The 461,373-nt window shown below is 33.9% G+C and carries 458 protein-coding genes, 17 pseudogenes, 2 riboswitches and 4 other annotated features (2 of these 481 running past the window's edge); of the genes and pseudogenes, 116 read left to right on the top strand and 359 right to left on the bottom strand.

Annotation, left to right across the window (positions count from 1 at the left end; translation table 11 throughout):
- Positions 1-657: the 3' portion of an alpha/beta hydrolase gene (locus tag AC0L0O_RS10860; protein WP_000857933.1), read on the top strand. 300 nt of this gene lie to the left of the window's left edge; 657 of the gene's 957 nt are visible here — the last part of the coding sequence; the start codon falls outside the window, past its left edge; its stop codon occupies positions 655-657.
- Between the two features lie 118 nt (positions 658-775).
- On the opposite strand, the gene AC0L0O_RS10855 is transcribed toward AC0L0O_RS10860, so the two are convergent.
- From AC0L0O_RS10855 to AC0L0O_RS10820, 8 genes are all read right to left on the bottom strand, one after another.
- A complete protein-coding gene (locus tag AC0L0O_RS10855; RefSeq protein ID WP_000164813.1) occupies positions 776-2,230 on the bottom strand; it encodes a pyridoxal phosphate-dependent decarboxylase family protein in 1,455 nt (484 codons plus the stop codon).
- A 55-nt stretch (positions 2,231-2,285) separates the two neighbouring features.
- Positions 2,286-9,296, bottom strand: coding sequence for an amino acid adenylation domain-containing protein (locus AC0L0O_RS10850; RefSeq protein WP_473785751.1), 7,011 nt, complete (start codon positions 9,294-9,296; stop codon positions 2,286-2,288).
- 32 nt (positions 9,297-9,328) lie between these two features.
- Positions 9,329-10,306, bottom strand: coding sequence for a SagB/ThcOx family dehydrogenase (locus AC0L0O_RS10845; RefSeq protein WP_001290959.1), 978 nt, complete (start codon positions 10,304-10,306; stop codon positions 9,329-9,331).
- Positions 10,307-11,176: 870 nt separating this feature from the next.
- Positions 11,177-13,735, bottom strand: coding sequence for a type I pullulanase (gene pulA, locus AC0L0O_RS10840; RefSeq protein ID WP_001167486.1), 2,559 nt, complete (start codon positions 13,733-13,735; stop codon positions 11,177-11,179).
- Positions 13,736-14,199: 464 nt separating this feature from the next.
- Positions 14,200-15,903: a M4 family metallopeptidase gene (locus AC0L0O_RS10835; RefSeq protein WP_000791437.1), complete on the bottom strand. Its 1,704-nt coding sequence runs from the start codon at positions 15,901-15,903 to the stop codon at positions 14,200-14,202.
- A 459-nt stretch (positions 15,904-16,362) separates the two neighbouring features.
- Complete coding sequence (locus tag AC0L0O_RS10830; RefSeq protein ID WP_000128539.1) at positions 16,363-17,340, bottom strand: DUF4179 domain-containing protein; 978 nt, start codon at positions 17,338-17,340, stop codon at positions 16,363-16,365.
- A complete protein-coding gene (locus AC0L0O_RS10825; protein WP_001193468.1) occupies positions 17,341-17,871 on the bottom strand; it encodes an RNA polymerase sigma factor SigX in 531 nt (176 codons plus the stop codon). It lies immediately after the preceding gene.
- A 250-nt stretch (positions 17,872-18,121) separates the two neighbouring features.
- Entirely contained in the window at positions 18,122-18,601 is a 480-nt protein-coding gene (locus AC0L0O_RS10820) for an AraC family transcriptional regulator (protein ID WP_000864414.1), read from the bottom strand.
- 448 nt (positions 18,602-19,049) lie between these two features.
- On the opposite strand from AC0L0O_RS10820, the gene secY reads away from it, so the two are divergent.
- Positions 19,050-20,354, top strand: coding sequence for a preprotein translocase subunit SecY (secY, locus tag AC0L0O_RS10815; RefSeq protein WP_000490126.1), 1,305 nt, complete (start codon positions 19,050-19,052; stop codon positions 20,352-20,354).
- Between the two features lie 18 nt (positions 20,355-20,372).
- Here secY and AC0L0O_RS10810 read toward each other — a convergent pair whose 3' ends face one another.
- Together AC0L0O_RS10810 and AC0L0O_RS10805 are read right to left on the bottom strand one after the other, a co-directional pair.
- Complete coding sequence (locus AC0L0O_RS10810; RefSeq protein ID WP_000700996.1) at positions 20,373-21,398, bottom strand: DnaA N-terminal domain-containing protein; 1,026 nt, start codon at positions 21,396-21,398, stop codon at positions 20,373-20,375.
- A gap of 134 nt (positions 21,399-21,532) precedes the next feature.
- The gene (locus tag AC0L0O_RS10805; protein ID WP_000234357.1) at positions 21,533-22,450 is read right to left on the bottom strand and encodes a DMT family transporter; all 918 of its coding nucleotides are present in this window, start codon (positions 22,448-22,450) and stop codon (positions 21,533-21,535) included.
- 146 nt (positions 22,451-22,596) lie between these two features.
- Between AC0L0O_RS10805 and pdxR (AC0L0O_RS10800) the strand changes: the two genes are divergently transcribed.
- On the top strand, positions 22,597-24,030 hold the full coding sequence (gene pdxR, locus AC0L0O_RS10800) for a MocR-like pyridoxine biosynthesis transcription factor PdxR (protein ID WP_000706754.1): 1,434 nt from the start codon (positions 22,597-22,599) through the stop codon (positions 24,028-24,030).
- A 359-nt stretch (positions 24,031-24,389) separates the two neighbouring features.
- On the top strand, positions 24,390-25,253 hold the full coding sequence (gene mle / locus AC0L0O_RS10795) for a BCA family alpha/beta fold macrolide esterase (protein ID WP_000136584.1): 864 nt from the start codon (positions 24,390-24,392) through the stop codon (positions 25,251-25,253).
- Between the two features lie 64 nt (positions 25,254-25,317).
- Here mle and AC0L0O_RS10790 read toward each other — a convergent pair whose 3' ends face one another.
- Entirely contained in the window at positions 25,318-25,653 is a 336-nt protein-coding gene (locus tag AC0L0O_RS10790) for a hypothetical protein (RefSeq protein WP_001257753.1), read from the bottom strand.
- A gap of 11 nt (positions 25,654-25,664) precedes the next feature.
- Complete coding sequence (locus AC0L0O_RS10785) at positions 25,665-26,834, bottom strand: ParM/StbA family protein (RefSeq protein WP_000025611.1); 1,170 nt, start codon at positions 26,832-26,834, stop codon at positions 25,665-25,667.
- 210 nt (positions 26,835-27,044) lie between these two features.
- Here AC0L0O_RS10785 and AC0L0O_RS10780 point away from each other — a divergent pair, with 210 nt between their 5' ends.
- A complete protein-coding gene (locus AC0L0O_RS10780) occupies positions 27,045-27,449 on the top strand; it encodes a hypothetical protein (protein WP_001015814.1) in 405 nt (134 codons plus the stop codon).
- Positions 27,450-27,493: 44 nt separating this feature from the next.
- On the opposite strand, the gene AC0L0O_RS10775 is transcribed toward AC0L0O_RS10780, so the two are convergent.
- From AC0L0O_RS10775 to sleB, 7 genes are all read right to left on the bottom strand, one after another.
- Entirely contained in the window at positions 27,494-28,030 is a 537-nt protein-coding gene (locus AC0L0O_RS10775) for a DUF1697 domain-containing protein (RefSeq protein WP_000158242.1), read from the bottom strand.
- A 16-nt stretch (positions 28,031-28,046) separates the two neighbouring features.
- The gene (locus tag AC0L0O_RS10770; protein ID WP_001082726.1) at positions 28,047-29,114 is read right to left on the bottom strand and encodes an aromatic acid exporter family protein; all 1,068 of its coding nucleotides are present in this window, start codon (positions 29,112-29,114) and stop codon (positions 28,047-28,049) included.
- 107 nt (positions 29,115-29,221) lie between these two features.
- A complete protein-coding gene (locus tag AC0L0O_RS10765) occupies positions 29,222-29,719 on the bottom strand; it encodes a GNAT family N-acetyltransferase (RefSeq protein ID WP_001020861.1) in 498 nt (165 codons plus the stop codon).
- Positions 29,720-29,744: 25 nt separating this feature from the next.
- Positions 29,745-30,101: a hypothetical protein gene (locus AC0L0O_RS10760; RefSeq protein ID WP_000976538.1), complete on the bottom strand. Its 357-nt coding sequence runs from the start codon at positions 30,099-30,101 to the stop codon at positions 29,745-29,747.
- 112 nt (positions 30,102-30,213) lie between these two features.
- Positions 30,214-30,810, bottom strand: a complete 597-nt coding sequence (locus AC0L0O_RS10755) for a YhcN/YlaJ family sporulation lipoprotein (RefSeq protein ID WP_000697991.1) — start codon at positions 30,808-30,810, stop codon at positions 30,214-30,216.
- A gap of 26 nt (positions 30,811-30,836) precedes the next feature.
- Positions 30,837-32,177 (bottom strand): germination protein YpeB, encoded by a 1,341-nt coding sequence (gene ypeB, locus AC0L0O_RS10750; RefSeq protein ID WP_000943701.1) that lies wholly within the window; start codon positions 32,175-32,177, stop codon positions 30,837-30,839.
- A 15-nt stretch (positions 32,178-32,192) separates the two neighbouring features.
- Positions 32,193-32,894, bottom strand: coding sequence for a spore cortex-lytic enzyme (gene sleB / locus AC0L0O_RS10745; RefSeq protein ID WP_369825431.1), 702 nt, complete (start codon positions 32,892-32,894; stop codon positions 32,193-32,195).
- A 205-nt stretch (positions 32,895-33,099) separates the two neighbouring features.
- Between sleB and AC0L0O_RS10740 the strand changes: the two genes are divergently transcribed.
- Positions 33,100-33,432 (top strand): YqzG/YhdC family protein, encoded by a 333-nt coding sequence (locus AC0L0O_RS10740; protein WP_001228777.1) that lies wholly within the window; start codon positions 33,100-33,102, stop codon positions 33,430-33,432.
- Between the two features lie 112 nt (positions 33,433-33,544).
- Here AC0L0O_RS10740 and AC0L0O_RS10735 read toward each other — a convergent pair whose 3' ends face one another.
- The 4 genes from AC0L0O_RS10735 to kynU form a co-directional block, all read right to left on the bottom strand.
- Positions 33,545-34,462 (bottom strand): serine hydrolase domain-containing protein, encoded by a 918-nt coding sequence (locus AC0L0O_RS10735; RefSeq protein ID WP_000346240.1) that lies wholly within the window; start codon positions 34,460-34,462, stop codon positions 33,545-33,547.
- Positions 34,463-34,578: 116 nt separating this feature from the next.
- Positions 34,579-35,418 carry a tryptophan 2,3-dioxygenase gene (kynA, locus tag AC0L0O_RS10730; protein ID WP_000661968.1) on the bottom strand — a complete coding sequence of 280 codons (840 nt, stop codon included), beginning with the start codon at positions 35,416-35,418 and terminating at the stop codon, positions 34,579-34,581.
- 33 nt (positions 35,419-35,451) lie between these two features.
- Entirely contained in the window at positions 35,452-36,081 is a 630-nt protein-coding gene (gene kynB, locus AC0L0O_RS10725) for an arylformamidase (RefSeq protein ID WP_000858056.1), read from the bottom strand.
- A 2-nt stretch (positions 36,082-36,083) separates the two neighbouring features.
- Positions 36,084-37,370 carry a kynureninase gene (kynU, locus tag AC0L0O_RS10720; RefSeq protein ID WP_000276287.1) on the bottom strand — a complete coding sequence of 429 codons (1,287 nt, stop codon included), beginning with the start codon at positions 37,368-37,370 and terminating at the stop codon, positions 36,084-36,086.
- A gap of 159 nt (positions 37,371-37,529) precedes the next feature.
- Between kynU and AC0L0O_RS10715 the strand changes: the two genes are divergently transcribed.
- Positions 37,530-38,141, top strand: a complete 612-nt coding sequence (locus AC0L0O_RS10715) for a TetR/AcrR family transcriptional regulator (protein ID WP_000799611.1) — start codon at positions 37,530-37,532, stop codon at positions 38,139-38,141.
- A gap of 148 nt (positions 38,142-38,289) precedes the next feature.
- Here the strand turns inward: AC0L0O_RS10715 and AC0L0O_RS10710 are convergent, their stop codons facing one another.
- The 8 genes from AC0L0O_RS10710 to AC0L0O_RS10675 all read right to left on the bottom strand — a co-directional run bounded on the left by AC0L0O_RS10710 (position 38,290) and on the right by AC0L0O_RS10675 (position 43,496).
- The gene (locus tag AC0L0O_RS10710) at positions 38,290-38,748 is read right to left on the bottom strand and encodes an SRPBCC family protein (RefSeq protein ID WP_000006418.1); all 459 of its coding nucleotides are present in this window, start codon (positions 38,746-38,748) and stop codon (positions 38,290-38,292) included.
- 152 nt (positions 38,749-38,900) lie between these two features.
- Positions 38,901-39,134 (bottom strand): YczI family protein, encoded by a 234-nt coding sequence (locus tag AC0L0O_RS10705; protein WP_001080068.1) that lies wholly within the window; start codon positions 39,132-39,134, stop codon positions 38,901-38,903.
- 136 nt (positions 39,135-39,270) lie between these two features.
- The gene (locus tag AC0L0O_RS10700; RefSeq protein WP_000873829.1) at positions 39,271-39,528 is read right to left on the bottom strand and encodes a DUF3977 family protein; all 258 of its coding nucleotides are present in this window, start codon (positions 39,526-39,528) and stop codon (positions 39,271-39,273) included.
- Positions 39,529-39,638: 110 nt separating this feature from the next.
- Positions 39,639-41,489, bottom strand: coding sequence for a sigma-54-dependent Fis family transcriptional regulator (locus tag AC0L0O_RS10695; protein WP_000881411.1), 1,851 nt, complete (start codon positions 41,487-41,489; stop codon positions 39,639-39,641).
- 124 nt (positions 41,490-41,613) lie between these two features.
- Positions 41,614-41,787, bottom strand: a complete 174-nt coding sequence (locus tag AC0L0O_RS10690) for a hypothetical protein (RefSeq protein ID WP_000525551.1) — start codon at positions 41,785-41,787, stop codon at positions 41,614-41,616.
- Positions 41,788-41,804: 17 nt separating this feature from the next.
- The gene (locus AC0L0O_RS10685) at positions 41,805-42,143 is read right to left on the bottom strand and encodes an NIPSNAP family protein (protein ID WP_000499977.1); all 339 of its coding nucleotides are present in this window, start codon (positions 42,141-42,143) and stop codon (positions 41,805-41,807) included.
- 27 nt (positions 42,144-42,170) lie between these two features.
- The gene (locus AC0L0O_RS10680; RefSeq protein WP_473785750.1) at positions 42,171-42,713 is read right to left on the bottom strand and encodes a GNAT family N-acetyltransferase; all 543 of its coding nucleotides are present in this window, start codon (positions 42,711-42,713) and stop codon (positions 42,171-42,173) included.
- Between the two features lie 12 nt (positions 42,714-42,725).
- The gene (locus AC0L0O_RS10675; protein WP_000493621.1) at positions 42,726-43,496 is read right to left on the bottom strand and encodes a DeoR/GlpR family DNA-binding transcription regulator; all 771 of its coding nucleotides are present in this window, start codon (positions 43,494-43,496) and stop codon (positions 42,726-42,728) included.
- Positions 43,497-43,746: 250 nt separating this feature from the next.
- Between AC0L0O_RS10675 and AC0L0O_RS10670 the strand changes: the two genes are divergently transcribed.
- Entirely contained in the window at positions 43,747-44,244 is a 498-nt protein-coding gene (locus tag AC0L0O_RS10670; RefSeq protein ID WP_000836192.1) for a lipoprotein, read from the top strand.
- Positions 44,245-44,292: 48 nt separating this feature from the next.
- Here the strand turns inward: AC0L0O_RS10670 and AC0L0O_RS10665 are convergent, their stop codons facing one another.
- Entirely contained in the window at positions 44,293-44,949 is a 657-nt protein-coding gene (locus tag AC0L0O_RS10665) for a DUF4085 family protein (protein ID WP_000873334.1), read from the bottom strand.
- Between the two features lie 221 nt (positions 44,950-45,170).
- Between AC0L0O_RS10665 and AC0L0O_RS10660 the strand changes: the two genes are divergently transcribed.
- The gene (locus AC0L0O_RS10660) at positions 45,171-45,767 is read left to right on the top strand and encodes a hypothetical protein (RefSeq protein WP_000914441.1); all 597 of its coding nucleotides are present in this window, start codon (positions 45,171-45,173) and stop codon (positions 45,765-45,767) included.
- An 82-nt stretch (positions 45,768-45,849) separates the two neighbouring features.
- Here the strand turns inward: AC0L0O_RS10660 and lpdA are convergent, their stop codons facing one another.
- The 5 genes from lpdA to AC0L0O_RS10635 form a co-directional block, all read right to left on the bottom strand.
- Entirely contained in the window at positions 45,850-47,229 is a 1,380-nt protein-coding gene (gene lpdA / locus AC0L0O_RS10655) for a dihydrolipoyl dehydrogenase (RefSeq protein WP_000041202.1), read from the bottom strand.
- A 15-nt stretch (positions 47,230-47,244) separates the two neighbouring features.
- On the bottom strand, positions 47,245-48,447 hold the full coding sequence (gene acoC / locus AC0L0O_RS10650) for an acetoin dehydrogenase complex dihydrolipoyllysine-residue acetyltransferase (protein WP_149283202.1): 1,203 nt from the start codon (positions 48,445-48,447) through the stop codon (positions 47,245-47,247).
- Between the two features lie 27 nt (positions 48,448-48,474).
- Positions 48,475-49,509: an acetoin:2,6-dichlorophenolindophenol oxidoreductase subunit beta gene (acoB, locus tag AC0L0O_RS10645; protein WP_000198887.1), complete on the bottom strand. Its 1,035-nt coding sequence runs from the start codon at positions 49,507-49,509 to the stop codon at positions 48,475-48,477.
- 17 nt (positions 49,510-49,526) lie between these two features.
- Complete coding sequence (acoA, locus tag AC0L0O_RS10640) at positions 49,527-50,525, bottom strand: acetoin:2,6-dichlorophenolindophenol oxidoreductase subunit alpha (protein ID WP_000921283.1); 999 nt, start codon at positions 50,523-50,525, stop codon at positions 49,527-49,529.
- Positions 50,526-50,694: 169 nt separating this feature from the next.
- A complete protein-coding gene (locus AC0L0O_RS10635; RefSeq protein ID WP_000951603.1) occupies positions 50,695-51,174 on the bottom strand; it encodes a DinB family protein in 480 nt (159 codons plus the stop codon).
- Between the two features lie 194 nt (positions 51,175-51,368).
- Here AC0L0O_RS10635 and AC0L0O_RS10630 point away from each other — a divergent pair, with 194 nt between their 5' ends.
- A complete protein-coding gene (locus tag AC0L0O_RS10630) occupies positions 51,369-52,214 on the top strand; it encodes an oxidoreductase (protein ID WP_001036861.1) in 846 nt (281 codons plus the stop codon).
- A gap of 41 nt (positions 52,215-52,255) precedes the next feature.
- On the top strand, positions 52,256-52,774 hold the full coding sequence (locus AC0L0O_RS10625) for a GrpB family protein (RefSeq protein WP_000901189.1): 519 nt from the start codon (positions 52,256-52,258) through the stop codon (positions 52,772-52,774).
- Positions 52,775-52,820: 46 nt separating this feature from the next.
- Here AC0L0O_RS10625 and AC0L0O_RS10620 read toward each other — a convergent pair whose 3' ends face one another.
- The 9 genes and pseudogenes from AC0L0O_RS10620 to AC0L0O_RS10580 all read right to left on the bottom strand — a co-directional run bounded on the left by AC0L0O_RS10620 (position 52,821) and on the right by AC0L0O_RS10580 (position 58,436).
- Positions 52,821-53,201, bottom strand: coding sequence for a DUF4181 domain-containing protein (locus AC0L0O_RS10620; protein ID WP_000267365.1), 381 nt, complete (start codon positions 53,199-53,201; stop codon positions 52,821-52,823).
- 85 nt (positions 53,202-53,286) lie between these two features.
- Positions 53,287-53,667, bottom strand: coding sequence for a DUF4181 domain-containing protein (locus AC0L0O_RS10615; protein WP_000528445.1), 381 nt, complete (start codon positions 53,665-53,667; stop codon positions 53,287-53,289).
- Positions 53,668-53,687: 20 nt separating this feature from the next.
- Positions 53,688-54,128 (bottom strand): annotated as a pseudogene (locus AC0L0O_RS10610) (NUDIX domain-containing protein).
- 34 nt (positions 54,129-54,162) lie between these two features.
- Positions 54,163-54,480 carry a DUF4181 domain-containing protein gene (locus tag AC0L0O_RS10605; protein ID WP_002036451.1) on the bottom strand — a complete coding sequence of 106 codons (318 nt, stop codon included), beginning with the start codon at positions 54,478-54,480 and terminating at the stop codon, positions 54,163-54,165.
- A 68-nt stretch (positions 54,481-54,548) separates the two neighbouring features.
- Positions 54,549-55,373 (bottom strand): PP2C family serine/threonine-protein phosphatase, encoded by an 825-nt coding sequence (locus AC0L0O_RS10600; RefSeq protein ID WP_000557589.1) that lies wholly within the window; start codon positions 55,371-55,373, stop codon positions 54,549-54,551.
- Positions 55,357-55,848, bottom strand: a complete 492-nt coding sequence (locus AC0L0O_RS10595; protein ID WP_060757456.1) for an HIT family protein — start codon at positions 55,846-55,848, stop codon at positions 55,357-55,359. The genes AC0L0O_RS10600 and AC0L0O_RS10595 overlap by 17 nt, the downstream gene beginning before the upstream one ends.
- Before the next feature lie 99 nt (positions 55,849-55,947).
- Positions 55,948-56,115, bottom strand: a complete 168-nt coding sequence (locus tag AC0L0O_RS10590; protein WP_015945623.1) for a glycine zipper domain-containing protein — start codon at positions 56,113-56,115, stop codon at positions 55,948-55,950.
- Between the two features lie 286 nt (positions 56,116-56,401).
- On the bottom strand, positions 56,402-57,238 hold the full coding sequence (locus tag AC0L0O_RS10585; RefSeq protein WP_001084766.1) for an ABC transporter permease: 837 nt from the start codon (positions 57,236-57,238) through the stop codon (positions 56,402-56,404).
- On the bottom strand, positions 57,231-58,436 hold the full coding sequence (locus tag AC0L0O_RS10580) for a quaternary amine ABC transporter ATP-binding protein (protein WP_000370609.1): 1,206 nt from the start codon (positions 58,434-58,436) through the stop codon (positions 57,231-57,233). Before AC0L0O_RS10580 ends, AC0L0O_RS10585 begins: the two co-directional genes overlap by 8 nt.
- Positions 58,437-58,607: 171 nt before the next feature.
- On the opposite strand from AC0L0O_RS10580, the gene AC0L0O_RS10575 reads away from it, so the two are divergent.
- Positions 58,608-59,465, top strand: a complete 858-nt coding sequence (locus AC0L0O_RS10575; protein ID WP_001227634.1) for a glycine betaine ABC transporter substrate-binding protein — start codon at positions 58,608-58,610, stop codon at positions 59,463-59,465.
- A gap of 45 nt (positions 59,466-59,510) precedes the next feature.
- On the opposite strand, the gene clpP is transcribed toward AC0L0O_RS10575, so the two are convergent.
- The gene (clpP, locus tag AC0L0O_RS10570; protein WP_000991625.1) at positions 59,511-60,092 is read right to left on the bottom strand and encodes an ATP-dependent Clp endopeptidase proteolytic subunit ClpP; all 582 of its coding nucleotides are present in this window, start codon (positions 60,090-60,092) and stop codon (positions 59,511-59,513) included.
- A gap of 21 nt (positions 60,093-60,113) precedes the next feature.
- Positions 60,114-60,800 carry an RNA polymerase subunit sigma-70 gene (locus tag AC0L0O_RS10565; protein WP_000337490.1) on the bottom strand — a complete coding sequence of 229 codons (687 nt, stop codon included), beginning with the start codon at positions 60,798-60,800 and terminating at the stop codon, positions 60,114-60,116.
- Positions 60,801-60,943: 143 nt separating this feature from the next.
- Between AC0L0O_RS10565 and AC0L0O_RS10560 the strand changes: the two genes are divergently transcribed.
- The 3 genes from AC0L0O_RS10560 (at position 60,944) to AC0L0O_RS10550 (ending at position 62,473) form a co-directional block, all read left to right on the top strand.
- The gene (locus tag AC0L0O_RS10560) at positions 60,944-61,264 is read left to right on the top strand and encodes a 2Fe-2S iron-sulfur cluster-binding protein (RefSeq protein ID WP_001125378.1); all 321 of its coding nucleotides are present in this window, start codon (positions 60,944-60,946) and stop codon (positions 61,262-61,264) included.
- Positions 61,265-61,268: 4 nt separating this feature from the next.
- A complete protein-coding gene (gene rpiA / locus AC0L0O_RS10555; protein WP_087931905.1) occupies positions 61,269-61,934 on the top strand; it encodes a ribose 5-phosphate isomerase A in 666 nt (221 codons plus the stop codon).
- Between the two features lie 104 nt (positions 61,935-62,038).
- Positions 62,039-62,473: a GNAT family N-acetyltransferase gene (locus AC0L0O_RS10550; protein WP_000555716.1), complete on the top strand. Its 435-nt coding sequence runs from the start codon at positions 62,039-62,041 to the stop codon at positions 62,471-62,473.
- A gap of 130 nt (positions 62,474-62,603) precedes the next feature.
- On the opposite strand, the gene AC0L0O_RS10545 is transcribed toward AC0L0O_RS10550, so the two are convergent.
- The 11 genes and pseudogenes from AC0L0O_RS10545 to AC0L0O_RS10495 form a co-directional block, all read right to left on the bottom strand.
- A complete protein-coding gene (locus AC0L0O_RS10545) occupies positions 62,604-63,971 on the bottom strand; it encodes a lytic polysaccharide monooxygenase (RefSeq protein WP_001065251.1) in 1,368 nt (455 codons plus the stop codon).
- 357 nt (positions 63,972-64,328) lie between these two features.
- On the bottom strand, positions 64,329-65,522 hold the full coding sequence (locus AC0L0O_RS10540) for a macrolide family glycosyltransferase (RefSeq protein WP_000124905.1): 1,194 nt from the start codon (positions 65,520-65,522) through the stop codon (positions 64,329-64,331).
- Positions 65,523-65,606: 84 nt separating this feature from the next.
- Complete coding sequence (locus AC0L0O_RS10535; RefSeq protein ID WP_001982255.1) at positions 65,607-66,251, bottom strand: formylglycine-generating enzyme family protein; 645 nt, start codon at positions 66,249-66,251, stop codon at positions 65,607-65,609.
- 65 nt (positions 66,252-66,316) lie between these two features.
- Entirely contained in the window at positions 66,317-66,835 is a 519-nt protein-coding gene (locus tag AC0L0O_RS10530) for a DNA topology modulation protein (RefSeq protein ID WP_001226297.1), read from the bottom strand.
- Between the two features lie 2 nt (positions 66,836-66,837).
- Positions 66,838-67,011, bottom strand: a pseudogene (locus AC0L0O_RS10525) (aminoglycoside phosphotransferase); the annotation flags it as partial.
- A 33-nt stretch (positions 67,012-67,044) separates the two neighbouring features.
- Positions 67,045-67,431, bottom strand: a complete 387-nt coding sequence (locus AC0L0O_RS10520; protein ID WP_001093446.1) for a ribosomal maturation YjgA family protein — start codon at positions 67,429-67,431, stop codon at positions 67,045-67,047.
- A gap of 65 nt (positions 67,432-67,496) precedes the next feature.
- Positions 67,497-68,204 carry a class I SAM-dependent methyltransferase gene (locus AC0L0O_RS10515; protein ID WP_000655495.1) on the bottom strand — a complete coding sequence of 236 codons (708 nt, stop codon included), beginning with the start codon at positions 68,202-68,204 and terminating at the stop codon, positions 67,497-67,499.
- 21 nt (positions 68,205-68,225) lie between these two features.
- A pseudogene (locus AC0L0O_RS10510) lies at positions 68,226-68,363 on the bottom strand (MmcQ/YjbR family DNA-binding protein); the annotation flags it as partial.
- A gap of 105 nt (positions 68,364-68,468) precedes the next feature.
- Positions 68,469-69,272 (bottom strand): DUF1835 domain-containing protein, encoded by an 804-nt coding sequence (locus tag AC0L0O_RS10505; protein WP_000218991.1) that lies wholly within the window; start codon positions 69,270-69,272, stop codon positions 68,469-68,471.
- 75 nt (positions 69,273-69,347) lie between these two features.
- Positions 69,348-69,683: an MmcQ/YjbR family DNA-binding protein gene (locus tag AC0L0O_RS10500; protein ID WP_000994641.1), complete on the bottom strand. Its 336-nt coding sequence runs from the start codon at positions 69,681-69,683 to the stop codon at positions 69,348-69,350.
- Positions 69,684-69,695: 12 nt separating this feature from the next.
- Entirely contained in the window at positions 69,696-70,100 is a 405-nt protein-coding gene (locus AC0L0O_RS10495; RefSeq protein ID WP_098639154.1) for a GNAT family N-acetyltransferase, read from the bottom strand.
- 247 nt (positions 70,101-70,347) lie between these two features.
- Between AC0L0O_RS10495 and AC0L0O_RS10490 the strand changes: the two genes are divergently transcribed.
- Positions 70,348-71,733, top strand: a complete 1,386-nt coding sequence (locus AC0L0O_RS10490) for an S-layer homology domain-containing protein (protein ID WP_000714666.1) — start codon at positions 70,348-70,350, stop codon at positions 71,731-71,733.
- Positions 71,734-71,735: 2 nt separating this feature from the next.
- The gene (locus AC0L0O_RS10485) at positions 71,736-71,948 is read left to right on the top strand and encodes a DUF3006 domain-containing protein (protein ID WP_000820164.1); all 213 of its coding nucleotides are present in this window, start codon (positions 71,736-71,738) and stop codon (positions 71,946-71,948) included.
- 65 nt (positions 71,949-72,013) lie between these two features.
- Here AC0L0O_RS10485 and AC0L0O_RS10480 read toward each other — a convergent pair whose 3' ends face one another.
- The 9 genes from AC0L0O_RS10480 to AC0L0O_RS10440 form a co-directional block, all read right to left on the bottom strand.
- The gene (locus AC0L0O_RS10480; protein WP_098639153.1) at positions 72,014-72,820 is read right to left on the bottom strand and encodes a GH25 family lysozyme; all 807 of its coding nucleotides are present in this window, start codon (positions 72,818-72,820) and stop codon (positions 72,014-72,016) included.
- A 206-nt stretch (positions 72,821-73,026) separates the two neighbouring features.
- Positions 73,027-73,443 carry a GNAT family N-acetyltransferase gene (locus AC0L0O_RS10475; RefSeq protein ID WP_000680406.1) on the bottom strand — a complete coding sequence of 139 codons (417 nt, stop codon included), beginning with the start codon at positions 73,441-73,443 and terminating at the stop codon, positions 73,027-73,029.
- A 26-nt stretch (positions 73,444-73,469) separates the two neighbouring features.
- Positions 73,470-73,847, bottom strand: coding sequence for a hypothetical protein (locus AC0L0O_RS10470; RefSeq protein WP_000828008.1), 378 nt, complete (start codon positions 73,845-73,847; stop codon positions 73,470-73,472).
- Complete coding sequence (locus AC0L0O_RS10465) at positions 73,844-74,620, bottom strand: serine hydrolase (protein ID WP_000450770.1); 777 nt, start codon at positions 74,618-74,620, stop codon at positions 73,844-73,846. The genes AC0L0O_RS10470 and AC0L0O_RS10465 overlap by 4 nt, the downstream gene beginning before the upstream one ends.
- Before the next feature lie 144 nt (positions 74,621-74,764).
- Positions 74,765-75,277 (bottom strand): GNAT family N-acetyltransferase, encoded by a 513-nt coding sequence (locus tag AC0L0O_RS10460; protein ID WP_000617501.1) that lies wholly within the window; start codon positions 75,275-75,277, stop codon positions 74,765-74,767.
- Between the two features lie 34 nt (positions 75,278-75,311).
- On the bottom strand, positions 75,312-76,322 hold the full coding sequence (locus AC0L0O_RS10455) for an HAAS signaling domain-containing protein (protein ID WP_473785749.1): 1,011 nt from the start codon (positions 76,320-76,322) through the stop codon (positions 75,312-75,314).
- Positions 76,309-76,653, bottom strand: coding sequence for a PadR family transcriptional regulator (locus AC0L0O_RS10450; RefSeq protein ID WP_000339343.1), 345 nt, complete (start codon positions 76,651-76,653; stop codon positions 76,309-76,311). The genes AC0L0O_RS10455 and AC0L0O_RS10450 overlap by 14 nt, the downstream gene beginning before the upstream one ends.
- Positions 76,654-76,822: 169 nt before the next feature.
- A complete protein-coding gene (locus AC0L0O_RS10445) occupies positions 76,823-77,155 on the bottom strand; it encodes a DUF952 domain-containing protein (protein WP_000629056.1) in 333 nt (110 codons plus the stop codon).
- A gap of 62 nt (positions 77,156-77,217) precedes the next feature.
- Complete coding sequence (locus tag AC0L0O_RS10440) at positions 77,218-79,287, bottom strand: HelD family protein (protein WP_098639151.1); 2,070 nt, start codon at positions 79,285-79,287, stop codon at positions 77,218-77,220.
- A gap of 363 nt (positions 79,288-79,650) precedes the next feature.
- Here AC0L0O_RS10440 and AC0L0O_RS10435 point away from each other — a divergent pair, with 363 nt between their 5' ends.
- Complete coding sequence (locus AC0L0O_RS10435) at positions 79,651-80,517, top strand: CPBP family glutamic-type intramembrane protease (RefSeq protein ID WP_000125195.1); 867 nt, start codon at positions 79,651-79,653, stop codon at positions 80,515-80,517.
- Between the two features lie 19 nt (positions 80,518-80,536).
- Here AC0L0O_RS10435 and AC0L0O_RS10430 read toward each other — a convergent pair whose 3' ends face one another.
- The 3 genes from AC0L0O_RS10430 to recQ form a co-directional block, all read right to left on the bottom strand.
- Positions 80,537-81,280, bottom strand: coding sequence for a class I SAM-dependent methyltransferase (locus AC0L0O_RS10430; RefSeq protein WP_001004301.1), 744 nt, complete (start codon positions 81,278-81,280; stop codon positions 80,537-80,539).
- 183 nt (positions 81,281-81,463) lie between these two features.
- Positions 81,464-81,847: a gamma-glutamylcyclotransferase family protein gene (locus AC0L0O_RS10425; protein ID WP_000546561.1), complete on the bottom strand. Its 384-nt coding sequence runs from the start codon at positions 81,845-81,847 to the stop codon at positions 81,464-81,466.
- Positions 81,848-81,872: 25 nt separating this feature from the next.
- Complete coding sequence (gene recQ, locus AC0L0O_RS10420; protein ID WP_000494282.1) at positions 81,873-83,990, bottom strand: DNA helicase RecQ; 2,118 nt, start codon at positions 83,988-83,990, stop codon at positions 81,873-81,875.
- Positions 83,991-85,063: 1,073 nt separating this feature from the next.
- Here recQ and AC0L0O_RS10415 point away from each other — a divergent pair.
- The 3 genes from AC0L0O_RS10415 (at position 85,064) to AC0L0O_RS10405 (ending at position 86,758) form a co-directional block, all read left to right on the top strand.
- Complete coding sequence (locus AC0L0O_RS10415; RefSeq protein ID WP_001991557.1) at positions 85,064-85,687, top strand: hypothetical protein; 624 nt, start codon at positions 85,064-85,066, stop codon at positions 85,685-85,687.
- Positions 85,688-85,815: 128 nt separating this feature from the next.
- A complete protein-coding gene (locus AC0L0O_RS10410) occupies positions 85,816-86,172 on the top strand; it encodes a hypothetical protein (RefSeq protein ID WP_000606238.1) in 357 nt (118 codons plus the stop codon).
- A 133-nt stretch (positions 86,173-86,305) separates the two neighbouring features.
- Positions 86,306-86,758: a hypothetical protein gene (locus AC0L0O_RS10405; protein WP_000877585.1), complete on the top strand. Its 453-nt coding sequence runs from the start codon at positions 86,306-86,308 to the stop codon at positions 86,756-86,758.
- Here the strand turns inward: AC0L0O_RS10405 and AC0L0O_RS10400 are convergent.
- The 3 genes from AC0L0O_RS10400 to AC0L0O_RS10390 form a co-directional block, all read right to left on the bottom strand.
- The gene (locus tag AC0L0O_RS10400) at positions 86,703-86,960 is read right to left on the bottom strand and encodes a hypothetical protein (RefSeq protein ID WP_075395891.1); all 258 of its coding nucleotides are present in this window, start codon (positions 86,958-86,960) and stop codon (positions 86,703-86,705) included. The two genes, AC0L0O_RS10405 and AC0L0O_RS10400, sit on opposite strands and share 56 nt — an antisense overlap.
- Positions 86,961-87,258: 298 nt before the next feature.
- Positions 87,259-87,708 (bottom strand): DUF6884 domain-containing protein, encoded by a 450-nt coding sequence (locus AC0L0O_RS10395; RefSeq protein WP_001253254.1) that lies wholly within the window; start codon positions 87,706-87,708, stop codon positions 87,259-87,261.
- Positions 87,709-87,728: 20 nt separating this feature from the next.
- The gene (locus tag AC0L0O_RS10390; RefSeq protein ID WP_001059719.1) at positions 87,729-88,934 is read right to left on the bottom strand and encodes a hypothetical protein; all 1,206 of its coding nucleotides are present in this window, start codon (positions 88,932-88,934) and stop codon (positions 87,729-87,731) included.
- Between the two features lie 161 nt (positions 88,935-89,095).
- Between AC0L0O_RS10390 and AC0L0O_RS10385 the strand changes: the two genes are divergently transcribed.
- On the top strand, positions 89,096-89,293 hold the full coding sequence (locus tag AC0L0O_RS10385; RefSeq protein ID WP_000790449.1) for a DUF4017 family protein: 198 nt from the start codon (positions 89,096-89,098) through the stop codon (positions 89,291-89,293).
- A gap of 18 nt (positions 89,294-89,311) precedes the next feature.
- On the opposite strand, the gene AC0L0O_RS10380 is transcribed toward AC0L0O_RS10385, so the two are convergent.
- From AC0L0O_RS10380 to AC0L0O_RS10330, 11 genes are all read right to left on the bottom strand, one after another.
- The gene (locus tag AC0L0O_RS10380; protein WP_000481341.1) at positions 89,312-90,958 is read right to left on the bottom strand and encodes a M3 family oligoendopeptidase; all 1,647 of its coding nucleotides are present in this window, start codon (positions 90,956-90,958) and stop codon (positions 89,312-89,314) included.
- Between the two features lie 105 nt (positions 90,959-91,063).
- Entirely contained in the window at positions 91,064-91,993 is a 930-nt protein-coding gene (gene ppaC / locus AC0L0O_RS10375; RefSeq protein ID WP_000416849.1) for a manganese-dependent inorganic pyrophosphatase, read from the bottom strand.
- 161 nt (positions 91,994-92,154) lie between these two features.
- Entirely contained in the window at positions 92,155-92,820 is a 666-nt protein-coding gene (locus AC0L0O_RS10370; protein ID WP_000850061.1) for a lytic polysaccharide monooxygenase, read from the bottom strand.
- A 224-nt stretch (positions 92,821-93,044) separates the two neighbouring features.
- Complete coding sequence (locus tag AC0L0O_RS10365) at positions 93,045-93,548, bottom strand: GNAT family N-acetyltransferase (RefSeq protein ID WP_001180581.1); 504 nt, start codon at positions 93,546-93,548, stop codon at positions 93,045-93,047.
- A gap of 217 nt (positions 93,549-93,765) precedes the next feature.
- Positions 93,766-94,203, bottom strand: a complete 438-nt coding sequence (locus tag AC0L0O_RS10360) for a carboxymuconolactone decarboxylase (protein WP_170933233.1) — start codon at positions 94,201-94,203, stop codon at positions 93,766-93,768.
- 30 nt (positions 94,204-94,233) lie between these two features.
- Complete coding sequence (locus AC0L0O_RS10355) at positions 94,234-95,724, bottom strand: alanine/glycine:cation symporter family protein (RefSeq protein WP_000436999.1); 1,491 nt, start codon at positions 95,722-95,724, stop codon at positions 94,234-94,236.
- 107 nt (positions 95,725-95,831) lie between these two features.
- Positions 95,832-97,316, bottom strand: coding sequence for an aldehyde dehydrogenase family protein (locus AC0L0O_RS10350; protein WP_473785748.1), 1,485 nt, complete (start codon positions 97,314-97,316; stop codon positions 95,832-95,834).
- Positions 97,317-97,334: 18 nt separating this feature from the next.
- Positions 97,335-98,231, bottom strand: a complete 897-nt coding sequence (dapA, locus tag AC0L0O_RS10345; RefSeq protein WP_000691464.1) for a 4-hydroxy-tetrahydrodipicolinate synthase — start codon at positions 98,229-98,231, stop codon at positions 97,335-97,337.
- A 22-nt stretch (positions 98,232-98,253) separates the two neighbouring features.
- A complete protein-coding gene (locus tag AC0L0O_RS10340; RefSeq protein WP_428889090.1) occupies positions 98,254-99,195 on the bottom strand; it encodes a proline racemase family protein in 942 nt (313 codons plus the stop codon).
- A complete protein-coding gene (locus AC0L0O_RS10335; protein WP_001260276.1) occupies positions 99,192-100,229 on the bottom strand; it encodes a proline racemase family protein in 1,038 nt (345 codons plus the stop codon). Before AC0L0O_RS10335 ends, AC0L0O_RS10340 begins: the two co-directional genes overlap by 4 nt.
- Positions 100,226-101,401: an NAD(P)/FAD-dependent oxidoreductase gene (locus AC0L0O_RS10330; RefSeq protein WP_001215246.1), complete on the bottom strand. Its 1,176-nt coding sequence runs from the start codon at positions 101,399-101,401 to the stop codon at positions 100,226-100,228. Before AC0L0O_RS10330 ends, AC0L0O_RS10335 begins: the two co-directional genes overlap by 4 nt.
- A gap of 180 nt (positions 101,402-101,581) precedes the next feature.
- Here AC0L0O_RS10330 and AC0L0O_RS10325 point away from each other — a divergent pair, with 180 nt between their 5' ends.
- The 4 genes from AC0L0O_RS10325 (at position 101,582) to AC0L0O_RS10310 (ending at position 105,151) form a co-directional block, all read left to right on the top strand.
- The gene (locus AC0L0O_RS10325) at positions 101,582-103,243 is read left to right on the top strand and encodes a sigma-54 interaction domain-containing protein (protein ID WP_000885721.1); all 1,662 of its coding nucleotides are present in this window, start codon (positions 101,582-101,584) and stop codon (positions 103,241-103,243) included.
- Positions 103,244-103,317: 74 nt separating this feature from the next.
- A complete protein-coding gene (locus AC0L0O_RS10320; RefSeq protein ID WP_000182232.1) occupies positions 103,318-103,590 on the top strand; it encodes a (2Fe-2S)-binding protein in 273 nt (90 codons plus the stop codon).
- Positions 103,587-103,919, top strand: a complete 333-nt coding sequence (locus AC0L0O_RS10315) for a (2Fe-2S)-binding protein (RefSeq protein WP_000087057.1) — start codon at positions 103,587-103,589, stop codon at positions 103,917-103,919. The genes AC0L0O_RS10320 and AC0L0O_RS10315 overlap by 4 nt, the downstream gene beginning before the upstream one ends.
- A complete protein-coding gene (locus AC0L0O_RS10310) occupies positions 103,916-105,151 on the top strand; it encodes an NAD(P)/FAD-dependent oxidoreductase (protein ID WP_001000591.1) in 1,236 nt (411 codons plus the stop codon). The genes AC0L0O_RS10315 and AC0L0O_RS10310 overlap by 4 nt, the downstream gene beginning before the upstream one ends.
- 24 nt (positions 105,152-105,175) lie before the next feature.
- Here AC0L0O_RS10310 and AC0L0O_RS10305 read toward each other — a convergent pair whose 3' ends face one another.
- Both AC0L0O_RS10305 and AC0L0O_RS10300 read right to left on the bottom strand, forming a co-directional pair.
- Positions 105,176-105,484 (bottom strand): YxcD family protein, encoded by a 309-nt coding sequence (locus AC0L0O_RS10305; RefSeq protein ID WP_000447759.1) that lies wholly within the window; start codon positions 105,482-105,484, stop codon positions 105,176-105,178.
- Positions 105,472-105,921: a hypothetical protein gene (locus AC0L0O_RS10300; RefSeq protein ID WP_000914472.1), complete on the bottom strand. Its 450-nt coding sequence runs from the start codon at positions 105,919-105,921 to the stop codon at positions 105,472-105,474. Before AC0L0O_RS10300 ends, AC0L0O_RS10305 begins: the two co-directional genes overlap by 13 nt.
- A 258-nt stretch (positions 105,922-106,179) precedes the next feature.
- On the opposite strand from AC0L0O_RS10300, the gene AC0L0O_RS10295 reads away from it, so the two are divergent.
- Entirely contained in the window at positions 106,180-106,944 is a 765-nt protein-coding gene (locus tag AC0L0O_RS10295) for a DUF1836 domain-containing protein (RefSeq protein WP_000447236.1), read from the top strand.
- Between the two features lie 234 nt (positions 106,945-107,178).
- Positions 107,179-107,784, top strand: coding sequence for an undecaprenyl phosphate transporter UptA (gene uptA, locus AC0L0O_RS10290; RefSeq protein ID WP_000254816.1), 606 nt, complete (start codon positions 107,179-107,181; stop codon positions 107,782-107,784).
- A 39-nt stretch (positions 107,785-107,823) separates the two neighbouring features.
- Here uptA and AC0L0O_RS10285 read toward each other — a convergent pair whose 3' ends face one another.
- Positions 107,824-108,312 carry a DinB family protein gene (locus AC0L0O_RS10285; RefSeq protein ID WP_000712040.1) on the bottom strand — a complete coding sequence of 163 codons (489 nt, stop codon included), beginning with the start codon at positions 108,310-108,312 and terminating at the stop codon, positions 107,824-107,826.
- A gap of 140 nt (positions 108,313-108,452) precedes the next feature.
- On the opposite strand from AC0L0O_RS10285, the gene AC0L0O_RS10280 reads away from it, so the two are divergent.
- Positions 108,453-108,677 carry a hypothetical protein gene (locus AC0L0O_RS10280; protein ID WP_000558700.1) on the top strand — a complete coding sequence of 75 codons (225 nt, stop codon included), beginning with the start codon at positions 108,453-108,455 and terminating at the stop codon, positions 108,675-108,677.
- 39 nt (positions 108,678-108,716) lie between these two features.
- On the opposite strand, the gene dltD is transcribed toward AC0L0O_RS10280, so the two are convergent.
- The 8 genes and pseudogenes from dltD to AC0L0O_RS10240 all read right to left on the bottom strand — a co-directional run.
- Positions 108,717-109,898, bottom strand: a complete 1,182-nt coding sequence (gene dltD, locus AC0L0O_RS10275) for a D-alanyl-lipoteichoic acid biosynthesis protein DltD (protein WP_000782320.1) — start codon at positions 109,896-109,898, stop codon at positions 108,717-108,719.
- 266 nt (positions 109,899-110,164) lie between these two features.
- Complete coding sequence (locus tag AC0L0O_RS10270; RefSeq protein ID WP_000461347.1) at positions 110,165-110,692, bottom strand: GNAT family N-acetyltransferase; 528 nt, start codon at positions 110,690-110,692, stop codon at positions 110,165-110,167.
- A gap of 117 nt (positions 110,693-110,809) precedes the next feature.
- Positions 110,810-112,432 (bottom strand): peptide ABC transporter substrate-binding protein, encoded by a 1,623-nt coding sequence (locus AC0L0O_RS10265; protein WP_428889096.1) that lies wholly within the window; start codon positions 112,430-112,432, stop codon positions 110,810-110,812.
- A 20-nt stretch (positions 112,433-112,452) separates the two neighbouring features.
- Entirely contained in the window at positions 112,453-113,454 is a 1,002-nt protein-coding gene (locus AC0L0O_RS10260; protein WP_000755450.1) for a C40 family peptidase, read from the bottom strand.
- 39 nt (positions 113,455-113,493) lie between these two features.
- On the bottom strand, positions 113,494-114,555 hold the full coding sequence (locus tag AC0L0O_RS10255) for a dipeptide epimerase (RefSeq protein ID WP_002036501.1): 1,062 nt from the start codon (positions 114,553-114,555) through the stop codon (positions 113,494-113,496).
- Between the two features lie 143 nt (positions 114,556-114,698).
- Positions 114,699-115,025: a DUF3870 domain-containing protein gene (locus AC0L0O_RS10250; RefSeq protein WP_000271324.1), complete on the bottom strand. Its 327-nt coding sequence runs from the start codon at positions 115,023-115,025 to the stop codon at positions 114,699-114,701.
- Between the two features lie 259 nt (positions 115,026-115,284).
- Entirely contained in the window at positions 115,285-115,641 is a 357-nt protein-coding gene (locus AC0L0O_RS10245; RefSeq protein WP_001228716.1) for an FtsB family cell division protein, read from the bottom strand.
- Between the two features lie 394 nt (positions 115,642-116,035).
- Positions 116,036-116,191, bottom strand: a pseudogene (locus tag AC0L0O_RS10240) (DJ-1/PfpI family protein); the annotation flags it as partial.
- Positions 116,192-116,304: 113 nt separating this feature from the next.
- Here AC0L0O_RS10240 and AC0L0O_RS10235 point away from each other — a divergent pair.
- Positions 116,305-116,736 (top strand): cytidine deaminase, encoded by a 432-nt coding sequence (locus AC0L0O_RS10235; protein WP_000942266.1) that lies wholly within the window; start codon positions 116,305-116,307, stop codon positions 116,734-116,736.
- A 256-nt stretch (positions 116,737-116,992) separates the two neighbouring features.
- Here the strand turns inward: AC0L0O_RS10235 and AC0L0O_RS10230 are convergent, their stop codons facing one another.
- From AC0L0O_RS10230 to AC0L0O_RS10220, 3 genes are all read right to left on the bottom strand, one after another.
- Positions 116,993-117,223, bottom strand: a complete 231-nt coding sequence (locus AC0L0O_RS10230; RefSeq protein WP_000789033.1) for a hypothetical protein — start codon at positions 117,221-117,223, stop codon at positions 116,993-116,995.
- Between the two features lie 311 nt (positions 117,224-117,534).
- Positions 117,535-117,798, bottom strand: a complete 264-nt coding sequence (locus tag AC0L0O_RS10225) for a hypothetical protein (RefSeq protein ID WP_001262616.1) — start codon at positions 117,796-117,798, stop codon at positions 117,535-117,537.
- 201 nt (positions 117,799-117,999) lie between these two features.
- A complete protein-coding gene (locus AC0L0O_RS10220) occupies positions 118,000-118,764 on the bottom strand; it encodes a class I SAM-dependent methyltransferase (protein WP_000490887.1) in 765 nt (254 codons plus the stop codon).
- A 204-nt stretch (positions 118,765-118,968) separates the two neighbouring features.
- On the opposite strand from AC0L0O_RS10220, the gene AC0L0O_RS10215 reads away from it, so the two are divergent.
- The gene (locus AC0L0O_RS10215; RefSeq protein WP_001083946.1) at positions 118,969-119,247 is read left to right on the top strand and encodes a hypothetical protein; all 279 of its coding nucleotides are present in this window, start codon (positions 118,969-118,971) and stop codon (positions 119,245-119,247) included.
- Between the two features lie 57 nt (positions 119,248-119,304).
- Here the strand turns inward: AC0L0O_RS10215 and AC0L0O_RS10210 are convergent, their stop codons facing one another.
- The 3 genes from AC0L0O_RS10210 to AC0L0O_RS10200 all read right to left on the bottom strand — a co-directional run bounded on the left by AC0L0O_RS10210 (position 119,305) and on the right by AC0L0O_RS10200 (position 123,315).
- Entirely contained in the window at positions 119,305-121,098 is a 1,794-nt protein-coding gene (locus tag AC0L0O_RS10210) for a Xaa-Pro dipeptidyl-peptidase (RefSeq protein ID WP_000516719.1), read from the bottom strand.
- 200 nt (positions 121,099-121,298) lie between these two features.
- Positions 121,299-122,675: a sensor histidine kinase gene (locus AC0L0O_RS10205; RefSeq protein WP_001037277.1), complete on the bottom strand. Its 1,377-nt coding sequence runs from the start codon at positions 122,673-122,675 to the stop codon at positions 121,299-121,301.
- Entirely contained in the window at positions 122,668-123,315 is a 648-nt protein-coding gene (locus tag AC0L0O_RS10200) for a response regulator transcription factor (protein WP_000865971.1), read from the bottom strand. Before AC0L0O_RS10200 ends, AC0L0O_RS10205 begins: the two co-directional genes overlap by 8 nt.
- 121 nt (positions 123,316-123,436) lie before the next feature.
- On the opposite strand from AC0L0O_RS10200, the gene AC0L0O_RS10195 reads away from it, so the two are divergent.
- On the top strand, positions 123,437-123,853 hold the full coding sequence (locus tag AC0L0O_RS10195) for a hypothetical protein (protein WP_000976090.1): 417 nt from the start codon (positions 123,437-123,439) through the stop codon (positions 123,851-123,853).
- A 146-nt stretch (positions 123,854-123,999) separates the two neighbouring features.
- On the opposite strand, the gene AC0L0O_RS10190 is transcribed toward AC0L0O_RS10195, so the two are convergent.
- The 7 genes from AC0L0O_RS10190 to AC0L0O_RS10160 form a co-directional block, all read right to left on the bottom strand.
- Positions 124,000-124,446, bottom strand: coding sequence for a GNAT family N-acetyltransferase (locus AC0L0O_RS10190; protein ID WP_000651668.1), 447 nt, complete (start codon positions 124,444-124,446; stop codon positions 124,000-124,002).
- Between the two features lie 268 nt (positions 124,447-124,714).
- Positions 124,715-125,419 (bottom strand): alpha/beta hydrolase, encoded by a 705-nt coding sequence (locus AC0L0O_RS10185; protein WP_000910329.1) that lies wholly within the window; start codon positions 125,417-125,419, stop codon positions 124,715-124,717.
- 52 nt (positions 125,420-125,471) lie between these two features.
- Positions 125,472-126,851 (bottom strand): 5'-methylthioadenosine/adenosylhomocysteine nucleosidase, encoded by a 1,380-nt coding sequence (locus tag AC0L0O_RS10180; protein WP_001079727.1) that lies wholly within the window; start codon positions 126,849-126,851, stop codon positions 125,472-125,474.
- 17 nt (positions 126,852-126,868) lie between these two features.
- On the bottom strand, positions 126,869-127,618 hold the full coding sequence (locus AC0L0O_RS10175) for a WecB/TagA/CpsF family glycosyltransferase (protein WP_000350017.1): 750 nt from the start codon (positions 127,616-127,618) through the stop codon (positions 126,869-126,871).
- Between the two features lie 12 nt (positions 127,619-127,630).
- Positions 127,631-129,214, bottom strand: a complete 1,584-nt coding sequence (locus tag AC0L0O_RS10170) for a M3 family metallopeptidase (RefSeq protein ID WP_000544316.1) — start codon at positions 129,212-129,214, stop codon at positions 127,631-127,633.
- 206 nt (positions 129,215-129,420) lie between these two features.
- Positions 129,421-129,561, bottom strand: a complete 141-nt coding sequence (locus AC0L0O_RS10165) for an SHOCT domain-containing protein (RefSeq protein WP_000609635.1) — start codon at positions 129,559-129,561, stop codon at positions 129,421-129,423.
- Between the two features lie 12 nt (positions 129,562-129,573).
- The gene (locus AC0L0O_RS10160; protein ID WP_000538267.1) at positions 129,574-130,434 is read right to left on the bottom strand and encodes a DegV family protein; all 861 of its coding nucleotides are present in this window, start codon (positions 130,432-130,434) and stop codon (positions 129,574-129,576) included.
- Between the two features lie 223 nt (positions 130,435-130,657).
- Between AC0L0O_RS10160 and AC0L0O_RS10155 the strand changes: the two genes are divergently transcribed.
- On the top strand, positions 130,658-131,089 hold the full coding sequence (locus AC0L0O_RS10155) for a GNAT family N-acetyltransferase (protein ID WP_000022180.1): 432 nt from the start codon (positions 130,658-130,660) through the stop codon (positions 131,087-131,089).
- 535 nt (positions 131,090-131,624) lie between these two features.
- Here the strand turns inward: AC0L0O_RS10155 and AC0L0O_RS10150 are convergent.
- Positions 131,625-131,840 (bottom strand): annotated as a pseudogene (locus AC0L0O_RS10150) (GNAT family N-acetyltransferase); the annotation flags it as partial.
- A 396-nt stretch (positions 131,841-132,236) separates the two neighbouring features.
- On the opposite strand from AC0L0O_RS10150, the gene AC0L0O_RS10145 reads away from it, so the two are divergent.
- The gene (locus AC0L0O_RS10145; protein WP_001062737.1) at positions 132,237-132,557 is read left to right on the top strand and encodes a hypothetical protein; all 321 of its coding nucleotides are present in this window, start codon (positions 132,237-132,239) and stop codon (positions 132,555-132,557) included.
- 54 nt (positions 132,558-132,611) lie between these two features.
- Here AC0L0O_RS10145 and AC0L0O_RS10140 read toward each other — a convergent pair whose 3' ends face one another.
- From AC0L0O_RS10140 to AC0L0O_RS10120, 5 genes are all read right to left on the bottom strand, one after another.
- Positions 132,612-134,147 (bottom strand): MDR family MFS transporter, encoded by a 1,536-nt coding sequence (locus AC0L0O_RS10140; RefSeq protein ID WP_000229641.1) that lies wholly within the window; start codon positions 134,145-134,147, stop codon positions 132,612-132,614.
- Positions 134,148-134,171: 24 nt separating this feature from the next.
- Positions 134,172-134,879: a polymer-forming cytoskeletal protein gene (locus AC0L0O_RS10135; protein WP_000400890.1), complete on the bottom strand. Its 708-nt coding sequence runs from the start codon at positions 134,877-134,879 to the stop codon at positions 134,172-134,174.
- 18 nt (positions 134,880-134,897) lie between these two features.
- Complete coding sequence (locus tag AC0L0O_RS10130) at positions 134,898-135,608, bottom strand: bactofilin family protein (RefSeq protein ID WP_001258584.1); 711 nt, start codon at positions 135,606-135,608, stop codon at positions 134,898-134,900.
- A gap of 13 nt (positions 135,609-135,621) precedes the next feature.
- Positions 135,622-136,245, bottom strand: coding sequence for a YhbD family protein (locus AC0L0O_RS10125; protein ID WP_000102269.1), 624 nt, complete (start codon positions 136,243-136,245; stop codon positions 135,622-135,624).
- A 160-nt stretch (positions 136,246-136,405) separates the two neighbouring features.
- On the bottom strand, positions 136,406-138,142 hold the full coding sequence (locus AC0L0O_RS10120) for an ABC transporter substrate-binding protein (protein ID WP_098638511.1): 1,737 nt from the start codon (positions 138,140-138,142) through the stop codon (positions 136,406-136,408).
- A gap of 101 nt (positions 138,143-138,243) precedes the next feature.
- Here AC0L0O_RS10120 and AC0L0O_RS10115 point away from each other — a divergent pair, with 101 nt between their 5' ends.
- Positions 138,244-139,482, top strand: coding sequence for an MDR family MFS transporter (locus tag AC0L0O_RS10115; protein ID WP_134188664.1), 1,239 nt, complete (start codon positions 138,244-138,246; stop codon positions 139,480-139,482).
- A gap of 83 nt (positions 139,483-139,565) precedes the next feature.
- Here AC0L0O_RS10115 and AC0L0O_RS10110 read toward each other — a convergent pair whose 3' ends face one another.
- From AC0L0O_RS10110 to AC0L0O_RS10075, 8 genes are all read right to left on the bottom strand, one after another.
- A complete protein-coding gene (locus AC0L0O_RS10110; RefSeq protein WP_134188663.1) occupies positions 139,566-140,210 on the bottom strand; it encodes a YjgB family protein in 645 nt (214 codons plus the stop codon).
- 27 nt (positions 140,211-140,237) lie between these two features.
- Entirely contained in the window at positions 140,238-141,083 is an 846-nt protein-coding gene (locus tag AC0L0O_RS10105) for a gluzincin family metallopeptidase (protein WP_000609523.1), read from the bottom strand.
- 219 nt (positions 141,084-141,302) lie between these two features.
- Entirely contained in the window at positions 141,303-141,698 is a 396-nt protein-coding gene (locus AC0L0O_RS10100) for a hypothetical protein (RefSeq protein ID WP_000847587.1), read from the bottom strand.
- A gap of 77 nt (positions 141,699-141,775) precedes the next feature.
- Entirely contained in the window at positions 141,776-142,018 is a 243-nt protein-coding gene (locus AC0L0O_RS10095; protein WP_000638307.1) for a GlsB/YeaQ/YmgE family stress response membrane protein, read from the bottom strand.
- Positions 142,019-142,190: 172 nt separating this feature from the next.
- A complete protein-coding gene (locus tag AC0L0O_RS10090) occupies positions 142,191-143,156 on the bottom strand; it encodes a nucleoside hydrolase (RefSeq protein ID WP_000029501.1) in 966 nt (321 codons plus the stop codon).
- A gap of 77 nt (positions 143,157-143,233) precedes the next feature.
- Positions 143,234-143,422: a DUF3970 family protein gene (locus AC0L0O_RS10085; protein WP_000621883.1), complete on the bottom strand. Its 189-nt coding sequence runs from the start codon at positions 143,420-143,422 to the stop codon at positions 143,234-143,236.
- Between the two features lie 70 nt (positions 143,423-143,492).
- Entirely contained in the window at positions 143,493-144,278 is a 786-nt protein-coding gene (locus AC0L0O_RS10080; RefSeq protein WP_000031327.1) for a class I SAM-dependent methyltransferase, read from the bottom strand.
- A gap of 195 nt (positions 144,279-144,473) precedes the next feature.
- Positions 144,474-144,842, bottom strand: a complete 369-nt coding sequence (locus AC0L0O_RS10075) for a hypothetical protein (protein ID WP_000067098.1) — start codon at positions 144,840-144,842, stop codon at positions 144,474-144,476.
- A 478-nt stretch (positions 144,843-145,320) separates the two neighbouring features.
- Here AC0L0O_RS10075 and AC0L0O_RS10070 point away from each other — a divergent pair, with 478 nt between their 5' ends.
- The 8 genes from AC0L0O_RS10070 (at position 145,321) to coaW (ending at position 151,639) form a co-directional block, all read left to right on the top strand.
- Positions 145,321-145,473, top strand: a complete 153-nt coding sequence (locus tag AC0L0O_RS10070; RefSeq protein ID WP_071735967.1) for a YqbF domain-containing protein — start codon at positions 145,321-145,323, stop codon at positions 145,471-145,473.
- A gap of 161 nt (positions 145,474-145,634) precedes the next feature.
- Positions 145,635-146,078, top strand: a complete 444-nt coding sequence (locus AC0L0O_RS10065; protein WP_000182017.1) for a hypothetical protein — start codon at positions 145,635-145,637, stop codon at positions 146,076-146,078.
- A 263-nt stretch (positions 146,079-146,341) separates the two neighbouring features.
- Entirely contained in the window at positions 146,342-147,544 is a 1,203-nt protein-coding gene (locus AC0L0O_RS10060; protein ID WP_000269250.1) for an MFS transporter, read from the top strand.
- A gap of 151 nt (positions 147,545-147,695) precedes the next feature.
- Positions 147,696-147,995 (top strand): hypothetical protein, encoded by a 300-nt coding sequence (locus AC0L0O_RS10055; protein WP_001279512.1) that lies wholly within the window; start codon positions 147,696-147,698, stop codon positions 147,993-147,995.
- A 170-nt stretch (positions 147,996-148,165) separates the two neighbouring features.
- Positions 148,166-148,528, top strand: coding sequence for a hypothetical protein (locus AC0L0O_RS10050; protein ID WP_000756866.1), 363 nt, complete (start codon positions 148,166-148,168; stop codon positions 148,526-148,528).
- A gap of 533 nt (positions 148,529-149,061) precedes the next feature.
- Positions 149,062-150,261, top strand: a complete 1,200-nt coding sequence (locus AC0L0O_RS10045) for an LL-diaminopimelate aminotransferase (RefSeq protein WP_000222676.1) — start codon at positions 149,062-149,064, stop codon at positions 150,259-150,261.
- Between the two features lie 56 nt (positions 150,262-150,317).
- The gene (locus AC0L0O_RS10040; protein WP_000547639.1) at positions 150,318-150,716 is read left to right on the top strand and encodes a 3-hydroxyacyl-ACP dehydratase FabZ family protein; all 399 of its coding nucleotides are present in this window, start codon (positions 150,318-150,320) and stop codon (positions 150,714-150,716) included.
- 92 nt (positions 150,717-150,808) lie between these two features.
- Positions 150,809-151,639 carry a type II pantothenate kinase gene (coaW, locus tag AC0L0O_RS10035; RefSeq protein ID WP_000446248.1) on the top strand — a complete coding sequence of 277 codons (831 nt, stop codon included), beginning with the start codon at positions 150,809-150,811 and terminating at the stop codon, positions 151,637-151,639.
- Between the two features lie 6 nt (positions 151,640-151,645).
- On the opposite strand, the gene AC0L0O_RS10030 is transcribed toward coaW, so the two are convergent.
- The 7 genes from AC0L0O_RS10030 to AC0L0O_RS10000 all read right to left on the bottom strand — a co-directional run bounded on the left by AC0L0O_RS10030 (position 151,646) and on the right by AC0L0O_RS10000 (position 155,929).
- Positions 151,646-152,155: a 2'-5' RNA ligase family protein gene (locus tag AC0L0O_RS10030; RefSeq protein WP_001259224.1), complete on the bottom strand. Its 510-nt coding sequence runs from the start codon at positions 152,153-152,155 to the stop codon at positions 151,646-151,648.
- A 117-nt stretch (positions 152,156-152,272) separates the two neighbouring features.
- The gene (locus AC0L0O_RS10025; RefSeq protein WP_000390281.1) at positions 152,273-152,752 is read right to left on the bottom strand and encodes a CcdC family protein; all 480 of its coding nucleotides are present in this window, start codon (positions 152,750-152,752) and stop codon (positions 152,273-152,275) included.
- Positions 152,753-152,789: 37 nt separating this feature from the next.
- Positions 152,790-153,461: a DUF4052 family protein gene (locus AC0L0O_RS10020; RefSeq protein WP_000178197.1), complete on the bottom strand. Its 672-nt coding sequence runs from the start codon at positions 153,459-153,461 to the stop codon at positions 152,790-152,792.
- Positions 153,458-154,330, bottom strand: coding sequence for an ABC transporter ATP-binding protein (locus tag AC0L0O_RS10015; RefSeq protein ID WP_000560935.1), 873 nt, complete (start codon positions 154,328-154,330; stop codon positions 153,458-153,460). Before AC0L0O_RS10015 ends, AC0L0O_RS10020 begins: the two co-directional genes overlap by 4 nt.
- On the bottom strand, positions 154,327-154,707 hold the full coding sequence (locus tag AC0L0O_RS10010) for a GntR family transcriptional regulator (protein WP_000805188.1): 381 nt from the start codon (positions 154,705-154,707) through the stop codon (positions 154,327-154,329). Before AC0L0O_RS10010 ends, AC0L0O_RS10015 begins: the two co-directional genes overlap by 4 nt.
- A gap of 125 nt (positions 154,708-154,832) precedes the next feature.
- Positions 154,833-155,321 (bottom strand): DinB family protein, encoded by a 489-nt coding sequence (locus AC0L0O_RS10005; RefSeq protein WP_000424650.1) that lies wholly within the window; start codon positions 155,319-155,321, stop codon positions 154,833-154,835.
- Positions 155,322-155,335: 14 nt separating this feature from the next.
- The gene (locus AC0L0O_RS10000) at positions 155,336-155,929 is read right to left on the bottom strand and encodes a DUF4825 domain-containing protein (RefSeq protein WP_000876524.1); all 594 of its coding nucleotides are present in this window, start codon (positions 155,927-155,929) and stop codon (positions 155,336-155,338) included.
- 440 nt (positions 155,930-156,369) lie between these two features.
- On the opposite strand from AC0L0O_RS10000, the gene AC0L0O_RS09995 reads away from it, so the two are divergent.
- Genes AC0L0O_RS09995 through AC0L0O_RS09970 form a run of 6 tightly spaced genes read left to right on the top strand, consistent with a single transcriptional unit; the run spans position 156,370 to position 157,355 of the window.
- Positions 156,370-156,510 carry a YrzI family small protein gene (locus AC0L0O_RS09995; protein WP_000156190.1) on the top strand — a complete coding sequence of 47 codons (141 nt, stop codon included), beginning with the start codon at positions 156,370-156,372 and terminating at the stop codon, positions 156,508-156,510.
- Between the two features lie 27 nt (positions 156,511-156,537).
- Positions 156,538-156,681: a YrzI family small protein gene (locus AC0L0O_RS09990; protein ID WP_000142735.1), complete on the top strand. Its 144-nt coding sequence runs from the start codon at positions 156,538-156,540 to the stop codon at positions 156,679-156,681.
- Positions 156,682-156,709: 28 nt separating this feature from the next.
- The gene (locus AC0L0O_RS09985; RefSeq protein WP_000668984.1) at positions 156,710-156,853 is read left to right on the top strand and encodes a YrzI family small protein; all 144 of its coding nucleotides are present in this window, start codon (positions 156,710-156,712) and stop codon (positions 156,851-156,853) included.
- Between the two features lie 26 nt (positions 156,854-156,879).
- Positions 156,880-157,023 (top strand): YrzI family small protein, encoded by a 144-nt coding sequence (locus AC0L0O_RS09980; RefSeq protein ID WP_000668975.1) that lies wholly within the window; start codon positions 156,880-156,882, stop codon positions 157,021-157,023.
- Positions 157,024-157,048: 25 nt separating this feature from the next.
- The gene (locus AC0L0O_RS09975) at positions 157,049-157,189 is read left to right on the top strand and encodes a YrzI family small protein (RefSeq protein ID WP_000669812.1); all 141 of its coding nucleotides are present in this window, start codon (positions 157,049-157,051) and stop codon (positions 157,187-157,189) included.
- Between the two features lie 25 nt (positions 157,190-157,214).
- Positions 157,215-157,355, top strand: coding sequence for a YrzI family small protein (locus tag AC0L0O_RS09970; RefSeq protein WP_000668508.1), 141 nt, complete (start codon positions 157,215-157,217; stop codon positions 157,353-157,355).
- A 241-nt stretch (positions 157,356-157,596) separates the two neighbouring features.
- Here the strand turns inward: AC0L0O_RS09970 and AC0L0O_RS09965 are convergent, their stop codons facing one another.
- Entirely contained in the window at positions 157,597-158,682 is a 1,086-nt protein-coding gene (locus AC0L0O_RS09965; protein ID WP_000837886.1) for an AI-2E family transporter, read from the bottom strand.
- A gap of 148 nt (positions 158,683-158,830) precedes the next feature.
- Here AC0L0O_RS09965 and AC0L0O_RS09960 point away from each other — a divergent pair, with 148 nt between their 5' ends.
- On the top strand, positions 158,831-159,652 hold the full coding sequence (locus tag AC0L0O_RS09960) for an HNH endonuclease (protein ID WP_000189687.1): 822 nt from the start codon (positions 158,831-158,833) through the stop codon (positions 159,650-159,652).
- Between the two features lie 229 nt (positions 159,653-159,881).
- On the opposite strand, the gene AC0L0O_RS09955 is transcribed toward AC0L0O_RS09960, so the two are convergent.
- From AC0L0O_RS09955 to aacC, 13 genes are all read right to left on the bottom strand, one after another.
- Positions 159,882-159,974 (bottom strand): putative holin-like toxin, encoded by a 93-nt coding sequence (locus tag AC0L0O_RS09955; RefSeq protein WP_001289320.1) that lies wholly within the window; start codon positions 159,972-159,974, stop codon positions 159,882-159,884.
- Between the two features lie 143 nt (positions 159,975-160,117).
- Positions 160,118-161,230: an FMNH2-dependent alkanesulfonate monooxygenase gene (gene ssuD, locus AC0L0O_RS09950; protein ID WP_000422284.1), complete on the bottom strand. Its 1,113-nt coding sequence runs from the start codon at positions 161,228-161,230 to the stop codon at positions 160,118-160,120.
- Between the two features lie 76 nt (positions 161,231-161,306).
- Entirely contained in the window at positions 161,307-162,155 is an 849-nt protein-coding gene (locus AC0L0O_RS09945; RefSeq protein ID WP_473785747.1) for an ABC transporter permease, read from the bottom strand.
- A 16-nt stretch (positions 162,156-162,171) separates the two neighbouring features.
- Positions 162,172-163,158 (bottom strand): aliphatic sulfonate ABC transporter substrate-binding protein, encoded by a 987-nt coding sequence (locus AC0L0O_RS09940; RefSeq protein WP_000276941.1) that lies wholly within the window; start codon positions 163,156-163,158, stop codon positions 162,172-162,174.
- Positions 163,159-163,175: 17 nt separating this feature from the next.
- Positions 163,176-163,931, bottom strand: a complete 756-nt coding sequence (locus tag AC0L0O_RS09935) for an ABC transporter ATP-binding protein (protein WP_000218627.1) — start codon at positions 163,929-163,931, stop codon at positions 163,176-163,178.
- Positions 163,932-164,158: 227 nt separating this feature from the next.
- Positions 164,159-164,887, bottom strand: a complete 729-nt coding sequence (locus AC0L0O_RS09930) for a hypothetical protein (RefSeq protein WP_000699953.1) — start codon at positions 164,885-164,887, stop codon at positions 164,159-164,161.
- A complete protein-coding gene (locus tag AC0L0O_RS09925) occupies positions 164,884-165,474 on the bottom strand; it encodes a TetR/AcrR family transcriptional regulator (RefSeq protein WP_000822631.1) in 591 nt (196 codons plus the stop codon). The genes AC0L0O_RS09930 and AC0L0O_RS09925 overlap by 4 nt, the downstream gene beginning before the upstream one ends.
- 208 nt (positions 165,475-165,682) lie before the next feature.
- On the bottom strand, positions 165,683-166,192 hold the full coding sequence (locus tag AC0L0O_RS09920; protein ID WP_001037853.1) for a ribonuclease FAU-1 family protein: 510 nt from the start codon (positions 166,190-166,192) through the stop codon (positions 165,683-165,685).
- Positions 166,193-166,295: 103 nt separating this feature from the next.
- Positions 166,296-166,790, bottom strand: a complete 495-nt coding sequence (locus AC0L0O_RS09915; RefSeq protein ID WP_001057908.1) for an NUDIX hydrolase — start codon at positions 166,788-166,790, stop codon at positions 166,296-166,298.
- Positions 166,783-167,862: a hypothetical protein gene (locus AC0L0O_RS09910; protein ID WP_473785746.1), complete on the bottom strand. Its 1,080-nt coding sequence runs from the start codon at positions 167,860-167,862 to the stop codon at positions 166,783-166,785. Before AC0L0O_RS09910 ends, AC0L0O_RS09915 begins: the two co-directional genes overlap by 8 nt.
- Before the next feature lie 12 nt (positions 167,863-167,874).
- Positions 167,875-168,348, bottom strand: a complete 474-nt coding sequence (locus AC0L0O_RS09905) for a tetratricopeptide repeat protein (protein ID WP_000400627.1) — start codon at positions 168,346-168,348, stop codon at positions 167,875-167,877.
- Between the two features lie 123 nt (positions 168,349-168,471).
- Positions 168,472-169,161, bottom strand: coding sequence for a phosphopantothenoylcysteine decarboxylase domain-containing protein (locus AC0L0O_RS09900; protein ID WP_000676708.1), 690 nt, complete (start codon positions 169,159-169,161; stop codon positions 168,472-168,474).
- A 15-nt stretch (positions 169,162-169,176) separates the two neighbouring features.
- Positions 169,177-169,974, bottom strand: a complete 798-nt coding sequence (gene aacC, locus AC0L0O_RS09895) for a BA2930 family N-acetyltransferase (protein WP_140157313.1) — start codon at positions 169,972-169,974, stop codon at positions 169,177-169,179.
- Between the two features lie 171 nt (positions 169,975-170,145).
- Here aacC and AC0L0O_RS09890 point away from each other — a divergent pair, with 171 nt between their 5' ends.
- Positions 170,146-170,595, top strand: a complete 450-nt coding sequence (locus tag AC0L0O_RS09890; protein ID WP_000709423.1) for a hypothetical protein — start codon at positions 170,146-170,148, stop codon at positions 170,593-170,595.
- A 52-nt stretch (positions 170,596-170,647) separates the two neighbouring features.
- Here AC0L0O_RS09890 and AC0L0O_RS09885 read toward each other — a convergent pair whose 3' ends face one another.
- The 10 genes from AC0L0O_RS09885 to AC0L0O_RS09840 form a co-directional block, all read right to left on the bottom strand.
- Positions 170,648-171,895, bottom strand: coding sequence for a glutathionylspermidine synthase family protein (locus tag AC0L0O_RS09885; RefSeq protein ID WP_000287851.1), 1,248 nt, complete (start codon positions 171,893-171,895; stop codon positions 170,648-170,650).
- 20 nt (positions 171,896-171,915) lie between these two features.
- Entirely contained in the window at positions 171,916-172,527 is a 612-nt protein-coding gene (locus AC0L0O_RS09880; protein ID WP_038357096.1) for a hypothetical protein, read from the bottom strand.
- A gap of 99 nt (positions 172,528-172,626) precedes the next feature.
- On the bottom strand, positions 172,627-173,034 hold the full coding sequence (locus AC0L0O_RS09875; protein ID WP_001053183.1) for a GNAT family N-acetyltransferase: 408 nt from the start codon (positions 173,032-173,034) through the stop codon (positions 172,627-172,629).
- Between the two features lie 56 nt (positions 173,035-173,090).
- Positions 173,091-174,029 (bottom strand): DMT family transporter, encoded by a 939-nt coding sequence (locus tag AC0L0O_RS09870; RefSeq protein ID WP_000643660.1) that lies wholly within the window; start codon positions 174,027-174,029, stop codon positions 173,091-173,093.
- Between the two features lie 69 nt (positions 174,030-174,098).
- Positions 174,099-174,620 (bottom strand): DinB family protein, encoded by a 522-nt coding sequence (locus tag AC0L0O_RS09865; RefSeq protein ID WP_000654215.1) that lies wholly within the window; start codon positions 174,618-174,620, stop codon positions 174,099-174,101.
- 15 nt (positions 174,621-174,635) lie between these two features.
- Entirely contained in the window at positions 174,636-175,136 is a 501-nt protein-coding gene (locus AC0L0O_RS09860) for a GNAT family N-acetyltransferase (RefSeq protein ID WP_000620350.1), read from the bottom strand.
- Positions 175,137-175,170: 34 nt separating this feature from the next.
- On the bottom strand, positions 175,171-175,716 hold the full coding sequence (locus AC0L0O_RS09855) for a GNAT family N-acetyltransferase (protein ID WP_001982219.1): 546 nt from the start codon (positions 175,714-175,716) through the stop codon (positions 175,171-175,173).
- Positions 175,717-175,731: 15 nt separating this feature from the next.
- Positions 175,732-176,433 (bottom strand): nucleotidyltransferase domain-containing protein, encoded by a 702-nt coding sequence (locus tag AC0L0O_RS09850; RefSeq protein ID WP_000646309.1) that lies wholly within the window; start codon positions 176,431-176,433, stop codon positions 175,732-175,734.
- 16 nt (positions 176,434-176,449) lie between these two features.
- Complete coding sequence (locus tag AC0L0O_RS09845) at positions 176,450-177,133, bottom strand: DNA alkylation repair protein (RefSeq protein WP_000923442.1); 684 nt, start codon at positions 177,131-177,133, stop codon at positions 176,450-176,452.
- Positions 177,134-177,498: 365 nt separating this feature from the next.
- A complete protein-coding gene (locus AC0L0O_RS09840) occupies positions 177,499-177,759 on the bottom strand; it encodes a lipoprotein (RefSeq protein ID WP_001106984.1) in 261 nt (86 codons plus the stop codon).
- 217 nt (positions 177,760-177,976) lie between these two features.
- Here AC0L0O_RS09840 and AC0L0O_RS09835 point away from each other — a divergent pair, with 217 nt between their 5' ends.
- From AC0L0O_RS09835 to AC0L0O_RS09825, 3 genes are all read left to right on the top strand, one after another.
- Entirely contained in the window at positions 177,977-178,804 is an 828-nt protein-coding gene (locus tag AC0L0O_RS09835) for a peptidoglycan-N-acetylglucosamine deacetylase (protein WP_000551418.1), read from the top strand.
- A 159-nt stretch (positions 178,805-178,963) separates the two neighbouring features.
- Entirely contained in the window at positions 178,964-179,626 is a 663-nt protein-coding gene (locus tag AC0L0O_RS09830; protein WP_000637713.1) for a DUF3841 domain-containing protein, read from the top strand.
- A 110-nt stretch (positions 179,627-179,736) separates the two neighbouring features.
- On the top strand, positions 179,737-180,408 hold the full coding sequence (locus AC0L0O_RS09825; RefSeq protein ID WP_000346934.1) for a TerC family protein: 672 nt from the start codon (positions 179,737-179,739) through the stop codon (positions 180,406-180,408).
- Positions 180,409-180,467: 59 nt separating this feature from the next.
- Here the strand turns inward: AC0L0O_RS09825 and ltaS are convergent, their stop codons facing one another.
- The 12 genes from ltaS to AC0L0O_RS09765 form a co-directional block, all read right to left on the bottom strand.
- Positions 180,468-182,441, bottom strand: coding sequence for a lipoteichoic acid synthase (ltaS, locus tag AC0L0O_RS09820; protein WP_473785745.1), 1,974 nt, complete (start codon positions 182,439-182,441; stop codon positions 180,468-180,470).
- A 516-nt stretch (positions 182,442-182,957) separates the two neighbouring features.
- A complete protein-coding gene (locus AC0L0O_RS09815; RefSeq protein WP_000633862.1) occupies positions 182,958-184,583 on the bottom strand; it encodes an ABC-F family ATP-binding cassette domain-containing protein in 1,626 nt (541 codons plus the stop codon).
- A gap of 377 nt (positions 184,584-184,960) precedes the next feature.
- Positions 184,961-185,809: a hypothetical protein gene (locus AC0L0O_RS09810; RefSeq protein WP_473785744.1), complete on the bottom strand. Its 849-nt coding sequence runs from the start codon at positions 185,807-185,809 to the stop codon at positions 184,961-184,963.
- A gap of 337 nt (positions 185,810-186,146) precedes the next feature.
- Positions 186,147-189,263 (bottom strand): MMPL family transporter, encoded by a 3,117-nt coding sequence (locus AC0L0O_RS09805; protein ID WP_473785743.1) that lies wholly within the window; start codon positions 189,261-189,263, stop codon positions 186,147-186,149.
- Positions 189,264-189,516: 253 nt separating this feature from the next.
- Positions 189,517-190,083, bottom strand: coding sequence for a TetR family transcriptional regulator (locus tag AC0L0O_RS09800; RefSeq protein WP_001107293.1), 567 nt, complete (start codon positions 190,081-190,083; stop codon positions 189,517-189,519).
- A gap of 269 nt (positions 190,084-190,352) precedes the next feature.
- A complete protein-coding gene (locus tag AC0L0O_RS09795; RefSeq protein WP_131369292.1) occupies positions 190,353-191,510 on the bottom strand; it encodes a GNAT family N-acetyltransferase in 1,158 nt (385 codons plus the stop codon).
- A 287-nt stretch (positions 191,511-191,797) separates the two neighbouring features.
- On the bottom strand, positions 191,798-193,087 hold the full coding sequence (aroA, locus tag AC0L0O_RS09790) for a 3-phosphoshikimate 1-carboxyvinyltransferase (protein ID WP_000664621.1): 1,290 nt from the start codon (positions 193,085-193,087) through the stop codon (positions 191,798-191,800).
- A gap of 16 nt (positions 193,088-193,103) precedes the next feature.
- Complete coding sequence (gene tyrA / locus AC0L0O_RS09785) at positions 193,104-194,204, bottom strand: prephenate dehydrogenase (protein ID WP_001228119.1); 1,101 nt, start codon at positions 194,202-194,204, stop codon at positions 193,104-193,106.
- The gene (gene hisC, locus AC0L0O_RS09780) at positions 194,197-195,297 is read right to left on the bottom strand and encodes a histidinol-phosphate transaminase (protein ID WP_001197259.1); all 1,101 of its coding nucleotides are present in this window, start codon (positions 195,295-195,297) and stop codon (positions 194,197-194,199) included. The genes tyrA and hisC overlap by 8 nt, the downstream gene beginning before the upstream one ends.
- A gap of 18 nt (positions 195,298-195,315) precedes the next feature.
- Entirely contained in the window at positions 195,316-196,488 is a 1,173-nt protein-coding gene (gene aroC, locus AC0L0O_RS09775) for a chorismate synthase (RefSeq protein ID WP_001269434.1), read from the bottom strand.
- Positions 196,489-196,541: 53 nt separating this feature from the next.
- Positions 196,542-196,763 (bottom strand) — a binding site (T-box leader).
- A gap of 9 nt (positions 196,764-196,772) precedes the next feature.
- Entirely contained in the window at positions 196,773-197,849 is a 1,077-nt protein-coding gene (locus tag AC0L0O_RS09770; RefSeq protein WP_001273582.1) for a bifunctional 3-deoxy-7-phosphoheptulonate synthase/chorismate mutase, read from the bottom strand.
- 195 nt (positions 197,850-198,044) lie between these two features.
- Positions 198,045-198,281 (bottom strand) — a binding site (T-box leader).
- A 54-nt stretch (positions 198,282-198,335) separates the two neighbouring features.
- Positions 198,336-198,572, bottom strand: a binding site (T-box leader).
- Positions 198,573-198,680: 108 nt separating this feature from the next.
- Positions 198,681-202,193, bottom strand: coding sequence for a DUF4020 domain-containing protein (locus AC0L0O_RS09765; protein ID WP_473785742.1), 3,513 nt, complete (start codon positions 202,191-202,193; stop codon positions 198,681-198,683).
- A gap of 150 nt (positions 202,194-202,343) precedes the next feature.
- Here AC0L0O_RS09765 and AC0L0O_RS09760 point away from each other — a divergent pair, with 150 nt between their 5' ends.
- Entirely contained in the window at positions 202,344-202,781 is a 438-nt protein-coding gene (locus tag AC0L0O_RS09760; RefSeq protein ID WP_000997708.1) for a YndM family protein, read from the top strand.
- Between the two features lie 169 nt (positions 202,782-202,950).
- Here the strand turns inward: AC0L0O_RS09760 and AC0L0O_RS09755 are convergent, their stop codons facing one another.
- Genes AC0L0O_RS09755 through AC0L0O_RS09745 form a run of 3 tightly spaced genes read right to left on the bottom strand, consistent with a single transcriptional unit; the run spans position 202,951 to position 204,350 of the window.
- Positions 202,951-203,481 (bottom strand): cysteine hydrolase family protein, encoded by a 531-nt coding sequence (locus AC0L0O_RS09755; RefSeq protein ID WP_000709765.1) that lies wholly within the window; start codon positions 203,479-203,481, stop codon positions 202,951-202,953.
- Positions 203,482-203,497: 16 nt separating this feature from the next.
- The gene (locus AC0L0O_RS09750; protein WP_000898756.1) at positions 203,498-204,031 is read right to left on the bottom strand and encodes a GNAT family N-acetyltransferase; all 534 of its coding nucleotides are present in this window, start codon (positions 204,029-204,031) and stop codon (positions 203,498-203,500) included.
- 13 nt (positions 204,032-204,044) lie between these two features.
- The gene (locus AC0L0O_RS09745) at positions 204,045-204,350 is read right to left on the bottom strand and encodes a YfzA family protein (RefSeq protein ID WP_017560100.1); all 306 of its coding nucleotides are present in this window, start codon (positions 204,348-204,350) and stop codon (positions 204,045-204,047) included.
- Between the two features lie 101 nt (positions 204,351-204,451).
- Between AC0L0O_RS09745 and AC0L0O_RS09740 the strand changes: the two genes are divergently transcribed.
- Entirely contained in the window at positions 204,452-204,967 is a 516-nt protein-coding gene (locus tag AC0L0O_RS09740; protein ID WP_000070095.1) for a kinase, read from the top strand.
- 51 nt (positions 204,968-205,018) lie between these two features.
- On the opposite strand, the gene entB is transcribed toward AC0L0O_RS09740, so the two are convergent.
- From entB to AC0L0O_RS09725, 3 genes are all read right to left on the bottom strand, one after another.
- Positions 205,019-206,557, bottom strand: coding sequence for a cell wall-binding protein EntB (gene entB, locus AC0L0O_RS09735; protein ID WP_473785741.1), 1,539 nt, complete (start codon positions 206,555-206,557; stop codon positions 205,019-205,021).
- 336 nt (positions 206,558-206,893) lie between these two features.
- Positions 206,894-207,892: a hypothetical protein gene (locus AC0L0O_RS09730; protein ID WP_428889122.1), complete on the bottom strand. Its 999-nt coding sequence runs from the start codon at positions 207,890-207,892 to the stop codon at positions 206,894-206,896.
- The gene (locus AC0L0O_RS09725) at positions 207,882-208,460 is read right to left on the bottom strand and encodes a sigma-70 family RNA polymerase sigma factor (RefSeq protein WP_428889123.1); all 579 of its coding nucleotides are present in this window, start codon (positions 208,458-208,460) and stop codon (positions 207,882-207,884) included. Before AC0L0O_RS09725 ends, AC0L0O_RS09730 begins: the two co-directional genes overlap by 11 nt.
- Positions 208,461-208,628: 168 nt before the next feature.
- Between AC0L0O_RS09725 and AC0L0O_RS09720 the strand changes: the two genes are divergently transcribed.
- Positions 208,629-209,075 carry a hypothetical protein gene (locus AC0L0O_RS09720; protein ID WP_038356908.1) on the top strand — a complete coding sequence of 149 codons (447 nt, stop codon included), beginning with the start codon at positions 208,629-208,631 and terminating at the stop codon, positions 209,073-209,075.
- A gap of 124 nt (positions 209,076-209,199) precedes the next feature.
- The gene (locus AC0L0O_RS09715; protein ID WP_000752496.1) at positions 209,200-209,547 is read left to right on the top strand and encodes a hypothetical protein; all 348 of its coding nucleotides are present in this window, start codon (positions 209,200-209,202) and stop codon (positions 209,545-209,547) included.
- 133 nt (positions 209,548-209,680) lie between these two features.
- On the opposite strand, the gene AC0L0O_RS09710 is transcribed toward AC0L0O_RS09715, so the two are convergent.
- Positions 209,681-210,727: a DUF2332 domain-containing protein gene (locus AC0L0O_RS09710; RefSeq protein ID WP_326042616.1), complete on the bottom strand. Its 1,047-nt coding sequence runs from the start codon at positions 210,725-210,727 to the stop codon at positions 209,681-209,683.
- A 380-nt stretch (positions 210,728-211,107) separates the two neighbouring features.
- Here AC0L0O_RS09710 and AC0L0O_RS09705 point away from each other — a divergent pair, with 380 nt between their 5' ends.
- Positions 211,108-212,610: a malate:quinone oxidoreductase gene (locus tag AC0L0O_RS09705; protein ID WP_000069158.1), complete on the top strand. Its 1,503-nt coding sequence runs from the start codon at positions 211,108-211,110 to the stop codon at positions 212,608-212,610.
- Positions 212,611-212,654: 44 nt separating this feature from the next.
- Here AC0L0O_RS09705 and lsrB read toward each other — a convergent pair whose 3' ends face one another.
- The 4 genes from lsrB to AC0L0O_RS09685 are packed head-to-tail and all read right to left on the bottom strand — an operon-like array spanning position 212,655 to position 217,112.
- Complete coding sequence (lsrB, locus tag AC0L0O_RS09700) at positions 212,655-213,698, bottom strand: autoinducer 2 ABC transporter substrate-binding protein LsrB (RefSeq protein ID WP_000823633.1); 1,044 nt, start codon at positions 213,696-213,698, stop codon at positions 212,655-212,657.
- Positions 213,695-214,684 carry an ABC transporter permease gene (locus AC0L0O_RS09695; RefSeq protein ID WP_042511115.1) on the bottom strand — a complete coding sequence of 330 codons (990 nt, stop codon included), beginning with the start codon at positions 214,682-214,684 and terminating at the stop codon, positions 213,695-213,697. The genes lsrB and AC0L0O_RS09695 overlap by 4 nt, the downstream gene beginning before the upstream one ends.
- Entirely contained in the window at positions 214,681-215,634 is a 954-nt protein-coding gene (locus AC0L0O_RS09690; RefSeq protein WP_428889126.1) for an ABC transporter permease subunit, read from the bottom strand. The genes AC0L0O_RS09695 and AC0L0O_RS09690 overlap by 4 nt, the downstream gene beginning before the upstream one ends.
- The gene (locus AC0L0O_RS09685; protein ID WP_001982415.1) at positions 215,631-217,112 is read right to left on the bottom strand and encodes a sugar ABC transporter ATP-binding protein; all 1,482 of its coding nucleotides are present in this window, start codon (positions 217,110-217,112) and stop codon (positions 215,631-215,633) included. Before AC0L0O_RS09685 ends, AC0L0O_RS09690 begins: the two co-directional genes overlap by 4 nt.
- A gap of 197 nt (positions 217,113-217,309) precedes the next feature.
- Between AC0L0O_RS09685 and AC0L0O_RS09680 the strand changes: the two genes are divergently transcribed.
- From AC0L0O_RS09680 to lsrF, 4 genes are read left to right on the top strand one after another with little or no spacing between them, the layout of a single operon-like run.
- The gene (locus AC0L0O_RS09680) at positions 217,310-218,242 is read left to right on the top strand and encodes a sugar-binding transcriptional regulator (protein WP_001982336.1); all 933 of its coding nucleotides are present in this window, start codon (positions 217,310-217,312) and stop codon (positions 218,240-218,242) included.
- The gene (lsrK, locus tag AC0L0O_RS09675) at positions 218,242-219,804 is read left to right on the top strand and encodes an autoinducer-2 kinase (protein WP_001982176.1); all 1,563 of its coding nucleotides are present in this window, start codon (positions 218,242-218,244) and stop codon (positions 219,802-219,804) included. The genes AC0L0O_RS09680 and lsrK overlap by 1 nt, the downstream gene beginning before the upstream one ends.
- A 25-nt stretch (positions 219,805-219,829) precedes the next feature.
- Positions 219,830-220,192: a cupin domain-containing protein gene (locus AC0L0O_RS09670; RefSeq protein ID WP_000909989.1), complete on the top strand. Its 363-nt coding sequence runs from the start codon at positions 219,830-219,832 to the stop codon at positions 220,190-220,192.
- Positions 220,193-220,198: 6 nt separating this feature from the next.
- A complete protein-coding gene (lsrF, locus tag AC0L0O_RS09665; protein ID WP_000219758.1) occupies positions 220,199-220,981 on the top strand; it encodes a 3-hydroxy-5-phosphonooxypentane-2,4-dione thiolase in 783 nt (260 codons plus the stop codon).
- A 122-nt stretch (positions 220,982-221,103) separates the two neighbouring features.
- Here the strand turns inward: lsrF and AC0L0O_RS09660 are convergent, their stop codons facing one another.
- From AC0L0O_RS09660 to AC0L0O_RS09635, 6 genes are all read right to left on the bottom strand, one after another.
- A complete protein-coding gene (locus tag AC0L0O_RS09660; RefSeq protein ID WP_000204933.1) occupies positions 221,104-221,607 on the bottom strand; it encodes a GNAT family N-acetyltransferase in 504 nt (167 codons plus the stop codon).
- Positions 221,608-221,943: 336 nt separating this feature from the next.
- Positions 221,944-222,633: a nucleotidyltransferase domain-containing protein gene (locus AC0L0O_RS09655; RefSeq protein ID WP_000888506.1), complete on the bottom strand. Its 690-nt coding sequence runs from the start codon at positions 222,631-222,633 to the stop codon at positions 221,944-221,946.
- 74 nt (positions 222,634-222,707) lie between these two features.
- Positions 222,708-223,295, bottom strand: a complete 588-nt coding sequence (locus AC0L0O_RS09650) for a hypothetical protein (RefSeq protein WP_001982506.1) — start codon at positions 223,293-223,295, stop codon at positions 222,708-222,710.
- 97 nt (positions 223,296-223,392) lie between these two features.
- On the bottom strand, positions 223,393-223,719 hold the full coding sequence (gene hmoA, locus AC0L0O_RS09645; RefSeq protein ID WP_000469503.1) for a heme-degrading monooxygenase HmoA: 327 nt from the start codon (positions 223,717-223,719) through the stop codon (positions 223,393-223,395).
- Positions 223,720-223,815: 96 nt separating this feature from the next.
- A complete protein-coding gene (locus tag AC0L0O_RS09640) occupies positions 223,816-225,036 on the bottom strand; it encodes an MFS transporter (protein WP_000769378.1) in 1,221 nt (406 codons plus the stop codon).
- Between the two features lie 51 nt (positions 225,037-225,087).
- On the bottom strand, positions 225,088-226,131 hold the full coding sequence (locus tag AC0L0O_RS09635; RefSeq protein WP_000454554.1) for an ArsR/SmtB family transcription factor: 1,044 nt from the start codon (positions 226,129-226,131) through the stop codon (positions 225,088-225,090).
- Between the two features lie 288 nt (positions 226,132-226,419).
- On the opposite strand from AC0L0O_RS09635, the gene AC0L0O_RS09630 reads away from it, so the two are divergent.
- Entirely contained in the window at positions 226,420-226,911 is a 492-nt protein-coding gene (locus AC0L0O_RS09630) for a DinB family protein (RefSeq protein ID WP_000532723.1), read from the top strand.
- A 203-nt stretch (positions 226,912-227,114) separates the two neighbouring features.
- Positions 227,115-228,308, top strand: a complete 1,194-nt coding sequence (locus AC0L0O_RS09625) for a NupC/NupG family nucleoside CNT transporter (protein WP_000273612.1) — start codon at positions 227,115-227,117, stop codon at positions 228,306-228,308.
- Positions 228,309-228,357: 49 nt separating this feature from the next.
- On the opposite strand, the gene proA is transcribed toward AC0L0O_RS09625, so the two are convergent.
- Both proA and proB read right to left on the bottom strand, forming a co-directional pair.
- Positions 228,358-229,605: a gamma-glutamyl phosphate reductase gene (gene proA / locus AC0L0O_RS09620; protein ID WP_001006634.1), complete on the bottom strand. Its 1,248-nt coding sequence runs from the start codon at positions 229,603-229,605 to the stop codon at positions 228,358-228,360.
- Positions 229,606-229,634: 29 nt separating this feature from the next.
- Positions 229,635-230,738, bottom strand: a complete 1,104-nt coding sequence (proB, locus tag AC0L0O_RS09615) for a glutamate 5-kinase (RefSeq protein ID WP_000744740.1) — start codon at positions 230,736-230,738, stop codon at positions 229,635-229,637.
- A gap of 146 nt (positions 230,739-230,884) precedes the next feature.
- Positions 230,885-231,095, bottom strand: a binding site (T-box leader).
- Between the two features lie 341 nt (positions 231,096-231,436).
- On the opposite strand from proB, the gene proC (AC0L0O_RS09610) reads away from it, so the two are divergent.
- A complete protein-coding gene (proC, locus tag AC0L0O_RS09610) occupies positions 231,437-232,255 on the top strand; it encodes a pyrroline-5-carboxylate reductase (RefSeq protein ID WP_038357093.1) in 819 nt (272 codons plus the stop codon).
- Between the two features lie 136 nt (positions 232,256-232,391).
- Here proC (AC0L0O_RS09610) and AC0L0O_RS09605 read toward each other — a convergent pair whose 3' ends face one another.
- On the bottom strand, positions 232,392-234,032 hold the full coding sequence (locus tag AC0L0O_RS09605; protein WP_001982138.1) for a M20/M25/M40 family metallo-hydrolase: 1,641 nt from the start codon (positions 234,030-234,032) through the stop codon (positions 232,392-232,394).
- 75 nt (positions 234,033-234,107) lie between these two features.
- Positions 234,108-234,857: an IclR family transcriptional regulator gene (locus AC0L0O_RS09600; protein ID WP_000250768.1), complete on the bottom strand. Its 750-nt coding sequence runs from the start codon at positions 234,855-234,857 to the stop codon at positions 234,108-234,110.
- Positions 234,858-235,124: 267 nt separating this feature from the next.
- Here AC0L0O_RS09600 and AC0L0O_RS09595 point away from each other — a divergent pair, with 267 nt between their 5' ends.
- Entirely contained in the window at positions 235,125-236,549 is a 1,425-nt protein-coding gene (locus AC0L0O_RS09595; RefSeq protein WP_000084552.1) for an amino acid permease, read from the top strand.
- Positions 236,550-236,609: 60 nt separating this feature from the next.
- On the opposite strand, the gene AC0L0O_RS09590 is transcribed toward AC0L0O_RS09595, so the two are convergent.
- The 3 genes from AC0L0O_RS09590 to AC0L0O_RS09580 form a co-directional block, all read right to left on the bottom strand.
- Positions 236,610-237,797: an RtcB family protein gene (locus AC0L0O_RS09590; RefSeq protein ID WP_001982426.1), complete on the bottom strand. Its 1,188-nt coding sequence runs from the start codon at positions 237,795-237,797 to the stop codon at positions 236,610-236,612.
- Positions 237,798-238,071: 274 nt separating this feature from the next.
- Positions 238,072-239,103 carry a Delta(5) desaturase DesA gene (gene desA, locus AC0L0O_RS09585; RefSeq protein WP_000171468.1) on the bottom strand — a complete coding sequence of 344 codons (1,032 nt, stop codon included), beginning with the start codon at positions 239,101-239,103 and terminating at the stop codon, positions 238,072-238,074.
- A gap of 202 nt (positions 239,104-239,305) precedes the next feature.
- A complete protein-coding gene (locus AC0L0O_RS09580) occupies positions 239,306-240,979 on the bottom strand; it encodes an alkaline phosphatase (RefSeq protein ID WP_326043197.1) in 1,674 nt (557 codons plus the stop codon).
- Between the two features lie 284 nt (positions 240,980-241,263).
- Here AC0L0O_RS09580 and AC0L0O_RS09575 point away from each other — a divergent pair, with 284 nt between their 5' ends.
- Both AC0L0O_RS09575 and AC0L0O_RS09570 read left to right on the top strand, forming a co-directional pair.
- Entirely contained in the window at positions 241,264-241,746 is a 483-nt protein-coding gene (locus AC0L0O_RS09575) for a DUF2975 domain-containing protein (RefSeq protein ID WP_000809106.1), read from the top strand.
- A gap of 10 nt (positions 241,747-241,756) precedes the next feature.
- The gene (locus AC0L0O_RS09570; RefSeq protein ID WP_000974621.1) at positions 241,757-241,972 is read left to right on the top strand and encodes a helix-turn-helix domain-containing protein; all 216 of its coding nucleotides are present in this window, start codon (positions 241,757-241,759) and stop codon (positions 241,970-241,972) included.
- 40 nt (positions 241,973-242,012) lie between these two features.
- Here the strand turns inward: AC0L0O_RS09570 and AC0L0O_RS09565 are convergent, their stop codons facing one another.
- The 8 genes from AC0L0O_RS09565 to AC0L0O_RS09530 form a co-directional block, all read right to left on the bottom strand.
- A complete protein-coding gene (locus AC0L0O_RS09565; protein WP_000845530.1) occupies positions 242,013-242,324 on the bottom strand; it encodes a hypothetical protein in 312 nt (103 codons plus the stop codon).
- A 105-nt stretch (positions 242,325-242,429) separates the two neighbouring features.
- Complete coding sequence (locus AC0L0O_RS09560) at positions 242,430-242,816, bottom strand: DUF3887 domain-containing protein (RefSeq protein WP_001253798.1); 387 nt, start codon at positions 242,814-242,816, stop codon at positions 242,430-242,432.
- Positions 242,813-243,496 (bottom strand): YhfC family glutamic-type intramembrane protease, encoded by a 684-nt coding sequence (locus AC0L0O_RS09555; RefSeq protein ID WP_001013708.1) that lies wholly within the window; start codon positions 243,494-243,496, stop codon positions 242,813-242,815. The genes AC0L0O_RS09560 and AC0L0O_RS09555 overlap by 4 nt, the downstream gene beginning before the upstream one ends.
- 89 nt (positions 243,497-243,585) lie before the next feature.
- The gene (locus AC0L0O_RS09550; protein WP_038357092.1) at positions 243,586-244,902 is read right to left on the bottom strand and encodes a GHKL domain-containing protein; all 1,317 of its coding nucleotides are present in this window, start codon (positions 244,900-244,902) and stop codon (positions 243,586-243,588) included.
- Complete coding sequence (locus AC0L0O_RS09545) at positions 244,902-245,636, bottom strand: LytR/AlgR family response regulator transcription factor (RefSeq protein ID WP_001982501.1); 735 nt, start codon at positions 245,634-245,636, stop codon at positions 244,902-244,904. The genes AC0L0O_RS09550 and AC0L0O_RS09545 overlap by 1 nt, the downstream gene beginning before the upstream one ends.
- A gap of 162 nt (positions 245,637-245,798) precedes the next feature.
- Positions 245,799-246,380: a kinase gene (locus AC0L0O_RS09540; RefSeq protein ID WP_000106095.1), complete on the bottom strand. Its 582-nt coding sequence runs from the start codon at positions 246,378-246,380 to the stop codon at positions 245,799-245,801.
- Entirely contained in the window at positions 246,380-246,922 is a 543-nt protein-coding gene (locus AC0L0O_RS09535) for a GNAT family N-acetyltransferase (RefSeq protein WP_473785740.1), read from the bottom strand. The genes AC0L0O_RS09540 and AC0L0O_RS09535 overlap by 1 nt, the downstream gene beginning before the upstream one ends.
- 14 nt (positions 246,923-246,936) lie before the next feature.
- Positions 246,937-247,320, bottom strand: coding sequence for a VOC family protein (locus AC0L0O_RS09530; protein WP_001049869.1), 384 nt, complete (start codon positions 247,318-247,320; stop codon positions 246,937-246,939).
- 283 nt (positions 247,321-247,603) lie between these two features.
- Here AC0L0O_RS09530 and AC0L0O_RS09525 point away from each other — a divergent pair, with 283 nt between their 5' ends.
- Together AC0L0O_RS09525 and AC0L0O_RS09520 are read left to right on the top strand one after the other, a co-directional pair.
- Positions 247,604-247,849 carry a hypothetical protein gene (locus AC0L0O_RS09525; protein ID WP_000433609.1) on the top strand — a complete coding sequence of 82 codons (246 nt, stop codon included), beginning with the start codon at positions 247,604-247,606 and terminating at the stop codon, positions 247,847-247,849.
- 145 nt (positions 247,850-247,994) lie between these two features.
- Positions 247,995-248,290, top strand: a pseudogene (locus AC0L0O_RS09520) (hypothetical protein).
- A gap of 115 nt (positions 248,291-248,405) precedes the next feature.
- Here AC0L0O_RS09520 and AC0L0O_RS09515 read toward each other — a convergent pair.
- Positions 248,406-248,861 (bottom strand): DUF2812 domain-containing protein, encoded by a 456-nt coding sequence (locus AC0L0O_RS09515; protein WP_001982304.1) that lies wholly within the window; start codon positions 248,859-248,861, stop codon positions 248,406-248,408.
- A 79-nt stretch (positions 248,862-248,940) separates the two neighbouring features.
- Positions 248,941-249,258, bottom strand: a complete 318-nt coding sequence (locus tag AC0L0O_RS09510) for a PadR family transcriptional regulator (protein ID WP_001092635.1) — start codon at positions 249,256-249,258, stop codon at positions 248,941-248,943.
- A 206-nt stretch (positions 249,259-249,464) separates the two neighbouring features.
- On the opposite strand from AC0L0O_RS09510, the gene AC0L0O_RS09505 reads away from it, so the two are divergent.
- From AC0L0O_RS09505 to AC0L0O_RS09495, 3 genes are read left to right on the top strand one after another with little or no spacing between them, the layout of a single operon-like run.
- Positions 249,465-250,394 (top strand): AAA family ATPase, encoded by a 930-nt coding sequence (locus tag AC0L0O_RS09505; protein ID WP_000608768.1) that lies wholly within the window; start codon positions 249,465-249,467, stop codon positions 250,392-250,394.
- On the top strand, positions 250,391-251,554 hold the full coding sequence (locus AC0L0O_RS09500) for a DUF58 domain-containing protein (protein ID WP_473785739.1): 1,164 nt from the start codon (positions 250,391-250,393) through the stop codon (positions 251,552-251,554). The genes AC0L0O_RS09505 and AC0L0O_RS09500 overlap by 4 nt, the downstream gene beginning before the upstream one ends.
- Positions 251,529-252,641 (top strand): DUF4018 domain-containing protein, encoded by a 1,113-nt coding sequence (locus AC0L0O_RS09495; RefSeq protein ID WP_098638479.1) that lies wholly within the window; start codon positions 251,529-251,531, stop codon positions 252,639-252,641. Before AC0L0O_RS09500 ends, AC0L0O_RS09495 begins: the two co-directional genes overlap by 26 nt.
- A gap of 56 nt (positions 252,642-252,697) precedes the next feature.
- Here AC0L0O_RS09495 and AC0L0O_RS09490 read toward each other — a convergent pair whose 3' ends face one another.
- Positions 252,698-254,155 (bottom strand): MFS transporter, encoded by a 1,458-nt coding sequence (locus tag AC0L0O_RS09490; RefSeq protein WP_001186941.1) that lies wholly within the window; start codon positions 254,153-254,155, stop codon positions 252,698-252,700.
- Between the two features lie 403 nt (positions 254,156-254,558).
- Here AC0L0O_RS09490 and AC0L0O_RS09485 point away from each other — a divergent pair, with 403 nt between their 5' ends.
- The gene (locus AC0L0O_RS09485) at positions 254,559-254,819 is read left to right on the top strand and encodes a hypothetical protein (RefSeq protein WP_000889733.1); all 261 of its coding nucleotides are present in this window, start codon (positions 254,559-254,561) and stop codon (positions 254,817-254,819) included.
- Positions 254,820-254,902: 83 nt separating this feature from the next.
- Positions 254,903-256,399, top strand: a complete 1,497-nt coding sequence (locus AC0L0O_RS09480) for a glycosyltransferase family 2 protein (protein WP_001982511.1) — start codon at positions 254,903-254,905, stop codon at positions 256,397-256,399.
- A gap of 141 nt (positions 256,400-256,540) precedes the next feature.
- Here AC0L0O_RS09480 and AC0L0O_RS09475 read toward each other — a convergent pair whose 3' ends face one another.
- The 6 genes from AC0L0O_RS09475 to AC0L0O_RS09450 form a co-directional block, all read right to left on the bottom strand.
- Positions 256,541-256,783, bottom strand: coding sequence for a hypothetical protein (locus AC0L0O_RS09475; RefSeq protein WP_000752461.1), 243 nt, complete (start codon positions 256,781-256,783; stop codon positions 256,541-256,543).
- 110 nt (positions 256,784-256,893) lie between these two features.
- Positions 256,894-257,094, bottom strand: a complete 201-nt coding sequence (locus tag AC0L0O_RS09470) for a hypothetical protein (protein ID WP_001277649.1) — start codon at positions 257,092-257,094, stop codon at positions 256,894-256,896.
- Between the two features lie 304 nt (positions 257,095-257,398).
- A complete protein-coding gene (locus tag AC0L0O_RS09465) occupies positions 257,399-259,720 on the bottom strand; it encodes a glycosyltransferase (RefSeq protein ID WP_142337199.1) in 2,322 nt (773 codons plus the stop codon).
- Between the two features lie 52 nt (positions 259,721-259,772).
- Positions 259,773-261,290: a glycosyltransferase gene (locus AC0L0O_RS09460; RefSeq protein WP_001982286.1), complete on the bottom strand. Its 1,518-nt coding sequence runs from the start codon at positions 261,288-261,290 to the stop codon at positions 259,773-259,775.
- Between the two features lie 249 nt (positions 261,291-261,539).
- Positions 261,540-262,562: a hypothetical protein gene (locus AC0L0O_RS09455; RefSeq protein ID WP_000429632.1), complete on the bottom strand. Its 1,023-nt coding sequence runs from the start codon at positions 262,560-262,562 to the stop codon at positions 261,540-261,542.
- A gap of 297 nt (positions 262,563-262,859) precedes the next feature.
- Positions 262,860-264,077: an aspartate aminotransferase family protein gene (locus AC0L0O_RS09450; protein ID WP_001286481.1), complete on the bottom strand. Its 1,218-nt coding sequence runs from the start codon at positions 264,075-264,077 to the stop codon at positions 262,860-262,862.
- A gap of 271 nt (positions 264,078-264,348) precedes the next feature.
- Here AC0L0O_RS09450 and AC0L0O_RS09445 point away from each other — a divergent pair, with 271 nt between their 5' ends.
- Positions 264,349-265,728: a catalase gene (locus AC0L0O_RS09445; protein ID WP_000504442.1), complete on the top strand. Its 1,380-nt coding sequence runs from the start codon at positions 264,349-264,351 to the stop codon at positions 265,726-265,728.
- Between the two features lie 123 nt (positions 265,729-265,851).
- On the opposite strand, the gene AC0L0O_RS09440 is transcribed toward AC0L0O_RS09445, so the two are convergent.
- The 10 genes from AC0L0O_RS09440 to AC0L0O_RS09395 all read right to left on the bottom strand — a co-directional run bounded on the left by AC0L0O_RS09440 (position 265,852) and on the right by AC0L0O_RS09395 (position 275,094).
- Complete coding sequence (locus AC0L0O_RS09440; protein ID WP_001982419.1) at positions 265,852-266,379, bottom strand: hypothetical protein; 528 nt, start codon at positions 266,377-266,379, stop codon at positions 265,852-265,854.
- Between the two features lie 113 nt (positions 266,380-266,492).
- Positions 266,493-268,247 carry an adenine deaminase C-terminal domain-containing protein gene (locus tag AC0L0O_RS09435; protein WP_098638866.1) on the bottom strand — a complete coding sequence of 585 codons (1,755 nt, stop codon included), beginning with the start codon at positions 268,245-268,247 and terminating at the stop codon, positions 266,493-266,495.
- A gap of 369 nt (positions 268,248-268,616) precedes the next feature.
- Complete coding sequence (locus AC0L0O_RS09430; RefSeq protein ID WP_000747161.1) at positions 268,617-269,783, bottom strand: serine hydrolase domain-containing protein; 1,167 nt, start codon at positions 269,781-269,783, stop codon at positions 268,617-268,619.
- A gap of 258 nt (positions 269,784-270,041) precedes the next feature.
- The gene (locus AC0L0O_RS09425; protein WP_001982167.1) at positions 270,042-270,548 is read right to left on the bottom strand and encodes a DUF3902 family protein; all 507 of its coding nucleotides are present in this window, start codon (positions 270,546-270,548) and stop codon (positions 270,042-270,044) included.
- A 195-nt stretch (positions 270,549-270,743) separates the two neighbouring features.
- Positions 270,744-271,475, bottom strand: a complete 732-nt coding sequence (locus tag AC0L0O_RS09420) for a hypothetical protein (RefSeq protein ID WP_000247289.1) — start codon at positions 271,473-271,475, stop codon at positions 270,744-270,746.
- A gap of 15 nt (positions 271,476-271,490) precedes the next feature.
- Complete coding sequence (locus AC0L0O_RS09415) at positions 271,491-272,600, bottom strand: DUF58 domain-containing protein (protein WP_001982421.1); 1,110 nt, start codon at positions 272,598-272,600, stop codon at positions 271,491-271,493.
- Positions 272,597-273,529 carry an AAA family ATPase gene (locus tag AC0L0O_RS09410; RefSeq protein ID WP_001982357.1) on the bottom strand — a complete coding sequence of 311 codons (933 nt, stop codon included), beginning with the start codon at positions 273,527-273,529 and terminating at the stop codon, positions 272,597-272,599. The genes AC0L0O_RS09415 and AC0L0O_RS09410 overlap by 4 nt, the downstream gene beginning before the upstream one ends.
- A 147-nt stretch (positions 273,530-273,676) precedes the next feature.
- Complete coding sequence (locus tag AC0L0O_RS09405; RefSeq protein ID WP_001982306.1) at positions 273,677-273,970, bottom strand: putative quinol monooxygenase; 294 nt, start codon at positions 273,968-273,970, stop codon at positions 273,677-273,679.
- Between the two features lie 38 nt (positions 273,971-274,008).
- The gene (locus AC0L0O_RS09400; protein WP_000185385.1) at positions 274,009-274,647 is read right to left on the bottom strand and encodes a nitroreductase family protein; all 639 of its coding nucleotides are present in this window, start codon (positions 274,645-274,647) and stop codon (positions 274,009-274,011) included.
- Between the two features lie 18 nt (positions 274,648-274,665).
- A complete protein-coding gene (locus tag AC0L0O_RS09395; RefSeq protein WP_000204165.1) occupies positions 274,666-275,094 on the bottom strand; it encodes a MarR family winged helix-turn-helix transcriptional regulator in 429 nt (142 codons plus the stop codon).
- Positions 275,095-275,358: 264 nt separating this feature from the next.
- Between AC0L0O_RS09395 and tet the strand changes: the two genes are divergently transcribed.
- Positions 275,359-277,302, top strand: coding sequence for a tetracycline resistance ribosomal protection protein (gene tet / locus AC0L0O_RS09390; protein WP_001982467.1), 1,944 nt, complete (start codon positions 275,359-275,361; stop codon positions 277,300-277,302).
- 70 nt (positions 277,303-277,372) lie between these two features.
- Here tet and AC0L0O_RS09385 read toward each other — a convergent pair whose 3' ends face one another.
- From AC0L0O_RS09385 to AC0L0O_RS09295, 19 genes are all read right to left on the bottom strand, one after another.
- A complete protein-coding gene (locus tag AC0L0O_RS09385) occupies positions 277,373-278,485 on the bottom strand; it encodes a cupin domain-containing protein (RefSeq protein WP_001982521.1) in 1,113 nt (370 codons plus the stop codon).
- A 14-nt stretch (positions 278,486-278,499) separates the two neighbouring features.
- Positions 278,500-279,000 carry a DinB family protein gene (locus AC0L0O_RS09380; RefSeq protein ID WP_000164871.1) on the bottom strand — a complete coding sequence of 167 codons (501 nt, stop codon included), beginning with the start codon at positions 278,998-279,000 and terminating at the stop codon, positions 278,500-278,502.
- Positions 278,997-279,941 carry a fumarylacetoacetate hydrolase family protein gene (locus AC0L0O_RS09375; protein WP_000780331.1) on the bottom strand — a complete coding sequence of 315 codons (945 nt, stop codon included), beginning with the start codon at positions 279,939-279,941 and terminating at the stop codon, positions 278,997-278,999. The genes AC0L0O_RS09380 and AC0L0O_RS09375 overlap by 4 nt, the downstream gene beginning before the upstream one ends.
- 93 nt (positions 279,942-280,034) lie before the next feature.
- Complete coding sequence (locus AC0L0O_RS09370) at positions 280,035-280,592, bottom strand: hypothetical protein (RefSeq protein WP_001982163.1); 558 nt, start codon at positions 280,590-280,592, stop codon at positions 280,035-280,037.
- Between the two features lie 44 nt (positions 280,593-280,636).
- Positions 280,637-281,866: an FAD-dependent oxidoreductase gene (locus tag AC0L0O_RS09365; RefSeq protein ID WP_000526099.1), complete on the bottom strand. Its 1,230-nt coding sequence runs from the start codon at positions 281,864-281,866 to the stop codon at positions 280,637-280,639.
- Positions 281,867-281,921: 55 nt separating this feature from the next.
- Positions 281,922-282,338, bottom strand: coding sequence for an acyl-CoA thioesterase (locus AC0L0O_RS09360; RefSeq protein ID WP_000393465.1), 417 nt, complete (start codon positions 282,336-282,338; stop codon positions 281,922-281,924).
- Positions 282,339-282,358: 20 nt separating this feature from the next.
- Positions 282,359-283,915 carry a class I adenylate-forming enzyme family protein gene (locus AC0L0O_RS09355; protein ID WP_000710829.1) on the bottom strand — a complete coding sequence of 519 codons (1,557 nt, stop codon included), beginning with the start codon at positions 283,913-283,915 and terminating at the stop codon, positions 282,359-282,361.
- Positions 283,916-284,014: 99 nt separating this feature from the next.
- Positions 284,015-285,193 (bottom strand): acetyl-CoA C-acetyltransferase, encoded by a 1,179-nt coding sequence (locus AC0L0O_RS09350; RefSeq protein WP_000659358.1) that lies wholly within the window; start codon positions 285,191-285,193, stop codon positions 284,015-284,017.
- A 15-nt stretch (positions 285,194-285,208) separates the two neighbouring features.
- On the bottom strand, positions 285,209-285,988 hold the full coding sequence (locus AC0L0O_RS09345; RefSeq protein WP_001105338.1) for an enoyl-CoA hydratase/isomerase family protein: 780 nt from the start codon (positions 285,986-285,988) through the stop codon (positions 285,209-285,211).
- An 18-nt stretch (positions 285,989-286,006) separates the two neighbouring features.
- Positions 286,007-286,861, bottom strand: a complete 855-nt coding sequence (locus AC0L0O_RS09340; RefSeq protein WP_001007577.1) for a 3-hydroxyacyl-CoA dehydrogenase family protein — start codon at positions 286,859-286,861, stop codon at positions 286,007-286,009.
- A gap of 258 nt (positions 286,862-287,119) precedes the next feature.
- Positions 287,120-288,505 (bottom strand): glycoside hydrolase family 1 protein, encoded by a 1,386-nt coding sequence (locus AC0L0O_RS09335; RefSeq protein WP_000935470.1) that lies wholly within the window; start codon positions 288,503-288,505, stop codon positions 287,120-287,122.
- A 47-nt stretch (positions 288,506-288,552) separates the two neighbouring features.
- Complete coding sequence (locus AC0L0O_RS09330) at positions 288,553-288,873, bottom strand: PTS sugar transporter subunit IIA (protein ID WP_000437092.1); 321 nt, start codon at positions 288,871-288,873, stop codon at positions 288,553-288,555.
- 113 nt (positions 288,874-288,986) lie between these two features.
- Complete coding sequence (locus tag AC0L0O_RS09325; RefSeq protein WP_000770442.1) at positions 288,987-290,288, bottom strand: PTS sugar transporter subunit IIC; 1,302 nt, start codon at positions 290,286-290,288, stop codon at positions 288,987-288,989.
- 33 nt (positions 290,289-290,321) lie between these two features.
- A complete protein-coding gene (locus tag AC0L0O_RS09320) occupies positions 290,322-291,104 on the bottom strand; it encodes a histidine phosphatase family protein (protein WP_001035786.1) in 783 nt (260 codons plus the stop codon).
- Positions 291,105-291,191: 87 nt separating this feature from the next.
- Positions 291,192-292,409 carry a prolyl oligopeptidase family serine peptidase gene (locus AC0L0O_RS09315; protein WP_000260244.1) on the bottom strand — a complete coding sequence of 406 codons (1,218 nt, stop codon included), beginning with the start codon at positions 292,407-292,409 and terminating at the stop codon, positions 291,192-291,194.
- Between the two features lie 116 nt (positions 292,410-292,525).
- Entirely contained in the window at positions 292,526-292,828 is a 303-nt protein-coding gene (locus AC0L0O_RS09310) for a PTS sugar transporter subunit IIB (protein ID WP_001244595.1), read from the bottom strand.
- A 194-nt stretch (positions 292,829-293,022) separates the two neighbouring features.
- The gene (locus tag AC0L0O_RS09305; protein WP_000760111.1) at positions 293,023-293,844 is read right to left on the bottom strand and encodes a MerR family transcriptional regulator; all 822 of its coding nucleotides are present in this window, start codon (positions 293,842-293,844) and stop codon (positions 293,023-293,025) included.
- Between the two features lie 127 nt (positions 293,845-293,971).
- The gene (locus AC0L0O_RS09300) at positions 293,972-296,194 is read right to left on the bottom strand and encodes a helix-turn-helix domain-containing protein (protein WP_001982213.1); all 2,223 of its coding nucleotides are present in this window, start codon (positions 296,192-296,194) and stop codon (positions 293,972-293,974) included.
- Positions 296,195-296,325: 131 nt separating this feature from the next.
- Positions 296,326-297,684, bottom strand: a complete 1,359-nt coding sequence (locus tag AC0L0O_RS09295) for an MFS transporter (protein WP_098638877.1) — start codon at positions 297,682-297,684, stop codon at positions 296,326-296,328.
- Positions 297,685-297,997: 313 nt separating this feature from the next.
- Between AC0L0O_RS09295 and AC0L0O_RS09290 the strand changes: the two genes are divergently transcribed.
- The gene (locus AC0L0O_RS09290) at positions 297,998-299,686 is read left to right on the top strand and encodes an amidohydrolase (protein ID WP_001982417.1); all 1,689 of its coding nucleotides are present in this window, start codon (positions 297,998-298,000) and stop codon (positions 299,684-299,686) included.
- Between the two features lie 52 nt (positions 299,687-299,738).
- Here the strand turns inward: AC0L0O_RS09290 and AC0L0O_RS09285 are convergent, their stop codons facing one another.
- From AC0L0O_RS09285 to AC0L0O_RS09215, 15 genes are all read right to left on the bottom strand, one after another.
- A complete protein-coding gene (locus AC0L0O_RS09285) occupies positions 299,739-300,395 on the bottom strand; it encodes a hypothetical protein (protein WP_000679136.1) in 657 nt (218 codons plus the stop codon).
- Between the two features lie 21 nt (positions 300,396-300,416).
- Positions 300,417-300,884, bottom strand: a complete 468-nt coding sequence (locus AC0L0O_RS09280) for an NUDIX hydrolase (RefSeq protein WP_000366272.1) — start codon at positions 300,882-300,884, stop codon at positions 300,417-300,419.
- A 366-nt stretch (positions 300,885-301,250) separates the two neighbouring features.
- Positions 301,251-301,544, bottom strand: coding sequence for a YfzA family protein (locus AC0L0O_RS09275; RefSeq protein ID WP_000202081.1), 294 nt, complete (start codon positions 301,542-301,544; stop codon positions 301,251-301,253).
- Positions 301,545-301,573: 29 nt separating this feature from the next.
- Positions 301,574-302,191 (bottom strand): ABC-2 transporter permease, encoded by a 618-nt coding sequence (locus AC0L0O_RS09270; RefSeq protein ID WP_473785738.1) that lies wholly within the window; start codon positions 302,189-302,191, stop codon positions 301,574-301,576.
- Complete coding sequence (locus tag AC0L0O_RS09265) at positions 302,179-303,051, bottom strand: ABC transporter ATP-binding protein (RefSeq protein WP_000432461.1); 873 nt, start codon at positions 303,049-303,051, stop codon at positions 302,179-302,181. Before AC0L0O_RS09265 ends, AC0L0O_RS09270 begins: the two co-directional genes overlap by 13 nt.
- Positions 303,039-303,428 (bottom strand): GntR family transcriptional regulator, encoded by a 390-nt coding sequence (locus AC0L0O_RS09260; protein ID WP_001167463.1) that lies wholly within the window; start codon positions 303,426-303,428, stop codon positions 303,039-303,041. Before AC0L0O_RS09260 ends, AC0L0O_RS09265 begins: the two co-directional genes overlap by 13 nt.
- A 478-nt stretch (positions 303,429-303,906) precedes the next feature.
- Positions 303,907-304,929 (bottom strand): SDR family oxidoreductase, encoded by a 1,023-nt coding sequence (locus AC0L0O_RS09255; protein WP_001982398.1) that lies wholly within the window; start codon positions 304,927-304,929, stop codon positions 303,907-303,909.
- A gap of 185 nt (positions 304,930-305,114) precedes the next feature.
- Positions 305,115-305,786, bottom strand: coding sequence for an ABC transporter ATP-binding protein (locus AC0L0O_RS09250; protein ID WP_000522868.1), 672 nt, complete (start codon positions 305,784-305,786; stop codon positions 305,115-305,117).
- Entirely contained in the window at positions 305,786-307,048 is a 1,263-nt protein-coding gene (locus AC0L0O_RS09245) for an ABC transporter permease (protein WP_428889141.1), read from the bottom strand. Before AC0L0O_RS09245 ends, AC0L0O_RS09250 begins: the two co-directional genes overlap by 1 nt.
- A gap of 5 nt (positions 307,049-307,053) precedes the next feature.
- Positions 307,054-308,139 carry an FtsX-like permease family protein gene (locus AC0L0O_RS09240; protein ID WP_001982523.1) on the bottom strand — a complete coding sequence of 362 codons (1,086 nt, stop codon included), beginning with the start codon at positions 308,137-308,139 and terminating at the stop codon, positions 307,054-307,056.
- Between the two features lie 65 nt (positions 308,140-308,204).
- A complete protein-coding gene (locus AC0L0O_RS09235) occupies positions 308,205-308,573 on the bottom strand; it encodes a hypothetical protein (protein ID WP_001982283.1) in 369 nt (122 codons plus the stop codon).
- A gap of 207 nt (positions 308,574-308,780) precedes the next feature.
- Entirely contained in the window at positions 308,781-309,728 is a 948-nt protein-coding gene (locus AC0L0O_RS09230; protein WP_000844666.1) for a serine hydrolase domain-containing protein, read from the bottom strand.
- A gap of 24 nt (positions 309,729-309,752) precedes the next feature.
- Positions 309,753-310,643 (bottom strand): AraC family transcriptional regulator, encoded by an 891-nt coding sequence (locus AC0L0O_RS09225; RefSeq protein WP_001982403.1) that lies wholly within the window; start codon positions 310,641-310,643, stop codon positions 309,753-309,755.
- A 48-nt stretch (positions 310,644-310,691) separates the two neighbouring features.
- On the bottom strand, positions 310,692-311,162 hold the full coding sequence (locus AC0L0O_RS09220; RefSeq protein ID WP_001982468.1) for a GNAT family N-acetyltransferase: 471 nt from the start codon (positions 311,160-311,162) through the stop codon (positions 310,692-310,694).
- Positions 311,163-311,179: 17 nt separating this feature from the next.
- Positions 311,180-311,587, bottom strand: a complete 408-nt coding sequence (locus tag AC0L0O_RS09215) for a DUF3980 domain-containing protein (protein ID WP_000610470.1) — start codon at positions 311,585-311,587, stop codon at positions 311,180-311,182.
- Between the two features lie 96 nt (positions 311,588-311,683).
- On the opposite strand from AC0L0O_RS09215, the gene AC0L0O_RS09210 reads away from it, so the two are divergent.
- A complete protein-coding gene (locus tag AC0L0O_RS09210) occupies positions 311,684-312,151 on the top strand; it encodes an NUDIX hydrolase (RefSeq protein WP_000624022.1) in 468 nt (155 codons plus the stop codon).
- A gap of 18 nt (positions 312,152-312,169) precedes the next feature.
- On the opposite strand, the gene AC0L0O_RS09205 is transcribed toward AC0L0O_RS09210, so the two are convergent.
- Positions 312,170-313,081: a DMT family transporter gene (locus tag AC0L0O_RS09205; RefSeq protein WP_000832944.1), complete on the bottom strand. Its 912-nt coding sequence runs from the start codon at positions 313,079-313,081 to the stop codon at positions 312,170-312,172.
- Between the two features lie 125 nt (positions 313,082-313,206).
- Here AC0L0O_RS09205 and pdxR (AC0L0O_RS09200) point away from each other — a divergent pair, with 125 nt between their 5' ends.
- Both pdxR (AC0L0O_RS09200) and AC0L0O_RS09195 read left to right on the top strand, forming a co-directional pair.
- A complete protein-coding gene (pdxR, locus tag AC0L0O_RS09200; RefSeq protein WP_000454936.1) occupies positions 313,207-314,649 on the top strand; it encodes a MocR-like pyridoxine biosynthesis transcription factor PdxR in 1,443 nt (480 codons plus the stop codon).
- 81 nt (positions 314,650-314,730) lie between these two features.
- Positions 314,731-315,171, top strand: coding sequence for a YaiI/YqxD family protein (locus AC0L0O_RS09195; protein ID WP_000708756.1), 441 nt, complete (start codon positions 314,731-314,733; stop codon positions 315,169-315,171).
- A gap of 76 nt (positions 315,172-315,247) precedes the next feature.
- Here AC0L0O_RS09195 and AC0L0O_RS09190 read toward each other — a convergent pair whose 3' ends face one another.
- From AC0L0O_RS09190 to AC0L0O_RS09165, 6 genes are all read right to left on the bottom strand, one after another.
- Positions 315,248-315,562, bottom strand: a complete 315-nt coding sequence (locus AC0L0O_RS09190) for a DUF3892 domain-containing protein (protein ID WP_000358179.1) — start codon at positions 315,560-315,562, stop codon at positions 315,248-315,250.
- Positions 315,563-315,642: 80 nt separating this feature from the next.
- Positions 315,643-316,467 carry a DUF2785 domain-containing protein gene (locus AC0L0O_RS09185; RefSeq protein ID WP_001006687.1) on the bottom strand — a complete coding sequence of 275 codons (825 nt, stop codon included), beginning with the start codon at positions 316,465-316,467 and terminating at the stop codon, positions 315,643-315,645.
- A gap of 128 nt (positions 316,468-316,595) precedes the next feature.
- Entirely contained in the window at positions 316,596-317,267 is a 672-nt protein-coding gene (locus AC0L0O_RS09180) for a nucleoside/nucleotide kinase family protein (RefSeq protein ID WP_001982196.1), read from the bottom strand.
- A gap of 172 nt (positions 317,268-317,439) precedes the next feature.
- The gene (locus tag AC0L0O_RS09175; protein WP_001982141.1) at positions 317,440-318,183 is read right to left on the bottom strand and encodes a metallophosphoesterase family protein; all 744 of its coding nucleotides are present in this window, start codon (positions 318,181-318,183) and stop codon (positions 317,440-317,442) included.
- Between the two features lie 13 nt (positions 318,184-318,196).
- Complete coding sequence (locus AC0L0O_RS09170) at positions 318,197-319,123, bottom strand: aminoglycoside phosphotransferase family protein (protein WP_001982341.1); 927 nt, start codon at positions 319,121-319,123, stop codon at positions 318,197-318,199.
- A gap of 14 nt (positions 319,124-319,137) precedes the next feature.
- Positions 319,138-319,935 (bottom strand): VOC family protein, encoded by a 798-nt coding sequence (locus AC0L0O_RS09165; protein WP_000943339.1) that lies wholly within the window; start codon positions 319,933-319,935, stop codon positions 319,138-319,140.
- Between the two features lie 98 nt (positions 319,936-320,033).
- On the opposite strand from AC0L0O_RS09165, the gene AC0L0O_RS09160 reads away from it, so the two are divergent.
- Positions 320,034-321,044 carry a sulfite exporter TauE/SafE family protein gene (locus tag AC0L0O_RS09160; protein WP_002036594.1) on the top strand — a complete coding sequence of 337 codons (1,011 nt, stop codon included), beginning with the start codon at positions 320,034-320,036 and terminating at the stop codon, positions 321,042-321,044.
- Between the two features lie 20 nt (positions 321,045-321,064).
- Here the strand turns inward: AC0L0O_RS09160 and AC0L0O_RS09155 are convergent, their stop codons facing one another.
- A complete protein-coding gene (locus AC0L0O_RS09155; RefSeq protein ID WP_000764639.1) occupies positions 321,065-321,526 on the bottom strand; it encodes a GNAT family N-acetyltransferase in 462 nt (153 codons plus the stop codon).
- A 322-nt stretch (positions 321,527-321,848) separates the two neighbouring features.
- Positions 321,849-322,041: riboswitch (Lysine riboswitch) on the top strand.
- Positions 322,042-322,153: 112 nt separating this feature from the next.
- On the opposite strand from AC0L0O_RS09155, the gene AC0L0O_RS09150 reads away from it, so the two are divergent.
- The 3 genes from AC0L0O_RS09150 (at position 322,154) to AC0L0O_RS09140 (ending at position 324,843) form a co-directional block, all read left to right on the top strand.
- On the top strand, positions 322,154-323,620 hold the full coding sequence (locus AC0L0O_RS09150) for an amino acid permease (protein WP_001083409.1): 1,467 nt from the start codon (positions 322,154-322,156) through the stop codon (positions 323,618-323,620).
- A 113-nt stretch (positions 323,621-323,733) separates the two neighbouring features.
- The gene (locus tag AC0L0O_RS09145) at positions 323,734-324,039 is read left to right on the top strand and encodes an iron-sulfur cluster biosynthesis family protein (protein WP_001026183.1); all 306 of its coding nucleotides are present in this window, start codon (positions 323,734-323,736) and stop codon (positions 324,037-324,039) included.
- Between the two features lie 33 nt (positions 324,040-324,072).
- Positions 324,073-324,843, top strand: a complete 771-nt coding sequence (locus AC0L0O_RS09140; protein ID WP_001982241.1) for a DNA alkylation repair protein — start codon at positions 324,073-324,075, stop codon at positions 324,841-324,843.
- A 64-nt stretch (positions 324,844-324,907) separates the two neighbouring features.
- Here the strand turns inward: AC0L0O_RS09140 and AC0L0O_RS09135 are convergent, their stop codons facing one another.
- Positions 324,908-325,399: a DUF2716 domain-containing protein gene (locus tag AC0L0O_RS09135; RefSeq protein WP_000800537.1), complete on the bottom strand. Its 492-nt coding sequence runs from the start codon at positions 325,397-325,399 to the stop codon at positions 324,908-324,910.
- 196 nt (positions 325,400-325,595) lie between these two features.
- Here AC0L0O_RS09135 and AC0L0O_RS09130 point away from each other — a divergent pair, with 196 nt between their 5' ends.
- Positions 325,596-326,357 (top strand): class I SAM-dependent methyltransferase, encoded by a 762-nt coding sequence (locus tag AC0L0O_RS09130; protein WP_000817591.1) that lies wholly within the window; start codon positions 325,596-325,598, stop codon positions 326,355-326,357.
- Positions 326,358-326,502: 145 nt separating this feature from the next.
- On the opposite strand, the pseudogene AC0L0O_RS09125 reads toward AC0L0O_RS09130, so the two are convergent.
- Positions 326,503-327,026: pseudogene (locus tag AC0L0O_RS09125) on the bottom strand (NUDIX hydrolase).
- Positions 327,027-327,220: 194 nt separating this feature from the next.
- Here AC0L0O_RS09125 and AC0L0O_RS09120 point away from each other — a divergent pair.
- The gene (locus AC0L0O_RS09120; RefSeq protein ID WP_003161750.1) at positions 327,221-327,853 is read left to right on the top strand and encodes a cephalosporin hydroxylase family protein; all 633 of its coding nucleotides are present in this window, start codon (positions 327,221-327,223) and stop codon (positions 327,851-327,853) included.
- A gap of 33 nt (positions 327,854-327,886) precedes the next feature.
- Here the strand turns inward: AC0L0O_RS09120 and lepB (AC0L0O_RS09115) are convergent, their stop codons facing one another.
- On the bottom strand, positions 327,887-328,408 hold the full coding sequence (gene lepB, locus AC0L0O_RS09115; RefSeq protein ID WP_000806883.1) for a signal peptidase I: 522 nt from the start codon (positions 328,406-328,408) through the stop codon (positions 327,887-327,889).
- Between the two features lie 82 nt (positions 328,409-328,490).
- Positions 328,491-330,644 (bottom strand): peptidoglycan D,D-transpeptidase FtsI family protein, encoded by a 2,154-nt coding sequence (locus AC0L0O_RS09110; protein WP_001249209.1) that lies wholly within the window; start codon positions 330,642-330,644, stop codon positions 328,491-328,493.
- Between the two features lie 289 nt (positions 330,645-330,933).
- Here AC0L0O_RS09110 and AC0L0O_RS09105 point away from each other — a divergent pair, with 289 nt between their 5' ends.
- Positions 330,934-331,515, top strand: a complete 582-nt coding sequence (locus AC0L0O_RS09105; RefSeq protein WP_000132278.1) for a hypothetical protein — start codon at positions 330,934-330,936, stop codon at positions 331,513-331,515.
- Positions 331,516-331,570: 55 nt separating this feature from the next.
- Here AC0L0O_RS09105 and AC0L0O_RS09100 read toward each other — a convergent pair whose 3' ends face one another.
- The 13 genes from AC0L0O_RS09100 to AC0L0O_RS09040 all read right to left on the bottom strand — a co-directional run bounded on the left by AC0L0O_RS09100 (position 331,571) and on the right by AC0L0O_RS09040 (position 343,722).
- Positions 331,571-332,305 carry an NAD-dependent protein deacylase gene (locus AC0L0O_RS09100; protein WP_134188615.1) on the bottom strand — a complete coding sequence of 245 codons (735 nt, stop codon included), beginning with the start codon at positions 332,303-332,305 and terminating at the stop codon, positions 331,571-331,573.
- A gap of 66 nt (positions 332,306-332,371) precedes the next feature.
- The gene (gene pcp, locus AC0L0O_RS09095; protein WP_000859730.1) at positions 332,372-333,019 is read right to left on the bottom strand and encodes a pyroglutamyl-peptidase I; all 648 of its coding nucleotides are present in this window, start codon (positions 333,017-333,019) and stop codon (positions 332,372-332,374) included.
- 247 nt (positions 333,020-333,266) lie between these two features.
- Entirely contained in the window at positions 333,267-334,814 is a 1,548-nt protein-coding gene (locus AC0L0O_RS09090; protein WP_473785737.1) for an IS200/IS605 family accessory protein TnpB-related protein, read from the bottom strand.
- Positions 334,815-334,934: 120 nt separating this feature from the next.
- On the bottom strand, positions 334,935-335,897 hold the full coding sequence (locus tag AC0L0O_RS09085) for a DUF979 domain-containing protein (protein WP_001021671.1): 963 nt from the start codon (positions 335,895-335,897) through the stop codon (positions 334,935-334,937).
- 1 nt (position 335,898) lies between these two features.
- Positions 335,899-336,594, bottom strand: a complete 696-nt coding sequence (locus AC0L0O_RS09080) for a DUF969 domain-containing protein (protein ID WP_000239804.1) — start codon at positions 336,592-336,594, stop codon at positions 335,899-335,901.
- A 23-nt stretch (positions 336,595-336,617) separates the two neighbouring features.
- Positions 336,618-337,379, bottom strand: a complete 762-nt coding sequence (gene pxpA / locus AC0L0O_RS09075; protein WP_375361775.1) for a 5-oxoprolinase subunit PxpA — start codon at positions 337,377-337,379, stop codon at positions 336,618-336,620.
- 18 nt (positions 337,380-337,397) lie between these two features.
- Entirely contained in the window at positions 337,398-338,387 is a 990-nt protein-coding gene (locus AC0L0O_RS09070) for a 5-oxoprolinase subunit C family protein (protein ID WP_042511088.1), read from the bottom strand.
- A complete protein-coding gene (gene pxpB, locus AC0L0O_RS09065; RefSeq protein ID WP_000672256.1) occupies positions 338,378-339,091 on the bottom strand; it encodes a 5-oxoprolinase subunit PxpB in 714 nt (237 codons plus the stop codon). The genes AC0L0O_RS09070 and pxpB overlap by 10 nt, the downstream gene beginning before the upstream one ends.
- A 14-nt stretch (positions 339,092-339,105) precedes the next feature.
- Positions 339,106-339,858, bottom strand: a complete 753-nt coding sequence (locus AC0L0O_RS09060; protein WP_000026380.1) for an IclR family transcriptional regulator — start codon at positions 339,856-339,858, stop codon at positions 339,106-339,108.
- 258 nt (positions 339,859-340,116) lie between these two features.
- Positions 340,117-340,668 (bottom strand): signal peptidase I, encoded by a 552-nt coding sequence (gene lepB, locus AC0L0O_RS09055; protein ID WP_000662493.1) that lies wholly within the window; start codon positions 340,666-340,668, stop codon positions 340,117-340,119.
- Positions 340,669-340,691: 23 nt separating this feature from the next.
- Positions 340,692-341,369, bottom strand: a complete 678-nt coding sequence (locus AC0L0O_RS09050) for a copper homeostasis protein CutC (RefSeq protein WP_000895088.1) — start codon at positions 341,367-341,369, stop codon at positions 340,692-340,694.
- A gap of 314 nt (positions 341,370-341,683) precedes the next feature.
- On the bottom strand, positions 341,684-342,814 hold the full coding sequence (spoIIP, locus tag AC0L0O_RS09045; RefSeq protein ID WP_473785736.1) for a stage II sporulation protein P: 1,131 nt from the start codon (positions 342,812-342,814) through the stop codon (positions 341,684-341,686).
- Positions 342,815-343,017: 203 nt separating this feature from the next.
- Positions 343,018-343,722, bottom strand: coding sequence for an ArsR/SmtB family transcription factor (locus tag AC0L0O_RS09040; protein WP_072180355.1), 705 nt, complete (start codon positions 343,720-343,722; stop codon positions 343,018-343,020).
- 69 nt (positions 343,723-343,791) lie between these two features.
- On the opposite strand from AC0L0O_RS09040, the gene AC0L0O_RS09035 reads away from it, so the two are divergent.
- Positions 343,792-344,262 (top strand): DinB family protein, encoded by a 471-nt coding sequence (locus tag AC0L0O_RS09035; RefSeq protein WP_000991257.1) that lies wholly within the window; start codon positions 343,792-343,794, stop codon positions 344,260-344,262.
- 216 nt (positions 344,263-344,478) lie between these two features.
- On the opposite strand, the gene AC0L0O_RS09030 is transcribed toward AC0L0O_RS09035, so the two are convergent.
- From AC0L0O_RS09030 to AC0L0O_RS08995, 8 genes are all read right to left on the bottom strand, one after another.
- Positions 344,479-345,627, bottom strand: coding sequence for an acyl-CoA dehydrogenase family protein (locus tag AC0L0O_RS09030; RefSeq protein WP_001218391.1), 1,149 nt, complete (start codon positions 345,625-345,627; stop codon positions 344,479-344,481).
- Between the two features lie 152 nt (positions 345,628-345,779).
- The gene (locus AC0L0O_RS09025; protein ID WP_000662215.1) at positions 345,780-346,412 is read right to left on the bottom strand and encodes a YdcF family protein; all 633 of its coding nucleotides are present in this window, start codon (positions 346,410-346,412) and stop codon (positions 345,780-345,782) included.
- Positions 346,413-346,742: 330 nt separating this feature from the next.
- Positions 346,743-347,330 carry a GNAT family N-acetyltransferase gene (locus AC0L0O_RS09020; protein ID WP_473785735.1) on the bottom strand — a complete coding sequence of 196 codons (588 nt, stop codon included), beginning with the start codon at positions 347,328-347,330 and terminating at the stop codon, positions 346,743-346,745.
- Positions 347,331-347,993: 663 nt separating this feature from the next.
- Positions 347,994-349,322, bottom strand: coding sequence for a YjiH family protein (locus AC0L0O_RS09015; protein WP_042511086.1), 1,329 nt, complete (start codon positions 349,320-349,322; stop codon positions 347,994-347,996).
- A 112-nt stretch (positions 349,323-349,434) separates the two neighbouring features.
- Positions 349,435-350,313, bottom strand: a complete 879-nt coding sequence (locus AC0L0O_RS09010) for an aminoglycoside phosphotransferase family protein (RefSeq protein ID WP_473785734.1) — start codon at positions 350,311-350,313, stop codon at positions 349,435-349,437.
- 3 nt (positions 350,314-350,316) lie between these two features.
- The gene (locus AC0L0O_RS09005) at positions 350,317-350,829 is read right to left on the bottom strand and encodes a GNAT family N-acetyltransferase (RefSeq protein WP_000442619.1); all 513 of its coding nucleotides are present in this window, start codon (positions 350,827-350,829) and stop codon (positions 350,317-350,319) included.
- 160 nt (positions 350,830-350,989) lie between these two features.
- A complete protein-coding gene (locus AC0L0O_RS09000) occupies positions 350,990-351,424 on the bottom strand; it encodes a ferritin-like domain-containing protein (protein ID WP_000287402.1) in 435 nt (144 codons plus the stop codon).
- A 160-nt stretch (positions 351,425-351,584) separates the two neighbouring features.
- The gene (locus tag AC0L0O_RS08995; RefSeq protein WP_473785733.1) at positions 351,585-352,766 is read right to left on the bottom strand and encodes a YhgE/Pip domain-containing protein; all 1,182 of its coding nucleotides are present in this window, start codon (positions 352,764-352,766) and stop codon (positions 351,585-351,587) included.
- A gap of 171 nt (positions 352,767-352,937) precedes the next feature.
- On the opposite strand from AC0L0O_RS08995, the gene AC0L0O_RS08990 reads away from it, so the two are divergent.
- Positions 352,938-353,555 (top strand): TetR/AcrR family transcriptional regulator, encoded by a 618-nt coding sequence (locus AC0L0O_RS08990; protein ID WP_001246196.1) that lies wholly within the window; start codon positions 352,938-352,940, stop codon positions 353,553-353,555.
- Positions 353,556-353,611: 56 nt separating this feature from the next.
- On the opposite strand, the gene ppsA is transcribed toward AC0L0O_RS08990, so the two are convergent.
- A complete protein-coding gene (ppsA, locus tag AC0L0O_RS08985; RefSeq protein ID WP_473785732.1) occupies positions 353,612-356,218 on the bottom strand; it encodes a phosphoenolpyruvate synthase in 2,607 nt (868 codons plus the stop codon).
- 491 nt (positions 356,219-356,709) lie between these two features.
- Between ppsA and AC0L0O_RS08980 the strand changes: the two genes are divergently transcribed.
- A complete protein-coding gene (locus AC0L0O_RS08980; protein ID WP_473785731.1) occupies positions 356,710-357,567 on the top strand; it encodes an MBL fold metallo-hydrolase in 858 nt (285 codons plus the stop codon).
- Positions 357,568-357,842: 275 nt separating this feature from the next.
- On the opposite strand, the gene AC0L0O_RS08975 is transcribed toward AC0L0O_RS08980, so the two are convergent.
- The 3 genes from AC0L0O_RS08975 to cotF all read right to left on the bottom strand — a co-directional run bounded on the left by AC0L0O_RS08975 (position 357,843) and on the right by cotF (position 359,997).
- Complete coding sequence (locus tag AC0L0O_RS08975) at positions 357,843-358,676, bottom strand: cytochrome c oxidase assembly protein (RefSeq protein ID WP_001063495.1); 834 nt, start codon at positions 358,674-358,676, stop codon at positions 357,843-357,845.
- On the bottom strand, positions 358,666-359,172 hold the full coding sequence (locus AC0L0O_RS08970) for a DUF2243 domain-containing protein (protein WP_000234947.1): 507 nt from the start codon (positions 359,170-359,172) through the stop codon (positions 358,666-358,668). Before AC0L0O_RS08970 ends, AC0L0O_RS08975 begins: the two co-directional genes overlap by 11 nt.
- A gap of 342 nt (positions 359,173-359,514) precedes the next feature.
- Positions 359,515-359,997: a spore coat protein CotF gene (gene cotF / locus AC0L0O_RS08965; protein WP_000121381.1), complete on the bottom strand. Its 483-nt coding sequence runs from the start codon at positions 359,995-359,997 to the stop codon at positions 359,515-359,517.
- Between the two features lie 518 nt (positions 359,998-360,515).
- Here cotF and AC0L0O_RS08960 point away from each other — a divergent pair.
- Positions 360,516-361,274: a YqcI/YcgG family protein gene (locus AC0L0O_RS08960; protein ID WP_000154290.1), complete on the top strand. Its 759-nt coding sequence runs from the start codon at positions 360,516-360,518 to the stop codon at positions 361,272-361,274.
- Between the two features lie 91 nt (positions 361,275-361,365).
- Positions 361,366-361,992 carry a LysE family transporter gene (locus AC0L0O_RS08955; protein ID WP_000510847.1) on the top strand — a complete coding sequence of 209 codons (627 nt, stop codon included), beginning with the start codon at positions 361,366-361,368 and terminating at the stop codon, positions 361,990-361,992.
- Positions 361,993-362,044: 52 nt separating this feature from the next.
- Here AC0L0O_RS08955 and AC0L0O_RS08950 read toward each other — a convergent pair whose 3' ends face one another.
- The 3 genes from AC0L0O_RS08950 to AC0L0O_RS08940 form a co-directional block, all read right to left on the bottom strand.
- A complete protein-coding gene (locus AC0L0O_RS08950; protein WP_000128215.1) occupies positions 362,045-363,388 on the bottom strand; it encodes an amino acid permease in 1,344 nt (447 codons plus the stop codon).
- A gap of 14 nt (positions 363,389-363,402) precedes the next feature.
- Complete coding sequence (locus AC0L0O_RS08945) at positions 363,403-363,555, bottom strand: hypothetical protein (RefSeq protein WP_000872957.1); 153 nt, start codon at positions 363,553-363,555, stop codon at positions 363,403-363,405.
- Between the two features lie 195 nt (positions 363,556-363,750).
- Positions 363,751-363,963, bottom strand: a complete 213-nt coding sequence (locus tag AC0L0O_RS08940) for an alpha/beta-type small acid-soluble spore protein (protein ID WP_000069660.1) — start codon at positions 363,961-363,963, stop codon at positions 363,751-363,753.
- A 274-nt stretch (positions 363,964-364,237) separates the two neighbouring features.
- Between AC0L0O_RS08940 and AC0L0O_RS08935 the strand changes: the two genes are divergently transcribed.
- Complete coding sequence (locus AC0L0O_RS08935; RefSeq protein WP_139871332.1) at positions 364,238-364,714, top strand: YndM family protein; 477 nt, start codon at positions 364,238-364,240, stop codon at positions 364,712-364,714.
- A gap of 35 nt (positions 364,715-364,749) precedes the next feature.
- Here AC0L0O_RS08935 and AC0L0O_RS08930 read toward each other — a convergent pair whose 3' ends face one another.
- Together AC0L0O_RS08930 and sasP are read right to left on the bottom strand one after the other, a co-directional pair.
- On the bottom strand, positions 364,750-365,265 hold the full coding sequence (locus AC0L0O_RS08930; RefSeq protein WP_000512128.1) for a DUF3231 family protein: 516 nt from the start codon (positions 365,263-365,265) through the stop codon (positions 364,750-364,752).
- Positions 365,266-365,558: 293 nt separating this feature from the next.
- Positions 365,559-365,771, bottom strand: coding sequence for a small acid-soluble spore protein, SasP family (sasP, locus tag AC0L0O_RS08925; RefSeq protein WP_001284598.1), 213 nt, complete (start codon positions 365,769-365,771; stop codon positions 365,559-365,561).
- Between the two features lie 246 nt (positions 365,772-366,017).
- On the opposite strand from sasP, the gene AC0L0O_RS08920 reads away from it, so the two are divergent.
- Positions 366,018-367,151, top strand: a complete 1,134-nt coding sequence (locus AC0L0O_RS08920) for a zinc-dependent alcohol dehydrogenase (protein WP_000649079.1) — start codon at positions 366,018-366,020, stop codon at positions 367,149-367,151.
- Between the two features lie 230 nt (positions 367,152-367,381).
- Positions 367,382-368,236, top strand: a complete 855-nt coding sequence (locus AC0L0O_RS08915) for a manganese catalase family protein (RefSeq protein ID WP_473785730.1) — start codon at positions 367,382-367,384, stop codon at positions 368,234-368,236.
- Positions 368,237-368,347: 111 nt separating this feature from the next.
- Here AC0L0O_RS08915 and aspA read toward each other — a convergent pair whose 3' ends face one another.
- The gene (gene aspA, locus AC0L0O_RS08910; protein ID WP_411500836.1) at positions 368,348-369,778 is read right to left on the bottom strand and encodes an aspartate ammonia-lyase; all 1,431 of its coding nucleotides are present in this window, start codon (positions 369,776-369,778) and stop codon (positions 368,348-368,350) included.
- A gap of 53 nt (positions 369,779-369,831) precedes the next feature.
- On the bottom strand, positions 369,832-370,836 hold the full coding sequence (gene ansA / locus AC0L0O_RS08905) for an asparaginase (protein WP_000722311.1): 1,005 nt from the start codon (positions 370,834-370,836) through the stop codon (positions 369,832-369,834).
- A gap of 184 nt (positions 370,837-371,020) precedes the next feature.
- On the opposite strand from ansA, the gene ansR reads away from it, so the two are divergent.
- The 3 genes and pseudogenes from ansR to AC0L0O_RS08890 all read left to right on the top strand — a co-directional run.
- Positions 371,021-371,398: an HTH-type transcriptional regulator AnsR gene (gene ansR, locus AC0L0O_RS08900; protein ID WP_000893558.1), complete on the top strand. Its 378-nt coding sequence runs from the start codon at positions 371,021-371,023 to the stop codon at positions 371,396-371,398.
- Positions 371,399-371,464: 66 nt separating this feature from the next.
- Positions 371,465-371,677 (top strand): annotated as a pseudogene (locus AC0L0O_RS08895) (DUF1304 domain-containing protein); the annotation flags it as partial.
- 76 nt (positions 371,678-371,753) lie between these two features.
- Positions 371,754-371,887: pseudogene (locus tag AC0L0O_RS08890) on the top strand (IS3 family transposase); the annotation flags it as partial.
- Positions 371,888-372,263: 376 nt separating this feature from the next.
- Here AC0L0O_RS08890 and AC0L0O_RS08885 read toward each other — a convergent pair.
- The 9 genes from AC0L0O_RS08885 to AC0L0O_RS08845 all read right to left on the bottom strand — a co-directional run bounded on the left by AC0L0O_RS08885 (position 372,264) and on the right by AC0L0O_RS08845 (position 387,336).
- Positions 372,264-373,343, bottom strand: coding sequence for a Ger(x)C family spore germination protein (locus tag AC0L0O_RS08885; protein WP_000832874.1), 1,080 nt, complete (start codon positions 373,341-373,343; stop codon positions 372,264-372,266).
- Positions 373,344-373,345: 2 nt separating this feature from the next.
- On the bottom strand, positions 373,346-374,428 hold the full coding sequence (locus tag AC0L0O_RS08880) for a GerAB/ArcD/ProY family transporter (RefSeq protein WP_000815826.1): 1,083 nt from the start codon (positions 374,426-374,428) through the stop codon (positions 373,346-373,348).
- A gap of 20 nt (positions 374,429-374,448) precedes the next feature.
- On the bottom strand, positions 374,449-375,948 hold the full coding sequence (locus tag AC0L0O_RS08875) for a spore germination protein (protein ID WP_000802302.1): 1,500 nt from the start codon (positions 375,946-375,948) through the stop codon (positions 374,449-374,451).
- Between the two features lie 360 nt (positions 375,949-376,308).
- On the bottom strand, positions 376,309-378,714 hold the full coding sequence (locus AC0L0O_RS08870) for a PAS domain S-box protein (protein ID WP_000584288.1): 2,406 nt from the start codon (positions 378,712-378,714) through the stop codon (positions 376,309-376,311).
- Between the two features lie 666 nt (positions 378,715-379,380).
- Positions 379,381-380,781 carry a hemolysin BL regulatory component HblB gene (gene hblB, locus AC0L0O_RS08865; protein ID WP_473785729.1) on the bottom strand — a complete coding sequence of 467 codons (1,401 nt, stop codon included), beginning with the start codon at positions 380,779-380,781 and terminating at the stop codon, positions 379,381-379,383.
- Between the two features lie 376 nt (positions 380,782-381,157).
- Entirely contained in the window at positions 381,158-382,285 is a 1,128-nt protein-coding gene (gene hblA, locus AC0L0O_RS08860; RefSeq protein ID WP_000591965.1) for a hemolysin BL binding component B, read from the bottom strand.
- A 36-nt stretch (positions 382,286-382,321) separates the two neighbouring features.
- A complete protein-coding gene (hblD, locus tag AC0L0O_RS08855) occupies positions 382,322-383,542 on the bottom strand; it encodes a hemolytic enterotoxin HBL lytic component L1 (RefSeq protein WP_000714435.1) in 1,221 nt (406 codons plus the stop codon).
- Positions 383,543-383,603: 61 nt separating this feature from the next.
- Positions 383,604-384,923 carry a hemolytic enterotoxin HBL lytic component L2 gene (gene hblC, locus AC0L0O_RS08850; protein WP_000850150.1) on the bottom strand — a complete coding sequence of 440 codons (1,320 nt, stop codon included), beginning with the start codon at positions 384,921-384,923 and terminating at the stop codon, positions 383,604-383,606.
- A 1,183-nt stretch (positions 384,924-386,106) separates the two neighbouring features.
- On the bottom strand, positions 386,107-387,336 hold the full coding sequence (locus AC0L0O_RS08845) for a helix-turn-helix domain-containing protein (protein ID WP_001097906.1): 1,230 nt from the start codon (positions 387,334-387,336) through the stop codon (positions 386,107-386,109).
- A 440-nt stretch (positions 387,337-387,776) separates the two neighbouring features.
- On the opposite strand from AC0L0O_RS08845, the gene AC0L0O_RS08840 reads away from it, so the two are divergent.
- Positions 387,777-387,896, top strand: coding sequence for a peptidase (locus tag AC0L0O_RS08840; RefSeq protein ID WP_375361670.1), 120 nt, complete (start codon positions 387,777-387,779; stop codon positions 387,894-387,896).
- A gap of 744 nt (positions 387,897-388,640) precedes the next feature.
- On the opposite strand, the gene AC0L0O_RS08835 is transcribed toward AC0L0O_RS08840, so the two are convergent.
- The 14 genes and pseudogenes from AC0L0O_RS08835 to AC0L0O_RS08770 all read right to left on the bottom strand — a co-directional run bounded on the left by AC0L0O_RS08835 (position 388,641) and on the right by AC0L0O_RS08770 (position 404,580).
- On the bottom strand, positions 388,641-388,871 hold the full coding sequence (locus AC0L0O_RS08835; protein ID WP_000897403.1) for an alpha/beta-type small acid-soluble spore protein: 231 nt from the start codon (positions 388,869-388,871) through the stop codon (positions 388,641-388,643).
- A gap of 166 nt (positions 388,872-389,037) precedes the next feature.
- Positions 389,038-389,679 (bottom strand): GIY-YIG nuclease family protein, encoded by a 642-nt coding sequence (locus AC0L0O_RS08830; RefSeq protein ID WP_001292163.1) that lies wholly within the window; start codon positions 389,677-389,679, stop codon positions 389,038-389,040.
- A gap of 167 nt (positions 389,680-389,846) precedes the next feature.
- Positions 389,847-391,262, bottom strand: coding sequence for an amino acid permease (locus tag AC0L0O_RS08825; protein ID WP_000040546.1), 1,416 nt, complete (start codon positions 391,260-391,262; stop codon positions 389,847-389,849).
- 273 nt (positions 391,263-391,535) lie between these two features.
- A complete protein-coding gene (gene brnQ5, locus AC0L0O_RS08820; protein WP_000066885.1) occupies positions 391,536-392,888 on the bottom strand; it encodes a branched-chain amino acid transport system II carrier protein BrnQ5 in 1,353 nt (450 codons plus the stop codon).
- 197 nt (positions 392,889-393,085) lie between these two features.
- Complete coding sequence (gene proC, locus AC0L0O_RS08815; protein WP_473785728.1) at positions 393,086-393,904, bottom strand: pyrroline-5-carboxylate reductase; 819 nt, start codon at positions 393,902-393,904, stop codon at positions 393,086-393,088.
- Between the two features lie 315 nt (positions 393,905-394,219).
- The gene (locus AC0L0O_RS08810) at positions 394,220-394,570 is read right to left on the bottom strand and encodes a DoxX family protein (protein WP_000973725.1); all 351 of its coding nucleotides are present in this window, start codon (positions 394,568-394,570) and stop codon (positions 394,220-394,222) included.
- 36 nt (positions 394,571-394,606) lie between these two features.
- A pseudogene (locus tag AC0L0O_RS08805) lies at positions 394,607-394,756 on the bottom strand (DUF4046 domain-containing protein); the annotation flags it as partial.
- Positions 394,757-394,991: 235 nt separating this feature from the next.
- A pseudogene (locus AC0L0O_RS08800) lies at positions 394,992-396,185 on the bottom strand (Ger(x)C family spore germination protein).
- Positions 396,182-397,273, bottom strand: a complete 1,092-nt coding sequence (locus AC0L0O_RS08795; protein WP_000628592.1) for a spore germination protein — start codon at positions 397,271-397,273, stop codon at positions 396,182-396,184. Before AC0L0O_RS08795 ends, AC0L0O_RS08800 begins: the two are co-directional and overlap by 4 nt.
- Before the next feature lie 26 nt (positions 397,274-397,299).
- Positions 397,300-398,874 carry a spore germination protein gene (locus tag AC0L0O_RS08790; protein ID WP_000119213.1) on the bottom strand — a complete coding sequence of 525 codons (1,575 nt, stop codon included), beginning with the start codon at positions 398,872-398,874 and terminating at the stop codon, positions 397,300-397,302.
- 677 nt (positions 398,875-399,551) lie between these two features.
- A complete protein-coding gene (locus AC0L0O_RS08785; RefSeq protein ID WP_000274093.1) occupies positions 399,552-400,496 on the bottom strand; it encodes a response regulator in 945 nt (314 codons plus the stop codon).
- Positions 400,497-400,500: 4 nt separating this feature from the next.
- Positions 400,501-401,817 carry a sensor histidine kinase gene (locus AC0L0O_RS08780; protein WP_000584804.1) on the bottom strand — a complete coding sequence of 439 codons (1,317 nt, stop codon included), beginning with the start codon at positions 401,815-401,817 and terminating at the stop codon, positions 400,501-400,503.
- A gap of 233 nt (positions 401,818-402,050) precedes the next feature.
- Positions 402,051-403,031: a glutaminase GlsA gene (glsA, locus tag AC0L0O_RS08775; protein ID WP_000588661.1), complete on the bottom strand. Its 981-nt coding sequence runs from the start codon at positions 403,029-403,031 to the stop codon at positions 402,051-402,053.
- Between the two features lie 124 nt (positions 403,032-403,155).
- A complete protein-coding gene (locus AC0L0O_RS08770; RefSeq protein WP_011181750.1) occupies positions 403,156-404,580 on the bottom strand; it encodes an alanine/glycine:cation symporter family protein in 1,425 nt (474 codons plus the stop codon).
- A 1,140-nt stretch (positions 404,581-405,720) separates the two neighbouring features.
- Between AC0L0O_RS08770 and AC0L0O_RS08765 the strand changes: the two genes are divergently transcribed.
- On the top strand, positions 405,721-406,872 hold the full coding sequence (locus AC0L0O_RS08765; RefSeq protein WP_149283239.1) for an anion transporter: 1,152 nt from the start codon (positions 405,721-405,723) through the stop codon (positions 406,870-406,872).
- A 342-nt stretch (positions 406,873-407,214) separates the two neighbouring features.
- Here the strand turns inward: AC0L0O_RS08765 and AC0L0O_RS08760 are convergent, their stop codons facing one another.
- The 3 genes from AC0L0O_RS08760 to AC0L0O_RS08750 all read right to left on the bottom strand — a co-directional run bounded on the left by AC0L0O_RS08760 (position 407,215) and on the right by AC0L0O_RS08750 (position 412,090).
- Positions 407,215-408,804 (bottom strand): bifunctional metallophosphatase/5'-nucleotidase, encoded by a 1,590-nt coding sequence (locus tag AC0L0O_RS08760; RefSeq protein ID WP_000913755.1) that lies wholly within the window; start codon positions 408,802-408,804, stop codon positions 407,215-407,217.
- 695 nt (positions 408,805-409,499) lie between these two features.
- Complete coding sequence (locus tag AC0L0O_RS08755) at positions 409,500-411,140, bottom strand: catalase (RefSeq protein WP_042511072.1); 1,641 nt, start codon at positions 411,138-411,140, stop codon at positions 409,500-409,502.
- Positions 411,141-411,253: 113 nt separating this feature from the next.
- On the bottom strand, positions 411,254-412,090 hold the full coding sequence (locus tag AC0L0O_RS08750; RefSeq protein WP_001074319.1) for a bromoperoxidase: 837 nt from the start codon (positions 412,088-412,090) through the stop codon (positions 411,254-411,256).
- Positions 412,091-412,582: 492 nt separating this feature from the next.
- Here AC0L0O_RS08750 and ycaC point away from each other — a divergent pair, with 492 nt between their 5' ends.
- The 4 genes from ycaC (at position 412,583) to AC0L0O_RS08730 (ending at position 416,484) form a co-directional block, all read left to right on the top strand.
- Complete coding sequence (ycaC, locus tag AC0L0O_RS08745; RefSeq protein WP_000131221.1) at positions 412,583-413,227, top strand: isochorismate family cysteine hydrolase YcaC; 645 nt, start codon at positions 412,583-412,585, stop codon at positions 413,225-413,227.
- Between the two features lie 173 nt (positions 413,228-413,400).
- Positions 413,401-414,045: a hydrolase gene (locus AC0L0O_RS08740; RefSeq protein WP_000067162.1), complete on the top strand. Its 645-nt coding sequence runs from the start codon at positions 413,401-413,403 to the stop codon at positions 414,043-414,045.
- On the top strand, positions 414,042-414,635 hold the full coding sequence (locus tag AC0L0O_RS08735; protein WP_000679904.1) for an antibiotic biosynthesis monooxygenase: 594 nt from the start codon (positions 414,042-414,044) through the stop codon (positions 414,633-414,635). Before AC0L0O_RS08740 ends, AC0L0O_RS08735 begins: the two co-directional genes overlap by 4 nt.
- Positions 414,636-414,648: 13 nt before the next feature.
- Entirely contained in the window at positions 414,649-416,484 is a 1,836-nt protein-coding gene (locus AC0L0O_RS08730; RefSeq protein ID WP_473785727.1) for an amidohydrolase, read from the top strand.
- 280 nt (positions 416,485-416,764) lie between these two features.
- Here AC0L0O_RS08730 and AC0L0O_RS08725 read toward each other — a convergent pair whose 3' ends face one another.
- The 6 genes and pseudogenes from AC0L0O_RS08725 to AC0L0O_RS08700 all read right to left on the bottom strand — a co-directional run bounded on the left by AC0L0O_RS08725 (position 416,765) and on the right by AC0L0O_RS08700 (position 421,917).
- Positions 416,765-417,643: a LysR family transcriptional regulator gene (locus AC0L0O_RS08725; protein WP_000423197.1), complete on the bottom strand. Its 879-nt coding sequence runs from the start codon at positions 417,641-417,643 to the stop codon at positions 416,765-416,767.
- Between the two features lie 218 nt (positions 417,644-417,861).
- Positions 417,862-418,295: pseudogene (locus tag AC0L0O_RS08720) on the bottom strand (MarR family winged helix-turn-helix transcriptional regulator).
- 442 nt (positions 418,296-418,737) lie between these two features.
- A complete protein-coding gene (locus AC0L0O_RS08715) occupies positions 418,738-419,688 on the bottom strand; it encodes a magnesium transporter CorA family protein (RefSeq protein ID WP_000388903.1) in 951 nt (316 codons plus the stop codon).
- A 305-nt stretch (positions 419,689-419,993) separates the two neighbouring features.
- The gene (locus AC0L0O_RS08710; protein ID WP_131371028.1) at positions 419,994-421,019 is read right to left on the bottom strand and encodes a ParM/StbA family protein; all 1,026 of its coding nucleotides are present in this window, start codon (positions 421,017-421,019) and stop codon (positions 419,994-419,996) included.
- Positions 421,020-421,054: 35 nt separating this feature from the next.
- The gene (locus tag AC0L0O_RS08705; RefSeq protein ID WP_000683223.1) at positions 421,055-421,456 is read right to left on the bottom strand and encodes a hypothetical protein; all 402 of its coding nucleotides are present in this window, start codon (positions 421,454-421,456) and stop codon (positions 421,055-421,057) included.
- Between the two features lie 74 nt (positions 421,457-421,530).
- Positions 421,531-421,917, bottom strand: a complete 387-nt coding sequence (locus AC0L0O_RS08700) for a YflT domain-containing protein (RefSeq protein WP_000549433.1) — start codon at positions 421,915-421,917, stop codon at positions 421,531-421,533.
- Between the two features lie 150 nt (positions 421,918-422,067).
- Between AC0L0O_RS08700 and AC0L0O_RS08695 the strand changes: the two genes are divergently transcribed.
- Both AC0L0O_RS08695 and AC0L0O_RS08690 read left to right on the top strand, forming a co-directional pair.
- On the top strand, positions 422,068-422,184 hold the full coding sequence (locus AC0L0O_RS08695) for a hypothetical protein (protein WP_001982460.1): 117 nt from the start codon (positions 422,068-422,070) through the stop codon (positions 422,182-422,184).
- Positions 422,185-422,357: 173 nt separating this feature from the next.
- Entirely contained in the window at positions 422,358-422,723 is a 366-nt protein-coding gene (locus tag AC0L0O_RS08690; RefSeq protein ID WP_000714946.1) for a YxeA family protein, read from the top strand.
- Positions 422,724-422,761: 38 nt separating this feature from the next.
- Here AC0L0O_RS08690 and AC0L0O_RS08685 read toward each other — a convergent pair whose 3' ends face one another.
- The 8 genes and pseudogenes from AC0L0O_RS08685 to AC0L0O_RS08650 all read right to left on the bottom strand — a co-directional run.
- Positions 422,762-423,472: an alpha/beta hydrolase gene (locus AC0L0O_RS08685; RefSeq protein WP_000758803.1), complete on the bottom strand. Its 711-nt coding sequence runs from the start codon at positions 423,470-423,472 to the stop codon at positions 422,762-422,764.
- A 103-nt stretch (positions 423,473-423,575) separates the two neighbouring features.
- Positions 423,576-424,031, bottom strand: a complete 456-nt coding sequence (locus tag AC0L0O_RS08680; RefSeq protein ID WP_000749731.1) for a TspO/MBR family protein — start codon at positions 424,029-424,031, stop codon at positions 423,576-423,578.
- Positions 424,032-424,143: 112 nt separating this feature from the next.
- Positions 424,144-425,574, bottom strand: coding sequence for a cryptochrome/photolyase family protein (locus AC0L0O_RS08675; protein WP_075395736.1), 1,431 nt, complete (start codon positions 425,572-425,574; stop codon positions 424,144-424,146).
- 164 nt (positions 425,575-425,738) lie between these two features.
- Positions 425,739-426,251, bottom strand: a complete 513-nt coding sequence (locus tag AC0L0O_RS08670) for a carbonic anhydrase (RefSeq protein WP_000992256.1) — start codon at positions 426,249-426,251, stop codon at positions 425,739-425,741.
- A 79-nt stretch (positions 426,252-426,330) separates the two neighbouring features.
- Positions 426,331-428,955 carry a DUF2309 domain-containing protein gene (locus AC0L0O_RS08665; protein WP_000026985.1) on the bottom strand — a complete coding sequence of 875 codons (2,625 nt, stop codon included), beginning with the start codon at positions 428,953-428,955 and terminating at the stop codon, positions 426,331-426,333.
- The gene (locus tag AC0L0O_RS08660; RefSeq protein WP_473785726.1) at positions 428,955-430,487 is read right to left on the bottom strand and encodes an NADH dehydrogenase subunit 5; all 1,533 of its coding nucleotides are present in this window, start codon (positions 430,485-430,487) and stop codon (positions 428,955-428,957) included. Before AC0L0O_RS08660 ends, AC0L0O_RS08665 begins: the two co-directional genes overlap by 1 nt.
- A 642-nt stretch (positions 430,488-431,129) precedes the next feature.
- Complete coding sequence (locus AC0L0O_RS08655; protein ID WP_000798157.1) at positions 431,130-431,492, bottom strand: Na-translocating system protein MpsC family protein; 363 nt, start codon at positions 431,490-431,492, stop codon at positions 431,130-431,132.
- A 359-nt stretch (positions 431,493-431,851) separates the two neighbouring features.
- Positions 431,852-431,950, bottom strand: a pseudogene (locus tag AC0L0O_RS08650) (peptidoglycan N-acetylglucosamine deacetylase); the annotation flags it as partial.
- Between the two features lie 97 nt (positions 431,951-432,047).
- Between AC0L0O_RS08650 and satA the strand changes: the two are divergent.
- Positions 432,048-432,602, top strand: a complete 555-nt coding sequence (gene satA / locus AC0L0O_RS08645; protein ID WP_000054744.1) for a streptothricin N-acetyltransferase SatA — start codon at positions 432,048-432,050, stop codon at positions 432,600-432,602.
- Between the two features lie 85 nt (positions 432,603-432,687).
- Here satA and menA read toward each other — a convergent pair whose 3' ends face one another.
- The 3 genes from menA to AC0L0O_RS08630 form a co-directional block, all read right to left on the bottom strand.
- On the bottom strand, positions 432,688-433,599 hold the full coding sequence (menA, locus tag AC0L0O_RS08640) for a 1,4-dihydroxy-2-naphthoate polyprenyltransferase (RefSeq protein ID WP_000536374.1): 912 nt from the start codon (positions 433,597-433,599) through the stop codon (positions 432,688-432,690).
- A gap of 195 nt (positions 433,600-433,794) precedes the next feature.
- Positions 433,795-434,679 (bottom strand): alpha/beta fold hydrolase, encoded by an 885-nt coding sequence (locus AC0L0O_RS08635; protein ID WP_473785725.1) that lies wholly within the window; start codon positions 434,677-434,679, stop codon positions 433,795-433,797.
- A gap of 76 nt (positions 434,680-434,755) precedes the next feature.
- Positions 434,756-435,751 carry a CgeB family protein gene (locus AC0L0O_RS08630; RefSeq protein ID WP_473785724.1) on the bottom strand — a complete coding sequence of 332 codons (996 nt, stop codon included), beginning with the start codon at positions 435,749-435,751 and terminating at the stop codon, positions 434,756-434,758.
- A gap of 357 nt (positions 435,752-436,108) precedes the next feature.
- Here AC0L0O_RS08630 and AC0L0O_RS08625 point away from each other — a divergent pair.
- Positions 436,109-436,494 (top strand): annotated as a pseudogene (locus tag AC0L0O_RS08625) (sensor histidine kinase); the annotation flags it as partial.
- The gene (locus AC0L0O_RS08620; protein WP_131371003.1) at positions 436,472-437,080 is read left to right on the top strand and encodes a response regulator transcription factor; all 609 of its coding nucleotides are present in this window, start codon (positions 436,472-436,474) and stop codon (positions 437,078-437,080) included. The pseudogene AC0L0O_RS08625 and the gene AC0L0O_RS08620, both read left to right, overlap by 23 nt.
- Before the next feature lie 5 nt (positions 437,081-437,085).
- Here the strand turns inward: AC0L0O_RS08620 and AC0L0O_RS08615 are convergent, their stop codons facing one another.
- The 11 genes and pseudogenes from AC0L0O_RS08615 to AC0L0O_RS08565 form a co-directional block, all read right to left on the bottom strand.
- Positions 437,086-438,090, bottom strand: a complete 1,005-nt coding sequence (locus AC0L0O_RS08615; protein ID WP_131371000.1) for a phosphotransferase enzyme family protein — start codon at positions 438,088-438,090, stop codon at positions 437,086-437,088.
- A 321-nt stretch (positions 438,091-438,411) separates the two neighbouring features.
- Positions 438,412-439,068, bottom strand: coding sequence for a uridine kinase family protein (locus AC0L0O_RS08610; protein WP_000359536.1), 657 nt, complete (start codon positions 439,066-439,068; stop codon positions 438,412-438,414).
- Positions 439,069-439,383: 315 nt separating this feature from the next.
- The gene (arsC, locus tag AC0L0O_RS08605) at positions 439,384-439,788 is read right to left on the bottom strand and encodes an arsenate reductase (thioredoxin) (protein ID WP_131370997.1); all 405 of its coding nucleotides are present in this window, start codon (positions 439,786-439,788) and stop codon (positions 439,384-439,386) included.
- Between the two features lie 25 nt (positions 439,789-439,813).
- The gene (arsB, locus tag AC0L0O_RS08600) at positions 439,814-440,854 is read right to left on the bottom strand and encodes an ACR3 family arsenite efflux transporter (protein ID WP_131370993.1); all 1,041 of its coding nucleotides are present in this window, start codon (positions 440,852-440,854) and stop codon (positions 439,814-439,816) included.
- Positions 440,855-440,872: 18 nt separating this feature from the next.
- Entirely contained in the window at positions 440,873-441,310 is a 438-nt protein-coding gene (locus tag AC0L0O_RS08595; RefSeq protein ID WP_001271033.1) for an ArsI/CadI family heavy metal resistance metalloenzyme, read from the bottom strand.
- 60 nt (positions 441,311-441,370) lie between these two features.
- A complete protein-coding gene (arsR, locus tag AC0L0O_RS08590; protein ID WP_000189771.1) occupies positions 441,371-441,676 on the bottom strand; it encodes an arsenical resistance operon transcriptional regulator ArsR in 306 nt (101 codons plus the stop codon).
- A gap of 447 nt (positions 441,677-442,123) precedes the next feature.
- Entirely contained in the window at positions 442,124-442,801 is a 678-nt protein-coding gene (locus tag AC0L0O_RS08585; RefSeq protein ID WP_000498140.1) for a DUF1266 domain-containing protein, read from the bottom strand.
- 12 nt (positions 442,802-442,813) lie between these two features.
- Positions 442,814-444,094, bottom strand: coding sequence for a J domain-containing protein (locus AC0L0O_RS08580; RefSeq protein WP_000029674.1), 1,281 nt, complete (start codon positions 444,092-444,094; stop codon positions 442,814-442,816).
- Positions 444,094-445,794, bottom strand: a complete 1,701-nt coding sequence (gene hscC / locus AC0L0O_RS08575) for a molecular chaperone HscC (RefSeq protein ID WP_000974591.1) — start codon at positions 445,792-445,794, stop codon at positions 444,094-444,096. Before hscC ends, AC0L0O_RS08580 begins: the two co-directional genes overlap by 1 nt.
- A 507-nt stretch (positions 445,795-446,301) precedes the next feature.
- A pseudogene (locus AC0L0O_RS08570) lies at positions 446,302-446,592 on the bottom strand (MFS transporter); the annotation flags it as partial.
- Between the two features lie 289 nt (positions 446,593-446,881).
- Positions 446,882-447,646 (bottom strand): SDR family oxidoreductase, encoded by a 765-nt coding sequence (locus AC0L0O_RS08565; protein WP_000792667.1) that lies wholly within the window; start codon positions 447,644-447,646, stop codon positions 446,882-446,884.
- Between the two features lie 168 nt (positions 447,647-447,814).
- On the opposite strand from AC0L0O_RS08565, the gene AC0L0O_RS08560 reads away from it, so the two are divergent.
- A complete protein-coding gene (locus AC0L0O_RS08560; protein WP_001178573.1) occupies positions 447,815-448,255 on the top strand; it encodes an Lrp/AsnC family transcriptional regulator in 441 nt (146 codons plus the stop codon).
- 66 nt (positions 448,256-448,321) lie between these two features.
- Here AC0L0O_RS08560 and AC0L0O_RS08555 read toward each other — a convergent pair whose 3' ends face one another.
- Both AC0L0O_RS08555 and AC0L0O_RS08550 read right to left on the bottom strand, forming a co-directional pair.
- A complete protein-coding gene (locus AC0L0O_RS08555) occupies positions 448,322-449,527 on the bottom strand; it encodes a M20 family metallopeptidase (RefSeq protein ID WP_000501354.1) in 1,206 nt (401 codons plus the stop codon).
- An 88-nt stretch (positions 449,528-449,615) separates the two neighbouring features.
- Positions 449,616-449,717: riboswitch (SAM riboswitch) on the bottom strand.
- Positions 449,718-449,792: 75 nt separating this feature from the next.
- Positions 449,793-452,102, bottom strand: a complete 2,310-nt coding sequence (locus AC0L0O_RS08550; protein WP_473785723.1) for an AAA domain-containing protein — start codon at positions 452,100-452,102, stop codon at positions 449,793-449,795.
- 111 nt (positions 452,103-452,213) lie between these two features.
- Between AC0L0O_RS08550 and AC0L0O_RS08545 the strand changes: the two genes are divergently transcribed.
- Positions 452,214-452,606, top strand: coding sequence for a VOC family protein (locus AC0L0O_RS08545; RefSeq protein WP_001989033.1), 393 nt, complete (start codon positions 452,214-452,216; stop codon positions 452,604-452,606).
- Positions 452,607-452,741: 135 nt separating this feature from the next.
- Positions 452,742-452,939: a hypothetical protein gene (locus AC0L0O_RS08540; protein WP_002003075.1), complete on the top strand. Its 198-nt coding sequence runs from the start codon at positions 452,742-452,744 to the stop codon at positions 452,937-452,939.
- Positions 452,940-453,276: 337 nt separating this feature from the next.
- On the opposite strand, the pseudogene AC0L0O_RS08535 reads toward AC0L0O_RS08540, so the two are convergent.
- The 5 genes and pseudogenes from AC0L0O_RS08535 to AC0L0O_RS08515 form a co-directional block, all read right to left on the bottom strand.
- Positions 453,277-453,471: pseudogene (locus AC0L0O_RS08535) on the bottom strand (IS4 family transposase); the annotation flags it as partial.
- A 140-nt stretch (positions 453,472-453,611) separates the two neighbouring features.
- Positions 453,612-454,085 (bottom strand): DUF1203 domain-containing protein, encoded by a 474-nt coding sequence (locus AC0L0O_RS08530; protein WP_001245415.1) that lies wholly within the window; start codon positions 454,083-454,085, stop codon positions 453,612-453,614.
- Positions 454,086-454,348: 263 nt separating this feature from the next.
- Positions 454,349-454,945, bottom strand: coding sequence for a bifunctional transcriptional activator/DNA repair enzyme AdaA (locus AC0L0O_RS08525; protein ID WP_000654825.1), 597 nt, complete (start codon positions 454,943-454,945; stop codon positions 454,349-454,351).
- Positions 454,929-456,215, bottom strand: coding sequence for an APC family permease (locus AC0L0O_RS08520; protein ID WP_473785722.1), 1,287 nt, complete (start codon positions 456,213-456,215; stop codon positions 454,929-454,931). The genes AC0L0O_RS08525 and AC0L0O_RS08520 overlap by 17 nt, the downstream gene beginning before the upstream one ends.
- Before the next feature lie 415 nt (positions 456,216-456,630).
- The gene (locus AC0L0O_RS08515) at positions 456,631-458,706 is read right to left on the bottom strand and encodes a serine hydrolase domain-containing protein (protein ID WP_473785721.1); all 2,076 of its coding nucleotides are present in this window, start codon (positions 458,704-458,706) and stop codon (positions 456,631-456,633) included.
- Positions 458,707-459,341: 635 nt separating this feature from the next.
- On the opposite strand from AC0L0O_RS08515, the pseudogene AC0L0O_RS08510 reads away from it, so the two are divergent.
- Both AC0L0O_RS08510 and AC0L0O_RS08505 read left to right on the top strand, forming a co-directional pair.
- Positions 459,342-459,518: pseudogene (locus AC0L0O_RS08510) on the top strand (IS4 family transposase); the annotation flags it as partial.
- 11 nt (positions 459,519-459,529) lie between these two features.
- Positions 459,530-459,688, top strand: a complete 159-nt coding sequence (locus tag AC0L0O_RS08505; protein WP_001982172.1) for a DUF6241 domain-containing protein — start codon at positions 459,530-459,532, stop codon at positions 459,686-459,688.
- 447 nt (positions 459,689-460,135) lie between these two features.
- Here the strand turns inward: AC0L0O_RS08505 and AC0L0O_RS08500 are convergent, their stop codons facing one another.
- The 3 genes from AC0L0O_RS08500 to AC0L0O_RS08490 form a co-directional block, all read right to left on the bottom strand.
- A complete protein-coding gene (locus AC0L0O_RS08500; protein WP_000323761.1) occupies positions 460,136-460,441 on the bottom strand; it encodes a monooxygenase in 306 nt (101 codons plus the stop codon).
- Positions 460,442-460,658: 217 nt separating this feature from the next.
- The gene (locus AC0L0O_RS08495; protein ID WP_000153831.1) at positions 460,659-461,009 is read right to left on the bottom strand and encodes a DoxX family protein; all 351 of its coding nucleotides are present in this window, start codon (positions 461,007-461,009) and stop codon (positions 460,659-460,661) included.
- 324 nt (positions 461,010-461,333) lie between these two features.
- Positions 461,334-461,373, bottom strand: the end of a protein-coding gene (locus AC0L0O_RS08490; RefSeq protein WP_001048553.1) for a MarR family winged helix-turn-helix transcriptional regulator. 380 nt of this gene lie beyond the right edge of the window; the window shows 40 of its 420 coding nt (coding positions 381-420); its start codon lies off the right edge, out of view; its stop codon occupies positions 461,334-461,336.

Here is a 461,373-nt window from a genome sequence, read left to right as displayed (position 1 = left end):
TTTGCAAAAGAAGCTAGCTGTGTGGTCGTGTCTGTAGACTACCGCTTAGCACCTGAACACCCTTACCCAGCACCAATTGAGGATTGTTATTCAGCTTTAAAATGGATTGCTGATAATGCAAAGTCATTAAACATTGATTCGAATCGAATTGGGGTTGCAGGAGTAAGCGCTGGCGGTGGACTAACAGCAGCATTATCATTATTAGCACGAGATCGAAAATATCCTTCAATTTGTTTACAAATGCCACTATATCCAATGATTGATGACCGAAATAATACACCTTCAGCCAATGAAATTAAAGAAGGATTTGTTTGGAACCAAAGGGCAAATGAAGCTGGCTGGAAAATGTATTTAGGAGAAATGTATGGAATGGATCAAATCCCTGCATATGCAGCGCCTTCTCGAGCTGAGGATTATAGTGACTTACCGTATACTTACACATTTGTAGGTCAATTAGATCCATTCCGAAGCGAAACATTAACCTATGTAAGCAAACTAGCGCAAGCTGGTGTTGATGTCGAGTTTCATTTATATCCAAATGCCTATCACTGGTTTGAAGGGTTAAATCCAAATGCCGATGTATCTATTTATGCTGTGAACGAAATAGTACAAGCAATAAAAACTGGGTTCAAACGAGTATCTAAGGTTGAGGCTTAATCCCATTACAAGAGAAACACTCATAAATAGTATACATTGGTGAGTGTTATTATCATTTAAATATAATAGCCGATTCTTATTTGAAATCGGCTATTATATTTAAAATCCGCCTATTATATCAAGGTTGAGGAACAGATATAAGATGTTTAGACGTTGTGTTTATTTCCTCTGCCAATACTTTTATGTTCATCATGATTTGAAGTATTTCTTCTTTTGTTGTCCTTGGGTTGATAGAGCAAAGTCGAATTACTACTTTTTCTTTTAATTTAGTCGTACTTAGCATAGCAAATCCTCTTTGATTAATTTCTTCCACCAATTTTTTGTTTATTTCATGAATTGTATCTGTAGATGTTAGCTCACATGGAATATAACGAAAAGTAACAATTCCTAATTGGGCAGGTGTTACTACTTCCCAATCTTTTTCTTTCCTTAAAAACTCTTCAACTTGTTCAGCTAGCATAATGCCATGATCAATTGCCTCGCGAAAAGCTGTAACTCCAAATGCTTTAAAAGAAAGCCATACCTTTAATGCTCTAAATCTACGAGAAAGTTCAATTCCACGCTCTCCAAAATTCACTTTTTCTTCTATATTAGTTTCCGTATCCCTAATATACTCTGGGATCATACGAAACGTTTCACTTAAATATTGACTATTTCGAATGAGTACACAACCAACATCATAAGGCTGAAAAAGCCATTTATGCGGATCTAATGTCAAAGAATCAACACGATGAATTCCTCTTAACAACTCTCTTCCTTTTTCGCTGAGAATTGCTGCAGCTCCATAAGCCCCATCCGCGTGTAACCATATATCTTCATCACCACATAGATCAGCCAATTCATCGAGGGAGTCCACCGCTCCGCAATTCGTTGTCCCTGCATTCGCAATAACACAAAATGGTTTTTTCCCTTTTAATCGATCTTCTTTTATTTGCTTTCTTAAAGTACTAACTGAAATTTTTAAATCTTCATCTGTCTCAATTCGGCAAATTTGATGCTGTTTAAAACCTAATACTTTAAGCGCTCGATCTACAGAAAAATGAGTTTGGTTAGAAAAATAAACAATCGCATTTTCGATTTCATTATTCAACTTAACCTGTCTCGCTACAGTAAGTGCAGTCAAATTAGCCATGGAACCACCACTGACAAACAGTCCTTCAGCTGAATCAGGGAATCCTAGCATTGATTTTAACCAGTTAATTGTCGTTAATTCAATTTGTTCGGCACCTGCACCTACTATCCAAGCTGTAGGAAATACATTAAACCCACTTGCTAAAAAATCTGCTAATACACCAACATAATTATTAGGACCTGGTACAAAAGCCATAAAATGAGGATGATCCACATGAGTAATTTGATTAAACACATTGTTATTAAGAAAATGAAGTAATTCTTTTGGATTAGATCCGTTTTCCGGAATCGTTTCAATTAGCTTGTCTCTAAAAATATTACTATCAATCGTTTCTGAAACTGGTTTACTTTTTAAATGATTCATATGATCAACAATCAAGTCAACCGCTTGATATCCTAACTGACGCATCTCTTCGGCTGATAACTGCAAGTTTTTTGTCATTTGGTTTACTCCTATTCTATTTAAAAAGGCGAGTTCTTGCTCGCCTTTTCATTTTTTATAATTTGTAATCACCAATTGCTTGTATTGGATTTTGAAGAATCATGTTGATTAATCCATGGATGTGATTTAATATTCCCTGTATTTTCTCTGCTTCATATACGGTTTGATCAAATCCAAACTTTATTGTAAGTTTTTCTTCAGGGAAGCACATAATTCCATACTTTACATGTGGCTCATCAACAACTTCGTAATCCGTGATAGCAAAATGTCTGTTTTCATTTGAAGAAAAGATTGCTGGATTAGTTGGATAGTTTTCAAAAACCCAAAGATGGTCAGTCAACTCAGTTTTTAATTCACTTTGCTTTTGTATATCAACAAATGAATAGTATGCATACTCATTACATTTCAATGTCTCTAGTTGTACCTTTTGTAGGAAGTCCACAAAAGATTGCGTTTCTGTCCATGCTAATCGGATAGGCAAAACATTTGTGAACAGACCGAACATATTTTCAATTCCTTCTACTTCGGGAGGTCTGACTGATACTAGATTAGGCAATACGACTTCTCTCGTTCCGTTGAATTTGCCAAGTAATATTCCCCATACAGCTAGTAGTGCTGTATTCATAGTTATATTGTTTTTAGTTACAAATGTCTGTAACTGATTAGTCAAATCCTTGTCTAATGTTAAATCCATAAAAGTGAAGTTTAACCCTTCACTTTTAGATGGGACTTTCTTTTTAGGAATACTAATTTTCTGATTGTATCCTGATAAATAATCTCGCCAAAAATGACGTGCTTTCTCATGATCTTGTGCCAAAGTCCAGTCTATGAATGTTTCAAAAGGTTTTACCATAGGTAACTCCACCATAGTTCCCGCATTTGTAGTTTCGTAGAGCTGGAATAATTCGTCTATCAAAATGCTGACGCTCCAACCATCACATAACAGATGATGGGAACTCCAAATTACCTTATGCTCGTTATTACCTAGTTGGAATATACAGAGACGTGTCATAAGTTCATCATTTTTAAATCCTCGACTTAAATTTTCATTCATCCACTGTTTTAGGAATTCTTGCTGTTCTTGTTTCGTCATCTCAATCAAGTTTTTTATTTCTGAATTTATTTGAACATCATATAGAACAGCTTGCCAAGGTTTTGCTTGTTCATCTTGCACAATTATTGTTCTTAAAGAATCATGACGATTAACCAATTGTTGGAAACACTGAATAAAGAGTTTAATATCCAGCTCCCCCTCAAGAGCCCAAATTGTTTGTTCAAAATATGCATTTGTATCAGGTTCATTCGTAGCATGTTCATAAATAACTTCTTGGAAAGGTGCTAACGGGTAAATATGTTCTATTTTTATATCCGGCATTTTTTCTTGTATTTTGGTAAGCGTTTGTTGATTAAGTTGTTTATCTTTAATATTTAGTAATGCAGCTTTATTATCGTTCATTATGTTTACATCATTTGTTTGTGAACTTGAAAAATGGTCTAGCTTTTTAACAAATTGAACCATGTCCCTTAATATAGGAAATGAAAATAGATTTTTTGGTTCAAGCTCAAATCCTTGTCGATACAGTCTGACGGACACTTGAATCGCTTTTATCGAATCTCCACCTAAGGCGAAGAAATGATCATTTACTCCAACTTGATCTATTTTGAGTACTTCTTGCCAAATACTAGTTAATATTTTTTCCATTTCAGTTTTTGGAGCAATAAATACTTCATTTTTTTGTTTCTCTGGAGTAGGGAGCGCTTTTCTATCTAATTTACCGTTTGGAGTCAAGGGTAATTGGTCCAAATAAACAAAATAAGAAGGAATCATGTAATCTGGCAAGTGATCTCGCAAATGCTTTCGTAGTTCTGTTGTACTAATATTTTGCTCAGTTACCACATATGCAACTAAAAATTTTATTCCGTTCTCATCTGTTTGATCAATTACGACAGCGTGTTCGACTTGTTTATAAGTTAGAAGACAATGAGAGATTTCTTCTAACTCTACTCGATATCCTTGAATTTTCACTTGGTAATCTTGGCGGCCTAAAAATTCAATATATCCCTCAGAATGCATTTTTCCACAATCTCCTGTTTTGTATATAAGACCAAAATCAGGATGTGACACAAACGCTTCATTTGTTTTCTTTTCATCATTTAAATATCCTTTAGCAAGGCCCACTCCCCCGATATATAAATCTCCAATTACACCAACAGGGCACATTTTCTTTTCATAGTTCAACACATAATACGTTTGGTTTGCCAAGGGCATCCCGTATGGAATACTATTCCAATGTGATTTCACTTGTTTGACCGGATAATAAATTGACCAAATCGATGCTTCTGTTGCCCCTCCTAGTGAAACTACTTCTGCAATCGGAAAATGTCGTTTTATTTTTTCTGGTAAAGAAAGCGGAATCCAATCTCCACTATGTAAAACTAAACGTAAAGAAGAATGTTCAAAATGAGAACCTACTTGATCCAATGCTAAATCCATGATTGCAGGCACTGTATTCCAAATTGTAATCCCTCTACGTTCGACAGTGCGGATTAATTCTTGCATGTCTCTTGGATCACGAATCATCACCAACATTGCACCTGTGCTTAAAGCTCCGAAAATATCGTATACAGATAGGTCAAAACACATGGAAGAGATACCAATAATACGATCATCTTCATTTACCTCATATTTTTGATTTATGTCTTGAATAGTATTTGTAACCGCTTGGTGAGTAATAATTACTCCTTTTGGTTTTCCTGTACTTCCTGAAGTGTATATAATATAGGCAATATCTTCTGGACCAGCAATAGCAGGCATATCTTCTGTTGTATAAAATGACAAATCATTTTCTTCATAAAGGCTAGGTTCTAATAAAAGTTTGCATGAGCTATTTTTTAAAATATATGTTTGGCGATCTAAAGGATGATCGGAATCAATCGGAACATAAGCGGCACCTGCTTTTAAAATACCTAACATATTAACAATTGTGTCAACTCGCCTTTTTGCTAAAAGCCCCACTTTATCACCTAGACCAATGCCTTGCTCTTTTAAGAAGTGGGCAATTTGATTGGAGCGTTTATGAAGTTCCGAGTATGTTAACCATTCTTGTTCAAATACCACTGCTACTTCATCCGGTGTACGTTTTACTTGGTCTGTAAATAATTGATACAGAGTAGTTGAAGGTATTTTTTCTGTTGTTTCATTGTATTGCTTAATTAAAGTTTGATCCGATTCTTTCATCTGCAAAGATGTTATATCGCTTTGTTTCACCAATTGTTCCAATAAGTCAACAAATTGGGAAAACATTGCTTCTATTACATCAACATCAAACAGCTCTTCAACATAGTTCCAGCTAATTAATAACTCTCCATTTTTTTCAATTACTACATTATCCAAATATACTTGTGGAGTCCGAGCATGAATATAGCGAAGAGAACCAAGTTGTTCCCAAGAGAAAGCACCTGCACCTGCTAACATCGAGGTGAAAACGATTGGCATAACTGCTTTTGGCGTCATTTGATGATATCGAGTGAAATCTCGAATAAAGTTAACTCCATCGTAATGACGATGTTCAAGGCCATCTAATAAAGTAGATTGCGTTTCTTTTACTCTAGTAAAGAAATTTTGCCCTGGTTTTACATCAACATCCAGCAAAATAAGCGATGTGAAATCTCCAACAATCTTTTCTACTTCATCATGAACAGGATAACGGTTAAATACAGTCAAATTAATTGCTAATCGACGTTGATTACTCCAATATGCCAACACATCACCATATATTGTACAAAGTAGAGCGGAAGGCGTTACCTCTTTCTCTTGTGCTAACTTTCGTAGCTTTGTCCATTTTTCATTGTCCAGGATTTTTGTAAGTGATTGGAATTTAGGAGTAGCAATCTCTGCTGGATCCTTTTTTAACAGCAAAGAAGGTGCAAACGGAAAGTCAGGAAGCTTACTTGTCCAATAATCTTTTGCTGTTTTATATTCTTCGCTTTGTTCCATTTCATCATAGATAAACATATAATCTTGAAAATCAAAAGATAAAGATTCTAATTTTTGATTTGGTTTATAATAATAATGCAACAAATCCTGTCCAACAATGTTCATGCTTGCTCCGTCCATTAATAAAGCATCGTATCGAAAACATAATAAATACTTGTCTTCTTTTAAAAGAAAAGCTTTCAATTCAAACAAAGGCCATTGCCCCAAAGGGAATACATGGTTAGTCATTCGAGAACGCTCTTCTTGTAAGCGAGCATTTTGATTCCTATCATCTAAATCTATGAGACTCACTATTTCAATCTCGTAATCAGGAACGCTTTGTAATATTTGTTGTTTTCCCTCTGGTAAAATTACAGCTCGCAACATTGGATGACGATGGATTACCTTTTGAAAACTTTTTGAAAGACGATTGATATCCAATGCTGTTTCATATTCAAAATATGTTTGAGGTGAAATACCACTTAATTCAAACTGTGAATTCCTTCCTAACATATACGCTGTCTGAACTTCTGTTAAGGAAAATGGATTAGACAAATCTTTAACATGAGTTGGTCTACTTTCAAAGTTTTCCTCTTTATGCTCTAACTTTACACAAGAACTCAGTTGAGCGATTGTAGGGTGCTTAAAAAAATCTGTTGTACTTATTTTTAAGCAGTCTTTTCTTAATAAATTAATTACCTGAAGTGCTTTAATGGATTCTCCTTTTAATGCAAAAAAATTATCATGAATACCGATTCCCTCAATCTCCATAACTTTTTCCCACGCACACACTAATTTTTGTTCAATTTCATTGCGCGGGGCAACGTATGGAATTGATACATAATCCGTTTGTGTTATATCCAATAACCTTTTTCTATCCACTTTTCCATTTGGATTCAATGGAATCTCTTCTACCTGAATCATTTTTTCAGGAATCATAAACTCAGGTAGTTTATCACTTAAATATTTTCTGATTTCACCAAAAGACACCTTGTTATCCGATACATAGTAGGCAGCTAATAATTTCCTATTTCCATACACTTGATCAACAACGATAGCCTGGTTTATTTCTGGATATTCCCTTAATTGAGTTTCGATTTCTCTTAATTCAATCCGATACCCCCGAATTTTCACTTGATGATCCATTCGACCTAAATATTCAAGTTCTCCATTAGGCAACCAACGAACGAGATCACCTGTATGATACATCATTTCCCCTGCCGCAAAAGGACTCGGTACAAACTTTTCATCTGTCAGTTTACTTTTACCAAGATACCCTCGTGCTACCGCTACGCCAGCAATGCAGAGTTCACCAGGAATTCCAAATGGTTTTAATTGGCCATACTTATTCAATATATAGGAATGATAATTCGGATTAGGTTTGCCAATCGTAACTTCTTTGGAAGTGCTCAAGTCTTTTACTGTTGCGCAAATGGTTGTTTCTGTGGGACCATAAATATTTAAAATTGTTGCTTCACTGATACAACGAATTTTTTCAACCAAATCAATGGAAAATGATTCTCCTGCTAATAAAATAGATTTTAAATCTTTTAGAAAATTTGCCCCTTCTGGATCACTCAAAATCACTTCCATTCGCGATGGCGTTGATTCCCATAAATCCACCTTATGTTTTTTGACTAAATGAGCCAATTCTTTTGTTGCAAACTGGTCCTCCGTAGCAATTACTACTTTTGAACCTTGCGTTAAAGGAAGACATATTTCTAACAAGGAAATATCAAAAGATACACTAGCAAGAAACAAGAATGATTGATTAGCCTTTACTTTTTCTCTCATTACATTTAAAAAATGAACTAGCGATTTTTGTTCTATCATTACCCCTTTTGGATTTCCTGTCGATCCTGATGTGTAAATAACATAAGCCAAATCATTAGGATTATGTTCTCGTACTAAATTACTTTCTTCACCTTGAAAAAGATATTCTTTATCAAGATACAGTACTTCACCCGCAAATTGTGGCAATACTTCTTCTGTTCGCTTACTAAGTAAATATTTTGCTTGACTATCTTGTAACATATATTCAATTCGTTCAGTTGGGTAGTTAGGGTCGATTGGTAAATAGGCTGCTCCTGCTTTTAAAATCCCCATCATACCAATAATCATTTCTAATGACCGATCTACCATAACGCCAATAATACTTTCTTTTGAAACACCTTTACTTTGAAGAATAGAAGCCAATTGATTCGCTTTCTTATTCAATTCTCTATATGTCAAAGATTGATCATTACAAACAACAGCAATTTGATCTGGAGTTTTTAATACTTGCGCTTCAAACAAATCTTGAAATGATTGAAACAAGTCTATGCCCGTTTGAAAAGTATTCAATCCTTCTAGCAACTCTTTTTCTTCTTCTGCAATAATACAAATATCTTTCAATGCCAAATTCGGGTTTTGTGAAACTTGCTTTAAAACATAACAATACGAATTGGCAAATTGTTGCAAAGAAGAGAATGAACGGGACTTGCAAGAAATTTGAAATTCAAATTCATTATGTATTTCATTCCATTTTCTTCGTATCCATAGGACTAAATTATTCTCTGCGTATTCTTCTAGCGAATTTTCATTATGTAATCCTTCCATCCCGATTACAATTTGAAAAGGGGTTAAATTGTGTTTAACTAATAATTCAGAGAGCGGATACTCCTGATTTTCATACCCGAATAAAGTCGTTTGTTCAATCTCATTTACTAATTGTTTAAAGGTGTGATGCGGATGAATTTCACTTCCTAAAGGAATCAACTTATTAAGATTCTCACTTTGTTCAAGATTCTTTTCAATTATAGGAATACTAATAGTAACTCTTTCTTGATCTGTATAATGTGCCAAACAAACCCTTAAAGCGGCTTGAAACCAGCTAAATAATAATAAATCTTGAGACTTACTTATTTTTTGTATACTTTTACTAAACTCTACATTCACTATGACTTGAACGAACTCACAAGGTGTTTCTTTATTTAGTTGGTTATCGCTATTAAATACAGAAAAATCGAGAACCTCGGAAGATAATTGCTCCTTCCAAAACGCTTCTACTTCTTTATTTTCATGAATTGAACTTCGATCTTTAATGTGCATTTTTATCTTTATCCCCCTAATATTCATTTCTTCTACTCGTTAATTTTCAAGCCAACTTCAAGCCCATGGAGAAACACTTGATGGTTATCCAAACATAAAAATTGCTGAATCTCTTCAAATTTCATATGACCAACTGAACAAACCCCTAAATTTAATGTCTCAGCAACCATATTTAAGGTAGCAGTGATAATGCCTGACTCGATACAAGCAAATAAATATCCATCTGAACCGTATTTCGGGATGGAAGCGTTCGCATTATAAACCAAATAAACTGAGAATGCAGATTGAGTAAATAAATCCTGATTAATTAACTCATGATCACTTTTGATCACTTGATCAATGTTGTTTACAATCACAAGACTATTTTTTGATGGGTTATAATAATAAAATCCAGCTTTCATACCCTCTATACGTTTTGGTTTTATATAAACAAAGATATCAATGGGATAGAGCCCGCCTGCACTTGCGTAATGATAGTATATTTTTTCTTCCCTAACCTGTCTTAGAGTTGATAAGAATTGGGAAAATTCTGAAAAACTAATGTATTTTTCCATTTCAAATTGACGACAAGACCTACGTTCCTTGATTATAGTGGGTAGCTCATCTGTTGTTTCAAGTTGAATTTCGGTTGACCGTGCAGCAACGTGCGTGCGATTTAATTGTTCACTCATATACTTATCTAACTCTTCTTTAGAAAAGCGAATCTGGTTGCTATATGGATTTGGAAAAATCTTTTCTTGTGAAGAAAATACTTCTCTTGGGTGTAATATGTTACTTACTAACACACGATTTTTTATCATGAGCTCTATGTTTTTTTGTGTCTCTTCTACATTTCCTAACGAAAAGCGCTCTACTAGTTCACTAATTTTCACACCTTTTTGAGCCATAAAATAAAAATCAGGAAACCACTCAGACAGAATACCTGTAAATCTCATTTCCCCTATCAAAACTTCATTATGCAACTTCTCCCAATGCTTAATCGGAGACCAGTAATAAATTTTCTCGCTCATATAACCCTCCATAAACGTTTAACTTATTTTTGAAATGCAATTTTCTAATTTACAAAATTTTTTTAGATTCTGCTCCTTGTCTCATAGTGATTATAAATACATGTACTTTAACGAAACTTGAAAATAATGAAATAACTTTTTCTTCATTAAAATTTTTTATTTCATCATAAAAAATGATTTTTTTTTTGATATTTCACATCCTTTCCCATAGTAATCCTATAAGGTATAAACCATTTATAACATTGAGAATATTCATGTATTTTCAATGTGAAATTATTGTAATAGATTGGAGAGCGGTTGAATATAGTTATTAAATCAAATAATATTGAGAAAGTTTTATTTATTATATCGATAAAATTTTATGATGCAATTTATTACAAATAGATTAAGAAAAGAGTTTTAAATTTTTCTTAATCAGTTAGTGTGAAAATATCACATACTATTACATACAATCGAGTTACTTACATTTCATATTCAAAATAGAGAAAAGACACCTTGAATGGTGTCTTTTCTCTATTTTAATTCCATATACTTATTACGCTTTTGTTATTTTTAAACGATTTGTAGGAATTAATACAACTCGAACATCTAGTTCGTTATATGTTCGAATATTTAATAAACATTATATGAATTACGAATGTATTTCATATAATTTTATAAATAAACTCAAAGATATCTTCTCTTCCTACTGTCACAAAAGAAATAATCTATTGCTTATTTCTTTTATTAAATTGTAATATAATTACAGTATGTGAAATTATATTACATTAACTTTAAAAACGAAGTGAGAATAATCTTCACTTCGCTTTTTTCATTTGCAATCCTTATTAACTTTGCTCAATTCAGTATTTATTTCCACACTCTTCGCTTTTATTTAATCGGTTTTTCTGATTTTAAAACAATGGAACTTAATGCAGGAACTTTAATTTTATTGTCATGGACAACATAAAGTGGTTTACTTCCCGCCTGCTTGCCATCTACTAGTACTTTCCAAGGCCCTTTAGATGGAAGTGTTATTTCAACAGCTTCTCTATTTGCATTGTGAGCCACTGTAAAGTATTCATGTTTATTCCCCTCTATTGTATAAGTTACAGTATTTTTCGGAGCATCAATAAATGATACGTGTGTTTTTATTTGCTCTGCAGATGTCATTCGAAAAGCTGGGTACTTTTTGCGTAATTCTATTAAACCCTTCATATAATCTACTTCATTATTAAACGTTGCACGGCGCAGCCAATCCATCTGGTTAATCGAATCTGGAGATTTGTAACTATTATGATCACCGTATTTCGTCCGCATAAACTCTTGCCCTGCATGTAAAAATGGAATTCCTTGTGATGTTAATAAAATTGAAGAAGACAATTTGTGCATTTGTTTTCGCACTTCTTCACTGTCACCTGGATTAGTTAACTCAAGTTTATCCCATAATGTATGATTGTCATGTGCTTCCACATAAGTTAATACCTGTTCCGGGTCTTGATAGGTAGACGAATTTGTATCATAGTCAATACCTGCCGTAATACCTTTTTTAATACGGTCTTCCATGTTTTCCTTTCCATTTACAAATCCATTTTCTTTCTCTTCAAACACACTACCTTTCAATCCATCACGTATATTATCGTTAAAATGGGCAATTCCTTTCATTTTCTCCGCATTTTTTTGATTTGCTTTCAACTCAGCTGCAAGGGGTGTATTTAAATCCCAACCTTCTCCATGCAGTATAATAGAAGGGTCAATTTGATTAACAGCTTTACGTATTTCATTCATCGTTTCATAATCATGAATACCCATTAAATCAAAACGGAATCCATCTAAATTGTATTCTTTTGCCCAATATGTGACGGAATCTATCATAAATTTCCTCATCATTTTTCTTTCTGAAGCCGTATCATTTCCTACTCCAGTTCCATTTGCAAATGTTCCATCTTCATTGTAACGATAATAATAACCTGGAACCAACTTATGGAAATTAGATTCAGCAGCGTTATACATATGGTTATATACTACATCCATCACCACTCGAAGATTATTATCATGTAGTGTTTGAATCATTTGTTTTAATTCAGTTATTCGAACAGTTGGCTCATATGGATTTGTAGAATAGGACCCCTCTGGAACGTTAAAGTTTTTTGGGTCATATCCCCAGTTATATTGTGGTTCGTTTACCTTCTCTTCATTTACTGAAGCATAATCAAATATTGGTAAAAGCTGAACGTGTGTAACACCAAGATCTTTCATATGATCAAGTCCCGTTTTCACACCTTCAGGCCCTTTTGTTCCTTTTTCTGTTACACCTAAATACTTCCCTTTCTGTTTAATACCACTTTCGGGCTGAATAGAAAGATCGCGTACATGTAACTCATAAATAATAGCATCTTCCGGATTTTTCAATTTAGGCTTTTTGTTAGTGTTCCATTTTTTCGGATTTGTTTCTTCTAAATCAACAACCGCACCTTTATCTCCATTTACAGAAGCAGCACGTGCATACGGATCAACGGCCTCTGTCCACTTATCACCAATTTTCACCTTATACGTATAATAGAGACCTTTTTGATTCCCTTTAAGTTCTGCTTTCCAGGTGCCCTTTTCACCTTGTTGCATATTTATTTCAGTACCTATTTTATCGTTCCATTTTTTATATGTAACTAACTTCGCTTCACTCGCAGTAGGAGCCCATACACGGAACTTTGTATGTTGTGGTGTATATATATTACCTAAATCGTTGCCACCGTAATAAAATAAATAGTCAAACTCCTCACTACGAATGACTTTACCGATTTCAGTATTCGTATCAGCTAAGTTTTCTATTTTAACTTTGTATGTTTGTTTTAAATCAATTTTCTGTTCCGTAATTATTTTAACCTTATTCGTAATATCTCCACTGTTTATATCATAAGGACTAATACTCTTAATTTTAATACCTTCCATTTCAATTTTCTTTTCCTTAATATTAAATGGGACATTCGTCGTTACAGTAATTTCATGGAAACTATCAATAGTTGCTTTTTGAATTGAGAGATCCGATGAAGGCTTATCGTTATATACTTTTTCATCACCAGAAAGAACCCATACTTCAGCACGACCGTCCTTTATATTTTCAATCCAACGATCGCCACCATCTTTTTCCCACTCAATTGTACGAATGATAAATCCTAAACGGTTATAATCACCATCTATATTAATCTTTGCGTACTTTCCAAATTCATCTTCACCAGTAAATTCATATGATTTTCCATTTGAATTTTCTCCCCATATCCAAAGGTTCCAGTCTTTTGTATTTCCAGACTGCTCTTTGTAATGAATGATAACTTCAGTTGTTTTCGAATTTGAAACTGCCTTTACACTTTGAAAAGAGAAAACAGATGCTAACATAACAATTATAGTAAGTAATAAAACTGCTTTGTTAATTAATCTTTTTGTAATTTGCACCACATACACCCTTTCTTTAAGTAGTACGAACGATTTATTATGCCCGTACTACATTACACAATTTAAATTAATCTAGAAATCTCTTTTGCTTCACCCCCCGTATTTCAATGATCTTTTCGATACGAAAACGTTTGCATTAATGTTAAAAAAAATAGTTTATTTATGTCTTCATATATTTGTAAATACGAAAAGATCTGGGAAATTATTTTAAAGCAACCGTTTGTTATCGCTTTCATTTTATAGTACTTTCCATCAAGAGGTCAATATATTATTAATTTTCTGTTTTTATATACTATAAACCTTAAATCTTTGTCGCAACTTCTTAAAGGTAGAGTGCCTAATTATTGCTTAGTAAGTTTATTTTTCAAATACATTGGTATGAAAAAAAACAGCTAATATCCTTAAAACGGCATTAGCTGTTTTTCATAATGTCATAATATATGAATAAGAACTATATTTCTAACTTACTTAATTTTTGCTGCATCAAACGCCTTTTGTACTGCTTGAACTTCAGCTGAATTTGCACCATATTTATTAGTTGCCACTCGAATACATGCTGATCTCAATTCTTTGAAATTAGAAGTCATGTTTAACTCATCTGTATTGGCGTAATAGAAAATATCAAACATTTTATCTTCACCAATTCCTTTAACAGTTACACCGTTATGAGTTCCGCCTTTTGCGATGAGATACGCAACTTTATTAATAATGCTTGAATTAAAATGAACGCCACCTTGATCCCATCCGTTAAAATCATTAAATTCACTGTAATCATCTGGATAAGGTACTCCAAGTGAAGATGGAACAGAAGCTGGGTTTTCCATATCACGGAAGACAGATCCAGTTTGTTCTCCCATCGTCCAGTTAAAGCTTCCATTATTTACGTATTTCTCAATAGATGTTCCCATAATATCAGATAGTGCCTCATTAATCGCACCAGATTCACCGTAATATTCAAGATTAGATTCACTAGAAGTAACAGCATGTGTAAATTCATGCCCAGCTACGTCATATGCTTTGACGATAGGATCTCCATATACAAGCATACTACCATTATTAGCACTTAACGCATTCTGCCAATTTTTCGGATCATTCGTATCCCCAGAATCCCAAGCATGTACAACTGAAACTACCTTTTGTCCCTGATTATCAAAGCTATTACGATTGTATTTATCTTTATAAAAATCAAAAACTTTTGTTGCTAAGTAATGAGCACTTACTGCTTTTGGATCGTTAAATGTTGTTGAAGTACTAGTTGCTAATGTACCAGGATAATAGCTTTCTTCTTTCGTAATATCTCTGTAATTCACATCATATGTTTCAATCCCTTGCCCTCTTGTATAATCAGCCAGAGCATATTTGCCATTACTTTGTTTAGAAATACCAAATGAACGAGAAATACCTAAATCATCTTTTCCAGTGCCCGTTAATGATGTAAGACTGCTTTTTTTACTTTTCTTTAAGGCTCCAACCAGTTTTTCACTTGCTTTTAAGTTAGATTCTTGTACCATATTTTTTAACATATCACCATTTTGTGCATTTATTAAATAAGTTCCGGAAATATAGTTTGGTGTTGCAGCTTCAAATGTAACCTGGTATGCATTACTAGCTTGTCCGTTATTTTCATCAACAAAAATAACTTCTTTAACTTCTGGCTCAGAAATAAAATTGATGTCGTTCCCGTACTTCGTATAAATATATTGTGTTGCTTCATCTTTTGATAGATTGATAGGTTTTTTCAATTCTTCTTGTTTTAAATTTTGCGCACTATCACCTGAAACACTTTTAATAACACCGCTATTATCTACGTGTGCAGTTAATTGATGGCCATATACTTCTTTCCCTTCGTATGTTTGCTGTATACGTACAAGTGTAGTCCCATCATATGAACCACGTTTTTGAAGAACTTTATAATCTACTCCTGTTTCTCCATTGACTTGCTTTGGAGAAAGAGCTTGTTCTGTTTTCTCCTTCAGAGCATCTTTTACTACATTCTCTGGTGCCTTTTGTGACGGTTGTGTAAGTTCACCCGAACGGAACGATTCCTCCTGAATTTGAACTTGTAGTTGATCTGTTTCCTCTGCATGACCTACTCCGTATGGTGCTACTGCTGTTAAAGCTAAACCCGTTGTTAATGCTACCTTAGTTAACGTCTTTTTGTTTTTCATTTTTTCACCTCGTATAATTTTTGAAATAGAAAGCTTGTACAAAGTATACTTGCTGTTTCTGTCGAAAAAAAGGGAAAATACACAATTTATGTAACATTATGCAAAATTACATAATATAAGGACGATGATACAAATTAAGAACAACTTATATAAGTGCATGGATTTCAATAAAAAAAGAGCTCCCTAAGGCGCTCTTTACATACGATTATAAATCATAAATGCATTGTGTCATTTATTAGTATATGCTCGTCTCATTTAATTGTTTACTTGGTATTTTCTCTGCACATTAACCATTAAAAATCTGTTATCTAATACATTGAAATTCTTCGTTACTATTTGATTAGTAAATGAAAGAGATAGTTAAGATAATGTAAGAAACAAACATGATAAAAGCAAACCAATAGATAAAGATAGCACTCGACATGTATTGTGTTATTCTTTTTTTCATACAAATTTGTTTTACTTATTAACTTTTCCAGGGTTAATTTGAAATTGCCCTTTCCAAGATCCAACTATTTTTCCTATTTTATTTATATTTACATCTAATGTTAAAGGTTGTTTAAAGGAATCTTTTCCTTCAGGACCTTCAACAAATGTAATAACACCTTCTGGTCTGTCTTTATCGCGAATGCCTACATGCTCTAGCTTTTTCCCTTCTGATAATAATTCGAATGGTAAATTGTCTTCACCTTGAATAAATGATAATTGTGAAAACATACCATTTCCTGTGTTATATTCAGGATTTCCTTCTTGTTGTCCGTTTACTTTTCCATCGCTTTTTATATCTAATCCAGTTGTATCAAATTCAAATGGCATTAGAGTTCCATCGGCTTTTTCAACTCTATAATGAACAGATATACGTGCATCTGCCACGTATAATTCCTTAAAATGTACAGTTACCCCTTGATCAGTTATCTTTTCATCAATAGGTATAAACTGTCCTTTCAACATACCTTTTTGTTGTACACCGTTTTCATCTTTACTTCCTTCATTCACAACTGTATCATTTAACACCTCATTAGCAAAGTAAGAAGCAATATTAGTTGCTGCAACTTGAACTTGCGGGATCATAGCTATAGTAAAAATACCTATCGCAGCAACCGACGTATACATGAACCGTTTTGATTTTTTATTCATATTTGAAAATACTCCCTGCTTTCTTTCTATCGTTTGATTTGTACTAAGTACATTATTAGTCTGGTTATAACCATTAAATGTTTGCCATGCTTTTTCGACATCAATATTTATTTCTGGAGTCTCATGAAGCTTCTCCTCGGCTAGTGTTGAATGTTCCCATTGATTTAATTCTGTTAGCTCAATTAATAAATTTTGACACTCCTTACATTTGTCTAAATGTTTTATAAATTGTTTTCTTTCCTCACGGGAAAGTTCACCATCAATATATGATTGAATGGATCCCATTTCATAACAAGTCATTTATTTACCCTCCATTTGTTCAAAAATTTTCCGGAATTTTAGTTTAGCTCGTGCCAACATTGTTCCAATAGACGAATCGTCAATCTGAAGTACTTGCGCGATTTCTTTATATCGAAACCCTGAAAATTTCATTAATAATATTGTTCGATCTTGTTCTTTCATTTTTCGCAACACCATTTGTACTTTTGTAATTTCTTCTTTTCTAATCCATTCATCATCTAGCGACGAATCAATTTGAACTTGTTGATACTGGGTTTCTTTATCGATTCTTGCCTGATGTCTCTTTTCAGAACGAATGTAGTTATAGGCGACATAAGTAGAAGACTTTATAAGCCAAGCACGTAAATTTTCTATTGCTTTCCAATCTGAATGATACAGTTGCAAAAACACCTCTTGCGCTAATTCCTCAGCAACCGTCTGTTCTTTAATGATCCATATTATTTGTTTAACAACATACGCATAGTTTTGTTTAAACAACGCTTCAAATGTTATATGTGAAACATTCCTCTCTTCACTTTTTATTGTTTGCATGTGAATAAAACCTCTCTCTCTTTTGATGCCTGCATTATAGAGAAACCAGAATGCTCATTTTTGTGACAAAAAAATAATATTTTTATTATGTACTATTACGTACATTCATCATATAAACAAATATTCATATTAATTAAAGTAAACTTTTTTCTCAATAACAACATAAAACCCACTCTCAACTATTTTTAAGAGTGGGTTTTATACTATTAAAAAACAATTTTTTAATACCGCTTATAATTTATACTACTTATTATTTGTTCTTTTTTATTGGCACAAATAAATCAACCTTTAATTTTCCTTCTAGGTCTTCTGCAACATTGTTCATACAAAACTCTAAATTATCCCTATCATAATCTGCACTATATTCACTATTTGGTAACCACACTGCGTACATATATCGATACACTTCACTTAATTTATGAGGTTCATCATAGAATTGGTATAGAGCGTATAGACCTCCATCTACACTTTTAAATTGCACATCCTCATGTTGTTCTTTTTCAAAGTTTTTAGGTATGGTAACGCAAGCATCATGTCGGCACATATGACTTGCAACAAGTTCAGGATTATCTAATGAAATTCCGATAAATGATTGCTCTAGTGGATAAAGTTTATTTTCAATAGACCAGTTCAATAACTTCCCCCAATGATCTTGTGGTTCAAAGTAACTGCCCGTTCTTCTTATAAATGCCACTTCTAATGATGGTAAATTTTTTATAATCACTTTCATATACATCACTCCCCTTAACAAATCTCTACTCAAATTATTTAGCCTTTATTTTCATATATTCCTTCATAAATAAAAAATACCCTGCCACTTTTATACTAAATAACATAATAGAATTCCTTTCATCGCCCTAGCAAATTTCTTGAAATACAATAATTAAAAGCATCCTTCTTTCGATTATCATTAAATAAATGTAAAAAATGACCCTATTCATTCATTTTTCATGCGTATGTATGTACATTTGTTAATTTATTCGATATATTATGTGTATTGAATGATTACGAAAAGCTTATAGGTCGCTAAAAACACCTTATATTTTTATATCCGTGAAAACTACAAAATGTATAAAATTCCATTTGTCAAATGAATTTAATGCGGAAGGAGGTTTGTGGTTACTTCATCGGGATATAATAATCAGTTTTAAACTGATAAAAATATAGGAGGCGACATAATGTTTCGTACGATTTCAAATTTCATGAGAGTAGCTGAGATAAGAAGGAAAATCCTTTTTACATTAGCGATGTTAATCGTTTTTCGAATTGGCACGTTTATTCCAGTTCCTCATACTAACGCAGAGGTATTAAAAATACAAGATCAAGCTAACGTTTTAGGTATGCTAAACGTATTTGGCGGAGGAGCATTGCAACACTTCTCAATCTTTGCTGTAGGTATTACACCATATATTACAGCTTCCATCATAGTACAATTACTACAAATGGACGTTATACCAAAATTTTCGGAATGGGCAAAGCAAGGAGAAATGGGCCGTAAGAAATCAGCTCAATTTACTCGATACTTTACAATCATTCTCGCATTCATACAAGCCATTGGGATGTCTTATGGCTTTAATAATATAGCAGGTGGACAATTAATAACAGATCAAAGCTGGACTACATACTTATTTATTGCAACAGTTTTAACTGCAGGTACTGCATTTTTACTTTGGTTAGGTGAACAAATTACCGCTAATGGAGTAGGTAATGGTATTTCGATGCTTATCTTCGCAGGACTTGTAGCAGCGATTCCAAATGTTGCGAATCAAATTTATTTACAACAATTTCAAAATGCAGGCGATCAATTATTCATGCACATCATAAAAATGCTCTTAATTGGTCTCGTAATTTTAGCGATCGTTGTTGGGGTTATTTACATTCAACAAGCTGTGCGTAAAATACCGATTCAATATGCAAAAGCTGTTTCAGGAAACAATCAATATCAAGGAGCAAAAAACACTCATTTACCTCTAAAAGTAAATAGTGCTGGTGTAATTCCAGTCATCTTTGCTTCCGCATTTTTAATGACGCCGCGTACAATTGCGCAGCTCTTCCCTGATTCAAGCGTATCAAAATGGTTAGTTGCAAACCTTGATTTCGCACATCCAATTGGAATGACACTATATGTAGGTCTTATCGTTGCTTTTACATACTTCTATGCATTTATTCAAGTGAATCCTGAACAAATGGCAGAGAATTTGAAAAAGCAAAATGGATATGTACCTGGTATTCGTCCTGGTAAATCAACAGAACAATATGTAACGAAAATTTTATACCGTTTAACATTTATCGGTGCAATTTTCTTAGGTGCAATTTCAATTTTACCGCTTGTATTCACAAAGATTGCTACATTACCACCTTCTGCACAAATTGGTGGTACAAGCTTACTGATCATTGTCGGTGTGGCACTTGAAACAATGAAAACGTTAGAAAGTCAGCTTGTAAAACGTCATTATAAAGGGTTTATAAAAAAAGCGAATTAAGTAAAAAAACACAGTTGGTTATTTTTCCAACTGTGTTTTTAATTCTACTGCATCTAATTTTTCTACTAATGTACCAATGACCTTTTCCAAGTTCATTATTTTTTCTTCTAACGCTCGAATACGTTTATTGCTCTCGTCTACATCATTATATTTTAAACTGTTATTAGAGACTTTGAACTGCTCCCCTAATTCGGAAGTGATATCTTTAATTGTTGATTTTTCATTATTACTGGTTGTATTTGATTTTAATTCAAATTGAATTTCATATGTATTTCCAGTTAACTCTTTAGCTATTTGCGAAATTAAATCTTTATAAGACTTTTTAAGCCACTCTTGTTGGAATTCGTTTTCAAAATAAATGATCAATGAATCTTCATTTATTCTAGCTGTCGTTTCTTTGACCCAAGTTTCATATGACGGTCTCGAAATTTTTAATTGTATTTTATCTTTTATTTTATTCCAAATTGTTTTTGATTCCTCTTGTCCGGAAGTACGTTGATTATTTTTCACGTGATGAACCTGTGCTTTAGAAGTAGCGCTTGATTCTATTTCGAACCAAATTTGATATTCTTCATCAGTAATTTTCTGTACGGTACTTGAAATTATATTTTTATACTCCCCTTCAAGCAAATCACGATGAAACGCATCTTCACAAAAGATTATTACTTTATTATCTTCTATCGTAGCGTTTGTATTTCTAATCCATGTCATAAATGTTTTCTCTGCTATTTTAGGTCTTAATGCTTTCTTTACTTCATCCCAGCTACTAAGCTTTTCTTTTTGGACATCTTTCAAGTTAGAAGGTTCGCCATTACATAGATCAAACTGAATTTCAAACGTCGTATTAAACATTTCTCTTAATGTATTAAATACTAATTCTTTATAATGAGATTCTAACCAGTCACGTGCAAATTCATTTGGACAATAAATTGTTAATATATCATCCTCTAAATAAACAGTAGTATTAGTAAACCAAGTTTCATATGATGGTTTTGAAATTTGCGGTCGAATTTTTCCCTTTACTTCAGTCCAATTTATTTTCATAATAACTCCCCTCTTCTTACAGATCTCTTTCATATAGCTTAATAATATTATGCCTTTCCAATAAATAAAGTCAATCCGTATCATGAATAAAATGAAAGCAGCCCTCTTTTATACAAGGCTGCTTCTTTATACAACTACATTTCCTTCTCAAATAATCTCCCTTGTTTGAAATAAGTACGGAGTGTGGATCGATTAGCTAAAAATACACCAACTAAAATGAAACAAGCACCTATTCCCATTATAGGGTTTAAAGGTTCTCCTAATATGATGTATCCAACTATAATAGCAATTAATGGTGAGACATATAACCAAGTTGACGGGAATACAGGATTTGTTTTTGATAAGAGCCAGTAATATAATCCGTGCCCACCAATTGATCCGATAAATATGAGATATAAAATAGGCCACTGTACACTCCATAAAGCTAATACAGTTACATTCGGTTGTTCTACTATGAAGGATACGATTAGTAGTAAAACTCCTCCGTAAAACATTTGAATACCATTTATAAGAAATGGCGATACACTTTGTAAATCCGAAAGTATTTCTTTTGAGCGAATAGAGCCTATTCCGTAAAATAACTCTCCTATTATTAATACAAAACAAGCGATACTCCATATGAAACTTATTTCTTGGTGCATTCCAGGTAAAGAAACAAAAACAACACCTATTAGTGCAATAATTAAAGCAAGAAGTTGTTCCTTTTTTAATTTTGTCTTATTTCTCTTTGTCTGTAACAACAAAATCATCATAGGCCCTGTAGCAGATAGCACAGCAGCTAACCCTGAAGAAATATATTGTTCTGCCCAATATAATGTTGCGAATGTCATAAATGTTAAGCAAAAACCAGCATATATAATTCGTCTTGAAAATATGTGTGGCATAATTTCTTTTCGTTTTAGCTTAAATATAATCATTAAGATTACTCCTGCTAAAAAGAAACGAATTCCCGCTGAAAATAATGGGGGCGCTCCTGCTTCAATTCCGATTTTTATCGTTAAAAATGTTGTTCCGAAAATAATACATACTAAAATATAATTAAAAATGACCATTACTCTTCCTCCTTTTTACTCTTAACATGAGTATAGAAGGTATAGTGTATAACAGTGTATCTATGTATATAACAGTTGCCTAAAATAGTAGTTGATTCTCTTTATATTTTTCGCTTAAATTAAATAAAAACGAAAAAGGTGAAACCATGAAGATTGTACTGCGTAAAGAATCCAACATACCGTATTACAAGCAAATATATATGCAAATCGTTGAAAGAATACAAAGTGGCATGCTTTCGCATGGTGACTCACTTCCATCTTTACGCTCTATGGCCGAAGATTTACAGATTAACCTATTAACTGTTCGTAAGGCGTATAAACATCTGGAAAAGAAAGAATATATACGCATTGAACAAGGTAAAGGTGCTTATATACATAAACATGTAAAAAAAGATTCCAAACAAATTCCGTATAAATGGCAACAAACGAAAACGATTAATGTTATGCGATCTCAATATGCAATGAATCAGCACCGGAAATATTACGATTTTTCACAAGCGATTTTGTATCCTCGTCTATTGCCAAATCCATTCTTGGCAGACGAAATGCATAAAATACTTAATAAAGACAAGATGATTCTAGCAACATATGGGCCAGTTCAAGGAGATTATGAACTACGAGTTGAAATAGCAAATTACTTAAATGAACATCAAAAATTAGTGACAGACCCATCCCAGTTATTAATTACAAGCGGCGCACAACAAGGAATTGATTTAATTGCTCAAACACTATTAAAACCTGGTGATATTGTGTTAGTGGAAAGTCCGTGTTATAGTGCTGCGCTTGATATTTTCATCAATAAAGGGGCTCAAATTATACCTGTTTCTCTAGATAATCATGGGGTTCGATCCGATTTAATCGATGATATTTGTCAAAGTAAAAATCCCGTTTTATTGTATACGAATCCAACTTTCCAGAACCCGACAGGTACAGTAATGAGTAAAGAACGAAGAATGGAACTTATAGAACTAGCGGAGCTATATGAGTTTTTTATAATTGAAGATGATTCTTTCGGAGAAATATATTTTGAAGATGCTATTGTTCCCCCTCCTATCAAAAATTTTGATACAAACGGACACGTACTATATATAAAAGGATTTAGTAAAACGTTAGCACCAGGACTGCGTATCGCATCTCTTATTGCCGATGGTCCTATTTTCGCATGGTTATATGCCGTAAAAGGTTCGATGGATATCGGTAGCCCTTTATTAACACAAAAAGCACTTCTACCGTTTTTACGTGCAGAACGTATGAAACATCATTTAGAAAAATTACGTACAGCTTTACAAATTAGACGTGATATAACGATTGATATGTTATCACCACTTAAAGAAATACAATTTGAAATACCTGATGGTGGCTTTAATTTATGGATTACTCTTCCTAATTCGATAGATCCTTTTACTTTATTACAAAAAGCAAATGAAGTAGATGTTTCTTTTTTACCGGGAACAGCTTGTCTATTACATAACGATATAAACAATAACCAATTCAGGATTAGCTATTCTATGTTAAATGAAAAAGATATGTTGATTGGTTTAGAGAAATTACATGACACAATACGAAAATTTAAGCTATAAAAGCATATGCACAATATCTTTAAGCTAAAAAGTAAATCCCCCAAAACATTTTAGTTTTGGGGGATAATGAAATTTTGAAAGATACTTAATCATTTTTATTCTACTTTCATTACAATTTTACCTCTAACATGTTGACCTTCACTCAAAATATGAGCTTCTCTAACCACCACTTCATTTTCCTTTCCTCCTTGCTGTTTATTTTAATAACATACAATTATTTCTCAAATTTTTTTGCCTTGAATTATCATAAACTTATTTTTGGGGGTAATTATGCAAGAAACAAAGCAAATCTTACACACACCTTAGAGTCATTCAAAATTGTATTTTAAATTAAATTCAAAAGAAATGGAGAGAACTCTATGACTGAAAAGATATTTAAAATAAACGGGATTGATATATGTACAGAAAGCTTTGGGAATCCTAAAAACCCAGCTATTTTATTAATTATGGGTGCAACATGTTCAATGATTTATTGGGATGAAGAGTTTTGTGAACGATTGGCTAACAGTGGGAAATTTGTTATTCGTTTTGATAACCGTGATGTGGGACGCTCAGTCGCATATGAACCTGGAACTTCCAATTATACAGTTACAAATATGGCTGAAGATGCAATTGGGGTACTAGATGCTTATCATATTAATCAAGCACATCTATTTGGGATGTCTTTAGGTGGTATGATTGCTCAAATTGCTGCTGTAAAACATCCCGAAAGAGTTTTAACGTTAACATTACTAGCTACAAGTATCATAGGCTCTGACAATAATACGCGCGATTTACCACCGATGGATGAAAGAATTTTAACACATCACGCAAATGGCAAGCATTTAGATTGGACAAATGAAAATGTTGTAGCAGAATATTTAGTTTCAGGGTCCCGTCTATTATGTGGGTCAAAACGAACATTTGATGAAATAAGAGTCTATAACCAAGTCAAACAAGAAATGGAACGAGCTAACAATCTATTAAGCATGTTTAATCACGCTTTACTTCAAGGCGATGATGCATATGAAGGGGTGCTTCACTCCATACAAGCACCTACATTAGTCATTCACGGAACAGACGATACCGCGCTCCCTTTTGAACATGGTCTCGCACTTATTGATGAAATTCCTAACTCAGTTCTATTAACCCTTGAAGGCGCAGGACATGAAAATCATCCTGATGACTGGGAAGATATAGTTCATGCTGTTACTGAACATACAGCTAAAATAATAGATAAATAACGAATAAAAGCCCATCACTGTATCCGTATGTATAGTGATGGGCGATACTTATATTTTTCTCTGTTTAAAAAAACGGACAATCTAATTGGTCAACAGCTTCCCATGATTTTTTTTTTATATTATCGGTGGATTTATTTGCTTCTAGTGGTACGTTTTTAAAAGGATTAACTTCAACCTTTAATAAGGATGATGGCTCTACGTATAATGAGAAAACATGGCTACTTGGTATAGCTTTTGACACATCAATATCTCCCACTTGTTTAAAGAGTTGCTGCGCTGCAAAGAAAAAGAAATTGGTTGGGTTTGATTGTTTATTCAGCCATGCAAGCATTTCAGGTGATACTGATTTATGAATATTAATTTTCACTCGATCACCACGTTTATATCGCCTAGATCGCATGTTTCCACCAACTAACTTATCGTTAAGTTTGTAAATCCTAACTCTTTTTGCTTATGCTCTCTATATTTTGGTGAACAAGTGTAGACTAATAATCCACGTGCGTTTGTAAATAATGGATTATCTACAAAAATTACATTTGTTAAACGCCCTTTTTGTTTTAAAATCATTTTCAAGCTATTTTTAATGATAACTGCGCCCCCGCCGTAAATAAATACGTACGGATCGTCTTTCATATCATCAATTTTGTTTATAATATCCGTTGCAACGCGCGCTGCTAAACCTAATAACGCTGGTTGTGATTCCTCAACTAATAATGCATTTCTAGGGTGTTTATCATTTAAATAAATTTGATTGAATTCTGTAATGCTATCAATCGTCTTCGTTGGGTACTTCCGGTTCCATCTCGTAATAATTTGTAGTAACGTTTCTTTCACACCATAAGATAAGCCCTTACTTAGTTGTGGTCGAAAGTTTACGCCTAGTGAAACGACTTCTTCTGTCGTCCCTGCTCCAATATCAAAAGATAATAGTGTTTTATCAACAAAATCAATTTCTGAAACTTTATTTTGTTCACATTCTATTTTATGTTTCACAACATTTCCTTCTTCATCATATACAATGCCCCACGTCCCAGAAGCACCCTCAGGTAGACATTTGCAATATTCGATTGAAATATTAATTGTAACATCACGTCCGTTTGGATAATGGAACACAACCTTATGATTCCCCATATAACGTTTCGCATTTTCCGCAGCTATTTCTTGCGTAATAAGTTGCATAGGAAGAGCAACAGATAAATCATATCGAATATTAATATGGCTAGAAGTTGGGCTTTGACGCATAGCACTTACGGCTAAACCAGATAGAATTGTAATAACCATTAACTCATCAGTTGACTTATTCGATTTCTTCTCAACTTCAGTACCTTTTAATTGATCTTGAATGACTTTTTCTCCAACGATATACCGCACATTATTTAACATTAACGATGGAGAACTAATGGTCACGTCAATGTGATTTTCTAATTCAGATAATGAAACATCTCCCTCATCTAAGAGTCCTGTAGGCTCTCCTATATATAAAGCATATATACTCGGAATAAAAATAGGATCTTGCCCTTTCACCATTAACTTCAAACCATTATTTCCTGCATCAGCACCAGCTTTTAAAAGAATAGACATAACTACCCCCTAAATTAATCTGACATCCCTTCCAAATATATGCGAGCCCATTCTTTTACATTCAAATGTAATGTAATTTTTTATTAATCTTAAAGATAAAATATTGTATTCTTAACCCCTGTATGTAAAAAACATTTGACAGAAAACCTTTCCAATTTTATACTATGAATGTAAAAAGTTTTTTACAAAAATGGAGGTGTCATTTCTAAATTGAACCATAAAAAATTTATTTTCATGATTATCGTTTTATCATTACTTGGAGTGCTTATACATGGGGTTTATAAATACATCACTGAAGGTGAAATTTTAGGTGGCACAATTTTCACTAGCGCTATAATAATTAGCTACCTTATCAATCATATTACATGGGGAGATCCCCACGGTGTATCAAAAGAAAGTCAGGATGAAATGGGACAACAAATTACATATAAAAGCTCTAAAATTGCATATTTTACGCTCGTAGTTGTAATGTTCCTTATATTACTCTTCTCTGAAGGGTTTTCTATGGGAGCTAATTTAGATGGGGTTAAAAACTTCCCTCTTTTTATTGCACTGTGCTCTTCATTCTTTATTTATCCTATCATTGAACTCATTGTAGCGAAACAATATAAATAAAAAGAAGAGGTTTTCTATAGACAGAAAACCTCTTCTTTTTATAGTTATATACTCTCTACAATCGCTTTTAATTTATTCACAGTCCTCCAATTTCTTACTGTAGCTGGTGTATGTATCTTCTGAAACTGGTTCATTAATTTAGAATTTCGAATGCTAGTTTTGAAAAATAAATACACAACTTTTTCATGTATATAACAATCTTCATTCATATTTTTATATATAAGCAACTGATCTTTTTCTTTTTTAGAAAGTTCATTTGCTAAGAAGGCAATATGCATACTTTCCCCTTCTAGCAATGAATCAGCTTCATAAGGGCATATTTTTATAATGTTTGTAAATTCAGCATATGTTCTTAACATAACCGGAACATCAAAACCAAAAACATTTTTAATTTCAGACTGTATTCGTTCCTTTAGAAATGTTATATCTTCCTCAGATTTGAATACGATATTCCCACTTTGAATATATGTTTTCACTTGTTGCAACCCTATTGATTCAAACGCTTGTTTTAAATCAGCCATTTTGATTATCTTATGCCCGCCTACATTGATTCCTCTTAGTAATGCAATATAAATTGTCATATCAATCCTCCGCATTTTAATGAACTGAGCAATTAAGTTGATTTTCACTCTCATATTTCTCGAATATTTGTTTTAATTCCTCTAACATATCATGTATAGATAATACCTCAAATAAAATGATAGATTTGCTTGAAAAATGATGATGATATTGATTCGGTTTACAATGTGCTAAATCATTTTTATTAGTCCAAAATTGCTTATCTAATTCATCAATCAGTTTAAAATGTTCCTCATCTATTTTTTTACAATGATTTCTTAATATAGAAATTATAGAATGAATTGTTCGTCGCAAAATTTCTTTTTCATTTTGTGACCAATCACATGTTTCAATTGGTGCTCGAGCTAAATTATCTATATGATAAATAATTTGCTGTAATAAATGAAGTTGCTTTTGTACAAGTAAAAAGCTTCTCATTTCTTTTTTTGTATGTCGATGGTATTTCCAATCTTTTTGCTCATATTGAACAAATTGTACTGCTTTATGTAATAATACAGTTAATTTAGAAAGATTATAGGTTGTCTCCTTTTTTATAACTTTCCCATCCATTAACGCAGTAAGCCATTCCTCCATAATATTTGCCGTTTTAACAAATAGCTCCTCTGTACATCCCGAAATTGTTTTAACATAATGTGGTGGCAAAATAAAAAAATTGACTACAGTAGACACTATAATACCAGTAGATGTAGTAGCTAATCGAATTAAAAATGCAGTAAAATAATGATCTGCCGTAATGGGAATCATTGCAACAGCAGTTAAAGTTGCGACTAACGTTCCAGCGTGTAGCCTTAGTTTTTGACATGTAACGATTGTAAACATTGCCGCTAACGCATAAGAAAGAGCCTGATGACCTAGGAAAAATGTGAAAGTCATTGCATACGCCGATCCAATTGTTGAAGCTGGAAAACGAACTAGTCCTTTTTTTATAGAATCCGTTGCGGTTGGCTCAATCGTTACAATTGCCGTAATAACAGCAAAAATAGTTGGTATATTGAAAAATTCGCAAACTAGAACTGTAAGAAAAACCGCAATTCCTGTTTTTATCACCCTTCCACCAATAATATTCCATTTTCTAACTCGATTCATTTGTATTTCCTTCATTTCTATTTCGTTTATTTATATATTTTACAACATATATTGTTCTAAATAAAAAAACTTACTACTTTGCTATGCAAGAGTAAGTTTTGTTCTTGTTATTTCATAATAGGTAAATGCATTATAATTTGTTGACCAATTGGTCCCATTCTTCTAAGCCCTTTATCTTGGAAACCAACTTTTTCATATAAATTTTGTGCTGGAATATTTTTTTCATTCACAGCAAGTACAACTTCATTTTTTATCGGAAAATAACGTTGTACAAACTCTTGTAATAATGCCAGTGATTTTTTAGCATATCCTTTCCTTTGTCTATTGTGATTTATAGAAAACGAAGTTAAAAGTAAAGCGTTTTCATTTTCTGTGAATTCCTGTACTCTATCTCCTGTTTGCAATGCAAAAAGACCAACAGGTACCCCATTGTAATCTAAAATAACAATGACATTTTTTGTACGATCATTTTTTGCTTTTTTCAATAATTCAGCTGGGTCCGACGTAAATTGAACTTGTTCACTTGGTAAAATAAATGTTTCTATAACTTCTTTATATTCCTCTTTATACGGAACTAATTGAATCTCCCCTGTATGTATGTTCATGCTAAACTCTCCCATTTTCAACTTATTAACTTAAGCCTTGCTGCACTTTAGAATGTACTTTTCCATCTAAAAAGGTAATTTCAACTAATGCAGTTGGATCGCTTCCCTTCCAAGCAAAAATTTGCTTAATTTGTGTAGAATGTTCTACACCTTCTTCTATGAGTAAATCCCCTTCAAAACCAATTAAATCTTTTACTTCTTTATAAGTCATTCCTTCATTTATATTTGAAAAATGATTTATATTGATAGATTCTTTCTTCTGATTTTCCATCACAGTAGAAGAAGTCGCTGTTTGCTTTTTTACTTCTTTCTTCTGTTCACACGCTGTCATACTGAAACCTAAGCATAAACTACATAATATTAATGTGCTTTTTTTCATCATAACAGTTGTCCCTCCCATCATAATTAAACCATATTTTCCCTTAAAAATAAACTGAATATTTAATATTATATTAAAAAACCCTGCACAATTTAGTACAGGGTTAAGGTTATCTTTATTTATTCAAATGATTATTTGATTGATCATTCTGTTCTTTTCTTAGTTCTTGTTCTTCATCTTTTGGTAATTGTTTATCATTATCTTGAATTGGATTCGTTTCTTTATTTTCAATCATGTCATTTGGAACTTGTGGCATTACACGGCCAACAATTGCTGCTAACTCATCCAGTATACCTTCGCCTGTTTTTCCTTTTTTAATTTGCTTTCCAATTTGTTTCAGTCGTTCGTACGTATCAACATCTGCTACAACAACTGCATTAGCACCATCAGGATCGTTTTTCAAACTTTCTGCAACAGAGTATTTAATGGATTCAACACGAGTTCGATCAAGTTTCGCTTTTACATCAATTCCTACGATAGCATATTTCCCAACTACTACCGCTGTCGCATCATTCACACCTGGCACACTTGCTGCTAAAGATGCTAGATGATCCGCTGCTTTTTCATTTGGCTTATTTGACTTATTCGTATAATTAACATTTTTCATCGAAACATTTTTTTGCTCTGACTTTTCGTTTGGACTATCCTTTTTTCCAATACTACATCCAGTTATTAAAAAACAAACCATTAATAGATATATTAAGATTTTCATTATTCTCACCACTTTACCATTAAAGTTTAATCATAAATTTTTTCAACAGCCTGCATTTTCTTCACTTTTTCTTCTGCTCCGCTATTTGCATTAATGAAGATTTGGTACGTATCTTTCCCTAACGTACCTACAAATTCATAACAAAGTACTTCATTATGCAGATCATTTACTACGACAGCTTTACGTTCTTCCATAACTTTCACATCTGGATTAATTTTCTTTCTTGCTTCTGCTGCAGTTAGTTTTGCTGATGGAACTGTTCGTTTTTGATGTGACGCTAAATATTCTTTTGCGGAGAATCCAACGATAGAACCGTCATCTAAAGCAATTTTCATTTGAATTGCTTCAGGATAAATTCGTACGCCATTCTCATTTACTACATACGTAAATACTCCAACATTATCATATTGTGAGCTATCATAAAGCTCCATATTATTAAACTTATGGTCCTTTAAGAATTTCAAACCTTTACTTCCTGCGTCATTTAAACTAATCTTCTGTTCTTTAATTTCTCGATTATTCATAACCCAAATTGGATATCCGCCTTTTCCGGTAATATCCATATAAAACTCATTATTCGTTGCTTCATCTTTAATTTTCACACTATAGAAAGATTCTTTCGCACCTTTTCCACTTTTCTCAACTTCTACTTTTTCATTTCCTTTTAAATTCAAGAACGATTTTGCGATTTTCGCAGCTTCATCTTTTGAAATTGCTTTTCCTTCTGCTTCAAATCCACCTTTTTTATTTTTTTGTGCACTTGTAAAGGTAGGTCCGAAGTTTGTAGATGAATACGATGTTACATTTTTTTCTACTGTCTTTAGTCCGTCAATAATTGTATTGTCGGCAGGATCACGATTGGATGCGAGTGCCATCTCAACATCCATCCAGCGTAAATTGTTTTTCAAAACAAGATGTTGCACTTTTCTTAGTTCATCTTGTATATTTCCGGCATTTGAGTATAAAGTTTGCAACGTTTTGTATTCTTGAGCATTTAACGGCTCTTTTTCTAGATCACGAATAGCTGCACGGTAACTAAAATCACCGATATTCGCTAAAAATTCTTCCGTTTTATTAAAAGGCATTAATGTTAAAGGAAGTTGCCCTACATCTGAACGAGCTTCAGATGTTAATCTCCATACATCTGCTAATGCAGGTGATAAAGATGCACGTGAATTCATCGCAAGCGTTGTACCAATTTTATCGTGTAATAAATCTACCTCGTACGCTAAATCGTGAAACGCACGTTGATAGCTATTTTCTGCCCGAATTAATACTGCATTCTTCTCTTGATGCTCTTTATAGCCCCAGTACCCTGTGCCGACTACACCGATTGTTAATAATACGATTATAATACCTCGTAACATAGTTCCACCTCCGCTCTATTTACAGAAAATATGTTTCCCGATCTTTTTAATTTGTGGACGAGTCCAAATCCATTTACTTGTTGCAGTATCTGGATTGAAGTAGTACAATGCGTTTCCTGTTGGATCCCATCCATTAATTGCATCTAATACAGCCTTTTTCGCTGTTTCATTTGGCGTTAAATATATTTGTCCGTCTGCTACCGCTGTAAATGCTCTTGGCTCAAAGATTACACCCGAAACGGTATTTGGAAATGATGCACTTGTAACACGATTTAAAATAACCGCAGCGACTGCAACTTGTCCTAAGTACGGCTCACCACGAGACTCTCCATATACTGCGTTTGCCATGAGCTGAATGTCATTTTGAGAATAACCATTTGGAACATTTGTCCCTTTATTTTGAGATGGTTTATTTTCTTGTGCTGTACCACCACTACTTCCTTTATTAGCAGTTGACTTATCATACTTCGTTGCCTTCACGAGCATTTGCTTCGTTTTAGCTCCAGCTAAACCATCAACAGGTAAACCAAATTTCTCTTGAAAATTTCGAAGTGCCCAGTATGTACCCCAGCCGAAAACACCATCCACTTTTCCCGTATAAAATCCGTTATATTTCAAACGAGATTGCAGTTCAATGACATCTTCGCCAGATGCTCCCCTTTGAATGACTTGATTAGAAAAGGCTTCTACATTTTTTAGTTGTATACTACTGACCATTAAAGATAGTCCTATGAACGCAAGTAAAACTGCTATTTTTAAAATAGCTTTTTGGCGCATAAATTTCCCTCCTTAATTACAGAAATGATTTCTTGGTTATGTTTTGTAAAAGGCTCGCTTTTATGTAAAGAAGACAAAAAAATCCAAGCTCATATCGTTGAAAAAATATGTAAACAATATACAAAAAGGATAAAAGGAGTTCATCATGAGGAAATTGTTAAAGCGTGTCGTACTGGTCATTCTGCTCCTAACAACATGTTCAAATATATATACCGGCTCATCAATTGTTCATGCGCAGCCGCCGTATGCGAAATGGGGGAAACTTGCTGTAGAAAAGACGAAAGAACAATACCCGAAAGCTGATATAATTGATTATCTTCATATAGGTAGAAAACCGAAAACCGTTCAAATAACAGTTGAAAAATTTAAATTATGGTTACGTGAAGATGGAAAAGAATATGGTGTTTTTGTGGATGTAGAATTTGAAACGAAGACAGAGAAATTTATTAAGGTGTCGTTTCAGAAGACGAGTAGATAAAATGAAAACCTCACTGTTTACATTATAAACAGTGAGGTTTTCATTTCTAAATTACTTTCAATTGTGAAGAAATGAAACAATTGAACTGGATTGAATGGATTTACTTGTACCCTTACTGAAAATTACAATTCTCTTGTATATGTTCAATAAATAATTTTAATGGAACAAGTCCACGTTTAGGCATATGACTACTTATTACAGCAACTACCTCTAACTGCGGAATGATAACGATATATTGCCCGCCATATCCCATAGCAAAGTACATACAATACGGTATGTGAAATCTTTCGTTATTCAATACCCACCAGTGATATCCATACGCCCCGACATGTTCATACGTTTCAAATAGAGCCATACTTGATTCTTCTAACCATTTTGATGATATGATTTCATTCCCCTGCCAATATCCATTCTGCAAACATAATATACCGAGCTTTAATAAATCTTTAGACTTCATTTTCATTCCGAAGCCGCCGACATGTATTCCTTGCGGATCTTGCTGCCACTCATATTCGGTAATTTCTAATGGATCAAATACATATTTTTTCGCAAACTGTTCTGTCGGCATTCCAGTAGCTTTTTGGATAATGTAACTAAGTAAATGCGAAGAGCCTGAGTTATAATTCATTTTTGTAGCCGGTTCTTCAATCATTGGTTTTTCTAATATGTACTGCACCCAGTTATCCGATTCTACAAAATCATTTGGGAACACTACTCCATTTCCGAACTCTTTCCAATCTTCTCCTGTAGTCATCGTTAATAAATGGTAAAGAGTCAAATCCTGCTTTTCCTCAGATACATTTTCAATCCATTCTGTAATCGGTGTATGTATATCATTTATATATCCTTTATCGATTGCAATACCTATTAATATAGATACAATGCTTTTTGTAATCGAATTTATTTTATATAAGTTATTTGCACATTCGGGTGTTTTATAATACTCAGTTGTTAATTCCCCTTTTTGATAAACAAGAAATGTATTTACTTTTTTCTTTTCAAATTTATTTTCTAGCTGCTTGAAATCCAATACTTTACCTCCAATTAAATCATTACCTAATTTATTATATCTTGTAGCTTTAATTAAAACATACTTGTGTTCAAATAAAAAACAAACCTGCCAGTAATGAACTGACAGGTTTGTTTTTATAATTTAGTGCGAACATTCCAAAGCTCTGGGAAGAAACGTTGATCAAGTACTCGTTTTAAATAAGATACACCAGAAGAGCCGCCTGTTCCCATTTTATGTCCGATAATGCGTTCTACTGTTTTCATATGACGGAAACGCCATTGTTGTAGCCAATCTTCAATATCGATAAGTTTTTCAGCAAGCTGATATAAATTCCAATATTTTTTCACATCCGCATACACTTCAAGCCATGCTGCTTCTACTGTTACATCTTCTTCGTAAGGCTGCGTAATATCACGATTTAACACGTCTTTATGAATTGGGAATCCTTCTTTTACAAGAGCTTGAATTGCCACATCATATAAACTTGGTGCATGTAGTGCTGTATGAAGTCGAGCATGTAATTCTGGATCTTTTTCATAAATTTTTAAGGCATGCGGCGTTTTATAACCAAGTGCATACTCAATCATACGATATTGATACGATTGAAAACCTGAAGCTTGACCGAGCGAGTCACGAAACTCAATGTACTCGGATGGCGTTAATGTCGCAAGAATATCCCAAGATTGAATGATTTGTGATTGAATTTTTGATACGCGTGCTAACATTTTAAAAGCTGGTTGTAATTTGTCTTGTTTAATAGATTCAATTGCTGCGTTTAACTCATGTAAAATAAGCTTCATCCAAAGTTCGCTTGCTTGGTGAATAACGATGAACAACATTTCATCATGGTGGTCTGATAATCTCTTTTGAGAAGATAGTAAACTATCTAATTGTAAATATTCCCCGTACGTCATATTCTCTTTAAAGTCCGTATGAATCCCTTTTTCCATAATTACCTTTTCATTTTCTTTCATATTAGCAAAACGCCCCTTTATATATATTTCTACTTATATTGGTCTAATAACTGCTCGAACTGGACTTCCATCTGCATCTGATAAGGCAAGTGGTAATGCGATTAGTTCGTAATCGCCATCTGCTACATGATCTAGTACGACATTTTCTAAAATGTGTATACCATGTTTAAACAATTGATGATGCGCTGCTAATTCTTTATCATCTAATGGATCAACTGATGGTACATCCACTCCAATTAAACGTATACCTTTTTCTGAAAGAAATGGTGCTATATCCGCACGTAAATGCGGGATTATATCCGGGAATTCATTCGCTTTACCATGTGAAGATGTGCGTAACAACAAGCGTTCTACGCCTTCTAAATGAAATTTCTCTAATTCCTTTTTCCCAATGCTTTCAAGATTAGAAACGTCAATGATTCGCGTAGGTCCGACATAAACTTGAATATCTAAATCTAACACTTTCTTTCCATCATTATCAAAATGAAACGGTGCATCAATATGAGTGCCTGTATGAATACTCATCGTTAACTTTCCGACATTTACTGAGCCACTCTCTTCTTTTGACCATGATACTTCATACGAGAACGGTGTATCCCCTGGCCAAGTAGCAATATCATTATTTAGCGGTTGTGAAATATCAATCCACTCTGATGTTTTCATACTTATGCCACAACCTCTCGCTTATTTTCAAATTGCTTATACTCTTCATCTTTCATAATTTTCTTTAAAATCATAACAGACTGCCATACTTCTTCGTACGTATTATATAAAGCAACTGGCGCAAGTCTCACTCCATTTGGCGCTCTAAAATCTGGAATTACTCCATTTGCTTTTAACGCTTTACATATACGTGCTGCTTCTGCATGCTCTAAATAAATATGCCCGCCTCGTTTTTCATCCTCAAATGGATTTCCAATTGTAAATCCGAAATCTTTTAATTCATGGTCAATCAAATTAAGCATGTATCTTGTAATATGTAAGGATTTTTCACGTAAACGTTCTATACCAGCATCTTTAAATATTTCAAGTGAACCAATTAAAGGTGCAGTACTTAATATGTGCGGTGTACCAATTTGATACGCCCCTGCATGATCAGCAGCTGTTAATGTATGTTCCATATCAAACTGCTTATCTTTTCTAGAACTAAACCAGCCAGACAAGCCTGGAAGTCTATTAAAATGCTTTTTATTTACATAAAGGCCAGCAACACCGCCAGGTCCTGCGTTTAAGTATTTATAATTACACCAAATAGCAAAGTCAACATCCCATTCTTTGAAATGATGCGGAATAGAACCGATTGAGTGACATAAATCGAACCCGATATGAATACCACGCTCATGAGCTTCCGCTGTTAAACGTTTCATATCAAGAATTTGTCCACTTCTATATAGTACAGAAGGCAATAAAATTAACGCGATGTCATCTGTCATTGCTTGAATAATATCATCTTCAGAAAGTGTTCTACCGTCTCGGCTCTTCACTCGTACTAAATGCTCATCTGGATCTAGGCCCTTTAAGCGAATTTGACTTTGAAGTGCATATATATCTGACGGAAATGTTAATTCATCCGCAAGAATTTTTGTCCGAATTCCTTTCGGCTCATAGAAAGTTGCGATTACTTGATGAATATTCGTTGTCGTGGAACCGGTTACAATAGTTTCTTCTGGTAAAGCTCCAATAAGAGGTGCAGTCAATTCACCTAATTTCTCTGAAAGGAAAAACCACGGATGCTCACCCTCGGTCCAGCCGTCAATGCCATACTCTTTCCATGAATCTAGCAAAGTAAGTAATGATTTCTCTGCTCTTTTTGAAAGTAGCCCTAATGAGTTTCCATCTAAATATATTGTTCCTTCTTTTTTATAAAATTCAGTTTGAAAATCTTTCAGTTCATCATGTTTATCACATTCAAGCGCATACTCATAAGTTGGTTGAAATGGTTCTTTATACATGGTGTCACCTTCTCTTAATTTTCTTTTTATTCTAACTAATTGAAATATATCACCTTAGTTGATATAACGTCAATGATATTATGTCAGTTGACTTTATATATGAATTTCTTTTACAATACAGTTATATTTTCAGATAGTTCAGTATAAAGAGGTGATTCTTTGAAAAACACTACTCTTTCATCAAGAAAACACCGCTCCTTAGAAACAAAGAAGAAACTATTACACTCTGGTTACACTATTTTTATTCGTAACGGATTTCAAAAAACGACAATTACACAAATTATTAAACACGCTGAAACCGGTTATGGCACGGCATATGTATACTTTAAAAACAAAGATGATCTTCTCATCGTTTTAATGGAAGATGTTATGAATCAATTTTATAATATCGCTGAGCGCTCTTTTTCGCCTCAAACGACAGGAGAAGCACGTACAATGATCCAAAATCAAGTTAAAGCATTTCTACAATTAGCAGAGAAAGAACGAGCAATTTTACAAGTTGTAGAAGAAGCAATTGGGTTATCAAAAGAGATACGTCAAAAATGGGACGAGATACGGGAACGCTTTATAAACAGTATTACGCAAGATATTACATACTCTCAAGAAAGTGGGTTAGCACATTCTGAATTGAATAAAGAAATTGTAGCACGTGCTTGGTTTGCGATGAATGAGATGTTTCTTTGGACGATTGTGCAAAATGATAAAAAGATCAACCTAGAAGAAATTGTGCATACATTGACGAAAATGTATACGACTGGTTTATATAAATAGCACACGTTCAATACATAAGGTGTGCTATTTTTGTATTGATAAAGAAATATATGAAAGTGCTATTGAGATTTTCAATGAAAAATCTTCAAACAGTAAAAGCGTTACTCATGAGATTGAGTAACGCTTTTACCTTAATATATTTTTAATATTAATCTTCTTTATGATAAGCAGCTTCTACACATTCTGCTAGACGTTCCATTTGTTCCATGGTTAAACCTCGTGAAATCCAGCCTGTTAACTTATATATGATTTTATAATAAAAATTACTAGGTTCATATTCTGAAATTAATGTTAGTGCTGTACCTTCCTCATCTTCTTCTAACATATAAGTCATCGCTGAATAACCTTGCTTCATTTCACTACCTAGTGAAATAATATGGGGTGCATCGTATTCAAGAATTTCTACTTCTGCCTCCAATATTTTCTTACCGACTTTTTGAACAGTAATATATTTATCTCCTACACGTGGATTTTCTTTATCCATATTTGAAGGATAGCGATTTTCTATTATAAACGTATTCCATTCTTTTATTTTTTCATCTTCTATTATATAATCACATACAACATCCATTGGTGCTTTTATTACTATTTCAATTGCAAAACTCATTATACTGCCCCTCTCAAATACCCTATCCATTTCTATTTAACTAAATCATTATGCCATATTTTATATAGTGAAATACAAGTGGAATTTTAATTTTTATTACGAGAATATTTATCGTAATAAGGAAAGCATGAATAAGTCATTTAAATACTTATTCATGCCAAATATTTTACTAACGATACAACAATTAAATATAGCGCAACGAGTAGTAAAACGATACCCACACTTCTATTTTCTTTATTTTTAAAATTTTGCACCCCTAAACTAACTAACATAAACCCTAAAAGCGTTTGTAAAATTAACATACTCAGTTCCGAAGTAGCATTCCAACTATAAATGGAATACCCCATTATAATAATTGCAAGTAAAACAGTTACAATCCTATTCATACGCAAATCCTCCCTTTTTAAAAAGAAACCGCTAAGTTTCCTTAGCGGTTTTATTAACAATTAATATTTAGTAAAAGTGCTTTTCATGAATTTGATATAAGTCAAAAGAATTTCCTGGTCAATATAACTTCGCATGTTAGCCCACTTTTTCTTTATCCAGTCTACTCACAATTCCAAAAATAAATTTATATTCAATCCTCCTCTTTTTAACCTTTTTAAATCCTTCTTTCGTATCTAAAATTAAACACGTTTTCCGAAACCACATTCGTACATATAACGACTCAAAATAAATAGGTTTTATAATTCCTCGTTCTTCAAATTCAGTTCCATCTTTATTTTCAGTTTCTGTTCGAACGAACCACCTATTTCCGAAGCCGATTTCAATATACTTCATATAAGCCCCTTCCGGAAATTAATTTCTAACTATTCTATTATTTCCCCGGTAAGCGCACATTCCGACAGAACATGAGCTCACAAAGAAAAAGTAGATTACAAAAATCTACTTTATAACTTATATTTTTGCATTCGTTTATAAAATGTACTTCGAGGTACATCTAACAGTTTTGCAGCTAACGAAACATTTCCGTTCGTCTTTTCTAGCGCTTCAATCATGCTATCACGCTGTATTTTTTCACGGAAATTCAATGTGTTCTCTGTTTTATTTTCTGTTTGCAATTCAAGCTGATGTTGATTTCTCATCATTGTTTGTAATAAAAAAGAGATTTGTTTTTCGCATATTTCCCGTCCTTGCGACAAAATGTAGATGCGTTCTAATGCATTTAATAATTCTCGAATATTTCCGGGCCATGTATGCTGAGAAAATTGATTACAAATACTTTTTGGAAATACAACATTCCAATTCTTTCGTTTGCAAAAGTGTTTTATGAAGTACGGAATATCCTCTTTTCTTTCTATTAACGATGGAACATATAGCGGATAAACATGTAAACGATAATATAAATCTTGACGGAATTTCCCTTCTTCTACTAATCGCAATAGATCTTTATGTGTCGCAGTAATAATACGAATATTAACTGGCACCTCTTTTGAACTGCCAATTGGGGTTACTGTTCTTTCTTGTAAAACACGTAATAATGCTACTTGCATCTCTGGAGGCACTTCACCAATTTCATCTAAAAATATTGTTCCTCCGTCTGCTTGTTCGAATTTCCCTTTATATCCTTGACGCCGTGCACCTGTAAACGCTCCTTCAGCATAACCAAACAATTCACTTTCCATTAATTCTTTCGGTAATGCACCGCAGTTAACAGCTATAAAAGGACCATTTTTTCTTGGACTATTTTCATGAATCGCTCTCGCTACATATTCTTTTCCTACACCTGTTTCACCACAAACATATACACTTGCATCAGTTGGTGATACAAGCTTAATTTCTTCTAATGTATGTTGAAATGCATCGCTTGTCCCAATTACTCCAGGGAAAGTGATGCCATTTATAAATAGGGAAGTTGAAAATACTTTTTCTTGTTTATTTTCCTTTACATAAATACATTTCCCAATCATTCTATTATTACTGTATACTGGAACTTCTAATTTAGTTTTCAATCCATAGTACATTAAATCTTCAAGTTTCATTCGTGACCAATTAGTTACTCGTTCCCGAATCCTCTTGCTTGCAGAAACGATAACATTACGATGATTACAAATTACAACTTGTTCATTACTGTCAATTACATCTAAAAAACGATGGATTAAATGCAGTTCATTTTGATGTACTCGAATACTACATTCACGTTCAATCGCATGTGCAATCGAAGTTACCATTCCGAGCATATATGGATGCGAAAATTCAATTGGACAGGAGAAATCTAGAACACCAATTAATTTCCCATCATCGTTATGAATGGGAGCAGCCGCACAGCTCCAGCTATGAGATGCGACAGAATAATGCTCTGTACCACTTATCATAATAGCCTCTTCAATCTCAAGCGCTGTTCCTATTGCATTTGTACCAACAGCTGCTTCCGTCCATTTCACACCTTCAATGAAGTTAATATGTTTTGCTCGTTTCAATGTTTGTTCATTTCCACTTAACGATAGAACGTAACCATCTGGATCAATTAATAATGCCATCATTTGCAATTCATCAATGGTTTTTCTCATATTTTGTATTTGAGGTATTGCTATATCTAAGAAGATTTCACTCTTTTTCTTTTGGTCTTGAAAAATATTAGAAGACAAAATTTTCTGACCTTTATTCATATGAGGATTCACATTTGCTTGTTTACATCGATACCATGACTCTGAAATTCTTTCGTTTATACGGTTCGAATCAAGGACTCCTTCATCAACAAACTTTTTCCATGTATGTAAGTAAAACGGTGAAGCTAACATTGTATCATCTCCCTATTTATTGTTTTGGAGATCTGTAAAAAACATACCTTTATTATAAAACTGAATAAAAGCGTTTTCAATAAAACTAGAAAGACGACACAAATATGTTAATAATTTGAATATCTTAATGCGCTTCTTTATTCTTTTTTAGTAGCACTATGTTTTGTATAATGGACGCAAAAAAAATACATAACCAAAACCACATTTGTGGATTACCGTTTATAAAGAAAATAATTACGGCTATTGCAAATAAAATAGTAGATGCTACACTAAAATATAATTTTGTTTTCATTCCCACTATCTCCCACCTCTCTATCACTTTACAGTACATACTAACTCTTCGTTTTTCATCTCTACTATGTACTCCTGTAAAACATATTCTCTTCCGCCATGTTTTTCATACCATTCATGTATTTTTCTAATATGCTTCTCGTCATTTCTAATCTTTGATTCTATTTCTTTATACTGTTCATAACTATCATATTCCCATATGGCAAACACTTCAGTCGTACCATTCTTATTATCTTTCATCCAGCGTCCTATTAGCCTGGAACCATACTTTAACTGATTAGGTAAATTCGTGTTATTAAAATGCCCATTAAATATTTCTACAAATTCATTCTTTACTATATAGTACTTTCTTCTGTAAAACATATATTTTCACCTCTTTTATGAACAGACTCAAATACACCTTCCCATTACTACCGTATTATAATACTTCCCACCCGACAGCCTTTTATCATTTTTTAAAATACCTTCTACTTCAAAACCTAACTTTTTATAAAGCTGAATGGCTTTTTCATTTGTCTCTAATACTTGTAATGATATCTTTTTAATCTCATTTTCATCAGCCCAATGAATAGATTGTCCCAATAGACTCTTACCTATTCCATATCCCCAAAATTCTTTTAAAATACAAACACCAAATTCTATTTTATGAGATAATCTCTTTAAATTTGACCCTTCGCATCTTGAAAATCCAACGATTCGATCATGTACTTCTGCAACTAAAAACAGGTTCTTACTCTCTTCACTATCTGTTTTTATTATGTTTTGAAATCCTATCTTATCTATAAATCCCTCTCCAGCTTCTCTATCCATATTTTCAGTTTCTCCATCGATCTGAACTCTAATTTCCGATAACTGTTCCGCATCTGTTTCAGCTGCAGAACGAATTGTATAAGTTAGTCCATTTATATGAAATTCTTGTCTTTTTATAATCATTTCAAACTCCTTTTAAACGTAGTCTATTGATGCTATTACAATTTCTTTACCTTGTTTCTCAAATTCTTGAATTGTTTCTTTACTAGCCTCCGAATCTGTTATTATAAGATCAATTTCAATCAGTGACTCTCCTTTTATAAAGTAGTCTATTCCAAGTTTATTATGAGGAGCTAAACAAATATTTCTTCTAGCAATCTTACTTACTGTTTTACTAAAAAAAGCAACTTCCGGCGTTGCAGTACTTATACCGTTTAATGAAATACCATCACCTGTAGAAAAATTAAGATCAATAGAAAATCTACTTATTAACTCTGAAGCAAGTGTATCTGTCATATTTCCTGATGGTTTCACCATGCCACCAATTAAGTACATATCGATGTTCTTATATTCCTGTAACGTACTAGCAATTTCTAAAGCATTCGTAATAACTGTAAATGATGTTTCAGGTAAATATTTTAACATGGCATAATGAATAGAAGCTCCACCAATAAAAACGGAATCTCCTTCTTGTATATAAGAAGCTGCGATTTTTGCAATTGCGTCTTCATATACAGAACCATTACTATAACGTTTCAATGGCTTGGTAGCTAAATTCCTTACTCTAGCAAGTTCAATTGCTCCTCCATGTGTTCTTTTTAACAAGCCATCCTTCTCCATAATAGACAAATCTCTTCTTATAGAATCGATAGACATATCGAAACTTTCCGCAAGATCCTTTGCAATTACCCTTCCATTTTTCTTAAGTAATTCTAAAATTTTCTCTCTACGCTCTTCAGTAAACATGTGTCCACCGCCGTTATTGAAGATTCTGAAATCTTATCCTTATTTTAATTATATGCATGTCTCTTCCGCTTTACAATATTTTCAATTCTTATTCACTCCGTTTTATTCAGCTTTTTCCCTCTTTCTATTCTCTTAACTGGATAACTAAATAAATGTATATTTATATATTCCACAAACACACTTCCATTTACCTTCCTATTGATGTAAAATTATTCCTATGTTTTACTTTTTAACACAGAAAGGAATTACTATGAAATCTATAATGAAAGTAACTTGTACAGCACTATTATTTACAGGACTAATGGCAGGATGTAATGGGAATACTGCACCAAAACAAGAAAAGAGCGCTATTGAAAAGAATGCAATGCACTATGGGGAAATAGTTAAAAACGAATACTATAGAGCAACTGTTGAAAATGCAAAGTTTGAAAAAATAGATAAAGAACGGCGCATTACTACTCGTGTTATGATTAATAATGTTCGAGACGATGGACAAACTATTGATCTTTCGGAAATAAAATATTTCATACAAGATGAAAAAACTGGTCAGAAATATGAAGGTGAAGCTCATCCGATATATGACGAGCACTATAAAAATGTTCCACACGAATTCTCTTTAACTACTGACGTTGTATTTGAACTGAAAACTTCACCAAAAGATTTAAATAATATGTATCTATACATAGATAGCAAAGCTGCACCGTTAACAGATACATATTGGAAGCTGGATCATTTAGTATCTAAATAAAAAACAGTCAAATACGACTGTTTTTTATTTGTAGAGTTATAAAGTTTACTAGTTATCTATTTCCAGCAATACATTTTTTGCACAAATCATCACTTCTTCAAATGGACAATCAAATAAAACCCCTAGTTCAACACCATCTTCAGCAAGATCTATTTCATGACATAACCACCAAGCACCTTCAAAATTTTCTGGAATAGAACATTTTGAAACTCCTGTAAAAGTTACTTTTAGTTTATCAAATTCATTAAAAGTACCGCTGCAATCTAAAGTTATAATTATCGTATCTTTTGATCTTCTCTCAACTGATGTAACTTGACTGTCATGTAGTGAGTATTCATATAGTTGAACGACATTCTGCGCGAGTCTTTCTTTTATAGAATTATAATTATCTTTATAAGCTTGTTCTAAATCATCCATTCTTTTCTCATAATCCTCTGTCCATTCAAGCATAAGTTTCTTTAGTTTTTCCGATGGGTATTCTGAATTAATTGTATTATCATGAATGTACGGATGTAGTGACTTAGGTAGAAACTTTAATAAATCTTCTTTCTTTTCTTCCGCATCTTCTCTTAAACTTTGCTTATAATCCATTCCTATCTTTTCACTCTCTCGCAACATCTCTTCCCATTCTTCTACTGTTTCTGAGAAGTTTAAAAATCCAGACACTTGCATTTCTTTATACCAATCTTTATTAAAATACTTCAAAGACTTTCCCCCTAAAATATTTTAGCATCCAATAAAAGCGATATATCTATTTATTATATCATTCCAATAACTATTTTTTCTAAAGAAAAAATGTAAAACTGTAAATATTCCGCCTTTTATTTCTAAAAATTCAGAATATTTACAATAGTTGATAATTAGAATACATTTTACTAGTACAAAGATTCACATGTACAAAAATCTAAACAAAAAGGGATGGTTATATGTTGAAGAAATTAGTAGCAGGGACATTAGTAGCTGGATTTGCATTAACTGGGGGATTAGGTGCAGTAAGCGCTGAAGAAAAAAGTAACACAATTAAATCATTTGATTATTTAAAAGTTGATGAACAAAATGTTAATTCCTTTGCTAAATTAAGTGATCAGGAGAAAAAAGACATCCAAATTACTATGGTATTACCTGAGCAAAATGAAAATGGAGATTGGTTAGCTTACGGTTTTACTAGCAGAGAAACATTAGATGCTTATATTGAAAAGGATAAAAAAGTACTTAAAAATAAAATTAATCCTTTAGGTAGCGGCGCTGGTAGTACTGATTTTTATGAACATATAAATAAAGGTGGACAATATATTTACTGGAGCAGCGGCTTTAAGAATTTACCTTCTAGCTGGAACGACAGAATTTCTTCTGTAAGTACGGCTTCACCTTCTGCAAGTTATTCAACGACACTTTGGGAGCATACTTCTACACAAGGATATGGAAAAGGTGTTATATTTAAACACGCTGATTGGTATGGTAAAACTGCTAATTTAGCTCCTGAATGGAACGATAAAACTTCAGCTATTGACGTAAAAAAATAATAGGATATTCAATTTCTTCCGTAAAAATCCAAACCACTATTCTCTTATTCGTTTAGAGAATAGTGGTTTATTATAATTCCATTTAAGCATGTACAGCATGCCCTACAGCTTGCAATAAAGCTTCATGAATCGATTCAGATAAAGTTGGATGCGCTGCAATATAATCTCTCATAATATCAGCTGTAACTTCCGTATGAATCATTACAGTTCCTTGACCAATCAGTTCAGTTGCATGTGGACCAATAATAGAAATCCCAACAATTTCTTGATATTTAGGTTCCACAATAACTTTTACTTTACCCATTTGTTCTCCAATAATAAGTGCTTTTCCGTTTGCTGTAAAAGGAAATTCTCCGATAAGAATATCACCATATTGCTCTCTTGCTAATTTTTCACTTAAACCGACGCTAGCAATTTCTGGTGCTGTATAAATACAGCGAGGTACAGCATGGTAGTTTACTTTTACATCTTCTCCACTCGCGTGTAATGCTGCCGTCGTTCCTTCATGGAAAGCAACATGAGCAAGCTGGATTCCACCAATTACATCACCTGCTGCGTAAATATGTGATACATTGGTTTGCATATGTTTATTCACAACAATCCCTTTATTTGAAAATTGAATTCCTGCTTTTTCTAATCCTATCTCTTGTACACGTGGTTTTCGACCTACAGAAATAAGAACAAATTCTGAATTGGCTTCTCTAATACTTCCTTCATATTCAAATGAAGCCTGCTTCTTATAATTATTTAATCCTTTTAAAGCTGCTCCTGTAAATATTTCTACACCATCATTTTCTAGCTTCTCTCTTAAAATATTTGCGATATCTTCATCTTCACCAGGTAATAATTGCGGTGCCATTTCAATAATCGTAACTTTTGTTCCAAGACGACTATAAATACTTGCAAACTCGCACCCTATTACACCACCGCCAACAATTAATAATGATTTTGGTATATTATCTATGGACATTGCATGGCTACTATTTAAAATCCACTTTCCGTCAAATGGAACAAAAGGTAATTCAGTCGGTTCTGAACCTGCCGCTATAATGAACTGTTCTCCATCTACTACATATTCTTTATCACCGCATGTAACTCGTACACGGTGATCCGTTTCAAATTTCGCTTTACCTTGTATAACTTTTATTTTATTTTTCTTCATTAAATATTGAATTCCTTGGACAAGCTGCGTTACGATTTGTGATTTCCTCGCCTGCATTTGCTTCCAATCAACTGATATACTTTCTTTGTTAAGTGTAACTCCATAATTATTAGCCATTCTCACAATGTCATGCACTTCTGCACTTTCTAACAATGATTTTGTAGGCATGCACCCGACATTTAAACAAGTCCCGCCAAGATCAGCTTCATCAATAAGAGTGACATCTTTTCCATTTTGAGCCGCGGTAATTGCCGCTACATAGCCAGCAGGTCCGCCTCCAATAACGACTAATTTACTCATTCTCTCACCTTCTCTTTATAAAAGAATTGTTACAGGTTCTTCTAAATAGCGTTTGATTGTGCGTAAAAATGCAGCTGCTGGTGCACCGTCTAGTACACGATGATCGAATGTTAAACTTAAAGGTAACATACTTCCTTTTCTTAATTTTTTCCCTTTATATACAGGAACATGTTCAATTGAACCTACACCTAAAATACCAGTTTCTGGTGCATTTAATACTGGTGTAAAATATTCAATACCGAAGCTTCCTAAATTACTAATTGTAAATGTTGTTCCTTGCATATCATCACTATTTAAATTGCCTGCTCGTGCCTTTTGTGCCACATTCTTAATCTCTTTAGATAACTCTACTAGTGAGAGATTATTTGCGAAGCGAATAGCTGGAACGACTAATCCTTTTTCTAATGCGACTGCCATACCTAAATGAACATGTTCAAATTGATGAATTGCATCATCTATATAAGCGCTGTTCATTTCTTTATGATCCCCAAGCGCTAATACAACAGCTCGAGAAACGAAATCCGTAATGGTTAATTTGTTATCGTACCGTTTTTGTACAACTTCTGCTATTTCTTTATGTAAAGCAACTAAATCTGTCACATCTACTTTCATCGTTAATGTTAATTGTGCACTATTTTGTAAGCTTGCATGCATACGGTTTGCGATTGCTTTCCGCATGCCAGTAACAGGAATTACTTTACTTTCTTCTTGTTCAAGTACTTCTGGAACTGCTACTCTTTCTTCAAGCGCCTTTAATACATCTACCTTTGTAATTCTTCCACCTGGACCGGTACCAAGTAATGATTTAATATCAAGATTTTCAGTTTTCGCAATCTTCTTCGCTACAGGAGATATTTTGATTCTTTGTTTATTCGTAACTTCTTTCCCTAACGGTTCTGGATGTTGTACATTTTGTGGTACTTCACTCGCTGTCAGTTCTTCCTCAACCTTTGTGCTTTCATGTACCTCTACTTTTTCATTCGGTTTACCAATGTAGCAAATTACAGTGCCAGGTGGAACCCCCTCATCTTCACTTACAGCTATATCAAGAACAGTTCCATCAGCTGGTGCTTCTATTTCCGTTTCAATTTTTTCCGAGTTAATACTGGCAATTAATTCTCCTTTTGCCACATTATCACCCGCTTTAATATTCCAGCTCGTAATAATACCCTCTTTCATCGCCATCCCTAACTTCGGCATTACAACTTCTACAGCCATATTTCTCTCTCCCTTCTCATCGTTTCATTACACATGTAATAAAGATTGGTCTCCGATCATTTCTGATACAGTTTCAATTACTTTCTCCGGCGTTGGTAAATATAACTTTTCAAGTGGTGGTGAGAACGGAACTGGTGTATGTGGTGCTGTAATTCGTTTAATAGGTGCATCTAATAAATCAAATCCTTTATCCGCTACAATTGCTGCAATATCTGTCGCAATGCTACATCTAGGGTTTGCTTCATCAATAACAATCAGTCGATTCGTTTTTTCAACAGATGATAAGATTGTATCTTCATCAAGTGGTGATAAAGAACGCGGATCAATCACTTCTACTTCAAGTCCTTTTTTCGCTAATTGCTCAGCAGCCGCAAGTGCTGTATGAACTTGTTTTCCAATTGCGACGATTGTTACGTCAGAACCTTCCCGTTTAATATCCGCTTTTCCTAATGGAATTGTGTAATAACCTTCTGGCACTTCACCCTTCATATTGTAGAGTGTTTTATCTTCAAAGAAGATTACTGGATCATCATCTTCAATTGCCGCTAATAGTAAACCTTTTGCATCATACGGAGTAGAAGGAACGACAACTTTAATTCCTGGAATACTCGTAAACAACGCATATAAACTTTGTGAATGCTGCGCTGCTGCGCTAAATCCAGCACCATGCATCGTACGTACTGTAACTGGCACTTTCGCTTTACCACCGAACATATAACGGAACTTTGCACCTTGGTTTAATACTTGATCAAGGCAACTACCGATAAAATCATTAAACATTAATTCAGCTATCGGACGTAAACCTGTTGCCGCAGCTGCCATCGCTGCTCCCATATAACCCGCTTCTGAAATTGGTGTATCTAAAATACGATTTCGACCAAATTCTTGTACAAGACCTTTCGTAACACCAAGAACACCGCCCCATGCTTCATCATCTTGCAAATGATCAACTTGTGCACCACCTGCAACGTCTTCCCCTATTAAAATTACATTTTCATCACGGCGCATTGAGATTTTCATCGCTTCATTAATTGCAGTTGACATACTTACTGTTCTAGTCATAATTTTTCACCCTCCTCTTATTTATAAGAAACATAAACATCTTTTAATAATTCTTCATCCCCTGGATACGGACTATTTTCACTAAACTCAATTGATCTTTGTACTGCCTCATCTACTGCCTTTTCCATATCCACAAGTTCAGACTCAGTTAATAAAGCTTCATGAATTAAATGCTTACGGAAATTCACAATTGCATCTTTTTCGTTTAAATGTTCTTCTTTTTCTTCTGAAGTTTTATACGTTTGTGCTTCACCTTCGAAATGACCGTAATTACGATATGTCATACATTCAATTATTGTTGGACCATCGCCATTACGCGCACGTTCTACTGCTTCTTCAGCAGCTTTATATACAGCTAGAAGATCCTTTCCATCTACTTGAACACCTGGAATGTTATAAGCTTTCGCACGATCTGCAATAGAATCGCAACTTGAAGCATATTCAAATGTCGTTGCTTCACCGTAACCGTTATTTTCTGCAATAAAAATAACAGGTAACTTCCAAATCGCCGCTAAATTAACCCCTTCATGGAATGTTCCTTCATTATTTGCTCCGTCACCGAAGAAACAAACACTTACATCTTTCGTTCCTTTATATTTAGCTGTTAATGCCGAACCGCAAGCAAGTGGGAAACCACCACCTACAATGCCATTTGCACCAAGCATTCCTTTATCTAAATCGGCAATATGCATGGAGCCGCCTTTACCTTTACATAACCCTGTCGCTTTCCCAAAAAGTTCAGCCATCATACCGTTTAAATCACAACCTTTTGCGATACAGTGTCCATGTCCTCTATGCGTACTTGTAATACTGTCACTATCCGTTAAGTGGGCACATACACCAACTGCTACCGCTTCTTCACCTGCGTATAAATGAACAAAACCTGGCAGCACGCCTTGAGCGAACAATTCATGTACCTTATCTTCAAATTTACGAATCTCTAACATTTTTTCATACATCCAACGAGCTTGTTCTTTCGTAATTTCATTCCCTTTACTTTCAGTTGTTTTTAACATGTCCAGCCCTCCTATTTTCTTGTTCATCTTTTATATTGCAAGTGCTGTGCCAAATTCTAATGCTTGATTTAATAGGTTTTCTCTTTTCTTTCAAAATAAAAAAGTGGACAAAATGAGACACCTGTCTCGTTTTGTCCACTTTTGTTCACCTAATTTGAAAATTATTATCTTATTCATTATCAAAACTCTTCTGTAACTTCCGAATGTAAATAATTTGACCAATATGATAAGCATTATGAGTTGTTACATTTGCTAGCACTTCCCACCACTTCGCACATACTGGAAATCCAACTACATCACTTTCAACCTTCTCTTCATTGATAAGCTTTTGCCATTGTAATAGTTTCTCTAGTAGTTTTTCTCTTAACTCATCGAAGGTTTGATTATCTGAAAGCATAAAACTTTTGTTATTATCACCAATAGCGGGCACGGCATTCACATTCGATTCTTTGTACCTAGTTTGCCACGTTGAGTTCCAATATAGTAAATGTTGTACAATTTCAGCTATACTATTACTCTCTTCATTCGGTTTCCAGAAAGCTTCTCTCTCAGATAGATCTTTCACTGCATCTGAAAACGGAATATACCAACTAGGATCGTTCGCATTCGCTAATAACTGATCTGCTAATACATCCTTCACATGGGCCATTATTCTTCCCTCATTTCATAAACGTATTCATACTCACTTCTCTATATACGCTGAGTCCGTATAATTTCCTCTTTTAAAAGTCGTTAAAAAAGCTCGTATAACATGAATGGGTACTTCTTTCAAAATGAATGATAGAATAATGGATTTTCTTATCATAACTCGTTATGATAAAAGAAAAAGAAAGCTGGCAGAAAATGAACAAAAAAGTCGCAATTATTACAGGAGCCTCAAGTGGATTTGGACTATTAACTACACTCGAACTCGCAAAAAAAGATTATTTAATTATCGCTACAATGCGAAACCTTGAAAAACAAGCGAACTTAATATCTCAAGCTACTCAACTCAACTTGCAGCAAAACATAACAGTTCAACAATTAGATGTAACCGATCAAAACTCTATACATAACTTTCAATTATATATAAAAGAAATAAATAGAGTAGATCTACTTATTAATAACGCAGGATATGCTAATGGTGGCTTTGTAGAAGAAATTCCAGTAGAAGAATACCGTAAACAATTTGAAACGAATCTTTTTGGTTCTATTTCAATCACTCAGCTTGTTTTACCATATATGAGAGAACAAAAAAGCGGAAAAATCATTAATATAAGTAGCATTAGTGGTCAAGTTGGATTCCCTGGTTTATCCCCTTACGTTTCTTCCAAATATGCATTAGAAGGATGGAGTGAATCCCTTCGTTTAGAAGTGAAATCTTTTGGAATAGATGTTGCTTTAATTGAACCAGGTTCTTATAACACGAACATTTGGGAAGTTGGTAAACAATTAGCAGAAAATCAATCTGAAACTACCTCTCCATACAAAGAATATATGGGTAAAATACAAAAACATATTAATAGCGGCAGTGATACATTTGGTAATCCAATAGATGTTGCTAAAAAAATCGTTGATATTGCTGAAGCTAAGCGCACAACATTACGATACCCAATTGGAAAAGGTGTAAAATTTATGATCTTAGTAAAGAAGATTCTTCCCTGGAGATTGTGGGAATACCTTGTTTTGAGAAATTTTAAGAAGATGTAATTCCCTTTATTAAAAACCATTTCGAAAGAGGTGCTAATTAAATGTTAGGTTTACCCTATGGTAAAGTGTTTTTAGTTCCGTGGACTGAAGAGTGGGCAATTGAATTTGTAAAGGAGAAACAATTCATTGAGGAACAAATTGGCGAACATATTTTAGCGATACACCATATTGGTAGTACTTCTATTCCACATTTAAGTGCAAAGCCCATTATTGATATAGCAATTGAATTAGAAAATTATAGGGATGGTATACATTGTATTAAAAAGTTAGAACTACTAAACTATAAATATAGAAAAGATGTATTGCCTGAACGATATTATTTTAATAAAGGTGAACCAAGAACTCATCAAATTCATATGTATGAACAGGGAAATACATATTTAATAGAGCAATTACAATTCAGAGATTACTTAATAAACAACAAAACTTCTCGTATACAATATGAACAGTTAAAGATTCAACTTTCACAAGCTAACCCTAATGATAAACATCAATATGCTGAGGATAAAACAAATTTCATTACATCTATATTAGCCAAAATAAATGATGAATTTAAATAAGAAACCATTTAGTAGTAAATGGTTTCTTATTTCTTTAGCCTTACTTTTACGCTGAAATCGGATCGAAGTAAAGTAGCAATGAAATCATAACTACAAATGCAAGTAAACCGATTGTTGAAAGGATGTATTCTTTGGATTCTCTATCAAATTTCCATTCCATCCAAATTTGTAACGTCTGTGACATTCCAAAGAAAGTGAAAAGAACATAAGCTGCATTGGTATTTTCATAACTATTCACATAAATAATACCACTTACAAAATAAATAAAAAACAATCCTATTTTCAATTTTACATGCAAGCTATTTACATGCTTATATCCAAAGAAACCCTTCTTCTCCATATTCAACTTTCTTCTTAAAAACTGCTCTAAAAAATATCCGCCTATAGCAATTCCTATAATGATTATCCAAAATGTAGAATTCCACATGTTCAATCCCCTCCTATTACTACGTTGCATTATTTAAAGTAAAGTGGATTACATGACAGTTAGTATCTTCTAATTAGTCCCTTTATTATGAGGCAGGTGGAACGAGATAAAATAGTATTAAGAACATAACTATAAATGAAACTAGTCCGATTATCGAAAATATATATTCTTTCGACTCTCTATCATACTTCCATTCCATCCATGATCTTAAAATCCATGTTATACCTAAATAAGTAATAATAGCATATCCAATATTAACGTTTTCGAATTTATATATATAAATAAAACTAGTTATTAAATAAATTATAAATAATCCTACTTCCAATTTTACATGCAGACTATTCACGTGCTTATATCCCCAAAAACCACTCTTTGGCATATTCAATTTTTTTCTTAAGTACTTATCGAAAAAATAGCCAGCTATGCAATAAGCGAAAATTATAATCCAAAAAGTAGAATTCCCCATTGTTATCCCTCCCTATTACTTTATATATATTTAGAAATAAAGTGGACTATATTACGGTTATTTTCTTCTAAATAATTTATAACCCCTTCAGGATATGTGGGCTTCTTCATTAATTCATTTATACTTTTTCAAGTTAATATAATATCTTCATATTCTTTATGTCTTATTTCATTTGTAATTCTCTCTTTAACAGTCCGCCTATGTATCAATGTGCAATGATGCCCCTTTTCGTTGTTCCATTCAAAAATATGCTCATTTACAACAGTTAACTCTTGAATATCAATCTTCAAATCGTATTCTTCCATTAATTCTAGTATTATTGCTTCTTTTGCTGTTTCACCCAATTCGATAGAACCGCCTGGAAATCGATAAAATGTTTTACTTAAATCACATTGTACAAGTACTTTAGAATGATCTCCATTTAAAATCATTACTTCAGCACGTAATTTAGGATTTTTCATCTTGTCTCCCCATTCATTCCACATAGGATTAAATCTAATAACTATAAAAGAAAAGATTAAGCATAATTCCTGTTATTATTAATAATGGAACCGTTCCTATAGAAATGACATATTCCCTTGATTCTTTATCAAATTTCCATTCCATATATGATTGAAAACAGTATAAAGTTATTAAAAATAAAATGGGTAAATTACTAATATAAATAGGATTTAAAGTGGCACATATCATCGTAACAATTATATAAGAAATGATAAGAGCCCTAGTGCCCCATTTATGAGTGTTGTTTACATATTTACTATTCCAGTCTGTTTGTTTCGGTATATTTAATTTTTTTCTCAATACTTTCTCCAAAATAACTAAGAATATAATCCATAATATTAATAAAATTCCTTTAACTAAAAACAGTGATGTCTCCTCCTTTACCTTTTATCTGGTTGATCACTTGGATACGTAGCATGTATTTTATTTTCTACGTCCCAACTAATAACTGTCGCACTATCTCGCCCTAACTGAAGATGAACGTGTTCTAAAACATTATGGATATTTTCTTTAAGTACGTTATTATTTCTATTCATATCACTATACAGATTTACAGGAGTTTCATACCGCTGTTCCCCGCATTCTAATACCCCATCTGTCACCATTACAATTCGATTGTTGCCAGTACGTAATTCACGAATTCCTGTTGAATAACAAGGAACAGGTAAATCAAATGTGTTTACATTTCCAATCCATTCGTAAAAATGACGTTGATTTAATGCATATTGTCCTAACTTATGTAACTCTTCATGAAATACATAAACTAAACAGTCTCCAATAGATAGCCACCATATATAATTTTCTTTTCTTACACATAGTAAGCAAGCTGTTTCACCTTTAATTCTTTGACACTTTTCCTTAAATGAAGAAGATTGAAAGATAGTAAGAATATGATTTTCAATAGATCGAAATACTGTATCAATCGATTCATTCATCATTTCTTTTATATTTTCATATTCTTTTTGAATTGTATTTACTAATAAATCAACACTTTCTGCACTATTATGTCCATCTAATATAGCTGCAAATTCCCAATCACCATTTGACCAAACTAAAGCACCATCTTCATTCTTTTTTGCTCCGGCACTTATATTCCCGCCGTATTTACCAATTACGATTTCACCATATTGCTTTATCGAAATTTCGTCTAAGCACATTTCTCTACTTCCAACCCATGAATATTGTCTATTATTTGTTGTATGCATATTCACTCACCATATACTTTCGTATTCTTTCGCATAGTTTTTTGATTTTTTCTGCGTCACCATAAGGCGCACCGTTCCATTTCGCTACTTCAGTCGGTGACCAAAACTCTTTCGGTGTATTTTCATAACGCGGTATGATGTGCATATGCATATGTGGTACACCATTTCCTGAAACAAAAGTGTAAATATGTTCCGCACCTTCACTTTCTTTTAGCGCTTTACTTACTCTACTTGTTATAAGTCCGAACGCTTTCGCTTCTTCATCTGTTAGTTCAGCGAGGCCAGGTACATGCCTTTTTATACCTATCATTACATAACCCAAGTATGTTTCTTCACTATCCCAGTGGACATGTCCAACGTAAACCAGTTCATCTTCGTAAATAGCTCCACCTGGAACTATAATATTTCCTTTATGCTTTTCACAAATAAAACAGTTTAGTTTTACTTGATCGTTTGTTGACATATTCATCACCATCCTTTTCATATATAATATCATAAAAAAAGGAAAAACAGGATTTATATTCCGAAGATTCACTCTTTTGATACAGCAATTTTTGAAATAAATTTAACCTCATTATTTCTTCAAAAACGCAATCCCAATTACAATCCCAATCACAATTCCGATTACTAAATTATTTGTAAAATAACCTTGGACTACACCGATTACAACCCCTATACCGACGCCTATTGCCAAGGCATCATTACTTTTTTTCTTTTTAGACAAAATAGCATCTCCTCTCATCATTTCTTCCAAAATAATATCTATTTACATGACGTCACTGTCTCCTAATATATTCGCTATTCCAATTAATAATTTCCAAAAAATGTACTTTATTACTTATACTTTTCCACCACATAATCCTCTTCTTAAGAAGAGATTTTCAAGTCGCTATTATATTAAATAAACATATCGTTATTCATCGAAGAATTAAATCAATGAAATAACAACAAAACCAAGTTTTTGTATCAGCTGAATGTAATCTATTCAAACAAAAAACACACTTTGTATAATAAAGTGTGTTTTTTTGTTATCTTCTTTTTTGATGAAATCCTTGTGTAATGCGGTCTAATATAATCGCAATGACAACAATAGCTAGTCCGGCTTCAAATCCCATTCCGATATTAACTTGTGTTACAGAGCGGTATACATCAACGCCGAGACCTGGTGCTCCTACAAGAGATGCTGTTACTACCATTGATAACGAAAGCATAATGCTTTGATTCACACCAGCCATAATCGTTCCAGTTGCGAGTGGTAATTGTACTTTAAATAGTTTTTGTGATGCGGTTGAACCAAATGCATTCGCTGCTTCTATTAAATCTTCTGGAACTTGTCTAATTCCTAAATCAGTAAAACGAATTGTCGGTGGCATTGCAAAGATTACTGATGCAATAATCCCAGGTACTACTCCTACTCCGAAAAATGTAATCGCAGGAATCAGATATACGAAAGCCGGCATTGTCTGCATAAAATCTAATGTCGGTTTTAAAAATTTTGAGAAACGCTCATTTTGAGATGCTAATATCCCAATTGGAATTCCAACAATAATTGAAATAATAACGGAAGTAAGTACGAGTGCTAATGTTTGCATCGTCTGTGCCCAGTAGTTAATATTTAAAATAAATAATAATCCGATCAGTGTAAAAATAACTAAAGATACTTTTCTCGTTGTGTACCAAATGAGGAAACACAGTAAAATAATCATCAATATGGCCGGTATTATTGTTAAAAAATTAGTGAGTAAATCAACGAATCCTCCAATAATATAAGAGAATCCTCGGAATAAGCCTTCAAAGTGCTCATATAAACTTGCAACAAATGAATCAACCCATTCCCCTAATGGAATACGCGGAATACTATTCATCGTCCTTCACCTCTTCCTCAATGTTTCCTGCAAGAGCTTGAATGACACTTTCACGTTTAATGATTCCTCTAAGTCTTTTCTTCTCATCAATTACGGGTAACGGATATTTCATCTCTGCCATTTTTGCATACGTTTCCTCTAATAAAGTATCTAAATACACGTGCGGAATATCGTTAAGTAATAAATCGGCAATCGGCCACTGTTTTTGAACGGCTTTACTTGCATCATCCGCAGTTAATATACCTAAAAATTCATACTTTTTATTAACAACATACACAGTAGAAACCCCAGCGTTCCTCATAATTTGAAGTGCTACACGTGGTCCACGATCAATTAATAAAGTCTCCGGTCGTTTTAAAATAGATTCTGCTGTAATTACTTTTCCTAAATTCACGTCCGCCACGAACTTCTCTACAAATTCATTGGCAGGACTCATCATAATTTCTTCTGGTGTTCCAATTTGGACAACTTCTCCGTCTTTCATCAATGCAATTCGATCACCAATTCGAAGCGCTTCATCTAAATCATGCGTAATAAAAATAATTGTTTTTTCCATTTTATCTTGAAGTTCTAATAGCTCATCTTGCATTTCTTTTCGAATAAGTGGATCTAATGCACTAAATGACTCATCCATAAGTAAAACATCTGGATCATTCGTAAGCGCTCTTGCAATGCCCACACGCTGCTGCATACCACCACTCAGTTGACTTGGATAATTATCTTTATGATGATCAAGTCCAACTAATTTCAATGATTCTAATGCTTTTTTCTCACGTTCTTCTACTGGAACTCCTTGTATTTCTAATCCATATGCAACGTTTTGCAAAACGGTACGGTGAGGAAATAGAGCAAATTTCTGAAATACCATGCTCATTTTCGTTCTTCTTACTCTCCGTAATTCTTCCTTGCCCATCGTCGCGATATCTTCACCATCTATGTATATATGGCCCGCTGTCGGTTTAATTAATTGATTTAACATACGAACTAACGTAGATTTCCCGCTACCTGACAAACCCATAATAACGAAAATTTCTCCAGAGTATACTTCAAACGTTGCTTTTTTCACACCAACGTTCATTCCTGTCTCTTTCAAAATTTCCGATTTGCTTTTTCCTTCTTTTAATAAGGAAAGGGCTCTTTGCGGATGTTTCCCGAATACTTTTGTTACGTTTTCAACACGCACCTTTGTATTATCCATGTCACTACTCCTTTTCTACCCATCTATTCACATAGTGTTGCGATTTTACAAAGAAATATTACATAAAAATGACATTCATAAGAATTCTTTAAAATTCTCGTTTCCGTTCATAATAAGAATGCTTACTTATACATTTATTTAAAGAGGCAAACGTTTCTTAGGAGGTTTTCGATGCGAAAGAAAATTTGGTTTATATGCCTTGCATTATTTATTACTATGATTTTCACTTCATGTAATGCAACAAATGCAAATTCGAAAGGAAAAATTAAACTTGGTGTAACAAGTTGGAAAGAAAATATTGCAACTGCAAACATGTGGAAGGTACTACTAGAACAAAAAGGCTACAAAGTTGAACTCATGTATTTAGAAAAAGCGGCAATTTGGACTGGTGTGGCTCGTGGTGATGTTGATGCTAATTTAGAAGTATGGCTACCCGTTACGGATAAACCGCTAAATGATCGTTATAAAGATGATATTGTCTTAAAATCCAAATGGTATGAAGGTACTGGACTTGGTCTTGTCGTACCTTCTTATATGAAAAACATAAGCAGTATCGAAGATTTAAATGCTCATAAAGATGAATTAGATAACAAAATCGTCGGTATCGAACCAGGTAGTAGTCTTATGAACTTAACGAATAAAGCGATGAAGGAATATGATATAAAGCTAAAACTTGTCCAATCTTCTGAAGCTGCTTTGATGAGTGAACTAAAAAAAGCATATACGAAAAAGAAACCAATCGCTGTTACGCTTTGGAATCCACATTGGGGTTTTTCAGAATTTGACTTAAAATATTTAAAAGACCCTAAGAAAGTATATGGTGAAAAAGATGACATTTATTACTCCGTTCGTAAAGGTTTCGAAAAAGATCATCCGGATATCATAAAATACTTCGACAAATGGAAAATGAACGATGAACAGCTCGGTACATTAATGGTCGAGTTAAATAAAACGAAAGATCCCGAAGAAGCGGCGCGAAAATGGATTAAAAAGAATCAAGCGTTAGTTGATGAATGGATAAAAGATTAATAAAACAGGCTAGAGAATATACTTTACTCTCTAGCCTGCTTTCTGCTATTTTTTCGTAACAACATCATCTACAATCCCATATGCCTTCGCTTCTTCTGCAGTCATAAAATAATCTCTTTCTGTATCATGTGCTACTCTTTCAATCGGTTGCCCTGTTTTTTCTGCAATCATTTTATTAATATCATGTTTTAACTTTAAAATTCTTTTTGCTGTGATTTCAATTTCCGTCGCTTGCCCTTGTGCACCACCAAGTGGCTGATGAATCATAATTTCACTATTTGGGAGTGCAAACCGTTTTCCTTTTGCACCTGATAATAATAGCAATGCACCAAATGATGCTGCAAAGCCCATGCATAGCGTTTGCACGTCTGGTTTAATTAAATTCATCGTATCTAATATAGCAAAACCTGCTGTCGTTGATCCGCCTGGGCTATTAATGTATAAAAATATATCTTTCTCTGCATCTTCTGCTTCTAAAAATAATAATTGAGCTACGACACTACTCGCTACTTGATCATTTATTTCTGAACCGATAATAACAATACGATCTTTTAATAACCTTGAATATATATCATAGGAACGTTCTCCTAATTTCGTTTGTTCTACAACATATGGAATTGCATTCATTTTAAATCCCTCCAATAATTGTTATGCAACGCAAAGCATACAACTGTAGGAAGAAGGTTGTTTCACATTAAATAATAAGACTGGCTGTTTAGATGGTAACTTAGTAAAATCTATTGTTGGAAGCAGTTTCGTTAATAATTCCGGTCTCTCTTCTCGAATAGACGTTACTACAACTTCCATATCATCTGTGAATTCAACTATCTCTATCCCTTCTTCATTTACAGTTTTCAACCTATTTCTACTCCGAAACAAAGAAGCTTTTACTGCCCCTTCCGATACGGAACATACTTTAGCAATATCAGCGATACTATATTGAAAAACATCTTTTAATAATAAAATTGCGGATTGCTGTAGATTTAATGAAGATAATACTTTCCCTACCATTTCATGCAAATCTGCAATTTTTTCATGTGGTTCTTCAAAAGTAATTTGGTCTCTTATTTTTTCATGAACTGATTTTGACTTTATTTGATCTAACCAACGATTTCTAGCTATTTTATATACGAGCGTCATACAAATATCTTTATTACTATATTTTTGAAGTACTTTACAAACTGTTTCTTGGGCAAGATCTTCGCCATCCCATTTATTTTTCGTTAAAAATGTACAGTACCTTTTCAACTCTCCGTATTGCTCAATTAAAAAAGTTATATTTGAATGATTCATATCAATATGATTTTTCAAAATATGAGTTACTTTTGTGCACAAAATAACCACTCCTTTTCAGCGCTTACTTAATTAACGATTCAACAAATAAAAAAGTTACGGGGCATATAAAAAAATTATGTTTATGTTCAATAATTCGCGGTCATAAATATGTTATGTACAATTTTACGTGAGGAGGAACAAATTTGCCAAAATTAACAATTGAAGGTGCGGGAACTTTTGATGTAAAAGAAGGAACAAAGTTAGTATTAGCGATTGAAGATAACGGTGTAAACATACTCCATCGTTGCGGCGGAAAAGCACGTTGCACAACTTGTAGAGTAGAAATTATAGCCGGTGATTTTTGTGAAGCGAGTGCGAATGAAAAAAATGCGATGACAGAAAAAGGAATTGAAGATCATTTACGATTATCTTGTCAAATGCGTGTACATAAGGATATAGTAGTTCGTCCGGTACTTACAGTTGAAAATTCAGGCCTTGATGCTGGACCACGTCCGGCGGAGTAAAGCGATGGATTTAAAACAGATAGCTGGTGAATATGCTGCAACCTTCGTAAAAGATGGTATGAAGATTGGTCTTGGTACAGGATCAACCGCATACTGGACGATACAAAAATTAGGTCAACGTGTAAAAGAGGGATTATCAATTCAAGCTGTTCCGACATCAAAGGAAACGGAAGCATTGGCACAGCAGCTAAATATTCCGTTGATTTCGTTAAACGACGTACAAAGTCTTGATCTTACAATTGATGGAGCTGATGAAATTGATTCTAATTTACAGCTTATTAAAGGAGGCGGTGGTGCATTACTTCGCGAGAAAATTGTAGCCTCCTCCTCGAAAGAACTTATCATTATCGTTGATGAATCAAAAGTTGTGACACGTTTAGGGACTTTTCCATTACCTATTGAAATCATACCTTTTGCATGGAAACAAACCGAAAGTAAAATTCAATCTTTAGGATGTCAAACAACGTTACGCTTAAAAAATAATGAAACGTTTATCACCGATAATAATAACATGATTATCGATTGTATATTCCCTAATCATATACCTACTCCTTCCGATTTACACAAACGATTAAAAATGATTACTGGTGTAGTTGAAACCGGATTGTTTGTTAATATGACTAGTAAGGCGATTATTGGAACAAAAAACGGGATACAGGAATTATCATGAATGCTGACTCTTACAGTCAGCTTTTTTATATTTTCTCGTTATTACGTAACATTATGATATACTATGAAAACAAAAGCACATCACACTAGAAAGGATTGAACAATTTGCACTCCAAACTCATAACAGAACTTACAGATTTAGAAACTGCCTTTCATATTCGAAAAGAAGTATTTGTAAAAGAACAAAATGTCCCACTTGAAGATGAATTCGATATGTTTGATGAAATCGGGGAGAAATGTAAACATATTTTAGTTTATTATAACAATCTTCCTGTTGGTACAGGTCGTATCCGATTTGTTGATGGAATTGGAAAATTAGAACGTATTTGTATTTTAAAAGACTATCGTAAATACGGTTTAGGCAAAGTAATTATTCAAGCGTTAGAAGAAATTGCTCGTGAAAAAGAGTCTACAAAAGTAAAACTACACGGTCAAACACAGGCTGAAGGATTTTATAAAAAACTAGGTTATCAAACCTCTTCTGATGTATTTATGGAAGACGGCATTCCGCATATACTTATGACGAAAATGTTATCATAATAAAAAAGGCAATATATGAAACTACTTTATGTATTCATATACTGCCCTTTTTTATTTGTAGAAAAATGAATTCTCAAGATGTCCTTTTGCATCAAAGCCCATTATCTCTTAGTTCATACCAAGGTAAAGCTTACACTGTTTTCCATAATGATAAGGCATAAATCCAGTTTGGATCTCCATTTCCTTTATAACTTTGGACTGCTTCATATACTTTTCCCTCGTGTAGAACTCTATCTCCCTTTTCATATGCTTTCTTTGCATCCCATTCTTCATATGAAACGCTTTCAGTTTTTGTAGTAATTATGAATATATCACTCTGTACAGATTCATTTCCAGCTACATCAACAGCTTTCACTACATATTTATAAGTAGTATTAGAGAGTAAATATTTATCCATATAAGAAGTCGTATTGGATGTTGCAATTTTTTCCATTAACCCTTTTGTTTCTCTATAAATATCGTAATGGTCTACACCAATATTATCGTCAGAAGGACTCCACATTAGATCCACACTTGACGCTGTCGTTCCCATACTATGTAATCCTTTTGGTTGTGTTGGTGCTTCTGTATCAGGAACCTCAACTGTTGTTTTCACTGTAAGCGTTGCACTTTCTTTCGATACATTTCCAGCTGCGTCAATTGCTTTTACAGTATAAGAGTATTCTGTACTTGGTTGTAATTTTTTATCAATAAAATAAGTTCCTGGTACTGTATCAATCATCTCTCCGTTACGGAAGATTTGATACCCTTTTACCCCTACATTATCAGTAGAAGCGTTCCATGCTAGTTCTATACTATTCGCTGTTACTTTTTGTGCCTGAATTCTATTTGGAATGCTTGGAGCTTCTGTGTCTGGTTTTACGTCATTGATGAGATTAACATCAATTACATTATAGAATGCATTTGCTGTATCAGCTACATCCCATACCGCTAAAATCACATGATATCCACTTCTATCAGTAGGTACATTAATTTTGTGAGTTAAATGATTTGAGGCTGCAGAGCCATCATGTTGTACAGTTCCAATTGGTTCTAAATCTGCTCTTGTGAGCGCTTTATTTGGATTCCATCCTTTTTTTGTAATATAGTAATGCCATTTGCTCGTTAAGTGAGGCGCTGTATATTTCCACGTAAATGTATTTTCCCCGCCTGTAATTGTATTTTTAAACCAACGATCGGCTGTTTGTTGATCTAAAATACCACCAAACTTACCACCTGCAGAAGCGATTTGTCCATCAACTGGGCCACCTTGCGGAAATCCTTTTGGTGCTTCTAAGCTTTGCGGTTCATACATAACACTTCCGCAATTTACATTTAGTGCACCATAAGTTGGACTACATAAAGCAGATCGACTGCCAGGTTTTTCAACAAAACCATGCGCATATGTGTTTTGAGGAATAAGCGTCGTACCAATAATTCCGGCTGTTAATGCAACAGCTCCTAGACTTTTTTTGTTCATTTTCATGTTTTGTAGTTGTTTTAATAATCGATTATTCATGTTCCTGTCCCCTTTTTGTTATAATTTGTAGTGTAATGTGGGCTTCGATGTAAAAGAATAACAAGAGACAATCTTGTATCGATGTATGTGTTACTTATGCATACACCGCAGTGAAAATATATTTCTTTTTATGTGAAATATTTCACTTAATGAATATATCATGACATAGAAATCATCAAAGTATGTGCAGAAGTTGTGCAGAAATGATGAAAGCATTAGTAACACGTAAAACTAAGGTCCGAATTTACAAAACAGAATATTTAACATTTCAAAGCAACGAATTCTCCGCTTCATATAAAAAAAGATTGTCTATATCATTTCATATAGACACTCTTCTCATGTATAATTTTCTATTTATTATTGACCTATAAATGTAAAAATCTCATCAGCAGCTTCCTGATAGCCACCAGATTTTCGGAAAGATTCCTTCAAATTCAATGCAACTTCTTTATATGATGGATTATTTAATACAAGTTCTACACTTTCACGTAATTGTTCTTCAGTTAATTCTTTCATAGACAACTTAATCCCAGCCCCTAGATTCTCAACTTGCTTTGCAATGACTGGCTGATCTGCACTTTGCGGAATTACAATGAGTGGAATCCCGTTATATAGCCCTTCATGCGTACTGTTCATCCCACCATGTGTAATAAATAACTTTGTATATGCAAGTAGCTTAGTTTGCGGAACATAGTTTTTTACAATGAAGTTTTTAGGAATAGCACCTAAATCACTTATTTTCGTTTTATTACCAATAGACATCACAATGGTATGCTCACTATTTTCAAACGTTCTCATACAAAGTTTATAAAAATCAAGTGCGTCATTAAAAACAGTACCTAGAGAAATATAAATAGGACTTTTTTCTTCAATTGAAGTAAAATCAAAGCCTTCATTTTTTACTTGTGCAGAAATAGATGGCCCTACAAATTTATAAGTTTTATCAAACGTATCACCGAATGGTTGAAACTCTTTAATCGTATACACAATAGTGAGTGATGCTGGATTACAAAAAACTTCATACGGTGAGTTTATTTCAACACTATATTTTTCTGCAATTCCTTTTGTTAAGTTTTGAAAATCTTTATGTATTCTATCTTGAATTTTTAGTGGGATATTTTTAGAAAGATGCTCTATCATTTGTTTAAATGAGTTTTCATCCTGCGCAAAAGATGTACAGGAGTTTATGGCAGGAAGATTGAGGATTTGAGCAATTAAACGACCGCAGCCAAACATCGAATCATGAATCATATAATCAAAATGTTCACCTTCAATTTGTTCAAGAACACTTGGTATAATAACATCTGCTGTATGTAGAAGGCCGTTTATTCTTTCCTGTAAATAATTTCGGCCACCGGAAAGAAATGCTTTTATAAACCTTTGGTCGTCAATTGTTCTTACAATAGCCCCTGTTTTTTCAATACGTTCTCTGAAAGCTTCTATTGAAAAATAAACTACCTCTTCCCCACGCGAAACTAATTCTTCTACAACTTGCAATGTTGGATTTATATGCCCTTCTGATCCAGTATTAATGAATAAAACACGTGCCACTTTAAACACTCCTTAATTTAAATCTTTTCTATGTTGTCATTAGGATTACAGGTATTTCCCATACTCCCAGGTCTTATTATTCTTCTAAATGGACCTAGCGAGCCTAAACCCAAGGTCATCTATATAAAATGTAGGATGGCTACGGCGACGACAAGTCGCACCACAACCTCTAGCTGCTTCAGCCCAACTACCGCCTCGAAAAATCCGGTATGATCCATACACCTTTTCATCATACAAATCATAGCACCATTCCCAAACGTTCCCTAACATATCATACAATCCCCATGCATTCGGCTCTTTTTTACCTACGTCACGAATTTGTCCATTTGAATTTTCATTATACCATGCTATTTTCTGAAGTTCTCCATATGTATATCCTGGCGTACCTGCTTTACATGCGTATTGCCACTCTGCCTCAGATGGCAATCGGTAACCATTTGAATCTAAATTACAACTAACGATTTGACCACCATTACTAACAGAATAATATTCTTTTAACCCCGCTTTTTTTGAAAGTAAATTACAAAACATAATGGCATCATTCCATGAGATATTTACAACAGGTTTATTACTATTTTCATTACCATTTAGTGCACGATTTGTAATTGAGTAAAATAATTCCACTGTTAAAACATACTTTGCAAGAAGAAATGGTTTTATTTGAACTTGCCATTCTTTTTTTATGCGATCATCTCTTAATTCTACTTTTCCTGCTGGAATTTTCACCATATTAAAATAAACCTGGTCAATGAATCTATTCAATCCTATCCCCCCATGTTCATTCTTTTTATAATCTAACTATTTATGGTATCGTACTTCTCTAAAAATTGTCGTACTTCATTTGGAGATTTTAAAATAATAACATCTTTTTCCTTACTCAATTGATTTAACCTTTTTAAAATTGAAGGTCGTTTCGTTTTAGGATATTCCCATATCCATTTGAAAAATTGCAAGTCAAACCTTTCCTCACATCCAGCACCCATATCCGGTCTTGTTTTATTCCGATATTGTATAACCCTTTTAAAAGCTCGATAAACACATATTGTTCTATGAATATCAAGAAAGATAATTGTATCAGCTGCGTTCATTCTTATGTCCATTGTCCCGCCATAATTCCCATCAATAATCCATTCATCTTCTTTAACTAATTCATTTTGAACCTTTCTTTGCTTCACTTTCGGTACACCTTCCCAATTCGGTTTCCAAAATAACGCATCAAGATGATGCACTTTTATACTTAATTTATTACCTAACTGCCTGGCTAATGTAGATTTTCCTGAACCACCAGAACCTATTAATATTATTTTTCTCATATTCATACACCCCTTTCTATTGATTCTTCAATAGCTTTTTTATTTACAAAAATCCCAAAGAACATCTCTTCATTTAGCTTTAATAAATCTTTTAACTGAACAAAATAAGTAATAAAGATAATTTGAATAGAAAGCATAACATACCAAACGGCTTGTAGTTCTTCTCGCGTTAATATCCTCCATAAACAAATACCCCTTTTACAAATCTCTTATTTCCTCTGTAAAATAAACTCAAAAATAAGCCCTACTCCAACACCAATTGTATAAGCAACTAAATCACTCCACAAAAATCCGTACCCTAACACAAGTCCACCTAAAGTCGTTGCACGAATATTATCTATCCATTCCGCATGGTACAATTGGCTCATTTCAATCCCGTAGCAAAATATTAAACTAATAAAAGCTAATTTCTTCGTTTCTATTTTAGGAAATAAAAATCCGAATCCAATAAAAATCATCAATGCCCATAAAGCATCACCTAAATAATCATTTAATAACTCAGGTAACGCGAAAGCAAACTTTCTTGAACTAAGCCCTAAAATAATAACAATGATTGTAAACGTTGCGTATAGTAATCTATTTCGTTTCGTATTCATTTTAAAACTCCTAATTCATCATTTAAAACTGCAAAATAGCTAGTAAAATATAATCATTTTACTAGCTATTTATTAACTGCTTTAACAATAAGAAAATGTGGATTTGTATTTAAATAGTGATAAGATTTTTCATTTACTTCTTGCATCTTTTCAACTGGCCTCGGTTCAACCATTTTTTCTAACATAAAATAATTTGTTGTTTCATTAATAATATCTTGAAGTGACCTTCTAAAAAATTCAACTTCTATTGTAATATTTGGTTTAACCCAAGTATCTACCAATAATTGTTTTTCGAAATAATTTTCACAAGTAAACTTTGTAAAGTCCATAAAAGGATGATGAATGGAGTATATAAATTCTCCCCCTGGCTTCAATACTCGACGAAACTCCTGAAATACTTGATTCCAATTTTCTAAATAATGAAGGGTTAACGAACTCACAATAACATCAAAAGTATTGTCTTCAAATGGTAATATTTCTTGTAAGTCATGACAAAGAAACGTTGCTTTATCACCTGTACGTTCCTTTGCAGCTTTTACCATTTCAGAACTTACGTCAATTGCAGTTACATTTGCTCCTCTTTCTATAAATTGAGATGTATACCATCCAGCTGCACATCCAGCATCTAGTATGCTCTTCCCGTCTAAATTCTTTGGAATCATCTCCATCATCGCTGGTCTTTCATAATAGCTGTTATATGGATTTGCCACATCTAGATTCTCTTTATATGTACTCGCTAATTTATCATATGTACCTTTAATCGTGTCTTTCAACACACCCACCCCTTATACATATTAATATAATAACTCTTGCTGCTTTTTCTTTGAAAATGACTGCAGAACTAAATCATACGACCAATCAATCATCTTATTAATTTGCACTTGTTCTACATCTTTATGTATATACACTGTATTCCAATGTTTTTTATTCATCTGTACTTAATTAGGTTTTTTCCTTTGATTAATACCAATCCGTTGATGCATAATATATTTATTTTAGCACAAAAAAAGGGAGCCTTGCCTCCCTTTTTTTGAAATTTATGGTAAACGAATTTCCATTTTTGAGAAATTTCCTTTAGAAATCAATTTTCCTTGTTTGATTAACTGCTGCACGCGGAAGTTTAAATAAGTATCGCCCATACGTTGTTCGCTTTTCACCATTACTTCTCCAACGATGACAACAGCTTGTTGGTACTCTTGGGTAGCCTGTTCTAATATAGCTGTGTCATAATAATCTTCTGATTCCGTAACTATTTTTCCGTTTTCCAACACTCTCAGTAATCCGTTAGATTGCGAGTAGTTTTCCCAATCCTGCACTAATTCTTGAACCTGTTCTTGAGACAACTCTTTTTCCATTTGAATTGCACCTAGGATAAACTCGGACGGCACTTCTGCCAAACTTTTAAACGTATGAAACAGTTCCTTTCCGTGTTCATCTTGAACTTTATAATCAATGCGGCGGCTGAAATCTGTAACGTTCACTTCTGAAAATTCTATGCCTTTGTCTTGAAGTAGTGCTACTACATAACTCACTCCAACAACGTCTGAAGCATTTTCTCCGTACCATAAAACTACCTTGCTATTACTTGGAACCTCTTCTATTTTTGGGTTTTGCTTTAGTTTTGCTTCCACCCATTCCACATAGTCTAAGTTTGATTCTTGCCCTGTTGATGTCAACACCTCTTTAAGCCATTTCTTCCTAGCTCGCATTCCGTCTGTAAAATTTAACGACCCTATTGAAAAATCATCATTCACGCAAATAATTTTTTCATTTCTTTGTTGGAAAGCGTGCTTTAAATTCCCAAATGCTGAATCTCCAAATACAATGTGTGTAACAGTCATAATGTCTAGTCTCCTTGCTCATTCAATGTGATTTTGTTTCCTTAATAACAGTATAAGCACGGCATTACAAAATAACTATCGTACTTTTATTACATTTTTGTAAGATAAAAATACACCGCCGTTCAATAGCGATGCATTTTTCGTTCTAATATTTTTACAAGTCTTATGTTTTGAACTCCGTATAACCTTATTCATATGATACCCTGGAATGATTGTTTCTGGATACTCTTCTCTTACTCTTAGCACAAGTTCTGGATCACATTTCAATGTAATTGCAGCTTTTTCTCCTTCTTCATGGTTTACTATTGCAAATATTTTATTATTAAGCCTCATACACGTTGCATTCCAACCATCTGGTGAATCTTCTGTCGCTTTTCTTTTCGATAAACAATATTCTCTTGTTGCATTCATTCTAATTCCCCCCTATTCTTTCACTATTTGATTACGATGCATTACAATTTGTTTCGTCGCTTGAAATTGCTGTTGCCCATAGAAAGTTATAAGTTTCTCTCCGCAAAATAAGCTCACAATATCGATATAAGATATCTCTTCAAGCAACATTGTAAGCATCTTCTCACCAATGCCTTTATTTCTTACACTTTCATGCACAACAACATCTTCTAGGTACGCTCGAAAAACACCATCTGAAACAACTCTAGCAAAACCGATTAACTCATTTTCTTTCCATACCCCAATTGCTATACTGTTTTTTAACATTTTTTGAATATCGATTTCTGTTCTTTCTGGCCACCAACCGACAGAATCATAAAGCCTCTTTAATTTTTCTGAACAGATTGGTTTCTCATCTTGTAATTTATACGTGTACATTTTCTTTCTCCCATTTAACATAATATAAATTATTATAAACGATTTTATAAATTTATATTATGGATTTTACAATACAAACAATTCTCTACTACCTTTCCTATCCCCTCTATTAAGTTAGATTATTTCAAATTAACGAATTTATGGAAATACAAAACAATTAATAAAATATTTACCTATTAAACTTTGAATCACTTGTAAGAAATGGTAAAGTTAATAAGGTAAAAAATACATCAAGTGAGGCGATTTTTTGAAAAAGTTTAGTTTATTATTAACAGCATTTGTCATGATTTTAACATTGTTCATTCCAAATCTTACAAGTGCTAAATCTTTCCCTGATGTCCAATCTAATCATTGGGCAATTAAAGAAATTAACTATTTATCGGATAAAGGTATCATTAATGGTACACCAGAAGGAACTTTTAAACCGAGTGATTATGTAACTCGTGGACAAATGGCCTTAATGCTAGATTTATCATTAAAATTAGAAAAACCATCTAACTATAATCATATTTTTTCCGATGTAGCCAAAGGTGTCTATTACTATGATTCTGTACATAAGTTAGCACATAACAATATTGTACAACGTGAAACAAACTACTTCCCTGACCGCTCATTAACTCGTGCAGAAATGGCAGTAGTACTAGTTAAAACTTTTAATTTGAAACCTACAGGTGCTGACGTCAATTTCCCTGATGTTCCATCTAATCATTGGGGTTACAATTATGTCAAAATTTTAGCTCAAAATAATATTACAGCTGGATTTCCTGATGGTACATTTGGTCCAGACGTAAAAGTAACTCGTGAACAGTTCGCTGCATTCTTAGCAAGAGTATTAGAACCAAGTTTCCGTCCAGGTCTTCCTAAGCCTAAAGGAGAGTTAGAAGTCCATTATATAAATGTCGGACAAGGTGATGCTACATTTATTAAATCTCCAAGTGGAGAAACGATCCTTATTGATGGCGGAAATAACGGAAAAGGTAAAGTTGTAGCAAATTATTTAAAAGGATTAGGATTCCAAACTATCGATTATATGATTGCCACTCATCCTGATGCCGATCATGTAGGCGGATTGGATGAAGTACTTTATGCTATGAATGTAAAAAACGTTTACGCACCTAAAGTAAGTCATACGACACAAACGTTTAAGGACTTTTTAACTGCAGTAGCTAACAAAGGATTGACTATTAAAGAAGCGAAATCTGGAGTAACTTTACCAATCAATGGTTTAAACTCACAATTTTTAGCTCCTGTTAAAGAATACGGTAACGATCTAAATGAGTGGAGTGCTGTATTAAAAGTAACACATGGCAGCAAATCTTTCTTATTTACTGGTGATGCTGAATCTAAAAGTGAAAAAGATATGGTTGCAACGTATGGTTCCGGCCTAAAATCCGATGTATTAAAACCTGGACATCACGGAAGTAAGACATCTTCTTCTCAGCCATTTTTAGATGCAGTGAAACCAAGTATCGCTATAATCAGTGCAGGTGCAGGTAACCGATATGGCCATCCTACTCAGGAAACTTTAGCAAAGTTAAATGCAATGTCTGTTAAGGTATATAGAACTGATTTAAATGGAACTGTAATTATTAATAGTGATGGTTCTAACATTTCTGTAAGAGCGGAGAGATAATTATGAAGAGAGGTATTATTGACCGTTTTGAAGGCGAACTAGCAGTTATTGAAGTGAATAACGTAACAATTGATGTACCTAAATCCAAACTCCCTTCCACTGCAAAAGAGGGTGATGTTCTTATAATAGAGGATGATACGTATACGATTGATAAGGACGAAACAGATAAAAGAAGACGTGAAATACAAGATTTAATGAATAAGCTATTTGAATAGTAAAAAAGAGCCCTCCAAAACTGGACGGCTCTTTTTTTTACAAATGGCAGCTAGTTATTTTTTTATTATTTAACTTCATACCACCAACCTTTTCGATCAAGCCAACTTTTCAGTGCGTTTAATTGCGTATCACTAGTCGGTTCAGTAACAAAATATGTTAAACCATCCGATTGTAAAATGAAGGTAGCAGTCATTTTTAAAGAAGTTAACGCTCCCATAACATCTGGTGTTTCATAAGGTGAAAAAGCTCCAGATTGGATAATATTTTGTTTAGAAACTTGTGCTTGTATGTTTTCTTGTTTTGGTACTGATTCAGTAAACCAAGAAAGCGGCTTATTTCCTATCAATTGGTTTAAATCACATTTCCCGATACCTGGTACATTACCTGTCTCAGTGTATTGCCAAATATCACAAGGATATGCTGGTTTATTACCGCCATATCTAGGGATCCATACAAAGTCACTTTTTACGTTCGCCATACCGAAAGGCCCATACATATGATGACCAACATATAACCCAACTTTCTTAGCACCTAGTCGGCGTAATTCATCAATAAAAGCTTGTGTACCGGCTATCATGTCATCCATTGTTTTCACTTCGACATCAGCCACCCACACCGTAGCGCTCTTATCACCGCGATTCCAGAAATCTTGCGCTTCCTTCTTCGCATCAGCAATTGAAATAAAGCGACAAAATGCATAGTTACCAAAAGGAATATTTCTTGTTTTCATTGCTTGAACATAACTTTTATATAAAGGATCTATATAATTTGATCCATCCTGTACCCTGGTAATAACGAAATCTAATTGAGGAGCTGCTACATCCCAGTTAATGTTACCGTTCCATTTCGAAATATCTACAATATAACCCATAACTTAACACCTCCTTTATCACTATTATATTCATTGCTCGTCTTATTGCTCATCCCCTTCTAAAAAATCAACACTCTTTGTTAGTATGTATAGTAAATACGGCCACTGTCTTCTAAAAAGATAATAGCTCATTTTCAATAAAAAAGAAAAAGCATCACCTTGTTAGTGATACTTTTAAAATCTATTTTTCTTCTAGAATACTATGACTATAATCTCTTCTCTAAAAAATGTTGGCTATGTCCTTTAGGATGATCTTCAACAACACCATATTCTCGGTAGCCGTGCTTTTTATAAAATTCTGGTGCTTGAAAACTAAATGAATCTAATAATATTAATCTACAACCTTTTTCCTTCGCAATATCTTCAATTTTATGTAATAGTTGACTACCATAACCATCATGACGAACTGATTCATCAACCCATAAAAAATCTATATGCAGATGATAAAAATACATTGTTCCTGTTACTCCGCCAAAGATTCTCCCATTCTCATCTTTCACTACAAAACTTACTTGTTCCATCGGCTGTTTTGCTTCATCTGTTAAAATAGACATGTTATATTGAATGACCTTATTTTTTATGTATTCTCCTTCAGCGCGAGTACCATTCTCTATGTGTTTCATATATTCCTTCCTTTCAGCTTATTAAGCTACCTTTCATTTTTACTTTTTCTCTTTAAAATACTAATAAATACGAATCCACCATAAGTAACAAAGCATGAAAAACCAATTATCCCTGGTACAGAGACATAGCCTATTCTTATATAACTTATAACTGCAAAAGAAGCAATAGATAGTAAAATAGATGGCCAAAATAGAAGTGCTGTTTTTCTTCGTCTCTCTTTTGTTGTACTTTCTTTCTCTTTAGAAATACGTGTACCAAAAAGTAATACAATACAAATAAGGATCGCTGCAAAGTAAATTGTATATAACGATAAAGTATGATCGTAAATCGCGATTCCAACTTCCAAAGCGATGATTGTTACTATTAATATAATGATTGTTGATGTCTTTAAGTTTCTTTTCAATTACTCACTCCTAGCATACTTTGACTATATTCTTTGTATATGTACTTCAAAGCTACCGCAAAAGCTTCATCTACCTCTTTATTTTCAAGTCGATTAGGTAAATCTTTTCCCCCCATAACATAAAGAAACGGAAATTCGTTAAATATTCCTATTATACCAATATTTATTGCAGCTGAAGATAGTCCACCTGTCATATGAGCTAAGTGATATGAATGTATTCCTTCATATTCACCTTGCTGCCTTACCATACCGCTAATAATTGGTTCCCATAATTCTGCTTCTGATTTATACCCCTGAAAAATATGTACTAAAAGGGAAAGAACTTCATTTAATTCTCCAACATTTTTCTCATCTCTAGCGTCCTCTTGTATATGAATTTTTGAAAAGTACGTTTGGGCATACGTTTTCACAACATCCCACCCACCACAGTACATTACAACTGACTGCGCAACGTAACTATCATGACATGCTATCATTACTTCTACTGCTTTACTAAGTGTTAAAGTCCTTCTTCCTTGTAAATGTGGATATAACTGCGCACTATCTTCATGTGGATTCAATTTAACATGATGAAGTATATCATTCCAATTACATTTATTTTCCTTCACCATCTGCGCTACTACAAATCCTATTGTTACTTTTGCTGCCGATGCTAACGGAATATTTAATTCACTATTATATGAAGCAACTATGCGATTATTTTTTGTAGAATAAATAGCTATTCCAACATGATCAGATTGTATCTCTTTCATTTTTTGAATGACAGTTTCCATTTCCCAGCCTCTTTTCCAAACGTTATATTATTTTTTAATAATTCAATATATAATATAAAATCCCTTTTTTAGAAAAGCATTCTTATGATTACAATAAGAAAAAGGTAGCATGAATAACTCCATGCTACCTAAGATACTAAATTTCTATTCTTCTAAAGGATTTTTAGGACCACAAAGCTCCAATTGATAAAAAGCTAAATCTAGCCACTTATTAAACTTATAACCAGCTTTTTTTATTGTCCCTGCATGAACAAATCCATAGTTTTCATGTAAGGCAATACTTTTCTCATTTTCTGCATCAATTCCAGCAATTAAAGTCATATATTCTCTTTCTTTTGCAATTGTGATCAATGCTCTCATCAAAGAAGTTCCAATCCCACATTTTCTATATTCCTTATCAACATACACAGAATGCTCAATTGAATATTTGTAGGCAGGCCAAGCTCTAAACGGACCGAATGTCGCAAATCCTACTACTTTATTATCTAGTTCGTATACAAAAATCGGATAACCATCAGCCTTTTTTTGTTCATACCAATCTATTCTATTTTCAAGGGTTACGGGTTTATAAGTATATACAGCAGTTGTATTCAGTATCGCATCATTATAAATATCTAAAATGTATATTACATCTTTTTCCGTTGCTTCCCTTATCATCCTTTTCTTCCTTTCATATACGTTCTCTTTTTAACTACCTATTTGTTACACGAACACTAGCTTTTCGAAAGCCATCATAAATGTTTAATGCAGCAGATAAAACGTAAATGAGAATACCCCCACCAATTAGCCACTTTTTAAGTTCTTCCGGAGAAATAGTGAACACATTTGCCACAAACGTAATAAATCCATCGGTAAATATGTGCGGATTTACTACAATTATAATGAATACTATCGTTCCAACTATTTGAAGAAGAGCATTCCCGATTGCCAATCTTTTTGTCCATTGTCCCTGTACTAACTTATAAAGAGATATAGCTATTTCAAGAACAATCATAATCATAACAATTGGCCAATACTGAAGTAACACCTCTTGATTAAACGTTGGCGCGACAAACTTCAATCCATTTTCTGTACCACTGTATACGCCAACTAGATGGTTCGCATAAAAGTAAAGTGTAGCCCAAATTGCTGTCCACATTAACCCTCCAAAAACTTCAAACTTGGAGATTGCTTTTTTCTTCGGAATATGCGAAATGTTTTTCAAATCATCTGGCGTCCACCTTTTTAAACTTGTCGTCAATGGCTCGGTATCTTTATTTTTATCCGTTCTTTCTAAAATAGCAAATACAAGTGTTAACCAGAAAAATACATGGAGGGCTACTTCAAAAATTTCTCCAATGCCTTTACCTATTAATTGTAAAATAACATTTAATACTGCTTGATCACCAGTATAACTTATGAAATTTTCTGCAACCATTGCAATGAGTGCGATAATAGCTGCAATTGGAATGATCATTTTTAATAACGTCAAATATACATCAAAATAACGCGGTCCAATTAAATGCATCGGTCTATCCAAATATCCATTAGCTAATGAAACCGGACTCCCCAATTTTTCAAGAACTCTTTTTTCATCGTCTTCATTACAATTATCAGGCAACATATCCTCAATTGTTGACCGTAGCTCAAGAATAATATCTTCACGATTTTTTTCAGGTAATCTCTTCGCTACTTCCTCGACATAAATATCAATTAAATTCATTCTTGTCCTCCTTTAGTAAGTTATAAAGTTCTTTCGAATCCTTTATCCATTCCTTTTTCAACTGCAGGAATATCTCTAATCCGTATTCACTTAAAACATAATACTTACGAGGCCTACTCTCTGTTTTATCCCAACTACTCGTCACTAGCTCTTGCTTTTCTAACCGGCGAAGCAGCGGATATAAAGTGCTTTGATCGATTGCGATTCCTGATTTCTCTAATAATTGGACAAGTGAATACCCATACTGCGGCGTTCTTAATTGACTTAAAACCGCTAATGTTAATGTACCTCTTCTTAGTTCAGTAATTAATGAATTTAATAAAGCATCCATGTGTTCACCTCATTTCCATTACTATATGTCATACAGTATGTGTTTTATACTATGTATCGTACAGTATTAGTGTGACAAAAACAACAATATTTTACCAAAAAACGGATAATAAAAAGCACAAACTATATGATTTGTGCTTTTCTAACTAAATTATTTACTTGTAACACGCTTACCTTTGTAACTCTGGTAATATAAATTCCCCTTTTTCCTTAGGGAATGGAACAACATCTATAATTGCATCTATATTAATTGCTCCGTAAACATGCGGATACTTTTGACCATTTGAAGCAAGTTCATATTTTATTTCTGCTTTTACAACGGCTGGATTAATTGTAAGTAATAAAACATCTTCTTCATGAACGAAATGTTTTTGAGCAACGTTTAAAGCTTGTTCTAAAAATGAACAGTGGATAAATCTCTCTTCTATTAGTGATTTTTCATTAATTTCTCCAGCTATTTTTGCGATTTCCCAATTTCTCTTTGTTATTACTTTTGTAATCATTATCATGTCCCCTATATTTTTATAAAATAAGATGCTTCTCTATTGAAAAACCATTTGAATTTTTACTTCTTAATTAATGGAGATGCTTCCCCGCTATGGAAAATCCATAAATCATGAAGCGACCTTGTACATCCGACATATAATAACTTCGCATCGTGTTTCGTATTTTTATAATGTTCTTCATCGACATCAATGAGTAGAACAGCATCAAATTCTAACCCTTTCGCTAAGTATACAGGTACTACCGAAATGCCCCCTTCATATTTACTTTGATCTGCTTCAATGACGTTTACAGTCAATCCTGCATTCGTTAATTTCTCATACATATCGCGGCATTCATCGTCTGTTCTTCCGATTACCGCAATTGTTTTCACATCTGCATTTTGTAGCTGTTTTAATGTCTTCAAAATTTCAGTAAACTGATCTTCTGTATGAATTACTTTTACTTCTTCTCCACTACGGAAAACTGGCATTGCAAGCCCTACAGAAATTTCTGCATTTTTTATTATCTCATTTGCGAATTCAATAATTTCTTTTGTAGAACGATAACTTCTCGTCAGTTCATAATAACCTGTTTCTTGGAATACTTCCTTAAACGCACTCCAATCTTCAATCCCTTGATAATCATAAATCGCTTGAGATAAATCACCTAATATAGTGAAAGAGTTACCTAGTGTAATTTCTTTTAATACATAAACTTGGAATGGCGAGAAATCTTGCGCTTCATCGATAACGACGTGATGAAACTTTTGTCCAATTTCAATACCTGTGATGCGGTGATGTATGTATATTAAAGCAGGTAAATCTTCTACATACACTTCTTTTTTACGACAATTCTTTTCTGTTTCTTTAACAAGTTCTTCAGGTAATACTCCGAGTATTTCCTTACTTTTTAATATTGAACTATACAGTGAAAGAGCACTCATTTTCGGCCAAAACTTCATGTAAGTGTTCAGTCTTTTAGTTGCTTCTTTTTTGAGTAATTTTTTCTCGTTTGTTTCTCCATACTTTTTCAGTTCAATTTCAATCCAGCGTTTCATTCGGCCGACTAGACGTTCTCTTCTTTTCTTTAATGGATAGTGTTTATATTCGACTTGCATCCACTTTTTAATATCTTCCACTGGAATAACAGCTTTATCCCATGCCTCAAAATTACTTGTTGGTACTAGTTCTTTTTCAATTTGAACCATTTGCTCTTCAATAAAGGACTTAAATTCTAGCGTACCTTTCAATTTACCAAGCATAACCTTTCTTTCATCACGATTAATAGAAAATGCTTCTTTCAACTTTTCTTCTGTCTGCTTCAGTTTCACCGAATCATCTAACGTACGTAATGCCCAGTCCAGAAATGTTGTTTGACTAATATTCCCTACACCTAATTCAGGAAGTACACTCGAAATATAGTCTAAAAACAGACTATTCGGAGCGAAAACAATCATTCGCTCCGCTTCTAATTGCTCACGATATTCATAAATTAAAAAAGCAAGGCGATGTAAAGCGATTGTTGTTTTACCGCTTCCTGCAACCCCTTGAATAAGTAATGGTAAGTTTCTTTCCGCACGAATAATATCATTTTGCTCCGATTGTATCGTCGAAACAATATCCTTTAGTTTATTATCTTTATTCTCACCTAATCGATATAGAAGAAAATCATCGGCATGCGAGACATCTTCATTTCCTTTTACATATGTATCAACAACACGTTCTAATTCTCTTTTTCGAATAGAGATGTTTCGCTTTAAATAAACATCACCTTCTACTAATCCGTCTGGTGATTGATAAAACGCTAATTCATCACCGCCGGTAAATGAATAAAACATACTTGCGACAGGTGCCCGCCAATCAATTACAATTGGTTTCATCGTATCTTTATCTGAAACACCTACCTTACCGATGTAGATCGGCATAACTTCTTCCTTGCCATCCTCTTGAAAATCTAATCTTCCAAAGTACGGTTCTTGTACACCAATACGTAAGTTTTGTCTATTAGACTCCCTCATACTTTCAAGAATTTGCTCTTTAAAATCATCGCCATAATAAACTGGGATTTTTTCAAGCTGTTCTAATTGATCATCCATCGTACGTAATGTATCTTTCATTTTTTGTAACTCTTCTTCAAAAATGTTGTTCATTAGATGATTCCCTCCTATCCGTTCTAATTTTTCAGTCGAAATATAATTGTATTAAAAATCCAATTATAAAGTCAAGGACTTAATTTGTTTTTTCTGAAAAAACTTACTTTTCACCTTTCTAATATTGAAATTCAAATGATATTTTTACATGATAAGAATATATAACATCTAAAACATACAACTACACATATAATAAAGTGATTTATACAAAAGCTGCTATTTTCTATTGATAAAAGGACTTTATACTATCTAACTAAGTTCCCCTTACATACTCTCCAGCTTCTTTTCTAGATATCTATTATTTCATTTATAAAATAACTAAAATCACAAAAACAAAAATAAAAGTAAAGGAGTCTATTCAAAATGACTGCTATCAAAAGAAAACCCATTAAGTTACATTTACTTATTTTTGTGTTCATTGTATTGGCAAGTGGCTGGATTGGCGTAATTCTAGATTCTTTTCTAACAGATCAGCCTGAAGGAAACTCTTTAGGCATGGGACTGTGGCTAATATTACCTTTCCTCTCATGTATTTTCCTTAGAGTTATTAGCCGAGATTGGAATGATTTTGGTATAAAACTAAATTTGAAGGCAAACTTTAAATGGTACTTCGTTGCGATACTAATTTATCCGTTCGTTACAGTAATAACGATAAGTTTAGCACTTATTTTTGGAGTAGCTAACATAACTAGTTTTGAAATATATTCGTTATTGTCACTCATATTCATGTCTACTATTGGTAACTTTATTAAAAATATTTTTGAAGAGTTTTCATGGCGCGGTTATTTAACTCCTAAGCTCATTGAACTAAAGTTAAACGATTGGTTTATTTATATTATTTCTGGTTTAGTTTGGGCTCTTTGGCATGCCGCTTATTATTTAGTCTTTTTACCAAATGAATATTTTGAATCTATTTCAAGGTTACATATGCTTTTATCAGGCTGTATACTTATGGTTTCTTGGTCTATTATGTATGTTGAAATATATAGACTTACAAAGTCAGTATGGCCATGCGTTATCATGCATGCAATTGAAGATGCCGTTCCTACTGTTTTAGTTACAATTACAGGGATCATTACACTTACTAACAGCAGTGATTTTTGGTTAAACCCTATTAGCGGAGTCGTTGCTACTATTATATTTCTTGGAATTGGGATCGTACTAAGATCTATAAGAATTAAAAAAGAACGACAATTAAATACGGATGATAATCAATTATTCACACTATAGAAGCAAAAAGAGTAAGGAATTAATCCTTACTCTTTTTTACTTTTATTCGATATGATAAACATTCATTTAAAGACGCTTGCTCTTTATATTTCCTCTCTTCAAAGTCATACGCTCCTCCTGGGAAAATCCCAACTATACTGAAACGAGCCTCTGCACATAAATTACTAATCTCATCTATCGTATAGCAACGTAAAGATTGTGTCACGATATCATTTGAAGAATCCTTTTCCCACCAGTGGTCCAGCATCCTAGCATTTTCACTATCATATTCATATTTTCGCATTGCAGAATAAATCGGCATTTCTTGTCCATTTGCTTTTTCCCAATATAATGGTTGATAAATATCAATAAGTGCACACCCATCATCTTTCAACCAATTATGGATTCGCTTTAATAAAACCAATTGTTCTTCATCTGTTCCCACACCAAATCCGTCTAAATAACTAACAACATCAAACTTTTCTTCAAAGTTAATTTTATAAAAGTCAGCACAATGAATCACAATGTCGTTAGTAGAATGTTCTTTAGCAAACATAACTAACTCTGGTACAAGCTCAACAGTAGTCATTTTTACATTCAAATTAGACATCGCTCTTGCAAAACCACCATTTCCAGCTCCTAGTTCTAACATCGTTTGAAATGGATATCCAATTTGTTCTTGTACTTCTTTCGTAACTTCCTTTAACCAATTTTCATTTTTTATATCATAGCTTAGTAATTCAAATTGTTTTTTATAAAATTCTTTTACATTTAATTCGTTCATTATTATTCTCCTCCTGTACGTTATTTTTCTACTACAGGTGAGAAACTAAATTTCTGATACCCATGAAAAATCCTCCTTTTGATTTCCCTATATTTACATTTTATCTGAATAATAAGAATCTTTAAAGTGTCAAAAATAAAAAAGCAGATAATGGACAATTCCACTATCTGCTCTATGCTGCTATTATTTCCCTTGTTGATACTTCAACCAATCACCAGAAATGATAACTTTCTTTAGCATATTTTTATCGTGAGCGATATACACATATGCCTCTATTTCCCTATCACCATCAAATACTATTTGTGTAATTCGTTCATATAAATCCGTCTCTGCATTACCTGTATATTCTTCTAGTTCGTCTAACTTATGCAATATGTCATCATTTACTTCATAAACTTCTCCATACACCTTTTCTTCATTCGAATAAGTCATCGCCGGATATCCTTCGTTTGTATCAAATAATTTGCCATACGTCCACGCTTCGTCTGCGATACATATTGCACCTTGCATAAAATGAGCATTCGATTGCTCTTTTCTTAACGTGCCATATACAAAAACGTGATGCATAAATCCCTATCCCCTTTACATGTCTCTACTTTCTAATTTGTAAATAAGCACGAATCATAAAGTAACTCACTTCATTCGGAAGTTGTTCTTTAATCGATTTCAGACCACCCTCAGCATTTTGCACAGCAGTTTCAATCAGTTGTTCGTATTCTGCAGGAACAAAACTGTTCCAGTCTACTTCCATTCCATCTTCAAAACAACGAATTAAATGATTTTCAATCGTTTGTCTTGATAAGCCACGTTCTTTCGCAATTTCATCTAGATCAATACCTTGTTTATACATTTCATATGTTTCTAAATGAGAATTTGCTGAAGCTTTCCCTGACTTCTTCCGCTCTGACACCACTTCTGTTTTAATAGTTTCAGCATAGTTTGGGTTTTCCTCAATAAAGTGCTGCACCGCTTGTAAGAAGTGCGAACCATACTTCACAAGTTTATGTTCTCCAATCCCTTTTACAGTTAAGAGTTCAGAGTCACTTTGCGGCATTTTTGCGCACATATCTTTCAACGTTTGGTCAGAGAAAATAACGAATGGAGGTACACCTTCTCCTTGTGCAATTTCTTTACGTACTTCACGAAGTACTTCAAATAAAGGATGATCTTGAACGATTTGTCTTGTCTCTACTCGTTCTTTACGTAATACATTCTCTTTACCTAGTAACACTTCTTTCCCTTTTTCCGTCACTTTTAGTGTCGGGTAAGTACCATGTTCAACTGCAATTAATTCGTCTGAAATTAAAAACTCAATAAACTCACTAACTTCTTTTACACTACGATTTGATAAAAGTCCGTAAGTTGGCAAAGTATGAAAATTAAATTCAATGACTTTCTTATTTTTAGATCCAGTTAGTACTTGTGCAATCATTTGTTTACCAAATCGTTGATTCGTCCTAATCATACAAGATAGAACCATTTGTGATTCTCTCGTCACATCGATACTTTCTCGGTTATCCGTACAATTACCACAGCGACCGCAATCCTCTTTCGGTTCTTCTCCAAAGTATTGCAAAATAAAGGATTGTAAACATTGTTCTGTATGACAGTAATCAGTCATATTTTGCAATTTTTCAAGTTCATTTGAAAAACGAGATTCTCCGGTCGATTGATCAATTAAAAAGCGCTGTACTTGCACATCTTGAGAAGCATACAACAATATACATGCACTATCTAATCCGTCACGGCCTGCACGGCCTGCTTCTTGATAATAACTTTCCATATTTTTTGGCAGTTGATAATGAATAACGTAACGAATATTCGATTTATCAATCCCCATACCAAACGCAGATGTAGCTACCATTACACTCACTTCATCACGTAAAAAGAGTTCTTGCTGCTCATTTCGATCATGATCGCTCATACCAGCGTGATATTTTGAAACCGAAACTCCCGCTTTCATTAAATCTTCATACAACTGATCGACTACTTTTCTAGTAGCTGCATAAATAATTCCGGATTCCTTTTGATTTTGACGGATATAATCCGCTAAATACGCATTACGATCTTGTCCTTTAATAACAGAAAATGATAAGTTCTCGCGCTCAAACGTTGTCATAATCGTGTTTTCTTGATTAATTCCAAGCGTGTTGCAAATATCATCACGAACTTGTGGTGTTGCTGTTGCTGTTAATGCTAATACAAGCGGCTTCTCTGGAAGGTAGTCTAATATGCGATGTATATGTAAATAACTTGGACGGAAATCGTGTCCCCACTGAGAAATACAGTGCGCCTCATCAATGGCAATCATCGGGATTTTCATATCGATAAGTTGATCAACAAACTCCATTGAATCAAGTCGCTCAGGCGCTACATAAAGTAACTTATAATGTCCTTGTTTCGCTAATTGAATTCGTTGATTCGCTTCTGTAATCGAAATAGAACTATTAATATAAGTAGCTGAAATACCGTTTTGTACCAATGTATCTACTTGATCTTTCATAAGTGATATTAAAGGCGATATAACTAACGTTGTTCCTTCAAATACTAATGCAGGAATTTGATAACAAATTGACTTACCACCACCTGTAGGCATAATACAAACTGTATCTTTCCCATCTAATACATTTTTAATTGTTTCATCTTGTCCTCTTCGGAATGACGAATAACCGAAATAAGACGCTAAAAGTTCTTGTGCTTTTGTAAACAAAAAAGAGTCACCTGCTTTTCTTTATCTTTCATCTACTTCTATTATATCATCACTTACGCGTCATGAAAGTGATGAATACATGACTAACAGCTTGCTTTTTCATTACTTTATGCTTCTTTACGTTTTAGAGAATGATTAGCACTATAATAATTTTTAAAATAAATACACATTTTATTAATTCTCCTTGAATACTACTAATCTTATACATATGAATTCAGGAGGTTACTATATGAAGCACCGTAATATGAGTTCCATCAAACAAAAAACCGTACCAAACCAACTCCAATTCTCAAATAATGACGCGTGGAAATATGAATCATATTATAAGTACCAGCCATTATTTTCTTATAGAAAGCTTTTTCATTTTCTTTCTCAACTTTTTAAACGTTAATACACGTACGAAATAGATCATTCATAATCATTTTCTCAATATAAACCTTATAGACTTACTACAATACAGTTGTTATCATATGAAATATTCTGTTGGATAAACCCCTTAAGTTGACCCGCTTATATAAGCGGGTCTTTTTTTATTATTATATATTTCATAACACTATTAGATGTAATTATAAATCTTATCGCCATTTTATAATCTTAATCCACTCACTACAAATGGTAATAATCACAAAAGGTAAAATATAAATGCTTAACATTTAATTATCTAATTCTTTTTTCTCAATACACAAAACGAATTTCACTTGCTATTATAAAAGTACTCCAGATGAGTTTTTGCTCATCGACATTATCTAGTGAAAGGGATCTGCCGCGGGAAGCAGGTTCCTTTCACTTTATTAAAGACTCACTTTCAATTGGACACATTTACCAGGTTTTTTTAATAGAATTTTATGATAATATTACGTAGTCGAGTCCGACATCTCGGCAATACCCTTTTGAGGCTCTGCAACTTCCCTTGCAGAGCCTCTTTTACTTTATATTCTATTTATTTATATATACCACAATAAAATTCCTCATCTTTTTCCATATCATTTTTTGAAATTAATCTAGGACACGTAACTAAAAATAAATTTTCATCATACTTTGAGTTATACATGTTCAAAGGAGTGTTACTATTTATGTATTCATATTGGCAATCGTATTACTCCCCCTATCATAATCCTTATGTAAACTTTGATGTATCTGCACGTAACTACCGAATTAGTAAAAACGAGAATTTTTTAAAAGGTTATATGCGTTCTTTATGGGAACAACATGTCGCTTGGACGAGATTAGCTATTATAAGTATTGTTTTCAATTTACCTGACGTAAACGTTACTGTTGGACGGCTTCTTCAAAATGCAACACATATGGGACTATCTCTTGAACCATTCTATGGTAAAGATGCAGTGAAAAAATATAGTGCATTAATTAAAGACCACTTAGTAATTGCAGCGGATCTTGTTAAAGCCGCAAAAGCTGGTGACCAAAATGCAGCTGCCGCTATAGAGAAAAAATGGTACGCTAACGGTGATGAAATTGTTGCGTTTCTTACTAGCATTAACCCATATATAGATAAAGAAGCATTTAGAAAAATGTTTTATGAACATTTAGCATTAACAAAAGCAGAAGCACTTGCCTTTCTAAATAAAGATTATGAAGCAGGAGTAAAATTGTACGATAAAGTTGAAAAAGAAGCTTTAGAAATGTCCGACATGATAACAAACGCAATCGTACAGCAATTCCCGCAAGTATTTCAATAACAACAAGCCGATTTGAAAAAACAAATCGGCTTGTTAAGCTTTCTATTAAGGATATTTCACCAAGCTCTTTACATTTAGCTTATATCGATATATTTTATTAATATCCGTTTTTTATAGGAGGAAATAGTTTGATTAACGCCATTGGTCTCGTATTTATACTTACAAATAAACATGAGAAAAAAAAGAAAGTATATCTGAATGAAAAATTTGCATTAATAGACATTATTGATTCTAAGGAAGTAATTGATGATGAAGGGAACTCACTAGTAGAACTAACATGTAAATACAGTATATATTTAGATGAAAAATACTACTGTAAATCTCTTGATGATTATACTGGACAAGTCTTTCCCTTTTTAAGTGCTAAAATAGGAAAAGGACTTCTCAGAAACTTAAATTATTACTTTTCTTACGTTGATGCCTATGATAAAAAACCACCCGTTAAAGAAATTAGACCACTTATGAAACAGGTAACGAACAGATAGTGAAAATACTAAAAAGAAAGCATCTAACTTCAGATGCTTTCTTTTTTATCTAGAACTCGTTAAATTCTATCCTTCTTCTAAAAATATGTATTGAGGCATACTTTAAATTAAAAACATTGGAGGATTAAAGTGAATGAAATACTCAGAAACGATAGTTAGTAAACGCCTTCGAACACTTAAAATATGTAGTATGTTTATCATGCTAGTTTTAATCGCATGGGTTGGTTATACAAAATTACTTTATGAAAACGGATTTCTACAAGAAAAGAAAAATTCAGTTGAAGTAATGAATACTAGTATTACAGGAGAAATTGAACAAAATTTCCAAGTAAATTTACAAGGTTATCGTAAAACAGACCTTGATACTATTATAGATGCGAGTAGGGCAGATCCGAACGAACTATCCTTAATTGAGATTATCAATAAATCTTGTTCACAAGATTGCATAGGTGAACCATTGACATATGTGAACGCAAACAATGGATATATCTTTTATAAGGAATCTACTGGAACTCATGTAGCTATAAAGATTAAAAAACAAGATAAATGGAAAATTGTAAAAAAATCTGTTGATGATGGAATATAACCTTATAAAATGAAAGAGTACTTAACGTACTCTTTTTATTATTAATACCCTCCCTGTTTACAATGGCATTTCGGTTTCTCTTTACAATGACATTTTTCACAATCACATTTCGGTTTCTTCTTGCAGCAACACTCTTCACAATCGCACTTCGGTTTCTCTTTGCAACGACATTCGTGACAATTCCTACATCCACATCTTCCAAACATTAAATCGTCCCAAAATGAACGCCTACAATTCCAATGATTCCCCATGAATATGCATCCTCCTAATTAGAATTCATCATATTCTATGTTTGAAAGTATAAAAATGCTTGTTTGCTAGTCTATATTCTAATTTTTAAAAGTATAATTATAAATGTTATACTTTTCTATTAGTTGTACCTAATATATTTAAAGGGATTACTACAAAGAAAAAAGCCCCATATGGGCTTGAAATCAATATGTATTTTTTATCTTCTCGCTCACAATATATATAACGAAAAAGCTCACACAACAAGTCGGCTATAGTTCTTTCCCTTCCCCAACAGCCCCTTTCAACCTCTGTAACATATACCCAATCCCTTTACAGCCTGCTAACGGATACGTAATGATTTCTTTTGGATATAATTGTGTTACTACCTTCTTATGCTTCTTACCTGCAAGTAAAACAATTTCATCAAACTGAAGCAAATCTTTTTCAATCATTTGTTGTTTTAATTGTTCCATACTAATAATCTCATCACTCTTTGAATCAAATGCAAGATCATAGTTTTCTAGTACAATATCATTTGGTCTTAAAAATCCATGCTTCGCCGATAATATAACCCAATTCTCAAAAAACATTGTTGCATACGCCTGACATGCTTTTCCGAATGGGCTAATATATACATCCTTTGCCTCCATCGGTCCGTAATCAGGATACTTATCCCAAATTTTCTTCTTTCCGCATGGAATTATGCATAACCTTCTCATCGTTTTTTCTTACCTCATTTCTAACTTTTTAAATATAAAAATAGAGAATTCTCTACTTCTTCATACTCAGCTTCTATCTCTCCAATCCCCACTACGTTCCAACCATTTTTTGTTTCTATCGGTTTTTCATTCATTATAATATGAACTTGTGTCATATTTTTAAAATCTTCTTCAAATGATGCTAAAACAGGCTGATTTATCATATATGTTTTATTATGTATACTTACACTTAAAAATGTTTTATGTAATACTTTATTTCCGTTTAACTTTACATTCATTGGATTAAACGAATTTAATTTTATATCCCCTACAATATACAGATCATACCCTTCTTCACCATAGAATTGCTTAATCTCCTTGTCTCTTTCGTTTTGAACAAAATGAAGGATTTGCTTCGTTTCTTTACTTATTGTAATTTCATTATTTAAACTCAAATCCACATTTATATTTTGTTTTAAAAAAGCATATAACGATTTATCACTATTAAAGAAACTTATTTTCCATTCAGGGAGGATTTCATCTAATAATAAACATAAAAGCATTCCTGAACTATAGCAGCTCTTTCTCATGTTACAATTAGCATCATATACATCTAAAATGAGGCCGCTATATTTTCGTAATGTGTCGCTTTCATCACTTTTACATACTGTATTGTAGGCATTCATTTCAACATACCAAGCAGGCCCCTCTATACTTTCAACCATATACTCATATGTTATAAAAGCTTCTCCCATAACACTAGCTCTTTGCTCTCTTAATTCAATAAATTGCTTAATATAATTATTTTTCTCAGCTTGTGACTTGCAATGAACCGCATCATATAAACAAATTCGTTCTTTATTTCGCAATTGTATATTTTCTTCTATTATAGGATATTGAAATCCTAGAGATTCATTTGGAAATCTACTTTCTTTATTTAAATATTGATAGCAATGAAAAAGTTCATGCACCACAATCGCAAGTAAACTTGCATAATCTTTATATCTATTCATATTTACGATGGCAGTTGGATAATCTTTGAATAGAATGCAAGTATCACCTTTAAATTGTTCCTCCCACTTTAAAACTCTATACTCATCATTATCTTTCAAAAATAGAGGATGATGAAATACATACACATGTTCATCATCATATAATGCAAATGCAGCCCTCTTAAAACCAGGCCATAGCCCATTTAATAAATCCATATTTACTTCTTTTTTTATTTGGTTTAGTATATTGTTCATTATATGTAACACCCCTATATCATTCTACATACACCTATTCTATTCCACTTAAAAACAACCCTTTTATTTACATAATTATTAGAAAAACATATATTTTATCTCAAACTATAATGTATTATACAAATATACATGTGATGATTTTATGAAAAGGAGGTGAACAAATGAAAAATATAACCCCTGCACTAGTACTTTATATTATTGTTTGCATAATCGCTATGATCGCTCCATCATCCCAAGGCTATAATCATATTGGCTGGAAATTGTTTGTTGGACAAGCGTATGCCCTACCTATTTTCCTAATTACAGCTATTATTACATTTTATATAAACAAGAAAAAATCTACGAATAAACAGTTATAAGGATAGCGAATGCTATCCTTATTTTAATTCATTGATCAAATCCAAAATAACACTTGCAGTACTTTCTATCCTTTCTTCCGAAAAATCAAACGTGACACCTGTTTTTTCATATATTTCTTGTATAGATAAATTCCAATCTGCACTCGCACCTTCTTTAAAGAAATCAATCGCTTTTTCTGGGTCTTCCCAGTAAATTTGAAACAATTGCATTGCTCCTATTTGTGCAATTGCATATTCAATTTTATAAAAAGGAAACTGAACATAGTGAAATGACTCTATCCAACTTGCACCAATTTCATCCTCTAATCCTGCAATGTCGACTGTTGAATATTGATATCTTTTGCATATTTCGGCGTATTTCTTATCACGTTCTTCTGGTGTATGGTTTGGATTCTCATAGATCCAGTGCTGGAATACATCTCCCGCAATTGACGACATTAATAAAGACAAAGCACGATATATTTGTACGCGTTGCACTTCTTTATATTCATCCTCTTGCTTATAAAAAACATTCAGCTTATCCATTACTAATAACTCAAGACTGAGGGAATAAAGTTCAGCCACCTCTTCGCGCAGATATCTTTCCTGCATACTACTATCGTTTTTAAATTGTTTATAAAAATGAAATGCATGCCCCACTTCATGTATAAGTGCATTAATTGCATAAAATGAAGGACTAAAATTAGAATACACAAAAACCTCTTTACTATGAGGCAAGGTAAAACAAATAGCTCCTGCTGCTTTATTTTCACGTTCTTCTACGTCAATGCATCCAGCTTTCCTTATATGAATAAATTTCTCATAAAAATATAAATCTGTCGTCCGAAACATTTCTTCCACCCCATCCAATAAATTAATAGCATTTTGGAATGGGGCTTTTGGTAAATTACATGGAGAAAGATCCCAAGGGCGATACGTTTTTACATCGAGATTCTTTTTAGAAATACTTCCTAACTGTTTCCAAATTGGTACAACATACTTTTCTATAGATTCATGGAGCTTATAGCAATCATCAATACTGTAATCTCTGTTTTTTTGTTTAAAAGCATATTCACTATAATTATTAAACCCTGCATTTAAAGCTATCTCATTCCGCAATTGTATAAGTTCATTCATAATACGATCCACTTCTGGTTTCACTACACTCCTTGCTTCACATAAAGCGTACCAAGCTTTTTTGCGAATAGCTCTATTTGGGTTATCTAGCTTTGCTTTAACGTGTGCATACGTCTTTTGCTCGCCTTCCCAATTAATTGTTATGTTAGACATTATTTCTCTATACTTCGTAATGCACTCTTGCCCTTTAATAGAAAGAGCAATGTTTTTTTCATTAAACATTTTACTCTTTACAAATCTTGCTTTTTTCATAAATTCATATTTTCGCTCGTCTAATAAGTTAGAAAACGGACACTCTATAAATTTTTGGTCAAACTTTGCATTGTATCTTTTTAAAAGTGGTTGAATTGTATTTTGATTATACATATGTAAATCACGCATATTTCTGTTATCTGTATCTCTATACGTGGCGATTAAACTACTTGTTATCTTCTCTTCTATTTCAGCGTTTACACGCAATTCATCGAAAAGCCAATTTTCTAATTCTAAAACAGAAGTAATATTTCGCTCTAAAAGTGACTGTAATTTACTCTCCAAATCATTAAACATACACAACTCTCCTTTTAAAATTCTAATTTTCTGTTTTTTAGAGAAAGAAAAAGACAAGTAGCCAATCTGACTACTTGTCTTTTTGTTAAATCATACTCAATAATATTAAGCTTGGAATGCTTCTGTTAATACTGGTACGATTTGTTTCTTACGAGATACAACACCTTTTAATGTAGCAGTATTGTTTTCTAGAGATACGTTGTATGCTTTCTCAACAATGTTTGCTGCTTTACCGATCGCAAGACCGACAGAATCGTTAGTTAAGATATCAGTTACAACGAATAAGAATAGGTCTAAACCTTTTTCTTCTACTACTGCAGAGATAACTTTTTCAAGTTCCGCTTGGTGTACAAGAACGTCATTTGTATCAACAGCGTTTACTTGTGCGATTTCAACTTTCGCATTACCCATTTGGAATTCTTTAGCGTCAAGAGAGATTAATTGCTCCATTGTTTTTCCGCTTAAGTCAGCACCAGCTTTTAACATTTCTAAGCCGTATTTGTCAGCATCTACACCAGCGATTTCCGCTAATTCACGAGCTGCTGCTACGTCTTGCTCTGTGCAAGTTGGAGATTTGAATAGTAAAGAATCTGAAATGATTGCAGATAACATTAAACCTGCAACTTCTTTACGAATTGTAACGCCGTTTTCTTTGTACATTTTGTTTAAGATTGTAGCTGTACAACCAACTGGCTCACAACGGTAGTAAATAGGATCGCTTGTTTCAAAGTTAGCAATACGGTGATGATCAATAACTTCTAACACACGAACAGATTCGATATCGTTAGCACTTTGTTGACGCTCGTTATGGTCTACTAAAATAACGTTGTCCACTTCGTTTGCAACTGTCTCAACAAAACGCGGTCCTTCTACTTTAAAATAGTCTAACGCAAATTGAGTTTCACCGCTGATTTCACCTAAACGTACAGGCTCAGCATTCATTCCTAATTCTTTTTTCAATTCTGCATAAGCAATTGCAGAACAAATTGCATCTGTATCTGGGTTTTTATGCCCGAAAACTAGTACTTTTTCCATGTTTTCCACCTCTTCATGAAAAGGATATCTTAAAGAAGCAAATATGACAATATTTAAAGCATAATTTTTTATAAATAATTGCACTTTCTTCTATATTTTTCATCGTTTTTTATAAAAAAGATCATCTAAAATGAATTAGATGATCAAAATGTATACTTTATTTAAAATAATGTAGGAACTTGCACTACATGATTTAGCACGTTATTTGATGCTAAACCGTTATTTACAAGGTTAACATCTATCACTTGATAAAATGCATTTCCAGTATCCGCTATTTCCCACACAGCTAAAATAAGGTGATATCCATTTCTATCAGTTGGTACATTTGCTTCATGTGTTACTGAAGTTCCAGGTCTAGCTCCTCCATCATTTTTCACATAGAAAGGTACTAAATCTAAATCAGATCGTGATAGTGGCTTATTTGGATTCCAATCTTTTTTCGTAATATAATATTTCCATTCTTTCGTACTATGAGGTGCAGTTAGTTTCCACTTAAATGTATTCGTCCCGCCGTTTAACGTAACTTTTTTCCACCTATCAACTGTTTGAACGTCTAAAGCAGGGAAATGGCCAGCTCCTGCGATTTGTCCATCAGAAGGTCCTAATTGTGGGAATCCACCTATTCCTTCTACACTTTGCGGCTCATATTGAATCGGACCACAATTTACATTTACCCCTTGCTTACATAAATAAGAACGGCTCGCTGGTGATTCTACGTATCCATGAGCTGAAGCTTTTTCTGAAAAACCGAAAGTTAACAATCCTGTAAGTAATATCCCACCACTTAATATAACTTTCTTCACCTTCTGTAAACCTTTCGTTTTCATCTCGTCATCCCCTTTCCCATAATAAAGCGAAAATAACTATAGTTGCCTAGTCATCTTCTCTACATCCATTATAAGTCGAGGAACATTACTAAAAGAACCCTCTAAAAACTTTCTCAAATTCAATTAGCACATTAATTAAATTCAAATAACACCGCTAGAGAAATATAGACGGTGTTAAAAATCGAACTTTATTATTTTAAGCATGATAGCATTTTAATCATCACTTATAAAAATTTATAATAAATAACTGTGGCATCTAAATTACCATTTGGAGATATTGCGTATTCTGGTATTTTTCCAACTTCTTGATAGTCCAATGATTTATACAATCTGTTGGAAGGGTCTCCTTCTCTCGTATCTAGCACTAAAAGAGACCTATTTTCTTGCTTCGCTCGTTCCTCTGCTTTTTGCATAAGTAAACGTCCAATACCATTACGTCTAAAGTTTGGATGAGTCATTAACTTACAAATCTCGGCTCTATGAATTCCGTTAGGCTTTGTAACTAAATGTAATTGAATACTCCCTGCCAATTGATTGTTTATTTTAGCGACATATAAGATCACTTCTGGCGCTATAACAGTTTGCCAATACTTTATTGATTCTTTTTGTTCCAGTGGAGGTAAAAAACCAATTGACGCTCCATCATCTACAACCGTTTTCAAAAGGTTAGAAAGCTCTTCCACATCATCTTTTATTTGCTTAATCTCTTCAATTACTAAATTTTGCATTACTAATCCCCCTTTTGTTTCATTGTAATAATTTTAAACGAAGGAACAATGAAATACTAAGATGAAATTATTAGAATCTATAATTGGTAAGAGCATATACAAAGTTCTTTCTGATGTAGAGAATTCGATTTATGAAGATATAGAATATTAAAGTGAATAAAAATTTAATTTCACATAAAAAAACGTTTTAAACATAAAGTTTAAAACGTTTTTTTATTCAATGCTTTTGATTTTTCAGTTCTGTTAAACACTCTTGCACTAAAGTTACTGCTTGACTCATCGCAGCTCCACCAGCAAATGCTGCTGAAACACCGCATGCTTCTAGAATTTCCTTATCTGAACACCCTTGATCAAGACAACCTTTTGTATGATAAATGGTACAATATTCATCTTGCGTTGCTAAACTAATTCCTAATGCGATAAGTTGTTTTTCCCTTTTTGTTAAAGTGCCCTCTTGAAAACAAGCTTGCGTGAATGCATTATATGTTTCAGCAATTTCAGGAATTTGGTTTGTAAAACTACCGATTCCTTCTTTATAATGATGTAGAACGTCATTTACTGAACTATGATGTTGTTCGTGTTCCATATTATTCCCTCCATTCAAATTATCTGTACCTATTGTAGTATGTGATGAAAGGAAGGCAATATACCTCACTAAGTAGAATGAATATTCTGTTTATTAAAACTACAATTTCAGACTATCATCCACTACCGCTTGTTCTTTTGAGTTTTTTCTTGCAACCTCTTTACTTCTTTCTTCCCAAAATGTTAAACCTTCAATTCCCACATTTTTAGGATCAAACACGGGATCTTTCCCTTCTTTTTTCTGCGTTTCATAATCTTTTAACACTTTTAATGCGATTTTACTTAATAGTAGAATCGCGATTAAGTTTAACCATGCCATACTACCGATTCCTAAATCTCCAAGATTCCATAAAAGCGATGCTGATTCTACACTACCGATGTAAACCATAATTAAAAATCCAATTTTCAAAACTGGTTTTAACCAACTATGCTTAAGTTCACGGTCTAAATAAGTAAGTGTCGTTTCAGCGATATAGTAGTATGCAAGTAATGTTGTAAATGCGAAGAAGAAAATTGCGATTGAAATGAATAATGGACCAAACCCTGTCATAACAGTTTCAACTGCTTGTTGTGTATAAATTGGACCCGCATCAACATTCCCTATATTCTTTACGATAGCGCTTTTCCCTTCAGGTATAACATTATACATACCTGTTATTAAGATCATAAGAGCTGTCGCTGTACATACGACAATTGTATCAATGTATACAGAAAATGCTTGAACTAACCCTTGTTTTGCTGGATGAGATACTTCAGCCGCGGCCGAACTATACGTCGCTTCTCCAACGCCAGCAACGTTAGAAAATACAGCGCGCTTTACGCCCCACGCGATTGCTGCACCGACGATCCCACCAAACATTTCATTCACACCAAAAGCACTTGAGAAAATTAAAGCGAACATACTTGGGATTTCTGTTACATTCGCAATTAATACGATACATGTAACAATTACATAACCAATTGCCATAAATGGAACGAGCATTTGAGAAACGCCAGCAATTCTCTTTACACCACCAAAAATAATTGCTGCTAATAATACAACTAACAAGATACCAGTTATATATTTGCTAATCCCATTAGAGTTTTCGAATCCAACTGCGATACTACTAGATTGAATACCTGGTAATAAAACACCATATGAAAGTGTTACAACGACCGCTACAATGACTGCAAACCATTTCATGTTTAAGCCTTTTTCAATGAAATACGGTGTACCACCGCGATATTCATTTCCAACTTTACTTTTATATATTTGAGATAATGTTGATTCGACAAAGGCACTAGCTGCTCCTAAAAGAGCCATTACCCACATCCAAAATACAGCTCCAGGCCCGCCAAAAGCGATAGCTGTCGCGACCCCTGCAATATTACCTATTCCAACCCTACCTGATAAAGCTAAACAAAATGCTTGAAAGGATGATATTCCCGTTTCTGAGCTCTTCCCTTCAAATAATAGTTTAATCATCTCTTTAAAATAACGAATTTGAAGAAAACGAGTTGCAATTGTAAAATACACACCTGCTCCTAACGCGAAAACAACTAAACCAATACTCCACACTTGCCCTACTAACCACTCTACTAATTGCTCCATCCAAATCCCCCTTATCATTCTTTAGAAAACTATTTTATATATGAGAAAACGGACAACTATTATTAAAACTTCCAGTTGTCCGTCTATCTCATTATTTCATCTCTCTATTACTTTATATTTACCCAAATACTTTTCACTTCTGTGTAATTATCAAGTGCATATGAACCTAACTCACGGCCGATACCAGATTGTTTAAACCCACCAAATGGTGCCGCTACATTTTCTAAGTTATAATCATTAATCCATACTGTTCCTGCCTTTAACTTATTGGCAACTTGATGTCCTGTTTTAATATTTTGTGTCCATACGCCCGCTGCAAGTCCATATGACGAACGATTTGCTCTTTCAATTACTTCTTCCGTCGAATCAAATGGAAGTACAACGACAACAGGACCGAAGATTTCTTCCTTAACTATCGTCATATCGTCCGTAACATCTGTGAATACTGTTGGCTGTACAAAATAACCTTTTTCAAATGCACGTTCACCACCAGCAGCAACAGTAGCGCCTTCAGCTTTTCCTTGTTCAATGTAATGTAGCACACGCTCTTGTTGCTTTTTAGATACGAGTGGACCCATTTCCGTGTCCTTCTCCATACCTGCTCCAAGTTTCACGTTATTCGCCATTTTCACAAGTTCATTTACGACTGTTTCGTAATGTTTTCGGTGAACGAACACGCGAGATCCAGCACTACAATTTTGACCGTGATTATACATAATACCTTGGAATGCACCGTTAATCGCTTCTTCTAAATCAGCGTCTTCTAAAATGATATTTGGTGATTTACCACCCAGTTCTAACGTTACATGTTTAATTGTTTCTGCAGATTGACGCATAATATATTTTCCAGTAACTGTTGAACCCGTAAAGGCTACTTTATCAATATCATGATGGTTTACAATTGCAGCTCCTGCTTCAGGACCAAACCCTGGAACAAAGTTTACAACACCGTTTGGAAAACCAGCCTCTTTAAAGAGCTTCGCTGTATATAATAAAGATAAAGGAGTTTGTTCTGCTGGTTTTAATACGATCGTACAACCTGTTGCTAGCGCAGCTCCCATTTTCCAAGAAGACATAACGAGCGGAAAATTCCAAGGAATAATTTGTCCTACAACGCCAACAGGTTCATGGCGTGTGTAATTTAAGTAATCTTTTGAAATCGGAATGGTTTGCCCGATAATTTTTGTAGCCCATCCTGCATAATAGCGATAATTTTCTACAGTCGCTGCAATATCATCATCAAGTGCTACTTGATATGGTTTTCCATTATCTAAAGCTTCTAGCTGTGCTAATTCTTCTCCATGCTCTTCAATTAAGTCTGCTAATTTATAAATAAGATGTGCTCTTTCAGCAGTAGTCATTTCCACCCAAGGTCCTGATTCAAATGCAGATCTCGCCGCTTTTACTGCCACATCAATATCCTCTTCTTGTGCTTCATAAACAACTGCAAGAACATCTTCTGTTGCTGGATTATATGTTTCAAACGTCTTTCCACTAATAGAAGGAACAAATTCACCATTAATAAACATTTTAATCTCTTCATCTAAAAACGCTTTCACTTTTGGTTTCAACTCAATATTTGTCGTTAACATATATGCTCTCCTCCTTAATTAAACAGCTGCATGAGCTGCAATTTTTGAAATAATCGCTTGAAGTTTTTGATCTTCTTCTTCAGTTAACCCAAGTTTTGGATAACGAGAAGGTCCCCCAGCTTGCCCCTGTAATTCCATAGAACGTTTCACGATTTGCACATATTTCCCTGATCCCTCCAGGAACTCACAAAGAGGTAAAATTGCATCGTTTATTTCCCAAGCTTTTTCTAATTCACCATTTTGAAAATGCTCATACATTTTCGTAACAAGTCCCGGTACGACATTTCCTGCTACTGAAACCCATCCCGTCGCACCAACTAAATAAGATTCCATAACTAAATCTTCAGATCCGCAGAAGACTTGAAAAGCACCTTCGCCTTGTCTTACTAAATCTCTTGCTTTTCGAATATCTCCGCTAGATTCTTTAATATGTGTAACATTTTCACAGTCTTTCCCGATACGTAGCATGAGTTCTGTACTCATATCAACACCAGATGTAAACGGGTTATTATATAACATAATTGGTATATTTACAGCATTTGAGATTTCTTTAAAGTGAAAATAAATTTCCTCTTCTTTTGGCTTACAGTAGTATGAGTTAATAATTAATGCGCAGTCCGCTCCGTGCGTTTCTGCATGTTTTGTAAATTCAATCGTTTCTTTCGTCGTTTCTGCTGCAGTTCCAACAATAACCGGAATACGGCCATTAACTTCTTTTAATACTGTTTCTACCATTTTAAATCGTTCTTCTTTTGACAAACTAACAAACTCTCCTGTGCTTCCGTTTATAATAATGCCAGCCACTTTTTGCTCAATAAAGTAGTTTACGTTTTGTTTTACACCGTTCCAATTAATTTCTTGAAACTCATCCATCGGTGTGATTAATACTGGAAATGCCCCTTTAATTATTTTCATATTTATCTCTCCCCTTACCATTTTATTTTAATAAAAATCCTGCTGGAAATGGATCTGTAGGGTCTAGTAGAAATGTCTGCACCCCTGTAATAAAACCTCTACTTTCAAAACGGAAAATGTAACCCGTTTCTTCCCTTTTCACTTTTTCAACTGTTATAAAGCTATTACATATACTTTCATTTATAAAAGGTTTATCCGCTGTATAGTCATTTTTAAATAACGCATGAACATAAGACACAATAGTAGAAACAAAACCTGGTGATCTTACGATAAAGTTATCTTCATGAAAGGTAATCGACTTTATATGGTTCTTTTCTTTTTGCGAAGAATCTACTAAAATAAGCCTGTTTATTAACAACTGTTTTTGTATAGTTTGGAGTGTAGCTTCTCCCCATTTTTTCAACTCGGAAATGTTTTCAATACAAATTTCTGGAGAATACGCACCTTTTTCTACAACTGCGTATACTTTATCTGCCTGTATGAGAGAGTAACTTATATTTTCAACTTGTAAATTTTTCTCAATCAAATAACATAGTTTACTTTCAAACGAAACAGATACAACTTCATCGTTCTCTACATACGCATGGACTGAAAATATGCCAGATAACGTTTCTATTTTGTATTGATTCGTCTCTCTCTTTTTTAAATACCCGCTTTCTAGTAACATCGTTATGACTGCGACAATACCTCCGTAATGAAGAGGTATTGACCCTTCGTGATTAAAAAATAATACAGCTGCATCAACTTCCGTATGAATAGAAGGAACGACGATACATCCGTTTAAACCGATAAAACCACGCGGTTCATTTAATAAAAGTTGCATTTCTTCTGCTAATTCACTTGAAAATTGTTCGTTTAATTGCTCTAAATTGTAGTAGTACTTGCATGGTACATCTTTTATTACACGGAATGCCTCGCCATTTACGTGTACGTCTACTGCTGTATACATTTTTTGAATGTTCATTTTACATCCTCCGTTTCATGTTCCATCGGCGGAATTAGCAAAAATCCTTCTTTCAGTGGATCCTTTTCATTGTAAAAAAATCTATGCATCCCCATAAGCCAAGCTGAACCTGTAATTTTCGTTACGACAGCTTCCATATTTGCAACATTTGTCGTATTTATAACGCACCCTTTAAATAAAGAACCAACAATACTCTCATGAACAAACTCTTCATTCATTTCAATTTTTTGGTTTGCGTATAATACAGCTAACTTCGCTGATGTTCCTGTACCACATGGAGATCGATCAATTCCTCCAGGCGGAACGACAACTGTGTTTTTTACATGTGCACTTTCATGGGTAGGATCTGTATAAAACTCCACATGGGTTAATCCTCTAATAAACGAATACTCTGGATGAATGATTTCAAATCTCTCATTAATGATATTTCTAATATGAATTGCCTTATCGATAATTGTAGATGCATGTTCCGGTACTAACTCTAACCCTACTGATTTCGCATCGATAATGGCATAAAAGTTCCCTCCATACGCAATATCAGCCTCTACAGTTCCAATGTTCTCGACGTCTACCGTGATATGTTTCAGTACAAAAGCTGGTATGTTACAAAAGGAGACTTCTTTCGCTTTTCCATCTCGAACAAAGATATCCACTTCAACTAAGCCAGCTGGCGTATCTAGCTTTAACGAAGTAATCGGTTCAACTACCGGAATTAAACCTGATTCAATTAAAGCTGTACATACACCAATTGTATCGTGACCACACATTGGTAAATATCCGCCTGTCTCTATGTATATAACACCAATATCGGCATCAGGGTGACATGGATCTGTTAATAGTGCTCCGGACATTACATCATGACCACGCGGTTCATTCATTAACAATTTGCGAATCCAGTCATACTCCTTTTTCATATGTAACATTTTCTCTGCCATCGTCTCTCCAAGTAACTTAGGTAGTCCGCTAATCAATGTTCTCGTTGGATTCCCACCCGTATGTGTATCAATCGTCGTAAAGACTTTTTGTGTCCTCATCCGTTTAACACCCTTTCTGTAAAACGACTCAAACGAAGTGGTTCAATAGGAATGATTGTTTCTTTTTCATTTAATAACTCTTCAATCACTTTCCCTGTAACCGCGGCAAGACTAATGCCATCCCCTTCATGCCCTGCTGCAATAAAGTAATTCGGGATATGTTCCACACGTGAAATAATCGGCAAATGATCTTCTGTCCACGGGCGTAATCCAGCATATGAACGAATCACCATCATATCCGCCATTTTCGGATAAAAACGAATTGCTCTATTCGCAATACATTTAATAACCTCGTTGTTTATCTTCGTATGAAACCCTACAAACTCTCTACTACTACCAATTAAAAAATTTTGGCTTTCTGTCGGCTCAAATACGAGAGCTACTCCATATTTTTCAGTTAAAGCATCCACTTTTCGTTTTCCACCAAATTTAGAAATTAAATAACCAAATTCCATAACTTTACGACAACCAACGTGTTGTTGCCTTGAAGCTACAATAATATGCCCTTTTCTCGGTTCAATGGGGATATTTACATCCAACATTTGTCCGATTTTCGGAGCCCACACACCCGCTGCGTTCACCACTTGCTTCGCAGTAAACGTCTCATTTGTCGTTTCTACAATAAAGGAACCGTCTTTATCTCTTTTCATTTCTTTTACTTCCGTATGATTAAAAGCCTTCGTACCATATTTCTTCGATTCTGCAAGAAGTGAAAAAGCAAGAAGATATGGATTTACAGTCGAATCTGTTGCGCATTCTAACCCGCCTAATAAATCATCTGCAAAGAATGGCGATTCCGCTCTTATATCTTGCCTATCAAGCATTCGAAACGGTAAACCCGCTTCTTTTTGACGATTCACCCATTGCTGCGCTGCTTCCATTTCTTCGTCTGACTCACATACGAGAATACTTCCTGGCGCCCTATATTCAAATGAGTGCTCTAACTCTTCACTTAAATCCGTTACTAATTTTTGACTTACTAACGACATTTGACTATCAAACCCCGGGTCTTTATCAATAGCCAAAATATTTCCATCACAGCGTGAAGACGTCCCGCTGACAAATTCTCCTTTTTCAATGATTGTTACGTCTCTTCCGTATTTTGAAGTGTAATAAGCGATCGAGCAGCCAATAATACCACCGCCAATTATTAAAACGTCGCAGTGCCTCACAAAATACTCCTCCTTCCCCTAAACCTCTCACTTTCTTTTATGCAATTGACGTGCCAACTGTACATATATACAATTTTTACAAACAATATTTTTATTTGTAAAAATATTTTAAATTTATCGTAAATAAGTGTATTATTTTTTTATCACTGTCAAAATTTTTATACATAACAGGAGGACAATATGGCATTCTCATTTCCCACAATAAAAGAATTTCTAAAAACATTATCTATTGATCATACATATAGCACTCAACACATTGAACAAGTTGACGAAAAATTTTATTACCGACCTTCTACTACAGAAGAATATAATTGTGCAGTTATATATGAAGATGATTCGTTCACCACTTTAATTGACGGGGTTTCCAATGAACTAGCTGTTATCATAATGAACCGAAATAAAGAGCCTATATGCTCTATAACGGCACAGCAAATCATTCCGTTTCTTGTTAAGTCTTACAATGAACTCCAATCTTTTTATAACACCGTAATACAAACTACTGATTCTTCTGTTACAGTCATCGATGATAAAGAACGTGTCCGTACTTGGACAGATGGCGCCGAAAAGATTTTTTCAGTCAAGCATAATGAAATTATCGGGCAACCTATCACTCGCTTTTTTGACTATAAAGATTTGGAAATTTTGCAATCATTACATGACGGAAAAAGCATAATCGCTCAGTTCCATCAACCTCGGCCTGATCTGTTCGTATTAATTAATTCAAACCCAGTTTATTGTAACGATGAAATTATAGGAGCAGTTGTCTCTGAAACTGATGTTACGAATCAAGTCGCTTTAAATGAAAAACTATTTAATATGTCACATGAAATGCACCGTTTAGAACAAGAGGTCGCAAAGTATAAAGATGAATCAGACCCTTTCCTTGCGATGAATGGAAAGAGCCCTGTTATACAAAGAACGATACAATTAGCTAGAAAAGTTTGTTCGGTGAAATCAACTGTTTTAATACTCGGCGAAAGTGGTGTTGGAAAAGAAGTATTTGCGAAAGCAATTCATGATGCAAGTGAAGCAGCTAAAGCTCCGTTCATTTCAATTAACTGCGGCGCAATTCCAGAAGCATTATTTGAAAGTGAATTATTCGGCTATGAGCGCGGGGCGTTTTCTGGTGCAAATAGCAAAGGGAAAAAGGGTAAAATAGAGCTCGCGCAAGGCGGCACATTATTCCTTGATGAAATAGGCGAAATGCCGCTCGATATGCAAGTAAAACTTTTACGTGTACTACAAGAAAGAAAATATTACCGAGTTGGTGGAGAAAAAGAGATTCATATTGATTTCCGTATTATCGCTGCTACAAATCGTGATTTACAAGAAGAAATGAAAAAAGGCACGTTCCGAGAAGATTTATACTATCGTCTAAATGTCGTTAGCTTGCATATTCCACCGCTGCGGGAAAGACGCGAAGATATCATTGAATTAACCTACTCTTTCTTAAACGATTTTTCAATCAACTATAACAGACCAATTCGCGACTTACCGTCCAGCATTATGCATGAACTGCTTCATTACAATTGGCCAGGTAATATTCGCGAGCTCCGTAACGTTGTTGAAAGACTTGTTGTATTTGCGACTGACGGTATTATAAAACAAGAATATTTACCATTTCATACAACTGAAACTTTAGAGGAACATTCGGCTCATTCCCTATTACTCAGCAACAATAATACAATCCTCTCTTTACAAGAAGAGATGGAGGAACATGAGAAAAAAGTCATTGAGAGGGCTTTACGCATTTTGAATGGGAATAAATTAGAATGTGCGAAACAGCTTGGTGTTACGAGGGCCACTTTATATAACCGTTTAAAAAAACTTGGATTACAATAAACCTTCCCTCCTCTATATTGGCATATTTTTTGCATTATATAATTTGTGCAAACCGAACTAGAGGAGGAATACATATGACGAATAAAGACCACTTAATTGTTTGTCGATGTGAAGAAGTTACTTACGGTCAACTTCAATCGACAATTGCTGATTATAAATGCTCGGCAAGAGAATTAAAACTAAGAACACGTGCTGGCATGGGATTTTGCGGTGGCCGCACATGTAGAATGATGATAGATCGAATGATTGAACATGCAAATCCAGGCGTAACTACAAATGATATTCCATTGAAATATCAACCACCGGTACGAGCAGTTACTTTTGGATCGGTAGGTGAAAGTAAATGAGTAGAATTACACATCACCCTATTTTAGGAAGTTTAAATAATAGCAATCACATCACTTTTCAATTTAACGGTCAACAATATGAAGCATATGAACATGAAACGATTGCGGCCGCTTTACTTGCAAACGGAATAAGAACATTAAGAGTGCACGAAGATAACGGGACGCCGCGAGGTATTTACTGTAATATCGGACATTGTTCTGAATGCCGCGTCACTGTAAACAATCAAGCAAACGTACGAGCATGCTTAACTGTTGTAGAAAACGGTATGGTTGTTGATAGTGGTAAACAGCATCCAAATATCGTTAGAGAGATGGTGAAAAAGCGATGAATGATGTCATAATTATCGGAGCTGGACCAGCGGGTTTATCAGCCTCTATCTCTTGTGCTCGTTTTGGACTAAATGTACTTGTTATTGATGAATTTATGAAGCCTGGCGGGAGATTGTTAGGACAATTACATCAAGAGCCTTCTGGAGAATGGTGGAACGGAATAGAAGAATCGAAGCGACTTCAAGAAGAAGCAAAATCACTTTCAGTTCATATTCGATGTGGTATTTCCGTCTATAATTTAGATAAAGATGAAAGTTGTTGGTTCGTACATACGAATATCGGTACGTTAGAAGCACCGTTCGTTTTACTTGCTACTGGCGCTGCTGAGTACTCCATTCCCCTTCCCGGTTGGACACTTCCAGGAGTCATGTCAATCGGGGCAGCCCAAGTAATGACAAATGTTCATCGCGTTCAAGTTGGGGAAAAAGGAATCATTATTGGTGCTAACATTTTGTCATTCGCTATTTTGAATGAATTACAATTAGCAGGCATCAAAGTTGAACATATCGTACTTCCTGAAAAAAGTGAATTAAGTCAAAAGGCTGGAGAACCAGAAGAAGTTTTAAACTCTCTTTTAAATGCGGCTCATCTCGCTCCTTCTGCTTTTCTACGCATAGGTAGCCATTTTATGAAATATGACTGGATTCGAAAAGCCGGATTAACCTTCTATCCAAACAGCGGAATGAAAATAAACGATACACCTCTTCACCTTCGAAAAGCAGCGCTTGAAATTATCGGAACAGATCAAGTTGAAGGTGTACGCGTTGCTAATATTGATACGAAAGGAAACATCATCACTGGATCGGAACAAATATATGAGGCAGACTTCGTTTGTATTGCAGGTGGCTTATATCCTCTTGCTGAACTAGCCGCTGTAGCCGGCTGTCCTTTCCGTTACATTCCGGAATTAGGTGGGCACGTTCCTCTCCATTCTGAAACAATGGAAACCCCTCTTACTGGTTTATTTGTAGCCGGCAATATAACTGGTATTGAAAGTGGGAAAATTGCAATGGCACAAGGTACTGTTGCTGGATATTCAATTGTAAAACAGGCAAATAAAAAATCCCATTCAGTTGAACAACAATTGCAACAAGCAATCCAACATGTACATGCCGTACGTCAAGAAGCTGCCATTCAATTTAACCAGGGTGTTGATGTCGGTAGAAGGAAGATGAATGAAATTTGGCGTGATTATTCCCTTGCATTTGCACATACTAAAAAGAGCTGTTGAGAATACTCTCAACAGCTCTTTTTTCTACTCATCTGAGTTATTAAATTTCGCCAATGCGTAAATGCCTTCTTCATCATCTAATTCAAGTTGTAATCTTGCCGCAAATGAATTGACATTATATTCTCTGTCAAGCAATAAGCGTAGTGCTTCGATTAAGTTCGCTTGAATTAAAATTTGCTGGCGACCATTTACCTCTACTTCAGCAGAGAAACCGTAGTCATCGTCGTACATAAGTTCAACTAAAACTTCTTCTGGACCAACTTGTCTTTTTTCAGCGATATATACGCAAAGGGCATTGATCAGTTCTTGTTCAGAAATTTTTATCGTTTCCATGCTACTTCATCTTCCTTTTTCTTACGTTGATCTTTGAAGTATTTAAATGCACGAACTGCTAACATTACGATACCAGCCATTACTAACATATTTACCATAAACGCTAATACAGAACCAAGAGCTCCCATATTTGCAAATAAGCTACCCATTAGTAAACCACCAAGACCACCTAGTAATAAACCTTTCATAAAGCTTCCTTTATTACTTTTTGGTGCTGTGTTTGTTGCTTTCGTTTTCGAATCTGGAGTCGTTTTTTGAGAATTTACATTTGAATCTTTTTTGTTTAAATCAACTTTTGATTTTTGGCCTGAACTTGGTGAAAATGATTTTTTACCAGATTTGTAACTTTTCGCTGCCGCATGATCTACGAACATAAAGCTACTAGCACCAAAGATTACCATGAATGCTGTCATTACTGCTACAAGTTTTTTCAACATATTATATCCATTCTCCTTTTATATAGATATATGTGAAATCTATCTCTCTAGTAAATTCAGAATGATAGATTTATTTTTAAGAACATTTTAAGGTTCTTATGAACTTATTATATGAACTTTTGTCGAAATATGCAAGTATTATTTACTTCCGACAGTTTTATGACATAAGGAAAAATTAAGCAAAACAGAATTGACTTTAAATGAAACAAAACATATTATAGGTTCATAAGAACTTTTATTATTTATGGAGGTGAAAAGATGGAAACATTTCATCTCACACGAAACGAAATGGCTACTCTTCTTCTATCACTAAGAGGATGGAATACGAAAAAGCCTCTCGGTATTTTACAAGAAGCTTGGGCAAAGTCACATAAAAAAGATATTGAAAGCGGACAAAGCGTTACTGCTTTTATTACTACCGCACTTTCACCTATTTTCGAAAAACTAATTAAGATTGAAGATACGGACGTTGGTTTTTCATTAAATGAAATAGTTGCGCTTGGAAATCAAATTGAAAATACAAGTTTCTCAGTAACAGCCATGCAGAACTGGGTGAAACGAGATATAAAAGAAATGATTGGCTCTCCTCAAAAAGGAAAAAAATATTCAATTGAACAAGCAGCCTTACTATTCATTGTTGAAGATTTAAAAACAGCACTTGATTTTGAATCTATTCGTAAGCTATTACGCCTTATCGTAAATGACCCAGCTGATCGAAGTGATGACTTAATCAATCCTGTTCATTTATATGGAGCTTACTCTTCTCTATTTGAAGAACTCAATCAGGGGAATTGCTTACAATTAAATGCAACAGATACAGTTCATACAATTGAAAACATCGTAAAAGAAAAAGCTGATAAAATCGCAAGCAAGTTCGATCAAATTAATAATGAACAACGCGAAGCAATTCGTAACGCCATTATTATCGCCACACTCTCTGTGCATACCGCTTATGTACAAATGTTAGCGAAACGTTACGTAACAGCAACTTTATTTTTACAGAATTTAGATGTGAAGCCGTAAAAAATAGGAGCAGAAATGCTCCTATTTTTTTATGAGAAATTTTTAATAATCTTTTCATTCTCTCTTCATGAAAATTGAACTTATATACTTTACTATAATACTTATAAAGGACATAAAAGAATTGAAATAGCAATCCCCTATACAAATAAGGTATAATCTACACATAGTGAATCTTTTATATTATTAACTATAAGGTTCACCTATTCAAAAATACATAAACTAGAAGGTGCAACAATGGTAAGTAGTTTTATTCACTCAGTATTAACATTTTTTGAAGGGCTAGGTTATTGGGGCATTATGCTTGGACTTATGATTGAGATTATTCCAAGTGAGATTGTCCTTGCTTATGCGGGATACTTAGTATTCAATGGTAGTATCTCATTTTTAGGCGCAGTTGTGTTTGGTACAATTGGTGGTGTTATTGCTCAAATCTTTATTTATTGGATTGGCCGATACGGCGGACGCCCTATATTAGAACGTTATGGAAAATATATTTTCATACATAAAAAACAAATAGATGCTGCAGAAGATTGGTTTAATCGTTACGGAACTGGCGTCATTTTTACAGCACGCTTCATTCCAGTAGTGCGTCATGCGATTTCAATTCCTGCTGGTATTACAAAAATGTCATTCCTACGTTTCACTACGTTAACAGCACTCGCAATCATCCCTTGGTCTATCATTTTCATTTACTTAGGTGAAAAACTAGGTGAAAATTGGGAGAATATTAATGATATCGCTGGACCATATGTGAAATCATTCGCAATTGGTGGCGTCATACTTATTGTTTTATACTTCGTTATAAAAAAATGGACAAAAAAACGTAAAAATCTTGCGTAAAAATATATAATAAAAACCGCTATACATTCATTACGAATGTTAGCGGTTTTTATTATAGGCTTGATTTTGTATTAGAAATTGTATTATTTCTTCTTTGTGCTTTAAGTCATGTTGAATGAGTGATGAAAAGTAATGATTTAATTTCACTTTTTTAGTGCCAAATTGGTAGACATTATAAAAATATTTGGTGGGAATTCGCTCAATTTCATCCACTAACTGTTTACGAGTAACACTGAATTGATTTAATAGTCCTTCTTTTGAAATACCAGATCTCGCATATTTAATTGCTCCCTTATTCATTTCCTCAACATCTATTGGAACATTTGGTACAGATTGTCCACTTATAAAGTATGGAATTCTATCCTTTATTAAAAACACGTCCCAAACGATAAAATGTGAAATTACATCCGCAATTGCCCATGAACCTTCTCTTAATGCCTGAAACCATATATCATCAGGTACTCGCTGTAATGTTTGACACCATTCTATTATATTTAACTTTTCTTCTAAAACATTTTCTTTCTTCATTATGAATTCCTTTCTCGCACTTGTAATTCAGTCATATGAATATCTTCTAGGAATTATATAAAAAGCCTCCATAATTATGTGGATAAGCAACAATTCACTCATTCATTTCGTATATTATCTCAAAAAGGAGTGATTCCCCTATGCATTGGCAACAAAAAATACAATACTTAATCGGACGCCCTATCGGTATTTCCTTCATAAATGGGCAGGGAACTTCTGGTGTATTATGTTCAGCACATGATGGTCAATTATATGTGTATGAATACCTTTATCAAGCGCAGTTCGCAATGAAGCATTATGATTTTAGACACATTCAAGATATACATGCCTTTCCGAATTGCCCACATCAAAATCCTCTATACTAAAAAAAGGAACAGCTTATAGCCGTTCCTTTTTCTCCACACTTATTTCTCAGTATAAAAGTTTTGCACTGCTTCATCAAAGTAAATCCAGCCTTTCCACCCTAAATGAATTGTATCTTTTAAGAAATACTTATCATATTCATGGCCAGAAAAGTCAACTACTGGGTATCCTGCTTTCTCAACTTGTTCCCGAACTTTTTTATAATATACTTCACGGCGTTCTTTAGGGAAACCAGCGTAATCATACCACGGTCCGTTTACAGGTACAGAAATGAATAGTGGCTTGACATTTTTCTCTTTAAAAATATTTAAAACAATTTGTAAGTCATCATATTCAGGTGATTCTTCATACGATTCATTTGCTCTAAAGTTTTTTAAACCTTTTAATTTTTTCTTTAAATTATGTTTATAGTAATACGGATTTTCAATGCCAAATGTGTTTGTAGTAGATTCCGCTTTCCCTTCTTCTTCCGCATGTTTACGTGCATCTACCCATGAAATTGAACGAAGTCCCACATTTGTTTTTTCTTTCATCGGCTCAATCTTAAATATAGAGTTAAATAAATCTCTATGATCTAAAATATTTCGATGCATATAAGCAAGTGGTTTAACTAACTCCGCTTTTATGTTATGTTTCGTATCATTATATACAATACCTTCTAATGAATTTTTTAAAATATCATCTTCTTGAACAACTTTATAATCTAATAGTCGTTTCGCAATTTGCTTCTTCATTTCTACATTTATTTTATCATTAAAAATAAAATGATATGCCTGTTGTTTGGAGAAATTGTTCGTAAAATCCCCCTGCGAAACCCCAGTCTTTGTAAACCATTGTGGCGATAAAACAAAGACTACTTTTTTACCTTCTAACTCATCCATAGTAGACGTCATATTTAATATATGAGCTAAACTTTGTGTACCGCCAATTCCGATTAAATATGGCGTAAAACCTGCGGGATTCACCTTGAAGTAATTAGATGGATGATATGCATCCATTCGTAAAAATTCAGATGAACCGTACATCGGTAAATACTGAGAATTCTCTAACATTTTCTGTTGCAAGAATACACTTTGTAATTTTTCTTTTTGTAAGGAAGTTGCCGCATCTTCTACTTTCTTATCACTAATCAGTGATACTAAACTTTTCGATGGGATGAGTATGATAATGAAAAAAAGTACACACGCTAAAATTATCGGACCAAAAGCATGCTTCATTTTCATTTTTTATTCCTCTTCCTATCACTATTAAATTGTAACCCTTGTCTTTGACACGCCATCATTTCTCTCCTTTTTCTCTATACATGTTCCATTCTATTTATCTATTATATACATGTATGTATTTCTTTCCTTGTTCTATTAAGTCCTATATTTAGCACAAGAAAATGTTTCCATAGAAACACGTTAATTATACAAGATTCTACATACATTTCACACTGGAATTTGAGTAATAATTTTATTTTTAAACAGTTAAAAAACATAAAAAATGTCTATAATTTATCCAATGATGTCTTGAGTTCAAAGTACGATAATAAACGGCCACTATGATCAACATCATGAGTATATGTGAAACCTAAATTTCGTAAAAGTTTTTTCGAATTCTCATTTTCTACTTTTACTCTAGCAATTATTCTTTTTTCATTCATCATCTCTTTTGCATATTGAATGGACGCCTTTGCTGCTTCTGACGCATAGCCATTTCCCCAATACTCCGGATCAAGTAAATACATAATTTCTATTTCACCTGTTTCATCTATTTTTCTTAAACCGCAATGTCCTAAAAGCTTGTCTGTATTTCTATTAACTACCAACCATACCCCGAAATCATACTGTTCCCAATGTGATATTAGTTGTATAACATAGTCTTTTGCTTCTTCCTTTGACATTCCACTTGATTTAGCAAGCCATTTGCCAACAGCATCTTCCTTTATTATGCTATAAAACTGATCAGTATCTTCTATAAGCGGCTTTCTCATGAGTAACCTTTTTGTATGTATTACTTTCTTTTCTTCAAACATAAAACTTCATTCCCCTCCAAAATTTTATACAGACTAGTAAATTATACCATGTACTATTCACCTGACTTTAACTAAAAAAACAGACTACCACACACGTGGAGTCTGTTTACTCATCCTTTATTTTTGGACATCTGCCCATTTTAAACTTGTTGCTGGTCCAAATTGATGTACGTATAAATCTTTCACATATGGCTTTTGTAAGTAAGATAATCCGCGCTGGAATACTGGAGCAATAACTGCATCATCAAGTAGCATTTTTTCAGCATCTTGTAGTGCTTTCCAGCGAGCCTTTTCATCATTACCTAATTCTGTTTTAATCTTCTTAATTAACGCATCATATTCCGGATTTGCATATTCAGTATTGTTTACACTGCTTCCAGAAAGGAATACTTCTAAGTAAGTCATTGGATCTGGATAATCTGGTAACCAGCGTGATAACGACATTTCATATTCTTTCTTCTTCTCTAGCGCTAATTTTTGCGTGTGTGGTTGTAATTTCACATTTACCTTTAAGCCAGGTAAGTTTTTCTCAAGCTGCTCTTTAATATATTCTCCTACTTTTTTGAAGTTTTCTAAATCATAGTTTAATAACTCAAGCGTTACTTCATTTGTACCAGTCTCTTGCTTCGCCTTTTCCCAATATTCTTTCGCCTGTTTTACATCAGTTTTATTAAATTCACCTGCCGTACTTCTAAAATCTTTTTTATCTGGACCTTTTAAAAATCCTTTTGGTACGTAATAGTTTGCAGCAACCGAACCATCATTTAAAAATGAAGTCGCAAGTCCTTTCTTATCAAACACTGTACTTAGTGCAAGACGTGCATTTTTATTTTTAAGAATCGGCACATTTTCATTAAATCGGAAGAAGTACATAACTGGATCTGTATATTGTTTTAGCTCTTTATTATTTTTATATTTATCTACGAATTCTGTAGAAATGACAGCTCTATCAACTTTATCTGTTTCATATAAATTTACCGCAGTTGAAATTTCTTTAACAATTTGATAGTTTACTTCATCTAGCTTCACTTCTTCTTTATCCCAATACTTATCGTTTTTCTTCATCGTAAAACTAGCTTCATGCTTCCAATCAGATAATGTAAATGGCCCATTATATATCGCTTTATTTGCTTCTAATCCATATTTATCACCTTGCTCTTTCGCATATTTTTCGTTAATTGGATAGAAGGATGGTAAAATAAGTAGTTTCGTAAAATACGGTACAGGATGTTCTAACTCTACAACGAACGTTTTATCATCCTTTGCTTTTACTCCTAATTCATCTAACCCTAGTTGTTTCTTATTTATTTTCTCTGCATTTTTCACATCGTACGCAATGTATGCATATTGAGAAACTGTATCCGGGTTAATAAGCTGCTTCCAAGCATATACGTAATCTTGCGCTGTTACTGGATCTCCGTTAGACCATTTCGCATCACGCAAATGGAATGTATATGTTTTCCCATCTTTACTCACTTCATATTTTTGTGCTCCAGCCTCAATCACTTCATCATCTTTCGATAAACGGAATAATCCTTCCATTACGTTATTTAAAACGTTAAATGATACTGCATCTGTTACTTTCCCTGAATGTAACGATGGAATTTCACCCGTTTCTAGTAACTGTAATACTTTCTTCTCATCTTTCGGCTTTGTCGTTGTTTTTTCTTTTCCGCAGCCAACTAAAATCGAAGAAACGAATAGAGTACTAACTAATGAGTAGCGAACAAATTTTTTCATTTGAAAACCCCCTCTATTTTTTAAGGTAAGTAACGACGAGCACCAGCGTATTCTTCTATATATCCAGGTGTATTTAACGGTATAATCTCTACTGATCTTTCAGCTCTTGGTGAATGAATCATATTTCCGTCACCAATATACATTCCCACATGATGGACACTACCTTTCCCTTGATCATGTGCAAAGAAGATTAAATCTCCTTTTTGTAAATTTTCTTTATCCACTGCAACTCCATTTCTCGATTGCGGACCAGAATCTCGCGGAATTGTAATACCATGCGATTTATAAATCGTATGTGTAAATCCAGAGCAATCAAATCCGAAGCCACTTGTACCAGCCCAAATGTAAGGTAATCCTAAAAACATTTTCCCTGTGTTTATTAAATCATCGGCCGCCGGGGTTGGAATATCATTTTGAGAACGGTAAACCGTTCCATCATTTTTTCGTAGCCAAGCTTTCTGCCCATTTGGTAGCAACACGCGGTATGAAATCGTATCTTCACTAAGTAGCGGCAGTCGCGTATTATAGCTCACTTCAAGCGATTTATGTTTTTCAGAAGGATTTATATATAAAATGGCTGTCGGTTTCGTTACTAATACGAAAGGTTCATTTGTTTTATCTGCAAATTCTTGATTATATGTTAACTGTTTTTCAGGCATCCATCCTGGGTAGCCTTCTTCATTTCGAGGTGTTGGCTGACCATGGACTAACACTTTCACCCAATCCCCTTTTTTATCTACAACTGTTACTTCTTGGCCTAATAACGCTTGCGTTTCTAATTTATTTGCACTTGTTAACCAAAGTTTCTCATCGAGCGTCATCGATTTCGTCCACTTCCACAAATCAACTGGATTTGTAGCACTTGGTGCATCAATTGGCCGTAATGAATCAGGCGTGGTCCAAAGTGTTGCGGCAGATACATCGATAAACGCCTTACTATCTTTCTTTTCTTCAGCATTTGCTGATGTAAACGATGAAAATATAAATAAAGTTGTTAAAAATGCAGTTCCTACTTTTTTCATAAATATCCCCCTTAAAAGATAATTTACTAGTCTCTTCTCCTAAGATTTACTATTCACTGTCGATTGAAGGTTTACCTTTGATCCAGAATAAGTCATTCCTTCCGGTTCTTCCATTAACCAAAGTGGCGCATCAAGATCGAAGTAATGAATATTAGGATGTGCAGCAGCTAAATGTGCAACAGCACTAACAGAAAGAGAAGATTCCATCATGCTTCCTACCATACATTTCACACCAGCTGCTTCTGCGATATCGGCAATACGCCACGCTTCGCGAATGCCACCACATTTCATTAATTTAATATTGATTAAGTCTGCATATCTTCCTTGCACAATTTTTAATACATCACTCGCTGAAAATATGCTTTCATCTGCCATAATAGGTGTTTGTACATGATCTTTGACGTACTTTAATCCATCCCAATCTTTCGCATGAACAGGTTGTTCAATAAATTCAATATTTAAATTGCGATTTTCCATCTCTTTAATGATAGAAACTGCCTCTTTTGGATTCCACCCTTGATTTGCATCTAATCGTAACGTCGTATTTTTTGGTACGCTATTTCGAATCGCTTCAATACGTTCTAAGTCTAAGTGTGCAGATTTCCCCACTTTAATTTTTAAAGTTTGAAATCCTTTTTCTACATGTTGCTTTGCCTCTTTCGCCATAATGAAAGGCTCATCTACACTCACCGTAATATCTGTATGAATTTCTTTCTTCCCGCCTAATAATGCGTAAAGTGGAACATTACGATATTGACAATACACATCATATAATGCGATATCTACCGCTGCTTTCGCACTTGGATTTCCAATGCAACTCACTTGAATGTGCTGCAGTAACTGCTGAAATTGAATGATATCTTGACCAATTAAACTTGAACGCATCGGCCCTAAAATTGCTTCTTCAATCCCGTTAGCGAAATCACCCGTAATAACCGGCGTTGCAGCTGCAGCTCCCTTACCGACAATTCCTTCATCTGTATGAATATATACATCTATACTTTCTATTTCGGTTACGGTACGAAGCGCGGTTTTAAACGGTGTATGAAGATTTACACGTCTACGATTTACTTTTACATCGGTAATTTTCATTTTGTTCATCCTTTCTTTATCTAGCAAAATAGAGCCTTAATTCTTAACTTTTTTGGATCAAAAGATCTCCGGTTGTGCTTACTTTCCATGTAGAAGGTACATGTGAAATAAAAAAATCCAGCCATAAGAAGATTCTTACGGCTGGATTTTGTCTATGAATGTGTAGACAAAGCAGCGATTTGGTTATATTTTTTCTGTGCATCTTTTAATGCTACAAGTAGTGCCTTTTGAGAAGAACCGAAATAACGATCTTTTATTTCCATTACTAACGCTGGGTCATTAATATTTTTATGTAGAAATAAATATTTAACAAACTGTGATGTTAATGCAATTGTCGCTGAGCAATCTGCATCTACAATTTCCCCAGTCTCCTTAACAAGTACAAACGCTACAAAATAGCTTTTAAACTTTTCGGTAATGGGATTATTTTGAGGTGCTTTCGCATCCCCTACGACATAAATTGTATTTGAAGCGTACACAGCTCTCTTCCTTTCTAATACGGGATAACGGTTTTCTTAATAGTCGTATGAGTGATAAACTCAACGTTGATTAAAAAATGTATCCGCTTACCTTGTATTATAATACAATTGACAGAATTTTAACAACATTTATTTTCGTATATATTCCATAAGTATAAAAACAGCTCAAGCTCTTCATTTTTACAATATGTAATTGTTTCTTGTACCATGACATTCATACATGAAAAAACAGCTAGCTATCGCTAACTGTTCTATTACACTACTTCGGCAACACAAATATAGTTTCATTTGACTTAGAAAATTGATATTCTTTTCTCGCAAATTTCAAAATTTCTTCCTCATCATCTGTTAAATTTTCTATGTTAGTCTTTAAAGAAGCCTCATCTTTCTTTAAAGAAACCAATTGTTTTTTTTGATTCGTAATTGTATCTTTTTTTTCTACAATTATTTCTTGTTGTTTCGTTAAAATAAATTGAACGTACAAAGTAGCCGCCGCAATAAATATAAACATGAATATAAATCGCCTTAGTTTTTTCTTATTAATTGCTTGATTCTCATTAGACTGTGATAGTTGTTCTTGTATATTAGGAACATTTATTCGCTTGAGTTTCCTCATTATGAAATCCCCCTAACACATATATTTTCACTACCATCGGCATGATTTCTTATTAACTTTAATTCTATTCTTATAAAATAAGCTCCTTCACAAAAATATCTCACTAATTAACCAATTAAAGATAGCATTCGACGACATTTCCATATTTACATTGCATTTTTTTATGTATGCTGGCATAAAATAGTAGTTTCTGTTATTCTTTTTCTACTATTGTAGAAGAGTTTTTTTACATACAAAGTTCTCCTTGTTTTAACATGGTTACAAGGAGAAAAGAGATGCATTTTCGTACATTCAATAAAACTAGAATGACTGTTTAAGAGCTTAAGTTTAGAGCATAGATCATACCTATATACACTCAAAATAAGAAAAAAGCCCAATTTGGGCTTTTTTAATTTTATAAATCAATATCATACTCCATACTTTTGGCCGTTTCTTCAGCAATCTCCACACCTAACAAATTTTTCACAATATGAAATGATATGTTAATACCAGCTGAAATTCCGGCTGATGTAATGATGTGCCCTTCATCTACAAATTTCATATTCTCCATTTCAAATTATAGTTTACATAATAATATTATCTGTTTAATCACTATCTTTTATTTTAAATATTAAAATTTTCTGCTAAAATAATGCTAATCATGTTTAGTATGGAGGAGAAATTATGTTACAAGTAATACCTTTAAATAGTGAAGACTATGATTTAATTAAAGCGGCTGAAAAAGTAATCGAAAAAAACTATAAATATGGCCGTCATCATATCGGTTCAGCAGTACGCACTAAAACAGGTAATATTTATGCAGCAGTGCATGTTGAAGCGAATGTTGGAAGAATAACAGTATGTGGTGAAGCTATGGCAATTGGAAAATCTATTTCAGAAGGTGATCATGAATTTGATACCATTGTAGCAGTCGCTCACCCACACCCTCATGAAGATATAGAAAAATGTTGGGTTGTTGCTCCATGTGGTATGTGTCGAGAATTAATAAGTGATTACGGAAAAAATACGAACGTTATACTTTCTTATAATGATGAACTTGTAAAATGTAACGTAATGGAATTATTACCTGAAAAGTATACAAGTGAAGTAGAATAATTATTCCAGTTTTCCATTCATCTTATAATATTATTTCAATAAAAAAACAATCCGTTTTAAAAACGAGTTGTTTTTTTATTTCTGTTTTATGCAGTTTATTTTATTTTTCTATTTTTTTAAATGATTAGATTATCATTAACAAAAATGAAATTGAAAATATTTAAGTTTATTTCATTTTTTCATTTGAAAATAAAAATGCACTTTCTCCTTATATTCGATAAATATGAATATAAAATCTCTAAAATCAGCAGTCTTATCATACCAATCTATAACAATTCTGCCTTCTTCCCTTACCTGTTTCCTTTAACACATATGATTTTAATACAAGCGACGTTAATGAATCTGTTAATGTTTTATATGATAAATTAGATAATGCTAATAGATCGTTCGTATATAACATTCTATGCTTCTCTAATAATAATAGTACTAATCGTTCAGACGGTTTTAATGCCTCATCACTTTCGAGTATAAAGTCTATATTTTTCATTTCTCTAATTATTACTCCTTATATAAAAAAATACTTACGCAACTAATTTAATATAAAAATAATACATAACAAAATTTGAAATATATTAAAATAACATTGTTTTAAAACACTATTATACTATAACATAGAAAAAGCATTTCCCGAAATAGGAAATGCTTTTTTATTGCTTATAGAATTCTTCAAACGATACATTATATTTCAAATATTGATCCGTACAATTCCCTACAAACTTCTCTGATCATTCAAAAGTATTTGTAGTACATCAAGTTCTACTAAAATGAGTTAACCATTTTCTGGCATTTTGTTCTACCTTAAATATTTCTTGCGATGTGCGGCTTACTGTAATGACTTGTTCCACCACCGCCTACTACTACTTTACCGCCCTGTTCGAAAATTAATAATTTACTTGAACCATCTGCAAGAAGTACTATTACTTCAGCATTATTACTTGTTGCTACATAAATTACATAACCACTTTTTGATATACAAGTTTCCCAATTCGCATCAAATTCTGATCTTAATACACGATTTGAATACACTTGATTTTCAATTCTATTTTGTTCTTCGTTTGCCAAATTTATCCCCTACCTCTCTAAAATATCATTTATAGAAACATTACAGTTCTATTTAAAATAGTGACTGTCTTTAATATAAATAGTATATGTAGTTAGTAGAAGGATGCTTGGACAATGAAAACGTAATAACATGTACGTAATATACAATTAAAACAAGACAATCGATATTGTATCGATTGCCTTGTTTTCTTACATACTTCTTTATTTTTCTTTTCGTACTGCTTCAAAAGTAAACATTTGATTTGCCTTTGACGGTTTTTTTTCAAAAACATAGTCAGCAGAGCAAGTAATATTAGAGAAACCAATACTTTCTAAAAGAAGTTTAAACTCTTCTATTCCATACCAACGCACCGCAAAGCGTTGCAATTCCGTTTGTACTAACTGCCCTTTACTCCATTTTTCATATTTTAAATATGATAGAGTAGTTTGATTCAGCCAATCTATTTCAATTGATTTATTTTCTAATGTAATTCCGTCTCCATTTGGCAAAGAAAAAGTCGATGTATGAATCTCCCCCGTCTTCCAGTCATACGGAAGCATAATATCTACGATTAATCGTCCGCCTGGATTAAGATGTTCATAAAAACATTTCAATGCATTTATAGAATCCTCTCGATTTTCAATTAAGCAAAAAGAACCAGTAGGAATGATAATTGCCTCATATTTATGCGGAAGTGAAAATTTTTGTAAGCTTCCTTCATATAAATTAGGGTGTAAGCCTCTCTCTTTGCATCTTATACGGCACGATTCTAGCATTTCAGGTGAATAGTCAATCCCATCTACTGTAAAACCAGCCTCAATAAGCGGGATGATGACACGCCCTGATCCTACTGCTGCTTCGAGAATTCTACCTCTACAATTTTTCAAACGTTTTTCGTAATACTCAATATCACCATTTAAAGAATAACCGACAGGCTTTGTGTAATCATAAAGTTCCGTGCAAAGTGAACTATAAAAACTAAACATTTATTTTCTCCTCCGTTTTTACGTACGGAAGATTTTCATTCAATTAATCTTCCTGTACCTTTACTTTTAATGAAAATTCGAAAGAGCTGACTGTCATACTATATCACTCGCTTTCCATAGAATATAATCATATTGTATAATATTTCCTTTGAAATGCCAATGTAAATAATGAAAATTCAAACTCTTTACCAAAAGGAGGATATGATGAATTCATTCATTATATTTCTTTTACTTCTTATTGCTTTTAATGCTCTAATTTTCTTTATAGCGAAGAAATATAGGCAAATATGGAAAATATCTAGTGGTATTTTCATTCTTGCTGCCCCCATTGTTTTCTTCGCCACTTTGCACATAATTGGCGAAAAAGTAGGCGATGGATTCGCTGGAGGTTTTGCGGGCCTTATATTTAGTGGCCTATTGATCATGAATGCAATTTTCTTATTTGTTGTAAGTATTTTTGTATCTACCAATAAAAATTCATAATAAACTCCCCCTTTCAAAATATAAAGAGCTTACTATACGGTAAGCTCTTTATACTATTTATTTCACAATTGGCAATGTCACTTCACTTAATTTTACTGTAAGCTTCGTGCCCGCTTTCGGTCTAATTGTATAATCATAGTCACTAGCCATTAAAACGACCCCTATTTGATGCCCAGCTTTAAATACATAATCATCTGGCTGCATATCCCATGTAAATGTATAATCTTTGCCCGGTTGAATCGCCGTTGAATTTTCTATACTCTTTACGTTTTGTGGATCCATCCAGCCTCTCGTTACGATTTCCGGCTTCGCTCCTCCATAATCAACAAGTAAAGCGGTTAAATTTGATACAGATCGATCAATATTTCCCGTAATTGAAATCTTTGGTGTACCACTTATACGCGTATCTTTTTGCAGTACAGGCATTGTATACACTAATCGATTGGCTACTTCTAATTCTGGGTTTGCAACTAATTGGTTTGATTTCATTTTTGCATCATCTACGAATGAAAACATCTTATTAACAGAACCCATACTCAATGGTAAATTAACGGCTTTATTACTTAAATACATTCGCACTTTTGACGGCACAGCTGATGGATCCGGCCAATTTTTCATTTTATCCCAAGTTTTATTTTCACGTTGTACATCGACCATTGGTTCATTCATAATTCCATTTTCAATTCCGTATAACCAATAATCGAACCATTTATTTTGTGTTCTTTGCCAGTCATTCGTTGATGTTCCACCGTGTCCACCTTGATGTAGCCACATTTTTCGAGGGACATTATTCTCTCCAAGTGCTTCCCACCATTGCGCGAACTGCTTCGTCTTTACATTCCAATCATTTAAACCATGAACAACAAATACACTCGCTTTTACGTTTTTAGCATCTTTTACATAATTTCGTTTATCCCAAAAATCATTATAATTACCAGTTTTCCGGTCCTGTCCGGCTGTTAGCTCTTTTATTACTTGTCCGCAAACTTCAGGGTTTTCCCTTGTTAATACTGCTTCGGCCATATTATCTGTATCTTCTCCTTGGTATCCACCTGGCGCAATCACTGCACCGTTTGCACGATAATAATCATACCAACTACTAATCGCTGCGATTGGTATAATTGTTTTTAGCCCTTCAACGCCTGTCGTCGCAACAGCATTTGGTAACGTACCATTATAAGAAACTCCTGTCATACCGACATTTCCCGTTGACCAATCGGCTTTAACTTCCTCACCATTTTCTTTATATGCTTTCGCACGTCCATTTACCCAATCAATTACAGATTTCGTCCCTAATATTTCTTGCTCATCCCCAGTCGTCGGACACCCTTCTGATTTCCCAGTTCCAATACTTTCACCTAAAATGACTGCATAGCCTCTTGGCACATAATAATTTCCATACGAACCAAGATTAACAGCTCCATACGGTTTCCCTTCATACGCATACAATTCTTCATCTACGTTATATACAGGAACATCTTTTAAACCAGCTCGATATGGACTCATTTCATATATAACAGGAACTTTCACATTCGAATCAGTTTTTGGACGCATAACCTTTACCGATACACGATCCTTTTTTCCATCTCGATCACTATCTACTTCCGTTTCTACAAATAAATTTTCAATAATTGCTTCATCAAGCGAATAAATCGGTTTTGTCATCCCATTTTCTAATTCAATTTTCATGTTTGATTGTAACGCCTCTGAAACTTTTCCATTTAACTTCACGTCATTCTCATTTATGTAGTTTGTTTCTTTATTGTCTGCATACGCAGTCGTGCTAGAAACTCCTGATGTAATTGATAAAGATAATATTGCTGATAATGTTGCTATTTTCTTTTTCCCCATACCCTTCCCTCCCCATATATTTCTCTTTTTACTATACAATAAAATTACAGAAAATTCAGTTTATATTTTATACAACAACTTGAGAAATTTGTAGAACACTCTTCCAACGGGCTTTCAAGGTTATATATTTTGAATTACTACTTACATATATCAATAAAAAAACATCGCCTATTAATAGACGATGCTCTACTAGTATTGAATTAGTCATTCTTCATATGAATATAAAATCGTATTTCTCCCCCTATAGTAACTACGCCATAGTCAAAACCATGTCTTTCTACAATACTTTTCACGATCGCTAAGCCTAGTCCTGTACCTGAACGATCTTTACTACGAGAAGATTCTAAGACGTAAAAAGGTTCCCAAATTTTATCGATATCTTTCATATGTTCAGCATTCATACCATTTTGAATTTGAAAATATACACTCTCATTTCGATCTTCTAATGTAATTTTTATATTTTGATTTGATGTATATTTTATCGCATTAGAAATTAAATTTTGGAACACCATTCTCATTTTATTTACATCTGCATAAACAATTGCATCGCCAACATTATAGTTCACTTGCAAATTAATTTCTTTCGACTCCAGTTCAATCTTATGCTTATCTAATATACTTTGGACTAGTGATTTAATAGAAAATTCTTCTTTTTGTAACACATCTCTTTCTAGTTTAGAAAATCGTAATAACTCTTCAATTAAGTTTGATATGTGATCCGATTGTTTAATGATTGTATCTATGTATGTACCATCATCTAGACCATCTTTTATTCCCATAGAATATGCTTTCACTAACGCGATTGGAGTTTTTAATTCATGGGTCACATCACCCATAAATCGTTTTAAATGTTCATTACGATCTGTTAAATCTTGATGCGCTTCCTGTAGTTTTTCACTCATGATATTAATACTAGTAGCTAAGTCTCCTATTTCATCATTCGTTTTCACTTTTGTCTTTTTAAACTGTAAACGTGAAATATCTTCTGCGACATCACTTAATTCTTTCAGCGGTGTCGTAATTGTTTTTGACAATATCCATACAAGTACGATAATGAGAAAAATCGTAATAACTAAAATGAATAAATAAAATGAGTTTAACGTTTTTATTATTTCATTTGAATGTGCGATAGAAACTCCTACTAAAATCAACATATCATCCTTCGCCATGTATTTCACAAAAAAACTAGATTTGATTTTCTCTTGATCATATATTTTATTCGAATGTCCGAATTTCTTTACTTTCATTATTTCTTCTTTTGTAATCCAAATTTTATTAAGGGCAACTCTCTTTTTTGTAAGTTGCATACGTAACTCATCATTAATATGATCTTCTGAGTCTTTTATGGATGTATACGCAATCGTAACATTCCCCTCATTTTCAATGCTCGTAATTGCTTCATCCAATTGTTCTCTCGGTATGGACTGAATTTGCGCTGTAATACCTTCTAAGCTTTCTCGTGTTTTGTAAATATTATATTTCGGTAAAAGATAGTTAATTAATAATAAAGAGATCGTAAATATAAGAATAACGGTTAAAGATATACTAAGAAATAGCTTTTTTCCAAGCTTATTCACTCTGTTCCTCCAAACTATATCCTAGCCCGCGGTGCGTCTTTATAATATTTTCTCCAATTTTTTTTCGTAATCTCCTTACATGTGTATCAACAGTTCGCTCTTCTCCAAAATAGTCAAATCCCCATACGATATCTAACAATTTTTTACGAGTTAAAATCATCCCTTTATGATTTAAAAAACATTTTATTAATTCTAGCTCTGTTTTTGTAATATCTAATTCCTTGTCATTTTTATAAACTTTATTTTTCGTAAAATCAATTTTTAAATCTTGAACTTGAATGACATCATCGTGCTGTATTAGCTTTTTCGCTCGAGTAATGAGTACACCTGGATGAAATGGTTTTTTTACGTACTCATCTGCCCCGCTTTGAAGAGCTGCTAATTCATCTTCGCTTTCACTTTTCGCCGTGAGCATTAATACTTTTACGCTTGAGTTTTTCTTTATTTCCTGACAAACAGTAATACCGCTATGTTTCGGCATCATCCAATCTAAAATAGCTAAATCAATTTTTTCATCATAAAATATTTGAAGTGCTTCTTCTCCATCTTTCGCTAAGAAAACTTCGAAGCCTTCTTTCTCAAAATAAGCTTTTAAAATCCTTAGCATATCTTGTTCATCATCTGCGATTAATACTTTCATACATTATCCTCCATTGCTTTTAAACAAAAATCAATTGTATCATACAACTTCTTTGTTACATGTATGTGACAGAAAAATATTTGAACCAGTTAAGGGTATAGTAAAAACGAGGTGTTGTACTATGATGAAAAAAATCGGGGTCATTACTCTTCTTTTCTTCTTATTATCAACAAATGCGTTCGCAAATACAAATCAACAAATTGAAGTATTTGATTGTCAAAAAGAAATGGTCGTTCAAAAACAATCTTTAGATCCAGCTATTCAAAAAGAAGCTATTCAATATGCTAAATCCATTACTGGCCCATTCAAAAACTTAAACGTCGTTCCAAAAGATGGTCACATGATAAAAATCCCTTTATCTAAACCAGTTTCTATTACAAATCAATGGTTACATACAACAATTGATGAAGTACTTATTCTCCTCCCTCTTAATCAAAAACCTTATATTATGCTTTACGACGATGAAAATAATCCACATTTCTATTATGTAAAAGGTGATCCGAAGGGATTATTGAAGCAAATGAATGTAAGCACATAATTGACTAGAAAAAAAGAGATCTCGTAAGCTTATTTTTAGAAGCTGAGGTCTCTTTTTTCTACTATTATTTCGGTAAATGAAATTAAATTTTCTTTTTATAAATATAGGAACTCGAGACTAATAAAATATTGTTTTAATAGCCTTTTCTATAATACTTTATAGTGACTAGATCTTTTATATACTTCTCTCTTCACAAATCCATTTGCAGTATAAAATACATCACCTTGTTTCGTATCTGTATGTAAAACCACCACTTTAAAATACTTTTCTGCATGAGATAATAGTTTGTTTAATAACAACTTCCCTAGTCCTATACGACGATAGTCCTTCGCAATATAAAATCTCCTTAATCGGCCAATCTTATTATTTTCTGTATACGGATCCGCATTTAGCCCACCTATTCCAATTAACTTTTCCCCTTGAAAAATACCATATAGACATTCTCCTGTTTTATTAAATGTGTTTATTTTATTTTCATATTCACTTATTAGTTTTATTAGGAAATAAAACCCTTCATCTTTGCTTTCCTGAACAAGATAATCGGATTCGTATATCATTAAATCTTCAATTTGTTGAATATGTATATCTTTCAAGTAAATCCCCCCTTAATATGGAAACACATAAAAATGCTCTAGAATTATTGATTCTGAGCATTTTTATGATTGTTATCTTATTCAATTCGTAGTATGTGTATTCTTCACTTCAGTTTTAAATCGATAATATAGTTGTTTAAGTCTTATTGAACTAAAGTAGCTGTTTGCTTAAATGAATAGATTTACATTTATAATGCCTCTCAAATATAATATCAGTTTATAAATTCATTATTCTACTCTAACATTGTTCAAGTTAAGTTATAATTTGTTAATCTATAATCTTGTGTAACCACAGTTCAAATATCTTTAACTGTTCTTCAGTATGAAAATAATGTTCACCTGTCTCCATGACTTCTAATGCACAACGATGTTTTTTTGTAAAATCGTTAATAATTTCAAATTCACACAGTTCATCCTTGGCTCCATACATAATATATGTATCTATATTCCATGTATTAATAGGATGTTCTTTTACATAGCATAAATAATCCCAATATAACTTTTGGCCAATTGGTGTCTCTATAGTCATTTCTTTTTGCAAAAGCTCCGGTGTTACATTAAACCATTTCATCATATTTTCAATAATTCGTTCCATATTAACTACTGGTGATAAAAATAATGCCTTTTCTATCACATCATTTTGATAGGCTAAAAGACTAAAATAAGCTCCAATACTACATGCAAACACACTTACTTGTTTCCAATGTTCTTTTGCGTAATTCATAATTATAGATAATTCACTAACACAAACCTGTACTTTGCAAGGTGTATTATCATTTGTTCTTTCTCCATGCTCAGGTAAATCAAAACTTAATACTTGATAACCTTTTTGATTAGCTTCTTCAGCTAATTTTTGAATAACTGTATCCTCCTTATTTGACATATTTCCATGTACTGCAATAAAAACTTTTTCACTTCTATCTCCCCACAAAACCGCGGGAATATTACTAATGTTAAAATTATCTTTAAGCATATTTCCTCCGTGGAATAAGATATATAGGAATTGGCAAAAAACTGCACACATTTTATAATCTCTGCACAGTAGACAATATCCCCTTCAGCTCCAGTAAATCATCTATTACTATATCAGCTTGGGCAAGTTCATCTTCTTGGGCAAAATCAAAATTACATCCAATCGCAATCAAGCCATTATCTTTAGCTGCGTTTATATCAGATAAACGATCCCCGACTACAGCTGCTTCTTTTATATCATATTTGTTCAAAATACTTTTTACTAAGTCGCTTTTATTAAGTGAGTTTATTTGTTCAATACTAAACGTTTCAGTAACCCATTGGTCTAAATCATAATAAGATACAATTGCTCGTAAATATTCAGTTAAACCATTACTTGCAATATATATTGAGCAATTATTTTCTTTTATATATGTAAAAATTTCTTTTACGTTCGGATATAAAGCACCTTTTCCGCTCTTAATGTTTTCAATTAATCTTTCTAAAAAATATGCATCTGTTTGTTCTCTTATTTCAAGAGAATAATCTGGTAATAAAGCTTCCCAAACTTTCGGTAACGGCACGCCCATAATTTCACGGTACTTATCAATAGGTGTTACCGTATCCCATAATTGAAGTGATCTTAAGTGATCAAATGTATCATCTAACGATAACTCTAAAATTTTATCTGTTTGAAATAACGTCCCGTCCATATCAAAAATTAATGCTTGTAACATTTCATTCTCTCCTTTTGAACTATAAGTTTTACTCGATATAGTTTTCAACATCTCAACGATAATTTCTGAACAATAGTTTGCGGCCGTTTTCGCGAAGTCATCATAAGAAATTTGTGCTTCATCGTCTGCACTGTCAGAAATACATCGTATTACGAGAAACGGTACTTCATTTATGTAGGCAACATGTCCAATTGCTGCACCTTCCATTTCTGTACAATGCGGTGCATATTCATCTATTAATTTCGCTTTTAGTTTTGAATCTTCAACAAAACATTCACCGCTTACAATTCTTCCTTCATGAATTTCCATATGTAAAGAACTACTATTACATGCTTTACGCGCTAGCTCTACTAATTCCTTACTTGCGATAAATTCTTCTTGAAACGGGAATAGGTTTTTCATTTGAGTCTTACTTACATCATGATGGGTAACATTCGTTGAAATAACGATATCACCAACTTTTACATCCGGGTGTAACCCTCCAGCAACACCTGTATTGATGATAGCATCTACATCAAATTTATGAATTAATGTTTGCGTACATGCGGCTGCATTTACTTTCCCTACACCACATCTTGTAACAATTACTTCAGTTCCCATAAATTCTCCAACGTAAAAAGGCATTCCCGCAATTATTTGTTCTTCTTGTACAACTAATTTTTCTAAAAGTAAGTCTATTTCAATTTGCATTGCTCCGATAATGCCGATTCTGTTCATGTATGTTTTCCCCTTTATTAATTAATCCCTTTAATTCTTTCAGACATAACCGAAAATATAAATCTTGGGAGTACAAGTTGTCTCTTAAATCTTTTCGGCTGTGAGAGTAATCTATATAACCATTCAGTTCCTGTATCCCTCATAATTTTCGGTGCTCTTTTTACAGTACCAGATATTATATCGATCATACCTCCGATACCTATAGATAGCGGAATGTTTAATGTTTGTAGGTTTTCATAGATGAATTTTTCTTGTTTTGGTGAGCCTAGTCCTACTAACAGTAAGTCCGGCTTGAATTGCTTAATTTTCATTTTTACTTCTTCTATTTCTTCGCCATTTACAAACCCATGCTGTCCTTTAAACTGTGCTCCTGGGAACTGCTCATTTAATTTTTCTAATGCCTTTTTATTACTTTCTGGAGCAGCTCCAAAAAGAAAGACCCGACATCCATTTTCATTACAATGTTTTATTAAATCGTGAGTGATATCTGCCCCAGTGACGCGTTCTTTCAGCGTTCCTTTTAATATTTTCGAACCAATTATGACGCCAATTCCATCCGCTGTTATTAAATCTGCAGAAAGTAATATCTTTTTAAATTGTTTTGATTTAGCCGTGTTTTCCTTTGCAGACATAACAATTTCAGGATTTGCAGTTACTACAAATCTTGGTTTTTCTTGTTTTTCATGTAGCCAACCTTTTAATAAACTTATAGCTTTTGCATATTCTAAAGTTGAAAAAGGTATTCCCTTTATAAGTTGGTGATCCACTATACTCTCCCCTTATATAAGCCTCAAATATGCATCAATATCTTTAGAAATTTGTTTAAAAGCTTTATCCCAGAATGCATAGCTTGTTATATCTATTTCAAAATGTTTTTTTATAAGCTCTTCCACTGGAGCCTTTCCAGTTTCTCTTAAAAATTCTTTATACTTCGAATGAAATGTACTTTTATTTTCTTTAGCTATTTCTAATAAACTAAAACTAACTAAATATCCAAATGTGTATGGATAATTATAAAAAGGAACATCTGCTATATAAAACTGGACATATTTCATCCAAACAAATGGCTGATATTCTGATAATGCATTCCCATATGCTTTTTCTTGCGCTACTATAGATATTTTCTCGATTTCATCAGCACTTATAGGACTTTCTTTACATTTTTCATAAAAGTTCTTCTCAAATTCGAACGATGCTCGAATTGCCATTACATAATTAAAACAGTTTCTTATTTTCCAGCTAAGCAATGACTTTTTTATATCTATACTATCTGTTGTTTGAATTAGATAATTTATAAGCAACGTTTCAAAGAAAATAGACGCTGATTCAGCTGTACTCATTGGCAAATAATCATCTAAAAAAGAAGAGGATTGCTCAAAACTCATATTATAAAAATGCCAAGCATGTCCTAGTTCGTGGGCAAGTATTCTTACACTATCGATACTTCCGTCATAACGCATAGAGATTCGAGATTCTTTTTCACTGAAAAAAGGAGCACAAAATCCACCTGGGGGTTTATTCTCTCTCGGTTCTGCATCTACCCAACCACTTTCTATCGCATTACGTGCAAATTCTGCTAATTCTTCATCTATATTTTTAAATGCACCGTATATGTTTTGTACTGCTACTGAAAAAGGAATAATAGCCTCATTATTTTCCTTTACTGTCATAATTTCATGCCATGTTATCGAGATTTTTCCTTTTTTATACACGTTTAAAGCACTTACTAATTTATCTAGGTTTTCTTCTGTCGCATTCCATATTTGTAATAATACAGTTTCTGAAATACCATTCGCATGAAGGGACCTTGCTAAAATCTCTCTATCTTCTAATTCATTGCCCTTTGTATTACGCAATCTTCCTATTTGATTTAATACAGTAGCAAAAATTTCTTTCTCCTTATGTAAAGCACATGTTAATGACTCGAATACTTTTACTCTTTCCTTTTCATTATCACTATTCATTGCAACATGATTTGCTTGTCCAAATGATAATTGCTTATTATTGTGTTCTATTTCTATCCTATCCCTTAATTGTATGTACATATTTTCCCACGCATGAAGTTCATCTTTTATTAGCCTAGTATTATCGGTAATTTCCACTTCACTTTGCTGTATGACTTGCTGCACTTCACTTTTTAGTTCCTTTACTTTCATAGTCAATCTAGTAATGTCAGATGAAACACTTTCTTCAGCTGATCGGCAGTACAAATAGTATTCTGCTTTTTCAATAGATTGTATAAGATTTGAAAGAATCCCTATATCTTTTGTTACAAAAAATTGTTCTTTCAACTCCAATATTGGAACTAAAATATCTGTATTCGAATACAATCGACCTAAATCCCATTTAGCAATTTCATGCATTTCTATAGCCGCCTCCCTTTTTTACAAATAGTTACAAATATTCCCCCTTCACAATTATATATGAAACGAAAAAATTTTAATATCTTTAAGTATTTAGATTTTTACAAGCGACATGAATTCAAAAAAATATGATTCTGCTCATGACAGAATCATATTTTTAACATCTTATATTTAGCATTTACATACTATCTTCATAAAAAACTAATTTATATATTTAGTAACTGCTTTTTCTTCGCATTAAATTCATCTTCTGTAATAACGCCCATATCTAGTAATTCCTTAAACTTTTTCAGCTCATCTGCTACAGAAATAGTAGCATTACCTTGAAGAAAAAAAGGATTGATCAAAAGATCAATCCTTTACTCTACTTCATTTAAGAAAAATAACGTTATAACGCCAGGTCCTGTATGTGCTCCGATTGCTGCACCAATTGTGTTTACGATAAAAACTTCACAGCCAAATCTTTCTGTAATTAATGCTTTTAATGCTTCAGCTGTTTCTAAGTCATCACCATGAGTCATACCAATTGTTTGACCTTTAAGCTCTTTTCCGCGTTCTTCCATAATATCAACAATACGACTCAATACTTTCTTTTTCCCTCGTACTTTTTCAAGTGGTACGAGTTTTCCTTCTTCCACGTTTAAGATCGGTTTAATGTTTAGTAAACCACCGATAAAACCTGCTACTTTACTTAAGCGTCCACCTCTCACAAGGTACTGTAAGTCAGCTACAGTGAAGATATGTTCCATATGGTTCATTAGAAAATCAACACGTTTTAAAATATCTTCTTTTGATGCGCCCTCTTTCGCCATTTTAGCAGCTTCTAAAACGACAAGCCCTTGACCAAGCGAAGCACATTTCGTATCAATAATTTCTAAATCTAAGTTAGCATATGTTTCTTTTACTTCCTCTTTAATGAGAACTGATGATTGATATGTACCAGACAGTTCAGATGAAAAAGCTAAATATATACAAGGATTACCTTCTTTTGCATAAGAAATAAATTTCTCTTGGAAAGTTTCAAGGGAAGGCAATGACGTTCTATAAACAGCGCCTTCTCTCATTTTTTGTAATAATGTAACTGACTCTAATGTTACTCCATCTAAATACTCTGTTTCTGCTTCATCATATACACGGAGTGGAATTAAATCAATATCATATGCTTGCAGCAATTCTACCGGTAAATCCGCCGCACTATCCGTAATGATTTTAACACCCATTTTTAAACCTCTATTCTGTTATAAATATAAAATAATAAAATAAAAATAGTACTTTTAAATTATATACGTAAAACTTAAATGAAGAAAGGAAAACACTTTATATTGTATGCACTATTCTTCAAAACTTGAACTAATAATAAAAATCATGCCAGTATGACCAATTTTCCTGATATTATATTCTATATAATGGGAAAATCACATTTTTTATAAAGGGGAAATATAAATGAGTATTCATATGGCTACATCTAATGATTTAGAATGGATTAATAATCAATATGACTCAATAGAATTTGTACGAAGTGATTTAAAAAGAGATAAAGTTGCAATCATTACATACAACAATGCGTATGCAGGTATTGGACGATTAGTCCAAATAGATGAAGATACTTTAGAAATGGGCGGGATTTATATTCTTCCTCAATTTAGAGGGCTACAATTAGCCGGGGAACTCGTTTCATTTTTAGTAGAAACTGCGAAGAATTTACAAGTATCAAATGTATATTGTCTTCCTTTTGAGGAATTAGAAAACTTTTATAAGAAATATGGCTATACTGAGGTCGATACTACGAAAGAAGTTGTTCATCCAATTATTCTAGAAAAATATAATTGGTGTTTGGGTCATTATGACAAGCATGTTTTATTATTTAAGTTGTAAATGTACATAAAGAGAGCATATATATTAATTATATACTTTCCACATTTATAATAACCCTACTTTATTTGGTCAACATCAGCTTCTACAAGATATACTATTACTACATACGCTGTCTTTTTCCTTAACCTTACTTTCGTATAAAAGATTAGTTTGTTTAAAATTACCTTAAATCGTATTCCAACAAACTAATCAGAACGCAAATTCCTATATAATACAATTAAGTATTTAAAAGGAGCGTTACTCATGCTAGATATATTAAGACTCGTTATTTTTATTATAGTTGCAATTGGCGCCATTTTTAACATATATATGGAATTTAAAAAGCCTCAAAAAAGTATATTCTCAATCGTTTTTTTATCAGTACTTCTCATTGGATCCTCAGGTTTAATCAAAGATATTTTATCTAAACTTATATAGTTATTTGATTAAAAATCACTGTTTTGTCAATAATGTAAGTAACATGATTGTATCTCTCCATTCCCCCTTGGAGAGGAGCAGCTAGCTTTTGCTAGCTGCTCTTTTATGTACAACGATTTCATCTATTATCCACAAAATATGTATGATACGCTTTATCAAAAACATATCCTAGTTTAGCGGATGTAGTATTCGCTGCATCCCAGTTTGGATGTATCCCTTTTTCTAAACAGTCCAAAATTAGCGCTGCACTAACTATAGTCACCAATCCTTTTCTTCTATAATTGTGATCAGTCGCAACTTCAATTTCAATGCCTTTATCATAAATACTATATGATAACAGTTATTAGACTCATGAATGATTTGCAATCTACAAAGATAACCTCATTGTCCTCTTGCACGCATGATATGATACGATACCTTTCATCTCATTAAATGCAATAAGATATTACAATTTCATGCTGACTCGCAATCCATTACACTCCATCCCTATACTATATGTTTTTATCTAATACATATAGTATAGGGATGAAATATGAGAAGAGCTTAGACAGTATACTTTTAACCTAGACATATAGTTACTTATTCATTACACAAATCATGAAATTACGTCTATAATGGGTAAAAACACTTAAATTTCCCTATAAATACATATAACAATTTCATCTTTCATGAAAAAAACGTTATAATGAGGTGTAGCCTCTACGATTACGTTATAAAGGAGATTAAAACAATGGCTAAAATTAAAGTATACCAAGCAAAAGAAGAAAATATGGAAGCAGTAAAAAACATTATTGATGTTGAGGAGCAAAATCCCACTGCTGAAAACTTACAAAGTCTATACGCATGTGTATTAGATACTGAAGATATGGCATTGCCTGAATCATACATTGAAGAAGATATCTTAATTGATTCTATTGAAGTTATGGTTAATGCTTCTCAAAGCAAAGTAAGAGACTTAGGTGCTTACGATGTAATCGAAGTTCAAAACAAAGGTAAGAAAACACAAATTTTATTATTAGCAGACGAAGAATACGAAATCATCGAAGGCTAATCTAAATCCGTACATACGAAAAAGCTCCCTTCCAATTGGAAAGGAGCTTTTTCATTACGCTTTTGATATTTCGCCTTTTTTATTCTTTTGTTGTTTCTTCATTACCATGCGCTCATTCCCCATAAAGAAAATAAATATGAATGCTAAACCAGCTGGTACCAATGCCCACATAAATGTTTGGACAATTGAGCTAGAAAGTGCGTCAATAATTTTATCTAATATTTGCGGCGGGATTTGAGATCTTGCCGATTCTGATAGAATAGCTCTTGAATCTCCTAAAGCGTTTGTATTCATTCCCCCGCTCATACCTTTAAATACTTCTTCTAATTGATCTTGGAAGCCAGTTCTTTGAATCATTCCGAAGATTGTAATACCAAGCGTCATTCCTAATGAACGAATGAAATTACTCGTTGAAGTCGCAGATCCACGCTGCTCCATACCAAAGTTGTGAATAGCTGCCATACTTAGTACAGAAAATGAGAATCCAACTCCAAATCCGATAATAATCATATACACTGTTAATAATGCGCGACTTGTTTCTGGCGTTAATGTGCTTAATAAAAATAGTCCAATTAGCATAATAACCGCAGAAATAATCATAATGTTTCGGTAGCTAAGCTTCGTCGTTAAAAATCCGCCTAACTGCGCTGTTACAACTGATCCTAACATCATCGGTAAAAGTAATAACCCTGAGTTTGTTGCACTACCTCCGTATACACCTTGAATGAATAACGGAATATATACAGTTGCCGACATAAACGCAGCACCGTAACATAAAGCAATAATGGTACTCATTCCGAATAAGCGCTGCTTAAACATCTCAAATGAAATGATCGGTTCTTCTACTTTACGTTCAATAAAAATAAATGAAATAATTAAAATAGCAAATCCAACAAATAAACTTAAAATAAAGGTAGAATCCCAATCATATTTTTGTCCACCAAGTTCAAGCGCAAACATTAAACAAATTACTGCACCAACTAAAGTAATTGCACCAAACCAATCAATTTTTTGCTTTCTATGAACTCTTGATTCTTTATAAAAGAACGTAATAAAAATAAGTGCTAAAACGCCAAGCGGTAAATTAATATAAAATACCCAGTGCCAGCTAATGTAATCTGTAATATATGCGCCAAGTAATGGCCCGAAAATACTTGATAAACCAAATACCGCTCCAAATAAACCACCCATTTTCCCGCGCTTTTCAGGAGGGAAAATATCAAAAACGATTGTAAACGCGATCGGCACTAATGCCCCGCCGCCAATACCTTGAATGGCACGATAAATACCTAACTGTGTAATATTTTCAGCAGTACCACAAAGTGCCGAACCAACCATAAAGACGATTAAACCAAAAATAAAGAATCTCTTTCTACCATACATATCTGATAGTTTACCGAAAATCGGCATACCTGCCATTTCTGCGACCATATAGGCCGAAACGACCCATACAAAGTTTTCAAGACCTCCTAAGTCACCAACAATCGTTCCCATCGCTGTTACGACAATGGTATTATCCATTGATGCCATTAAAATACCTAGCAATAAGCCCGCCACAACAAAGCCGAGCTTATTATTCTTCTCAACCATATCTCTTGCTCTCCCCCATACTACTTATATTTGTTTATGTTCTTTTACGACTGCATTACCTTTTTGCTTAAAACTAGTATGATATTCTACAACACTAATTTCACATCCCGGACCAATAGTAACATTGTTTCCTCTTACTATTTCAGCAACCGTACGTTCTAAATAGATATCATCTCCTTCAATAATTGAAGTTTGGAGGTTACCAGCATGACTAGTAAAAGGAATCAATCTCGCTTTTTTACGAACAGTAATTTTTTTACCACCAATTTCTCTTACCTTACTTCCTTCATAACGAAGTGAGATTTGAATATTTTCAGCATTAAGTAACCCATCACTTTCGAGACCGCCAGTTAATGATAAATCTTCTACTTCAATATCTCCCTTCACATTTAAAGCACCTTTTACATCGACAAAATCACCTAAAAACTTCCCCGCGATATCCATCATACCTCTAACTTTTGTTTTTTTAATATGTGCATCACCATGAATTTGTGCATTACCATATACCTTTACATATTCCGCATCTATATTCCCTTGTACTTCACTATCTCCATACACGACATAGTTTTTCACTTTCATATTACCGCGTACATCACTCGTACCATACGTTTTAAATTCATTACAGCTCATATCATTAGAAATCGTTCCTTCGCCGCGTATCTTCACTTTGTTATAATCTCCACCTGCTGAATTACCGGAACCATTTACTGTGAGACTATGTGGATGTTCCATATTACTTACTCCCTCCCATTAAACCTGCTTAATTTCCTTTACATTTGCACTTTTATCAACAGTAAGAACACCCGTATATTCAATGAGTTCAATTTCACAATTCGGTCCTACTGTAACATTGTTTCCTCTTACCGTTCTTATGTGAGCATAATCAATATCGATATTGTCACCTTCTAACAGTTCAGCTTCTAATTGTAAACCAAATACTGATTTAAACAGTCTACTAAAAGTGCCCAGCCTATGTCTTACTTTAATCGTTTGACCACCAATTTCTTTCGCTCGACATGTACCGTGAATATTTATATTTATTTCATCTGCACTTAATAATCCACCAACTTCAAACTGTCCATCAGAAGAAAAAGTATCCACTTCACAATTGCCATCAATCGTCGCTTGACCATTAATTTTAAATTCTTCACCTGTAACATTTCCGCCAATTGTACCTTTTCCTGCAATTTTCAAACTGTTTGCCTTCACATCTTTCGTAATAGTTCCTTTCCCATCAATTCGCATAGTTTTCGCATGAACTGTGCCATCAACTTTACCTGATCCGCTAATTCGTGCACTGCTACTTTTTAAATCGCCCGTAACAGCACCGTAACCGTTACATTCAAATTTTTCACATTCAACATTTCCATTGACAGTCCCTTTTCCATTTAATTGCACTTTATGAAACTCGCCACCATTCGATGAACCGTAACCATTTATAATTAAATTTTCTGTACGCATAATTTCTCCCCCACTACAATAGTTTCGTTTTTAATGCTTCGGTATATTTCGTAATTGCTTCACGTAAAACGATTTTTGTTCCCTTTTCAAAAATTAAATCATCCACATTTGAAACTAAGAAACATGTAGAAATCCCTAACTTACGAACGATAATTAAATCACAAGTTTTATGTTTAATTGCTTCATAATTTTCACGTAAAACTTGCATGACCATTTTTCCTTCTTCTAAACTAATCTCTCCCGATTGTAATAATTCTTCTAACATGTACACGTAAAGAATATCTACAAATTGAAACTCTGATGTTTTATTCGTTTGTTCTATGAAAAATTGTAAAACTGGTTCTGATGCAATCCCTTTACGTAAGATATCTTCTTTTGTTAAAAGAATTTCTCTTACACTCGGTGAAAACATATTCGCTAGTTCATCAAGTGATAAATCTTCTTTCATCGTTTGAATTTTATTAATACGTTCTAATATCTTTTCTTTCGGAAAAAATGTCTCTTGACCTGTGAATGTTGACTTTCGTACAAACCAATCTTCCGGTATTAAATTTTTTCTTTTCCACCTATATAACTGTCCGTATGAAATACCAGTTAGCTCTAATAAATCTTTTTTTGAAATTAAATCTGTACTCAACTGTATAACACTCCTTCCTAATAACAATGTAACATAACACTGTTACGTTGTAAATGAACTTTTATCACAAGTATCGTAACAATGTGTAAAACAAACCTGTTTTACATACAAAAAAAGGTTCTTATACCTCTTGTAAAGAATGCGTAAGAACCTTTTTTTATCAGGGTTTAAACCATATTTTATAAAAATCGATCCACCCTTGTGAATTAATCATTATATTTTGTACTTTTTCATGAGAAGTTACTTGTTGTTTGTTGCGATATAAAGGAATAACATGAATTTGACGTAACAATGTGTCCTCAATATCGCGTAACAGTGTAACTCTATTCTCTACTTGTTCTAGTTTGAAATAAGGAGATAACGTTGCATGAAAGTCCATGCTGCTTTGCCCATGAATAAAACTATTTTTTGTAAGAAACATGTATAGTAGACTATCTTCTATTTGTTCGCTAATCGTTGCACTATCATGCATCATATCAGCCTTTTGTATCGTATTTATTTCCAATAACTCTTCTATTTCAAGAAAATTATTTTCTACACGAATACCGTACTTCGCACACTCTTTTTGTATCCATTGCGCATCTTCTACATGATCTTGTCCTGTAAATGTGTAAAGTTGTAGCACTTCATTTTGATACATACTTTCTTTAATTAAACTTTCTATATCTTCCTCAATCTCTACTATACTGTCACTAGCTAATAGTATTTCCTTTGCCACTTCTCCACGTTCTCCACCGAGTTCTTGAACGATTGCTTGGCCATGAATGATTTTATATAACGCTTTTCGGAACATATAATCTTGCATTGGTCCTTCTTTTGCAAGATTGCATGTTATATATGTCACGTTCGACTCAAGCCGAGATAATTCTTTATTATGTTTTTCTTTATCTTTATACTGCGCCTTTACTAAAATATCGTATGTATTTACACTTTGTTCTACATTCAATAGTTCAATTCGGTCAAGAAAAGATCTTTCACGATAATATAAATCATGTGCTTCCAATACAAATAAATGTGCATTCTTTTCGCTTAATTTAAAGGGGCCTGTTCCAATGAGGTTTCCTGCTTCATCTTCCTTTACGATAGAACACTGTTCTGCACTTATCATATGTAAAAACATCCTATTTTCCGTACGTAACTGAATTTCAATAACATATTCATCTACTGCGCGGAAGCTTTCAATATGTTGTAACATCCACGCATGTGGGTTATTTTCAGCTTTCATAAATCGATTCAATGAATGTATAACATCATGTGCAGTAAGTTGTTTCCTATTATGAAAGTGAACTCCTTTTCGTAAATAAAACGTCCATATCTTTTCTGCATCATTATATTCCCATTGAAAAGCTAGCCTTGGTTCTATATAGTTTGATTCCTCATTTACATATACGAGTGTATCAAAAATATGTTTAACCATATGACATTCTGATCGCATTGTAGCGTAGACCGGATCTAATGCAATATCTAAATTCATTTGAACCTGCAAACGAAGTACATCTCTTCTCCCTTCGGATGTCCTTTCTATTTTATGACCAAATATTGAATCTATCCAAACTTCATACTCTTCCTTTACTGACGGAAATTGTGAGCTATAGCGTTTCACAAATGAAATTCCGCTTTTTACATCCCCTTTTTTCGTTAGTTCTTTTCCTCTGTCTAAAATTAATGTCATTGGTTGCTTTTTAAATATTAATTTAGAACGATTCCCTCTTCCGCGCCCTGGAAACCAAGCAATCCAATTTAATTCATCTAACTTTTTGATAATTAATTTACTATTACGTTCTGTACAAAATAATGTTTCTGCAATCATTTGTACTGTTACTTCAAATTGTTCGCCTTCTTGTCTCCCTTTACCATAGGCACACCATAGTTCAATATATTGATCTAAAATAAACATCATAATCCCCCTAAAAGGTGAAAAATAACCCCTTTTGTTTCTACCCTTTTTCCATTTCTTCTTTCATCTTATCATTTCAATATAGAAAGGAGGAAACAATATTGAATCATCTCTTATTACGTTACAATAAACCAATCATTATTAGACTGGGCGGTGAATTATTAACTCGAACAACAGAATCCATGTTAGCACTCATTATGATTATTTATGTTAATAAAATGTTAAACGGTAATATAATGATTACTATGCTTATTTTCGGGCTACAACCACTTTCAGACATCGTATTTACACTAATTGCTGGTGGAATTACTGATAAATATGGACGAAAGAAAATCATGTTACTAGGATTGTTACTACAAGGTGTTGCAATCGGTAGTTTCGTTTTCGCTCAATCCGTTTTTATATTTGCATTGTTATACGTCATAAATGGTATTGGCCGTTCCTTATATATTCCCGCTCAACGGGCACAAATTGCTGATTTAACAAAACATGGGCAGCAAGCAGAAGTTTTCTCTCTTCTGCAAACGATGGGAGCAATAGGTACCCTAATCGGCCCTTTAATTGGTACTATTTTTTATAAGACTCACCCTGAATATGTATTTATAGTGCAAAGCATTGCACTTATAGCATATGCAGTCGTTGTTTGGATACAGCTTCCAGAAACCGCTCCGGCAATGACAACACCAACGCAAAAGCTTGAAGTATCATCTCCAAAACAATTTGTACAAAAACATTACGCCGTATTTGGACTAATGATCACTACACTTCCTATTAGCTTTTTTTATGCACAAACTGAAACAAATTATCTTATTTTCGTGAAACATACACTTCCGGATTTCGATCGCATACTCGTTTTTATTACAACATGCAAAGCTCTTATGGAAATCACTCTACAAGTTTTCCTTGTGAAATGGTCTGAACGATTTTCTATGGCGAAAATTATTCTTATTTCTTACATCTGCTATACAATAGCTGCTATTGGCTATGGGCTTTCAGCAACAATCGCCTCATTATTTTTTACATTACTTTTTTTAGTCATTGGTGGAAGTATGGCTTTAAACCATTTACTTCGATTTGTTTCAGAAATCGCTCCTTCAGATAAACGTGGATTGTATTTTTCAATTTACGGCTTACACTGGGATGTATCTCGAACGTGCGGTCCTGTTATCGGTGCGGTTTTATTAAGTAAACTAAACGGTAGTATGCTATTTTATATTTGTGCTTGTTTCTTAACAATTGGAGGCATTATCCAAGCTCTTTTTGTTCGAAATTTAGAGCGTAAGAAAAGAAGAGAAGTTATTCAAAAAGATGTTTTAGAGCATCCCCATCATATTTTATAAAAGGAAGTTTCTTATTTACACCCCAAAAAAGGATGTCACATAGTCATCGATTTCGACTTTTGTGACATCCTTTTTTTATTATCCTACCCTGCCATTTTGTTTATACTATCCTCTGGCGAAAATACCGAAATATGATTTACCTTTCCAGTCGATTTTGGAATGATGAATTTTAACTCAAACTGCTTGTTTACTTTATATACATATATTTTATCCTCACCATTTCCTTTAACTGAGTTTGTTTTTCCTAATGCCTTTTCAATTTCTTGTAATGTCATTGATTTTAGTTCTGCATGATAGGAGCGTACATCAAAAACTTGTGATCCTTTATTAAAACCGAAGGAAACATTTTTATTTGTAAAAGTTGCGTACATTCCGTTTCCTGCTTGTTCTGTTTTATCTGCTTTTCCCCACGCTTTTTCTATTTCTTCAATATCTCCTGTATGAGCTGCGAACGGAACATTAGGTACTTTTCCTTCTTTCGCTAGTTCAAACAAGTTTTTAACGTGGTTAATTGATTTTTGGTTTATAACTGTATCCTTCGAATTTGAATCGGTATTTGATTTAACCTCAGGCTCTTTCTTTCCTTCAGAAGAAGTATTCTGTTCGTTTTTACTATTTTCCGAAGTTGGGTTTGTTTCCTTTTTTTCATCTGTTCCTTTACATGCCGCTAAGGCAAATATGCATGTAAAAGTAAGACATAATAAAGCTATCTTTACATACACTTTCATACATTTCAGCTCCCTATTAAATGCTATTCATTTCGATAACCAATCCAACACACTACTTTTTAAATTGTATTTATTCCAAAAAATAAATACTTCACTCTCTCCCAATGCTTGTACAATATATTCTACAAAAGCAGTTCCTAAAAAATAACCGAGTCGGTTGTATCCAAAATACTGCCCACCAGATAACCGAAACCACTCTTTCTCTTTTTCAAACGTCCATCCTTCTATATAATCTTCCAAAAAACGTTTCTTTATATGTTCTTCATTTTCTATATAGCATTGTAACCAACGTTCACCATCATTGTCATATGAGTAATATACTGATTCATTTAAACCTTTTATAATTTGCTTTGATAAGTATGTTGCAATGCCTTCACGATACAAATTAACTGTCGCATCGGCCCACTCGGCTTTCCCCCAGTCCATTCCATCATTTTGTAACATAACATTATGATATATATGTCCTATTTCGTGAGCAACAATAACACGAAGGTGATTTAAATCTGGAGATAATTTTTCTGCGGCAAAAAACATATCTCCAATAATCTCTCTTTCTACAAATGCATTTGATCCAAATCCTCCAACAAATAAATGAAATTTCATTTTTACATCAAAGTTAAATTTATTATGATATGCATTTGTTACCTCTTGGATAATGATTGGTAATGATTCTGCAATGATACGAATATCTTCTATTTTTGCGGGATATAGATTAATGGCATTAGAAAGACGTTCTTTCGTGTTAGGACAATGATACTTAAAGTATTCTTCAAATATTTCTGGATGCGAAGTGAAGTATTTTTTAAGCGCTACTAATTCTACTTCGTTACTTTCCCATAATTTTAAAAAATTTGGAATTGTATTGTTTATCATTTTTTCCATCTCCTTATACACTCCTTCTCGCTATTTACACTGCAATCCTTCCTTAAACGTAGAAAAAGCAACAAAGGAGGATGAACCTTCTTTGTTGCTTTTTCTATTTAATCAAACCATTTATCACCATTAGAAATCCATTTACCATTTTGCAAATCATAACATTCATTATAATAATGAAAAAAGCTGTCCAAAAAGGACAGCTTTACATATGTATTTTTACACTTCGATTGACTTACCATCTTCAACAATATGGTAAAGTAAGTGAGCTAAATGATGAATTGGACCATATTCTTCCTCTTCCTCATCCGTTTCGCCTTGGAATTCAAGATCATTTAAGTATAGTGCTAAAAATTGATAGTATAGTTTTAAATCAAATCCGTAGCACGCAGTTGGCTCTTCATGATCTCCTTCATATTGTAGCATTAAGTATTGATCATTTCCTTCTGCATCTTCTGCATCAAAGAATACGAAGAATCCAACATTTGTATCTAAATCAAATAGATGACGAGTGCCTTTTTCTGTCGCTTTATTGAAGTCCTCTTCACTTAATTTATGTACTGTTGTCGCTTTAGCATTATCTTCTTGATGAAAATTTACTGTAAATGTTTTCAATGCTGACACCTCCTGATTGTATAATACTAGCATAACATATAAAAAGGACTGCTTACAAATGTAAACAGTCCTTACATTCATTTTCGCATTGCTCGCAATAAGAAACTTACGATGAAGATTAAAATAATCGCACCAATTAAAGCTGGAATAATTGCATATCCGCCGATTACTGGGCCGAAACTACCAAGTAATTTCCCACCAATCCAAGAGCCAATAATACCAGCGATAATATTACCAATTACACCACCAGGTACATCCCTGCCAGTAATTAAGCTAGCAAGCCACCCTAATATACCACCAACGATTAAAGACCAAATCACATGATAACCTCCTTTATATTTCACCAATCAAAATATAATTAGAAACAATTGCTTACCATTAGTTATGCTACATTTTTCATAAGTTATTCATACAGCTCAACTATTAGATTATTTCAAAATAATGAACAACTAGTTTTTGGATTATTGGTGGAAACCCTTCATATTTCTCCTATTATGGGCAATCAGGATTCAATATTGTCCGCATAAACTCTTCTTTAAATGCAGGATAGTTAAAACCAACTGCAATTCTTTGTATTGGCCGATCATCAAACCTTGTCGGCTCAGCTATTTTTCTAAAGTCAGCCACACTTTGCCCTCTTGTTACGTCATTTGTCGTACTAATCCAAACTGCTGATTTTTTATATTCAAAAATATCATCATTTATAAACGAAATAAACGGAAGTAAATCATGAATCGGACTTCCAGCAATACCAGGGTATTCTTTTTTATAAAAGTTCTCATAATAAAAATCAATCATTGGTTTTATAAGTTTCGCCTGCCCTGTTCCTTCTTTATTAATAATATCCACCATTTCAGGAGTAATTAGGGCTTCTTGCGTTACATTTAATGGATAAATATGCGCATTCTTTGCATACTTCATTACAATATTTGCGGCGATTGGATCTCCATAAAAATTCGCTTCTGATACAGGAGTGACATTACCAGGAAATAAAAAAGCACCGCCCATAATATAATACGAACATACTTTATCCATGACATTTGGATATAATAAAAATAATGTTGCCAATGTTGTTAATCGTCCTGTTGCTACGATAATAATATCTTCTGGACAAGGTTCAATTAATTTAATTAATTCACAAAAATTTTCCCGTTTACAAATCCTCATATCAGGCGGAATAATTGGCCCTAAACCATGCTCCCCATGAATTTCAGGAAAGAATAAAGGTTCTTCAGCTGTCATCGGTCTTGCTGCACCCTCAATGATTTTTACTTCTGTAGCATAGTATCTTTCTAAAAAATACACATTTTCTGTTACGATTTCTCGCGATACATTCCCATATTCAGCAACAATACCTAAAATATCTAATTTACATGTTTTATTTGCATAAATTAACGCCACAGCATCATCAATACCAAAGTCTCCAAAAAAGATGATTTTCTTATTAACTATACTCACCCCTCTTCAGCATTATCTACTATTATTAGTATGTAAAAAAGACAAGGCTGTGAAACGGTGCAAACTAAAAAAGCCGCCTATTTATTGGCGACTTTAATCTTTTTATAAGATAAATATGCTAGTACATTTTTACTTGAATCATATTTTGGATTATTTCCTTTTCTTGGTTCTCTCGTATGTGTTTTTTCAAATCCAGGAATATCCGGCATTTTCTCCATAAATTCAAGCATTTCTTCTTCAGTTCCTTCAATACGTACGCGAATCATTATTACATTTCCTCAATTCTCATTTTCTCTGTTACTAAGTATAACGTACTTTGGAAAGACTGCAAGAAATTTATCTTTTTAATGTTAAACTTTTTTTACATACAAACAATGCCATTTCAGTATAAAACGATATGATTTTATTATTTTCATATTGAATGTTAAAGAATTCTTGCATTTCAACTGTTGTTTTCATCATACATTCTGTTAGCTTCACCCGCTTCTGCAAAGGTACATTCATCATATCGCACCACCAGTCAAAATCAAATTTCTTGTCAAAAGTAAGACATGACTGCATTTGCAAACCATTTTTCTCTAATAAGGTAATCCATTCTGTTTTTTTCAAAGCCCGTTCATGACTCGGATCTCGCTTTTTTTCTATAAAATTATAAAATATGTCAAATTCATTATTTTCCGGTGAAACATTATCTATTAAAATAAACAATCCATTATCTTCTAACGTACGATTTACTTCATAAATAAACTGAGCTGGATTCGTAAAGTGATGTGCTGCAATTCGGCACGTAATTGTATCAAAAGAACTATCAGAAAACGGTAAACTCTCAGCGTTTCCAGCAACAAAAGACACATTTTCATGGCCGTTACTTATAATAAATTTTTTTGCATTCTCTAACATTTTTTCTGTTAAGTCTAAAGCAACTACTTCTTTAAACAATGGCGCTAATACATTTGCAACATGTCCTCCGCCAGTAGCAATATCAAGAAGACGATTATTATGACGAGACTCAACTTGTTGAACTACATATTGTAAATCCGGTCCTTTAGCATGAATTTTACTTTTTACATACTTCTCCGCATTATTACCAAACTGTTGTTTCACAAGCTCTTCTTTACTCATTTTATCATCTTCTTTCTATTGTTATTTACATATAGAATTCATATAATAATTAAAGTTCTCTTTATGTATTTTCAAATCCTCTTTTCAGCTCACTTCTTATCATGCTGTCCTATCATCAACATAAAATCGATTTTCCGTTTACATATAAAACAAAAAGGCTACGGGAACTTGTCCCCTAACCTGACTAAATATCAATTACATTTTTACTTTTTCATATACATCTATATAATATAAATCCTCTTGCAACTTCATAATAATGTCTACTTCGTTATAAGTAGCCTCTCGAGCATGTAAACCAAATTGATCCATACCAATCCATATCCATCCAGGTGTATGATAGAGAACATCTATGTTAAAATACTCTAATTTAGTAAGCTCCGATTTAATAAATTTATCTTTATTAGCAATTTGTTTATCTATTAAACCATATTCTTTTCCATTTTCCAATAGCGATATAATTTTTCCTACAATCGGGTGTTCACGAACAATAAAGTGATATTCCTTTTCCTCCACATTCGCCACAATTAAACGAGAATCAGATAAATCAGCCTCTAAATTCGACATCTTTATTTATTCACCTCCTTTATGAGTTTCATAAACATAATAACAAATGAATATTCAAATAATATTAATATAATGTAAAAAATAAAAAAGCTGACTTCCCTTTAGAAATCAGCCTTTATAGTTTAATCATCTGTATACTTTTACAAACTATTATAATGTTTCTTTTTCCTCATCCTTTCCAGAAACTAAATTCCCAATAGCATCTGCTGTTACTTCCACCACAAATTCACAAATTCCTGCTACAACTTCTCCAATCACTTCATCCATTATTTTTACCCCCTTATTTTATGTAACTTATTTGTAGTATAGAAGAGATTGGTTATTTTTAACTATCGGAAAACGTGACAACAACATTACAGTTTTGTAAGCTTTTTAATTTGTTTCGCTTCTATACTTTGAAACTTCAAGTATGATTCACAAGCATATAGGCCATCATAATATTAGGTAAATTCCAATTCTGCTAGAGGAGGCGTGTAAAATATACTACGTAAAATTAGTTAAAGGTCAATCCTTCTATGCTTTTGATCATCGTTTCTTAATGTCTGAAGAAGAAGAGGTTTCCGAGAAAGTTTATAATTACTTACGTCGTAATGAATTTTTCGAAGTACGCAAAGAAGAATTTTCTGCTTAAAGTATGAAAAGCATCAAGAAATATACCTCCTAATCGTGGTTCTATTCTTGATGCTTTTATATTATAACTTTATATGTAACCCTATTCTCAATTTTATTTATATCTTCTTTTATACGTCCAATCTAATCCGTCATTACGTTCATATTTTTATATATGAGGAGGTGACGAACATAACTCATATCATTGATTACCAAGGTATTCAGCCAATAAATAAAACGGATGCAACGACTTTTACAATTCCCAACTCCCCAAACAAAGCAATTCTAGTAAATATTGAATTAAAAATTCCACTAAAATATTCACGCAATAATAGAATAGAATTAATTACCACAATTGGTTTTAAAAGTGTAACAAATAGATCACAATTATTTGTTAGAATTTTCCGTAACGACATTGATATTTTTAACACACAAGTAAGTATAGGCTCCACAGATTATAAACAATATTCAGTTGAAACATTTCAAACTATTGATAAAAATGTAAGCAGCGGTATTCACGAATATACTTTAACTGTGGAAAATCTAACAAGTGATGCAAGTGCAGATGTCATTGGTCCCCTCTCTTTTAGTGGGTTAGCAATTGGACAAGTTTATAATTCATATTAAGCAAATCTACTCAAATATTATGTTTGAGAAAAGTAAGACGTAGTATTACGTTCTTGCTTTTTTTATTTTTAATATACGTATCATTAAAAGCTTATTTCATTACATCACAAATTAAATTTTTGACAAATCAAAAAAATTGAAATCCACTCATGAAACACGTAATATAGACTCTGGCTCTAAAAAAGTTCGTTAAAAATAATACATAAAATAAGGAGGTTTTATATACGAGTTTTTCATTTTAAAAGACGGAGAGGTTTTATATTATGTGGCGTAATAAAAATGTTTGGATTGTTTTAATTGGGGAGTTTATTGCTGGTTTAGGGTTATGGCTTGGAATTCTTGGCAACCTGGAATTTATGCAAAAATATGTCCCTTCTGATTTCATGAAATCAGTTATATTGTTTATCGGACTATTAGCAGGTGTTCTAGTGGGACCTATGGCTGGTCGTATCATCGATCAATATGAAAAGAAAAAAGTCCTTCTTTATGCTGGTTTTGGTCGTGTTATTAGTGTTATTTTTATGTTTTTCGCTATCCAATTTGAAAGTATCGCCTTTATGATTGCATTTATGGTTGCACTTCAAATTTCAGCAGCATTTTATTTCCCTGCATTACAATCTGTAATTCCACTCATCGTACGTGAGCATGAGTTATTACAAATGAACGGTGTACATATGAATGTAGGTACAATCGCTCGTATTGCAGGTACTTCACTAGGTGGAATTCTTTTAGTTGTAATGAGTTTACAATATATGTACGCCTTCTCAATGGCAGCATATGCTTTATTATTCCTCTCAACTTTCTTCCTACAATTCGAAGATAAGAAATCAACAACACCAAGTAAACAAGCTGCAAAAGATAATAGCTTTATGGAAGTATTTCGTATTTTAAGAGGAATTCCGATTGCTTTCACAGCACTTATATTAAGTATTATCCCTCTATTATTTATAGCTGGATTTAATTTAATGGTAATTAATATTAGCGAAATGCAACATGATCCAACGATTAAAGGCTTTATATATACGATTGAAGGTATCGCATTTATGTTAGGCGCCTTCGTTATTAAACGTTTATCTGATCATTTCAAACCTGAAAAGTTACTATATTTCTTCGCTGTTTGTACCGCTTTTGCACATCTATCATTGTTCTTTAGCGATATAAAATGGATGTCTCTTACATCATTTGGATTGTTTGGTTTTAGTGTTGGTTGTTTCTTCCCTATTATGTCGACAATTTTCCAAACGAAAGTGGAAAAGAGCTATCACGGCCGACTCTTCTCATTCCGTAATATGTTTGAAAGAGTGATGTTCCAAATTGTCTTACTTGGCACAGGCTTCTTCTTAGATACGATTGGATTGCAATATATGGTTCTTATTTTCGGTGTTATTTCATTATTCATTATTTTCATATCGCTTTCTAAACAGAAACAGTATGAAAAACAACCATCGCAATCTGCGAATTTATAACATAAACAAAGAAGCATGGGTCCTATTAGATTAATCCATGCTTCTTTTTTATATAAAACTTTATTTATTACACTTATTGTAATTATTTAAAGGAGTACCCCTTTTCTCTTTCGAATACAGTATACTAACATGATATATAGGGGGTGCGCAATTGTCTGATGGCATGCAGTTATTTAGTATATTTATTTTTGTATTAGCTCTGCTTAGCATCATAAACTTTTTAGCTATTTCTTTATCTGGACATAACTTTAAAAAAAGAATTATCGCCGGTTTCATATTTTTACTGATAACTCCTATTGTCTTTTTGGCTACCGTAGCATTCGCTTCTATATTCGATAAAGCTGGATTTGGCGCAGGGGGCCTAGCCTTTATTGTTGCAATTGTATATATTTTAAATGGAATTGTGATCCTACTTTCCTCTTTATTTTTCCTCAAAAGAAACATCACATAGACTATTGTACTCGGCATGAATCTGACTTTACACTAGACTCATGCTTTTTTAATCCCCTCTAAATTTTTATATGAAATTAAATAATTCTTTATAAAAATTTAAACTTTATTTATTACAATATCCCTATCGTATTCGCACGTTTATTGAAAACGAAAAGAAAGGAGTACAAAATGAAAAAGGTTCTATTAATTATTCCGTTATTCATTATACTACTCAGTGGATGTAGCAATAATGATATATACGGTTCTTGGGAAGTCGTTGACAACAAAAACGGTCTTTGTCCTATATCGTATAAATTTGAAACAGTTGTAAAAGAAGAAAAGAAAGAAAAAATTACTCAATATTTAGTAGAAATGCAAACAACAAAGAAAAAAGAAGATTTATACAAAGGTTCATTTGTAAAGGATTCTAATGTATATCACATTGATTATGGTAACTCATTTACATCGGATCAAACTTTACAAGTTGTCGATGGCAAATTAAATGTATACTTTTATGCAGTGGAAAAATTATGTACATATAATAAGAAATAATTACTCTTCATTTAAAACGCAGAAAATATTTTCTGCGTTATTTTTATTTTACAAAACCTCCCCAAAAACATTTCCCTCTTTTAAATCTTTAAATTCAGATGTAGTATTATATAATAACAATATTTTAATGTGAGGTGCTTTTTTTGAGAAGTTTAAGTTCATTAATTGTGTCAACAATCTGTTCCATTCTCCTAATCCTATGGAATGCACATTCATTTTATGAAAAATTCACGACAGGGAATTCATACTATTGGCTTAGTGGTATATTAGGCCTCGTTTTCTTGTACTTTTTCATCCAAAATATGCGGGATATACTTAACAAAAACTACAAAACATCCTAAACCATCTAGATAGGTATAATAGACAGTTCAGTTTACCAGTACTTATTTACACCTCCCTTTCAAAAAAGACTAATCCTCTCTCTAAATTTGTCAATCGTTTTAATTTTCATAAAAAAATGATAAAATGTACTCATGTGTTTTCAGAATAATTAAAAACGCAGAAAGAAAACACTGTTTTTAGGAGGGGTTTTGATGACTTACACGTTAGCAACTAGAATGAAAGCATTCCAATCTTCTATATTTAGTGAATTAGGGGCCTATAAAAAAGAAAAAATTGCAGCAGGTCACAAAATGATTGATTTAAGTATCGGGAATCCTGATATGCCACCTGCGGATTTCGTAAGAGAAGAAATGGTACATACAGCAAATCAAAAAGAAAGCTATGGATACACATTAAGTGGCATTCAAGAATTTCACGAAGCTGTAACTGAATATTACAACAACACTCATAATGTTATATTAAATGCCGATAAAGAAGTTTTATTATTAATGGGTTCACAAGATGGACTCGTTCATTTACCTATGGTTTATGCGAATCCGGGAGATATTATATTAGTTCCTGATCCAGGATATACAGCTTATGAAACAGGAATTCAAATGGCTGGTGCAACATCTTACTACATGCCTTTAAAAAAAGAAAATGATTTCTTACCTAACTTAGAGCTAATTCCTGAAGAAATTGCAGATAAAGCGAAGATGATGATTTTAAACTTCCCAGGGAATCCGGTTCCAGCAATGGCTCATGAATATTTCTTTAAAGAAGTAATCGCATTTGCGAAAAAGCATAACATTATTGTTGTCCATGATTTTGCTTATGCTGAATTTTATTTTGATGGTAATAAACCAATTAGCTTCCTCTCTGTGCCTGGTGCTAAAGAAGTTGGCGTAGAAATTAACTCTTTGTCAAAAAGTTATAGTTTAGCAGGTAGCCGTATTGGTTATATGATTGGTAATGAAGAAATTGTCGGGGCACTTACACAATTTAAATCTAATACAGATTACGGAGTATTTTTACCAATTCAAAAAGCGGCATGTGCTGCACTAAGAAATGGTGCTGCTTTTTGTGAGAAAAACCGTGGTATTTATCAAGAACGTAGAGATACTTTAGTCGATGGGTTCCGAACATTTGGCTGGCATGTTGAAAAACCAGCTGGCAGTATGTTCGTCTGGGCCGAAATTCCGAAAGGCTGGACTTCTATAGACTTCGCTTATGCATTAATGGATCGTGCGAATGTCGTTGTCACACCAGGTCATGCATTCGGACCTCACGGAGAAGGGTTTGTACGCATTGCACTCGTTCAAGATAAAGTAGTGTTACAACAAGTTGTTGAAAACATTAGAAATAGTGGTATTTTCGCCCTTGAAAAAGTAGATGAATTAGTTAAAAATTAGTTCCCACTCCCCTGCTTAACTTTAGCAGGGGTATTATTCATTGGAGGTACTTTCATATGCATATTAAAGACACGCTTCCCCATCGTTATCCATTTTTAATGATTGATAAAGTAAAAAACGTAAAACAAGGTGAATCCGTTACAGGATATAAACTCATTACAAATAACGAATGGTTTATAAATGATAGTCAAAATCATATGCCTCATATGTTAATTGTAGAGGCACTTGCTCAGCTTAGTGCATTTGTACATACAAGTGACTCTGACGGACTAGGCTTCCTTTCCTCGTTAGATGGGGTTACGTTCCATGAAAAAGCATATCCCGGTGATAAACTTGATTTACATTATGAGTTAACTCGCAATCGCCGAGGTTTTGTTCTTGGTAAAGGTACCGCAACTGTTAATAATCAACCGATTGTAACGATAGAAAAGCTATTAATATATCAAGCAGAATAGAGACCTTTTTATTCACTAGGGTATCTATCTCCTACCAATTCGTTTCATCAACATGAACAGAGTAAATAAATTACTTAGTTAGGAGCAGGCAAATGGAAAGTACGATCGGTATCGATGCTGGAGGAACATTAACAAAAATTGCTTATTTAAACGAAAAAAAGAAATTAACTTTTGAAAAATTTTATTCAAATGAACAAGATAAAATAATAGATTGGCTTAAGAAGCAAACCAGTATAAAACAAATATGTATTACTGGTGGTAAAGCGAAACAATTACAGCAACTACTTTCAGACTCATATAAAATAGTAGAACTAAACGAATTTGAAGCTACTCTTGTAGGTGTCCGATACATATTAAAAGAAGAAAAATATGATATAAACAACTTTGTTTTAACAAATATCGGTACAGGTACCTCCATTCATTACATTTATAATGACCGATATATTCGCGCTGGTGGAACCGGTGTTGGCGGAGGTACTATTATGGGACTTTCAAAATTATTAACAAATATAGATCATTTTGAAGATGTGATTCCTTTAACAAAAGTGGGTTCTAGAAAAGATTTAGATATTACAGTTGGAGATATTTATGGTGGGATTCTCTCCCCTATTGATAATAGTTTAACTGCAAGCAATTTTGGTAAAGCCGCTACTATAGAATCAAATTATAATAACTCAGATATACTTGCTACTGTACAAGGACTTGTCGGTGAAGTCGTTACTGCATTAAGCCTTCAATTCGCCGAAACAAAAAACATTGGCCATATTATTTATATTGGTTCGACTCTATGTAATAACATACATCTTCAAAATATTATTAGTAGTTACACAAAATACCAAAATAAAACACCCATCTTTTTACGAGATGGTGGTAATAGCGGTGCGATTGGTGCTTTACTTTATGCTACGAATAAAAAAAGCTGACTTTTGTCAGCTTTTTTGCAACGGTACTTCAAATTCAATAATTGATTCCCCCTTTTCTCCAATTCGCTCTACACTAATTCTATCAATTACACATTGTAACTTTTCAGGGAAACTATGAATATCCTTGGCTACTTCAGCAGCTAACTCCGCACTTTCTTTTCTCCCGACTGTTACATGCGGTATGTATGGAATATCTTCTTTCAAAAATTGTCTTAAAGGTTCTGTATACAGCATATCATGTAGTTTGGCTATTTGTTCTTTCCCTCTCTCAACTTCTAAAAACAAATAGTTTCCTACACTAGTAATACGATTTGCAAATTCAATTTCAATTTTCCCTATCCCTCTTGATAAATTCAAAATATGAGATTTTAATTCACCATTTGAAATATTACTCTTAAATGGAAATATAATTGTTATATGCGGTGGAATTAATTCAAATAAAGGATCATGTTTTTGTCTAATGTTCTCTATTTTATCGATGGACATATTATTTAGAAAAACTAAAATTGTACGCATTTTTATCCCCTCTACTTTCCCTTATTTTAATATGTATCATATTCTATAACAATCTTGCACTTCAACAAATTATTTTACTTACCTATAAAAATAAAAAACTTCTCAAATGAGAAGTTTTCATATAGTATGATTACTATTTTCCCGCCAAACCTTCCTAAACTTTATATAACAAGCAATTCTCCACGGAATGATATACGATACCGCAACTACGTAAAATAATAAACCAACCGTTTGTTGATCTAAATCCACAATAAATTTTCTTGAGCCATACCTTAAAACGACAAGTGCAATAAAAGTAATTAAAAAAGCTACATTTTTTTTCGTATAAATATTCCCATCATCTCTTCGTTCATAATTTGTTAATACTATAAGCGGCACAGCAAAAAGTACACCAATGAATACCGCTATAATTACTTGTAATATAGCTGGATGTACGGGACCAAAAAACCATAAAACACCTGGTGTTAAAAATAATAATGGCCACAAAATACGTTTTCCCGATCCCTTTATTGGCTTATACATAGAACGATAACGACGCCAAAATATTAGTAGTGCAATGCATAAAAAGACAGTTATTAATGAAGAAGTATCTTCCATTTACTCTTCCTTCTCTCTAAAATAATCTAACACTCTATTAAACCGTTCGTTCAAATGATACTTTGCGTATAAATATACTACTAGTTATGATATAAAAGGTAGTTAATCCAATTGAAATAACAGTAAAATATGGAATATCTACTAAAGATCCATCACTTGTAAATAATAAACCGGTTACCCCTGCTTCTCCATAAAGCACACTAATCGTTGATAAGAATAGTGTTCCACCAATCATAAGACCAATCCACTGAAATCGTTGTTTAAAAACCACTACCAATTGGAAGAAACATGCTGTTGTAACATAAAATAAAAAGTGCAAAATAAATTCTTGTACCAATTGCTCTCCAAAACTAACATTTACTAAATTATATTTTATTTCTTGCATAAGCATTACATGAAGAAACGCAAACATTGCGGATTGCAATACGATATAACAAATGGCTCCGATAAAATATTGGATTCTCGTTACACCGAATGAAACTGCTAAACGAAATAGCTCATCTTGTATGATGAAAACACTCCCTACTATAAATAACATAATTGCTATTGAAGGATTATTTATAATTTCGGGTAAATAACCAATGTTCGTTCCATTTAAATGAACAGCAGTTAAAGACCCTTTTATTAATAAAGCGACAATCCAAAATATTAAAATTGCTTTATAATGAAAATTAATATGTAACTTTAACTGCTTCATTAACATCGTCATTTCACTTCACCACCAGTTATATGAATAAATAATTTTTGCAATGTAATTCTATCAATTGCTAAACCTTCTTTTTCAAGAGAGTAATAATCTTCATTAGAAAGTTCTTCCCATATAACAGCAATTCCCTTATTTCCATAAACTTCTCGATTTAATACTTTTTTATTGATCAAGAACTCGTCCACTTTATCCTTTTGCCCTGAAATAATCTGAACTTGTTGTAATAAATCTTCCACCAATGATTGAATAACTAATCTTCCTTCTTTTATGATAATTACATCTTCAATCACATGGGTTACTTCTTCTACTAAATGTGTTGATAATATAATTGTTCGTGGATACTCAGCGTAATCTTCTAGTAGTAAACTATAAAATAACTCTCGATGTGCTGCGTCTAAACCTGTAGTCGGTTCATCAAAAATTGTTATTGGCGCCCTACTTGCTAACCCTTGAATAATGCCGACGACTGTTTGCATGCCGTGTGATAATTTATGATATTTCACTGTCATATTAAGCTGAAATTTATTAGCGAGTTCTTCAGCATACTTTCCATCCCAGTTTTTATAAAACATGCTGCACATCTTAAAAATTTCTTTTACTTTAAAACTTAAATGAGCTTCTTCTTTTACTCTAACAAAACAAATATTTTGCATCGCTTTACTATTCTCAAAAACATGTTCGCCAAATATTGATACGCTTCCACTACTTGAAGTAATTTGACCTGCAAGTAAATTTAATAGTGTCGTTTTTCCTGCTCCATTTCTCCCAAGCAAACCATATATTTTATGCTCTTCCAATGAAATCGTAACTTCATTTACAGCTACTTTCTTTTTATATTTTTTCGTTATCTTTTTCGTTTCAAGTGCAATCATCCCTCTTTCCCCTCCTTCGTAATTTTTTGAATCATATCCATCAATTCATCTTTTGATATTTCTAGCACTTTTGCTTCTTCCCACACTTTCGGTAAATATTCGGTCATAAAAGTGTTTTGTCTTTTTTTTAGTACGACTTCTTTCGCTCCCTTTGCAACAAACATCCCGATCCCTCTCTTTTTATATAAAATCCCTTCATCCACTAATACGTTTACCCCTTTAGCTGCAGTAGCTGGATTTATGTGTAACATCTTCGCAAATTGATTTGTTGATGGAACTTGTTCTTCTTCAAGTAATATGTCTTTTAAAATATCTGATTCAATCGTTTCTGCAATTTGCAAGTATATTAATTTATTTTGCTCCAGAGTAGGTTTCATAATTTCACCACCTTAGGTTCATAGGTTCATTACTTATGTAATTAACCATATCACATAAAAATGTATATTTCCATAAATTTCTTTTATAAAAAAAGAGAGTCATTCGTTTAAGAATAACTCTCTTTCTAAAATTTTGAAGTTTCAACTCTAATTTTTAAATTCTTTTCATTTATACCATTTTGACAAAAATTAAATTGTTGTCCCTTTATAGACTTTGTACGATCTACAACTTGCCCTAAATGATAACTTGTGTGCTCCACTAAATGTAATAAACTATGAAGGTCAATATGTCTTTTTTCTCCACATGCTTGTATATATGTTTTTCCCCATTCATCAAATACTTCTTCAACGTACTGTAGCAAAAGTTCAGTACGTTGTCGCTTTACTGGAAAATACTCCTCAATTCCCTTTTCAAAGACTATATTTGGATTTTTATAACGACTAGTATTTCTCTGTATATGTTCACAAATATGTAGTATAATTCCACCAATTGAATTCACAGAATCCCCTTGTTTCCATAAATCTTCTTCACTAACGAAGCTAATTGCCTGTATTAACTTAGGTAAATAATGATCTTGCATTCGATGATAAGTAATTTTATATACTAACTCCACCTATTTTCCTCCCATCATTTCAACTGCTGTACTGGATACTTTACAAATAAAGCATTCCTAAACTCTTTATCATTCATAAGCATTCTAATTTCTTCGTTATTTTCGTTAAGAAACTTTACCACTTCCTTTTTATCCCATATATCATTTTCTTTTGGGAATTTATCAAACTTTTCATACAGGATTGATAGTATTTCTTCTCTTTTTATCGTGAAATTTTTATTTTCTACTTGAAACTCGTAACTTTTCGCATTTGGTACTAAAATCGCTAAATAAATAGCGTTAAAGAGAAAATTCTTCTTCATCGTATCCTTACTATCAAGCCAATACGTCTCAACCATTTCTTCTGTAAGGGTTCCATTCCCTTTTGCACCATAGTTCACCTTTATGCTTTCATTCTCTAAACTTATACTTTGAAATGTTTCACCACCGGGTAAATGATTAACAATTGCAACTACATCTGAATTATTACCAACGTATGTCCCCGCATATTTCTTAAAATTATCAGGTTCAACATCAGATATTTCTTTTATTCTTTCTCCGTTTGAGCAAGCAGTAATAAATAAAAAAATTGTTAGCATAACAATTACATTACAATGCATATACTTCATTTAGCATCCCCCATTTTTATCGCTATTTCGTTAATTACAATATGTCTCGTCAAATTCCTTTAAAACATACGCATTTTAATCAAAATTAAAAATTTTCAATTTTTATGTTTACAATTATCCATTAATTGTATATACTTACTAACGTAAGAAAAATATTCTAAAAGGAGGTCGAAGGAAATGATGAAATTACAATTACATGCTTTAACTTTAGCGTTAACTGCACCTGTGTTTTCTGGACAATTAAATATGAATTCGACCACCCTAATGGAGAATTGAAAATCGCACTTTATTTCTATTAATTCATAAATTCGCCACAGGAGGTCGTATACTTTCCTGTGGCTTTTTCACGCCTAGCCATAGGAGAACTATATCTTCCTGTGGCTTTTTTGTGCGATTTTTTAGTCTCTTACATTATTTTTTAAAGAAAGGAGCAACATTCGATGACTATTAGCGTATTGTTTTTAAGTATTACGATTCAAAGAAATACAATTTCCAAAGATGAAATTTTTCATAATGAGCAAATTGAAAAAGCTATGAATGATGTTAAGGAGCGCCAAGCACTTTATTGTGATCACATGTAATTCCTTTTCGAAAGGAGGAATTCATTTATGACTTTTCATATTTTTTTTTTTACGACTGTACTTCAGAAAAATACTTTAACTGAAGCTGAAATCAATCGTAAACAACAATTAAAACAACTGACTGATAAAATGACTGACATTAAAAGTTCATACTATACGCAAATGTATTAAAAATATATTTTAAAGGGGCAATACCTTCATGAAATTTAAAGCATTCTTTTTAACTATCACCATTCAAAAACGTAAACTTTCTCAAAGTGAGATTTTACGTGAACAACACATTCAAACTATTATGGATGAAGTAAAAGAGCGTCAAGCCTCTTATTACACACGTCTTTTCTAAATTAATTATAAAGGAGCAATGCCTTCATGAAATTTAAAGCATTCTTTTTAACTATCACCATTCAAAAACGTAAGCTTTCTCAGAATGAGATTTTACGTGAGCAACACATTCAAACTATTATGGACGAAGTAAAAGAGCATCAAGCTTCTTATTACAGCCGTCTTTTCTAATAAACTTATAAAGGGGTTTTATCTAATGAAATTTAAAGTATTCTTTTTAACGATCACGATTCAAAAAACTAAGTTCTCGGACAGTGAGATATTGCATGACCATCAAATTAATAAAGCTATGGAAGATGTGAAAGAACGTCAAAGTCACTACTGTAGCCACCTATAATTCCTTTCGAAAGGAGGAATGTAACATGAAGTTTCACCTTTTCTCTTTAATAATTACAATCCAGAAAAAAAGCCTTTCTGAAGCTGAATTAAAACAAGAACAACAATACAAAAAGATTATGGACGAAATTCGAGATCGTAGAACCAAATACTACTCTCACCTATAATTCTTTAACAATATAAAACTTGAAAGGAGTCGATTATGATGTTGATAGCACGTTGTAAGGAAATGATTTGGATAGTTCAGAGGGATTCCACATAGCTTTATCGGGTCTATATCATACAACTTTACCGTTATATTTGATATGTAATAAATATATAATAAAATTGTATTCGTACACTTTTCAACATTGATTAATAAAGAAAAGATACACCACTTAAAAAGCGGTGTATCTTTCTAAACATATACTATTTTCGATTACTTCGTTTCGTCTTAAACAGTCTCACTAAGTTCGATACAACTGTTTTCGTTACTGCATAAACTGGTACCGCCAAAATCATTCCGATAATTCCCGCAAAGTTACCTACCCCTAAAATTAAAATAATAATTGTTAACGGATGGATATTTAATTTTGAACTCATAATACGCGGTGAAATGATGTTACTTTCAAACTGTTGTACAATTGTTACGATAATAATTACGTATAACGCTTGCATCGGAGATACGAACAGACCTACGATAACAGCTGGTGCTGCACCGATAAATGGACCTAAGTTAGGAATGATATTAGTAAATGCTGCTATAATTCCTAAAACAAAAGCGTACGGTAAATCGATAATGAAATAACCGATAAAAGTAAAAGCACCTACAAATATACAAACGAGTGCTTGTCCTTGAATATAAGCAGACAATGTTTCGTTCGTTTCCTTAATGATGCGAAGTCCTTCTTCACGGTAAGACTCCGGTAATAGGCTTACTGCTTTACCTGGGAAGGCATGTCCATCTTTAAACATGTAAAACAATATGAACGGTACTGTAAATATGACTAACGCAACGTTCGTGATAATACCAAATAAAGCCGTTGCACTCGACGTAAGTGTGTTTGGTATATCCTTTAAGTATTCAATTGCATTTTTTTCAATTGTTTCAATGGAAACATAGTTTTGTGTAGATAACCATTCAAACAATCTATGATGGGATAAATCTTGTATGTATACTTTTCCCTCTTTTATATAACCTGGCATATTTTTTACTAAATCCATTAGCTGTTGGGAGATCGTTGGAACTACTACTCCAACTCCAACCGCAGTTAATGTTATGATAAAAAGATATAACAGTAAAATCGCTAAATTTCTAGGTACTTTTTTATCCTCCAAAAAGACTAACACCGGATTAAATATGAAGTATAAAAAAAGCGCGATTAAGATTGGGAAAAACAACGTTGATATGAAGATACCAATCGGTTGAAATAGAAACGATATTTTTGTGCAAATAAATATGATCGCTACAACCATTAGCACTTCTAATGTCCAAAAGTGCACTTTCGATTTCAAAAAACGTCCTCCTTTAAACTAGCACTTCTCTTTATTGTACCAAAATAAGCAATAATTTCACATAATATTTTCCTTTACAATATTCCAAAATACCAATAAATACACTACAATGAGATTACATACAAATTTGCAGGTAAAGGTGATAAAAATGACACAATGCATCATTTGCAGAAAAGATACGAAAGAACTTAGTGAACAATATGTCATCCCAGAAATATTATGTGGATATTATTTCACAAACTCCATTTGTGATACTTGTCATGAACAAATGACAACAAATATTGATCGCCCCTTAATTCGGCATAAATTAAGTCAATTTAAGATTGAGCAAATGAAAAAACAGATTGACTCCCCCCTCTATACAAATGAGCATGGTGAGGAACTTGCGGCCGCTGAGACAGATATTGTTGAAGTAAGCGATGAAATACTTTATTCCAATGCATTAATTATGAAACTATGTAAAAAGCACGATATTTCACTACATAATGAAATTTGGAAAGAAGAACGTGTAACGAAAGTAGCTAGCTCTATTCAACGTGAATTACTTTTAGATAACCGTAAGTATAAAATGAGTGTATTAAAAATGGCTTATACTTTCGCTGTACAAGCAGTCGATGGCTATTTTGAAGATCCAGATGCGATCGATATCTCTAACATTCTATCAAATGCCGACTTCATAGAATTAAAAGAAAAGAGCATTGTTCGCGATTTAAGCAAAAGTTCATTATGGAATACATTAAATACAAATAGCGAAAACCATTACTTTATTTTATTAAGTGATAAAGATGGCCTGTTCTGTTTCATTCGTCTATTTGATATTTTTGACGTTGTCGTTCATTTATCAGAAAAAAGATATGAACTTCCATCACCAATTGTCGGAGTAAATAATGTAAATGAACAAAAATTTTATGTCCAAACTTTAAAACAGTATATGGACGGGCTCTTTAAAGAAAAAGCACCTTCTATTTAACCGCAAAACAGAACATACGGTCTCCTTTCTTGATGAAAAGACACTGTGTTATAATAAGTATGAAAAGAACAATACAATCACATAAACCAATTATAAATTGTATATAAATAAAAAAGACTAGTGTGCGGCTACACACTAGTCCACGTAACTTAGCAGATTGGATTGTTCATTTATCCTATTTGTTTCTTACAAACAAAACAACCCACATTCTATTGGCATAGGTGGGTTGTTATTTTTTGAGCTTGTCTATTAAAACGACGACGAACGTTAACAATGCAACGAGAAACAGTCCACCTTGCAGTAACAACGCTATTTCACTCACTTATTATCACCCCCCTCCTACTTGGAGAAGTGATAATTGAACAACCAACCGTACCTTAAGTTACTATTTAATTTTACCATATTTTCTAATAGTTTACGATGAAAACCCGCAAGTGATTTACTTGCGAGTTTTTTTATTTCTCACTATTTTTTTAATGCATATGCATCAGCTATCATTTCACCAACAATTTTATTTTCTTGTTTCTTATCTTCTTTCAATAAAGGAAATAACAGTTCGGCCACTTCATATGCCTCTTCTAAATGCGGATATCCAGATAAAACAAATGTATCAATTCCCAACGCTTCATATTCTTTTATTCTCTCTGCTACTGTATGCGGATCTCCAACAAGCGCAGTACCCGCACCACCTCTTACAAGCCCGATGCCAGCCCATAAGTTAGGACTTATCTCTAGCGACTCCCTTGTTCCTTTATTTAAATGTGTCATTCGTTTTTGTCCCACTGAATCATATCTCGCAAATGTTTTTTGAGCAAGCTCAATTGTTTCATTATCTACATATTGAATTAAACGTTCTGCCTCTTCCCATGCCTCTTCTTCTGTTTCTCTTACAATTACGTGTAACCTGATACCAAATCGTACTGAACGCCCCTTCTCTTCTGCCAGCTTTCTTACTTCCTCTATTTTCTCCTTCACTTGCTCTGGCGGCTCTCCCCACGTTAAATATACATCACTATGTTCAGCCGCAACTTCCTTTCCAGCATCGGATGATCCTCCGAAATATATAGGAGGATATGGCGTTTGAACTGGCGGGAACACAACTTTACTATCTGTAACTTTCATATGTTTCCCTTCTAATGAAATGGTTTCACCTTGCAATGTCGATTTCCAAACCTTTAAAAACTCATCAGCTGCTTCATATCTTTCATCATGTTCAAGATATAATCCATCTCCTTGTAATTCAACTGGATCTCCTCCAGCGACTACATTAATCAGTAGTCTCCCGTCTGAAATTCTATCAAATGTAGATGCCATCCTTGCTGCAACTGTCGGTGACATTAGTCCCGGTCTAACTGCTACTAAAAATTTTAGCTTTTCTGTCTCAGCTGCAAGAGCTGACGCTAACACCCATGGATCTTCACAACCTTGACCAGTTGGAAGTAACACGCCTGTATATCCTAAATAATCAGCTGCCTGTGCGACTTGTTTATAATAACCATACTCAGCTGCTCTTCCTCTCTTTGTTGTACCTAAATATCTACCATCTCCATAAGCCGGAATAAACCATAATAATTCCATTTTTTTGCACACCCCTTTATTATTTTGAAACGTATATTAAAGCACTCTATATAAATTACCCCTAATAATTTATATATTAATTCCCTGTCTCCCCTTTAAAACCATCTCGCCATCTTAAGAATTTCACTTCTAGTAAACGTACGAGTGAATCCGAAAACTTCCCAACGAATGCAAAGATGATAATACCGACAAATACGATATCTGTATTTGAAAATTGCCTTGCATCCATTATCATATAGCCAATACCTTCTGTAGATCCCATAAGTTCTGCTACTACTAAACTCACCCATGCAACTCCTAATGATAATCTTGCTCCTAGTAATAGGTTCGGTAATGTGGCAGGTAAAATTAATTTTGTAATTAATTTTCTTTTACTAAACTCTAAAACTCTCGCAACATCAAATAACTTTGAATCTACACCACGTATTCCTAGAAACGCGTTTACGTATAAAGGAAAAAATGCACCGTCCGCAATTAATAACACTTTTGATGTTTCTCCAAAACCGAACCATAATACGAAAAGCGGTGCAACAGCTAAGTGGGGCACAGTTCTTAACATTTGTACTGACGGATCTAAATATTGCTCACTTCTCGTTGAAAATCCAACAATTGTTCCTAAAATAATTCCTAAACTCCCGCCAATAAAGAAACCAGCCGCAGCCCTGAATACACTAATACTTAAATGACCGAATAACTCTCCTGTTTTTATAAGTTCTTGAAAAGCTACAAATATATCTAGCGACGTTGGTAAAACTGTTTTAGAAACTAGACCGAATACGCCAGCCAATTGCCAAATTATTAATATAATAATCGGTATAGTAATTGCCCTTATCAAAAATTTGATATTCGTCTTCTGTACTTTCTTTACATTGTTTTTCTCAATCGTTATACTCGCCCTTTTAATAACCGCTTTCGTATTCTCCAATTTATAAAACCTCTTTTCAATTCGCCTTTAACGCTTTTTCTACGAAAGAATTATCTACAACTTTATCTGTCTTAATTTCTTTCTTTATAGAACCGAGCTTATATTGAAAATCTGCTGTCTGTTGCTGTTCTGCAACTATTTCTTTCGTTACCGGAACTAAGATGGGTTTGTCGTGATTAAACACTTCTTTTACAATCTCTGCATCTATTTTCTTTGCAGAAGTGTATATTTTTATTGCTTCATCCAAGTTTTCATCTTGCCATACACGTGCTTTTTCATATACTTTAAGGAATTTCTCAACTAATTCTGGATGCTCTTTCGCAAATTTTGTTCTCGCAATTAAAAACTCTGGAGAAGATACATTTAATCGTTCACCATCTGTAATCACCTTCGCTCCTTTATTTACCGTATGTAACGATATGAAAGGATCCCAAATTGCCCACGCATCTACTGACCCTGATTCAAATGCTGGCTGCGCTTCATCTGGTTGTAGTTGAATAACATTTACATCTTTCGCATTGATACCTTCTTTATCAAGCGCTCGATACAATAAATTAAAAGCACTACTTCCTTTTGCCACCGCAATTTTTTTACCTTTTAATTCTTTGATACTCGTAATCTTACTATCCTTTTGTACAAGAATCCCTGTTCCTTTTCTCGCATAGCTTGTATTTGCAATTTCAGTAAATCCAATACCTGCTGCTTGCGCTGAAATAACCGGGGAGTTCCCCACTTCACCAAAGTCTAATCGATTTGATGCAATTGCTTCAAAATAAGGAGGACCACTTTGAAACTCTGTCCATTTCACTTTAACTCCTTCCTTTTTGAATTCTTCTTCAAACCAGCCCTTTTTCTGTGCCAGTAAGAGCGGACTTAATCCTTGCTGAATACCAATTTGCACTGTTACATCTTCTTTCTTACTACTTGCTGTGCTTTTTTCACATCCGAATAAAAATAAAGATATAGCTAAAGTAAAAGAAAGTACTTTAAATTTCTTATACATAAATACTCACCCTTTCCCTATATACTTGTTTGAATCAATCCTCCATGCTCAAACTGCTGTAATACTTTCGTTCGAAGCTGTTGGAATGATTGAGAAGTTTTATTTCGCGGGTAAGACAAATTATTTTCAATTACTTTATGTATTTCTCCTGGCTTTGCACTCATGATGACAATTCGGTTTGAAAGATATATCGCTTCATCTATATCGTGTGTAACAAATATCATTGTCGTTTTCTTTTGCTCCCAAATATTCAGCAATACTTCTTGCAAATGACTTCGCGTAAACGCATCCAGTGCTCCAAAAGGTTCATCGAGTAATAATACACTTGGGTCTCTTAATAAAGCTCTTGCAATCGCAACGCGTTGTGACATTCCACCTGATATTTCTTTCGGATATGATTTTTCAAAACCATCTAACCGAACAATTTCAACCCATTCCTTTACCTTATCCTTCACATACTTATCTTTTAATGACAAATCAGCTGCAATGTTTTCTTCAACTGTTAACCACGGAAACAGACGATGCTCTTGAAATATAAATCCTTGCTTCTTACTCGGTTTTGTTATGCGCTCCCCATCAATAATGATTTCACCTTCAAAATCGTTGTCTAAACCAGCAACAATTTTTAATAATGTACTTTTCCCGCAACCACTCGGACCAATTACTGTAACAAAATCCCCTTTTTCTAATTGAAAATTAATATTCTCTAATACTTGAACAGTACCAGTTTGCTTCGAAAAATATTTTGATACCTCATTAATTGAAACAGTCACTTCTTCCCCTCCTTGAAATGATTCATCTAAATGAATAGATTCAGTATTTATGTAATAAAAAAACCAAAGGCATTTTATCAATAGATAAAATGCCTTTGGTTTCTCCAATCAGCAATACGTTATAGAATTAACTACATATTATACAAATATTTCCGATAAGTCAACTAGGTTTTATTAAAACATACAAACGATTTGTTTAAACTTCTTGACTGTTGTGTAATCGAAAGCTATTTCTTATCGCTCTTAATCCATTGTAACCAATAAGAAAACTCACATGCTAAATGCATTTGATGTGATTTAATAAGACTATTAGGACAAAGCGCTGGGAACTCTACAACTAGACTTACTTCTATTCCAGTATCTGTATCTTTGAATTGATGTCGAACTCCACCTATAGTGGTACCGTCTTTCATACGTGCAACACCTGTTGATTGATATTGATAAGTCTTATCTCTAGGTGTCTTCAATCCCGTTTCGTCACCAAAAACAATAAAAAATTGAACTGGAAACGGAGAATTACCAGTAGTTTCGATAACCTCTAATTCGTTTTCACCAAAGGGTCTTAGTACATAGTGATCGGGACAAGCTGATAAATTCACTTGATCATTTTCACGTGATTGTTCAAGCATAAAACTATCAATCCCATTTATCGCTTCTTCTGCTGTAATCCCATCTACATAAATATTTGTTTTTGAAAATTTTCGTCTATCGCCAGATAAAACAGTACAAATACGCATACCCATTTCACTTAATTTAAGTTTAGATTTTAACTTATCATACATTTCATTGTATGAATAATTTAATTTTAGTTCTGTTAGTTTTTTTATCATAACGTCTGTATCAATTAAATCTGGCTCTTTATGTCCTAATGTATTGAAAACTTTTTTTATACGTTCTCTTTTCCACTTTGTAAGTTGTTCATTCGAAATATTGTTTCCATCAATCATAATTTTCATATACATTCTCCTTCACTTTGATCGTATCGTAGTGTATTTAATACTAAATTAATCATTTCTTGCTTCGTGTCTAGATTCAAATTCACCTCTGAATGAGCAATACTGCTAAGACCGTATAAAATAAATCCTGATGTTAATAATGAGTTATCAGTATTAAAAATCCCAGTTTTCACCCCTTCTTCGATTACTTGTCGAATTAATGGCTGCATTCGCGTAAATAATTTCTGTTCCAGTTGAAAATGTTGTTCCGTCTGAAACGAACTCACATTTTTATAGGGTGCTAATTTTTCGATAAATGTCCAAAATATATTTAGAGAATCTTTCAGCTTTTGCATGACAGACCGTTCATTAGAAATAAGTATTTCTTCAATTAACTCCATATTTTTCACAATAAAATCATTTAATACTTCATCAACAAAATTCTCTTTAGACTTGAAGTAATAATAAAATAAGCCCGTTGCTACGCCTGCATGATTCACAACATCTTTTATGCCAAATCCTTTCATACCATTTTTCATATATAGTTCAAAACCAATATCCATCAACTCTTGCCTTCTAACATCTGGTTCTTTTGATATTCTTTTCATAGGTCATCTCCTACTATGTTTTACCTTCGACTGAATCTGATTCAATCATAAACGACTGAACTATATTCAGTCAATATTAGTTTCCACAAAAAAGAGTAATCTCAAGAAATATACATCTAACCTTAGACTTATCAAAAAAGTTAGATCATATAACTTAAGACTACTCAATTTCATTAAACACATATTTTCTTTTCAAATCAATTGCACTTTAGTTTAACCATACCATTTCTGTCTCTACAATCATTTGAGGAAGCATCTTTTGAATGATTTCCTCCAATACATTAAGAGCTTCATTCACATAGCCGCCCTCAAAACCATCTAAAGGCTCAGGTAACTCATCCTCATCTAAAATAAAATATTCTCCGCTTGGAAGTACTAAAATATCAATAATTAAATCTTCAAATGACACTAGTTCGTCTGTTATTTGCGTATTTTTTACAACATTAAAATAAGAGCCTACATACATTCCATTTTTATCTCTCCATATGTATAAATTGTACGGACGATCTTCCCAATAGTATGCAATGGTGTAACTTCCTTTTGGGATTGTTAAACTCGCACGATGTGCAGTCATTGTAAATGAATACTGAACCTCATGAAATAGCACGATACTTTGCAACTGCTTTTCAAGTAATAAGCAAGTATGATCTACTATTGTCGAGTCATATCGGATTTTTCTTTCTACAATTTTACTTTTAAGTGTTAGTAATTTATTCATGATTTGTTTCCCCTTATGCTATTTCTAACTTTAATTATATCCATTTATATAGTGATAAAGAAGTGTTTGGTCTCCAAATACACAATAAAAACTCCCTCTTATTTTAGAAGGAGTTTTTCACTTTCCATGTTTCATATTTTTTTACTTCTAATGGAAGCTCATTTGATTTCAGCCACTCTACTGCACTACATACAAGCGGAGATGAATTGCGTTCTGTAATGCTTTCGATAGGAATCCATCTAGCTCCTGATGAATCTTGTTCTTCAAATTGTTCCGGTACTTCGAATTCACCTCCGCACCTTTCAACACCGTAGAAAACTGCGATATGATGTACATGTGTGTACTCCTTGAACTTTGATGGAAATTGAAAATCAATTGTACCTATTTGTTTTACTACCGTTACATTTAGCCCGGTCTCCTCTTTTATCTCTCTATGAAGTCCAGCTAATAATGCTTCTCCATCTTCTAGACTACCATCAGGTAGATCATACCGATTTCTATATGGACCTTTCATTTTATCGATTACTAATATGTGATTGTTTTCGATACAAATGCCGTACACACCAAACGCACGATGAAAATTAGTAGCATTATTCACGTTTTAACTTCTCCGTAACCGCATCATAAAACTTCCGTTCCTCATCAACATTTAAGTGAACACGACTTACTGTTTTAGAAAATCCATATAACAATTGTGCTTTCATTGGCTCTTTAAGTATTATTTCAAATGTTGGAGGTTCCTTTATAAATTCCATCACCGTTGCGTCAAGAAGCTCTTTCTCTTTCTCTTTCTCTTTCTCTTTCTCTTTCTCTTTCTTTAAAAGTTCCCCTTTATAAAACGTAATTGTATCAATTTGTGCAAATGGTATAATAATTTTCTTTCCTAACCCAATTTGAATGATTATCTTTTCTTCCGCAATAATAATTGGATTTTTTCGCATTGCTTGTATTTCAGCTAAAAAATAAAACATTGCATACACGTTTAAAATAAATAACATCCATGCTATTACTGGATTCCATTGATGAAGCAAATAATGAAAACCGATACTTTCTATTAAGGTTGCATGGATGATCATGATATATACACCTATTGCACCAGTCTTTTTGTGATATGAGTATACGGATTCACCTTCTGGCACTTTTTCACGCCACGATAAAAATGCATAATAGATTAACTTACACTCTGTTACAATGATATCTACTAATTTATTTCTTTTCATAGTGGCTTCAAACGCAGCATCAATTGCATAAGAAAATAAAGAATACTCACTTTTATATTCTTTATATTTTTTTATTATGTTAGGAAGCTTTCTAACAATTTTATATAGAAGGAATAACTCTAAACATACAAAAGCAATTTCTCCTGCAACTATAATATAAGAAACGTATGAAAAAGCTTGTAAATAGTCGCTTGGAATAATAAATCTTGCAAATATATAACCAGCTATTACAACAGGAAATATATATGTTAACGAGTACCTTTTTCGAATAATAAAGAAATACGTAATGATTGGAATTACAAACATACAATCTAATATTGATCCAAGGACAACTTCTTTCGGAGCAGCTGGTACAATCGGAAGAGCATATAATAAATAGTTTGATAACAAGATTAAAGATACGAGTCCAATCCATATACCTTTTCGCCTTCGCGAAAGTGTGACACTCATACATTCACTCCTCTATTTATAAACCTCGTTTAAATGGTCTTTATAAAATGAAATAGCACGTTCAAATTCTTTAACCTCTTCTACTTTTACGACTGTTTCAAGTAATAATTTCATCGCGGATTCATGATCGTTTACATTATATTTCGCTAATGACAAAAATACTTTCATCACATCATTATCTGGAAACTGCTGCAAACCTGTTTCTAAAACAGTAATTGCTTTGTCATACTCACCTATACAACGATATGTACTACCAAGACCGATATATGCCCCGCAAAGCGACTCGCCTTCAAGACCGTTTGCAATCGCCTGTTCATAATACGGCATAGCTTCTGTTTCCAGCCCCATTACATCATGTATCCATGCACATTGATAAAGTACTTCTGCATCCCTCGTAAAGTTCGTTAATCCAATGAGTATCTCTTTAGACTGCGCATATTTCTTTTCTTTCCGGAGTTTAATAGCTTGCTTTAATAAATGTTCCATAGAATTCACTCCTCACCAATTATTCTATGTATCCATATTGAATGGTTAACGTTTGTATCAAAGCAAAAAGTTTCGCTTACCAATATATACTATGCAGATTCACTCTTATCCAAATACTTGAAATTATAAAGCAGTAACGTGATTACATAGTACTTCTAACCTTTTGACAATTTCTTTCGCTGTTTCATCTTTTCCATTACATAACTGCCCTTTACCGTCTTGTCCAATTACGTAGTGCATTGCTCCGCGCGAATATAAAGAATGTGGTGAATTTGCAATCATTACACTTGCCTTTGCTTCTTCCATTCTATTTTTCGCTCTTTCAAACAGTTCTTCTTCATTTACATCGCTTTCAAGTTTAAAGCCAACGAGTACAGTTTCTGAATCCCACTGTTTTACTTGCTTTAATACTTTCGGTGCCTTTTGAAAATGTATAATTGGCGCTATATCACTTGAGATTTTTCCATTCATATCAAGAACATTGCCCTCTTGATCACAAATTTTGTCCACAACCCAATCAGATCCAGCCGCTGCCATAATAACCGCATCGACTTTTTCATGCGTAATGATACTTTTCATTTTATCTCGTAAATCAATAATCCCTTCAAATGGGTGTAATTCTAATTGATTGTTTATATCATTCGGTTTCTCCGCAAAATAACCATGTAAATATATAACATGGGCCCCTTTACTTATAAGCTCTTCGGCGATTATTCTTCCAATTGTTCCTTTTGCCATATTTGTATGTCCGCGTACTTGATCCCATTTTTCTAAACAACCACCGCTTGTAATTAATACCTTTTTCCCCTTCATTGTAACCATCCCTTACTAATTTTTCTTACGAAACCATTCTGTTCCAAAGTCAACTATATCACGTTGTTTCATAAGACGGCACTTTGCGTTTCCTATTTTCCCCATTGTTACAGTTCCCTTTTGCTCAAACTCTACACCAATTTCTACAAATTTATCAGAATCGTAATCCATATCAACAAATTCTTTCCATACTCTTTCACCATTTTCTATAATAGGTGCCCCTACTTTTATTAACTCACATGCACCAGAACGTACTTCTGATAAATGTACAGAAGTATTGGAATCATATCCAACACCAATTAATAATATGTATCCGTCTAGATCGTATATTTTTCTTAATGGAGATTCTTCTCCTAAACTCATCGATAGTGACTGATTCTCCGTTATTTCTTCTGCATGTCTTCCCCATGCAGCAAAACTTCCTAATGGATGGTTGCTACGTAATACATTCGGATATGTACGAAAACATTCAACTACTTTTCCCATTGCCCTTGTTGGTGTTATATGTGGCTCAAATGCTGGAACGTTATCCCGAATAATTTGCCACCATTCTTCAGGTACAGGTGGTCTTGACCAATGTTTCGGATCAGATAAATCCGAAGACTGAGTTGGCATAATAATCGTTCCCTCTTCTGTAATAACCTCCATTAACGCCTCTACTACTGCAACTGCTCCGCCTGATATCCAGCCAATGGAACTTAACGAAGAATGTACAATAACTGTCATTCCTTTTTTTAACCCTAATTTCCTTAAATCATTTGTAATTGTTTTGATTGTATTTGGCAATTGCGTACTTGCCACTATGTCATTCATTTTCACAATTGTTCCCCCATTTGTTTTAAACTACTACATACATATATTATCATATTTTTCTTAATTTTTAACTTAATCGTTTTTATGAACATAAAAAAATGGTAATATACTTACAAAGATATCAGCTAAATTATGGTGTATTGATTTGAAATAACAAAAGCAGGTGAACAAATGAAAAAAGCTTTATTCTCTGTTCTACTATTTGGACTCGTCTTCTTAAGCGCATGTGTTTCTTTTCAAAATGAATATGAAGATTATTGGGTAATAGAAAAATCCAGATATAATAAAATTGGATTTGGCCCATCAAATTTATATGAAAAAGCACAAGAAGATCCAACGATGGTACATTACTCAAATGATAGTATTAGCGAAGGTAAAAGAATGATATATTTAACATTTGGAACGAATTACAAAAATGATAAAATTACAGTAAAAGAAGTGAAGGATGAAAAAGACAAATCTGTTATCGTCTTGCATATCGAGAAAAGTAAAGGAAAAGATGAAAACCCAGTCATGTATATTGGTGTACCAAAACTTAGAGACTTTATTACAATTGTAGATGAAGATGGAAACAAAATCTTTGAAATGAAGAAAAATGAAAGCGTTACATCACAGCAATAAAAACGCTATATGAGCAAAGAGCTCATCAAAAATGATAAGCTCTTTGTTTCATTTATCCTTCAATTGTAACTCCAGTAAACATCGATAAGTTTCCCGTTATTTTCTCACCTACACGTAAAAATAAACCAGCAGCTCTCCCGCTAATACAGTGTGAACCAATTAATAGTTTACCAGTATATGGACCGTCCCACGTGTCAATCGTATAGTCAGGCATTTCTACGTATTGCTGATATATTTTCCGCTGTTCAAAGTAATACTCTGTTTTATCTTCAGCTAATAGTTCATTATTTTCGTATATAGATACTCCTCCGCCTTCACGGCCGTATAAAGGTTTAGAAACATATGATTCATTTCTTTCTATAAACGGTTTATTTGTAAAATATGTCGGTAAGAAGTATTTCTGAATGATTCCTCGCTCTTCTCCCTCAAAGAAAACTTCCTCTTCGTAAAGTTGCCAAATTAATGCGAGTACACTTTTATTTTGCATAAGAAAAGCAGCTGGTGGATTAATGATTTTCACTCTGCCTTGCGCTATATGATCTAAAAACTGGAGTCCAATTCTTTTCCCGTTTTTATCAGCGTCTGAAACTAAATATTCAATTGGATATAGTCTATATAAATAATGAATTCTCTCACCATCTGGCGTATATATACCATCATCTGCCACGACGATATCTTGTATACCTATATAATCCGTTGACTGATCTAAGCAATAGCTTCTTAAAAATTGAACCGTTTGATGGTCTTCATCATGCCAATCATAACTCGTAAAATAAATCGTTTCTCTAGGATCTATACCATAGTCATGTTTAATTTGTTCCCACGCCTGCACAATATGCTCTTCTATATGATTTGGATGATTTACATCGTGATAACGGCATAATACTTCATTTGCGACAGATGGCTCTAAATAACCTGTGGGTGTATCACAATTTACTTCTATTAACTTTATATCTTCACCATTTACGATAAAGTCAAACCTTGTAAAATATGAAAACAAACCTGTATGTTTCATTCTCGCAATTTCCCACGTTTCAGCTGGAAATCCTAGTTTTTGAAAATCTTTTGTCGTATTGAGAATATATTGATACGTTCTATATAGCACATACATAATTTCTTCTGTCGCTTTTGAAATAGCAGTATAAGTTTTTATTGGCATACGATACATACCTGTTGCCATATATTGATTCCATTCTTCATTTTCTAATAGACTCGGCCAAGTAAACCCATTCCGACCAGCCTCTTCTGCAAGTGAAAACCATACTTTCATATAATCTTTCTGTTCTTGTTCTGTATACATTACTCCATTATCCTTTCATTTTAGGATCCTGCTGGCGCTTTTGCGTTCCCAATTCCACTAGAACCAGAATTCACTTTCGGCGTTTGTGTCGTAGATGATTTCGGCGTATTTGTATCTGGTGTTACTTTATTTGATAGATTTGGCTGCTGTTTATTTAAATCTACTTTATTGGAAGAATTATTATTGTTACTGTTAGTTCCGCCGTAATACCCTCCACCACCACTACCACCAGTTCTACGCTCATCTTTTTCACGATAAGGAATAATATTGTTCGTATATGGTTTCTTCAGTACATTTGGTTTTGCTGAATAATTCATATTTGAGGTTCTGCTTGCTAATAAATATCCTGCAACGAACGGGAGGATAGGTAAATGTGAATTTTCATTATACGATGAAAACGATGGATTATTTTCCTTACATAACTCATCTTTTTCTACATTTTCATTAGTTGGGGCTTTATCATCACAATTTAATGTTTCTAGTTCATTTCCTTGTTTCGCACCATCTGTTTTAACAGCAGTACTTTCTTGCTGGGCAGTTTCTTCTTCATAATCGCCACAGCCCGTTAATAAAAAAGATGATACTCCTATTGAAGTAGCAATTTTTATAAATTTACTTTTATCCATTCTCATGTGTTATACACCCATCTTCTTTTATCTATATTTTTCCAGATACCTATATTATATAATGTTATTATTACTTTTTTCAAACCATACTCAATATGTATATTTTCATTGCTCCTTTTCCAAGTAACAATGAAATCTTTCAACTCCTGGATATTTTTCTCCTAAAGTTCTAACCTGAAAACCAATTCTTTTATAAAATTCTACCGCCTCATCGTCTGTCTCTGCCTCGAGATACGTCAATTGGTGTATTCTTACTACTTCCTTTATCATTTGCAACGCAATCCCTTTATGACGATATTGCGGAATGACTGCTATGTGGCGAATTTTTGCTTTATTTGCTCCTATTATTTCAATACCTATACAAGCCTGTTCTTCATATCTATACAATGTCCCTTTATTCCTTTCATAAAATAAAACTGCTTTCTTTAAACTCGTTTCACTTGGTCCAACTGCATATTGTAGTACATTTAAAATAGAATCTTTCTCAATTTGTTCAACATGTTGCAAATTCATTTCTTCATCCCTTTCTACGAAAAAAGATTAGCTCTTTATAAAAAGAGCTAATCTCATTACGCAGTTATTTTTTCTTCTTTTTTCACAACGACTGCTACATAACTATGTAGTATCATTCCGATAATAACTAGACTCATACCAATCCAAGATAAAGATGACGGAATTGGTGCAGATAGTAAGATGAGTTCTCCTACTAGCGCAAATAAAACTTCACCTGACTGAGTTGCTTCTACTGTTGCTAGTTTTTGTGGATCATCTTTTACAAGATCTGTCGCAAAGAAGAATAATACCGTTGCGATTAAACCAGAACTAACTGCTACAATAAAACATTGGAAAACTTGGCTACTTGACGGTAGCCCGCCTGTTGATACTTCATAACCAGAGAGTAAAAACCAAAATGGTAAACTTGCTAATGTCATACCAAGAACTCGCTGGAATACATCTAACTCCCCTTTACAAACTTGCATCATTTTTCGATTGCCAAGAGGATACGCAAAAGCTGCAATAAGTACTGGAACGACACATAGAACGGTTTCACGAATTCCTAATGAAGAAGCATGTTCTACTTGCATAAGTACAACACCGCATAAAATAATACCCGACATAACTAATTCCTTCATTGGGAGTTTTTTATGTAACGGATCTACCGCAAAAAATGGTGTTAACAAAATCCCTGCGACGATTGTAATTTGCCATGTTGATGCAACGAGCCAACCAGGTCCAAAAGCTCCAGCAAAACTAAGTGGTGCATAGAAGAGACCGAATCCAACGATACTCCACACTAACCAATCTTTCGGATTATTTTTCATATATTGAAAGAGTTGCTTTAAGTTTCCTCTATACATGACAATAAGTAAAAGCATTGGAACCATAAAGTAGTACCGTAATGATGCACTCCAAATCCAGCTTCCGCCTTCTAGATCCATTGCCCGGTTTAAAACGAAGGTAAAGGCAAAGAAAAATGATGCCAATATCCCTACTGCAATAGCTTTCATTATAAAACTCCTTGTTTAGTTTCTTCTTATACTATACAACAAATTAAATATAATTAAAATTCGAAATCTTTATCTCGTATGCATTCTAGCTCTATATAGTTTTCTTAACTGACTAATATGAGCTTGATGGTACCGATTATGATCAGCTATATGCCATATTCCCCACCTTATAGTCGCATTTTCTCCCTTTTCATAAAAAACCTCTCGTGTTAAATCATTTTCTGTTAGTTTCATACATTCCTCATAAAACATATGTTGCACTGCTTCATAATCTTGCATTAATTGTTGCAATGTATGTTTTCTTAAACTGGGCAGCTCTCCTGCTTCATTTAACATAGGTCCATATATATTATCAAGTGCCAGTGGAACGGGTTCTCCTTTTAAGCGGTATACCCAATGCAAATCGACAACTGCTAAATGTTGAAGTAGTTGTCCAATACTATTTTCATTATTTTTTAACCCTTTAAAAGACAGTTCTTTCTCATCAGTACCCTCTACTAACTTTTGCAACCGTTTAAATGTATCGGCAACTGTCGCATATAGAATTGCTACTTGCGGGTTCATATTTTTTTCTAAATAGAGATCTTTCATAGTAAACTCCCTCTTTTAAAGGAACAAAACCATATGTTCATCATCACTATACACACCATTCATCTTTATAGCTCTCTTTTCAATCCCATACGTTTTAAAGCCCATTGATTCATACAACCTTTTTGCTGGCTCGTTAGTGGATACAACACCTAATGTCAATTGTTCCAAGTTCATTTCTTTTGCTCTTTCAATTGCCTTACATATTAACTCACGTGCAAGGCCACTTCTTCGATTGCTTGCATCTACATACATCGCAACGATATGCCCTTTATGTTTATATGCTTCTTTCTCTTCTGTTAGTAAAGTGACAACTCCAACTAATTGATGATCTTCATTAAAAGCACCGAATGTACAACTAGTAGCAGCTGTTAAATTACTTTCCACTCGCTTAATCGGATTTTCTTGACGAATCGCCTCTTCATAAGTTGTTACAAATGCCTCTGGATTTACTTGTAATGCTTGTAAACGTAAGCCCCAATATTTTTTTGCATCTTCTTTCGTAAGTAATCGAATCATATTTCTCCATCCCTTTTAAGTTGACATAATATTTTTACAAACTACTAATTAAAGGTTGATATTCTTCTCTTAACATACTATAACGATAGCGATGAATGAACCGACCTTTACGCAATCGATCATTTCTCATTAACCCTTCGCATACAAAACCAGCCTTTTCATAGCTCTTTCTAGCTTGTAAATTATCTTCATCTACACGTAGCCATACTTTTTCTAATTCAAATTCAAAGAATGCTACATGTAACATACTATATAAGGCGGCTATTCCATACCCTTTACCCCAGTATTCTTTATTACCAATCGCGATTCCCAATTCTGCATTTTTATTTGTTTTATCAAAGTTTTTAAGATCTACCCATCCAATATGTATGCCGTTCTCTGCAGTGATAGCCCTTTGTTCATAACCATTTTTTCGATTTATACATGCCTCAATCCATTGTTTTGTATCTTCAAGAGTGAACGGTGGATATTGATCTGGTACAACTAAATGTTTTGTTACTTTTGTATCTAATGACCATTGATATCGGTCTTCTACATCATCTAGCGTCAGTTCTCTTAATTGAACGAATGGAACATTCATTGTGCTATCCCCTTTTTATTTTCCTATAGAAAACCCTTCGAACATTCTTCCTCCATACTGTTCTAACGTTTTTTCTACAAAAGTAATTAATTTACTTTTTTCTCCCGTTGTATAAAAATGATCGAACGCCGCTACAAATTGATCTGCATACTGTTCATCATATTTTCTAAGTACCCTTATAAACCATTTTGAATTTCCAAGCCATTTCCCATTTACTCTTAATACATATTCATGTAATAAATCAGCTAATAAATTCGCGATAAACAATTCTTCTTCTCTTTTTGATGCACCAATAAAATCATCCAAAGTATCCGTAATAAAATACCGCTTCTGCTTCATCATTTCTTCGGTCCATTTAGCTGGTCCTTTATTTAGTAAATCACTTGCTTCTCTTTTTAGTTTTTCAACAATTTCATTTTCACCTTTTAATACAATCCCCTCTGAAACTAATTGTGGTAACGAAGGTCTCCCGCGATCGCAATCCATTTTAAAAAAGGTTTTATACGTTTCAAAATTATGTACAAACACTTCAACAGGCCAGCCATTACTATAGAAAGATTCTCGATAACAAGACGTTAAACTTTGATCAACTATTACAATGTCCAGATCGGATGTTTTTGTCGCTTCTCCTCTTGCAACGCTTCCTCCAAGTAAAGCTACATCACAATCCGGAAAGTGTGATGTAATTATGCTTTGTGCCGCTTCCATTGCTTTCATAACCGTTCCCCTTTTCTTATTTCATTTTCTTTTTTTCAGCTCTTTCTCTCGCTTTTTTTATATACGACTCTGCGTCTGGTGTTTTGCATGACGTTGCCCCGTGATCAACCTGTACTTTTCCAATTTCACGTGCAATTTCAATCGCTGTTTGCTCTAAGTCTTCATTACGAATTCCTATCGCAATTAAAGCACTATTCATTGCTTCTCTTTTTCTATTTTTTTCATTATGTATATTTTCTTTAATCTCTTCTAGATAAGGAGAGAAGGAATCATCTTGTAACGTTTTATTTTTAATCGCTATATTTGCTAATAAAGACCAGCCTGCTCGTCCAATCCATTCATCATCAGACTTTGTCCATTCTTCCATTCTTTCTATCGCAATTGGCGACGTACAAATAGCCGTCATCAAAACGTCCATTAAACAATAATAATCAACTTCCTGTACCCATTTATTTAACAGTTCTGTCGTAACTTTCTTTGGATCTAAAATCATTGTTGCTAAAGTCATTGCATCCATATTTTTTGTTTCCCATAATGAAATTGCTAAATCATGATCTTTTTTTATCTTCTTTTTTAACAATTTTAAATTAGCAAAACTAACTCCGAATAGTGGCTCTTTCGCTCCGTGGTTTTTATACGTTTTACGATTTTGTTCTGTTCCATATTCCTCTAGTTGCTGCATTACTTCTTCAAGTAACATATACCCACCTCTTTATTTTTTATGTTGACTTCATATATGTATGTACGATACATTCTACATTACTTTTTGGTTTTCCTATATGTATTTTTAAAATGCGGTATGTGAAATTTTAAATTTATTCAAAAAATATACCGTCTCCTTTTTTATTCGCAAGAAAATATATTTTTTCATCTAATAAGTATGGTATACAGCTTCTTTTCTTTATAAGTTACGCATATTAAGATGAAAATAAGTTTGGCTATCTATATTTTTTACACTCATTAGCCCATATACAATTATAAACCACTTTCCTTTTTGAGCGAAAAGTGGTTTATGTTTTCCGAAAATATTTGATGTGTTAAGCTATACAATTCATTACTGTTCGACTACTCATTTTCTTTTTTCTTCTTTTGTTCCTCAGATGGCTCTTCTGTTGGATCTGGTTCTTGTTCATCCTTTTTGTTTAACTCATTATTTTGTTCTTTAGCAGGATCTTGTTTTTCATTTTTTTCCTCCTGTCTTTGTTCAGAAGGTTCCTCCGTTGGATCTGGCTCCTTTTCATCTTTTGGAGCTGGGTTACAACCAATTAACAATCCTACCGTAAATATGCTCGTCATAAATATAGAAAGCATTTTTTTATAATTCAATTAAAGCACCTCCTAAAATTAATATCTCCTGTATTGTTTCCAACTTATAATTCAATTTATCCAATTTTTTATGACGTTTCTTCAAAAATGCCATTCCTTTAAAATCTTGCATACTTTTTTACAAACTTTCTTGCGCTTGTAAAAAAGTTTTTTTGCATTTCCATACCTATAATTGCTAATATAGTAGAGTAGAACTTTTATAGAGAGAAGGAAAATTATGCACAATGGAATTCGAATGACAACTTTAATGAAAAGGGCTATGCTGATTTGCGCGGGGGTATTATTTACATACGAAGCAGCTTTAGGATCAGCACATACTGCTCTAGCAAGTACAGAGGATGAAGCAAAATCTGTTCAACTTGTAAGTGAAATTCAATCATCTCTTGCACCGAAAGAAGCTCCTAAACAATATAATGGGCAAGTTAGAAAAGTAGCTTATTTAACATTTGATGATGGTCCTGGAAAATACACAGCTGAGCTTTTAGATATGTTAAAGAAAGAAAATGCAAAAGCAACATTCTTCCTTATTGGTTCAAATGTAAAAGCTTTCCCTGATCTTGTAAAACGCGAAGATGCTGAAGGCCACTACGTTGGGATGCACAGTATGACTCATAACTACAAGAAACTTTACACAGAAGGTCATTATGTAGATGAGATGAAAGAAGACCAAGGATTAATCGCTGGCGTTCTAGGTAAATCGCCAGTATTAACTCGTCCATCTTACGGCTCAATGCCAGGATTAAACGAAGCGCTTCGTAACAAAGTTGTTGAGAATGGGCTAAAAGTTTGGGATTGGACAATTGATTCATTAGACTGGAGATATAACAAAATGCCTGTTGACGCTGCATCAGCTAAAATTGTAGAAAACGTTATCAATGGTGCAAACAAGCCGACAGAAGTTATCCTTATGCACGACATTCATCCACAATCTGTAAAAGCAGTACCTGGTATCATTAAAGGGCTGAAAGAAAAAGGATATGAATTAGAAGCCTATAGTGAGAACGAACACTTCCCATTAAACTTCTGGCATGATAATCGTATGTAATGAAAAAGACTTGATTTCCTTTATTTGGTGATCAAGTCTTTTTATCGTTTTAGGAATTACTCCTCATATACTACGACTCAACTCCCCCTTCTCTAATATCAATACAAATTAAAAATCACATGCTATACTATAATTTAGTTTAAATAAGTAGGTGCAATTATGATCGTATATACAGTTCAAACTGAAGAAGCTTGGAAGCAATTTAAGAAACTTGGTTATTTAGAAGGTAATAAAGAATTTATCGATTCAGACGATATATATTCATATGACTGGATGGTGCGCGTTGCTAAAACAAAATTGCCTCATTACGAAGGTAACTATCCTATTTGGGTCTGGGAAGCAAATAATTACCCAAACCGAAATCATAAAGCTTGGGGTAGAAAAAATTCAAAAATGGTAATTTTAACACTAGATGTACCGAAAGAATGGGTACTATGGAGCTATTTTGACTATTGGTGCTGTGCTATGACTGATGGCTCAACATATTTACATACAAAAAATAAGTGTACTTTAGATGAATGGTATATATATATGGATAAAAAATACGGGATCATATTCAATTTCGACTATTTATTATCACATCCTGATTGGTATCTAGATAAAGAGGATTCGTTAGAAAAACAAGGGGTTATCGGAAAAATCCCCCTTTCCTTCGTAAAAAAAGTACGACGTTTTCGTGCTAAGGAAGATACATCTATTCATACAATCAGAAGTGATAACTGGGATAATAGAAAAGAAAACCGTATTAAAAAGATGAATCGAAAATTAAGAAAAAGAAACGAAAAGCAAAAAAGAGTGCAAAAGCGACTTATACGAAATTAAAACAGATTGATCAAAATACAGTAAGAAATTATGGATTGAATATACAAATTCAATCCTATTTTTTATATTATCAACACTTTAGCACATATTACTCTTAAGGGGGGATGTATATGGATTTTCTTTCAGCTGAATATTTGTCAGCCTTGCTTGCCATTATTGTAATTGATTTAGTGTTAGCAGGTGATAATGCCATTGTAATTGGATTAGCAGCAAGACGATTACCGAAAGATCAACAAAAGAAAGTTATTATATGGGGAACTATAGGGGCAATCGCGATTAGAGCCCTCGCTACTTTAGTTGTCGTTTGGTTGCTAAAAATACCAGGGCTACTACTAATTGGTGGTGTACTCCTTATATGGATCGCTTACAAATTAATTGCTGAAGGCAAAGATCATGATATTAAAGCAGAAGAAGGTTTCTGGTCTGCTATTAAAACCATTATCATTGCTGATGCATTGATGGGAATTGATAACGTTCTCGCTGTTGCTGGAGCTGCGCATGGCAATTTTTCTTTAGTAATCATCGGGCTATTAGTTTCAATTCCAGTAGTAGTTTGGGGCAGTACATTAATTTTAAAATGGGTTGACCGGTATCCTATCATCATTACGATTGGAGCAGCTGTTTTAGCTTATACCGCTGCGAAAATGATTGTGGATGAAAAATGGTTCGCTGCATTTTTCGAAAGTAACCCTTTCATAAAATGGGCATTCATCATTATCATCATTGCCGGTGTAGTTTTTTTCGGAAAGGCAAAACAAAAAGCAACAGATGGTTCTATCTGATGATGATGTTATATTTACAAACAAAAGACACTATTCATATGAATAGTGTCTTTTGCTATTTATTTAGCTTCCCCTTCCGGAGCCGTTTTTACTTTCGTTTTTTTTTTATCACGATTGTTATAGTTATACTTCGAACGATCTATCGGTGTAAATCCTTCCGGTGTGTAGAATCGTAATAAGTCACCATTTACGACTTGGTCAGAGTATTTTAACGAGTTTTGAACCATTTGTTCATTTTGTTTTATTTCATCTGTAAATTCTACAGGTTTTCCAGTTGTTGTATCATAATATTTGCCGTTTAGTGCAGTAACTGTTGGGCTTACGAAGTTGCCGTTACGGAACGCAACAACTTGTTTATGATCTGGTGATAATAAATCTGAACCAAATTGAACATAATTTTTTGTATCTGTTCCTAGTAAGTGTAAAAGAGTTGGAAGAACATCAATTTCACCACCGTATTGATGTTGTACGCCACCTTTCACACCTGGTACACGAACGATTAAAGGTACACGCTGTAACTGTGCATTTTCAAACGAGTTAATTTCTTTACCCATTACTTTTGACATTGCTGCGTTATGATTATCTGAAATACCGTAATGGTCTCCGTACATAACGATAATAGAATTATCATATAAACCAGATTGCTTCAAGTAATCGATGAAACCTTTTACAGATTCGTCTAAATAACGTGCTGTTTGGAAATACGTATCTACAGATGAGTCACCTGTGTTCGCTGGTTCAATTGTCGCTTCCTCTTTATCAATTGGATACGGGAAGTGATTCGATAACGTAATAAACTTCGTATAGAACGGTTGTTTCAATGTTTCTAATAACGGAATGGATTCATTAAAGAATGGTTTATCTTTTAATCCATAGTTTACTACATCTTTTTCGTTCATATCATAGTATGAAGCATCAAAGAATTTATTAAAACCAAATGATTTATAAATATCATCACGGTTCCAAAATGTTTTATAGTTACCATGGAATACAGCTGATGTGTATCCTTGTTGTCCTAAAATTGCTGGTGCTGATTGATACGTGTTATGAGATTTCGTTGTAAATACAGATCCTTGTGGTAAACCAAACATAGAATTCTCTAACATAAACTCCGCATCAGACGTTTTCCCTTGTCCTGTTTGATGGAAGAAGTTATCAAAGTAAAGCGTATTCGCATCTTTTGTAAATGAGTTTAAGAACGGCGTAACTTCTTGACCGTTTAATTTATAATCAATTAAGAAGTTTTGGAATGACTCTAAATGAATATAAATTACGTTCATTCCCTTACCTTTACCGAAATACTCAGGATTTGGACTTGCGTAAGTTGATGTTAAATAATTTCTTACTTCCGTCATATTATCTCCATCAGCTAACGCTCTTTCCGTTGATGCTTTCGCACTTTGAATACCATCATAAATCGTATAGTTATATGCCCCTAAATATTTCACAATATAATTACGATCAAACGTTCTTGTTAATAATTCAGGACGGTCAGATTCTGCAAGTCCTAAGTTAACACTGAATAATAAAATACCTGCTACAAATACTAGTGATACTTTATATTTCGCAACACGAATTGGTTTTGGATTTGCAAATTTCGTTGCAACTAACACAATTAAAATAATTGTATCTAAGAAGTATAGCGGATCATAAAGATGTAGCAACGCAACAATACTACCACCTAAATCTCCAAAGTTATTCGTTTGTGTCAACGTCGGGAACGTAATAAAGTCACTGAAAAAGCGATAGTATACGACGTTTGCATATAAAAGAATCGACAATAACAAGTTGATAACAATTAACCAAATATAAGATCGTTTCCCTTTTGCAAATAATGCAAGTCCTAAAAATAACACTGCTGAACTAAGCGGGTTGAAAAACAGCAAGAATTTTTGAATTGTATTTGAAATACCTAAATTAAATTCTGTTACATAAGCCGCATATGTTTTGAGCCAAAATAAAATAACGGCAAACAGAAAGAATCCAAAATGATTGCTTAGCACACTTTTGCTCTTTAATAAGAATTGTTTCATTTCTCCACCTCTTTTGATCATCCAAGGCTTATTTTTTATAAGTCTGTCTCTCTATTCAATTTTTTATCTTCAAATAGATTTTATTTATTTAACTATATGAAGAATACTAGTAATTATAATTTGAAGCTAGTATTTATTCAACTATTTCTTTCTGGACATTTTGACCTTGGTTTCTATTTAACAAAATAAATTTGTAACATTTCCTGTTTACTCCCAAGATTCATCCACTAATTATGACATCACATACTATATACTTTTATTCACTGCTTCGCAAATAAATATGTCTCCAGTTCTGGAACATTAATGTAATATTATTAAATTCACAATTGACCACATTTATTTTTTCAATGTATATTATATTTCCTCAACTATTTATGCTTCAGCCATTTTTCTATGTACAACATTCAAATCTCTTTCCTTCAATAAAATTATTTTTGAATAATTATTCACAATCCATAAAATAAAGTTTATAAAAAAACCTCGCTCTCAAAACGAGAGCGAGGTTTTCCTCATTTATTATTGACCTTTGTACATTGCATCTACTTGTTTTTGAAGTTCTTCATTTTCTAAGAACTCATCGTAAGTAGCCTCTTTATCGATTACACCGTTTGGCGTTACTTCGATAATGCGGTTTGCAATTGTTTGTACGAACTGATGGTCATGAGATGTGAATAACATTGTACCTTTGAATGCGATTAAACCGTTGTTTAGTGCTGTAATAGACTCAAGGTCTAAATGGTTCGTTGGGTCGTCAAGTGTGATTACGTTCGCACCACTTAACATCATTTTAGATAACATACAACGAACTTTTTCGCCTCCAGATAATACAGAAACGTTCTTCTTAACTTCTTCACCTGAGAATAACATACGGCCTAAGAAACCACGTAAGAAGCTTTCTGACTCATCTTGTGGAGAGAATTGACGTAACCATTCAACTAAGTTGAGGTCACTGTTCTCAAAGTACTTAGAGTTATCTCTTGGGAAGTAAGATTGAGAAGTTGTAACGCCCCATTTGAATGAACCACTATCTGGCTCCATTTCACCCATAAGAATTTTAAATAATGTTGTCATTGCAATATCGTTACGACCGATAAATGCAACTTTATCACCTTTATTTAAAGTGAAGTACACATTATCTAACACTTTTTCCCCATCAATTGTTTTAGAAAGACCTTCAACAGTTAATAAGTCATTTCCTACTTCACGCTCAGGTGTGAAGCCAACGAATGGGTAACGACGAGATGATGGTCTAATATCATCTAAAGTAATTTTATCTAATAATTTTTTACGAGAAGTTGCTTGTTTCGCTTTAGATGCGTTTGAGCTAAAGCGCGCAATGAAGTTTTGTAACTCTTTTACTTTCTCTTCTTTTTTCTTATTAGCATCTTGCGTTAATTTTAAAGCTAATTGGCTTGACTCATACCAGAAGTCATAGTTACCAACATAAAGTTGAATTTTACCGAAATCAAGATCAGCCATGTGCGTACATACTTTATTTAAGAAGTGACGGTCATGGGATACAACGATAACTGTATTTTCAAAGTTCATTAAGAAGTTTTCTAACCATTGGATCGCTTTTAAGTCCAAGTGGTTGGTAGGCTCATCTAGTAATAGAATATCAGGTTTACCGAATAATGCTTGAGCAAGTAATACTTTTACTTTCTCTGCCCCAGTTAATTCTGACAATTTCTTATCATGAAGATCTTCACCAATACCAAGTCCTTTTAGTAAGATTGCAGCTTCTGACTCAGCTTCCCAACCGTTCAGCTCAGCGAACTCACCTTCAAGTTCAGCAGCACGCATACCATCTTCATCACTGAAGTCTTCTTTCATGTAAATGGCATTTTTCTCTTGCATTACTTTATAAAGTTGCGTGTGACCCATAATTACTGTTTCTAATACTGGGAACTCTTCGTATTCGAAGTGGTTCTGTTTTAATACTGCTAGACGCTCACCTGGCGTAATATGTATGTCACCTGTTGATGGTTCGATTTCTCCAGATAAAATCTTTAGAAATGTTGATTTACCAGCACCGTTTGCTCCGATTAAACCGTAGCAGTTACCTGGCGTGAATTTTATGTTAACATCTTCAAACAATTTGCGATCCGCGAAACGCAAACTAACGTTACTTACTGTAATCATTTGTGTCCTCCTACTAATACCGCTTATTTCAGCGTTTTCTCACCGATTGTCTTAAAAAATCGCATATTACGACTCAATTATTGTAGACTATAGCTATTATATAGTAGAAGCTGGATGAATAGCAACGGTTGATTGCTATTCCTTTCTTTCCAAACTCGAATAAAACCTTTGTTTTTAATTATATTAAAGTTACATACACGTTTTAAAGAGGATTCATTTTGAAAAAACATTTATAATTGGAGCATTATGTTTATCAATTGAAATAATACAATAACTTGTATGCATTTCGCATTATAAATAGTAAACTAAAACGCTCAGAAAATATTCTGAGCGTTTTTATTTCTTTCTCCAACTAAAGCACCAGTTAGTGTAAAAAGCTATTTCACCATTTGTATTGTTAACTTATCTTTTAACATTGATCTATATGAGCCAATTTCATATTTTGTATTATTGATTTTTTCTTTTTTCATTTTTAACATATCGAATATTTCTAACTCTAAATTCCTTCTAGCTTCAAGAACTTTTATCGCTCCTTCTACTCCTGAATGGTTATGTTCTTTCCCATAGCCCTGATTCGTGTAATAATCGACAATTCCTGTGGACCATTCTGGATTTCTTTCTTTTAATGCCTTCCTAAATGAAAATTCAAGATCATCTTGTTCTACATAGAATAACATTGGATTTAGATTCTCTATGATTTTTGCAACTTTCATTACATAATTTATTATTTTTTCTTTTTGTTCACCGTATTTAATCATCCCAATCGTTAATGGATTTTGTATGAAACAACATTCAAAAATATAAACCTTATCATCTTCTAGAGCAATTTCAGCAAAGTCCTGCCATTTGTCAGCAATTAATTCAACATTTTTATCGAATGATAATTCATATATATCGTTTCTTGAAATATCGTTAAATAATTCGTCCGAAAACTGGTCACCAAACTCATTTTTTATCTTTCTGTATGGTAATAAATAATTGCTTCCTTTTTTTAGAACTCTTTTAAGAAGCACTTCTTTAAAATCTCCACTGTTAGATACTAATCTATCGAACTCAAATTTATTAAAACAAGATACACCATCATAGTCGGCTGGGTGGTTCAAATTTCCCTCTAAAAATAGTTCAACTTCAATTTTATTTTGGCTTAAAATTTCATTTATTAGCTGTGCAGTGGTCGATTTTCCAAATCCAGGTAAACCTTCTACTATTATTAGTTTTGTATTCATAGTTATAAATCCCTTCCTTCAAAATATTTAACCAAGATTAAAAAAATTACTTACTCCACTGCAATCACTCCTTCAAAATACAATATTCAACATTTCCTTTGAAAAACCCTTCTTAAAGTAACCTGACCGTTCGTTTAAGAACATTTTTTCATAATTTCCATCATTATTTTAACATAAATTTTCCATTTACCTTTTAAAAAAGATAGTACACCATTATTTGAGTGAACTATATAAAAAAAGGATGCTAAATCATATGTGATTTAGCATTCCTAATTTGTATGTTATTTTATAATTTATCTCCTATAACTGAACCAGTTACTTTTAAAAAAGGCTTCTTTTATTTTCTTACACTTAATTTCTTTGCATAATCCTTCATTTTACTCGTTAAACCTATTAAAGCAGGTAACAATATTGGCATCACAATGATAGCTAATAGGAACAACGCAACGCCAACTACGGATGCTACTTGTATAAGCGTTAATACACCTGAAGGGATTAATGCAGCAAATGTACCACCTAAAATAAGTGCCGCTGATAATACAACTCCTCCAATATGACGAGAAGCAGTTACAATTTTCGTCGCTGGGTCCCCTTCTAACTCATTGTATCTCATCATTACAAAAATACTATAATCCACTCCTAAAGCGACAATCATTATGAAGCTAAAGAATGGAACATTCCAGCTTAGTGAATCTACGTTTAGTAAGTGTGTACTAATTTGTTCACTTATACCAAGTGATGCAAAACAAGCTAATATTAAAGATCCAATAATAAAGATTGTGTTTAATAATGAGCGTGTAATCACAATTAATACAATCGCAATTCCAATTAACATAATTGTAGCTGTACGTAAGAAGTCTTGCCCTGTTACTTCTTTTAAATCAACGTTTCTAGCTGTTGTTCCTCCAATTGCTTTTTTTGCATTATTTAATTCTGTCCCCTTCAAAGTACCATCTATCGTTTTATTGATTTCTTGAATAATTGGCATCGCTTCTTTTGAATACGGATTTACGTCTAAAATGATTGTCATTTTAGCAGTCTTTCTATCATGTGACATGTACGTATTCAAAGCTTTTTGGAAATCTTCTCCCTCCAAAACTTCTTTTGGAATATAAAATTTCTCAGAGCTTTTTGATTCATTTAGTTCTCCTAAATATTTCTGAGCATCCCCTAAGCCATTACTTACCTTTTCAAGGCCTTCTGTACTTTTAGATAGTCCTGATTGTAATTGTCCCATCTGTTCTTGCAAGTCTTTCAGTCCTGTTAATACCTGTCCTTGCCCATCGTTTATTTTCGTTAATCCGGTTTGTAACTCAGATGACTTGTTCGCAATTTGTTTTGAACCTGAAGCACCTTCATTTAATCCATTTTTAAGATCAGCTGCTCCTTTTTGTAACTTAGTAACTCCATTGCTCATTTCTTTTAAGCCGTTATCCACTTTCAATAACGATTGATTCGCTTCTTTAAATGATCCCATCGCCACATTATGCTGCGTTGCTAATTGATTTAATTCATTTGACAGCCCACCTAATTGCTTTTGAGCCTCTTTAGCAATTCCTATCGTCTGCAGAATGTTAGGATCATTTGCTAATTCTGGTTTCGTTTGAATGAAATTGGTCATTAACATTTCAATTTGTTCATAACCTTTCTTCGCACCGTCAATCGCTTGAGAAATACTTCCGAAGTATTGATCGTAAGAACTTAAACCTTTCTCTAACTGTGTATAGCCAGCATGAAGTTGTGAAGTTGCATTAGATAATACACTTATATTTTCATTTACTGAAGTTAACCCACTCTCAATTTGCTGCGCACCTTTTGCTCCGTCATTTATGCCATTTGATAGTTGATTTAAAGCTGTTCCTAATGCCGACACACCATTTTTCGCTTCATTTGTTCCATCAATTAACTTTTGAACGTTTGCAAGACTATTTGAATCCTTACTACCCATTTTATCTTTCGCAGTAGTTAATCCATCATTAATTTCTTTTATACCACCATTGGCATCTCCTAAACCTGTATTTAGTTCACCCGCTTGTTTATTTATATACAGTTCTTTAATTCTTTCACCAGTTGGACGTGTCGGTGCATATACTTCTGAAACACCTTTCACTTTCAAAATCTTTTCAGTTAGTTCATCTAAAGTTTGAAGCGAACTCGCCTCATCTAACTTATTATTCGATTGAATGACTAACGTACTTGGTGAAGAAAAACCAGGTGGAAAATGTTCTTCTATTACGCTAATCCCCATTTTCGACTCATATTTATTGTCTACTTCAAATAAATCGTTGTAATTAAGTGTATTAGAATACTTTAATACGAAAGGAATCGATATCACGAATACAATAATTAAAGCGACAAACGGTCTTGCAACTGAATTTTTCGCAAAGAATCCCCATAGGCGACTATCTTCATGACCTTTAAATGTTTTAACTGGATAAAACATCCCTTTTCCTAGAAGCACCATGAAAAATGGATTTAACGTAGTTAATACGAGTAATAATACTGCGACACCAATTGCTACCGCTGAAGTAGATTGATATAATTTAAAGCTCGCTAAAGCAAGAGATGCAAAACCAATTAGTACTGCTATCCCGCTATATAAAACAGTTTTCCCTGCCGATTTAAATGTTTCTTTCGTAGCCAAAAATGCGTTTTCTTGTTTACTTAATTCTTCTTTAAATCTCGTAAATAATAAAATGTTATAGTCTGTTCCAACTCCAAACAGGACAACAACTACAAACACTTGTGTAAAGTTAGAAAACGGAAAATCAAATTGATCTACAAGATGAGCAATAATCCCCATTGAAACTAAATATGATACCCCAACAGTAAGAAGAGAAACAATGGGAACAATCGGTGAACGAAATACAATGATTAATATAACTAGAATGAAAATGATTGAAATAACTTCAGTCTTTTTCACTCCCTCTTGAGAAGATGTAAGAAAATCACCCGCGATTAAGTCACTTCCTGTTAAGTACGTTTTTACCCCTTTCGTTTTCACTTTATTATGAAGATTATTTGAAACTTTCGATATTTCACCTTGTTTTTTATCTATCGATATTTGCGTTAAAATAGTCGTATTATCTTTAGAAACTAATTGTTTCTCTAAGTCTTTATTATCTAAATGTGAAACAACTTCTTTAATTCCTAATTGTTCTTTTTCATTTTGCAAAGCGTTGATTGTTTTTGTTATTTCCTCTTTTTGTTCAGTCGTTAAAGCTGTTTTACTACCACTATTAAAAACTGCTATAATGTCATACTTTTCTGTCCCGTCTTTATTCATTTCTTTTATCATTTTGTCAGCAATACTACTTTGTTCTGTATTAGGAATCGTAATGTGCCCTTTTTCTTTCACTAATTTATCCATATTAGGCATCGTTACGATCATTGTAATAGTAATAACTATCCATAATAGAAAAGATAAACTTCTCCAATTTTTCAGCTTGCTCATTTGGATCATCTCCCGCGATTAAAATTTTATATTAGTTACGGAATGAATATTCATTCCTATTATTTTGAAAACACCTTTTCGGAATGAACGTTCATTCCTCTCGTTCTATTAATTTACTTTTTAGCTCTATTAAACTATGGATTTTGGAATGAATATTCATTCCTTTAATTGTACAGATTGATCATCTCCTACTTTTCTTTTTCACACCCTCATCGGAATGAATGTTCATTCCTGTCCTTATAACGCTATAGAATCAAATGATTCTAATAGCATTCCAACAGCTTTCTTCCAGTTCTTTTACCAATTCTTCTGTATATTCTAATTGGCCTGTTTCCATTACTTTAATTAATTTTTCAATCGGTTGATATACAATGATAATTAACGCAATTGGTGGTAATGGACGGAGAAAACCTTTTTCGATTCCATCCTCAATCAAGTCCATAAAGAAACCCATAAAATCCTCGAATATTTCATTACTATGTTCATCGAGAAAATAACTATCACAGTGAGAATTCGTAAAAAGAAAAGCATCTGCATTTTGTCTTGCAAATTCAAATAAACGGTTGTATGTATGGCTAAACTGTTCACGAATATTTGCGTTGACTGGAAAGTCGGTTTTTATTAACTCTGATAGCTGTAAAACACTTTTCGTAAATAAAGAATTAACAAGTGCTTCTTTATTTTCAAAATAACGATAAATGGTACCAGCACCTACTTTTGCTTTTTCAGCAATCATCGGAATTGTTGTACCATCATAACCTCGTTCTGCAAAAAGTTGTATTGCCGCATCAAAAATGTCTTCTTGTTTATTTTTAGCCATTTTTTCACCTCAATTTCAGGAATGAAAATTCATTCCGTTTTTAATTATAAATTACATCGGTTAAAAGTCAAGTGTGTGACAAGTATCATTGCGTTTTTAATCCCTTGTTTTGTGAAAAAATTTATATCAGCGATTTTCAGGATATATCGGCGCATCTCTAATTATATCAGCGATTTTCAAAATATATCGACTTACCGACAAAAACTGACAACATTTGAAGAAGCTATTCCAAATGAAATTTTAGAATAGCCCGATTTCAAATATGCAGATTAAAAGAAATCATAAATAAACGGCTTACGCACTGGTACTACATTCTCAAACGCTCGTATTTCCTCTTCGCTTCCGCTAATTAATTCAAGTTCATTTAGTTCTAATGGGCGTCTGTATCCAAACAATATTGTAGATAGTGCATTTATATCTAGTTTGATTCCTTTATCTATTGGTTCTTCTATAATTGTTATTTCATGATTTGCTATTCTCACTGTTATGTTATTCCACTGAGCAAATGAATCTGTAATATGTAAGATCACTTCTTGCTGTACATTGTTCCAGTTTAACTCATATTGTTTTAAGAATTGCTCTACATCTACAATTCTTCCCATAAAATATGGTTTTATTTCTGTCTTCACACGTGGCTCTTGCAATGTATATAACAACGGTTCATTTTCACTTACTGTCATTTCAAGATCTTTAATCATAGAATCATGCTGGCAAATAAAGTTCCATAGACCATTTCGTGCTTCATTATGCAGTGGTACGAATTCTTCTACAGTCATTTTATAGTTTTCTATTTTATATAACATATAGCCAGCTGCAGTTTGATTTTCATCGTAATAAATTGCTAATGTTAAATCATCATAAACTGCTTGTAACCACCATTTTTCATTGCGAACTAGCATACCAGAAAAACGTTCTGCAAATGTTTCATAAAGCTTCTCGACCTCTTCCGGGTGACTTTCTTTATTGAAACGTTTCACAGTACCATTCACTTGTTTTTTCATAACTAAATCACTCTTTGTCATATGACATACGAGAAGATTCGCACAAAGTTCCCAGCCGTATTTACGGTAAAATGAAACGGCAAATGGATGTAGCATCGATACTGTATATCCGTCTTTTTTCATCGTTTGAAGTGAATGTTGAAGCAATTCTTTCACATAACCGCTTCTTCTATACTCTGGATATGTTGCTACCCCTGCAACGCCACCCATTTTAAATTTTTCTTTGCCTATGTATATATGGAATGGAATAAGGTGTAGTTTTGCCGCTAAGTTCTCCCCTTCCATAATACCGTATACTTCATGACTTTCTTTCATTTTTGTAATTTGTTGCTGCAATCGATCTTCATCAACTTTATATTGAAAAGCGTATTCTGATAAACGTAATGCTTCTCTAAATTTATCTTCCTTTAATCGTATAACGTTCATATATTTCTCCTCCATTCCTTATTCGAATTGTACCATAATTCGAAATATTAAAGTGCGGCGAATGAAATTATATGGACTTAACGACACGAATTCAATATAAAAAAGCAGATACATCTTGTATCTGCTTCTCATTACTTTATCCCGCTTTAACGGGCAGTAAGACCCCCACCTCAAAATTCAGCGAAAGCAAAGAAGTTAGGTAGGGGATCAACTGCCCGTAAAAGTCCGATTGGTGAGGGCTGATAATCAGTGGGGGATGAAGGACCCCCACTGATTAAAGTTTCACTTTATTTAGCCAACTTTTGAAGTTCTTCGAAGAACGTAGGATATGATACGCCTACTGCTTCTGCATCTTCAATTATTGTTTTTCCTTCTGCGATACATCCAGCAATCGCAAGCATCATTCCGATGCGGTGATCACCGTAACTATTAACTGTATTACCTTTTAGAGCTGATTTTCCGTAAATGATCATTCCGTCATCGGTTGCTTCTATACGAGCTCCTAGTTTCGTTAACTCTGCAACAACTGTATCAATACGGTTTGTTTCTTTTACTTTTAATTCGTGTGCATCTTTAATAACTGTAATTCCTTCCGCTTGCGTTGCCGCTAATGCAATTACAGGAATTTCATCGATTAATCTAGGGATAATATCTCCACCGATTTCGATTCCTTTTAATGAAGATGTTTCAATTGTAATATTTGCAGCTGGTTCTGATGCTCCTTCGTTAATTGGCTCTACAGTGAACGTAGCACCCATCTTCTCTAAAACATCAATAATACCTGTACGAGTTGGATTCATCCCTACATTTTCTAATACTAGTTTACTATTTGGAATAATCGCGCCCGCTACTAAGAAAAATGCAGCTGATGATACGTCACCGGGCACTTGAACGTCTGTCGCTGTTAACTTTTGTCCACCTGCTAGTTTCACTGTTTTCCCTTCGCGAGTTACTTTGACGCCAAATGCTTCAAGCATTCTTTCCGTATGATCGCGAGAAATATGTGGTTCTGTAACAGCTGTTACACCTTCTGCACGAAGTCCTGCAAGTAAAATAGCTGATTTCACTTGTGCGCTTGCTACCGGGGAAGTGTATTCAATTGCTTTTAAATCTCCACCACGTATTGTTAGCGGTGTAAACGTTCCTTCTTCGCGGCCATCAATGTTTGCACCCATTTGTTTTAATGGATTTGTTACACGTTTCATCGGTCTTTTTGCAATAGACGCATCACCTTGTACGCAAGAGAAAAATGGTGTATTTGCCAAAATTCCTGACATTAAACGTATAGTTGTACCAGAATTACCAACATCTAATACAGCTTTCGGTTCTTGTAAACCTTCTAATCCTTTACCAACTACAGTGACTTCATCACCGTTTTGCACAATGTCTACTCCCATTTCTTTAAAACAAGAAATCGTACTTAAACAGTCTGCACCAGGCAAGAATCCTTTAATTGTTGTTGTTCCTTCTGCAATTGCGCCGAACATGACAGCGCGGTGAGAAATCGATTTATCTCCTGGAATTGTAATGTTGCCATTTAATCCGTTATTAACAGGTTGTATTGTTCTTTCCTTCACGTTTTCACCTTCTCATTTAAATTGTTTCATAAGTTTGGTATTTTTCTTCTCCAAGCGCTAGCTTTGCTTTCATACGATCTTCTTCTCGCTGGAAGCTAATACGTAATACCCCAAGCAACCCTTCACGCGCTTCTAATATTTGCAAGTTCGTAATACTAATTTCTTCGCGCGCTAAAATACTCGTAATGTGAGCCAGTGCCCCTACTTTATCTAAAACATCGACGTATAAGTCGTGATAGGCAGGAATTGCTCCTCTCTTTCGTACTGGTAAAGAGTCTCGGTATTCTTTCGCGTCTGCAAAATAGTTTTGAATCTCGCCTGCATCTCCGCTAGAAACTGTATCATATAAATCTTCCATTTCAGAGATCCACTCTTTTAATAATACCATTAAATGCTCACGATTTTGCTTAACAATATCACTCCACATTTTCGGACTACTAGATGCAATACGTGTAATATCTTTAAAACCTCCAGCAGCTAGCTGATGAATGAGTGGATTATCTCCTGCATGTTTCTCTACTTGCTTCACTAAACCTGCTGCGATAAGGTGCGGGAAATGACTAACGATCCCTGTTACATAATCATGTTCTTCTGTATTTAAAACAAGGAAATGTGACCCTGTTCCTTTTAACCAATCTTTTAACTCTTCCACATGTTCATTTGGCACATGATGCATCGGTGTTAAAATGTAAAATGCATTTTCAAATAAATGCGCTTTTGCACTTTCAACTCCCGTTTTATGAGAACCTGCCATTGGATGTCCACCAATGAAAGAAATTTCCTTTGAAAATAAAGCTTCCGCTTCGTTCATAATAGACCCTTTTGTACTACCAACATCAGTCACTATAACATCTTCTCGTAAATGGAATGACGCAAGTTTGTGTAATAGCTTTTTCGTTTCTTCAACTGGAGAAGCAAAAACAATTAAATGTGCCTCTTCACATGCATGCTGTAAATCAACTGCTATTTCATCTACTACGTGTAATTCTTTTGCGCGCTCTACTTGTTCTTGAAATATATCATAACCTGTTATCGTTACATCGTGGTCCTTCTTAATTGCTAATGCGAGAGAACCTCCGATTAAGCCCGTTCCAATTAAAACTACCTTTTTACGCATTTGCCTCATCTCGAGACTTTCTTTTTTTATTTTCAAAGTGTTGTTGTAACACTGAAATCACTCCTTCATTTTGCTCCCTTGTTCCGACTGTGATGCGGACACCATTCGGGAACGGACGAATAATAAACCCTGCGTGTGCGCAAGCTTCATAAATCTCTCCACCATTTTCTACTGGCAAGAAGATGAAATTTGTTTGTGACTGATAAAATGGAATTTCATTTTCCTTACAGAAACTTTCGTATTGTCGTAAACCTTCTGTATTCACACGAACTATTTCTTCAATAAACTCGTCATCACCAAAAGCAATCGTCGCTGCTTTTTGCGCTAATGAAGATACGTTAAATGGCAAACGAACGACATTTAATTTTTCGATTAATTCTTCATGTCCAACCGCATATCCAACGCGGAAAGAAGCTAATCCGTACGCTTTAGAAAATGTTCTAAGCACAAGAATATTTTTATGTTTTTCTAAAAGCGGTAATGTCTCTGGGAAATCTTTTGCTGTTACGTATTCATAGTACGCTTCATCAATGACAATTAACGTATTTTCACTAATACCTTCAATGAATTGAGTCAATTTTCGGTCATTCACATATGTGCCTGTTGGATTGTTCGGGTTACAAATCCATACAATTTTTGTATCGTTATCTACTACTGAAGAAATTTCGTCTAAGTCGTATACACCGTTATTTAACGCAACTTCCTTCACTTCGCAACCTTCTATAATTGCATGATGACGATACTGCGGGAATGTTGCCCCAGCCGTTACGATGTTATCTCCTGCTTTAAGTACTGCTCTGCTTATCATTTGAATGACTTCATCTAAACCACTACCGCAAAGTACTTGTTCCATTTTCACATGTAACTTATTTGCAATTGTTTGACGGAGCGTTGTAGCACCTCCGTCAGGGTATAAAGCATGGTCCACCCACGATTTTTGCAACTCATCTAAAACACGTGGCGAACAGCCGAATGGATTTTCATTCGATGCTAATTTAACAAACGAATGATCTCCGTACACTTCTTTCATTTGTTCAGGTGATTTACCTGGTTTATATGGTTGTAATGATGATAGTTGATCTTTTACTTGCATGTTAAAACCACCTTTTTATTAAAATTCTTTTGCGTATTTATTATGTTGCGTAATGTTTTGTTGAATTAACTCCATACGATCTTTTCCGAATTGTTCGACTAGTGCATGTGCAAGTTCCCATGCTACAACAGATTCAGCTACTACACCTGCTGCTGGTACTGCACAGCTATCAGATCTTTCAATACTCGCTTGGAATGCTTCTTTCGTATCAATATCAACACTTGCTAACGGTTTGTATAATGTAGGTATTGGTTTCATTACGCCTCTTACGACAATTGGCATTCCCGTTGTCATACCGCCTTCTAAACCGCCGGCATTATTCGTTTTTCTCGTGTATCCGTGTTCTTCATCCCATAAAATTTCATCATGCACTTTACTTCCTGGCTGTCTTGCCGCTTCAAAACCAACGCCAATTTCAGCACCTTTAAATGCATTAATACTCATAATCGCACCAGCAAGTTTTGCATCTAATTTACGATCGTAATGAACGTAACTACCGACGCCAATTGGCATACCTTCTGCAATGACTTCAACTATACCACCGATTGAATCTCCACTACTTTTTGCGTTATCAATCGCATCCATCATCTCTTGTTCTACTGTTTTATCTAAACATCGAACTGGTGAATTTTCAGTAATTGTTTGAATTTCTTCAATTGACAAGTTTGAAATATGTTTTGCTTTTACTCCACCAATTTCAAGTACATGCCCTGCTATTTCCACGCCTAATTCTTTTAAAATTTGTTTCGCAACTGCACCAGCAGCTACACGAACTGTCGTTTCTCTTGCAGATGAGCGCTCTAGTACGTTTCTTATATCACGGTGACCGTATTTAATTGCCCCGTTTAAATCCGCATGTCCTGGACGTGGTTTCGTAATTGTACGTTTCATTTCTTTACTTTCTTTTTCCGAAATTGGCTCTGCACCCATTACTTTCGTCCAATGTTTGAAATCATCATTTTTTACGATTAACGTAATGGGTGAGCCAAGTGTCATCCCATGACGAACACCACTTACAATTTCAACTGTATCTGTTTCAATTTGCATACGTCTTCCGCGTCCGTGCCCTTTTTGTCTTCTTAATAATTCTTTATTAATATGTTCCGCCGTCAGCGTTAAACCTGCTGGTACACCTTCTAAAATAACTGTTAACTGCGGTCCATGTGATTCTCCAGCTGTAATGTATCTCATTTCTCTTGCCCCTTTACTATTTTTTTGTACAAAAAAGTCCCTACTGAGCGCTCAGTAGGGACGATATTTATCGCGGTACCACCCTAGTTGTAGACTAAATACCTGTCTACCTCTCTTCTTCTTTAACGATCATTTGACCGTCTTTCCCTCCAAAAGTTGGCGGAAAAGATGCTCCAAGGCTGTAATTCATGCTTATCTTTGTACTGATTCACACCTACCATCAGCTCTCTTTAACAGTGAGATAAGCACTACTGTTTCCTCTTCAGCGCATATATAATATGGAATTAAGATAATTTATTTTTGAAACCTTTTAACTCTTCCATGAATCTATGGAATTCCGGAATATCCATTTGTTGTGCAGAATCTGATAATGCAACTGCTGGGTCTGGATGTACTTCAGCCATTACTGCATCTGCACCAATTGCAAGAGCCGCTTTCGCTGTTGGTAATAATAAATCTCTACGTCCAGTTGAATGCGTTACGTCAACAACAACTGGTAAATGTGTTTCTTTCTTTAAGATCGGTACTGCTGAAATGTCTAATGTGTTACGTGTTGCTCTTTCGTATGTGCGAATACCGCGCTCACATAGAATAATTTGGTCATTACCTTGTGCAATGATGTATTCCGCTGCATTAATGAACTCATCAATTGTTGCTGCTAATCCACGTTTTAATAATACTGGCTTGTTAACTTTACCTACAGCTCGTAGTAAATCGAAGTTTTGCATGTTACGTGCACCAACTTGAATTACATCAACGTAGTCTAATGCCATTTCAACATCGTTTGGATTTAAAATCTCACTAATGATCGCTAAGTCGAACTCATCTGCTACTTGACGTAAAATTTGTAGCCCTTCTACTCCTAAACCTTGGAAATCGTATGGAGATGTTCTCGGTTTGAAAGCACCACCGCGCATTAATTTTAAGCCTTGGTCTTTCATCGCTTGCCCTACTTGGCGAACTTGCTCTAAGCTTTCTACCGCGCAAGGTCCCATGATGAACGTTTGTGTGCCGTTACCAATCAATTCACCTTTTACATCAACGATTGTGTTTTCTTGTTTCTTTTTACGTGATACTAGTAATGCTTTACGGTTATCATCTTCTTGTAATTCTAAGCTAGCTTTGAAGATTGTTTTGAAAATATGTTGAACTGTTGATGTTTCGAATGGTCCTTCGTTATTCTCTGCAATCATATCAAGCACTTCACGCTCACGTACTGGATCAAAACGTTTTGTACCTTGTACTTGCTTTTGTTCCCCAATTTTTTGAACGATTTCACCGCGTTTGTTTAAAAGGTGTAATAGTTGTAAGTTAATTTCATCTACCTGTTTACGTAATTGATCTAATTCATGATTTGCCATTTGGAAATCCTCCTCTAATGTTTTAAAAGTATAGTAAGAGAATGAAAAATTCTCTATTTTCTGAACTGGTCAATTATACAAATTTAAAGTGGAATCGATACCTCTTCTTATTTTAAACTAATAATTCGTACAAAGACACTCTCTACTAGTTAAAAACCCACTTTTTTTGTACAAAAAATCCCTACTGATGCAATCAGTAGGGACGATATTTATCGCGGTACCACCCTAGTTGTAGACTTCTTTCGTCTACCTCTCTTCATTGTTAACGATCATCTGACCGTCTTTCCCTTCATAAAGATAAATACTATCTTTACTACGAAAAAGATGCTCTAGGACTGTAATTCGCTCTTGTTTTTGTACTGGTTCACACCGACCACCAGCTCTCTGTTACAGGGAAACAACAACTACTGCTTTTCCTTTCAACGCATGCATATTTAATTTTCAAGTTGGGCCACTAAAATACAAAAAGTCCCTACTGAATAAATCAGTAGGGACGATATTTATCGCGGTACCACCCTAGTTGTAGACTAAATTTCTGTCTACCTCTCTTCACTGTTAACGATCAATTGACCGCTTTTTCTTCATAAAGACAATACTATCTTTACTACGAAAAAGATGCTCCAAGACTGTAATTCATGATTATCCCTGTACTGGTTCACACCAACCACCAGCTCTCTGTTACAGTAAGACTAACCACTACTGTGATCTCTTCATTGCACTTTGTTTATTCAAATGTTTTTTAAAATTGAATAAGTATGATTCGTATTATAGAACGCTTTTCAAAACACTGTCAACAACTTTTTATATATTTTTTCAAATTACATTTTTGCCCTACATTTCTTCTTGTAAATTCTCCAGAACAATTCCGATGCGAATTATCTCATTATCTATTGCATTTATTACACATTTTTCTACTCTATATCCAATTAATAATTCTTTTATTTGAATGATTTCAGTTTTAAGTAAATTAGCTTCCTGAAGCGTTTGCAGTAAAGTGAAAAATACGTTTGCATACAACTCTTTATACATCTTTATACTCTCTGTCTTCTCAAGTATTTCATGAAATAACTGTTTTAACTCCGTTTGATTCCCTTTTCCACCCACGTCCGAAAATGATTTACAAATTATCAATAAGCCTCTTTCTACTATTTCATCCATAAATAATATAATACGTAAAAGCATTACATATTCTCTAGCTGTGATTCCCCCCATTTTCGGTCGCTCTCGCAAAAATATACTGAGCCAAGCTGCCCAAAATTTTTGTTGTTCTTTTGCACTTAACGTTTTGACGTAATAGCATAAGAACTGCATAAATTTAATTTTATTTTCTTCATTTTCTCGTATAAGTAAAGGGTATAACCAATCTGTTTTTTGCTCCCAATACAGTACACATTTAATAAATACAAAACTGAGCCATTTTAAGAAAGCTTCCCTCGTATGCGGATGTAATACTTCCAAATGTTCTACCGCGTACTTAATAAATCGCTTCATTTCTGTAAATAAGGGTAAATTGATTTGTGTGTAACATAAGCCGGCCCATGCATATTTCGTAATCTCATTTTCCTTCTTTAACTCTAAGTACGGTAACAAATATTTTCGGCACCATTGCTTCTCAATATGATAAAGAAATGTAATGTCTGCTACTAAACGAGCTATCATAAAATTTGTCCGTTCTGTACTAATTCTTACTTGTTCTTCAAACAAAAATAAATATTCATACACATTACGATCGTATAAATGATCATATGATAACAGTTTTAATAATACTGCTGTCATTTTCCCAACAGGATGCTGAATCGATTCATTGTAAAAATCTTGTTTTGCCAGCTTAAAATCCGTGTCACTTTTCATGACCTGAGGGAATACCGAAAAAGCAAATCGCTTTACATTGCGTATACTATTTTCCTCTAACTCTTCTAATCGATTACTAATTTCATATAGAAAGCTACTAATTAACCAATGAAAAGCTGTATTTCTAACAAATTTCTGTAATAGAGGAATAACTTTTTGTATTTGTTCATTTGTCATTCCTCGGTTATTTCGCCACTCTCTAATACAAACAAACCATACTTCATTACTTATTTCGTGCATTCCAACTAATTGATATGCAAATGAAATACTCCATTCTGTATTTAATTTACATGCTTTCGATAACATCTCTAAAAAATGACGTTGTTCAAAAACACCATCTTGAGAAAATTGCTGAACTTGTTTCATAATTTCTTCATCTTTCAGCTGCAATAATCCATCGGCAGTTACATTACAAGTAATACTTTGTTCTGCCGCCTCTTTCTTTTGTACACTGTATCGCTCAGAATGAAAATGAGGATGTTTTTGCTTCATTAACTCATAACCTTTTGCCGTAGATGGACTATTCGAATCACAAGTGAATAATAAATCTAACACGAAACAAACATCAAATGCTCTTCCCTCCGCAAGGTCCTTTAATACAATTCGAATGACTTCTTCCTTTGTTTTTTCTAAAGAGAGTGCGAAATGATTCTTTATAAGTTGAAAAACTTCGTGTTTATACGTGACGTCTAAAAGAATTCCTTCCTGTAACAACCATTTCATTTTCTCATCGGCGCTAACAAATACATTTTTATTCATTGCATCAATTGCAATTCGATTTTGAAGTACGCTGTTTGCTTCTATCATTTCTGTAATATAATAATTTGCTTTTTTCTCATTGTTTTCACAGAAATAGGCTAAACACTCTTTTACAATTTGAATTAAAAACGCTAAATCATTTTGTTGAAACTCTTTCTCAACATTTTCCTTATCCCTTTTTTTCAGTGCCGCTTGCCTTAGTGATAACATCCGCATCTTCTCTATTCCCATCATCATAATTGGAACGGCATAATAGGAAATATGCGGTTTCATCTTTTCATTCCAAATTTGCTCCACAAAAGAAAATGTCGACACGGGTAACCGACTCGATTCCTCAAGTTCTATTGATTCCCCGGTATCATTTCCCCATTTTCTTTCACGCTTCAACTTAAGTTTGCCGTCCAAAATAAACGTTAGTAACAATAAAGCAATTTCTTTATGCTCAGGAAAAGAACATTTTTGCAGCAAGTAAGAAATTGTTGCGATCGATTTACTATCTTTTTCAGCTGTTTCTAATAAAAGCAGTGTCCACCTTGCGAACAACAAAGGGTCCATTTTCATTTTCGTTTCGTTTAAGTAGCTACAAATTGTTCTCCATAATAATGGAGATAGTTTAGAATGATTTTTAAAAATTAATTGAAATAATTCTTTTTGATGACTAAAAAGAAATTGTTCCACTAACCATTTTGCCAGTAATTCATCTACCTCGTTATAGTTTGATGTAATTAAAAATAAATTTTGTAATTTCCCTTCCGCTTCAAGCCATTCCACCCATTCATAATCGTGAGCAAATTCAACAAAGTAGCGGACTGTTTCAATTTTTTTTATGGATTGTTTTATGTATGATAATTGTTCCTGCTCTACTGACGGCGGAACTGTTACTATGTCACGAATTCGCATTCGTTTTGTAATATAATTATCTCCCATTAACTCCGCCCATCGTTTTACTGCTTTAACGAGAGATTGATGATTATTACCTTTATTCGGATATACAATCGGCCGTATTCCTAAATGCTCCCAGTGGTACGTATTTTCCCCTTGTGCGACAAATGCATAACGTCTTGTACTTGGTGGTAAACCAGTTGCTAAATATTTCATTACTGGGTCATTATGGCTATATCCAACGAATAAAACGGTATAATTCGAGAATAAATCAACTAAAAATCTTCTTGCCCATCCTTCTGTCAAGTAAGCCCTTCCAAAATCACCATCTGTTAAAATTAACGCTTCTTTTTCTTGTTCTATATTGCCATGTATGTAAGCGAGTCCTTTAAACGCTCTACCTGTAGGTAACGCAGGGGCATAATATACGTTTAATTCTCTATTCATTTCTTTCATTGCAGTTGTAAAATGTCGATCAAAATTTGTTGTTACAATACGGACTTCTGTATCTAAAGGAAACAACCTCGGAATCGCATAATGAAGCGGATTCGGCTTTGACTTTTCAATATGCACTAAATCTCTTGCAACTTGATGTACATCTTTTGTTTTCGCAATTTTACCAAGATAATAATCATGCGGTTCTGTTATTTCACGTTTTTCGACATATAACGTCTTTGCAATTTCATCAACTAAATCATCAAAATTCGGTAAGTTTGATTTCCCTTTCATAGAAACTCCCGCTCCAACAAATAGTACTAACTTTCCTTTTTCAAGATGATCAATTAACTCGTCTGGAATTTCTACTTCTGAAGTAATCCACACCGAGGATTCCCCCTTACCTAAAAATGTCATATACTCTCATTTTACTATAACATTTTTTCTTTGTTTTTTTAATATTTAGACAAAACATGAGCATGAAAAAGTTTTATGTAAATATATCCGTTACAATGTATGAACTCCTATATTTATTGCAAAACTATGGATAAAACGGAGGTGTAAATTTTGAATGATTTCACAGTAGTGCTTATCAAGTTTATATCGTGCATTATCGCATTTAGTATCGGACTCGCTTTATTTTTCCCAGCAACGTTCGTCCAAATTATTTCGTTCAGTCTCTTCGTTACAATCGTATCTTATATGTTCGTTGATAAAATTATTTTAAATCGAATTGGCAATACTGGTGCCATTATGTCGGATTTTTTACTAACATATTTAAGCGTATGGATTTTCGGTAATATTTTATTAGACAACTATATGCAAATTGCATGGGGAAGCATCCTTTCCGCGATTGTCTTTACATTATCAGAAGTAATCGTTCATCGCTTCTCTAGCTCCCGCACAAGGCACCACAACGATAATATTCATATTAATCGCCGCTTTGCATATGGTACGGAGTTTGCTGAAGAGCAAAATATATTGGATAAAGATAAAAAGAAGTAATATTTTGATGCAGGAGCGCCCTTTTTAATTTTGTGGTGCTCTTTTTTTGTGTTTTTATTATGATACGTGAAATTATATTGACGATTTTTCAATGTATCGACGTTTCGACAAAAGATATCGACTTACCGACATTATTTGACGCCATTTCTTCTAAATAAAAAACTGCCTCTTATTTAGAGGCAGTCACTTTCAAATCTTTTAACGTAACAACATCAGCAAACGCTCCAAACACTACGTTATGATGCTTCACAATGTCTTCAGCACGTAATACTTCTGTATCAAATGTACTATGTGCATCACTCACTAACGTTATTTTATATCCTTCACTACATGCTCTGCGCGTTGTCGTATCCACACAGTACTGCGTCTGCATTCCTGAAATGATAACATGATCGATTCCCTTGTCTTGCAATACTTCTTTTAGGTTCGTCTTGTGGAATGAATCTGGAGTCGTTTTTTCAACCACACACTCCCCTTCTAGTGGAGCGATTGCCGCATGGATCTTCCACCCGTCTGTACCTTTTTCTAACGGATGGTCTTTCGGTCCGTTATGTTGCACATAAATTACCGGAATATCATTTGAACGGCATTCCCCAATAAGCTCTTGTAATGTCTCTAAAAACTTTTCCCCATTATGTACTGGCATTCCTGCTGTATACATACCTGCTTGCACATCAATTACTAATAATGCTTTTTTCATATCGCGCAGCTCCCTTTTATTTATATTCCATCATCCAACAATCTTCTAATACCCCTTCATGTAGTTCATGTTCCTTTAAAATCTTCACTTTTTTAAATCCGCATTTTTCATAACACTTTATTGCACGTTCATTATTTACTTTCGGGTCCATTACGATTGCTTCTGCTCCCATTTCACTGAAAATGTATGTAATTGCAGCCTTAACAAATTTTGTTCCAATTCCTTTTCCCCAATAAGTCGGTTCTCCAATAAATTGATCCATCCCCCATACATTTTGCGATTCTTCATAGCCATATAATGTTTTCCACTCCGAATCAACTGGATACATTTGAATATAACCAATTGGCACATCATCAAACTCTATTAAGCACCTTTTTTCAGGGCTATTTGGATTATGTATAAAATGATTCAGTACCATTTCTACTGATTGCGGATCATCTCGTCCTTCGTAATACTGCAGTACTTCTGGGTCTGTTAACCATTTTGAAATGATTGGTGCATCCTCTTCTACTACATACCTAACCGATACATTATCTTTTTGAAATAGCATATAGTACCTCTTTTTAATTCTTTATATTTTTTCTTGTAGTGAAATCTTTCATTGCACCTATTAGTGCGTATGGTAACAATGTAATGGCAAAAAATGCTGTAAACACATTAAAATGAGGAATTTTATATGGCGTGAACCATTCTGTGAAAAATTGAGAATTTAATACTCTATTAAAAAATTCTCCGCCAGGTCTAAAGTTTGGTGCCCATGCAGTTACTTCACAAATAATAAACAACAATTGTACCATTATAAATACCCCAAGATAGCGAAACCATGTTCGTTTCAAAATTGGCTGCGCCTTATTTAATTTCGCTTCCATTTCGCCCCCACCTTTTTTATTTACATCATATTAATTATACACTTTCTACGTTTCATTTGTTAAAATTTTCTATATAATCATTCGCGTTGGGGGAATACATTATGTCTAATCCTATAAAATCAACATTAATCATCCTTAGAGGAAACTCCGCAAGTGGTAAAACAACAATTGCAAAGCAACTACAAGAACATTTCGGACAAGGCACACTTTTAGTATCACAGGATGTTGTACGTAGAGATATGCTTAGAGTACACGACACGATCGGTAATTTATCACACGATTTACTATTTGAAATTACAAAGTACGGAAAAGGGAAATGTGAGTTTGTTATTTTAGAAGGTATTTTAAACAGTCGTAGATACGGTGATATGCTGAAAGAATTAATACATCTTTTTGAAGGAAACGCGTATACATATTACTTTGATTTATCGTTAAAAGAAACGATTCGACGACATAACACAAGGGAAAAGCGTCATGAATTTGGTGAGGATTCCCTACAAAAATGGTATAATCCGCACGATACAATTGAAGTTACTAGAGAAACTATTTTTACAGATAACTTAACGCAAAAAGATATATTTGATGCGATTCTTAATGATGTTATGGTACGAAAATAAGACCGACAGAATATGTCAGTCTTATTTTCATTATGTTATATTCTAGATTTATTATAAAATCTTCACTTTAACAGTTTGTCTTCCCCAATTCATCGCTTTACTTTTTGAACCCATTAATACATCAATGCAATTACCTTTAATTGCACTTCCGGTATCTCCAGCTATTGCTTCTCCATAACCTTCTACCCATACTTTAGATCCTAATGGGATTACTTTCGGATCTACTGCGATAATTCTCATATTCGGATTAGCCGTTAAATCATGCCCCATCGCAGTTAAAACGCGTCCACCATATGTACCATTCTCACTCGGATCAGCAGTATATGCTGTCGCCACCACCGTTAATTCACGTTTAGCAGACTGCGCGTTATTTTTAGACTCTTCTTTTGCCTTTAGTGCTTCTCGTGCTTTTGCCTCTTCTTTAGCTTTGGCTATTTCTTGCGCTGTTGCTTCTTCCTTAGCTTTGGCTATTTCTTGCGCTGTTGCTTCTTCCTTAGCTTTGGCTATTTCTTGCGCTGTTGCTTCTTCCTTAGCCTTCGCTATCTCTTGTGCCTTTGCTTCTTCCTTAGCTTTGGCTATCTCTTGTGCCTTTGCTTCTTCCTTAGCTTTGGCTATCTCTTGTGCCTTTGCTTCTTCCTTAGCCTTTGCGATTTCTTGTGCTTTTGCTTCTTCCTTAGCCTTTGCGATTTCCTGTGCTTTCGCTTCTTCCTTAGCTTTGGCTATCTCTTGCACTTTTGCTTCTTCCTTAGCTTTGGCTACTTCTTGGACTTTCACTTCTTCCTTAGCTTTGGCTACTTCTTGGACTTTCACTTCTTCCTTAGGTTTTACTACTTCTTGGACTTTCACTTCTTCCTTAGGTTTTACTACTTCTTGGACTTTCACTTCTTCCTTAGGCTTTACTACTTCTTGGACTTTCACTTCTTCCTTAGGCTTTACTACTTCTTGGACTTTCACTTCTTCCTTAGGTTTTACTACTTCTTGGACTTTCACTTCTTCCTTAGGTTTTACTACTTCTTGGACTTTCACTTCTTCCTTAGGTTTTATTGTTTCTTTTGCCTTTGTTATCTTCTGTGTTTTAGCTTCTTCCTTAGCTTTAACCGATTTTTGTACTTTCGCTACTTGCTTCGTTTTCTCGTCAGCCTTTTTTTCAATTGGTGCTTTACTTGATAAGAAAGAAACATTTACATAAGCTGTTTTTCCCTTATACTCAAATTGTAGCCATCCGTCTTTTACTTGCTTCGTTGATTCAATTACATCATCTTTTTTCAGTCTGCCAAGAATTTTTGATTCTGTGTTTGATTCAGAACGTACATTTAACAAATCTGCTGTTACATGGTAAATATCTTTAGTAAACTCCGAGCTTACAAATACTTCTTTACCATTTAACTCAATTTTTGACCAGCCATCTTCGGTATTGATGACTTTTAACTCTTCCCCGTTTTTTACTTTTTCGACCACTTTTGATTCCGTAGTCGGTTTTTCACGTACGTTGAGTACATCTGCTGTTACGATCGTTTCTGCAGTAGCAGTTGTAGTAAATGCTCCCAATCCGAAAACAGTTGCTGTTGCTGCGCCAATTACTTTTTTCATATTAACCTCCATTATATTTTTTGAATTCTATCAAATGCTTTCGTAAAAATAATAAAATTTAATATTATACCAAAACATTTGCAACAACATATTAATACGACTTAATATACTGTTATTAAAACTCCTTACTCCAATACTATCAAATTCTTATTTTTAATTCTATATATTATAACTTCTCATATCTCCTATAAACGTTCTATCCTCTTCTTCATACTTAATAGTTTTCTTACAATTACTAAAACATATAGAAAACTATACACTCCACCTAATCTATCTAAATGCAAAACATCCATTTTTTAAAATGGATGTTTTGCAAAAAAAGTTTACATAATATAACTATTCAACCATCGAAAGTAACACTTTCTCAAGCTCTTTTTTAGAAAGCATACTACCATTTATATAGATTTGATATGCATTTTCCCCTTCTTTTCCAGGTACCACTATTTTCATAGCTCGTACATTCGATTCTTTATATTCACCGAATGTAACGTCATAGCCATTTAATTTATATTTTTTTATATCTCCAGTAAAATTATGTCCTCTTTCAGATGGTTTATCAAATGGTCTATCAAGAAAATAATCTTTATATTCTCCCTCAACGATTTCTAATTGATGAATGGTAAAACCTAATTCTACATCTGAAGTATGTGGCTCTTTTTTTACATTGCAATTTTCATATCTCATCGTAATCAACGGCATAGGTTTGTCTAATGTCGCTTCGGCTTTTATTTCTTCAAATACTAATTGATGTCCAACCGGAATATATGTTGGATGCTTGATTGGAAATCCAGTTATTTTTTCAGCTTGTTCAAATGTATAGGTAAAATGTTGATTTATTCTTTCTTCATATGTATTTAATTGTTCCATTACTTCTCTATCTCTCTTTTCTTCATCATCATTTAGACGGTTTGTAGCTGTATATTGTCTCTCACCACTCTCTACGACACTTACTTTCTTATAAAAATGATACGTTTCCTGTAATAAAGCTACATACTTTTCAAAGTCTTCTTCTGTAAATATACTTTTAGCAATTTCTATACGTTCCATTACTAAATTATAACCATCCTCAGTCATTCCCGTATCTTGTCTTGCTTTTTCTGGTGTCCCTACAATTTTATCCATTATTGTTGTACCTGCAAAAGTACCAGTCGGGATTAAAATAGCTGCAGCAACAAATCCAAGTAATAACTTTTTCTTCATAGAAGCCTTCTTTTTCATTTTCAACTGTTGGTATTTATAAAAAGAGTTTTGCACTTTATTATCTAAACTTGGAGACGGATCTAGACTCTCTGCTTTTCTTTTTAGTTCATTCGTTACATACCTTTCAAAATCCATTTACTTCTTCCTGCCTTTCGTTTGGCATTTGTTCCATTTCCATTCTTAATCGTTTTAGTGCTGTGTGTAGTCGAGATTTCACTGTACCAATAGGGATTTGAAGAAGTGCAGCAATTTCATCCAAGCTATATTCATGGAAGTAACGCATAATAACTACTTCACGATGTTTATAAGATAAATTTTGTACAACTTCTACTAGTTCACTTCGTGTTTCTTTATGTAAAATAGCTTCATCCATTATGTAAGACCGATCTTGTTCATACATTTTCTTCTTTTCAAAGATTCGAAATCGTCGCCACGATTTACGACGCCAATCCTGTACTTGCTTGACAACTAGTCCATGTAACCAAAAACGAAATGAACGATTCATATCATAGTTGGTTACGGACTTCCACATTTTGATGTACACCTCATTAACTATATCGTCTACATCTTGGTTTTGACTTCCTACTAAAAATACTACTGTTCTATAAATATCTTTACATGTATATTCATAGATAATCTGAAAGGCTTCTTGGTCCCCAGACTCCATTTTATATAGCCATTCTTTTAATTGTACTTCATCCAAAGTTTCGTTCCCCTCTCATGATCTTTCACACTATATTCGCTCGTTTTTCACAAAAGGTTCATTTTACATGAAAATTTATTTATTACAATAAAAATATAAAGTATATTTTTATACAAAGGAGGATTTCAAGAATGAATAAAGAAGATAAAAATTTATGCTGAAAAAGTATTGAAAAATCTCTTTATCGGATCACAAGTTGATGGATTACAATTTGGTATTTCTTCAGGCACTATAAAGATTCATTTCACAAACTTTCACGACTCCGTTGATTATGACGGACAATTATATATCAATATCGAATCAAAATGGTTTTTATTTAATAAATCTACAAAAAGATACCTATTAAATGAAGATGACTTTGAAGATTATTCTGAGGAAGAAGAATATGAGAGAATATTTGAGATAAGAAGACAAAAAGTTACCGATATACAACTCGGCTTAGAAAGCCCTCATTTAATTATTACATTAGAGAGTGGAAAAATTATTTTTGTAAATGGTTTTCATGATCATTATGAATGTTGGCAAGCTGGTATGCAATGTGAGCAATGGCTTGTAGTTGCTGCACCTGGGAATGAAATCGCCACTTGGACTCCCGATAAGTTTATCGATAAATAAACTGTCTTCCCGAAGAAGAACCGACGATATTTTATGAACTACATAACTATTTCTATTACACTTAAACGAATGACCATTTTACTTTAATAGAAATCATTTTATTAAATTTGAAAGGACGTTAATGATGGCATGTGTCCATGATTTTGGAATAATTGAAGAATTTGATTCTCAAAAAAGTTACAACGATTATACACCAGAGAAATATGGTTGTGTTTCTGTTGATGATGATATTATCAGTAATTTAAGTCAAAATTTATCAATTATGAAAACCTACTTTCATACAGTAAAAAATCAGGAATATGGTTTAGCATATTGGGGTATTACAATTATCCCTCCTGATTCATTAGCAATTTTCTATGAAACAGTTACATCTTCAAAGTTCTTCAAAAAATCTGATGAGCTGAATGAATTAGCTTCAAAAATTGTACAAGCTGTAGCAGAAAAGAAGTACATGATTCATTATGGCATTTGAATGTAATTCAAAAAATGCTTAGGATTTCTCCGAAGCATTTTTTGTATATAAATAATAAATTTATTCCTTAGCCATTTAGTCAATACTTGAACCTATTTCCTCGTCTTTTAAATGTGAGAGTGCCCCTATTAATCTAAATAAGCGTCTCCTTCCCAAGCTTCCAACTAAACCATCTCCCATGTCCTTCTGTTTCTCCAACCGTTTCACGATATTCGTTTCCGTTAATATAATAATCAATATGAAGGTCCCGGTCCCACATGTTGTTATATAGGTGGAATACATCGCGTTTTGCACCAATTTCTTGGATTTGTTTTTCCAGTTTGCGTTTTACTTGTTCTGGTATTTGATTGGCGACGTGTGTATGGAAAATGCAGATAACGGCATCTTCACTTATTTGTTCAATAATAGATGGTAATAACTCCACACCGTCTCCTTCTATTAATTGAACAGATTTATTTTTTACTAAAGATGCAGCTTGGTCAAACAGTTCAAGCCTTTCTTTATGTTCTGGCCAAATGAGTGCACGTAGCCATAAATAATCTTCATCACTATGTAGATCGTTTACATGTAAATCTAGTCCGATTCTTTCTACGACAGGTGGACTTTCTTTTAAAAGTTGAGGCACATTTTCCCCTCTTATTTCAGAAGTTACATGTACATTCGAATTTATATTTCCGTAACTTTCACCTGTACCGTACGAATAGCTATATTGGTCCCAAAATAGTTGTAATCCAGAACTTGTCCCAATTTCTATTAAAGCTAACGGTTTATTCACTTTGTTAAATATGTAATTGAAACTTGGATATAAGTACGCACATCGTCTTACTTCATTCGTTTGAACAAGTTTCGTTTGTAATAAAGTAATGATTTCCTCTCTGTACATTTTACAGAAATCTTTAAAATGATGAAAAGCTTGATCTAAATCCGTATTAGCACTTTCAACTAAGCTACTATAATACGTTTTCAGATGATGTTCTTTTCCTGCTAGTAATAAATAATGTACTGCACCTAATAATAAGTTTGGGACTGGTTGACCTGCTTGAGCGTAGGAAGATAGTGTAAGTACTTCCTCATCTTCAGCTATTTTTATTGCTAAGTATTCATATAAGTCACTTGACCCTTTACATTCCTTTATTGAAAAATTTCGAAATAAGTTTGCGATTTGTTCTTGTGTACGCATGTGTATCCCTCCTTTTAACTTTCAGAATAATCATACAATAAACAGAGCAAAAAATCCCACAAAACGGTATCCTTTCTACCCGCTTTTGGATACGTAAGCTTTTTCGAGATAATTTCAAACTGTAATTTTTTTCTATTTATCACCTTAAAAGAGCTTGTTAAATAAGATTTTTGGCGAATAAAACGTTAAATAGTTTAAAATTATCAGATAACACTAGATATTTTAGTCTATTAATTATTATAATAGAGTATGAGATGGTTATACAATTGAGACAAAAAAGGTAAATACCTAGGTGGGGCCTAGGCGGTGTTTTCTTTTTACGGCTTAGATACAGTAAACACCTACTCTTTTTTGCCAATATAGGGGATGGAGAGATTATCATGAGCAACATGCAGCAAAAAACAGACGTTATCTTAATTGGTGCAGGAATTATGAGTGCAACGTTAGGCTCATTACTAAAAGAATTAGCACCTGAATGGGAAATTAAAGTTTTTGAAAAACTCGCAAGTGCCGGGGAAGAAAGCTCTAACGAATGGAATAATGCAGGTACAGGGCATTCTGCGCTATGCGAACTGAACTATACTTCCGAAAAATCTGACGGATCTATAGATATTAGTAAGGCTGTAAAAGTGAATGAGCAATTCCAGCTTTCAAGACAATTTTGGGCATATCTTGTAAAAAGCAAATTAATTCGTAATCCACAAGATTTTATTATGCCTCTACCTCATATGAGTTTAGTACAAGGTGAAAAAAATGTTGAGTTTCTAAAAAACCGTTTTGAAGCGCTTTCAAAAAACCCACTGTTTCAAGGAATGGAATTTTCTGATGCTCCTGAAACATTAAAAAAATGGCTTCCACTCATTATGGAAGGTCGTACATCTAATGAACCGATGGCTGCAACGAAGATTGACTCTGGAACAGATGTTAACTTCGGTGCATTAACACGTATGCTGTTTGATTACTTAAAAACGAAAGATGTCGAGCTAAACTACAAACATAGTGTCGAAAACATTAAACGTACGAAGAATGGTTTGTGGGAAGTGAAAGTACACGATATGAATAGTGGTAAAATCGAACATCATACTGCAAAATTCGTCTTTATCGGCGGTGGTGGAGGTAGCCTACCTCTCCTACAAAAGACTGGTATTCCCGAATCAAAACATATTGGTGGATTCCCAGTAAGTGGACTATTTATGGTATGTAAGAACCAAAAAGTTGTAGAGCAACATCATGCGAAAGTATACGGTAAAGCTAAAGTTGGCGCTCCGCCAATGTCTGTACCTCACCTTGATACGAGATATATAGACAACAAAAAAGCTTTACTATTTGGACCGTTCGCAGGGTTCTCTCCTAAGTTCTTAAAAACTGGCTCAAACCTTGACTTAATCGGTTCTGTAAAACCGAATAACGTCTTAACGATGTTAGCTGCTGGTGTAAAAGAAATGGGATTAACAAAATACTTAATTCAGCAAGTTATGTTATCACATGAAAAACGTATGGAAGAATTACGCGAATTCATTCCGAACGCGAAAAGTGAAGATTGGGATATTGTAGTTGCTGGTCAGCGTGTACAAGTAATTAAAGATACTGATGCTGGCGGTAAAGGAACACTTCAATTCGGTACAGAAGTTGTTAGTGCGGCTGATGGATCAATCGCAGCATTACTAGGTGCTTCACCGGGTGCTTCTACTGCCGTTCATGTTATGCTTGAAGTATTAGAAAAATGTTTCCCAAGCCGAATGGTAGAATGGGAAGGAAAAATAAAAGAAATGATTCCTTCTTACGGCATTTCATTAACAGAAAATCCAAGATTATTCCAAGACCTTCACACTTCTACAGGTCGTACACTTGGATTAAATGAAAAAGAAACGGTTCATAATTAATGAAGAAATTAAAAACGTCCGATACATTCGGACGTTTTTCGTTACTAGAAATTATATTTATCAATATTATCCTTCGTAAATACGACTCGTTCTGGTAATACGATAATTCCGTTTCCTTCTGCCTCATAATCATATCCTTGAATGGAGTTTGGCTCTACTTTCACTTTTCCAATTCCTTTTACTTCAAAGCTATCTCCTACTTTTAACTTCTTTCCTTTTACAACAATTTCATTTGCTACATACGTTGCGAGTGCACCTTGTTGTTTTACGTCCCATAAACCAAATTGTGCTACTGTTCCTCGTTTTACGTAATCACGCATAACGTTTGGTGTAGAGAAGCCAGTTACGACAACCTTTTTATCCATTTTTAAATTTTCAGCTGCTTGTGCCATTGCCGGAAGTGCCGTTGCATCTGGACAAATGACTGCATTAATATCTGGATACGTTTTTAATATGTTCTCCCCTACTGATAACGACTTTTGCGCATTATTTTCACCGTATTGCGTCGTTACAATTTCCCAGTTTGGATATTTCTTTTTAATAATTTCTTTCGCTTTCGTTACCCATTGGTTTTGATCGGTTACTGTTGGGCTAGAATAAAAAAAGGCTACTTTCCCCTTATCTCCAATTTGCTTGGAAGTCATTTCAATTAATAAGTTAGCAAGTTGGTCTGGTGTTCCTTGGCTTATATAAAAGGAACGATCTTTCGGGTTCACATCGGAATCCCAAGTTAAAACAGTCATCCCTTTTTTCTTAGCACGTTGCAGTGATTGCGATAAACCATCAACTGACGTTGAAGAAACCATAAGTGCATCATAGTTTTGATTAATGAAATTGTTTATATATTTTACTTGCCCAGAAACACTCGCTTCAGATGGTCCATCATATTTCACTTGTACGCCTAGTTTATCCCCCATCTCTTTTGCTCCTTCACCACCTGATGTAAAGAATCCAACTCCTGTTAATTTCGGGATAAATGCAAATTTCACATCATCCGCTTTTTTCTTATCTGCGGTTTGACTAGAACAGGCGATTAAACCGATTAAACAAATACATACAATGAATACAATCCCTAGTTTTCTCTTCATGACATTTCCCCCTTATACAAATTCTTTCTTTTCCCCAGTGTGAATTGATGTAATTTGAAATGTCTCATAATAACTGAAAGAATAAGGATAATACCAATTACTACGTTGGATTGTTCATTTGTTAAACCCGTCATTTGCAAGCCATACTGCATGAGTCCAATGAAAATACTCGCCAGTACAGTACCGATAATGCTTCCTTTTCCCCCTGTAATAAGTGTCCCCCCTAATACAACTGCTGTAATGATTGGTAAAATTGTTTCACTTCCCATATCAGCACGTGCGGAACCGAAATAGGCAGTTAAGAAAGTCCCCCCTAATCCACCTCCTAACCCGGAAAGCATGTAGGCGATGATGACTACTTTCTTCGTCTTAATCCCGGTGTATTTTGCTGCATTTTCGTTCGCACCTGTTAATGTTACATGGCGTCCGTATATAGTTCGGTGAAATAATACAGCACATAAAACTGTTAATACGATCAGTAGCCATAATAAATTCGGTATTCCTATAAAACTACCGCTTGCCAGTTGTACAAATGCGTCAGGTAAACCACTTATCCCTTCATACCCAGAAGCACCTGCCCCTCCTGAAATGACGAGTGCAATTCCTCCGTATAAAAACATCGTGCCGAGTGTAACGACGAGTGGTTCTACATCTGTCATTTTTATAATAAGTCCGTTTAAAACGCCTGCTAAACAACTAATTATTAGGGCCATTATGACAGCAAACAAAATAGATATTCCGTTCATCCAAAGTACACCGATTAAGATCGAAGTGAGACCCATTATTGAGCCGACCGATACATCAATTCCTCCTGTTACTATAACGAAAGTCATTGGTATCGCCGCAATTGCGATAAATAGGAAATCATTTGTACTAAAAAGGAGATTACTAATATTTAAGAAATCACTATTGATTAAACTAAAGAGAATGAATTCTATAAGAAGCAATACAATTAGAACACCTTCCCATCTGTATACATACTTCATAGATTCATCCTCCTTTCTGCCTTCCACTTTTTCATAACACTATCCAGTATAATGATAAGTAATAATAAAAAACCTGAAATAGCATTATTCCAAAATGCTGATATTTTTAAAAAGACGAGTGAACTGCTTATTGTTTCTAAAAAGAATGCTCCTAATGCAGCTCCAAATAAAGATCCTGTTCCTCCTTTTAAATGAATGCCTCCTAGTACAGCGGCTGCGATTACTTGTAATTCTAATCCTGTACCAGTTTGATTTGGAATGAACCCGATATTCATAACAAATATGCAACCAGCGAGTGCAGCACTTATGCCTGAAATTATAAACGCACATATCTTCACTTTATTAACAGGTATACCAATAAGTCTCGCGCCATCTTCATTATCACCTACCGCATAAAAGTATCTTCCAAATGGCACTTTCCTTAAAAAGAAGTATAGTAGTAGTAAAATAATAAGAACGAACCATACAGTTATAGGTAAACCAAGAATGACGATAGATGACAGCTGCTTAAAATCGTTTGGAATATCTTCAATCCACTTCCCGCCTGTGAAAATTAACATGGCACCTCTAATAATTCCTAACATGCCTAATGTCATAATAATGGCTGGTACCCGAAACTTCGCAACGCCAATCCCGTTTACGAAACCGATAATAGCGCCAAGTGTAATAGCAGCAAATATCGACAAGGATGCACTATATTCATTCGTTAGCAACATTCCGCAAACTGCTGCACTTAACCCCATGCTTGAACCAACTGATACATCTATATTTTTCGTAAATAAGACGAACGATTGGCCGATTGCTAGCACGACTAAAATAACGCTTGATTTCACCATTAAAGATAACGAGTTAAATTGAATAAAACTAGGGTTTATCATTCCGACAATAGCTATATAAATTAGTAGTAACGTTATGATAGACATTTCGTGTATTTTTAGCATGCGCTTCATTCCGCTACACCTCCGTATGCAAGGCGTGTAACTTCATTCACACTCAGTTGTTCTTTTTCCATATGAGAAACAAATCGTCCATTTCTCATTACATATACACGGTTTACTAATTGAACAATTTCTTCAACATCTGAAGAGATTAATAAAATTGCGAGTCCTTCCCTTTTCATTTTTCCGATTGTCTCATACACTTCAAGCCTTGCTTTCGCATCAATTCCACGAGTCGGCTCATCAAGAATAATAACTTTAGGATTACATGCGAGATACTTTGCAAGCACGACCTTCTGCTGATTACCTCCTGATAAAGATACCAGTTCTTCATTCATATCCTGTACAACAATTCGGAACTGTTCTATAAACGAATTAACTAAAGCGCTTTCTTTTTCTTGATTTATAAAAAAGCGATTATATTGCTGTAAACTTGCTGCTGCAATATTTTCTTTAACAGAAGCAATTGAGAAAATTCCATTCCTCGCCCTATCCTCCGGCACATAAACTAGTCCTTCGTCTAGCCTTTTATGCAAAGAACATGTATCAATTGATTTCCCATCTAATAAAATAGACCCTGTTTTTACAGTTTTCAATCCAAATATCGCTTCTGCTAATTCCGTTCTGCCCGATCCAACAATGCCAGCAATACCTACAATCTCACCAGCATGTACAGTGAATGAAATATTTTCGAATGCGTGACCATTTATATCAATCACTTCTAATATTTCTTTCATCCTTGTGGTCTCTTGAACTACTTCTATTTTCTCTTTCTGTTTATACCCTTTTGGCAATAGTCCCTCCATCAGCATGTCATATGTATAGTCACATACATCTCCTTGACTTACAATCATTCCATCTCGTAATATTGCTACTTTGTTGGCAATTTCAAAGATTTCTGGAAAACGATGCGTAATATAAATCATCCCTATTCCTTTTTCTTGTAAACTTTTCATCAACACAAAAAGACTCTTAATTTCGTGAGTTGTTAATGTCGATGTTGGCTCATCTAGAATAAGAATCTCGGCTTCTCGTATTAATCCTCTAACAATTTCTACTAACTGTTGTTGCGCAATCGATAATGATCCTCCTAGTTCATTAAGGTCAATATCCCATCCTAGGCTGCTAATCAATTGCTGAATCTGTACTCTTAATTTCTTTTTCTTTTCTTTTAATCCGATACATATATTTTCTTCAATAGTCATATGCGGAAAAATGAGTGGTTCTTGCGGTATTAAATACATACCTTTTCGGTGTGCTTCTGACGGATTTGAAAACTGTTGCTTCGTTCCTTTTACATACATTTCTCCATCATCATACGAATATAACCCCGTTAATATTTTCATTAATGTTGATTTCCCGGCACCATTCCCTCCAACTAAAGCGTATATATCTCCGCGCTCTACTTGAATGTTCACTTCTTTTAATACAAGTTGATTTAAAAACGCCTTACTCATTTTTTTTACTTGTAATAAAGGTGCGTTCTCCACATGATGTCACCTGCCTTTATACAGAACATTATTTGAGAAAATGATTATTTGTTCTACTTGTTTTGTAGCATTGTATATTCCTTTTTTTATATCTAGAACACTTTTTTCTACGTACTATTAATCGCTTCAACTGGAATAAACAAAATATATGGTACATATGTTTAAGCTGTGGTCAATTGTTGAAAGGGATGAAAAGTATGACTCAGCTGAACTTTGAAGAGAATTTATTAACGAAAGTAGCTTGGTACTATTATAAGGACCAATTAACACAACAGGAGATCGCTTCACTTCTTCATATTTCAAGAAATAAAGTCGTCCGGTTATTAGATAAGGCGCGGAGTGAAGGTATCGTTACATTTCACGTAAAAGGGACTGGTTTGCACTGTTTAAGTATTGAGCGTGACCTAATGAAAAAATTCCACTTAAAAGATGCTTTTATTATCCCGACCCCATTAAACAATTATCACGATTCTCTCGGAAAAGCTGCTGCACAATATTTAGAAACTCAGCTCCAGCAAGGCGATTTACTCGGTATTGGCTGGGGAGAAACAATTAGCAAAATGCTAGAAAACATTCATTTCGAAAGTTCTATTAATCTCTCAATCGTAACGTTAACAGGCGGAGTAAATCACTATCTCCCGAGAAAACAAAACTATTTACATTACATGCAAGGTGATCTTCACATTATCCCTACGCCGTTTCTAGCGTCTACAACCGAAATGGCACAAAGTATTCTATCAGAACCGAGCGTAAAAGATATGCTTCATGTCGCTTCACTTGTTCATACGGCTGTTGTCGGTATTGGAGGACTATCTCAAGATGCTACGATTGTAAAAAAAGAAAAATTAACTTTACGTGAGATGACATATATTCGTAGTCAAAACGGTGCTGGCGATATTTTAGGACAGTTTTATGATACAAATGGCGATTTATTAGAGCTCTCGCATCACAATCGTCTAATTGGCACGCCCCTCCCTGTTTTGCGCAATATGAAGCATGTCGTCGGTGTTGCTGGAGGTACTGAAAAGATAGATGCAATTTATGGTGCCTTAAAAGGAAAGTTTATTCATACATTAATTACCGATGAGGAAACTGCCCTTTCCTTATTACGAAAGGATGGTGATTGTTAATGTCCAATTTATTAGCTTTCGATGCTGGTACAGGAAGTATTCGAGCAGTTCTTTTTGATTTACATGGTAATCAAATTGCAGTAAGTCAAAAAGAATGGATTCACAAATCTGACCCACGTTATCCAGGCTCTATGAACTTTGATGTAATAGAAAATTGGAAACTAGTACAAGAATGCACGAAAGAGGTTCTTCAAAAAAGCAATACTCTTGCCTCTTCCATTCTTGCTATTAGTGCGACAAGTATGCGGGAAGGGTTTGTTTTATATGATCAAGATGGGCAAGAAATATGGGCGTGTGCAAATGTTGATGGGCGCGCATCTGCTGAGGTTAGTGAACTAAAAGAAATTCGGTCACACCTTGAAAAAGATTTATATACAAAGTCTGGTCAAACTTTTTCATTAGGTGCTTTACCCCGCCTACTTTGGATTAAAAAACATGAACCCGACGTCTATAATACTATTCACTCTTTTACAATGTTAAACGATTGGATCTTATATAAATTAAGCAGAGTGCTGCAAATCGATCCTTCAAACGGATGTACGTCAGGTATTTTTGACTTACAAAATAGAGTGTGGGATAACGATGTTGCTAAGGAGTGCGGTCTATCTTTACCATTTTCACCAACAGTAAATGAAGCTGGTACAGTAATTGGCAACGTTACAAAAGAGTGTGCAGCATTAACTGGATTATGTGAAGGAATTCCTGTCGTAGCCGGGGGCGGAGATGCTCAAATGGCATCGCTCGGAACTGGAGTCGTGAAACCGAATCAAACATTAATATGCGGAGGTAGTTTTTGGCAACAAGAAGTGAATGTTACTGAGCCAATACCAGATCCACAAGCTGCGATTCGTATAAATTGTCACGTCGTACGTAACCTATGGCAATACGAAACGATTGCCTTTTTCCCAGGCCTCGTTATGCGCTGGTTTCGAGACGCTTTTTGTCAAGAGGAAAAGAAACTTGCTGACAAACTCGGTGTAGATGCTTATGAATTACTAGAAGAACAAGCGAAAGACGTACCTGTCGGTTCACATGGCATTATCCCTACTTTTTCAAACGTTATGAACTACATTTCTTGGCGTCATGCCGCACCTTCTTTTTTAAATTTAAGTTTAGACGCTGACAAATGCGGAAAAAAAGAACTGTTTCGTGCTATTGAAGAAAATGCCGCCTTCGTTACACTTGGAAACTTAAAATTAATAGAAAATCTAACTGGTATATTCCCTTCTGAAGTTATTTTTGCTGGTGGTGCCGCTAAAGGAAAACTATGGCCACAAATTCTATCAGACGTCCTTGGTATTCCTGTAAAAGTACCTGTTGTGAAAGAAGCAGCTGCTTTAGGAACTGCGATTGCTGCAGGAGTTGGTGCTGGCATATATTCATCTATGGAAGAGACTGCCGAACAGTTTGTACAGTGGGAGCAAACATTCGAACCAGTTACTGAAAATCACGAACTATATAAAGAGTTCTATGAAACATGGAAAACTGTGTATAACAGTCAGCTCGCTTTAGCTGATAACGGGCTCACCTCACACATGTGGATTGCGCCTGGTGCACTGTAACACATTACATAAAGGAGTGGAATGTATGTTAAAAGCGAATGAAAATGACTTCTCCTATCGCTTCGGTGATAACGGGCCGAAATATTTAATACAAGGTCCGAATATCGATCTTGGTCTTGTTGTCATTCAGCCTGGGCAGGAGTTTCAAAACCATTATCATACGACGTGCGAAGAGGTCTTTTATGCATTAGAAGGTGAAATAGATTTCTATGTAAATAACGAAAGGGTTCCAATGAAACAAGGTGATGTCCTGCAAGTTCGTCCTCATGAATCTCACTATCTTATTAACCATTCTGACAAACCTTTTAAAGCGGTCTTTATAAAGTCACCACATTTACCAAATAAAGATACTGTTCAAACGGAAAATCCAACATTAACGAAGGAGTGATTTTGAATGACTTGGGGATTTAAAAATCGATTAAATACAATTTTACCTGATGGTAGAGCGGTTATGTTAGCGATAGATCACGGCTACTTTTTAGGACCAATTCACGGGCTTGAACAACCACTTGAAACAGTTAAAAACTTGCTTCCTTACACAGATTCCCTCTTTTTAACGCGAGGTGTACTTAACTCCTGCATTCCTGAAAACTGCAGCACACCGATGGTTATGCGTGTATCAGGCGGAGCTACTGTCGTCGGTAAAGACTTAGCGAATGAAACAATTGTTACCCCTGTAAAAGAAGCAGTAAAACAAAATGCAATTGGCGTCGGTGTATCTGTTTTCGTCGGATCAGACTATGAAACACAAACAGTTACAAATCTCGCAAATGTAGTTTCAGAAGCTCACGATTATGGTCTGCCAGTACTCGGCATAACCGCTGTTGCAAAAGAACTGCAAAAACGTGAAGCTCGCTTTTTAGCACTTGCTTCCCGTGTATGCGTTGAAATGGGTGCTGACATTATTAAAACGTATTACTGCGAAGGATTCGAAAAAATTACAAGCACATGTCCTGCCCCAGTCGTCATTGCTGGTGGACCAAAACTAGATTCAATTGAAGACGCATTAAACATTACGTACAACGCACTGCAAGAAGGTGCAATCGGCGTAGATATGGGCCGCAACATATGGCAATCCGAACATCCAGCTGCGATGATTCAAGCGATACATGGTATTGTGAAAAATGGATTGAATGTGAAAGAGGCGTTGGAATTATATAATGATGTGAAAAATTAAGGTGAGAGATAGACTATTACACTTAAATAAATAAAAAATCAATATTTACTATAAGGAAAAGCCCATACATAACATATGGGCTTTCTTTGACATTTCTTATTATTTCAAATTTGGCCAGGTCCCTACAAATCGCGCACATTCCAAACAATCTCACCGCGTTCGCCAAACGTACTATGATGCCGCTTAAATCCTATCTTCTCTAACACCCGAAAAGACGCAGTATTCCAAGCGCCTACAGTAGACCATAGTCTTTTTCGCCCCGTAGCAATCGCAGCCTCCAATACCGCTGATGCTGCCTCTGTCGCATAACCCATGCGATGAGCACTACGGAACAACTCGTATGCAATCTCCGGCTCTTCAAGCGTGGAACGACCGATAATTAAGCCACAGTAACCGATGAAATCTCCTTCGTCTCGTCTACGAATAGTGAGAAGAGAAATGCCATTTTCAACTGCTATCTTGCGCTTCTCAATAAGATCGTTACGAACAGATTCAACGGTTGGCATTTCCACTCCACGTTCACCAATTAGTTCTCTAAGCCAGACTGCATCGGATTCCTCCCACATATTCAGGTCGAGTCGTTCCGTTCTTAGCTGGAACGCCATATCTTTAAATACAGATGTCATAGCGATAACCTCCTATTTATATCACTGTACTACTTATAATCGTTTCGTACTGTACTATATGGGCAACCTGCTTGATTCTCTAGATTTTCTTGCATTAAGATACATTATTGTTATTTTATACATAATTAATTTCTCTGCAAAATAGACCTTGTTATGAAACTTCATTTTAAAAAATTGACTAGATTACGCTCTTTTAGTTGCTACTTATACAGTATATGAAATTTATATCAACGATTTTCCAAATATATCAATCGTAACTTGAATTATATCAACGATTTTCTCAATATATCGACGATTCGACACAACATATCGATTTACCGACAATATTAGACAATATTATTTATGAAGCACCCACTCAATTAACTCAATTGCTGCTTTAATACGGTCCTTCGTATTACCTAAAAATAGTTTATTAAGTAACGCATCTAAATGAATTGGCTTATTCGGCAACGTTTGAATATACCTTAAAACAGATCCCGCTGGCGGTACTGGCTTATTGTTAATAGCCCATATCCCTTCTAACAATGTCCAAGTTGAAGTTTGAACTATGTATGAAGCCTTTAACTCATCATTTGCTTTCAAAGCAGATTGAATTTTAATTAACGAACTCTGTAACCAATGAGAAATGCCTTTCACTTTATCGCTAGAAACACGATAGTTTTCAAATTCAGATATAGCTATTCCCTTTAATTTTTTTAAGTCACCACTTTTATCAAATAAAATTTCACCTTCTAAAAATGAATATAGTTCCATCGGATTGTTTTTAAAGTTTACTAATATTTGATTAACATCTGCACACTTATATTCAACCAAAATGCCTTCTCTCGTTTCAGAATGAAATTTCTTCTTTTGTCCTTCTTCTAAAAGAATATAAAAATCTAAATCCGAATCAGGATATGCGTCACCTCTTGCGACAGATCCGATAAGCATGAATCCATTTACCTTTTCCGTACACAAGGTTTCCGCTACTATTGTTTGCACTAATTTTTTATGTTGTTCATGTTTAAATATTTGTGCTTCTAACATTTGTAACCTCCACACACATTATTAAGGAGTTATTCGTTACCTATATATTTTACTTCTCTTATAATCTTCTATACTTATTCAACAATTGTCAGTTCATATACAATTACATCTTCACTGCTTTTTGTTTTATCTTGAATCGTTACAATATCTCCAGCTTTTATTTTCGAAGCGTTCACTACTTTTACCATCTCTGGCGGAACATATCCTCCATTGTTCTCTTTATTTAGCGGAAACCACTTTACCGATTTACTAGTTGCTTCTAAAATTTTATATTTAATTGTACCATCATATTTTATTTCACCAACAAGATCTTTTACTAATGTAGGTGTATATTTACCCTCTTCTTTTTCCAAAGAGATATGATCACCTATATCTAGGATACCGTTTCTTTTAGGCGCCTTCCATTTTGTTGAGTTTAAATCATTTAAACTTACTTTCACACTGTCTTCTTTATTTGAGCTAGCATCTTTTAGAAATATATCATTATGTTTCTTATCAATAATGATATACTCCTTCTGCTCTACTATGTTTGCACTGCTTTCACGTTTTTCTTCCTCATTCTTAAATACTTCTTTTTTCACATTATTATTACTACACGCTGATAATAATATCGTTGCCAAAGCTGTCATTAGTAATATTCTTTTCACTTCATTTACCTCCATTTACAAATAAACATTTATCACATCCATATTTTACTATAAATCAAAAAAAGAGGATATTTGTTTCTTAATAAACAAATATCCTCTACCTTTATATATATTACGACTGTTGATAAGCCGCTTTCGATGATTTCACATAATAAACTGCGTGATCAACGTTAATGATATGATCTGGTTTTGGTTTACCACGGCTCGCTCTATGTCCAGCTAAATGTTCTTCACTTGTTTCCCAGTTTTTCCATGCTTCTTCAGATTCCCAGCGAATCATAACGACTACTTCTTCGTCGCCTCGTCTTACTTTTTTCACAAGAACACTCAAGTCGATAAAGCCTTCAAATTTTTCAATAATACCTTCTCCAGTAAAACGTTCTACAACTATATTTGATGTACCTTCTTTTACTGTAAATGTTTTCGTTTCGATAAACATATATCCCACTCCCTCTTTGTAATACGAATACTACTATTCTTCTATTATAGTTGATTATGATAATTATTTTCAATTATAAAGTTTAAATTTTTTGAATCAAGCTGTTTTCTCTTCTATCGCCTCATCTAAAAACTTGAAATACGGAAGTAACATTCCTATTAAAGAGGTGACACATATAATTGCACCGATGATTAAATATAGCGCTCTTACTCCCCACATTTCACTCAATATTCCCCCTACTAATACACCTGACGGCATAGCGGATCGTATGAAAAATAATCGCACTGAAAATACTTGTCCTATCATATTGTTTTGGACTGATTGCTGGCATATCGTTGTGTTATGAACATTGAAAAATGCAATACAAATCCCTGCTATTACTTCAACTATTATTGCAATGATAATACTATGATTGAACCCTAGCGAAATGTATGTGAGCCCCCCTATAAACAATCCTCCAAGCATAAGTATACGCCGACTTTTATATGTTACTTTTCCGACTAGTATAGATCCAACTACATAGCCAAGTGGGAATCCGGCCATAAAATAACCAAATTCCGCATATCCCGCTGACAGCTCACCCTTTATATAAGGAAGGTTTGTGACCATTGTTACTCCTACTCCAAATTGTACGAAAGTAAGAAATATACCGAGCCAAACGATGATTGGTTTTGTGAAAAAATATGTAAAACCGTGAAGAAACTGTTCTAGCCACGTTTTCCGAATAGGTTGCGACGCTCTATTTTCTTTTATATAAAGTAAGAAAGTGCCACTAACAAATAAACAAATGCATACGAAAGATAACGCAAGTTCTGTGCCAATCAAATGAATGACTACTCCACCTAATACTGGCGCAAGAAACATCATAAGACGAGTCATTCCATCAATGTACGCATTTGCATCTTGAAGTTGTTCTTTCCTTACAATGCTTGGTGTAATTGCTTGACTTGCAGGTGTATAAAGTGGTGTAATAAGTCCCACTACAATTTGAACAACATAAATGTGCCAAACTTCTAAACTACCGGAAACTAACATTATCAAAGGTAATAAGAATACGGACGCTCGTATCCATTGTGAAAAAATCATAATCCACTTCCGACTCCATTTATCAATAAATGGGCCACTGATTAATTGCAGTATGAGAGACGGGATAAAATATAATAGCCACATACTACTTAAAGCCATTTCCGATCCTGTTAACTCATATACTAGAATTGAATTACATAACGTTCCGAAACCCCCTCCTAATTCTGAGATTGCACTACCAATCCACATAAAAAAGAACGAACGATTTTTCAATACATTTTTCAATTTCACACACCAACTTTTCTTTTATATTCCTCCCTTTATGTACATTCTCGTTGTTAATTATCTATTCAAAAACATATCTAATTCTTTCGCTAAAGACTGTACTGCTTTTTTCCTCAATATATACTTTCCGTCATGTATATCAACCAACTTCGCTGCACGTAACAATTTCAAATGATGGTGTACAGTCGATTTACCAAGTTGCAATCTTTCTGTAATTTCCTGCAATGTTCGTTCTTTTTCGAACAACATTTTTACAATGCGTAACCTCGCTTCATCTCCAAGAGCTTTATGTTTTTGAACTAAAAAATAGTTCGGTTCATATGGATCTTCAGGATGGATACTTTCGTTTGCAACTGGATAATGAAATACTTTCGTATCTTCAATATCCGCTTCAATATTCCAAGGCCTGTACGTCATTTGTGGGATAAGAAGTACGTAATGAACACTTGGTTCTGGCATATAATGAACGCCACCTGTAGCCCACTCGACAAACTCTTCTGGTTTCATCTTTTTATTCATTTCAACCTTTGCTTCATAATCTCGTTTTAATATAGAAAGTATTTCTTCTTCCTTTTTCTGAATAACGCTCTCATACCAACCTGTCATAACAGCAATAAAATGGGCTTTCAGCACTTGTACATCAACATCGCATATAAAACGAATATAAGTAGAGAAAAACTGATGATCTTTTGTCAGTTCCATTAGTTCATGTATTGCAGTTACATCTGTACTTGCGGCTAAACGTCTTTTCTCTTCATACTTCTCCCCTAAAAACGGTAAACATATATATTTCAAATCTACTTCTGAAAGCGAATCGATTTTGCCATGAAACTGTGCTAAGTCCTGAAAATCCTCTTCATACAACAACTGAAGCAACGCTTTCCACGTATTATGTTCTTCGACAAATTGTAAGTGCTCTCTCATTTCTTCTGTTAATGATTTCTTAATTTCTTCCCATTCATTTTGACTCTTTTCAAGAGTATCAATTAACCGCTTGTGAGTAATCGCAGCAATGCCAAGAGCACATTCGAAAAGTATCGAATATTTTACTTGAACGTTATAAGTTTCCCTCTTTCTACTCGTTATGTGATAGACCTCCATTTTATCCCCTCCTTGTTTGCTATATATTAAATTCTATTTTTATCGAATTTTACCTTCTATATTTTTAGAATTATTTTACGAATTCAAAAAACTCTAATCAATGAGCAAATAGAGAAAAGTTTATACACTTTTTCATTCTGACTCAATGAAAACCTTGATTATTAAAAATGAAGTTTTTTCATGGCTCTGTTATACGTTGCATTTCCTTCTCTTGTTCAGTTATTGAGAAGGTTTATTGAAGAGAAAAGAGAATTTTTTATTAAGAGAAATGAACAGGAGGCTATACGAATGGGAAGAAAAGAAATGTTGCAAAATGGAGTCCAACAAGTTTTTTACGAAGAAGAATGGTACCCACCAATTTCAGAAGCGTTAAAGAATCTTACAGCTGAACAAGCATGTTGGCAACCAGAAGGTGCTGCCAGTAATACAATTTGGGAAAATGTGAACCATTTATTAATCTTTAAAGAGCGCTTACTTTCCCGCATTCATGAAGATGATACATTTGTTGCTCCACAAAATAATGATGATACGTTTAGCCAAGGTGGACCTAATGATGATGATGCTTGGCAGCAAACAGTGAAACGAACGCTTCAAGTACATGATGCCTTACAATCTTCATTAACATCCTTTCAAGAAGCAGAACTAGACCAACCAAAGCCTTCTCTACCAATTTGGCAACAATATATGAATATCCTTTTGCACGATGCTTATCATACAGGACAAATTATACAACTTCGAAAACTCCAAGGTTCATGGCCAACTCACCGTTCTTATTTATAAGCGATGTTTACATTTGCTTACGTTTAACCTGCAACAAAACAATTGAAAATAGCTACTTGTTTTGTAATTACTTCGATGGCTCAAATTAAAATACATGAATCCTAAACATCATTCACATGCTTCATAACTTCTGATCATAATCCAAATTTGGAAGAATAGAGGCTTTTTTATATACAAATAATAAGCCTTAAGGAGTTGTTGACATGTATTTCATATTGAATATGTTAGGGATTTTCGTTGTCATATTAATTGTTTACTTATGTTCGCCTAATAAAAAACATATAAAATGGAGACCAATTGTAATTCTCATCATATTAGAGCTTTTTATTACGTGGTTTATGTTAGGCACAAAGCTAGGCAGTATTATCATTAATAAAATTGCTTCATTTTTCAGTTGGCTACTGGCATGTGCGAATGAAGGAATTCGATTTGCATTTCCTTCTGCTATGGAAAATCAGACAATTGATTTCTTCTTTAGCGCATTACTACCTATCATTTTTGTTATCACGTTCTTTGATATTCTTTCTTACTTTGGAATCTTAACTTGGATTATTGATAAAGTAGGTGCAGTTATTTCAAAGATTTCTCGTTTACCAAAGTTAGAAAGTTTCTTTTCGATTCAAATGATGTTTTTAGGAAACACTGAAGCACTTGCGGTTGTTCGTGATCAATTATCTGTTTTAAAAGAAAACCGTCTGCTGACTTTTGGAATTATGAGTATGAGTAGCGTCAGCGGTTCCATTCTTGGTGCTTATTTATCAATGGTTCCAGCAACATATATTTTCAGCGCAATCCCATTAAATTGTATTAACGCATTAATTTTAGCCAATGTATTAAATCCTGTGGAAGTTTCGAAAGAAGAAGATGTTGTTTACACACCTTCCAAACATGAAAAAAAGGATTTCTTTTCTACTATTTCAAACAGCATGTTAGTCGGGATGAATATGGTTATCGTTATTTTAGCTATGGTAATTGGTTATGTAGCTTTAACTGCATGTTTAAATGGGATTTTAGGATTTTTTGTAACGGGGTTAACAATTCAAAAAATCTTCTCCATTATCTTTAGTCCTTTCGCTTTTTTACTCGGTTTATCGGGCAGTGATGCTATGTATGTAGCTGAATTAATGGGGATCAAAATAACGACGAATGAATTTGTTGCAATGATGGATTTAAAATCAAACTTAAAGTCTTTACAACCGCATACGGTTGCGGTTGCCACAACATTTCTAGCTTCTTTTGCTAACTTTAGTACAGTAGGTATGATTTATGGAACTTACAATTCATTATTTGGCGGCGAAAAATCATCAGTCATCGGTAAAAATGTTTGGAAGCTTCTTGTGAGCGGAATGGCTGTTTCCTTATTAAGCGCTATGCTTGTTGGGCTTTTTGTATGGTAAATAATTTTTAAAATAAAAGACACCCAAACGAATTGAGTGTCTTTTATTTTTATTTTCGAATTTGTCCATTTCCACGAATGACGTATTTTGTAGAAGTTAATGCAGGAAGCCCCATTGGTCCTCTTACGTGTAGCTTTTGTGTACTGATACCAATTTCTGCTCCAAATCCGAATTCAGATCCATCAGTAAAACGAGTTGATGCATTATGATACAGTGCAGCCGCATCAACAGATACGAAAAATTTGCTGACATTTTCCTCGTTTTCTGAAATAATCGCTTCAGAATGCATAGATCCATACGTATTTATGTGATGAATCGCTTCTTCTATAGAAGAAACTAATTTAACTGCTAGCGTGAGAGATAAAAATTCTGTCCCCCAGTCTTCTTCTGAAGCAAGTACAATTGATGAATCCATTGCCAATGCTTTTTGATCACCACGTAGCTCCACGCCTCTTTTCTTCAAAGAAGAAAACAACTCGCTACCATATTGCTCTGCCCACTTCTCATGAAGTACAATCGTTTCAATTGCATTACATACAGATGGACGCTGCGTTTTTGCATTTATAATAATATCAAATGCCATTTGTTTATCCGCTGTTTCATCAATGAAAACATGACAATTTCCCGCACCTGTTTCAAGTACTGGGACAGACGCTTCCCTCACAACAGTATCGATTAATTGCTTGCCACCTCTTGGAATAAGAACGTCTAGATAATCATTCATTGTAAACAACTGCTTTGCGCTATCTCGCGTTGTATCTTCTATAAGCTGTACACTTTCTTGAGGTAAGCTTGTTTGTTTGAGCGCTCTGTGAATAACAGCAACGATGGCTTTATTAGAATGAATAGCAGAAGAACTACCACGTAATATGACTGCGTTTCCTGTCTTCAAACAAATTGTAGCAGCATCCACTGTTACATTCGGTCTTGCCTCGTAAATCATCCCAACAACACCAAGTGGTACGCGCATTTCCTGAATAGATAGTCCATTTGGCCTTTCCCATGCACTTACACATTCTCCTACAGGATCACGTAATTCAATTAGCTGCTTAATCCCTTCTGTCATATCAACAATACGCTGTTCATTCAGCATAAGGCGATCAAGGAGAGAATCAGAAAACCCTTTTGCCTTACCTTCTTCAATATCCTTCTTATTTTCTTCTAAAATATAAGCTGTTTCTAATATTAACTGATCAGCTATTGCGGAAAGTGCTTCGTTTTTTTGCTCTGTAGATTTAAGTACTAGCTCTCTAGCGATCTCTTTCGCCTTCTTTCCCTTTGCTAACACTTCATTCATTTTTATTTCCTCCTTTTTGATCCATCTTCTTAAAATGAAACCCAATAATCTCTATGAATGACTTCATAATTATGTCTTTCGCCTCTTGCTTGAATCTGTTGGCTTTGCATACCTTTTACATCCCTTAGCTCCTCTGCACTATATGTGCATTGTCCTTTTCCAATCACGCGTCCTTGTTGCGTCATTACTTCTACGACTTCGCCCACTTGGAAAAACCCTGAAACATTTGTAACACCAGCAGGAAGAAGACTCTTGCCATGCTGAATGATAGCTGTAGCTGCTCCGGCGTCTATTTCAATTTGTCCGCTAACAACCGAATGCAAAGCGATCCATTGCTTATTCATCTTCATTTCTTTTTGAGGGGCATTTCCGACATACGTTCCATCACCTTTCCCCTTCAAAACATCTACAAATTTCTCTTGTCCACGTCCTGTTCCGATAAATACACTGACACCAAGAGAGAGTGCTGTCTTTGCAGCATCGACTTTTGATTTCATTCCGCCAGTCCCAAGTTTTGAGCCAGCATCTCCTGCAAGAGAAGCGATTTCTTCTGTAACTTCAGGAAGGAAATAATATTTTTTCGCATCCTCATTTTTCTGAGGATTTTTATCATATAAACCGTTCACATCTGTAAAAATCATCAGCATATCCGCCGAAACAAGTCCGCTTACTAAAGCTGACAGCATATCATTATCACCGAACGTTAGCTCCTCTAAAGAAATGGAATCATTTTCATTAATGATTGGAAGAGCAGAACGGTTTAGTAACTCTCCTAAAGTGGCGTAAGCGTTACTATATTGTTCTTTTCTAGAAAAATCACTTCTCGTCAGCAATAGTTGCGCAGTAACGATACCGTATTTACGAAATTCCTCCGTATACGCCTGCATTAACAAACTTTGTCCGACAGCCGCAGCTGCCTGTTTTCCTTTAATTGTTACAGGTCTACTAGGGTACCCTAGAGCTGAAAAACCTGCTGCGACGGCCCCAGATGTAATTAACAACACTTCATGCCCTTCCTCTTTCAATCGAGCTAATGCCGCAACATGATCTGAAAGTTGTTCTTTAGAAATGCCTTGGTGACTATCCGCCAAAGAACTGCTCCCAATCTTTACAACAATTCGTTGTTTTTTCACTTTTATATCCCCCAAGTCTAAAATCAAAGTTTTTTTATACATTACACTTTTATTCATACAGCTTGCAGCGATTTCTATTTTTTTCAGTGCTGCACCTAGTCTATTTAAGAGCAAAATAAAAATGACCGCTTCGCCCTTCATAAAATAAAAAGGACGAAACGGTCATTGTTCCGCGGTACCACCTTAATTGATATACATAGATATCCACTTGGTGCCTATAACGCAGGCGAACGCCTAAACTTTCATTTAAGACTCAGGGATAGGTTCGATATATTCTATACGAGGAATCTTTCAGCCGGTGAATTCCACTCTCTTTCGCAAGAAGACATATGTACTATTTCCCTTCAACGATTTTCGGTTTAATTTTTTTATATTATGCGATATAGTTCGATTTGGTGTCAAGAAGTATTTTTAAAAATAAATAGAGGAGCAAGTTACTTGCATGAAAAGATTGCTCTACTGAATGAAAATACAAATTGATATAACTACAACTCATATTTATAAATATAATACCTTACATTATAGTGTATATATTTACAGAATGTCGAATATAATTGATTTTTTATCTTTTGGTGTTGCAAAAAGGAAAATATTCTCTTAGAATGTTTCTTTATATTGCATGGAGATGTTATTGTTATTTTAAGATAACAATTTCAAAATGATATAATTTATTAAAAAAGGAGCAAGATTGAGTTATTATGGATAAACAAATTGGATTCATCGGATGCGGAAATATGGGGATGGCTATAATTGGCGGGATGCTAAATAAAAAGATAGTGTCTTCAAATAAAATCATGTGTTCAGATTTAAACACGACGAATTTAGAAAATGCTAGTGAAAAGTACGGAATATCTATAACTACTGACAACAATGAAGTCGCTAAAAATGCTGATATTTTAATTTTATCAATTAAACCAGACTTATACGCATCAGTAATTAACGAAATTAAAGAAGAGATCAAAAGCGATGTTATTGTCGTAACGATCGCTGCTGGAAAAAGTATCAAAAGTACAGAGGATTCTTTTGATACAAAATTAAAAGTTGTACGAGTAATGCCTAATACCCCTGCCCTTGTTGGTGAAGGCATGTCTGCATTATGCCCGAATGAAATGGTGACAGAAAAAGATTTAGAAAATGTGCTAAACATTTTCAATAGCTTTGGTCAATCAGAGATTGTAAGTGAAAAATTAATGGACGTTGTAACATCTGTAAGTGGTTCTTCACCTGCATACGTATATATGATTATAGAAGCGATGGCAGATGCTGCTGTACTAGATGGTATGCCAAGAAATCAAGCATATAAATTCGCAGCTCAAGCTGTGTTAGGCTCTGCAAAAATGGTACTAGAAACAGGAATACATCCTGGTGAATTAAAAGATATGGTTTGTTCTCCTGGCGGAACAACGATAGAAGCTGTAGCAACTTTAGAGGAAAAAGGCTTACGAACAGCCATCATTTCAGCTATGCAACGTTGTACACAAAAGTCTGTCGAACTATCTGGTCAAACGAAAAAGTAAAACGATATAAGTAATCGCGTTAACTATGAATTTAATTAGAAACGCACTACATGATAAAAGGCTAAACTTGAATATACTTGAGTTTAGCCTTTTTCATTTTAATTATATTAAAATAATTCCACTTATTCCTTCCCTACTATACTTGTGTAATTTTATTAGAAACAAGTAATTTTTCAATGCAAATCGGTAACATATCTAATAGCGTTTCAAATGCGTAATTTACATCTAGACGTTCTGTCCATTGATGAGCATCTTTTCCTACCGGCCCCATATTTAATACTGGAACGTCAAATTCTTCTAGTTCCTGAAGTGGAATTGAGTAACCTTTATCCCATAATGGCATATTGTCTACAAGTGAACTCATTGAATGTAATGGATTTTGTAAGCCCACATAGCTCAAATCTGAAATTCCTCCAAAATAGTTTTGGTTTTCAAATGTAATATTATGATTGAAGTGTGCATACCTTTCCATTTCTCCGACTACTTCTTTAATTAACTTGTTGTTACGTGAACTTACAGCTGGATAATATGGCGGAGCGAAGAAAAGTACAATCATCGGCGCCTTTTCTTTACATAAAATAGCTAGTTTATCTACTAAATCAATCGTTACCGCACGATCATCTTTATCTTCTCTATTTTTAATAATGCTAGATTGAATATCATCTATTTTCTCTTGCCCATGTTGTTCAATTGCATAAGCGATAAGCTCTTCATATGTTAATACATTTACTTTGAGGTTAGGTGGTATAAATGGATTATATTTAGAAAAACGATAAGCTTGCTTCTCATATGATTCTTCTATTTTTTCTGCTACTTTCGTTACTTTTTGACGCAGCAATGAAACGACATCTGTCATTGATTTTTCTAGTAAAAACAAATTAAATAATGTGACTGCACGATGCGGAATTTGTACAGAATAATCCTCCTTTAAGTCCCGTTGAAGTAAGTTAGTTGGCGGAGGACTCGCTTCCCCTTCTACAATATCACAAAGGTCTGTATTCAACTCTAATTCTGCTGTTATTAATGAAGCCATATAACTCCCATTTAAACCTGCAAAAGGTTCACCTACATGTGTCTCTTTTCCGTAGCAAAGAAAACCAGGTAACACTTTACCAATAGAACCAGTGTAAATATATTTCTTTTGATCACCAGGATGCCTTGAAAACATAGGCTCTGAATTTAGTACTGTTTTATAATCTAAATCATGTTCTCTTGCTAAATCTAATAATCTTGGGACAGCAGCTCTCATCCCGACAGAATTTACTTCTTCATCTGGAACAGCTAGTAAAAGAACATTCCCATCAAATCTTCCTTCGCAAGCTTGCTCAATCATCGCCATTTGTAACGCAAGGCCGCATTTCATGTCCATTGTTCCTCTACCAAACAGCCAATCTCCTTGTTCTATATCTTCACGTACATGGGCTGGTAATTCATCTTTATGAGAATAAAACATAGATGTTAACTTTTTAGGATTAAATGCATCTTCTTTCCACACTCCGTAATCTTGCACATCTACAACATCAAAGTGACTAACTAGAATTACGGTGTTTTTTGTACGGTCACTTTTCTTTACTAGTGCTGTAACAAAATATCTTCCGTCCCCTGTCGGATTTTTTTGCAAATGGTGCGTATTTTCTTTGAAGTACTGTAAATCAGATAATTGTTCCACAACGAAGTCTGGCAATATCACTTCAGCTTCTGTACCTGTAATACTAGGAATTTCAACAAGACCGCTTAATAATTGAATCAATTGTTCTTTTGATTGCCACTTTGACATATAAATCCCCCTATTTTTCCGTATTATGAAAACGAATTCCAGTATATGAATAAAAAATGACGACAGCTATCAAAACTATAGTTCTGATGTACTGCCGATTTTTATTGATATTTCATGTGCTGCTTGTTTTACCTTACTAATAAGAAAAGATAGTCGATCATCATTAATGCGATGACTAATTAACCCAACACTTAATGCTCCTACTACTTTATGATTAAATCCAATAATAGGTGCAGCTACTGAAGCTGTCCCTTCTGTTTTTTCTCCATAACTGACAGCATATCCTTCGTTTCTTATTTGCTTTAGTTGATCAAGAAGAATTTGCTTTTGTTCTGGTAAAGCAGAAAGTAACTGCTCAACAATATATTCCATTTCACTCTCTTTCATATTGGCAAGCATCGTTTTATTTGCAGCACCAATTGAAAGAGGAATCTGTTCCCCTAAGTTATCGATAACTCGAATTTTTAAAGGACTATCCATTCTTTCAATAATAATAGAATGTGTTCCATTTGGAATGTTCAAATAGACACTTTCTTCTACTTCAGAAGCCAATCGCTTCATTACTTCTCTTGCGACTGATCTGTAGTCTACCTTCTCCAATTGTCGTAATCCTATTTCCATCCACATTGGTCCAATTTTGTACTGTTTCGTCTCTGAAATTTGTGTAACTAGCCCATGCTCGATTAGAGAGTTAAGTAATCTATGTACTGTACTAACTGGGAGATGTGTTCTGTCCGCTATATCCGAAATGGCCCAATACTCTTTTTCATTAGTAGAATTTAATAACTTTATAATACTTATCGCTCGATCAATGGACTGTACCATAACTCACCTCTACTTGACTTGTAATATGTTAGTACGCTCAATTACCTATCAATTTAACAAAAATTCGAAATGAAATCAATCAGTTTATTCAATTTTCTAAAAATAAAAATATGCTGCGAACAATAATTTGAAAGCGCAAACAAAAAAATATTGACTTTTCTTTTTAATTATCTGAAAATTATAACAAGATTTCACATCACGGAATGCATTCCATAATACGGAAAAACATCAAAATTTATTCTATCAACTACGAAAGTGAGGAAAACAATGTCGCAAGTAAACAATACAAACAATGAATTAAAACGTACGATGAAAAGTAGACACTTATTCATGATTGCACTCGGTGGTGTGATTGGAACGGGGTTATTTAACGGATCTGGCTTTATTATAAGTCAGGCTGGACCTGGTGGATCCGTACTTGCCTTTATGGCTGGTGGATTATTAATGTATTTCGTTATGCTTTGTCTTGGTGAACTCGCTGTAGCTATGCCTGTTTCAGGTTCTTTTCAGGAATATGCAACTAAGTTCATCAATCCTGCAACTGGATTTACAATCGGCTGGTTATATTGGTTAAGCTGGGCAAATACGACCGGTCTTGAATTTACAACTGCTGGCATTACAATGCAGCGCTGGTTCCCTGATATTCCTGTTTGGGTTTGGTGTTTAATATTTGGTGTTACAATCTTCACGATTAATGCATTATCTGCTCGTAGTTATGCAGAAACAGAATTTTGGTTTTCAAGTATAAAAGTATCTGCCATTATAGCTTTTATTATTCTTGGCGGCGCCGCTATGTTCGGTTTAATTGATTTAAAAGGCGACGAACCAGCCCCATTATTATCAAATTTCGTAAATCATGGCGGTTTATTCCCAAATGGACTTGCAGCTATTCTATTAACGATGGTTACAGTTAATTATTCCTTCCAAGGTACAGAACTTGTCGGAATCGCAGCAGGTGAAAGTGAAGATCCAGCAAAAACTTTACCTCGTTCTATTAGAAATATTATATGGCGTACGATGTTTTTCTTCGTCTTAGCAATCTTTGTTCTTGTTGCTTTAATTCCTTGGGAAGAAGCAGGATTAACAAAAAGCCCGTTCGTTGCTGTTTTTGATAATATCGGTATTCCATATGCAGCTGATATTATGAACTTTGTTATTCTTACAGCTGTTCTTTCTGTCGCAAACTCTGGACTATATGCCGCAACTCGCATGCTTTGGTCATTATCAAAAAACGAAATGGCTCCGGCCTTTCTAAAGAAATTATCTTCACGAGGAATACCTTTAAACGCTTTAATTTTGACAATTTCTATTTCTGCTTTTTCTCTTTTAACAAGCGTCGTAGCTGCTGAAACGGTTTACTTATGGCTCATTTCCATTTCTGGAGTTATAACAATCATTGTTTGGATGTCAATTTGTGTCTCTCAATTCTTTTTCCGTAAACATTATGTAGCAGACGGTGGAAGATTAGAAGACTTAAAATTTAAAACGCCACTTTATCCACTTGTACCAATTCTTGGTTTTGGATTGTATGGCATTATATTAGTAAGTCTTATCTTTATCCCAGATCAAAGACTAGGCATTTATTGTACTGTACCATTTATCATCTTTTGCTACACTTACTATCACTTTAAAGTGAAGAAAAGAATTTCTACTAACACTTCTAGTGAAAATAAAATTAGCGAGACTATATAATACTCTGCTTATATAAAAGACCGCACATGGCTTTTACTTCATGTGCGGTCTTTTATCCTTCTAATTCGCTTTAAAATTATACAACGGCTTAATAATGTGTTTTATATCTATCGTTTCTTTTGTATTTTCTATAATTTCATCCATTGGCTTATATACCATTGGTGCCTCGTCAATTGTACTTTCTACTACTGATGTAGTCCAAACCTCTGTCATCGTATTTTGAAATTCCTCTAGACTCAATGATTCTTTAGCCTTCTTACGACTCATGATACGTCCTGCCCCATGCGGACCAGAAAAATTCCAGTCTGGATTCCCTTTACCAAATGCAATAATTGAACCATCTCTCATGTTAATTGGAATAATGACTCGTTCATCTTTCTGAGCTGAAATAGCACCTTTTCGTAGAATCATATTTTCTATGTCAATATAGTTATGTATTGTAGTAAATTGATCTATAATTTTCCAGTCCATTTTCGTAACAATTTCATCAATCATTGCTTTACGATTTAACGCCGCATATTTTTGGGCAATATTCATGTCATTCATATAATCTTTGAACCCTTGCCCTTCTAAATAAGCTAGTTCTTTACGAATCTTTGGCTTCTGAATTCCACGTAAAGTTTCTTGTATTTCTTTTGCTCTTCCCTCTTCAGTTAACCTCTTAATAATATCATCTTTTATTGATGTAACATCAATAAGTTGTTCATATGCGGAGTTTTGGTAATACTCTGCAATTTGCTTACCTAAATTACGCGAACCACTATGAATGACAATATATACATTACCTTTATCGTCCTCATTCAATTCGACAAAATGATTTCCTCCCCCAAGTGTACCAATACTTTTTTGAGCGCGTTGTAATGTAAATGGAGCTCTCACACCATCAAAATCAATCATTTTTGAGAATCGATGTTCCTTATCTCGTATACGAAAACCACTTGGAACGAATTTACGAATTGTTTCGTCTAAGTAATCGAAATTAATTTCTTCTTTTTTCTTATCAATTACAACAACTTCCATCCCACACCCAATATCTACCCCTACAAGATTAGGAACAATTTTATCTTGGATTGTCATTGTTGTCCCAATCGTACAACCTGCTCCTGCATGTGTATCTGGCATAATACGAATTTGACTATCCTTTACAAATTCTTGGTTACAAAGATCAATAATCTGCCCTTTCGCAGTCTCATCAACGTTATTCGTAAATACTTTCGCTTCATTGTATTTTCCTTGTAATTTCAACATCTTTCATTTCCCCTTCCTTTTGAAAGAATTATTTTATTACGTTGTTTCTGTTCTTATCATTACTCTCATCCACCCTCTGCTTTCCATTATATATGCACGATATCCTTCACAGTAATAAAAAATATGATGATTATTCTTGTTTACATAATATATTTACCGTCTCTTTATGTTTATATCTACACATGTATTTTTCCACGTCCCCGATATCAGTTATACATAACAAAAACTCCCCTTACATCGATAATGATTAAGGGGAGTTTTATAGCCGATGAATTTATAGTTCCGATTTCACCCGGACAGAAACATTATTTTTAATTATATTTTTGACTTCTTTAAAGCTAACAAAATTGTTACTTTTCTCATCCCAAAGACGGAAACGAAGTGAACGCAAGCTTGTAGCAAGTGTAATCGTTGGTACATTTTTTAACGGAAGCGTATTATTGTGTGCCTCTTCTAGTTTATAGTTTGGTACTCTTGGGCTTAAATGGTGAACATGATGGAATCCAATATTACCAGTTAGGAATTGCAAGATTTTTGGAAGTTTATAAAATGAACTTCCCTCTACGGCCGCTTTCACATATTCCCAATCTTTATCTTCTTCAAAATAAGAATCCTCGAATGTGTGCTGTACGTAAAACAGCCAAATCCCTACTGAACCTGCAATTAAGAATATCGTACCATGTACTAATAGGAACGATTGCCATCCTATTGCCCAGCAAAGTATAGCTACTACGGCAACAATTATAATATTCGTCAAATACGTATTCATACGTTCTTTCTGTCTTGCACCTTTTCGGTTAAATCTATTTTTAAGCAAGAATACATAAATCGGACCTAACCCAAACATAACGAATGGATTGCGATATAAACGATATGCTAAACGAAGTCTAAGTGGCGCAGCTACATATTCATCCACTGTAAGCGTCCAAATATCTCCTGTACCTCTCTTATCTAAATTACCACTTGTAGCGTGATGAATCGCATGATCATGCCCCCATTGATCAAATGGGAATAACGTTAACACACCCATACATGTCCCTACTATTCTATTTGCACGTCGACTTTTAAAGAATGAATAATGGGTACAATCATGAAAAATAATGAAAATTCGTGTCATAAAACCAGCAGCTAACAGAGATGGAACTACTGCTAACAGATAAGAAACGGACAAACTTTTATAAGCAAGGTACCATAAAATAATAAACGGCACGACTGTGTTAATAAGTTGCCACACACTTTTTTTAATTGTTGATTTTTCATAAGGGGCAACTTGTTTTTTTAAATTTTTAGTTTTTTCTAATGTCATTTTTTCTAATTCCCTTCCTTTATGTTGCTAATTCATATTATAGCATACTATTAGTATCAGGTGTTAAAAGTAGATGTAATAAATATTATTATATACTATAAAATTCTCTTTTTTCTTACTCACTCCTTACAAATTGCTTACGTTTAATAAACAAAAAATTGCCAACCACTCCTCCTAATTAAGGTAAGTGGTTGACAATCTTTTAACGAGAATGTTTTCTAAATAGATGAATTGCTTCTTCTGGTACGTAAACCTTTCCATTACTTTCTACAACAACACTTCCTAATTCATACTCTTTATTCTTAATACGAATTATATTTTTGTTAACAAATAATTGAGCTGTTACATTATTACGTTTTACTATGAGTACAGGGTTCGCTACATCAGTTTTATCTATTGTTACAGCTGCATCATTCTGCTTAAAGGCTGATTCACTTTCTACAAATAATTTGTTTGTTACTTTTTCTAAGTTAAAGCCCATCGCTTTCGCCATCGTCTTCGCAACGTCCGTATTTTGAATCAAACCGTATGGCTTTTGAGGACCGTATGAATATAAGAATACATCCTCACCTGTATGCCCTCCTGTTGTGAAGCCTATGTTCGCACGCTTAGACAATAATGTAGTGAAAATTGGACCTACATCTATTTTCTTTTTAGCCTTTTTTAACCTTTCTTTTTCATCATAAGTTAAATTGTCCAACCCGTATAATTTAGCTACCTCTTCTACATTTGATATATCAGCTTTCAAATTATTGATAGTCCCTTCAAGTGTCATCTTCGCTTTTTTCAATGGATAAATGTACGCAGAGACCGGCGTAGTATTATATCCTTTTGTCGTATTCATATTCCCAATAGAAATACCGCTATTACCATGGTCCGCTACGGCTATTAGCATCGTATTACCATCTTTTTTTGCAAACTTCAATGCTTCTGCAACTGCATTATCAAATGCTAATACATCACTAATCATCCCAATTGGATCATTCACATGAGCTGCCCAGTCTGGCTTACTTCCTTCCACAAATAAAAAGAAGCCATCTTTATCTTTTGATAACGTTTGAATTGCTTTTTCCGTCATTTGAGAAAGTGTTGGTTGCTCTGGGTTTGTTGCTTCACGATCCATATCAAATGCTAAAGCATTAAGCGAGAAAGAGCCCCAAATTTTATTAGATTTAGAGCCTAATAATGCTTCTTTCGTTTCAACAAAGTCGTACCCTTTGTTTTTGATCACTTTTACTAAATCTTCACCGTCTTTTCGAATCCCACTATCTGTCTCAGGTAGAAGTGCTGCTTTTCCCCCACCTAATACGACATCTATATTTTGATATACTTGTTGCTCCGCGAGCACTTCGAAATTGTTACGATTCACATGATGAGCGGAGAATCCAGCAGGAGTAGCATGCTGAATTTCAGCTGTAGCAACAATTCCAGTTGCGCGACCCGTACGTTTTGCACCTTCTAAAACATTGGCAACTGGTCGTAACTTATCCTCTTCTTTCATTGGTTTTAAGCCAGATGAACTTACAATTGAAGGTAATACACCTACATATCCTGAATTTGATTTATTCCCCGTCGCTAAAGCTGTAGCTGCTGGAGCTGAGTCTGTTATAGCTGATTCCGCCGAATATGTACGAACTCCTCCTGTTACAATTTCGTCTAATGCAAGTGGTTTCCCTTTATACAAGCGAGCTAATGTAGTTGCTGTAGAACTTGTTCCGTCCATAACCATTATGATTACATTTTTAGGCTTCCGTTCTACTTTTTTCACTTTAGCTTCCACTGTATGATAATTCATCAAACTTTCAGTACATAACATACTTAGTATGATTGTTCCTACTAACAGTAATCTCTTCATCTTTAAAGCTAACTCCGACATTATTGCGCCTCCATTTGTTTCGCATTCATTTACATACAAAGTTCTGGTTTCGTTTTACTTTTCACAACCTATATATGTTTTATTAGTTCCCAATTCTTATAAAGCTAACAATAGTAACTTTCTCATTTATTACATGTCGGTATAGTTCATCTATCTTATAAAGAAGATTTCCCATCATTAACTTGCTTAACAACAAATCTCCAATTAAAATAAATAAAAATTTATTGTTAAACAATAAATTTCATGGTAAATTAATAAGATATTAAATAAATGAGGTGCTTTTTATGAAACAAGGATCAACACTTTTCTTAAAGACAGCTGTGATTCTAATGGGTATCCCTGTTCTTGCTATGTGCATTTTTTTAGTCCCTAACATAGGGAATTTCGCTGCTGAATTATATCCCGAAATGGCATATATTAAATATCTTGTATTTATCAATTTATACGCGACAGCAATACCTTATTACTTCGCACTGTACCAAACATTTAAGCTTTTAAACTATATTGATAAAAACAACGCATTCTCAGAGTTGTCTGTTAAAGCTTTAAAAAATATTAAGTACAGCGCACTAGCAATTAGTGTATTATATGTATTAGGTATGCCACTTTTCTATCTTGTGGCAGAGAGAGATGACGCCCCTGGTATTATTGTTATTGGAATGATTATAATTTTTGCTTCAATGGTAATCGCGGTCTTTGCTGCCGTTCTCCAAAGACTATTAAAAGATGCGATAGATATAAAATCAGAAAATGATTTAACGGTCTGAGGTGAATAATATGGCAATTATTATTAATATTGATGTAATGTTAGCGAAAAGAAAAATGAGTGTAACAGAGCTTTCGGAGAAGGTTGGAATTACAATGGCTAACCTTTCGATCTTGAAAAATGGTAAAGCAAAAGCAGTCCGTTTTTCAACTTTAGAAGCCATTTGTAAAGCATTAGAATGCCAACCTGGGGATATTTTAGAATATCAACCAGAAGAAAGCGAATAAAAAGAGTCCTTCATACGAGAAGGACTCTTTTTATTGCACATTACGGCGCAAAACTAATTTGACCAGTAAACAATAAAATAATTGCGATGATCCAAAATATAAAAAATGATGAGGACAGTATGAACGAAAGAATAGCAATCCCCTTCTTCTCAGTTTTTTTCGCCATTGTAATGACAGAAAGTATGATACCTGCAACTGTCAGGGCAACTGTAACATAATCTCCCACTATATTACCTGCATTCGCTATCCTTGTCGGTGTAATAAATACGAACAGAAAACATAAAATGCCGATGAGTAAAGATATGTAGCTTATTATACTGTACTTCTTTTTAGGACCTATTTCAGTTTTCATACTAATCCCCCCTTCTATATAGCTATAAGTTCATAGTAGCACAAATAACCATAATTTGGTTAAAACAAAAAAGAGATACAGCAGAACTTCCGCTGTATCTCTTTTTTATTTAATAACTAAACCTGCTATTTCTTCTTTATCATTATAAGTTATAATAAATGTCCGTTGTTCTTTACTATATTTCGCTACAAGAATAACAGTATATAAACCATCTTTTTCTTCAATCGATTGTTTTTCAATTTTTTCGAATGTACCAGCTTTCTCGATTATAGGTGTAAGATCTTTCATCTTTTCTTCTGACAATGCAGCTGTCATTTTACTATCAAATTTCTCATGCACTTCTTTATATTTTGCCTCATTTAATAATGATACAATTTCTTCCGCTTTCGAAATAAAGTTTTTAGACGTACTTTCATCTACTTTATTACCGGTACATGCTGCAAGTGCAAACGCCGCGATAGCACTTATAATAATAAGTAACATTCTTCTCATTTTAATACACCCTTTCTTTTTAAAATGAAACTATAACTAAAAGTGAGTAACGCAAAAATTGCTATTGAAACTTCTGACATAATAATCCCAATTTCCCCTGGCACATATAGCGATATAATGCCAGCTAATGCATTTACAGTCCCATGGATGAGAATTGCATATACAACATAACGAAATTTCTTTTGGACGACAGCTTGTAATACAATGAAAGAAAGCCCAACATGTAATACCATCGCAAAGATGCGCTCAATACCACCGAGATAATAACTGTCACCATTTTGAATGACTGTTTGTGATAATAATAGGGATATTACTGGGATACCAACTATCAACACCGCCTCAATACCACCATGCCCTGCTCCAAATAAAAAACCAGACTGCCAATCTCGTTGCTTCATAAAATAACGCATTGCGATAAAACGAGCTATCTCTTCAAAAATTCCAGCTGATATACTAAGCAAAACTGCAAATAGTATAGGCTGCATAACCGAAAACATTTGAAAATCTGTGCTAGTTCCATTTAAATAATTTAGTATTGGTATGCGAATCAATATTTGTGATACAACAAAAGCCAATATACCTAACATATATGGAATATAGCGTTTCCTCCAAAGAGCATATAAAAGTGCTATAAGCGGTAAACCAAAGCTAATCATTGTTGTAAAAATAAGACCATTCATCTCGCTTCACCTCTTACTTGAAGTGTATAAAATCGAGTGAAGAAAGTATGTAGTTATTTCTTATTCGGTTTCCTTTTCATCATAGATGGTCATTTCATCTCATTTAATATAAATGTTTGTGTGAAATAAGGACTTACATAAGTTGTTTCTAACGTCGCATTATTTGTTTTATTTATGATCCGTTTTAACGAAAATAGCCCGTACCCTCTAGCACCTTCTTTATTTGAATGGTTTTTCTCATAAATTTTTTGCAAATCAATCGCTTCACCCTTTGAACTATTACGCACGATAAAATATTGTCGTGAATCCATTTCAAAGAATGCGATTTGTAATATCTTTTCCTCACTACATACTGCTTCCTCAATTGCATTGTCTACTAAAACTGAAATGATACGAATAAATGAAATAATCGTCATCGAAACACTTTCAATGTTCTCCGGTATATCAAGCATTACTTTTATTTGCTGCTGCTGGGCAGTGCCGACTTTTGCTCTTAATACACTTCTTAATTCTGGAATTTGTATGCGAGATAATTTTGCAATATCAAGTTCATGGTCATTTATTGTTTTTAATGTGGGAGCAATAACATCGTAGTACACTTGCTCAATTTCTTTCACATTTTTTGTACGTATTCCCTCTTCTAACGATAGTAATACATTCATATAATCATGACGGAAACTAGCAAGCTCATCATGCATATCCTCTAATTTCTCCACATAATCTAATAACTCTTTATCTAAACGTTTTTCATGCTCTTCTCGTAACTTTTCTTTCGATAAATGTGAGCTTATTAGTACGATGATTAGTAATAATAAAAAAATAATAATCGCTGAATTATAACTTACTTCACTGTATTGTTGATTTATTTTTGCTAAAAACTCAGTTGACGGCTGAGTTAAAATTAGTTCAATAATAAACCCGATAATTAATAATATGTAAGTTATATAATATAACGGACTACCTACTATATATTGAGCAATTTTTTGAATTCTTTTACGTGCTAATAGAATACCGATAAAAGTAAGTGTCGATACGATAAGATGAATTATGCTACCTGTCCATAAATATAAATTGAATGGCGTTAACATAAAGATTTTCATTCCTAAATCTAATAGCAACATTTTCACTAACGTTATAATCACCATACTTACCAGTGCAAAATATAAATTATGCTTAAATTTTAATTCATTTTGCATTAATCCTAAACTTATTAAAAATAACACAATCGTACTATTCAACTCTGGATATCTCGTTACTGTTACGACTATAGCAAGTAAAATAATGAATACCGTACTTAAAGCTATTAACATTCTAACTGACAATCTGTTGTATCGGATTAATTGTATATATAAAAACGCGTGACACATACTAGTAAGCAGTATTGCAAATAAATCATACATATACATTACATCTCACCCTTTAACATGTTACGTACTTTACTCACTAAACGACGTGATACCGGAATACGTTTCCCGCTTTTTAAAACTATCATTTTTTGCTTCGCATCGTAAGAAGACATCTGCTTCGTATTCACGATATATGATTGATGACACCGAAATAAACGTTCATCGATTATTTCAATTTCCTTTAAGGTTCCATAAAAATAAACGATTCGATCTAATGTCACTAATGCTAACCGGTGCGGTTCATCAGTCATAACATATTCAACTTCATAAAAAGGAACCCGCACAGTGGCATTACTATTTTCAACGATAAAGTCATCGGACGGAATAATATGCTTATTTCTTGCTTCATATTGAAGTAAACATTGTTTAAAAACTTTATATCTCTCCTCATATGGCAACCCTTTATCAATAAAGGTTAAAGCTGATACCATGTATTGATATGAAATAGGTGCAAATTCAGAATGCGTTGTTACAAACACAATAATTCCTTGCGTATCATACTTTCGTATTTCTTGCGCCACGTGTAACCCTTTACGCTCTTCTCTTTTTATCTCTATATCTAAAAAATAGATTGGGACGTACTTTGCCTTTGGAATATTAGTAATAATGTTTTCACTCTTACTAGTTACCTCAATAAAATCTAAAGGCAACATATATTTCTCACAAATCTCTTCAACTAACCGCTTCATTTGCTGCGCCTGTATGACATCATCTTCTAAAATAAAAATACTCATGTGATCACTCGCTTTATTGAAATCTTTTCATCTATAGATTTATCTATAAATATATAATTCAAATTATAATAATATTCTCCTTCTCATTAATTGAAATAATTAATCTGCTATTACATAGAGAAACCTCAACTTTTCAAACAAAAAGTTGAGGTTTTCTTCAAATCAATTTATAACTAAATCCGCTCTATCCTTCGGCAATTCCGTTTCTAAGTAATAATCCTCTGCCTTCCAATACCTATTCTCAAACTTCGAAAGATTTTTCTGTGTTTTCTTACTCTCGCGTAGAAATCTTGTCTCTCTTGGACAATCCAAGTACACCATATAATGAAAGAAATCTCTCCATTCTTTTCGCTGTAGAAAAACCCCCTCAATTACAATTACACCTACTATGGGGATCTGTACTTTTTTCATTTCACATGTATCTGTGTCATCATAATAGAACGGTAATTTCAGTTTTGTTTCATTCTGCAACTTTTGAAAAAACTTCTGCCGAAGCCATTCAATATCCCATTGTAAATAATAATACTCATACCATTCTTCAAATCCTGTATCATAGCGTTTATTACGCTCCACTATATGATTATCAATATGAAAAATATGAAACGGAATGCTTTCTTGTTTCATATTTTCTTTTAAGTTTGTTACAAATGTTGTTTTTCCTGATCTACTTAAGCCATCTATCCCTAAAATGAACCTATTTTCTTTATGTTTCTTCATTATATTTATAAGTTCGTTTGTACTCATTACTTCTTCCACTCTTCTTTTAATAAAGAATATAAAATGGTATCATGCGCAACTCCATTTTGAATCATATGTTTTCGAAGTAATCCTTCTTCTTGAAATCCTGCTTTACTTAATAATTTTTGAGAAGATTTATTTTCTACATATACGACAGCAGCAATTCTTATTAGTTGCAGCATTTCAAATCCGTAAGTTAAAATCGCCTGTAACGCTTCCGATGCGTATCCTTGTCCCCAATATGTATCGTCTAATTCATAACCAATTTCAGCTCGCTTATGATGATGGTTAATTAAATGAAAACCGCACGTTCCGATTAATTCGCCCGTCCCCTTTTTCTCTATTCCCCAGCGAAATACACTTCCCTCTTCATAACGATTTTTAAACGTTTGAATCGTTGTTTTCGCTTGCTCAATATTTTCGAAAGAATCCATTCCGAAATAACGTATAACAGACTCTTTTGAAAAATAACGGAACATCGTTTCTGCATCTAACAGTGTAAGTTCTCTTAATTGTAAACGTTCTGTTTCTAGTTTCGGAAACCCCATCTCTTTTTCTCCTTCTATTCTAATGAACTGCAAATTTCAATATAATTCCCATCTGGATCAGCAATATATGCAATGGTTTGCCCCCACGGCTTTACAATTGGTTCAACTAAAACCGTAATACCTTGTTCTCTAAATTGCTCAATCGTTTCTTGTACATTTTCAACAACGAATCCCAATTCAAAATGGGAAGATTGTAACTCACCTTCTGTAAGTGGTAGTCCCGTTAATTCTTTTACGTCTTGCCGCGTATTCATCGCTAATATGGTAGTACCCGTATTAAATTCAATATATGTACCATGCTCTGCTTTTATCGGTAACTGTAATACATCTTTATAGAATCTTAGACATTCCTCAAACTTTTCTACGTATAAAATGATGTACTTCATTTTTAAATTCATTTTACATCCCCCTTTATATCCATCCCTAAAATTTCGACAAAAGCTTTATAAAAACCTTGTTTCCTATAGTAACGAGCACAAAAAAATGAGGCCGATTTCTCGGCCTCCCAGCTTATTGGCATAAAACAGGAGATTTGGTTTGGACATAACCAGTTCGTACTCTTATTATATTTTATTTTTTCTGAATTTTAAATACATTAAACACCTATTTATATTGAGAAAGTTTTTTTGCTTGCATAAAATTAATAAGTTTAAGAAATGCTACAAATGGAGGTGTATACATATGGAACCAATGCTATGTCCAAGTTGTAAAACGAACCGCACTCGCTTTAATATTCTTGAGCAACAAGTAAAACCAGTCAAATTAAATCCACAAACTGGTCAAGTAGAAGAAGAATACACAAATGAAACGATGAATGCTTTTCATATGGCCTATCAAGGACCTACTTATCGCGTCCAATGTGCTGTATGTGGACTTGTTGAAAATCCTGAACAATTTATTAAACCTGCTCAAAATCAGTCTTTCTAATAATGTCATTACTATCCCTTGTAGAAAAAATTTTTTCTATAGGGGATTTTTTCTTTAAATACGGTAATAAAAAACGTATCTCTTCCTTATTATATGTTAAAACCCACACCTTTTTGGTAATATTTACATAAGGGAGGTAAAACAAATGATTTTAAATAAAAAGATAATGCTTCCATCAACATTTCTACTATTAATTTGTCACATAGTCATCTTTTACTTTTGGATCTTCGATTGGAAGAAAATAATGACGCCTTACGGTCTAACAATATGGATTGTTTCTACTATTTGTTGTCTTTTACTTTATTACCATTTTAAAAATCAAAAATCTAATAAATTGATATTAATTGCTAGTTCGTTATTATTAATTATTTCTTCTTCATTTATGTTTTTTTAGGTATTGTTACTGGTATCATCTTTGTAACTGTTAGTTCTATGAATTAAAAAGTTGGTCTTTTATTATGTAAAAAAGAGTGAACAAAATAAACATATATATAAATTAGAGAAGGTGATTCCCATACACTTCACTTATACACTCCTCTAAGAATAGCACTCTTTGTTAAAATATTTCCTTTTTCAACTGTTTAAGCTTCCTAAATAAATTAATAAATGCATATGAATATATAAAAACTAAAAGCCCTACCATACCTTTATATAATCCTGATTCTGATACTCCAAGAAAACATAAGTAAAGTACTGGAATTAACGTTACAAACATAATTGCAACGAACTGTATCAATTCAACAAGTTTTTGTATCTTCGTTTCTTTGTCTGAATAAATATCAGGTAACTCATTTTCCTCGTCTACTTCTTTACAAAAATAATTCCATTTCGCAAAACTCGTTACATGTTTCCAGCCACACATTTTATATATATCAATATATTCTTGTTGTTTTTCTTTCGAATCTTTATAATCCAGTCTAAAATCCGCTTTATATATTACATCTTTCGGTTCAGTTTTCTTAAACGTATACATTACATTATACTTTTGTAAAGCCCATCCTTTTTGATGCATTTTTCTTAAAAAAGCTTCTTCTTTTTCCAAGCTCCATATCGCGAAAGGTTTGAATACCTTCTTTGTCTCCATCTCTCATTCACTCCCCTAATATACTATTTCCATTCCTTACAGACCTCTGCAATCTGTTATACTCGAGCTCTAACACTTCTCTCCCAAACGGCGTTAACTCATAACACTTCTTTCTATCTGTTGAGGCAACTTCAACAATTAATTTCTCTTTTAATAACTTCGTCGTATTCCCATATAAAGTTCCAGGACCGAGCTTTACTTCTCCATTTGTCATCTCTTCTACCAATTGCATAATTCCATATCCGTGCATTGGTTTCACTAGTGATAACAGTATGTAATATGTCGCCTCAGTTAACGGAATATATTTTCTCGCTTTCGTATTCATTATAACCACCTCCGATACATCGCTTCATGATATATCGTCTCACGATACATCGTATACCGATATTATATATTCGTATTCCAAAATATGCAAGAGTATAATTTAATAATTGAATATTTATTTCTTTGAATTGAAAAACCATATAAATTTTCTGAATAATTTGTTAAAATATAGAAATATCCGTTTATATTTTGAAAGGAATGATACATATGATAAATAAATTGAAGGAAAATATAGGATCAGTTTTTGTAGGTAAAGAAAATGTTATCGATCTATTAATCGTTTCCTTGCTTGCTGATGGACATGTGCTTCTTGAGGATGTGCCTGGTACAGGGAAAACGTTACTTGCGAAAACACTTTCAAAAAGTATTGGTGGTAATTTTTCTCGCGTTCAATTTACACCGGATGTACTTCCGAGTGATGTGACAGGTATTGAATATTTCAATCCGAAAACGAGCGAATTTGAGTTAAGACTGGGACCAGTCGTGGCAAACATTTTACTGGCAGATGAAATTAACCGTGCAATGCCAAGAACACAGTCTAGTTTATTAGAAGCGATGGAAGAACGACAAGTGACGCTTGAAAAGCAGTCAACTCCTCTTCCAAAACCGTTCTTTGTTATTGCGACGCAAAATCCAATTGAATCACAAGGAACCTTCCCTCTTCCTGATGCACAGCTTGATCGCTTTTTAATGACAATTTCTATAGGTTATCCGAATCCTGAAGACGAACTACAAATGATGCGACGTTTTCGTAACGATACACCACTAGAAAGTGTCATATCCGTTATTACTTTAGATGATATTTTAGAGGCACAGAAACGAGTGAAAGAAATTTTCGTATCAGAACCGTTAGAACATTACATCATTAAGCTTGCTCATGCTACAAGAAATCATGATTATATCGCTAACGGTGTAAGTCCGCGTGCCACACTTGTTTTAGTACGTGCAGTTCAAGCGTTAGCCTTTTTACGTGGGAGAGAATATTGCACACCAGAAGATATACAATTTTTAGTTCCTTCTGTTTGGAATCACCGTATCGTCTTATCAATGGAAGGCGCATTACGTACGACAAAAAATGAAATTATGCAAAAGATTTTAAAAGAAGTGGACGTACCTGTGGAGATTGAGCAAGCATGAATGGACAGCGCGTTGTAACTGTACCTTTATTTTTCCAACTTCATATTATTCAACTATCTGTTCCAGGCGCTATACTATTTACGTTTTTTATGCCACAACGAAGCATTATGTTTTTCTTTTTCTTTTATTATTTATTTGCGATTTTCATTTATAAATATGTCGCTTACATAGAGAAAAAATTTCAAGTGATAAATGAGAAACAAACAACACGTTTATTCCCTGATGAATCTGGACAGTTTTTTATTCATTTAAAAAACGGAGCAAACATACCACTCGTCAATGGTGTTTGTTATTTCCATTTAGACCCGTCTCTACTACCGCATAAAGATCAAGGAATTGAACAAATATCAAAAACACTATTCTCTTTCCCATTTTCACAACCTGCCCATTCAGCGCAAAAATGGGATTTAACATTAACCGCAACGAAGCGTGGTGTGTTTCAAATTGAACAGTTCGAATGTGTTTTGAAAGATCCTTTTCATTTATTATCTGTACATTTACCTGTATTTGATAAATTAAGAACTGAAATTATTGTGTATCCATCACCTAAAGAAGTAGCAGGTTTGCAAGAACTTCAGCAACTTTTAAATGGATCTTATCGAACGAATTTTTCTTTTTACAATGATGAAACATCTATTATCGGTGTGAAACGGTACGAACGTGAATCTTTCCGCTCCATTCATTGGAAAGCATCTGCGAAAATGCAGGAATTACAGGCAAAGCAATATGAACCTGTTAAAAATTATAGTTGGACAATTTGTCTTTCATTAGCTGCTAATCGCGGGTTTGGTTGGAAAGATAATATAGAAGATCTCATTTCATTTGCAACATACATTTGTCAATACGCAACGAAGCATCAAATTCCGTTTGAACTATTTATTAGTGTATTAGCTGAAGGTGGTCCTCTGCACTTACCATTAAATGAAGGACAAACACATTACGCAAAAGCTTTAGAGGAATTGGCACGTATTTCAGACGATAGCACATTAATTCCGAAACAAGGGTTTCTCCATTATACAAATAGAAAAGGAGAACGATCGTCTACAATAATTCACATTGGCTTGCAGAAGAATGATCTCTCCCTTCTATCGCAACCTACGTTTCTCATAAATAACGAAGGGATGGTGGAAAAACTTGAAAACTTGGCTCTATTACATTAATGACTTTCTTCTGCTGCTCCTCCTTTCGTTATTAACAGAAAGGGACGAACTTGTTGCTATTGCTATATTTTTAACAACAGGCTATATTGGAGTATTTCTAATTCATAAATTCATGAAAAAAAGAACGACAGGATTTGTCATACTTTTAATGACTCAAATAATTGGTTGTTCTATCTTTCTCCCTTTCTCTTTATTTGGCACAATTATGTTACCACTTTTCTTCTTTATCGTGCATATAGTTGGACCTGGCTACCCAGTTCAAAAATCGTTAGGCGGTATTGTTTGGTTTGGTGTTTCGGCTATATTTTATGCTCCCTTTCCAACGCTCGGGAAACTGTTACTATTAGTTATGCACATTATGATTACATTTTGGTTAACCGGGGCAAATCGGAATCAACAGTTATTACGTTTCACTTCTATCATTACGATTGGTGTAATGAGTATATTAATTGTTCAAGTGTTTCCTTTTATTCGAGTCATTTTTAGTTTTATCACAGAAGTAGTCGCATTAGGAGTCGGTTATATTATAAATCCATTTCTCGTAGCAGCTGAATTGAAAGATACGGAAGGTGTTTGGGCAAGTAAAGGGCATCTCTTAAAGCCTCAAATTGAAGAAAATAGAGGGAAACTTCCTGATTTTGATCCAACTCTCATAAATAGTATAACCATAATAGCCTGTACAGCTATCGCTATTTACGTCGTTTGGAAAATAGTAAAGAAACGAAAACAATTTAGTTTACCAAATATGCCTGTCTTCGAATCTACTATCATCACTGATAAAGAAGGTATGAGCCAACAACGTTTTAAAAGAAACAAACCACCACATAACGAAATTCGAAAAGAAATTTTCAAACTTGAGAGTAAGTTAATTCCTCCTTTAAATAGAAATCGTGGAGAAACTGTTGAAGCATGGTTAGGGAGAATAAATAGTGAAGAAGATGTAAATATTGAGAGTCATATTATTATAAATGCTTATAATACAGTGCGTTATTCTAATGAGGAAAACACCGTACTTTTGCATGAATTTAAGGAAGAGATTCATAAGCTTTATATGTATCAGAAGAGTTTAAAGAAAAGGAAGAAATAACACAATAAAAAGACTCCTATTTTCATAGGAGTCTTTTTATACTTCTACGCTACTCTTTAAATTGAGGCGTTTTTTCCTGCTTCAATCTCTAATGACTCTTCATGCCACCAAAGTGTTTCTTCAGGGTCTTCTTTAGCGATTTGGTGTGCTTCTTTCTTCGTTTCTACTGTAGGATATGAACCTTTTAGCGCACGTCCTGATGTTGTAACGAATAGTACACTAAATACAACTAATCCAATAATACTTACACCTGTTAAATAAAATGCCGGTGCAAGCGGGTTACCGGTTGCATGAACTAAATAGGAACATACAAGTGGTGTTGTGCCACCGAATATCGATACAGAAATATTAAATGAGATCGAAAGTGCTCGATAACGTACATCAGTGAAAAAGAGTGATGGTAATAATGAAGGTAATGTTCCTTCATATACACTTAGGAAGAAACCTAATACGAAAATACCTGCAAATATAGCTGCAATATGCCCGTTACCTATTAGTAAAAATGCTGGAATTGCAAATACAGTTAAACCAAGTAAACCAATTTGCACGACGCGTTTATTACCAATTTTATCACTTAATTTACCGAAATATAGTGCTAGTGGAATCATAAGTGCCATCGTAATAGAAATAATTAATAAGCCAGTTGTTTCTTTGACTTTAAGTACTTGAGTTAGATAAGAAGGAATATACGAAAGAATCATATAATTTGTAATATTAAAGAAGGCGACAATTACTGTGCTTAATAAGAAGTCTTTTTTGTGATACTTAATAATATCCATGAATGAAAATTGTTCATTGTCTTCAGATTCCTCTTGTGCTTTTTCCATCTCTTCAAAGATAGGAGATTCATCTAAATGACGGCGTAAGTATAAACCGACCAAACCAATTGGTGCAGCAATTAAGAAAGGAATACGCCAGCCCCAGCTGAGCATTTGTTCATCTGTTAACAATAACGTCAAAATGGTAACAATTACCGATGCAGCAATGTAACCTGAGAGTGTTCCAATTTCAAGACCACTACCGAGTATACCACGCTTTTTATCTGGAGAAGATTCTGCGATATAAACCATTGCACCTGAATATTCGCCGCCTGTAGAGAAGCCTTGAATCATTCGGGCAACTAAAAGTAGTATTGGTGCCCATACACCAATTTGTTCATAGGTTGGTAGTAATGCGATGAATAATGTAGAAAGTGCCATTAAAATAATAGTAGTACTTAACACAATTTTTCGGCCGTACTTATCTCCTATTCTACCAAAGAATACACCTCCGATTGGTCGAACGAGGAAGGCCGCTGCAAATGTACCGAATGTAAGTACAAGTTGCAAGCCACTATTATCAACACCTGAGAAGAATAATTGACTTAAAATTACCGCTAAATACGCGTATAATCCGAAGTCAAACCACTCCATTGCGTTCCCAATACCAGTAGCAACTACTGCTTTCCTGGCTTGTTTAGGATTAACAATATTAACGTCTTGAGGTTCAAAATTTAAATCATTATTTTGTTGCATATAATAAAACAGCTCCTTATTTAATTTAACTTCTTTAAGCACACCTTCTCTTATTGAATAAAATTAATTCGAAGCACTTAAGGAAAAGCAACGTCTCCTTTTCTTTTATTATTATTTCACATAATTAATTATTTGTCCAATTAAATGCTCTTTTTATATAAATTTACACCCTATTTAACTTGTTATAAAATGACGTTTAGCTTATATAATACATACCTTTACACTACAAATAAAACTTTCATTTATTTATATTTATAACGTTTCTATAATTGCTTCCTTTAAACTAGAAATCAGTAACTTTTACTAAAGATTTGCATATATTTAAAAAGTGAACTCATTAGCTCGAATTTTGTCTTATTACATTCAACTATAATATTATTATAGGTTTAAAGGAGGCTATTTTATGTTGGAAATAATACTTTTATTTGCTACTGTTTCTTTTCTCTTAATTATTTCTGGATTTTTCATTACCTTAAAACAATATAAAGAAATAAAAAATATAAAGACTATATTAACTACAAAAAAAGAAAATGAGAAAACTACATCCGAAAACTCAATCCCTATGCAATTAGACCTTAGCGTTCTCAATAATTTACTCGCTTCTGGAATAAATAAAAGTTCTAATTCAAGTAATGAAAATTCTGATTCTGATAAGACTAAATAGTCATTACGTATATAATAAAATATATATCTCCTATTTTATCTAATCTTATTAACAACTACCTCTGATTAAAAAGGAGACTACTTATGTGTAAAAATCCGATTTCTATTATTATTCGTATACAGCATAACATAAGAGTTTTACCTGAAATTTTGAAAGCCTGTGAACAACTACAGCCTTTAGAAATCATCCTTACTATTAACGGCTATATCGATGATTCCATTGATATTGCAAAATCTTACAATTGTAAAATTATCAAACTAGAAAAACCGACAGAACCAAATAATTGTTATGTAATTGGTGCCAAAAAAGCAAAGGGTAAGTACCTCTTATTTTTAGATGCAAATTACATTATTCACCCTTCCTTACTTATACCATTTCTTCAACCATTACTAGACGAATCAGCTGACGTAGTATTAAACAATTTAGATGATTTTTTTTATCAAAAGCAAAAGCCCACTATAGAAATGATTTGGCAGCAAGTCACGAATCATTTTTTTCATCGTCCAGATTTAAATATTAACTCATTATTATTTCCTCCCTATGCAATAACAAAAGAAACTCTTGAAGCTATTAATCCAGAAAGTTTATTAAATCCGATATTGGCACAAATGAAAATTATTAAAAATAAATTTCGCATTAGCAATCATTTTAAAATTGCTATACCGCAAATTCCCTCCTTCTCCTCAAAACAACTCAATTGTTACCACCTAGAAGCGATTGAAAATTGGGTAAATATATTACAAGATCCAAGGGGAAACTATACCGATAATAATCGAAGACGGGATATTATTTTAGAACTTCAAAACGGCGAACAAAGAGCTATACCCAAAATAATTACAGGTAAAGAGTTTTATTCGAATACTTATGGAAATAAACAATTATCCATCATTATCCCTGTTCAAAATGAAGAAAAAACGATAGAATCTATCATTTTTGAGGTGCAGAAATTAAAACCTTTAGAAATCATACTTATTGTTAATGGGTCAACAGATAAAACAGAGGAATTGGCGAAGAATTGCGGTGCAACAGTTATTACTTACAAAGAAGTACTCGGCATTGATACCGGACGTGCCGTTGGTGCATATTTTGCAAAAGGTGATATATTATTATTTATCGATGGTGATTTCTTAATTCCTAGTTCTGATTTATTACCATTTGTACAATCTGTTCAAAATGGAACCGATTTAGCTTTAAATAAATTAGAGCACTACTACATGTATCGTCTTCCTTATACTATAGTGACTGCATGTAAGTATGCTGTTAATTTAGCATGTAATCGAAAAGATTTAGGTATGGGATCCACAACTGCTGTCCCTCATGCTTTTAGTCGAAAATGCATTGATACAATTGGTTTTCATTCACTTCTTTCACCAACCTTAAGTCAAGTTAAAACAATTTTAGCAGGCTTGCATGTACAAAAAGTCCATTCTGTCGACGTTGACAAGATAAATCGAGTTCGACCAGAAAAACACTTCTCTAAGGAAGGTTACCTTTCATTAGCAACACAGCAAATCATTGGTGATCATATAGAAGCAATTTATTACATCGCCGAACAAAAAAGAGGCACTGAATGCTTTTAATTGTATATCCTTACCACCAGATAATATATGAATTCAATATAAATATATAACAAAATAAAAAAGATGGTTTGTAACCATCTTTTTTACCTTTACATGAATTCAAAAGAAAATAGAAGGCAGGCTTTTCATTTCTGTGTTTTCTTAAGAAGTTTGAAAAGAGAGGCTTGTTAATGAAGATGCAACACTTAAATCATCATTTAGTGTAATTGAGAAACATGCAACTAATGGTAAAGTAATAACAATTGATCCACTAGGACTAATTACAATTGTAGGACTTGTCCCACATGCACCCCCACAATCCAATACAGCGTCAATTCCACTACCAGGGGTAATTGTAATTTTAAGGCATACATCAAAACAAACATTATTCGTAGTACATGCCATAACTCTCCCTCCTTTCTTTTAACAATATATGCAGTTGGTTAAATTCGGACACGACTCTCTTACTAAATTTTATAAATTAGATGTTATTTTACTGTTAACTCCATAGAAAATTAACGTTTTATTAAACTATCTAAATCAACTAAAAAACTCAAATCATCCTTTACTGAAATAGAAACACATGCAATAAACGGTATTACATTAAAATGAGATGAACATTCATCATTGCACCTTACAAATATTTCTGCCCCACCATTTGGATTGACTTTAGTTTCTAAACAAATATTAAAACAACTTTTATTGATGCAAGACAAGGTATTCCCTCCTTTCTTATATCTAACATCAACTTATGCAGAAATAAAAATACTGTTACAACTTTATCCACTCTTTACTTTACATACTTAAAATAAAAAAGATAAAAGCTTCTTCATGTATATAAAGAAACCTTTATCTTTTTGTTACTTGCTCATTTATTATCAGTCAGTGAAACATGCCCTTTACTTGTACCTAATCTAAAAATAATAAAAACTTTTGATTTAGTTTCATCGCAATACTAAATATCGTCAAGTTGCTTAAATGAAATGTTTATATTACTCAATCAATAGACAAATTTACCTTTTAAAATAAATCTTTAAAATCCCTATGCTTCAATAAATATGAAAGTCCTTCTAAATGATCCCCAGTAATTCTCAGTACAGCTGGTGGATGTCCTATCGTGGCAAAATGCTCTTGTGGCCGAATACGATTTGGTTTCATTACATCTACAAAATGGACACATTCGACTTTATATCCTTCTAATATTGCCTTTACTTGCGCAACACAAGATGTGTGAAGTGTATCCCAGCCGATTCCCTCTAAACATTTTCTACTAATAGCATGAGGAACAGCAATTGTGGATCCCACTCCTAAATCTTTACGATTACAAGCAATATTCAACATATATTTATATAAATTTACAATATATAGAGGAAATCTCAGATTTAAATTTAAATCGTTTAAAGCTATATCAACCCCATCCACAACAGCCTTCGTTAATGGATGAAGATCTTTTGCTGGAATAGCAAAGTCAGCATCAATAAAGAGAAGTATATCTCCTGTGGCTTCTTGTGCACCAATAGCACGTCCTACATCATGCCCTAATGCTTCTTCATAAACAATTACTGTAGCTCCTAATTGCTTAGCAATTGCTTCTGTTTGATCTGTTGATCCATTAATTACAACAATTATTTCTTTCGGTTCAATTTTTCTTGCCTCAAGAATAACTTCTTTAATTGTTGCTTCTTCATTTTGCGCTGGTATAATAATTGATAACTGTTTTCCATTATAAATAGAGGAATTCATTCCCCATCCTTTATGAAAAAGTGAATAATTCTTCTGTTTTTTTAGTTGCTCTATAACTTCTCTTTTTCTTCCTCCATCTGTATAGTTCCCTCTATCATCTTTTCGTTGTAACCAACTTTCCAAAGCTTTTACATTCTCTTTAATCTCACATACTTCTAATTTAGTTAATTCATTTTTATAGAAAGAGGTGTTGTTTGAGGTTATATTATTCAAAGAAGTGTTAGTGATGGCTGACGAGGAATGTAGTCGCCATCCTTTCTCAATAAGAGTTACTTGGGATAGAATAGGGTGCTGCAAGATATCATATCCAATGTCTTTAATTGCTTTTTTAGTAATAGCATATGGCATAGATAACATTGAATCATATTTTAAATCCATACGCCCCAATACATCGTTTACTATTTTTCTATACACCATAGCAATACTTGGCCATTCTACTCTTGTCTTTTCAAAACAGACAGAGTCTATGTTATTTAAGATTACATCCTGTTCCTTTTTCAGTAGTGGTTCTATAAATCGTTCTAATTCTACCGAAAAAATAACATCTTCTCCATCTAAAAATAAAACTACATCCCCATTGGCAATTTTCGCCCCATGAACTGGTGCTTTCCATTTATTTTTCTCTTCAATCACAACAACATTATTTTCAACAAATGTTGGTATAGATTGTATAGCACTCATTCTATCATCAGCTACAACAATAATTTCTATTGGTTTTATATGCTGCAATTTATTTAAAATTTGATTCAACTTCGATTTTTCTTCTCCTAAAACTATAACGACTGATAGCTCCGCTTCTTTTTGTTCTTCTTTAACAGTCTGATTAGGTTTTACTTTTTTTATATATTCAATTGTTTCACTTTTCCCTACAGCTGCATGCCCTGCTTTTTTATCAAAATATAAGTCTATTATAATTTGATTTACTTCCGTGTCTTTATCTAGTTGCTCTAATTCAGAAATAAATGGTAATAAATGATTTTGCACATCAAATTCACACGCGAAATTTTGCAAAAAATAAATATTCGGTACATATTTAATGTGATTAAAAAATTTCACAGCATTAATTCTTTCTCCAAATTTCTCTTCAACTTCTTCTCTTGATAAACCTGGATAAGATAAATCGAAAACTAGATTTACAGGTACAGGTATCCATTTTATTAAATTTGTTTGAGGATTATTAATGAAAGCTGTGGAACCTTTAACAAATCCAGCTAAAATTAAAGACATAAACCCTCCCCCGGAACTGCCATAAAACAACACATTTTTCGAATCAATTTTTAACTTTGTAAATACTATTTCTAAAATATTTGCTATATCTTGTAAATAAAATCTATTTAACTCCCCCTGCCCCCAACCTAAAGATAATTTTCCAAGATATAAAGTAGGATCATTATAATATATAACAGTATCTTCAAATTCATCCATCCAAGAATGTCGATGAAAAATAGGTGGACCAATTGGCTGTTCTTGAAACCCACCTGCTCCGGATCCAAAAACAATTGTGTTATCAGCATCGGGCTTAATACGAATTAAAAATTCATACGTTACTTTATCCCAATCAACCTTGAGTATAAATGGCTCCGTAGTTTGAAAATCCATTTGCCATAATTGTTCATATGAAATGTTAATTATTTTATACTGGTCTAACAGTTTAATCACCCTTTCCATCCATTTCGAGTTGTTCTATCAAATAAGAGAGCGCTTCAACATGATCACCAATTATTCTTAATACTGCTGGAGGATGTCCATTTTGACTTACATTTTCCTTTAAACGAATTCTATTCGGTTTTACAACATCAACATAATGTACACATTCTACCCTATATCCTTGTAATATAGCTTTTACTTGTGCAAGACTAGGACATAGTAAAGTTTCCCATCCTATTGCATCTAAGCATGATTTACTCATTGCATGTGGAATTGCTACTAATGAGCCATTACTTAATTCTGGACGACCATATGCTAAATTAAGCATATACTTTACAATATCAACAACATAAAAAGGCGGATTGAGCATTGGGTTCAAATCATTTAACGCTATGTCTATGCCATCTGAAACCGCTTTTGTAAAGTGATGCAAATCACTTCCTGAAACACTAAAATCACCATCAATAAATAAGAGAATATCTCCTGTAGCTTCCAGCGCCCCGATAGCACGTCCAACATTATGACCAAGTCGTTCGTTATATTTAATAATAGTGGCACCAAGTCTTTTAGCTATATCAGCTGTATAATCTGTTGAACCATTTACAACGACAATTATTTCTAGCGGTTCTATTTTTCTTGCCTCGAGTATTACTTGTTCTATAGTTTCTTCTTCATTTTGCACCGGTATAATAACAGAAAGTTGCTTCCCGTCATAAATTGAAGAATGCATTCCCCAACCTTGATGATAGGAAGGGTATTGCTTGGCTTTACCTAGCTTTTGAATAATATCCCTTCTTTTTCCTGCATCAGTAAACCCTACTCTTCTTCCTTTTTTCTCTATCCATTTAGATATACCCCTTAAATATCTTTCTACTTTCTCTTTTTCATTTTTTGATAACTCTTTTTTTATTAAATATCCTTCTTCCTCTATAGTCTCATCTTTAGATAACGTATTAATTGCATATTGGTCGTTAATCCGCCAGCCTTGATTCACAATATTCATATGAGATAAAACGATATCTTTCATATAATCAAAGCCGATATTTTCCACCACTTCCTTCGTAAGCGCATATGGCAATGAAAGTATTGAATTGCTTTTTAAATCTGGTCGTCTTAAAATTTCATTTAACATTTTTCTCCATACAATGTCCATGTTTGGACATTTACCTATTTCTATCAATTTATCTATTTTATTTAAAACTACATCGGCCTGATTTGTAACAATTGGCTCAATAAATCTCTGCATTTCATTTGTGGATAATGAAAAATTGCTATCTAAAAATAATAAAATTTCTCCTTTTGCTTTCTTTATACAAGCTTCATATCCTTGATAATGCGCACTATATTTATTCATTAAAACACTATGACATCTATATTTCATTGCTATTTCATATAATTTACTTTTATCATTAGGGGCTAAAATTATAATTTCAATTGGTTTTAGTTTCCATGCAGCGTTAATTAATTCTTCTACTAGTTGCTCTCGATCACTATACGAAATAATAACCGTTAACGATTTCATTACAATCCCCCCTTTTTTACACATCATGTGGCATGAAACATCATTCATATGAATTTAAAATATTAAGTAGTACAATTCACTCTAAATTTGCTACTTTATTAACATATTCAAAAGTGAACTATACTGTGTGAAAACAAACGTCTATTTTTGAAAATATAAACTCTACACTTGTATCCCTCCTTTTATCGTTGTGTGTTACAACTCTCACCATAAAAAAACAAAAAGAGTCCTAATTTCTTTAGGACTCTTTTACACTAATTTATAAATATCATTAATTTTATATACAACCTTTTTCCACGTTATCCCTCTATCTGTTGTAGTAAATATTTCTTTTTTATTACAAGCCCAACCTTTACGCCGATTAAAAAAATGTAAACAAAATACATTTTTCAACAATGGATTACTTGATACCTTTATCCATTTTGCTCCTTTTTTTATTAATTGATATACACTTCCATGTTCACTATTTATAACCCAGCCATAATAGGAACTAAAAAAAGAAACAGCCGCTTTACTAGTATTTATTGTTTTATTTGAAATATGCCACGAATTCCCCTTATCAACTGAGTAATTCATGAAAAATACATCATTATTCATTTTAGTTGGTATTACTAACAAGTTATTTTTATAGATTGCTTTATAAGCCATAGAAGTCTCATTATTACTTCCTTCAAGACTTGGAATATCTTTTATAGGCTGCCAACTTCCCCCACCATCCATTGTTTTAAATACCGCTGATGTTTCATATTGTTTGTGTAATGAAATAAATCCAATTAACTCGTTTATAAATGTTATCCCTGAGATACTATCACTAATACTTATATTTTTAATTTTTTTCCAAACTTCCCCTTTCGTTTTCAAATAGTATAAATTATGTTCAAATTTATTTGATGCAAGCTTTCTAGACAATACAATCCATATACTATCCATATTCGTGGCATGCAATTGTACTTGAACATCAGTCGATTTCTCCCACTCTTCTTCAATTGGTAATATAAACTCACTCCATCTTTCCCCTCTATTAACTGTATAAAATATTGCGGGCAATAAATCATCATTCGTTTTTGTTAAACCATATGCCCAAGAGCTTCGAGCGTTTATTGGATATCCAAATAATACAATTGAATTTAGAGGATTAACAACATCCCATTCTACTCCTCCGTTTCGAGTATATAAGATGGCTTGCTTTTTATTTGTATATTGAATACCAGCCCAACCAAATCTATCAGTTCGCATTTGTAAAGAAGTAAATTGAATATCATTATTTTCCAATATATCACCTCATTCTTATCATATATATATTCGTATGCTATTATTTTCAAAACGTTCTATCATTAGTTGTTAATACCACTCGTTTTATCTACTATCTTTACACATTTACTTTCTCTTTTCCTCACCAACTAAATATCAATATATAATGTATCAAATCTAATAAAATTCCTTCTATTTTTTCATTATCATTTAATAACGACTGTATTTCACAAAATTCTACTATAAAAAATGCACCCTAATTGTAAAACTATTTCTAACAATTAGAGTGCACTTTATATAAAATATAACTTTTAACTTTTAAGCACTTACTACAGCAGCAACTTTATCTATACAAAAAATAAATTGAGTAATAAATGTATCAATTTCTTCTTTTGTAATTATATATGGAGGAAGTAAACGGATGATATTCCCTTGTGTTACGTCAACTAAAATTCCTTTCTCCATTAGCTCTACCTGTAATTTCTTCACATTTTCATTTGTATCATTCAAACTAATTCCAAACATCATGCCAGCATGACGTACTTCCTCAATATAATAAGAATTTTCTTTCTGAATGTCTTGCAATTTATCATTTAAATAAAGTGACATTTCATACGCTTCTTGCATTAACCCATCATCAAGTAATGTATTTAATACAGTTAAACCTAAAGCTGTTCCCATTGATGAATGAGCAAATGTTGTCCCGTGATCTCCTGGCGCAAATACATCACATAACTTTTCACCTACAATAATTCCACCTAGCGGTATCCCGCCTCCTGCTCCTTTACCAATTTGAATAATATGTGGTGTAATATTGAAATTTTGATAAGCAAAAAGTTTTCCTGTTCTCCCCATACCACTTTGCACTTCATCAACGATAAAAATGACATTATATTTATCACATAAGTTTTGAACACCATGTAAATATTCACGCGATAAAGGATAAATACCCCCGCTTCCTAATACAGGTTCTAACAGAATCGCAATTGGATTTTCATCAATTATTGTTTCTTCTAATTGCTCTATATTCTCACGCTCAACTTCATATACAGGAATAGATGTCGTAGGGAAATTTTGATATACACTTTCTTGTCTCGTAAAATGAAGTGCTCCTAGCGTACGCCCGTGGAAACTATTTTTCAGCACTACAATTCCTTCACGTTCTTCATTTGTAATAGCTCTATATTTATCAATTAATTTTAATGTCGTTTCTGTCGCTTCCGTACCTGAGTTTGTAAAAAAGACTTTTCCGTTTTTTAATGAGCAATCAACTAATTTCTTTGCATACTCAATCGCAACTGGATTTAAAAAATGAAACGGTAGATGCAACGATTTCGTAACTTGATCCATTGTGGTTTGTACAATTTTAGGATGATTATATCCTAATACATTTACTCCTACGCCAGAAAATAAATCTAAATACTCTTTACCATCCACATCATAAAGCTTGCACCCTTCCCCTCTTTCGATTGCAATCTTCGTACGACAATATGTAGACATCATATATTCTTTATCTAATTGAAACCAATCCGACATGTTACATTCCTCCTAGTTATTTTCCCTGTTTATTTATGTTCATTCTCTATAAAGTCATGTATAAATTCATTTTTAAGATTGAAATTTTAATAGTAATGTTCTTCCCGATATTCATTTTTCCATAATTTCTTCTATTTCAACAGGTCCACTGCATACGCGTTTTTTTCATCTAGCGGTCTGTTACTATTTTGAGCTTTGCGTGTTATACATAATCAAGGCTAAAAAATCATATTTAGTAACAATGAACAAAAAAGATTTGGAGGCTATATTGATGGGTGAAAACTATGATAAACAGAGGCAATCTTTACTAGGGAAAGACTTTAATGAAAATGGAGAACGTAATGAACAAGCAATCCTTCACTCTCAAACAGTTGGTTCACGTGGACCTGTTTTAGAGCAAGATAGTGTGCTTCACGAGGCGTTACAAGAATTTATTCACGAAAAAATTTTAGAAAGACCTGTTCATGTAAAAGGATTCGGTGCGTTCGGTTATTTTCAAACGATCTATCCAATGTCCGAACATACTAAACTAAGTTTTCTACAACATTCTAATGAGAAAGTTCCTGTTATGGTTCGATTTTCATTAGCTGTTAGTACGAAAGGAACACCTGACACTGCTAGAAATGTACGTGGTTTTTCTACAAAATTCTATACAAAAGAAGGTATTTTCGATCTATTATGTAATCACATTCCTGTCTTTTCTGTTCGCGATCCGATGCGTTTCCCTGAAACCATTCAAGCGTTGTCACCTTCACCTAAAAATAACTTACTAGACCCGAATAGATTTTGGAGTTTTGTCGCTAGAGCACCTGAATCCATTCATTTTGTTGTCCATTTGTACTCTGATAATGGTACGGCCAAAAGCTTTCGCCGCATTCCAGGACATAGTGTAAATACATATGTTTGGAGAAATGCAGAAGGTAACCGCAAATATGTAAAGTATCATTGGTACCCATTTGAAGGTGTACAATCCATTACTAATGAGGAAGCGAATAAACTAGCTGCCGAAAACCCTGATTATAGCGGGAAAGATTTATATGACGCAATTGCAAATGGTAAACCAGTGGAATATGGTTTATACGTCCAGCTTATGGACCCGAAAGATGAAGCGCATCTTTCTTACGATCCTTTAGATGATACAAAAGCATGGGATGAAAAAGCGTATCCTCTTATACCAGTCGGCAAAATGGTATTAAATAAAAACCCTGAAAATTATATGGAACAAGTAGAAAAAGTCGCTTTCTCCCCTTCTAATTTACTGGACGGCGCAGAATTATCAGATGATAAAATGTTGCAAGGACGTGCAAACATTTATAGTGATTCTCAAAGAAGAAGAATTGGTCCTGAATTTCGTAAATTAGCAATTAACCAACAGCAAGATTGGACACCTGCTAATCAAATAACGAGCGGTGACGGAAGGTACGTTGAAGGTAAACTTGAGAGAACTTCTATACCAAAACAAGATGACTTTACACAGGCTGGTGAATTTTATGCGAAGTTACAACCGATAGAAAAAGAACATCTTGCTGAAAACTTAGCTAGTGACTTGAAAGTTATATCCGATGATATTAGAAAGGTCGTTTTGGGGTATTTTCATAACGTGTCAGCTGATTTGGTGAAGAGGATTGAAAGTGCGATGCAACAGCTTTGAGAATATAAAAAACGTCATTTTCAATCTTTAAAATGACGTTTTTTATGGCGAAATTACTAGGGATTTCTATCGCTTTATTTACAATGATTAACGAAATTTTTCTCCTTCAAAATTTCCTTTCTTTCATTTTAGATTATGGTACTCATTTCTCTTTTTCATATAATCTTTTTCACATTGCAACGGCTTGAATTTCACTTTTTTCCCTTTCTTCTTTTTCGTTTTTATAACGAGCCATTCCCCTTTTTCAACATCTAGGTTTAAGTGTTTCATTACATTTATATTATCTTTTTCTTTATAAAGTAAAAATGCTTCTTGCACCCTCACAAATAAGCTGGGCTGCTCGCTAAATCCACCACTATCATAAATTTTAGTTAGCGAATTATAATAAGAATTATTTTCCTTTCCACCATACATCAAATGGGCAGCCTCCAGATCTCTTTTACTCACCTCCCAAAAACTATGTTCATCAATATTTAAATTAAATGTGGATTTAATGTCCTGTATTATATTCTTCACATACTTTTCATCTCGAATTTTCCTTTCTTCAAGACAATCCGAAGATAACCTTGGTGCATCTGATTGGGAATGTACAACATGTTGTATCGATACACATAAAACAAATACACTTAAAATGTACAATATTTTTTTCATATTTACATATCTCCTCAAATGATTTATATACTATATCATTTGAGGCCTACAATATTCTTATGCTAGAAATGAGAAAGATCCAATAAAATACATCTTTTATAGGATCTTTCCATCTAATATTGCTTTATCAAATTCACCGACGAAGCAACTACCTTTCCACTTTTCACATCATATAGCCCTATAGGCGTTACCCTTATAAAAGGCAAGTGCGTCGCAGAAAAGAATAAAATCGTAAATGCTGGATCGTTATATGCGTAACCTCGCTCTTGTAGTAATTTCACCATCTGTTTCTCTTCTTGTATTAATTCACTCATTTTTAAATTAGACATAATCCCGAGTAATGGTAATTTCATTTCATGCAACACTTCATTTTTTTCCGCGATTACCATTCCTCCGCCGAGCTCTTTTACTCTATAAAAAGCTGTAAGCATATCTTCTTTTCTCTTCCCGACAAGAATGATATCACCCGTACCAGAATAAGAGCTAGCAAGGCCTCCTAGTTCTTTCGCAAAACCTTTTACAACTGTATTCACTCGCCAAGTACCATCACGAGCAATCATCATAAGGAAACATTCATCATGATCTATGGACAATTCATCACAGTCTATGTTAATTTCACTAGTATATGGTTTTGTTATAACGTTATTTAATAAGTGGATACCCGTTTTATTAGAAAAAAGCATATCCTCTTTTTCTATCGACCAATCTAATGATAATGGAGTTACTTTACATTTACTCCAGTCTATATGTAATAATTCATGTGTATTTACACCGTCACGCTTTACCCATTGTCCCTTTGCAATTACGCTCGTTGGCACTGGGTTTTCTTTACTTTCTAAAATATTGATATTAGCAATTCTACCTGTCGCAATCGAACCATGTATATGCTCCATATTATAATAACGAGCAATATTATAACTTGCCATTTGATACGCATCAATTAATGGAATACCTTGCTCAATCGCTATTTCTATCAACCTATTCGTCATTCCATTTTCATAAAAGGACGGATGTGAACCGTCTGTTGTAAAAATGAATCTATCAAATTGTTTCACACCTAATTCCAACAATTCCTTCAATAAAACTTCTAAATCTGGGCGTATGGAAGAATTCCTAAGAGAAACGGTGTAACCTTGCATAAGACGAGCTAACGCTTCTTGCCCTGTCATCGCTTCATGATCGCAATCCGTACCTAACAGTTTTAATTTCGCTAACGTTGCTTCAGATGCTCCTGGGAAATGTCCTTCCACTTTTTTCTGTAATCGCTTTGTTTCCTGCACCCAAGTTAACATTTCATCATCGCCATGTAATAATTTTGGCCATGCTGTTAACTCGCCGCCTTGCAGAACTGCTTCATGCTGTAGCCACTTTATTATTTCTTCACTATTAAATAAAGATTCCCCGTTTTGCAATTCAGTTTGTCCATCAAAACGACACCACCAATACATACTAGCTGGAATCTTTGTAAATTCATCTAATAAATGAAATGATTCTTCACGCTTTAATGTGAAAAATAAAGTTAAATTATCATTAATAAAAGTTGTTGTCCCAAATTGCATCGCATGATTCGCTAATGTCTCTGGATTATATAATTGATACGGATGTGCATGTGGCTCTATGTAACTAGGAACTACATACTTTCCATCACAATCAATGACTTCACATTCATGTAATTGCTCTGGTAGTTTTTCTCCTACATATATAATTCTGTCATCATAGATCCAAATATTTGCTTGCATCCATTCACGTATATAGGAATTTAAGTATGTTGCGTTCTTTAATAATTTATGAGGACTTCTTGTACCGTCTATTATTTCAACATGTTCTCGTAATTGCTCGTTACTCCATCTGAACTGATTTTGTCCCAATGTATTTCACTCCAAATCAATTTACTTTTTTTATTAAAATAAAATAATTAACAAACTAAAGTATTATCCATTCATAACTCCCCTGTATAGCCCTATACCTTTCATTATATGGAATACTCCTAAAAATAACAATTTTCAAAATAAATAACACCTCTTTGTCCCACAACAAAAAGGATGTCATGCAACTGACATCCTTTTTATACTAAACTATAAGATTGAATTGCACTTTGAAATACACTTGTATCATATTTATGTTCTACATATACTTAATACCATATCATGAATGTTAATACTGTCCTTATTTGTGAAATTTAAAAAGCATCTCTTTTATTTACAACTATTGCAGAACCCCATTCGCTTTATCTTCATCTATTTATTAAATTCAACTTGCATCATTTTATCAAACTGTGTAAGAATATCAACTGGACCTAAAGAGTTAACATTGACAGCAAATGTATGCTTGCCTCCAATTACTCCACCAGCAAAAGTCATAAACCCAGGAATTGATCCTCCGTGACCCCATACTGAGACACCATTTGGAAGTTTTGTCTCATAGATTCCAAGACCATATCCATCACCAATCCCTTTTCCTTCTATAGGAACTGTAGTAAGCATTTCTTTTAGCTCGCGTTCCTTCAGTAACTTACCACCGAGTAAAGATGAAAAGAACTTGTTTAAATCATCCGCATTAGAAATCATGTCTCCAGCTGCATTAGCTAAACTCGGATTATAATACGTAATGTCTTTCAACTCGCCTGTTTCTTCCATTTTCACATATCCACGAGCATGATTCTTTCCTGGGATGACAGGTGAATTACCTGGTAAAAACGTATTTGGCAAGTCCAAAGGTTCAATAATTCGCTTTTCGATTTCTTCCGCATAACTATTACCAGTTATTTTTTCAATAAGCATTCCTAGTATTACGTATCCTGTGTTTGAATACGACCAGCCTTTACCTGGCGAAAAATCTGGAGGTAGAGAAAGACCTATTTTCACTATTTCTTCTGCTGTATACGTTTTTTTCGAATTCATTATGTCAGCATCTTTTGACTTTAAGTATTCAGCGATACCACTTGTATGATTCAAAAGTTGACGTATCGTAATTTGATTACCATCATACCCATTTCCTTGAATGAGACCCGGTAGCCACTTTTCAATTGAATCGTCCAGTTGTACGCGATTTTCTCCTACTAATTGAAGAACAGTCGTGGCGGTAAAAGTTTTCGTCACACTACCAATCCGAAAGCGATAATCCGATTTCACCGGTTTCTTTGTACTTAAATCTGCTACACCAGCAGTATAACTACTAATTTTTCCTTTATTAGATGTCTTAGCTAATACCCCTGGTGCTCCAATTTTGATTGTTTCCTGCATTACTCGTTTCCATCCATTCCGATTCTTTTGATCATGTACTTTTGACGAATTCGAAATACTTTGAGTAGACTCTGCTTTCACAGTGAAACCAGGTGTAAATAGAGTAGTACCCGCTAATAAAACTGTCAAACTCGCTAACTTCATTGAATTACGTTTTTTCATAAGGATCTCTCTCCCCTATTCATATCGTATTGATTCAAGCTATACTTTCATCCTATATGATAAAACTGTCTTTTTTCTTATCCATTCCTTACGAAATACTTACGTTTAAATTTAAATAAAGTAAACTGGGGAAGAGTTATGCATGCAAATAAAAAGAGAACATGTTTTCATTTTTTATGTAAACATGTTCTCATAAACATTTAAAATTCTATATCAACTTTTCATCCTATTCTTTACACAACTAATCTAAATTCATTTTTACCAACCTGCACTAGCATTCATTCCATTTCCAATAATAGAAAGTAATAGTGGCCATAATACTGGTCCTAACGTAAGCAGTACATTTAGAAGTATAAGTATTCTATATCCACCGGTGAAATTATGATTTTTACGATTCACAAATACGAGACTGACTAATGAGATTATGGTCGTTAAAAATAACACTAACATTACCAACCAATACCACACCATTAAACTGAGACTCCATGGTGTTAATAGCTCGTGTATGATGCAAAATGAGATTCCTAATACCGCAAAACTAAAGCTAGTCACCGCTGTTTTTATAAGCCATTTACTTATTTTTTTATCGTATGTATTTTTACAATATAAATCTATTAAAGTATACAAAGATAAATATGCCATGAATACGCCTATCCAAGACAATAACCAGTCTCCGTCCCCTTTGAATAATAAGAACAGCAACCAACACATACTTACTGCAGAAAAAACAAAGGAAATAAGTATGCTTTTTAATACCGATTTCATTACATTTTCACACCCTTAAAAAACTTAAAAATTAATTATAATTTATAAAAATTAAGTATAGGTTAACATGTAATGAAGTATAAGTAAATAAAGTTAATTTACAGTTAATTTCGTTTTCTTAGTTGGAGGCAGTTTTATATATGAAAATGATTCATGATAATCAAATTTCTCTACAAAAAAGTAAAGGTGGATATTTTACATATCCACCTTCCCATCTCCCTCTATCCACTTCATTATTTTTTCCACATCTAACTCCGTATACGTCTTTTCACCATAACGAACAGACTCATATAGCGAAGTAATATTTCTCGTTCTACTAATTCTTTTTAACCACTGTTGCATCGTTTCATAGGATCTTCTCTGTTCATGAAATGGTAATGTTCTTTCCCATTCAACTAGCGTTTTTCTTATCGTATCTGTCGGTAATGGCTGTTTTAACTGATGCTTCACTTTCTTGTTCTTTTCGCTTCTGTCCGTTTCTTCATTTGTTATCGGTTGTTTATCCTGTTCAATTTCGGATTTTGTTAACTTTTTCCTAACGGATTTATAAAGAAAATATATAATTCCCCCTGCAATCATTACATAAAAAACTATACTAATCCATGAATTTGAAAGCACAGAAAATACGTGTCCCCATGAACTTTCCTTTTCAAAACCTTTAAATTTCTTACCCGTTGTCGTTCTCTCACCATTATCTCCTACTTTTTTCTCTTCTATAGGTGTTCCGTAATCTTCAGTATCACCATAGTTTATAGTTTCCTTATAAACTTTTTCAGATTTCTTTTCAGTAAAAAAACGTTCTTTTACTATGCTTTGCACATGCACAACACCTCGTGATAACGTTATTGCACTAATCGCAAAGAAAAATATGATTAAAGCTCTTACACTCCACAACTTCACTTTCATATGCGGCGCCTTATTCACCATGACATAAGCCCCTTCTTATTCTTTCATTACAATCCATTTATTTGTTCTACTATATTTCTTTGGTGAAGTACCAAGAATTAAAGGAACCGCATCCAGTTCCTTACGACGAAAGCCTACTGTGTAAAAATAAGAAGAAGATACAGGCGTATCTTGATCCGATATTGAGGCAAGTATTTTTAATACATTTTGCAAATGTTTCCGATTATCACCATTCTTTACATGTAGCAAACCGTTATCCTTTACACTATTAATCCATAATTCAAATGAACAGTTTTGCATAAGAAGTTGTTTACATATGCCTGCTGTTAATTCAATTAATTCTTCTATATCATTTCGCAATGAAACGCCACTTTTATTTTGCAAGTTGAGATAAATCGCGTATTTATCTGATTGCGTTCGCTCATACTTTTTCGCAGTTATCTTTCCTGTTTTCGCTGTTGCACTCCAGTGGATCGAACGAAAATCTTCATTTTCATAAGACTTCACTCCCATTACTTTCGTTTCATCATATAAGGGTGAAGACATCGCTTTTCGAAATCCTCGTGACCATTCTTGTAATTCAGGGACTTGCATTTTTGGAACAGCTGGTAAAACTAAATAGGACGGCGTATCGACTTGTTTATATGTTATATGATTCGTTATAAATCCAAAAGGATCCGTAATAACAATTTCAACTTCTTCCCATTTCGCAATTCCTCTTTTTAACGCAACAGCTTGTAAATTAAATGAAGCTGACTCTCCTCCTTTTAAATGTAAATTCATATAATAATTTGAACCTGTATTCGTATTTTTGTTTATTTCATCATGATTCCAAGTTAGCTTGTTTTCACATTTAAATCGAAATACGATATTGAAAATAGGAAATATCGACTTATTTGAAATTTTCATTTTGCATATATTCGTTTCACCTATAAAAACGTTTGAATTCCCTTGGCTATATTCCCATTCAACACGAGATACTTTACGTATGTATACATGCATAGCACCTATTAAAATTACATACAAAAATACGAGAGATAAAAACAGTAGATTGCTTGAAAATACGCATAAAATAACAGCTACAACTGACATAACTCCCATTACGAAAGGCTCCGCTAATGGTGTATACACAAGCTGTTGATTCATCGTATATTCTCCACTGGTACATTAATCGTATGAAGAATTTCTCTCATGATTTGTTCTTTCGTCGTTTTCATCTCCCCTTCAATCGTTAACGTTAAACGATGAGCACAAACGGATGCAGCAAGCGTCTTAATATCATCTGGCGTACAGTAATCTCTTTCATTTAATATAGCCCTTGCTTGAATCGCTCTCATAAATACCAACGTCCCCCGCGGACTTACACCAATTTCAATTAGCTCATGCTTACGCGTTGCCTCAATAATTTCAAGAAGATAATCTTGCACATCATTTCCTACTAACACTTCTCTTGCACGTTTTTGCATCATAATAATTTCTTCACTTGAAATAATAGAGTGTAACGTTTCTAACGGATCACTCATTTGAAACCGATTCATCATTTCCTTTTCAGCTTCTCTCGTAGGATAACCTTGTCGAATCGTAAGTAAAAATCGGTCTAATTGAGCATCCGGTAAAGGAAATGTACCAGCAGATTCGAGGGGATTTTGCGTCGCAATAACTAAAAAAGGTTCTGGTAATGAATGTGTCTGTTTCGCAATCGTAACAGTACGCTCTTCCATAACTTCCAGTAAAGAAGATTGTGTTCTCGGTACTGCACGATTAATTTCATCCACTAATACTATATTTGCAAAAATAGGCCCTAACCTCGTTTTAAAATCCGATTCCTTCACATTAAAATATTCAAGACCAATAACATCTCCAGGCAAAGTATCCGCTGTAAATTGAATTCTTTGAAATTTAGCGTCCACGCTTTTAGCCAAACTTTTCGCTAATGTTGTTTTTCCCGTCCCAGGTACATCTTCTAATAAAATATGCCCTTTTGCTATAAGAGCTATAGCTGCCAGTTCAATTGATTCATCTTTTCCTATAATAACTTTCGAAATATTATTAGTGATTTTCTTTAATGTGTTCATATATTTCCCTCCCGCTTTCGTTTATTCAGAAAATTAAGAATTATATTTTTCCAAATTATAACACATTACGATAAAAGTAAATATATTCCTGTCATTATAAAAAAGATGACCTTAGCACTATAAGCTAAAGTCATCTTTTTCATTTTATTATTTTACTAACTCTCCATTATAAGCTTTTATATCAAGTGGAGCAGTTAAATACTGTTTTGCTTTGCTAACGAAAGATGTGAAGTGTTTACTCGTATTATGACTCGCAACTGCCTCTTCATCTTTCCATACTTCTACCATCGTATACACATTTTCTTTTTCTGTATCTTTATATAAATCATAAGACACATTTCCACTTTCTTCTCTTGAACTATGAATTAGCGGATGAATTTCTTCTAAAAATGATTGTTGTTTCGCTGGATCTACTTGAAATATTGCGTGAATAATAATCATGGTGTTTCCCCTCTCATATTTCACTTATTTCTTTAAAATTACTTCCACTCTGCAACTTTTTCAATTGGAAGACGTACTGATTGGTAACCACTGTCAGCAGCTTTTCCGACTGAAATTAACATTACTGGTACGTAACGTTCTTTATCTAATCCGAACGCTTCAGCGATTTGGTCTTTTTCAAAACCACCAATTGGACAAGTATCGTAACCGTGAGCACGAGCTGCTAGCATAAATTGCATTGCTACAAGACCACCGTCAATAAGTACAGTATCTTTCATTACTTCTGGTGTAACCATTGAGAAGTAAGCTGAAAGTTTTTTCATTTGATCTTCTTTAACTTCAGCTGGCATGAAACCACGCTCTACTGCTGTACCATAAATTTCTTCTGCGTTATCAAAGTTGTTTAAATCACCAAATAAAGCGATCATTGCTGAAGAAGTTTCTACTTGAGATTGATTAAATTTCGCAAGTGGCGCAAGTGTTGCTTTCGCTTCGTCACTTTCAATCACTACGAATCTCCATGGCTGCATGTTTACTGAAGATGGTGCAAGTGTTGCTTCTGTAAGAATTTCTGTCATTTCTTCTTTGCTAATTTTCACTGATGGGTCGTATTTACGAATCGAACGACGTCCTGTTAAAATTTCGTTAAAATCATTTGTTTTTACTGAGTTAGTCATAGTTGTATTCTCCCTTTTTTAAAGTTCTTTTATGTTTTCTTGAATATGAATTAACATATTTAAAAGATTATCGCGTTCTTCTTCACTTAATCCTTTAAATGCCGATGCTGCAAAACGTTCTTTTTCCTCTTGAAACGCCTGAATTTTATTTCGTCCCTCTTCAGTAAGAGAAACTAACGTAATTCTGTTATCGTCTGGATTTTTACGTCTTACAATCATTCCGTTTGCTTCTAGCTGTTTTAAATGCCTCGTTATCGCGGCATTATCAATGTTCACTTCTTGCTGAAGTGCTTTTTGACTAATTTCACCTACTTCAAATAACTGAAGTATAAGCTCTAATCGAGACTGGCTCATACCCGTACACCCTTCAAATTTCGAACTTACTTCTTTATTTAGAAAGTGTAATTTATATAAAATAATCGCTTCTTTTGAGCATGAACTTGTCACATTAACCCTCCTTTACAATCAAAATAAAAACATTTGATGTATCAATAGTTGATATGTCAATTAATATAATCTATATCGATTTAGAATGCAAGCATTTTGTTTTTATTTTATTTTTTCCAAATTAAGGCGCTTTGTAGCGTTACAAAAAATGTAAATCGCATTATAATAGTAATAATTTAATTGACTGGAGAGTGATTATAATGCGGCAATACACAAATAGAAATGAGGATATGAAAATGGAAAATGAAATGAGGATATTGATATATGACAACAATAAATATAGGGATTGTCGCGCACGTAGACGCTGGCAAGACGAGTTTGACTGAGCGTATTCTTTATGAAACGAATGTGATTAAAGAAGTTGGCCGAGTTGATAGCGGAAGTACGCAAACTGACTCAATGGAATTAGAAAGACAACGCGGCATTACGATTAAAGCATCTGTCGTTTCTTTCTTTATTGATGATATAAAAGTAAATGTCATTGATACACCTGGACACGCTGATTTTATCGCTGAAGTGGAGCGATCATTCCGCGTTTTGGACGGTGCGATTTTAGTTATTTCTGCCGTTGAGGGTGTGCAAGCACAAACGAAGATTTTAATGCAGACATTACAGAAACTCAACATACCGACGATTTTATTTGTTAATAAAATTGATCGTACTGGTGCAAATACTGAAAAAGTTGTAAAGCAAATAAAAACGATTCTTTCAAATGAAACATTCCCCTTCTATTCTGTCCAAAATGAAGGAACAAAGGAAGCTCGTATTATTGAATATAAATCATATGACGATTGTATAGAACGATTAGCACCTTATAATGAATCATTACTTGAGTCATATGTAAATAACGAAATCGTAACGGACACATTATTAAGAGAAGAACTTGAAAAACAAATACAACAAGCAAATCTGTATCCGATCTTCTTCGGTTCAGCACTGACGGGTATAGGAGTAACTGAACTACTTGAAGATATTCCAGCCTTACTTCCAGCTAATAATTTGTCTCAAGATGAAGAATTGTCCGGTATTGTTTTTAAAATTGAACGTGAACCTTCTGGAGAAAAGATTGCATATGTAAGAGTTTTTTCTGGTACCTTACAGGTTAGAAAATATGTTCATATACAGCGCGATGGGTCTCTATCACATAAGGAAAAGATTAAAAAAATGTGCATATTTCATAACGGAAATGCTGTTCAAACTTCTACTGTTCCTAGCGGTGACTTTTGTAAAGTGTGGGGACTGAATAATATTAAAATTGGTGATATTATCGGTGAACGGACCGATTATATAAAAGATATTCACTTTGCCGAACCACAAATGGAAGCAGCCATCAATGCAGTACCAAAAGAACGAATTCATGATTTATACGCTGCACTTATGGAACTATGTGAAGAAGATCCGCTCATTCAAGTGTGGAAAGATGATATTCATAATGAACTTTATATTCGCCTTTTCGGTGAAGTACAAAAAGAAGTAATTGAAACGACACTTTATGAGAAATATAATTTGCAGGTTACTTTTTCAAGTACGCGAGTTGTATGTATGGAGAAACCAATTGGCATTGGGAATTCCGTTGAAGTCATGGGTGAAAAAGCGAATCCTTTTTACGCAACAATTGGCTTTAAAGTCGAACGTGGTGAACTTAATTCTGGCATAACATATAAATTAGGCGTTGAACTTGGCTCACTACCTTTAGCATTTCATAAAGCAATTGAAGATACTGTATTTCAAACATTAAAACAAGGTTTATACGGATGGGAAGTTACGGACATTTCTGTCACGTTAACGCATACAGGTTATGCTAGTCCTGTTACAACAGCGAGTGACTTTAGAAACTTAACGCCGCTCGTTTTAATGGATGCTTTAAAGCAAGCTGAAACATATGTATATGAACCAGTAAATGAGTTTGAATTAACTGTACCAGAGCATGCAATTAGTACCGCAATGTATAAGCTCGCTGCCATTCTAGCGACTTTTGCAGAACCTATATTCAATAATGATTCTTATCAGTTAACAGGCTCATTGCCTGTTACGAAAACAGAGAGTTTTAAGCGAATGCTTCATTCATTCACTGAAGGAGAAGGAATATTTGCAACGAAGCCAGCTGGTTTTATAAAGCTGACGGGTCCCTTCCCTATTCGAAAACGTGTTGATAATAATCCGCTGAATCGGAAAGATTATTTGCTTCATGTTTTGAAGGCTTATTAATTAACAAATAGACAAAAGCGCCCTCTTGTATGATATGTTCATTACTAAGGGGCGCTTTTTGTATACAATATTAAGGTATCGCTGGTTCAAACTCTCCTCTAATTGTTTGATATCCATTATTGTTCTCATATTCCTGCTTCCGCTCTAACCCGAATTTTTCTAAAATAGGAAGGTCATTTGTTGAAAATACATAACTATTTTCTAGTGCAATGTGTTCATGCCATGCCCAGTTTGGTACGACAAAGAAATCTCCTTTAGACCAGTCGAAGCGAATGCCATTAATTATCGTATATCCTGATCCTTCATGCACATGATAGATTGATGCATGTGTATGGCGGTGCGCTTTTCCTTTGAATCCCTTCGGCAATTTTTGCATCCAAGCTGCAATCGTTGGACACGCTGTTTCACCATTCGATGGATTTATATATTCAACCGCATAACCATCGTATGCATCTGGCTCAAAACGACTTAATCCGTTAAGCGCCGCTTCCGTCCCTGCCCATTTGTAGCAACTAAGTGGAGCTTTCTTTACATATCGGTCCGATACTGGTCGAACCATTCCGCCTCCATAACGCTGAGCAGTATAATTATCCGGCACATTGGGCTGTTCAATTTTTTCTGGATATGGCTCAAAGAACGTACCGCCAAGATAATAAATGGTTGGAATATCAAGGCAATCCATCCAAATCATCGGTTTGTCACCTGTATGACCATGTCCATGCCACAGTCCATTTGGCGTTGTTAAAAAGTCTCCTCTTTCCATGAAAATACGTTCTCCTTGCACAATTGAGTAAGCCCCTTCTCCTTCCATGACGAAACGTAATGCATTTTGAACGTGCCGATGCGATGGAGCAGTTTCACCTGGTTGTATCAATTGAACCGCTGCATATAACGTTTGTGTAGTCGAGGCCCATCCCCAAGGTTTTCTATAATTAAGTCCTGGATTTTGTAAGTAGATGGCTCGGCGTTCTCCCCCTCGGTCTGGTGTAAATATTTGCGTTGCTTCCGTTAACTTTTTTTGGAGCAGTTCAGATTTCCAAAGGTATGCTTGTGCATGTGGTTCTGGTGTATGCTTCATTAAATCAGGGATCGCGTTCCATAGCGGGCCAAGATGGTATTGTTCTATATCACGATTGAAATCTCGTACAAGGTCACTTTCAAAAAAAGCATTTTTTTCCGCCATTTTATTTGCCTCCTTTATCGTTCATTAAACTTACATAAATTCCGCTCGATTTGTTTATAATGCTTTTCTGTATGTTCTACGATGAGGTGATTCACAATAAAATCAATCGACTTATTGGTAAAACGAGGATTACGACTCGGAGCCTGAATTTGTAACTCTTCGTCTGTTAATGTAGTCAGTACATTTTCTATGGTGAGTGGTATAGTAGAAAGTTGTTCAATGGCTTCTACTACAGTTGTTCCATTTATATTCTCTTCTGAAACCGCTTGTAGGCGTACTTCATCAGTTAAACCACGGCCCCATAAGTTTTCATGATTTACTTTAATATTGCTAATTTCTTTCGCCCAATACGGAATAGCTTCTGCTACATGTGTAATGATCTGCATAATGGACCATTCATCTTCTGAAGGTTTCCAGTAGATGATTTCCTCTGGTAAAGGCTTAACAATCGTTTTTATCTTATTGATTGATTCATAAATAGACTCGGCCGCATGGACTTGTAAGTTTTTCGTCATAGTACTGGCACCTCTAACTTTTGTCTCACTTTATTTTCTAGTACACCTACTCCATCAACTTCAATTCGAACGATATCTCCATCTTTAAGAAATGTTTGCGGATTACGTGCAACTCCTACACCACCTGGCGTACCTGTTAAAATGACGTCCCCTGGCTCTAGTGTCATTAGACCGGATAAAAACGAAACGAGATATTGTACCGAGAATACTAAATTAGCAGTATTAGACTGTTGCCGTTTCTCTCCATTTACCGTTAATACGATTTCCAAACCAGATGGGTTCTTTAATTCATCTGAAGTAATTAACCATGGTCCCATTGGAGCGCTTCCTTCAACGGTCTTTCCTTGAAGCCATTGAATTGTACGGCGCTGAATATCACGATAAGTAATATCATTTACAATTGTGTAACCTGCTACATAATGAAGGGCATCTTCTTCTGAAACATTACGAGCACGATTTCCAATTACAAAAGCAAATTCAGCTTCGTAATCTAATTGTTCTGAAATCGGATAAAATGGAATATCATCTTGTGGACCGACTACTGTATTCGCAAACTTTGCAAAGATAACCGGAAAAGCAGGTAACTCTCGTTTCATTTCCAAAATGTGTTCACGATAATTGTGACCTACACATATAATTTTTCCTGGCGAAGGTACTGGAGCTTCAATTTTCACTTCCCCTTCTTCAAATACCAATTTTTCTTTATGGTTTTTCATACGTGCATAATTGATCGCCTCTTTTGCTACATTCATACTTTCTAATCCACCTTGTAAAAACCCATTCATATCCTTTGGGATATACGCCTCTGCAATTTGAGTAGCCCTAAGGTTTCCCTCACTTGTCAGTTTTGCTTTATAAGCAGCATGCAAATCAATCAATTCCCCATTTTCTAAAGCAGCAATTCGCGTTTCTCCATTATGTGTAAAAGTAACAAGTTTCATAGTAATCTCCCTTTCCTCTAAATAATTGAAAGTTCTATCGTCCCAAATAATCAAGAACGATGATAGCGTATAACTTTCCCGCCCCACTTTTTGTTATAAAAGATAAAAATTTTTTCGCTCTGGACCAATTGGTATATGTCCCAATTCTAATAACTCTACTATTGGCAGAAACACATTTTTTTCTTCAGTTAATTCAGCAGCACATGCAACAGTACTTATGTACATCGCATGCCCAACTAGAAAGTTCACTACTTTTTCCTCACCGAAATGCTTGAACGCTTCTTTATAAACACCGTGAAAAATTGCTTCTGGCACTTTATCTACAACATCTATAAGAAGTTTTTCGTTACCTATACTTATAATTTTTTCTTTCAACTGATCCGGTACTTCTGCTAGCGTCCCCCATAAATGATTATCTTTAAATGAAATTCGTTCAATGGTCTCACTTAATTGGTTTCTTGAAATCCATTTCATTTCATATTCACTAATGTGTAGTGCACGCATAAATTGATCTATTTTTTTCTCAGCCTCTACATTTTGCTTTCCAATGTTGCTATACCAGTTCATCTTCATGAACCGCTCAATCATTCCATTTGTAGAACGGGCGTGAGAACCATACTTTTCTTCGTTTATGAATTGAGACAAAGCCATTTCTTATCGCTCCTTTCACATTACTTATTTAATTTTTTATCATTTTAATATTTTGTCGTCAGTTCAGGAGGTCCAAATTTCGGTCCATATGGGCCTTCGTCAAGCCATCTTCCAAGCCTCGGAACGATAGATACCAGTGAAGCAGCAATGTCACGTTTCATTTTCATTTCAGAAGAACTCCCTTGAAGATGGTGAAGTGCTGTAGTTGATGCATCGCGGTTCCACTGCGCTGCAATTCGGCGTTCTTTTGCAACTGCTTCAATTGCTTCTACTCGCTCTTCTTCAGAATGAGAATGTAGTGCTTTCTCAATTCCTCTTGCAGCAAGAACAGCATCTGGAATACCAGAATTTAATCCACGTGCTCCGAATGGGGCAAATAAGTGTGCTGCTTCTCCAGCTAGAAGAACACGACGTTTTTCGTCAGTAAACGAATTCGCCACTACTTGATGGAAACGATAAGAAGACACCCACGTAATTCTCTCCGCATATTTAGCATCCATGACTTTCGGCAACCATTTCTTTACACTTTCCATATTTGTATAATCATCTGGATTATCTGATTCAAGCAGTTGTAAATCGATACGCCACCCGCCTTTAAACGGAACAAACATTACATTTCTTCCTTCCATAGCTGGATGCTGATAATGGAATATTCTTTCTAAAGGAAGTGGGTCTGTTTCATCTTCTTTTGCATCTACTACGATAAAAGTATCTGCTGTACGTGGGCCTTCAAATGTTAATCCTGCTTCTTCTCTTACGATGGAACGTGCTCCATCACATCCAATTACATACTGCGCCTTTAAGATTTCATCATTTGTTATTGTTAGTTCTACTCCGGAATCTGCAATATGTAACTTCTTGACCGGGGCATCCCAAAGGAATTCAACACCTTCTTTTATACACGCCTCATACATATGTTTTTCGATTTCGTCTTGATGTAGTGCTGTAAAATGAGGCAATCGATTAAACTTAAGGTTTTCATCCTTACCATAATCTCTTACATATACTTCTTTCCCTTTATAAAACGTTCGTTTTACAGGCCAAATAATTCCGTTACGAGCAAGTGTAAAACCGAGGCCTTCTGCAGTTTCCTCTAGTAGTTTTAACGAAGCGGTATGCAAATAAATTGCTCTACTTCCCGGGCGTGGTCTTCCATATGAATCTGCCTCAATTACTAAAGTTGATATCCCCTTCTTTTGTAATGCAAGTCCTGCTACAAGCCCGACTGGTCCCGCCCCAACTACTATGGCATCATATTTTTTTTCATTTCCCATCGCTATCTCTCCCTCATTAACAATTTCTCGTTACGGTATCCTTACTCGTTCTTCTTTAACTTTCTATAGTTTTTATCTCTGGCATCATCTTCTGCCGAATATATTCAGGTATTGGCTGCGCCTTTACCTTTTCTTTAAAAGAAGTCCATGCACGGGTTTCATAACCTTCTGCCACAACCTGTTCCCCTTTTACAAAAACGTGCTGAAGTGTAAAAACTTTATTATGCAATTCGTTCACAGTACTTTTCACAATTACTTGATCCTCAAAACGAAGAGGTGACTTAAATTGACATTTCGCTTCTAGCAACGGCAAACCAATTTGTTGTTCTTCGTAAAGTTTAACTGAAGGAAAACCAATTTTTTTAAAATATTCATGAGTTGCTTCATCCATCCATTTATAAAAATTAGGATAGTACACAATGCCTGCCGCATCTGTATCTCCCCACCTTACTTGAAACGTATACTCTTCCATTATTTCTTCGCCCCTATCTATTAAACTGTCGGACTAATATTTGAAGATACTTGTTCTTTCAGTCTCAATTTTTGAATTTTCCCACTTGCTGTGACAGGAAATTCATCCGTAAAGATTACTTTCTCTGGTAGTTTATAAATTGCCATTTTCTCTTTAAGATAGAGTTTTATTTCTTCTTCTGTACTTTCTTCCCCGTTCTTTAAACGTATGACCGCACAAGCCACTTCCCCTAGCACTTTATCTGGAAGGCCTATAACAGCTGCTTCGATTACTTTTGGATGTTTCATAATGACTGCTTCAATCTCCTGTGGATAAACGTTAAGTCCACCCCTTATAATCATTTCTTTCTTTCGTCCTACGAATCTTAAATAACCTTGAGAATCAAGTGTGCCCAAATCTCCTGAATAATACCAACCGTCATTATCTAGAACCTGATTTGTCTGTTCAGGCATATTATAATAACCTTTCATGACTCCAAATCCCTTAACTGCTATTTCTCCTACTTCTCCGGACGGGAGCGCTACTCTATTTTCATCTACAATTTTCATCGTTACTCCTGGAATTGCCTTTCCGAGAGTTTCTGTTATGTTCTGCTTTGTATCATCATACGAGGTCATCGTAATAGAAACCGTTTCAGTTATCCCAAATGATTGGCAAAGGTTAATGCCCATCCGTTCACGAATCTCCGTCACTGTTTTTGCTGGAATAGGTGCTGCGCCGACTAACCCAGCACGTAATGAAGATAAATTATATTTATCAAAGTCCTCTAACTCTAGTTCCTTTATAAACATAGTTGGTACACCTTTTTGGATTGTTACCTTTTCTTGTTCAATTAATTGTAAAGTTTCGCGTGGTTGGAATTTTTCTTGTAATATGATCCGTCCCCCCATCGCTACTGCGCAAAGCATATTAATTGCCATACCGAAAATATGAAATAGTGGTGCTGAAATAATGAATACATCCTTTTGTGTACAATGTAGCTCTGTTCCTATCGTTCGTGCAGATTGTACAACGGCACGATGTGTAACCATTACACCTTTTGGAGTCCCCGTCGTCCCTGACGTATATAAAATACAAAACAAATCATCGTTCACATTTAAATGAACCGGTTCAATATCCATTTTTTCTGTACGAATTAACTCCTCATATGGACAGTAACCCTCTTGTGAAAACCGTACTGTAATAACCTTTTGTACTTTATTAACGACTTTTTCAAAACCAAAATTCTTTTCAAATTCCCCTGAAGCTATTAATAGCTTTGGATCTGAACTTTCCAATATATACTCAATTTCATATGATTTATATTTTGGGTTAAATGGAACGATTATCGCTCCTAATTTCGCAGCTGCAAAATATATAACTACTGTTTCGGACCAATTTGGTAGAGATACTGCGATACGGTCTGCTTTACCTACTCCTAGTCTCTTAAATGCCGTAGCCAAACAATCTACTTCATATTTCAACTGTTTGTATGTAATACGTCTCGTTAAATCGTATACGGCTTCTTTGTCACCGTAAGATGAACTCACCGTTTCTAATAGTTCATACACCGACAATAAGTTTTTATCCTTTTTCATTTTCCCACTCACTTTCTATCGTCTTACCAACTAGCCCGAATTTTTACTTAAAGAAACGATGTAGGTAAAACCAGGAAGGACTCTTCCTGGTTTGTCTCCCTAGTACAATGCTTCCCAAATCGCTGCGATTCCTTGGCCTCCGCCAATACAAACAGCAGATACTCCATATTTCTTGTTTCTTCTCCTTAATTCATAAATTAAGGATAGAGAAATTCTCGTTCCACTCGCAGCAAGGGGATGTCCTATCGCAATTGCCCCACCATTTACATTCGCTTTATTAAGATCGAATCCTAATTCTTTTTGACAAGCTAAGTACTGCGCAGAAAATGCTTCATTAATTTCAATCAAATCTAAATCTGCCAAAGTTAAATTTACTTTTTCTAATGCACTTTGAATGGCTGGGACTGGACCGATTCCCATATACTTAGGTTCTACTCCTACAACAGCCCAAGAAATGAGCTTAGCAATTGGTTGTAATCCTCTATCTTTTGCAAAGTCGCTCGATGCTAAAACAACTGCCGCTGCACCATCCACCATACCGCTTGCACTACCAGGAGTTACGACACCATTTTCCACAAAACGAGGTTTTAACTTTGCAAGTTTTTCTAGACTCGTATGACGGATATGCTCATCCTCTTCAATCACTTGTTCTCCTTTTCTCCCTTTCACTGTTACTGGAACAATCTCTTCTTTGAAATACCCTTTTTCCCTTGCTAAAAGAGCTCGTTCATGACTCGATAGTGCATGCTGATCTACTTCTTCTCTCGTTACGTTATATTTTGCAGCTAAATTTTCAGCCGTTTCTCCCATCGTACATTTACCATACGTATCATATAGACCATCCCACAACCAATCTTCTATTACCGGACCGCCAAGTGGACTTCCCCATCTCATGCCAGGTATTACATGCGGGACTTGGCTCATGTTCTCCGTTCCTCCGGCAAGTGCAACTTCTGCTTCTCCGCTAAGAATATAACGAGCTGCTGTTAAAATAGATTCAACACCTGTTCCGCAAAGGCGATTGATCGTCAAAGCTGGGACTTGAATAGGTGCTCCGGCTTTTAACCCAACATGTCTCGCTAATAAATGTGCATCTTTGCTAGATTGCTGAACATTACCAAATACAACTTGATCAATATCTTCTGCAGAAATAGCAGCTTTTCGTATTGCTTCCTTAGCAGCAATAGCTCCTAAATCTGTTGCATTTAATCCTCGAAACGATCCAGAAATCGCAGCGAACGGAGTCCTTGCTCCCTCTAATAAAACAATTTCTTTCATATCCTTTTCACCTCATTATTTCCCTAAATAAACTGGTTTTCTTTTTTCAACGAATGCTTGTAATCCTTCTTTACGATCCTCTGTTGCGAAAGCATTCCCAAAGCAGGTGCTTTCGATGATTAAGCCTGTTTCAAGGTCAGCATTACTTCCTACATTTACCGCTGTTTTTAACATTTGAAGTGCTACTGGAGGTTTTTTTGCCAATTTATATGCCCATTCCTTTGCTGCTTCAAATAACTCTTCTGCAGGTACTATTTTGTTGATAATATGTAAATCAAACGCACGCTTCGCATCAAACATGTCTCCGAAATATAGTAATTCTTTCGCTATACCTTGGCCGACAATCTTTTGAAGACGCTGTGTCCCTCCGCCTCCAGGAATAATTCCAAGTCCTACTTCTGGAAAAGCGAATTTTGCTTGATCCGAACAAATGCGTAAGTCACATGCGAGTGCAAGTTCAAAACCACCGCCAAGAGCTAATCCATTTATCGCAGCAATAACTGGTTTTGACATATTTTCAATTTTGCTAAATACCGTTCGTGAAGTTTTATTCATTTTGTTTACACCGACAAGGTCAAGTGCTGCCATTTCATTAATATCAGCACCTGCGACAAATGCTTTCCTTCCGCTTCCTGTAAGAACGATTACTCGTACATCTTCATTTACTTCTAGTTCATTAAATAGACTGGAAAGTTCATGAAACACTTGTGTATTTAGCGGATTTACAGGTGGTCGATTAATCGTAACAATCGCAACTTTATTTTCAATATCACATATTAAAAACTCATAATTCATAACTGTATCCCCCATTCTTTATTCATAATCATAAAAACCTGCGCCTGTTTTTTTACCATGTCTACCTGCTCTAACTAACTGTTTTAAAAGGAGCGGCGGCGCGTATTGATCATTGTTTAATTCTTCTTTGAAGTACTCCATCACGTGATAACCAATGTCTACACCTGCAAAATCTTGTAGTGTAAACGGACCCATCGGATAATTGAGGCCAAGTGTAACTGCCTTGTCAATATCTTCTGCAGATGCAACACCATCTTCAAGCAATTTAATTGCTTCAATAAACTGCGGAATCATAATTCGATTTACAATAAAACCCGGTGAATCTTTCTTTACTTCAACTGGTTCTTTCGAAAGTCTTTTGGATAGCGCTTTCAATTCTTCGACTGTTTCATCACTCGTTTTATAGCCCCGAACAACTTCTACAAGTTTCATAAGTTGTGCAGGATTAAAGAAATGCATACCTGCTACACGATCTGGACGATTCGTCGCTGAAGCAATCTCTGTTATCGACATAGATGAAGTGTTTGTTGCCAATATAACTCCTTCTGGGACGATTCGATCCAGTGCTTCAAACACTTCTCTCTTCAACTCTAATTTTTCTAACACGGCTTCAATAACTACATCCGCATCTTTCATATCTTCTAAATCTGTAGTCATTTGAATACGGTTAAGTGCCTCTTGTTTACCCTCTTCCGTCATTTTTCCTCTCGTAACACTTTTCGTCATAAAACTATTCATACGTTGCATTGCACTATCTAAATAACGCTCTTCAATATCATGTAAAATAACTGTAAATCCGTGTAATGCAGCTAAATTTGCAATGCCAGAACCCATAGATCCTGCACCGACAATACCAATCGTTTGAATTGCCATTTTGCTACCTCCTCAAATAACTTTTAAAATATTCTGTAAATAAATTATATCTATATGTAAAAAGTTTTTGTATGTACATAGTGTAGGGAATACATATATTTCTTTCGTACATTTTGAGGGTATTCATTGGAATTCAAACGGCTTTATACCGTATCAAGCGAAAAATATAGTTATTTTACATATAAAAAGTGCGCGCCTCAAAGTAAATAATTTTTTCTTGAGGTGCGCACTCTATGATGTGAACTTCGAAACTACATGTTATCGTTCTTTTCCATTTGATGAAATAACTTCTTTATACCAATAGAAGCTCTGTTTCTTTATTCTTTTTAAATCTTTTAAATCGTCTTCATCACGATTTATATAAATAAAGCCATATCTTTTTCTGAAACCTTGATGCGTAGAAATTAAATCAATTGCCGCCCAAGGACAGTAACCCATTACATTCACTCCGTCTGCAATTGCCAATTCCATCTGTTCAATATGCTTTTTCAAATAATCGATTCGGTAATGATCTTGCACAATTCCATCTTCATCTACTTTGTCGTAAGCGCCTATCCCATTCTCAGTAACGATAATTGGCAAGTTATATCGATCATTTACTTCTCTTAATGTAGCTCGGAAGCCAATCGGATCAATCTCCCAACCGAAATCAGTTAACTCTAGAAATTCATTATCATCCCCCATGAAGAATCCTTCTTCACCTACTTCAATTTGTTGATCACCAGCTTCGTCAATTACAAAGTTCTCATCATACTCACTAACAGTAATAGAAGAATAATAGTTAAAAGCAATATAGTCTGGTTTAGAACTAGATAAAATCTCCATATCTCCATCTAAAATTTCTGGTTCGATGTTTTTACTTTTCATGAAATTCCAAGCGATATTGTTATATCGTCCATATACAGCCATATCAAGATATAACCAGTTACGAATTGCGTTACAATTTTGCGCTGCAATTATATCATTCGGATTGCATGTTTTCGGATACACATAACTAATATTTGGAGCTGGACCAATTTTTGCATCATGTATCATCTTATGGCATAAGTTTGTCACCTTAGCCTCAGCTAACAACATATGATGATTTTGTTGATATAACTCTTTTTGAGACAATACAGATGTACCAATAGCCCCACCGTGTAAAATCATCATATTCTGCTCATTAATCGTTAACCAATTCTTTACCCTATCTCCATATCGATCAAATAGAATTTCACAATATGTAACAAAAGCATCGATAGTAGCGCGGTTACTCCAGCCACCCTTTTTCTCTAATTCATACGGTAAATCAAAATGATACATCGTTACTAGCGGAACAATATTATGCTTCAGCAATTCATCAATAAGATCACTATAAAACGCAACGCCTTTTTCATTCACTTCTCCAGTTCCATTCGGAAGAATTCGAGTCCAAGCGATAGAAAAACGATATACTTTCAGTCCTAATTCAGAAAATAACTTTATATCTTCTTTAAAATGATGGTAATGATCACTACAAACTTTGAAATCTGACGTACCTTCAGGAATATCCTTCACATCTTGAACAGAAAGGCCTTTTCCATCCTCATTATAAGCACCTTCTACTTGATAGGCGCTTGTGGAAGCGCCCCATAAAAAGTCGTTTTTAAATGTAGTGTTGAGCATATTTTACCTTTCCCTTTCAAAAATAGTATTGTGATAGTTTGTTTCTTTTAATTTTGTTTCACTAAAAATGTTTCATAAACACTTATAAGCTCTTCTGCAATAATTTTAAATCCTTCTGCGCTCATCAATTGATCTTCTGCATGTGCTAACAATAAGCTTACTTCTACTTTTTCACCAGCCGCTTCTTTACTAATTAATCCAGCATGTGCTCTATGACCTTCAATAAACGTTTCACTACCTTCATTCATTAGCTGTCTTGCTTGTTCAAAATTACCCATTTTTGCTTCTTGAATTGCTTCAATATACGAAGATCGTGCGCTACCTACTGCTGAAATAATTTGAAATACTACTAATTCATTTTGTTCCATAATGATTCTCCTAACATTTTTTTATTTTTATAATTCGAAAATACAGTCAATAAGGTTTTGTTCATCCTCACTGATTACTATCCACACCGATCGGGATTCTGCTGGATACATGATTATTGCTCTGTTGCTGCTTGTTGTTCTGCTTCATATGCTTTCTTATCCCCCATTTTAAAGAACGGATAATATAATAGAATTTGAGAGATAATGATTAAAACAGTCATGATAAGTAGTAACCAGCCACCAGAAATATAAGCTGCGAATGGCGCTGGTGTTACCCATGGTAATTCAATAAGTGGGTTAAAGTTAGATAAAATCCCTGTAATTTTAAGGAATACGACACAAATTAACCCGCCAACTATTGAAGATCCTACTAATGGAATAAAATATATTGGATTCAAAACAAGCGGCAAACCGAAGACAATTGGCTCATTTATGTTAAAGATATTTGGAACGATACCAATCCTCCCAAGCGATTTATATTGCTCTGATTTCGCAAATAGCATGTTTATTGCTAAACCTAACGTATTTCCAGTTCCACCAATAGCAACTGCAAAATGCATTAACGTAAATGCTAAGTAAGGAATTTCTGAAAAAGGTGTTCCCGAAGCAAAAGCTGTAATAGCTGCCGTGAATAACGGAGCTGTCGCACTATACCATACATTTATAATTGGTGCTGGGTGTAAACCGAAGAACCAACATATATTCATGAATGTAAAGATAGCTATAACTGACCATACAGACGATCCGATGACTTTTACAGGTAAAGAAATTACCTGACTCACAAAGTTAAAAATATTTTCATATGGAGTAAAGCCAAATATTACTCTAATAAAGAATATAAGCGTGAAAATGATAATTGAAATAAACACAGGGTTAATTGCGTCTGCTACCATAGGTGGTACTGATTCTGGCAATTTCACCCCAATATTTTTTCTCTTTAATGAACAATACAGTTTACTAGTGAAAACACCGACAAACATGGCGACGAATATTCCATCACTACCTAAATATTGATTTAAAATAGCTGGAATTTGTTCTTCTCCTACTTTAATAGACATTGGCATTAAGCATAAGAAACTACCTAGCGCTATAACAGCAGCCGTCATTCCATTCATGCCTTCTTCTTTCGCATAGGAATATGCGATAATGACAACCATATAAACTGCTAACAAACTTAATGTCGCACTAATCATGTCTTGCATATGCGTATACAAACCAATTTGAATTAAAAATTCTTTCCACCCTTTAAATGGTAGATTACCTAAAATAGCAAATAATGTAACTCCGATCGTAACAGGTATTGTCATCATCATCCCTGATGTAATCGCATTTACAACTTTACTATTTCCGAGATAATTTGTTAGTGGTGTGATGATTCGTTCTAGTCCGTTTTTTGTCCCTTCTAACAGTTTCATAATTACCTCCAACATTTTTGAATTTTAATACATCTACTTTTTACCTTTTTCTACATAGCTCATATCATTTACAGATTGAACTTTATATTTCCCGTCTTTATATACAACTTTTGAAACACTGGCATTTCCTAATCCTTCTTCAACCTCATTTAACGATTCAGGAGATATTGCATATAACAGGTCCATTAATGATGTACCGTGTGATACGACAAGAACTTTCCCGCCCCCATCTTCTGCTACTTCTTCTGCAATTTGATCAACTTCTTTTTTCATTCTCTTTGTGACTGTTTCAGTATCCTCAGCCTGTTTACTACTATCGATTTTCGCTGCAGTTTTTTGCATAATATCAACATCAAAATTGTTCATAAACTCTTCCATGGTCATATTATTAGCTTGCGCAAGCTTTTCCCGAAACGTATGATTTAATTCGCCTTCAAACTCACCGAAACAAGCTTCCCGCAAATTTTTACTTTGATTGATATTCATATCTTTATTTCCACTATGATCTAATACAATTTTCGCTGTTTCTATTGCACGTCCACTATCGCTACTATAAGCCTTTTCAAACTTAACTTCTTTCAAACCTTTCCCAAGGTTCTCTGCTACTACAACACCCTCTTTTGTAAGTGGTGCATCTGCCCATCCTTGTACTCTATCAGTCGTATTTAACATCGTTTTTCCATGTCTTACTAAATAAAATTCAACTGGTTTTTCTTCTTTCTTCTCCTTAGCTTGCTCTGCTTTATTTGGCGAACATCCAAATAGAGGAATGGTCAAGGAAGTTATTAGGCAGAACGATAACATTTTTTTATTCATTATGAACTCTCCTTATGAGCTTATAAAAATTTGCATGCATCCTCCACAGAAGTAGAATGATATTTTTACAATAAAGATATTTAAAAATTATTTTGACTGATTAAACAACCAATTTATCATCTCTTTATCCTGCAAAGCTGGTACCCAAGAGAAATGTCCCATTGGTTTAACGATTCCAGTTGGATATTCTGTATATTTGACTAAAGAACCACCTAGTTCTTTTATAGCTTGTACAGCATCTCTGCTATACCTCACATCAACTAGTGGATCATCTTCTGCATGAAAGACCCAAATTGGCATATCTTTAATATCCTTAAATGCTGAAATATCTTGCATCGGTTCATATTTACGAACAAGCTTATTTCCTGGCAAATCTCCTATTCCACAAATCGGAACAGCAGCTGCGAAAAGATTCGGGTTCTTCTTAATCATATTCCAAGTCCCAATTCCACCATTGGACATACCAACAACATATATGCGATTTTTATCAATATCATATTTATCGATAGTTTCTTTGAGTAAATTCAACATATTAGTATAGTTAGGTTCCTCGGTCCAATATGCTGTAAGAGTTCCAGCTGCTTCAGCCTGTGGAGCTAACACATATGCAGGATTTTTCTTTTGCTGTTCTGGATTTGCCCACGCTACAGCGCCTTCATTTCCTACAACTTGCATATAGTTGTCATTTCCTCGTTCACCTGATCCATGTAAAAATAAGACTAATGGATATTTTTTGTTAGGCTCCTTTTTAGGCTCAAAGAGTCTGTATTGCATTTTACTTCCAGAAGCATCTTGAAATACTCCTTGTTTAAAATCATCTACAACAGGGGTAACTACATTTGAAATTTTATTTTTCTGTTCGGATACTTTAAAATTTGTACCTTTTTTTGTTTTAATTTCTTTCGTAAGAGTTAACTTATAATCTAAATTGTCCCTTGTACTTAAAAATTTTTCTTCATTAAATGTTGAGGTAGATGCATATTTATCAGCTTCATCTAATTCGATCACAACGTATTGTCCGTCTTTTGAAGTCTCTGATACCTCAGCCTTATTATTTGTATACACTTTAGTTATTTTTCTATTTTGAGGTTTCCCATTCACATCCACCTCAACTTTAAAACTATCTTTTGTTAATTTTGAGCTATCTACTGCGTCTCCAAAATCACAAACGATAGTGGCTCCTACTTCGCCATATGGAAGAACATTCGTTACTAGTGTTATATCTGAGTCTTTTAAAGTCTTATCTTTACTTTCTGATGAACATCCTGACAGTACTAAACTACCTGCCAGGCTCCCTACTACCATACATAAAATCGGGAATTTTCTTATCTTTTTCAGATGATGACCTCCTCAGAATATGTACTTTTCATAACTTACATAAATCATGTAAGGCTCATAAATCGTTCCTCATGTATAAACTATTAATCACCTAAAATCTCTTTCACTCGTTCCATTACTTTCTTCCCATCTAACATGCCATAAGCTGCCATATCAATTACTTCAATATTCTTTTCTGGTAATTGGCTTTTCACTGTATTTAAGGCATATCGAACTTGCGGTCCTAATAAGATTACATCAGCTGTCGGTCCAACATTTTTTGCTTCTGTTAATGCATAAGCATTAATTTCACAGTTATATCCTGTTGATTCTGCATATCCTCTCATTTTATTCATCAACATACTTGTAGACATACCCGCATTACATAAAAGCACGATATTTCTCATATTAAAAACCTCCAATAATTAATTTAAGCGATTTATGCTTCATTATTTGTAATCGCTTACTTCATGAGTTCAATATAAACTATGGTCTAAGACTAGGGTCAATAGCTTATTTTATATAAACATCGAATAAAACTTTTTATTTCAAAAAAAATGCATGTAACTGTAGACATTGTCTAACAATTACATGCATTTTTTCACTTTGTACTGTTTGATTTAATAATAGGAATCATAATAATATAGTGTTCAACTGTATTTTCTTGATTCTTTGTTTCACAAACGTATCGACATAAAATATCTCCGTTAAGAGAGTATCCCTGTTCCTGTATAATATGTAGTGGTTCATCTAATATTAACGAAGATAATGGTTCATTTACCTCTTTTTCATATAAGTAATGCAAGCACTCTCCCATTTCTATTTGAAAAACTGAATCATCTATAGGTAATTGGCACTCTTTCATCTTTAATTCAGATATAGCCATTACCCAGTAACTATTATCTATATTTTTCACTTTATATTCTTCAAGTGGAATACACAAAGCTGTTGAAACAGTTGGCAAGAAATTTAACCATTCTTTTAATAGAGGATTTACACATAGCGCTCCATCATTTATATGAACATGTTTGAGAAAATAATAAGTGCCGGCTGGTTTTATCACCCATTGCTTATCTTCTTGCTTGTATTCTTTTAATAAGTTAATAAATTCATTTATTTGTTTTGTTTCTAATTCTAATTGTTTTATCGCTTCATTTTTTTCAGCTATTTTATCATTACATTTTTTCATTATGTCATCATATTCTAAACCGTTAAAAATCGATCCAATTTCCTTAACATGAAACCCCATTTGTCGAAAACTTCTAATTGCTAAAAATACCCCAAAATCCTCATATGTATAAAATCTAAAACCGTTATCTTTATCTTTTTGTGGTTTTAGGAATCCTTTCTTTTCATAAAATCGTAAAGCATCTATTGAAACTCCAAATTCCTTTCCTACTTCTCCTATTTTGTATTTCTTCATACCTATCACCTTCAAATCTATAATTCCTACAAATACCTTTATAGTGTAACAAGTTTTGAAAAACAATTATATACAAAATAAAAAGAGATTTCGTATGAATACAAAACCTCTTTTTATCAAGTTCAAACTAAAATATTGACTTCAATTCCCCTACTACTTCACCATGCATATCATAAAGCTTTAACGCCATCATTAAATTAAATCTCACTTCAGCATCATTTAAATCAACTGAAATGAGTGATTCAATCTTTTCGAGCCTGTACAATAAAGAACTTCGATGAATAAAGAGTTCTTCTGCAGCGCTTTTTACATTTCCATTGTTTTGTAAGAATACATGTAATGTATGATATAAATCAATATTCTTTCCTTCTGAATATGCAATTAGCGGACCAATTTGTTTTTTTACAAAAAGCTCTACGGCTGTTGAATGATTTAAATGATGTAAAATAGCGTACGATCCTAAATCTTCAAATAGTGCATACCCCTTTTTTCTGAAGCGGCTATCTAATATATTTAGAGCCTGGACGGCTTGCTGGTAGCTAATATAGTAGTCTTCTAATTGTTTTGTCACGCCACCAATCCCTAATAAAACTTGGCAACCAATAGGTGATGCCTGTATCCATTTTTGAATGCTATGAAACATTGATTCCCAAAATGTATCGGCTCTCTTCTTCTGATCTTCAATAGGAACAATTAAAAGTTGCTCATCATTATGAGATACTGCTAAAATACCTGTCCCTAGTTCCGGAAGACGGGTCTTAATTAAGTCCCATATAAGTGACTTTTTCGCTTGTTGTTCAAGTAAGTTTCCCTTTTTTAATTCTTTTTCATCGAGTGAAATGGATAATACGGCTACTCGATGTTTTTTGAAAAGATTCCATTGATACAAGTTAGCATATTGCAAAATGTTATCTCGATCTTCAATTTTTTCAGTGAGTAATTTACTAATAAAACTGTCTTTCATTTGTTCTTTCGTATCAAGAACGAGCTTTTGTTTAATAAACTGGATAGAACATATATTTCGTGCTAAATCTACTGTTAGTTGATCAAATTCATCCATCCCTCCATTCGTTCTTCGTACTGCTAAATATCCTAAGAAATTACCGCCCCCATTTATAATCCAAAATGAAAAACAATAATCTATATGATTTGGATCAGTAATATGGAACGTATCATTCATTCTTTGATTTTTACGTTCTTCCCTTGCTAAATCAGCTAAATGTTCCGCTAAGTAACTATCCTTTTCATCATGAAATGCTATAGGTTGCATAAATCTATCGAAAATAAACACCGTATCTTGAAAGAGACTACTAAGCATGGTTGTAATACCTTCAAAGTTATTATCATCGACCGTTTCTTTTAATAAAGCTTGCTGATAATCTAATAGAAAATGAAGTCGTTGTTTATGCTCTTTCTCACCATTATATAATCTTGCATTATCTAGTATCGTGGCCAAATGATTCGCTATCATTTCAAGTGATTTTGCATCTGCTTCTGTAAAAACTCCTTCGTATTCCTTTTCAACATGTAATACGCCAATTGGTTTCATATCAATAATGATTGGGGCAGTAAATTGTTTACCACCAACCGTTTCAAAAAATGGAAAGTGCTCTTTTAGTACATATTTATCTTCAACCATAATTTTGGATGGGTATTTCATTTCTCCGTATGATGGTGGCTGAAAAACAAAACAGTTTTCCTCTTCGTTATACAGGTAAACACATGAAAAATGAGCATTTGTTTCCATTCCAGCTTTAGAGGTTACCTCATATATATGCTTTTCTAACGGAACATCTAGCGATAAGTTTTTACTAATCCATCCAAAACCTTCAATCTTTTTCAACTGCGATTCTTTTTGTCTAGCTACAGCTATTGCCACGGCTATATCTTTTCCAAATTCTTCGAATGAGATTTCCATATCTAAAAGTGGAACATAACTTGAAAATGCAACAATACAAAAACCAAAATGCTGTATGTCATCTTTTAACGGGACAGTAAACCAAGTCTCTACACCAGCACTTTTTAACGTTTTCGTGAGTAGACACACATCTGGTGAATCTGCCATTTGATCCGTTATACTTTGATATTGGAGTCTTGATGAACATTCATCAGAGTGAAGAGGAAAAGCTGAAGCTAAAGAAGTTAAATTTCCACTCCAAGCCTTTGGTAAAAATTGTCCTCCTTCATTAAAAATGACAGCTACGAAATTACAATGTAATTCCGAGCAAAAGGAATGAGTTAAATATTGAAGTGCTTCTTCTTCCGTATCAATTTTAATAAGCTGACGTGATGTATTTCTTAAATGATATTCTATTCTTTTCATTAACCTCTCTCTCTTATTAACAGACACGAACCATCCCCTCATTTCACCTTTTCTATCTATTGTATAAGAAGCGTTACATAAAATAAAACTAAATATTTAAATTATTAAGCAAGCAATTTGAAATCCCGAAGAAATATATCCCCGGGATTAATTGTTTATTATTTTGCTGTAGTTACGTTACTATCTCCGCTTACCATCTCTTTTTTCTCTTTATAATAAATTCCATGTTCCTCTTTCACAAACAGCATTGCTATACCACCAATTACAGCAGCGCTCGCAATAGCCGCAAAGTTATATTGAGGTAGGAAATGCATAGAAAGTAATACACCTACAAAAGTCGGAGCGACCACACCTCCAAGACGCCCAAACGCCATTGTACTTCCTACCGCTGTTGAACGCATATTACTAGGATAGTATTGAGAAACAAATGCATTTGACATATTTTGTAGTCCAACTGAAGAAGCACCAATTATAGCAATTAACAAAAATCCAACAAACATACTATTTGCAAATCCGATGAGTGATAACGCAATTGCTCCACAGAAAAATAATGGAACAAGTACCTTTTTAAATCCAACTTTATCCACGATTGGACCGAAGATGAGCGTTCCAACGATAGCACCAATCTGCATGACAGCTGTAAATGAAAGACTTGATTTCAAATCGTATCCTGACTGCATCATAAGTCGCGGCAGCCATGTATTCATAGAGTAAATGAGCACGAAAGCACTAAAACATGAAATCCAAAACATAATCGTACTTATAGCGCGTTTTTCCTCAAATAACTTAACAACTGGAGAACCAGCTTCTTTCGTTGGTGGTTTTGTAAATTCAATTGTCGCATATTCACCTAATTTCGGATTTACTTTCGCTATCACTTTTTTAGCTTCTTCTATTTTTCCTTTCCCTAAAAGAAAACTAACAGACTCTGGAATACTTTTTATTAAAAATGGAAGAAACAATAACGGAAGTCCCGCTAACCAAAAGACTGGTTTCCATCCTGCTGTCATGAGAAGTGATCGACTTGTAAGTGCTGCTACCATTGCCCCAACTGAATATCCACAAAAAATAAAAGATACAATAGCAGTTCGAACTCGTTTCGGAGAAAATTCAGTTGCTATTGCAATTACATTCGGCATCACTCCACCAAGCCCAATACCAGCGATGACACGAAAGATTGTAAATGTAACAGGATCATTCGCAAAACCAGATAGAAATGTAAATAAGCTAAATAAGATTGTAGTTAACAGTATAATATTTTTACGACCAATTTTATCAGCTACTAGACCGAAGAAAATAGCACCAATTGCCGTTCCTATAACTGTATAACTACCAATTGCCCCTGCTGTAACATCTGATATCCCCCACTCTTTAATGAGCGACGGTACAGCTGCTCCATAAATAACAACATCATATCCATCAAATGCAATTACGATAAATAGCCAAAATATTAACCAAAGGTGCATGGAATGAATACGACTCTCATCTATTACATTCATTGGGTTAATCGATTTCATCTTAATAACCTCCTTATATGGGGATTTTCCTTTTCTCAGCCTCCAGAATGGTAAACGCTTTCAACTATCCCTTTCTACTTTTCTAAAAACCTTTCTGAATTTTCCGTATTTAAATTGTAATCATTACTTTTAAAAATTGTTATCCGCTATTTATAGGAAAACGAAAAGTAATATTCCTATAAATAGCGGGCTTTGCTTCATAGGATTTGAATTTCCGTCTAGCGAACTTTTGTAATAAAAGTAGCAAAATCAAATAATAAGAATTGGGGTTGATACATTGAAAAAGTTTATTTCTATCTTCATTAGTCTCACTATGCTATTTATGTTAGTAGGATTTGAACAGGCGAAAAAAGACGCTACAAAACTAGCAGACACCATTTTTATTAACGGAAATGTCTATACAGTAGAAGCAAAGCAACCTTGGGCAGAAGCAGTTGCGATTAAAAACGGGGAGATTATTTATGTGGGTAATACGAAAGGTGCCAAAAAATACAAAAATAAGAATACAAAGATTATTGATTTAAAGGGAAAAATGTTACTTCCAGCATTTGTTGATAGCCACCTTCATGCTTCCGAAACTGTAAACTCTCTTTATTCTGTTGATTTAGTAAACGCTAGAACCGTTGATGAATATGTTCAGGCAGTTGAACAGTATAGGAAAGAACATAGTGATCTAAAAGTTATTCATGGAGCTGGTTGGAGCAACACCCTCTTCTCATCATCTGGTCCGACAAAAGATTTATTAGATACTGTTGTAAAAGATATTCCTGTCGCTTTAATTTCCGAGGATTATCATTCCGTATGGGCAAACTCGAAAGCACTTGAGATTGCTGGAATTACAAAAGATACTCCAAATCCTAACGGCGGCGTAATTGAACGAAATGAAAACGGTGAACCGTCCGGTACGCTTCGTGATACCGCAACAAATCTTGTTTTAGACAAACTGCCAAAGTACAGTGTGGAACAATTTAAAGAAGGTTTAAAAACTTTCCAACAGCTCGCAGCGAGCAATGGATATACACAAGTAAATGATGTCGTTGTTCCGGAGCAAGATACTGTCATTAAAGCACTAACAATGCTCGAGAAAGAACAAGCATTGTCTATTAGACATAACCTCGCATTAACGATTCAACCAAGTGAAGGTCAGGAACGTATTCCTTATGTAAAAGAACAGCGTACAAAATTACAAGGCCCACTTGTAAAAATGAATACGGTCAAATTATTTATGGATGGTGTACTTGAAGGCGGAACTGCCTACTTACATGAACCTTATAACAATAAACCAGACTATTACGGCGTTCCTGTTTGGGAAAAACCAGCATTTAAACAAATGGTTCAAACATTAGACAAAGAGAAGTTCCAAGTTCATATTCACTCTATCGGTGATGCTGCCACTACAGAAACATTAAATACGTTAGCTATCGCTCAAGAACAAAACGGAAAACGGGATAGTCGCCATAAGATTACACATCTACAATTAGTAAAAGAAAATGATATAGCACGTTTTAAAGATTTAGGTGTCATTGGTGTTCCGCAACCAACGTGGTTTCTTAAAGACGGAGAATACTTTGCACAAGCTGTCGAATTATTAGGAGAAGAACGTGCAAATGAACAATACCCTATGCGAAGTTTCATAAATAAAGGTGTTGTTATGGCTTCTTCTAGTGATTATCCCATTACACAAGGACCATACTTCTCCCCTCTAGCTGGCATTCAAATGGGGATTACTCGTACAAGTTTACAAGATATAAATTCACAAAACGCTTTAAACCCAAAAGAAAAAGTAAGTTTAGCAGAAATGATTAAAAGTTATACTATAAATGGAGCCTACGCCAATTTTTTAGAGAAAGAAACTGGATCTATTAAAGTCGGCAAAAAGGCAGACCTCGTTGTATTAGACAAAAACTTATTTAAAATTCCAAAACATGATATTCATAAAACGAAAATTTTACTGACTCTATTAGAAGGAAAAGAAACATTTCGTCATACAGAGTTTCGTTAATTTCAACATAAACAAGAGGTGCATGCAGCACCTCTTGTTTATGTTGGAACAATTATAATTCAATTTTACTTGTGCCTATTGTCTCTTTCAGTTTTCTCATTATTTTTGCTATCGCTTCAATTGAATTTTCTGTTTCATATTCTCCAACATTTACAGAATGATTTGCATTTTTGACAACGTCGATTGTTAAATTCGTTTTATATAACTGATCAATTTGATTTGCATTGTATTGGTGATCTTTATCCCCAATAATTAAAAGCCCTTCGTGACTACTATGTAAAATAGAATCAAAAATAGATTCAAAAGTTAGTAAAGGTGTAAGCACTATCATTTTTGACTGCGTGAATTCTTCTCTCTTCATTAAATCATTCGCAATTGGAATTGTTCCGAGTGATTTCCCTAAAAACATCGATTTGCTGTATTGTTCATTTTTTAACACTTCATTTATTACGGGATTAATATCATCCATCATTACTTTCGTTACTTCTTCTATTGGTTTATTCATTACTTGTTCGTCGTAAGAATAATGAATATGCACAACATCTATTTTCTTTTCTAGCATTAACATCGTTGCATAATAAAATAACGGCTTATCGTAATTATATCCTGAACCTGAGAACATAAAGCAAACCGTACTAGAACCTTTTTCGATATGTGTGTAACGAATTACTTTGTCATTTATATGTATCTCTTTTTTAGTTCCCTTCATCGTTTCTCCCTCCGAATACATTTACTTTTGTAGTACGATATGTTCTGTGTGAACTGATACATCCTTTACTTTCTCTTTTATAAATGCAGGCTGTAAGTTATATGTATGCAGTTCTTCTACTGGCACCCATCTAAACAAATACGTTCTACCCTCTTCTTCCAAAATATATTGATCCGCTCCATTTGCAGGTAATTCATGTAGCTCTACTTCATAATAAAAACTAATCTCATGAAACTTTCGCTCAGAAAGTGTAAAGAAATTTTCTACTGACCATATTAACCTTTTCCTTTTAATAGGAACACCTATCTCTTCCGCAAGCTCTCGTTTTAATGCATCTTCACTATTCTCTAGCATTTTCACTCTTCCGCCGGGTACATACCAAAAATCTTCACTGTCACCTTGCAGAATAAGTATTTTATTATCCTGTTTACAAATTGCTCCAACTCGGTAGTTAAAACATGTTTTCTCAACTTTGAACGTAAGATCCACACCCATTCCCCCCTTACATATTTTTTAGATATCGAACCATTACAAAACTAATATGTATGTACTGTACAAATAAGATTACTAAATTTCTCTAGTTCGTTTAATAATTTTCGAACTTTCCAAAAACGATACACATCATTTGTCATCACAAGTATAAATACATATGTCACAATTACTGTGCACACTTTGGAAGCATTATGGGGGACAAATGCATCTCTATCCATACACAAAACTGAAAAATCAAATAATTATCAAGAAATCATTGTAAAAGATAAAGTGAAACATCAATAAGTGGAGTTTTTATCTTTTTCCTGTTGTTTTTAAATATAGTTAAGACATTATTAAAAAGACGCAAGTTCAACTTATGTGCTAATTAATTCTTTTTCTAGAAAAAGCGTCTTTTATTGCACTTGTTACTACATTTAGGAATAATAAAATAGCCATAACTGCCGTTAGTACATTAAATTGCTTTGTTTTATAAGGAGCGAACCATTCCGTAAAGAACTCTGAATTAACGAGACGATCCCCAACTCCTCCTTCCTTGAAGTTCGGTATCCACGAATTCATGTCAAGGATGATAAAAATTAGTTGCATAACGAAAAATGCTCCAATAGTTTTCAGCCAATTTCGTATTTGACTAGGACGCTCTTTTTTTGATGTCATTTAAACCATCCTCCTTTTAGAACTTGCTATTAAAGAGCCTTATTCTGATAGATACGAATAGATAATATCCATGAAACCCCATAGCACCCCACTGCTATGACAGCAAATAAAAGAAATAATTTCAAATCTGAAATCTCTTTTAAAAAGGTCAGTACGCCATTAGCATATTTATTTAATAAATATGGAGTATTTCGCATTAAATATATAACTCCAATAGATAAAAATATAAAGACTGGTACAAGTGTTTTCACTTTAAATGCAACAAAAAATGGGATGTAAAATGCTGTTATCAGCATGACTGCCAAGAAGCCTAGTATGTAACTTTCTATGGAAAGTTGAAATTCCATGCTGTCTGAAATGAAATATTTTCCAACTAAACAAAATGGGATGATTACTATTGTAAAAAGTAAAGTTCCAACGTATTTTGAACTTATAATTTCCTTCCTAGTATACGGTAATGAGTTTACTAAAATATTAGCATTATCTTTATCATCAGATTGATATGTGTTAATTACAAAAACGGCACTACAAATGATTATGACATATGCTACATCCATGCCGGCCCACAAATAGGTAACTAGAAATAAGAGATAAGCAGGCAAAAAAGTTTTTTGTAAAATCAAATCCTTTTTAATTAAATTAAGCATCTTGAATCCCCCTTTTTCATGAAATACATAATATCCTCTAAACTCGGTTTTTCAATCACCACATCCTTATCAAATAAATTTTCGATAGAATGTGCATTTTCAATCAATCCCTCGAAACCTGTATTTGCCTTACGTACAGAAATAAATTCACGCTCAGTATCAAACTTTAATAAATCTAGTGGTCCTTTGACTAAAACATAATCCTCTGCAATGGCATAAATATCTTTTGTGAAAATATGCTTCCCATTTTGAATAAATGTAATATAATCGGCAATGCGGTCTAAATCCGTTGTAATATGTGATGAGAAAAAGATAGTTTTCTCTCCATCCTGCATAATATTTTGTAGAACATCCAATAATTCTCTTCTGAATACAGGATCAAGTCCAGATGTAGGTTCATCCATAATAATTAGTTCAGCATGATGTGAAAGGGCAATTGCGAGAGAGGCTTTCATTTTCATTCCTTTGGAGAATGTTTTCATTTTTTTGTTTAATGGTAATTCGAACAGCTCTTTATAATATGTAAATTGGTTAAAATCCCATTTTTTATAAGCAGGTGCAATAATTTTAGTAATTTCCTTTAATGTGAGTTCATCATAAAACACATTATCGTCATAAACGAAGCCAATTCTTTCTTTAATTCGTTTCGCATCAGTCGAATAGTTCATGCCAAATAAGGAGACGTTTCCACTATCCGGGTTTATTAGATTCATAATCATTTTAATTGTTGTAGATTTACCTGATCCATTTCCTCCAATAAAACCCGTAACAAATCCTTTTTTTACTTCCATCGAAAAATTGTTTATTTGAAACCCTTTAAAAGATTTACTGACATTTTGAAGTTCTATTACGTTTTCCAAGAGTTTTCCTCCTCGTATAAAATTGTAAGCATTTCTTTTAGCTCATTTAAAGAAACATCCATTTGCTTAGCATTTTGAATCGCTTCACATAACTTTTCTTCAACTGTTTTTAATTTTTCTTCTTTCATAGTTTCAATGTTTTGTTCTGCTACAAAGGACCCTCTTCCGACAATTGAATTAATAAAACCGTCTTTTTCCAGTTCTTCATATGCTCTTTTCGTTGTAATAATACTTACTCGTAAATCTTTTGCTAACTGACGCATTGAAGGAAGAGCATCTCCTTGTTTTAAATCACCTAGTAAAATAAGCTTTTTTATTTGGGCACTAATTTGTTCATAAATAGGTTCCTTTGAAGTGTTCGTAATAGTGATTTGCATGCAAATACCTCTTTTTGAAAATATTGTATATATACTTTATATACAATATATACTATCGTACATTTCAAATCAACAGAAAATTTCCAAAATATAGTTACAAACACAATCTAATAATGTAATTAATACAACTTATTTATACAGGTCTTCCTTGTATTAGCCGGATTTTGAGGCGGCGGTCTTGCTACTAGCTAATACACGATAAAGACTTCGTTGTGTTTTACAGAAAAATTGGCACAACTGATAGTGTGAAAAAGAAAGAGTTTGAAATAGAAGAAAAATTTGAGGAAGTTGATATCAAGTTAGACTAGGATGAGGATGACGAAGAAGGACTGAAAAATATGTTTTCTAAGCTGCGGGAAATGTACGAGGAAGAACCAATTGAATTATAAATTCACATACGAAAAACACCTTGTTTCTTTAGTAACAAGGCGTTTTTTCTTAATACTATGTTTAAATTGTTATTTTTCCGCTAAATTTATTAATACCATCTTTCTAACAATTCCTTCTCCCTTTCGCCTGAAATACCTGCTTTTAATTCCCATTCGTCTGTGCTCTTCATCCACACATACACGTCTGCAACTGTTTCTTCTATTCTTCTAAAAGTAAGCCCTGCTTTCACAGCATTATCGATACTTATAGAAAACCCGCCTTTCCACGGCTTCGTCTCACCATCTAATGGAAAAGTTTCTGGAATCCATAAAGGCATTTCTGTCCACGGCTGCACATTATGTTCACTCATAAACGATTCGTCTACCCAAACAAATTCAGCATCACTATGCCTAACCTTTTTACACGTATTTAATAGTTCTTCCATCGTCAAATCATAATTTGGACCTGTTACATTGAATATACCTGCATTTTTGTTTTCTGCCATGTTTAGTCCCCAATTTGCGACGTCTTTTATATCAACTATCTGCACTGGACGGTCTTTTCTTCCTGGAACTAACACCTTACCTCCTTTTGCTACACGCCCAATCCAGTATGGAAGACGATCTGTATAATCAAACATTCCTGAAAGAAGTCCTGCTCTTACGTGTAAAACACGCCGAGGCCAATACTCCTCTGCTTCTTTTTCACATAATACTTTTAGCGCACCATAATGCTCATAAGGAGATATTTCACCATTTTCTACAGCCTTTATTTGCTCTTTCGTTGGTTCAGGTTGTAATATATAGTCTTCTTTTATACGATGCGGAATCCAATCTTTATATACGGAAAGGCTTGAGATGAATATATAGTGTTCCATATTATCTTTAAGTACTTCTCCAACATTTCTTATGTGATGTGGAGAAAATCCACATGTATCTATGACAACGTCCCATTTACGATTTTCTAAACTTGATACATCACCATTTCTGTCACCGATAAGCTGCTCCACTTCAGGAAAAATTTCTTTGTTTGTTCCGCGGTTAAATAATGTAACTTCATGCCCTCTGTTCAAAGCCTCTTCTACAAAAGCTCTCCCTAAAAAACGTGTACCACCTAGTATTAGAATTTTCATGGTTCTCCCCCATTCATCATTGAAAAATCCTTTCTTTTGTTAAACGAATTTCAGTCGTAAAAAGTTACGGTGGATTTGTTATTTAACTTTAATTCTAGAAACAAAAATAGAATCCATTTTGAAAAATCAATCAACATGGATTCTTAAATAAAAAACAATTTTTTTGATGTATCTTAGTTTAATTGTTAACTCTGCACAATTTCCCCATCAACTAACTCAATAATTCTATTACACTTATTCGCTACTTCCATATCATGCGTTACAATAATAATTGTTCGTCCTTCTTCATTCAGTTGTAATAGCAAATTCATAATTTCTTCTCCTGTTTTTCTATCTAAATTTCCGGTCGGTTCATCTGCCAATATTAATTCTGGTTCACCTACTAACGCTCTTGCAATTGCGACGCGCTGCTGTTGTCCACCTGATAGCTCGTCGGGTGTTTTATACATATGTTCTTTTAAACCTACTTTTTCTAAATAGAACTTCGCCTTATTTTCTCTTTCTCGTTGCTTTAGCTTTCTATATGTGAGTGGTAGCACTACATTATCCAGTACAGTATGTTCTTTTAACAATGCAAAATATTGAAAAATAAATCCGATCATTTCATTTCTTGTTTTATGAACTTTATTTGCTCTAATTTCAGTTAATGATTTTCCATTTAACGTATATTCACCCTCATTTGGCATATCAATTAACCCGATAACATTTAGTAATGTACTCTTCCCTGAGCCTGATCGCCCCATTACCGCTATAATTTCGCCCTTATATATCGTTAAATTTATACCGTTTAACGCGAACGTATTGTGATTCTTATTACTATACACCTTCTTAATATCTTTTAGTTCAATTAACCCCATTATTCCATCCCACCTATTAATGTTTTCGGTTCAAGCTTTCTAATAAACAAGAAGACAGTTACATTCGAGACAATGATAATCAATAATAAGAAAAGAAATACTAAAAACAATATAGGCATATCCAATTTAAAGTCTAATACCGTTGCTTCCTTTAAATCCTTCGACATTTGTAATAGAACCCCATACCTCCATGAAAAGTAAGCTATTGACATTCCTAAGCCAGTTATTGCTACAATAATGTTCTCTAAAACAATTTGAATAAACATACCAAATTTACTTTCGCCAAAAGCTATTTTTATACCAAATTCCCGCTTTCTCATCAAGATAGAAACAATGGTCGTTACTACAATTCCGACAATCGAGAATACAATGAATAAGATTCCTACTATAAGTTGAGGTATTTCAGAATAGCCGTTAAGAGTAACATCTTCATTTATTTCATCACCTAAACTTTTTAAATGAAACGTACCGCCGTTTCCTTTAAGCTGAATTGATTCTTCTAGTTTCTTTACATCTGCACCTTTTTGTAAATATAAAACTGTACTTTGATGTAGCCTTAAAAACATTGCTTCATATTTTTCAAATCTATCAAATGACATAGGCATTATCATTGCGTAATCCAACTTCAAATATGTGTTCGTCGTATTATTATTTACGATAAATTTATTTTCTGGCAAAAACCCTGTAATTGTATATTGATTATTAATTGTATCCCCAACTTGAAAATATTTCTTAAAGTAAGAACCCATTAAAACTTTTGTTTTTTCTTCACTATTTTTTTGAAAGTCATCATAGGAGAAACCTTCTTCAGGTTTTAAAGGTAAATGTAACATTTTATAGTAATTTTCATCTACAAAAATTGTTTTAATAGTAGGTCTTTCGTCGTGAAACGTTTTATGTTTCAAATCAGTAATCATACTGTTTTGAAATGGTCTATTACTTGACTCTATTTCAATAACTCGCTCCTCGTATGTACCATACGAAATCACATCTTTATTTTGATGAATTGTATTATAAACCGCTTGAATTTTCTCTTTATTAAATTGATTGTTTTGTAATCTATCTGTCGTCCTTTCAAAAGTAACTAAATATGTTTTATCCATATTTAATACGGAGCTGGATTTATCGTTTAGATGGTGTAAATTATAAAATACATTAATTGAACTCGTTATAGTTGCTAATCCAAATGTAATCTGTATTAGAAGAAGTACGGAAAATAGAAATCTCTTTTTTAATGCTATGAACGCACTTTTTATTCTCATCGTTTTTACTCCTTTAATGCTTTAGCAGGTTCACTTTTAAGCACATATACAAATGGTATTACAGAGAGAATGAAAGCTATAGTAAATGAAAGAAATACACACATTACAATATGAGTAGACTGTAAACTAATATTATAGCTTGTAAATTCTATAATATTTTCACTCAAAATGCTAAAAATCCATTGTATGCATATTGCACAGGCTGATGCAGTGATTGCACATAAAAATAATTGACTAAATATAAAAATAAAAAGATTTACATTACTTGCTCCCAAAGCTTTCCTTAACGACAAACTTTTTTTCTTCGTATAAATCCAATAATAACTTACTATGATACTAGTAATGAAAGCTATACATAAAAGCCTATATGGAAAACTGAGTAACTCTTCTACGGCTTCACTTGAGTTTTTTTCCTTCTCATAGTTCTCTTTTTCACTAATCACTTTAGCATTTATATCTTTATTGTTCTGTTTCATATGCTGTATGAAAGTTTCTATTTCCTTGATAGGTTTTTCGTTAGAACGAACAATCATTTGGAATGTATTATCTTTTTGTATCATCTGTTTCACTTCATCTGGCATGTCATTTAGAGAGACGTAAATTTTAATATTATACTCATATCCAGTATTTTCTCCAGCTACGCCTTTAACTGTATATTCCTTATTAAATAATTTTATTGTTTCCATATCCTTATAAATTTTCTTCCCCACTATTACACTATTTTTTTCATCTTTTCCTATCTGAGAACCTTTTAGCAAAGGTGGAGACCAATTTTTATTAAGGAGACCATTCATTATTACGTGGCCGATATCCGGAATAGTAATACGAATATCATTTGTAATAACACTAGCGTTTTTAAAATCAGATTCTACTAACGTCTGAAATTGTTCGAAATTAATTTCCCCCATATTAGTAAGTTGAACAGAATAGTAATAATTAAAATAACCATTTTTACTATCATAAAATTTCTCATCATAATAATCTCGCGTCGACATTGCGATCAGGATTGGCCATATTGTCAATACAAATCCAATAAATAACATAATGAATATTGTTTTGTTCACCACTATTTCTTTTAATACTAGATTCATATATCCTCCTCATTTTAAAAACCGTGAAAAAGGTATTTATCCTTTTTCACGGTTTTTGTTGATTTTTATTTAATTACCATTTCCTTAGAAGTGTACGCACTATCCCCTACCATTATCCATTCATGACCCGAATAACCTCTGGTCACCGGTCCTTTGGATGCAACGCTAACGTTTATACGATCTGAAGTTTTAGCATCATACAATGCTAACTCTTTAGAAGTCCCACCATCAAAGCTAGCTCTTACAGTCATCTTGTAAAAATGAGGTTCGTTCTTTTTCGCAGTATAGGCAGTTGCCTTAGCTTTTGCTCCGCTTCCTGTCCACGTTGCATTATTATCCCAACTAATCGAAGCAAATGAAACGGAAGAAACCATACCTAATAAAGAAGCAGTTAATCCTATAACAGCTAAAGTTTTTTGAAGTAGGCTTTTCATATATTCTTAATCTCCCTTTTTAAAATATTCACTTAAATATTTAAGTATTTTTAGGCCTTGTCCTCATTATACATAAAAAAAATAACCATATATCAATAAAGTCTAATATTTACATTTATTCACGCAATTCTTACATTCCCCTGAACTTTCCGTCATAAAACAAAAAGATGGTATGAAGCTCCAATTCACACCATCTTTTTACTAAAATTATTTATTTAACCGTATACAAGGAAGAATATATTTCACAATCAATTCCCATCTATCCCGTGCATTCGGCATAGCTTCAGAAGCAATTACTACAACCAATTCCTTCTCTGGAATACAACAAATCATATTCCCACCGTCACCCATAGCACAGTATGAAAAGATTCCATCCTCTTCTCGTAACCACCATAAGTAACCATATTGATTTGTGTTCATTTCTGTTGATTCTTTTATCCATGATTTTGATAGAATTTGTTTTCCATTATGAATACCTTCATTCAAATACATCTGTCCAAACTTAGCCATATCTTTAACTGTTAACGTTAGTCCCCAGCCGCCTGTCGAAATACCATTTGGATCATGAACCCATCCTTTTACATCTTTTCCGAATAAGTCATCAAATCCAAACGCTTTCATATTGTAGTTTGGAATTTCTCTCATACCGAGTGGCTGAAATAGCTGTTCATTCGCGAATTCACGCGCACTTTTTCCTGTTACGCTCGTAATAATTGCTGATAGTACATGCGCTCCTGCAGATGAATATTTAAAAGCCCCAATGTTTCCGCCTTTTCCTATCCTATCTAACGTATACTGTATCCAATCTTGTTGCGTACATAATTCTTCTAACGGTTCCTGCCAGTCTACAAAAGGATATGGAGCTGTCATAGTAAGGAGATGCCGCACTGTTATTTCAGATGAATTACAATTATATTCTGGGAAAAATTCTATTACTCTTTGATCAACGCTTTTTATATAGCCTTTATCTATACATATCCCAATTAGCGCAGAGATTATCGTTTTTGTAACTGACGCTACATGAAATGTATCATTTGGTCCGTAATCGTTATAATATTTTTCAAAAATAATATTACCTTTCTGCACTACTAACATACCATTCATATTTTTATATTCTTCTTTTATAATCTGATCTAACTTTTCAGCAGTTTTCATTATTCCTTCCCCTTTAACCTATAATTAAAAAGGTTCGATAGATACATATATATCAACTATATGTTTATGCTTTGGATGCTGCTTTGGATCATTTCTATATACTTCAAAAGGATATGAGTCTCTCGGTTTATATCCGCTATTTGGCAGCCACTCACCATATATAAAGTCCCATGCTCTTTTATATTCATCTTGGAATATTTCAAAATGTCCTACTGCATACTTGCCTGAAGGTATTACCATTATTCCAATGTCGTTCGTTTCTATTGCAGATTCACCTGGAATTGTTATACATAAACTTGTTCTTAAATGATTGTCCTCCGTAAATTCATGATGATCGTGGTAAATGGTTAATACTTTCGTATCCTTAAATACATGATAGTTTTGCTTGGCTGCGTAATGAAATAGTTTCTCTATCATTTTCGGAAAAGCTATAGTTAACTCTTCATATGTACCGATATGCCTTATGTATGCGACGTTTATATTGTCTGCTGCTACAATTTCAACATTCCCTCGAACCTTCTTACATTCATTGTATTGAGAAGTTCTTCTTACGTCTTTGCAATTCTTGCTATTGTCGTTTCGATATTGAGACGGACTTACTCCGTAATAATTTTTAAATGTACGGGAGAAAACTGCCGAATCTGTGAAACCAAAATGGTAAGCGATATCAGTAATCGTCATATCCGAACGGTATGTAAGAAGGTTTGTTGCCCTTTCCAGTTTCAAGCGGTTTACATACCGAGATAATGGTTCATCTACTATCCCTTTAAAAATTCTATGAAAATGATACTTTGAAAATCCTGCTATATCCGCTAGCTCTTCAATGGATAGTGAATCATTTATGTGTAATTCTATATAATTTTGTACTTTGTATATGCGCTGTAAATACTCATTTCTACTTTGTTTATTCTCCATACTTCTATCTCCTCACAACAAAAAGGCTAACTTTGTGCTAGCCTACTTTTACACATTTTTCAAAAATAAAACTCTACTACCACCATTCCCGTCATAATTTGTATGTACTGATACACCCTCTATCTCATCATCCCCAGCCTCTATTCGAAAGCCAATCTCCCTATGAAACTGTATCGATTTTTTATTAACTGGTGATGTGATTGCTTTCACAACTTTACGGTTATTTGCACGAGCGACATCAAAGAAATAAGAATACAATGTCGATGCGATTCCTCTTCTTCTATACTTCGGATTTACCCCGATAAAATGAACGTACGCTTCCTCTTTATGCGTTTGCGAAAGGAATCCGCATAAGAAACCTAACGTTTCGCCATCTTCTTCAATGATAAAACTCGTTTCTTGAAAGTGAACGAAAAACAATTTTGGCAACATGTCAGCCATGTCTCTCCCGCCCCACCAATCATTTAAAACAGAATGAATCTTTACATAATCTTCCCCTTGGATGTTTCTTACTCGCATATGTTTCTCCCTCTCACTCACTTCATTTTTTCATAAATTTTAATGACTGTTTCTACTAAAAGGATAAATACCCATATCCCGCAAAATACAAGAACTGACTGAAATATAGAACCTAACATAACAATACTTATTAAACCTAATTCTGATCCTGAAATGGATATTTCATCAAACCCAAGATTATGTATAAATGGACCAGTTGAAAAAGCCATTAAAATAGATCCTATTAAATAAATCACACTCATTATTTTTAATATTTTTATAGAAAGATATGAAGTTTGTTTTTCTTCCACTTGTGATAATTCGATTTCTCCACTCGCAATTCCTTTTTGCAAACAGTCCTCACATAGAAATTCTTCCTTAATTTTTTTACCACCATGCAATGTACCTGTTATTTCTTTACATCTTTCACATTTTCGATTTATCATGTTGTTACCACTCCAATCTCGTAAGATTATACTTATACAATTCTATTTTTACCTTATTATCCCTTTTATGTATTTTATAGAAAGGTGACGTGTTTTATGATATCTAAACTTACTTTTGGCTATAAAAAGCCTACTGAGCAATATGTATTACGACCTAGTTGTTATGCAATTATTTTTAACTCCACTTCTTCAAAGATTGCTATTATCCAAAAAGGAGAAAGCTACTTTTTACCCGGCGGTGGTATGGAAGGTACTGAAACAAAAGATGAATGCTTACATCGTGAACTACTAGAGGAATTAGGATGGAAAATTGAAATTGATCAGTATATCGGTAATGCAATGCGATATTTTTTTGCCAAAAAAGAAGATACTTATTATTTAAATGATGGGTTCTTTTATATCGCGAACATGGTGCAGAAACAAACTGAAAACTGTGAGGAAGATCATGTTTTAAGGTGGATGTCTCCATTGCATGCTGTGGAACTTCTCATTCACGATCATCAAAAATGGGCGATTGAACAAGCGCTTTTATTACGAAATGAAAAAGGATCTCCTTCTATATGAAAGAGATCCTTTTTACTGTTAACTTACTTTTTTCAAATTGAGAGCTGGCTTTTTGATTCCGCCTTTTTTTACAACATATAAACCGATAAAGATTATAAGCCCGCCAACGAGTTGCATCATATTGATTTGCTCCCCAATCGTTACTGCCGCAAAGATAACTGCGAATAATGGCACGAGATACATATAAACCATTACTTTCGTTGAGCCTATTTGACTAATACCGACATACCACATTGCAAGTCCGAAGATAGTCGCAAAGATGATGGAATATGCTAGAGACCCCCAGCTTAGCATGTCTACTGGCCACGTTAATGTGTTTACGTTGAATAAACAATATATAACGAGAGGTACAATTCCAATTAAAGTAGACCAAGATGTAACTCTCATTGCGGAGTATTTTGTAATAAGAGGTTGTGCTAATATTGGATACCATCCCCACGCAATTGCTGCGACTAATCCGATTATATTTCCGAGCCACGCATACTCGTAAGTAGCTCCTCCTGTATGTCCGGTTAATAAAACGAATGCTGCACCAATAAAGGCTACTATTGAACCTATTTGTACTTTCATCGAGAAACGTTCTTGTTTGTGTAATACTGCTAATATCCCTGTAAATATAGGTGACATCGCAATTAATAATGAGGCGTTCGTTGCTGAAGTATATTTCACAGATAGCATAAACATCGTTTGATACATTGTCGTACCAACGATACCGACTGCTACTAATCGTAGCCAATCTTTTCTTTCAATACGTAATGAGCGTTCCATTAAAAATGTAATAAGTAATAATACCGGTGATGCTACTAAAAATCGTAAACTATTAAATTGAATGGATGACATAAATGCCACGCCATACTTTCCAATTGTATAATTTGCTCCCCATACTAACGCTACTGATACTAGGAGCCATTCCATTTGCCATCTTTTCATCCGAATCTCCCCTTCCATATTTAGCATAGTAAAATTGGCTGGATATAACACCGTCCAATTGGCTGTTTTTTTACCCAGCCAATTTGTTATACTGGATGTATATAAGAGATACGGAGGCGTTTTTTATGGAATGGAAGCTAGATAGTGACAGTAAAATCCCTATTTATCAGCAAGTTGTTGACTTTATCGAGAAACGTATTACATACGGGGAACTTCCTCCAGGTAGCTTCCTACCTTCCGAACGGAAATTAGCTACGCAGTTAAATGTAAACCGTAGTACGGTAACGACTGCTTATAATGAATTACGTGCTATGGGAATTGTAGAAAGTACGACTGGTAAAGGAACACGCGTGAGTACACATATGTGGGGCGTTTCTCCGACATTAACGCCGAACTGGAGGAATTTCGTAGAAGGTGGTACATTTTTACCAAACTTACCGTTACTTCGTCATATTCGAGCGGAAGTACAACAAAATGAAAATATTATTGATTTTGCAAACGGAGAACTCGGTTGTAATCTCTATCCTCACGATCAACTACAAACGATTTTACGAGAACAACCGTTAACGCACTCATTAAGTTACGATCATCCGCAAGGGTACCTCCCGCTAAGACAAGCGGTAGTAAAATATATGAAGGAATATTTAAAAGTTGAAGCGACTGAACAATCCATTATGATTACATCTGGCGCACAGCAAGCACTTCACCTTATCGTACAATGTTTATTAAATCCAGGTGATGCTGTCGCTTTCGAAAGTCCATCACACTGTTATTCCTTACCGTTATTCCAATCAGCAGGTATTCGTATTTTCCCATTACCTGTCGATGAACACGGTATTAATCCGGATGATGTGCAAGAGCTATATAGAAAGCATCGTATTAAAATGATTTTTTTAAATCCAAACTTCCAAAATCCTACGGGCACAATGCTGCATCCAAACCGTAGAAAAAAACTATTATCACTTTGTGCAGACTTACGAATTGCGATTGTTGAAGATGATCCGTCTAGTTTACTTACGTTAGAAAAGAAACAACCTTGCCCTACTTTGAAATCGATTGATGAAAATGGAACTGTCATTTACGTGCATTCTTTATCAAAGATGATTGCACCAGGATTACGAGTTGGTTGGCTTGTCGCTCCGCAGTCTGTAGTAGAAAGGTTATCCGATGCAAGACACCAAATGGAATTAGGGATGAGCATTTTCCCGCAGTGGCTTATGCAGCAGTTTTTTGAAACTGTACCATTTCAGTCTCATATCGTACCGTTACGAAAACAACTAGCAGAAAAAAGAGACGTTATCGTTCGCGCTCTAAACGAGCAACTTCACGATAAAATCTCTTTTTCAAACCCGACCGGTGGTATATACATATGGGGGAAATTAAAAGAACCGATAAACGAAAAACAACTCATTATGCAAAGTTTAAAACAAGAAATCGCCTTTATGCCCGGTAGTATTTTCGGTGCGAAAGATGGTTATATTCGTTTATCTTATGGAAAAGTGAATATTAATCAAATTGAGGAAGGGATTTCTCGCTTGCGTGAGGCTATTTTGGTTTGTGAAAAGTAACTTATGATAAAAGGATCTCGTTTGACAAAACCTAAATCTACCATTATCATCAACACGAACCTAGTTATAGGAGTGATACCAATGAAAATCTATGTTGATGCAGATGCTTGCCCTGTAAAAGATGTAATTATTTTTGAAGCTACGAAGGCAGAAATTCCTGTTACCCTCGTTACAAGCTTTTCTCATTATTCTAATGCTGAGCAGCCAAAAGGCGTGGAAACAATTTATGTTGATTCTGGAGCTGATGCTGCGGATTACCGAATTATGCAGTTAGCCCAAAAAGAAGATTTAATCGTAACACAAGATTACGGTCTTGCTTCGCTTGCTTTAGCAAAAGGCTGTATCGTGCTACACCATAAAGGATATAAGTACACAAATGAAAACATTGAACAACTATTACAAACACGATATTTAAGTGCAATGGTTCGAAAAAGCGGTAAGCGTACAAAAGGACCGAAACCATTTACAGCAGAAGATAAAGAGAAATTTAGAGCACTCTTTAAAAGTATGATCGCACTGTAGAAATGAACCGTCTATTTGTAGAGAAAGAAAAGAAGAGAATATCCAAATGAACATTCTCTTCTTCAGGTTTACCCGTTTAAAATGAAGGTAAATTATCTAAGTTATTTTCTTTTATTCCATCCGGTTCGCTACGTATAATATCTCTACCATACTTATGAAATACATCCACATGAGCTAATTTCCCTGATTTGGCTTCATTAAGAGCAGTCATATAATCTAACTCTCTTCCGCTACTTGTTTTAAACGCTATTAAATCCCCATCACCATTTTTACGAACGGCAACAATTTGTTCTGCTCCTGTATTAACTTCATGGCCTACTTCAAATTGAGCTTGTTCTTCTCCTTGATGTAAATAATCATTATACACTTTTTCAAAGTCTTTCTTGTCCATAAAACTCACCTCCAACACATTTTATTAGTATGGTTGAGGAGCGTTGGTTTTATGTGCTTTTCTCTTAGCAAAATGTATTTTTAGTACCTACGCAAACCCTTCAAAGTTTCCAATATATCATCTGTAAAGGCTGTGCTACCCTCTGTCTCTAAAACTCTGAAATATAAACTTCTTAAGAAAGCTCTAATATTTTGTACTAAAATGGCATGCTGCGGATGGCGGATGTCTTCAACAGTTGCTATACTATGTAGCCAGTTGCTCCACTCTTCTTCCGTTAAAAGATTTTGGTTACGCAAAGACATAATTGGCTTTACTAATCTCTCATCCTCAAAGTGTACATATACGTAATCACTCAATCGAACCTTCTGACGAACAGCAGCTAATATTGCATATGAAAACTCACGATTTTGTATTGTACGAGCTAACGCATCGAGCGCATCCGCTGCATGTGCAGTAGAGTGTGCCCATCCTTTTCCTTCTACATAACCTCTTACATCTTCTTCTAAATATACATATTCCAGCACTTGTTCTGCCACACTGTACAGTTGTTCTTCTGATAACAACGGTTCTCTTTCATGAACAGATAAAATAAGTGGTGGAATTAAAACAGAGAACGCACGTTTAAAAACAGAGTCTGTTCCCTTTTCACCAATTTTATAAAATAAATAATCAGGACTAATTGCTTGTAGCATTAATCCTCGTAATTCTTTTTGTCTAAACACATCATTTGTAATCCATGTGTGAAGCGTACTATAAATTAAATCATCACGTAATTCAGCATCAGGTGATCCGATATAATCTAGCATCCACTGTGCATATGGATATGCATCTACGTCTTCTGGTACAGCATAATTGTTATTTTTAATTTGTAGTAGTTCTTCTTTTAGTTCTAGTACTTCATTCATTATATTTTTTCTCCCCTTTTTGCGTTTCTTATTGCCTTATCCCCCGTTTTTCACTTTCTAAAGCTAATATAATTATACGAGAATTATAACTATTAATAAAAGGCTATACATATACTTTTGATTGTGTATTACATTCGCTCTTGAAATATAAGTTCTGGATTTGCTAAATCACTATTCCGAAATACAACATCTGCACAATCTTTCGGATTATGCTCATCTATATACATCTTACAGGCCGCATGATACCTGCTCAAAAACATCTTCTCTGCTTCTTCATAACTTCCAAAAGCTTCAGTTTCCCGCTTAGCACCACGTTTTCTCGCAATCTCAAAATCTGTATCTACAAAAATTTTGTAATCAAATAAATGCGCAACGTCTTTTTTTAATAGAAATGTTCCATCTACTATGAGTACCATATTGGTTTGAGCCATTAACGGCTCATTATGTACAGGAATATCCGTTTTTAAATTATGAGAGATCGTTTCATACTGTAAATTCCCATTAGGTCCTAAAGGTTTTAATAGTCTTTCTTTGAAAGCTGTATAATCGTGTGCGTCTTCATAATACCCTCTTGCAGATTTTTTACCTTGTGTATAACGAATCACTTTTGGGTTATGAAAATCGTCAATGCTAGCGCGCGTTACTGGTAACCCTCGTTTTTTTATTTCTTCCGCTACTTCGTTTGCAAATGTTGTTTTTCCTGATGCTGTAATACCGCTTACTCCAACTCTTGTTGGATGCGTTAAACTTAACATTAAAATATGATTAGCAATTTCTTTTATACTTTGTTTTCGGCTCATGATATTTCTCCCTTCATTTAGTTTACATAACAAAATTATAATTAACTTTTATGTCACTATTTGTCGGTAAGTCGATATCCTTTGTCGAATCGTTGATATATTGAAAAAATCGTTGATATATTTTAAGTTATGATAGATATATTTGAAAAATCGTTGATATATTATGATTGGCTTACTTTCCCTTAAGCCCTCGATATAAAGCAGTCCGTAACTCTTGTTTGTATTCTTCAATTTCTGGCATATCGAGCTCTTCTGCCAGCCTGATAGCTAATTCAATATCGTACGGTACACGTACGAGTTGGATGGAAAAGCTTGCTGCTTCTTTTTCATTGTAAGTTCCTTCGAATATTAAATAAGAAGCTTGTGTAATTTCAAGCGGATTTCCTACGCTACCAGCGTTACATAACGTTTTGCCTCTGAAATTTTGAACGAATGCTTGGTGAACATCACCGTAGCAAACGACATCTGGTTTTCTTTCTCCTTCTATATTCTCTGTGAGATCACTATTTTCGAACATACTAATACGTTCTTCTCTTGAAGCGTGTGGTTGAATTCTTTCATATAAACTTCTAGGTGAGGCGTGGAACATGCGAATGAGTTTTCCGCTCATAAAAAATTCGATCGAAAATGGTAAGCTTCTTAAATAGTCATTTTGTTCTTCCGATAATTGTTTTTGATGCCATTTTAACGCTTCAAATTCAGTCGGTTTTGTTATAAAATCATCCCAGTTTCCCATTACGACTACTTCACATTCTTTACGAATGATTTCAATTGCTTCACTAGAATGAGGGCCTTTTCCGACTAAATCTCCAAGGCAAATTATGCGTTCAATTCCTCTCAATTTAATATCTTGCAGTACAGATTCTAAAGCTGGAATATTACCATGTATATCTGAAATTACCGCAATTTTGTCCATATGTATTCCTCCTTTATTTATTAAATTCACTTGATTGGTACCATTTTGGAATATAGGATGAAAATTGATTATGATCTTCTAAAATTTGGTTCAACCTTTCCTTCATATCATCTACTAAATGCGGCGTGCTTCGGTTTGTCCAAACGATATCCGCTGGGAATGTCATTGCTGCATATAATGAGTACAGTTTCCAAAAATGAAGTGACGGTTCGCCTCCGCAATAACCGTGAACTTGTCCAACCGCAAATGGTTTGCTTATTCTTATAGTAAAAATCGCTACGTTATAAAAATCGTGTATCGGATCGCCAAAATCATATCCACCAAAATCGATAACGATAAATTCCTTATTATGAATCATACTATTTGCTGGATGGAAGTCATCGTGTAAAAATGTAATTGGACGATTTTTCAATAATTGTTTATGCTCCCCTACAAATCTTAAAACTGGCTTTAAATCAAGGAAGTCTATTTCATAGTTTGCTAACGCCTCTACGTATCTTTCGTATTTCTTCCATCGAACCGTTTCCCAGGTATCACTTGCACTTTCTTTTTCTATCGAGTGAATCCTCTTTAATACTTCTCCTGCTTTTCTTCCTGCATGATACTGTTCTTCCGCCGATAGCTTCCTTAAACCTTCTTCACCATTTACACCTTGGATCCATTCAAATACTTGAACACATTTATTTAATTCCTCAAGTTTTATGAAGTGAATTAACTTCGGCGTTGGAATATGTAATAACTCTAATTGTTTCATATACGTATATTCTTCTTGTTTACTTTCAAAATGAACAGCATCACATACTTTTACAAAATATGTTACTCTATTTTCTAATTTTATTTTATATTTCTCTTCATGTGAAAAACCTTTTGAAATAGCTGTACACTTTACAATACGACGCCATTCTAGTTTTCTCTCTATCTCTCTAAGCATTTCTTCCAAAGCGTTCACCTCTATCAATATATGTACAAACTACCTAACACTTCATACTCTCGTTTATTTTCCCCTTTAAATTCTACTGCAAATGGATATTCGCCATGATTCTTCAAATATTGTAGTACTAGCCCTTTCCCAATTGGTTCACAAAACTGTACTTGAATGTCACCAAACGATACACTTTGACACTCCGCATTCCATTCTTCATTTTTCACAACCGAGCTTGCAGTTAACTCCATTACTTCTTTCCATTTCTGCACCGTTTCTCGAACATTTTTCACCGCGTAATGAACCGTTTCAATTTGTTGTACCTTGTTTTTATGTTCCGTGATTGTTCCAATGTTACGTAAATCTTTTCTTCTTTCTTCATCTGTTTCATTCCACTGTATAAAGAAAGGTAATTTCGGCCCGTTCTCTTCTTGCTTTACAAATAACATTTTCCATTCTAAAAGGCGGCCATCTTTTCTCATACGTTTCCCTTCAAATGGTCCTATTGTTTGTAAACCGTATTTACTAAACTTATCTGCTAACTCTTCAATGGCATCTGTTCGAATTGCGATTTGTAGCATCCCTTCGCCATCTTGTAATTTCACTACCGTTTCTTGTACTAACGGATTTTCTGCTTCTTTCGCTTTTTCTTCATGTTGAACTGCTAAAAATTCTATGTATGATAAATCAAAATAACTTAAACTATTCCAAGTACCCCAAGTAGTATGCTCTCCGCCTAGTGCGGTATGAAATCCAAGCTCCTGCATTTGTTTTGCCGCTTCTTCCGGTGTGCCATGAACTGCGTGAACGAGATGATCAAATCGTAACATGTCTTTCTCCCCTTTCTCTCCATCCTTTTATTGTATATTTTATTTTTCTTTCGTTCAATTCAAAAAACTTTAAAACCTAGTTGATTTATACGATTAATATGTATTATAATGAAACAAATTTCAATATTGCTGATTGGAAAAACCAAAGGCACTTTTCTCACACGGGAAAAGTGCCTTTTTCATTTACTATTACAGGGGGATTTTTTATGCAGAAATTAATTATCTTTGCTATTATTGGATTTTTCGCTCAATTGATTGATGGGGCACTTGGAATGGCGTATGGGGTAACATCTACCTCACTATTATTAATGTTTGGTATCGCACCGGCTGTAGCTTCCGCTTCTGTTCATTTAGCTGAAGTTGTTACAACCGCCGCTTCTGGTGCATCTCACCTCAAATTTGGAAACGTTGATAAATATACCGTTTCCAGGCTTACATTACCAGGAGCAATTGGTGCATTTGTTGGGGCATGTTTTTTAAGTAATTTACCTGGCGATGTCATTAAACCGTACATTTCCTTATTTTTATTTACTTTAGGAGTTTATATTTTATTACGATTTATTATTCAAAAACAAATTGTTACTTCAAATAAACGTATGTCAGCTAAACAACTTGTGCCGCTTGGCTTATTCGCTGGATTCGTTGATTCAACTGGTGGCGGTGGCTGGGGACCGATTACGACACCTGTTCTTCTAGCAAGAGGAAATGAAGCGAGAAAAGTTATCGGATCTGTAGATACGAGTGAATTTCCTGTTGCATTAGCTGCAACAATTGGCTTCTTCATCTCGCTTGGCTGGGAACAAGTAAGCTGGTTTTGGGTATTTGCGTTAATGCTTGGTGGTATTGTCGCAGCTCCAATTGCTGCATGGCTAGTACGCATCGTACCATCTCATTTACTTGGCGTATTAGTTGGTGGTCTTATTATCTTTACAAATATACGTACACTACTTACTACTTTTAAAGTAGATCCAACTATTATCTCACTTTCTTACGTGGCAGTTGGTCTTGTCGTTATTATTTCTATTTTCATTGCTGTTCGTAATCATTCCAATCGTTCTAACGCATCAACAGCCCAATATCCGAATGATCAAAAACAGATGCTACCTTAATTACTAAAAAACCGCTCAACTTACTTCGAGCGGTTTTTTTCTATTTTCCAATTCATCATTGTTTCTGTCGAATCTACTCTTTTCATATGTAACTTCTCTAACACACGAATCGAACCATAATTATCAAGGAGCGTCTCTGCAATAATCGTTTCTACCTCTCCTGTCTGAAAAGCCCAATCTATTAGTTCTTGTACAGCTTCTGTCGCATACCCTTTATTCCAGTATTTCTCAATAAATCCGTAACCAACTTCTACTGTATGTTCCTCATTTGGTTTCCCTTTAAAACCTATATCACCTAGAACGATGTCATCTTCTTTTCGAATGACATACCACGCGCCCCAAGGTAATACATCCTTATTTTGTTTTACATTTTCTACATGCCCTACAATATGTGGACCACTATTATATCCTTGCTCGTTAGCAACGTGAATACTCTCTTTTGTACACGGTACTATATAGAGCCTTTCTGTTTCTAATTTCATTTTGATTTCCCCTTTTTTGCTTACACGTTACTCTAATTATATCAAAAAATATGACCTGATTATGAATGTCGAATTATATTTTCTGAATTTTCTTTTAATTTTTGAAGGGTTTTTCAATATTTTTTGCGAAACATTTGTATAACAATTTTTTCTTTGCTTATTGTTACATAATAGTAGGTTCGGGTGGAGTTTTGCAAGCGTTTCCTATACAATAACCGATATTTTTTGATTTTTTCCTACAAAATATCTTGCAATATATTCAGAAACTCATTACAATTGCCATATATTAAAAATCTTAGCAATATATAAATCCTCATCAATCCGATGAGGTAGAGGTTGCGACTTTTAAGAGTAAAACGGACGAGATACAGAGAATGTCTAAGACTCCGTTTGAAAGGAAAAGTTGCCGAAGTTTATATTTCTTCTCTGGAAATATGAGCTGGGGCTGTGTCTGAAAGGAACAGAACTGTCACGTTTACAAAATTACCGTGTAAACGTGGGGTGCTATCTTAACGGAAGGGTATGATGGGGTGGTTATTTGTGAAACGTTCCGCCAAATTCCTTTGGCGGTTTTTTGTATTTTTCTCCCCCGCTCCTTCCTATCTTACAAGAAAAGGAGTGTTGAACATGAATAGCGCAACGAATCAAACTACCTCTCAAACAGAAACTACAAAAGGAAAAGGTGAATTAAGACGCGGTCTAAAATCAAGACACCTTACGATGATTTCTCTCGGCGGTACAATTGGTACCGGACTATTTCTTGCCAGCGGTGGTGTCATTCATTCAGCTGGACCTGGCGGCGCATTAATTGCATACGCCGCAATTGGAATTATGGTTTACTTTTTAATGACAAGCTTAGCCGAACTCGCAGCTTACATGCCTGTTACTGGATCTTTTAGCACGTACGCAACAAAATTTGTTGATCCATCACTTGGCTTTGCACTTGGATGGAACTATTGGTATAACTGGGCAATTACTATCGCTGCTGAACTAGCGGCTGTAACATTAATTATGAAATTTTGGTTTCCAGATACTCCTTCCCTCATTTGGAGCGGATTATGTTTAGCTATTATTTTCCTTTTAAACTACTTATCTGTTAAAGGATTTGGTGAATCTGAATATTGGTTCGCACTTATTAAAGTAGCTACAATTATTATCTTTTTAATTGTCGGGTTTATGATGATTTTCGGAATTATGGGCGGCGAAACTGTTGGATTTAAAAACTTCACTGTTGCAGATGCACCATTTAACGGCGGCATCATGGCAATTATCGGTGTATTTATGGCAGCTGGTTTCTCATTCCAAGGTACTGAATTATTAGGTGTAGCTGCTGGTGAAACATCTGATCCAGAGCGTAATATTCCAAAAGCAATTCGTTCGATCTTTTGGCGTATCCTTTTATTCTATATCCTTGCGATTCTCGTTATCGGTTTATTAATTCCTTATACAACTGAAAGTCTTGCCGCAAGTGATGTAACAGTAAGTCCATTTACACTTATTTTTGAAAAAGCGGGCGTTGCCTTCGCTGCTTCTGTTATGAACGCTGTTATTTTAACGGCAGTACTATCTGCTGGTAACTCTGGTATGTATGCATCAACTCGTATGCTTTGGGACTTAGCTCGCCAAGGGAAAGCACCAAAGTTTCTTGGTAAATTAGATAGCCGCGGCGTACCTGTTAACGCATTAATCGTAACATCGATTGTCGGTAGTATCGCTTTCATTGCTTCTTTATTCGGTGACGGTGTTGTATACATTTGGTTATTAAATGCATCCGGAATGTCTGGCTTTATCGCATGGGTTGGAATCGCAATTAGTCATTACCGTTTCCGCAAAGCATATATCGCACAAGGAAAAGATTTAAATGACTTACCTTATAGAGCAAAATGGTTCCCATTCGGACCAATCTTCGCTTTTGCACTTTGCGTCATCGTAATTTTAGGTCAAAACTACGGCGCATTTATGGGCGAATCAATCGATTGGAACGGCGTACTCGTTTCTTACATCGGTTTACCACTCTTCTTAGTACTTTGGTTAGGATACAAATTTACGAAAAAAACAAAAGTCATTCCACTTGATAAATGTGAACTAAAATAAAGTGAAACGAGCAAACAAATTTGTTTGCTCGTTTTTTATTGCAAACCTCTTTGCTTCCCTATTGCCCCTGTTTTTGCAATAATAAAGGAAATATAAATAAAGGTTGGGATACAATGAACATTCGTATTACTGATGAGGCAAAAGCAGCTATACATAGATTAGAACGTGAAGATAAAAAAATCATTCGTATTAGAGGGACAATGACAAACTCTTGTAGTATTTTCGTTGATGTCGATTTAATTTGGGATACATATGTTGCAGATGATGTGGTATATGAAGATGCAGACCTTATCGTACAAATGGATACATTTACGAAAGACTACACTGGTGATACGGTGAAGCTTGATTATAAGACGACAGGTTTTAGTATTACAACTCCGAGTGAGACTTTAGTTTATGGATTGTCGATTAAAAAATAAAACTTGTTTTCAACTGACCAATGAGGTGAAAAAATGGGTAAATATGTTCCGCTAAAATTTTTGTTTAACGAAGAATTAGCAGAAAAAATGGCTGATTCTATTTGTAAACACGATCCTACTTTCTCTAAAAGAAACTTTGTGTCTTCCGTAACATGTAAAGTTGAAAACTTAGAGTTAAAGCAGCGTATTGAAGTAATGGCAGATGAATTACACAATGCTTTACAAAAAGATTTTAATGAAGCAATACATATATTACTGAAAACATTAGGCCCAGAAAATACAACAGAGGTAGGCACGTTTACAAACGGATATATGCACATGCCTATCGCAAAATACGTTGAAAAATATGGGCTTAACGATTTTGAATCCTCTTTCAACGCCATGTATGAAATAACAAAAAGGAATACTGCTGAATATGCCATTCGGCCTTTTCTTGAAACATACCATGAAGACACACTAAACATATTACAAAAGTGGATTCATGATAAAAACAGCCACATTAGAAGATTAGTTTCTGAAGGTACAAGACCAAGGCTTCCTTGGGCTAAAAAAATAGGAGCTCTGAAAGGTGACTTTAAGTACAATTTACAGCTTCTTGACCCTTTAATGGATGATCCTTCTAAATATGTTCAAAAATCTGTAGCTAATCATATCAATGACATTACGAAAGAAGATAAAGAACTCGTTTTTCAATGGTTACAGCAATTACGTGATAAACAGCATCCAGTTAATCCTTGGATTATAAAACATGGGTTAAGAACGGTAATAAAAAATGATACTTTACCAAAAGATTTTTATTTTTGAGTATTTTAAACAAAAGTCCTTATACTTCAAAAATGAAGTATAAAGACTTTTTCTCTCTCAAACATTATCCTTGCCTTAAAATATTTTGAAACATTTTCGGCTTATTTCTTTCAAAACTTTCTATTAATCCTTTTCCAAATATCGTTATACTCTTCTCCCAAGGATGACCTAAATACCCCCACTTAAAGTCCTTCTGAATAAAAAAGTAGTAATCTCCATTCGGAAATATTGGTATGCTCCACTCATCAAATTCATTTCTTTCAAACTTTAAGTGAGGATTCACCCAATAACACTCATGTTGCCAATCTAGTGCCATTATATATTCATTCGATACTGTATTTTCCTTAAACACTTGTAACGCTTTATCTTCCAAATCGTCATACACATCTAAATCTACCAATTCTCCAAAGTAATGAGAAATATTATATGTAATAAAAGGACTTGGCACCTTAAATGATGGAAATGTAGAAACACTTGGTGAAAACTCAAGTTCACTATATAACTTGTTCCAAATTCGATCATCCTCTTTGTCTGTAAACTCCATCCAGTTCTTCATTAAACAACACCTTCCCATGTAAGTTCAAAGGATTTTTACTCTATAATGCCGAATATATAAATAACCATTCTCACAAGGAGCGAATTTATATGAATCTATTCGAGCACGAAACGTAAAACCGCTTATCTTTCATAAGAGGTCCTCCCTTTTTCTTTTCTCATCATATCATTCATTTATGAAATAGGAGGAAAAATTTATGAAACGTGATCCATTATTTTTAACTTTATTAGAGAGTGCAAATACAAACTTTAGTGGCTGGGATTTTTCTTTTATTTCAGAAACTGGCCGAATGAAGAGCGAGCCTTTATCATGGTCATACGGCAGTACTGCTTTCCAGCTTATGCAGCGTGCAGAATCAATGCTCGATATGGGTACTGGCGGCGGAGAGTTTTTATCTATGTTACAACCATTCCCGCCAACTATTTATGCGACTGAGGGTTATGCTCCAAACTTGCCAATTGCTCGGAAGAAATTAGAGCCTTTAGGAGTTACAGTCGTCGAAGTGATTAATGATACTGCTTTACCATTTCCAAATGGTCAGTTTGATTTAATCATGAATCAACATGAATCATATGCTGCCTCTGAGGTAAACAGAATTCTTTCTCCTAATGGAATGTTCCTTACACAACAAGTTGGTGGTCTCGATTGCGCTGAACTTAATGAACAGTTTGACACACCACTAAATAGTGAATTTGCAAGTTGGTCGCTTGAAGCGGCATGTAATGAACTACAGGAAAATGGATTTACTATCTTAGAAGCAAAAGAAGCATTCCCTTTCCAACGCTTTTATGATATTGGCGCTATCGTCTATTATTTAAAAGCAATTCCGTGGCAAATTCCTGATTTTACTGTCGAAAGATATTATGAGGAATTATATCGTATACATGAAATTATCTTACAAAAAGGATATTTTGATGTGAAGCAACATCGCTTTATCATTAAGGCGATTCGCAGCTAACAAAAAGGAGATTGGCTTTGCCACCTCCTTTTTGCCCCGTTTACGTATGTTCTCTACTCTTTCATGATAAGAATAGTTATATCATCCCACTTCTTATCTAATTGCAATCTACTAGATTATAAAAGTGATTGTTGTCATATTTTTTCTATTGAGAAACGAGTTGTTTTTCATACCATTTGTTCACATCATCATCTGTCAAAAATGAAGTTGTGTAATGAATAATATTCCCGTTATCATATGTGAATATATGCTCTAACTTATTTTCTTCTGTTAATACTATTGGTAAGTATTTTGGTAAATTGCTAACTACACCTCTATTATCCTTATTTAATATCCAATCAATTTCTTTCCATTCTAATAATCCTTCCGCCGTACTTACTGGCGTGTCCATATGTACCCCATCTGGCAGATCAGCAAGGAATACATACATTCCTTCACGCCCCTGAGACTCGTCCTTACTTTTAAAAACGACATTCCCTTTATACGTTACACTTGGAAGATCTATGCCTGTTTCTTCAAGCGTTTCTCTAATTATTCCTTCATATGGCGTTTCATTATCTTCAATTTTTCCACCAACACCATTCTACATTCCCATATTTGGCTTTTTATTTCTATTCAATAAGATTATTTATTTCCTTTTCTAATGAAACAAATTGTGTACTTATACATACGTTTCTTTCCTTTCTTTTTCCCCTCATCTAAAAATTTAAACAGCATTTTGATTAGACTTGCTGCATAAAAAAATACTTATTATACAAACAACTGGTTTTTTAATGAGGTATTTTGCTCATTTTTATTCAAAAACATTCTCCTTACAATTATATTTCACATAATATATTGTACAACTTTCGTTTCAGAAAGGAGTGTTCAAAATCGATAACATAAGCAGCGAATTTTTAAAACAATTTTACGATAGTCGAGTCTGGTTATATGATACACATTGGCTTGGAGTCCCCATTCTCAAACTTCCTTCTGATCTTTTTTTGTATCAAGAAATGATTTACGAATTAAAACCCGATTTAATTATTGAATGTGGCACTTGTTATGGTGGTAGCGCACTGTATTTAGCTTCCATTTTAGATTTAATTGGAAAAGGTCATGTTCTTACTATTGATATATTTCCACAACCAAATCGTCCATCCCATGATCGTATTACGTATTTAACAGCTTCTTCTGTTTCAGTAACCGCTGTGCAAACAATATTAAGTATGCGCAAACCTGATGATGTGATTTTAGTTATTTTAGATTCTGATCATAGTAAAGAGCATGTAGCAAAAGAATTGTTGCTTTATAAATCTATCGTTACTAAAGGCAGTTATATTATAGTAGAAGATACATCTATTAATGGAAATCCTGTTTCTCCTGATTGGGGACCTGGCCCAATGGAAGCTGTTGAAGAGTTTTTAGCTACAAACAACAATTTCATAATCGATGAATCTAAGCATAAGTTTTTCATATCGTTTAACCCAAAAGGTTTTTTAAAGAAGATAAAGTGAAACGTTAATAAGTGGGGATAGAGAAACCCCCACTTATTCTATGATCTTCATTTTTGAAAAAGGATAATATACAAATTCCACTTTGCCTATTATATTATCTTCTTCAATATATCCTAAACCGTTTCGACTATCTCTACTAAGTTCACGATTATCTCCCATTACAAATAATTTATTTGGTGGGATTTTTGTCTTTTGAAAGTTATAAAACACTTGCGTATTATTGAATAAATCTTTATTTGTATACGGTTCTTCTTGTTTTTTATCATTTACATATACAGATCCATTCGTTATGTTAATTACGTCACCAGGAAGTCCTATTACTCGTTTTACATAATATTTCGATTCATCCTCTTCCTTTATAATGACAATTTCTCCATGCTCTAAATCGGAAAAATGTACTGCTGCTTTATTTACAAATACGTAGTCTTCTTCATATAAAGTCGGTTGCATTGATTTCCCTTCCACTTTACATAAAGTAAAAGAATGATAAGCTACTACCAAAACAAACACGAAGAGTATGTATTTCCCCCAACCTCTTTTAATCTCCTGTTTCATATCCATTCCCACCTTATTCAAACGCTTTTTAAATCAAAAAATATATCACTGCACCATATATCTCCATGCAGTGATACTATTTTTACTGGCCCTTGTTCGGCTGCTCTACTGGGACTGGATTTCCACCTGCTCTTTTCGCTTTCAATTCAAAATACGCATCCAAAATCTCTTTACCAATCGCGGAATTAATTCCTGATTTGTCATCATTCACCCATGGTACAACAACTGAAAAAGCTACTTCCGGATCAGCATCATACGGCGCATAACCGGCAAGAGTTAAATTATAACATTTTTTTCGATTATTGTTTTCATCTCTTCCAATTTCACTTTCTCCGCCATACACAGTTTCAGCTGTCCCTGTTTTTCCAGCTGGTTTATACGGTAATCCTTTAAACGTTGCAGTACCTGTTCCGTCATTCTCTTGAAAAACTCTTCTAAATCCTTCTTTTACATGATTAATGTATGAAGTGTTCATATCTACTCGATTTAAAATAACTGGTTCAATAGATCGAATAACTTTTCCAACATCCTCTGGTCTATGTGGTTGCTCTCTCACTTCTTGCACAATTTGCGGTTTCATTCTGTAACCACCGTTTGCAATGGTTGAAATATATTGAGCAAGTTGAAGCGGCGTATATGTATCGTATTGTCCAATCGCATAATCAAGTAAAAAACCCGGTATGTTATCCGTTCTACCCATTTGACCAATCGATTCATTCGGCAAGTCAATACCAGTCGGTACACCTAAACCAAATTGTCTAAAATAGTAGCGCATTTTATTAAATGTTTCTTGTTTAATGTCTAATGGATTGTTTGGCACATAATTTATACCTGCCATTTTTAATGCTGTATTAAACATATATACGTTTGATGAAACTTGTAAAGCTCTTAAATCATCAATATCACCAAAGTCTTTCCACGATTTCTTCGGCTTAGAGCTTCCTTTAAAATACATGGGTGCATCAAAGAAATGCGTATACGGCTTAATTGTGTCAGTTTGATAGCCGGCTAATAATGTAGCCCCTTTCACAGTTGACCCTAACTCATAAGAACTTGTCATCGTCCCTAAAGCATAGTCTTCTATTTGCATCCCGCCATCTTTATTTACAATTTTCTTTCCTGCCATCGATAAAATTTGACCGTTTTTCGGATTCATCATTACAACGAATGCACGATCCATCATCGGCTCTGCAGAATGAAATGCTCGTAAATTCTTTTCAAGACTTTCCTCTACTTTTTTCTGTAACTCCATATCTACTGTTAACATTAAATTATTTCCACTTTTTCCTTCAGTCACTTTTTCTGTCCGGATTATATTTCCTGCTTTATCTGTAATGCTTCTAGATTGCTCTTTCGTTCCATGTAATGCGTCTTCATATTGCTTTTCGATGTAACTCTTACCAATGCGGTCATTTCGGTTATAATCACGCACTAAATAATAATCTAATTGTTCCCTTGGCAATCCTTCATTTTCAGTAGAAACGCTACCAAGAATAGAACGAAGTATTTTATCATTTGGGTATTCACGTTCCCAGTCTACTGTCGTATCTACTCCGGGCAAGCTTGCCAATCTTTCACTTACGACTGCATATTCATTTTGACTTACATCTTTTTTAACAATTTGCGGCGTCATTTTATATCCCGCATTCATTTTGCTTTTAATTGCTAGTACTTCTAGGTCTTCTTTTGAAAGTTCGCTTAATTCTTCTTGTGTAATTCTTTCCCTACGTAACTCTTCAACTTTTTTATCTAATTCTTTCCCTTCTATCTCCTGCTTCCTAAATTTACTCTCATCTTCTTTCGTTACTTTTTCTGCTGCCCGCTTTTCATTTAACTGCATCCAAAAATCCTTTTTATCTGTTTCTGTTAACTTGTCTATATCCTCTGGCGACATTTCAATTAACTGGGCTAACTGTCTTGCTACTTGTAAAACTTCTTTCGAATCTACTCCTTTCATTTTCGTATATGTAACGGTTCGTAGTGGTTTATTATTTACAATCACCTGACCTTGTCGATCGAACATTTTCCCTCTAGGAACAGGTGTACTTACCGTTACGTCTTCCTTTTTATTCACTTCATTTCTATACGTTTCTCCATCAATGATTTGTACTTTACCTAATTGAATTATAATAGCTGAAAATAAAAGAAAGACGATAAAAAATAGTACATTTAACCGAAAAGGAATATGAGTCTTTTTCTTTTTCGATTGTTTCTTCTGCTCCTTTTTCTGTCTCATTTCGCTCCCTCGCTTCATTCTATTAACATTTCTACATGGAACCATTATGTATCAAATTTATTTATATGATATATATAGAATTTTATATTAATTATAAAAGAAATAAAAGATTTAATTTTCAGTTTTTTAATTTTATATCCTATTTATTACCATTCCCTTAATGCACAATAACATGAATATTATTCTAAAAGAAAAATGGTACAAATTTATTTTTATACCATTAGTTTACATTTATTTGTATACTAAAGAAATAAATTCATAAAAGACATTACTTAAGGAGAGAACGAAAATGACAGATTCATTTACAATACATACTAATGCGCCCCATTGTTTAAACTTTATGATTTATATTCAAAATATTTATCTCAACCAAAAAGAGAAAAAAGGAAATTTACGTTTTCCTTACATAGCAAAACAATTCAATTTCTCTACTAACTTTGAAGCAAATTTCAAAGAATTATGGCATTCACTTCGCAAACAAATTGCTAATGACAAATATGATTCGCAAATTTTTTATGATGAAAATCATATGTTTTATGAGAAGCTTTTTGATAATCATTTATGTAATGAAGACTCTTTTAAAGAATTAATATGTAGTTTTAAAGTATGGTGGACTAGCATAGTAGGTCAGCATTCATTAGAATGGTCTGTAAGTGAGTATAGTACGCAACTTTATAATGACTTAGTTGTATACTTAAAACAAACCGAAATAGAACCTTTACAACAGCTACATATTAGCTTACTTTATGACGATTGTGTATTCGTTACAAATAATACTACTTCTTACTCTGCTATTTTACCTACGAAACACTTTTTTATAAATTATAGAGATGTTGTTACTACATTATCGACATGTTTTCACGTTGCTTAGTATAACGATTACTCAAATAAAAAACTGAGGCGGATACCTCAGTTTTTTTGATAATTTATTTTATTGAAGATAATCCTTCAACAAATTCACCAATCTTATTTTGAAAAACATAATCAAAGTTATATTCTTGTCCTGTTAACTCTTCATTTACTAAGACGGTTGTTGCTCCTACTTCTCTCTTTGCGATTTCTGGGAATGAAGCGACAGGTTGTACTTTTAATGACGTTCCCATAACGATAAGCACATCTGTTTCATATAAACGTTTTATCGCATTTTGATATTGCGGCAATGTATCTCCATATAAAACAACGTCTGGATTTAAAATGAAATTACACTTCTGACAGCGCGGCACTTCATGATCAATCATATACTGCAAATCATATCCCGTTCTACACTTTGGACAATGTGCTGTTTGAAGCGTTCCATGTAAATCAATAACATGTTTACTACCACCTAATTGATGTAAACCGTCAATATTTTGCGTTAAAATCGTAATATCTTTCCCTTGCTCTTCTAGCTCTGCTAAAAAACGATGCCCACGATTTGGTTTATATTGATGAAACGTATTGATTTGAAAGATTTCTTTATAATGCTTCCAAAATTCTTTCGGACTTCGGTTATAGTACCCTCTTGATAAGTACATCTCCACATTCGCATCAGCATACAATCCATTTGCTGAACGAAAATCTGGGATACCACTTTCCGTACTTGCACCAGCTCCTGTTAATACTGTAATTTTCTTTGCTTTTTCTAAAATTGTACGTACTTCTTCAAATTGCACAAAAATCACCTCTATGTATATTCCTATACTTATTATACCAGTTGTTTACAGGAGGTGTCGTACAATTCATTCTACTTAATGCGTCGCGCCCCCAATTTCCACTATATCTACCTCAACTGTCGTCGTTACTTCAACTGCCAACTCTATCCCTTTACGAATAGTAGAAAGTGACATACTCGGTTGCCCTGGATAATTACTCGCTTGCTCTGGTAAAAACGGAATATGAATAAATCCGCCTTTCATTTTTGTATCATGTTTTTCTAGTTCATGCATGAGACCATAGAATAAATGATTACAAACGAACGTACCTGCTGTTTGTGAAACGGAAGCCGGTATACCTTCTTCTTGAAGTTTTTTTACAATTGCTTTCATCGGAAGTGTAGACCAATAAGCAGCTGGTCCTTCTTCTACGACTGGTACATCTACCGGCTGGTTTCCTTCATTGTCAGCAATTCTTGCATCATCAATATTAATTGCGACACGCTCTATCGTAATATCTGGTCTACCCCCAGCTTGTCCAATGCATATAATACATTCCGGTGCTAGTTCTTCTATATACTCTTTTAATACACTGATTGATTTATGAAATACAGTGGGTACTTGTTTACTAATAATCTTGTATTCTCCGATTGTTTTTTCATGTAAACTTTTTGCGACTTCCCAAGCTGGATTGATACTTTCTCCGCCGAACGGATCAAATCCTGTTAATAATACTGTTTTCATAGTTTTCTCCTGGTTTAAAATTCTTATAAAAACCTATAAATTGTTGGCGAACCAAGTCAAATGCCAACTACCGAAAAGGAATCTCACCTTTTTCCTGTCCGTAAGGGTTGTGACCTTTTCATTCACCTAGTGTGAAAGAATGACGGCAGGTTCCTGTTAGGAACGATCTGTTCTTGCATACTACCATTCATCCAAGTCAGTAGTATGCAAGAGGTTATAAGAAATAAACCAGTACCCCCCTTCTCATTTAAATTTTAAATACTACTTGTTGATTGTTCATATAAACAGTTTTGTGAAGAATGCTCCACAATTTCCAATTATGATATTCTTTCCACGTTTGAATTGTTTGTAACCATTTTTTATATACTTTTTGCGTATTCTTTTTACTTTCTTCCATGGAAGCAACAAGAATACGCAGTTTTGTTGTAATTTGGTTTTTTAATAATAATATAATTTCTTGTGGTAATTGTTCTTGCAATTCTAATCCACGTCTTGCGATCGTGAATGCGGCTGCTTCATGAACGCTAATACCGAAATTTTTACTATATTTTAATTTTCCGATCACACTTGTATAAGCGGGGTTTACTGTTTTAACAGAAAATCCGTTACGAAGAGCCATACGAATTAAACTGTTCAACATCTTTTTATACGTAAATTGATGGAAATTACGATTACTGTATTTATCAGTATCATGAGATTGTTGAAACTTTAAATCTTCTAAAACAATTCCACCTACATTGTTTTCCAATAACCTTGTTTTAATTTGTTGTACGATTTGTCCAATTATCGTTGCGCGTTTGTTTGTTGAAAATGTATTCAGATTGTGTAGATAAAAAATTTTTGAACCTTTAAAATTACCTTGTTTTGTACATAAACTAACTGCAATGCGGTCCGGATTTACATCAATTCCTGCAATTACATCTGATTGTGGTGTTTCCTTGAAATCTAGTACACGACCTATTTCTGTTTCATCAAACGTAATATTTATATAAAATTCATTTTGTTTACGAATGATTTCTACACTATATTTTTGATGCTCTATAATCGGTTTTCCTTTTGGATTTACACCGATTTGCTTTCCCATAACGACATTTGTAATTTGATGATAAAAACGATATGGAATCATAATCGGAACTTTGATTCGTGGGCTTTTTGTTTTTCCATTTGTTCGTCCTAATGGATTTGCAATTTCTAACCATCCTTGCCCACAATCATCAACTGTAATGCGCATGTTCAAATTCCCTTTTTTACTTTTATCTCCGCGAGAATATAATTGTCGTGTCCGCAAATCTTTCCATTCTTGATTGGATATCTTGTTTTTCATTCTTTCATAGAAATTTTTCCGCCCACCAAAAATAATAGGAGGTAATGTTTTATTTTTAATATGTTTTGCATACGTTTCAATTCTTTGTTCTAATTTTTGTTTTCGTTTTCTTAAGCCAATTAAACAAGTTTCTAATGCAACTTGTTTAGGTCTTTTTTTGCCGCGTTCATAATCATCTATTTTTTGTAACGTCTTTTCTAACTTTTTTTGATTGTTTTCTAGGTAAACAGGAAGAAGTTCTTTTTGAGAGAAAAGGATCCATTGCGCTTGTAAAATCGCATCTTCACAAAAACGTTTATTTAACAAATATTTAGGTTGTAGTTTTTTTATCAATTCTTTCTCGTTTTCGCCCTCAATCAAACGATTAAAACTATATCGTTTTGCACTTTCGAACGTACGGATTAAAGTAATTAAATCTTCCGTTTGTTCTTTTGTAATAGAATTGATTTTACAAGTACGTGTTGTTTTCATCCTTTCCCCCCTTTTCATCACCTGAAAATATTATAGGTTGAATTCTGTAAAATATAAAACCTGTAATTGTAAATTTTTATAGTTTTTTATAGATTCTCATTTACTGTTATTCCCTCCTAATTAGAAACGATATACAAGGCCGTACATAATAAACATATTAATAATGAAAATGGAAAGAGCAATTGGTACCTGTGCTTTAATAACGGCATTTTTATCTTTTAACTCTAAAAGCATTGCCGGTACGATATTAAAGTTTGCTGCCATTGGCGTAAGCAGCGTTCCGCAATATCCAGCAAACATACCAAGAGCGGCCATAATCGCTGGGTTTCCGCCGTGCATTTGTACAATTAAAGGTAAACCAATTCCGCCAGTAATAACGGCAAACGCTGCGAAAGCATTTCCCATTACGACTGTGAAAAGCATCATTCCTAAACAATACGCCATAACAGCAACGAACGGATACTCTGTCGGTAACACTTGTCCGACTAAATCAGAAACGACTTGCCCAACGCCAGATTTCGCGAAAATACCACCAAGTGCTGCTAACATTTGTGGTAAAATAACAGCCCAGCCGACAGCTTGTAATAGTCTGCTTCCTTCTTGTACAGGCGTTGTTATTTTCGATTTTGTAATACGCATTGCCGCAACGAATGCAAGTAATGCTCCTAATGCTAATGCTACTAGCGTTACTTTATCTGGATCAACAAGAGAAACATTTCCCCATTTGATTTTTCCTAACGTTAACGTACCGATAATTGTAAAAATAGGTATTAAAAGTGCAGGCATAAAAATTTTATTTTTTAATTTCTCCGCATGTTTCACACGTTCTTGTACTGGTGCTTCTTTCTCCTGAGATTTTGTTACTTTATTCATTGACGCTAACACAACCATAGCGAGTACGATACAGCCAACGTAAAACGAAGGAATTACATTTCCGAATAAAAATGTAACGGCAAACAACGCCCAAAATAAACTAGAACCAAATCGATTTGGATGCTCACGATCAAATGCGATACGAACAGCGATAAAGGCAACAATTATACCTAATACGTAATAGATTGTATCCATTGTGATGATGTTCATTTTATATTGCCTCCTTCTCTTCTTTTTCTTTTGATGTCATCGTTTTTGCTATATATTTATCAAACCTTCTAAATCTAATCCAGCTTACAATGAGTGCAGATATTGCAGTTGGAATACCCCAAAGCGCCATATCCCATACACCGACATGCATACCTACTGAATCGAAGAATCCTTTCATTAATAAAATGGCACCAGTTGCGATAAAAATGTCTTCTCCGAAAAACCAAGCTGTATTTTCCGCAGCGGCTGCATTCGCTTTAATCTTTTCTCTTAACTTTTCAGGAAGCTTACCGTATTTACCTTGCGCAGCCCCTTCTGCCATCGGTGCAACGAGCGGTCTTACTGTTTGTGCATGACCACCAATATTAAGACCTAGTGCTGCTGATGATTCTCTTATCGTAAAATATGACATTAATACTCTTCCAGTTGTTGCACCTTTTGATTTCGTTATAAGTGCTTCTGCTCTTTCTTTTAAACCGTAACGCTCTAAAATTCCGATTACCGGTAAAGTTAGTATGATAGGCATAGACATATATCTATTTTCTATGAAAAATTTACCGAACATGCTAATGACATCATAAAAGCTTAATCCTGAAACCATCCCCGTAACAATACCTGCAACCATAACGACTAATAGTGTATTTAATCTAAATAAAAAGCCCACTGCAACTAGTAATATCCCGATTAATTTCACCAATTCCAACACTTCCCCTCATTTTTTTATTTCGGTGCACATATAGAAATTTTATTATGTTCGAATGTTCTGTATATTTTTCTCGCAAATTGTACTGCTTTTTCTCCATCACCATGTAAACAGATTGTCTGCGCCTGAACTGCTACTTTCTCACCATTCACCGAATTTACATAGCCTTCTTTCACCATTTGAAGCACTTGATTTATCGCTTCATCTTCATTTTTTATAAGCGCATTTTCTTCCGTACGACTCGTTAAGGTTCCATCTTGCTTATACGTACGATCTGCAAAAGCTTCTTGTACGAGAGTTATATTGTATTTTTCCGCAGCCTGTATAAACGCCTCGTTATTTGCTAATCCGTAAAGTGATAGACTTGAATTCATATGATAAATTGCCTTTGCGATTGCATCTGCAATTTCCGGATTAGTTGCCGCCATATTATATAGGGCTCCGTGCGGTTTCACATGCTGCATCTTCCCACCAGCTGCTTTTACAAAAGCGTCTAATGCACCAATTTGATATAAAACATAATCGTATACTTCATTTGCTGAAACGTTCATGTTCCTTCTACCAAATCCAATTAAATCAGGAAATCCTGGGTGTGCCCCTATCGCTACATTATGCTGCATTGCCTTTTCAACCGTTTGCCGCATAACGGACGGATCACCCGCATGAAAACCACATGCAACGTTTATAGAGGAAACGAACGGAAGAATTTCATCATCATTCCCCATTTTATAAGCGCCAAAACTTTCTCCTAAATCACAATTCAAATCAATTGTAGTCATGATATTTCCCTCCTGCACTCAGCTTCGTAAAGCGATGAACTTTTTTAATAGATTCATATTTACTTCTTTTTCTATGTACAATTGTTCCGCTTCTTCAAGCGTAATATTCTCAAACGATACATAGTCCCCTGGTTTTAACTGGGCAAGAAGAGGTAAATCTACTGAAATGATATTTCCCATTCTCGGATAACCACCTGTCGTTTGCCTATCTGCCATTAATATAATCGGCTGTCCGCCATTTGGAATTTGAATGGTTCCATATGTAACTGGACTCGATAAAATCTCTTTTTCAACGGCTCTATTTAAAATTTCTCCTTCAACCCTATAACCCATACGGTCAGCGTAATTAGATACTTTATACTCTTTCGTAAAAAATGCCTTTTTGCTTTCTTCTGTAAATTGATCATATTCAAAACCAGTTATGACGCGAAGTTTAGGATACTTCTTATATTTTGGTAGTACGCTACTGCTAATTGCCCATTTTGTTTTTATGCGCTCACCCTTTTGTAAGTCTTGCATGAAAGGATGAGCCATTTCTGATCTTTCCCCAAGTTGAAAATAGTCTCCTTTTTTCAGCATTCTCCCTTCCATACCACCAATCGCAGCACGTATGTAAGTACTTTTGCTTCCCATCGTACGATCAATATAGATACCACCTGCAAAAGTCACATACGCTCTGCAACCCGTTTTCACTTTTCCAAAGCAAAGCATGCTACCTTCTTCCGCTAAAATGGGCCGCCATAATGGAATACGCTCACCATTTAGTAACGGTTCCATATCCGCACCGCCAATTGCGAGTAACGTCGTTTTCTTTATTAACAATTTCGGTCCCATAATCGTCATTTCGAGTCCCGCTTCATTTTCTTCATTACCAACTAACATATTGATCATCCGAAGTGCACTTTGATCCATAGCCCCGCCAACGGGTACGCCGTATTGTTGATAATGAGATCGTCCTAAATCTTGGACTGTTGTAAACATACCTGCATGCAAAACTTCTACATCCATTCTTTAGCCCCCTCAAGTGATACGTACTCTTCCTTCGTTATTGGGATAAATCGTAAATACATACCGCTTTGAATAAAGGTCGGTGTTTCTTCTTCCGGATTAAATAAAGAGATTGGTGTTCGGCCAATAATATTCCATCCACCCGGTGTTTCAAGCGGATAAATACCTGTTTGATTTCCGCCAATCCCTACCGAACCAGGAGAGATTTGTAACCGCGGTATTTCTTTTCTAGGTGTTTCTAGTTCTTTTGATAGTCCTCCTAAATACGGGAACCCTGGTGTAAAGCCTAACATATATACAAAATACGTTGTTTCACTATGTATGCGAATGACATCTTCTACTTGTAAACCGTGATAATGCGCCACCTCTTCTAAATCAGGTCCATATTCTCCCCCGTAACAAACGGGTATAGAAATATGTTTCACATCTCGTTTCAGCTCTTCCTTATACGTATCTAACATTCTAGCTATGTATTGGCATACGTAATCATACGGTCTTATCTTTCTATCATTTCCCTTCCATACTTCATACAAATTATAGTAAACGGCCAATGAAGTAAATGACGGAACGCATTCGATCATTCCTGTAAACGGATGTTGCTGCAACACTTGAAATAATCGTTGTACTTTTTCATATACATCCATCCCGATTTCCTCACCAAATGTAACAATAATTGCTTGATCCCCTAACGCAGAAAATTTCATCCTACTCCCTCTTTCTATGCCAAAAAGCCGAGTTCTTTCGAAATGCGATGTGCTGTCTCTTTCACCTTAGCGATAAAATATGGAATGTTACTTTCGCTGTACTCAATTGCTAATCCTGAAATACTAATGCCTGCTACAACCGTTCCATCATTTGCGAAAATGGGCGCTGCTATAGCTGCTGTATGATTTTCTAACTCCGAGTAGCTAATTGTATGTCCTTCCTTTTTCGCCATTTGTAACACTTCTAGCAATTGTTTCTTATCTACGATTGTTCCATCTGCAAACTGTTTGAAATCCGTTTCCTCTACGTACTTCTGTTTCTCTTCCTCGGTAAAATACGATAGTAAAATTCTCGGACATGCACCAGCATAAAGTGGCGCTCTTCTTCCAACCGCCGTATATACACGTACAGGCTGAACACCTTCCATCTTTTCCACATAAATCGCGTCATTACCATCTTGAATAATTAAATTAACTGCCTGCCCTAAATTATCTCTAAGCTCTTTCATATATGGAATCGCAATATTTCTTACTGATAATCTTTGCGAAACAAGTTGACCAAACCGTAAAAAAACGACTCCTAGACGATATTTCCCCTTTTCGTTTTTTTGTAAAAACTCCATTTCTTCTAACGAGCCAATTAAACGATAAACAGATGTTTTCGGCATACTTGTAAGCTGAACCATCTCTGTTAAACTGAGTTCTTCATGCTCATAAAACAACTCTAAAATATCCATTGTCTTAACTGCCGTTTTATTTATACTCATTCTATCTCCTTCTTGTTCCGAATTTCGGAACTTAAATTCCATTTTCCGAAACAAACATATAATTTAAAATTATAAAATATTCTATCAATTCTATCAATATATTTTTCAGCTACTTAACCTTTATGTAAAGTGAATACAAAATAAATTCTAGAAATAATGATGGTTCTCTTTCAAAAGCTCAAGTTATAGCAAAACCAAACGTTTAAATAAATGGGCATAAAAAAAGTATGGAAGAATATTTCTCCCATACTTCTTTCTTTATAGCGCTCTTACTTGTTTCAACGGCCAGAAAACAGCTTGTCCTTTTCCGACAATTTCATCTTCTGAAATAAATCCAAACATACGACCGTCTTTAGAAACTTCACGATTATCACCTAATACAAACACTTGGCCTTCTGGCACTTTCGTTTTTCCTGTAATTTGTTCTAACGTAAAGTCTGGAGTTAATACACGACCTGCTGCTTTTTCTTTAAACTCTTTTAAATATGGTTCTTCCATCGCTTTGCCGTTTACATATAAAACATCATTTTTATACTCAACTGTATCGCCTGGTAAACCAATTACTCGTTTTACTAAATCATATCCTTCTTTTCCATGGAAAACAATAATATCAAAGCGTTCTAATCCACTTATACTATAACCAATCTTATTGACGAGAACTCGTTCGTTATTTTCTAAAGTCGGCATCATCGATTCGCCTTGTACTAATGACGGTGTAAATAAAACACCGCGAATAATTGCGATTAATACAAGGGTAAATCCTATCGTTTTCGCCCATGAGAATAATTCTTTCTTCGTATTTTCCTTCATCGTTTCTCCTCTTTCTTAATTGTTTATTGTATAATTTGAACTAATTCTTGTACTAAATTAAGATCAATTTCAGCAAAACATGATTTCCCTTCTCTTACCGCTGTACCGACATGAGCTTGCGAAATTCCAGTTTCATTTAGCAATTGCTTTATATTTTCTTTCGTTACACCAGCTCCAACAACAAGCTGAATTTGACCATCGCTTATCTTTTGCATATCTGTAAGCACCGGAATATTATCAACTATATTCCCTTGTCCACCTGAAGTTAAAACGTGAGTCACTTTATGAAACTTCTTTAATGTTCTCATCGCTTCTACTGGATTTTCTATGTCATCTATTGCACGGTGATATGTGACATTTATCCCATCTACCACAGATAATAAATCCGCTAGTTTCTCTTCATCCACTTCATTTCTTTCATTTAATACACCTAATACAACACCAGCTACTCCTAATTTCTGAGCAACTACAATATCTTCTTTCATCATTTCAATTTCTTCTTCCGTATATGTAAAAGACTTCGCATGCGGACGAATCATAACATGAATCGGTATTTGTACTGCTTCTACCGCTTTTTTTATAAATGCATAACTCGGCGTTAAACCGCCTTCTGTATAAGATGAAATTAATTCAATTCGCTTCCCGCCAGCTCGTTCAATTCGTTTCACATCTTCTAAACATGTTGCAATAACCTCTAACATGAGATGACCTCTTTTCGTACTTTTTTCTTATTATACAGTAGGTGAAATAAGAAGCATAGTATTCTCCTATAAAACGATAAAAAGAAGAATGAAAAGAAAGATTTTTTCATTTGATAACATTTACTTTACGCTCATTCGTTTCCTCTCCAGAACCAGGGCCGTATTATTTATCCGCTTATAATGCAGATGGATCTGAAAGTAGTATGAGACTTCTGGTACAGCCTGAATAATAGGAAAAAGGAGTAACCTCTAGAACTTCATACTAGGTGTCACTCCTTTTTATTTTATAAAAATACTAGGTTTCCCCTATATATTTAGTTATTTTTCTTAACTACTTCATTATAATAGTGGCTAAAGGCTTCTACTAATGCGTCAACGGAAGCATACAGTTCTTCTGGTGTATTGTCTACCCCTCCCATTTCAATAAGTAATGCATTTGGAGAAAGGTCTTGATTATATACTCCGTTCCCGCTTTTACGATCTTTAATAAAAATTCCTCGGCTTAAACCGTAATACTTCTCGTCTAAATATGAATTTATTGCCGTTACTATTTTTTTATTTTTTTCAAAGCTAGGATTCTCTCGTCCTAAAATAAAATAGAGCCTCGCATAATTCTTTCCGTTAATATTTTTGGTTGTAATATTTTTTCGTGCATCATCTCTATGAAGGTCCATTGGAAACATAATATTTTTATCTTGTGCTAATTTACCTTGTAATATTTGACGAGATCCTTTGTAGGATTGGGCCCAGTTTAAATTTTTATTTCGCAGAAAGTCCCTCATATTTGTCGTATCATGTGAAACCCCTATTCCTTTCTCTTCTAACTTTTGTTTTAAATAGTTTCCAACAAACGTAATATTCACTTCATTATTTGTACTAGAGGCATCATTAGGTTTAGTAGCACCTGGAATGAGAGGAATAAACGACTCCCAACTATGTGTATGATAAATAAAAACTTTATTTTCACCGTTATTTTGTGTATTTGAATTGTTTTCTTTCTCACTTTTTGGATGTTTAACAGCAGTACCTTTATCTTGAATATTCTCTAAAGGAATGCTGGATTCTTCAGGAATGTTCGTATAATCTGTTCCTTCCCCGGCAATTAATATTTCCGAATAAAATTGATTCATATTTGGAAGTTCTCGAGTTAATAAGCTTCGAAGGTCATTTACATTAATATTTGTAGAAAGTGAAAGTAAAAAAGATTCCAAAGACGCTCGTCCTTTTTCTCTATGAAATTCTTCTGCAAAATAACGATTTTCACTGCCTATCATATACATAAGGCCTTTAGTAGAATTCGTTCCTAGTAATTGGTTAATATAATAAGATTTAAATACGTTCGAATTACTAGAAATGAAGAATGAAGTGAGAATACATATAATTGTGAATAAAAGACATATCATGACATACTTTATATTAAATACTTTCAGTTTCACTTTATTCATTTTATATCTCCCTTCATTTACTATATTCTTACGCATAATTTTTAAGTAATATGATTAATAATTTAATAGAATCGTCTCAACTACTATTTTTGCAGTTAATCTCTTTCCGTAAAGCAAACGAGGTTAATTTGCCGTGCGCAAATATCACTAAAGATTTTTAAAAGAAATGAAATAACCTGAGTCTACATTTGTATAGACTCAGGTTATTTCATTTCTTCATTTTCCATGTCAATGCCTAATTGGTCTTTCAATAACTTCATACCTTTTCTTGTAAGATGGACAGCCCGATTCTTATCCGTCTTTGTAATCCATTCCTGTTCAAAAAATAGTTTTGCTATTGCAGATCCTAACCAACCAGAAATATGGTAGCGTCTTTCACTCCAATCAAGACAAGGTTTTGCAAATACTCTCCTTTTTATATTTGCCTTTTCAATATTTATTCCAAAATTCAGAAACCATTTCTTACCTTGTTCCGTTACAATATATTCTCCTTCCTCTAAAATGATAAATTTCCTATGTAGTAATTTTTCAGCTATCTCTACACCAAGTTTGCCTGCAAGATGATCATAGCAAGTTCGAGCATAACGAACTTGTTTTAGTTGATCCGATTGTTTTAAAGAACGAACTTGGACTGTTGGTGCGATTGTTCCTAACTTTTCAAGCACTTCTGCTACCTCTTGATTAGCAAGTCGATAGTAACGATGTCTACCATGTTGTTCAACTTTAAGTAGATTCCCCTCTACTAATTTAGAAAGATGAGAACTAATTGTTGGATGTGACACTCTTGCCATATAAGCCAATTCACTAGCAGGTAGTGCTTGATTATTCATTAAACAATCTAAGATGATTGCTCTTGTAGGTTCAGCAATTAGTTTAGCAATATATGAGATATTCGGATATACATTCATATTTCGATGATACCCTAACTATTAAATTGATACAATTATTTTAAATTTAACAGTAAAGGAGAATGTATTATGAATGCAATTGATCTTAGTATATTAAATTTAAAAGAAACGAGAAGGCGCTCAGAAAAATTATGGATTTCTCTTCCCGATAATTTTCTTAATTGGAAGCCTGATGATGAGGCTATGTCCTTTGGTGAAATGATTCGTCACGTATGGAGTTCAACTTTTTACTATCATATGATTTTAAAAAACAACGGCTCAATAAACGACATACATTTCCCGTATGATGACGAGCCAATTACTTGTGTTAAAAAAGAGATCGAATTAGCACAATCATGTTTTGTCGATTTCATAGAATATGTTCAATCAATAAGCATAGCAGAGCTAGATTCAAGACTTATTGATCGAAGCGATGTTGGCTATCAACGATATTTAGGCGATATGCTATTACGAATTGCCTATCATGATGCGGTCCATGCAGGTCAATTTTTACAATATTTACGAATGGTAGATTTGGAAAGACCATTGATTTGGGATTAAATTCAGTAATTATTTACAAAGGTTCCAAACTGGCATTGCGATAAGAATTTTTCAATAAGAAACAATCACAAAACCATGATAACCATTTATATTAAAAACCTACATCTCAACTTGATACGTTCCTGCACATAAAAAGCACGCGTTCGATTACTAATCAAACACGTGCTTTCAAAATAACTATATTTCACTTAAATAATAAAGTTCAAGCTAAAAAAACTACGATCGAAACGCCGCATCCGCCAACATAGATAGTGTTGCATCATCCATCGGCGGATTGTGTAGTCCTGCCCTAACGTTTAAATAATAACGATGAAGCGGATTTTTTTCTGATAAACTTTTTGCTCCTACGATGCGCATTGATTTATCCACTATGGATATCGCCGCATTTGTTACGGCGTATTTCACTGCCGCTAATTCTGCTTGCAGTGACAGTTTATCTTCTGCCTCATCATATTTTTTCGCAATTTGATATAAAAAGACGCGAGCTTGCATAAGCTCGAGTTCTAATTCTCCAACTAATCTTCTAACATTCGGTAATAAACTAATAGAATGGTTTAAACTATTCGGCTTGTATGATCCCGCAAATTGAACTGCATAATTTCTTGCTGATTGTGCAATTCCTAAATAACATGCTGGTATATGTAGCAACCAACCAACACCCTTTTGTTTTACTTTCCCGCCCTTTACATCTGTAAAAAAGCGGTTTTCTATCTCTACATTTTGTAAGACAAGGTCGTGACTAGCAGTGCCTCGCATCGCAACGCTATCCCACGTTTCTTCAATGGATACACCGAGTGTATTTCTTGGAATAACAAACTCACCAACTTCTTCACGGCCTTCCATACTCGCTGAAATAATAAAATAATCAAGTACTGGCGCCATCGTTGTAAAAGTTTTCCTTCCATTTATAATCCACTTCTCGCCTTGTTGAACCGCTATTGTTTCTGGTTTACCGCCACGCGTCGGACTCCCTGTTTTCGGTTCTGTTGCTGCCCTGTTAAAGAGCGCACCGCTACGCACTTCTTCGCAAAACCATTTGAACATCTCATCATTCCAAGAACGATTTTCCGCCAGCTCTTTCACAATACCAAGATGCCAGCCAATCGATAATGCAGTAGCCCCGCAGCCTTCCGCAATTTTCTCTTGAAATAGAACGAAGTCATATAAAGAAATCGCACTACCACCAAATTCCTTCGGCAACGTTAATTTCGTATATCCGATATCTTTCAAATCATTTATATTTTCATACGGAAATGATCCTAATTCACTTAGTTGATGCTCCCTTTCCATGAACTTCGGAATCAATTTATTTATTTGTTCAATAATGAAAGATTGTTTTTCTGTTTCAACAAATGAGAGTGCCATACTATAATCTCCTTTATGCTCGATTCTTAAACCGTTCATTTTGTCATTATGATTATATGAAGCTACCTCTCTATTGTTTCACTATTCCGATAAAAATACAATGTTTTTGACTAATAAGAAAAGTTCCTATTGAAAGATAGGTTCTTTCCTTATTAGTCTCCCTTCAATGCCTTTAATGGCAACGAAGTTACATACCCAATATACGAGAATAATTCTTTAAAGAAGAATGGTATTTCTGTATCTAACGTTTTATATGCTGATGTCGGCGTTGGTGAAGCATATGCTTCAATATTAATATGTTTTGCGATTCTCATTGCGCGTTTCATATGAAGTGGATCACTTACAATCGTGTATGTCTGTATTCCGTTCTCAATTCCAACTTGCTTCGCATTTTTTAAATTTTCTTCAGTGAAAAGAGATTTTGTTTCAATTAAAATATCTTCCTCTTTTACACCCTGTTTCATTGCATATACTCTTGCAGTACGCGCTTCCTCAAGTTCTGCCTCGAACTTTGTACCACCTGTAAAAATAATCTTTTTAATATTTCCGTTCTTATATAAAGAAATCGCATGATTAATTCTTTCTTTAAATACAGGAGATGGTTTTCCGTTCCATGAAGCTGCTCCTAGTACGATACCAGCATCCGTTTTCACGTCATCATTTGCTTTAAAACGATAACTCCAAATATCGTAAGCTGCATAACTTACATATAAAATAGCAGAACAAATCATTAGTAAAAATACTTGAAAGATTCGTCTTTTCTTACTCTTCTTATTTTCTTTCATTTGTAATTGCCTCCGTACATCATCCATACTTCTATAAAAAAACATTTATATCAAATCGTTTTGTTTGAGTTTGTTTAAAAGAAGGAACTTTACTTTTTATTTATGTATAAAAGGGTTTTCATTTAAAATTGAGGATTATCAATTCATTTTCATTTGCGGTTTTCATTACATGTTTTAAATTCATAAGTTTATTACCATACAACTACATTGTAACGAATTTTTTCTCAGAAGGGAACGATGAAACAAAAGGAATTAAAATAAAGTAGCATTTTGTAAGAAAAAAGGTATATTTTTCATGCCTTACGAACAATATACCTTTCAAAACACGAATTATAGCTTTTCTTTATACAACTCTAATTTTTCTAACAATTGTTTTTTCACGTCTGGCCATTCACTCGAGATAATACTGTACACAACTGCATCTCTCACATAACCATGCGGTAATTTTCTTTCATTTCTAAGCACACCCTCTTTTACTGCACCTAACCTTTCAATTGCTCGTTGTGCTTTTTCATTTCTTGCATCCGTCTTAATTTGTACCCTGAGCATATGCAGTTTTTCAAAAGCATACTGGAGAAGCATATACTTACACTCTGTATTGATACTCGTACGCTGGACACTTGGATGATACCACGTTTGTCCCAACTCGACTGTTTTATCTTCTACTGAAATATTATATAGACGTGTACTTCCTACAATCGTATTCGTCTGTTGATCCACTACAACGAAAGGTATTTGAGAACCCTTTCCATAACCTTGTATCGCTTTTTGAACGTACTGCTGCATATCTTGCACACTATCCATTTTAGAGATTAAATACGCCCAAATTTCCCGATTTCCTTCTACAATCGAAAACAAAGTTTCGACATCATTACCATCCATTAACCGTAGCTTTGCTCTTTCGTGAATGATTTCCATTTGTAAGCCCCCTTTTTTCTTACTATATCACAGAAATAAACATTTAATTATACAGATGTTAAAACATTAAAACTAACTTTTAAATGTACTTAAAATTCAAGTTTTAATACCTTCTTACATAATAATCCGTAAAAGCCTGTAACAAATACCGTGTCCATCCCATTATAGCAAGCTACATTTATATTGGTTTCATTTCATGTAAGGTTTTTCTTTTTCTAAAGATCTATATACGTTCTTTAAAAATTTGCACACCAAAAATACTATTATTTCTACAAAAGATTATTTTTTCATTTATGAATCAAGTTTTTAGTTTGATAGAATGGATAATTATGGATAAAAACCCAAAAATACTATATAATAATAAAGTGAAAGTTTTACAGTTAATTCATATGGGGAAATGGGAGGATATAAAAATGCTAGATCAAATTACTTGGGGAACGCCAGGCAGCTTATTATGCTTAGGATTCTTTTTTGCAGGATTAGGAATTTTCTTAAGAAGTATTACGTCATATACAAAAAACAAATAAAACATCAAAAAGGTTTAAGTTTTCACCTGAAAATATAAACCTTTTTCGTTTTAGGGTATTTACTTAATAAAAATAACAAAAGAAGCCTTCCTTTTACAGAAGGCTTCTTTTGTTATAGCTTTATCTTTTTAAAACTTTAAAGTAACAAATAAGCAATCGGCGTAATAATAAGTAACGTTAAAATCGTTCTTTGTACGTAAAGAATAATAAGTTCCGATACTTTTAACGGAATATCTGTCGATAAAATACAAGGAATAGAAGCTGAGAAAAACAATATAGATGATACCGAAACCACCGCAATAACAAACTTTGTCACAAGTGGTGCACTTACAACTAACAATGATGGTAAAAACATTTCCGCAATACCAACGGATGCTGCTTTAGCAGCTAAGCCTGCTTCTGGTAATTGTAAAACCCATGTAAAAGGATAGAAAATATAGCTGATCCAATCAAATATTGGCGTGAATTTCGCTAAGACGATACCAATTAAACCTACTGACATAATAGATGGTAAAATTCCCATTGTCATAATAAATCCATCTTTTAAATTCACCGCGATATTTTTCATAATACCCGGTGCAGACTTTGATACTTCTAACGCATCTTCCCAAGCGCGTTCTAGCATTTTCTCTTTATAAACAGGCTCTGGGAATCCTTCTTCTGTTACATATGTATCTGGTTTTCTACTAAGTGGCGGGATTCTTACGGTGATAGCAGTTACGATGAATGTTACAACGAGAGTAGTCCAAAAATAAACATTCCATAAATGCATAATGTCTAATGTTTTTGCGATGATAATCATAAATGTAGCGGATACTGTAGAAAAACCTGTAGCGATAATAGCTGCTTCTTTTGTTGTATACTTTCCTTCTTTATAAACACGGTTCGTAATTAATAAGGCTAAGGAATAACTTCCAACGAAGGAAGCAACCGCATCAATTGCTGACCGTCCCGGCGTTTTCCATAATGGTCTCATAATGGGTCTACAAAACGTACCGATAAATTCTAGTAATCCGTACCCGACTAATAAAGCTAAAAAAGCCGAGCCAATTGGAACGAGTAAACTTACCGATATTACTAATTTTTCATATAAAAACGGTCCTACATCTGGTGCAAAGAACCAAGCTGGCCCTACTTTCAAACAATATAGTACGCCAAAAACGACGCCGGTTACTTTTAAAATAGAAAAACAAATGTCTACGAGGGATACATTCCATTTTTTCGTATAAAACGGATAAATCGCACCCATTATCATAACAAGTAGTGCGTAATAAGGTACGAAGCTCGGAACCGAAGTCCGAACCCATGATACGATATGATCAATCATAATGGACGAAGCACCGTTTATCGTAACTGGTACGAAAAACATAAATACCCCAACGAGACTAGCGAGTATAAACCGAAGAATAATCCTCTTCTCACTCCCTGTCTTAATTACATTCCTTTTTAATTCAATTTCACTCAAAATTCGACACCTCCTATTTATCTAAAAATTCTGTATAATTATATCAGATTCCTCCTTTTGATTTCTAATATTTAATCATATGAAAAAGCCTATTTTAAATAGGCTTTTTCTATTACCTCCCATAATCATTCACAATTACTTGAATGACACGATACGATTCTTCTGCCACTATCTTATTACTAATCTTATTTGCATCATACGTAATTAACGCCTTCCAAAGTGCCCATCCTCTCGCTCTATTCCACGTTTCTTCATCTATTTGCAGCACTTCTTTAAATATCTTTCTACTACTTTTATCAAAAAATGTCCATGACATCGCTGCATCACAAGCCGGATCCCCTACTCCTAAAATACCAAAATCAATGACGGCACAAAGCTTTCCATCCTTAACGAGTAAGTTCCCTGGTGCAACATCTCCATGAATCCAAACTGGCTTGCGCCTCCATGTTGACTGAAGTGCTACATCCCAAAGATGCTTTAATACTGTTTCATCAAAAACGTCCTTATTATTTTCGATAGCCCCCCTCGCCTCTTCATCATATACAGATATAAGCCCGCCTCGGTAAAAATTATGCGCTCCAGCTATCGGTCCTTTGCTCGCATCAATGGATTGCAATTCCACTAAAAATGATCCTAAGTGTGCCGCAAATTCACTTAAGTCACGAACATTTTGTTTCGTAACTGTTTCTCCCTCTATCCACTTATTAATAGACCAAGGCCATGGATACGCTTCAGACGGATTTCCTTTCGCAATTGGTGTAGAAATCGGTAAAGAAAGCTCCTTACTTAATATAGGTAACCACTTGTTTTCTTTCTCTACTTGCGGTGCATATGCCGCATCACTTGGCAATCTTACACTCATCTTATCACCTAATTGAAATGTCCTGTTATCATGCCCACTAAACTTTACAGGTTTCACCTCTAAATGTGCCCATTCAGGAAACTGTTCACTTATTAACCTTTTAACTAAACCTGTATCAATTTGATTCATTCACTATCCCCTTTTCTTTTGAAACTTACTAAGTCCATCTGTACTGCCAACATAATCAAAACCATTTTTCTTATAAAAATCATTCAACGTACGATTATGTCCAACGCAATCCAACTTCAAAAACTCTTTGTCATGTTGTACATTCTCTTCTATCCACTGTAAAATCCATTCTCCTATTCCGTTACCTTTATACTTCCGTTTTACCGCAAATCTATGAATATATAATGAATTAGAAACTTCCTCTTTACCAAAAATATGTTCATCCCATTCATTTTGTTTAGGAGATACTGTAACTGTACCGATAATTTCATCTTCTTTCGTAATCACATATGTATATTTCTCTCTTATACCTTCTAGTATTTCATCCGTAGCCTCTCCTCCTAAAAGGTACTGCCACTGGTCCACTTCTTTATGTTGTAGCCATTGTGCTACTTCTTTTAATAGTGTGATAATACTATCGCTTTCCTCTTCCGTAGCAGTTCGAATTATATATTCTTTAATTGTAGTTCTCTCCATATTCCTGTTCTCCTTTCATATCCTTACTTCTTTTACTAATTTTCGTTTTATACATTATATACCAAAATGAACCACTACACTTTCAAGATATCTATTTTACAGCTTGTATTCAAAAAAAACCGTCTCACTACTAGTGAAACGGTTTTAATTCCTTAAACACTCACTTCGTTTTCACAAAGTAATATAAAAACCACACCGCATGATTTTGTTCATCGGCAGCTATTCTACGCAGTAACTCTTTCAAATGTGTATCTGATGTCTCATCTGCAATTTCCAAATAAAAATCCACTGTCTTCTGTTCATCTTGTATGGCGAATTCTAATCCTTGTAAGTACGTATTCGAACATTCTTCTGTAATTTGTGGTTTTGGCTGCTGACCAGTTAAATTTGTATAGATCTGTACAAACTGATGAAAATGCTTTATTTCATCATTACGAATTTCAAGAATTTGATTTCGTTCTACCGTATTTGGAGCCATGTTAGCTAATTTCGCGTAACAATTTATAGCACTAAACTCTCCGTTAATTGCTTTCTCAATATCACGAATCAGCTTATCATTTTGCCTATACCAATCATAATAATTCGAACTATACATCATATCCCCTCCATTATTTCACATAACACTTTATGCAATTTGAAATAGTAGGAGCATGTATACAAAATGAACCACAAATAAGAACTCTTCATCTCCCTATAGACGAATAATCATTTCACCACAAAAAGAACGCTTCACTACGAGTGAAGCGTTCTTTTTTCTAAGCGTTTAATTCTGTTTTATTTTCCTTTATTGCACTACGTTTGAAAGCAGTTACTAAAATAATAACCATACTTACCGCACCAATCCACACAAGCACAGTAAGGGGTGTACTCCAGCTTAATCCATTTCCAAAGAAGAATATTTCTCTAAGTCCTTCAATCATAAATCGCATTGGTAACCATGAATAAACCCAATCTTGATAAAATGGAGACAACATTTCAGGTGCTAATGATAATAACGGTGCCCCGAAAAATAGTAATAAAGCGAATAAACCGATTCCTTTTAGTCCAACTAATGAAAGTACCGCCGATATCATTAAGAAGAAACTAAAGGATGTAATAGATAAAAACAGTGCCGTATCAGTGAAATTTGAAATATTTAGTCCTACCATTCCATCTGCAATCCATGTAAGACCGAACCCAATAACAAGTGCGGCAATTGCGCCTGTTACAATTTGCTTTAGCTTTAATACAAAGTTTTCGTTTCTTGTACGAATCGGCATTTTACTTATCGTAATAAAGATAATCGCTGCACTCGCTAAACTTGCAATCCATAATGGTTGGAATAAAGAAATTGGTGAATTACCGTTCGCACTATTTTTGCCGATTTCATTTACATTTGTCACTTTCTTTGTAATAGGTGTTACTAATTTCGCAGCTTGGTCTGTTGTTAAAGTAGCCCCTTTTGCTTTCAGTCCTTCTAATATTTGTTTACGAACATTGTTGTTCATATTATCAACTACACTATTTAATATTTGCCCTGCCATAGTTGATGCCGCTGTATTCATTCCTTGATTGATGAATATTTCTACCTCTGGCGAAGATGGCTGTGGTGTTCGTAATGATGCTTGTTTTGTACTAAAGTCTTTCGGAATGACTAATGCTGCGTAATACTCTTGATTATTTAAGCCTTTTTGAACTGCCTCTTTATTTTTCACTTCTACCCACTTCACCGCAGGTTCTTCCTCTAATTTTGATGTCTTTTTCATATTATCAACAATCGTTTGCCCCATGTTCATCTTCGGTTGATTCGGAATTTCTACCCCTTGATCTTCATTTACAATTGCAATTGGCAAGTTTTTCGGCTGAGGTTGAACAGTTGGAAATAATGTTAATGAAAAAATAAAAACTACAAGTAGGGCTATAACTGGTGATAACAATAAAAGTTTATTTTTAAACATATTCTTTTCTCCTCCTTACATTTGATTTATAATAACCAACAACGTGTTGTTTATTTATATTTTGAATTATATGTTCGAGTTGAACCTTATACAATAATCAAAAATCGTGAATGTGTCGGTTATAAGACACATTCTTAAAATGTGTTGGCTAAAATGAAGGAGGAACATGCTTTGCGCAATAGTAATTTAGATTTACGTGTTGTTCGTACGAAAACTGCCATACGAAATGCATTGGTGGAATTAATTGAAGAAAAAGGTTTTGACGCCATTACAGTGAAAGATATTACAACGAAAGCAAACATTAATCGCGGTACTTTCTATGCGCACTATCAAGATAAATTTGATTTAATGACAAAATGCCAAGAAGACATTATGTATGAGTTTTCTAGCATTGCCAAAAAGAGATTCCCAGAAGTGATTGCGGATCTCGGATCGAATCCTTCTCCAACAATGCCGTTTCTACTTATCACTTCTATTCTTGAATTTCTAAATGAAAATAGTGATTTTATGAAAGCTGTATTAAGCCCAAAAGGAGATTTATCTTTTCAAACAAAGTTGAAAGACTTTATGTGGAAAACATTATTTGAAGATACGAATGGTGCTCTCATTAATAAGGAAAATTTACTTGTTCCAAGCCAATACTTAACGTCTTATATGGCATCCGCTCATATTGGTGTCATTCAGCAATGGTTAAATAGTGGCCAAAAAGAAACACCTGAGGAAATTGCTCGTATTTTATCAACAATCGCAGTTCATGGACCTTTTTATGCAGCTGGCTTAAAGAAGTGAGTTATTGCAAAATAAAAAGATCATCCACTATTTATAGCGGATGATCTTTTACTTCATTACAACACTTCAATATACCCTTCTGTTCCATGTACTCGTATTCGTTGCCCATCTTTGATTCGTTTCGTAGCATTCTCTACTCCAACAACTGCTGGTAATCCATATTCACGTGCAATCACTGCCCCGTGTGTCATGAGCCCACCAACTTCGGTCACTAACCCTTTTATAGAAACAAACAACGGTGTCCAGCCAGGATCAGTAAAAGCAGTAACTAATATATCTCCCTCTTCTAAATTCGCTTCTTCCATGTTTAAAATAACACGGGCTCTCCCCTCAACTACTCCGGAAGAAACAGGCAGACCTACAATCGCGTCAGCTGGGAGATTTTCTCGTTTATATTTACCTGTAATGATTTCTCCATCAGACGTCATAACGCGGGGAGGCGTTAGTTTTTCATACAATTTATAATCATTTTTTTGTTTTTGGATAAGCTCGTAATCTAGTTTATTCGTGCGAACAACTTCATGAAGTTCTTCAAAAGTTAAATAGTATATATCATCGACCTCACAAATGACACCGCTTTGTACAAGTTGCTCAGCTTCTTTCAATAACGCCTGCTTATATATGAAGTAACGATTAATCATGCCGTATTTTGGATATTCACGATAGCCAATAAAATTACGAATATTACGAATCATTCGCTTCGTTTCTTCTATCTTTTGTTTTCCATCCGGCAAGTGCTGCAATCGATCTACTAACTCTTCTTCTTTATTCAAAGCTTCCTGCAGTCCTTTTTCAAACTTCTGCTTACTAGCACCCGCTTCAAAGTCTCTTATATTATTTAATATCATTGGGATAATGGTTGTTGGCTTCTCACTCCAGCGCGTTTTCGTAATGTCGATTTCGCCGCTACATCTCATTCCGTATTTATTTAGAAAAGCAACGATTGCATCTCGAGCTTTTTCTCCGCCTTTATACTGAACAAGTTCATCTAAAAAGCTATCATCTTCTACATGTTGTAAATACGTAATAACTTCTGGATACGGACGAATTGCATCAGCAACATCCATTAATGCTAAACCCATTTCTGATGTAATATTATTTTGTACCGATTGAGAAAGCGTGTCTGCTGCATTCTTTTCACCTAGCCACTGCTCCATTTTTTCATTAATCCATGTTGAAGCATTCATACCTGCCATGATGACAGCTATACTTTGCGGATTAAATAATACTTTCTTTAATTGCTGGATGTCTTCCAAAATAAAATCAAATACATCCACTCCTGATTTCAGTTGCATATTTTGTTTTAACTCTTCAAGTGATGCTTCACTATTCCTTATTAATTCCGTAACGATTGCTGGATCATTTTCGATTTCTGGTTGCGAACTTACTGGTGGCTTACTTTTACTAGCACTCTTTTCTTTTTCTTCATCCGGTAATAATGTAATAAAATTATCTCGCTCGATTATAGTCGTTAATGCATCTCTTACAAGTGGATCCGATTTCCCTAAAGTGTTTATTAAATAATCTCTGCTAGCAGGTAAAGCTAATTGTTGCGTAGCATCTACAAACAGCCTGCCTCCCGCTTTACGCATAGGAGCATTAGTCGTTAACAAGAAAAAAGATAACCCTAGTGGTTTCATCGCATCGGTCATCATTTGTTGATGACCAACTGATATATACACATGATTTCCCTCATCATTTTCTTCCGGAATTGGATATAAAGTCGTTATCGGACGACTTTGGACAATATAAAATGTGTGATCGACTAAACACCATTCAATATCTTGCGGACAGCCAAAATAAGCTTCAATCTGCCTTCCAATCTGTACTAGTTGTAATATTTGTTGGTCAGATAGTGTTTGAATTTTTTGCTGAACCGAATCATTCTGTTTCGTCTCAGTTCCGCCCTCTTTTAAAGCATAAATAGCTAATTTTTTAGTTGCAATCATCTTATCGATGATTTCGCCTTCTTTTACTTTATAATTATCGGCAGAGACGAGTCCCGATACTAATGCCTCGCCAAGTCCAAAACTGGCATCGATTGATAACACCTTCCGGTTAGAAGTAATCGGATCAGCGGTAAATAAAATTCCTGAAGCCTGCGGGAAAACCATTTTTTGAACAACAACACATATAGAAACTTGATTATGTTCAAAACCATTTTGCATGCGGTACATGACTGCTCGCTCTGTAAATAAAGAAGCCCAGCACTTTTTTACATGCTGTAAAATTGCGTTTTCTCCGATAATATTTAAATACGTATCTTGTTGACCAGCAAACGAGGCATACGGTAAATCTTCAGCCGTCGCACTAGAGCGTACGGCATACGCATGTTCATTTCCAAAGCGTGAGAGATAATGAGCTACTGCTTCCACTACATCAGAAGGGATTTGTACCGCCATAATGACTTCTCTAATCTTCTTGCTGATTTCACCAATTCGAACTCGCTCTTCACGTTTCAACTTTGTTAGCTGTTGCAACAAAGCTTGAAGCCCTTCATTTTGCTCGATGGCCTTTTCATATCCTGCCGTTGTAACACAAAAACCTTCTGGCACTTGTATCTCTTGCACGTTAGATAACGCCCCTAAATTCAAACCTTTTCCACCAACAAGTGAAAGCTGCGTTTTTTCTATTTCCTGAAAATCGAGAACGAAAGAACTCATGTAACATCTCTCCTTACTATGCATGTGTTCTTGATTGTAGCAGTAGTACATGAGAAGAAACAGTCTATTTCGAACTTTATTTACGTGGTATAATTAAGTTAGGAAGAGTTAATTATTTTTATTTCTCCCCCTCTAATTCACTTCCATTACATCACCAAACTTAAACATTCTTTTATTATAAAAAGCAGTCATTACATGTAATGATTTTCTATCGACCTTTGTTATGTATTTGTTATATAACTCCACAATATAATATTCGTATTAAACTTTTATTAAGTCATAAACTCGCCAAAAAATAATAGAAACTACCACTTTACAATCCATATTTATTGTTTGCAATTTATATAAATTGCAATGTCTTCCCCTTAATTCTAGGACTAAATTATTGTTCTTTGTAATCCCCACTAATTCTTTTCTGAAATCCCTCAAAATGGATTTTCAAAATTAGGGAACTATAATGTCATATTGGAATAAATTAAGGGGGAGAAAAATTGGACAATGAAATGAATTATGGAAGTGATTATAAGTTTATTCCGGCAACTTCAATTGAAAGTGGTCATGGCCTCGAAGTATTGCCTGATTTATTTTCTTACACAATTCAAATCGTCAACATCTGTTTTGTTGGACATCCGCATACCAATGATTTTGTTTTAATTGATGCTGGAATGCCTAAATGTGCAAATGAAATTATCTCTGTCACTGAGACGCGATTTGGTACAAATAGTCGCCCTAAAGCAATTATTTTAACTCATGGGCATTTTGATCATGTTGGGGGAATAATTGAACTCATCAAGTATTGGGATGTTCCAGTCTATGCCCATCAAATGGAAATACCTTTCCTGACTGGGCAACAAAGCTATCCTAAGCCAGATCCAACAGTTGAAGGTGGTATGGTAGCGAAAATGTCCCCTCTGTTCCCTAACGAACCGATTGATTTAGGAAATAGCATAAAAGTACTTCCTACAGATGGAACTGTTCCCCATATGCCAGATTTCAGATGGATTCATACACCAGGACACACTCCTGGGCATATTTCATTATTCCGAGAAAAAGACCGAACATTAATTGCTGGGGACGCTTTTGTTACGGTGAAGCAGGAATATCTATATAAGGTAATTACTCAGGAACAGGAAATAAGCGGTCCGCCTCGTTATTTAACAACAGACTGGAAAGCTGCTAAAGAATCAGTTATTAAACTAGAGAAGTTAAAGCCTTTAGCCGCTATTACTGGACATGGGATACCGATGTCAGGTGAATTACTATCAACAAGCCTTAAAACACTCGCTCAAGAATTTGATAAAATTGCTGTACCCGATTATGGAAAATATGTAGATAAAAAGATAAATTAAACAAAAAATTAAAATGTATCACAAAATCAAAACGTCAAAATATATAAAAAAAGAACCTTAGGCAACATCTCTATTTTAAGAATGGAACTATCCTTGTTGAATAAAACTCGATATTCCACAAACACAACCTGTAGTGTAGCCTGCTTCTTACCCAGGTTGTACTTCTTATCATAAAAAGAGCGGTCATAAGAAATAACTGCTCTTTTTACTTTTAACATACTTTTTTAATTTTTTGTTCATACCATACTTAATCCATAATACGATTTAACTAAATTTTATTTCAAAGTTTTTAGTTTCAAAAAATCCGATACATCCCATGACCTTACTACATTATTAACTTTTGTTCTCTGTCTGTTACCCCTAGACCATTGCAAACAAAGTATAAAAATAAGAACAATATCAACGAAATCCCCACCATAATACATCAGCACGCCCCCCATTTCAGCTTGTTCAGTAACTACACCAGCAGGCGGATGAGCATATATGTATTTTGATAATATCCCATGACCAGCTGATGCAATTATTAAAATAATTGACCGGTACATATAGCTATACCTATGGGATATTAAATCCACATAAATCATTGATGTGGTAAACAGATATCCTGCAATAAAAACGTGGAAATGTATGAACAAATGAAGAAGTATACTTTCGTGCATCATCGAGTATAAGTTAGTCGTATAGAGAATCCATAGTCCTCCTAAATTAAGCAAGGTTGCGATAATTGGACGAGTAAGAATTTGTAGAGGCCTACTCTTTAGTATCCTTGAAAGACGTCGTGCTGCTTTCACATTGAGCGTTCGTAAAAAAAGAGTCATTGGAGCGGCTAATGCTATAAAAATTGGAGCAAGCATCCCAAGGAGTAAATGCACAAGCATATGCACTGTGAAGTCATTATGAGCACGATGAGCTAAGGGCCCAACAACTGCTATTACCACACAAATAAGTCCTAAAACCCAGAAGACACTTCGATATAACGGCCATCGTTTATAATGGCGATTTGATAAAATCGTGGCTACTATATAAATGATTAACATAATTAAAATGAAAACGAATAGTAAAATATCCAGTGCATTCCATATTTCATGATGAAGATGGTTATTGTTCATTTAAGCTTTTACCTCTCAATAATCTTTCATCAGTTCTTGTCTGAAAAACTAGCAGAATGCCAATTAAGATCATTACAGTCGCAATTATATTCCATATTACATCGTAGATAAGAACATTATCTACGTATCGAATCTGATGTATTTTCATTAGTTTATGTTGAAATATACCGTCATATAATTGAAATCCACCACTACCAAGCATTAATCCGCTCCACCATCTTTTCAACCAAAATGCATTTCTACGACGAAGATCAGCAACCATAAACAAGGAACCAATCGTTGCAAACCAACTAAAAGCATGAAAAAGACCATCTGAAATGAGTCCAATATCTGTTGTAGATTTATCATAGAAATGGTGCCAATGCAGCAATTGATGAAAAATAGTTTCATCTATAAAAGCTACTAATCCTAGCCCAAACAAGATACCTGACCATAGATTACGTGTCAAATAAACAGAAGAGGTTAAATAGCTTGTATTATCGGTTTTGATAACCATTAAATCCTATCCTTTCCACTAATGTATATTCTTATTTTTCCCAAAAGAAAAACGTGCTAAACATACTTAGTGTCAAAGGAAAATAACATTCAATTAGATGTATCATATAAATACTTATTCTCAAGCATATTTAATATTTGATTAAAACTCGCTAAAAAAACTTGAAGGGGTTCACCATTCTAAAATAGCGCTAGTATAAATTTTTTAACATTTTAGAATGAATCTATATTTTTAGCATTTAATCAATTTATTAACAATGGAAATTACCATATAGTTTGAACTATTTGATTCTCTGTAAATAAACTATAGTTTTTCTCTCATGATAATTTCCAAATCTCCATTTTAATATTGCATTTGTATTGCCTTTTGCACATTTTGAACATCATTTTTTAACAGTTGCTTTAAATCATAAGCTGGATAGTAACCACGTTCATACATAAAGTTAAAAACCTGTGCATGTAATTGTATAGCTCCATTTATTTGACGGGTTAAAACTTCTCTAAGTCGCGGCGTTGCAGTTTCGGTAATCGCTATTGCATAGTTTCGAACAGATGTCTTTGCTAATCCAAGTAAATCTCCAGCGTAAAATCCAGTGTCATCACGATGCTGCTGCGATTGAAATCCAGGAGCATACGGATAAAACTGTACTAACTCTTGCAGATTGTTTTGGATGACATTTATAGCTTTAATATATAACGATTGAAGTGCTTGATCAGGTACATTTCTAACTGACTTTTTTAATTTGATTAAGCCGTTCGCTTGGAATGCTACTAATTCATGTAAATCCAATGTTTCATGCCAAGCTAACTGATTAGGATAAGACATGTATGTTCCCCCTTAATATTCACTCATGCTACATTATGCAAAAAAAATCAAAAAGGGCCTATACTACATGGATTCATTTCAATCTAATTCATCATTACTTTTCATCCTTCTATGTTAATCACAATAAAGTATCCTTAATTCCTCTTCCCTACTTTTTTATATCCTTAATTTTGATTTTCAAAGTGACTTCCTCGCCTTTACAATCTATAAATTTAATTTTTTCTTCCTTAAAAATCCCCACCATTATACATCCTTTCTTGTTTCGTTATAAACCATATTAGTTAGAAAATATAAATGTGAACATTGTACCTATATATTCCTTATATATTTTTCAAATTTTATAGCTACTTAAATTTATACGTTATTAAAGATCAACTATTAAAGTAACTACATTGAAGGGGATTCTTCATTAAATCATTTTATTTTTATAGATTAAAAAATAATTATTCTAGCCGTGTTAGTCACCTATTCTTAAATAATTAATAGGTTATATATTATGACTTAGGAGGGATAAAAAGATGACTATACTTTATGATAAAGACTCTTTACAAAAAAATATTATTACCCTTCCAAATTGGCAACAAGAAGCTTTCCGTTCTTTTAAATTAAAAATGACAGATAAAGATAAACTGTTTCCTTGTATACCAGCTCAACACGGCTTTACAGCCAATCACCTCAGGTACGGGTTCATTGGTGATCCTAGAGATACGAATACTAGCGAGGATTTTGCTGCATTACTTAAAGAATATACTGAATGTTCTAGAGACACAGGTCAATACGCCTCACTTATTGTTTTTATTCATACACCAATAGATTTACTGCGAGAAACTACAGTTGAAGATTTTGAACATATGTATTGGTCTCTACTTAATACAACTAGTCGTTTGGACGAGATGGAATGGCCTACACACATTCCAAATGACCCTATGGAGAATACTTGGGAATTTTGCTTTCATAATGAATCATATTTCGTTTACTGCGCTACACCTGCCCATGTTAATAGACAAAGTAGACATTTTTCATGTATGATGCTTGCTTTAACACCTAGATGGGTTTTACAGGGGATTATGAATTCTGAGAAACGTAGTAGGAAACTAAAAAACTTAATACGTCAACGTTTAGCCGCTTATGACAAAGCTCCTATTCATCCCTCTCTCAAAGATTATGGTGGAAAAGATAATTATGAATGGCAGCAATATTTTTTACGTGATGATGAAACCATCCCATCCAAGTGTCCATTTTCTCGAATCATAAAATACTTGCATAAAAATAAGTAATCCACTCCGTTTTTTATTATTTAGTTGTACAAACTTTAACCACTGAATAGATTTAATATAGATCAAATTTAGTGGGAGGAGCATATTATACGTGGGCATATTTTTAAGCTATGTTTTCTTAGGTTTATCATTATCTGCTCCAATGGGACCTATAAATGCTGCGCAGCTAGAAAAAGGTATTAGGAGTGGGTTTTTTCATGCTTGGATCCTTGGTATAGGAGCCTTACTTGCAGATGTTATCTACATGGCACTTATTTATTTAGGGGTAATTCATTTCCTCGAAAAAGATATTATAAAACTTTTCTTATGGTCTTTCGGTGCTTTTGTTTTAATCTATACAGGTATTGAAAGTTTAAAAAATGCGAATCAAATTAGCATTAGTAATACTAGAAATGATGATTCAATTATTAAAAGCTTTTTTTCTGGTTTTTTTATGTCTTTATCGAATCCATTAACAATTCTATTTTGGCTTGGAATTTTCGGCTCTATATTAGCAAAAGCCGCTTCTTCCTATAATAAAGAGCAGCTTTTGTTATATAGCTTTGGTATTATTTTAGGTATTTTTATTTGGGATATTACGATGGCGAGTACATCTAGTATATTTCGTAAAATTTTGAATGCTCGTATATTGTCTCTTATAACGGTAGTATCTGGAATATCACTTATTATTTATGGATTATATTTTGGTTTTCAAACTTACCAAATCATTTTTCAATAGCTTCTATTATTTAGTTGTTACATACTACTCATATTGTATAAAAATAGATTCTTCATATAGCTGGATTCCTTTTCTTTGAGACAAAATGAACAATTATAGTAACAATAATAACGATTCCTAAAAACAACAAGCTCACTAGGAAACCAAAACGCGTTGTTTTTTGCAATAATGTCCCACTAACAGCTAGTGCAATCATTATAAGACCAATAATGCTTTTTATCTGCATCCAACCTTTTGGATTCATTAATCTCCAAAATGAAAGAAGAATGAGACTCCATGTATATAACAACATTAATCCAGCTGCAGTTGTTACATATTCATATATATTTTTCGGTAGTAATAAAGCACTAAGGATAGAAGCACCAAGTCCAATTATAATAAGAATTAGAGCTGGAAAAGAGATGTTTTTTTTGTTTTTTTTAGCAAACATTGCAGGTGCATCACCTTCTTCAGCTAAGTTCATGAGTACACTTGTCACTGCAAATAATGAACCAACTAATGTTGAAAAACCCGCTAAAATTAACACTACATTTAAAATAAATGGCACATACGGCAAATTATAGTCTTGTAATGCTATTACAAAAGGGCTTTCTTTCGTATTAAACTGGTTTAATGGAACCATCATAATTGCCAACCCTAAAGAAACTACGTAAATAATCGTTAAAATCATTAACATTACTCTTCCTGATTTTTGTGCATCTTTAGGGTCTTTCAGTCTTATTGTCATTAACCCCATAATTTCGATTCCTCCAAATGCATAAAATGCATAAATTAGAGAGGACCAAGTGCCTTTTAATCCATTTGGGAACCAGTCTTTAAAATCCCGCGGAATTTGTGCTTTATATAAACCACCCTTTATAAATCCTAAAATAACTAAAATAGCAATTACGATGAATCCTATAATAGCCGCAATTTTTATAATAGCCATCCATTTTTCTAGGCGTTCAAATATCTTTACCCCTATAAAAATAATTAATATAGCTGCTACTCCGTATATAGCAGCAAATATCCATAATGGTATTTTAGGAAACCAGTAGCGTGAAAAGATTCCTAACGCACTTAACTGGCTGCCCATAATAAGCAGTTCAGAACACCAGTATGTCCATCCATGACTAAAACCCGCCCAATTTCCAAAAGCTTTTTTTGAGTAAATGCGAAAAGATCCTTTTTGCGGATCTTCTACAGCCATTTTTGCCAATGCTTCAAATACAATATAAGTAGTAAATCCAGTTAAAATAAGAATAAGAATAATTGACGAACCACCTATTTTAATTCCTATACTGGATCCTAAAAAGAAACCGGTCCCTATTGTACAGCCAATCCCAATAAGTGAGAGTTGCCACCATTTTAAATCTTTTTTTTCTTTCGTTTCGTTCTCAACATCATGACAGGTCATATCACTATTCTCCTTTATTCATTTTGAGAATGCCCCTCATGATCACTTGAATACTTCTCGGCAAGCTTTTCAATAACATCAGTGACATTATGAGCCTTTATTTTATGGTTTGCTACTCTTTCACTTCCTACAGAAATCTCAACTGTAAATAACGCTTCATATTTCATTTTTTCTGCCCCTTTCGCATCAAATATAATCTCTTATCTTTTATCCTTTTATTACGCAAAAATTAATTATGTATTTAAAACCTTGTGAGTCTAAAAGTTAAACAAATAAATTTGAGTTATAGTTGTAAGTTTAAAAAAATGTATGAGAAAGGAGAGACGGCATGCCTCTCCTCTATATCCATTTCATATATAAAATTAACGAGTAACGCCACCGCCAAGTTGTTGCTCAGCTAATGATACAAGACGTTTCGTAATTTCACCACCAACAGATCCGTTTGCACGAGCTGTTGCATCTGCACCAAGTTGTACGCCAAATTCTTGAGCAATTTCATATTTCATTTGATCAAGAGCTTGTTCAGCGCCACGTACTAATAATTGATTGCTGCTTCCACTGTTATTGTTTGACATGTTCATTCACCTCCTTCTTTCTTTAATATGTTAAATTACATGCTAAAATATATAGCTAATTAATTGGTAATTACGACCGTGAATTCAAAGGTATAGTTGATCTTCTTTAAACTAAAAATAATCATGTATAGGAGAACGAAATACATCTTACGTGCCATGGGATATCATAAATAGGCCTCCATTACAACATAAAACGGGTTAAGCTATTTAACAGCATAACCCGTTTTTAATGAAATATTTTATTCCATATACTTTTGAACAATGGAGGAAAATGATGAAACATTTTGTTGCTTTATTAATTAAATACACAGCGATAACTGCTGTATTACTAATCATACTTAGTATCTTTAAAGGCATTTCAATTCCTAGAGTATTACTAATTTCTCTTTTCCTTACAGGAGCTGCCTATTTAATCGGAGATCTCTTCATTTTACCTAAATACGGAAATATGATTGCTACAATAGCAGATTTAGGCTTAAGCTTCTTTGGAATTTGGTTACTAACATCCTTGTTTACTGATTTAGATGTTACTCGTAACATTGGACTTTCTTCATTTATAGCCGCTTTAATTATTGGTGGAACAGAAATTTTCTTCCATATTTATATGAAGAGGCTAGTACTGCGTAACGACAATGAATTAAAACATCGTAATCATATTCATCATGATAAATATGTTATGGAAATGTCAGATGAATATATAGATTCTTCCACAATAAATAAATCCAAGCTTGAGGATACATCTAAAAAATAAAAAAGTGGCCAACGCCACTTTTTTATTTTTGTTTATTAAGCTTGATCTGAATTTCTTACATGTAATGGAGGTGGAACTACCCATCCTTTTTTCTTACTTAAACGTAGCAAAGTTACACCTGCCTGCGCTTTTTTCATATGAAATTGTCCGAATAGCATGCCTACATCTTCTCGAAGGCATTTTCCCATTACCTGGCTACATGTCACAAGTCCAGCTGCTAATCCTGTAGAAACAGCTGCTGCAATTTCCACATCATTAATACGCGCTCCTGGAGGAATATCTTCAATAGATGCTACTGGTCGTTCTGGCGGAGCAGGCGGTAAAGCGACCCCATTAACTTTTAAAAGCGCCTTTAATTCTTCTATCTCCGAATTCATATCATTTTCAATTAAGCTTTCTAAAAACTTCTTCAAGTCTTCATCACCTGTATGATTCATAAATACTTGATGACTTGCGATTGCACCTTGTGCAGCTAGAAGATAACTCCAAATATCAAATACTTCTCCGTAATGTAACGGTTCATTTTGAGGATTTCCACTTAATATACCCATTTTTAAATTCCTCCCTTTCGAAAATATCATAATAAATATTGATTTTAATATTAAAATCAAATTTTTAAGTATGCTTTTTCCTGCAAAAGCTTTTCTACTATGCATGGAAAACACCTTTCCAACACTGCGTGTTTATTGTTTAGGAAAGTAATTTACAAATAAAATACCCAAAGATTATGAAAGAAGATTATCAATAATCTTTGAGTGAGAATTCATTTACTATAAAGGTTTGTTTTTTGTACATATACAAAAGAAATTGATTTACATATTCGCTATATTTTATACGAATTCACTTAGCGATTAGCTCTACCACCAAGTTGTTGTTCAGCCATTGCTACTAAACGTTTTGTAATTTCACCACCAACAGATCCGTTTGAACGAGCTGTTGTATCTGCACCAAGTTGTACACCAAACTCTTGTGCAATTTCATATTTCATTTGATCAAGAGCTTGTTCAGCGCCTCGCACTAACAATTCATTACGACTTCCACTGTTCTTGTTTGCCATATCGTTTCACCTCCGATGTTTTTAATATGCTACAAATTATGAAATAATAATTATCCTTTTTATGGCAATCGGATTGTGTATAAATATTGGGTTTCTTCTTAAAATAGGGAAAAAGACATAAGAAAGAAGAGTTGCTATAACATACTTTCATAACAACACTATGTATAGATTCCTCTTTACTAAAGGTTTCTATTTTGTAAAGAGATACATATAAATTATGAAAAATGATTCCTAAGGAGATATGAGATGAAAGCCGTAACCTATCAAGGGCCAAACCAAGTACAGGTTAAACAAGTGGATGATGCAAAATTAGAGAAAAAAGATGATATTATTGTAAAAATTACTTCAACTGCTATTTGCGGTTCTGATTTACATTTATATCAAGGGAACATGCCTTTACCACAAGGATATATTATTGGTCATGAACCAATGGGTATTGTTGAAGAAGTAGGGCCAGATGTCACTAAAGTGAAAAAAGGCGACCGTGTTGTGATCCCCTTTAACGTTGCTTGTGGACATTGTTTCTATTGCCAACACGAAATGGAAAGTCAATGTGATAACTCGAACCCTCATTACGATTCTGGCGGGTACTTTGGTTATACAGAGAAATTTGGTAACCATCCAGGCGGACAAGCTGAATATTTAAAAGTTCCTTTCGGAAATTTCACTCCATTTGTTATACCAGAGTCATGCGAACTTGAAGATGAATCCCTACTCTTTTTATCTGATGTTTTGCCAACAGCTTATTGGAGTGTAATAAATGCAGGTGTTAAACGAGGTGATACTGTTATCGTCCTTGGTTGTGGACCTGTTGGATTAATGACACAAAAATTCGCTTGGATGCAAGGTGCTAAACGAGTAATCGCAGTCGATTACTTAGATTATCGAATACATTATGCAAAAAAGATTAACAATGTTGAGGTATTTGAGTTTACAAAATTTCCTGATATGGGAGAACATTTAAAGGAAATTACGCATGGCGGTGCGGATGTAGTTATTGATTGCGTGGGCATGGATGGGAAAAAATCTCCACTAGAATTTCTGGAACAAAAATTAAAATTACAAGGCGGTACCCTCGGTCCTATTCAAATCGCTACGAAAGCTGTAAGAAAATATGGAACAGTTCAAATGACTGGTGTTTATGGCGGTAATTATAATGCCTTTCCACTCGGTGCATTTTGGGTTAGAAATATTAATCTGAAAATGGGACAAGCACCTGTCATTCATTTTATGCCGGAATTATTTAAGAAAATAACGAACAAAGAATTCGATCCAAAAGAGATTATTACACACAAAATCCCCCTTGAAGAAGCAAGCTACGGTTATCAAATTTTTAATAATCGTGAAGATGATTGTATAAAAGTCATTTTAAAGCCTTGAAAAGATAATTCATTATTCTTAATGAAAAGATAAGATTACATTTCGTAATCTTATCTTTTTTATTAAAACACTAAGTATCTCCCCCATTTTCATCTCACATCGAAAATAGTTATTTTCAAAACTTTGTATTTCGAGATAGTAATTAATTGGTAAAAAAATGAATTTAAGTATTAAGCAACCAATTAGCGGACACGATAACAATGTTAACTAACTTAAAAGAGGTGTACTTCATGTTTTATTATAAAGAGGAAATAATTAATATGATTAAGCCGGACAAACCAGATCCAGCTGCTGCAAAAGTTTTACAAGAAATATTAGGTGGGCATTATGGTGAAATGCGTACAATGATGCAATACTTTTTCCAAAGCTCAAATTTTAGAGGTAAAGAGAAACAATATCGTGATTTACTTCGAGGTGTTTTTTTAGAGGAAATAAGCCATGTAGAACTTGTACAACATACAATTAATCAACTATTAACTGGATCTAGTGAACCTACGCCTGGAAATGCTGGTATTGACACAGCACCACTTGACGAAGCGGTTAAACATGCAAATCCTCATCACTTTATTGTAGGGGCTCAAAGTTCATTACCTGTTGATGCAGCTGGTAACCCATGGAATGGATCTTGGGTATATAGTCATGGAAACTTAATTAGCGATTTACTAGATAATGTCGTACTTGAATCTACAGGTGTACTTCAAAAAACTAGAATTTATGAAATGAGTTCTAATCAAACCTTTAGAGAAACACTTGCATTTTTAATTGTACATGATAATGCACATCAAAATGCTTTTGCAAAAGCTTTAGAGACACTTGGGGTTGAATGGGGCAAACTCTTCCCTGTGCCGAACTATGATATTAATAAATACCCAGAGTGCAAAAAGTATGTAGACATGGGATTCCATAACGCACAATTTAATTTCAGTTTAGATCCAACAAGAATGGGAGAAATATTCCAAGGTGAATCACCAAGTAGAAACAAAGGAACATTAACAGTAACTGACCCGCCAAAAGGTTTTCCTGTACCAGAGCTTCCTGAAATGCCAAATGAGCATAGTCCCGGATTAAAAGATATGGATTTTTAAGATCATATTTCTGCTCCTCTTAATTTTGTTTCTATGAACCATTAAACGCCACTGTATACTTATAACATCCCTATATTGTAAAAAAGAGGAGGAGCTTGTCCCCCTCTTCTTTTAATTTTTCTTTAAAAGAGTTGCTCCTGCAATCCCTGGGTGTGTCATTTCAAATGGATCTAGAATTAACTCTAAATCTTCTTGTGACAATACACCATTTTTCACACAAAGTTCTCGAACGGATTGCCCTGTCGCGATTGCTTCTTTCGCAACGCGAGCTGCTGCTTCATAACCGATATGAGGGTTCACGGCTGTAATAATTCCTACACTCTTCTCAACATACTCTTTTAAGCGATCTTCATTCGCTTCAATTCCTTTTAAGCAATTATCTGTAAAGGCACGGAAACCGTTATTCATAATGCTAATTGATTGTAGTAAGTTGAAAACAAGTACTGGTTCCATCACGTTTAATTCTAATTGACCTGCTTCTGAAGCAAGACAAATTGTATGGTCGTTACCAATTACTTGGAATGCAATTTGATTAATTACTTCTGGCATAACAGGGTTTACTTTCCCTGGCATAATAGAAGAACCTGGTTGACGAGCAGGTAGCATAATTTCCGCTAAGCCAACACGTGGACCTGATGCCATTAAGCGAAGGTCATTCGCAATTTTAGACATATTCATCATACATACTTTAAGTGCTGCAGATACTTCAGTATAAGCATCCGTATTTTGCGTCGCATCTACTAAATCTTCTGCACCAACAAGTGGTAGTTCACTAATTGTAGCTAAATGTTTTACAACTGCTTCAATGTATTCTGGATCTGCATTTAAGCCTGTACCAACTGCAGTTGCCCCCATATTTACTTCATATAAATGTTGACGTGATTGCTGAATTCGTTTCATATCACGTTCAAGTACACGAGAGTACGCTTTAAATTCTTGTCCAAGACGAATTGGTACAGCGTCTTGTAAATGTGTACGACCCATTTTAATCACATGATCGAACTGTTCTGCTTTTAATTCAAATACATCGTGCATATAACCCATCGTTTGTAATAAACCTTCTAATGCGTTTAATGTTGCGATATGAATCGCCGTTGGGAATGCATCGTTTGTTGATTGTGCCATGTTTACATGACTATTTGGACTAATATAATGATAGTCTCCCTTTTCCATCCCTAATAATTCAAGCGCACGATTGGCAATGACTTCATTTGCATTCATGTTCATTGAAGTACCTGCTCCGCCTTGGATTGGATCTACGATGAAATGATCATGCCATTTTCCATCCAGAATTTCTTGAGCAGCTTCTGCGATCGCGCCGCCCTTGTTCAATTCCAATCTTCCTACATCTGTATTCGCAAGCGCTGCTGCTTTTTTTACAACTGCGAACGCCCTAATTAAACTTTCATGAATTTTGTACCCTGTAATCGGGAAATTTTCAACAGCGCGTAAAGTTTGAATTCCGTAATATGCCTTAATAGGTAATTCCTTTGCTCCCAAAAAATCCTTCTCCACTCGCATGTTCTTGTTTGTCATTGACATTTTAATTTCTCTCCCATATTAAATGTAAAACCTAAATAAATCATATGAAGTCATTACCAATCCTTATCAGACTTTATTGTTAAATCGTAAGCTAAAGGCTCTTCAATAATTTTTTTAATCTCTTCTAATTTATTAGTTTTTCCAAGCGCCCACATCAATTTTGCTATGATGGCTTCCGTATTCATATCTCCAGACAATATTACTTGATGTTGCGCCACTTTCCGTCCTACTTCATAGAGAAGTATGTCTTCTCCTTCTTCCAGGCATTGAGTAGTAATCACTACAGCAATCCCCATTTCAGTCAACTCTTGAATTTTCGAAAGCAAGTTCCTTCCTTCAAAAGGTAATCCACCGTTTCCAAAACTTTCAATAATAATCCCTTTATACAAATCTTTTAAACAATCAAATATCTCTGGCTTTGTACCTGGATGCAATTTCATAAGAAAAACATCCGTACATAAATTAGTATTTATTGAAAGTTCATTATGTGAGGAAGTTGGCTTCCAATGATATTTCACTTCATCTTCATTTACCTCAGCAACATATGGAGAATTCACACTTTCAAATGCATCATAACTTTTTGTTCGCATTTTAACTGCTCTCGTCCCAATAATCACCCTACTATCAAAAACAATAAACACACCGCCAACATCCTCACAGGCAAATCTAAGAGCATCAGCTACATTTTTCTTTGCGTCTGTCTTTTTAAAACTAATAGGCACCTGTGAGCCTGTTAAAACAACTGGTTTTCTTAAACCTTGAAGCATATAAGATAACGCAGAAGATGTATAAGCTAACGTATCCGTTCCATGTGTAATCACAAACCCGTCATAGTCATCATAGTGATTAAAAACAGCATTAGCTATTTCTTTCCAATGCTCAGGTTGCATATTGGTACTATCAATATTCAGTAAGATTTTGCAATCTATTTCTAAGTTTCGAGACGACCTCGAAAAATAATTCAATAATTCCTCAGCGGACAATCCTGGAACAAGCCCTTCATTCCCCTCCACAGATGCAATTGTCCCACCAGTTGCAAGTAATAAAATTTTCTTCATACACAACCCCTCCATAAAATAAACAATGATATATCGTTCGCGTAATGCGTATTTATATTTATCATTATAGAACTTAATTTGAATTAATCAAGAATTTGTATTCAATACGCGTACTTTTTTTCTATTCTTGATTCTTTTTCTATGTTATAATTAATTTAATAAAATTAGATGGGGTATGAGACGAATGCTGGAACGTTTATCTGAATTAAGAAAAAATCAAAAGTGGTCCTTACAAGAGACAGCAGATCGACTTGGGATTGCGAAAAGCACCTATGCCGGGTATGAAAATGGTTATAGATTACCTTCATTACAATCTTTATCAAAAATAGCCGATTTATTTGATACGTCTGTAGATTATATATTAGGTCGAATTGAACATTCACATCAAAACAAAGATGTAATTGATATTACAAGACTCCTAAACGATCCAGATTCAACACTTTTAATAGATGGAGAAGCACTGTCAACAGAAGAGATAATTGATTTTATTGCTTTTGTGAGAAGTAAACGAGAACTAAGTTCCAAGAGAATAGAAAATATTGAACCGACATGTAAAAGTTGATTCAATAAAAAACGAAGACACTGTACTCTTTAAACTTAGAAATACTTAGACAATTAATTTGTAAACGGTTTATATAATGGATTCTTAGCAGCTGGCCTCATTGGGGTTCTTATACTTGGAAACAATCCCATTGGTTATATGATTCAATTATTTTTCATCATTTGTGTGGTGGTAGCAGCTATTTTCGGAGGTTTCACATCCAATAAATCAATTATTGTGAAACAAGGACTTCCTTCTAATTTAGCGTTACTTGCCCTTTTATCTGTCATATTGAACTAAAGCTTTTCATAAAAGAACTCATTTTTGAAAAAGCAGCTATTCTTTCTGTAGATTCATAGGAAAGTACGGCATTTTTGTATGTCTATTTCTGTATCGAAAGAATTTGGAAGTATAACAGATTTCAAACAAGAATTAGCAAAATATATAAAGTACTATAATCATGAAAGAATCAAGGAAGAATCAAAGGGAATGAACCCAATATTGTACTAGGCTCATTCCCCAGAGGCTACTTCATAAACTGACCTTTCTAACTTTCAGCGATACAATCTAGTTGAAGTGCTACAAGCAACGAATTTACTACTTTAAAGTTAAGTGTTTAACCTTGATGTACTTAATTCTTTTTTCCAGATAAAGCATACATTATATCTTAATGCTTTATTGTCCTCTTATAATTATGTGGTATCGGGAATTTGTTTCGGTGTTCTTTTATTATAATTATGATTACTATAAGTGATAAAGCTACAGGTATAAAAACGATTAACAAAGCATCTTAATGTTTATGAAATTCTTTGTTAATCGTTTCTCTTCTCCCTAATCTCCTGCGAGACTATATTTTTTTATTAAAATTTTCCATATCTTATTTGATTTATTCTGTAACACCAGATTGGGTTACTTTTACATCAGCTGTTACACGAAAACGTAAATGTTTATAGGATTCTTCCCATTCTTGACTGTTCCATTTTCTTACGTGAGTTCTACCAAGCTTTCTAAGTCCTATAGGATCTGTGTCTTTTTTAATAAATCTCTTTATCAATGTAGTTGCTTTTTTTTCTATTTCTTTTTCCATAATTTTTTCTAATTTTTTTATTTCTTTAGGATTATCTAGATTTTTTGTTTTTGTAAATTCTTGAATTTCAGCTTTAACTTGAATATGAGCATTTACGAATGGATGCTTACTATTCCCCTCCATCTTATATTTTGTTCTAGCTTTTATATTCTCTATCGTGGCGTAAGTATTTGAGGAACCAGGTAGTTTGAATTGGTATGTACCTTGTTTAAAATTATCTGTCAACAATTTAAATACAAATAAATCTTTAGGGTTTACTTTATCAACCATTTTACATCTTTTAAAAAGTGCTATTCCATCTAACTCCAACACATTACCTTTTTTAGATATTATCGGTAAATATGAATCTCTCGCATCATCATTAAGTTGGTTTAAAAACATAAAAAAATTTGTTTTTGGCTGCGTTCCATTATCCATATTTTGCTCCAGTAAAGAGGATAGATAGGAAGCAATTTCTTTTTCTTCAGAATAATTCCCCTTTAATAGTGATTCCCCTTTTACATTTGTAATTGCTAAATAAATTGCATTTCCTACACTAGGATTTCGATTCAAAGTCTCTAAAATTTCCTGCATTCCCTTATCAATTATTTTTTCATTAAATATAATAACACGCAATTGCCCCAACTCTAGAGGTCCAGAAGATTTTTCGGATGCTCTTGCAAGAACTTCTCTACCAGTCTGGCCTGATGCTGAATAGATTTTCGTTTCACCTTCCCCGCCTCCTTTATAAGCTGAAATCGCAAAGGTTCCTTTTAGCTTACCTTTTGCTTCGGTATCATATGCCGCAACTTGAACTAAGTCAATGTCATCCACAATTTTCGTTTTAGCACAACCTATTAAGAAGACACTTACTATAAGGAAAAGTATCCATCGCTTCATGTTTATCTCCTTAACTTTATTTTGGCGGTTTGAATTAGCCATAATATAGGTAGGTATACATATATATATACAAAGCCAATTTGACCTGTCCAAGTATTTAATAAGTTAATTTTATTACGGTTATTCAAGAAAAATGATAAAACAAAGATGAACAGGATGATAACTGGCAAAACATATTTTTGCTTTATTCCCAGTGCCTCTTTTATACCACGACTTACTCCCCATAATGTAAAGGAAACATTGGGTAATATAAAAAAAGCCCAAACAGAAACAATAATGTATTCAAACCGCTCTATAAAGGGAAATTGTATAATTTTAATCATGCTTAAATATGCCCATATCGCGCTCGCTAGTTGTTTTTCACTAAAAAACGCAAGAGTTAAAATCATAAGGTATGTGTAGACAATAGTCGTTACTAAATTTGCATAGTGCGCATATTTTTGAGACGTTCTTGCCTTTTTAATAAATGGGTAGTATAACAATAACATTTCAAATCCAAAAAAACTAAACATATTTCCTTTCATTCCTTTCATAATTTCCAGGAATGAATGCTGTGCAATTGGAAATAAATTTTGGAAATCTGCATACTGCAAAGGATAAAAAAATGTGAAGATTAGAATGCTTGGGATAACGATTCCAAAGAAGCCGATTCCAGCAACTACACGAAATCCTCCAGTCACAATGTAATAACATAGACCCAAAAAAGCCCCTGCTATAATCCAAGATGAAATGGAAGGAAACATCCAAACATGTACTACTTCGATATAAGTATGTAGTGTTGTTGCACCTAACAATACAATATAAGATAAAAAAATGAAGTTGAACAATCCACCAATCCATTTTCCAAGTACGTCTTGATTAATTGCAATGATATCTCCATTACCCTGATTTAAAATCTGATATATGATCCAAATCATAAGATTAACAGATATTCCAAAAAGTAGCGTACTTATCCACGCATCATTTCCAACTAATTTTGCACTAATCCTTTCAAAACCAAGCATACCAACCCCCATCTGTATAGTAATAATTAAAAAAAATACCATAAATGGAGAGACTTGATACTCAATTGGGACCTGTTTCATAATGCTCCTCCCTGTTAATTTCAATCATCAAAATCATTTCGTGATTTGATTTTATTTTTCTCTACCTCTTCTGGATTAAAACGAAAACGCTGTTTAGACCTTGAAAAAATAGGACGTCGGAACATCGCTGAGATTGGCATACGTATAATGCTGTCTTTCCAATCTGTAGGGCGTGTAGGATAAAAAGGGAACAAATAAGGACGTCTTAATGATTCTGTACGTAATAGGCGTGCTAAAAGTAAAGAACTTGTTAAAACAATTCCTAATAAGCCCAACAGGTGTGCAGCTATTATAAAAGGAAAACGAATTACTCGAATTGTATTACCAATTCGATATATTGGTGCTGTAAATGAACTAAGAGCTGAAAGTGCAACAATGATAATAAGTACGTTACTTGTAAGACTTGCCTCTACCGATGCTTGTCCAATAACAATACCCCCTACTATACCGACAGTTAGACCCACTTTAGTTGGTAAACGTGTCCCCGCTTCTCTCAGTAATTCAATCGTTATTTCTAAAAAAAGTGCTTCAATGACTGGAGGAAAAGGTACTTTACTTCTCGATATGATCAACGTTTCAAGAAGTTCTTTTGGAATTAGCTCATAATGATATGTTAAGATCGCAACATATAATGGAGTCGTTAAAACAGAAAAGATAAAAGCAAAAATCCTTAACAGTCGAAAAAATGAGGCCATAATCCAAGGCATGGTATAATCTTCTGTCGTAGAAAAAAAGTCAATTAATGTTGTTGGAAGAGTGATAGCATAAGGCGAGCCATCTACAAAAAGTGCAATTTTCCCTTCTGCTAATACAGCTGCTACACGGTCAGGACGTTCTGTATTCAAAAATTGAGGGAATATAGAATTCGGGTTGTCTGCAATTAACTGAATCAAATAAGTACTATCCAAAACATGGTCTGTTTTTATTTGGCTTACCCGTTTTATAATTTCTTGTAGATTTTGATCATTTACAATTCCCTCAATAAATACAATTGCAACAGTTGTGTTAGAGAGCGCGCCTACTTTCAATTCCTTCATTTGTAAATAAGGTGTTGGAAGCTTTCTACGTACCAAATTTAAATTCACATCTAAATCTTCGACAAATGCGATTTGCGGACCCACAATATTGTATTCAATTTCAGCTTTTGTAATATCCCTTTTTTCTTTCTTTGACACATTTACTAACAAACAATTTAATGTATCTGTATCAAACTGAATAAGTATATAGCCATTTAAAATACTATCCTGAATATCTTCCATTTGATTTGTTATTTTTGAATTCTCAAAGGGTAAGACAGACTGAATATCTTGTAACGAATCGAAGTTCTTCTCTTTTATATAAGTCAAAACCTCTTCATGAAATATATTTACATCGATTAATGTTCTAAAATATGAAATGACTATAGAGGAATTATTAGAAGCAATTTCCAACGTTATAAAATCTTTAGATTTTTTTAGTAATTGCATTAATTCCTGCAAAGATTTTATAGAGTGAACAGGTACTTTTTCATGTGGTTTCAATTGATAATACCCTTCCTTTCAAAAAGAACCTATATATAATTTTTAGAAATTTCTATTTTAAAAATGAGGGATATTTATATGTCAATATGCTCCTTAAAAATAATGCCTTTTTAACTAACTTAACCAAAATTAGTTAAAAAATGTATTACAAGTAAAAATTTGAAATGTCTCCAAGAAAAATTACAATATTAAAAACATCCTTTCTTTTGGTTCTAAAGAAAGGATGTTTTTATAACAAGCTTTTTCAAGTGTCTATTCTATAGGGTACATTTACCAGTGTTCTTCTCTTTACTATTTCATTAAGTAACATTAGCATTACATTCTGTATGGTTTCTTAAAAAATTTCAGTAAAAGAATATATTAATTTTGAAGTGTAAAAATAGGAAGAGTGACTTCAACTGTAGTTCCCTTATTCACTTCACTCTCAATAAATATCTTTCCCTGATGTGTTTCAATGATTTTATAACAGATCATTAACCCTAAGCCAATCCCCTCTTCTTTAATACTATAAAAAGGTTCTCCGAGATATGGTATACGTTCTTTTGGAATCCCACACCCTTGATCGATAAAACGAATGCTTACTTGATTATTATCAAGTATATTTAATTGAATGAGAATTTCCCCTCCCATCGGCATAGATTCAATTGCATTTTTTAATATATTAACAAATACTTGTTTTAATTGATTTCCTTCACATGAAATCAATGGAATACCAGGGTTAAGATCGATTCTAAATTTTATATTATTCATCATTGCTTGAGGTTGTAGTAGCATTAAAACTTGATCCATTAGCACACTAATATCATTAGGTTGTATTTTTACCACCTGTGGTTTGGCTACCGCCATAAATTCAGTTGTAATGCTCTCTATACGCTCAATCTCTGATGATACTATATTAATATAACCCTGATTATTCTCATTTTCCGTTGATTTTAGTAATTGCATGAACCCTTTCATTGCAGTTAATGGATTATTAATCTCATGAGCCATTACAGTCGCTAATTGTCCTACAACAGCAAGTTTTTCAGATTTTCGCAATAATTCTTCTGTTTTTAGCCGTTCAGTGATATCACGAGAAATACTTAGGAAAACTTTTTTACCATTTAAGTTAAAAACACGAACACTAAACTCAGTTGTTATTACTTTTCCTGTTGGAAAAACATATTCATCTTGCAAAGTGAAGGAAGTTTGTCCCTTTTTAATTTTTTCTAATAACCTTACGATCATTTGAGAATCTTGTGGTACTATATTTGAAAATGATAATGAGAGCAACTCTTCTCTACTATATCCAAATCTTCTACACCCAACAGGGTTTACCTCAATAAATCGACTTGGAGCATTCTCTTCATTCAGCTCTACTACATATACGGCATCAGTTGCTTGTTCGATTAGTGCACGGTATTTCATTTCACTATCTCTTAATTGCTGGTGTAATCGATGCCGTTCTCTTTCTGCTTGTTTCCTTTCAGAGATGTCTCTACATATTGCTGATAAAGCTATCACATTTCCTCTTACATCTAATATAGGAGAAACTGTCAGACTGACATCAAGAAGACTCCCATCGTTACGTTGTCTAACAGTTTCTAATCTAGTAACCACAGATTCACCTGTTAGAATTTTCTGAATATTTTTAAGTGATTCTTCCATTAAAAAATCTGGTACACAAGGTAATCTCTTACCTATGATTTCTTGTGATGACCAACCAAATATCTTTTCATAAGCTTTATTCGCTTGTAAAATATACCCTTCTCGATCAGAAATGGTAATAGCATCTAGATTGTGCTTTATAAATGATTCTAATAATTCTTTGGTAGCGCTTAATTCTGATTCTACCTTTTTCCTTTCAGTTATATCAACTGTAGAACCAACAACTTCAATAACTTGTCCATTTCGTTTAATTGGCCTAAGTGCAATAAGAATAATAGTTTTATCATTTGGCCAAGGTAATTCAAATATAATTTCTTTTCCTTCCCATGCCTGAAGATAGTACTTCATCAATTGTGGAACTAAATGTGGAGGAATAATAGAAGCATCAATAGTACGTAAGCTTTTTCCTACCACCTGTTCAGAATAAAATCCGTTTTGATAATAAAACTGTCCATCACATAAAGTGTGTATAAAGTGCTTACCCACTTTTTTAAATTTAAAAATTCCTCCTTGAAGCTCATGTACGGTATCTGTAAGTTCTTGCTTCGATCTTTTTAATTCTCGATTCATTTTAGATAAGTCCTTTGTTAAATAATACAATCTCTGGTAGGCTTCCATAAGAAATAGCCCAATTAAAAGTCCTAACGCTATATATAATAAGCCTCCTGTGTAAAGTAATGTAGTATTAAATAATACGCCAACTAACCACTTTATTCCGACAAAAACAGAAAAATATAAAGATGCACTTTTAAAAGGATGAAGGTTTTTAAAATATGTTTTAAAACTAACAAACAGGATACTTATACCTAAATAAGCAAGCACAGGAGGTTCCCAATACCCTCCAATGTAAAAGACACGCATTAAAATTATGCTAATTAACGTAATCCAACCAGCAATACGACCAAAGTAAATAAAAGATAGAATAAGAGGAACAACTCGAAGATCGTAGGAAAATCCCATGTATGGAAAAGAAAAGAACATTAACGTAACTGCAATAATCCCTCCATAGAGTTTTTCGAAATATCGACTAGAATTAATTGTAAACACTTGAATAAATATTGCTGCGCTAACTAATAAAGAAAAAATAGAAAGATTGATGAAATAATCTTTAATAATCATGGAATGTCCCTCCTTGCATTAAGTGTATTCGACAAAAAGGCTAAAAATCCTACAAATAGTATAAACAGTTCAGATGCATAAAATCTAGAAAAGTAAATAAGGAACACAGCAGATAAGATATTTTAGTGAAAAATAGTTTAAAAAAGATAATAGCAACCGTTGACTACTATTATCTTTTTTCTTTAAGTTATCGTAATATGTCCGAAACTCTAAGGGACGTGGTATGTCATTTCATCGAACAATGATTATATGCTGAGTTCATGAATATAGAAATTTCATCTGTAATTTTTGAAAAATAACACAAAAAAACAAAACTATCTTTAAAAATGGAAAAAGCCTATATAAATGTCAACTAATCTATGTACAAAAACGTTCACTTAATTTTGCATAAAATTACTGCACTTAGGAAGCGAAGTAGTTCTTCAGGGTCCATAAGAACACCTGTAGATGCTTCAGGATAACTACATAATTGTATGAGTATGAGTGATGTACTTGAAACCTTTCGGTAAAACCATCCACATAATGCAACTAACTCCTTGGTTCAATATTTACTTTTTCTTTAGCTAAGTATTCTAGGACATAAGGAGATATATGCCATTGCAATTTTTCAATTAACTTGGTGTCTAGTTTATTGTCCAGCTCCAATTACTTCGTTACTTTTCAGATTCAGTTCATTATATTTTGTACTTTGTCTTTATACACAACATATTCTTTACCATCCACTACTGCTACTACCGCAAATTCATCATTTGGATTGAATGAAAGCCAATCAGCCCACATGTTAGTATTAGCCCCTCCACTCCACATATTATGAACAGTGTTTTTAGTTAAATTCATAACTTTATAAGACGCATTTGGCGCATTTGTTCCAGTCTTTATTTCAAAAGTGTATGCGTTATGAATTTTTTTATAAAAGTAGAAAACGTTTGCTGGACGAAACTGATTCAAAAAATCCTCTTCTTTTTTCTCTGCAATTTTTATCCCTTCTTGCAAAGTGACAACATCTGTTTTTAATGTTTTCCAACTGTTTTTCGCTGCATTCAAGCTAGGGGTTAAGAATTTATATTTATTTTGATCAGCCTTTTGATCAGCTTTATCAATATGTCCCAGTACACCCGAATATTGAGAATCTAAATCCTCCCATTGCGTAGACATATAAGTAAGAGCAGTGATAGCACTATCAAGCATACTATGCATATCACTAATATTATGAAATGCAACTCCAACTACACGATTCAATGTTATTTTATAATCTACAGTCTGACGCAATTTTGCTAATTCAGGTTCTAGCCAACCTAACTTACCTCTTGCATCACCTATCATTATGCCACCAGCAATCAAGGTTGGAATAAAGGGGATTTTCACCATGTCTAATCCCTTAGATTCTATGTCTTTCTGATATTTTACTTGTCCTAAAAGGTCCTCTAGACGCTTTTGGTCAGCCTCCACATCAGCACCTTGGTTTTTTAAAATCGATTGCAATGTCTCTTTATGACTTCCAAATGTTCTAACATCTTCTCCAATAGCATTTTTTAATTGAATTAATTCTTCTATTAATACTTTTGCAGACTTTTGATTTTGTTGAATTCCTCCTTGTAAATCTGTAATCCCTTTTTTTAAAGTATCTCCATTTCCAGTATTGATTGCCTCTACTAATGTTTCATAATGATTTTCAAATGTTGTATCGTATTCTATAATGCCTGTCAATGTATCTAAAAGCTGTTTTTTTACTTGTGTATTCCATGTAACAGCATGTGCTCTTGCATTCTTTTGATCTTGTACAATTTGACTAGGTAAATCTGCATTTCCATTAATAGTTATTCCTTCAAAACTCACATCTGGATTATGAATTAGCAAATAAGAATATTCATTCATAGCTTTTGCAAATAAACCAGCATCTTGCAAAGCTTTTTTCATCTGTTCTTCGTTTGCTGAAAGAGACATATTTTCAGTGTTCGTTTGTCCAATTTCAATTGCAAAAGTTGTTACTGGTGAAACTACATTTACGGTTATAATAGTTAATAGCGTCGATACAGCGAGTAATTTGTTAGGAATTTTTTTCATCATTTCGTATTCCTCCTCTATAGGGTATGGTTTCAAGTTCTAATCTTATTAAAAAGCGATGTCTTTCAAAATAAGTTCTACATCTTTTATCAGTATCGTTTGAACTTTCTTTAGCAGTCTTCAAATCATTAAGTATTAAAGAAAATGTATATAATCTGCTCCAAATTAATTCATTCTGTTTCAGATTTTAAAAAAGCAATTAAACTACAAGGTTATTCTTTTATTCGAATCATACTTATATATAATTGAAAGGCGAAGTCTTTAATGAGACTCCGCCTTTCTGTTATATAAGGATTTATTAATTACCACTTTTCTGTTTAACAGTGTAATCATAGACTTTCTATGTTTTAGTTCACTTTACAACAGAATTAATATTTCCCTATTTTTGTGGAGTAACAGTTTCTACTTTTAACTCCTTTATTCCTTCTTTTAATGTAACAGCATCTGTTCGTAATGTTTTCCAACTGTCTTTCGCTGCATTTAAATTAGGTTTTAAGAATTTAAATTTATTTTGATCGGCTTTTTGAGCTGCATTCTCAATATGCCCTAGAACGCCCGAATATTGAGAATCTAAATCATGCCACTGCGTGGACATATAAGTAAGAGCGTTAATAGCATCATCAAGTGCCTTGTGCATTTCATTAATATTACTGTAAGCAACTCCAACTACACGATTTAAGGTTACTTTATAATCCACGGTCTGACGTAATTCTGCTAATAAAGGCTCTAACTTACCTAAATTATCTCTTGCTACTCCCACTATGATACCGCCAATTATTGGTAGACCCAAAATAGCACCCTTCATTACATTAAACCCATCAGATTCTAATTGTTTATAATAGTTTACTGATCCTAATACTTCTTCTAGACGCTTTTGATCGGCATCAACATCTGCACCTTGATTTTTTAAAATTGACTGCAAGAGCTCTTTATTACTTCCAAATGCTCTAACATCGTGTCCAATAGAGTCTCTTAATTTAGTTAATTCTTCTATTAGTTGTTGTGCATACTTTTGATTTTGTTGAATTTCACCTCGCAAATCTGTAATCCCTTCTTTTAAAGTTTCTCCATCCCCTGTATTAATCGCCTCTACCATTGTTTCATAATAATTGTCAAATGTTGTATCGTATTCAACAATACCATTCAATGTATCTAAAAGCTGTTTTTTTACTTTCGTATCCCAAGTAACAGCATGTGCTCTTGCATTCTTTTGATCTTGTACGATTCTACCAGGTAAATCTACATATCCATTAATGGTAATTCCCTCAAAATTCACATCCGGATTTTTAATTAACATATAAGAATAGGCATTCATAGATTTTGCAAATAATCCAGCCTTTTGCAAGGTCTCTTTCATTCTCGCTTCATTTGCAGAAAGAGCTGAATCTTCATTGTTCGTTTGTTCAATTTCACTTGCAAAAGTTGTTACTGGTGAAACTACATTAGCAGTTGTAATAGTTAATAGCGTCGATACAGCGAGTAATTTGTAAGGGATTTTTTTTATCATTTCATTTTCCTCCAATTTAGGTTTTAAATTTCAGTTCTACTCCTGTTTAAAAGCAATATCTTTTGAAATGAATTCTGCATCTTTATGAATATCATTCCAACTTTCTTTAGCGGCTTTTAAATCATCTGGTATTAAAGAGAATTTGTGGTCTTGCATAGAATCGATATTATCCAATAAATCTGTATAATTTGCGCCCATTGTATTCCATTGCTTTTGAATATTTGTTAGAGACAATATCGCTTGATCTACAGTCTGATATAAATATGCCAATGTTTCTTTCGCGTTAGTAAGCGAAAGAACTGCTTGATTAGCACGATCTGCTTTCATACTTAATTCTCCGATTTTGTTAGAAATTTCATTATAGGAGTCCATATGCTTAGATGCTGTGACACCAGCCGCAGTTCCTAGACCGATACCAGCTGCACCAAGAGCCGAGAGTCCACCAACAACAGCCGGTGTTGCTGTACCGCCAGTTACAACAATAACTACCGCTCCTCCAATAGCTGCAATAACTAAAATAGCTGCTCCCAATCCACCACCAATTGACCATGCTAATACATCATCAAAATGTTTTTTCTGAGTAGAACGAAGTTGCTCAATTTCAGCTTGAAGTTGTGGAATCGTTGCCTGTTGACCTGCTAATATTGCAGTTAATCCACCTTTCCCATCTGGACCACCAACATTATTTTTAAAATCTGTAGAATTTTGATATAGTTTCCCTTTGAAGTCTTGTAGCATCTTAATCACATCTGTAACTTCTTTTGAATTTGTATTGATTGTAGTAATTAAATCATTTATACCCTCTTTTAGACCTGCCTTATCTTTCTTTTGTACAGTTTCTACTAATGTGTCGTAATAATTTTGAAATTGTTCATCGTAATTTACAATATTACGAGCAGTTTTTTGAATCTGTGGCTTCGCTGTATCTAACCAGTAATTCGCATTGATTCGTGACAGCTCTTGATTAAGGTGAATATTTTTGAGCAACTCTCCCCCCTCTGAGCCTAAATCGATATTAGATAAATTTACATTTGGTTGCTTAATCATTGTTTTTGCGTATAAATCCATTACTAGAATATGAGACCCTGTTTCAGCCAATGCTTTCTTCAGTCCTTCGGGGCCTAATGCATAATTGCCTACTTTTTGTTCTTGAGCAGTCGTTTCTTGTGCAAATGCATGAATAGTGTTACCGGTAGTAGCAGTTATAACAGTTGCTAATGTAGCTAAAGTTAGTACTTTGAATGGAAATTTTTTCATCACTATTCTCCTTCTTTCGCTAAATGCTTATAATCTTTATATATTTCCAAAAAACGCAATATTAAAATTTATTTACTTGTTCTTCAAGGTAACTCATTACATTTTTTAATTGTCTTAATGTATCTTTTTGAGACTGCTCGTTAGTTGTATCAACATTAGTAGATAATTTTGTAATGCTATTTTTTATTAGATTTAAATCTTCTTTATAGCGCTTTAGTAGATCCAGTTCTACATCTACTTGATTTGCAAACGTATGCAAATCATTTTGCGTAAGAAGAAGCATTGATTTTTGTAAATCAGCTATTGATAATTTCGTTGTTAAATCATATATTTTTTGATTTTGTTTCTCTAAATCATCTAAATATGCTCGCTGTTCTGCTGTTAATTTATTTACTTCAGCAAAAACGCCAAATGTTTTCTTAATTTTTTCGGTATCAATGACCTTCATCAGGTCATACTCTTGTGTTTTGGCTGCGGCTGCGGCTGCTATTTCACCTTGCTTGCTTTTCTCAATTGCTTCACGAGCTGCTTTTTTTGCTGATTCAATCTCTAGAGCAGTTTTACCTTGCTCTGTTGCTTCTTGCACTGCTTTTTTCTCTGCTTCTAGAATAGAGTTGTTAATTTCTTTTCCCTTGTTATATGCTGCCACCCCTGCTTGAGCAGCTGGTTCAATAATTTCTTTTGAAAGACTATAAACTTCTTTGAATATAGCAAATCCCTGTTCATTTAAAGCCCCTGGTATTAATGCAATTTGCTGTAAATCATTTTGAATTGCTTTTTTGGTATTTAATATTTCATTTTTTAACTGATCTATTTTTCCTGTTCCATCTGTACTTAGTATGCCTTGCGCAGTTGCCACATCAGTATCAAAATCTTTTAATTTTTTATCAAGCTGTAATTTAAGATCTGTTAATTCATTGATTTGCCGTTGCGTATTTTCTTGATTCGTCATAGCCATTTCTTGAAGTACTTCAAGTCTATCCGAAAACCCTTCTCTATCTTCTTTATTGTCTACAAACGATTTTAATGTCGGGTAATAGCTATTAAATTTTGTTACAAATCCTTTACTTTTTGAATTTAATAGAATTAACTGTGGATAGAGTTCCGATGACCATTCCTTCATATCTTGTTTGATTAGGAATTGATTTGTATTTAAAGCTGTGACTTCCTCTAACTGTACATTAGGACTCATTAAAGATTGATCAATATACGTTTGAATTAATTTAGATTGCGCACCTAATTTTCGTAATGAAGAGGAAATATCCATGCCTTCCTGTTGAGTTTCCGCTTGAACGATTGGTGTTGCGAGAGTATTGATAGGAATATTTCCTCCAGTTACAATGGATGTGACTAATAATCCTGTAATTATTTTAGTTTTCATTCTGTACACTCCTTTACCATTGTTTTTATAACTTAATTCATATAACTTGTACGACCTCTCTCTTTGTAAACTAGTTAAGAAGGAGAAATCTTTCAAATAGGGTAATATCGTTAGTTTTTACTTCTAATAGGATGTAAGGATTTTACTTATCTCTCATTTCGATACTCTATTTTTTCAAATATAAATAACAAAAATTTATTAACTATATTTGAATCAAGCACCCTATGAATAGTAAATTATTAATTCTTCCCTAGAATTGCGGTTTAACCTACAGAACCGCGAGAATCAATAAACCAATGCTTACAGCAGTTAATCTTGCCATAACATTGTTTAATTTCAATTTAATAATATATCTCTTAGTTTTGTCAGCAAACTCCTTACTAGATAACAAAAGGTGAAATTATACTGTACATCGCTTATACTTTTATTGCGGAATAACTTCACTTTTGTTATGCAGAAACTTAGGACACGTTTATTACAAATTTGATTCTTGACCTCTTGTAAATAAATATACTATTCAGAAAAATATATTCTACATAATGTTACTTACAACTTCACTATAATTCCTATTAGCGTAACCTTCTCCTTTCTGTCTGGTCATACCAGTTATGTTGTTCATTAAAACATTAAATTTTTAATGCGTAAATAGAAAAATTTTGTCGATTACGCTCGATAATTTACTGTTAAATAAAAATATGAACCGGAAAAAATTATATAAATATAGTTATTCGTAAATTTCATTTCTGTAATTGTAATGATTACAAATTAATGTGTATACGGTTAAAAATAACTATTTTAGCTCAACCAAGAAATTTTATTTTAGAAAAAATACTTATAGAATAATATAATAGGTCTTTTTATACTTTTTTACCTTTATTTAGTTATGTATAATTGCATAAAATGTAGATATATTTAGTAATATATGTTATATTGTTGATTTTTTTACAAAACATCCTAATATCTTTATTAATAAATATATAATGTGAAGATATTAGTCTATAAACTTATCTTCGTTATAAACGTAGGTTTTAAATTACAAAAAGGCTGCAAAGCTTACTTGAAACACTTTGCAGCCTTCTGTCTTTTTGTTTTCTTTAGCAAAATAATGGTTAGTGAATTTTCATTTTTTGGGATACTTATACCCATGTTTAAGTCTTTACATTGGAGACAGCAGATAACAAGCTTATATTACTGTATATTTTTCACGGTACTGCCTAGGAGTCATGCTAGTGTTTTTTTTGAAAACTCTTATAAAATAACTTTGGTCATTAAAGTTAAGCCACGCACAGATATCTGATAACGAATAAGTAGTGAGTGTTAATAATTTCTTTGCTTCTTCCACTCGTTCCCTTTGAATATATTCGCTTAAAGTAATTCCCATTTCTTTTTTAAATAGTTTAGACAGATAAGTAGGCGTAATTTCTAAATGATTAGCAAGTTCATTCAGAGATATTCCATCGTAAACATTTTTATTAATATGTTTTATACATGTAGTAACCGCGTAAGAATACTTTTTTGCATTGTATTCTTTCACACGATCTGCAAAAGTACGTAAAGCATCCCCTGACAATCGCTTTACAGATTCTACATTATCTAATTGTTCCAGGGTTTGTATATATAAAATACTATGAGCAAAAGCAATATCTGGTGGCAGGTTTCCTTCTATTGCATATCGAGTGGCTAAGGTAATCGCAATAATTCCAAGGTTTTTTTGATTCCTGAGCGGATCCTCTATTAGCATAAGCTCAACATCTTCTTGCGAAACCGCATACATATACTGTATTAACTTTTTTTTATTCCCTTCTTTAATAGTCGAAAAGAAATCATTTACTAATGCCATATTGTGCGTTTTAGGTTTGTTTTGTCGACGTTTTAAAATATATAAATCAGGTTTCACATTTTTATTAGGAATTTCCTCTAGTACTTTATTTTTTTCCAAGACAATATCTACATCTAACTTTTCATTAAAAATCATGTAATGTAATAAAATTCCCATATCAATTAATGTAGTTTTTTTAATCTCAGATAAACACTGATAATAGGCAAGTCTTTCTTGAATGTTATCATTTGCTTTAAATTCTTTCTGAAATTTTATGATCATATCATCTGAATCTTTTGGATGTATAGTAGGACCGATTATAATAGTCCCTTTAATATCATCATGATTTTCTATATGAATTAGAACAAAATTTTCAAGATAGTTGTTACTTCGGAAAAGTGGCAAGTTAAAGGGATCGTTTTCTTGATAAATATCACTAAGATGTTCTTCTTTTGAAGAATAAAAAGGACTACAAACATTATCAGATGTAGAATGATATAAAATCTTTCTGTCTGCAGATAAAATATGTACAGGGGCATTAAATGCTTTATGTGCAAGATCACACAAGTGTTGTATATCGATAGAAGTATTCATTACATTCTCCTTTATAGATCCATAAAATATATTCTGTTAGATATAATTCACGACAAATAATACTATAAAATATCAAATTAGTACAATTCATAACAAAATATTACTATATCTTTTTTATAAAAATCATATATTATTTAATTGTAGTTAGCATCTAAACATCAGAGTAGATAAGTAAATGAAATAAGTTAAGTTCTTTTCTTAATTCTACAAGATATAATTATTGAACTTGAGAAAACAGTGAAATACTACAAAATACAGTGGTAGTCAATGCGAGGACCAAGCTGGAAAAAGATTTAAAATACAGCGAAAGTAACAGGAGATACTGTACCACCGCAAGAAACAACAGTCAAAGTTCCAATTCAATCACTTATACAAATTGAATTCAAAAAAATAAATACTGCTAATTTAAATATGAAACTGAAAAACTATTTTGCTCCAAAATTTTAAAAAAAGATAATAAAGAAGTTGTGAAATTGGAAACAGATGAAAGCGATACGGCTATTTTTGAAGCACTATGCTTTGAAAAGTACAAGGTGGAGGAAATTCAAGTACTCAACTAAACATTTAATTGAGAGAAAGGTCTTTTCATCAACTAAAAATAAAAAAACGAATGGAATTTTCAAAAAAATGACACTATATTACTGGTCGCAAAATTAGTTTACTTTCCACAAAAGGGGAAAATATATACAGACTTTACAAATACTAAAAATAGCAAACTAGATAGTTTTAGTACCGCATCACATAAAGTGAAACTTTAATCAGTGGGGGTTTTGTTCATCCCCACTGATTATTAGCCCACACCAATCGGGCTTTTACGGACAGTTGATCCCCCACCTAACTTCTTTGCTTCCGCTGAATTTTGAGGTGGGGGTCTTACTGCCGGGCAAATAGCCAGATAAACTTATTATTAATTTCCAAATACAATAGTTGTTAATCAACCAAAAACTTCAATAACCAAGGTGCACAGTAAATTGACATCAAAACAATTCTTACTACAATATCAGGTTTTGCTTATTCTATAAAAAAAGAAATATCACTTAAAAACTATTCCTTTATATCGATTTAGACATAAAACATTTTATTATATCGGCTTAAGTATTATGGAATTAAAATTGCAAATAACACCAAAACTCTTTAAAGGGTTCATACATCGCTCGTATCGAATTTATCACCTTTCGATACCTACGTCATTAACATATCTAAAAAATATTATTACAAAGGAATCTGAGAGGTTTTTTCAATTTCGAAATTTATTTTTTTGTAAATTAAAGGAAAAATAATCCGTATATATACGGATTATTTTCTTAGTGTAGTCTGTATTGACCTGTTAACTGTTTTTCAGCCATTCGAACTAAGCGTTTTGTAATCTCTCCACCGATCCGAACCATTTGCAGATGATGTGATGTATCAGGTCCCAGTGTGACTCCTAGTTCAAAAGCAATTTCATACTTCATTTGCTCAATAGTACTTGTAGTAGCAGAAATAAGAATTTCATTTGTATTACTTTCGTATCTTTGAATATTTATAAATAACATGTGCCTAATTATGCTATTTATGCATGATCAACCTAATTTATTCCAGTATTTTTATAGGAACCCTTTCCCTCCCCTTATTCCACCAATTAAATTTGAAACACAAATGTACATTGCATTTCAATATAACAATAAAAGCTACAAAAGCAACGAATTTACTACTTTAAAGTTAAGTGTTTAACCTTGAAGTACTTAAATTCTTTTTTCCAGATAAAGCATACATTATATCTTGATGTTTTATTGTCCTCTTATAATTATGTGGTATCGGGAATTTTTTTCGGTATTCTTTCATTATAATTAAAGTTTGAAGTTCTATGCTCAATACTTTTGCGAGGATATGATAGTTATATCCATTGTTTAACAGAGAAATTATGTCATAAAACATAGTTTTTCCACCCACTAATTTTACTAATTTATTCTTTAACTCATCCCCTTTTTCTTTAGCTTTATCAATTTCTAACAACATAGATTTTTTATTTGTCTGCTTAATGTATTGAGTATACAACTCTGGGAATTCTTTTTGTACTTCTTTGTTTAATACTGGTTTATATTTAATCATATAAGTAACTTGTAACAAAGAGCGTTTTAACAAACTATCTTCAATGAGATACGCTACTTTATTAAATAAATGTACATATTCCTCAATATTGGAATAACTATTAAAATGAGCTAATACTCTACTTTTTATACTAAAAGCCTTGCCTACATAAATAATATTGTCATTATAGTCTTTAATGAAATAAATACCACTGTCAGATTTTTTCAATTTATTATCCAATTCTTCTATACTCATAAAATGCAATTCACTCATACTTTCCTCTCCTTATTAGTTTTAAATCATGAAAAACAGGCAAGGTTTCTAAAAAAAGGCACTCTGCTGTCCTAGGATTTTTCATTTTAGTTCTTGCTAAATATCAAAAAACTGTTTCTATTTTACTCAACTATCAATATGATTATTAATAAAATTTTCGATCGTTATTATCTCGCAATTTTATCATGTAATTTCGAGATCGTTTCCTCATTTAAATTACTGTGTTTTATCGAATAAAGGAAATATACTACTACCCCAATAGTAATCCAAATACTAAAGTACACCCATGTCCTTAACGGTAAATTTAGCATTAAAAACACACAGCATACAATTGCAACGCATGGTAATACAGGTACAAAAGGTACCATAAATCCACGTTTTAAATTTGGATGGGATTTACGAAGGATAATAACTGATAGACAAACTAACGCAAACGTCACCAAACTACCGATATTAACTAAATTAACTAATTCTTTCAAATCAATAAACCCAGCTATTATAGAGCTCCCTATTCCTGCTAATCCAGTTATAAAAGTGGGTGCTCCAGTTTTCTTATTAACTTTCGCAAATGATTTCGGTAACAATCCATCACGACTCATTGCAAAGAATACTCGTGTTGCCGCATACATATTGGAAAAAATAACAGCCATAAGGCCAATTACAGCACCTGCAGCAATTGCACCAGCGACTTTTCCTTGTCCTACAACTTCCATTACATAAGCCATTGCCTCAGGAACATTTAATTCTTTATAGGAAACCATTCCTGTCATAACAAGGCATACCATAACATAAATAATTGTACATATGATTAATGATGCAATAATACCGATGGGAAGATTACGTTTCGGATCTTTTACTTCTTCTGCTGAAGTTGCTAATATATCAAAACCCGTAAAAGCGAATAAAATAGCTGCTCCACCCGTAAAAACTCCACTTAAACCGTATGGTGCAATTGGTATCCAGTTCATTGGTTTTACATAGAATATACCAACTGTAATAAACAATAAAATCATACCAATTTTAATCAATACCATTGTATTATTGATTCGTTTACTTTCTCTCGTACCACGGGATAACATCCATGCTAATATCAATGTAATGATTACTGCTGGTAGATTCACAATACCACCATGTGAAGGGATCGTTACTAGAGCTTTAGGTATCTCTAATCCAAACCCTTTTATTAAATTGTGGAAATAGCCTGTCCATCCAGCAGCGACAGCCGCTGTTGCCACAATATATATTAACAGTAAAGACCAACCTACTAGATGAGCAACAAACTCACCAATTGTTGCATATGAGTACGTATATACACTACCAGACGCCGGGAGTGTGGAAGCAATTTCTGCGTAACATAATGCTATAAATCCGCATATAATTGCTGCAAGTACAAATGAAAAAATAACTGCTGGACCAGCATCTCTTGCTGCTACTAATCCAGTTAACACAAGAACCCCCGTTCCAATTATCGAGCCTACCCCTAACATAATTAAATCAAATGCTCCTAATGTTTTCGTTAAGGCCTTACTTTGATTATGCTCCAACAATTGTGTAACGGATTTCTTTTTTAATAACTTACTCATATTCTCTGTATCCCCTTTAAAATAAGGTTTGCTCTTCTCATTATTGTTGTATATAAATTTACTTAGTTATTAGATAGTCTTATAATATTTCTTTTACGTTAAATAAATTTGAAACATTCTATTTTTTTCTTTCCTCCACTGTTCAACAAACATCAGCTATAATGTGTTATAGCTAATTCAATTTACCTCCAAAGATATAAATAAAAGATTTTTTCATTTCAAAGAGATAATTAGTTTTGTATGCCTGATAATGGTATGATAAACAAAAATAATTTATTTATTTAATTGAGTTTCACTAGAACTTAAGGTATTTTTCTTCCGTAATACACTAACAACATACCCACATACACCGCCTATAATAGCCGGAAATCCCCACCCTAAACCTACACTATATAAAGGAAGAAAGTGCTCAAAAAAATTATGGATTATTTCGCTTTCTATTCCAGCAGCTTTTAATCCATCTAACGAACTAAAAATAAATGTCAATATCAAACTCCCTTGATATACTTCAAATCTACCATTGAATACAGAGTGTAAAAATGTTAGAAATATTAAGGTAATAGCAATTGGATACATAGTTATTAATACAGGGATTGAAATCTTAATTAATTGTGTTAACCCTATATTCGCAACTAGTGTACTGAAAACAGACAAAATAATAGCAAGTTTTTTGTAAGAAATCTTTGGAAATAATTTATGAAAAAAAGAAGAACAAGCAGTGATAAGTCCTACGCTTGTGATTAAACATGCTACTATAATCATTACACCTAAGAAGATTGCACCATACGAACCAAAGTAATAGCCCGAAACTTTTGCTAAAACTTCAGCCCCATTATTTAAATGACCTAGTTTTTCTACACTAGAAGCGCCCATATAGGAAAGGGCAGTATAGATAAGAGCTAAGAGTGTAGCAGCAATAGTCGTTGCTTTTACACAAACAACCATAAGCTGCTTTTTAGTAGTAGCCCCTTTTTCTCTAATTGCATTTACAATAATAATTCCGAAAACAAAAGCTCCAAGAGCATCTAATGTTAAATACCCTTCTTGAAAACCTTTAAAAAATGCATCTGATGCATACACTTCACTAGGTGCCTGAATTCTTCCAATTGGGTGAATAAAAGTAACAACTACGAGCATCCCAATAACAGTCAATTTGATAGGAGTCAAAATTTTTCCAACTATATCAACAAGTTTTGTAGGATTAAGGGATAATAAGCATGTAACTGTGAAAAATAAGATTGTAAATACGGTTAATGCAGCAGGACCTGCATCATTTGATAAAAACGGTTTAATTCCAATTTCAAATGATACAGTTCCAGATCTAGGGATGGCATAAAAGGGACCAATCGCTAGATAGAGAACGATCGCAAATACAATACCAAACACCGGATGTACACGACTAGCTAAAGATTGCAAATCACTTTCACCTGAAAAAACAAATGCTGTTATTGCTAACAATGGTAAACCAACTCCAGTAACTAAAAAGCCTGCATTGGCTATCCATACATTATTTCCAGCCATTTGACCAAGCATAGGTGGAAAAATTAAATTTCCTGCTCCAAAAAACAATGCAAACAGCATCAATCCTATAATAATGATAAAAGAAGTAGGAACTTTATTTGACATAACAACTCCTCCGATTATACATTTGTATACGCTCTTTATTTTTCAAATAATATATATTAATCTAGTTTATTCCAGCCTAGAGCACCATTGTGAAAGGCAATTTTATGCCCCGCTCTCTATAAGAGAATAGCAACAAGCTTTTAATTTAAATAATAGCTTACATTAATGGATATGAAGTTACGCCTAAACAAATCTTCTCACTTACTAGTTAAACGAGACATTTCCATAGATTTTTTCGTACAACGTTTCATAGCTGAAATGATAGCTGTTCTTAAACCTTTTTCTTCTAATGTTGCTACAGCTTCTATCGTCGTTCCCCCTGGAGAACAAACCATATCCTTCAATTCACCTGGATGTATTCCCGTTTCCAATACCATTTTTGCAGAACCTAATACAGCCTGAGCCGCAAATTTATAAGCCTGTTTTCTCGGCATACCGTCAAGTACAGCAGCATCTGCCATGGCTTCTATAAACATATACACATATGCTGGAGAAGAACCACTAATAGATGTAACAACATCCATTAATTTTTCATTTACGACCTCCATCTGGCCGAAACTATTAAATATATTTAGTACCTCTTTTATATCTTTTTCTGTAACCATTTCATTAAAAGATAATGCAGACATTCCTTCCCCAACAAGTACTGGTGTATTCGGCATTACTCTAATAACCTTTAACTTTCTATCAAATTCATTCTCAGTGCTCTTAATACTTTTTCCTGCATCAATAGTTACAACAATTACATCATTTTTTATTTGGTTTTTTATTTGGTTAATTACCGATGTGTATAAGTCTGGTTTAATTGATAAAATTAAAATGTCGGCACTGTTAGCAACTTCATTATTGTTAGTAGTTATAGTTATGCCATATTTATCACTAGCATTTTTTAAATTACTGACGTTTAAATCTGAACAAATTATTTGATTTGGAGACACTATATTTTTATTAATCATCCCACCTATCATAGCAATACCCATGTTTCCACATCCGATAAATCCTATTTGTTTATTCATAATAATTTGATCTTGCTCCTTCTATTCTAAACTTTATTGATTTTGAAATTATTATTCTAAGTTAGGGCTATTACAATTACTGGGTTTATCAATAGAATTTAAAAATTCTCCTTCCTATAATGAGTTATGTTTTCGTATGTACTTTACAAGCATGCATTTTAAAAAATGAAGCGACTTTCTATTCATAGAACTATTAAAAACAATAGTAAAATGGTGATAATTTTTCGGAATTAATATTCTTTAACTATTCACCATTTTAAATAGAGCTTACATATTCCTCTAATAATTACTTATTTTCAAAATTTATAGTTACGCTCAAGAAAATGTATTTAAATTCCAAATAATTATCCCCATAGATAATATGAAACAAAGTAATGCAGGAATTGCCATTAAAATAGATTGTTTTGCTCGAAAAATATGAGCATGAATGGCTCCGACCATGAGAACTGCTAATAACGTATTTGCTCCTAGCGCTAAGTATTGATTCCAAATACCACCGATTATACCTATTGCTCCAATAATTTCAATAAAACCAATTATAGACATAAACCATAATGAATATTGATATTGTCGCCAATGTTCTACCTGAAAAGATATACGGAAAATTTTTATGAATCCCCCTACTACAATAAAAATTGCTAAAACTACCTGAAGAACAATCATCATTTAAACTCGCTCCTTTTAAGACTTTGTTAATTTCTATTTTAAAATTGTTTCAATTAAATATTTTGTGACCCTTTTAGCTAGCTCTCTATTGCTATCTTCTTTCCATGTATTCGGTGGAAACCTACTTCTTTTACCGTCTAATATTTCTTGATAGATTTCTTCTATTTGCACTGCTTTCGCTTGCACTTCAAACTCCCTCCTATTCAAGACATATAGCGATTCCTCTTTCCTAACGTTAAATAACACGCCAATAGTAACTATTGTGATTTACTTTTATAACGCAAAAGAAATGTATAGGGTAAAATCATTTCTTTAATTTATAATAAGAAGGACATAAAAAAACAAAAAGTTACAAAAATTTTTAAATTAAAATTTTTGTAACTTTTTGTTTTTTTGTAAATATAAGGTCAATTAAGACGTCTCATCGTTTTAAACTTGACGCTCCATAATCTTGTATAGTTACATTTATATGATATTTAATCGGTACCTTACTAAATGTTCGATCCCAATCTTTTTTGACTTTCTCCCATGTTCTCGGGTGTTTAATTCTTAATTGGTTGCCAAAACCTGCAATATCGACTTGATATTCTTTTTGTATTTTTTTTGTAACATGATGTACTAAGTACTTTACTTCTTTTTCAATAGCTTTTTCTTCCCTTTTTAAAAATTCATTTTCAAAATCTTTTCCTGATTGCATCCAATTTTCAGACAAACGCCCTTCTGATTCAATGTTTACATCAAAGGAAATATTATTTCCGTTAACATATGGTATGATTTTGCTTTTTATTGACTTTATTTCGTATATAATGAGTTTCTTTGATTCTTTATCAAAAGTTTTTACCACACCACCATTCCTTTTTCCGTTTATCCATACTACTCCTTCCAATTCCTGCTCATTTAAAAAACCCATCAACTTTTTAGTTTTCCCTTTAATTACAGCAGCTCCTGCAAATTTTGTTTCCCTATTAATCGAGATTACATTTTGCAATAGAAAACTGGAGCCTGACCGCATCTTTCCTTCCAATTTAGCGAGCGATACAGGAGGTAAAATCCTTGTTGTTCTCTTTCGATTATCTGCAATTCCAGACAAACGAAATGCTGGGATTTCTCCTTTTTTGTTTGATTCCAGTACCTCCTTCGCTAGACCCTTGCTAATTTAGATCATACAGCTAAGCCGAACTTCATTGTCGCGGAGATACTGTTCAAGTAATTGTTCTAAACTGTATGTACGTACAAGACTATCACTAATAACAATGTTTTTTAAATGTGGGCTGAACATTGTGCTCTCTCTTTTTAATGAAAACTCACGAACAATTTGATGAATGGAATCACCGGTCTCAGAAACATTTATATAACGTTTTTGTTGTCCGTTTCCTTTACTTTGTGCTTGCGAACTGACAATTTGATAAGTTGCTGTTATAAGATTTCTTTTAGGATAACCTCCTTCCTCATCCTCTTTCTCAATTGTTGAATCCTTCCCTTTATCTAGTGCTATACCTGCAGTTAAGCTCAACTCTTCTACTTCTTTACTGCTCCAACATCCTGTTAAAAATAGAAGCAAAAGCGTCCCTAACAAAGCCAAATAGAACCGCATATAATTAAATTTATGTTTCACACTACTCCTCCTTTTAATCGCGTAATAATAAGAAGAAGCAGTGGCAGTAAACCAAATAAAAATAAAGCAGCATTACCGAGCATATCCCCCAGTTTAAGCAAATCATTTATATTTTTCGAAGTCATAGCAATGATGTAAATGATTGGAATCAAAGCAAAAATAAACGGATGAATACTCTTTTTAAAGAGTTGTGCCAATCCTAATGCAGCTGCATAGTAACTAATTGTATAGGTAGCAAATATTTGCATAATCCATATTACAAGCAGTAAAGATTCAAAACGTTCAAATATTAAACCAGAAATTTCAAAACTGCGCATAAGGTCAATTGTCGGCCATGTTCTTGTTACAACCCCATCAATTGATAATGCACCAATGACCATTACAACAGTTATTACATAAAAGATTAACGGAATAGAAATTCCAACTAAAATAGCTTTTACTGCTTTCTTTCGTTGTTCCATAAACACCAAAAGAATTAACATAATTTCTGGACCTGTATATGCGAGAGACGTTGTTTTTACCCCATCTAACACCGGTTTAATTCCCAAACCTAATACGGGACGGAGATTATCTATCTCGAATATCCCTATACTCATAAAGGAAATGAGTAAAAAAATAAAGAAAGTAATAGGAAATATTATTTCAAACATCCGTGCAATCGAGTTAATACCACTCATAATCAAATAGAGACCTATCCACATAAAAGGCATAACAATAGCCCATGTGGGGGTTCCTTCTAGCAAAAAAAAGCTTATTACTTCTGCCATTGAACGAATTTGAAAGGCTGAAGTTGTAAGAAAATACCCTATAATAAGAAAACTAAGCAACCTGCCTATCCATTTCCCTACAATATCTTGACTGTATTGATAAAATGTTTTATCTGGAAACTGCTGACTTAGTTTGACCATAATTACTCCTGAAACCATTGCGAGTATCCCACCTAATATCACACTTAACCATACATCTGGTGTTTTCACTTTTTCTACAGATGCTCTGGGCAGAGTGAGGATTCCTGTTCCCAGTATGTAATTTACAATAATAACAACTGCTTGTGCAGTTGTTATTCGGTCTTTAGGTATAGTAATCACTGAACCCCACTTCCTTTCGTCATCAGCTACCTTTTGCGGTTAGTTTTTTTGGTATGCATTATTTTCGGTCGACGTCTCATTATTTTTAATGGCATGCGAACCATAAAATCTTTCCAGTCACTAAATCGGTACGGAACAGCAGGGCTAGTATAAGGAACGCCAAAACTTTTCAGTTTCACTAAATGACTGCAAAGTAAAAGAAAGAAGAGAATAACTCCATACAAGCCAAATATCGCAGCACAAAACATAGCTACAAAACGAAGAATGCGTAACGTAATTCCCACACTATATTGCGGGATAGTAAAAGAAGAAATAGCTGTTACCGCAACAACGATAACCATTATTGGACTAACAATTCCTGCTTCTACGGCAGCCTGACCAATTATTAAACCGCCCACAATTCCCATTGCAGGTCCAATTGGTTTAGGCAGACGTAAACCTGCTTCTCGTAAAACTTCGATAGCTACTTCCATAATTAACGCTTCTATTAAAGCGGGAAAAGGAACTCCTTCTCTCGATCCGAGAATAGAAATAGCGAGCTTAGTGGGAATTAATCCTGGATGAAATGAAATGAAAGAAATATACAGTGCTGGAGCAAATAATGAAACAAAAGCTGTCATGAAGCGTAATAAGCGGAGAAGCGTACCAGGAAGCCACCTTTCATAATAATCTTCTGGTGATTGCAGTAGCATACTAAATGTAACAGGAGCAATTAAAACAAATGGTGTTCCATCTAACAAAATAGCTACTCGACCTTCCATCAAAGCACTAATAACACGATCAGGTCGTTCTGTATTTTGAATCTGCGGAAAAGGACTGAGATAATTATCTTCAATGAGTTGCTCTATGTAACCAGATTCGAGTACACTGTCTATGTCAATTTTCTGAATTCTATTTTTTATTTCTTCCACCAATTCTGTACTAGCAAGATCTTTAATAAATGCGACAACTAGCTCTTTCTTTGCACGTTCTCCTACTGGTAGCTTCACTAATGATAAGTTCTCATCCGCACAATGCCGTCGCAAAAGTGAAGTATTATCACTTAATACTTCAGTAAAACCGACCCGTGGACCTCTGACTAATGCCTCCGATACTGGTTCTTCCATGTTTCGTTTATTTGCTTTTGTTGTACCAAGAATAAACACATCTGCTAAACCATCAATTAAAAGAGCTGTTGAACCTATCAATACTTTGGGTATCAAATCTTTTATGTAATGAACTTCTGCTACTTCACTAATTGTAAGAACTTTATTTTTAATATATTCTTTTGAAACAGTCCCCTCCACATAATAAGATTCATTTTTATATTCGTCAGAAAAATCATCCATTAGTAATTTCATAATATGTTTGTCAATTATCTCTTTATCTGATAGACCATCAACAAAAATGATTCCAGCCTGAATATCTGTGCGTCCAATATTAAACTCCCGAAAGCGAACGTCAGAATTATGTCCGATTTGTTGCTTTATAAGTTCTAAGTTAGAGGCAAAATCATTTGTGAAATGAACGGTTGTATTTTGAGAAGGTTTATGCTCTTGTTTCGTTTTACTTTGAATAATATTTTTTTTCACTTGTTTATCTCTTGACTTCCACCAACTCATTCTTCCCACTCTTTCTCTGACATACGAACCCAATGAAAAAATCTTGAGATAGTATACGGAATTAAAAACAAGATAAAAGCTTGTACAAAGACTTTCCAATCTGGAAGATAAGCAGTAATTATGTTCCACATTTTTATCACCCAATTTATATACTCTGCTAGGATTGAGATTTCTAAAGAACGATATGTACTTAATAAAAAATAACGATAAGATTAAAGAGCAGAAAAGCAAGACATTATACTTATTTAGTACCGATAGCCTAGTTAGTATAAAAACATTTCTGACCTAAAATATTATTTCCAATTATAATTTGTTTAATATTATCTCCTTTCCCCTTATTTATATGCCCACATCTGAATTTTAAATAATATAAGGATTAATGATATTTCCTCTTAAAGAAAAAAAGATGCTAGAAGATAGCATCTTTTTTTAAATTCAACTTACTATGTATTATTTTATTTTGGAAATACTCGTTTATTAAATGAATATTAATGTGTAAAAAATACATATTCTTTTGTTCTAAGTTAGTACATTTCCATCGAATCGATACGGAATTTTCTGATTTTAAAACCAATATGAAATAAAGGAAAATACTCTCTTAGAAAAACTATATAAAACAAATAACTTTAAAACAACTATCAATCTATTAATTGAAAGTAATAATGAGCAAGAGTTTATCATCTTAATTCCAAGTGTATTCGTTTTGCTTCAAAATAAAGAACTTGAATAAATTTTTTCGTATCAATACGAGCAGGTACTGTTGGTTCATTATTCAACTCTGTCATCTTTCTCCTTACAGTAGTAAAATCAAAAAATCTAGAAGCATAATTTTCGAACTTCGGGTTTAAAAAATCAGTAAGTCCAAGGGATGCTAAATGGTTTAATGATTGATAAATTGCTCTCCGAATCCGTTGTTTGGACGCTTCTATGAACCTTTTTAATTCGGCATCCTCAGCTGAATCCCCAAGTTTTTTTTGAGCTAAATTTATAAAAATCTCTTTTAGTGAGGGAAAACCTTGTTCCAACGTGTTATCTTGTTCATATTTATATAAATAATCTAGCATATCCATTAAATCTTTACTTCCACTTTCACTGGCTATTCCTAATTCAGACAAAAGAAAATGAATGGAATTTTGAAAATGATTAAAAGTATTTAAATGTTTTTCATTACGGTATTTTTCTTGCGCACTTGAATTACTATCCAATTTTAGTACTGTATTAAGCGATTCTTGAATGTTTTTTATCGATTTTTCCAAACGAATTCTTTCAATGACTTTCCGAACAACTGTTAATACTTCAATCCGGTTAATTGGCTTAATAATATAGTATTCAACGCCAAGCGAATAAGCTTCAGCAATTAATTCTTTTGATTCTACTTGAGAGACCATGATGATTTTCCCTTTAAACGAAGGCTTTATTTGACGAATTGTTTTTATTCCATCTTGAATCGGCATTAACAAATCGATAAATAAAATATCTATATTTTTAAGGATTGGCATGTATTGCTCTAAAGATAAACCATCCTCAGCTTCTCCTATAACCTCTCCAAGATCTTCATCCTCGATAATTTGAGCCAACATTGAGCGAACCGCTTTTTCATCATCTACTATATAAAAATACATAGAATCACCCTTTCGAAATTATATGATCAATCCCTAATCTAATTTTAAAAATTGATCCTTTTCCTTCGGTTCTGTCCTCAAGCGTAACATCACCTTCAAGTTGTTCGACCATTTCTTTAACATACGATAGTCCGATGCCTGTCGATGGATTGCCTAAATTATCATATTTAGAAGTAAAACCAGGCTCAAAAATTGAATCTTTATATTTTGAAGAAATGCCGGGACCATTATCGCCTATTTGAAATTCAACAAAATGGTGGTCTTTATTAATGTCAATTGTGATGGTTCCCATACCTTGGATAGCTTCTACAGCGTTTGTAACGATATTATTTATAATAGATAAGATTGTATAAATATGATAATGAGAATGTACACCATCAATTTTATACACAAATTGGATGTCTTTCTTTAGTAACTGTGCATATTTCGTATTCGCCCGTATAATGATATTTACCAGTTCATGTACAGACATATAATCTGTAAAACTTTCATCAGAAATTAGTTTTGAAAGCCCCGCAAAAATACGTTGATTATCCTTTTTAACATCATGGACCTCACCAGCAATTTGTAATGCCTGTTGCCTTAAATCCTGAAACTGAAAATCTATCTGTTTATTCTCAAAAGAATCTAAGGTTTTATATAAATCATAGGATTTTTTTGTTATATTCTCAGCATCTTGTAATGTTTTTTTTAAATGAACAGCATCTTCATATAAATTAGAAATAAGCATAAGCATATGTTCATTTTGTTTCTTTATGTGCCTCTCCCTTGATTGCGCTTCATACAATTTCATCATATTGAAAAAGCTTAGAACTATAAAACTATGGGAGCATGCGATAACAATGATCTCATTTATTGCCTCGGATGTGATCGATGTTTTTAATACGAAATATTGAATCATTAATTCCACACAGTCTGACAATATTTCAATCATGCAACCGATCAAACCAATCATTAGCGGTTGATGATAAAAACGTTTAATTTTTGCTAAATGAAAGAGATACGAATACGTAAAATAAAAGAAGAAACTAGGATAGTGAGTATGAAAAGCGGCTAACCAATCCATATTTCCCTTTATAATGACATCCATTGAGATACGAAATACTACAACGACTATTGCTGTTAAAAAACCCGGTAAAAATGCTGGAATTCGTCGAAACAATAACAAAAAAAAGAAAAATGTTGGTGCACCAAAGCTCATTCTAAATGTTTCATTTAAAGGAAATGACTTTATTTCACCTACTAAGGGTACTGTAAGTATCATTAAAACGAGAATATAGATGTCTTTTTTTACTAAATTACTAAGATTCAAAATAATCACTTCTCACTTTCGCCTAACAGTCAGTATACAAACCTATTTGTATTAATACAACACCTACTCTATTTTTTTCAAAAACTAATAAATAAGATATAAACGAAAGCATTACAGATTGTGAGTATTTATTACACTCTTCTACTTTAGAAAGATACTTTATAACTCAAAAATGTTCAGACACAATATATGGTCTGAACACTTTTGGAATCGCTCTAACACCAAAATATCTGTGCTCCTTTTTAAAATATACTTAAATCCCATTCTTTTGCAATATGTTCTAACAACATAATTCCTGGTAAACTATTCCCATATTCATCAATGGCTGGTCCGTAAATACCAATACCACATCCATCTAGGAACGGTACATCCTTCTTAGACTTTGAGGGAACAAGTGTCATAATTCCGCCGGATACCCCACTTTTAGCTGGTAACCCAATGAAAGCAGCAAATTTTCCAGAAGCGTTGTACATTCCACAAGTAAGCATTAAAGCTTTTGTTAACCTAGCTACTTCTTTAGGGAGTACTTGTTCTTTGCGAATAGGGTGATATCCATCATGTGCTAGTATAAGCCCGATTAAGGCAATATCTTCTGTATTTATTTCAATCGAACATTGTTTTAGGTAAACCTCTAGTGTCTCCTCCACATCTGATTCTAGAAAACCATTCTCCTTTAAATAGTATGCTAAAGCTCTGTTACGATGAGCCGTTTCCCATTCTGATTGAAATACTATTTCATTAATAGCGGGACGCTTCTCTATCATTTTCTCAATTAATACGTATATAGATTCTAATTTTTCTTGCACCGATGTCCCTGGCAAAAGTGAAGCTATCGTAATCGCTCCAGCATTGATCATGGGATTAAAAGGTTTTCCTGGTTTATGTATCTCTAAACGAATAATCGAATTGAAGGCATCTCCAGTTGGTTCTACATCAACTCGTTCTAATACATAAGAAATACCGCGACTTAAACAAGCAGCTATAAAACCAATTACTTTTGATATACTTTGTAATGTGAAAGGTACCTCCCAATCTCCTGCCTTTATCATTGTTCCATCTGGCTTTACTATACAAATACCTAGCTGCGATACATTTATTTCCCCCAGAGCTGGAATATAACTGGCGCTTCGTCCCTTAGCTGCATACGTTCGATAATGAGCTACCCATTGATCTAAGTAAACTTTTTCTTGCCCCTCAACTTGAACGCTAGAATCCTTTATCATTTCACAATATTCCCCCGTACTATTAACTTTATATAGAATAATTTTTTCTTTACTACCACCGATACTATTTGCACTAGAACTAAGAAAGATATTCAGACATATTGCAGTCTGAATATCTTTCTTATTACATACTTTTCTTTTTTACATTTTCCTCATAACTATCCCAACATTCAATATTTTCAAGCCCTTTAATGTTTTCTTTATAAAAAATAGGATCTTTACCAGCTTTTTTCTGGTTTATATAATCTTGTAACGCCGCAAACGCTACTTTTGAAAGTAAGGTAATAGCAATTAAATTAATAATAACCATCAAGCCCATAAATAAGTCCGCTAAATCCCATACAATTTGAATCTTTGCAACAGAACCAAATACAATCATAGCCAGCACGCTTATTCTGTATATCATTAACCACACTTTACTTGTATGTAAGAAGCGAATATTTGTTTCACCATAATAATAGTTGCCGATTAATGCACCGAATCCAAATAAAAAAACAAAAATAGCAAGACAACCCGATGCCCAAGAACCGATGTGTTCACTTAATGCTGCTTGTGTCAGTGCAATACCATTTAACCCCGGTTGTTTATATGCATCAGACAGTAAAATAATAAAGGCGGTGCTAGTACAAATGATCAGTGTATCCGTTAATACACCAAATGCTTGAATCAGTCCTTGTTTCACCGGATGACTTGTTGTTGCTGTTGCAGCAACGTTTGGTGCACTTCCCATACCAGCTTCATTTGAAAATAAGCCACGTTTAACTCCATTCATAAGTGCTGCACCAATTGAACCTCCAGCTATTTGTTTAAAACCAAATGCGTTTTGAACAATAAGAGAAAGAACTTCCGGCATTTTTGATATGTTGGTAACTACAACAAATAATGCAACTCCAATGTATAATACCGCTAAAAATACCACTTTGTATTCAGCCATTTTTGCAATACGTTGTACACCACCAAAGATAATCGCGGCGAAAGCAATCGCCATGATTATCCCTACTGTTAGACGATCTGTACCAAATGAGTTTTGAAAAGCAATTGTAACTGTATTTGATTGTACTGAATTGAATACAAGACCAAAAGTGATTGTAATTAAAATAGAGAATAATACTCCCATCCAACGTTTATTCAACCCTTTTTCCATATAATAGGATGGACCACCGCGGAAGCCAGTTTTATCTTTTACTTTATATATCTGTGCTAATGTGCTTTCAACAAAGCTGGATGCCGAGCTAATAATAGAAATAATCCACATCCAAAATACAGCTCCAGGACCCCCTAATGCAATCGCAATCGCAATTCCTGTAATATTCCCTGTTCCAACGCGAGCTGCCATACCAATACAAAACGCTTGAAAAGGAGAGATTTGATCTTTAGAACCACTTTTTCCCTCCATTAATACACGGACCATCTCTTTTAACATTCGAAACTGTACAAAATTCAATTTAAATGTAAAATAAATTCCGCAAATAACAAGCATAACAATTAACAATTTAGACCATAAAAAATCATTCGTTGATCCGACTAAATCTACAAAAAACCTTTCCATATTATCACTCCATACCCCAAATTTATCTATCATAATCTATATAAAATCACCTATATTCCCTGGCATAAATACCTCATTCATATTCAAATACAACAAGGATAAAAATTTTCTATATGAATAGGATTGGCCTGTTTAAGCAAACGTCACAACATGTAACTGTAAAACTGGAATTTTGAAGAACTTAACGTTTATACACACGGTGCTCTATCCCCTTCTGTAAAACTAATATTCTTATCCACTCATGTTGTTGTACTATTATGTTTGTTTCGTTTACCGGTGATTTACATTTAAATCATAATAATCAATAGTGATTAATTGGTTTTTTGTTAAATTTCTCAAGAACATGGAAATATCTCCTTTCTCACTACTAATCTCAAAAATAGGCTAGGTAAAAATTCATAGAAAAACTATGAAGCGCTTTCAATCTTCAACTAAGAGAAGCTTGTCTTTAATTTATAATTAAAAGTACAGAATGTTACGAAAAAGTACAGATTTTTATAAAAACAAAAAATATTTCAAGGTTTTTTCATCTAAAAACCAGTGAGATTTTGTGAATTTTATACAGTATCCAAACGTCGCGGATTCTGTTCTACCTAATCTTTGACAAGCCTCTATTTTCTTCATAAAAGCATGCATACTTTTTCTCTTTTAGAACTTCATATAAAGGATTTGAAATCAAGAATCGATAGGATATTATAAGAATATTTTAAAAATAAAACATTTAATTTATTTATGGTATCATACAAAAAACATTTGTTTTCTCAATTAATCCCCTAGTGGGATTCGTCTATATTGCACATATTTACAACATGAAAGTCACTACGCAAAAAAGAATTTTGTTGAAGGGATGAAACATTACAAAACTCTTATTTAGGATTTTATGACATCCTCTTTTCTAGCAATATCGAGTTAATCAAAAATATGTTTTTAACAGCTCCACAAATAAAAAACTACTCATATTATTATTTTTTGAAAACGTTACTAATATTATTCCATTTAAGTTTCAAATGTTAGAACAACCAATTGATAAGAAAAGTTATTAATTTTATTGCAATATAAGAAGATTTGTTGAATATCTATTATTCAATGTATATTTCCCTTGCGTTTCATTTTACTAACATAGATTACAGGTGGTGTATTGTGAAAGAAATAGTATTCGTTCAAAATAAAAAAAGACTACTTATGAAATTCGAATTTTTAAAAAAGGATTTAGTACTTACCATTTCACTGATACTAGCAATTGTAAGCTGCTTAATACATTCGCCAAAGATCGAATATATTAACTTTGAAGTGTTAATTAGCTTATTTAATCTAATGGTGGCCATTAAGGCCTTGGAACAGCTAAAGATATTAGACAAACTTGCCGTTGCGATTTTAAATAAATGCAATAACAGCAGATCAATATCTATTATTCTAATTTTGTTATGCTTTATTTGCTCCATGTTTGTAACAAATGATGTCGCTCTCCTCACTTTTGTGCCAATAACACTTGTCATTAGTAAAAAAACACAAATGAACATGATGGATACAATCATCCTGCAAACAATTGCGGCAAACATCGGCAGTAGCTTGATGCCTATGGGAAACCCACAAAATTTATACTTATATTCTTACTATGGAATTAAGCTCATCCCATTTTTAGGTTCAATCCTGCTTTTAGCTGTACTTGGAATCAGTTTGTTATTTATATTTACCCAAAAACTTCAAAAAACAGATTTAAAAATAGAACTACCTGTTATTACCGTGAAGAATCGAAAAAAAGCTACCATCTGGATTTTGATACTTATCACTATCATTGCATCCATTTTTGGTTTCATTAATTATTACATTGCGCTAATAGTTACATTGATGGCAGCATTTACGTTAGATAGAAACTTACTATTTAAGATCGATTACTTTCTTCTAATAACCTTTGTCTGTTTTTTTATTTTTATCGGAAACATTTCCCATTCCGATGCGCTGGAGACATTTGCTCGCGCTAATTTAAGAGGAGATACTTCAGTCTTCTTTAGTTCCATATTTTTGAGTCAATTGATTAGCAATTTTCCTACTTCAATTCTTCTATCAAACTTTACTTCTGATTGGAAAGCTTTATTACTAGGAGTAAATATTGGAGGGCTTGGAACAATTATCGCATCTTTAGCCAGTGTAATTTCCTATAAACTATTCACTCAGGCCAATGGTAAAGAGAGCAAGGCATATTTAATTAAATTTAGCATTTACAACTTTTCATTTTTAATCATACTTACATGTATACAGTACTTTATCTTTAAATTTCTAAAGATTTTTTAAAGAATTGATTACTTTAGAAAAACCCAAATATCTCAGCATTCAATTGAGAAATTTGGGTTTTAATATAGGTATGTTTAAAGAGATACAACAAAGTTACCATCAATTTAATCTTTTAAGATGTTCTCAAAGCGAAAATCTTTTAGCTTTTACGTTATTTATTAGATTTCAGTTCATTTTTTATACACTCAGTTATATAATAAATGACTGAATTTATAGGGTAATAACTTTCAATTAATACTAGAAATATAACTTATTAAAATGTTATTTCAAACCCACAAAAAATAGATTACCTGTACAGTAAAAAGTACAGGTAATCTATTTTTTTGTGAGATTAATAAAAAACTAATTTATCTTTTGAATTCTTCCATCAATAATAGACTGAATTGGTTCTTTGGATTTTTTTATATAATCTACTAATGCTTCAAAATCAGTTGGTCCTGTTTCAGCATCTTTACCGTTTTTAAAGGATACAAATCCATCTCCACCTGAAGCTAGAAATGCGTTCGCAACGACGCTGTAAGTTTTCGAAGGAATAATTTCTTCTCCATTTGTTAGGCGAATACTTGTTACTTTTTCTCCATTAGGTTTGTTTGCATCCCAAGTATATTGGATCCCTGAAATTTGAAGCATTCTTGTTATGTCTTTTTGCCATTGTTGATTTAAAATATCACGAATGTCTTGACCCGTTAAATTTACTTTTATTAATTGATTTCCGAATGGTTGAATACCATATATCTCTCCCCATGTAATATCACCAGCATCTAAGTCATTACGAATACCACCAGGATTCATAAGTGCAATTTGAGATTGCATTGTTGCACGTTGAGCATCAGCAACTAAATTCCCAAGAGTAGATTCACCAGCCATATTTAGTTTACGATCTAGTGGAGCAATAGACTTACCTACAACTTCATTAACAAGAGGTGCGATTTTTGCTTGATATTTCTCCATCTTCTTCTTTATTTTTTTATCAGGCTCCATGCCTTCATGGTAAGTTGTAACAATTTCTGCTTTTTTCTCAACAATATCTTGTGTTTTACGATCAATCTTTACATCAACATCAGCAAAAGCCATACCGTAAGAATTTGCTTGTACGACAAGTTTATTATTAACAGTTCCATTTACATAAGTGTGGCTATGCCCACCAAAAATAACATCGACTTCTGGATCAGTCTCATTTGCTAATCGGACGATATCACCATTTGTTACGCCGTTCCCATCTGTTGTCCCCCCGTTATGTGCAAGAACAACGATAGATTTAACGCCTAGTTTTTTTAATTGCTTTACGGATTTGTTAATAGCTTCAACTTCATCTGTAATTTCTACATTCTTTAGCATAGTAGGCATAACAAGGTTAGGCACATCCGTTGTTACGACTCCGATAAATCCAACTGGAACTCCTTGTACCTTTTTTATAGTGAATGGTGGTAAAAATAAACGACCAGTGGATTTATTATAGAAATTTGCGGCAACATATGGGAATTTTGCTCCTTTAAATTTCCCTGTTTTCTCATGGTATCCACCATAAATAAGGCGGTTCATTTCTTCAACACCTTCATCAAATTCATGATTTCCTATCGTTCCAACATCGAATTTCAAATCATTTAGAAATTCAATGGTAGGTTCGTCTTGTAATAATGCTGAAACAGGAGTACTTGCTCCAACAACATCGCCAGCATGTACCTTTAATGTATTCGGATTTTGTTTTTCACGATCGCGTAAATAAGCCCCTAAGTACTCAATTCCCCCTGCATCTTTATTGTTAATTTTTTTTACAGTGTCTAGTTGCCCATGAAAATCGTTAATCCCGAGCATTTGCACATCTATGTAGCGGTTTGGTTCTGTACTTGCTTGGGCTGAAGGCACAGCAAATACACTAGTAAAAGTAACTGTACTTATTGCTAAAGCAACTGGAATGATTTTTTTTAACATAAAATTTCTCTCCCCTAATTAAAATCTTACATAATACAATGTTATTTTAATATATTAAGAGGATTATTTCTATAAAAATTCTACTAATTATAAAAATTAATAAGATTTTATCATTTCCTAACAAAACACTTCTTCTTCAAAAATTTGAAGATGTAAAACAACAATTTTAAGAGGAGATGATTATTCATAGGTGGTAGTCTACACTTTGGGATTAGGATATAAAGGCCCTCTCTCAACTTAAGAAACTTCACTACACAAACAAGAACATGTACATTTCTTTGTTTTGAGAATTATTCAAAATATTATCTTGATAGTAATATAACAATACTTCTAAGAGACTAAAAAACTCTAATCCATACATGTTAGCTGTTAAGAAGAATATTCAATTCGAAACTAATGAAGATTTATCAACCTAACATCCTGATATCACCACTTAAAATGAATAAAAATTTCGTTATAGAAGATTTCGATTCTTTAAATTGATTACAGTGTCCCACTACTCCACATTTAAAAAGATGCTCCTGGATTTATCCAAGAGCATCTTTTATAAAGCTTTATTTTTACTTGTTTATCAATTATCTTATGATATTTAATACCCCTCATATTTTTAAACAAAACTACTTAGTAATCGTATGAAAGGCTACCTAACTGTTTTAACGGCACCTCTAAGTATATCCTATTGTGCTTACGTCTAATTAATAAGGATCTGATTCATGGCTTTTCTTCACTGCATCTTTTGTTGCTTCGTTTGCAGCTAATGAACCTTGGCCATATTTTGATTTACTTACTTCGCGGCCTGGAAGTTTGTTTTCCGTTTTAGCTTCTTTCATTTTCTTTTCAATACCTTCTTTCACACGACGGCCATAATCTTCATCAGCTTGTGTGAAGTGTTCAATCATCGCATTCTGAATTCTTTTGTCACATACTGCAAGTGCTTCAGATAGATTTTTAACCAACTCATTTCGTTCCCACTCCTCAAAACTACGATACGTGTGACCTGCTTGACCATAATTATTAGGACGATCGATTGGTGCACTCATAGCAGCCGCATTGTAAGTAGGTTGGTGTGGATGATGCTTTTCTTGGTTTGCATCTTTATAACCACCTAGCATAGATGGCTCATAGTTAATATGCGGATTTTCTCCAGACTCTTTCGGATTACGCATATCCATTTGACCACGATGTTGATTTGTACGAACAGGCGCTTTAGGTGCATTAACAGGTAATTGTAGATAGTTTGCACCAACGCGGTAACGTTGCGTATCTGAATAAGAGAAAGTACGACCTTGTAGCATTTTATCGTCTGAGAAGTCCATGCCATCAACAAGTACTCCTGTACCAAAAGCAGCTTGTTCAATCTCTGAATGATAATCAACTGGATTACGATCAAGAACCATACGTCCTACTGGTAACCATGGGAACTGCTCCTCTGGCCAAAGCTTCGTATCATCAAGAGGATCAAAATCGAGTTCTGGATGATAATCATCCTCCATAATTTGTACAAATAGCTCCCACTCTGGATAATCTTTGCGCTCAATTGCTTCATATAAATCTTGTGTTGCATGACTAACATTCATTGCTTGAATACTGTTTGCATCTTCTTGTGTTAAATTTCGAATTCCCTGCTTTGGCTCCCAGTGATATTTCACCAATACAGCTTCGCCTTTTTCATTTACCCATTTATAAGTGTTCACACCAGATCCCTGCATATGGCGATATGTTGCTGGAATACCCCATGGAGAAAATAAAAATGTAATCATATGTGTTGCCTCTGGGGTACGAGAAACAAAGTCAAACATCCGCTCAGGATTCGGTACGTTTGAAACTGGATCAACCTTAAATGCGTGAATCATATCTGGGAACTTCATCGCATCACGAATAAAGAAAATCTTCAAGTTATTCCCTACTAAATCCCAGTTACCATCTTCCGTATACATTTTCACTGCGAAACCTCGTGGATCTCTTGCCGTTTCTGGTGAGTCCTTAGCTCCAGCTACTGTAGAAAAACGAACCATTAACGGCGTTTTTTTAGCAGCCCCTGAAAATACTTTCGCACGAGTATATGTTTCTACCGGCTCATCTCCAACTTTTCCATAGGTTTCAAAATACCCAAATGCTCCAGCTCCTCGCGCATGTACTACACGTTCCGGAACCTCTTCTCGATCAAAATGAGAAATTTTTTCGATGAAATGATAATTTTCAAGTGTTGCTGGACCACGATTCCCAATTGTTCGGATGTTTTGATTATCCTTCACAGGGTGCCCTTGTCGTGTCGTCAATGTATCACGTTTCACGTCTTGTTCCTCTAGAGAATTCTTGTCCTGGTTTTCCGCCATAATTGAAAACCTCCTCAAAATTATTCACCTTTAGGTATTTCCATTTATTAGAAAAAATATGATAGAATTGCAACTTATTTATAATGTATCAATTAACAATTATATAGTTGTAATCAGTCCTTTAAAAATAATAGAAGTGCTTCATTAAATTCTTTGGCATGCGTTGCATTTAGCCCATGTGGACCACCCTTTATTAACGCTACTTTAGAATTAGGAATTGCTTCATGTGTTAATTTCCCACTATATTCAAATGGTACAGTTGCATCAGAGTCTCCGTGAATAATAAGAGTAGGTATATTAAACTTCTCCAAGTCTTTTCTAAAATCTGTCTTACTAAAGGCGGTAATACAATCAAGCGTTCCTTTAGGTGATGCACCGGCTGCAATATCCCAATTATATAAACGGAATGACTCACTAACTAAATCTGTTCGATCACCAGCCGCGAAAAATCCCTTAGTAAATTCATCAAGAAATGCAAGGCGGTCATTTATCACACCACTTTTGAATGTTTCAATTGTTGCATCATCTAATGCCCCTTCAGGATGATCCTCTGATTTGTATAAATATGGAGGAACTGCTCCAGCAAAAACAACCTTTTCAATACGATCTGTTCCATACGTACTAATGTACCGGGCTACCTCGCCTCCACCCATAGAAAAACCAACAAGTGTGACATTTTGAAGCTCTAACTGTTCTAATAGTTGATGTAAATCAGAAGTAAAGGTATCATATTCATACCCTTCCCACGGCTGAGATGATTTTCCAAAACCTCGACGATCATATGTTATAACTCTGTATCCAGCCTCAACAAGAGCGGGAACTTGGTATTCCCAAGATCGACCACTTAACGGCCAACCATGAATGAGTACAACTGGTTTTCCTGTGCCATGATCCTCATAATATATCTCAATTGGTGCTTGATTTTCGGTTCCTACAGTAATTTTTGCCATTCTCCTACCTCCTTTAATATATATCCTTTTCTTCAATAATCCGGATAAATCTCATAACCTATTTATGCCCATTTATATTGTGAACTCTATGTATAAAACTCTACTGTTCCGATGCATTCATTTTCTGTTTATGGATAATTCCCCATCTCCTACCTTTCTTATCACAAAGTATTTGCTAAAAATTCCTCCTATTCAATTCTAATAACAAAAATAGATGACTATCAATATCGTTCTATCTATAGAATGTATAGATAAAATCAATCTATTTTATAGTGAAAACAACTATAGTTACGACCTATACAAATTATAGATAATTTAGAATTGATTAACGAATGATTTTTCAAATACTATAAATTTGTATAGCACTTCATGTTCTGTGAATGCTGCTATAACCAATATTATTGGTCAGCTTAGTTATAAACGAAGAAACTTATGATAGTATTCGACTATTAAAACTTTCTTCGATTACTTAATTTTTAGGAGGAATACATAATGACTGATCTCTATTCTCGTATTAACAAAGATGATGCTGTCGTGCTTTTAGTAGATCATCAAACTGGTCTTATGTCCGGACTAGTACGTGACTATGGTGTTGATGAATTTAAGAACAATGTTTTAGCTCTTGCTCACACTGCTAAGTTTTTTGATTTACCAGTTATTTTAACAACTAGCTTTGAAAACGGACCTAACGGACCTTTAATGCAAGAATTGGTTGATCTCTTTCCTCACGCACAAAAAATAGCTCGACCTGGACAAATTAACGCATGGGATAATGATGATTTTGTAAAAGCAATCGAAGAAACTGGAAAAAAACAACTTATCATCGCGGGCGTAGTTACGGACGTTTGTGTTGCTTTCCCGGCACTTTCCGCTATAAAAGCTGGATATGAAGTATTTGCTGTTACTGATGCTTCAGGAACTTTCAGCAAACAAGTTGCAGATGCTGCCAATACGCGTATGGCACATAGTGGTGTGCAACTTATGAACTGGTTTAGCGTAGCTTGCGAATTACAACGCGATTGGCGCAACGATGTCGAAGGTTTTGGCAATTTACTTGCTAGTAATCTTCCAGGTTATCAAAATATAATTGGAAGCTATATGGGAGCTCAACGAGATCTTAGTAAACAAAATGCATAAATGTATTCCACAGAAATAGCTTTAAATCACTTTTTTAAAGTAGATAGTATAAAATTAGTGCTGATTAAATCAGCACTAATTTTAAATTAAAAAGTATAGCAGAGCTTCAATTAACAGAAGATACATTACTTTCAACAAATAATTATAAACAATTAAAAAAGGAGCCTTTTATTATGAGTAATTTAGAATTGTTAAATCCGGAGAACAGTGCCTTAATTTTGATTGATTTTCAACCTCAAATGACTTTTGGAGTTGCAAGTATTGATAGACAAACATTGATTAATAACGTTATGCTGCTTGCTAAATCAGCAAAAACTTTTAACGTACCTACTATTCTTACTACAGTTGAGACACGTAGCTTTTCTGGTTATTTTTGGCCGCAAATTCTTGACATATTCCCAAACCATGAAATTATAGAACGCAGTTCAATGAACTCTTGGGAAGATCCAAAATTTGTTGAAGCAGTTAAAGCAACAGGTAGAAAGAAATTAATATTTGCAGCACTTTGGACTGAAGTTTGCCTTGCATTCCCTGTGCTTGAAGCAATTAAAGCTGGCTATGAGGTGTATGCAGTTGATGATGCTTCAGGTGGGACTAGTTTGACAGCACATAACGCTGCTATGCGTCGTGTAGAGCAAGCTGGTGCAATTCCAGTTACAGCAATTCAAGTTCTACTTGAATACCAACGTGACTGGGCACACAAAGACACTTATGATGCTGTAATGGAGATTGTAAAGGAACACACTGGTGCTTATGGTCAAGGTGTAGAATACGCATATACTATGGTGCATGGCGCGCTTCCAAGCAGGAAAATATGAAACACGAAGGAGTAGCTGTCGAAGAGGCTCATACAGAGAACACGATGGATGCTGTCGACCCAGTAACAACAATTGTTACATGGAAAATTCAACAAGGGAAAGAAAAACAGTTTGAAACATGGAGACATGAAATCGAAGCTGCCGCTACTAAATTCCCAGGACATTTAGGCGTAAACCTAATAGTCCCAAGCAACAAATCTAGAGAGTATACTGTTATTTTTCGCTTTGATACGTATGAGCATCTACGTGCTTGGCAAGAATCAGATGTTCGCCGGGATTTGTTAAAAACGGCCGAGCAATTTCAAGTTACTAATCCAACTTACAAAACTGAAAGCAGTTTGGCTTATTGGTTTGTTACTCCGAAAACGCCAGTTCCACCGCCAAAATGGAAAATGTCTATCGTTACCCTTCTGGGTGTATGGCCTCTTAGCATGTTAGTTCCTAAATTGATAGGACCTATTATAAAACATATGAATCCTATTATGTCCGCTTTTTTCGTTTCTGTATGTATAGTGTCCTTGCTATCATGGGTAGTTATGCCGATTTTCGGTAAATTATTTCATCCATGGTTACAAAATAATAGGAAGTAGACGAGGTGTGAATATGAATGTACCGGATATGATCTTATATAACGGAAAAATCACTACTCTTGATCCCTCTCAACCTGAGGCATCTGCTATCGCCATAACTGATGGTTTAATAACTGCAGTAGGTGGAGATGAGCTTCTTAATAGTGCCACAGAAAAAACAAAAAAAATAGACCTTAAAAGAAAAAGAGCTATTCCAGGCCTGAATGACTCTCATATACACGTTATTCGTGGCGGTCTTCATTATAATATGGAATTACGATGGGAAGGTGTGCCTTCAATTACCATTGCTCTCGAAATGCTCAAAGAGCAGGCAAGGCGTACTCCTGCTCCTCAGTGGGTAAGAGTAGTTGGAGGTTGGTCTGAATTTCAATTTAAAGAGAGACGGATGCCAACTTTGGAAGAGATTAATGCTGTTTCTGAAGACACACCTGTCTTTGTGCTACATCTTTACGATAGAGCACTTGTAAATCGTGCAGGGCTGCGTGCACTGGGATACACAAAAGATACCCCAGACCCTCCAGGTTGCTTAATTGAGCGGGATAAACGAGGGAATCCAACGGGCCTTTTAATTGCGAATCCTAACGCTTCTATTCTTTATTCAAGTTTGGGTAAAGCTCCCATACTTAATTTTGACGACCAGATTAACTCAACTCGCCATTTTATGCGCGAATTAAATAGATTAGGTATTACAAGTGCCATTGACGCAGGTGGCGGTTTCCAAAATTACCCTGACGACTACAGAGTTGTTGAACATTTAGCCGAGAAGGAACAATTAACTTTACGTATTGCTTATAATCTATTTACACAAAATCCTAATCATGAATATGAAGACTTTGCTTCATGGGCAAAAATTGTTTCTCCAGGTCAAGGAAATGATAAGTATAAAATGAATGGTGCTGGAGAAATGTTAGTATTCTCTGCAGCTGATTTTGAAAAATTTCAAATGCCACGGCCCGAACTAGCTACGATGATGGAAGCTGACTTAAAGAAAGTAATTTCTCTATTGGTGGAAAACCGTTGGCCATTCCGTTTACATGCAACTTATGACGAGTCAATCACACGTTTCTTAAATGTATTTGAGGAAGTCAACAAAGAAATTCCTTTTAATGGTCTACGATGGTGGTTTGACCATGCAGAAACAATCTCAGATCGTAGTATGGAACGTGTTAAGGCTTTAAATGGCGGTATTGCCATCCAAGACCGCATGGCTTTTCAAGGTGAATACTTTGTTGATTTATACGGAAAGGAAGCTGCAAAGCGTACTCCTCCGATTTATCGTATGTTAGACCTAGGTATACCTGTTGGCGCCGGTAGTGATGCAACTAGGGTTTCCAGCTATAACCCTTGGGTTGCTCTTTACTGGATGGTTGCCGGAAAAACCATTGGTGGGCTTTCCATATACGACGAAAAAAATAAACTTGATAGAAAAGTAGCCCTGGAATTATATTCAAAAGGAAGTGCGTGGTTCTCTGGTGATGAAGGTAAAAAGGGAACCCTTGCAGTAGGTCAGTTTGCTGATATTGCTGTATTGTCTGCTGACTACTTTACTGTGCCAGAAGAAGAAATTAAAGACCTTGAATCATTACTTACCATTATGGGCGGACAGGTTGTTTATGGAAATGATGAATTTAAAAATTTATCACCTGAATTGCCGCCAGCATCACCTGATTGGTCACCGACGGGAGTTTATGGTTATGGTGGTGCTAACCTAGCCCACACTATTCTTTCTCACGATTCCCATGATAACAAGTTACATAGTTGCAGTAACCCTCTCCATCAACATACTCATACCGTAATAGGAAAAGATGGAACTAAATGGGGTATTGGTTGTACTTGCTTTGCTTTCTAAGTCAAAACCACCGGTATAATGCCGGTGGTTTTCTTTATGCAATAAGAATACAGCAGTATATCCCTAATGGAATCTATTACTATGCGATAAGACCGAAGAGTTAATTGATTAAATTGACTTGTTTTTAACAGCCTTCTCTCCTTGCAAAGTCTGTCCTTTTCCCTTTTGAAGTGACTACACCACACATATACATCTACTTGCCCTTTGACTGTAATTTAGGTCTTATCCTAAGAATTATGTATCATTTTTAATTCTCACACTATAATCATTATTATTTCTATTATACTAATACTTTTTCAGGTTCATTTAACTTCTGCATAAAGATACGTGCTGCAAAACTTAAAAATTTATCATCAAAGTGAATAAGATTAATATCTTGCCTTGGTGTCGGATCAATAATACGAACTATGCTCAAGGTATCATTATTAACAAAGTCAACCAGCGAAAGAGGTATTATGGCAACCCCATGTCCATTATATACAAGGCTTAATAGAGAAATAGAAGATTTTGTTTCTATATTTGCTTCAGATAAAGATAACCCTAACCTCTCACAATATATTTTAATAGATTCACGACAACTACATGAAACCATTATTCTACTCAGTCCTACTAATTCTCGAAAAGAAACAAATGATGTTTCATTCAAAGGATGATTTTTTGGAATGACAAGGACAAGCTCTTCACTATACAAAAGGGTGCTTGTTAATGTGTCTGGAATTTGAGCACTACGCGTGATGCCTATATCAATATTTTTATCAACGATTTGATTTACAGCAACTTCGGATTCTATAATTTTTACAACGATGTTGGGATAATGTTGTTGAAACTTCATAATATAAGGTGTTAAATAAGTGAGATCCTCTAATAGACCTCCTATAGTAATCACACCTCTTTTTACACCCTTTAATTCAAAAATTTCATTATAAACGTCATCAAATTGTTGCATGATAAATTTTCCTTTATCAAATAGCAGCTTACCCGCTTCTGTCATTTTGATACCTCTTCCAACTCGATGAAACAAAGGTGTATCAAGTTCACCTTCTAACACACGGATTTGTTGACTTAAAGTCGGCTGTGAAATACCTAGAACTTCCGCAGCTTTAGTAAAACTATTATTATTACAAACTTGAATAAAGTACTCTAAATGACGTAATTCCATTCTTGATACCCACTCTCCGCTTTATGAAAGATTTATAATGAAAAGGACAATATGTATACGTTAACATAACAACTTTATTCCCCACTGTACTAATTGCAATTATATGATTTATTCATTTTGTATTATAATACATTTACTACTACTTATTAATTTTTCCTCCTATTTTTTTAATTTATATTTAATTAGGATATTGCTAAACAGAAATATCCCCTACAAACTTACAATTTCTGTGCGTAATATCCTAACTTTTTCAACTGTTTCATTATCACTTTCTCTCAATATAGTCCAAACTACCAAATATCTTCCGAATCCCCTCTTTATGCTGAGGAAAAATAGTATCCATCAATTCAATACCTTCTGAATTAATTGACGCCTACGTGACACGGCGGTCTTTAGGACATGATTTTCACCTCTTCTTTTCCAACCTATCCACTACATACGTGGTACTACTACTTACAAGTAATGTTTTGCTTTCAAGTTTTTGTATAGGCTAATCACCTTTACTGTATAGTAGCTTAAGCACTGCAAATTCAGTTGGATTAAATCCGTAACTTTTTATATCCTCTTCAATACACTTAGTGATTGGCTGTAATTCCTTTGATAATATAACAAATAACTTTAAAGATAAGCTTTCATCGTCAATCACGCTCATAATTACCAATCCTTTACAAGTTATCTTGAATTCGAGATTTATTATATTATCGTCAAAATATTATGTCAATCATTCATTTTAGCTTTATCAAGCCACTTATAATTTATTTCTCAACATAAGACATATGGAATTAGAAGAAAACAATTGTTACTATATAAGTATCTCAATTACGTTATTTCTTTTAAAGAGAGCTTGTTTTTAATCACAAGTTCTCTTTTGCAATATTCTAAATTGGACCCTAACAAATTTTAGAGTATATGATATAGTTTTTAAACAAAGATTAGAGCTCTCCTACAAGAAGGAGAGCTCTAATCTTTCATATAAATATTCACCATTTTTATCATTGCGGGGACATCAAAACTTTAACTTGATGGGGATATGATACTACCTCAATTCATACATAGTACTAACCATATATCTATCATATTTTTTATAAACAGGATTAATTAGATTTAAAAAAAGATTTCTTTTTCTTTACTCGTAATAAGTCACCTGTCCATCCTTTGACTCGCATATATAAATACATACCCCCTGTTGTGAAAATGATAAATAAGAGAGCGATTAAATAGCTATATTTCCATTCTAGTTCAGGCATATATTTAAAATTCATCCCCCACAATGCTCCTAAGGCCGTCAAAGGTGTACTTACAGCAGTTAATACAGTAAGAGCTTTCATAATCTCATTCCCACGATGTGAAGAAACCACTTCTTGTAAATGAATCATAGTATCTAATTCTTCTTGGTACTCTTTAACAAGTTGTAATCCACGCTCTAATTTTACGTGTGTTTGTTTATAACAAAGGGTGTTTGTTAAGTTTTCTAACCAAGCTTCTTTCAGGCCTTGTAACACTTCTTGTATTAAGCGAAACACATGTGTGTTCATAAATAATTCATGACGAATATGATAAATTCTTTCTAAAACTGCTATGTTATTATGATGATAAAAATCCCATAATACATTTCTAAAATTGTTTTCGAAATAGTCAACCTTTCGTAAGTAGTGAGATATAAAGATGGATAAGATAGCACATAATCCTTCAGCGGAACTATTACAATTTTTCACACTAAAAGAGGAATTATGTATTAATTTTTGAAAATCCTCTTCCTCTTTTTCCTGGACCGTTATCAGTATTCCATGAGCTACGAAATAATGAAGAAATTTTTGAATTTTGGCATCCTTTTTATCTTGATCATATAAAAACGAACCATATACACAAGTTTGACTTGGTGATAACGTATAAACATATAATCCATTCTCACAAGGAGAACTTATTTTCTTTACAAATTGAGAGAAATAAGATGTTACATCACGAGGGATTATAGAAGAAAGTTTTTCAAGTTCACTAGTTCTTACATGATACCAACTCCATTTCGGCATTTTTATGCATTCCATATTATTCTTCCTTTCTGAATAGTTTTATGTTTGATCGAATCATATCCGTAATATGTAATTTGTATGTAGGTATTCATGTCTTGGAGGAAAAGTTTTTAGAGCAACTAAATTACAAAATAAATGGTATAGGGGGTCTTATTCTGTTAAAAGGAAGACCCCCTATATATTAGCTATTTTTATTCTCAATTTTAAACATTTCCTCTATATAAGCCCTTTTTATCTTTTCTTATAAAGCATTTTTTATATGTGGAAAAGAAGCTACATAATTTGGCACGTCTATTCAACGAACTCCATTTCGGTCGTTATTATAATTTAGATTCATATACAGATTGATTGGTGATGTCGTCAAATACTTGACTTCCAATCATATAGTACCCATGAAGTGCAGCCTCTTTCGAAGCGTCTACCATACGGAAAGAAGAAATTTCACCTTGCATTTTTTCAATTCGTTTTTTGTGGAGATCTACTATTCCTCCTGTCCAAATAATAGTGTCATACTGGTCTAACATAAATTGTTCCTGTAATACACACATAACGTCTTGGAAGTGTGTATCCAACTCTTTTTGAATCAAAGTATCAATCTGACTTGCCTGAGGATTTTCTTCTCGACCTCCATATCCTTTTTCTAATATGTTTGGCATGTCGTTAATATGCAATTGATTACTTTCACCCGCATGATTCTGCACGATATTCTTAATATTTTTCAAAGGCTTGTTACATCCTAGTTCCGTCTCATAATGATTTAAAATGACATTCTGTTTCATATCTGTCATTTCTAATGTACGAAATCCACCATCAATAATTAAGATACGATCTCGTTCCTGAATGATTCCCTCTTTTAAGAAATAAGCATGTAAAGCGACCGGTTGCTGAAGAATCAAAGCATTTTCCACCGTAATATGAATAAATTTCCCATCAATTTGTACGGAAGTTTCTTTTTTTAGTGCACGTTGTAATTGCTCATGCTGACTACCAAAATAAGTGACAGGAAGCCCGGTAACAACTAAAGGTAACACGACATTTTCTTTATAATCCTTTGCAATGCAACCAAATATTTGTTGTTTAAACTGTTCGCTTTCATAATAATTTTCTATTTCTTCTTCAAATGGAGGAAGAAATGAAGCGTCAGATTGATGCGCTTCATTTCCCATGTAGTATGCAAAGTCTAAGTCTATAAAACTCACCTTTGTTAAATCTTCACTTTCATCATGATTAGGTACAGGGGCTAGTGTGGAAGCTTCACTCTTAACCGTCACCTCAGAATCTTCATCCTGTCGATATGCTCGCTTAGTAAAGCCGATTCCTACATCAATTGCATACAAAGATTTCATACTTTTTTCCTCACTTTCTATTTTTAGAATTAAATCTAAGCACTCTCTTCTTTCCCTTCTTTCACATATTTCTTTTCATTTTTCGTTTTTTCCCCGTCTATTTCCTTACTATTTTCATTTTTTTCGTAATCCTTTTCATCTTTTTTCTTTTTATTATTTTCGTTTTCTGTTAAATCTTTAATGGTAGAAATAACAACTGGTGTGGCTGTAAGCAGTTGTGGTAATGTTTGTTTTGCAACATTAGCTGCAGTTACAGAGAATTGTTTACTTGTCTCAGTTACCTTCTCTAATGTTTCCTTTATGTTTCCTTCTTGTAGTTTGTCTTTTACGTTTTTTCCTGTTGTTTGTATAGCTTTCCGATTTTCTTTTTTTAATAGGGAGACTATGACTCCGGTCGTAATCCCAATCACAGCATATTTAAATATTGTATGTTTCATTTTTCTCACCCTTCTCTACTTTTAATTTCTTCCATGCTACAACCTAAAATAATTACCTTACCTATTGCAATCTATTAGAGAGAATGATAGTTTTGCGGCTGCCTATCACTCGCCGTTAGTGTTTCATCTGTTACTAGGAGTAAAATTCTCCCTTGATCTAGTTTTTCTTCATATAAGTTAGCTTCCTCCTTCGACAACCCCATTTCTTCCATTTGATTTCGGAGCTCGTCCCCTTTTTTGGAGAAAAAGTTGATAATACTTGTGCCCAATCCTTGTTCTTTTACTCCAATCGTATTTGTGTTTGTATCATCCGCAATCTTTTTTGTTAGATGTTTTTCATGTGTTAAGACGTAAATGTCATCTTGGTGAATCCCTTGCATTTCTAGCTCTTTTACTTTCATAACTACTTCCTGTTCATTTTCATATTCATGAACCACCGGTTTTCTTTCATTCTTATGCATTGTATTTTTCCTCCTTTAGATTTTTTATTTAGTTGTTATGTTATATGTAATACACCTATTTTAAAGATGTTAAACCTAAATTTTCAAAAAATTTTATGTAATAGGTTATTAATGTTTTTGAATATCCAAGCAATGTCATGAGAACTTTGCTTGGATAAAAGTGTTACAAATAACGATTTGTTTGGAAGGCAAGTCCCTTATTTTATAGAAAATTTCTATTTGGAAAAAGTTACAAAAGGAGTACAAGATACTTTTTTCGTTAATTAAATCAAAATAAAAAAACAGGTTATTTGGCTATTCATTCCGTAAGCTTAATACTCAAGTTAATCTTTTTTCACACGGTTAAACTTTATTAAGAAAACTTTAAGGAATTCCCCTCTATATTTATAAGAATTTTTTTCTATACTGAATCATGTAAATGAACAAGAGGAGAAATGATTATGAAGAAATTTGTACTTTGCATACTAGGAATAGGCCTACCTATATACTTACTACCTTTCATATTACGAGGGGATTTTGATAGATTTAATCCGATTGCTGAAGAAAAAAATGTATACGCCATTGCGAAGGGGTATGGTGTTCCAGATTACCATCATAAAGGACGAGCTATGTACTCACTAAAAAGTTTTGATGAATCTGGGAGCAGGAACGAATATACAGTAGGAACTAGCACCCCTAATGATTTTATAAGAAAAACTTACTTGAGAATTCATGTAAAAGGTAAGTATGTTTACTCGTACGAGGCTATTTCTGAAAAGGATATTCCGGAGAAAATAAGGAAGCAATTAGAGGTAGAAATTAAATAAAAGAGCCCACTCGTATGAGTTGGCTCTCCCGTCTATCATTATTGTTTTAATAACCATTCTTCCATTACTTTCACTGTTTCATCTCGTTGTGCTTTTGATGTAATTAAGCTCGCATTATCACCCTTTTGCTCACCATACATACCAAAATGAGCATGGTTTCCGCCTTTTATCATGTGCATAGTTGTATTTTTTGACATGAACTTTTTATTGTTCTCTATTTTTTCTACAGTTGCTAACGCATCTACTTCCCCATAAATTGATAACATCGGAATCGATTTCGTAGAGAAATCATCTGCAGGATATGAACCTAAGAAAATAATCCCATCTACCTTATCTTCATGTTGAAAGGCATACTTAGAAATCATAGCTCCGCCCATTGAATGCCCTGCAACATACCATTTTTGAACTTCAGGATACTGTTCAATTACACTGTCTACTTCATTGATTCCAAGTATCGCTAGATTTAATGGTAACTTCGGCATTACTACAAAATGTCCATCTTTTGCAAGAGCTTCTCCTAAATAACTATAAGCCTCCGCTTCTACTTTAGCTCCTTGATAAAAAATAACTCCTATTTTCGCATCTTTCTCTCCAAAAACTATATGATCTTCGTCTTTTTTATCATCCACTAACGACATAGCCTCTTTCGTTGGTTTATAACTAAACTGAGACCAAACAAAAAAACTAATACTTCCTATAAGTAAAATACCTAGTAAAGAGTACAGAATAATTTTTATCCATTTCTTCACAAAGATGACCTCCCTAAGATGTATATATTCTATATTTTAGATTACCATTAATAAACATAAAAACTCGAGCATTTTTATTGTGCTCAAGTTTTCATTTACGTCTTTAATTCATACTATAAATTGTCCAAGATAAATATGTAGCAAATGTAGACCATAAAAAATATGGAATTAGCAACCATGTCGATACTTTAGATAATTTGGAAGAAACCGCTATGAGAAGCAACGTAGTAATAGCGACTAGTAAACAATCTACTGTTGCTAAAAATAAATTTTTTTGACTGAATTGAAAATAGCTAAACGCTTGATTGCATATGTAATTTAAAAGGAATACAAACCAAAATGTTTTTGGCTTACATCCATATTTGTTATAAATAATTGTAACTGATAATGCAATCAGTCCATATAATATAGCCCAAATCATTCCGATTGTCATGCCAGAAGGTGTCCAAGACGGCTTTTCTAGCGCATCGTACCACATACGATCAATAGGAAATAAAATACTAGAAACATAAAACAAACCATATGTTAGTAAAAATACTATGATACTAGATTTTTTCATAAACATTCTCCTTTTTCAATAGAAGGTTTTAGAAACTTTATATGATTAGTATGTCCTTGTAATGGATAAAATTCTAATATTTAAATTCCAAATACATATTGTTTAACCTATTTCATACGAATTCTTTCATACTTTTATATGCACAAAGCGCTCTCTCTCGTGCTGCCTTATGATCAACGACTGGCAAAGGATATGTATGACCAAGCTGTATATTTGTCTTTTGTAAAATATGCTCAGGTGCTTCCCACGGTTTATGTATATATTTATTAGGCATATCTTTTAATTCTGGTACCCATTTTCTTATATACTCTCCGTTTTTATCAAACTTTTCTCCTTGTGTGATCGGATTAAAAATACGAAAGTATGGTGATGCATCTGCTCCACTTCCAGCAACCCATTGCCACCCCATTGTATTATTTGCAATATCAGCATCTAATAGTGTATCCATAAACCATTTTGCTCCTTCTTGCCACGGAATTAACAAATGCTTTACAAGAAAAGAGGCTACAGCCATTCTTGTGCGATTATGCATAAAACCTGTTTGCCACAGTTCCCTCATTCCTGCATCAATAAACGGATAACCAGTGTCACCTTTCTGCCATACTCTTAATAACTCCTCTTCATTATTCCACGGAAAATGTTCAAAGCTCTTATTAAGAGGTTTATATGCTGTAAACGGATAATGATATAGCAAATAATAAGAAAACTCTCGCCAAATTAATTGACGTATAAAACTATTTACTTGTTTTTCAAAAAGACTACATTGGCTTTCGGTACTTTTATTTATTAAGTAATGATAGATTAGCTTGACTGATATTTGACCAAATGAAAGATAAGGTGCCAACATCGAATGAGCATTTTGATTTGGAAAATCTCTTCCTTCACTATAAGAGGCCAATTTGCTAGAGAAAAATTCCTTCCATGTTTTGTATGCCCCTTCTTCTGTAGGCTCCCATATTGATTCCATATGAGATGTCCACGGTATAGTCGGCAACAAGTGTAATTCTGAAACAGATAAGCTTACTGGTAAAGAGTTTCCTCCCTTTATACTCTGCACTTTACTAATAGGCTTATGTATTACCTGCTTTTGAAATGCATTGTAAAAAGGCGTAAACACCTTATATTCAGTGTTATCTTTCTTTTTAATAACCCAAGGCTCTAATAATAAATGTGAATTAAATTCCTTACAGATCATACCTTTATGTTCTAACATCATTTTCATTTTTTGATTAGATTGTAATCTGTCCGGATCATAACAAATATTCCAATATACAGCCGTTATACCTAACTGTTCTACGAGAGAAAGTATTTCTTCTTGCGTACTTCCTTTACGAATGATTAAAGTAGAGCCCAATGCCTCAAGTTGCTTCTTTACATCTATTATTGCATGGTGTAACCACCACTTTGACGCACTTCCCATTGAAAAAGTTTCATCATGTACATATACCGGAACAACCTCACCGGACTGAGCCGCTTCAAATAGAGCTGGGTTATCATATAAGCGAAAATCTTTTTGAAACATAACGATAATTTTATTTTGCATGGCTATCCTTTCTTACTCTTAAAACATAATAAAGTGAAACTTTAATCAACCCGATCCCCACCTAACTTCTTTGCTTCCGTTGATTTTTGAGGTGGGGGTAATGCGGGGTAAATTTTATTATACAACAGCAATTCATACATAAAAATTTATTTGTCCTTAATAAATTAATTCATGCATTCAGCTACTTTATTAGCAGAAACTTTAACCACCGTTTCTTTTCCACCTGTTTTATCAATCATGAAGCCATGAACTTTAACATCAGAAGGTACTAATGGATGATGACGAATCATATCTATGCTCTTCTCAATATTTTCACTAACATTTTCTTTTCCACTTAGCCATTCCTCAAGGCTACCATTTGAAAATTCAGGCATGCAATTTTCAAAGAGATAATCTAGTTCCTTGTTATTTTTTATGGAATCACGTTGGATTTGTAAATTAACTACATCTGTTTTTTTATCCTCTATTCCGACAACAAAAATTTCTTCCACATTTTCTTGATAAATAGCGATAATAATAGACCTCATTATATCTCCAAAAGGATGTACAATTACAGAATCGCAGCTGTGTATAGTCAACATATTTTCTCGTTGAATGTTAGTTACTTGTTGTATGATAGGCTCTATTCCGTGTTCCATGTCTGTTAACAATAAAACCTTTTTATTCTTTGCATTCATATATAGCACTCCTTCTTCATGATTGTATTTATAGAACTTTTAAACTAGTAACAATTGTTGAGTATTCATTACATAATTGTTACCAATTTTTCCAACGTCCCTCTGGATCAACACTGGCAAGTCTAACCCATCCATTTTGAACTTTTTCTCGAAATGTGAAATTATTATTTAGCAAACGTTCTATATATTTAGTAGGCGCTTGAATTACAATTAATAAACGAAGTGGTGAATGATACGTCTCACGATCTGATTGCATAACGGATTGCCAAGGTAAGCCTGGTAACAGGTCACTTGCATTTCCTTGCATAACACCAAGACCTGCCGTTACAGTTTGGGTTGCTTTGTTTCCACTACCATAATAATGAGGGGCTACAGTTGAAGCGTAATATTGTAAATTGATCCACTGAGCTACTGTTCCTGGTCCGGCTATGATGTTAGCTAATATATCGCCACTTTCATCCTGTTTCCAATCATAATTATGAAGGAAAGCCCTACCTTCTAGGTCACACTCCTGAGTCAATTCACGTTGCCCGATAATAAAAGATGCATTACGTGCTAATCCCCATTCCGGACGTATTTCACTCCAATCTTCTGCAAATCGGTGTGCCTCTTTACTCGGATTTTTTATTTTCGTTTTAAAATGAGGTAATTGCATTAAACGCTCTCTATTTGCATGTTGGCTCACATTTGGCATAATGGCCTCAATACAATCAAATGCTTCTTGCGCAGTTTCCGAAAGTTCTGGAACGTAAATCCACTCTAATTCATCCACTGTTGTTTTATGTTCAGCTGCTGCAAAAATGGTGTCATCGGGAATTTTAATACCTTCAGCAGACAACGCCTCTCTCACTTCTGGAAGATTACATAAAGTAGCGAAAACTCTTGCATTAAATCCTCCCGCTGCTCCGCCACACGCACCACACTCAAGCGCTGCAGCATAAGGATTGTTCGTACTTTGACTACTGTGGCCGCACATTACAACTAAAGGAGCGAAACCTTCTGTTAATCCCACCATTTTTAAAGTTTGACGCACATAGTTCACTTTTTCTTCTTTCGTAAAACCGATCGGTATCTCACAGTTTGTATCATGAACATGATTAAGCGAGAAAGTTGTATCAGGCTTTTGCAACATATTTTTACGAAGGTTACGAATGAAGCCACCTACTCTTCTTGGCACAAAACTCCTTGTCACCATTTGTAAACCAAGTAAAGGACCACTTACTTCAGGTAGCAACATACTTGTCAGTACGTTCTGTTTCATCGTTTTAAATGTATAACGTACCGAACTGCCTACCATCTTACGTTGTTCATAAGATTTACATTCATTTTCATCTGTTAGCTCTTTTATTTGATGTTTCGGTTTTAATATAACTGGCAAAGAAGGATGGCTGTCATTACTACCTAGTTCAGTAGTCGCAATTGGTAACCCAAAGAAACCAGCTATTCCAAACGTTTCGAACGGACCTAATTTTTCAAGGTGGCGACGAAACGGTTCTGAACGTACATCAATACAAAATGCTAATTGAGCTACTACACGCTTTTTATCATGAGTTGCACGTTGCTTAGAAGCAATCTTCTCCCTTAATTGCTCTGCATGCGTCTGTTCCCAAGCTTCTAGCCAAAGTTTCTTGCGAGTATTTTCATCAAAGCGATAAGCGAATGCCAATAATTCACTTTGTTCAGTTGCAGACATTTGTAACCATTTCTCTATTGAAATATCCCCCCAATAGATCCAAGAAGCTATAAGTGGGACGATCGAAACTTTTTTCTCAACCTTTTGATTTTTTAAAGGTAAATACGGTTTTACAATGGCTAGCTCCATAGAAAGTCGAACTGCTAAATATTCTATGAGAAGTTCCTGTTCCTCAATTGATTGTTGCGAGCGCCATCGTATCATTCCTGCCCATCCAGGCAAAGAAAGTAAGTGCCCTTCAAGGTAAGCTTGCATGTTAGATTCAGAAATTCCTAATTCAGATAATGCTTTTGTTAAAGCTATAAGGGCATCTTCTGGCCAATCTTTTAAAACTTTACGTTCAGTTTTACTGAGCGCTGGATCAAATGTAATAAGGTGTTGCCACGCACGATAAAAACCTTTCTCTCGATTTGGCATCGCCCAACTTGCCCCGGCGTCATCAAGATATAATTTACACCATTTAATAATATGATAATTAAGAATATCCGATAGGTTGTCACCATTTTGATTCTCTATAAGCGAGCTTATTGGTTGCATAGAAGAGTCTTTCATACTCCCTGTATTTACATAATTTATTTCTTCTGCCAATTTATTTAATTCTGGCGATGATAATAGACTAGAAGGTAATCTTTCTAACTTTAAAGCTTCTTGACAAAAACGCTCCGCTGTCTCTCGCGGCATATGAAAAGATTGTGAATCAAGCCAACGAGACAAGGCAATTTGTAAAAATGATTCCTCAATCTCACCTTTCGCCTTTGCCGAATGAATCATGGAAGCACTAGGATAAATATCCACATTACGAGCTTCTTTTAACCAATTTGCAACTTGTTCAAATGATTGCTTTTCCAGCCCCATCCAAGGGTGATGAGCTGCAAATGTAGAAATAGGCCAAAGTGGCGCAATCACTCGGCTAGCCGATACAACTAAATCATTTATATTATTTTCTTGTAGATCAATATTTTTATCTTTCTTTTTTAAAGTCTCTTTCCTTAATATTGACGGTATGCTCATCACGAATTACCTCCCTTTGATACATCATGTTTCAGATAGCTTGGATGACTTTCTACTGACTTTCGTCTCGCCTCACCTACTCGAACTGACCAAAGATAAAGTACAGCGGATAAAGTAGAAGATTGATTACGAGTAACGAAAGTACAAATAACACTACTAAATAGTAAGATACATATAACAAAGATAACGGCTGGAGCTGAAGGTTGAACACTTTGATACATGTCAGTGTGCAACCATTTATAAAGAGAATTATGAACGGTAAAGTAAATGAGAGAAAATCCAATCAAAACAATTAAGCCAGCAATTCGTCCCATTCTTCCCTCTCCAAAAACAACAAGCTGTTTCCAAGAAAAGTATAGTGACCAGCCTAAGATTAACGCACTAACTAATTGATACCCCTCTCCAGAAGTTATAAACCAGAAAGCAATTGCTATAAATAACCCTAAAACACGCCCGACTATCATCCATAAATTGGACATCTTTTTATTAGACTGCTTCACTACCTCAACACGTTGTACTGAGGAACCAGCTTGTAAAAACAGTGTGGCTTTAAATAAACCATGTAAAATTAAATGAATAACAGCTGCTAAATAAGCGCCTAATGCACATTGAATCAGCATAAATCCCATTTGTGCAATAGTAGATCCTACTAGCTGACGTTTATAATCAACTTGAACTAAACTAATTCCTGTTCCTATTAAGACAGAAATACTAGAGAAAATTAGTAAAATGATTTGTGCAATATCATCATGAAAAAGTGGCGAAAATCTAGTTAACATGATACCGCCAGCATTTACTAAACCCGCATGCATAATAGCAGAAACAGGAGTTGTAGCAACAGCTGATTCAATTAACCATCTTTGAAAAGGCCATTGTGCTGCTGGAATCATCACAGCTACTATAATCAATAAGTTAATTCCTGTTTTCTCCAATGTTCCAAATTGGGCTACATTTTCATTCGTTAAAACTGATGTTAACTGCCACTGTCCAGTTATTTGAAACAGCCAAATGATAGCTAATAGTAAGGCAATCCAACTTATTGTAAATAAATAGCCTGAGATTTTTGTTGCTTCACTAACTACTTTCCACCCTTTATTTAGCCCGATGAGTAGAACCAATCCTATAAGTGTTGCACCCCAACACATAATCATGAAGCGAAGATCGTCACTTAACCATGCAACTGAAGATACACCTGTAGTAAATGTAAAAAGTGCAAAGTATTTTCGATATGAGCGATCTCCCATTAAGTAACGTACAGAAAATCGCTGAATGATTAAACCAATTGTAAGAACGAAGAAAGCCATTAACCAAGCTAAAGTATCTAGATGCCAAGGCCCCACAACTCTATCTCCATTGTTATTAACAAGTTCAAGTAAAGAAACCAATGAAGGCAAAGCAGCGATACCAATATGGATATGAACAAAACGTAAAGGCATCCTTGCATGTAAAAACAATAATCCACTTAGCCAAGAAGCACTAAGCGCGATAAAAAATAATGTTAACAGTGTTGATGAACTTAGCGAAATTAACATGTAAAATACTCCCTTCCAAACGAAAATAACCTATAAAAATTCCTTTTCATTACGATAGTTTTTTAATTTCAATTTTTATTCACTCTTTTTCGTACATCGTTTTTTCCATAAAAAAAACCGACAACTTCCATAATTCAATGATTTTATATCATCATTGAATTATGGAGATTGTCGGTTTCACTTCAACTAACTTCAATAAAGTTTTTTGAAGAGCTCCCATTTTATAGAGGATAATAATGTATGTATTAATCCTATTAAAAATAACAGTATATCTCTGATCTCCTAGATTATGCAATCAATATATCAATTTATGTTATGCGCTATCCTTCAATTAAGAAACTTTTTCATTTAGTCAATATTACATATTAAAAAAATGCTAAAGCCTTAATTATAGCAAACAGTTAAAATAAGCATCTATTAATTTTTAAAACAATTATAAGATAAACCATATTAAGTAGTTTGTCAATTTATTTATCCGTTTTCCGAATCAAAATTCATTATACATAAATAATTTCAAGTTTTCTTGTTTTCTAATCATTACCTTGTTAATAAGATAAAATAAAGTACACAACTTGTAGATTTCTTAATTACCTCACTGCATTTTTAGTGTATCTTCCACTACCCCTACAGTGGTTTTAATTTTTAAAATTTCTCCTCAAGATTATGAAACAATTTAAAAATCATTACTCGTTCACCAGTACGTGAGCTTATATCCGTATGAAAACTTTTCACTTCTTCTCCAGTTAATTCTAATATAATCTCTTTCAAATCGTCAATTCCAGATTCAACTAGCTCCGAACGATTTTTCTTTATCGTTAGCATACCGTCTTTCGTTTCACAAACAGTATATTCAGCCGGTGTTAAAATACCTTGTAAATTTACGATAATCATATCCCGTAATATATCTGTCTTAACGGATATAGACCCGCGTCCTAGGTAGTCCTTTTCCCAGTGCGTAATTGCTTTACTTATCTCTGACTCAATAGAGCCTTTTGAGTTTTTCATTTATGTATCCTCCTTCAATAAAATAAATTTACAATAACAATATAATAATCTGGATTGATTTTATTTTCAATTATTGAGAAAGATTTATTGGGATTGTTGCAAGGTATCCTTTAGTATTAAAACACATTTTTATATTGCGATATACGTTTTTTAATTATCCCCCAACAAAATACTCTTACTATAAAGACTCTGTTGAAAAGGACATTGCGGAGAAAATAAGAAAGCTCTTATAACGTAATACATAAACGAAAGAGCCGATTTCTTTATAAAATAGTAAATCGACTTTTGTCTTAGTTATTGATTTAGTCATAAAAACACTTTTTAAAAGAAATAAGCTTATACTATAGACATTCATTTTTCTAGAAATTCAAACGAAAATGCCCCTCATCACTGTATATCCCAAATTCATACCCTTTCTCTTTATAAAATTTAATGATTTCAGGAAGAAGTTGTAATGATATCCTTACTAATGAAATTCTATTATAATTTTGTAATTGGAATGCATTTGAATTAAATAAAAACCCAGAAGGAATTCTATTATTTGGAGGTATCCCAATGAGCCTTTTAATTAGAGAGTTAGAAACAAATGATTTAGATAATTTCCCGGAGATTGATGACAGTTTTATAGTGAATGCTCGGTTAATGCTTTCTCTTTCAAAAGTAAATAGACGCATAGAATATACAGTAGAAGACGTTCCGAGTTATGAAAAAAGTTATTTACAAAATGATAATGAAGAACTGGTGTACAATGAATATATAAATAAGCCAAATCAAATAATTTACATAGCACTGTTACATAACCAAATTATTGGATTCATAGTATTGAAAAAGAATTGGAATAACTATGCTTACATAGAAGATATAACGGTGGATAAAAAATATCGTACACTCGGGGTTGGTAAAAGATTAATTGCTCAAGCAAAACAGTGGGCAAAAGAAGGCAACATGCCAGGTATCATGCTTGAAACGCAAAATAATAATGTCGCAGCATGTAAGTTCTATGAAAAATGCGGATTTGTAATTGGTGGATTTGATTTTCTTGTTTATAAAGGCTTAAATATGACAAGTGATGAAGTTGCAATTTATTGGTATTTGCATTTCGACTCTTAACGTTAAACATAGTCAAAATAAAAACCCCAATCTCTCCATATTAAAATTGAGAAATTGGGGCTAATTTATTTCATCATATTTTTATTTAAAACAAGTAACTAATTAGTAATCCTGCTGATAATAAGAAGCCGAAAATCGTATTTGTCATCGCTGTTGATTTCATTGCGATGCGCATATATCCGGGATCTTTTGCTCCTTTTTGGAAACTTTGAATTGCAGAAATTGGCTTTCTCAAACCTAGGAACATCACTAATGCCCAAGGGCTTATATAACCCATCCATACAATTACCGCGATCCATAAATAAGCAATGAAAAAGGCTACAGCTAGTGTTACTATTGCTTTTTCTCTCCCAAGGAGGATCACTAATGTCTTTCTTCCACCTTTAATATCTTCTTCAATATCTCGGATATTATTTGACATGTTGATTGCACCGACTAAAATTCCAATTGGAATGGAAATCAATACACTTTCAGTCGTTATCGTATTCGTTTGAATAAAGAAAGCAATGAGTACAAAACATGTCCCCATTAACAATCCAGAAACTAATTCTCCAAACGGAGTGTAGGCAATTGGTAATGGACCACCTGTATATAAATAGCCAACCGCCATTCCAATTAAACCGATGATGACTAACCACCAGCTACTATTCATACAAATATAAATTCCAATAATTGCTGCTACTACATACAATAAAAGCGCAACTGTTAACACATTTTTTGGTTTCAATCCATGACGGACAATTCCGCCACCGATGCCAACAGAATCAGCGGTATCTAATCCACGTTTAAAATCATAGTACTCATTAAATAAGTTCGTTGCAATTTGCAATGCTAAACATGCAACCATCATCGCAATAAATAAAAGCCAATCAATTTTGGCAACATAAAGTGATGCCACCGTTCCTAAAATTACAGGAGAAAACGTCGCCGTTAACGTATGCGGGCGCGTCATCTTCCATATTAATTTAGCGGAACTAATTTCTTTTTCTGTCCCCATAACTCAGTTCGATCTCCCTACATTTTAAGTATAAATTACTAGCAGTATCTTTCTATCTATATCCTGCCACGCATCTATTATATCAAAAAATGAACTGGTAATAGAACTGTAATGCTCTTGCTTATCTCTCTATCACTCTTAAATTCAGTTTTTCAAAAGAAAGTCGGTTGCTCACATTCGAACAACGGACCTTTTTTATAGTAACCAATTTAAAACATCTTCAGCAATCTCTTCCGGCCTATCCCAATGCATTAGATGTCCTGTATTTTTGTAAAGCTTGGTCGTAATATCAATACGCTTCTTAAATTCCGCAATCTGCAATTCTCTTATTTTTAAATAATCATCTGGAAGATCGCAATACAACAATAAAATATCGCTTTTAATTTTATGCGATTTCAATGTTTTATACACCGTATATTGAAACTTAATTACACCTCTAGCGGTATCACCAGTAGCGTGCCATTTCACTTTACTATCTTCTTCTCGCATTAAGTCATAAACCGCACGTTCTATTAATGGTGACCACCTGCTGTAAGCCCGTTTTTCTGATTGGATGAAAGCTTCTTTACTGTCAAAAATATATTCATCAAAATCTTTTTCGTAATGAGTGATTTCTTCTTCTAATGATCGTGGTGGACACTCTCCTTCTTTCGCATCTTTATATAGCTGCGCAAAATAGTCCGCATTCATTTTGCCATGATGATAACCACCATCTAATAAAACCATTTTATTCACTTTTTCTGGACGTTCTGCTGCATAGTGAAGCGCAACGCTTGCTCCCCATGAATGTGCTAATAGGTGAAATGTTTCTTTTCCTATGTGCTCAAGTAATGCTACTACCCAATTTATTAAATGGGATGCACCGTAATCTTCATCCGTCTCAAAATTTGGTATTTTCCCATGTCCAGGTAGATCAAACGATACAACATGATATTTATCTTTTAGAAATTCCGCCATTTCTATAAAACTTAACTTTGTACTTCCTAAACCATGAAAACAAATGATTTGAGGGTTACTTTTATCCCCCCATTCACAAACACTTGCTTCATATTCGCCAAATTCTACAAAAAAGTGATTCATTTTTAATCTCCTCTAATTATTAGATGTAAATTAGTTTGAATGCACCAAACGCTTATCATTTAAGTTAATGGTTAGATTACACCTTCACGCCCATGAAATGAATATAGTTTAATAATTGCAATACGCGCCTATCATATGTGTGATGTTTCAAGGTCCTATCCAGTCCATTTTTCGCTATACGTTTTCTTTCTTCTGCATGTTCCAAATAATACTCCGTTTTTTCTATAAACTCCGATGCGCTATTAAAAGTTTCTATTTCAACACCTGGTATGTAATGTTTTGCTACATCTGGACGTATATCAGTTAATTGAAAAGAACCTACAGCATTAATTTCAAACGTCCTATTATTTACTGAATACGCTTGGATATTTGCAGAATTACAATTCAATTCCTGATCAATTAGTGAACGATGCAAATTTATATTGATTTTAGTAGATACGTAAAATTTTAACGCATCTTCATACTTTGCAAGTGGCAAGATTTGTATTTTATCCTTTAACCTTTCATAACTCTTTAAATTCTCCCAACCGAAACCTACAATTTTTATATTTTTTTCTGCTAAATACTCTGAAATAGAATCAACAAAGTTAATTCTATTTTCAAATGCGGTTCCTATAAAACTAAGATCATACTTATATGTATCTTCTTTAAGAGAAGGTTTAAATACCTCTTGGTTTGCTGCTAAAGGGAGATGAAACACATTGTTACATCCTATTCCCCTATAAAACTTGATACAATTTAAATCTTGCGTAAATATGTAATCATAATACGGAACAAGATGTTGTGTTACATCCGTATAATAAGGATCATCTGTCAACCAAAGTCCAGTAGTAAATCCTGCCTCCTTTAGGAATGGCATAATATGATTAAATTCTCCACTTAAACCGCTTAGAACCAAAATAAAATCTGGTTTCACTTTTAACGCGGTTTTTATAGATTTTTCTGGACTCACCATAATTGTATTGCTGTTTATCTTTTGTAGACTATTCAAAATTGCAGCTTCGATCATTGGATAATAAAAAGAAATTCCCGATTGAATAAATAAAATTTTCTTAGGAGTATTGCCTTTCATATTATTTCCCCCTATTTCTACATAATCAAAGCACACGAAAACTAACAGTCTTTATTCACTTTCCTGACCTCTTACTTTACATGTATAAGCATCGTTTATGTCCATTATGTGGAAGTTACCTCATTTTATAGGTAATGGGATTTGGGAAGGTGATGCTTCTTTTATTCATACCCCTATCATGATGTATCTATATTTTTTATCAGTTACACAATTTCGTAATACAAAGTAACAGCATATGAGCACAAGATTGCGCTTTTTACTCATGCTTCTTTTTATATCAAAAGATACACTTCATATATAAATAGATGAAAAGGAGTAAATAAAATGAATGCATTAGTATCTGCAAGGAATGATACAAAAAAATATGACATGAAACATGTTAATATATCCTTTACGTGTAACGACGACTTGTTTTTAGTAGAACCTATCACCTTGTCGTATATCGAATATTAAAAGAACTAGTAACGAATGCATTCAAACATTCAAATTGTTCAAAGTTACATTTACATGTAGTACAAGAAAATGGGGAAATAAAACTTATTGTGAAAGATAATGGCAAAGGTTTAACAACTACCGAAGCAGATATTTTGAATGGTCATAAAGGGTTGAATTCGATTAAAGAACAGCTATTTTTATTACATGGTAAAATGACCATTTCAAATAGTAATCCTTCTGGTTTATGCATTACTATTATCATTCCTATGAAAGGAGACGATTCCTATAAACATTTTATTAATAGATGATCATGCTTTGTTTGCAAAAAGCTTGGAAATAGCCTTAGAAGATTATCCTGAAATAGATGAATTCCGTTCATTACAAAATGTTGAAAATGTCGTTACAATTATCAACCAGTTTAAACCAGATATTATTTTATTAGATATTAATTTAAACAATATAAGTAGTGAAGATGGTTTAGAAATAGCAAAAATAATATTGGATAGTAAATGTGATACAAAAATTGTTATATTAACTGGTTATGATTTACCTGTTTACCAGTATGAAGCTCAAAAACTAGGTGTAAGTGGTTTTATTAATAAAAATATTTTACCTGAAGTATTGGTACAAATATTAAATGACATTAATAAAGGGGCGTTTCATTTTCCAACCTCTACAGAAACAATTGAACAATTGACCCATACTGAAAAACAAATTTTACAATTACTATGCGATGACTATAAGCGCAAAGAAATCGCTTCTATGTTATACGCTAGCGAACGTACAATCTCTAATCACATTCAACACGTATTTGATAAATTAAATGTTTCCTCTTCTTTAGAAGCGGTCACGAAAGGGATAAAATTAGGTTATATTCAACCTACTTATCGTTAAAGAGCCTACTCAAACGAGTTGGCTCTTTCTTCTCTACTTATTAATGAAGACAACCTTTCTCCCCTCACTCTATAAACTTCCAAATGTTCTTCTAATTCCCTCTCATCACTTATTAAACTTAGCGTTTTCTTCACAAAATTCCAATTCAAACTACCAGATAACCATAACAATGAAGAAAGTCTTTTGTACTCATTTGATGTTATAATATTATGAGCCTTATACCCATCTAAAAATGCACTAGCAACACTTGGACTGACTTCATGTGATTCTATTCCTTCCGTTCGGGAATACCACTTTATTAAAAAGGCTAGTCCTTCAATACGATCAACATATCCTATCGATTCGACATCTACAATTCCTTTTACCTGCTCACTTGAGTCCCATAAAACATTCAAAGGATTTAAATCTGTCTGTACCATAAACTTTAATTCACTCGTATATGCACACTCTATATGATATGTAGCTAGATTTATATACTCCCGTAATTCTTTGCATGTGCTTGCCTTACTTTCTAACATATGAATAAACTGGGCATACCCATCCAAGTGAGATTTCTTTTGAAAAATCGAGCTTTGAAATGTACTAGAAATATCATGGATTTTTCTTGCTTCCGTTCCAAAGGCTTCTGCAATATTTTCTGTACAATGCATAATATGTTCTCCTTCAATCCAATTAGACAATACAAATCGGTATTGTTCATCATTCCAAGTGACAAATGTAAATAACTCTCCTGCCCTATTCTGATTTATCTGCATAAAAGGAATTCCATGCTCGCGTAAATAATACGTAAAGCGTACTTGCTCTATTAGTTGTTCGTTTGATAACGCCCCAAAAGCTGGATTGATTGTTCGCTTGCTATTTATAAATCTTGCGGAATATCGCTTTCCATTCACCATAATTTTATAGTGTAAATCTGTATTCCAACTATTATTATGTAATTTTCCTTCCACTGCTAATGAATGAATCTCTTTAAAATAATTTATTAATACGTCTTTTATTATGTGTTCCATCCTATTCTCCTTTCATGCAAAAATTCGTTTTTGTACTTCCGAATAAAAACCTTTTAAAGTGAGAATTTTTTAAAATACACCTAATTTATTCAAATAAAAATCATACCCTACTGTGTAGTAATAATAAAGTTATGTAATTTTGCCACCAAAATTACAATAGCCTTCTATCTATGTAGATGAAAGAAGGCTGCTAAATCTTTTTAAAACTCTAGTTATTTCATAGTGAATGTATTTTGGGTTAAATAATATATTTGTTTAATACGAGTACTAAATAAGAAAAATTAACCATCATAATGAAATTAACAGATTGAGTATTTTCATTTAAATTGCATAAAACTCAAATGTATTTTTTTCTAAACATATTGTTTCATCGGAAGTTTTAATAATGATATCAAAACGCTGACTATACGAATGCATAAATACTTCATATTGAATCCGGCGTTCTTCATGAGACTGCCTTAAATAATTTATATCAGCTCCCCTTTCATCTATATCCCGGATTGATCTTCTCATTAGTTCCGTTTCACTATCTGTATAAAAATAAATTTTTAAATCAAATAAATCAGGATTAATAAATGCAGCACTCATTCCCTCCACAATCGTTACTTTATTTTTCGAAGAAATCAACTTACTTTTCATGTAATGCGTATCTATCGTATAAAAATCTAGCCCAGCTCTAACCATCTGAATATCTCTTTCTAAAGCTGCCAAGTGGTGCGCCGCTGGATGACAAGCTGTCATTTTATAACGATGATTTTCATTTTGATATGTATAGTGAATCACTGCATGCTTACGGATATCCGAACTGACAATGTAAGGATCTGTATTAATATAATTTACTTCATTTTGATTTAGTAGGTTTACGAGTCTATTAGCAAACGTTGTTTTTCCAGCTGCACCATGTCCTGAAATACCAATAACAATTTTTTCATCGCTCATCCTTAACCAATTTATGATCTCTTGTAACAACTTATCCATCATTCTCCCCCTTGCGCTAATATACTCCCCTTTATTTTAATATCCAAAAATCCCTTTATTTAATTATACACAAAACAAGAAAGATAGTGTGATTATTCATCATACCATCTCTAATTCCACACCACTATATTATCTTTTAAATGAATTTATTATTTGTGAACACCTACATGATTAAATACATTTCTAACTTTATCAAACTAACAAAATATCCTCTCTTTTTTTCTGGTGATTTGTGTAAACCAATGCAGTCATGAATATGTACAATAAAGAAAGAGTCAATCTCCAACACAATAGAAGATTGACCCTTTCCTTTATTTACTCCCCTATTTCAGAAAATCGCTTTATACGTTCACCAATTTCATCACGAACACGTTGAAATTCGGACCACTCTTTTCCTGCTGGATCATCAAATCCCCAATGAACACGATTCACATCCGGTGGAGTAGAAGGACAAACCGAATCCGCATGGCTACAAAGCGTAACGACTAAATCAGCACTATTTAAAATAGTTGCATCAATTATATCTGATGTTTGATTTGTTATGTCGATATTTACTTCGTTCATTGCTTTAATGGCGTTTGGATTCACTCCATGTGCTTCGATTCCTGCAGAATACACATTCCACTTATCTCCTAAATATTGTTTGCCCCATGCTTCTGCCATTTGGCTTCGGCATGAATTTCCCGTACATAAGAAATAGATTGTCTTTTTATTTTCCATGTTGTTTTCCACCTTTGTTTTTAAATTATACTAGTTTATCATTAAAATATTTACGCTTAAACCAAAAAGCGACGTTTACAAGTGCAATCATTACAGGTACTTCAACTAAAGGACCGATAACAGCTGCGAATGCCGCACCGGAATGAATACCAAACACACCAACTGCTACAGCAATCGCTAACTCGAAATTATTGCTACCTGCTGTAAATGCTAATGTTGTAGTCACCGGATAGTTTGCACCAATCTTTCTTCCCATAAAGAAAGAAACAAAAAACATTACAATAAAATAAATGAGTAATGGAATTGCTATTCTTACCACATCTAGTGGTACGCTAACAATCATCTCTCCTTTTAAAGAAAACATAACGATGATTGTAAATAGTAATGCCAGTAATGTAAGTGGACTAATCTTAGGTATAAACACCTTTTCATACCACTGTCTTCCTTTTAACTTCACGAGTACAAAGCGTGTCAACATACCTGCTATAAAAGGAATTCCTAAATAGATAAATACTGATTTTGCTACTTCTATCATTGTAATATCGACAATAGCCCCTTCAATCCCTAACCATTCTGGAATGACTGTTACAAATACGTATGCATAAACCGAGAAAAAGAGCATTTGGAATACCGAATTAAAAGCGACTAAACCTGCCGCATACTCTTTATCTCCATCGGCAAGATCGTTCCAAACAATGACCATTGCAATGCAACGTGCTAATCCAATCATAATGAGACCGACCATGTATTCTGGTTTATCAGGAAGAAAAATAATTGCTAAAACAAACATAAGTACCGGACCAATAATCCAGTTTTGTACTAAAGATAAAACTAACACTTTAACATCTTTAAATACTCGGCCCATTTCCTCATAGCGAACTTTCGCTAATGGTGGATACATCATTACAATTAAACCAACAGCAAGCGGAATAGACGTCGTTCCAACTTGTAATGTATTCAGTCCGTCTACTACACTAGGGAATACAAACCCTAAACCAATCCCAACAGCCATCGCTAGAAAAATCCATAGTGTTAAATATCGGTCTAGAAAAGATAAGCGTTTCATTTTATTTTCCATCTCCTATTAACAACAAGAATTTTTAGCTACCTCATTTGCAGTCGTGCAACATGATGACTCTTCAATTTTGTGAACATCACTATGTGCTTTCGTATAAAAGAATTCCCACTCATTCCCATCAGGGTCTGTTACCCAAAACTTATCTTGCACTGCATAGCAACAAGTTGTATCGATCTCATCACGCGCAAAGAAACCCTCTTTTTCTAACCTTTCTTTATGTAATGTAATTTCTTCAGCTGTATCCACTTGGAAACCAAAGTGATTTACCTGATTTCCATTCACCTCATCTCGTACGTTCAGCGTGAAATTAAGTCCTGGCGTCTCTAATAGAAATTTTGCATAATCCGTTTTCACTTTAACTGGTGAAACACCAAATACCTTTTCATAAAATTTAATAGACTTCTCTAAATTCGTAACGTTTATACCGACGTGAACATATCTCATACCTTATTACTCCTCTTTATACATCATTAATCAAGTTTTTTTGATTAATATTATAAAATTTTAACAACAGCTACCTTTGCCTGTTTTTCTAAAGATACAGCATAATTCTTCTGATAATAAATTATTTACTTCCGCATCATTTAAATCATAATAACTCCACGTACCTTTTGTTTCTTTCACAATTAAACCTGCTTCTAATAAAATCTTTAAATGATAGGACAACTTAGATTGTGTCATTTCAAAAATCTCTGTTAAATCACATACACAAGTCTGGCCTCGCTGACAAAGTTCATACATAATCTCTAAACGTTTTTGATCAGCCAACGCTTTAAATTTTTTCTCATAGAGCTGAAAATCTTGCGTCACTGTAGTTCACTCTCCCTTCATCAAGTTTTTTTGATGTTTATAGTATATAGGCTGTTGAGTTCTTTATGCAACTAATATATCAATTTTTTTCGATTAATATAACCTCCTCTTCTTTCACATCTTATAGAGAATACATCTGTAGTCTCTTACAAACACATCATTACATTTTAATATAATTACATAACAGAAAAAATAGTACGTTATCCTTACTATGGTTCTCGTAAATAGGATAACGTACTATTTTTATACGAAATAAGAAGTATCAACTCTAACCGAAGACTCTTTGAAACACCTTCTCATTTCTCTATTGCTTTAACATAAAACACTGTTATGGAACTACATTTAGATTTTCAAACGACCATATTACTACTTCTTCATCTGGTGAAGTAGTATTTATCATCAATCTTAATATCATACAGTCCAATTGTAAGGCTTTCCTCTCAAACATTATCCTTCCCTCATATCTGTAAGGAGGTCATTTTTCCATGCAATTGTATGCACATAAGAATCTTTAACTCTAAACATACCGAGTGTGTAAAAAATATTGTATTTATCTTTGCTTATGAACTCTATGTCCAATTTATTAAAGTGACTACCGATATGAAAAGCAAGAAAGTACTCATGCCAATCTGAATAGGAGTTTTGAGCAAGTTTTGCCGCTTGTATCATATAATATTCCGCTTCTTTTTTAGATAAATAACCTAATCTTTTACCAATTCGACTTAAACAAATACACCATGCATAATCAAATGCAGCAATCCCAGCATCAGGTAACATGTGCAATGAGTAATTCACAACGTACATTTTTTCATCGTTTGATTGTCTTGGAAGTAATAGCTTTCGCTGTGCTTCTGAAAGAGGGGTTAATTGATTGTACATCGTTTGAAATTCTTGGCGTGATCCTTCTGTTAATAACCACTCAATCATTTCTTTTAATTGTTCCGGTTCGGTACAATCAAATCTTCGTAATTGTGCTTTCAAAAACTTTTTCCCAAGTATACGGTCTCTTATAAATGTAAATTCATATTTTGTAAAATAATGAATAAGAAGATAAGTATCCATACATATTGTAGACATGCATCGAAAATATTGTTCTACCTGTTTTTTCTTTCTTGAAACGAACACCTAAGCTCCTCCTTATATTTTGATTTTCAGTCTATAAAACTTCCATGCTTCCCAAACAACTGGAAGAAGAAGGATATATTTGAAAGGTAATCGCGTAATAATAGCAAGAATAAAAAATAAAATATACACCCAAGTACGTCTTAAAAACATGCCACTATACATCAATATCCAACCAAATACATAAGCCATTGTAACCCCTGGTTTATTTGGTTTCTTTCCGCTTTGTGCCAAAAACGAATTGAAATATGATAGAAACTCAACATGGTTCCTGTCTATTTGAAAAGCATCCTGCACTATTTTTTCAGCTTTCTCTATTTCTCCCGCTTTTTCTAAGCATTTTGTCATCATGAACATCGCATCCATATGCTCTGGGTAGACAGAAAGAAGATGTTCACAATCTTTGATAGCATCGTGAAATTGCCCAAGATTATGCTGAATACGGGCACGATATAATAATGCATCTGGGTCGTCTTTATCAATCAACAGAATATTGCTAAATGCTTGTAATGCCTTCTCCTTATTGTCTATACGTAAATAATAAATACCTTGCATACGTAATAATTCAGGGTCCCTTTGATACATTGCAAACGCACGATCCAGTTCTTCTTTTACATCTTCTAATTCATTCGCTATCAGTTTCCTTTGTATTTCTTCTCGTATATAGAAATACAACTCAAAATCTAAATCAGCAGTTTTTTCAAAGATATCGTAACGCATTTCTTTTTCGCCGCTAATTCTTTCTAATAAAAATTGAATTGTATTTTCTCCATATTCATTTACTAAATCATTTCTTTGCTCGCTGAATCGAAATACTTGATCGATTAATTCCCAAATCGAATGTGGGAAGTGATAATGATATAAGAAAAATTCAATTAACTGATCTTGTAGTGCTGCTGCATATTGAACATCCCATATCACATCTGAACGCAATATTTCCTCCCAATTCCCCTGCTCTATCCGTGCAAAGAAATTATCATAAAGCATCTCAACACTTTCCATGAATGTATAGACTGGATGTTCAGCAATTGTAGTAGTAGCAATTTCCGCATCACTATCAGTCCATGGAGAAAATACAAGTTCCCTATCAGAAGCATTCATTTCATCTATTTGAATCGACGGCTTATCTTTCATATTTTTCGCACTTTTCACTGCCTGGTCAAACGCTTCTCTTAATCTTTGATATCCTTCGGGGTCATCTTCTGGATGATGTATTTTCAGGAGTTTTGCATAAGCTTTTTTAATGACTGAAATATCGTCAGTAGGTTCAATCTCCAATGTATTCCAAATACTCATTAGCGATTTGCCCACCTTTCCATACTTTCAATATGTTCTTTTAATATACTGGAAGCTTCTTTAATCTTTTTATCATTTTGCGTTGTAAGCACGCTCTCAAATTGTTGCAGTAATATAGAAATCTTTTTGCGTTCATCACCAAGTAACTCTTCATAAAGCCTTTCGCACTTTGCAAGAAGAAGTCGATTTTCTTCTCTATCTCTCGGATGAATTTTAATATCTCTTAACTCTAAAAGTCTCTTTTCTATTTCTGCATCTGTAAGATTTCCAGCGTTTTGCTGTATGATCGTTCTTTTCTTTTCTCCAGTTGATGTACTTATTACCTCAACTTCAAGAATGCCATTAATGTCGTATGTATAACGAATATCAACCGACTCATTTCCAGCAGGAGCAGGAGGAATCTTAATTTTGAGCTCACCTAGTTTTAAATTATTTACTACCCTACGGTTTTCCCCTTGATAAACATCAATAGTTATAAATTGTTGTTTATCCTTTACTGTATATAGTCGCTCCACCTTACTTACAGGAATTGGTGTATTTCTCTCTATAATAGGGAAGAAGTACCCAGACTCTGACTTACCATCTCCAAATTCTTGAACAACACTTGTTCCTAAAGAATATGGACAGACATCGGTTAAAATCACTTCTTCTAAAGCCTTATTTCGTTCTTTTAAGGCAACTTGAATTGCAGCACCTAAAGCAACTGTTTCATCTGGATTTATATTTGCATAAGGCATACGCCCAAACATTTTAGAAATAACAGATTTCACAAGAGGCATTCGAGTAGCTCCACCAATTAAAATTACAGCATCTAAATCATTCGGGTTTAACGAAGCATCGCGAAGAGCACGTTCAATTGGATAACGAAGACGTAACAGTAGTGGCGTTACAATTTTTTCGAATTCTCCCCTATTTATACTCGTTTCATATGTTTGATTTTGAATCACAACATTCATAGTCGCAGCTGATTCATTACACAAAGTAAGCTTACAACGTTCTGCTTGTGTATAAATTAATGATAATGTTTTTGAATCCAGTGAATCTGGATCCAGTTGATGCGATTCTAGGAAGAAGGTCATTAAACTTCTTGTGAAATCTTCACCACCAAGATAATTATCACCAGCAATAGATTTTACATCCATTATCCCTTCAAACAATTCCAAAATGGAAACATCAAAAGTTCCTCCACCTAAATCAAATACAAGAAATTTTGTTTCCGATTCTTCTTGGTATAAGCCATAAGCAATTGCCGCAGCCGTTGGTTCGCTAATAAGACGTTCTACTGTTAATCCTGCTATTTCCGCTGCACGTTTCGTTGACTTTCTCTGCGTATCGTTGAAATAGGCAGGGACACTAATTACAGCACCGGTAACCTCTTCATTTAAATACGCTTCTGCGTCTTGTTTCAAAGATTTAATAACAAAAGATGATAACTCTTCAGATGAAAAAGTATATGTACCCAGCTCATATTTTTTCTCTGTTCCTATAAAACGTTTAAAAGTTGCTGCTGTCAGTTGTGGATGAGTAATTAGTCGCTCTTTCGCAATACGCCCAACTAAAATTTCACCCGTTTCATCAACGCTAACTACCGATGGTGTGAGAAATTCACCTAAAACATTTGGAATAAGCGTTGCACCATCTTCCGACCATGTTGCTACTAAACTATTAGTTGTTCCTAAATCAATTCCAATTATCGCCATACTAATCCCCTCTCTTTTTACTATATTTTACTATACCATTATAAATAGGAAAAGTATGTAAGAAACTAATAATACTAAACTTTCATAATATAAAAAACCTATTTTAACGTAGTTAATTGAAATAATATGTTAAATTATAAAAACGATGTTCATTTTATAATAAGATCGTTTAAAAATATCAATCATCAAAATTTTTTAGCTTGACCCAAAATTTAATTTTATTCCCAATTAATCCCTTAACCTTCCTCCCGTTCTGTTCTCATAAAAAGCGAGGGTAACCGCTACTCGCTCAAATTTCATTTACAAATAAACATATAAGGTACACTCTAAAAGCAATGTGTACGTTAAATCCCCTTCCTGAAATAATTCCATCCTGAACTTTATCACTTCTACAAAATTACACATACAAAAACGCTATTCTCTCCTATGATTCAACGGAAAAAAATAGCGTTTTTAAATAGTATTTTATTAGCTTGTTATTAATTTACAAGCTTCTTTACTAATTCATCATTCATTATGCATAGTTGTGTTTGAAATCATACGAAATACTTTCACATAGAAAACTGCACTAACAAGGGCACAAAGTAGTATAATTCCGAACACAACGATTGGAGATAACCATGTAGAAAATACAATCATAATAGGTGCAATAAAGCGCCCGATGGTAAATTGTAAATTAGATGCTTCCATATATTGTCCTCTAGCATTTTCAAGTGCATATTTACTGACAAAACTATGTACAACTGGCGAACGAATCAATTCGCCAATTGTTAATATTGCCATAAACGGAAAGTACATCTAAAACAATGTATTGAACATAGTTTCGCCAATCAATCTAATTTTTAAATTTCTCTCCCAGGATAACCATTTCAACGTAATACATCCCCTATTTTAACTTGTCTTCTATTCACTATTTATTCGATAAACTGTCAGTCCAAAGAAAAAATAATAACATAAAGTGAATTTATTTTACAAATTAATATAGGAATCTAAACTTTGATTACAATAAATTTCCTAGTTATTTATAAGAATCTGTTTTTGGGGATATCTCAATTCATTCGCTTGATGGTCATAAGCTGTTTTCCTTCTATAAACAAAATCCACCAGAAACATCTATAATTTGCCCCGTTACCCATCGACTATCAGAAGAAGCAAGGAATGCTACTGCATCTGCAATATCTTCAACTTGCCCTATTCGCCCGAACACAGATGAATTCGTCGCAAAATTTCGTATTTCCGGATCATCTAGCAATTTTGCATTGATATCTGTCTTCGTATATCCAGGCATAATTGTATTCACTGTTATACCTCTTTCTCCAAGATGTTTAGCTAGAGGCAGTGTCATCGTATTGAGTGCACCTTTACTTAAACCGTATGCAATGGATTCTGTAAAACCAAGTCTTACTTCAGCTGATGAAATGTTAATAACGCGCCCCTCTGCTCGTAGTAACGGTAATGTTTGCTGAATTAAGAAGAACGGCGCCTTAATATTTACGGACATAATTTCATCAAAAACTTCTTCTGTTGTATTTTCAATCGTCCCTTGTGTACCTATCCCTGCATTGTTTACTAAAATATCAATCTCTGATGTACCAACTCTTATTTGTAATTCATTCTTTAATTGTTCTACTAGCTTTTTAACACCATCGATTGAATTAAGATCAGCTTCAATTAAAAATGCCTTTCCTTCATTAGATTCAATCTCCCTAATTGTTTCATCTGCAGCTTGCTTATTTCGGCCGTAATGAATCGCAACTAATGCACCGTCGTTTGCCAATCTCATCGCAATCGCACGACCAATACCGCGACTCGCCCCTGTTACTAACGCTACTTTCCCATCAAGATTCTTCATTTTTTCCATCCTTCCTAAATTTCTGTTTGATAAAAACCTATACTTATATTTTCATATAAACACCAATCACTTTAAATATAGATTTATAGGTAATTGAGTTCGTTCACTTATGATATTATAGTTATAATCCGTAATTCACTTTAGAAAACACAATAAGGAGGCTACACAATGCAAAACGCAGTAAAATTAGATGAAATCGATCATAAAATTATGAACTTGTTATATGAAAATGCGAGAATTTCTGTTTCAGAAATAGGACGGATTATATCCATGACGCAGCCTGCTGTAAAAGAGCGTATGAATAAACTTGAGGATCAAGGCGTTATAGCGGCTTACCGAACGAAATTTGAGCCTTCCAAAATTAATAAAAACATTCAAGCATTCATCATGTTTAAAACGAGCCAATGCTCTGATTTTATCCAATATTGTAATGCCGCTCCTGAAGTAACTGATTTATATCGAATTAGTGGGGAGTTTAATTATATGATGAAGGTCATGAGCGATTCGATGGATTCCCTTGCTGCATTTTTAGACTCTTTAATGCAATTCGGATTATCATCTCCTTTAATTGTTTTAAAGAGTGAGTTTGAAGAGAAATTGTCGTTCTAATAAAGTGATAGGCACCAGCTTTCCAAAAAAGAAAAAGGGAGTGGATTATCCACTCCCTTTAACCACCTACCCCTGATTTCTCTGCGCCTCTCTAAACTCTTCCTTCACCTTCTCTAACAACCCTTCTTCTGTAATTAATCGATACGCGGTATTTGCTAGTGCTTTTGCTGATGTAATTAGCGCTTTGTCTCCTAATTCTGAACGCGCTGCTTCTCTAAATTCATTCGTATGTGCAATTAAATCATCTGGTCCGATTTTAATGTACGGATGGATTGTCGGTACAACTTGGCTAACGTTTCCTGCATCGGTTGAACCAATACCAAATCTTTCTTTACGATTTACGTCTTCCCCGAGTAATTCTAGTTCTTCAGCTACGACGTCGTTATATGTTTTTGTTACGAGCAGTTCATCGATTTCATTTTGGAATTGATGGATTTTTACTTTTGTGCCTGTTGCTAACGCTGCTCCCTGTGCAATGTTTTTTACTTTTTCTGTTACTTCTGCACATCTTTTTCGCGTTGCTGCGCGGATGAAGAATCTTGCTGCGGCGTAGTCAGGAATAATGTTAGGTGCTTTTCCGCCTTCTGTAATAACGCCATGAATTTTCACGTCTGACGGAAGTTGTTGGCGAAGTGCGTTAATGCTGTTGTACAGCTGAATCACCGCATCTAATGCATTAATTCCTTCTTCAGGTGACGCTGCCGCGTGAGCTGTTTTTCCGTAAAAATGAAAATCAAGTGGATCGACTGCTAGTGAAGGGCTCGTTGTCGCTGTTTTTCCGCTCGGATGAATCATAAGCGCCGCATCAATATTTTTAAATAAACCTGCTTTTACATAACTTGATTTTGCGCTACCATTTGGCCCGCCTTCTTCTGCTGGTGTACCAAATACGACAACTTCTCCGCCAATTTCTTCGAGTGTTTCTGATAATGCAATCGCTGCTGCAACGCTAATTGTGCCGATTAAATTGTGACCACACGCATGACCGAGTCCTGGTAAAGCGTCATACTCAGCTAAAAATGCGATTGCTGGTCCTTGTTTTCCTGAACTTTTTCGCGCGATAAATCCTGTTTCGTGTCCAGCTATATTGTGCTGCAACTGAAATCCTGCACTACCTAGTAATAAACTTAACGTTCTAGATGCGTAAAATTCTTGATTACCAATCTCCGGATTCGCATGAATATCATGACTTGTTTCTATGTACTTTTCCTTATTTCTTTCGATACTCTCTTCAATTGTTTTTCTTTGTGACGCTACTCCTGTCGCTCCCATTTTTCTTCCTCCTTTTATTTTCACGTAAAAAAGCCTCTTTCTAAAAGATAGAAAGAGGCTTCTGTATATATAGTCAAAATGAGCTTCTTTCTTATCTTTCAAGTTACCTTGCTGGAATTGGCACAGTATTCATAACGAATCCGCTGCCGAGGTTTCATAGGGCCAGTCCCTCCACCTCTCGTGATAAGAATTTTCATAAAATTATATTAAATTACATTCATTCTAAGTTCATTTCAAATAAAAGTCAAGGAATTCCTATCCGAATTTACCGAATATCTAAAAATCCTTTTAATACACCAATTGTCTCAGGTGCTTGCAGTCTTGCACATACGTATGGAAATTCTGTACTGCCTTCAAACATCATTTGAGATGTGAGGGGCGCCCCTGCCCAAAAGATTTCATCATCGATTACGATAAACGGGAATGCTTTATTTTGTCTTTGTAACTTTACATTTTTCAATGGAACTGGTCCATCACTATACACCGTTATTTGCGCATTTGTACGCATTAACGCTTGCCATACTCGTTTATCCACTTGTTTTGTACTTGGAAGTGAAATCACGATTTTTCGTTTTGCAGCTAAAATATCTTTTAATAGCCCTTTCGGCTCTTCCAGATTCATTTCCATAAACCAACGTAATCGTTTCGATATTTTTCGCTCCCACAATTGTCTTGATGTCGTGCGATCATACACATCTCCGTGGCGTTCTATATGAGCCGTTAATTGTGACAACGCTTGTTTTCTCGAAAGGTTTTTACGCATATAATGACAATCTGATAATTGAATGAACTTCCCTCTCGCCCTTGTCACAGCAACGTTGACGAGACGATGATTTTTATGGTCAAAGAATAAAACGCCAGGTCGTTCTTGTGGATAACTGTCAACCGTATCAAAGATCATCATATCTCTTTCAGATCCTTGGAATTTATGAACTGTCGCCGCTAAAACTGGTATGTTTTGATATTTCGTTCTCTGTAACATCTCTCTAATACACGTTGATAAAAAGCGAGACTGCGCTCTGTAAGGCGTCACAATACCAATTGATTGCACACCATCTAACAGTCCGATTAACATCATTTGCATTGCTACTAAACCAGACATAATGTTAAAACGAGATCCTGAAGCAGCATCTTTTAACGAAAAGGCCCCCATTTGGCTCGTATCAAATAAAACACTAGCTTCATTTGCGAATGGCTGCAATTGCGCAAGTTCTTTACGTTCTGAAACTGATGGATGATCATATACCCTATTTCTATAAATAAATGAGTTTGTAAATTTCGATATATCCGCATGCATACGTCTTTGTTCCTGCAGCATAAATAGGTTCGGATGTGCTTCTGATTTATTGACAGACTCAACAATTCCGGCATGGTAAAACATATCTTCGCCGAGCCATTTTCGTACGAGTTCATGGTTGGCCATCGCAATTGGAGGTAACTGTAAAAAGTCACCACAAACGACGATACGTTTTCCAAGTGAAGCAGCTAATGCAATTTGCGGAACGAACGCCATACTCACTTCATCTACGACAACTAAATCAAATGTACGCTCATAAATAAGTGAATCAATAGCACATTTCGATAAAGTCGCACCAATCACTTTCGCATTTTCAATGTATTCTTTTTCTACTTCTTTAATTTTCGCTCTCTGTTTTCGAAGATCACTTTCAATCTCCTGCATACGCTTCTTATCAGCAGATGTTGCTTTATACGATAAGATTTTTTCACGAAGCTCTTGGCGTGTTTCTTCTAAATAGAGTCTTTCCTCACCCCATGATCCGTTCGTCGTTTCAACTAACTTCGATGCAAGAAGCGTTTCATGATTTCGTATATGTTCATGTTGACTATAACCGTAACGAACAATTTCGCCAGGTGTCCATTTCTTTTTCTTTTCAATTTGCTTCGTTACTTCACTCATTAATACGTCCACTGCGGCGTTACTATGAGCTAACACAAGTACCGACTTTCCTTTTTGATAATGAGCCGAAATAATACGTGATAAATTGTAAGACTTCCCTGTTCCCGGCGGTCCCCATACGTACGTTGTCGGATTGTAAAACGCGCGATACGCCAATTCATTTTTCGGATTCTTCATCTTCTCCATATGTTTCGGACTGCTCGTCCCATCAACAAGACGCTTTATACGATTACGTTTTAGCTTATCTTTACGCGCTTCTTTTAATCGCTCTTGTAGTTGCTCTAAAAGCTGCCACGGTTCACTGTATAAAACAGCTTCTCGTATTTCACCTTGTATATAATCATTTAATTTCAGTTCTATTTCTAATCCATGTACAGATAATACTTCCCCTGTCGCTTCCTCACCATCGAACTCAATTCGAATGGGTGAACCTTCAGGTAAGCTTACTTCCGAAATAAGCTGAAATACATATACTGTACTTTCATAATCTGTATATAAAAAACGACCGTTCATGATAGAAATTTTACTACCACCTATCGTTTTCCAATGTTTAATTTCATATGCTAATGCATAATGCCACTCTTTCATCGTTTCCGATAATGAAGGAGTTTGAGTAGGTGTATTCATCGTATAATCTCCTTCCTTCTCCCCAAACATGCTTTCTCACTATACCATATAACACGCTAAAATTTGTAAGGTTTTTATCTTGCTTATTTTCTTAATTTTCAATATTATATTGTATATAATTTTCAGAAAGAAGGAATCTACATGCCTGTTAGAAGAATTGAACACGTTGGACTTATGGTTGCAAACTTAGAAACATCTATTACTTTTTATGAAAAAGTAGTTGGCTTACAACTCATTAAACGTATGGGGCACCCGAATCCAAACTTAAAACTCGCTTTTTTAGGTGTGGAAGAATCGAAGGAAACAATACTGGAACTCATTGAAGGTTACAACTCCTCTCTTCCGGCAGAAGGAAAAGTACATCACATTTGCTTTAAAGTAGATTCATTAAAAGAAGAAATCGAAAGACTCAAGAAACATGGCGTAACATTTTTACTAGGAGAAGAAATCGAAACATTACCGGATGGAACACGTTACATATTCTTTGCGGGTCCTGATGGGGAATGGATTGAGTTTTTTGAGACGGAGAGATGAAGTAAACCTTTATGTTGCGGGATAGAAAAGGAGCCGGAATTCCGGCCCTTGTTTTTAACCAGTAACAATGAAACATACCTCCAACCTGAGAATTCACCAAGTTTAAAAACATAATCATTTTGTTAGGAGGAGAGAATGGTAAATACAGTCTTTATTATTGTTTTTGGGATACCTATACTATTTCCAATTCTTTATGTAATCAAGAAAAAGGATTGGAATATAAAAACAGCTGCCTTATTTGTTGGAAGAATTCTATTAAGTATTGTCTATTTTATAAATGGAATGGTGTTAGGTAGAACCTTCCCTATGAAACAAAATGACTTATTCTCTTGATAAGTCATTTTTAATTATTAGTACGGTTATTAATAATTTTCATTGACCTCTTGGCTTCATTTCTTATAACCAATTGACTATCGTTTTGTTCTATTTCCATAAGAGTTTTAATGACATTGATATCGTTAAAACCTTCAAATGCTCTGACCAATTTCCATAGGATAATGTTATCATTGAAATTGTTCCCTAAACACAGAATAAGTGCATCAATAATTTGAGTATTAGAATGTATTTTGTTATAGAAACAAATGAAACCTATTGCATCAATAGCTTCCCTAATTGCAGGAATGCTATTTGTCTTTATTACATCCATTAAAACTGGTATAATCTCTTCTTTCATATGAGCTAAAAAGGTTGTAGCGATATTTTGACTCATCCATATACATAAAGCGACTAAATCTTTTGTTTGGTATTTACTGGTTCGTTGTACGAAACCAACATCTCTAGCAAGATCCCGTAAGGTATTTGGAGATAAAAAACTTTGAATCTCTTGAGCAAATAGTTGTAATTCATCAGATACAGAAATAGACATACAAAAACGCCATCCTTTCCTATGATTCTACAAATAGAATAGCGTATTTTTTTCATTTTAGAGGAGATTTTGTTGAATTAGCTTGATAGTGATTGGTGGTACCCCTTATAGGATAATAGAAGTTTGCATTTTTAATTTTTTCACACTCTATTAACAAGGCAGTTATAGCATCCTGGTTTAGCGTTAAGAATGTGAATATATTCTACTTCTTTATTATCAAAAATTCCATCTATATTTTCTCTTACATTTACACCTTCTGTAACCCTTGCTTCTACAATCATTGAGTCAGCATTGTAGCCGCGTACAGATAGATACCTATGATGTAACATATGCGGAATTTCATTTACATCTAGCTTAGCAGTAGTTGCTCCCTTTCGTATAAATATAGGACCACTTGCTTTATAAGGCGAATTAACACTATGATATTGGTAATTCAGTAAAATTACCTCTTCTCCTACCTCTGCATCCTTCAAACTTATCCTGCAAGGATATCCAGGATTTTTATTTGCTATTATTTTGACTGCCCCGATACTTTTTAATACTTCTTCATTCATTAGAAATAGGTTATTAAACTCCTTCTCTTGCAACGCAACGATTTGAAAGTTATTTCTCATATTCTACCCCTCCTTAATTAGTTGTTATAAAGCATTTCACTAATGATGCTACCACTAAAGTTCATAAAACTTGTTCAATAATCTTGCCCGTTTGTTGAGGATTGAATTAAAAAGCTTACAATTCTATAACAGAGAAAAATGGCTTATTATTGTTCAATACAAAATTGTTTACTTTTAATCAATCAGTAATGATTTATCGAAAAATACGATGAGTACAAAGCACTCTTGTTAATTCATGCTATCTTTTGTTAAAGAACGTGAATTCAGTCAAGTTCTTGGTTTACGGTATTTCCACTATGAAAAGTACGGAATTGACTCGGTGAAAATCCTGTATTTCTTTTAAATGCATTATAAAAGCTAGATACACTTTGATAGCCTGTTTGATAACCAATCTCTGTACTATTAAAGACCGTTGTCAAGAGAAGTTCCTTTGCTTTCTTAACTCTGATCCTTTCTAAATATATTCGAGGAGTATACCCTGTTCTTTCTTTGAAAATCCGATTTAAATGAAAACGACTAACTCCTACCCTTGATGCAATTTCATTTAAAGACATGTTTTGAACATAATTATTTTTTATCAATCGCATAGTATCTTCCAAAACGCATTCGAACGGATCGTATATTTTTATATTTAGATCTGATCGGCATCTTTTGCATGGGCGATAGCCTGCCCTTTGAGCTTCTTGCGCATTTGAAAAAAAGGATACATTTTCATAATTAGGAACCTTAGACTTGCAAGAAGGCCGACAGAAAATTCTAGTTGTCTTGACTGCGTAAAAGAATATCCCGTCATACGCTGAATCACATGTTACTGTTGCTTTCCACATGGTATCTCTGGAAAGGTTATTTTGATCCTTCATTAGATTTTAATCCTCCCTTGTAGGCGAAAATCTTATTACTCAAAATCATATAAATCGTATATATAGCCACGACAATTAACGGAACAAATATATACAATTGAAAAAATGGAATCACCAGCAAACATAAAATGAAAGAGATTAACGATGCCCACCATGCCGGTGTGTTCTTCCTAAATAATTTAACGCCTGCTGCCATTGAAAGAACATAAACTAGAATCCCAAGAGAAGTCGGTATAAACAAAATATCATCAAACGTTAGTGACAAAGCTTTTGTCACTAACACACCTGCTACCGAAAAACAGATAACAAACAATACCATCTGTCTTGGAATTTGAGTAGTTGCATGCAGCCTTGAGAAAAATTTTGGGAAAGCACCATCTCTGCTTAATGAATATCCTAATTGCGTTAGGCTGGCTACAAAAGCATTCGCTGTCCCTGTACAAATAATTAAAGCTAAAACAGCTGTAACGACTTTGGCACCTCCGCCTACTGTATCTCCCATTATAACACCAATAGGAGACAGGTTGCTTTCTTGACTGCCATACGTGGCCGTTCCAATAGTGACAAGGCTTAGCGCTAAAAATAATAATCCAATGACAACTGCACTAATAACTGCTCCTTTGACAATATCTTTTTCTGGCCTTTTAAAATGCTCAGCCAGATTACAAATCGCCTCCCAACCGAAAAATGACCAAAAGATAACCGTTATAGCGTTCCCGACAGAAAACCATCCATTTGGAACAAAGGGATTAAAATTTCCCCATTGTATTCTTGGAAACGCCACAAATACAGCTGACGCTAAAAGAATCAGTAATAAAGAACTTAAAATCAATGCAACTTTACCACTAACATTTACGCCGTAATAATTGGAAACACCTGCAATTACCAAAATAAAGACGGCAATTAAAATTGTTTCAAAATGCGAAAATCCAAATGCCTGACTGACGTAAAAAGCACCAGTTAAAGATACAATCGTTTGACCAACTGCTGCTGTTACAAAGTAAAACCACCCAACGATATTGCCAAGATGATATCCAAAAGAATTTCTAACAAAGGTTGCTGCTCCACCGGAATCAGGAAATATCCGTGCCAAACTAGCAAAGGAATAAGCAAGCGGAAAACTAATTATAATAATGATAAACCAGGATACAATAGATGCAGGGCCCGCTATTGAGGCCGTTACCCCTGATAAAAATAGGACACCTGATCCTAAAATAGCTGAAATGTATAACGCAATTCCTTGAAATAATCCAATGGCTTTATTTTTCATGATCTCCCTCCTTTTATAGGATTTAGTGTACTAGTAAAGGGTGGGGAATTCTTCTTGTTTTTTGCGGTTTAATTCGTTTAATAAAACAATCAAAAGCATTTTTATTATATTTCTTCTTCAACAATCTGGCCCGATTGTTGAAGAAAGTAGCCTGTTCCAATAAAGAACTTTATTGTTCAGTAAACAACTTGTCATGAAACCATAAAACGAACCGAAATTTTTCTTAAGAGTAGAAAATTCGGCTCGCTTTATGTTGGGATTTGCTTAGCGTATATTTTCGTTAAAACGTGGGCGGGATCCCATTGCTATTAAACTAAGAATTTAAGTGTAATATCATTTAAAGGAATACTTAAGATACAAATAAAATATCTTTTCTATGTCGCATTGTTTTATTGAAGTCTATCCCGAGTTGTAGCTAGTTCAATGCGACTGTAAATTCGGAGTTCGGTGCGCCAGCAAATACAACCGTTCCGTTCTCTGGTAGTTTCACTTTGTTATTATTACTAACAACGCTAAAATTGACGCATACTCCATTCTCATCATACACCGCGAATGAACTTCCTGATGGCAACTCCACATTCATCGTTTTCCCTGCTGCCTCTTGCGGGATCGTAAACCATTTCGCATGCCCATTTTTTTGCAGTGTAACTTTCGATAATTGACCTGCATCAAGGGATTTTACGTTAGATTCACTGACGTATAAAAAGCTGGCCATCTCCATATATTCAGTACCATTCTCTGTATAAAAATGAGCTTCCGTCGTATCCCGCCCATACATCACAGGAATCTGAATTTGATGCGTCGCCGTATTCGGACCTGTAATTTTTTTGCCGTCCCAATACCCATCCTTGATCGTAATTTGTGTGTTAAGAGGCATTAGTTGTCCTAGATAGTTCATAGAATTAAATTTTTCGTTAACGAGGTAGAACTTTCCGCCCTCGCGCTTCGCCCATGCAGCAGCTGTTTTCTTCGGTAACACATTGTTTTCTAATTTTTGGGCTAAATATTGAGTCAGCACAGTTTGCCCCAATCCCGGCGATAATTCATATGTGCTCTCTCTCAAATAAACTTTTCCATTCTTCTCAGTAACGAAGTTAAGCTTGGAAGTACCCTTCTCATTTATAAAGCTTCCATCCGCCGTATATACATATTTTTCTTCCGGGTTAGTTGGTAAAAACAGTTCTCCCTTCTTCGTAATTTCTATTTTGAAATGGCTGCGGCTATTTCCATAAAAACCCGCTTTTTTTACCACGTCTTGAGGCACTTTAGCCTTGACGGGCTTGCCGAAGGATTTATCTGGTTTTATATCCTTAATTGTTCCTTTCTCTTTAAGCCTAGCTAGCAGTAATTTGTTTGCCAACAGTTGATTTGTCATGCTGGAGCCGCCGGAGGACAATACAGCTGCTGCCATCTTCTGTTCTGGAAGCACGACCAATGTAGCATGTTGCAGCATCGTATCCCCACCCTTAGTCAACGCTTTTATCCCATATTCACTGAATGGGTATAGTTTCACACTATCCCAGCCAAGACCATAGTTGAACACATTTCCGCTATCTCCCGGCCACATTCCTTTTTTATATTCTTCTTGTTCCATCGCCTTGACTGCTTTATTAGAGAGGATTTCTTTTCCCTGTCCCATAAATATTTGTGAGAATCGCACCACATCTTCTGCAGTAGAAGAGATTCCTCCCGTACCAATCACATTTACCATTTCACTTGGAAGCTGTCCCTGGTATGTCGGAGAATATTGTCCAGCCCGCTTTTCGTCTTCCCATTTATCTTGCGATGTTATCGTATGATTCAGTTTTAATGGCTCTGTAAACTTTTGATGTAGAAATTCAGTAAAACTCATACCGCTGACTCTTTCTACCAAGATCTCAGCCAGCGTAAAACCGTCATTACAGTATACTGAGAACGCGCCAGGGTCTGCCTTCAAGTTTTGGTTGGACAATTGTTGCAACAAGATATCATGGGCATAAACATCATTATCTTTAAATAAAAATGCATTATTGAGCGTCGAACCTTGCAAACCTGAGGAGTGATTCAACAGCATACGCGGTGTAATGCGTTTATATCGTTCATCTTTCATTTTGAACTCAGGAATATAGCGGGTAACAGAAGCATCCAAATCAACTTTTCCTTCGTCTACTAGTTTCATAACAGCCGCAGCCGTATATACTTTACTGGTTGAACCAATTCCATATAGAGTATCTTTGGTTAATGGCTCTTTCCCCTCTATGTCATTCTTGCCTGTCTGTCCTGACAAAATAAGTTTACCATTATCAATCAGCGCATACTGTACACTAGTCGTCTCATAGGACTTCGTGAGCAGTGCAGCGTTCTCTGCAGCAATCTTCTCCAAATCTTTGCTAGCAACTTCTTGGCTAGATACAACCGGAGTCTTACTGCTAGAAGACGCTATCGCTCCTGTTGGTAGGCTCATCGTTAGAGCTAAGGTAGCGGCTAACACTCCAGATAATTTATTTTCCATAAGAAAAATTCCTCCTTAGATAAATGATCGATTTCATCTTTTATTTGTTCAATTACAAACATCACATAAACTACTATTCTGGCTTTATCTCTACTGTCGTAACAAACGGTAAAACCTCTCTTTTTCACATGTATGTTAGTACCATAAATGATTTTTTTATTTAGAATGCGCCTATTACTAGTTTGGTTTTCGTATAAATAAACCCTATTTATCCTCCCTCTTTTGTGCTTCTCTATATTTGTATCCTACATAATAAAAATTTCTTTTTTCTTATGCATTTCTTACAATTTCCTTACGTTCAAATCACTTCTGTAATTAGATAGGTTTTATTTTAAAATCTTCAGGATAATAAATGCTTATATAATCCCACGATTTCATAGAAGATGGATTCATAACCCTGCGCCAAATCATCACGCACATCTCTGACATTGCCTTGGATCCCCCCCCAACCGGCATCAACACTTCTTCACGTTCTTATAAATAGTAATAACTAATCAACTCCTTACCTGAAAATAAATGAATATAGAAAAAGAGAGATAAGGTTAAAATACCTTTATCTCTCCTTTTCTCTCACATATTATACGAAGGATTTTTTTGTTTTGGGGTTAATCTGTTTTCTTAGCTTGATGGGCATGCAAATGTGGCAATTACTTCTTGTAAAAAAGAAACGAGAACTGAGTGAATATAAGACCATGTATATGGTTAAAGATTACTTTCTTTTTCTTTTCCAAGCTATACAGAAAGACACGCAAGAATTATCAAAGGTTCTCCTTCTTCTGTTTAACCTCCTACAGCACAACATAAAGAACAGTACCTCAAGATTTTGGTTCGTTGGTATGAAGGCGATTTCTCTCAATCGGTTGAGGAGCATAATTTACTATGGGAATGGGACAATAACAGCACTGGTAAAGCATACGAATTAGCGACACCGGAACAAGAAGAAGCATACATTCTAGAACAAGCGAAGTCTGAAAAACAATAACAAAAACGGACCTGTTATCAGGCCTTTTCTTGCATTTTCTCTGTTATACCCCTTTAAAAACTACTTAAGTCATCTACCCTTCGTTACCTCTGGTTACTAATTAACAGTTATGTTTATAAATTTGTAACATGTATAGACAGGTATATATGTTATAATCAACTTAGCAAATTACAAATAAATTTGCATTTCCTGTGACCCTTACCTCCCAGTAAGGGTCTTACTCTTTTATAAATAATTATTTCAGTCCAATTTTCACAACGACACTTTCACAAATGTAAGAATTCTCATATATTAGACTTCATACAACCTTCTCCAAGGAACAATATACTGATACAAAAATCCCTATTTATATAGGGATTTTTTTGTACGAGTCCCTCACCATCAATGTAAGAAATAAAAAAAGAAGGGGATTATCCCCCTCCTTTTATGCTTGCCTGACTTTCGGAATTATTTCGTATACCCACGATTCAGTTCCGTTAACTTTTCATTGATGTTAAAAATTCTTACTCTAATATCTTTAACACCAGCTGCTTCAAGTCTGTTCTTGTGCATTTCAGCGTATTTTTCAGCATCTTGTTTTTCTTCAAATACATAGATGCCTCCAGCTTCTTTTGTTTCTTGATTCTCAGTCCATATTTTCCAATGGAATCCTTCTTCTTCGTTAATACTTTTTGCTAAATCCCAAAATCCTTTTTCCATTTCTTCACCAAAAGGACCTTCAAACGGAAAATCAACTTGTAATAAATATGCCATCTTCACTCACTCCTATTTTTAATATAAAATTCATCAGGAATTCCTTTTTATAAAAATTCTTCCCATTCTTTTACTAATTATGATTCAAATGATAGTAATGTCTAAATTCATATCGCTATTATTATTCAAGCACTACTTTGAGAATCCCCCTATTTGTAAAATAATCACAAAACGTTAGTAACTTGAACGTATAAAGTTTAATAGTTTTCAGTTATGTTTAAAAAATATGATACAAACTTATCCCTAAACTAAGGACGAACAAAACAAGTGCAGGTATCGCTTTCTTAAAAGGATCTCTCGCTAATACAATAAGGGTTAATGCAGCTGCAAGCATCGTACCGCCTAACAACAATCCTGCCAATAAAGCTGCCATTGGAACCCAAATTCCTATTAACATTCCAATTGCTCCTACAATCTCAAAAGCTCCAGTTAAGAAATTAAAAAACGAAGGTAAACCAAATCGCTTAAATTCATCTGCCATTTTCCCAGATATAATTTTCGTTCCTGTCATTAAAAAGAACAGAAACAACACTACTTTTACAATATTGATGAAAATTAAAATAGTCATCACACCTTTCTTATTATTTGATAAAAATCAGTATTGTTCGGATAGTAGTCACTACCTTTACCCTATTTCCTGAGATTGCCCTTATGGAAATGGATTCAATTCACATTACCCTTTTCCATATGAAAGGGATAATAATTACATGCTATAGCATATATAATACAAAAAATTTGACTGGTACTAGAAAAAAAGTGATCTGAATTAAATATTATACAAAATAAAGCTATCTCTACCATTCCCCGAAACACAATATATGCTATAGCATATATAAGATATAAAACAGAGGTTGTTCCTTATAAATAGCATGGCATCAATAAGGAACAAGTATTAATAGCGTGTATCATACAATTTGTTTAATAATGATTGT

It is taken from the genome of Bacillus sp. GS3m_15504 (genome assembly GCF_055825275.1).
Note: the sequence above shows the minus strand (reverse complement) of the source record. Positions and strands in the feature narration are given on the sequence as shown.

Bases quoted from the DNA above. Each gene is read 5' to 3' on its own strand.
- AC0L0O_RS10110 (WP_134188663.1), bottom strand. From the start codon at position 140,210: ATGAAAGTGTATGTAAAGATAGCTTTATTATGTCTTACTTTTACATGC.
- AC0L0O_RS10390 (WP_001059719.1), bottom strand. From the start codon at position 88,934: ATGAACAATATACTAAACCAAATAAAAAAAGAAGTAAATATGGATTTA.
- AC0L0O_RS10305 (WP_000447759.1), bottom strand. From the start codon at position 105,484: ATGGAAACGATAAAAATTTCTGAACAAGAACTGATCAATGCCCTTTGC.
- AC0L0O_RS08735 (WP_000679904.1), top strand. From the start codon at position 414,042: ATGAAACACGAAGGAGTAGCTGTCGAAGAGGCTCATACAGAGAACACG.
- AC0L0O_RS08635 (WP_473785725.1), bottom strand. From the start codon at position 434,679: ATGAATCACTTTTTTGTAGAATTTGGCGAATATGAAGCAAGTGTTTGT.
- AC0L0O_RS10280 (WP_000558700.1), top strand. From the start codon at position 108,453: ATGCATTGGCAACAAAAAATACAATACTTAATCGGACGCCCTATCGGT.
- AC0L0O_RS10740 (WP_001228777.1), top strand. From the start codon at position 33,100: ATGAGGAAATTGTTAAAGCGTGTCGTACTGGTCATTCTGCTCCTAACA.
- AC0L0O_RS09320 (WP_001035786.1), bottom strand. From the start codon at position 291,104: ATGAATAAAAAAATGTTATCGTTCTGCCTAATAACTTCCTTGACCATT.
- cotF (WP_000121381.1), bottom strand. From the start codon at position 359,997: ATGTCTTATCCTAATCAGTTAGCTTGGCATGAAACATTGGATTTACAT.
- AC0L0O_RS08715 (WP_000388903.1), bottom strand. From the start codon at position 419,688: ATGGAATGCATAAAAATGCCGAAATGGAGTTGGTATCATGTAAGAACT.
- AC0L0O_RS08595 (WP_001271033.1), bottom strand. From the start codon at position 441,310: ATGAGATATGTTCACGTCGGTATAAACGTTACGAATTTAGAGAAGTCT.
- AC0L0O_RS09195 (WP_000708756.1), top strand. From the start codon at position 314,731: ATGAAAATCTATGTTGATGCAGATGCTTGCCCTGTAAAAGATGTAATT.
- AC0L0O_RS09385 (WP_001982521.1), bottom strand. From the start codon at position 278,485: ATGGCGGAAAAAAATGCTTTTTTTGAAAGTGACCTTGTACGAGATTTC.
- AC0L0O_RS09525 (WP_000433609.1), top strand. From the start codon at position 247,604: ATGGAACCAATGCTATGTCCAAGTTGTAAAACGAACCGCACTCGCTTT.
- AC0L0O_RS08515 (WP_473785721.1), bottom strand. From the start codon at position 458,706: ATGGAAAATAAATTATCTGGAGTGTTAGCCGCTACCTTAGCTCTAACG.
- AC0L0O_RS09815 (WP_000633862.1), bottom strand. From the start codon at position 184,583: ATGATTACAGTAAGTAACGTTAGTTTGCGTTTCGCGGATCGCAAATTG.
- AC0L0O_RS10580 (WP_000370609.1), bottom strand. From the start codon at position 58,436: ATGGATAATACAAAGGTGCGTGTTGAAAACGTAACAAAAGTATTCGGG.
- AC0L0O_RS08725 (WP_000423197.1), bottom strand. From the start codon at position 417,643: ATGGAATTACGTCATTTAGAGTACTTTATTCAAGTTTGTAATAATAAT.
- AC0L0O_RS10210 (WP_000516719.1), bottom strand. From the start codon at position 121,098: ATGGGGAAAAAGAAAATAGCAACATTATCAGCAATATTATCTTTATCA.
- AC0L0O_RS09625 (WP_000273612.1), top strand. From the start codon at position 227,115: ATGTATTTCATATTGAATATGTTAGGGATTTTCGTTGTCATATTAATT.
- ypeB (WP_000943701.1), bottom strand. From the start codon at position 32,177: ATGTTACGAGGTATTATAATCGTATTATTAACAATCGGTGTAGTCGGC.
- hscC (WP_000974591.1), bottom strand. From the start codon at position 445,794: ATGGCGATAATTGGAATTGATTTAGGAACAACTAATAGTTTAGTAGCA.
- lsrK (WP_001982176.1), top strand. From the start codon at position 218,242: ATGTCCAATTTATTAGCTTTCGATGCTGGTACAGGAAGTATTCGAGCA.
- hisC (WP_001197259.1), bottom strand. From the start codon at position 195,297: ATGCAAGTAAAAGATCAACTATCATCATTACAACCATATAAACCAGGT.
- AC0L0O_RS09450 (WP_001286481.1), bottom strand. From the start codon at position 264,077: ATGTCGGATTGGTTTCAATTAGATAAAGAATATATGATGTCTACATAT.
- AC0L0O_RS09270 (WP_473785738.1), bottom strand. From the start codon at position 302,191: ATGCTTAATTTAATTAAAAAGGATTTGATTTTACAAAAAACTTTTTTG.
- AC0L0O_RS10455 (WP_473785749.1), bottom strand. From the start codon at position 76,322: ATGAATTTAATTGATATTTATGTCGAGGAAGTAGCGAAGAGATTACCT.
- AC0L0O_RS08500 (WP_000323761.1), bottom strand. From the start codon at position 460,441: ATGGCATATTTATTACAAGTTGATTTTCCGTTTGAAGGTCCTTTTGGT.
- AC0L0O_RS10335 (WP_001260276.1), bottom strand. From the start codon at position 100,229: ATGAGGACACAAAAAGTCTTTACGACGATTGATACACATACGGGTGGG.
- AC0L0O_RS09670 (WP_000909989.1), top strand. From the start codon at position 219,830: ATGTTAAAAGCGAATGAAAATGACTTCTCCTATCGCTTCGGTGATAAC.
- AC0L0O_RS08580 (WP_000029674.1), bottom strand. From the start codon at position 444,094: ATGAGTATTTGGAATACATTGGAGATTGAACCTACTGACGATATTTCA.
- AC0L0O_RS09025 (WP_000662215.1), bottom strand. From the start codon at position 346,412: ATGAAAGAAAATAAGAAGAGTAAGAAAAGACGAATCTTTCAAGTATTT.
- AC0L0O_RS09365 (WP_000526099.1), bottom strand. From the start codon at position 281,866: ATGGGAAATGAAAAAAAATATGATGCCATAGTAGTTGGGGCGGGACCA.
- AC0L0O_RS09085 (WP_001021671.1), bottom strand. From the start codon at position 335,897: ATGAACATCATCACAATGGATACAATCTATTACGTATTAGGTATAATT.
- hblA (WP_000591965.1), bottom strand. From the start codon at position 382,285: ATGATAAAAAAAATCCCTTACAAATTACTCGCTGTATCGACGCTATTA.
- AC0L0O_RS10325 (WP_000885721.1), top strand. From the start codon at position 101,582: ATGGCATTCTCATTTCCCACAATAAAAGAATTTCTAAAAACATTATCT.
- AC0L0O_RS10255 (WP_002036501.1), bottom strand. From the start codon at position 114,555: ATGAACAAAATGAAAATTACCGATGTAAAAGTAAATCGTAGACGTGTA.
- ycaC (WP_000131221.1), top strand. From the start codon at position 412,583: ATGACTGATCTCTATTCTCGTATTAACAAAGATGATGCTGTCGTGCTT.
- AC0L0O_RS08870 (WP_000584288.1), bottom strand. From the start codon at position 378,714: ATGATTATTAAAGATTATTTCATCAATCTTTCTATTTTTTCTTTATTA.
- AC0L0O_RS10120 (WP_098638511.1), bottom strand. From the start codon at position 138,142: ATGTTTATTTTAGATCAATATATTGAACTATGGTGTGCCTATGGTAAA.
- AC0L0O_RS09880 (WP_038357096.1), bottom strand. From the start codon at position 172,527: ATGAGAATGGATAAAAGTAAATTTATAAAAATTGCTACTTCAATAGGA.
- AC0L0O_RS08970 (WP_000234947.1), bottom strand. From the start codon at position 359,172: ATGGTTATCAAAACCGATAATACAAGCTATTTAACCTCTTCTGTTTAT.
- AC0L0O_RS09730 (WP_428889122.1), bottom strand. From the start codon at position 207,892: ATGGATTTTGAAAGGTATGTAACGAATGAACTAAAAAGAAAAGCAGAG.
- ansA (WP_000722311.1), bottom strand. From the start codon at position 370,836: ATGAAGAAAATTTTATTACTTGCAACTGGTGGGACAATTGCATCTGTG.
- AC0L0O_RS10155 (WP_000022180.1), top strand. From the start codon at position 130,658: ATGAGTATTCATATGGCTACATCTAATGATTTAGAATGGATTAATAAT.
- AC0L0O_RS09885 (WP_000287851.1), bottom strand. From the start codon at position 171,895: ATGTATACAGAACAAGAACAGAAAGATTATATGAAAGTATGGTTTTCA.
- AC0L0O_RS09370 (WP_001982163.1), bottom strand. From the start codon at position 280,592: ATGGCTTTGTCTCAATTCATAAACGAAGAAAAGTATGGTTCTCACGCC.
- AC0L0O_RS10180 (WP_001079727.1), bottom strand. From the start codon at position 126,851: ATGAACAGAATCGGCATTATCGGAGCAATGCAAATTGAAATAGACTTA.
- hblC (WP_000850150.1), bottom strand. From the start codon at position 384,923: ATGAAAACTAAAATAATTACAGGATTATTAGTCACATCCATTGTAACT.
- AC0L0O_RS09105 (WP_000132278.1), top strand. From the start codon at position 330,934: ATGACAGATTCATTTACAATACATACTAATGCGCCCCATTGTTTAAAC.
- AC0L0O_RS10315 (WP_000087057.1), top strand. From the start codon at position 103,587: ATGAGTAGAATTACACATCACCCTATTTTAGGAAGTTTAAATAATAGC.
- AC0L0O_RS10310 (WP_001000591.1), top strand. From the start codon at position 103,916: ATGAATGATGTCATAATTATCGGAGCTGGACCAGCGGGTTTATCAGCC.
- AC0L0O_RS10220 (WP_000490887.1), bottom strand. From the start codon at position 118,764: ATGTTTAGTTTTTATAGTTCACTTTGCACGGAACTTTATGATTACACA.
- AC0L0O_RS08630 (WP_473785724.1), bottom strand. From the start codon at position 435,751: ATGAAAGGCAATACTCCTAAGAAAATTTTATTTATTCAATCGGGAATT.
- tyrA (WP_001228119.1), bottom strand. From the start codon at position 194,204: ATGCGTAAAAAGGTAGTTTTAATTGGAACGGGCTTAATCGGAGGTTCT.
- AC0L0O_RS09190 (WP_000358179.1), bottom strand. From the start codon at position 315,562: ATGGACAAGAAAGACTTTGAAAAAGTGTATAATGATTATTTACATCAA.
- AC0L0O_RS09845 (WP_000923442.1), bottom strand. From the start codon at position 177,133: ATGTTACTTGAAGAAGTAATGCAGCAACTAGAGGAATATGGAACAGAA.
- AC0L0O_RS10600 (WP_000557589.1), bottom strand. From the start codon at position 55,373: ATGCATACAACAAATAATAGACAATATTCATGGGTTGGAAGTAGAGAA.
- proC (WP_473785728.1), bottom strand. From the start codon at position 393,904: ATGAATAAACAAATAGGATTTATCGGATGTGGAAACATGGGTATTGCT.
- AC0L0O_RS10145 (WP_001062737.1), top strand. From the start codon at position 132,237: ATGGCTAAAATTAAAGTATACCAAGCAAAAGAAGAAAATATGGAAGCA.
- AC0L0O_RS10300 (WP_000914472.1), bottom strand. From the start codon at position 105,921: ATGTTGAAAAAACTTGTAGCAGTAATGACAGCATTCATGGTAATCTTT.
- ssuD (WP_000422284.1), bottom strand. From the start codon at position 161,230: ATGGAATTATTATGGTTTATTCCGGCTTATGGAGATGGTAGATATTTA.
- AC0L0O_RS09890 (WP_000709423.1), top strand. From the start codon at position 170,146: ATGAAAAAAGCTTTATTCTCTGTTCTACTATTTGGACTCGTCTTCTTA.
- AC0L0O_RS10820 (WP_000864414.1), bottom strand. From the start codon at position 18,601: ATGAAAGTGATTATAAAAAATTTACCATCATTAGAAGTGGCATTTATA.
- entB (WP_473785741.1), bottom strand. From the start codon at position 206,557: ATGAAAAAAGTAATTGGCGCAGCAACAGCAACTGTTTTCGGATTGGGA.
- AC0L0O_RS10660 (WP_000914441.1), top strand. From the start codon at position 45,171: ATGTTGAAGAAATTAGTAGCAGGGACATTAGTAGCTGGATTTGCATTA.
- AC0L0O_RS08960 (WP_000154290.1), top strand. From the start codon at position 360,516: ATGACTATACTTTATGATAAAGACTCTTTACAAAAAAATATTATTACC.
- proA (WP_001006634.1), bottom strand. From the start codon at position 229,605: ATGAATGAAGTGTTAGCAAAGGGAAAGAAGGCGAAAGAGATCGCTAGA.
- AC0L0O_RS09350 (WP_000659358.1), bottom strand. From the start codon at position 285,193: ATGAAAGAAATTGTTTTATTAGAGGGAGCAAGGACTCCGTTCGCTGCG.
- AC0L0O_RS09705 (WP_000069158.1), top strand. From the start codon at position 211,108: ATGAGCAACATGCAGCAAAAAACAGACGTTATCTTAATTGGTGCAGGA.
- AC0L0O_RS10625 (WP_000901189.1), top strand. From the start codon at position 52,256: ATGTTAGGTTTACCCTATGGTAAAGTGTTTTTAGTTCCGTGGACTGAA.
- AC0L0O_RS09740 (WP_000070095.1), top strand. From the start codon at position 204,452: ATGTCTAATCCTATAAAATCAACATTAATCATCCTTAGAGGAAACTCC.
- AC0L0O_RS10480 (WP_098639153.1), bottom strand. From the start codon at position 72,820: ATGGGTTATATTGTAGATATTTCGAAATGGAACGGTAACATTAACTGG.
- AC0L0O_RS09355 (WP_000710829.1), bottom strand. From the start codon at position 283,915: ATGAAAAAGGATAAAAACTTATTGTCGGTGTATGAACTATTAGAAACG.
- AC0L0O_RS08540 (WP_002003075.1), top strand. From the start codon at position 452,742: ATGGTAAATACAGTCTTTATTATTGTTTTTGGGATACCTATACTATTT.
- AC0L0O_RS09345 (WP_001105338.1), bottom strand. From the start codon at position 285,988: ATGAATTATGAGTTTTTAATATGTGATATTGAAAATAAAGTTGCGATT.
- lepB (WP_000662493.1), bottom strand. From the start codon at position 340,668: ATGAAGGAAAATACGAAGAAAGAATTATTCTCATGGGCGAAAACGATA.
- AC0L0O_RS09875 (WP_001053183.1), bottom strand. From the start codon at position 173,034: ATGAATTTGCAACATGTTGAACAAATTGAGAAAGATTCTATTTTAAAT.
- arsB (WP_131370993.1), bottom strand. From the start codon at position 440,854: ATGAAACGCTTATCTTTTCTAGACCGATATTTAACACTATGGATTTTT.
- AC0L0O_RS10465 (WP_000450770.1), bottom strand. From the start codon at position 74,620: ATGGAAACTGTCATTCAAAAAATGAAAGAGATACAATCTGATCATGTT.
- AC0L0O_RS10635 (WP_000951603.1), bottom strand. From the start codon at position 51,174: ATGGCCCATGTGAAGGATGTATTAGCAGATCAGTTATTAGCGAATGCG.
- pdxR (WP_000454936.1), top strand. From the start codon at position 313,207: ATGGAATGGAAGCTAGATAGTGACAGTAAAATCCCTATTTATCAGCAA.
- AC0L0O_RS08550 (WP_473785723.1), bottom strand. From the start codon at position 452,102: ATGTTTGGGGAGAAGGAAGGAGATTATACGATGAATACACCTACTCAA.
- AC0L0O_RS09810 (WP_473785744.1), bottom strand. From the start codon at position 185,809: ATGAATACAAAACTAATAATAGTAGAAGGTTTACCTGGATTTGGAAAA.
- AC0L0O_RS10680 (WP_473785750.1), bottom strand. From the start codon at position 42,713: ATGATTATAAAAAGACAAGAATTTCATATAAATGGACTAACTTATACA.
- AC0L0O_RS09600 (WP_000250768.1), bottom strand. From the start codon at position 234,857: ATGGTACAGTCCATTGATCGAGCGATAAGTATTATAAAGTTATTAAAT.
- AC0L0O_RS09160 (WP_002036594.1), top strand. From the start codon at position 320,034: ATGTATTATAATGAAACAAATTTCAATATTGCTGATTGGAAAAACCAA.
- AC0L0O_RS10575 (WP_001227634.1), top strand. From the start codon at position 58,608: ATGCGAAAGAAAATTTGGTTTATATGCCTTGCATTATTTATTACTATG.
- lsrF (WP_000219758.1), top strand. From the start codon at position 220,199: ATGACTTGGGGATTTAAAAATCGATTAAATACAATTTTACCTGATGGT.
- AC0L0O_RS08885 (WP_000832874.1), bottom strand. From the start codon at position 373,343: ATGAAGCGATGGATACTTTTCCTTATAGTAAGTGTCTTCTTAATAGGT.
- AC0L0O_RS10045 (WP_000222676.1), top strand. From the start codon at position 149,062: ATGACTTACACGTTAGCAACTAGAATGAAAGCATTCCAATCTTCTATA.
- AC0L0O_RS10105 (WP_000609523.1), bottom strand. From the start codon at position 141,083: ATGATAAACAATACAATTCCAAATTTTTTAAAATTATGGGAAAGTAAC.
- AC0L0O_RS09960 (WP_000189687.1), top strand. From the start codon at position 158,831: ATGACACAATGCATCATTTGCAGAAAAGATACGAAAGAACTTAGTGAA.
- AC0L0O_RS10230 (WP_000789033.1), bottom strand. From the start codon at position 117,223: ATGAAAAATATAGACTTTATACTCGAAAGTGATGAGGCATTAAAACCG.
- AC0L0O_RS10430 (WP_001004301.1), bottom strand. From the start codon at position 81,280: ATGAACGAATTAAATGTAAAAGAATTTTATAAAAAACAATTTGAATTA.
- AC0L0O_RS10630 (WP_001036861.1), top strand. From the start codon at position 51,369: ATGAACAAAAAAGTCGCAATTATTACAGGAGCCTCAAGTGGATTTGGA.
- AC0L0O_RS10160 (WP_000538267.1), bottom strand. From the start codon at position 130,434: ATGGGTGTTAAAATCATTACGGATAGTGCGGCGGATTTACCGGTAGAA.
- AC0L0O_RS10835 (WP_000791437.1), bottom strand. From the start codon at position 15,903: ATGAAAAACAAAAAGACGTTAACTAAGGTAGCATTAACAACGGGTTTA.
- AC0L0O_RS10030 (WP_001259224.1), bottom strand. From the start codon at position 152,155: ATGCGTACAATTTTAGTTTTTCTAAATAATATGTCCATCGATAAAATA.
- aroC (WP_001269434.1), bottom strand. From the start codon at position 196,488: ATGAGATACATTACAGCTGGAGAATCACATGGACCGCAGTTAACAGTT.
- sleB (WP_369825431.1), bottom strand. From the start codon at position 32,894: ATGGTCAGTAGTATACAACTAAAAAATGTAGAAGCCTTTTCTAATCAA.
- AC0L0O_RS10260 (WP_000755450.1), bottom strand. From the start codon at position 113,454: ATGAAAAAAGTAGGAACTGCATTTTTAACAACTTTATTTATATTTTCA.
- AC0L0O_RS10085 (WP_000621883.1), bottom strand. From the start codon at position 143,422: ATGATTCGCGTACGTATTGAAGGAACTGAAGAAGAAATGCTTGAATTT.
- AC0L0O_RS09930 (WP_000699953.1), bottom strand. From the start codon at position 164,887: ATGAAAATTATGATTGATGGAAACAATATTTCGAATGAACAACTTACA.
- AC0L0O_RS10140 (WP_000229641.1), bottom strand. From the start codon at position 134,147: ATGGTTGAGAAGAATAATAAGCTCGGCTTTGTTGTGGCGGGCTTATTG.
- AC0L0O_RS10195 (WP_000976090.1), top strand. From the start codon at position 123,437: ATGATGAAAAAAATCGGGGTCATTACTCTTCTTTTCTTCTTATTATCA.
- lpdA (WP_000041202.1), bottom strand. From the start codon at position 47,229: ATGAGTAAATTAGTCGTTATTGGAGGCGGACCTGCTGGCTATGTAGCG.
- AC0L0O_RS09445 (WP_000504442.1), top strand. From the start codon at position 264,349: ATGGGTGAAAACTATGATAAACAGAGGCAATCTTTACTAGGGAAAGAC.
- sasP (WP_001284598.1), bottom strand. From the start codon at position 365,771: ATGGCAAACAAGAACAGTGGAAGTCGTAATGAATTGTTAGTGCGAGGC.
- kynA (WP_000661968.1), bottom strand. From the start codon at position 35,418: ATGAAAGAAAATGAAAAGGTAATTATGGAAAAAGGGATTCATACGGAC.
- AC0L0O_RS08710 (WP_131371028.1), bottom strand. From the start codon at position 421,019: ATGAAATCTTTGTATGCAATTGATGTAGGAATCGGCTTTACTAAGCGA.
- AC0L0O_RS10590 (WP_015945623.1), bottom strand. From the start codon at position 56,115: ATGAGAGGAGATGCTATTTTGTCTAAAAAGAAAAAAAGTAATGATGCC.
- AC0L0O_RS10395 (WP_001253254.1), bottom strand. From the start codon at position 87,708: ATGAGAAGGTTATGCATAATTCCATGCGGAAAGAAGAAAATTTGGGAT.
- AC0L0O_RS09135 (WP_000800537.1), bottom strand. From the start codon at position 325,399: ATGAAGAACTGGATGGAGTTTACAGACAAAGAGGATGATCGAATTTGG.
- AC0L0O_RS09970 (WP_000668508.1), top strand. From the start codon at position 157,215: ATGAAGTTTCACCTTTTCTCTTTAATAATTACAATCCAGAAAAAAAGC.
- AC0L0O_RS09995 (WP_000156190.1), top strand. From the start codon at position 156,370: ATGACTATTAGCGTATTGTTTTTAAGTATTACGATTCAAAGAAATACA.
- dltD (WP_000782320.1), bottom strand. From the start codon at position 109,898: ATGAAAATGAAGCATGCTTTTGGTCCGATAATTTTAGCGTGTGTACTT.
- AC0L0O_RS08530 (WP_001245415.1), bottom strand. From the start codon at position 454,085: ATGAGAAATAACTTTCAAATCGTTGCGTTGCAAGAGAAGGAGTTTAAT.
- AC0L0O_RS09250 (WP_000522868.1), bottom strand. From the start codon at position 305,786: ATGGGGTTAATTGAACTAAAAGATATTAAGAAGGTGTATAGTAATAAG.
- AC0L0O_RS08915 (WP_473785730.1), top strand. From the start codon at position 367,382: ATGTTTTATTATAAAGAGGAAATAATTAATATGATTAAGCCGGACAAA.
- AC0L0O_RS09870 (WP_000643660.1), bottom strand. From the start codon at position 174,029: ATGAAAGCTATTGCAGTAGGGATATTGGCATCATTTTTCTTTGCCTTT.
- AC0L0O_RS10615 (WP_000528445.1), bottom strand. From the start codon at position 53,667: ATGGGGAATTCTACTTTTTGGATTATAATTTTCGCTTATTGCATAGCT.
- AC0L0O_RS10025 (WP_000390281.1), bottom strand. From the start codon at position 152,752: ATGGAAGATACTTCTTCATTAATAACTGTCTTTTTATGCATTGCACTA.
- AC0L0O_RS10060 (WP_000269250.1), top strand. From the start codon at position 146,342: ATGTGGCGTAATAAAAATGTTTGGATTGTTTTAATTGGGGAGTTTATT.
- AC0L0O_RS10170 (WP_000544316.1), bottom strand. From the start codon at position 129,214: ATGCATGAAATTGCTAAATGGGATTTAGGTCGATTGTATTCGAATACA.
- AC0L0O_RS10350 (WP_473785748.1), bottom strand. From the start codon at position 97,316: ATGTTAACGACAAATATTGAGTTGAAACCAAAAGTGAAAGCGTTTTTA.
- ppaC (WP_000416849.1), bottom strand. From the start codon at position 91,993: ATGGAAAAAGTACTAGTTTTCGGGCATAAAAACCCAGATACAGATGCA.
- AC0L0O_RS09710 (WP_326042616.1), bottom strand. From the start codon at position 210,727: ATGCGTACACAAGAACAAATCGCAAACTTATTTCGAAATTTTTCAATA.
- AC0L0O_RS09635 (WP_000454554.1), bottom strand. From the start codon at position 226,131: ATGGAGGTCTATCACATAACGAGTAGAAAGAGGGAAACTTATAACGTT.
- AC0L0O_RS10295 (WP_000447236.1), top strand. From the start codon at position 106,180: ATGGAAACATTTCATCTCACACGAAACGAAATGGCTACTCTTCTTCTA.
- AC0L0O_RS10485 (WP_000820164.1), top strand. From the start codon at position 71,736: ATGAAGAGAGGTATTATTGACCGTTTTGAAGGCGAACTAGCAGTTATT.
- AC0L0O_RS09860 (WP_000620350.1), bottom strand. From the start codon at position 175,136: ATGATTCGATTACTTACGAAAGAAGATGCAAAAAAATATTGGGGCTTA.
- AC0L0O_RS09360 (WP_000393465.1), bottom strand. From the start codon at position 282,338: ATGGAAGAGTATACGTTTCAAGTAAGGTGGGGAGATACAGATGCGGCA.
- AC0L0O_RS10505 (WP_000218991.1), bottom strand. From the start codon at position 69,272: ATGACTGTTACACACATTGTATTTGGAGATTCAGCATTTGGGAATTTA.
- AC0L0O_RS10185 (WP_000910329.1), bottom strand. From the start codon at position 125,419: ATGCTTAAAGATAATTTTAACATTAGTAATATTCCCGCGGTTTTGTGG.
- AC0L0O_RS08565 (WP_000792667.1), bottom strand. From the start codon at position 447,646: ATGAAGAATCTTGATGGGAAAGTAGCGTTAGTAACAGGGGCGAGTCGC.
- AC0L0O_RS09755 (WP_000709765.1), bottom strand. From the start codon at position 203,481: ATGAAAAAAGCATTATTAGTAATTGATGTGCAAGCAGGTATGTATACA.
- AC0L0O_RS08950 (WP_000128215.1), bottom strand. From the start codon at position 363,388: ATGACCTGTCATGATGTTGAGAACGAAACGAAAGAAAAAAAAGATTTA.
- AC0L0O_RS09165 (WP_000943339.1), bottom strand. From the start codon at position 319,935: ATGTTACGATTTGATCATCTCGTTCACGCAGTTCATGGCACACCGGAA.
- clpP (WP_000991625.1), bottom strand. From the start codon at position 60,092: ATGAATGCAATTCCATATGTTGTAGAACAAACGAAATTAGGAGAACGT.
- glsA (WP_000588661.1), bottom strand. From the start codon at position 403,031: ATGATAAAGGATTCTAGCGTTCAAGTTGAGGGGCAAGAAAAAGTTTAC.
- AC0L0O_RS08655 (WP_000798157.1), bottom strand. From the start codon at position 431,492: ATGAAAAACTCAAAAGGCTCTATTGAGTCAGAGATAAGTAAAGCAATT.
- AC0L0O_RS09580 (WP_326043197.1), bottom strand. From the start codon at position 240,979: ATGTCGGAGTTAGCTTTAAAGATGAAGAGATTACTGTTAGTAGGAACA.
- AC0L0O_RS09990 (WP_000142735.1), top strand. From the start codon at position 156,538: ATGACTTTTCATATTTTTTTTTTTACGACTGTACTTCAGAAAAATACT.
- AC0L0O_RS09655 (WP_000888506.1), bottom strand. From the start codon at position 222,633: ATGTTAGAAGCACAAATATTTAAACATGAACAACATAAAAAATTAGTG.
- AC0L0O_RS08705 (WP_000683223.1), bottom strand. From the start codon at position 421,456: ATGAAACATACAATATTTAAATATGCTGTGATTGGGATTACGACCGGA.
- AC0L0O_RS10845 (WP_001290959.1), bottom strand. From the start codon at position 10,306: ATGAGCGAGAAAATTTATTACTGGTCTCCGATTAAGCATTGGGAGAAG.
- AC0L0O_RS09605 (WP_001982138.1), bottom strand. From the start codon at position 234,032: ATGTCAAAGTGGCAATCAAAAGAACAATTGATTCAATTATTAAGCGGT.
- AC0L0O_RS09230 (WP_000844666.1), bottom strand. From the start codon at position 309,728: ATGAAAACTGCTGAAAAGTTAGATCAGATTATAAAAGAAGAATATAAA.
- AC0L0O_RS10050 (WP_000756866.1), top strand. From the start codon at position 148,166: ATGAAAAAGGTTCTATTAATTATTCCGTTATTCATTATACTACTCAGT.
- AC0L0O_RS09020 (WP_473785735.1), bottom strand. From the start codon at position 347,330: ATGGAAATCATTCACGAAAGAGCAAAGCTACGGTTAATGGATGGTAAT.
- AC0L0O_RS09315 (WP_000260244.1), bottom strand. From the start codon at position 292,409: ATGGTAGTAGGGAGCCTGGCAGGTAGTTTAGTACTGTCAGGATGTTCA.
- menA (WP_000536374.1), bottom strand. From the start codon at position 433,599: ATGGGGACAGAAAAAGAAATTAGTTCCGCTAAATTAATATGGAAGATG.
- AC0L0O_RS09940 (WP_000276941.1), bottom strand. From the start codon at position 163,158: ATGTATAAGAAATTTAAAGTACTTTCTTTTACTTTAGCTATATCTTTA.
- AC0L0O_RS08790 (WP_000119213.1), bottom strand. From the start codon at position 398,874: ATGAGTTGGTGGAAGTCAAGAGATAAACAAGTGAAAAAAAATATTATT.
- AC0L0O_RS09410 (WP_001982357.1), bottom strand. From the start codon at position 273,529: ATGAACACATTAAAGAAAATCACTAATAATATTTCGAAAGTTATTATA.
- AC0L0O_RS09235 (WP_001982283.1), bottom strand. From the start codon at position 308,573: ATGAAAAGCCTACTTCAAAAAACTTTAGCTGTTATAGGATTAACTGCT.
- AC0L0O_RS08615 (WP_131371000.1), bottom strand. From the start codon at position 438,090: ATGGAACACATAATAAAAGACGTATTAATAAATTATTTTAAAGAGATT.
- AC0L0O_RS09295 (WP_098638877.1), bottom strand. From the start codon at position 297,684: ATGAAATCGATTAACCCAATGAATGTAATAGATGAGAGTCGTATTCAT.
- uptA (WP_000254816.1), top strand. From the start codon at position 107,179: ATGGTAAGTAGTTTTATTCACTCAGTATTAACATTTTTTGAAGGGCTA.
- AC0L0O_RS10130 (WP_001258584.1), bottom strand. From the start codon at position 135,608: ATGCGTACAGAAAATTTAATTATAAATGGTTACGGTTCATCGAATGGT.
- AC0L0O_RS09535 (WP_473785740.1), bottom strand. From the start codon at position 246,922: ATGGGGTTTCCGAAACTAGAAACAGAACGTTTACAATTAAGAGAACTT.
- satA (WP_000054744.1), top strand. From the start codon at position 432,048: ATGAGCCTTTTAATTAGAGAGTTAGAAACAAATGATTTAGATAATTTC.
- AC0L0O_RS09690 (WP_428889126.1), bottom strand. From the start codon at position 215,634: ATGAAGCGCATGCTAAAAATACACGAAATGTCTATCATAACGTTACTA.
- AC0L0O_RS09485 (WP_000889733.1), top strand. From the start codon at position 254,559: ATGTTGGAAATAATACTTTTATTTGCTACTGTTTCTTTTCTCTTAATT.
- AC0L0O_RS10460 (WP_000617501.1), bottom strand. From the start codon at position 75,277: ATGATAAGGGAAGCAACGGAAAAAGATGTAATATACATTTTAGATATT.
- AC0L0O_RS10040 (WP_000547639.1), top strand. From the start codon at position 150,318: ATGCATATTAAAGACACGCTTCCCCATCGTTATCCATTTTTAATGATT.
- AC0L0O_RS10440 (WP_098639151.1), bottom strand. From the start codon at position 79,287: ATGAACAACATTTTTGAAGAAGAGTTACAAAAAATGAAAGATACATTA.
- AC0L0O_RS09575 (WP_000809106.1), top strand. From the start codon at position 241,264: ATGAAACAAGGATCAACACTTTTCTTAAAGACAGCTGTGATTCTAATG.
- AC0L0O_RS09680 (WP_001982336.1), top strand. From the start codon at position 217,310: ATGACTCAGCTGAACTTTGAAGAGAATTTATTAACGAAAGTAGCTTGG.
- AC0L0O_RS09290 (WP_001982417.1), top strand. From the start codon at position 297,998: ATGCTATTTATGTTAGTAGGATTTGAACAGGCGAAAAAAGACGCTACA.
- AC0L0O_RS09375 (WP_000780331.1), bottom strand. From the start codon at position 279,941: ATGAAACTTGTTACTTTTACACATAATGGAGAAACGCGAATTGCTGCT.
- AC0L0O_RS09490 (WP_001186941.1), bottom strand. From the start codon at position 254,155: ATGCAACAAAATAATGATTTAAATTTTGAACCTCAAGACGTTAATATT.
- AC0L0O_RS10705 (WP_001080068.1), bottom strand. From the start codon at position 39,134: ATGAATAGGATTGTAACTGTTTTACTTGCAATTATTATAATGGGGTAT.
- AC0L0O_RS10285 (WP_000712040.1), bottom strand. From the start codon at position 108,312: ATGAAGAAAGAAAATGTTTTAGAAGAAAAGTTAAATATAATAGAATGG.
- AC0L0O_RS09480 (WP_001982511.1), top strand. From the start codon at position 254,903: ATGTGTAAAAATCCGATTTCTATTATTATTCGTATACAGCATAACATA.
- AC0L0O_RS09795 (WP_131369292.1), bottom strand. From the start codon at position 191,510: ATGAACGTTATACGATTAAAGGAAGATAAATTTAGAGAAGCATTACGT.
- pdxR (WP_000706754.1), top strand. From the start codon at position 22,597: ATGAAGATTGTACTGCGTAAAGAATCCAACATACCGTATTACAAGCAA.
- AC0L0O_RS09850 (WP_000646309.1), bottom strand. From the start codon at position 176,433: ATGAAAGCAATGGAAGCGGCACAAAGCATAATTACATCACACTTTCCG.
- AC0L0O_RS09060 (WP_000026380.1), bottom strand. From the start codon at position 339,858: ATGAGTATAAATAAAACGGCAGTTAAGACAATGGATATTTTAGAGTTG.
- AC0L0O_RS08525 (WP_000654825.1), bottom strand. From the start codon at position 454,945: ATGAAGGATCAAAATAACCTTTCCAGAGATACCATGTGGAAAGCAACA.
- AC0L0O_RS10790 (WP_001257753.1), bottom strand. From the start codon at position 25,653: ATGCGATCTAGGCGATATAAACGTGGTGATCGAGTGAAAATTAATATT.
- AC0L0O_RS10265 (WP_428889096.1), bottom strand. From the start codon at position 112,432: ATGAAAAAATTTGTTCGCTACTCATTAGTTAGTACTCTATTCGTTTCT.
- AC0L0O_RS10695 (WP_000881411.1), bottom strand. From the start codon at position 41,489: ATGTTAGCTTCACCGTTTTACTTACATACATGGAAAAAGTTTGTTGAT.
- AC0L0O_RS09660 (WP_000204933.1), bottom strand. From the start codon at position 221,607: ATGACATCTGTATTTAAAGATATGGCGTTCCAGCTAAGAACGGAACGA.
- brnQ5 (WP_000066885.1), bottom strand. From the start codon at position 392,888: ATGTCAAATAAAGTTCCTACTTCTTTTATCATTATTATAGGATTGATG.
- AC0L0O_RS08940 (WP_000069660.1), bottom strand. From the start codon at position 363,963: ATGTCAAACAATAACAGTGGAAGCAGCAATCAATTATTAGTACGTGGC.
- AC0L0O_RS09285 (WP_000679136.1), bottom strand. From the start codon at position 300,395: ATGAAGGGAACTAAAAAAGAGATACATATAAATGACAAAGTAATTCGT.
- AC0L0O_RS09505 (WP_000608768.1), top strand. From the start codon at position 249,465: ATGATAAATAAATTGAAGGAAAATATAGGATCAGTTTTTGTAGGTAAA.
- secY (WP_000490126.1), top strand. From the start codon at position 19,050: ATGTTTCGTACGATTTCAAATTTCATGAGAGTAGCTGAGATAAGAAGG.
- AC0L0O_RS08945 (WP_000872957.1), bottom strand. From the start codon at position 363,555: ATGAAATATGAAGCGTTATTTACAGTTGAGATTTCTGTAGGAAGTGAA.
- AC0L0O_RS08610 (WP_000359536.1), bottom strand. From the start codon at position 439,068: ATGGATAAGTTGTTACAAGAGATCATAAATTGGTTAAGGATGAGCGAT.
- AC0L0O_RS09570 (WP_000974621.1), top strand. From the start codon at position 241,757: ATGGCAATTATTATTAATATTGATGTAATGTTAGCGAAAAGAAAAATG.
- AC0L0O_RS10805 (WP_000234357.1), bottom strand. From the start codon at position 22,450: ATGGTCATTTTTAATTATATTTTAGTATGTATTATTTTCGGAACAACA.
- AC0L0O_RS08555 (WP_000501354.1), bottom strand. From the start codon at position 449,527: ATGGGAGCGACAGGAGTAGCGTCACAAAGAAAAACAATTGAAGAGAGT.
- AC0L0O_RS09515 (WP_001982304.1), bottom strand. From the start codon at position 248,861: ATGCATCAAAAAGGATGGGCTTTACAAAAGTATAATGTAATGTATACG.
- AC0L0O_RS08835 (WP_000897403.1), bottom strand. From the start codon at position 388,871: ATGTTATTTATAAATATTCAAAGATACGAAAGTAATACAAATGAAATT.
- AC0L0O_RS10415 (WP_001991557.1), top strand. From the start codon at position 85,064: ATGTATTCATATTGGCAATCGTATTACTCCCCCTATCATAATCCTTAT.
- coaW (WP_000446248.1), top strand. From the start codon at position 150,809: ATGGAAAGTACGATCGGTATCGATGCTGGAGGAACATTAACAAAAATT.
- AC0L0O_RS09555 (WP_001013708.1), bottom strand. From the start codon at position 243,496: ATGAATGGTCTTATTTTTACAACAATGATTAGCTTTGGTTTACCGCTT.
- AC0L0O_RS10785 (WP_000025611.1), bottom strand. From the start codon at position 26,834: ATGTCTATTCTTTTAAAAGCTGGTGCTGATGCAGGAAATAATGGTTTG.
- AC0L0O_RS09530 (WP_001049869.1), bottom strand. From the start codon at position 247,320: ATGAATTTAAAAATGAAGTACATCATTTTATACGTAGAAAAGTTTGAG.
- AC0L0O_RS09150 (WP_001083409.1), top strand. From the start codon at position 322,154: ATGAATAGCGCAACGAATCAAACTACCTCTCAAACAGAAACTACAAAA.
- AC0L0O_RS08750 (WP_001074319.1), bottom strand. From the start codon at position 412,090: ATGGCAAAAATTACTGTAGGAACCGAAAATCAAGCACCAATTGAGATA.
- AC0L0O_RS09155 (WP_000764639.1), bottom strand. From the start codon at position 321,526: ATGAAATTAGAAACAGAAAGGCTCTATATAGTACCGTGTACAAAAGAG.
- AC0L0O_RS08740 (WP_000067162.1), top strand. From the start codon at position 413,401: ATGAGTAATTTAGAATTGTTAAATCCGGAGAACAGTGCCTTAATTTTG.
- AC0L0O_RS09650 (WP_001982506.1), bottom strand. From the start codon at position 223,295: ATGGAGGTAAATGAAGTGAAAAGAATATTACTAATGACAGCTTTGGCA.
- AC0L0O_RS10545 (WP_001065251.1), bottom strand. From the start codon at position 63,971: ATGAATAATCGATTATTAAAACAACTACAAAACATGAAAATGAACAAA.
- AC0L0O_RS09185 (WP_001006687.1), bottom strand. From the start codon at position 316,467: ATGAATGAAGTACTAGAACTAAAAGAAGAACTACTACAAATTAAAAAT.
- ppsA (WP_473785732.1), bottom strand. From the start codon at position 356,218: ATGAGTTCTTTCGTTCTCGATTTTCAGGAAATAGAAAAAACGCAGCTT.
- AC0L0O_RS10435 (WP_000125195.1), top strand. From the start codon at position 79,651: ATGACTGCTATCAAAAGAAAACCCATTAAGTTACATTTACTTATTTTT.
- AC0L0O_RS09560 (WP_001253798.1), bottom strand. From the start codon at position 242,816: ATGAGAAGAATGTTACTTATTATTATAAGTGCTATCGCGGCGTTTGCA.
- AC0L0O_RS10270 (WP_000461347.1), bottom strand. From the start codon at position 110,692: ATGTTTGAAGAAAAGAAAGTAATACATACAAAAAGGTTACTCATGAGA.
- AC0L0O_RS09400 (WP_000185385.1), bottom strand. From the start codon at position 274,647: ATGACTAACTCAGTAAAAACAAATGATTTTAACGAAATTTTAACAGGA.
- AC0L0O_RS09215 (WP_000610470.1), bottom strand. From the start codon at position 311,587: ATGATAAATCGAAAATGTGAAAGATGTAAAGAAATAACAGGTACATTG.
- AC0L0O_RS09925 (WP_000822631.1), bottom strand. From the start codon at position 165,474: ATGAAAAGAATATCAAAAGAACCAGATGTTAGAAGGCAAGAGTTGATG.
- kynB (WP_000858056.1), bottom strand. From the start codon at position 36,081: ATGAAAACATCAGAGTGGATTGATATTTCACAACCGCTAAATAATGAT.
- AC0L0O_RS08995 (WP_473785733.1), bottom strand. From the start codon at position 352,766: ATGTTTAAAAATAAACTTTTATTGTTATCACCAGTTATAGCCCTACTT.
- lepB (WP_000806883.1), bottom strand. From the start codon at position 328,408: ATGAAACAGGAGATTAAAAGAGGTTGGGGGAAATACATACTCTTCGTG.
- AC0L0O_RS09310 (WP_001244595.1), bottom strand. From the start codon at position 292,828: ATGAGAAATATCGTGCTTTTATGTAATGCGGGTATGTCTACAAGTATG.
- AC0L0O_RS10405 (WP_000877585.1), top strand. From the start codon at position 86,306: ATGAAATACTCAGAAACGATAGTTAGTAAACGCCTTCGAACACTTAAA.
- AC0L0O_RS08680 (WP_000749731.1), bottom strand. From the start codon at position 424,031: ATGAAAAAATCTAGTATCATAGTATTTTTACTAACATATGGTTTGTTT.
- AC0L0O_RS09500 (WP_473785739.1), top strand. From the start codon at position 250,391: ATGAATGGACAGCGCGTTGTAACTGTACCTTTATTTTTCCAACTTCAT.
- rpiA (WP_087931905.1), top strand. From the start codon at position 61,269: ATGGATTTAAAACAGATAGCTGGTGAATATGCTGCAACCTTCGTAAAA.
- AC0L0O_RS09130 (WP_000817591.1), top strand. From the start codon at position 325,596: ATGAAACGTGATCCATTATTTTTAACTTTATTAGAGAGTGCAAATACA.
- AC0L0O_RS09035 (WP_000991257.1), top strand. From the start codon at position 343,792: ATGAATGCAATTGATCTTAGTATATTAAATTTAAAAGAAACGAGAAGG.
- AC0L0O_RS09380 (WP_000164871.1), bottom strand. From the start codon at position 279,000: ATGACGAAAAACTTACAAGTCCATGCGGCCGAGTCTATTTATGAATCA.
- AC0L0O_RS09540 (WP_000106095.1), bottom strand. From the start codon at position 246,380: ATGAGTACAAACGAACTTATAAATATAATGAAGAAACATAAAGAAAAT.
- AC0L0O_RS09800 (WP_001107293.1), bottom strand. From the start codon at position 190,083: ATGGCTAAAAATAAACAAGAAGACATTTTTGATGCGGCAATACAACTT.
- AC0L0O_RS09835 (WP_000551418.1), top strand. From the start codon at position 177,977: ATGCACAATGGAATTCGAATGACAACTTTAATGAAAAGGGCTATGCTG.
- AC0L0O_RS09110 (WP_001249209.1), bottom strand. From the start codon at position 330,644: ATGAGACAGAAAAAGGAGCAGAAGAAACAATCGAAAAAGAAAAAGACT.
- AC0L0O_RS10385 (WP_000790449.1), top strand. From the start codon at position 89,096: ATGAAAAATATAACCCCTGCACTAGTACTTTATATTATTGTTTGCATA.
- AC0L0O_RS09745 (WP_017560100.1), bottom strand. From the start codon at position 204,350: ATGGAAGCGAAATTAAATAAGGCGCAGCCAATTTTGAAACGAACATGG.
- AC0L0O_RS10520 (WP_001093446.1), bottom strand. From the start codon at position 67,431: ATGAATACGAAACGAAATAGATTACTATACGCAACGTTTACAATCATT.
- AC0L0O_RS09210 (WP_000624022.1), top strand. From the start codon at position 311,684: ATGATATCTAAACTTACTTTTGGCTATAAAAAGCCTACTGAGCAATAT.
- AC0L0O_RS08660 (WP_473785726.1), bottom strand. From the start codon at position 430,487: ATGTTAATTTCGCTAAGTTCATCAACACTGTTAACATTATTTTTTATC.
- AC0L0O_RS08785 (WP_000274093.1), bottom strand. From the start codon at position 400,496: ATGTATTTTTATATAGTAGATGATGAAAAAGCGGTTCGCTCAATGTTG.
- proC (WP_038357093.1), top strand. From the start codon at position 231,437: ATGGATAAACAAATTGGATTCATCGGATGCGGAAATATGGGGATGGCT.
- AC0L0O_RS08920 (WP_000649079.1), top strand. From the start codon at position 366,018: ATGAAAGCCGTAACCTATCAAGGGCCAAACCAAGTACAGGTTAAACAA.
- AC0L0O_RS10200 (WP_000865971.1), bottom strand. From the start codon at position 123,315: ATGAAAGTATTAATCGCAGATGATGAACAAGATATGCTAAGGATTTTA.
- AC0L0O_RS08690 (WP_000714946.1), top strand. From the start codon at position 422,358: ATGAAGAAATTTGTACTTTGCATACTAGGAATAGGCCTACCTATATAC.
- AC0L0O_RS08520 (WP_473785722.1), bottom strand. From the start codon at position 456,215: ATGAAAAATAAAGCCATTGGATTATTTCAAGGAATTGCGTTATACATT.
- AC0L0O_RS09030 (WP_001218391.1), bottom strand. From the start codon at position 345,627: ATGGCACTCTCATTTGTTGAAACAGAAAAACAATCTTTCATTATTGAA.
- AC0L0O_RS10765 (WP_001020861.1), bottom strand. From the start codon at position 29,719: ATGAACATACATACAGGGGAGATTCAATTAGTTCCGTATAAAGAGGAA.
- AC0L0O_RS09070 (WP_042511088.1), bottom strand. From the start codon at position 338,387: ATGGATGTAGAAGTTTTGCATGCAGGTATGTTTACAACAGTCCAAGAT.
- AC0L0O_RS09180 (WP_001982196.1), bottom strand. From the start codon at position 317,267: ATGAGCCGAAAACAAAGTATAAAAGAAATTGCTAATCATATTTTAATG.
- AC0L0O_RS10075 (WP_000067098.1), bottom strand. From the start codon at position 144,842: ATGTCGAATTTAGAGGCTGATTTATCTGATTCTCGTTTAATTGTGGCG.
- AC0L0O_RS09415 (WP_001982421.1), bottom strand. From the start codon at position 272,600: ATGAATCAACAGCTTGTGTATACACCATTAGCGGAGCCTTTCGTAATG.
- AC0L0O_RS09460 (WP_001982286.1), bottom strand. From the start codon at position 261,290: ATGAAATCGTTAACGGTTATTATTTCGTATAGTGATCGAGAGCAACTA.
- AC0L0O_RS10830 (WP_000128539.1), bottom strand. From the start codon at position 17,340: ATGACTTGTTATGAAATGGGATCCATTCAATCATATATTGATGGTGAA.
- ltaS (WP_473785745.1), bottom strand. From the start codon at position 182,441: ATGAAACAATTCTTATTAAAGAGCAAAAGTGTGCTAAGCAATCATTTT.
- AC0L0O_RS09425 (WP_001982167.1), bottom strand. From the start codon at position 270,548: ATGAAATCGGTATTAAAAAGCATACTTATTTCCTTTGTTTTTTCTGCA.
- AC0L0O_RS08665 (WP_000026985.1), bottom strand. From the start codon at position 428,955: ATGAGCATACCGTCAATATTAAGGAAAGAGACTTTAAAAAAGAAAGAT.
- AC0L0O_RS09985 (WP_000668984.1), top strand. From the start codon at position 156,710: ATGAAATTTAAAGCATTCTTTTTAACTATCACCATTCAAAAACGTAAA.
- AC0L0O_RS10670 (WP_000836192.1), top strand. From the start codon at position 43,747: ATGAAATCTATAATGAAAGTAACTTGTACAGCACTATTATTTACAGGA.
- AC0L0O_RS08975 (WP_001063495.1), bottom strand. From the start codon at position 358,676: ATGAACAATAACCATCTTCATCATGAAATATGGAATGCACTGGATATT.
- AC0L0O_RS09275 (WP_000202081.1), bottom strand. From the start codon at position 301,544: ATGACATCAAAAAAAGAGCGTCCTAGTCAAATACGAAATTGGCTGAAA.
- AC0L0O_RS08930 (WP_000512128.1), bottom strand. From the start codon at position 365,265: ATGGGTATATTAAGTGGAAATCCTCAAAATGAACCGTTACATTACGGA.
- AC0L0O_RS09900 (WP_000676708.1), bottom strand. From the start codon at position 169,161: ATGAAGGGGAAAAAGGTATTAATTACAAGCGGTGGTTGTTTAGAAAAA.
- AC0L0O_RS10380 (WP_000481341.1), bottom strand. From the start codon at position 90,958: ATGTTTAATGATTTGGAGAGTAAATTACAGTCACTTTTAGAGCGAAAT.
- AC0L0O_RS09465 (WP_142337199.1), bottom strand. From the start codon at position 259,720: ATGGATTTTCAAACTACGGAGCCATTTATACTCAAGGTTGATTGGGAT.
- AC0L0O_RS10685 (WP_000499977.1), bottom strand. From the start codon at position 42,143: ATGTTTTACAGAAGAAAGTACTATATAGTAAAGAATGAATTTGTAGAA.
- AC0L0O_RS09920 (WP_001037853.1), bottom strand. From the start codon at position 166,192: ATGAATAAATTACTAACACTTAAAAGTAAAATTGTAGAAAGAAAAATC.
- AC0L0O_RS09565 (WP_000845530.1), bottom strand. From the start codon at position 242,324: ATGAAAACTGAAATAGGTCCTAAAAAGAAGTACAGTATAATAAGCTAC.
- AC0L0O_RS09305 (WP_000760111.1), bottom strand. From the start codon at position 293,844: ATGAAGAAATACAAAATAGGAGAAGTAGGAAAGGAATTTGGAGTTTCA.
- acoB (WP_000198887.1), bottom strand. From the start codon at position 49,509: ATGACTAGAACAGTAAGTATGTCAACTGCAATTAATGAAGCGATGAAA.
- AC0L0O_RS09325 (WP_000770442.1), bottom strand. From the start codon at position 290,288: ATGAAACTGTTAGAAGGGACAAAAAACGGACTAGAACGAATCATCACA.
- AC0L0O_RS10475 (WP_000680406.1), bottom strand. From the start codon at position 73,443: ATGAAACACATAGAGAATGGTACTCGCGCTGAAGGAGAATACATAAAA.
- AC0L0O_RS10000 (WP_000876524.1), bottom strand. From the start codon at position 155,929: ATGAAGTATATGCATTGTAATGTAATTGTTATGCTAACAATTTTTTTA.
- AC0L0O_RS10775 (WP_000158242.1), bottom strand. From the start codon at position 28,030: ATGACAATTTATATTGCATTACTAAGAGGAATCAATGTAGGCGGGCAT.
- AC0L0O_RS09260 (WP_001167463.1), bottom strand. From the start codon at position 303,428: ATGCAAATCACTATTACGAACACTTCAAAGGAACCTATTTATGAACAA.
- AC0L0O_RS09510 (WP_001092635.1), bottom strand. From the start codon at position 249,258: ATGAATACGAAAGCGAGAAAATATATTCCGTTAACTGAGGCGACATAT.
- AC0L0O_RS08760 (WP_000913755.1), bottom strand. From the start codon at position 408,804: ATGTTAAAAAAAATCATTCCAGTTGCTTTAGCAATAAGTACAGTTACT.
- AC0L0O_RS10700 (WP_000873829.1), bottom strand. From the start codon at position 39,528: ATGAAGTATATTGAAATCGGCTTCGGAAATAGGTGGTTCGTTCGAACA.
- AC0L0O_RS08560 (WP_001178573.1), top strand. From the start codon at position 447,815: ATGCAAAACGCAGTAAAATTAGATGAAATCGATCATAAAATTATGAAC.
- arsC (WP_131370997.1), bottom strand. From the start codon at position 439,788: ATGGAAAATAAAAAGACAATCTATTTCTTATGTACGGGAAATTCATGC.
- AC0L0O_RS09420 (WP_000247289.1), bottom strand. From the start codon at position 271,475: ATGGTGAATAAGGCGCCGCATATGAAAGTGAAGTTGTGGAGTGTAAGA.
- AC0L0O_RS10235 (WP_000942266.1), top strand. From the start codon at position 116,305: ATGTTACAAGTAATACCTTTAAATAGTGAAGACTATGATTTAATTAAA.
- AC0L0O_RS10450 (WP_000339343.1), bottom strand. From the start codon at position 76,653: ATGGATGCTTTATTAAATTCATTAATTACTGAACTAAGAAGAGGTACA.
- AC0L0O_RS08830 (WP_001292163.1), bottom strand. From the start codon at position 389,679: ATGAGTGAATTGCATTTTATGAGTATAGAAGAATTGGATAATAAATTG.
- AC0L0O_RS09855 (WP_001982219.1), bottom strand. From the start codon at position 175,716: ATGAATGTTCCATTCGTTCAATTAAGAGAACTGACGCTAGATGATGTA.
- AC0L0O_RS09630 (WP_000532723.1), top strand. From the start codon at position 226,420: ATGGGAAGAAAAGAAATGTTGCAAAATGGAGTCCAACAAGTTTTTTAC.
- AC0L0O_RS09440 (WP_001982419.1), bottom strand. From the start codon at position 266,379: ATGAAAAAAATATTGTACATTTTAAGTGTATTTGTTTTATGTGTATCG.
- acoC (WP_149283202.1), bottom strand. From the start codon at position 48,447: ATGGCTGTAGAAGTTGTAATGCCGAAGTTAGGGATGGCGATGAAAGAG.
- AC0L0O_RS09040 (WP_072180355.1), bottom strand. From the start codon at position 343,722: ATGAATGTATATCCGAATATCTCATATATTGCTAAACTAATTGCTGAA.
- AC0L0O_RS09335 (WP_000935470.1), bottom strand. From the start codon at position 288,505: ATGCTCAACACTACATTTAAAAACGACTTTTTATGGGGCGCTTCCACA.
- hblB (WP_473785729.1), bottom strand. From the start codon at position 380,781: ATGATGAAAAAAATTCCTAACAAATTACTCGCTGTATCGACGCTATTA.
- AC0L0O_RS08730 (WP_473785727.1), top strand. From the start codon at position 414,649: ATGAATGTACCGGATATGATCTTATATAACGGAAAAATCACTACTCTT.
- AC0L0O_RS10495 (WP_098639154.1), bottom strand. From the start codon at position 70,100: ATGTACACGTATAAATTACAAGATGAGAAACCAATCTGTTCAGAAAAA.
- AC0L0O_RS10855 (WP_000164813.1), bottom strand. From the start codon at position 2,230: ATGACAAAAAACTTGCAGTTATCAGCCGAAGAGATGCGTCAGTTAGGA.
- AC0L0O_RS09240 (WP_001982523.1), bottom strand. From the start codon at position 308,139: ATGAATCTAGTATTAAAAGAAATAGTGGTGAACAAAACAATATTCATT.
- aspA (WP_411500836.1), bottom strand. From the start codon at position 369,778: ATGTCAATGACAAACAAGAACATGCGAGTGGAGAAGGATTTTTTGGGA.
- AC0L0O_RS10320 (WP_000182232.1), top strand. From the start codon at position 103,318: ATGACGAATAAAGACCACTTAATTGTTTGTCGATGTGAAGAAGTTACT.
- AC0L0O_RS10370 (WP_000850061.1), bottom strand. From the start codon at position 92,820: ATGAAAACGAAAGGTTTACAGAAGGTGAAGAAAGTTATATTAAGTGGT.
- AC0L0O_RS10445 (WP_000629056.1), bottom strand. From the start codon at position 77,155: ATGATTACAAAAGTAATAACAAAGAGAAATTGGGAAATCGCAAAAATA.
- AC0L0O_RS09825 (WP_000346934.1), top strand. From the start codon at position 179,737: ATGGATTTTCTTTCAGCTGAATATTTGTCAGCCTTGCTTGCCATTATT.
- AC0L0O_RS09770 (WP_001273582.1), bottom strand. From the start codon at position 197,849: ATGGCAAATCATGAATTAGATCAATTACGTAAACAGGTAGATGAAATT.
- AC0L0O_RS10620 (WP_000267365.1), bottom strand. From the start codon at position 53,201: ATGTGGAATTCTACATTTTGGATAATCATTATAGGAATTGCTATAGGC.
- AC0L0O_RS09830 (WP_000637713.1), top strand. From the start codon at position 178,964: ATGATCGTATATACAGTTCAAACTGAAGAAGCTTGGAAGCAATTTAAG.
- lsrB (WP_000823633.1), bottom strand. From the start codon at position 213,698: ATGAAGAGAAAACTAGGGATTGTATTCATTGTATGTATTTGTTTAATC.
- AC0L0O_RS10245 (WP_001228716.1), bottom strand. From the start codon at position 115,641: ATGAGGAAACTCAAGCGAATAAATGTTCCTAATATACAAGAACAACTA.
- AC0L0O_RS09475 (WP_000752461.1), bottom strand. From the start codon at position 256,783: ATGGCATGTACTACGAATAATGTTTGTTTTGATGTATGCCTTAAAATT.
- AC0L0O_RS08495 (WP_000153831.1), bottom strand. From the start codon at position 461,009: ATGACTATTTTAATTTTCATCAATATTGTAAAAGTAGTGTTGTTTCTG.
- AC0L0O_RS09145 (WP_001026183.1), top strand. From the start codon at position 323,734: ATGAACATTCGTATTACTGATGAGGCAAAAGCAGCTATACATAGATTA.
- AC0L0O_RS09905 (WP_000400627.1), bottom strand. From the start codon at position 168,348: ATGGAACATTTATTAAAGCAAGCTATTAAACTCCGGAAAGAAAAGAAA.
- AC0L0O_RS09340 (WP_001007577.1), bottom strand. From the start codon at position 286,861: ATGGCAATTCAAACGATTGGTATTGTCGGTGCAGGATCTATGGGTTCT.
- AC0L0O_RS09545 (WP_001982501.1), bottom strand. From the start codon at position 245,636: ATGAGTATTTTTATTTTAGAAGATGATGTCATACAGGCGCAGCAAATG.
- AC0L0O_RS10755 (WP_000697991.1), bottom strand. From the start codon at position 30,810: ATGAAAATCTTAATATATCTATTAATGGTTTGTTTTTTAATAACTGGA.
- AC0L0O_RS10810 (WP_000700996.1), bottom strand. From the start codon at position 21,398: ATGAAAATAAATTGGACTGAAGTAAAGGGAAAAATTCGACCGCAAATT.
- ansR (WP_000893558.1), top strand. From the start codon at position 371,021: ATGCTGGAACGTTTATCTGAATTAAGAAAAAATCAAAAGTGGTCCTTA.
- AC0L0O_RS08770 (WP_011181750.1), bottom strand. From the start codon at position 404,580: ATGGAAAGGTTTTTTGTAGATTTAGTCGGATCAACGAATGATTTTTTA.
- pcp (WP_000859730.1), bottom strand. From the start codon at position 333,019: ATGAAAACAGTATTATTAACAGGATTTGATCCGTTCGGCGGAGAAAGT.
- AC0L0O_RS10355 (WP_000436999.1), bottom strand. From the start codon at position 95,724: ATGGAGCAATTAGTAGAGTGGTTAGTAGGGCAAGTGTGGAGTATTGGT.
- hmoA (WP_000469503.1), bottom strand. From the start codon at position 223,719: ATGTTTATCGAAACGAAAACATTTACAGTAAAAGAAGGTACATCAAAT.
- AC0L0O_RS09330 (WP_000437092.1), bottom strand. From the start codon at position 288,873: ATGGAACAAAATGAATTAGTAGTATTTCAAATTATTTCAGCAGTAGGT.
- AC0L0O_RS10760 (WP_000976538.1), bottom strand. From the start codon at position 30,101: ATGATGAAAAAAAGCACATTAATATTATGTAGTTTATGCTTAGGTTTC.
- AC0L0O_RS09405 (WP_001982306.1), bottom strand. From the start codon at position 273,970: ATGATTATTATTCACGCAATATTTCAAGTAGATCCAGCGAAACAACAA.
- AC0L0O_RS08810 (WP_000973725.1), bottom strand. From the start codon at position 394,570: ATGATGATTGTTCTTCAGGTAGTTTTAGCAATTTTTATTGTAGTAGGG.
- AC0L0O_RS10020 (WP_000178197.1), bottom strand. From the start codon at position 153,461: ATGACGATGTTAATGAAGCAGTTAAAGTTACATATTAATTTTCATTAT.
- AC0L0O_RS10585 (WP_001084766.1), bottom strand. From the start codon at position 57,238: ATGAATAGTATTCCGCGTATTCCATTAGGGGAATGGGTTGATTCATTT.
- AC0L0O_RS08825 (WP_000040546.1), bottom strand. From the start codon at position 391,262: ATGAGTAAGTTATTAAAAAAGAAATCCGTTACACAATTGTTGGAGCAT.
- AC0L0O_RS09140 (WP_001982241.1), top strand. From the start codon at position 324,073: ATGGGTAAATATGTTCCGCTAAAATTTTTGTTTAACGAAGAATTAGCA.
- AC0L0O_RS08755 (WP_042511072.1), bottom strand. From the start codon at position 411,140: ATGGCGGAAAACCAGGACAAGAATTCTCTAGAGGAACAAGACGTGAAA.
- AC0L0O_RS08675 (WP_075395736.1), bottom strand. From the start codon at position 425,574: ATGCAAAATAAAATTATCGTTATGTTTCAAAAAGATTTTCGCTTATAT.
- AC0L0O_RS10080 (WP_000031327.1), bottom strand. From the start codon at position 144,278: ATGAGTAAAGAAGAGCTTGTGAAACAACAGTTTGGTAATAATGCGGAG.
- hblD (WP_000714435.1), bottom strand. From the start codon at position 383,542: ATGAAAAAATTTCCATTCAAAGTACTAACTTTAGCTACATTAGCAACT.
- AC0L0O_RS09715 (WP_000752496.1), top strand. From the start codon at position 209,200: ATGGCATGTGTCCATGATTTTGGAATAATTGAAGAATTTGATTCTCAA.
- AC0L0O_RS08880 (WP_000815826.1), bottom strand. From the start codon at position 374,428: ATGAAACAGGTCCCAATTGAGTATCAAGTCTCTCCATTTATGGTATTT.
- AC0L0O_RS09865 (WP_000654215.1), bottom strand. From the start codon at position 174,620: ATGAAAGATCTCTATTTAGAAAAAAATATGAACCCGCAAGTAGCAATT.
- desA (WP_000171468.1), bottom strand. From the start codon at position 239,103: ATGACATTAGAAAAAACTAAAAATTTAAAAAAACAAGTTGCCCCTTAT.
- AC0L0O_RS09430 (WP_000747161.1), bottom strand. From the start codon at position 269,783: ATGAAAAAACGTAATTCAATGAAGTTAGCGAGTTTGACAGTTTTATTA.
- AC0L0O_RS09255 (WP_001982398.1), bottom strand. From the start codon at position 304,929: ATGAAAATTCTAATACTAGGTGGTACACGTTTTTTAGGGAGAGCTTTT.
- AC0L0O_RS09050 (WP_000895088.1), bottom strand. From the start codon at position 341,369: ATGTTAGAGGTTATTGCAACATGTTTAGAAGATGTGAAACGAATTGAA.
- AC0L0O_RS10425 (WP_000546561.1), bottom strand. From the start codon at position 81,847: ATGCATCACGTTTTTGTATATGGCACGTTAAGAAAAGAGCAATCGAAT.
- AC0L0O_RS10530 (WP_001226297.1), bottom strand. From the start codon at position 66,835: ATGAGAAAAATAATATTAATAGGTTCTGGTGGTTCAGGAAAATCTACA.
- pxpA (WP_375361775.1), bottom strand. From the start codon at position 337,379: ATGACTACAATTGATTTGAATTGTGATTTAGGAGAAAGTTTTGGCGCT.
- AC0L0O_RS10535 (WP_001982255.1), bottom strand. From the start codon at position 66,251: ATGGTGAAAATTCCAGCAGGAAAAGTAGAATTAAGAGATGATCGCATA.
- AC0L0O_RS09225 (WP_001982403.1), bottom strand. From the start codon at position 310,643: ATGGAGAATAAACAAAGTAGAAATGAGTATTTACAGCGCATATACAAA.
- AC0L0O_RS09005 (WP_000442619.1), bottom strand. From the start codon at position 350,829: ATGGAGAGAACTACAATTAAAGAATATATAATTCGAACTGCTACGGAA.
- AC0L0O_RS09220 (WP_001982468.1), bottom strand. From the start codon at position 311,162: ATGCGAGTAAGAAACATCCAAGGGGAAGATTATGTAAAGATTCATTCT.
- AC0L0O_RS08845 (WP_001097906.1), bottom strand. From the start codon at position 387,336: ATGAATACTTCTATCGATATACAACACTTGTGTGATCTTGCACATAAA.
- AC0L0O_RS08670 (WP_000992256.1), bottom strand. From the start codon at position 426,251: ATGAATGCAAAGAATAAAAAGGTTTTATTGTTAACAGACATGGAACAC.
- AC0L0O_RS09090 (WP_473785737.1), bottom strand. From the start codon at position 334,814: ATGAAAACAACACGTACTTGTAAAATCAATTCTATTACAAAAGAACAA.
- AC0L0O_RS09205 (WP_000832944.1), bottom strand. From the start codon at position 313,081: ATGAAAAGATGGCAAATGGAATGGCTCCTAGTATCAGTAGCGTTAGTA.
- dapA (WP_000691464.1), bottom strand. From the start codon at position 98,231: ATGAAAATAATTAAAGGGGCATTTCCAGTATTAATCACACCGATGGAT.
- spoIIP (WP_473785736.1), bottom strand. From the start codon at position 342,814: ATGAATAAAGTGAAACTGAAAGTATTTAATATAAAGTATGTCATGATA.
- kynU (WP_000276287.1), bottom strand. From the start codon at position 37,370: ATGTATAAAGAACCATTTCAACCAACTTATGAGTATGCGCTTGAATGT.
- AC0L0O_RS09750 (WP_000898756.1), bottom strand. From the start codon at position 204,031: ATGCTATTTCAAAAAGATAATGTATCGGTTAGGTATGTAGTAGAAGAG.
- AC0L0O_RS09595 (WP_000084552.1), top strand. From the start codon at position 235,125: ATGTCGCAAGTAAACAATACAAACAATGAATTAAAACGTACGATGAAA.
- AC0L0O_RS09695 (WP_042511115.1), bottom strand. From the start codon at position 214,684: ATGAAGTATGTATACAGATGGGAAGGTGTTCTAATTGTATTGCTTCTT.
- AC0L0O_RS10365 (WP_001180581.1), bottom strand. From the start codon at position 93,548: ATGCAAAATTTAGTAATTGAAGAGATTAAGCAAATAAAAGATGATGTG.
- AC0L0O_RS09245 (WP_428889141.1), bottom strand. From the start codon at position 307,048: ATGAGAATAAAAAGTGCGTTCATAGCATTAAAAAAGAGATTTCTATTT.
- AC0L0O_RS10010 (WP_000805188.1), bottom strand. From the start codon at position 154,707: ATGAAACCTACTCTGGAGCAAAATAAATTAATATACTTGCAAATTGCA.
- AC0L0O_RS10015 (WP_000560935.1), bottom strand. From the start codon at position 154,330: ATGATTGCACTTGAAACGAAAAAGATAACGAAAAAATATAAAAAGAAA.
- AC0L0O_RS09000 (WP_000287402.1), bottom strand. From the start codon at position 351,424: ATGTATAGTTCGAATTATTATGATTGGTATAGGCAAAATGATAAGCTG.
- pxpB (WP_000672256.1), bottom strand. From the start codon at position 339,091: ATGAAATTTTCTGCGTTAGGGGATCAAGCAATTATTGTTACATTTGGT.
- AC0L0O_RS10710 (WP_000006418.1), bottom strand. From the start codon at position 38,748: ATGAGTTTTGCAATTGAAATAGTAATAAAAGCACCAATGGATGTTGTA.
- AC0L0O_RS08700 (WP_000549433.1), bottom strand. From the start codon at position 421,917: ATGCATAAGAATGAAAGAAAACCGGTGGTTCATGAATATGAAAATGAA.
- aacC (WP_140157313.1), bottom strand. From the start codon at position 169,974: ATGAATGACATAGTGGCAAGTACGCAATTGCCAAATACAATCAAAACA.
- AC0L0O_RS10675 (WP_000493621.1), bottom strand. From the start codon at position 43,496: ATGTTTACTGAAGAGCGTAGAGAGAAAATTTTAGAATTACTTAAGAAA.
- AC0L0O_RS10825 (WP_001193468.1), bottom strand. From the start codon at position 17,871: ATGCAAACAATAAAAAGTGAAGAGAGGAATGTTTCACATATAACATTT.
- AC0L0O_RS10135 (WP_000400890.1), bottom strand. From the start codon at position 134,879: ATGGAACATCCACATAGTCTCACAGTAAATGGTTCCGGTAATTCAGCA.
- AC0L0O_RS10340 (WP_428889090.1), bottom strand. From the start codon at position 99,195: ATGAACATTCAAAAAATGTATACAGCAGTAGACGTACACGTAAATGGC.
- AC0L0O_RS09805 (WP_473785743.1), bottom strand. From the start codon at position 189,263: ATGAGCAAGCTGAAAAATTGGAGAAGTTTATCTTTTCTATTATGGATA.
- AC0L0O_RS10215 (WP_001083946.1), top strand. From the start codon at position 118,969: ATGAATTCATTCATTATATTTCTTTTACTTCTTATTGCTTTTAATGCT.
- AC0L0O_RS08545 (WP_001989033.1), top strand. From the start codon at position 452,214: ATGCCTGTTAGAAGAATTGAACACGTTGGACTTATGGTTGCAAACTTA.
- AC0L0O_RS09765 (WP_473785742.1), bottom strand. From the start codon at position 202,193: ATGACATTTTTAGGTAAGGGGGAATCCTCGGTGTGGATTACTTCAGAA.
- AC0L0O_RS10850 (WP_473785751.1), bottom strand. From the start codon at position 9,296: ATGCACATTAAAGATCGAAGTTCAATTCATGAAAATAAAGAAGTAGAA.
- mle (WP_000136584.1), top strand. From the start codon at position 24,390: ATGACTGAAAAGATATTTAAAATAAACGGGATTGATATATGTACAGAA.
- AC0L0O_RS09910 (WP_473785746.1), bottom strand. From the start codon at position 167,862: ATGAGTGTCACACTTTCGCGAAGGCGAAAAGGTATATGGATTGGACTC.
- AC0L0O_RS09175 (WP_001982141.1), bottom strand. From the start codon at position 318,183: ATGGACAAAATTGCGGTAATTTCAGATATACATGGTAATATTCCAGCT.
- AC0L0O_RS09550 (WP_038357092.1), bottom strand. From the start codon at position 244,902: ATGTATATGTATGATTTATTTGCAATACTGCTTACTAGTATGTGTCAC.
- acoA (WP_000921283.1), bottom strand. From the start codon at position 50,525: ATGTTAAAAACAACTGAAAGTAAAGGGAATGAAATTACGAAAGAACAA.
- AC0L0O_RS09010 (WP_473785734.1), bottom strand. From the start codon at position 350,313: ATGAATCAAATTGATACAGGTTTAGTTAAAAGGTTAATAAGTGAACAG.
- AC0L0O_RS08935 (WP_139871332.1), top strand. From the start codon at position 364,238: ATGAAACATTTTGTTGCTTTATTAATTAAATACACAGCGATAACTGCT.
- tet (WP_001982467.1), top strand. From the start codon at position 275,359: ATGACAACAATAAATATAGGGATTGTCGCGCACGTAGACGCTGGCAAG.
- AC0L0O_RS09975 (WP_000669812.1), top strand. From the start codon at position 157,049: ATGAAATTTAAAGTATTCTTTTTAACGATCACGATTCAAAAAACTAAG.
- AC0L0O_RS10500 (WP_000994641.1), bottom strand. From the start codon at position 69,683: ATGAATGCAACAAGAGAATATTGTTTATCGAAAAGAAAAGCGACAGAA.
- AC0L0O_RS09980 (WP_000668975.1), top strand. From the start codon at position 156,880: ATGAAATTTAAAGCATTCTTTTTAACTATCACCATTCAAAAACGTAAG.
- AC0L0O_RS10595 (WP_060757456.1), bottom strand. From the start codon at position 55,848: ATGGTGATGAATATGTCAACAAACGATCAAGTAAAACTAAACTGTTTT.
- AC0L0O_RS09590 (WP_001982426.1), bottom strand. From the start codon at position 237,797: ATGTTGAAATTACAAGGAAAATACAATGAAGCGAAAGTATTTACGAAT.
- AC0L0O_RS10770 (WP_001082726.1), bottom strand. From the start codon at position 29,114: ATGAATCGAGTTAGAAAATGGAATATTATTGGTGGAAGGGTGATAAAA.